The organism is Williamsia muralis (assembly GCF_002735905.1).
GTDB lineage: Bacteria > Actinomycetota > Actinomycetes > Mycobacteriales > Mycobacteriaceae > Williamsia > Williamsia muralis_A.
The window spans coordinates 1036783-1498155 of record NZ_PEBD01000010.1; the positions used below are offsets into that span (position 1 = coordinate 1036783).

Consider the following 461373-nt stretch of genomic DNA (forward strand, 5'->3'; position numbering starts at 1 on the left):
CTACACTGGAGACCATGTCGTCTGGTTCACAAACCGAACCGCCGGTGTCGGATGTCGCCACCTCGGTTCCCTTCGATCACCCTGGAATCACCGAACTCTTCGGGGTTCTGGCGTGCGGTGAACTGGCCGCGTTCTATCGCCTCACCTCCGAGGCCGTGATGGCTCCGGGAATCCGGGGACGCGTGGCGATGGCCAGCATGGCCGCCGCGGAGATGGCCCACTTCGAGATCCTGCAGGACGAACTGCGCGCGCGCCGGGTGGACGTGTACGACGCGATCGAGAAGTACGAGGCGGTACTCGAGCGCTACCACGCGTCAACCGTGCCGAGCAGTTGGCAGGAGTCGCTAGTCAAGGCCTACGTCGGCGATGGTCTGGCCGCGGATTTCTATCTCGAGATCGCCGGCACCCTGCCGCCGGAGGCCGAGGCCGTGGTCCGCAAGGTGATGTCGGAGACTGGGCACTCGGACTTCGCCGCCACCGCCGTCCGTGACGCGGTCGCCGCAGACCCCGACCTGAAATCGCCGCTCACCCTCTGGGGACGCCGGCTGCTCGGGGAGGCGATCACCCAGACGCAGTACGTGCTCGCCGGCCAGGAGGAACTGACCGAGCTGCTGTTCTCGGTCCAGTCCGATCTGAACCGGATCGTGACGTTCTTCGATTCCATCCAGGAGCGGCACGCTCGCCGGATGGCCGACATGGGCCTGGGCTGACCCGCCGCCTCCGGGCTGGCGTCGTCGACACTCGTGAGTGCGACTAGCCTTGGAACGAGAGTCGGGACCTGTTCACCGAGCTCGACCTGTGAGATCCAATCGTGAAGACCTGTGGAGGATTCTGTGGCCGTTGATGTGAAGATCGGGATCACCGACAGTGCACGCGAGATCGTGGTGCACACCGATCAGAGCAGTGATGACGCCCATGCCGCGGTGGAGTCCGCGCTGGCCGGCGGCGATCAGCTGCTTCGCCTGCAGGATGACAAGGGCGCACGTTTCCTGATCCCGGTCACCAAGATCGCCTACGTCGAGGTCGGCATCTCCGATGCACGCAAGGTCGGTTTCGGCGCCATCTGACGCTCGGTAGAGGGGCCGGGCTAGTTCTCGAGAATTCCGGAGGACTGCTGAAGCGGCACTCGGGACAGCCCGCCCCAGAGCATGGTCACCGTGATGTCCACGGCCTCTTCCTTGGTCACCGGACGCTTGGCGTCCAGCCAGTGCCGGGCGTTGACCTGGCTGGTCCCCACCAGTCCGGCCGCCAGCATCCTGGAGCGGTGCGGATCGAGCCCCGAGTCGTGCATCACCAGTCCGTAGACGGCGTCGACGCAGGCTTCGGTTGCGCCTTCGACACGCCTGATCGCGGCCGGATCGAGGGCGTCCGAGCGGAAGATGAGCCGGTATCCCTGGCTGTCCTCGTCGATGAAATCGAAGAACGCCTGCACCGCGGCACGCACCCGATGGCGGTTGTCGGTGGAACTGAGCAGGGCCCCGGTGACCCGGTTCACCATCGACTCGGCGTGGGAATCGAGTACGGCGAGGTACAGGTCGAGCTTGCTCGGAAAGTGTTGGTAGAGAACAGGTTTGCTGACCCCGGCGTGTACGGCGATCTCGTCCATCCCCGCCGAGTGGTAGCCGCGTTCGACGAAGATCTCGCTGGCGGCGTCCAGTAGTTGTAGTCGCCGCGCGCTGCGCGGCATCCGGACGCTTCGACGTCCGCCACCGGCGGTGGTCGAGTTCGTTCCGGTGCCTGCGGCAGCCGATTCAGTCATGGTCGCCAGGGTATATCCGCCCGCGATGTGCGCCACCGGTGGTTGCCTACAGATGAATCGTGGATGCCTGTGAGAAGGTTTAACGGTGACTGGTGCTGGCGGCTCGGGACCGACGGAAACGCGGCGTACGCCGCGCGACACCGCCGATCCCGAACGAATCCGTCGGACCGCCGGCTCCGACCGGAAGCGGCGAAGTGTCGACCCCGATCAGACCAGCAGGACCGTCGATCGGGCGCGCCGCGCCGCCAGGCGTGCGGCAGAGGCCGACGCTCACCTCGCGAACCAGGAAACCGACGTACACCGTCCCGTCTCCGGTCGGCCCGCCCCTGACCAGCCGTTACGTGCCCGCTGGGATCCCATCGACGAACCGGGCAGGCCGCGTGCGGACCGCGGGAAGGACCGCAAGAAGCAGTCGGCGGTTGGTCGATTCGTCACCACCTACGGCTGGCGGGCGTACGCCATCCCGGTACTTGTCGTGCTGACCATCGTGATGATCGTGCTCACCGTCCAATCCCACCAGGACGGCGGGTCCGACCGAGTCGTCGACTCTGATCCCGATGCCGTCCGCAACACCAACGTGCGGGATGAGACCACCGCCATCGGTGCACCCCCGAAGTCGGTGCCGCTGGAGCAACTGCCCGCGGGTGTCCTGCCCGCCGGCGGCCCGTTCACCGAGAAGGGTGCGGCCGGGTATCACGTGGTGCCCGGGACCACGACTCGCGTGGGCACCGGGGGTCAGGAGTACACCTACACCGTCGAGGTCGAGAACGGTTTGGCGTCCGGTGACTTCGGGGGCGACCCCACGTTCGCCAAGTTGATCGACACGACACTCGCCAACCCGAAGAGCTGGATCGGGGACGGCACAGTGTCTTTCCGCCGGATCGACAACGGCGAGCCCGATTTCCGGGTGACGCTCACCTCGCCCGACACCACGCGGCAGCTCTGCGGATACGAGATCAAGCTCGAGACCTCGTGCTACTACCCGCCGGAATCCCGGGTCACGCTCAACGAGGCGCGATGGGTCCGCGGCGCGACGTCATATCAGGGTGACGATCTCGGCTATCGGCAATATCTGATCAATCACGAGATCGGGCATGCGATCGGGTTCGAGGCACATGAGCCGTGCAAGATGAACGGGTCTCTGGCGCCGATCATGATGCAGCAGACGTTCGGTACCGCGAACAGCGAGATCATGGCGCTCGATCCGGACATGAAAGCCAACCGCGACTTCGTCTGCAACCCCAACCCCTGGCCTTTCCCCGAACGCTGAGCTCGGCCACCGCACAGGCCGGGGCCGCCGGAATCTTCCCGGACAAAAGCTCGTTGCACCTACGTGGGGTGGCCGGACCGACGACCATCACCGTCACGCGCACTTCGTGAGGAGCCCGAGATGTCAACGTTGCCGCCACTGGTCGAACCCGCTGCCGAGCTGACCCGCGACGAGGTCGCCAGATACAGCAGGCACCTGATCATCCCCGACCTCGGTGTCGACGGGCAGAAACGTCTGAAAAACGCTAAGGTGCTGGTGATCGGCGCGGGCGGACTCGGTTCCCCGGCGTTGCTCTACCTCGCGGCCGCGGGGGTCGGAACGATCGGCATCGTCGAGTTCGACGAGGTGGACGAATCGAATCTGCAGCGCCAGGTGATCCACGGGCAGTCCGATGTCGGCCGGCCGAAAGCCGATTCCGCGCGCGACTCCATCCTCGAGATCAATCCACTCGTCACGGTGAACACCCACAAGGTACGACTGGACAACGACAACGCGATCGAACTGTTCAGTGCCTACGACCTGATCGTGGACGGTACCGACAACTTCGCGACGCGCTACCTGGTCAACGATGCGGCTGTCCTCGCCGGTAAACCCTATGTGTGGGGTTCGATCTACCGGTTCGAGGGCCAGGCCTCGGTGTTCTGGGAAGATGCGCCGGGCGGCCTCGGTCTCAACTACCGCGATCTCTACCCCGAGGCCCCGCCGCCTGGGATGGTTCCGTCGTGCGCCGAGGGTGGCGTGCTCGGAATCCTGTGCGCATCGATCGGGTCGATCATGGGAACCGAGGCCATCAAGCTCATCACCGGTATCGGCGAGACGCTGCTCGGCCGGCTGATGGTGTACGACGCGCTGGACATGCGGTACCGCACCATCAAGCTCCGGAAGGATCCGGAGGCGCCGAAGATCACCGAACTGATCGACTACGACGCGTTCTGCGGTGTCGTCTCGGATGAGGGTGTCTCGGCTGCGGCCGACTCGACGCTGACCGCCGTCGAACTCAAGCAACGGCTGGACTCCGGTGAGAAGATCGCCCTGATCGACGTGCGTGAGCCGGTGGAGTGGGACATCGTCCGGATCGACGGCGCCACCCTGATCCCCAAGGGTGACATCGAGTCGGGCGAGGGGCTGGCGCAGCTCCCACAGGACCGGCCGGCGGTGCTCTATTGCAAGACCGGGATCCGGTCTGCGGAGGCGCTGGCCGCGGTCAAGAAGGCCGGTTTCTCGGACGCCACCCATCTGCAGGGCGGGATCACCGCGTGGGCCAAGCAGGTCGATCCGGCGTTGCCGGTCTACTGACGTATCTGCCACCTGCGGCAGGTAGGGGCGCTGGTGCGACGACACCTGCGCTGCCTGCTCTGAATCTCGCGGTCACGCCGGTAACGTTTGTCGGGTGACCTCTGACTTGACCTCCGTCGAGCCTCCGGAGCATGTGCTGCAGACCTTCGGGCTGACGCAACATCCCGTGGTGGCTCTCGGTGACGGCTGGGAAGGTGGTTGGCGGATCGGCGAGACAGTGTTGTCGCTGGTTCCCGACCACGCTCGGGCTGCTTGGTCGGCCAAGGTCAGAGAAACCCTGTACGTGGAAGGCGTCCGCATCGCGCGCCCTGTGCGATCGTCCGACGGCCGGTATGTGGTGTCGGGCTGGCGAGCGGACACGTACATCGCCGGAACTCCGGAACCCCGTTACGACGAGGTCGTCTCGCTGGCCGACCGGCTGCACGAGGTGACCGTCGAGCTCGAGCGCCCGAGATTCCTGATGCAGCCTCCCGCGCCGCCGTACAACGACGTCGACGTGTTCACCGCCGCCGACCGCGCGGCCTGGGACGATGTGCCGTTGCGTTCGGCAAAGGCCGCGGGCATGGGTGACCCCACGTCACCCGACGGGGTCACCAGTCTGGAGATCCTGCACACCCTCGCAAAGCTGCGCACCAAGGTGTCGTCGCCGTCCCAGCTGGTCCACGGTGACCTGTTCGGCACGGTTCTGTTCGCCGGCGCCGCGGCCCCCGGGATCACGGACATCACGCCGTATTGGCGACCCGCAGCGTGGGCGGCCGCCGTCGTGGTGGTCGATGCGCTCGCCTGGGGCGGCGCAGACGATGGTCTCGTGGACCGCTGGGAAGACCTTCCCGAGTGGCCGCAGATGATGTTGCGGGCCGTGATGTTCCGTCTTGCGGTGCACGCGTTACATCCGCGATCCACCGCTGGAGCCCTTCCCGGCCTGCAGCGCGTAGCCGACATGGTGCGCTTTCTCGTCTGACCGCACCCTCTGAGCTGCGGATATTCAGTTCGTCCCGGCAGTTGGCGGGTTTTTGCGTTCCCGCCTTCTCACGTTCGGTGGCGAACCGGAGTGAGAACACTGTGATAGTTCGGTCACTGAATGCAAAATTGCGGCAACACCCGTTTCCTACGGTTCTCCTCAGGCACCCGCCAATTCGCGCCGGACCCCTGAGGAGGGCCTAGTGACCGTTACTGGCACCAAACGAAAGCACTACATCACCGACTGGGATCCAGAAGATGTAGAGGCTTGGGACAATGGCAACGCTGCCATCGCCAAGCGCAATCTGATCTGGTCAGTGATCTGCGAACACGTCGGATTCTCGATCTGGTCCATGTTCTCGGCTCTCGCGCTGCTCCTCGGACCGGAATACGGCATCAGCCTCGACCAGAAGTTCGTCATCGGCGCCACCGCGACATTCGTCGGTTCGTGTCTGCGGATTCCCTACACTCAGGCAACCGCCATCTTCGGCGGCCGCAACTGGGCGATCTTCTCCGCGGTTGTCCTGATGATCCCCACGGGCCTGACGTTGATGCTGGTGATGAACCCCGGTGACTTCGGGTTCGGATGGTTCCTCTTCGTCGCCGCACTCACCGGCTTCGGTGGCGGCAACTTCGCCTCCTCGATGACCAACATCAACGCCTTCTACCCGCAGCGACTCAAGGGCTGGGCCCTCGGCCTCAACGCTGGTGGCGGCAACATCGGCGTCCCCGCGATCCAGTTGGTCGGCCTGTTCGTGATCTGGGTTGCTTCGGACAAGCCCGAGATCCTCTGCGCCATCTACCTGGTGCTGCTCGCGGTCGCCGGTGTGGGCGCAGCGCTCTACATGGACAACCTCGACCACCAGACCTCCAGCGGTAAGGCGATGCTCGAGACGCTGAAGTACAAGGACACCTGGATCATCTCGCTGCTCTACGTCGGAACATTCGGTTCGTTCATCGGATTCGGGTTCGCCTTCAGCCAGGTCCTCAACATCTCGTTCACCGCCAACGGCGCCACCAAGCCGGCCCTCGCCGCAGCCCAGATCGCTTGGATCGGACCACTTCTCGGGTCAATCAGCCGGCCTTACGGTGGCAAGCTCGCCGACAAGATCGGTGGCGGCAAGATCACGATGTACTGCTTCATCTCGATGGTGGCCGCGTCGTCCATCCTCGTGGCTGCCAGTGCTCTGTCCGATGCCAACGACAAGAAGATCACCGGTGGCACCCTCACCGCCTTTGTCATCGGCTTCGTGTTGCTCTTCGTCATCTCGGGTATCGCCAACGGTTCGGTGTACAAGATCATCCCGGCGATCTGGGAACACAAGGCAAAGGTCAACCCTGCGCTCAATCCGCTCGGCAAGGCCAACTGGTCGCGGTCGATGTCCGGAGCCCTGATCGGTATCGCCGGAGCGTTCGGTGGACTCGGCGGCGTGGCCATCAACCTGGTCCTGCGAGACAGCTACAAGTCGAATCAGTCTGCTACGCAAGCATTCTGGATCTTCCTGGCCTTCTATGTGGTGGCTGCCGGCATCACCTACTGGTTCTACGTCCGCCGGTCGATCGAGATCACGGACAAGGCCCGCGAGCTCGACGAGTCGACCGCCACGTCCCCGGTCACCGCCTGATCATGACTGCGCAAACCGTGTCCATCGATCTGCCCCTCGGCGAGCCGGGCAACCGCTCCGCCGGCGAGTTCGCCGGGGGGTCGGTCGGGACCGCCACACACTGCCCGTATTGCGGTCTGCAGTGTGCGATGAACATCAGCGGCAACGGTGCCGCCGATGCCGAGGTCACGCCGCGGCAGTTCCCCACCAACCGGGGCGGTCTGTGCCAGAAGGGTTGGACCGCAGCCGATGTGCTGCGCAACCCCAACCGCCTGACCGCCCCGTTGGTGCGGCGCGACGGAGTGCTGACGCCCACGACATGGGACGATGCCCTCGACGTGGTGGCCTCGGGGTTCGCGCGGGCACGACGTGAGTACGGAGCCGACTCGGTCGCGATCTTCGGCGGCGGCGGGCTGACCAACGAAAAGGCCTACCAGCTGGGCAAGTTCGCCCGAGTGGCACTGGGCACGTCGAACATCGACTACAACGGCCGCTTCTGCATGAGCTCGGCCGCCGCGGCAGGAATCAAGTCGTTCGGGATCGACCGGGGACTGCCGTTTCCGCTCGCCGACCTCGGCTCGGCCGAGTGCATCGTCATCCTCGGCGGCAATGTCGCGGAGACGATGCCGCCGATGGTCGGGCATCTGATGACCGCGGCCCGGGCCGGAGGTCTGGTGGTCGCCGACCCGCGGCGTACCTCGACGGTGGAGCGGGCGGTGTCCGACGGCGGGGTGCACCTGCAACTGTCGCCGGGTACCGACCTGCCCCTGGCTCTGGGGCTGGCGCACATCGCGGTCACCGAGGGGTACGCCGATCTCGACTACATCGCCGACCGTACCAACGGGTTCGACGACTTCTGGCGTGCCGCCGCGCAGTGGTGGCCCGAACGCACCGAACGCGTAACCGGCGTTCCGGTGAGCGCGATGCGTCGTACGGTGGCGATGCTCGCGGACGCCCGGGCGGCCGGTAAGGGTGCATATGTGCTCACAGCTCGTGGGGCCGAACAGCATTCGAGTGGCACCGACACGGTGAGCGCTGTGATCGGTTTGTCCTTGATCTTGGGCCTGTGTGGACGTGAGGGCAGCGGTTACGGCTGCATCACCGGTCAGGGCAATGGTCAGGGCGGACGCGAACACGGTCAGAAGGCTGATCAGTTGCCGGGTTATCGCAAGATCACCGACCCCGCTGCGCGCGCGCACGTCGCCCGGGTGTGGGGCATCGATCCCGAGGATCTACCGGGCGCAGGCAAGAGCGCGTACGAGTTGCTGGAGTCGCTGGGGCAACCCGGTGGGCCCAAGATGCTCATGGTGCACGCTTCCAACCTGGCCGTGTCCGCGCCGCGGGCGGGACATGTGGTCGAGCGCCTGGAGTCGCTGGAAATGCTGGTGGTCAACGACTTCCTGCTGTCAGAGACAGCGAAGTTGGCCGACGTGGTGCTGCCGGTCCTGCAGTGGGCAGAAGAAGAGGGCACCATGACCTCCCTGGAGGGGAGGGTCCTACGTCGGCGCCAAGCCATTCCGGTCCCCGAGGGAACCCGCAGTGAACTGGAGGTCCTGTCGGAGCTTGCCACCCGTCTCGGCCAACCGGCACACCGCTTTCAGACAGATCCCCGCGACGTCTTCGACGAGTTGCGCGCGGCATCTGCGGGTGGCGCAGCCGATTACGCTGGAATCACCTACGAACGACTCGACAATGATGAAGCGCTCCACTGGCCGTGCCCCACCATCGGCCATCCCGGTACGCCCCGCATCTTTCTCGACCGGTTCGCCACCGATGACGGGCGCGCACAGTTCATCCCGGTCGACTACAGCGGTCCGACCGAACCTGTCGACGCGGAGTATCCGCTGGTGTGCACCACTGGCCGCGTGCTCACCCACTACCAGTCCGGTGCACAGACCCGCTACGTCAAAGACCTCGCCGACGCAGCCGGTCCGATGTTTGTGGAGGTGAACACCGACACCGCAGAACGCCTCGGGGTCGATGACGGTCAGCAGGTGCGTGTCATCTCGCGGCGGGGGACGATGACCGCTGCGGCACGCTGCGTCGAGTCACTGCGACCGGACACGGTGTTCCTGCCCTTTCACTACGCGGGTGACCAGCGGGCCAACCTGCTCACCAATCCCGAGTTGGACCCCACCAGTCGCATGCCCGAGTTCAAAGCCTGCGCGGTGCGACTGGAACCGCTGGAATCCCTGGAGACGCAGCGTAGCGGAGCTCGACCAATCGCTGGGAAGACGCAGCGTAGCGGAGCTCGACCAGTAGTCGGGGAGACGCAGCGTAGCGGAGCTCGACCAATCGCCGGGGAGACGCAGCGTAGCGGAGCTCGACCAGTAGTCGGGGAGGTCTCATGACCAAGCGTGTGGTGATCATCGGAAACGGAATGGCCGGCGCCCGATTGCAGGAGGAACTGCACCGGCGGGATCCCGCGGGTGAGCACGTCACCAGCGTGGTCATCGGCGACGAACCCGGATCGGCGTACAACCGCATCCTGATGTCGAATGTGGTGGCCGGCCGGATCACGCCGGCCGACACCAGGCTTCGCGCCGACAACTGGTACTCCGAACGGAACCTGCAGACGCACACCGGTGTTCGGGTCGAGCGTGTGGACCGCGACACCAAGACCGTGCACTGCGACGACGGCACGGTGCACGGCTACGACAGTCTGGTCTTCGCCACCGGCAGCCGTGCTTTCATCCCGCCGATCGACGGCGCGCTCGCGAAATCGGGCCGCCCGATAGAAGGGGTGATCGCGTTCCGCAATCTTGCCGACTGCGAATCGATCGTGTCCTCGCTCCGCGAGGGAACACGAGTGGTTGTTGTCGGTGGCGGCCTTCTCGGACTCGAGGCCGCGCGCGGCGCGCTGCTGCGCGGGGCACAGGTGACGGTTGTCCATCCACGGAGCTTCCCGATGGAGAAGCAGATGGACGGCGCGGGCGGCGCAGTGCTGACCCGTGTATTGCGTGAGATCGGGATGGACGTGGTGCTCGGCAGCCGGGTCACCGCCGTCCGGGACGACCCGGGAACAGGCCGGGAAGTGGTGCTCACCGACGGCTCCACTCTGGGCGCCGACCTCGTGATCGTCACCGCCGGCATCGCCCCCAACGTCGAGCTCGCCACCGCTGCAGACCTCGCTGTCGAACGCGGTATCAAGGTCGACGATCATCTGCGTACAAACGACCCGTCGATCTACGCGATCGGCGAATGCGCCCAGCATCGCGACATCGTCTACGGCTTGGTGCAGCCGGGCTGGGAGATGGCCGAGACGGTGGCGCAGAACCTGCTCGGTGACCAGCAGGCCGCTTATGAGGGGACGCAGCAGATCCTGCGTCTGAAGGCACACGACGTGGATCTCGCGTCGATGGGGGAAGTGGACACCGACCCCAATGACCTCGACGCCGAGGTGCTGACCCTGTCCGATCCTCATCGCGGGCGTTACGCGAAAGTGGTTGTGCGCAAAGACCGTCTGGTCGGCGCGGTACTGCTCGGCAATCCCGAGGTGGTGGGCACCATCACGCAGTTGTTCGACTCCGGCGCGCCGGTGCCCAGCGATCGGATGCGTCTGCTGCTCGGTCACCTCATCGGTGGCGCAACCGAATCGGCGAGTCCGGCCCAGATGCCGGGCGACGCGATCATCTGCCGGTGCAACTCGGTGTCCAAGAAGAACCTGACCGATGCGTGGCGCAAAGGTGCGCGCAGCCCCATGGCGATGGCCGATGCCACCAGGGCCACAACAGGTTGCGGCAGTTGTGAATCCGTCGTCGAGGGACTTTGTGAATGGCTGGCGACAGCCGATGCCTGAGAGACCAACAGAAGTACGAGGAGGGGTACCAGTGCCCAGCAAAACAGTTGTGGTGGTAGGCCATGGAATGGTCGGCCATCGGTTCGTGCAGGAACTCCGCGAACGTGACGTCACCGACCAGTGGCGTGTGGTCGTCGTCTGTGACGAACCCAGCCCTGCCTACGACCGTGTCGGACTCTCGTCTTATGTGAACAGTTGGGATCCCGACGCGCTGGCGCTCGAGGGCAACACCTACCCGGGCGACCCGTTGGTGACCATGCTGGTGGGCCGGTCGGTCACCGCCATCAATCGGGTGGCGCGTACGGCGGTCCTCGACGACGACTCGAGCATCGTGTTCGACGCGTTGGTGATGGCGACCGGTTCGTATCCGTTTGTGCCGCCGGTGCAGGGCGCCGATTCGCCGAACTGTTTCGTCTACCGCACACTCGACGACCTCGACAAGATCCGTGCCACCGCGGAGGCGGCGCCGGCAGGGGCCAACGCGGTGGTTGTGGGGGGCGGCCTGCTCGGGCTCGAGGCGGCCAACGCACTCAAGCTGCTCGGACTCAAACCACATGTGGTGGAGTTCGCGCCGCGGCTCATGCCGCTGCAGGTGGACGAGGGTGGCGGCGCGTTGCTTGCGGGCCTCGTCACCGAACTCGGGGTGAGTGTGCACACCGGTGTCGGGACCACGGCCATCGAACCTGCCGGCGACAACACGTTGCACGTCACTCTCTCCGACGGCAGCAGCATCGACAACGCTGCCCTGCTGGTGTTCTCGGCCGGCATCCGGCCCCGCGACCAGCTGGCACGCGACGCGGGCCTCGAAGTGGGTGAGCGCGGCGGGGTCCTGGTAGACGACGGATGCCGCACGGCCGATCCCGACATCTACGCCATCGGCGAGGTCGCCGCGGTCAACGGTGTCTGCTACGGACTGGTCGCCCCGGGGTACAGCACCGCCGAGGTCGTGGCCGACCGGCTCCTGGGTGGCAAATCCGAGTTCCCGGGCGCGGACCTGTCCACCAAACTCAAGGCGCTCGGCGTGGATGTTGCGAGTTTTGGTGACGCGATGGGCGCGTCCGAAGGTGCGCTCGAGGTGGTCTTCAATGATCCCGTCGCCGGTACCTACGCCAAAGTTGTTGTCTCCGATGATGCCAAGACCCTTCTCGGTGGGGTGCTCGTCGGCGACGCCGGCCAGTACGCGCTCCTCAAACCGATGGTCGGTGGCCCGTTGCCCGGCGATCCCGCAGCGCTGATCGCGCCGGCTGCCGGCGAAGGTGTGGGTCTGTCGGCCCTCCCGGATTCCGCCGAGATCTGCTCGTGCAACGGGGTCAGCAAAGGCGACATCTGCGGCGCGATCGCTCATGGCGCCCAGGACGTCACCGCGGTGAAAACATGCACCAAGGCGGGCACCACCTGCGGTGGCTGTATCCCGTCGATCAACCGCTTGCTGGCCGATTCCGGTGTCGCGGTGTCGAAGTCGTTGTGCGATCACTTCCACCAGTCGCGCAGTGAACTCTTCGAGATCGTCCAGGCGACCGGTATCCGGACCTTCACCGACCTCGTGGCACGGTACGGCAAGGGCGGGGGATGCGAGATCTGCAAGCCGACCGTGGCCTCGATCCTCGCCTCCACCTCGAGCGACCACATCCTGTCGGGAGAGCAGGCCGCTCTGCAGGACACCAACGACCACTTCTTGGCCAACATGCAGAAGAACGGCACGTATTCGGTCGTGCCACGGATGCCCGGCGGCGAGGTCACCGCGGAGCAGCTGATCGTGATCGGCGAGGTGGCCAAGGAGTTCGGGCTCTACATCAAGGTGACCGGCGGTCAGCGGATCGACATGTTCGGGGCCAGGGTGGAGCAGTTGCCGCTGATCTGGCGCAAGCTCGTCGACGCGGGCATGGAGTCCGGTCAGGCCTACGGCAAGAGCCTGCGCACGGTGAAGAGTTGTGTCGGTACGAGCTGGTGCCGCTACGGCGTGCAGGATTCGGTGGGCATGGCCGTCGATCTCGAAAAGCGTTACCGCGGTCTGCGTTCGCCCCACAAGATCAAGTTCGGGGTGTCCGGTTGTGCCCGAGAGTGTGCCGAGGCCCGCGGTAAAGACGTGGGCGTCATCGCCACCGAACACGGGTGGAACCTGTATGTGGGCGGCAACGGTGGTCAAAGCCCCGCGCACGCACAGCTTTTGGCTTCCGGCATCGACGACAGGACGCTTGTCGCCTACATCGACCGATTCCTGATGTTCTACATCCGCACCGCGGACCGGCTGCAGCGCACGGCGCCGTGGATCGATTCGCTCGAGGGCGGTCTCGAACACCTCAAGGCCGTCGTGTGTGATGACAGCCTGGGAATCGCAGCCGAACTCGAAACGGCGATGGAGTCGCACGTCGCCGGGTACAAGGACGAATGGTCCGGAGTCCTCGAAGACGAGGAGAAGCTGTCCCGGTTCGTCTCGTTCGTCAACGCACCTGCCCAGCCGGACCCCACCATCGAGTTCTCGGAAGGTAGCGGACGCAAGGTACCGGTACTCTTGGGAACACCGCAGCCCGGCGTACGCCCGCCGGCGAACGGAGGAAGCTGACCATGAGTCTCGTTGATGACACTCGGGTTGATGAAGTCGCAGTCACATGGACCGCGGCGTGCCCGTTCGACCAGCTCGTACCAGGAAGGGGAGTGGCCGTGCTCCTGCCCGGGGACGAACAGGTGGCCTTGTTCCGTCTCACCGACGACACCCTTTTTGCCGTGGGGAACATCGACCCCTTCGGACGTGCAGCGGTGATGTCTCGCGGCCTGGTCGGGGACCGCGCCGGTGAGCCCACTGTGGCCTCCCCGTTGCTCAAGCAAGTTTTCTCCCTGGTCGACGGACGTTGCCTCAGCGACGAATCCGTTGTCCTGCCGGTGTACGACGTACGGATCAAGGCCGGTCTCGTTCAGGTCAAGCCACATCGAGTGCAAACGCCGATCGCGTGAGACATGGAGGTCTAGTGAAAGCGGGTGATCGAATCGCCGACTGCGAATCCGGTCCATTGACCGGATTCACGATCGGCATCACGGCAGCCAGGCGTGCCAACGAGTTCGCCGCGTTGCTGGAACGACGCGGCGCGCAGGTGGAGCACGCCCCGGCGATCGAGATCATCCCGCTGGCCGACGACGCAGAGTTGCGGTCGGTCACCGACCAGATCATCGCCAACGCGCCGGAGATCGTCGTTGCCACAACCGGTATCGGGTTCCGTGGGTGGATGGAGGCGGCCGAGGACTGGGGTGTGGCGGAGCGCTTGATCGCCGCACTCGAACCCACCCGGCTGCTGGCGCGCGGGCCGAAAGCGAAGGGCGCAATCCGCGCCGCCGGGTTGCGGGAGGAATGGTCGCCGCCCAACGAATCGTCGAGTGAAGTTCTCGAGCACCTGCTCGACGAGGGTGTCGAGGGTACCCGGGTGGGCGTGCAGCTGCACGGCGCCACCACCGAGTGGGAGCCACTGCCCGACTTCTGCGAGGTGTTGCGCGAGGCGGGTGCAGAGGTACTGCCGATCCCGGTCTACCGGTGGCTGCCGCCGCAGGACACCACTGCGATGGACCAGATGATCTCGGCCATCGTGGGTGGTGAGCTGGACGCGGTGTCGTTCACCAGCGCTCCGGCCGTCGCATCGATGCTCGGTCGAGCCCAGGACACGGGGCGGCTCGATGCGCTTCTGGACGCTCTGCGAACCGACGTCCACGTCATGTGTGTGGGGTCGGTCACCGCCGGCCCGCTCGCGGCGTTGCGTGTGCCCACCTCGCGGCCGAATCGCTTTCGCCTCGGTGCTCTCGCCCGGCACATCGCCGAAGAGTTGCCCCGCCGGGTGCCGACTCTGCGTGTCGCCGGTCACGACATGTCGATCCGCAGTCGCTCGGTGATGGTCGACGGCGAGCTCCGGCCGCTGTCGCCGGCAGGTCTGACCTTGCTCAAAGCCCTGGCGCGTCGCCCCGGCAGGGTGGTGTCACGGCATGCGCTGCTCACCGAACTTCCAGGAGGCGGCGGCGACACCCACGCGGTGGAGACCGCCATGGCACGCCTGCGAGCGGGCCTCGGCGACCCCCGGATGATCCAGACCGTTGTCAAACGTGGCTACCGCCTCTCCGTCGACGTCGAGTACGAGGAAGGGGAAAACGCATGAGAATCAAGGGGATCGACGCGCAACCCATCCTGGTCGCACATGGGACCCGCTCCGAACAAGGCGTATCGATGATCGCGGACCTTGCGGACAAGGTCTCGACCCAGATCGGTAGTACGCGGGTTGCGTTCGTCGACGTACTCGGCCCTTCGCCGTCAGAGGTGTTGCGCGGGATCGACGGGCCAGCGGTGGTCGTCCCGGCGTTCCTGGCCTCCGGCTATCACGTCCGCAAAGATCTACCCGAGCACATCGAGGCCAGCGGCCATCAGGGCGTCTCCGTCTCGCGGTCGTTGGGTCCCGATCCCGAACTGGCGCGGGTCTTGGCGTTGCGTTTGTCCGAAAGTGGCTGGCGCCGAGGCGATTCCGTTGTGCTCGCCGCGGCGGGGTCATCCGATCTGTTCGCGCTCGGCCAGGTCCGGCGTGCCGCCAACCTGCTGGGCACGATGATCGGCGAGCCGGTTCCGGTCGGGTATGTGGCCACTGCCCAGCCGCGCATCGCGGACGTCGTCGCCGACACCAGGGCTCGCACCGGGCGCCGCGTGTTCATCGCCTCATACTTGTTGGCGCATGGGCTGTTTCACGATCGGCTCCACGACGCAGGCGCTGATGGCGTGGCTCAGCCCCTGGGTACCGACCCCCGTGTCGTCGACCTGGTCGTGCGCCGGATGAGGTCGGTGCGCCCCGTGGTCGCCGCCGGTCTCTGAGCCCCCCGACCCGCCCCCTACACAAAATTCGCGCCACCTACCGTCATCCGCGCCGGCTACAACCGGTGCGAACCTCGGCAGGTGGCGCGAATTTTGTGTAGGGGCGGGTCAGGCGAGGTCGGCTCGGGCGATTTTCATGTCGACTCGGCCGTCGAACACTGGAACACCCTCGGCGCGAAGGTTGTCGAGCTGGCGGTCACGCAGGTGCGGAGCCGGTGTCCCGGCGGCGCTGATCACCCGGTGCCACGGTAGATCAGCAGAGTCGGTTCGCATGATCCATCCGACGATGCGGGGGCTCGACAGGCCCGCGGCCGCTGCCACGTCGCCGTAGGTGGTCACCTTCCCGGCAGGTACCGAGGCGACGATCGCGCGTACCCGTTCGACCTGATCGTCGGTGATCTTCGCCATCAGCTCTCGGATCGTGGACGCGCCAGGGCCTCCGCGACCAGGCGCGCGGTCAGTTCGGGGCGGGCGAAGGGAACCATGTGGTCGCAGTCCTCCTCGTACAGCGAGAAGAGCTCCCCTTGTTGTGCCGCAAGCGCTTCGAGTAGATCGGCGGTGACGTACGGCGGTTGCACGCGCAAGGCCTGAACCAGATCGACCGGCATGTGCGGTGGGGGTAGCACAAAGGGTCGGGCCAATTCGCTCCATGTGGTGACCACGGTCCCCGGGTGGACGCGCCAGCTCATCCGGCCGCCTGCGGCGGTCAGGTGGTCGGCGACCTCTCGATCCAGCAGTTCCGGAGGTAGTTCGGCCCATGATTCGCCCAGCTTCTCCGCACGTGCGGCTGCCTCATCTGGGTAGTCGTGATGGGTGATGTAGCTGGTGGCGATGTCCATGAGCCGGGCGGGTTCGAGGCCGATGGCCGGGTCGAGCAGCACCAGCGCCCGGATGCGCTCGGGGACCAGGCGTGACAGATGCAGGGCAAGTGCTCCACCGAAGGAATGACCCACCAGGACCACAGGGAAGGACGCGTGGGCCTCGACCACGTCCGCCAGGGCAGCCACGTGTGCGTCGATGGACCACGGCGGTTCCCAGGTCGAGAAGCCGTGTCCGAGCAGGTCCGGGGCGATGATCCTGGCGTCGGGCAGCGCTGCGGCGAGGTCCGCCCACCGCTTGCCGTGGCCGGTGACGCCATGCAATGCGAGTACGGGGTCGCCGTCTGCGGGGCCGTACAGTTCCACGTTCAAACCAGCCATGGACCAATCGTGCCCGACCGTGGTCGCGCACGCAGTACCGACCCGGGCGCGGGTGGGCGATGGTGGCGCGGTCGACATGTCGGTCACCCGTGACACCATCGTGGAGGAACCAGAGGAAGGAGACCGTGTGCCAGCCATGACGACGCGACTGGTGTCGGCGCCCATCCCTCCTGCGCAACCGCGTACCTGGCCAGAGCGGGTGCAATCGTTGATCGACCGTCCCGGCGGCGCCGCGTCACCGGGTTTTCATCCACTGCGGGTGCACGGAGGCCCGGGCACGGGAAAGACGTCACTGATCGTCGACATCGCGGTGGCCCGTCTTGCCGACCCGGGGATCGATCCGGAGTCGCTGCTGGTCCTGGCCGCCGGGCGGCGGGCAGCCACCGAGTTGCGCGAGCAGATCACCGCGCGACTGCTGGCTCAGCGCGCCGGGGGAGCGGGCCGCGCTCCGCGAGCCACCCGCGAGCCGATCGTCCGCACCGTCCACTCCTATGCGTTTGCGGTGCTTCGCCTGCAGGCGGCCGCACACGACAATCCGCCGCCGCGCCTGATCACCGGCGCCGAGCAGGATGCGGTGTTGCGGGAACTCTTGGCCGGCGACATCGAGGATGGTGCCGGCTACTGGCCGCCACGACTGCGCCCGGCTCTGGGTACCAGCGGGTTTGCACAGGCATTGCGGGACATGATGATGCGGGCCGCCGAACGCGGTGTGGGGCCCGAGGACCTGATGGCGCTGGGACGCAAGCACAAGCGCCCGGAGTGGGAGGCGGTCGGCAAGGCCTACCGTCAGTACGAGCAGAGCGGTCTGCTGCGGGGGGCGGTCGGGCTGGAGGCACCACAGGCGACCGCGCCCGCAGTCGACGCCGCAGAGCTGGTGGGCTCTGCTCTCACAGCATTCGCGACCGACCCCGATCTGCTGCGGCGCGAGCGAGCGCGGGTGCGGTACCTGCTGGTGGACGACGCCCAGCACCTCGATCCGCAGGCGGCCACCCTCGTCGAGCTGATCGGGGCGGGAACACACCAGACGGTGGTCGCCGGAGACGGTGATCAGGCGATCTACGGCTTTCGTGGGGCCAGTTCGCGGTTTCTCGACGAACTCGACGACCCGGAGCGAGACATCCTGCTCGACAACAACTTCCGTTCGAGCAAACCCATCAGCGACCTGGGCGCGGCGATCGCCGCCCGGCTCCCGGGTCCCCGTCGGCGCCGAGCCGAGGCCGCCGACCGGGGTGGGCCGGTGCCCGTGGTCAAGATCTACGGATCGGCCGCCAAAGAGGCCACGGCCATCGCCGACATGATGCGCCGGGCGCACCTCTACGACGATGTCCCGTGGTCGGAGATGGCTGTCATCGTCCGATCGGTACCCCGCGCGATGGCGCCTCTGCGGCGCGCGCTGCGCTCGGCCGGTGTGCCGGTGATGACACCGGCCAGCGAGATCCCACTCGCACGTCAACGCTCGGTGGCGGCCATGCTGCTGGCCCTGCGCGCGGTGTCGGAACCGCTGGAACCGGAGGAAGCGCTCGAACTGCTCGCGGGACCCATCGGAGGCGCCGACCCGGCTGCGCTGCGGCGGCTACGGCGTGGACTGCGTCGTATCGAGACCGAATCCGGCGGAGACCGCGACTCCGCGTCGGTCATCGCCGAACTGGTCACCGGCCGCCGGGTGCGAGTCGAGCATGACCCCATCGATGTCGACCACTACCTCGACGGGCTGACCGACGCCGAGAAGCAGCCGCTGGCAAGGGTTCTCACGGTCATCGGCGCAGCTCGCGTAGCGTACGAGAACCGCCGCGGTATCGAGGAGATCCTCTGGGAGGCATGGCAGGCCACCGGACTCGGCCCGCGATGGTCGAACCAGGTGATGCGCCGCGACCACGGACCCGGTGGTGCGCAGGCCGATCGGGACCTCGATGCGATGGTGGCGCTGTTCGACGCGGCGGCGAGCTTCACCGACAGCCTGCCCGCCGCGACACTCGGTGGGTTCCTGGATTACCTCGGGGCGTTGCAGATCCCCACCGAATCCCGCATGGCGCAGGCGTCATCGGACGCCGTCACGGTGTTGTCCGCCCACGCGGCCACCGGTCGCGAATGGGACGTCGTGGCGGTGGCGGGTGTTCAGGATGGTTTGTGGCCCAGCCTGCGCAGCCGGGGGAGCATTCTCGGCACCGGACAGTTGGTTGATCTTCTCGATGGCGTGGACGCCGATGCGCTGGACACCATCTCGCGCACCGCGATGGCTCTCGCCGAGGAGCGTCGACTGCTGTTGGTGGCATGCACGCGGGCTCGCGATCGACTGATGGTCAGTGCTGTCGATGACGGGAGCGGAGATGCCGCGCCCTCACGGTTCGTCGGCGAACTGGCCGCGATCGTCGAGAAGGGCGCCGTGGACGACGATGAGATCGAACTGGAGCTCCCGGTGGAGCCAGGTCTGCGGCGGGTGCTGTCGCTGTCGTCGTTGGTTGCCGAGTTGCGTGCCGAGGTGTGCGCAGCCACCGATACGCCTACGGAACGGGCGAGAGCCGCCGCGGACATGCTCGCCGAGCTTGCCGACGCCGGTGTTCCGGGTGCGCACCCGGACCAGTGGTACGGCCTCGCTGCTCCCAGTTCGGAGATCCCTCTGTGGTCGGAGTCGTCTGGGCCGCTGACCCTTTCGCCGTCCAGTGTCGAGGCGCTGGGAACCTGCTCGCTGCGCTGGATGCTGGAGCGGTACGGCGGCCGCGACGGCGATTCGCGGCCGGCCGTCGCCGGAACGCTTGTCCACACACTCGTGCAGGCCGTCGCCGGAGAGATCCCACCCGACGATGTCACCGCTGCACTGCGGCGCGTCTGGGACCAGGTGGATGTCGGGGCACCATGGTTCTCGCGTCGTGAACTCGAACGCACCGAGGAGATGCTCACCAACTTCCAGCGCTGGCTGAAGGTGTCCCGCGAGACGCTCACCGAGGTGGGTGTCGAGGTGGACGTGGATGCGCGTATCGAACCCGCCACGGTCCAGGACGCCGACGGCGAGACCGTCGACATGCCCGAGGTGCGGTTACGCGGGCGCATCGACCGGCTCGAACAGGACAGCGCCGGACGCCCGGTGGTGGTGGATGTGAAGACCGGCAAGACCACGCTGTCGGTGCAGGCCGCCCAGGAGCACGCGCAGCTGGCCACCTATCAGCTCGCCTTGCGGCTCGGTGGCGTGCAGGCTGTCGGACCGGTCGAGCCAGGTGGTGGATCGCTCGTCTACGTCAACAACTCGAACAACAAAACCGGTGCGGCGCAACGTGATCAGCCGCCCCTGTCGGAAGAGCAGGTAGAGCAGTGGCTCGCCGTGGTGCGGGCGGCCGCCCACCGCAGTATCGGGCCGCAGTTCGTGGCCACCGTGAACGACGGATGCGGGCACTGTCCACTCACCGCGAGCTGTCCGGCCCAACTCGACGGCAGGACCGTGACCGATGGCTGACACCGGAACGATGACAAGGACTTCCGCCCGGGTCCTGTCGGCGGCACTCGGTCTGCCCTCGCCCACCGATGAGCAGGTCGAGGTGATCGAGGCGCCGATGGAGCCCGTGCTGGTGGTCGCGGGGGCGGGTGCAGGCAAAACCGAGACCATGGCTTCCCGGGTGGTGTGGCTGGTGGCCAACCGTCTGGTCGAGCCGGACGCAGTGCTGGGCCTGACCTTCACCCGGAAGGCCGCCCAAGAACTCGCCGCGCGTATCCGCCGACGGTTGTCGATGCTCGCGGGGTCGCCGGCGATGCAGAACTGGGACCCCGACGGCACGTTGCGTGGCCGACTTCGGTCGGCAGACCCGCAGGTGAGTACCTACCACGCCTACGCCGGCAGGCTGATCGCCGACTACGGATTGCTACTGCCCGTCGAACCCTCGGCCACCCTGCTCGGCGAAACCGAACTGTGGCAGCTGGCGTTCTCGGTGGTGGCGGGGTGGACCGATGACCTCGAGACCACCAAAACCCCTGGCGGCGTGACCGAATCAGTACTGAAGCTCTACAGCGAGCTTGCGGAGCACCTGGTGGACCTCGACCAGCTCGCCACTGCGGGCGACTCGCTCTACGAGCTCATCGACACGCTGCCCCCGACCGGCAGGCAACGCCCCGAGCCGCCTCAGAAGCTCCGGTCCATCCAATCCGTCATCGATGAGCGGCGGGCGTTGATGCCGCTGGTGGCCGCGTTGGGCGCCGCGATGCGCGAGGCGAACGTGCTCGACTTCGGTAGTCAGATGTCGCTGGCTGCCCAACTCGTCGCACGTCACCCGGAGGTGGGCGAGTCCGAACGCGCCGCCATCGGCGCGGTGTTGCTCGACGAATACCAGGACACCGGGCATTCGCAGCGAGTGCTGCTGTCGGAGCTGTTCGGAACGCCGCCCGGGGTGACGCGGGGCGCCGGAATCGCGGTGACCGCGGTCGGTGACCCGATCCAGTCGATCTATGGCTGGCGTGGCGCGTCGGCTGCCAACCTGCCCCGCTTCACCACCGATTTCCGTTGCAGTGACGGAACTCCCGCGCAACGCCTGGAACTCCTGACCAGCTGGCGCAACGCCCGCCACGCCCTCGACATGGCCAACGCCGCGTCCGAGGAGCTGCGACGGCGGGGTGTGCCGGTGAGCATCTTGCGGCCGCGAGACGATGCTCCGACCGGGACCATCACCATGGCTCTGACCGAGACCGTGGTGCAGGAGCGTGAGTGGATCGTCGACCAGATCGAAGCCGAGTACAACCGTGCCGAGGGTCCACCGCCGACGGTGGCGATCCTGGTGCGCCGCAACGAGGATTCGGCGCCGCTCGCGGCCGAACTCACCGATCGTGGCATCGCGGCGGAAGTGGTCGGCATCGGCGGTCTGCTGGGTGTACCGGAGGTCCGGGACGTGGTGGCGATGCTCCGTCTGATGGCTGATCCCATGGCGGGGACGGCTGCCGTGCGACTCCTCACCGGACCGCGGTGGCGGCTCGGGGCGCGTGACATCGCTGCCCTGTGGGCGCGTGCGCGGGACCTCGCCGCCGGTACCAACATCGTCACCGGCACGATGACGAGTCTGGAAGAACTCGACAGCGCACTTGATTCCGCGGTGCCCACCGAGGTGGTGGACCAAGCCGGTCTCGGTGATGCACTGGCCGACCCTGGTCCGGCGCAACGGTATTCACCCGACGGGTACCGCAGGATCAAATCATTCGGTCACCAGCTGACCATCCTGCGGGCTCGGATGGGGCAACCGTTACCCGAGTTGGTCGCCGAGGTGGAGAGGGTCATCGGCGTCGATGTCGAGGCGCAGATCCGGGCACGGGGTCTGCGAGGCAACATCACCGGCCGCGAACACCTCGACGCCTTCGCCGAGTACGTGGCCGACTACACCGAACGGTCGGCCGCCACGCTGCCTGGACTGCTCGCCTTTCTCGAGTCTGCCGCCGACATCGAGAAGGGTCTGGAACCGGGCAAGGTCGAGATCGCCGAAGACCGCGTTCAGATCCTCACCGTGCATGCGGCCAAGGGCCTCGAATGGGACGTGGTGGTGATCGCGCATCTGTGCGCGAACATCTTCCCTGGTGGAAAGGCCGACGGGACCTGGCTCGGTAGTGCGCGGGAACTGCCTGCGGAGTTGCGGGGCGACCTCGCCGAGACGCTGGGCGCCGAAGGCTTCCCGCCGCTGGAGCTGTCCGAACTCGACAACCGCAAAGAACTCGAGGACGCAATCGAGGCCCACAAGGACGCTTTGCGCAACCGCAAGCTCGAAGAGGATCGGCGACTGCTGTACGTGGCCTTGACGCGGACCAAGAGGGCATTGATCATCTCGGGGCATCACTGGTCCGACGGCGGCGACAAACCTCGTGGACCCTCGATCTTCTTGACCGAGTTGCACGACATCGCTTCTCGGCTGATCGAGACCTCGAGCGACGGCGCACCGGGATTGACCATCGCGGGCTGGGCAGCGCCTCCCGAAGAGAACGCGGACAATCCCTTGGCGGCGTTGACCGCCGGCGTGCCGTGGCCCGCTGATCCGCTCGGTTCCCGCCGTCCTGGCATCGAGCGTGGCGCCGACCTCGTGCGCGCCGCGTTGCGAGCCCGGGGCGAGCCGGCCCTCTTCGACATGGGCGCCGAACCCGAACCCGACCTGTCGGCCGACGACCCGCAGGTCCGCGATTGGGCCAACGACCTCGCGGTGCTGCTCACCGAACGGGAAAGTGGCCTCGGTACCGACATCGAGGTGATGATGCCGCAACATCTGTCGGTCAGCCAGCTCGTCGAACTGGACAAGGACGAGGAGACCTTTGCCCGGCGCCTGCGTAGGCCGCTGCCGTTCAAACCCAATCCGCTGGCCCGCCGCGGCACCGCCTTCCATGCCTGGGTGGAACGGAGGTTCGGCGCCACCCGACTGCTCGACATCGACGAGTTGCCGGGAGCGGCCGATGCCGAAGGGGGCTCGGACGCCGACCTGGAGGTGCTGCGGGAGCAGTTCCTCCGATCCCGGTGGGCCGCAAGGAACCCCATCGAGGTCGAGGTGCCGTTCGAGACGGTCATCGCCGACACCATCGTCCGGGGTCGGATCGATGCGGTGTTCGCCGAACCGGATGGCGGCTTCACCGTGGTGGATTGGAAGACCGGTGCCCGACCGACTGCGGCACAGGAGAAGTCGGTGTTCGTCCAGCTCGCTGCCTACCGGGTGGCCTGGGCGGAACTGACCGGTGTCGACCTGGAGAAGGTGCGGGCGGCGTTCCACTACGTACGGTCGAACACCACGCTCGAACCCGCTGACCTGCCCGACCGCACCGGGCTGGCCGACCTCATCAGACGTGAGAAGCGAGAACGACCCTGAACCGGTCAGACCTTGGGTGCGGTCTTCCAGACCCGCCATCCCGCCCACACCATGGGGAACTGGAAGGGCAGGCGAGCCCACGCGACCAGCCGGTAGGGCAGCGGTTTGTTGCGGTAGATGCGCACCATGTTGATGTTCCCGGGGTACACGCCGATGAACAGAAGAACCGAGAACAGTCCGGCGAAGCGACGGGTCCGGGGAGCGAGAAGGGCGCCGCCGACCGCGAGTTCCACAACACCGGAGCCATACGTATAGGCACGCGGATTACCTGGCAGTTCCTCGGGGATCAGGTCATCGAACGGTTTGGGTGCGAGGAAGTGCAAGGCGCCGATTCCCAACAGGCCGATGCCCATCCGCTTCGCCAACGTCGCATCATCGGGAAACGTCAACTGCCGCAACTTGTGCTTGCCACTGTTCATGCGTCCACCATGCCTGATGGTGACGAGATCGGTGTTGATTACCACCGGTGCGGAAAAGGACTACAGTCCCCACTTGTGCGTACGCAATTATCCCGGCGCCGTGTCGGCGCCCTCGTCGGGAGGCATTGATGCCCGCAGGCAGGCTCCGCCGGCGGTTCAAGAGCGAAGAGCTGACCGACATGCCCGACCACGCGCTGGTCGGTGTCGTCCGTATCCCCGAGATGCAGTCCAGCCCGGGTCGGGCGATCTCCCGGCGGGTCATCTTCGCCCTGGTCGCCCTCTTCGCCGCCGTCTTCATCGTCTACCTCGACCGCGATGGTTATCGAGACGTCCAGGACAGCGAACTCTCGTTCCTCGACTGTCTGTACTACGCCACTGTGTCGCTCTCGACCACTGGCTACGGCGACATCACCCCGTTCACCCCGGAGGCACGACTGATCAACGTGCTGGTGATCACGCCGCTACGCGTCATGTTCCTGATCGTGTTGGTCGGCACCACGTTGGAAGTGCTGACCGAGCGATCCCGTCAAGCTCTCAAAATTCAGCGTTGGAGGAACAAGGTGCGTAATCACACCGTGGTGATCGGGTACGGGACCAAGGGCAAGACAGCAGTCAAGGCGATGATCGCCGACGGTCAGAAGCCCTCGGAAATCGTTGTGGTGGACGGTGACCAGACAGTGCTCGACAACGCTGCCGCCAAGGGGCTCGTGACCGTGCGCGGTGACGCGACCCGATCCGACGTGCTGCGACTAGCGGGCGCGCAACATGCGTCCTCCATCATCGTGGCCGCGAACCGCGACGACACGGCAGTCCTGGCGACGTTGACCGCTCGCGAACTCGCTCCGAACGCGAAGATCGTCGCATCCATCCGCGAAGCGGAGAACACCCACTTGATCCGTCAATCGGGCGCCGACTCGGTGGTGGTGAGTTCGGAGACCGCCGGCCGCCTCCTGGGGTTGGCCACCAGCACTCCCACCGTCGTGCAGGTGATCGAGGACCTCCTGACTCCTGACGAGGGTTTTGCGATCGCCGAGCGGGACGTGGAACCGGACGAGGTAGGTGGGTCGCCCCGGCACCTGTCCGAGATCGTCCTCGGCGTGGTGCGGGAAGGCACGCTGCACCGTATCGACGACAGCAAGGTCGACGCGATCGAACGCGGTGATCGACTGCTCTATGTGCGGCAGGGCCAGGGATGATCGAACTACCCGGCCGAGACGAGATCGATCCGAGGCGAGAGGTGAATCCGCTTGCGGCGATTTGAGTTCGACAAGCCACCGATGTTGTCGCGCGCGGTGTACAACCGTGCGGACGAGATCAGGCACGACAAGCAACGACTGACAGAAGGATGGCCGCACGCCCTGCTCCTACAGATCGACCCGTCGGGCCGGTATCCGGTGGGCGAGGACGGTCTTGGCTGGATCATGGCAGTGGACGTCGGTGACGAACCCCCGCCGGAGGCGGTGTTCCTCGGCCTGCATCCCGAAGAGGGCACCGATATGTGGGCCATGCGGTTCGACGTCATCGACGGGCCGAAGGACGACCCACGGCGTGGCGCGCAGCTCCTCGGCGCCGACGAGGCCGGAGTCCTGTCCACCGCGCTGGGAGTGCTCAATTGGCATGACTCAGCCCGTTTTTCGCCGGTCGACGGGAATCCGACCGAACCTGCGAAGGGCGGCTGGGTCCGCCGCAACACCATCAGTGGCCGCGAGGAATTCCCCCGAACGGACCCGGCGATCATCACGGTGGTCCACGATGGCGCCGACCGGATACTGCTCGGCAGACAGTCGCAGTGGCCTGAGCGCTGGTTCTCGACGCTGGCCGGATTCGTCGAGCCCGGTGAGTCGCTGGAGCAATGTGTGGTGCGTGAGGTGCACGAAGAGGTGGGACTGGACTGTTGGGATCCGCAATACGTGGGGTCGCAGCCGTGGCCCTTTCCCCGGTCCCTGATGGTGGGATTCGAGGTGACCGCAGACCCGGATCAGGCTCTCGATTTCATCGACGGCGAGATCGCGGACGCCGAGTGGTTCAGCCGCGCCGAGGTCCTCGAAGCGCTCGAAGCCCAGCAGGACTGGATGGGAGCCGACGGCAAACCGATCATCGACGACGCACGGCTGAGATTGCCGGGATCGATCTCGATCGCGAGCGCGCTCATTCGCGCCTGGGCCCATACCCCCGCAGACAAGGACCGCCCGGCGTCCCGTGGTGGGGGAGCCGGGCAGTCGGAGCCGGGGCGGTTGACGCAACCGCCCGACACGTCGGGCGGTGCCTAGACCCCGAGCTTCTTACGGACGTCGGCAACCGTCGGGTTCGTCGCGGTGCTGCCATCGGCGAACTTCACGGTGGGAACCACGTGGTTGCCGCCGTTCACACTGCCGACGAAGTCGGCGGCACCGGGGTCCTGCTCGATGTCGATTTCCACCCACTCGATGCCCTGACTGCGCAGGCCCATCTTCAGGCGCTTGCAGTACCCGCACCAGGTGGTGGTGTACATGGTCAAAGTCGCGTTCTCGGTAGTCACGCCTACATAACACCACGACCGCCACAGCTGTTCCCGTCCGCTGCGGCGGGCGGACGCAGTGGTGTCGGCCCTCGTTGGAATACTGGGCACATGGACTCACTGGACCCCGAACAGCAGGCGGCGGTGCTCGCCCCTCGCGGCCCGGTGTGTGTGCTCGCAGGTGCCGGCACCGGCAAGACGCGCACGATCACCCGGCGGATCGCGCACCTGGTCGGCGACGGTCATGTGCGGGGCAGTCAGGTGCTGGCGGTCACGTTCACGGCGCGCGCCGCCGGAGAGATGCGGACCCGGCTCCGTTCACTGGGAATCGCCGGGTCGGGTAACGCAGTGCAGGCGTTGACATTCCACGCCGCGGCCATGCGGCAACTCAGGTACTTCTGGCCGCAGGCGATTGGCGACAACCGGTGGGAATTGCTCGACAACAAGTTCCCCGTGGTGTCCCGCGCGGCCCGGTCGGCGGGTGCGCCCACCACCACCGACTCTCTGCGTGACCTGATCTCGGAGATCGAGTGGGCAAAAGGCTCGTTGATCGGGCCGGACCAGTACGCCGTGGAGGTGTCCAAGTCGCGGCGAGAGGCGCCGATGCCTGCGGAACAGGTCGCACTGGTCTACGAGCGATATGAACAACTCAAGGTGTCACCCTCAGGAGATCAGCTCCTCGACTTCGACGACCTGCTGCTCATGACGCGCGCCATCCTCGACGACCATCCGGTGGTCGCCGAGGAGTTCCGCGACCGGTATCGCTGTTTTGTGGTCGACGAGTATCAGGATGTGACACCCGCGCAGCAGGCGCTGCTCAACGCCTGGCTCGGTGAGCGCGACGATCTGACGGTGGTGGGTGACGCCAATCAGACGATCTACTCGTTCACCGGCGCGACCCCGAGCTATCTTCTCGACTTCTCCCGGCGCTTCCCGGAGGCGATGGTGGTCCGGCTCGAGCGCGACTACCGATCCACTCCGCAGGTGGTCGGTCTGGCCAACCGCGTGATCGGGGCCGCCCGAGGTCGCATCGCGGGTACCCGCCTGCAGCTCATCGGGCAACGACCGCCCGGACCCGCGCCGGATTTCGCCGAGTACGACGACGAGCCGGCTGAAGCGGCTGCCGTCGCGAAGGCGATCAAACGGTTGATGGCCCAAGGTGTTCCCGGATCCGAGATCGCGATCCTGTATCGCATCAACGCCCAGTCCGAAGCCCACGAGCAGGCGCTGACGGCGGCAGGCATCCCGTACCAGGTACGTGGAGGCGAGGCGTTCTTCGCCCGATCGGAGATCCGGCAGGCGATGCGGGCCGTGCAGCAGACCGCAGGCCGCGACGACCTGCCTGCTGAGGCCGATGTGGTCACCTTGCTGCGGGCCATCCTCGTGCCGCTCGGTCTGAGCGACGAACCGCCGGCCGGTGCCCAGGCGCGGGAGCGCTGGGAGTCGCTGCGGGCCTTGCTGAATTTGACCGAGGAGATGGTGCACGAGAACGAGCACCTGACCCTGACCGAGTTGTCCCGCGAGTTGGCAGCCCGTGCTGAAGCGCGGCATCCGCCGACGGTGCAGGGTGTCACGCTGTCGTCGCTGCACGCCGCCAAGGGCCTCGAATGGGACGCCGTGTTCTTGGTGGGCATGGTGGATGGCTCCGTGCCGATCAGCCAGGCGATCAACGCAGGCGATGCGGCTATCGAGGAAGAACGGCGGCTGCTGTACGTCGGCATCACCCGGGCCCGCGAACACCTGCAGCTGTCGTGGGCGCTCGCGCGCAACGAGGGTGGGAGGCGTTCGCGGCGCCGGTCGAGGTTTCTGGCCGATCTCGTTCCAGACGACTCGCCCGCCTCCCGGATCGCCGAACCGAAACGGAAACGAACGGGGCCACGCTGCCGAGTCTGCGGTAAAGCGCTTCTCGGCAAGACCGCCTCGCTTTTGGGCCGATGCGAGAGTTGTCCGTCCGACCTCGACGAGGGTTTGCTGGTCGCTCTCAAGGAGTGGCGCAGCGGCAGGGCCAAGGAACAGAAGGTCCCGGCCTACGTGGTGTTTTCCGACAACACACTGATCGCCATCGCCGAGCAGCAACCCGGGGATGTGCCTGCGCTCGTTGCCATACCGGGGATCGGCGCGAAGAAATTGGACCAATACGGCGAGGACTTGCTCGCCTTGGTCCGCGACAACGGCGCGGGCTGACCGGTCGGCAATCCTTCGGCTGAGATCTCGGAAAAACTGCAGGTCAAAAATAGGTTGTGCAATCTCGGCGTCGACGTTTAGGCTGATTCACATCACCAAGGCGAGGGGCTACTCGATGTGTTCGAGTGATCACCGAGCCACCACATCGCACCGAATGTGCATCTCGAACGAGCAGGAAAGGACAGGAACCGTGAACGATTTCATCAGCGCCGCCGGCGTGTGCGAGTCGTGGCATCTGCCTGTCCAAGGCCTGCGTCCGCGACCCGGGCATACCCCCGCAACCGCCGCCATGAAGCCGGAACTCCTGGCTCCGAAAGCAGCGATTCCGGCGGTAAACCGCTCAGCGCTTCCCGTGCGACCCCGAAGAACGTCGATCTGACACAGATCAATTCATTCGAGGCCACGGCGAGTCGCAACAGCGAACCCGTGGCCTCACTTGTGTGAAGTGGAACATCTGTAGTTCCCCCACTGTGAGCCCGGGTTTTCAAGACAAATCCGAGAGCACATTCGACAGTGGAGGAACTGATGACCGAGTTACTCGAGTCATATATAGGCGGCGGGCTCGCACTGGACATATCCAAGACCGAGTTGCCATGCCAGTACGCCGACGCGGACCTGTGGTTTTCCGAGAACCCGGGTCAGCTCGAGCAGGCGAAGGCGTTGTGCGCCGATTGCCCATTACGGCGGGAATGCCTGGCCGAAGCGCTCGAACGCGGTGAGCCGTGGGGCGTGTGGGGTGGAGAGATCTTCGATCAGGGTGTGGTGATCGCCCGTAAGCGTCCCCGCGGACGGCCACGTAAGAACCAGACGGCGGCATGAGCTCGTCGGCGCGACGACAGAGCGGGCGGTCTGTGAGAAATACACAGACCGCCCGCTCGTGTGTGTGAATCAGCCGGTGCCTTCTACTCGGCCAGCCCGTCGACCCACTTCTCCATGATCGCCCGATAGGGGGCTTCCGCGTCGAGTTGGGCCGCGATGCCCACACAGCCACCGAGAACCCGGAACACCATCACGTACTCCTTGGGACAGTTGAGGTTTCGTGATGTGCGGTAGACGTCGCCACGTGGATCCGAGGCGGCGCCGGCCGCCCGCTGCAGCCATTTGCGGGTGAAGTGGAACGACTCGCTGTAGAGCGGGTCGACGTACGGACGCAGATACGCCTCAAGGTCACTCGGGGTGACCTTGTCCTGATGCGAGCGCTGAATGAAGTTGGCTCGCACCATTTCTTCTTTCAGCTCGTCGTACTTGTTGTCGCGGCACAGCCGAAGGATCGGTCCGGTCGCCGCAGGCAGACCGTTCGGGTAGATGCCCACGGCACCGAAGTCGAGAATCGCCATCCGGCCATCGTCGAGGAACTGGAAGTTCCCCGGATGGGGATCGCCGTGGACCAGTCCTACCCGCTTCGGTGAGCTGACCTCGAACTCGGTCATCTTCGCCGCAGCGTCGTTTCGCTCCTCCTGTGTGCCGTTCTTGATCACCTTTGACATCGGCGTTCCGGTGATCCATTCCGACACAACTACTTTGGGGGCCGAAGCGACCACCCGGGGCACCACGAAATTGGGGTCGTCGGCGAATCCCTTCGCGAAGGCCCGCTGGTTGTTGGCTTCCTTCGTGTAGTTCAGTTCGTCTTCGGTGCGCTCGATGAGCTCGTCCATCATCGACTTGACGTCGGTACCGGGGGACAGGCGCTTGAGCAGTCCGGTCATTCGCGACATGGTCTTGAGATCGGCCTTGAGGGCGTGGTCGGCGCCGGGGTACTGCACCTTCACCGCTACGTCGCGGCCGTCGTGCCACACCGCCTTGTGTACCTGGCCGATGGACGCCGAGGCCGCCGGTTCATCGGAGAACTCCTGGAAACGGTCACGCCACTTGGTGCCCAATTGGTTGTCGAGCACGCCGTGCACCTTGGCGGCGGGCAGTGGTGGCGCTTCTGCCTGGAGCTTGGTGAGAGCGTCACGGAAGGGTTCGCCGAACTCTTCGGGGATCGCCGCCTCCATGATCGACAGCGCCTGACCCACCTTCATGGCGCCGCCCTTCAGCTCGCCAAGGACGGCGAACAGCTGCTCGGCGGTCTTCTCGAGCATGTCTGCGGCGATCTCATCACGGTCCCCACCTGCCAACCGTCTGCCGAACCCCGTCGCCGCCCGTCCTGCCACCCCGAGCGGAAGCGAGGCGAGCTTGGCATTGCGCCGTGCTCCACCTCGTGTGATCTCAGCCATTGAGTTTTCCCCTTTCCCGATTCTTCGAGCTTAGATCACGCCGGCACGCCGCAACCGCATAGCGGGTGCGGCGTCCACTGTCTGATCTGCAGAGATGATGCATTCGGCCGCAATTCGATCGTCGCGTTCACGGTGGTCGGTGGATCGCGGTCCGGCCATGCCGATGCCGACACTGCAGCGCTGGTGAAAGCTGTGATGTGTTCGATCTGCGCCACGGTGAAGGCCACGGTGCCCGCGATGGTCGCCGGACTGGCCCACCCGCGTTGACCGAACAGCTGGGCGCTGATGATGGGCCACTCGGCGTCGCGGTCGCGTCGATGGTGGTCGGCGCACACGAGGCAACTCGTGAGCCCGGGCAACACCAGCGGCCCGATCACTCCCGATCCGTCGCGCAGACGGACGGTCAGGTGCGGGACCCGCGACTTCATCAGATCCGCTATCAGCCAGGGGTCGTGCGTGAGGAAGTCGGTCAGCACCACAAGATCGGCTGACCAGGTCGCAAAGGCCTGTTCCGTGTCTGGGTGGTCAGGAGCGAGTCGAGGTCGCCGAACCGATTGCCGAACGCGGTGGCCGCCGGCGCCGACCGCTTTGGCGACTGCGCTCGCCAGCGGTCCCGAGCCGTGCACGCGGACGGTCAGTGGGCGGTGGGCACCCGCCGGCGCGTGGTGCCCGATCCCGACCGCAACCAAACGGTCGAGAATGCCCCGGATCTCGTTGAGGTCGAGCCCGATGTCCGCCGCCGCGGCCGTCACCTCGGTGACCGACCGGGGCCCGGTCATCCACCGCAGCAGTCCGACCAGACGGGCTGGGGAAACGTGGACCGGTGGTTCGAGCACAACTGCGGTCTCCGGGTCGCATCCGATCTGTACCCGGCCGCCGGGACGCAACACGATCACCGTCTCCGGTCGCAACCGGGGCAAAGACATCAGAACAGCCATGCCGCCACTCAACCACCGCGACGTGGGGACCGACGCCTGCCGACGTCAGTTATCCACAGGGCGAAATGCAGCTCGAGCAGGACGTATGCGTCCCGCTGGAACTCAGGCGTCTGGCGACTTCTGATCGCCCTCGTCGTCGGTGGGCGGGCGCTTCTCGGCACGTTTGGCCTCGTCCGCGATGGTCTTCTCGAGTTGGGCGATCGGGTCGTCGAAGGCGTCGACTCCGCCACCGATCACCCGGTCGATGAACGCCGCCGGATGGTCGAGGTCGTCGGCGTCGGGAACCAGGTCGGGGTGCGCCCACACACCATCGCGCGTGGTCACGTCCGACGACTCCAGCAATTTGCGCCAGAGGTCGGCGGCTTCGCGCAACTTGCGCGGGCGTAGTTCGAGTCCGATGAGGGTGGCGAAGGTCTCTTCGGCCGGTCCACCGGTGGCCCGTCGCCTGCGCATCGTCTCGGTGAGTGCGCCCACCGACGGAATCCGGTCGTGGAGAGCTTGGGAGACAACGGTTTCGACCCAGCCCTCGATGAGCGCCAACAGCGTCTCCAGGCGGGCAAGGGCGTGTTCCTGAGCGGGGCTGGTCTTCGGTTCGAACGCCGCGCCGCCGCCGAGGAGGTCCTGGAGCTTGCTCGGATCGGACAGCAGCTGTGCCGGATCGATGCCCGCCGCGGCGTCCTGGATGCCGGAGAAGTCGATGGAGATCCCGCGGGCGTACTCCTCGACGGTCGCCAGCAGGCGTTGGCGGAGCCACGGGACGTGCGAGAACAACCGCACGTGGGCGGCCTCGCGCGCCGCCAAGAACACGATGATCTCCTGGCTGGGCTGTTCCAGTCCCTCGCTGAAGGCGGCGATCGCCTCGGGGAGCAGCACAGCCGTTCCTGTGGGAGCCAGCGGCAGGCCCACATCGCTGGACGTCAGTACTTCTTTCGCCAGCTGGCCCAGGCCCTGCCCGAGCTGGGTTCCGAAGGCCATCCCACCCATCTGGGTGACCATGCCGAGCATGGGGCCGGCAAAATCTCGTGCTTCTTCAGGCAGGTTCTTGGACCAGGTGGTCGCCATCTGCTCGGCGACCGGATTGCACAACGTCTTCCACACCGGCAGCGTCTTCTCGAGCCAGTCCACGGGCGTCCATGCCTCGGTGGTGGTGACTCCCGCGGGCAGCGTGGTCACGGCGTCGAGCCACACCTCGGCCAACCGGACAGAATCGGTGACCGCTGACTTCTCCCGGTCGCTGACCGGGGTGTGTTTGCCGATCTGCTGGCGGGCCAGCGAGGTCGCCACCTGGTAGTTGACCGGCTCACCACCGCCGCCCGTGCCCATACCTGCTCCCATACCGGACAACATCTGACCGAGCTGCGAGAGCATCTGCCCGAGCTGATTCGGATCGAAATCGCCGGGTTTCTTGCCGCGCTCGTCACCGTCCCCGTCGTCGCCGGACGAAGGAGAGAAACCGAAAGGCAAGTCATTCATACCTCTACGTTACCGGCGCATCAGCCCGGATCCTCCTGCGAATCCATCCGCTCTCGGCGAACGGTGACCCTCTACGCTGGGCCTGGTGAAAATGCAGTCCCTCAGAATTGCCCCGGAATACCGGCGGGTCACCACGTTGCTGGTGGCGTTGGCGTTCCTGGTTGCGTTCGTCTTGCTGGGAACGCTGGTGAAGGTGCCCTACGTGGCACTGGGACCGGGTCCGACGGTCAACACGCTGGGCCAGCTGAAAGACGGATCGAACGGCGAGATGATCGATGTCGTCGCGATCGGTGGGACGCAGACCGACCCGACGACGGGCAACCTCAACCTGACCACCGTCTCGGTGACCGACAACCTGACGCTGTTCCAGGCGATGGGATTCTGGTTATCCGGTGACGATGAGCTGCAGCCACGGGACCGGGTGTACCCGCCGGGCAAGTCCAACGACGAGGTGGACGCAGAGAACAAGCAGCAGATGACCGGCTCGGAGAACTCCGCGACGCTTGCCGCACTGAACTATCTGGGTCGGCCGGTGGAACAGGTGGTCGGCGGTGTCGATGACAACGGACCGTCTGCGGGCAAGCTCGAACCGGGCGACGACATCGTCGCGGTCGACGGCGTGGCCGTCGAAGACCCGAATGCCCTGCGGGCCGAGCTCGGCCGGTTCGCCCCAGGCACCGAGGTCACGCTCGACGTCCTTCGCGACAAAAACCCGGTCACGGTGCGGGTGACCCTGGGTGCCAATCCCGACGACGAGTCGAAGGGGATCCTCGGCATCACGCTTGCTGAGGAGAACGGCGACCCGGGGCTCGACGTGGATTTCAACGTCGGTGACATCGGCGGACCGTCGGCCGGATTGATGCTGACCTTGGCCGTGATCGACAAGTTGAGCCCCGGAGAGCTCACCGGCGGCGACTTCATCGCCGGCACCGGGACGATCACCCCGGATGGGGACGTGGGCGAGATCGGCGGCATCACCCACAAGATGCGGGCCGCGAAAGATGCTGGCGCTGAAGCGTTTCTGGTCCCGTCCGGCAATTGTGCCGAGGCGAAATCGGACACACCTGACGGGCTGACACTGGTCAAGGTCGACACATTGCAGAACGCCGTCGACGGCTTGAAGGAACTCGAAGCGGGTCGCACGCCACCGGGTTGCTGACCTCCGACGCGGGCCGCCCCGAGACTGTTCGTCCGACTATTCCTCCGGCGGGGTGTTCTCCAGCGTTCCGGCGAGAGCGGCCAGGAGGTTGGGCGCCAACTCGGGATGTTGTAGCAATTCGATCGGGGCGTCGGGATCATCTTCTGTGCCCGGAGCAAGCTGCAGGAGGCTCAATGCCCGTCCGTCACGCAGTACCGCTGCGGCCAGACGCGCCCCGCGACTCTCCGGATGCGCTTCGGCGGCGCTACGCGCCGCGTGGTCGGCAGCGTCGGGGTCGGTGAGCAGTGGGCCCAGTGCCTCGTCCAGATCGCTCTCGGCCTCCGGTGGCAGCACGATGATCTCCTGGACCAGGGCGCATCCTTCGACTTCGGGTGGCCAGCTGGTGGTGGCCAGAACATGCTCGAGTTCGGCCATGCCACTGTCGGGCGACACGGGCAGCGGGGCCTGTTCGATGAGCGTGAGCTCAGATGTGTCGTGGTCGTCGACCCAGTCCGGTTGGGTGTCCGCCAGCAATGCGGTGGGCACGAGCGCGAACAGCTGCGGTGGCTGACCCCAGCCGGCGGCATCGACGAACTCCACGACTTCTCGGATCGCGCTTCCCAGGGCGTCGGGGGAGAGGACGGGCGGTTGCGGATCGGTCACCGGACAATAGTGACATCCACGGCGCCGTATGCGGCGAATGATCGGGTTGAACACACCTGCACACGGGGCCCGACCCACGTTCTCACCCGCCGGTGAGCAACGCCATACACGCACAAGACGACTCACAGCTGCGATCGGTACTGTTCTAAGTGATGCGGAGTAGAGGGGCCGATACCGGCCGCTCTCTCGGCTTTCAACGCTCTGCGAGGCAGCGGGGCGCCGCAAAGTAAAGTGTTGGTCAAGACCGGGTGCGGTGCCCCGGCATAAAAGTTGGAGTAGAACACGTGGGAATCCGGGGTCCGGCAGCAATGCCGACGTTGTCGCGGCGAAGCAAGGCGCTCATCGCCACTGCCGTCATCGTTCTGGTGGTGTTGCTGGTGGGGCCAAGGCTCATCACCATCTACACCGACTGGTTGTGGTTCAAGGACATCGGCTACAGCTCGGTCTTCAGCAAAATCATCTGGACGCGCGTTGCGCTGTTCGGCATCTGCGGTGCCATCGCCGGGCTGATCATCTTCGGTGCGTTGTGGCTCGCCTACCGCAGTCGGCCGGTGTTCGTGCCGACGAGTGGGCCAGGCGATCCGATCGCGCGCTACCGCACCGTGGTGATGAGCCGCATCCGGTGGTTCGCGATCATCCCGACGTTGCTGGTCGGCCTTCTCGCGGGCCTGGTCGCGCAAGGCTCGTGGTCCACCGTGCAGATGTTCCTCAACGGTGAGAGCTTCGGTACCAAGGATCCGGAGTTCGGTCTGGACGTCGGCTTCTATGCTTTCGACCTACCGTTCTACCGCTTCGTGCTCAACTACCTCTTCGTCGTCGTGGTGATCGCGTTTGTCGTGAGCTTGGTGACGCACTACATCTTCGGTGGGATCCGGCTCGCGGGCCGCGGCGGAACGTTGACGAACGCCGCGCGCATCCAACTGGCAGTCATCGCCGGTACGTTCCTGTTGCTGAAAGCGATTGCGTACTGGCTTGACCGTTACACCTTGCTCAGCAGTACCCGCAAGGAAGGCATCTTCAACGGTGCCAGCTACACCGACATCAACGCGGTGCTCCCTTCGAAGCTGATATTGATGGCGATCGCGATCATCTGCGCGCTCGCGGTCTTTGCCGGTGTGGTCCTTCGCGACCTGAGGATACCGGCACTCGCCACGGCCATGATGTTGTTGTCCGCGTTGGTCATCGGCGTGGGTTGGCCCGCAGCCATGGAGCAGTTCTCGGTGAAGCCCAACGCGGCTGAGAAGGAAGCCGAGTTCATCAATCGGAACATCACGGCCACCAAGCAGGCGTATGACATCGGTGACGAAACCGTCACGACTCAGGCGAATTGGACTGGCCAGCCCGCCAACCCAGAGCAGGTCGATGCGGACGAGCCGACCTTGTCGAACATCCGGCTTCTCGATCCGAACATCGTGTCGCCCGCCTTCACCCAGCTCAAGCGGCAGCAGAACTTCTACGGGTTTCCGACCCAGCTGGCGCTCGACCGTTACACGGTCGATGGTGAGATGCGGGACTTCGTCGTTGCCGCAAGGGAACTCGACCCCACCAAGTTCGAGGCGAACCAGCAGAACTGGCTCAACAAGCACACCGTGTACACGCACGGCAACGGTTTCATAGCCGCGCCGGCAAACACCGTGAACGAGGCAGTCGCCAGCGAGAACGATGTCAGCGGCGGCGGCGAACCCGTGTTCAACGTCAGCGATCTCAGCAACTTCGAGACCGACGAGTACAAGGCCAATGCACCGATCCAGGTCACCCAGCCGCGGATCTACTTCGGCGAGCTGATCTCGAAGGTGAATCCGGACTACGCAATCGTCGGCAACAACGGTGATCCGCGCGAGTACGACACCCAGGAGACCAAGTACACCTATGAGGGTGACGCAGGAGTGCCACTGTCGAACTGGTTCAATCGGTTTGCCTACGCGGTCAAGTACACCGAGCGCAACCTGCTCTTGTCGGGCGCCATCAATCCTGAATCGAAGATCATCTACAACCGTGATCCCCGAGATCGGGTGAAGAAGGCTGCGCCCTGGCTCACGGTCGACTCGAAGACCTACCCGGCTGTCATGGCCGACGGTTCGATCAAGTGGATCGTGGACGGTTACACCACCCTCGACGCATTCCCGTACGCACAGAAGACGTCCCTCGAAGACGCGACGACCGACGCGCAGCAGCTCAACCAGGGACAGACCGGTCGCACTCAGGTCAACCGACAGGTCTCGTATGTGCGTAACTCGGTGAAAGCCACAGTCGATGCCTACTCGGGCGAGGTCACGCTCTACCAGTTCGACGACAAGGACCCCGTTTTGAAGACCTGGATGAAGGTCTTCCCCGATTCGGTGAAGTCGCGAGCGGAGTTCGACAGCCCGGACAACGCAGACCTGCGCGACCACGTCCGCTACCCGGAGGACCTGTTCAAGATCCAGCGGCAGTTGCTCACGAAGTACCACGTCACGAACCCCCAGACGTTCTTCCAAGGTGATGCGTTCTGGTCGGTGCCGGCTGATCCAACAGACAGCGCGGCGGTCACCCGAGGACTCGATCAACCGCCGTACTACTTTGTCGCATCGGACCCTGAGACGAAGGAGCCGTCATTCCAGCTGACGTCGGTGTTCAACGTCCTCAAACAGGAATTCTTGGCGGCTTACATAACGGTGTCCTCTGACCCGGACAACTACGGGCAGATCACCATCAAGAACTTGCCGCCGAACACGCAGCGAGAGGGTCCGAAACAGGTCTTCAGCGCCATGGAGACGGACACTCGAGTGGCCGAAAGTCGCAAGAATCTTGAGAACACGGCAGACGTCACGTTCGGCAATCTCCTCACGTTGCCGGTGGGCGACAACGGCATCCTGAACGTTGTGCCGATGTACGCACAGGCCAAGTCGACTGCGGGAACGTTCCCGCGTCTCGTCAGGGTGATCGTGCGGTACGACGACAGCACAGGGAACCCCCGCCGGGTCGGCTACGCACCCACGGTCGCAGCTGCCCTTGCCGGCGTGGGGATCGACCCCTCGACGGTCACGCAGATCCCCGGTGACAACCCGGGTCAGCCCCAGCCGAACGGGGAGCCCGCTCCGCAGCAGACGAACCAGCCGAATCAGCAAAATCAAGTGCCGGCAAACACCACGGCGGTCCCTGCGTCTCCTCAGCGCGACGCGATCGTCAAGCGGATGGACGATGCCCTGACCGCCATGCAGCAGGCCCTCTCGGCGGGTAATTTCACCGCCTACGGTCAGGCCCAGACGGACCTGCAGGCAGCGGTCAACGATTATGAGAACCTGCCGACCAGTTAGCGTTTGGCCAGTTCAGAAGTAGTGACCGGCGTTACAGGCGGGCGATTTGCACTTCGGATGTGCCCGCCTGTAACGTTGTGTTCACCGCCGCGGGGTGGAGCAGCTCGGTAGCTCGCTGGGCTCATAACCCAGAGGTCGCAGGTTCAAATCCTGTCCCCGCTACGAAGACAAGAACCCGCGTTCTGCATCACGCAGAACGCGGGTTCTTGCTATGTCAGGGGTGGTGTTCCAGTCGGTGGCGCAGAGGCCCCGATCAGGATGGGTCTTCGTGGGTGACCGCCTTGTAGCCGCGGGCACCAGCCCGATCCACCGCAGCTTTCACGAGGCCGAAGATCAAGCCCTGCAGTGCAGCGGCGACCAGGACTTCGGTGTTGCTCCTCTGGAGGTCTTTGGGATCAGGCGCCTTGGCGTCGTTGCCCAGACGCTTCCAGACCTGAGCGAATGCGGCTGACGCCACGACACCACCGAGGACGCTTGTGGCTATCGACAGCGGCTTGTAGGCGGCTTTGGACACGGCGCTCATACGATCTCCCTTTTCTTCGAACGGCGACGACGGGCAACAACGAGCAGGACGAGCAGCACTGCGCCGATCGCGCCGGAGGTCGCCAGGACCTGCTGGTTGTCTTTGGCTTTGATCTGCGCGGTGTGCGCGGTGTCTGCGGCAGCCGTCTTGACGCGGGTGGGTACATCGAACTTCTGCGCCAACGCGTCCACCGTCTGGGCCAGCTCGGCGCGCTGTTCCTCGACCGGGGGCACATCGGTGGGCGCGGTGGCTCCGGGTTCGGGTGTTGCGCCCGATGACGTCGGTTCGCTCATCAGAGATGCTCCCTCACGGTGTTGATGTCCCTCTGGATGCTGTGCACGGTTGCCTGCGGTGCCGGCGGCACGGCCTTCTTGGCCCGAGACGCGCCGATCGCGGCAGCGATCGCTCCGATGACGACCAGCACGGCCGCGACGATGAGTGCGGCGAGCCATGGATCCACCGCGGTGGCCAACCCCAGGACGGCCGCTGCGATGAGTGTTCCGAATCCGAAGAGCAGCAACAGGGCACCTGCTCCGGAGATACCGACACCGATGCCGAGCTTTATTCCTTTTGTCTTCACCTCATCGAGTGCGTCCCGCACTTCTGTCTTGACGAGGGTGGAGGTCTGCTCGGAGAGGCGTTCGATCAACTGAACGGTCGAGAGATCTGTCGGTGGGGGCTGATTCATCGTTCCTCCTTTGACTGCGGGCTGCGACGCAGTGATCAGCTCAGCCGACCTACCGAGCCGCGAGTCACGGACAGACGGTGGTTACCCCGGGCAACATGTGAGCAAACGGACAACAAAAGACGATGTGATCCTTCAGAGTGCCGCGGCGGCGGGCCTTTTCATTTTGCGCACCGTTTTCCCGTCGGCGTATTCGCCCAGCGCGGTCATCACCCAGCCCGATGGTTCACGAACCATCTTGCACATCAGTACCCCGGTGGCGGGGCCTGAGTCGGAGAGTTCGAATCGGACCATCTCCTGGCCGCTCCCATGATCGACGAGCCTGCAGAAGGCCCGTCCGACGTCGGTGAATCGCTGGCCCGAGAAGGAGTTCACGGTGAACACCAGGCCGGTGACCGAATGGGGCAACCGTCCCAGGTCTACGGAGATCACCTCGTCGTCGCCCTCACCTGCGCCGGTCAGGTTGTCACCCGAATGTGCCACCGCACCATCGAGTATCGACAACTTCAAGAACCAGCAGGTCGCCACGACCTTTCGGTTGGCATCGAATGCGATGCACGACGCGTCGAGATCGATTCGGCCCTTGCCGGCAACCGGGTCCCACCCGAGTCCCATCCGGACCTTGCTCAGCAGCGGCTTGCCGAACTTCGTCAGCACCACCGACTGGCGTTTTTCGAGGACCACGTGACCTTTGTCGAGGTTCGGCCGATGGTTCGCCGAGTGGGTGGGGGTCGCCACCGGGACGGCGGGAACCGCCACTGGTTCCACCGTCGCCGCAGTCTCGGCAGGGTCGTCCACGCTGATGCCGAAATCGATTGCGATCCCGGCCAATCCGTCTGCGTAGCCCTGTCCGACCGCACGCAGCTTCCATCCGCCGCCGCGCCGATAGACTTCGAAGACGATGAGGGCGGTCTCGCCGGAGAGGTTCGCCGGGTCGAACGTGGCGAGCAGTTCACCGTTCGCCGCATCGATGACGCGCGCATGTGGATTCGTCCCGGCGAACGTGGTCGCCGGGGGATCGAGACTGGCCGTGATCACCACCTTGTCGATGGCCGACGGGATGGCAGCAAGGGTGATACAGACGGCATCGGGACCGTGCGCAGTGCCGGGCATATGGCGCAGCCCCGGCCCGACGGGCGCGTTGAAGAAGATCAGGTCGGCGTCGCTGCGCACCTTGCCCGACGGGGCCACCAACAGCGCCGACACGTCGAGTTGCCGTCCGCTCACCCCGACCTCGATGCGAACTTCGGCGGCCTGCAACGCAGTGTTCGCGCCCGCAGTCATCGGCATGCTCATTGTCGCGGTCCGCCCTTGTTCGACGCGTGGCTGTGGGCCCGGGAAAGGACTGTCGCCCCGAAGCTACCGAAGTCCGGCGATCGGTGTGGGCGTGTTGTCGATTCGATACATCCGGGCAGATCCGCCACGGCTCGTCGGGACGGATCGGGAGCCGGTTATTGTCCTTCGAGCACAACCACTCACCTCTTCACAGAACACGGAGGGCTCCTGTGCCCGAGCTCGATGGCGCTGCCACTGCGCTGGTACTTGTCTCGACCGCGATGGTCCTTCTGATGACCCCGGCGCTGGCGCTGTTCTACGGCGGCATGGTGCGCAGCTTCAGCGTGCTGAACATGATGATGATGAGCTTCATCGCGATCCCGTTGGTCGCAGTCGCGTGGCTGGTCGCCGGCTACAGCCTTGCGTTCTCCGACGACGCGGGGTTCGGCCTGATCGGTGGCGTGGAGTCGTTCGGGCTGGCGGGGATCGGTCCGGAGTCGTTGCACGGGTCCATCCCGACCTTGTTGTTCGTGACTTTTCAGCTGACGTTCGCCGTGATCACCGCGGCCCTGATCAGTGGGGCCATCGCCGACCGTGCCCGCTTCGTCGCCTGGATCGTGTTCGTGCCGATCTGGACACTACTGGTCTATGCGCCTGTGGCGCACTGGGTCTGGGGTCCCGGCGGCTGGATCGCAGAGCTCGGGGCGCTCGACTTCGCGGGCGGTCTGGTGGTCGAGGTGGCCTCGGGCGCCTCGGCGCTGGCACTTGCCCTCGTCTTGGGGCCGCGCCTGGGATTTCGCCACGACACCATGCGCCCGCACAATCTGCCTTTCGTGCTGCTCGGCGCGGGGCTGTTGTGGTTCGGATGGTTCGGCTTCAATGCGGGCTCCGCGCTCGCGGCCGACGGCATTGCGGCAGCCGTCCTGCTCAACACCTTGATCGCGGGCGGCCTGGGAATGGCCGGCTGGCTTGTGGTCGAGACCAATCGTGATGGGCACCCGACCAGTTTTGGCGCGGCGTCGGGCATTGTGGCCGGGCTGGTGGCGATCACGCCGTCGTGTGGATCGGTGGGGCCGCTCGGCGCGGCCGTTGTCGGCCTCGCAGCCGGAATCGTGTGTGCCTACGTGGTGCTGTGGAAGTTCAAGTTCGGCTACGACGATTCACTGGACGTCGTTGGCGTCCACTTCACCGGCGGTGTGGTCGGTACCTTCCTCATCGGGCTCTTCGCGACCTCGATGATGACGTCCGATGCCGAAGGACTTTTCTACGGCGGCGGACTGGCTCTGCTGGGTAAACAAGTGGTCGCCATATTTGCGGTAGCTCTTTATACATTCTTGATGTCATTTGGAATCGGGAAGGTCATCGATTGGACCATCGGGTTCAGGGTGTCGGCGAAAGATGAACGAGAAGGGGTCGACTTCTCCGAGCACGCCGAGACGGCCTACGCCGATCTCGAGCGCTGATCGCCACCTCTGGGGATGGGATCAACACAAAAGGCTCTTTGGTCAATGTTAATCAGCCGAATCGGGTATTCCGCAAATCGGTCGATATGATCGTCACGTTCAGAAATTGCCGCTCGACGTTGCTGCGATGAACCTTCGGGCGAACGGTCGCCGCCTTTATGTCCGGGCGAGTGCGCGCTGGTGGTCGAAGTCGCCCATTGTTTGTCTGAGTTGTGCGTCTGACTCCACTCGCGCTCCACGAAGTGCACGTCAGCCGCAGTTGCGTTGAGCAAATTGACGCCATGCCTATTAATGGAATCAGGCACTTTTTAATTGATGTGGTCGGGTAATGCCGTGGAAAGAATGCGCTGACTGATTTCGAAAATCGTAGATAAAAATCGCATTCCGCGAAACTTTTTGGTTCCTTACTTTCATACTCGGGGCAAGCGGGTCGGACTGGCTGGCCCTTTTGTGTAGGCGAGGTTCAATTATGAGTTTGACGGTCACAAAACGTAATCGCCGCAAGATCCGAGCGGTTCTTGCGGCGGGTTTGGTGCTGGGTGTGGGAGCAGCGGTGACACTTGCGGCCTGGAGTGATTCCGTCTGGGGCCAGAGCGAGTTCGCCACCGACAAATGGAACGTTCAGGGCAGTTTCAACGGTGGCACCAGCTGGGGTGAGTTCGCAACGGGGCCGACGGCCGGCACGTTTACATTCCCGCTGGCCGATGCCACGAGCCTAACGCCCGGTGAATCGGTCAAAGCCCCGGTGTCGCTGCGGGTCGGGCCGGCGGTATCGGCATTGAATGCGTCGGTGACCCTCGCTCCTTCGGGCAACACATCTGCGTTGGCCGGCGAACTCGAACTCACCGTCACCGAGGCCGCCAACTGCAGCGTCGCGGGCACCACGCCGTCAGGCTGGCCGGTAGGTGGAAGCGTGGCAACGGCCGGCGGAAGCACCCCGATCATCCTCAACGGCGACATGACCCCGCGGCACTTCTGTTTCACTGTGACGCTGCCGGCCGACGCGGCGCTGCTCAATACGTCGACAACAGGTCAGGTTCTCTGGGAGTTCAAGGCAACCAGCGTCGAACCATAGGCATCTGGCGGCCGCCGGGCCAGTGGTTCATTGCAGAGCCCCGGCGGCCCGGTTGCCCTGATGTCGTGCGCGTCCGCGTCGTGAAGTCCGTAAATCTATAGGAGTCATTGATGTTTCATGCTGATCCGGTCGACCACGCGGAATCTTCGTCAGCGCCGAGACGGCGATCCGCGCTGTCGGTCGTCAGCAGTGTGATCATGAACCTGCTCGCGGTGGGCGGGCTCGCGTGCATCGTGATGGTTGTCCTGGCCGTGGTGTTCAACGTCTCGCTCATTATGTTCAAGACCGGGTCGATGGCGCCGTCCATCCCGGCGGGATCGCTGGCCGTCGTGCAGACGGTGCCGGCGGCGTCTGTGGACGTGGGCGACGTGGTCACCGTCAAACGGCCCGGTCAGTTGCCGATCACGCACCGGGTGATCAAGACCTCACCAGGTGCCGACGGCACAACGATGCTCGAAATGCGTGGTGATGCCAATTCATTCGACGACCCGGGTGGCTATCAGGTGAAGGAGGTACGCAAGGTCCTGTGGTCGGTACCGGGTCTTGCCAAGGGTGTCATCTGGCTGTCGAATCCGTTTGTCCTATTGGCGATCACAATTGGCGCCGCGTTGCTGGTGCTCTGGGCCTTCTGGCCCCGACAGAGCGAGGACGACGCCGATCCCGATGACGGCGTTCCCGACGGCCGAATAGCAATGCCCGAACGTGGTGCAGGCGCCCATTCTCGGATCGAGGCCTGAATAGTGGGTGGCCATCACAGCAAGGCGCTCGGCAACAGAGACGTTGGGCAGCGGCACCGCCGGCGTCTCATCGGGGTGGCGGCACTGGCAATCCTGGTGGTCGTTGGCGCATCCGCGTTGACCGGGGCGTTCGCCGATCGGACACTGGCCGCCTGGGGAGACAAGGTCTGGGGGACAAGCACATTCGGTGTCGACCCGGCATACGTCCCCACGGGGTGGGCAAGGGCATCAGCGGGAGCCGGCACCATCGAGCGCCCCGACCGTGGATGGCTGGGCACGGTGACCACGTTTGCCGGTGGCGAACAATCCATGGCGGCTCCCACGAGGTCGAGCTATACGTCCCCACAAACCCCTACCTACGGGGGTTGGCCGGGCAGTGTGGACTTCAGTCTGAGCTCCTCGCAATGTGTGCGTCACGCTGCCGGGACACAGTGCGCGCCTGCGCCTGCCGACGCCACGTCGAGCGCAGCCACAACAACATCGAATCTGTACCTCACCTACTTCGGCGCTGCTCTCGGTGATCTTCTAGGGGTGGTCAACCCGGTGAAGGTGTCGGTGTCGTGTCGTCCAGGACAGCTGCTTGCGCCCAGCCCCACAGGGACAGTGAGGTTTCGGCACTCGGCGGTGGTCTGGGAATCCGTAGCCGTTCCCACTCAGCCCGGGCACACCAGCTCGGGCGAGGGACCGGCGCGTCAGCTCTCGATCGTGTGGAATGTGGCCCAGACTGCGACCTCCATCCGGTCTGAGCTGATCATGACGTGGACCCAGCCGTATGTCTTTCCGGCGACGCCTGAGGTGAATCTGCGGAACGTTGTCCTCGCCCGCGCCGAATGCGGCACCGCAGGTCAGCCCCCGCCGCTGAGCGCCCCGTCGGCGCTGAGTTCGCGCCAAGCCGCGCAGACGACGTGTCCGGCCGTTGCGCAAGACAGGGACGAGGAAGTGGCCGTTCCCACCACGACGACCAGGATGACGAAGACGAGCACCCCGCCCATCACGTCTGCCCCGCCTGCTGTGGACGCTGACAACGACGCGCCAGTAGAGGACGGGACAGCCGACTGCGGTGGTACTGACCCCGCAACTTCTACTGCTGATCCGAGCCCGGCCGGTACGTCGACCAGCACGCCCTCACCTGACGAATCAGGCTCGACCACAACCACATCCGACGCTGCTGAGGCCATGCCGGTGAGACCGCCGCCGGAAAGTGCGGCCGACACCGCAGAACCGGCACCACCGCTGATGGTCCCGGACGGACCCACCACACCCTCGCCCGGCGAAGAGTTCGCCCTTGTCGGCACGGATGGTGCTGACTTGGGCGCAGCGCGGATCGACGAGGTCCTGATCGATCACAGCTGCAACACTTCTCCCGCGGTGACCGTGGCGGTGCGGATGACGGTTACCCCGTCCACGCACACCGGTGAGTACGCGCTGAATGGTGTGGAGTCATCACAATTCAGGCAGGGCAGCGGCACTGGTTCGCCGGTTTCGAGCTGGGGTCAACCGTGTGGATCTCTCGGGCAAACGCTTTCCACCTTGACTCCGGGCCGCACCGCCGCAGGCTGGGTGATCTTCGAGGTCCCCGATCCTGTCACGCCCGTGCTGTGGCAACCGAACGGCACGACGGGATGGCTGATTTCGCTTCCTATCCTGTCGGCGTCGCCGTCCGAGACCCCGCCCCCGTCACCCACCTCACCGTCGTCTACCTCACCGTCGGCGTCGCTACCGTCGGTGCCTCCGGATCCTGAGCAGAGCGAGGGGAGTGACAAGGGGGCACCGGGATCGACCGAGCCGGATGAGTGACTCGGGACCCGAATTGTCTGCGACGCACGGGAGCCCGAAGGGCGAGAGTCACGGCAATTCGGCAAGCATTCGTTCGACCGCTCGTGGTGTGCCGTCGCCGGAGGCAAGGCGGTCACCGATCGCCTGCGCCGACGCGGAGTAGCCGGGTTCGTTGAGGATGCGCGACAACGCCGAGGCGATACGAGCGGCCGACGCTTTCTTGCGCAACACGATGCCTGCACCCGCTCTGGCCACGGATCGACCCACCATCGGCTGGTCCAACAGTGGGTGCATCGGCATCACGATGAGTGGAAGTCCGTGGGCGAGGGCCTGGAAAGTTGTCGAGTGCCCGCCGTGACCGATGACCGCGACGCACTCCGGCAGGACGTCGGCATGCGGGACGTACTCATGGAGCTCGGCATTGGCGGGCACCCGCAACCGGGATGCGTCGATGGCGGGTCCGGTGGTGGCGATCAGCCGGATGGGCAGGGTGGCAGCAGCGTCGAGGATGTTCTGCATGGTCTGTTGCTGGGCCGGAAAGTATGTGGTGCTCAAGCTGGCCAACACCGTTGGGGGCGTCCGCGGGGTGAGGGGTCTGGCGACCGGTTCGGCGGGCCCGGTCCAGAAGATGTTGCCTGCTGCGCGGTGGCGGCGTCCGGCAGGGTCCAGTGCCTGGTCGGAGATGACCACCTGCAGGTCCGCGGAACCCCAAATCCGACGTGAACTCAAGCCGCGCAGCCGGGCGACCACTCCGATGGGTCCGCGACGCCACGGCCCGTCGAGGTAGGCGTAGTAGGCGTGGAACAGGGCGATGGTCGGCTGTGGCAGAGCGTTCAGCGCGGACATCACCGGCAACAGCATACAATCGACAACCACCAGGCCGGCCTCACGTGAGGCGGCAACGGCGTCATCGACCAGAGTCCGGGTGGTGAAGAGCGCGAGGTAGCCCCACAACGTGGACGCGGTGCTCTTGTGCCTGCTGGACGACCACGACGGCGCGTTCGAGTAGGAGATGAACTCGAACCCCGCGGCCTCGACCTTGCTCCTCTGCTGTGCGTGGCCGAGAACGGTCACGCGATGTCCTCGCCGGGCGAACTCCCGTCCGAGCGTGATGACTGGCGGGAAGTTCCCTCCCGCGTCGAAGGTCACAAACAGGATGCGGGCGGGCTGCGTCGGCGTCGGCACGGCCCTGAGCTTATGCAGCCGCGAGTATCGCCGACACCATTCGAGATACCCGGCGCTGCGCTGTGCTCCTCGACAACGTGCGGTCGCGGCACAGCAGCTTCCAGGTGTACACATCGGTCGCCACCACCAGCATGTCGATGAGCTCGGTCCGTGCCGCGGCCGACCGGTCGGCCAGCTGCGGTGCGAAGACGGTACTCACCCACGCACGGTGGGCCTGACGTTCGGACTCGGTGAGCTGGGCGGCGCGGCGGTCCCAACCCTCCTGACCCAGGAGCATGATCACCGCGTCTCCGTGGTCGTCGAAGTGGTCGAACAGCACCTCCAGAGCGGCCCGGACGTCGCCCGGGGGGCTGGATCGATGTGATCGGAGTTGTTCGGCGACGAAGTCGGTGGCGGCATCCAGCAGACCATCACGGCTACCGAATTGGCGCAGGACAGTCTGCACACTCACGCCGGCGCGAGCAGCGACCTCAGGGAGCACAATCGTTGCGAACGGCTTCTCACCGGCGAGTGCGACGGTGGCCTCCAGTGCCCGCCGCCGGGTCAGACCGGCGGACTCGGCACGCGAACGCATGACGTAGTTACGCGTCGTTTTCATCGGATCCGACGCTAACCGCAGAGTCATTTCGTGTCAACGTGCGCTATCTCGAAATGAGGGTCTCCACATGCATCTCGCCCGGACCGCGAGTGCGGTCCGGGCGAGATCGGTTCTGACGGGGGTCAGCTGTAGAGGTACTGCCCGCAGACGGGCCAAGCGCCGACGCCCTGCGAGGCGAGCACGTTCTCGGCCACTCGGATCTGTTCCTCACGGCTTGCGTTCGACGCAACGCCGACGCCGCCGTTGGCCTCCCAGGTCGACTGGCTGAACTGCAGTCCGCCGTAGTAGCCGTTACCGGTGTTGATGGCCCAGTTCCCGCCACTCTCGCACTGTGCGACGGCGTCCCAATTGTGGGCACCCTCGGCCGAGGCGGTTGCTGCGAACGCACCCATCGGTGCGAGCGTCAGGGCTCCGGCGATCGCCGTGCGGGCGGCAAGCTTGCGCATGTTGGTCATGGTTCCTCCTCTGCCGCTTGCCCAGAACTTCAGGCGAGCGGGATCGTTGTATCCAGGACTTCCGTGTTGCCGTCTTCTACGACACGCTCAGCGACGTTACGTACCCGAAGCGTTGACGTCACGTCGGGGTGTTGGGTACGAACGTGCGCTTCGGGCACTTGATGATTCGTCGTCAATGCTGGTCAGCTCGGTGTTCTCGAGGCGTCACAGGCCGGGGATGCATCCGAGAAATGTGATCGTCGACACGGCTCAAATGTGATGTGGCACATGCTCCGGGCGGGTGCATGATGCCTCAAACCTTGCGCGAGGCAACAAAAAACCCCGTCCGTACCCCTCGATGCGGACGGGGTCCTTCGTCCATCAGATCACTTGAGTTCTGCGCTCGTCTTCCCGAGAACTCGACGTGCGATGATCAGGTTCTGGATCTGCTGGGTCCCCTCGAAGATATCGAGGATCTTTGAATCGCGGGCCCATTTCTCCAAAAGGGAGCGTTCCGAATAGCCAAGGCTGCCCGCCAGTTCCACGGCCTTGGTGGTCACGTCGGTGACCGTACGCCCAGCCTTCGCCTTCGACATCGAAGCCTCTTTGGAGTTCGGCTCCTTGTTGTCGGCCATCCATGCTGCTCGCAGTGAATGCAGGTATGCGGCTTCGAAATCCGATTCCATCCGGATGAACTCTGCTGCAGCGGCGTGCTGATTGTTGGCCGGCTTGTCGTAATCGATGTCGACGCCTGCTTCTTCGAGCAGAGTTCGGAGCTCCTCGAGCGCCGCCCGCGTCACACCGACCGCCATCCCCGCGACCATCGGGCGGGTGTTGTCGAAGGTCTGCATGACCCCGCCGAAACCCTTCTTGGTGTCCACTTCTGGTGACCCCAAGAGGTTTTCGGCCGGAACGCGGCAATTCTCGAAACGGATCGCGGCAGTGTCGGAAGCCTTGATGCCGAGCTTGTGTTCGAGGCGCTCGATCGTCACACCTTCGTGTTCACGGGGGACGACGAAGCTCTTGATCGCCGCACGGCCGGCGCTCTTGTCCACTGTGGCCCAGACGACGATGTGGTCGGCACGGGATCCGGCTGTCACATAGATCTTTTCGCCGTTGATGATGTAGTCGTCGCCGTCCCGGGTCGCGGTGGTCGAGACCGCGGCAGAGTCGGAGCCGAAGCTGGGTTCGGTGATGGCCATCGACGCCCAGACCTTGCCGAACTTCTTCAGCTGCTCTTCGGAGGCGACGGCCGCGATGGCGGCGTTGCCCAACCCCTGATAGGGGATCGACAGCATCAGACCGAGGTCGCCCCACGAGGTTTCCATCGTATTGAGCACCGACTGCATGTTGCCGCCGTTGACGACAGCACCTGCGGGCAGTTCTTTCTTGTTCTTCTGCTGGCTACGTCCACCGTCGGCGCCGGCTCCGGCGGCTCCGGCTTCACTGAGTCCGTCGTACAGACTCGCCAGGGTGTCGAGCTCGACCGGGTAGTCGTGTTCGCGGAGGTCGTACTTACGAGAGATGGGCCGGAAGATCTGCGCTGCCGCCTGGTGAGCCTGATCGACGGTGTGATGCAGCTTTCGGGGGAGTTCGAGATTGATTGCCATGGCTGGATGTCTTTCTGTGCAAGAGTGTCGGGTCGGATGGGGGAGCGGTCGTCAGATGACGACGATGCCCTCGCCGATGGCCGCACCGCGCAGATCGCGGAACCAGCGCTCGACCGGATGTTCTTTGGTGAAGCCGTGTCCGCCGAGCAATTGCACTCCGTCCGAACCGATTTGCATACCCTTGTCGGCTGTGAGCTTGCGGGCCAGCGCCGCTTCTCTGGCGAAAGACAGTCCTTGCTCGGCGCGTGCAGCTCCACGCAGGGTGACGAGCCGGATCGAGTCGAGCTCGGTCGCCATGTTTGCGACCATGAATGCGACGGCCTGACGGTTGGAGATCGGCTCCCCGAATGCCTCGCGCTCGTTCACATAGGGGATGACGTAGTCGAGGACGGCATGGGCCGTACCGACCGCCAGCGAGGACCAACCGAGCCGAGCGAGCCGGACCACGTCGCGGTAGTCGGTGAAAGCGCTGTCGCCTTCTTCTTCACCAAGCAATGCGGTGGCGGGCACGGTCACGTCGGTGAGCAGCAGCCGACCGATACCGGCGGCGCGCACACCCATGCCGGGATCTGCCTCCACGACAAGACCTTTGGAACTCGACTCGACGATGAACAGGGCGGGACGGCCATCGAGCTGTGCGCCGATGATGAACAGTTCCGAAGATGCCGCAGCAGGCACAAACGACTTGACACCGTTGAGGCGGTAGCCGCTGGGTACGCGGGTTGCCTTGGTCTGCAGGGACATTGCGTCGAAGAGCGGGCGTGGCTCGGCGATGACGACGGCGGCCTGGGGCACGTTCTCGCCCGCGAAGTCCGGCAGGTAGGTCTTCTGCTGCGCGTCGCTGCCGAACTGGGTGAGCGTGGTGGCGACACCGCTGGGTGCCAGCAGGGGCAGTGCCAAGCCCATGTCGCCATAGGCCATCGCTTCGGCGACGAGCGAGTTGGTGACCACGCCACGCTCGGTGGCGGCGCCCTCGAACTCTTCGGGCACATTGATCATCGTGATACCGAGTTCGGCACTGCGAGCGAGGATCTCGGGCGGGGCTGCGGCCACGGCATCGGCGTCGTGGGCTGCCGGGCGCAAGATCTCGCCCGCGAACTCCTTGACGGTGTCCGCGATCATCTTCTGTTCGTCGTTGGGGAACAGGTTGAAGTAGTCCTTGGGGGTGGTGGACAGACGCTTTGCCTTGTCGCCACCCTGGGCGCGGGAGAAGGCGCGGGTAGCGGCGCCGATCGTCTTGAACCCGGTCTTGGTTCCCTCGTACGCGATGCGGTTCAGCGGCTCGCGGATCTTGTACTTGTCGGCGAAATCGGAGCCGGTCACCGTGGTCAGGACTCGCATCGCTGCTCCGATGGCGCTACGGCGGTGGGGGTTCTTGCCCACAGCGGAGGTGTCGCGGGGCTCGGTATGAGTGCTCATTCTCACCAGCTTGTCTTCTACGTGTTGGGCGTGAGGTGTCGGTCGGACGACCTTGTCTCACCGATCTTACCGGTCGGTAAGAAAGCGGTCAGCACGGACCTTACTACTCAGTAAGGTCGGTTGTCACGCGGCCGTTCGGGCCGCCGGTCACAGATGGGTGCGACTACCAACCGATTAGCAATGCGAACCATTGTTTGCGCAGCTCACGGGGGATTTCATCGGCCGTCATTCATTTGTTCACAAAATGGTCCAGGACCAGCCGAAGCCCGGTTCCGTGCCATATCCTGCTCCTCATGACACAACCTCCTCCCGGGTATCCGGCACCGCCACCCCAGCCGCAGGGTGGCCCCTACAACGACACCTTCTACGCTTCGATCTTCGGTCAGGAGCAGGGCCCGATGGGGTACCAGGACCTCGCCGGGCTTGTCCGCTCCGGACAGATCAAGCCGGAGACGCAGGTGCGCACGCAGTCGAGCAGCTGGTTCCCGGTTTCTCAGGTGCCCGGCCTGTTCTCGGACAAGGAATGGCTCACCGCGCTGCTGATCTCCGTATTCGTCGGCGGTCTCGGCATCGACCGCTTCTACCTCGGGTACACCGGCCTCGGTATCGCCAAGCTGCTCACCTGTGGTGGCCTCGGCATCTGGACACTCATCGACATAGTCTTGATCGCGATGCGCAAGCTCCCCGACTCCAACGGTGTCCCACTGAAGTGATGGCTTGACGTGGCGGCCCCGCCCACCGCAGACCGGCGGCAGTCTGAACGGAATGTTCGGATTGCCGCCGGTCTCGGTCTGGGTGCGGTCGCCGCAGCGTTCCTGATCAGCCCTGCTCTCAGCACATCGGGGCCCACGCTGTGCCCGGTACGGCTGGTCACCGGGCTGCCGTGCCCCGGTTGCGGGCTCACCCGCAGCTGGACGGCTGCCGCCCACGGCCATTTCTCTGATGCGTTCGCCTACAACTTCTTCGGCCCGATCAGCTTTGCCGCGACCATGGTGTTCGTTGCGCTCGCCGGCGTGCTGCTGGCGCGGCGACGATCGTTGGCCGGTCTCGCGCGAGCCGCCAGGCATCCCGTTCTCTGGGCGGTGATCGCCCTGTGGATCGGGTACGGAATCGCGCGCGTCGTCGACCAGATCGTCGGTGGTGGTCTGTTCCCCGACGTCTCGTGATCGGCTGAAGCCGTCACGTCAGGTCGAGCGCGTCCTCCCCGGGCAGGACGATGAAGTCGGTTGCGGGATCACTCATCTCGGACAACCGGCTGTAGTGCATCTTGAGGCCCGCATCGCCGAGTAGGCCTTGGTGGATGGGGAAGGCCACCCTCGGCGAGACTGCGCGCAGATAGTCGATCGCCTCGCTGATCTTCATCCACGGCGCCATGGTCGGCATGGCCAGCACGTCCACCTCCACCTCCGGCACGAACAGCGAGTCCCCGGGGTGCATCAGTTGTGCCCGACCGGCATCGTCGCCCAACAGGTAGGCCACGTTGTCGATGGTGGGGATGTCGGGGTGGATCACCGCGTGGGTACCGCCGGTGATGCGAGCCGTGAGGCCGCCGACGGCGAACTCGTCGCCCGGGTGGGCTGCGGTCCACGAGCCTGCGACGTCGTCGTCGTTGAGCTGACGGGTTGTCTGCGGATCCGCGTACAACACCGCGTCGGGATTGCCGGCGACCAGATCGGGCAACGCCGCGACATCCACGTGATCGGGGTGCTGGTGCGTGATCAGGATGGCCTCGAGCCCGGTGAGTCCAGTGAAGCCGTGCGAGAAGTTGCCGGGATCGAAAAGGATTGTGGTGCCGTCGTGTTCGACCAGGATGCAGGAGTGCCCGAAGTGTGTGATCTGCATGGTGTCAGTATGCGCCGTCGCCCTGCCGTAGCGACGAGAGAACGGCCGTATGCAAGGCGCCGTTCGTGGCGATCGCACTCCCGCCGTGGGGGCCGGCCGTTCCGTCGAGCGAGGTGAACGTCCCGCCCGCCTCACGCACCAGGATGTCCAGCGGCGCGAGGTCCCACAAAGACACCTCAGGCTCCGCGGTGATGTCGACCGCGCCCTCGGCCACGAGGCAGTAGTTGTAGAAGTCGCCATAACCGCGGACCCGCCAGACAGCGTCGGTCAACGCGATGAACTGATCCCGGATCCCGCGGTCGCGCCACCCCGACAGGCTCGAGAACGCGAGGCTCGCCGCGTCGAGTTCGGTCACCCGCGACACCGTGATCGGTCGCGCCGAACCGTCCGGACGCTGCGCGAACGCGCCCTCGCCCGCCGAAGCCCACCACCGGCGCGCGAGCGCGGGCGCGCTGATCACACCCACCTGCGGCACCCCGTCGACGAGGAGCGCGACCAGGGTGGCCCACACCGGCACCCCGCGCACGAAGTTCTTTGTGCCGTCGATCGGATCGATCACCCACTGGCGACCGCTGATCTGCGCCTCGCCTCCGAACTCTTCGCCGAGGACCGCGTCGTCGGGACGCAGGTCCGCGAGCCTCTCGCGCAGCGTCGTCTCGACGGCGAGGTCGGCGTCGGACACCGGGGTCAGATCGGGTTTGGAGTCGACGCGCAGATCCACCGCACCGAAGCGGTCGATGGTGATGGCGTCGGCGGCGTCGGCCAGTGTCAGCGCCACGTCGAGGTCGGACTGCGTCGGCGAGGTCATGGACGCTAAAACTACAGACACCTGCTTGCCGGGCGTTGTCGCCAGGTGGTCCGGCTAACCTGATGACAACCGACAGGCGTGCCGCGAACGACCGGACCGGCGACCGCTTCCGACCCCAGGAGTGCGATATTCATGTGGTTCTCGATCATCATCACGCTGATGCTCGCCGGGTTGCTCGCGGTGCTGTTGATCCAGTGGCAACGCGGACGGTCCGGTGGCGCCGCTGCCTCTCGCGAGGGCAACGCCGCATTCACCGATCGGGTGCCCGGCACCCTCACGCTGACCGGGGTGGCGGACAAACCCATCGAAGGTGACAAGAACCACCAGGCCTTCTGCACTGTCTCGGGCACGATCACCGGACCGGACACAGCCCCGACCGATGTCTACGGCCGGTTCGTGATGCCGATGTCGTCGGCGTGGCCGCAGATCGGCGACCAGGTCCCGGTCACCTACAAACCGGGTAAGGCCGAGTCGACCTGGCAGATCGCCGGGTCGATCGGCGGTGGTCCGGGCACGTCGGGTCCGGACCTGCGTAAGCACTGATCCTCGAGAGTCACGCTGCGGCGGTCGCCGCCATGGTCCCTAAGGACCGGTAGCCTGGGTGACCGTGCATCCAGACGTTTCAGCAGACCTCGACGCCCTCGACTCGACCCTCACCACAGTGGAGAAGGTGCTCGACCTCGAGGAGCTCCGGCGACGGATCGACGAACTCGAACACCAGGCCGCCGATCCGGAGCTGTGGAACAACCAGGAACACGCCCAGCAGGTCACCAGCGAGCTGTCCCACGCCCAGGGTGAGCTGCGGCGCGTCTCTGAGCTGAGGCAGCGGCTGGAAGATGTGCCACTGCTCTACGAATTGGCCGAATCCGAGGAGGGCGCCTCCCAGACCGAGGCGATGGCCGACGCCGACGCTGAGCGCGTCGCACTGCGGGCCGACATCGAGGCGATGGAGGTCAAGACGATGCTGGCGGGTGAGTACGACCACCGTGACGCGCTGGTCAACATCCGATCCGGCGCCGGTGGAGTGGACGCCGCGGACTGGGCCGAGATGCTGATGCGCATGTACATCCGCTGGGCGGAGAAGCACAACTACAAGGTCGAGGTGTACGACACCTCCTATGCAGAAGAAGCCGGACTCAAGTCGGCCACCTTCGCGGTCAAGGGGCCGTACATGTACGGCACGTTGTCCATCGAGATGGGCACCCACCGTTTGGTGCGGATCAGTCCGTTCGACAACCAGGGTCGTAGGCAGACGTCGTTCGCAGAGGTCGAGGTGCTCCCTGTGGTGGAAACCACAGACCACATCGAGATCCCGGAAACCGAACTGCGCGTTGATGTTTACCGTTCATCCGGCCCTGGTGGACAGTCGGTGAACACCACGGACTCCGCTGTGCGCCTGACCCACATTCCCACCGGTATCGTGGTGACCTGTCAGAACGAGAAGAGTCAGTTGCAGAACAAGGTAGCCGCCATGCGCGTGCTGCAGGCCAAGCTGCTCGAGCGCAAACGCAAGGAAGAACGCGCCGAGATGGACGCCCTCAAGGGAGACGGCGGATCCAGCTGGGGCAACCAGATGCGGTCATATGTGCTGCATCCCTATCAGATGGTCAAAGACCTACGGACCGAGTTCGAGGTGAACAACCCCACCGCGGTCCTCGACGGCGACATCGACGGGTTCATCGAATCCGGCATTCGCTGGCGGATGGCCCAAAACGCCTGATGCCGCACAACGCCTGACCGCGCCACCCGCCTGAACCGGTGTCCACCGGCCGCGTGCTCCGAGTAGGCGCCCGGACGGTATTGGCTCGATCCCGAACACGACCCGGAGGAGCAACCCGATTTGATGCAAGACCTCGTCGCGCTTGTGACCGCAGCGCCGGAAACCCCGGCCGGAACCAGTCGCTTCGTCCGATGGCTGTCCCTACAGGGACTCACCATCGTTCTCTGGGTGCTCGGCGCCCTGCTCGCGACCCGATTCATCCAGTGGGTGGTCGGACGGATCACCGCGCGCATCGACTCGCAGTTCACCGAATCCGATGCTCTCGTGCGCTCGGAGGCGATCAAGCATCGCCACTCGGTGGCGCAGATCCTCGCCTGGGCGGCGATCGCGATCGTCTACATCATCGCCGGCTTCAACGTCGTGCGGCAGTTCAACGTCCCCATCACCGGGTTCGTCGCGCCCGCGACAGTGCTGGGTGCGGCACTCGGTTTCGGTGCGCAGCGCATCGTGCAGGACCTGCTTTCCGGATTCTTCATCATCACCGAGAAGCAGTACGGGTTCGGAGACGTGGTCAGCCTGGCCATCGTCGGCGCGACCGAACCCGCCGAGGGGACGGTGGAGGACGTCACACTGCGCATCACCAAACTGCGCTCCGCCGATGGCGAGATGATCACCATCCCCAACGGCCAGATCGTCAAGGCCATCAATCTGTCGAAGGACTGGGCGCGCTCGGTGGTGGACATCCCGTTGCCGATCGGTGCCGACATGAGCAAGGTGAACGACCTCATCGCCCAGATCGGACACCAGGCGTTCACCGACTCCCGGACCCGCAACCTGTTGCTCGATGAGCCGACCGCGATGGGTGTGATCGACATCGAGGTGGACACCATGACGGTCCGCATCGTCGCCCGCACCCTGCCGGGCAAACAGTTCGAGGTGAGCCGCGACCTCCGCTCGCGCATCGTCCGGGCATTCGGTCGCGCCGGTATCGCACTGGCCCCGGGCAGCGTCATCGAAACCGATTCCGTGTCACCCGTCGCAGCCGAGGAGGGAAGCCGATGACCGACAACCAACAGAACCCGGACAACGAGCCGTTGAACTCGGCGAACATCCCCGCCGGCGGTACGCCCACGCCGGCCGGCACAGAGGCCGAGGACCGCCCAGCGTGGTGGCACCGGATCCCGCGCACACTCTTCGGAGGCAGGGTTCGTACCACCACAGCAGCGTTGGTGTTGCTGTTCATCGGCGCGATGCTCCTGTATGGCCAGCGGTCGGAGTACTACAGCAATCTCGACGACGAGAAGGCGCAGGCGACGACCAGCCGGCAGCAACAGGTCCCCACCACCACACCGCCGCCTCCGGAGACCACAGAGGAGACGACAACCGCTACGACGACCACGCCCGAGACCACCGAGTCGTCCGTGGAGGTCGGGCCGTCCTCGAGCTCGTCGACCATCGATACCACGGTCCCCACGCAGACCGAGCAGCCCCGGGGCGGGCTGATCCCGGGATTGGAGATCCCCACCCCCAGCATCGCGAGGTGATCCCGGTCCCCGGGCCCGGGCAAGTCTGAGCCGGATGGCCAAGATCCGTGGTTACACTGGCAGACCGTGATCAGCGTCAAGAATGTGACGATGCAATACAAGGCATCGACCAGGCCCGCCTTGCGAGATCTTTCTCTCGAGGTGGACAAGGGCGATTTCGCGTTTCTCATCGGCCCCTCCGGATCAGGTAAATCCACCTTCTTCCGGCTCCTGTTGAAGGAAGACAAACCCACCTCGGGTGATGTGTATGTGGGCGATTTCCACGTGAACAAACTGCCGGGCAGACGCGTGCCGAAGCTTCGCCAGTCCATCGGATGTGTATTCCAGGACTTCCGGTTGCTGCAGCAGAAGTCGGTGGCCGAGAACGTCGCGTTCGCCCTCGAGGTGATCGGTAAACCGAAGAGCACCGTGTCGAAGGTGGTTCCGGAAGTTCTCGAGTACGTCGGTCTGTCCGGCAAAGCAGATCGCATGCCTTATGAGCTCTCCGGCGGTGAGATGCAGCGGGTTGCCATCGCCCGCGCCATCGCGAACCGGCCGCTGCTGCTGCTCGCGGACGAGCCCACCGGCAACCTGGATCCCGACACCAGCCGGGAGATCGTCGAGGTGCTCGATCGGGTGAACCGACGCGGGACCACGGTGGTGATGGCAACACACGACCGCCAGATCGTCGATGCGATGCGGCGCCGTGTGCTCGAGTTCAGCAACGGCCGTCTCACCCGTGACGACGCCCATGGCGTCTACGGGCTCGGCGGCTGAGCCGACTCCGACCCTTCGACTTCACCTACTTCTGTAGTCCCGACCGGGAGGACACCCGAACTCACATGCGCGCGAGTTTCATATTGAGCGAGGTCCTGAACGGACTGCGCCGCAACGTCACGATGACCATGGCGATGACCATCACCACCGCGATCACGCTGGGCATGTTCGGCGCCGGGTTGCTGGTGGTGCAGATGGCCGACAAGACCCAGGACATCTTCCTCGACCGGGTGGAGATGCAGATCTTCATCTCCGATCCGGTGACCGACGCCGACCCCGACTGCAAGGCCGCGCCATGTGCGCCGCTGCGGGAGCAGATCGAAGCTGCCCGTGGCGTGGAGTCGGTGCAGTACATCGACCGCGCCGAGGCGTTCAAAGACGCCAAGACCAAGACGTTCGCGAACAACCCGGACATCGCCGCACTGGTGCGGGAGAACACTCTTCCCGCGTCGTTCAAGGTCAGGATGGCAGACCCGAACCAGTTCGGTGCGGTCCTCGATCAGTTCAAGGACGCCGACGGAGTGGACGGCGTCCTCGATCAACGCGAGCTGGTCAAACGGATCTTCAGCGTCCTCGACGGGGCACGTAACGCTGCCTTCGCCATCGCGCTGGTGCAAGCGATCGCCGCGATCTTGTTGATCGCCAACACTGTTCAGGTGGCTGCCTACACCCGACGGACGGAAGTGGGCATCATGCGCCTGGTGGGTGCGACACGCTGGTACACCCAGCTGCCGTTCCTCCTCGAAGCGGTGGTCGCGACCGTGGTGGGTTCACTGCTGGCCATCGCGGGACTATTCGGAGCCAAGGCGTTGTTCTTTGACCGGGCACTGCAAGACCTCTATGGGGTGAACATCCTGGCCAAGATCCAGACGGCCGATGTGTTGTTCGTGGCTCCGTGGCTGATCATCATCGGCGTGGTGCTCTCGAGCGTGACGGCATACGGCACGCTGCGGTACTACGTCCGCGAGTGACCCGGCCGTTCTCAGCCGGTAGACAAATCACGCGACGTCCAGACGCAGCGTGTGTAGTGTTGCGTGGCTCGGTGAAATGAACAGCTCGGCGCACCACAAGCGCCAGAAGACGGGACGAAGGTAGGTGAATCGATGAAGGAAAAGGGTCGCAAGGCGATTGCGACGAACCGTAAGGCGCGGCACAACTACGCCATTCTCGACACCTACGAGGCGGGCGTCGCGTTGCTGGGCACCGAGGTGAAGAGCCTGCGCGATGGTAAGGCGTCACTGGTCGATGCCTTCGCCACCGTCGACAACGGCGAGGTGTGGTTGCGGGGCCTTCACATCCCGGAGTACGGCAACGGTTCGTGGACAAACCACGCTCCCCGCCGCAATCGCAAACTGCTTTTGCACCGCCGCGAGATCGATGGCCTGATCGGGAAAATCCGTGATGGCAACCTGACCCTGGTACCGCTGTCGATGTATTTCAGCGATGGCAAGGTCAAGGTGGAATTGGCGCTGGCGCGCGGTAAACAGGCTCACGATAAACGGCACGATCTGGCCCGTCGCGACGCCGAACGCGAGGTCACTCGCGAATTGGGTCGGCGCGTCAAGGGAATGCGTTAAAAACAGCCACCGCATATTCGGCGTCGCCGCCTGAATTGATCTTGGGCAATTCATCGATTTGTCCACCGTGCTTTTTTCTGCGATTTGTTCGTGGGTTCCGCGCGCACAGCCATGGCTCTTCGCCCGGCGGGTGATCGGGCGCCGGCCGAGAGTCGCTCGGCCGCAAGCGGACACGAACTACCTCATCGCACGGTCCGCCGTGTCCCGGACCGCTTCGGGCGATGAAGATCACATTCATGGGTCTCGGTGGCCCAAACCTCAAGTGCTGAGCCGACGCGAACGATTGCGTTCACCTGTCGCGCCCAGCAATTTGTGTGCGCGTGCCTTTCTCGCCGCGCGCCGTTCAATCGGATGACAGATGATCGCCATGTGTGATTTCTCCGAAAGCCCTCGTTGATGCGGGTGGCCAATCGGCCGTTTTCGGGCACATCGTAAAGAACATGACGCCCTTTGTGGTGCGTGTCAAAACAGGAGCAACCGAGCATGAATCGAACGCGAGGCCACACCGGTGGTCTCACCTCTTTGCCGGCCAGACGCCGTTTACGGGGTTCTGTGCTGGGCGTTGCCGCGGTAGCGGCGGCGGCGATCTCGCTGACCGCCACACCGCAGGTCGCATCGGCCCGGCCGATCAGTGACTGTCCAGACCTGCACGTGGTGGTGGTACCGGGCACGCTCGACTCGAGCGTCAACCGGGACCCGCACCAACAGGCCGGAGTTCTGGCCCCCACGATCGAAGAAGCCGGGCGTGGGGTGCCACCAGGGGAAATGCAAACCACCTATGTCCCGTATCCGGCAGACTTCGGCTACACCGCCGACGGGACCACATACGCCAATTCCTCTGCGCGAGGAGTCGAGGCCACCAACGCCCAGATCCGCCAGATCGGAGCGCAATGCGGACCGGGGACCGACATCGCAATCGTCGGTTACAGCCAGGGCGCCGATATCGCACACAAGGTCGCCGCGGACATCGGTGAGAACCGTGGGCCCGTGGCGCCCGGCCGGGTACGCGGCGTGTACCTGATCTCCGATCCCAACCGTGCCGCCGGTACGGGTCTCGTACCCGGGGCGCCGGGCCTTCGGGCGCCGCTTAACGGGGCTCGCACGTTGTCCGATACCACTGAGGTCGCGGTCGGCGGCGGCATCGGGTCGGCTGGATCGACCGGATTCGGCGCGCTCACCGGTCGGGTCGTATCTCTCTGTGAGACAGGCGACTTCGCGTGCTCGATCCCCGAGGATGCACAGGTGGTCCGGACGGGCGCGAACATCGCCGAACAGATGCACATCGACACCACCGACCCGTCAGGCATTGCGTCTGATCTCGGGAACGCACTTGCCCTTACGGCACTGCGGACCGGTGCGTACGTACTCGCCACGCCGGACTGGCTGTCGGGTTCGGAGTCGCTCGGCCAGGCGGTGGAGAAGAACAGTTCGCCATCACTGGCCGTGCCCACCCCGGACGATTTGTCTGTCTCCGGAGTGCTCGGCTTCGTGGTGGATCTGCCCGTCTCCTGGGAGGCAAGACTCCAGTACGAGAGGGAGGCCGGCCTCCGAGACAATCTCGGCCTCGTGACGATGGCAACCGAACCCAGCTACTGGTACCCGGGGCCGAGTCACGTCAGCTATTTCGACCAGCCTGCCGATTCGTCGGGGCGTACGGGTTCGGAATACGTGAGTACGTGGTTGCGGGAGTCGGCGGTGAACGATTCGCCGGCAGGCGACACTCCGATGGCGTCCATCGATTCGACGGTCGATCAGACGTCGGATCCGTTGGTCGATCAGGCAGCGGACGCAGTCGAGATCGCAACGGCCGTCGTCGAGAGCGTGGGCGTGGTGGCACCGCAACTTCCCGAGGTGGTCGACGTGGTGCTCGACTCGGCAGAGAAGGTGATCACCTCGCGTGACCCGCTCGCCGAGGCACTGGCAGTGATCGGTACAGCCGTGCAGCCGGCCTGATCACAGCGCCCGAGAGGGTGACGACACTGCGGCCCGAATCGGAATGGGAATGATTCGGGCCGCAGTGCTTGTTACGATGTATGTCTGCCGTACTTCGGTGCGGTGGAACCTATCGAGGGGCTGAACGGTTTCGACTGCGTGCGTCAAGGTAGGGGAAGCGTGTCGGTGCAGGCTAGAGACCACCGTAAGCGTCATAGCAACCAATTAAGCGCCGATAAGAATCAGCGCGACTACGCCCTCGCTGCCTAAGCGACGGCTGGTCTGTCGGCCCGGGTGAGCTCTCGCCCCGGGTACCGGCATCATTCAGAGAGCTAACCGTTGCGGGCGGTCGCGGACCGCAATGGGACATCAAACAGCGACTGGGATCGTCATCTCGGCTTGTTCGCGTGACCGAGAGATCCGAGTAGAGGCTTAGCGAACTGCACACGGAGAAGCCCTGCTGAAACGGCGAAGGACCCGGGTTCGATTCCCGGCAGCTCCACCGTCAGATCACGGATTCGGGGGGAGAACCAAACAATGGTTCTCTCCCCGTTTCTGTGTCCAGGGCACAACCAATGAGGAGAGTACGACGATGACTCAGGTTCCGAACATCACTCTCAACGACGGGAACACCATTCCGCAGCTGGGATTTGGCGTGTTCCAGATCAAACCCGAAGACACCGCCGATGCGGTCAAGACGGCACTCGACATCGGCTACCGGCACATCGACACCGCAGAGATGTACGGCAACGAAAAAGAGGTGGGCGAAGGCATTCGCGCCTCGGGCATCCCGCGCGACGAGATATTCGTGACGAGCAAACTGAACAACTCGTTCCACGAGCCCGATGCTGCGCGTAAAGCGTTCGACACCACCCTGTCCGATCTCGGGTTCGACTACATCGACCTGTTCCTCATCCACTGGCCGCTGCCCACCCAGTACGGCGGCGACTACGTCTCCACCTGGAACACGATGATCGAGTTCGCGAAGTCGGGCCGATCGAAGTCCGTGGGTGTGTCGAACTTCCAGGTGGAGCACCTCGAGCGGCTCGCCAAGGAGACCGAACTGGTGCCGGCGGTCAATCAAATCGAGGTTCACCCGTATCTGGCCAACGACACCGTGCGCAAGTACGGCAAGGACCACGGCATCGCGACCGAGGCCTGGTCACCGATCGCGCAGGGCAAGGTGCTCGACGATCCGGTGATCACCGACCTGGCCGCCGAGGTCAGCAAGACTCCGGCACAGGTTGTGTTGCGCTGGCACATTCAGCGCGGCGACATCATCTTCCCGAAGTCGGTGACCCCGAAGCGGGTGCAAGAGAACTTCGCGCTGTTCGACTTCGAACTCGACAGCGACGCAGTTGCCACGATCGACGCGCTCGACAAGGGCGAGGACGGTCGGGTCGGCCCGAACCCCGACACGTTCGACTACGTCGGCTGACCGCTGCCGCTGACCCCTTAGGCCGAAATTCGCGCCGATTACTTCGAAACGCTCCGGTTGCAACCGGGGCGTTTCGTCGTAGGTGGCGCGAACTTCGACTACAGGAAGCTGCGGACGAAAGTGAGAGCGGTCGATTGCCACGTCCAGACGTGGTCGAGCATGGCGTGACCGCCGCCCTCGATCGGCACGAACTCGGCGTCGACCCCACGTTCGCGGAGTTGGGTGATGCCCTTTTCCGTTCGGGCCGAATACGTTCGCTGGTCGGCAGTCCCGTGCAGCGCCAAGACCCGTGCCTCGCCGTGGATGTACTCCCAATCCGCGTGCTGCCACCATGGCGCCAAGGCGAGGACGCCGGCCACCCGCTTGTCGGCGGCGAGGTGTGCGGCGACCCTGCCGCCCATCGAATGGCCGACCAGGATCACCGGGCAATCCGGGTGCCCGTCGATGAGGTGGTCCAAGGCGGCTTGGGCCGGAGCAAGGGGACTGTTGTGCTCGCCGTTCCACCCGTGGACGTCGTAGACGGCCTGGTGCACCACCACTCGCGGAAGCGCACGCAGCGACAACGTGAACGGGTACATCCGCATCGGCGCGGGTTGGCGTCGGCTGAACGGTGTTGTCGAGGTGTCGGTGCCACCGGGCAACACCAAGACCGACGCCGCCACCGGCAAACCGGGTATCAGCATGTGCTGGGTGCCGGCGCCCCTGCCAGGCGGTCGTTGAGATAGCTCAATGCGATCGGGACACCGGACGCGATGGTGGAGCCGTGGTCACCGGGGACGATCACCGTCTGTACCCGCGTTCCCTGTCGGCACCAGTGTGCAGCGGTGGCCAGCACCCGGGACGTGGGAGTGAGCTGGTCATCGGCGCCTTGGTAGAGCAGCACCGGCATTCGCGGCGCGCCTGGGAACATCTGGACGCTGTTGCGGTTGAGGGCATCGACCCCGGCCTGGGTGTTGGCGAGGGTCCCCGTGTTGACCACGTCGGCGATCTTCATGTCGGCGCCGGCATCGATGATCTGGTCGGTGCACGCGTTGCGGATCTGATTGGCCAGCGCCGCCCCCCGATCGTTCAGTTGATCAGACAGCGACACCTCGTTCGGGTACTCGCGTTCGAGCCCGAGGGAGGCTGCGAAGCCCAGGCCGAACAGCGGGTTCGGAGCCACCCCCAGCGTGCGGGCGATCGCTTCGAGGTTCACCGGTGTGCCACCTGCGGACAGACCGACGAGATCGAGCTCCGGGGCGTACGTGGGCGCCAACACGCCTGCGTAGGCAGTGGCCATGGCTCCACCCGAATACCCGGCCAGGACCGTGCGAGAATCGCCGACCCGGAATCCGGGACTCGACTGGACGGCCCTGATGGAGTCCAGCGTGATGGTGCCGCCGAGTCGGGCCGCCCCGTATGCGCTGGTCGGTCCGAGGTGGTCGGGAATGTTCACCGCGACTCCACGCGCCAGCGCCAGACCGATGAGTTGCTGCTCCTGCAAACCGCCACGGAAGATCTGATGCGACGGCGCGCACTGCGGCCCGAGCGAGTTGGTGAACGGCTGATACGACAGCAGGTCGTGGCGGGCCCCGCCGTCGGGGACAATGACCGTCGTGACAGCGGCAATCGGCTCACCCTGCGAATTGGTACTGCGGAACAACACCTTCTGGGCGCTGGAGCCGGGGAACGGACTCGGCAGCGGTTGCACGCGGAGCACGTCACCGTTGGCTGCACCCTCGATGCCCGCCGGCTCTGCATAGAACGGATCCGAATCGGTGGCAGGCATGAACGGGGCAGCGCTTGCGGGCGCAGCGGTGAACCCGATGGCGGCGGCGGTTGCGAAGACGGCGGCCGCGACCTTCACTCCCAGCCCACGCCGAAACTGCGTGTGAACGCGCATTGATGTGCCTCCGTCACCCCGACCGAGGTCGTCCGCCCAGACGTTTGGAGCGGTGTTCGGGAGGAGTGTAACCCGCGCCAACCCCATGGCGACCGCGATCGGTGGCAGAATTCAGAGGTCCAGTCAAAGACGCCGAGGATTGTGACCGCCGCCCGCCGGCCGGTCGCAGACAACCGGAAGGATTTTCAATGGCTCACCCGCGTGCGGGGACCCTGGCACTACCGGAAGATCTGATTGATGTGTCGGCGGTGATCGACGCCTACTACTCGGAAAAGCCTGACCCGGAAAACCCTTCCCAGCAAGTCGTTTTCGGCACGTCGGGCCACCGCGGTTCCAGTCTCGACGGTGCGTTCAACGAGGACCACATCATCGCGACCACCCAGGCGATCGTCGAGTACCGCACCGTCGCCGGCATCACCGGACCGCTCTTCATCGCCCGCGACACCCACGCGTTGTCGCTGCCCGCATGGCAGACGGCCATCGAAGTCCTGGTGGCCAACGATGTCCGTGTCCTGGTGGACAACAAAGACCGATTCACTCCGACACCGGCGTTGAGTCATGCGATTCTCACGCACAACCGCGGCGGGGGACCGAGTGCCGATGGGATCGTCGTCACGCCGTCCCACAACCCTCCACGCGACGGCGGCTTCAAGTACAACCCGCCCAACGGTGGACCTGCCGACACCGACATCACCTCGCAGGTCGCCGCTCGCGCCAACGAGTTGTTGCAGAGCGGTCTGGGCAGCGTCAGACGAATCCCGTTCGAGCGGGCCAAGGAGTCCGAGTTCTACGGGACCTATGACTTCGGCGCCAATTATGTGGACGACCTCAATTCTGTGGTCGACATGGACATCATCAGGAACTCCGGTGTGCGTATCGGTGCCGATCCGATGGGCGGCGCGTCAGTCGGGTATTGGGCTGAGCTGGGTGCGCGCTACACGCTGGAACGACTGACTGTCGTCAATCCCATTGTGGATCCCACGTTTTCGTTCATGACACTCGACACCGACGGCAAGATCCGGATGGATTGCAGTTCCGCGAACGCGATGGCATCGCTGATCGACGCGCGGGACTCCTTTCAGATCGCCACCGGCAACGACGCCGACTCCGACCGGCACGGCATCGTCACTCCCGACGGTGGCCTGATGAATCCGAACCACTTCCTCGCGGTTGCCATCGACTACCTGTTCACCCACCGGCCCGACTGGCCGAAGGATGCGGCAGTGGGGAAGACCCTCGTGTCCTCGTCGATGATCGATCGGGTGGTCGCGGGGATCGGCAGGCAGCTCGTAGAGGTGCCGGTGGGTTTCAAGTGGTTTGTGCCCGGACTGCTCGACGGTTCGGTCGGTTTCGGTGGTGAGGAAAGCGCGGGCGCGTCATTCCTTCGCAAGAACGGGCAGGTGTGGACCACCGACAAGGACGGCATCATCATGGCGTTGTTGGCCTCGGAAATCCTTGCCGTCACCGGCATTTCACCGTCCGAACGGTATGCGCAGCTGGCCGAGCAATACGGCGGGTCGCCCGCGTATGCGCGGCGCGACGCCCCAGCCACCCGCGAGCAGAAAGCGGTGCTCGGCAAGCTGTCGGCCGAGCAGGTCAAGGCGACCGAGTTGGCCGGCGAGGAGATCACCGCAGTGCTCACCGAGGCGCCGGGTAACGGCGCGAAGATCGGTGGTCTGAAGGTGACCACCAAGAACGCGTGGTTTGCGGCCCGGCCTTCGGGTACCGAAGACGTGTACAAGATCTACGCCGAATCCTTCAACGGCTCAGACCATCTGGCTCAGGTTCAGAACGAGGCCCAGGAACTGGTGGACGGTGTGCTCGGATCGAGCTGAGAGACCAGACGCCGCACGGTCTTGTGCGCCCCGCTCCGGTTCGAACCGAAGCGCGACACGCAAGGCCGTGCGTGGACTGGGTCAGCCGCCCGCGGGCACCCCGATCGCGAACCCGACGAGATAGGTGGCGCCGGCCGCGATGACACCGAAAAGGAGTTGTCGCAGCGCGCCTTTCCAGATCGGCCGGCCGGTGATCCGGGCAGCCAGCCCACCGACCAAGATCAAACCGAAGGCACCCACGAGCAATCCCGCTGTGAGCGATTCGAACCCGAGTAGATAGGGGATCAGCGGGAGCACCGCGCCGATCGAGAACATCACAAACGACGAGACCGCGGCCACCTTCGGCGACGGCTTCTCGTCGGGATCGACGCCGAGTTCCTGCGTCAGGTGCAGGCTCACGGCCTTGTCGGTGTCCTGGTGGATCTCGGCGGCCGCCGCCGTCGCAGTCTGCTCCGACATCCCCATCTCGATGAACGCTTCGACCAATTCGCGCAGTTCTTCCTGCGGATGTTTGCGCATTTCACGACGCTCGACAGCTACCTCGGCGTCCACCTGCTCGTTCTGGGTGGAGACCGAGGCGAACTCGCCGAGGGCCATGGAGAACGCTCCGGCCACCAGCCCGGCGACTCCGCTGAGCACGATGGTGTGGCCACTGGCGCCTGACGCGCCGACACCGGCGACGAGGCTGATGTTGGTGACCAGGCCGTCCATCGCGCCGAATGTCGCGGCGCGGAGTCGACCGCCTGCCACGTTGGCGTGGGTGTGCCCGACCTCTTCCACACCAACGTCAGCAGGATGCGGTGTCTGGTCCGGGGTACCTGGAATGGTCACCACGAGATGGTATCGGCCGGTACCTGTAGATCTCCGCTTCGCACGTGTCTGAAGCTGCCCGCTTTTGCTAAGCGACCTCTCAGGCGGTGGTCGTTAGGCTGGTGCGCGTGTGGAGATACGTCGTGAGCGTGCCGGTTCGTATCGGCTTGGCGGCGGTTTGGCTGATCGCCGGCGGCATCAAGGCGGTTGATCCCGACCAGTCCGAGATCGCGGTGAAGGCGTATCACCTCTTTCCGGATTCGACCGCGTACGCGGTGTCGCTGGTGCTACCCATGGCTGAGATCGCGTTGGGACTGCTGCTGTTGATCGGGTTGGCCGTACGTCCGGCGGCCATCGCCTCGGCGGTGTTGCTGGTGCTGCTGATCGCGGCCATCGTGTCGGTGTGGGCACGGGGCTACACGATCGACTGCGGTTGTTTCGGAGGCGGTGGGGAAGCCGATGTGTCGTGGCGGAACTATCTCACCGAGATTCTTCGAGATGTCGGGTTCTTGGCACTGGCAGCGTGGTTGATCGTTTTCCCGCGAAGCCACCTGGCGCTCGGCCCGGGCTCGCGACCACGGGTGGCCCGCGACGACCACGACGATGACTCCAACGACCCCGCGACGGCCGCGGGTGTAGATGATGAAATGGCAACCGAGGAAAAGCATTGAGTAGCAACAACAAGCGACCCGCTCCCAAGACTGCGAAGTCGAAGTACCAGCCCCAGGCGCAATCGAGCACCACCACGTATGTGCTCGCCGGCCTCGCGGTGTTGGTGATCGCGGCGGTGGTCATCGGCGGCATCATCTGGAACAGCCAGCGCAACAAGGGCGGTGCCGACAGCGCCGTGTTGTCCAATTCTGCGACCTTCGTGGTGGGTAGCCCGACGGCTCCGCACACCATCGACATGTTCGAGGACTTCCAATGCCCGGCGTGCGCCAGCGTTGAGAAGCAATCCGGCCAGACGATCACCGACGCCGTCAACAGCGGCCAGCTGCAGGTGCGGTTCCACATGCTGACCTTCCTCAACGAGCAGTCGGGGTCGGGTGACTACAGCTCTCGGGCAGCGGGCGCGATGAAGTGCGTCGCCGACGCCGAGAACCAGGACGTGAAACTTGCGTTCCATTCCAAGCTCTTCGCGGTGCAGCCGAAGGAGGGCGGCGACGACCACGACAACCAGACGCTGGCCGGGTTCGCCAAGGAAGTCGGCGCATCGGAGGCCACCCAGCAGTGCATCGCGGACGGCACTCAGGTGCAGGCTGCCGAGTCCATCGCCGACGAGTCGCAGACCCAGCTTGCCAAGGCTCTCGACGGTCAGGTCGGAACTCCCAGCGTGTTGCAGGACGGCAAGAAGGTCACCATCACCAACGGAACCGGCTGGGTCGATCAGATCCTCGGCGGCGCAAACAACTGACAACATCGCACCCCAGTGAACGCGGGGGAGAACCCGGCCGAAGTCGCCGCTACAGCGGATTTGGCCGGGTTCGCGCCGATGGTGTAATTTCGATCGAGCACGCAGCACCAGGGCAAACAACCTGGCGTGGGTGCAAAAACCGAATACGGGGCTATGGCGCAGCTGGTAGCGCACCACACTGGCAGTGTGGGGGTCAGGGGTTCGAGTCCCCTTAGCTCCACCGTTGAAACAAGATGATCCACCTGTCACGACACTCGTCGTCGGCAGGTGGATTGTTTGTTTGTGGGCCGCGCGAAGCCCGCCGGTAACAACTTTGCGATCATGAACGAGGAATCAAGGAAGACGTTCGTTCGTGAAAGGACCCCGCCGCCGTGAACCTGTCGAAGAGATCTGGGCAACCGGGTCGGGTGTTCCTCATCGCGGCGGCGATACTGCTCGTCGTGGCTGCAGCGTTCGCGTTCTGGCCGGTGGACAACTCGCAGGGCACGGGCTGCGGGAGTTGGGCGCTGAAAGACGACTCGTCGGCGGCGGCAAAGGACTCCGAGTTCAACCTGGGCGACACCACCAAGGACCTGACCCGGGCACTGGCCGATCGGTATCTCGGCGACAACTCCGCCAACAGTCTCGGGCTCGGCGACAACACCAGCCAAGTGCAGGCATGCGAGTCCGCGCGCGGAGACCAGACCAGCGAGGTCGTGATCTTCGGATTGGCCGGAGCGGCTGCACTTGTGGTCGGCTTGATCCGGCGGTATCAACCGACGCGGGCCACGTGACAGGCCACCCACCACCTGACCGGTCACCTTCCATTTGTCGGCCGTAAAGGGTTTGACCCCGGCGATAGTGTCCGACATATGGACAGCAATGCGGGAAAGCCCCGACGTATCGACTCGTTCAAACTCCTGTCGTTCGCTTCGCACATCGACGACAACACGATCGAACAGGCGAAAGAGACCGCGTCGATGCCGTTTGTCCACCCACATGTCGCCCTCATGCCAGATGCCCACTCAGGCAAGGGTTCTGCCGTGGGAACTGTCATCCCCACCATCGACGCGGTGATTCCCGCAGCAGTCGGCGTCGACATCGGCTGCGGAATGATCGCACTGCGAACCCGATACAGCGAGGACGACCTCGCCGGCCATGATCTGTCGGTGCTGCGGGCATCGATCGAATCGGCAATCCCGCTGTCGCCGGGTAACTACAACCTTTCGCTCGACCGGTTCCCGTTCACCGCGGAACGAGTGGCGTCGCTGGCCGCGGACGCCGTGAGCGATCGGGTGGATCTGTCCCACTCACCCAAGTGGCGTGAGCAACTCGGCTCGCTCGGAGGCGGCAATCACTTCATCGAGTTGTGCATCGACAACGTCGGTGGCGTCTGGCTGTTTCTCCACTCGGGTTCGCGAGGCGTCGGCAACAAGATCGCCCAGAAGCACATCAAGATCGCTCAGAAGTTGTGCAAGCAGTGGCATATCGGGCTACCCAACGCCGATCTCGCCTACCTGCCGGCGCAGACACCGCAGTTCGACGCGTACCTGACCGACCTGTCGTGGGCCCAGCGATTCGCGTTCGAGAACCGCGCGGAGATGATGGATCGCTTCCGACAGGTGTTCGCGCAGTGGATCGGCCACGACGGCGATCCTGCCGACATTGCGACGGACTCGGTGAACTGCCACCACAACTACACCGTTCAGGAACGCCATGCGGGTAAGGACGTGTGGCTGACCCGTAAGGGAGCCATCGATGCACACGAGGGTGTGCGTGGTGTGATCCCGGGTTCCATGGGCACCCGCTCATATGTCGTGCGCGGCAAGGGGAATGCTTCGGGCTTGTGCTCGGCTCCGCACGGGGCCGGTCGCCGGTTCTCCCGTACCGAAGCCAAGCGCCGGTTCACCGAGGCAGATCTCGACAAGGCGATGGTCGGCATCGAATACCGGCACGGACCCGACTGGATCGACGAGATCCCGGCGGCCTACAAGGACATCGACGTTGTCATGCGTGACGCGCGAGAGCTCGTGGACATCGAGTTCGAACTGCGTCAAGTACTCAACGTCAAGGGAACCTGAGTTCGCGGGGTGGCTCACTGCTTCGGATCTCGGTCCGCGGCGGCAGCGTCATCGCGTTCGCCTTCGAGCAGGCGCATCACCCTCGCGGCGCTCACGCCGTGCACCACCACCGAAAGCACGATCGTGAAAGACAGTGTGGCCCAAAGCATGTTCGCCTGCGGCAGGTCGGTCTCGGCGACCGCGTAGGCGAGGTAGTAGATCGAGCCGATGCCCCGGACCCCGAAGAACGCGGTGGCCCTGCGTTCTTTGGGGCCGAGGTCGGCGCAACCCTGCAGCGACAGCCACCCGACCACGGGTCGTATGACAAACACCAGGGCCACACCCACCAAGACGCCGCCCCAGGTCAGTTCGGCCAGCAGCCCAGAGGTGAGGGCGGCGCCCACGAGAAGCAGCACAACCAAAGTCAGAACGTGCTCGAGTTGTTCGATGAGACTGTGCATCTCCTCGTGGTAACCGCTGGACCGTTCGACGTTGCGGATGGCCAGTGCGCAGGCGAACACCGCCAGGAAGCCGTAGCCGCCGACGAGTTCGGTGAGGCCGTACACCGCGAAAGTAGCGGCCAGTGCGACGATCGGCTCACCGCGATCGGCCAACCGCGCGTGTTTGATCGGGAAACGAAAGAATCCGCGGCCGAGCAGGTCCCCGGCGAACCAGCCGACCAGACCACCGATCACGATCTTGCCGACCAGCTCCCACGCCAGCCACGGCACGATCCAGTTCTCGATCGGCCCTTTGGTCGCCAGGAATATCGCCAGATACACGAACGGGAATGCGAGTGCGTCGTTCAGGCCGGCCTCGGATGTCAGCGCGAATCGGACCTCATCGTCCTCCTGATGGGAGCCCTCGCCCGAGGTCGGCCCCTCCACCTGGACGTCTGACGCCAGCACTGGGTCGGTGGGCGCCAGGGCCGCTCCGAGCAGGACCGCAGCGGCGGGGGTGAGGGCGGCGGCCCACCAACCGAGTACCGCGACCCCCGCGATGCACAGCGGCATCGCGATGAGCAACAGGCGCCAGGTGGAACTCCAGGTGCGCCAGTTGAGTGGGCGGTCGATGGCCAGTCCCACACCCATCAACGCCACGATGACGCAGGCTTCGGTGAGATACTCGGCCACGGCCGGATGGGATAACGGCGAGACCGGATCGGTTCCGGTGTCCCCGACGATGAGTCCGGTGATCGCTCCGATCGCGAGGACGATCATCGGGGCCGACAAGGCGCGGTCTCGGAAGAGTCGGGGAACGGTCGCAGCGAGTAGCAGCGCGACGCCGGCCGACACGTAGACGATTTCGACGTTCAGCGCGCGCGCTCCGGGGTGTGTGGTCTGACCATGACCACTCCGTACCCCGAAGGGCCGGTGCCGAACCTCGGTACCGGTTTTCGGCGACGGATCAGATGGGCGAGATCACGCCTCGGCGTGGATTTGCGACCTCAGCCGCAAGATCCCGTCGCGAAGACGGGTCTTGAGAGTCGGCACCAAGATGCCCAGACGCTTCGCGGTCTCTCCGTGCGTCAGGTTGGCGAAGTACACCATGTCGATGCTCTGACGCTGACGGCTCGACAGTTTGCTGAGGTGCCGCCGGATCTGAAGGTGCTCCTCGCGCAGCAAGAGGGGCTCATCGGCCCCGCCCTGCGGGATGTCGACCGAGAACATCGCAAGAACCGCGGTCTTCTTGCGTAGCCGTTCTTCTGCCCTCACCCGGTCGATCGCCCGCCGGTGGCAGATCATCATGAGCCAGGACAGCGGCCTACCCATCTCCGGCTGGTACTGACCGGCCTTCTGCCATACCTCGATGTAAACCTCTTGCAGGGTTTCCTCGGCGTACCCGAGATCCCGAACGGTCTTGTAGATCAACCCGAACAGACGTGCTCGGGTGGCGTCGTGCAATCGCCGAAACGCCGCTTCGTCTCCTGCGGAGACACGCTGGAGAAGTTGACCGAGGTCGACCTCTGAGTCCGTCTCGGGTGCGTCGGTCATATTTCCGTATAGGAACATGTTCTCAGTCCGTTACAGTCGCAGCTGTCCATCGCCCGGCCCCGAGACGGGTTTGAATTATGTATGGAGAAGTCGAGCAAGGGCTTTCGCGGACCGCTGGCAATCGCGCATCCGGTGTAGCCGGTACTACTCGTCAGTAGAAGTGGATTCGACCGACGGGAACGTCGCTCTCAATGGTGTTTGGCGACGCAATTCGGATTGATGCAGTGCGGCTCTGTCTTGGTCTTGTGAGTGTCGCCCCCGAACGTCCGGAACTCTTTCACCTCAACCTCCATCTGCTGGCCGCAGGCTGGACAATGGTGAATCACTGGTTTGCTATACGTCTTGGATGCCATACCCCACGGTAAGACTGTGATGTAGCTCACGTCTAGGCCCAATCAGCAGACAGTTTCTCGGTAGGCGCTTGTTTGTCGGCATGGTGGGCCGGGTATCCGGCTCGGCGAGTGCAGAACGCGCCAAAAGCACACGTGCACAACGCTTTGACCTGGAGGTTGCAATGGCAAACGAACTGAGTGGTCAGAAGATCGCATTCTTGGTGGCGCCGGAGGGTGTCGAACAGGTCGAACTCACCGAACCCTGGGAGGCGGTCAAGACAGCCGGCGGAACACCGTCTCTTGTCTCCCTTGAATCAGGGCAGATCCAGGCTTTCAACCATCTCGACAAAGCTGACCAATTCCCCGTCGACAAGGTGGTCGCCGAGGTTCCCTCTGCGGACTTCGATGCCTTGGTCCTGCCGGGCGGTGTCGCAAATCCCGACAATTTGCGGATGAACGACGAAGCCGTCAAGTTCATCTCCGGCTTCTTCACCGAGGGCAAACCGGTAGCCGCGATCTGTCATGCCCCGTGGACGCTCATCGAGGCCGGTGTGGTGTCCGACCGCAAGCTGACATCGTGGCCCAGCCTGCGCACCGACATCACCAACGCCGGTGGGCAGTGGACCGATGAGGAAGTGGTTGTCGACAATGCGGGTTCGAACACACTGATCACCAGCCGCAAGCCAGACGACCTACCTGCATTCTGTGATGCATTGATCCGCGAGTTCGCTGCCGACAACAGGTGACATCGGGCATCATCACCCTGAAATAGGGGGGAACCGGTGCGGACACCCACGAGAACTGCGGATTTGCTGACCCTCATGGGCAGCGCGAACAACACGGCGAACGTCATCATGCAATTGGCGATCGCGCCTGTGGGCCGCGGCGTTCGGGAAAGCCGGGTCGACTCTGGGAATGTCTTCATTCATCCGGTGAAACGGGCCCGCACGACTTTTTCTTTTCTCGCCGTCGCGGTGATGGGCGACGAAGGGGACAGAAACTTCGTGCGAGAGCAACTTCGCTCCGTTCATAAGCAAGTGGTGTCCACCGCAGACAGTCCCGTGAAGTACAGCGCCAACGACCCGCGTCTCCAACTGTGGGTTGCCGCGTGCCTGTACCGCTGGTTCGTCGACCAATACGAGTTTCTGTACGGACCGATACCTCCTGAGCAGGCTGATGCCATCTATCAAGACGCGGCCACATTGGGGACAACTCTCAATGTGCGACCGCACATGTGGCCGGCCGACCGAGAACAATTCGAGCGCTACTGGGAAGAGCAACTCGGATCGATCCGCATCGACCCTGCGGTGCGCGAGCATCTACTGGCCATCGCGGACCTCAGTTTCCTGAGAGGTCACGTGGGTCCGGTGGGCACCTTGCTCCACTTGACGCTCGGAAAGCCCTACCTGTTCATGACCACGGGCAGCCTGCCCCAGCCATTCCGTGACGAGATGGGTCTTCGCTGGTCGCCCGCTCAGCAGCGTGCCTTCGACGACATCCGGCGGGTGATGGCAGTGGTTGATCGTCTTGCGCCCGTGCTGAAGCTGATGATGCGGGCTCAGGTATTGGACGTGCGGCTGCGGCGACGCGCTGGGATCCGGGTGTTCTGAGGTGCCCGCAGCCAGGCATGCTGGGTGACATGAGCGCACACCCGATGTTTCCGCTGGGGATGACGCTGCTGCCCGGCGAACCGTTGAGCTTGCAGGTGTTCGAACCTCGCTACCGGACGATGGTCGTCGACTGCACGTCCGCGGACGGCGACAACACCTTTGGCGTCGTCCTGATCGCCCGAGGCCACGAGGTGGGCGGCGGCGAAGAACGCGTCGACGTCGGCACTCTTGCCTCCATAGAGGAGTGCAGTCCACGTCCCGATGGCCGCTATCACCTGTCGTGCGTGGGTACCGAACGCTTCCGGGTGAGGTCATGGCTGCCCGACGACCCGTATCCGAAGGCCGACATCGAGCTGTGGCCGACGCCGCAGACCGACGAGCTGAACCTCGACCTCCAGCCGGTGGTCCACCGACTCGACTCGTTGGCCGAAGCGCTGATGCGGATCCGGGGAATCGCGGTCGGCGATCGCCTCATCGAACCGCTCGACAACGACGAGACCGTGGAGACGAAGGTCTACGGCACTGCTGTGCGGCTGGGTCTCGGCCCGGCCGATCGACTGCGCATTCTGTCTGCTCCGACGACTGCAGAGCGTATCGATGCACTCTGCCAAGCTCTCGACGACTTGATCGCGGTCATCGAGTTCTCGGGATTGCCGAGTAATTGACCGCCTGAGTGGCGGTGGTCAGCTCGATCCGGAGCTTGCCGCGACCAGGATGACAAAGCCGATGATCCCTATCACCGAGATCGCGATTCCGATCCAGCCGAGGATCTGTCCGGCCTGCGCCATGCCCTTGCCGCTCTGCGTTCCCTGAGATTGGTCGATCTCTTTGATCGCCTTGTTGCCGAAGATCACCGCGGGAATGCTGACCAGGCCGCACACGAGCACAAATGCGCCGATGCCCAGCACCAGCGAGATCACCGCACTGGTGTTGGTCTGGGCGACGGGGGTGTAGGGATACCCCGCCGGGTTGTACCCAGGCACCTGACCGTAGCTCGGCTGGCCGTAGCCCTGCTGCCCATAATTCGGCTGGCCGTAGCCCTGCTGACCGTAGTCGGGCTGGCCGAATCCGGGCTGCTGGTAGCCGAATCCGGGGTCCGCGGGCGGCGGATTGTCGCCGGCGCCCGGATCCTGTTTGCGCAGCGGATCGTTGGAGGGTGGCTCGTACGGCGGGGGATAGGTCATGGCCGTCACCTTTCAGGCTCGACTGGAGCACTCGGGCTCAGCTGGAGTTGGTCAGGCAGCGGCCCGATTCGTGTGCCGAGTGTATCCGGCTAGCGCCCGGGTGTGGCGGTGGATTCCTCACCGCCGTCGGTCAGCGCGGCGGGGGCCGGATCGGCGCCGGACAAGGCTCGGTACTCACCGCCGCGCAGGGCAAACCCGTTGAGTGATCGGGTGTTCAGGCAGTACAGGCCGGAATCGTCGTTCAGACATTGGAAGGTGCCGACGGAGATGGTGGAGCCGGTGGGCAGCACCGAGCCCCGAACCCACACCCACGGTGTGTCGGCACAGGTCCCCTGGGTGGGGGTGTCGGTGAGGACAACGTAGTCGGCCTCCCAGTTGCAGTAGTCGCGGGTGGTCGTGGAGCCGCCGGTGGGGTTGGTGGGCTCGCACGCAAGAGTGGGCCGGTCACGCTGCACGGTGGAGCAGTTGACCGCGCCGTCTGCGGTCGCGAAATGAAACTGCGAGGTGTCCTCTATCGGACCGTCCTGTGTCTGCGCGGCCTGGTGATACATGCTGTTGTCTACGCGGGGCGCGGTGCTGATCGCAGTGGCAACGGTGAAGCCCTGTGATCGCCCGGCCGTGGTGCTCCGTGTGGTCGTGGTGGTGGAGGTCACCGATTGCTCGGTGGACAATTCGTCGGTGGGCGGCAGTTCCGTGCGGGTGGGGCCGTCCTCCGGAAAGCAGCCGCCGAGCACCACCGCGGTCGCGACGGCTGCGATGGCCACGGCGATCGATCTGTTCCACATGTCCGTACCCTTACCCGTGTGTCGACACCCAAGATCGTGCTGTTCTACGTCTTCACGCCGCTGGCCGATCCAGAGGCAATCCGCCTTTGGCAGCAAACTTTATGCGAGTCGGCGGGCGTGACGGGCCGGATCATCATCTCCGAGCACGGCATCAACAGCACCGTCGGCGGCGACATCACCGCGGTAAAGCGCTACGTCCGCGGCACCCGGGCGTATCCGGCGTTCAAAAATGCAGACATCAAGTGGTCCGACGGCGCCGGCGACGATTTTCCTCGCCTCAGTGTCAAGGTCCGTCCGGAGATCGTCACATTCGGGGCGCCGGACGAAGTGCGGGTCGATGACAGCGGCGTCGTCGGCGGGGGTGCGCACCTCACGCCCGAGGCTCTCCATCAACTGGTCGCGGACCGCGGAGACGACGTCGTGTTCTTCGATGGCCGAAACGCGATCGAGGCGCAAATCGGTCGTTTCCGCGACGCGGTGGTGCCACCGACGCAGACCACCCGCGACTTTTTGGAGGTCATCGAGCGCGGTGACTACGACCACCTCAAGGACAAGCCCGTTGTCACCTACTGCACCGGCGGTGTGCGGTGCGAGGTGCTGTCGGTTCTGATGCGCAACCGCGGGTTCGGTGAGGTGTATCAGCTGGACGGCGGAATCGTCCGGTACGGCGAACAATTCGGCGACGACGGCTTGTGGGAGGGCTCGCTCTACGTCTTCGACAAGCGAATGAGCGTCGACTTCTCTGACCACGCAAAGGTCATCGGCCATTGCACGCGGTGTGGCGCAGCCACCAAGAACGTCGCCAACTATCCCGACGCCGACGGCAGAGACCTCGTTGTCGTCTGCCGCGACTGCCTCGCCGGACCGGAGCGATGAAGACCGTTCCCGTTCTGATAGTCGCGGGGTTCTTGGGCGCCGGCAAGACAACACTGCTCAACCACCTCCTCCGCAACCGGGCCGGTCTGCGAATCGGGGTGGTGGTCAACGACTTCGGAGCGGTGAACATCGACGCGATGCTGGTGGCGGGTCAGGTCGACGGCACGGTGGCGCTCGGCAATGGCTGCATGTGCTGCACAGTCGACGACGAGGGACTGGAGGCCACCTTTGCTGCGCTGACCACTCCGCGCGCCGCTCTGGACCTGATCGTGGTGGAGGCGAGCGGCCTGGCCGAGCCGCGCAATCTGGTGCGGATGGTCGCGGCGAGCACTCATCCGCGAATCGAGTACGGCGGTCTCGTCTACTTGGTCGATGCGGCGAATTATGAGGCCACACGGGAGCGTCATCCGCAGATCGATCAGCATGTGGCGCTCGCCGACATTATCGTGATGAACAAGGTGGACCTGGCCCAGGAATCGTCGGTCGACGCCGTGCGCGACCGGCTACGCGAGCGAAACGCCACGGCGCCGATCGTCGCGACCAGCGACTCCGCGATCGACGTCGAGCTGCTGTTGGATGCCGACGAGAAGCCCGTGGATGACAAGGCGCCGCGACAGCTGGGTCTCGACGAGCTGCTGCTGGCCGAGGATCTGGCCGGCGAAGACGGCAGCGAGGAGCATTGCGGACACCTGCACCACGACTACCAGTCGGTGTCCGTGACCGAGAGCGCCCCGATGAACCCGCGGGCGCTGGCGACCTTTCTCGAACAACCGCCTGCGGGTGTGTTCCGAATCAAGGGATTCGTCTTTTTCGACGTGGTGGGGCATCGACAGAAGTACGTCCTGCACACCGTGGGGAACTACGTGACGGTTCACGCCCAACGTTGGGAGAAGGACGAGCCACGGCGTGCCGAACTCGTGGTGATCGGGGTGGGCATCGACGAGGAACAGGTGCGCCGGGTCCTGCTGGACGCTCGCGCCGACGGCGACGTCGACAAGCAGGCCATGCTCAGCCTCACCCGCTACCTGCGGTAGCGCAGGGTACCTGCGGATCTGCCTGTCACGACCTGTGCCGCCGCACAGTTACGCATCGACCAGATCACAAGCCAACAACGGTTTCTGAGCTGCAGGTCGGCAATTTCCCAAAAGTCTCAACTACTGCTTGACTGTTACTGAAGTGAATATTGTGACTGATGTTGCGCCCATCGGGTGGAACTCGGACTCAAATTTCAGGCGTACTCGAAAGGAACACCGTGACCAAGAAGAACCTCCGCGTCGCCGGGCTCACCTCCCTGGCTGTTGCGGCCTCCCTGATCGCGATGCCCACAGCGGCCAATGCCGAACCTGCACCGCCACAAGGGAACACGCTGGCAGGCAAGACTGTTTTCCTCGACCCCGGACATCAGGGATCGGCTGCGGGCAACGACCTGAACAAGCCGGTTCCCGACGGGCGTGGAGGCACCAAGCCGTGCCAGACCACCGGTGCCACCAGCCCTGATGGGGTGCCCGAGCACAAGGTCAACTGGGACATCACCCAGCTGGTCAAGGCTGGGCTCGAGAGCCAGGGCGCCAAGGTTGTCCTGAGTCGCCAGGATGACGCCGGGTGGGGAGGGTGCATCGATGAGCGGGCCAACGCGGCCAACGCCTCGAATGCAGACCTGGCCGTGAACATCCACGCGGACTCGACCTCGCCTGGCACAGATGCGGGTAAGAGCGGCTTCCACATCATCGTGCCCGAACTGCCCATTCCTGACGCCGCCGTGAACGAGGTGCAGTCGGGCAAGGGGCGCAAGGCCGCCGAGCAGATGCGTGACGCATTCAAGAGTGCAGGGTTTGCGCCCGCGAACTACGCCGGCGCGCAGGACGGACTGCAGACCCGCGCGGACATTGCGGCCGTCAACCTGACGAAGGTGCCGGACGTCTTCGCCGAGCTGGGCAACCTGTCGAACCCGGCTGATGCAGCTGCGTTGTCGGGTGCTGAGGGCCAGCTCAAGTACGCCATCGCCATCGTCGACGGCGCCATCAGGTACTTGCTGACCGGTGCCACCGCACCGGCCCCGGCGACCGCCCCCACCACGGGCACCACGCCTACCACTGCTACGGCGTCGACGACCGGAACCTCGCCGACGACGGCCGCGCCCTCCGCCGCGGGTACGCAGCCGACCACACCGGCGGCATCGCCGGTCGCCCCGGCCGCACCTTCGACGACCACGCCGCCGACCACCGCGCCCTCCACCACGGCGCCGTCGGTGACCACCCCGTCAACACCTGCGCGGTCGACGACGACCCCCTCGACGGGCACCCCGAAGGCAACCACGCCCTCGACAACACCGAAGACGACCACCACGACTCCCTCACCGGGTATCGGGTTCCCGCAGTTGCCTCTGGCCGGTCAGCAGTCCACAACACCCACCACCGAGCAGAGTGAGGGAATCGATCTGAGTGGTCTGCAGGCGATTCTGCCGCTGCTCGGTCAGCTGACGCAGACCGACGATCCCGAGGCCATCGAGGGTCTGCTGTCCAGCGAGGGAAGTGACGCCGCATCCCAGGTACTGCAGGCGATGTTGTCAGTCGTCTACGAGATGTTTGGCGGCAAACTCCCTATCTGAGTACGGACGTGACCCGTAGGGTTGGGTCATGAGTGTTCGAGATCTGTTGGTGATGAAGGCTCCAGTGCCCACCTTGCAGGGCAGGCGTGTCCTGATTACCGGTGCGGGGAGCGGGATCGGCAAAGCCACGGCCGTCGCGGCCGCGTGTGAGGGTGCAGCGCTCGTGCTCACCGACATCGCCGCCGACAATCTCGACGAGACCGTCGCAGAGATCAAGCGCGCCGACGGCAAGATCCTGTTCCATCGTCCCGGTGACGTCTCGGACTACGAGTGGGTGCGCCGGTTCGCCCAGCAGGTGGACGCCGAGGTCGGTGTGATGGACGTGGTGATGAACATCGCCGGTGTATCCGCTTGGGGCACAGTGGAAAACCTGGAGCACCGTCACTGGAAGAAAATGGTCGACGTCAACTTGATGGGCCCGATCCACATCATCGAGTGTTTCGTTCCGCAGATCGTGCGCCGTGGCCGTGGGGGCCATCTGGTCAATGTGTCGTCGGCGGCGGGGCTGCTCGCACTGCCCTGGCACGCGGCATACAGCGCCAGCAAGTTCGGGGTGCGCGGCGTGTCCGAGGTGTTACGAATGGACCTGCGCCGCCACAAGATCGGGGTCTCGCTGGTGTGCCCCGGCGGTGTCGACACGCCACTGGTCAACACCGTCGACATCGCCGGTATCGACCGGGACAACCCAAAGGTTCAGCGGGAGATCGGGCATTTCCACAAGGTGGCCGTCTCTCCCGAGCGCGCCGCGCAGGCCATTTTGCGCGGGGTGCGCAAAAACCAGTTCATGGTGTACACCTCGCTGGACATCCGGTTCGGCTACTGGGTGGCCCGCAAGTTCGCCCTGCCGTACGAGGTGGTCATGCGTATTGCCAACAACCGGTTCGACCAGCTGGCGAGAGTGAGTGGTCGCAACTTCGAAGCTCTTGCCGTGCAGTCGGATTCGAATACTAGCTCGTCCACCAGTCGTCAAAAGGGCTGACCGGTACCGTTCGCTTGTGGCGGGTGCGCAGAAACAGTGATTCGATCCGCTCGGCCACCTGACCGTCCACCTCGTGGCCCTCGAGGTAGTCGTCGATCTGGCTGTAGGTGACACCCAGCACCTCTTCGTCCGGCAACGCCGGCCGATCATCTTCGAGGTCGGCGGTGGGAACCTTCGAGGTCACCGAGTCTGGTGCACCGAGATGCCGGAGGATCTGTGCCCCTTGTCGTTTGGTCAATCCGGTGAGGGGAGTGATGTCCACGCCCCCGTCGCCGTACTTGGTGAAGAATCCGGTGACGGCCTCCGCCGCGTGATCGGTACCGACCACCAGGAGGTTGTCGTGAGCGGCGATGGCGTACTGCAGCACCATGCGTTCGCGGGCCTTGATGTTGCCGCGGACCAGGTCTTCGAGCGGTTCGCCGATCGTCTGGACGACTTCCTCGGCAGTGGCGTCTGATCCCGGTTTGACGTTGCACACCACCGATCGGTCTGGCGCGATGAACGACAATGCGATCTGGGCGTCGTCTTCGTCGGCTTGTTCGCCGTAGGGAAGCCTTACGGCGACGAAGGTGGCTTCGGTTCCTTCTGATCGCAGGCCCTCGACCGCCAGCTGGCACAGTTTGCCGGTGAGGCAGGAGTCCTGACCGCCGCTGATTCCGAGGATGAATCCTGCCGAGCCCGCAGCCTTCAGGTACTGCTTGAGGAAGGCTACTCGCCGTTCCACTTCTGCTCCGGGGTCGATGGTGTCCGACACCTCGAGCTCGGTGATGATGCGCTTCTGCAGGCTGGTCATGAGGCGATGGTAGTGCGCCCTACGGTGATCCGGCACGCTGGACGGGTGAGCGCAGACGAGTACCGCAAGCATCAGCCCGGAGTGCACCCCGATTTCTTCATGGCCGAGGCGGCCGGTCTCCGGTGGCTCGCCGCCGCCGGAGCTCCTGTCGTGCGGGTGTTGGATGTGGGAGCCGATCACATCACCTTGGCCAGAGTGCCGACATCGGCGCCCGGCAAGGCCGCCGCCCGCGACTTCGGGTCCGCCCTGGCGAGAATGCATGATGCGGGGGCTGATCAATTCGGAAGCGGGCCACCTGATTTCGACGGCCAGATGTTCATCGGCCGGCGACCCATGCCGTCAGACCCGACCGCCACGTGGGGCGCCTTCTACGCCCGCCAGCGAGTGCTCCCATTTCTCGACGATGCGGTGTCCGCGGGAAACCTTGGTGCGGCCGACGAATCGGACACCAGAGCGGCGTGCGAGGTGATCGCCAGTGGGGCGTTCGACGACGGCGAGCGCGCGGCACGAATCCATGGTGATCTGTGGAACGGAAACGTGATGTGGACATCGAAAGGGGTGGTGATGATCGATCCTGCGGCGCACGGCGGACACCGTGAGACAGATCTGGCGATGTTGGCGTTGTTCGGCTGCCCGGAGTTGGGGTCGGTCATCGAGGGGTATCAGGACACCCACCCGCTGGAACCCGGTTGGTACGAGCGGATTGCGTTGCATCAGTTGCATCCGCTGGCCGTGCACGCGGCCGGCCATGGTCCGCACTACGGGGTCGAACTGGGCCGGGCGGCCCGCCGCACGCTGGAGCTGGCGCGTTGAGCAACATCCTGGTGGTGTCGGCCACCCGATCAGAGGCAGCCCATGTGCCTGCCGAACTGCCGTTGCTCATCTGTGGGATCGGCAAGGTCGCTGCTTCGATCGCGGTGACCCGGTCGTTGGCGGCCCATCCCGACCCCGCGTCGGTGACCGTGATCAACGTGGGCACCGCCGGAGCTCTCCGGCCTTCGACGGCCGGCCTGTACGTGCCATCGGTGGTGCATCAACACGACATCAGCAGTGCCGCTCTCACCGCGATGGGATACCCGGTGGTGGACCGGATCGAACTGCCTGACGGGGACGGCAGCGAACTGGCCACCGGAGACACCTTTGTGGCCGACCCAGCTCACCGCGATGCGCTGGCGCATCGGGCGGCGCTGGTCGACATGGAGGGTTTCGCGATCGCCCGGGCTGCCGGAGAGTTCGGGGCGCTCTGCCGCCTGGTCAAGGTGGTCAGCGACGAGGCAGATGCGCAGGCCATGGACTGGCCCGCCAGGGTGGATGCGGTGGCAGGACTCCTCGGCGACTGGCTCAGAACCCACGTCGCGGACGCGTGCTGACCCAGGGGACTCAGCTGGGTTCGCGGTACCGGAGCCTGGGGGCGTTGGTCAGATCATCGGGTGCCCGGTAGGCCCGTGCACCCGGCGGCGGTGGGTCGTCGTATGACGATGCACGCCGACGACGCGGCTCGGGGGCTTCCGGAACAGCCCGGCGGCGGCGAGGGGCTGCAGCCGGATCCGATGCCCGGTTGGCAGCGCGTTCGGGCGGCTCGGTGGATCGGGCGGTGCCGGCGCGAGGCGCTTGGCCACTTCGCGACCGCGAGGTGGTTGCTGCGGGTGGCGTCGACTCGCCGGACCGGCTTGCACGGGTTCGTGGCGGAGTGTCCGTGGATGCGGCAGGGCGTCGACCCGTGGCCGGGCGTCGATCGCTCTTGGTGAGGACCACAGTCTTCTTGGGATGAGTCAGCCATACCCGGGCCGCCGCGATCGCGAGCACCGCGACAAAGGTCCAGCCCATCAGAGGAAAGAGCTTGGCAACCGGAAGAGCCACGTTGAAGATCAGCCGCTTCACGCCGGAGTCACTGTCCGACACCAGGAAGTAGAGGGTCACAACCGCGACGACGAACAGGATGAGCGGGGGTTGTGTGACGGCGGTGAAGAGCGCACGTCGGCGTACCGCGAGTACCGCCGCGATGCATCCGATCACATAAAGGGCCCGGAATCCGAACCCGAGACTGGTTTCGTCACCGGCGAGCGCGAGGATCGCGCCCAACACCGTCAGGCCACCGGCGAGCAACACCGCGCCCCACCACGGAACCCCGGGTGCGGTGGGAAGTGCGGATTGCTCATCGAGGGGAACCCCCGAGCGAGAGCGCGGGCCAGAAATCACATGTCGACCGTACCGGTAAACCCTGAGAAACCCGGTAACGAACCCGACGGATCGGCTGTGGCGAGTATCGCTAACGGGGGCCGTCGAGCGAGGCCCGGCCCGGCAGACCCGACCCGGGAACGCTCCCCACTCGGGTTCCCGTGAACGTCGCGGCGATGGCGTGCGGGCACGTGAAGTCCGCGGCTCGCGCCAGAGTCCGCGGTCCGCGCCGGCTCGACGACTGCACGGCTCGTTCCCGAGTGAGCAGGCTGCGCACGTGGTCGGTCGAGCCGACTCTGCTGCAGGCCGGCTGTTGCCCGGTGGTCCGAGTCGCGTTCACGACGGCCGCGGTGACCTTTGCGTGTGTGAGGACACTGCCGACCGAGCCGGTGTTCGCGGGTTCGACGTGGGCGGCGACGGTCGCCGCAGGTGTGATCACCTGGCCGGTCAGCTCCTGGTCGGCGTTGTCTCCGACCGCGAATGCGAGGGCTCCCACGGCGGCGGTGGTCAGGAGCCAGCCACTGACCACACCGGCGCTGCGAAGAGTTCCGGATGGCGGTGTCTGACGAACGCGGCTGACATACATGTGAAGGACTCCAGGTTTTGAAGGGAACTGGAATCACTGTGTCGTCTGCCGCTTGGACTGGGCTTGAAGATGACTAGGAAGCGGTGCGACGGGGTCTTCCAAGTCGTGTTGTCCATTCCAAGACGACCGGTCGGTGCAGGTCAGACCAGGCCTGCACCGGTGCGTCTGGGCTGGGCGTCTATCGGAACCGGCGGGGCGAGGTCATCGAGATCTGCGAATGCGTCGAGTTCGGAGAGCTTGCGCGCGGTGACGGTGATCCGTGAATCGATGGTGCCGATCGCACCGTTGTAGGAGTCCACGGCCTTCGACAGCGAACCCCCGAGCTTGTCGAGGTGGCGGGTCACCATTCCGATGCGCTGATACAACTCTTTGCCGAGATGGTGGATCTGCTGGGCGTCTCGGGTCAGAGCTTCCTGGCGCCAGCCCAGCGCGATCGTCCGAAGCAGGGCCACCAGATTGGTGGGGGTGGCGATCACGACGTTCTGGTCGAATCCGAAGTCGAGGAGGTCTGGGTCGGCGCGGCACGCCATCTCCAGGATGGCCTCGCCCGGGACGAACAGGACCACGAACTCGGGTGAGCTGTCGACTGATTCCCAGTAGGACTTCGACGACAGGTGCTGAACGTGGGCGCGCAAAGCGCGGGCGTGGGCGCGGTAGCCCTGGGCGCGTGCGGTCGGGTCGGTGCTCTCAGAGGCGTCCAGATATGCCGACAACGGGACCTTGGCATCGATGACGATGTCTTTGCCTCCGGGAAGATGCACCACGAGGTCGGGCCGGACGCGGCTCGAGTCGTTGGTGGTTCCGGCAGCCTGCGTCGTGAAGTCGCAGTGCCGCTGCAGACCCGCCGCCTCGATCACGCGCTCGAGGTGCAGCTCGCCCCACCGTCCGCGGGCTTGTGGGGAACGCAGCGCACCGGCCAATTGTTCGGCCTGCGACCCCAGATGTGCTGTGGTCTGGCGCATTCCGGTGACCTGCTCGGAAAGGCCCGCGTAGGCCGCGATGCGGTTGCGTTCGGTGCGGCGCAGTTCGCCCGCGAGCGAGTCGAGCGTGTCACGCAGCGGGCCGACGATGTGCGAGACCTGCTGCCCGATCGCCCCGGACTGGCGACGGGCGGCATCCTCGCTGGCTGCCGACAACGATCGGACCAGCAATTCGTGATTGGCGTGCGCGGCTTCGGCCTCCGCCCGCGCGACAGCCACTTCGGTGTTGGATCGGCCGGCGTGCACAAACCACCCGAGCGCGAAGCCGATCACCAGCCCGAGGACGAGCAGCAGAACTGCGGTGGTACCCATGGTGTCGATGGTGCATCACGGGTCGGACATCGTCGGGGAGGCGCGGTGGTCTCAGGCCCGTTCTTCGTGGGCGATCAGCCATCGTTTGACGTCGAGGCCGTACCGGAAACCCCCGAGGGTCTTGTCGGTACGCAGCACTCGATGACAAGGGACGAACAGGGCCGCGGCGTTGCGGGCACATGCGCTCGCAGCAGCGCGGATCGCGGCGGGCCTGCCGCTGCGGGCGGCGTACTCCGCGTAGCTGACCGGAGCCCCGGCGGGCACTTCTCGCAGCACGTCCCAGGCATGTTCGAGGAACTCACCCGATCGTTGCCGGACGGGGATGTTGTCGATGGCCGTCACGTCGCCTTGGTGGTAGGTCTTCGCGGCAGTGGTGACATCACCCAGATCGGGCTTGTCCACCAACGTCAGCGGACGGATCGACTTGTGGACAAGGGCTTTGAGGTATTCGGGGTCGTCGGACCACCCGGAGGCGAGCACCTGACCGTCGCTGTCGACGATCATGGTGAACGGTCCGGTGGGTGTCGAGATGGTGGACCAGGCGGCTGTACTCATCAGATTTTCTCTCTCGTGGGTGCAGGTATGGAGGTGGGTGCGGGCGCCAGCATCGGGACCGTTCGCGCGAGTGCATGGGCCCACAGGTGCATCGATGCGTACGAGCGCCACGGCGACCAGTGTCCGGTGGCGCCGAGATCGATCCCCAGGTCCTGAGCCGAGCGTTTGAGCACCAGGTCGGTGCTGAGCAACACATCGGGGTTGTTGAGCAGGCGCATCGTCACGTAGTCCGCCGTCCACGAACCGATTCCGCGTTGGGCGAGTAGGTGGGTACGTACCTCTGCTGCCGGCATCCCGGGATGGATGGTGAGGTGACCGTCGGCTACGGCTCGGCTCACGTCGACGATGGCCGAGGTGCGGGCGGCCGGTCCGGTGAGCACCTGCATCCCTCGCTCGGCCACCGCGTCGGCCTTGGGGAAGAGGTGGGTGATGTCGCCGTCCGGTTCGGTCAGCGGTTCCCCCAAGGCCGCAACCAGTTTGGCGGCGTGGGTCCGTGCGGCAGGTAAGGAGATCTGCTGGCCGATCATCGTACGTAAGAGAACTTCGAAGGCGTCGGTACATCCGGGGGCCCGGATGCCCGGGCGTTCGGCGACCAGGGGTGCCAGAGCAGGATCCGCCGTGAGGACCTCGTTGGCCGCGGCCACGTCGGCGTCAAGATCCAGCAACTGCCGGATGCGATGCACCGCGACCCCCAGGTCGCGCATGTCGTGCAACCGGAGGTCGGCGCGGACATGATCGGACAAGATCTCCAGGCCCACGATCACCGGCCCGTGCGGAAGCGACATCGAACGCCGGTAGATACGGCCATCCCAGCTCTCCACACCCGCAACGGCGTGACCGGACAGGAACCACTGCAACCAGGGCGGTGTGAATGGTTGGCGGACAGCGAGTTTGAGTGTGACAGCACTGCCGGTGGCACCGGGTGCGTTGGTGGCACCTTTGGCACGCAGAGCGGTGGGCGTCTGGGCGAACACCTCACGCACCGTGTCGTTGAACTGCCGGATGCTGGCGAAGCCGGCGGCGAATGCGATGTCCGACATCGGCATCGTGGTGCACTGGATGAGCATCCGCGCGGTGGTGGCCCGGTAGGCCCTGGCCAGGGCGAGTGGTCCGGCGCCGATCTGTTCGCCGAGAACCCGCCCGAGTTGACGTGGGGAGTATCCGAGGTGCTCCGCCAGGCCGTTCACGCCGCCCCGGTCCACGATGCCGTCCTCGATCAGCCGCATGGCGCGTGAGGCGAGGTCGGAGTTGATGTTCCAGCGCGGCGAACCCGGGACGGCATCGGGGAGGCAACGACGGCAGGCGCGATAACCGTTCTGCTGGGCGGCCGCGGCGGTCAGGACAAACGAGACATTGCCAGGCTTGGGCGTGATGGCCGGACACGATGGCCGGCAATAGATGCCGGTGGTGCGCACCGCCACGAAGAACTGACCGTCGAACCGGGAGTCGCGTGCCTGTAGCGCGCGGAAGCAACGGTCAAAGTCGAGTTGGCTCGCACTGATCGCGGTGGTGGGCATGGCACCACTCTGGCAGTATTCCGACGCTCTTACTAGCGGGAATCGGACGCGGCCGTCACGGGGGTTCCAGGCCGCTCACGCAAGCCTGCCGGTCACCGTGAGACGCTGTGTCCCAGATCACCTACCAGCTCCGAAGGCAGGTCCGTAGCGGCCGACCTTCAGGCTCTTTGCGCAGGAAAAGGCGGACAAAACGTCCAACCCGTGCCAGAGTGGAAATATGTACGTAACACGATGGGGACGCAAAGAGGCGCCGTTGTCGCAGTTTCCCGGCTGGGGTGTCGAGATCATGATGGGTCTCTACGGCGAACAGTCGGTGCGGTCGGCGATCGAGGCCGAGAAGAACGCTTCTGCCGGGTCGGTCCGGCCCGCCACGGGTACGGATCTGCCGCAGCCGAAGGACGTGGATCCGGTGCAGCAAGACCTCGACGCGGTCGGCGGGATGTTCCGCTGGCTACAGCGCCGACGCGCCTGAGCATCACTCCACAGTGTCGATGCCGGCGAGTTCGACGCCTCGGAACCGGGCCAATCTCTCGGCCTCGGCAGCGATGGCTTTCTGCATTTTGGTGGTGTGACGGACCCACGGCTCAACCTTGATCCGAAGCTTCTTGCCCGCCTTGGCCGGACGCCATGTGCCCACCGGTTCGGCTGCGGCAAAAATCACTCCCGGTCTGCCCAGAACCGGCCACACGGCTTTACGGCGATCGATGTCGGGAACCAGCATCTCTCGATCCCGTCCTTGCAGCAAAGCGTCATAGGGTCCGGCGAGACGGACAGCCGTCGGCTGTGGGGGATCGGTCAGTAGGTCGATCGCGTCGACCAACGCGGATTTGCCCTGACCTTCCACGTCGACATCGAGAATGTCGTCGGGCCAGTACGCTTTGACTTCTTTCACCGGTGCGTCCAAGAACGCCGCCACCTCTTGGGCCGTGGAAGGACCGTAGAACCGCAGGTAGTTGCGGATGAGGTCGAACCGTGGGGACGCATCGGTGCCCGGCCTACGGAATTCGTTGGGCCGCAGCCCCTTCACCCTGTGCAACACCGGTGGACTGGTGTTCGGGACCAGTTCGAGACCGGCCTGCAGAGCCGCGAGCCGAAACGTCTGCTCATGTGGGTGCACCGCGCCGCACGGTTTGCAGTCTCGTAGGTGGTGCTCCGGTAGCTCCGTGGTCAACCGGCTCGACATCTCGCCCTTCACCATCGTGTCGGTGACGATGGCGCGCATCGTATGGGCGAGCTCTCGCAGCGCCACCAGGGTGTCGACGCCCGCGTCCTTGAACTTCTTGTTGGCGTCGAAAATCCGTTTGGCGGCATCCAGTGGCGAGTAGGGGCTGACCGCCACCGCGACATCACCGAGGTCGGCCCGCCGGTAATAGTGTGGCGCTCCACGCACCGTCCAGGCGACGGTGAGACCATCGATCGCGGCCGCTGACATTCCCCGGATCGTCAAAGCCCAAGGGGCGCCGTCGGGTCCGGTGTCCTGGACACCGAAGTCGAGCAGAGCGCAGTCGTCACCGGTTCCGGCAGGGCGTTCGAGTTGCTGAGCGAACCACCGGGCAGCGAGAATCTGTTCGCGACGGATCGACTGCATGATGACCTCCTCGTGACAACCGTACGGAGCATCGGCGACATCCTGTGAGCCGTTCGATGTCGAGTTCGGTCCCGGTCGACCTCATATGTGACGATCACACCATGGCAACAACACCGTCGGACGACGCGTCGGAGCAAGTTCGGCCCAAGGTCACCAAGTCCGTGACCGGTCCACGCCGCCGGTCTCACCCCACCCGTGGCAGGGTGATCGGCAACGGTATGGCGTGGACGGCCAAGCACAGTCTCCGGATCATCCTGATCACGATCGCCGCGTGGATCGCAGCGTGGGCCATCGGTAAGTTGTGGACGATTCTGTTGCCCATCGCCATCGCGATCATCGTCTGCACGGTGCTGTGGCCGCCCGTGCGTTGGTTGCGGTCCAAGGGTGTCGCGCCTGCCGCAGCCTCCGGTTTGGTCCTGGTCCTGGCGTTGGCGGTGGTGTCCGGGGTGATGGGAGCGATCGCACCATCGGTCGTCGACCAGTCCACCGACCTGGCGAACCAGGCCACAGAGGGTGTCGAGAAGGTGCAGGAGTGGCTGCACGGTCCGCCGTTCAGGTTCAGCGAGGATCAGCTCAACGACGGCGTGGACGCCATCACCAGCCGCATCCAGGATTCGAGCGCGACCATCGCCTCGGGTGTCTTCTCCGGCGTCACCGCGGCGACGTCTGTTCTGATCACGCTGTTCACAGTGATCTTCCTGGTGTTCTTCTTCCTCAAGGACGGACCGCGATTCGTGCCGTGGCTCCGCCGGACGAGCGGCCAGCCGGTCGCAGAGCACCTCGCAGAGGTGATGACGAGGGTGTGGTCGACGCTGGGTGCCTTCATCCGGACCCAGGCGCTGGTCAGCTTGATCGACGCTGTACTGATCGGGCTCGGCCTGGTGATTCTCGGTGTGCCACTTGCGTATGCGCTCGCCATCATCACATTCATGGGCGGGTTCATCCCGATTGTCGGTGCGTTTGTGGCCGGCGCGCTGGCGGTGTTGGTGGCCTTGGTGGGCAACGGTGTGTGGACCGCCCTGATCGTGCTGGGCATCATCGTGGCCGTACAGCAGTTGGAAGGAAACGTGCTGCAGCCGTGGCTGCAATCGCGGTCGATGAACATGCATGCCGTCATCGTCTTGCTGTCGGTGTCGCTCGGTGGATCGCTGTTCGGCATCGTCGGTGCCTTCCTGGCGGTCCCGGTCGCGGCGGTGGGAACGGTGATCCTGAGGTACCTCGACGAGCAGATCGCCATCCGCGCCGGCGAAACGGTGGAAGCGGAAGAAGAGGACGACGATCTGGTGGTTCCCAAGGACGAATTGCCCGCCGATCCCGAACCCACGTAGGCACTTGCGCGGCGCCGGGGATCGTACGGCGCGCCGACGTGCTCCGGGCGGCAACTAGACTGGTCGGTTGTGAGTCTTACCCTCGGTATCGTCGGACTGCCCAACGTCGGCAAATCCACCCTTTTCAACGCGCTGACCCGCAACGATGTGCTCGCCGCGAACTACCCGTTCGCCACGATCGAGCCCAACATCGGTGTGGTGGAGTTGCCCGACTCGCGGCTGGCCCGGCTCGCGGAGATCTTCTCCAGCGAGCGGATCCTGCCGGCCACGGTGTCGTTTGTCGACATCGCGGGCATCGTCAAGGGTGCCTCCGAGGGCGAGGGTATGGGTAACCAATTTCTCGCCAACATCCGCGAAGCCGAAGCCATCTGCCAGGTGGTGCGTGTCTTCGCCGATGACGATGTGGTGCACGTGGACGGCCGGGTCGATCCGGTGTCCGACATCGAGGTGATCGAGACCGAACTCATCCTCGCCGACATGCAGACGCTCGAGAAGGCGCTGCCGCGGCTGGAGAAGGATTCGCGGAAGAACAAGGACCTCGTCGAGGTCGTGGCGGCTGCCCAGGCCGCGCAGAAGGTGCTCGACGAAGGCAAGACCCTGTTTTCACAAAAGGACTCCCTGGACTTCGCGAAACTCCGTGAGCTGCATCTGATGACCACCAAGCCGTTCCTTTACGTGTTCAACGCCGATGAGTCCGTGCTCACCGACGCCGACCGCATCGCTGAACTCAAAGCTGTTGTGGCCCCGGCCGACGCTGTGTTCCTGGACGCAAAGGTGGAGAGCGAGTTGCTCGAGCTCGACGCCGAGGATGCCCAGGAACTTCTCGACTCCATCGGCCAGGACGAGCCCGGCCTGCATTCACTGGCCCGCGCGGGATTCCACACCCTTGGGCTGCAGACCTACCTCACCGCGGGACCAAAAGAGTCGCGCGCGTGGACAATTCACAAGGGCGACACCGCTCCCAAGGCTGCAGGTGTCATCCACACCGACTTCGAAAAGGGCTTCATCAAAGCCGAGATCGTGTCATTCGACGACCTCGACGCCGCCGGCTCGATGGCTGCGGCAAAAGCTGCAGGCAAGGTCCGGATGGAAGGCAAGGATTACGTGATGGCCGACGGGGATGTGGTCGAGTTCCGCTTCAACGTGTGATTGAGTATCGGCTCAACGTCTCGCAGCATCGACGCTCGTCAGTCTCGGCTTCCGGCGCCTTCGAATTCCGGGGAGGTCCGTTCGATCTCGCGGTAGTCACGACGTTGTTGATGTGTGTCGCGGGTTCGCCGATGCTGAAACCGTGAGCGATCCGCGCCATCCTCGGTACGTACCAGCCGACAAAGAGATCTTGTAAACCATAGAACCGCACTCGTCGCAGTGGATCACCAGCCTCTGTCATTGCTGCTCCTGTGTTCGCGGGCAACCCGTTGGTAAGGCTCTGCACGTGCCGTAGACAGCCGCGTTGGTCGGCAGCGCAGACGTCGTTATGGGCACACACTCGGTGAAGTCTCGCTTGAACTCGAAACGGACGTTCGACGCAAAGACTTGTCAGACCTCGAATGTATATTCGAATCATGAGTTGGGCGGGGGCCACCACGATGGACGCTGAGGCGTCAAAGTTGTTGTCGCGGGTGCAGTCTGGGGTTCGTGAGGTCAATCGAGCGTGGGCGCGGCGGCTCGATGACGGCCTCGAGTATTACCGGTATGTCTCCAGCAATGACGACGAGAACGGCACTCGGGCAGCGGCCTGTGAGATCGCGGTGGCGTGGCGGTGCTCCACGGGTCAGGCTGACCATCTGTTGCGGTGCCGGCGGTTGCTGGATCACCTGCCGGCGTTGGCAGAGGCGTTTAATGCCGGTGAGGTGAGCATCGGCAAGCTCAAGGCGCTGCATCACCGGGCGTCGCGGGGGTACCGGGACGCGCTGATGGACCTGGACGGTGTGCTCGCGGACGACGCGATGCTGTTGGGTGACAACTCATTTGCCGAAGAACTGGATCGTCATCTGATGTTGTTCGAGCCGGAGGCCGCGGACGATGACGAGGTAGCCGATCCGGCTCGGCGGGTGGTGGTGCGTCGGCGTGCGGGTGGGATGGCGAGTTTGATCACCGCATGCACTGCGGAAGAAGCGGTCCGGGTCAAAGCGCAGCTCAATGAAATGGCGCCGGACGATCGGGCTGGACAAGTGGACGCGGTGCTCGATGCGATCGCAATCAGCCATGGCCAGACTGAAGCCGTTGCCGCCGAGACGTCGGATCCCGCAGAATCAGCCGTCAGCTCAAAACCAGACACGCGCGACCTGCCCGATGCAGAGCAGAAGACGGCGCGGTCGGCTCCTCGCGCATGGACGGAGCTGGTGGTTGATCTGCCGACCGTGCTGGGGTTGTCATCGAATCCGGGATATCTGCTCGGGTACGGGCCGCTCGATTGTGAGCAGTCGCGGTCGTTGGCGACTCGGTCCAGGTGGCGGGGTTTGGTGACGATCGGGGAAAAGGCAGTCTCGGGACTTCTCGACTTATTCACCACTGCCGCAGGCGCGGCGATCACCCGTGACGACATCACGGCGGTGTTGATGAGCTCGGTCGACGGCGGAAGTCGAATCGTGTTGGGGGAGAAGAACCTGGGCCTGCCGCCGCCCCTGAAGGCGCCACCCGATCAGGATGGCCACGGTGGTTGGAGTGTGCCGCCGCCGGGCGCGTTGCGGTATCGACCCGGGGCAAGACTGGCTCGAATAGTGCGTGCGCTCGATGGGCATTGCCGGTATCCGGGCTGTTTCGTGCCCGCGGACAAATGCGAGCTCGACCACATCGTGCCGTTCAACCATGCCAACCCCATGGCCGGCGGGTGGTCAATCGAAGCGAACTTCGAGTGCCTGTGCAAAGAGCACCACGACCTCAAAACCCGGGGCATCATCCGAGTGGTCCTGAATGGCGACCGGAAGATCTGGATCAACACGCGGGCCGGACAACAGGTCGCTACGCAACCTGCGATACGCCAAGCCACAGAGTAGCTCTAGTCCAAGTCGACCTACTTGCTTCGGTACCCTACGGGGGTATAGTCGATTGGGACCGACACGAGGAGGGTGAGATGACGCGTACGCAGCGCACTGAACCCGCCGTTGTCGGCTCAACGGCCACTGTGGCGGCGTCAGCGTTTGCAGCGCTACTGGCAGTTCTCCTCATGCACTCGGTGCCCATGGTGCACGCACCGGCGCATGGGGTCGCAGGCGCGCATGCCGCAGTCACCACCCACCACGAGCATGCGGGCCACACAACCATGGCCCCACCGGCGATGGCAGCCGACAGCACCCACTGGACGACGCATACAGCCTTGGCCCTCTGCATGGCGTTGATAACCGTTGCGTCGGTGTTGCTGATCGTGCGTCGGCTTCTGGGACACCAAGGCGCCGACGCCGCACCGCGAATCCATGTTCCTGGCAACGGCAGGTACGCCTCTCGCGCCCCACCCTGGGCCGCGCCCTCCCTCGATAAGTTGTCGATCTTGAGGATCTGATGGACCCCCGCCCGTTTCCCGCGGGTGAGTCCTCGTCACGGCGTGTGTGTTTCGCACGCCGATCCCTATCAACATTCGAAGGAATAACCATGTACGAAATACGTTCTCGCCGAACCGGTTTCGCGCTCGTCGGCATTGCGGCGTCGGCCACCCTGCTTTTTGCGGGGTGCAGTTCTGACAACGGTGACCACGACATGGGCTCGATGTCCCACCAGTCGTCTGCCACATCTGCCACTCCGTCGGCACCGACTTCGGAACAGGCCGCCGCGTTCAACGACGCCGATGTGATGTTTGCGCAGATGATGTACCCCCACCATGCACAAGCCGTGGAGATGGCCCGACTGGTCGAGGGTCGCACCACCACTCCCGAGGTCGTCCAACTCGCTGATGCCATCGAGTCGGCTCAGGGTCCGGAGATGGAACAGCTCGCCCAGTGGTTGAAGCAGTGGGGCCAGCCTGATCCCAGCTCAGAGGGTGGAGATCAAGGCGACATGCATCACGGCGACGACTCCATGAGCGGAATGATGTCGGCGCAAGAGATGAATGACCTGGCGGCCAAGAATGGCACGGAGTTCGACCAGGCCTGGCTGGCGATGATGATCGAACATCACGCCGGCGCCATCGAGATGGCAGACGCCGAGATTTCTGACGGTGAGAACCAGGCCGCCAAGCAACTCGCAACGTCGATTGCGGCGACTCAGCAGCAGGAGATCGACACCATGAAGTCGCTCCAGCGGTCCTGACCGCACACACGAAATCGAAAGATCCAGCACAGGCGCTCCCGCTTCGGCGGGAGCGCCTTTGTTGTTGAGACAACTCCTCGACACATACCCCTGGGGGGTATATATTCGGGACATGGACACGATGCACAATCACTCGGCTCACGCCGAACATCACGCAGCGCATGAGGGAATGGACCATCAGGGTGGTCATGAGGGACACGCGGGGCACTCCGGCCACGGCGATCACGTCGGACAGTTCCGCCGACTGTTCTGGATCATGCTCGCGCTCGCAGTCCCGGTCGTCGGATTTTCGAGCATGTTCGCAATGCTCATCGGCTACGAATTACCCGCCCACGGGTTTGTCGCGTGGATCTCGCCGGTGCTCGGCACAGTCATGTTCGTGTGGGGCGGCCGCCCGTTCCTCAGCGGCGCGGTCGGCGAGATCCGCTCGCGGGCCCCCGGAATGATGCTGCTCATCGCTCTTGCCATCACGGTCGCGTTCGTTGCCTCATGGGGCGCGAGCCTCGATGTGCTGCACCATGATCTGGATTTCTGGTGGGAGCTGGCGCTGCTGATCGTCATCATGCTGCTCGGGCACTGGATCGAGATGCGTTCGCTGGCACAGACCACGTCAGCACTCGACTCGCTGGCCGCACTGTTGCCCGACGAGGCCGAGAAGGTCGACGGTGGCTCCACGGTGCTCGTACCTCCCGCGGAACTCCGTCTCGGCGACGTTGTTCTCGTGCGTCCGGGAGCGAGTGTGCCGGCTGATGGAACGATCATCGACGGGACCGCCGAGGTCGACGAGTCGATGGTGACGGGCGAGTCGCGCACCATCCGCCGGACGGTCGGGGACGCTGTGGTGGCCGGAACCGTCGCCACCGATTCAGCTCTGCGCGTTCGTGTCACGGCCATCGGTGACGACACCGCGCTGGCGGGTATCCAGCGACTGGTGTCCGAGGCGCAGAACTCGTCGTCGCGGGCGCAGCGCCTCGCCGACCGCGCGGCCGCGTGGCTCTTCTGGTACGCGCTCGGTGCCGCAGCCCTCACCGCAATTGTCTGGTCGGTTCTCGGATCCACCGACGACGCGGTGGTGCGCACCATCACCGTGCTGGTGATCGCGTGCCCTCACGCTCTGGGGCTGGCAATACCTCTCGTGGTGGCGATCGCCACCGAGCGCGCGGCGCGTGCAGGCGTATTGGTCAAAGACCGCCTCGCTCTTGAACGCATGCGGTCGGTCGACGCGGTGTTGTTCGACAAGACCGGCACATTGACGCAGGGGGAGCCGACGGTTGTCGCGGTCCACGCACTCGGTACGTCGACCGAGGACCAAGTGCTTGCCCTGGCTGCGGCGGTGGAGTCGGACAGCGAGCATCCGTTGGGCAAAGCGATCGTCGAGGCCGCCAAGGCGCGACAGCTGCAGGTTCCTCCTGCCGAACAGTTCCGGGCGTCGCCGGCCGAAGGGGTGTCGGCGTCAGTGGAAGGGCAGCATGTCCGGGTCGGGGGCCCGCGCATGTTGGAGCGATACCAGCACTCCGAGGTCGAGGCCGCCGAGAAATGGCGTGCCGACGGAGCCACCATCCTGCACGTACTCGTCGACGACGAGGTGGTCGGAGCACTGAAGTTGGCCGACGACATCAGGTCGGAATCGCGGGAAGCCGTTGCGGCACTCCATCGACTCGACATCGAGGTTGTCATGATCACCGGTGACGCCGAAGCGGTGGCCCGGTCGGTGGCGACCGAGCTGGGTATCGACCGCGTGTTCGCCGACGTTCGGCCGGAGGACAAGGCGTCGAAGGTCGAAGAATTGCAGGGCGCCGGACGCACGACCGCCATGGTGGGTGACGGGGTGAACGATGCGCCCGCGCTGGCCCAGGCCGATGTCGGCATCGCCATCGGCGCCGGGACCGACGTCGCGATCGCATCGGCAGGGGTCATCCTGGCCGGGGACGATCCGCGTTCGGTCGTGTCGGTGATCGAGTTGTCCAAGGCGGGCTACCGGAAAATGAAGCAAAACCTCTGGTGGGCAGCGGGATACAACTTGATCTCCGTGCCGCTGGCTGCTGGACTGCTGGCCCCGATCGGGTTCGTGCTGCCGATGTCTGTGGGTGCCATCCTCATGTCGGTGTCGACGGTGGTGGTCGCACTCAACGCGCAGCTCCTGCGTCGGCTGGATCTGCGGCCGGACGCCCGCGATGCCGGGACCAAGGCCGCGAACGCTGGGCAAGGTGGAGCAGACATGGCAACATCGCGCTTGTGACCAGCGACTCCGCCGCAGCGCAGAACCTTCGAGACCTTGCTCTGCTGCGACGCGTTCGCGATCGGATCGACCGCGAGTATGCGGACCCACTGAACGTCGAGGCTCTCGCCCGAGGTGTGAACATGTCGGCTGGTCATCTCAGTCGCCAGTTCAAGCTCGCCTACGGCGAGTCGCCGTACTCCTATCTGATGACCCGGCGGATCGAGCGTGCGAAGGCGCTACTCCAGCGGGGCGATCTGAACGTCACCGAAGTGTGTTTCGCCGTGGGTTGTTCGTCGCTGGGAACGTTCAGCACCCGCTTCACCGAGTTGGTCGGAAAGTCGCCGAGCACCTACCGGAGTGAGGCTGCGGGTGAGACCGCAGGGATGCCGTCCTGCGTCACGAAGAAGGTGGCCAGACCGATCAGGAATCGAGAAGCCAAAGGCGTCACGTCGCAACTAGCGTGATCGCCATGGACATCAACATTCATTCGAGTTTCCTTCCACACACCGACCCGGAGGCTTCCAAGGCCTTCTACCGGGACACCCTCGGCTTCGAGGTCCGCAATGAGGTCGGCTACAACGACATGTACTGGATCACGGTCGGACCGAAGGGGCAGCCCGACGTCAACATCGTGCTGGCACCGCCGGGTGCCGACCCGGGCATCACCGACGATGAGCGGCGCACGATCACCGAGATGATGGCCAAGGGCACGTACGCGAGCCTGCTGCTCGCCACCAAGGACCTGGACGACACGTTCGAGCGTGTGCAGGCAAACGGCACCGAGGTGGTGCAGGAGCCGACGCAACAGCCGTACGGCATCCGGGACTGCGCGATCCGTGACCCGGCAGGCAACATGATCCGCATTCAGGAAGTTTCCTGATCTGACGGCCGGCTCACCCCGCGCTGATCCTCAACCGGCACACCGGGCGGGGGAAACCCAGTACACTGTACGAAACTAGACCGAGTCGGCGCTCTGCCGCGACGTCGCGCCAACAGATGGAGACCGGAGCAGCATGGCCACCACCAAGAACCCGCAACCGCAGGAACCGCACATCGCCGACACCCACGACCTGATCCGCGTGCAGGGTGCCCGGGTGAACAATCTCAAAGACATCAGCGTGGAGATCCCGAAGCGCAGGCTCACGGTGTTCACCGGAGTCTCCGGTTCGGGCAAGAGTTCGCTGGTGTTCAGCACCATCGCTGCCGAGTCGCAGCGCATGATCAACGAGACGTACAGCGCTTTCCTGCAGGGTTTCATGCCCACCTTGGCGCGTCCGGAAGTCGATGTCATGGACGGTCTCACCACCGCCATCATCGTCGACCAGCAGCGGATGGGATCGGACCCGCGGTCGACCGTCGGTACGGCGACCGACGCCAACGCGATGCTTCGAATCCTGTTCAGCCGGCTCGGCAAACCGCACATCGGATCCCCACAAGCCTTCTCGTTCAACGTCGCGTCGATCTCCGGTGCGGGTGCGGTGACGATCGAGCGTGGGGGACGGGAGACCAAGGAGCGGCGGACTTTCAGCATCACCGGTGGCATGTGTCCGCGGTGTGAGGGGCGGGGGGCGGTGTCCGACATCGACCTCACCGCGCTGTACGACGCCGACAAGTCGCTCAACGAAGGCGCCATCACCATTCCCGGGTACAGCATGGAGGGGTGGTACGGCCGAATCTTTCGGGGCTGCGGCTACTTCGACCCCGACAAGCCGATCAGCAAGTTCACCAAGAAGCAGTTGAACGACCTGCTTTACCGGGAACCGACCAAGATCAAGGTCGATGGCATCAACCTGACCTACCAGGGGTTGATTCCGCAGATGCAGAAGTCGTTCCTGTCCAAGGACATCGACGCGCTCCAGCCGCACATCCGAGCATTTGTCGAACGGGCGGTCGCCTTCGCGACGTGTCCGGAATGCGATGGCACGCGGCTGAGTGAAGCGGCCCGCTCGTCGAAGATCAACAAGATCAGCATCGCCGATGCCTGTGCGATGCAGATCAGCGATCTCGCCGAGTGGGTACGTGGACTGGACGAGCCGTCGGTGGCCGGTTTGTTGTCCAACCTGCAGCAGACTCTCGACTCGTTCGTCGAGATCGGGCTGGGCTACCTCTCACTGGACCGTCCCTCAGGCACCTTGTCCGGGGGAGAAGCGCAGCGCACCAAGATGATCCGGCATCTCGGGTCATCGCTGACCGATGTCACGTACGTCTTCGACGAACCGACGATCGGGCTGCACCCGCACGACATCGAGCGCATGAACGGTCTGCTGCTGCGGCTGCGCGACAAGGGCAACACCGTGTTGGTGGTGGAGCACAAGCCGGAGACCATCGCGATCGGCGACCACGTGGTGGATCTCGGTCCGCGCGCCGGCACCGAAGGCGGTCAGGTGATGTTCGAGGGCACTGTGGAGGGATTGCGGGCCAGCGACACCCTGACCGGGCATCACCTCGACGACCGGGCGCAGCTGAAGCCCTCGGTGCGTGAACCGTCGGGCGCTCTGGAGGTACGCGGGGCCGATACTCACAACCTGCAGAAGGTCGACGTCGACATCCCCCTCGGCGTGCTCGTTGTCCTCACCGGGGTCGCCGGATCGGGCAAGAGTTCGCTCATCCAGGGTTCGGTGACCGGTCTCGACGAGGTGATCTCGGTGGACCAGGCCCCGATCAAGGGGTCGCGGCGAAGTAACCCGGCCACGTACACCGGATTGCTCGACCCCATCCGCAAGGCGTTCGCAAAGGAGAACGGGGTCAAGCCGGCGCTCTTCAGCGCCAACTCCGAGGGCGCCTGCCCCACCTGTAACGGCGCGGGCGTCATCTACTCCGACTTGGCGATGATGGCCGGGGTGGCCAGTACCTGCGAGGAGTGCGACGGCAAGCGGTTCCAGGCCGCGGTGCTCGAATACACCTTCGGCGGACGCGACATCAGCGAAGTGCTGGGCATGTCGGTGGCCGAGGCGGAAGCGTTCTTCAGCGATGGTGATGCGAAATTGCCTGCGGCGCACAAGATCCTCGACAGGTTGGCCGACGTGGGGCTGGGCTACATCAAGCTCGGACAACCGCTGACCACGTTGTCCGGCGGTGAACGGCAGCGGATCAAGTTGGCTACCCAGATGGCCGGCAAGGGCGGGATCTATGTGCTCGACGAACCAACTACCGGCCTGCACCTCGCCGACGTCGAGAATCTCCTCGGCCTGCTCGACCGGTTGGTCGAATCGGGGAAATCGGTCATCGTCATCGAGCATCACCAGGCCGTGATGGCACACGCGGACTGGATCATCGATCTCGGGCCGGGGGCCGGTCACGATGGTGGCCGGGTTGTCTTCGAGGGCACACCCGCCGACCTCGTCGCGGCACGGTCCACCCTCACCGGCGAACACCTCGCGGCGTACGTCGGCGCCTGAAACGTGCCGCGAACCCGGACACTCGACTGGGCGTCGGGGGCCGGTTCGCGCGCCGTAACAACGTGTTAGGTGTGTGCGATGATCTGATCAGTCGCACACGGTGTGCTCGCGCTCGATCCCGGCCCGTGGAATCGTTGCCCGCAGGGCCACATGCGCGTCGGAAAGGAATGGGCGGCGCATGGCCGGATTCGTGGACGACCCGCAGATCCTGCGTGCGATCCTCGAGTTGTCTCCCGACCTGATCGTGGTGTCCGAGTTCTCAGGACGGGTGGTCTACGTCAACCCGGCCGGTCGGCGACTGGTCGGATTGGCCGAATCACCGGAACGCGAACTGTTCACGGCAGACTTCTTCACACCGGCGGGCTTGTCGATCTCCGATGAGGTCGAGGACAACCTGAGGTCACGGGGATACTGGCGTGGTCGCAGTGAGTTGCAGCACTTCCACACCCGTGCCCCCATCGCGGTAACAGTCACGACCTTTGTGGTGGAGCGGTCTGACGGCCAGCCGTCGGTGATCGCAACCATCGTCCGTGACCGCCGCCGGGGAGATGAACGTGATCGTCGGCTGCGCGAGGTCGCCGACGCTGCAGCTCAGTTCGGCGCCGAACAGAAGGCCGTCGCCGAGCTGAGCCGGCTCGCGCTGGAGGCCGAACTCCCTCATCTGCTGACCGCTGCGACCGCGGCTGCGGTGACGCTGGTCGGGGTGGAAACCGCCATGGTCACCCGGGTGCGTGAGTCGGACAACACACGTCTGAGCCTCGAGGCGGTCACCGGTCCGCGGGGAGACGGCTTCGACGTGCCCGCGGGCAATCACTCGCTCATGGGCTACACCTTGAGCACCGCCGATGTGGTGGTGTGCTCGGACCGCCTGGCAGAGACCCGCTTTCCCACAGAGGTGATGAAGAGCTACGGCCTGCGTAGTGGTGTCGGCATACCCATTGCCGGCGCCACCGCACCGTGGGGAGCGCTCTCTGTCCACAGTGCCGACGCGCGCAATTATGCCGATCGCGACATCACGTTCCTCCAGACCGTGGCAGATGTGCTCTCCGCGGCCATCCGGCGCATCGAGCTCGACCGTCAGGTGCGCCAGCGCAGCATGCATGACCCTCTCACCGACCTCCCCAATCGCGCTCTGGCCTATGCGTGCATCGACGAAGCCCTTGAACGGGCAGACGCCGCCGATACCCACGTCGCCGTACTGCTCCTGGATGTCGATGACTTCAAACTCATCAACGACAGCCTGGGGCACGAGGCGGGCGATCTCGCCCTCGTCAGGTTCGCCCAGCGACTCAGAACCGCTGTGCGAGAACAGGATGTGGTGGCCCGACTCGGAGGCGACGAGTTCCTGATCCTCTGCGAAGAGGTGCGCGACATCGCCGAGGCGCAGCAGATCGCGCATTCCATCACCGAGCTGCTGGGCGCTCCCTACGCGCACGGCAGTGCGCCGACGCCGTTGAGTGCCAGCATCGGTGTCGCCGTCAGCGAACCGGGCTCCTCCCGGCGGGAATTGATCCACCGGGCCGATCTCGCGATGTACCGGGCAAAGGACATGGGCGCCGGTGGCCATGCGGTCTACGATGATGACGACGTGTACGACGCCGAGCGGATCCGGTCGTTGTCGATCGACCTGCGGTCGGCGCTCGAACGCGGCGACCTCACCTTGCACTATCAGCCACTGGTGGAGATCGAGTCGGGACGGATCGTCGCGGTCGAGGCACTCGCGAGATGGAACCATCCCGTACACGGCCCGGTCAGTCCGGTGGAGTTCGTGGCTGTTGCCGAAAGAACAGGATTGGCAACAGATCTCGGGACGTGGGCGCTGGCCGAGGCGTGTGCGCAGGCAGCCAGGTGGCGAGAGTTCACCACGGTGTCGATCCGGGTCAACGTGAGCGCGCTGCAATTGCGCGACCCGGCCTTTCCGCGGGTGGTCTCACGGGTGCTGGCCGCGACCGGCCTCGAAGCATCCGCACTCGGGCTCGAGATCACCGAGACGGTGTGGGTGTCCGACACCGCAAGGGTGGCAGGCACACTCACCGAGCTACACGACATGGGGGTGTCCCTGTTGCTCGACGACCTCGGCAGGGGCCACAGCTCGATCTACTACCTGGATCGCTATCCGGTGTTCGAGTGCTTCAAGATCGACAAGTCGTTCATCGCAGACCTTCCGGGTGCTCGACCGGAGGCGATCGTGTCCGCGATCGTGGGCCTGGCACGAGCTTTCGACGTCACCGTCGTGGGCGAAGGTGTGGAGACTGCCGAGCAGCTCGAGGCTCTGCGGGCGTGCGGTGCGGATTATGCGCAGGGTTACCACCTCGGCCGGCCCTCGGCCGCGGAGGACGTGACGGCAACGTTGCGGTCAGCGGTCGTGTGACAAGCCGTAGGACTCGACGCCAACAGGAGATGAACTCAGCTCTGCTCGCCCTGCCCAGGAACCGCCCGTGCGTTAGGTTTTCGCGGTACCAGATAACAAGGCGATGGGATCGGTGTGCGAAACAATCTCTTGGCGACAACGATGGCCGCGATGGTCGCGACACTGGGACTGGTCGCGTGTGGCAACGACTCGGCCGATTCGACCGAGAGTGCAACGACCGTGCAATCGGCATCCGGAGCGGAGTCGCCGAGATCCTTTGACTTGCAGGCACATCGCGGCGGACGCGGCGAGTACACCGAGGAATCGCTGCATGCGTTCGACCAGGCCCTGTCCCTCGGGGTCAGCACCCTCGAGTTGGACATCGTGCTGACCAAGGACAACCAGCCGCTCATCTGGCACGATCCGAAAATAGACGAGACCAAATGCGCGGACACCGCGGCGGCGACACCGGGCGATCCGCAGTTCCCGTACGTCGGCGACCTCGTCCACGACCTGACCCTCGCGCAGATACGAACTCTCAACTGCGACAAGGTGCTCGCCGGCTACCCGGAAGCGCAGCCGGTGGCCGGAAACAAGATCGCGGTTCTGCCGGAACTGTTCACCCTCGTCGAGACACGGGGCGCCGATGCGGTGCGGTTCAACATCGAGACCAAGATCGAGGCGGAGAAACGCACAGACTCGGCGACACCGGAGGAGTTCGTCGGTGTCACCTTGGCGGCGGTGAAAGAGGCAGGCATGGTTGGCCGGGTCAGCATTCAGAGCTTCGACTGGCGCACACTGCCGCTGGTGCACGACGCCGAGCCGAGCATTCCGTTGGTGGCGCTCTGGGATGAGACCACATGGAAGAAGGATTCTCAGTGGCTCGGCCCGGTTGACTTCGACGCGGTGGGCGGCGATGTGATCAAAGGGGCTTCATCGATCGACGGTGTGACGGTGTTGTCGCCCGGTTATGTGAACCCGTACCCCGACGGACAGGTACCGCCCGCGGGTTACACGCTGGTGGCCGACGAGGACTTCGTGTCCCGAGCGCATGAGTCCGGGCTGGCCGTGATCCCTTGGACCATCAACGATCCCGCCGTGATGGAGGCGCAGATCGAAGCGGGTGCAGACGGCATCATCACCGATTACCCCACTCGCCTGCGAGAGGTCATGGCCACCCGGGGGATGACTTTGCCTTCGCCCGCGTAGTTCTCTGGCGGTTGTCCTATGCGTTGTCGAGTGACGTCGACAGCCCGGCAAGTCCACTGCCGACCGAGTTCCCCGCCTTGGTGGCCGTGACCGTCCCGAACTCGACCGGCGCATCGACGGTCGCGCCCGCGTAGGCGAAGATGCCATAGATCCCGGCGGCGGCCTCCGCTGGAACCGTGTACGTGACCGTCTGCTCCATCGTTTGTCCGGGTTTGAGGTCCACCGGAATCGGAGCGAGAACGTTTGTGCCGGTTGCGCTGCCGGGTTGCACCACATCCACCCACACCTGCCCGACATAGGGTGCGTCGGCGGGTGCGGAAACCATCAGCTTCGCGTTCAGGGGACCACCGCCCTCGGGCAGTTCGGTCGGTGTCTCCGGGGAGAGTCGGACCTGCACCGGCAGCTTGGTCTGCGGAGAGGCCGGCCCCGTGGATGCGGGCGAGCCGTCGCCGACTTCCGGCCAGCCGTTGGCCCACACGATGCGGTCGATCATCCCTTCACGTCGCTGGGCGCCACTGGGCAACTCGAGATCATCGCGTGGAACGGCGTGATACACAATCCAATCCGCTCCTGCGTCGTCGGTGACAACGGTGTTGTGGCCGGGGCCGGCCCATGCCTGACTGCCCGCCAGGATGAGCGCGCCACCGCCGGCGTTCAGGTCGTCGCCCTTGCGGTCGAGGTACGGTCCGGTGAGTGACTGCGAACGGCCGGCAAGAACTCGGTATGCGGTGTCGGCGCCGTTGCAGCAGTTGCCCGCCGAGACGAACAGGTAGTAGTAGCCGTCGCGGAAGATGACCTCGGGGCCTTCGAACCGGTCGTCGGCCACCCGTACCGGGGCACCGGCCGGAGCATTTCCCTCCGGGTTGAGTGGTATCGCGTACACGCCGTGGAAGTTGCCGACGAACATGGTCTTCGTCTTTCCGTCGTCCCAGAGGAACGGATCGATGGTGCCCCCGACGCCGACGTCCTGCGCGCAGAACACCGGATGGCCCAGATCGGTCCACGGTCCTGTCGGACCCGGTGCGGTTGCCAGGCCGATGCAGGGGTTCTTCTCGTCGTAGAGCGCGTAGTACAGCGAAAAAGTGCCGTTCGACTCCGAGATGTCGGGGGCCCAGGCGAGTCTGCCGGGTGGATGCCAGCCGGGCGCCTCGTCGAACACATCGCCGACGTACTTCCAGTCCACCAGGTCGAACGAGGTGAACACGGTCATGTTGTGCTCGCCCTGGCCATCGCCCCAGTCGTCGGCGGTGGCGTACATGTAATACCGGCCGTCTTGCGCGCGGATCACGGTCGGGTCGGCCGCCACCGGCTGCACGATCGACTGCGCCGTCGCGGACGGTACCGGCGCGAGCATCACGACGATCAGAGCCAGGAGAGCGGGAACCGCGATACGGCAGGCGTTGGCCCAACGGCGTCCGACTGCCTGCCTCGTGCTCGAATCGATCGGTTCAGCGGCCGGAGCCCCCCACGCGTGCATGTCGCTCCTCGCCACAACTCACCATTCAGGTCGCGGCAAACATATCCAGCTCAAGTTGAGGTTGAGACTTCAGCCACGCTGCGACATCGTGCTGTGACGAAACCGTGTTCGGCCGGTTATGCGCACAGCGCGGCGAAGTCAGACGAACTGCAGGGTCTCGATGATCAACCGGGTGGCAGCGCGGCCCTCAGGGGTCGGTGTCAGCGGGTAGATGTGCAATCCGGAGGGGCAGGTGTTGAGCTCCACATCCGAACCCGCCGCGCTCGCTTGCTCGTGGAACCGCAGGGCATCCGGGTACAACATGTCGTGCGTGCCGATGTGCACCGTCGTCGGGGCGAGCCCGCCGAGGTCCCCGTACATCGGACTGACCTCCGGGTGCGTCAGTGGTTTGTCGGGAGCCCACACCCGTGCTGCCATGTCCAACGTCGACCGGTTGAGCCATGGGTCATGACGCTCGACGCGAGCGATGTCGGGGTTGCTGAGGGAGAGGTCGAGCCAGGGCGAGATGAGAATCAGGCGCCCGGGCGGGCGCAGGTTCAGGTCGCGCGCGGTCTGTGCCATCAGAAGCGCCAGGCCGCCGCCGGCGGAATCCCCGACCAGTGCGATGGGCGACCCGGGGTGTTCGGTCACCAGTCGCTGATACACCGCGGTGATGAACGGAAGGGCGTCCCGATGGTCGTAGCGGGGAGCAAGCCCGTACATCGGCACCTCGACCCGCATGCCGGCGTCGGCCAGCTGCGCGATGAAAGCCCAATGCTGGGCACTGATCTCGCTGACATACGCGCCGCCGTAGAAGTACAGCACCGTGGTCTGGGGGCGGATGCGACGCGGGGTGACGCTGTAACTCCGGAAGCCGCCGATCGAGCGGCGTTTGACGATGTGCGAGGTGTACATCGATTCCGGGGGCGACACGACCTTCTTGGGCCGGTAGATCTGTCGGCGTGCGCGCTCCGCGGTGCTGGTGAGGGACAACCCGTTCAGCCTCAGCATCGTCGACAGTGCTTTCATCTGAATACTCATCTGTGTCGAGATTAGACCGTGGACCTGTGTTCAACCTGCAGCAACGTGTGAGATTTTGCTGATGATCCGGCGAGACCTATCTCACGGTCGGGTGGGTCGTGGAATCGGCACCTGGCCTCGGCGGTTGATGTGTGGCGTGACCACACCAGCACTCTTCACGCCTATGACCCTGCGCGATCTGACCATCGCGAACCGCGCCTGGCTAGCACCGATGTGCCAGTACAGCTGCTTTGCCGAAGACGGCGTGCCCACGGACTGGCACCTGGTTCATCTCGGCGCCCGGGCCACCGGCGGGTTCGGCCTGATTCTCACCGAAGCTGCCGCAGTCACCCCCGACGGGCGGATCAGCCCCCAGGACGCCGGTATCTGGAACGACGAACAGGCGGCAGGATGGCGTCGGATCGTGGACTTCGTGCACGAGCAGGGTTCGGCGATCGGCGTCCAACTGGCGCACGCAGGCCGCAAGGCTTCGACGTACGCCCCGATGGCCGACGCCGAGGGCAGCATCGCCGACGCAGACGGAGGCTGGGTGACCAGCGCCCCGTCTGCTGTTGTATTCGAGGGCTACGCCACGCCGTCGGCGCTGACCCGCGATGGCATCGCGCGCGTAGTCGATGCGTTTGCCGCCGCGGCGTCCCGGGCACATGAGGCCGGCTTCGACGTCGTCGAGATCCATGCTGCTCACGGGTACCTGCTCCACGAGTTCTTCTCGCCGTTGTCGAACATCCGCGAGGACGAGTACGGCGGCGATTTCGAAGGCCGCACCCGGATCTTGCTCGAGGTCGTCGAAGCCGTCCGTCGCGTGTGGCCTGACCGGAAGCCCCTGTTCGTGCGGCTCTCGGCGACCGACTGGACAGAGGGTGGGTGGACGGTGGACGACAGCGCTCGGCTGGCCGCAGTCGTCAAATCGCTGGGAGTCGACCTGATCGACGTCTCCAGTGGCGGGAATGTCCTGGCAGACATTCCGGTGGGCCCCGGCTACCAGGTCGACTTCGCCAAGGCCATTCTCGAGCAGTCGGGTGTTCCCACTGCGGCGGTCGGCCTGATCACCGAGCCGGGGCAGGCGGAGAAGATCCTCGCGGCAGAGTCTGCACACGCTGTACTGCTGGCACGAGCTGGTCTCCGTGAGCCGGCGTGGCCGCTGCGCGCGGCGCACGAATTGGGTCTGACCTGGCGAGAGGCCCCATACCCGCCGCAGTACACGCGGGGCGCCTGGCGCTGATCGATCCCGGGTTGCGCCCGCACGCGATATCCCGACAATCGAGTAGGTGTCCCCGGATCTTTTGAGCCGCCCCGTCGATCGGTTCGAACGACGGCTACGACGAGTGTCGGCGTTCTGCGTGGTGGTTGCCTGCATGCTGTCCGTGCTCACGGGAGTTCTGGTGTGGGACATGGCCGAACGGTCGCCGGTCGCCGAGCCGGTGGCGGCTGTGCGAGCGGTGACCGACGAGGCGGCCATGCCCGCCACCGCCCAGACGATCGGTACCCCGGCGGTGGCGGTCCGGGCGCACTGGGAGTGGGAGTCGCAACGACGCGACGGTGTGATCGCGGTGCCGGCAGGTACGCCCGCGGGCCGCAGCCGCGACATCCCCGTCGACGAGAACGGCGACTGGGCACCGGCCGGTGCTGCCTTCGGGGGACCGATCCCACGAGTGGGACCGGCGGTGCTACTGGCGATGCTGGTGGGCGTAGGCGGAATCGTTGTGATTCGGCAGGCGACCCGCAGAGCGGTCGAACAGCGACACGACCGATATTGGACCGAACAACTCGCCCGCTTCTTCGCCACCCGACCGGACTGACGGATCAGCAGCAGCGGCCCTGCGGATTCCGGTCCTGATCGCGGTACCGGGTACGCCAGTAATCGCGCTCGGTCATCGGGACATCGGCCGGGTGGTGGGCCCGGTGATGGGCGAGGTAGCGCTGGTAATCGCTGTCACCCATCATCGCTCCCACGTACCAGCGCACCGCGTCTGAGCCGCGGCGGAGTACGTCCATCACGGAGCCGGCCTCGCTCCCTTGCTCGTACCGTGCCCGTTCGGATCACCCGTCGCAGACGCCGTTGAGACCCTGTCGGTTTTCTCGAACTCGGCCCATTCCTGCTCGATCTGCTTCTCGGTGGGTGTGGCGATCAGGCCGCGGGGGGCAAACCTCTTCGACTCCACAGGGGTGTCCTCCGTGGTGGGCAGTCCTCCTGCCCGAATCGCCTTGACGCACACAAACGCTGCCGCGATGACGACGATCAGCACCAGTACCGCGAACACGATGGACAATGTGCCCTGGATGAAGGTGTTCCGGATGACGGCGTCGATCTCGCCGACGTTCTTGGCGGTCTTGAAAGCGGTCTCCCCGCGATCCTTCGCGTTCTGGAAATCGCTGTGCTGCTGCCAGTACCCGATGGCGGGATTGCTCGAGAAGATCTTCTGCCATGAGGCGCTCATCGTGACGATCAGGTCCCACGCCAGTGGGATGCCGGGAATCCACGCCCACTTGAACAGCCCGCGCTTGAGGACGATCACCAGCACGATCGTCAGTGCGATGGCCGCGAGCAACTGATTGGCGATACCGAACAGCGGGAACAGGGTGTTGATGCCGCCGAGCGGGTCGGTGACACCCATCAACAAGATCGAGCCCCACGCCGCGACGACGATGAAGGTGCAGAGCCACGCGCCCGGTCGCCACGACGGATCCTTGAATCGCTTGCCGCCCTTCACATTGCTCAGCCCGTCCGAGAGCATGAACCGGGCCACGCGCGTTCCGGCGTCGACGGTGGTGAGGATGAACAGGGCCTCGAACATGATCGCGAAGTGGTACCAGAAGGAACGCAACGACTCCCCGCCGAATGCGCGCTGCATGGTGTCGGCCATACCCATCGCCAACGTGGGTGCCCCGCCTGTTCTGGAGATCACCGAACTCTCGCCCACAGCCTTCGCGTCCTGCTCGAATTGTGCGGCCGTGGCAGGATCCCCGGGAAGATTGAGGCCGTTCACGTAGTCAGCTGCACCCTGCGGAGTCCCGTCGGTCAGTGCCTTCGGCGCGTTCATCGCGAAGTACAGATGCTGGTTCAGGATGCAGGCGGTGATCAGGGCCATGATGGCAACGAAGGATTCGGTCAGCATGCCGCCGTATCCGATGATGCGTGCCTGGCTCTCCTTCTCCAGCAACTTCGGCGTGGTACCCGAGGCGATCAACGAGTGGAAGCCCGACAGTGCGCCGCAGGCAATGGTGATGAACAGGAAGGGGAACAGCGAACCGGCGAAGGCCGGACCCTGGCCGTTGTGTGCGAACTCGCTGACCGCCGGGGCCTGCATCACCGGTCGTGCGATCACGATGCCCACCGCGAGCAGCACGATGGTGCCGATTTTCATGAAGGTGGACAAGTAGTCGCGCGGCGCGAGCAACAGCCACACCGGTAGCACCGCTGCGGCGAACCCGTAGATGACGATGGCCCAGCTCAGGAACACGGGCGAGAGGCTGAACAAGTCTGCGCCCCAGCTCGACTCGCCGACCCATCGGCCGGAGATGATCGCGAGCATCAGCAGCACGAAACCGATCAGCGACACTTCTGACACCCGGCCGGGACGCAGGAACCGCAGGTACAAACCCATGAACAAGGCGATGGGGATGGTCATCGCGATCGAGAACACACCCCACGGGCTCTCGGCGAGCGCGTTGACCACAACGAGTGCCAGGACCGCGATCAGGATGATCATGATGACGAATACGGCGATCATCGCCGCGAATCCGCCGATGTCACCGAGTTCGTCGCGGGCCATCTGGCCGAGGCTGCGGCCGCGGCGCCGCGTGGAGATCGACAGCACCAGGTAGTCCTGGACGCAGCCGGCGAACACTGCGCCGATGATGATCCAGATCGTTCCGGGCAGGTAGCCCATCTGCGCCGCGAGGACGGGGCCGACCAGTGGCCCAGCGCCGGCGATGGCTGCGAAGTGATGCCCGAACAACACCCGCCGGTCGGTGGGCATGTAGTCCTGGGCGTTGTCGAGGACCTCGGCCGGGGTGGCGTGATCGTCGCGGGGCCGAACGACTTTCATCTCGATGAGGCGCGCGTAGAAGCGGTAGCCGATCACGTATGTGCACAGTGCCGCGATGACAAACCAGATCGCATTGACCGTCTCTCCGCGGACGAAGGCGATGATCGCCCAGGCGCACGCCCCGATGATCGCAATGATCGCGAACATGATGCGTTTGCCGACGGTCATCGGACTTCGGTCGACGATGGCGACGGGCGGAAGATCGGGGTCGGTGCGGATGAGATCGATGTGGGGATCTCGGTCGCGTTCTGCAGTGGCGGTCACCGTGGCTCCTGTGCGTTGTGGGCGGTAGGAGGATTCACGCCTGCTGTCTGCCGCAAGCGCTGGATCCGGCGCCACCCTGACCCATGGGTTCAAGGACCAGTGTGGCGCCGGTCACTCTACGCCCGGCAAGGAACAGTGATTTTCAGACCCCTTTTCCGTTCCGAACGACCTTACTCACCGGTTGATGGTGCTCTTTCCCAGCGCGAGCCCACCGAACGCGATGACCAGCCAGACCCCGCTCACCACACCCGGGAATCCGGGCAGCCCGAATGCGCCGACGGTGACGATGACGGGGAGTATCGCCAGCGCGCTGACCACCCCGATCCAGCGAGAGACCAGACGCTCGCCGAATGCCATCCAGGCGACGGCGCCCGCAGCGACCGTGACGCCGAGGTATCCGATGAACGAGCCGAAGTCGTTGAGAACGTAGAGCACGTACAGTCCCGCCTTGTCGAAGGCGTCGTCCTCGGAGCCGCCGTTGTACAGACCCATCGCGCCTTTCCAGCCGTAACCCAGGGAGAGGGCACCCGCCGATGCGGTGAAGCCGAGAGGGACAACGCGCGCTGCGGTGCTCGACGGGGTCCGGGGTTCGACGTGTCGCTTCCACGCGGCGGCCAGCACCAGGAGCAGGGCAACAGTGAGGTAGCCGGTGATGATCGATGCGTGGGCTTTACCGCTACTGACATCGTCGACAATGTCCGCGTTGTAGGGCGTGTTCTCGTCCCACTCGGGATGAAGATCGAAGGCCAGAGTGGCTGCCAATGCGCCGATTCCGGCAGCCACGCCCAACCACGGCCAGCGTCCCCTCGTCGCTGTCTCCGTGGTGTCGGCCAATGCCTGTGTCGTGGGTGTGGTCATCGTTTTTCTCCTTCTTCTCGGGGTGCGGGCCGATTCCGTCCGCGTTGTCGGTGGAACTGTCGGGAATGGGCATGACAGAACTGTCTGGGGGGACGTGTCCCGGCCGACAGGGACGCCGGTCCCTGGTTGCCGGGAAGTTCGCGTCTGCAGCGGTTTTCTGCGAATCGGCGTGCCACGATGACCTGGTGAGAGCTACTGCCCACGGTCTCGTCGACAAGATCGGTGATTCCGCGCTTCGCCGGATCGCGCTGGTGCTGGGGGTCGGCGCGGTGACGTGCATCGTGGGCGCGCTTGTGCTCCACCATGAACTCACCGAACGTGTGACTGCCGAGCCGATGTTCGCGAGTGATCTCGTGCTCGGTTCGGTATGGCCTGTGGCGGGTGTTGTGCTGCTGTGGCACCAGCCGCGAAATCGCTGCGGCTGGCTGTTGGTGTCGACAGGGTTGATCAGTGTCTACCTGATCCTCGGGCAGTACAGCGTCTGGAATGCGAAAGTCTCGCCGCTGCCGGGTTCGGCGGTGGCCGACTGGATTTCGATGTTCGGCTTCGGCGTCTACTTCGTTGTGCTCCCGCTGCTCACACTGATGTTCCCCGACGGCGGATTCGGGTCGCGGCCCGAGAAGATCTTGGCGATGTCCGCGCTCTCGGCCGCGATGGCGGCCGTCGGCGCGCGAATGGTGGTTCCAGGTCGTGCTGATGTCGACGCGGCTGTGCAGAACCCCATCGGTATCGAGGTGCTGGAGCCGCTGAACTACGTGACGTTGGTGAGTTCCTTTTATTGCCTGGCGGCGGCGACGCCGCTCGCGGTGGTCGCGCTGGTGTTGCGGACACGACGCGCGGTCGGGGTGCAGCGGGCGCAGTTGCAGTGGTTCATGGTCGGCGGCATCGTCATGGCGTGCGCGCTCATCTTGGCGCTCCTTCTCGGCGAGACCGGGCCAGGCAACGCGGCGTTTGTCATCGCGCTGCTGGCGCCCCCGGTGGCGGTCGTGTCGGCAACCCTGCGTTTTCGTCTGGTCGACGCCGAGTTCGCTCTGAGTCGTTCGATCGTGCTGGTCCTCGTGGTCGCTCTGGTGGCCGCGGGCGGCGGCCTGATGCTGTGGCGGCTGGATCCAGAATTGGCGGGATCGCGGGCCGGAATCGCCCTTGTGGTGGTGCTTGTGCTGGGAGCGTTTGCCGTCCGCGCCGTGCTGCAACGGGTCATCGACAACTGGTGGTTCCCGCAACTGCGCGGCAGCCGCACCCTTGCGCCGCGGATCTCCGAGGCGGTGACGCTGTCGTCGGAGCCGCGAGCAGCGCTGACCGACTTGATCTCGGCATTGCGCACGGAGTTGCGTATGCCGTACGTGGCCTTCGACGGTGTGGTGCGGGCCGAACATGGGATTCGGCCTGCCCACGTGGTCACCATCGACGCAATTGCGCTGGGACGCAGAGTCGGTCAGCTCGAGGTCGCACCGCGGCGCGTCGGTGAGGGGTTCAGCGCTGAAGAACGCCGACTCCTCGAACAGGTCGCGGCACACGCGGCGATGATGGCTTATGCCACGTCGCTGGTGGCCGAGACCGAGCACTCGCGTGCCCGTATCGTCGCGGCCCGGGAAGAGGAACGACGACGGCTGCGCAATGATCTGCACGACGGGGTGGGCCCGGGTCTTGCAGGGATTGCCCTGCAGATGGATGCACTGGCTGCCGAACTCCGCCGAAAGGGTGATGATGCCCATGCGGACAAGGCCGATGGGATCCGGGATCGGGTCCGCGAAGCCGTGGTCCAGGTACGTGCGGTGTCTCGTGGTCTGCGGCCGCCGGTCCTCGATCAGCTGGGACTGGCACAGGCGCTGCGTCAACTCGTGGACGGTCTCGGTGCCATCGAAGGTGTTGTGCAGCTTGATGATATGGGTGAACTGCCTGCAGCAGCGGAGGTCGCCACCTACACCATCGCCGCCGAGGCGGTCACCAACGTGGTGCACCACAGTGCGGCGTCACGGGTGAGGATCGACGTGGAATGCGACGATGAGAACCTCGAACTCCGGGTGAGCGACAACGGCCGAGGAATGCCCGGCCGGCCGACACCTGGCGTGGGCTTGATGAGCATGCGGCAGCGTGCCGCCGAAGTGGGTGGCCGCGTGGAACACCTTGCCGCCCAAGGGGGAGGGACAGTGGTGCGGTTGGTGGTGCCCGTCGTGTCCGCGGCTGTCCCGAGAGAGGCTGTGCGTCAATGACATCGGTGCTCGTGGTAGACGACCATGCGCTTTTTCGCGCAGGCATGCTCGCGGTGCTGTCGGCGATGGACGACGTCGAGGTCGTCGGGGAAGCCGCCGACGGCGAGTCGGCGCTCCGGGCTGTCGAAGAACTACGGCCGCAGGTGGTGCTCATGGACTTGCGGATGCCGGGTATCGGTGGACTCGCGGCCACGGCGCGGGTGGTGGACAGATATCCGGACGTCGCAGTGGTGGTCCTGACGATGAGCGAGGACCCGGATTCGGTCTTCGCGGCTCTGCGGGCCGGCGCCCGAGGCTATTTGCTCAAGGAAGCCGAAGCCGGTGATGTGCACCGCACGATTGCGGCGGTCGCCAGGGGGGAGGCCGTCTTCGGACCCCGCGTCGCCGAACAGGTGGTCGGGTTCTTCTCGGCGATGGCCCCGAACAGTGCTGGACCCCAAGCTTTTCCGGAGCTGACGAGCCGCGAGCGCGAAGTCCTGGAACTGATGGCACGGGGTTTGGACAACGCTGCCATCGCCCGCCGGTTGTTCTTGTCCGAGAAAACCGTTCGCAACCGGGTCAGTGAGATCCTGGCCAAGATGCGTGCTCGGACGAGGGCGGAGGCGGTGGCCAGGGCGAGGGACGCAGGTGTGGGAGGGCAGCCCGCCTGACGCGACTCACTCTGCATATATGAGGGCATCAAGTAATTAGCGCATCATGACAGCGAGGCGCTGTTAGGCGGCTTAGGTGGTGTCGTTGTCGAGCAGTATGCGAAGGCTCGGGCGGGTGTTGGGTAGTCGAGGGTGGGTTGTGTCGTTGGTTCACCATGCCGGCCACGCGTTGAAGGTCTCTGACGTTGTAGGCTTTTAGGCCTGATTGCTTGGCGAGCCAGTGGTCTAGCAGCCGGCTGGTGTCCTCTCTGGCACTCTGCCGAGGGTATCGAAGGAGCGAACGCGCGCAACGGGTTTCACCTGCGCGTCGTCGCGGTATCTGACAGGCTCGTACACCGATCCCAGGTAGTCGCTCAACAGTCGCTTTTCGCCTGATCGCCGCTTCGGCGCGACGGAGCCTCGGATTGTGTGCTTGTCGACGTGTGTGGCGACGGTCGGCGATGGTGAAGCGTCCAGGTAGCGTCTGTTGATCCTTGCCTCTGCAACAGATTGACACTGGGGTAGGCGATTCCGAGAACTTCAGTGAAGGCTTGGTGGCCTCCTTTGGTCGAGGCCACTTCGATAGTTCCGGCTCTGGCTGGGCGGCCCGTAGCTTTGATGCATAGCGACGCATGGGCCTTTGCTGATGCCCGCCAATGCGCGATCGATGTCCGATGGGTGTTTTCAGGGTTGCTGTTGCGGGCGATCCGCGGATTGGTGTCGGAGGCTGGTGATAACCTCCGCCTGACGGGTGTGAGCGCTCGCGCGATTGGCGAAATATGTTGTTAGACAGGGAAATCTACAATTCCGATCTTGCGAACATGTGTTCGAATGCGGTAGTATGAAGGCATCAATTGGGCAGCTGGCGCAGAGTTCGATCGGCGTAGCTGCTATGGGGGTCCCTGGGGAGGGGTGTGAGGATGCGAATTCTCGATGTGGTCGACGATGTGATGGGGATGGTCGTTCCGGATGACCCATCGGGTGTTGTGGGTCTGATCAAAGATTTGATCACCCTGCGCAATGCGACCGAGTGCAAGTTGTCTTCGGTGGCGGCGCATATCGACCGGCTGGGGATAGCGAAGAAGTCAGGGTTTACCACCTCGAAGTTGTTGCAAGCCAATGGGGTGGCTCCAGCGGTTGCATCACGGTGGTTGCGGATCGGGACCGGACTGACCGGTTTGGATCGCACCGCCGGTTACTTTCGCGATGGATTCCTGTCGACCGAACATGTTGATGCGGTGGTCAGGGGGCGCGCGCACGTCGCGGCCCGGGCCGGCTCCGAGATGGCTGCTGAGGAGCGAGCGGACATCGAGCGGAAATTGTTGAGCCACGCCATCTCCGGCGCCTCGCCGGGCGAGGTGGGCAAGGCCGCGCGCAAGCTCGGAAATCAGGTTTCTGGGAACACGGGTGGGCTCCCGGCGTCCGAGGATTCGGCGATGAACACCGTGGACTTTGCAGTTGTCGACGGTCGGTTCGTGGGAAAGTTCGATCTCGATGCGGTGATGGGGGAGAAGATGCGATCTGCCCTGAACGTCTGGAGCAAGCCGCGCCCTGAGCCCGACGGAAGTGAAGATCGCCGGTCCTCGGCGCGGCGCAGAGCCGATGCCCTGCACCAGCTATTGGACTGCGGTGGTGGACGAACATCGGCGCCGGCCCCGAGAACCGAAGTGATCGTGACTGTTCCGGCCGATGAACCCGATCGCGCGTCGTTGCGGTGGATGGGCCCCATCACCGAAGCCACTGCCGCCGCGCTCGCCTGCGACTCGTCCATCACATCGGTGACCTTGGACGGCCAAGAGGTGCCGATCGATTTGAGCCCACCACGCCGCCTGTTCACCGGGCTGCTGCGCAAGGCGATCATCATCCGGGACGCGTGCTGTGTGAAATGCGGGGCACCCGCGGAATGGTCCGACTGCCATCACATCGTCCACTGGCAAGAAGGTGGCCCGACCACCCTGGAGAACGGGTGTCTGTTGTGCCGCACTTGCCACCGCGCAGTTCACAACACGGACTGGGACGTTGTCATGGGGCCAGACAAACACCCATGGCTGCTACCGCCCGCTGACGTGGATCCGCTGCGAAAACCCCTGCCGGCCTACAACCGTAGGACGCTCACCCTCGCTGCGTGACTGCGGCCGAACCGCACAAAGCGGCAAGACCACACCGAACTGCTGGGCCGATAGATCGATAGTCCCACTCGCAACCGGCCCACGGCCGGAACCGCGATAGAACATTGACAACTCCACAGTGTGAACCGCCCGCGCGATCAGCGGACGGTACGAGCCAGTGTCAGGCCCCGGGCGAGTCTGCGGATGTTGTCGGCGATGTCCCGAACCCGCCCCACGAAAGTGTCGTGCGTGACGCCGGAAGAATGTGGCGTCATCAGCAGATTGGGGAGTTCGGCAAAGGGCAGATCGCCCGGCATACCGCGACCATCCGGGCCGGGGTACGAGTACCACACGTCGATGGCGGCCGCGCGAATTGTGTTCGCACTGAGGGCATCGTAGAGAGCCTGCTGCTGAACAAGTGGCCCCCGTCCGACGTTGATCAAGACTCCATCCGAACCGAGGGCCTCGAACTCTGCGGGACCGATCATTCCTCGGGTATGAGCGTTCAGCGGCGCCGAGACGACAACGACGTCGGACTCGGTCATCAGGCGGCCCAGGTCGGCCGCATCCCCCGCCCATGACAGGCCGTGTGCGTGGGCGTCGACAGTGCCGCGGCCGGTGACCGCCGACGCGGTGCACCCCAACGTACGCAGCAGGTTCCAGCTCTTCGACCCGATGTGGCCGAACCCCACGAAGCCGATGTGCGCCTCGCGCATGGTGAGGGGCTGGGGAAGGGAATCGTCGTACACCGATGTCGCCCACACTCCTTGACGGAGCGCCCGATCGTGGGCGAGGAAACCACGGCGCAGCATGACGGAAGTGGACAACACGTATTCGGCGATCGAGTCCTCGTGATGGAACGTGTTGGCGACTTTGGTGCGAGGTCCGAGCGCGTCGAATGCGACATTGTCTGTGCCCGCCCCTCCCACGTGCACCAGTTGCAGTCGCGGGGCGGCGGCTGCCATTGCTGTGGTGAACCTGCCGCCCACGTACACATCGGCTGCCGGGAGATCGCTGATGATGGCCTTCTCGTCGGAGCGTTGGTGCCACCGGACCTCACTCTCGGCAGGCAGCAAGCCCTCGAACAACTCACGATGCGGCAGCAGATTCCGGTCGCCGACGACGATCACCATCCGCCCCAATGGATCGCTCATGTCCGAACCAGTGCTGGACGCTTGCTGTCGAAACTCCAGCCCGGTACCAGGAACTGCATCCCGACCGAATCATCGCGGGACCCCAGACCCTCGCGAAGGTACAGCTCGTGTGCGGCGTCGACCTGGTCCATGTCGAGCTCGACACCGAGTCCAGGCCGGTCGGGAACAGTGAGGTGACCGTCGATGATCTCGAACGGTTCCTTGGTGATCCGCTGACCGTCTTGCCAGATCCAGTGGGTGTCGATGGCCGTGATGTCGCCGGGTGCGGCAGCGGCGACGTGGGTGAACATGGCCAGCGAGACGTCGAAGTGGTTGTTGGAGTGCGATCCCCACGTCAGGCCCCACACATCACAAAGCTGCGCCACCCGCACCGATCCGGCCATCGTCCAGAAGTGAGGATCGGCCAACGGGATGTCGACCGCTCCGGATCGGATGGTGTGCCCCAACTCCCGCCAGTCGGTGGCGATCATGTTGGTGGCGGTGGGCAGCCCGGTGGCCCTCTTGAACTCACTCATCACTTCACGCCCGGAGAAGCCGCCCTCGGGTCCGACCGGGTCCTCGGCGTAGGCGAGCACGTCGCGCAGTCCGCGGCAGGTCTCGATCGCCTCCGAGAGCAGCCAGCCGCCGTTCGGATCGAGCGTGATGCGCGCGGCCGGAAAGCGTTCGGCGAGCGCGGTCACCGCGGCCGCTTCCTCCTGAGGTGCCAGCACCCCGCCCTTGAGTTTGAAGTCGGAGAAGCCATAACGATCGTGCGCGGCCTCGGCGAGAGCGACGACGGCCTCAGGGGTCAGCGCCTCCTGGTGCCGTAGTCGAAGCCAGTCGTCGGACTCTCCGGAACCGTCGAGGTAGTCGAGTCCCGTCTTGGTGCGGTCGCCGACGAAGAACAGATATCCCAGTGCCTGCACGCGCTCGCGCTGCTGGCCGTCGCCGAGGAGGGCGGCAACCGGCACTCCGAGGTGTTGGCCCCACAGGTCGAGCAAAGCGGATTCGACAGCGGTGACGGCGTGTACGGCGGTGCGAAGATCGAACGTCTGATTGCCCCGCCCACCCGAGTCACGATCGGCGAAGGCGCGCCGCATGTCGCCGAGAATGGCGTTGTGGTCACCCACATGGCGTCCGACAACCAATTCGATTGCATCGCACAGAGTCTGACGAATCGGCTCGCCGCCCGGCACCTCGCCGACCCCGGTGTTTCCGTCCGCATCGGTGATCATCACCAGGTTCCGGGTGAAGAACGGAGCATGTGCCCCGGACAGGTTGAGCAGCATGCTGTCGCGGCCGGCGATCGGGATCACCCGCATCTCGGTGATTGCGGGAGCACCACGCGATATTCGCGATGTGGCTGATGACGTCATTGTGGAGCCTTTCGCTGTTGTGATTTCAAATGATCTGTTGCCCGATGAGCAGGACAGCCCCCACCGAGGAGATGGCGATGGAGAGCCGGCGTAGTCGCACCGGGTCGAGCAATGTGTTGACGAATCGAGAGGCCGCGTAGCCCAGCACAATCGCCGGGATGAGAATCAGGAACATCTCGGCGTTCTCCCGTTCGATGGCACCGGCGGCGGCGAGCACCGCGATGGACATCAATGACCCGACGAAGAAGAACGCGCTCATGTTCCCGCGCAGTCGGGGGCCGCTTGACCCCTGCAGCACCAAAGCCATCGGCGGACCACCGATCGAGGTCGCGGTGCCGAGCAGACCCGACGCAGCGCCCGCAGTCGCGAGGTTTCGTCGCCGCGGCGGTGGCGCCCAACCCATCGTCGCCATGACAACACCGGCCAGCACCACTGCGGCGAGCAGCAACGCGAGCCCGCGTTCGGGCAGGAACAGCAGCAGCAATGCCCCCGCGATGGTGCCGGGGACACGGCCCGCCAGCGCCCACCCGGTGCCCCGGAGGTCGAGGCTCTGCCGTTCGCGGATCACGACGAGCAGCGTCACCACCACCGCAGACATGATCAGCGTGCCCGGGATGAGCGATGGGTCGACGAGGGCGACGATCGGGGCGGCAAGCATCCCCATGCCGAAACCGATCGATGCCTGCATGCACGCGGCAGCAAACACGGCCACGATGATCACGACGAGAGCTGTGATGCTCACCCGACGGCTGCGGGCATACCGAGGGACACCGTGTTGCGCGGGTGGAAGCACTCGGCCATGTGTGGCGGACCGCTCAATGCTGCCCGGATCGACGTGGTCTGCGGAACGTCGGTGGCGACGGGCGGCGCCGATTCCGCGCATTCGGAAGTGGCGTGCATGCAACGAGTACGAAATCGGCAGCCCGACGGCGGATTGAGCGGCGAGGGCACTTCGCCCTCCAGGATGATGCGGGTCCGCCGGGTTTTGGGGTCGAGAGTGGGCGCCGCGGACATCAGCGCTTCGGTGTAGGGATGCATCGGGGTGTCGAAAACTGTTTCGGTGGGCCCTGTTTCGACGATTCGACCGAGATACATGACGGCGACGCGGTCGGCCACGTGCCGCACGACCGACAGGTCGTGTGAGATGAAGACGTAGGAGATGCCGAGTTGCTGCTGCAGGTCGTTGAGCAGGTTGAGCACCTGGGCCTGCACCGAGAGGTCCAGTGCCGACACCGGCTCGTCACAGATGACCACCGACGGGTTGAGAGCCAGCGCCCGGGCGATTCCCAACCGCTGGCGCTGCCCACCGGAGAACTCTTGTGGTGAGCGATGCTCGTCGCTGGGGCGTAGACCAACCAGATGCAGGAGTTCGCGCACCCGAGCGGCCCTGTCCCGCTTGGACTTGTAGAGGGTCTTGTGGGTCCGCCACGGCTCGGAGATGATCTCGGCGGCCGTCATCCGCGCGTTGAGCGACGCATACGGATCCTGGAACACCATCTGGACGCGGCGTCGCAGGGCGAGCATGTCCTTGCCCTTGAGGGTGTACGGATCGACGCCATCCCAGCTGACGGTCCCGGTGTCGGGGCGCTCCAGCATCATCAGAGTGCGGGCGAGAGTTGATTTGCCACAACCTGATTCACCGACCAGGCCCAGTGTCTCACCGGGGGCGAGATCGAGGTCGATTCCGTCGAGCGCCTTGAGCTCGGTCTTGCCGTCTTTGCCTGCCGGCACCCGGAACGTCTTGGTGAGGTCGCGAACCTCGAGGACCGACGATCCCGTCGATCTCGGTTTCGTGGACTCAGACATTGCCGACCTCCTCGGTGAAATGGCATGCCGCGGAACGGCCGGTGGCGATTGACTTCAGTGCAGGTCGGGAGGTGGCGCAGAGGTCTTGTGCCAGTGGGCATCGGGCCTGGTACACGCACCCGGTCGGGATCGAGTGCAGGTCCGGGGGAGTCCCACCGATGGACTTGAGATCCTCGCCCCGTTTGGCGTTCACGGGCACCGAGTCGAGTAGCCCCTTGGTGTAGGGGTGTCTCGGACGGGAGAACACCTCGGCGACCGGCCCGGTCTCGACGACGTTGCCGGCGTACATGATCGCCACCCGATCGGCTTGCTCGGCCACCAGTGCCAGGTCATGGGTGATCAAGATGACCGCCATGTCGAACTCGGCGCGCAGATTCTGCAACAGGGACATGATCTGTGCCTGCACGGTGACATCGAGCGCGGTGGTCGGTTCGTCGGCGAGAAGGACCTTGGGGCTCAGGGCCACCGCCATCGCGATCAACAGTCGTTGGCGCATACCACCCGAGAACTGATGGGGGTAGGAGTCGATACGGGACTCGGGCTCGGGGATGCCGACGTGCTCCATCAGCCGGATGGCCTCGCGTTTGGCGGCCCGCGCAGACATCCCGCGATGGATACGGAACGGCTCGGCGAGCTGGGTACCGACCGTGTACACCGGGTTGAGCGCGGTCAGCGCGTCCTGGAAGACGATCGCCAGCTCGGTTCCGGCGACCTGCCGGCGCTTGCGTTTGCTCGCCGTCGTCAGGTTGGTGTCCCCGAGCATCACCGTGCCGTCGGTGACATCGGCGATCGGGTCCAAGAGCCCGACCAGGGCTTGGGCGGTCATGGACTTGCCACATCCGGACTCGCCCAACAGGGCCAGCGTTTCGCCGCGGCGCGCGACAAACGAGACGTGGTCGACGGCCCGCACCACCCCGGTGGGCGTGCGCAGGTCGACGGTGAGGTCGGTGACGTCCAGGGCGATCCGCTCGTCGGCGGTGGCCGCGCCGGGGCCGGCGATGGCTGGTGCACTCATGCGACTGCCTTTCGTGAGGAGAACAGACGGCGGCGGGCACGCGGCACGGTGAGGCGCCAGCGCTGGCCGGGATCGGTGGCGATCCGGGCCCACGCCGCGAGGATCGTGGCGGACACCGTGGTCACCACGATGGCCAGACCTGGGAAGAACGACAGCCACCATGCGGTCTGCAGATAGGTGCGTCCCTGCGACACCATCAGGCCCCAGCTGATGTCCGGGGGCTGGATACCGATGCCCAGGAAGCTCAGCGAGGATTCGGCCAGCATGACAAAACAGAAGTCGAGGGTGGCGACGGTGAGCAAGGTGGGCAGCAGGATCGGCAGGACATGCGAGCGGATGATCGACCCACTGCTGGCGCCGAAGGTGCGGGCCGCATCGACGAATATCCTGCTCTGCAGTTCGGCCGACTCGGCCCGTGCGGTACGCAGGTAGATGGGGATTCGCGTGAACGCCAGTACCAAAACGATATTGGCCGCACTCGGCGAGAACACGTAGAGCACCACGACTGCCAGCAGCAGGGAGGGAAAACTCATGATCACGTCGGCGACCCGCATCGCCGTCGTCTCGCGCCAGCCGCGGTGGTAACCGGCCCACATGCCGATCACCGAACCGATGACGCAGGAGATCACCACGGCGGGCAGGGCCACCATCATCGTGGTCTGACAGGCGACGATCAGGCGGGCCAGCATGCTGCGACCGAGCGGGTCGGTGCCGAGCACGTTCATCCAGCCGGTGTCGAGGTTGAACGGGGCCAGATTCGACTGGTCCAGGTTCTGATCGGTGGCGGCGCTACCCACCAGCCACGGTCCGAAGCAGGCGACGAGGAGCACAAAGGCGAGGATGCCTGCGGCGACGGTGGCCATCGGATCCCGCAACAGCAGTCGCCAGAGGGGCATCCTGCTGGACGGAACCTTGCCTGCGGCAACGGAATCGCCGGTGATGTCTGTAGGCGCGACCAGTGAACCGGTGGGATCGGTGACTGTGGACTCGGACGGTCCGGTGACAATCGACATGACGTTCTCCTAGACCTTGACCTTTTCGCGGACCCGCGCGTCCAGTAGCGCGTAACCGGCGTCGATGACGACGTTGAGGATGAAAATGCTGACAGCGGTGAGCAATACGGCGGCCTGCAGCACTGCGAAGTCGCGTTGGAGGATCGAATCGATCATCAGTTTGCCGATGCCGGGCCAACCGAAGATGGCCTCCACCACCACTGCACCGTTGACCAGCGCGACGGCGAGGTCGCCGGCGACGGTCAACGCCGGTGCGGCCGCGTTTCGCAGCGCATGATGGGTGACGACGCGCATGTCGCCGGCCCCTTTGCTGCGGGCAAGTCGCACATACGGCGCAGAGAGCGCCTGCACCATCGCGCCCCGGACCACCTGCGTCAGGACTCCCAGCGGCCTGATCAGCAGCGTGGCGATCGGCAGGATCCAGGACAGGCTGCTGCCCGTTCCGGAGGTGGGCAGCCACCCGAGGACCACCGCGAAGATCCAGATGCCTGTGATGGCGAACCAGAAGTCGGGAACGCTCGCCGCGGTCATCGACAGCAGCGACGAGAAGCGGTCGGCAAGTGAGTTGGGCCGGAAAGCAGCCCAGCAACCCAGTATCACCGCGCCGACGATGGCCAGAAGCATGGTGAAGAACGCCAGCTGCAACGTCGCGGGGAACGCCCGTAGGGCCATCTCGGCTGCTGACTCGCCGGTGCGGAGGGACTCTCCGAAGTCCAGGTGGACCACTCCGCCCAGGTAGTCGAGCATCTGGTTCCAGACGGGCTTGTCGAGACCGTTCTCGGCCGCGAACTCGGCACGCTGATCCGGGGTCGCAGACACCGGTAGGTAGAGGTTGGTGGGATCACCGGTGAGTCGGGCGAGCAGGAAGACACCGAAGAGCACGACCAACAGGGGGATGAGGCTGGTGTACATGCGGCGTCGCAGGAAGGCGAACATCTCTCACCGCTTTCTCGAGGACATGGGGCTGGTCATGACAGGTTCCTTCAGATGGTGTGGAAAGCGGGGATCAGTCGTTGCCGGAGGAGGTGGCATGGGTCATCTCGGCCAGTCGCATCTCGTCACCGGTTGCCGAATTCGGTTGGTAGGCGACCGACGGCGCCTTGGCCAGTACCGCGTTCATGTGAGCGAGGTAGGCGTACTGACGGATCTTGCTCGGTTCGTCGGCGAGGACCGCGGCGAACGCCCCCTGGCGGGCATCGCCGGTCTGGTTCTGGGCTGTCTCTATCTCGGCGTCGAACTCGGGCGTGCCGTAGGTGCTCTGGTAGCCATCGCTCAGCAGGTATTGCTCGGCGGTGAACTGGGCATCACCGGCCTGGTTGCCGTGCTGGATCATCAGCAGGATCGGTCCCTCGTCGGGGAAGGGTCGGATCTGATAGAGCATCTGGCCCGACGTGTCCATCATCTCGATCTTGACGTTGAGACCGATCTGGTCGAGTGAGTTCTGGATGACCTCGATGGTCTCGTTGACCTTCGGGTACATCCCTGTGCGCCCGATGAGCTTGATCTGCTTGTCGACCGGCACCCCGTCTGCTTTGGCCTCGGCCACAAGCTCTTTCGCGCGGTCGAGGTCGTAGGGGGTGGCAGAGATCGTGTCGTTGAACCCGATGATGCTCGGGCCGACGAGCTGTGCGGCCGGATCCCCGAGGCCGCGGAAGAGGGCCTTGATGATCCCGTCGCGATTGATCGACAGGTCGATGGCCTCGCGAACCCGGTAGTCGTCGAGCGGTGGTTCATCCGCCTGCATCCGCAGCGCGGTGGTCTCGTTGTTCGGGTACGAGACACCCAGGTCCCCGGCGCCGTCTTCCGGGCCCAGGTAGGTGGCTATCTCCGCCTCGTCGTTGGTCACCATGGCTGCGCGCACGCTGCCCTCGGTACGCCACTGGTACACCGCACGGCTGTACTCCGGGGTGGGGCCGGCGTACTCGGGATTGAGCGCGAGAGCCAGCTTTTGGCCCGGATCCCAGTAGTCGACCCGGTAGGGACCGGTGCCGATCGGGATACGCACCTTGTCCGCGGTGTCGGTACTGGTCGGGACCATCTCGATGAACGAGAGACGCAGCGGCAGAATCGGATCCGGAGTGGGGGTGGTCACTGTCACCGTCGCCGGATCGGTGGCTTCGACGACCAGTTCGTCGTCACCGAACACGTAACCGTCCACCTCGCAGCCGATCGTGGAGTTGATCGTGCGGTTGATGGAGAAGGCGGCGGCTTCTGCATCGAAGGGCGTGCCGTCGCTGAATCTGACGCCCTGGTGGATGCGGAACGTCCAGGTGTTGGGAGAGGTCTGCTCCCATGAGTCGGCCAGCTTCGGCTCGAGGTCACCGGTATCGGGATTGCGTTCGATGAGCGGCTCGGTGATGTTGGACCGGACCACGGGACCCGTGGCCGTCAGCGAGGCGTCGCAAGGCTCGAGCGTCGGAGGCTCCTGCGGGAGCACGATGCGCAGGGTGTTCGGGTCGGCAGCGTCGGTCTGTGTCGAGTTGGCGACCGAACAACCGGTGGCCAGAGCGGCCACGGCGGCCATGGCGACGACCGCCCGTACGGAATGGCGTCGGGATGCCGGCTGCGGGGCTGCGGCGTGCATGGGTCCTCCGTTGATGATGGTGAATCGCGTCGATCGAGACGCTGGCCGTTTGTGACGGTAGCCACAACGTAGAAGTGCCCCGAGGAGGCGTCAACAGGCCAAAACGCCTGCAAACCGCCATTTCTGTCGGTGATGGGCGTCACTGGCTGTCTCATCTGGTGACACGACTCACCTGCAATATAGCCTCTGACCTGGCGCATTACGGATTGCTTGTCGCCGAGTCCGCTCGGTGACCAAGCCAGTGATGCCGTTTGGGTATCAGTCCATGTTATTTACGAGTTGGACAGGTATTCCTGAGGCGGCTTACCGTACGGGCAACTCGATGAAGACCGCGATGGTCTTTCCCTGTCGTCAGGAGGCACGATGGCCGATGTCGCACCAGTCGCGGCACGACCGGCGAAAAGCGCTACACCACAGCAGTATCGCGACTCGGAGGACCAAGCGGGACGGGTGCTGCAGGTCGGCCCGCTCAAGCCGTCACTCGCTGAGTCCCTGGCAGCCGGCTACGGAGCGTTGTTGCTTCCGGACGACAGTTCCAGAGAAGGCTTCCTCGCCACTCGGGGCGACGCCGTCGCCGCCGTCGTCACCTCTGGCCGCACGGGCGTCGACGCGGCACTGATGGCGCAGTTGCCGAACCTCGGCGCGATCATCCACTTCGGCGTCGGATACGACACCACCGACGTCGAGGTCGCTCGGCAGCGGGGCGTGGGGGTGAGCAACACTCCGGACGTCCTCACCGATTGCGTTGCGGACACTGCGGTGGGACTGCTCATCGACACGCTGCGCGGTTTCTCTGCTGCGGACCGGTACGTGCGTGCCGGCCGGTGGGAGGACGAGGGCAACTTCCGCCTGACGCGCAAGGTGACGGGCGCCCGCATCGGAATCATCGGACTCGGCCGCATCGGTTCGGCAATTGCTCAGCGCCTCAGCGGTTTTGGGTGCAGCATTGCCTACCACAACCGCCGCGAAATACTCGGCTCGCCGTATCGGTACTCAACGTCGCCGGCCGAACTGGCGGCGACGGTGGACGTACTCGTCGTGGCGGCCTCAGGTGGTGAACACACCCGGCAGCTCGTCGATCGTGATGTCCTCGAGGCGCTGGGGCCCAACGGATTTCTGGTGAACGTGGCGCGGGGCAGCGTGGTCGACGAAGAAGCGCTGGTCGACCTGCTCACGTCGGGTGGTCTGGCCGGCGCGGGTCTCGACGTGTTCGCCGACGAGCCGCATGTCCCGGCAGCGCTCGTCGGCCTCGACAACGTGGTGCTGCTGCCCCATGTCGCCAGTGGCACCACCGAGACCCGCGCCGCGATGGAAGCCCTGACGCTGGCCAACCTCGACGAGTATCTCGGCCGGGGCACGCTGAGGACGGCCGTCCTGCAACCTGAACCGAAAGGAAGGCCGCGCCCATGAGCGTTGTGCTGAGCTATGTTCCCTCTACAGAGGGGCGCGGTGCGTTGTCGTTCGGTTTCGCCGAGGCCCGCATGCGCGGAACAGATCTGATGGTCATCGCCGAGGACGACAGCGGATCGTCTCCGGAGTTCGAGTCGGATCTCGACGCTGCACGCCAGGCCGCCGGGGCCGCCGATGTAACTGTTGCGATCGAGCCGAACGACCCGGCTCTCTCGCACGCCGACAATCTCATCGACGCGTCGTATCGCGACGATGTCGAGCTCATCGTGATCGGTATCCGTCGTCGTTCGCCGGTTGGCAAATTGCTGACCGGCAGCGCCATGCAACGGGTTCTGCTCGACGCGCAGTGCCCCGTCGCCGCAGTCAAACCCCCGGTACGCTCTGCCGTGTGACGACTGCTTCACGGTTCGAGATCAAATCCATTCGCGTTGCGGTAGAACGACTTCCATGATCCGCGCCAATGCCGGATTCGGATTGTCCGGGCGCCAAGCAGCATTCATCTGAACCGGGCGGTCTCGAACAGCTGTCACCTCTTTGAAGACGACGCCCTCAGGGTGCATGGTGGCGGCAGATTCGGGCACCAGCGCCATTCCGAGACCGGATCTGACCAGCACCAGCATGGTGTGCACCTGGGTGACGTACTGGACGTAACGTGGTGTCGCGCCGACGATGGTGAACGTGCTGATCAGCAACTCGTGGAAATAGCGGGCGTCGACGGGGGAGTACATCACCACGGGACGGTTGTCGAAGTCCTCGATGGTGAGGTGCTCGGCATCGATGAGATCGTGATCCGCAGGTAAGGCGGCGATCAGCCGCTCGTGATGGATCGGCCGGCTGCTGATACCCGGACGGGTCATGATAGGGCGCACGAGCCCCAGGTCGAGCTCTCCACCGGATAGCGACTCGATCTGGGCAGAAGAGACCATCTCGCGCAGAACGAGTTTGACGTCGGGCAGTACCTCACGGGCGGTGGCCAGCAGCCGAGGCAGTACTGCGTGAGCAGATGCGCCCGTGAAGCCGATGATGACGGTGCCGAGATCGCCGGCAGGCACCCGGCGCACGGTCAGTACGGCGCTCTCGGACAGCCGCACGATGCGTCGGGCGTCGGGCAGGAAGGCCGAGCCGGCGGCGGTCAGCGTGACCGAACGACTGGTCCGGTCGACGAGTTGCACCCCGAGTTCGTTCTCCAGTTGCTGAATCTGCCTGCTCAGTGGCGGCTGCGTCATGTGAAGACGTTCGGCGGCTCGGCCGAAATGGAGTTCTTCGGCGACAGCGATGAAGCAGGTGAGGCGAGCCAGCGAGAACATTGATCCACTCCCGGTATCGGAATCGGGCGCGTAAGCGGCCCAGTGAATCAATGTACGCGCCGGCTCAGCGCCAGACGAGCGGGTTCACCAGCGCGGGCAGGTGTTCTCGAACGACGGGTCGATGGTTTTCATGTATCCGGTGTCGTCCCGATCGCGGATGCCGCAGTCGAGATATTGCTGGTGCAGGGCCGCGAGGGCATCTTCGTCGATCTCGACCCCCAGTCCCGGCCCCGCCGGAACCGGCACTGCGCCGTCGACGATGGACAACGCTCCCGCTTGTACGACGTCCTCGGTCTTCCACGGCCAATGAGTGTCACAGGCGTAGGACAGATTGGGCGTCGCGGCGGCCAGGTGGACCATGGCGGCGAGGCTGATTCCCAGATGCGAGTTGGAATGCATGGAAAGGCCCAGACCGAAGGTCTCACAGATCCCGGCGAGCAACCGCGACCGTTGCAGACCACCCCAATAGTGGTGGTCGGAGAGAACCACGGACACCGAGTTCTGCCGGACCGACGGTTCGAGCTGGTCGAAGGCGACTACGCACATGTTGGTGGCCAGAGGCATTTTCGCTTCCGCCGCCACGTCGGCCATGCCCCGGAGGCCCGGTGTCGGGTCTTCGAGGTATTCGACGACGCCGGCGAGTTCGGATGCCACCTCGATCGAGGTCTCGACCGTCCACGCCGCGTTGGGGTCCAGCCTCAGCGGCAGGTCGGGAAATGCCGACCGCAGGGCCTTCATGGCCGCGATCTCCTGCTCGGGAGGAAACACGCCGCCCTTGAGCTTGATCGCCTTGAATCCGTACGTGCCGATCATCCGCTGCGCCTGCCGGACGAGACCCTCCGGGTCGAGCGCCGCGCCCCACTCGTCTGGGTCGGTTCCGGGATGGCCGGCCCACTTGTAGAACAGGTACGCACTGAACGGCACCTCGGTGCGCACGGCGCCGCCGAGGAGATCCGATACCGGCCGGCCCAGGGCCTTGCCCTGGATGTCGAGGCACGCGACCTCGAAGGGTGACAGCACCCGGTCGGTGGTGCTGGCGGTGGTGATCATGCCGGCCACACCGTCACCGCCGCTGACCGACAGCGTGCCGAGGGTGGCATCGATGGTCGTTCGCAGCGCGTTGAGCGCGAACACATCGTGTCCGGTGATCGCCTTCGCGGACGCCTCGAGCCGAGCCAGATGTGCGGTGTCGGCGTAGGTTTCACCCAGTCCGACGAATCCGGCGTCGGTGTCGAGCTGGATGATCGCCCGCAGTGCGTAGGGCTGGTGGACGCCGACGGTGTTGAGCAGCGGCGGATCGGCGAAAGCGACCGGGGTGATGCGGGCGCCGGTGATCCGGATCGGTCCGGTGGGCATCAGACCGCGACGGCCGGTGACAGGGCGCCTTCGAGGACGGCCCGGCCGGCAGCGGTGATCTCGATGAGCTCCTGTTGGTGCGCTTGCGTCAGCGGCACGAGCGGTGCGCGGACCGGTCCGGCATCGAGACCCTCCATCGTGACGCCGAACTTCACCATCGACACCGCGTAACCGGGGACCTGGTTACGCAGGCGGACCAACGGGTGGAAGAACTTGCGCAACAGAGCTTCCGCGAGTTGGTCGTTCCCGGACTCCAGGGCGTTGTAGAACGCCAGCGCGATCTCAGGGGCGAACGCGAAGGTCGCCGAGGAGTACAGGGTGACGCCGATGGCGCGGTAGGCCTGCTGGGTGATCTCGGCTGTGGGCAGACCGTTGAAGAACAGGAAGTTCTTGCCCGAAGGTGCCAGGGCGTCCTTGACGGCCATCACGATGCGCGCGACGTTGTCCAGGTCGCCGGTACCGTCTTTGAACCCGATGACGGTGGGCAGCTGCGCCACCTCGACCGCGGCAGCCTCGTTGTAGACGGCCGAACCGCGGTTGTAGACGATGAGCGGTAGATCGGTGGCGGCAGCGACGGTGCGGGTGTACTCCACGAGCCCGGCGGGCGGCATCGTCACGAGGTACGGCGGTAGCAGCAGGATGCCATCGGCGCCCGCGGCCTCGGCGCTACGCGCGAATTCCTGTGCCTGGACCAGCGATCCGCCGGCTCCGGCGAAGACTGGCACCCGTCCGGCCACGACCTCGACCGCCGTTGCGACGATCTTGCTGAACTCGTCGAGCCCCAGAGCGTGGAATTCGCCTGTACCGCAGGCAACGAAGACGCCACCGGGTCCCGCGGCGACACCCTTGTCGAGGTGCTCGGCGAGCAGGGTGTAGTCCACATCCCCGGACGGGGTGAACGGGGTGACGGGAAAGAACAGAACTCCGTCGAGCATCAGATTTCTCCTTGAATGGGTGGGGTTGGTCAGTCTTGGACGAGGCGGCCGTCGATGCGGCGCCACAGCTGATCGGGGTTACCGTCGGCGATCGCCGACGGTAGCAGTGCGGGTGGGACGTCCTGGTAGGCGACCGGCCGCAGGAACCGCTCGATGGCAAGCGATCCCACGGACGTGGTGCGCGAATCGGACGTCGCTGGATACGGGCCGCCGTGGACCATGGCGTGGCCGACCTCGACCCCGGTGGGCCAGCCGTTGAACAAGATGCGGCCCGCCTTGAGTTCGAGAACGCTCATCAGCTCGCCCGCCGCCACGAGGTCGTCGTCGTCGCAGTGCACCGTCGCGGTGAGCTGGCCTTCCAGGCGTGCCGCGACGGCGCGTACCTGGTTCGTGTCAACGCATCTGACCACCAGACTGGCCGATCCGAATACTTCCCCCTGCATCACCTCTGATGCCAGGAACGTATCGGCGTCGGTGCTGAAGACAGCGGCGCCGCACGTATTCGGCCGGTCGATCGTCGGGGCCTTCGCCTCGGCGGTCGCTGCGGTCGACAACGCCTCGACACCGTCGGCGTAGGACCTCGCGATGCCGGGGGTGAGCATCGGTGCTGGGGCCGACGCGGCGATCGCGTCGCTCGCAGACCGCACGAAGTCATCCAACGCGGGGCCGTCCACGGCGATGACCAGGCCGGGGTTGGTGCAGAACTGCCCGGCACCCATGGTCAACGACCCCACGAATGCCTGCCCGAGGTCGGTGCCCCGGTTTTGCAGGGCGGACTCCATGAGGAACACCGGGTTGACCGAACTCATCTCGGCGTAGACGGGGATGGGCTCGGGCCGGGCTGCGGCGGCAGCGACCAGAGCTGTTCCGCCAGAACGCGATCCGGTGAATCCCACGGCCTTGATCCTCGGGTCTGTCACCAGACGGGTACCGAGGACCGGTCCCGAGCCGTAGAGAAGCGAGAACGTTCCGGCGGGCATCCCCGTGCGGTCGATTGCCTCGGTGATGGCGCGACCGACCAGTTCTGACGTACCGGGATGAGCGTCGTGTGCCTTCACGACCACCGGGCAGCCGGCCGCGAGAGCCGAGGCCGTGTCGCCGCCTGCCACGGAGAACGCGAGCGGGAAGTTGCTGGCGCCGAACACTGCCACCGGTCCGAGGGGGATCTTGCGTTGCCGGATGTCGGCGCGCGGCAACGGTGCGCGATCGGGCTGTGCGGGATCGATGCGTGCACCGTTCCAGCCGCCGTCTCGCAGTACGCCTGCGAACAGGCGCAATTGCCCTGCGGTCCTGCCCACCTCGCCGGCGATCCTGGGGCGGGGTAGACCCGATTCGGAGCAGGCTCGGTCGACGAGGGTGTCGCCGAGAGATTCGATGTTCTCTGCGATCGCCTCGAGGAATTCGGCTCGGACGGTGGACGTGGTCGACCGATACCGGTCGAAGGCAGCGGCGGCAGCGGCACAAGCGGCGTCGACGTCATTGTCGGACCCGTAGGAGTAACCCGGTTCGAGGACGTCGCCGGTCGCCGGGTCGAGTCCGTGCAGGGTGTCGCCCTGTCCGGTGACCAAGGTGCCAGCGATGATCATCTGCCCGGTCAGAGTGTTCATCTGCGCCTGCGCTGTCGCGCGATCTTCTGTCGTCGTCATGTGCCGACTCCTACCTGTTGTGCGTACTTGTTCGGCCATCGCGATCGCGGCCGACCTGCGTCGTCGACCCAGACCACGCCGCCCAGCGGCAGGCGTGACCTGGGTCATACATCGACCGTAGGCCGCTTATTCATTCATGTCCAAGTCAAATGTGGACGTGTTCAATAGCTAAGTTGTATCGACCGACGTGGGCGGACGGTTGCGGCCAACAGATGGGCGCCCGATGTGCCCGCGGCGGTGAAGTACGTTCGTCGGATGGAGCGAATGACACCTGTCGATGCCCAGATGTACTGGATGTCGAGTCGAGTTCCGAACGACCAATTCCTGCTGTTCGCGTTCGACGGTGAGGTGGGCAACCTCGAGTCGGCCATCGACGACGTGCTCGGGCGCGCGGCGTCGAACGTCGATCTGACCTTGCGGGTCGCCGACCCAGGCTGTGCTTTCGACTACCCTTACTGGGTTCGCCACGGGGTCCGGCCAGATCACGTCGCAGTGCACCAGTTGCCGCAGCCCAGCTGGTCGGGTTGCCTTGCAGCCGTTCAGGATCTGTTCGCAGATCAGCTCGACCTCCGCTCCAGCGTGTGGCGTCTGCACGTGTTCGAGGGTGTCGGGGACGTTCCCCGCTGCCAGGGACAAGCGACGGTGGTGGTCCTGCAGATCGGACACGCCCTCGTCGACGGTCGCCGTGCGACGGGCGTGGCCAGGAGTCTGTTCGTCGATGGCGGAGAACCGCGCCACAGCGCTGCCGCGAAACCCGAGAGCGGCTACTCGACGGCCCGAGCGGCAACGGTCGCAGCGATCCGGACACCCAAGCAGCTCGGCTCATTGGGCTTGCGCGGGCTGAATGCTGCTGTGACGCACCGAAGGCTGGTCGCGGACGTGGCCGACGGATCCGTGCCCCCGCAGGCCGATGTGCGGCCGGCGCTGCCCACCAACAACAGGCCGGGGGGTCGCAGCGAGATTCGGACGCTGGTCCGTGACCGCAACGACTTTCCGGGGCCAACCGTCACCGTAGGAGCGCTCACAGCCATCTCGCTGGGGTTGTCGGAGCACCTCGCCGGCCAGGGTGTCGACACCGCCACGCTCGGTGCGGAGCTGACTGTCGCAAAACCAGGAAAACCCCTCGCTCGCAACCACTTCCGGAATGCCGGTATCGATCTGTTCAGCACCACGCCATCATGGGAACGAAGAACCGAGCAGATCGCCGAGGCGTTGACGCATCGTCGATCACGTGGTGCTCATCCCGCGTTGCGAGCGGCCGACGAAGCCTTCGCTGCGGTTCCCGCTCCTTTGTTGTACTGGGGAACAACACTATTCGACCCGGCTGCGGTTACACCCATGGTCATCGGGAACACGGTGGTGTCGAGCATCAACCGCGGTCCGGCCGACCTGACATTCGGCGGGGCGCCGGTTGCGTTCACCGCCGGCTACCCGGCCCTGTCGCCTGCGATGGGCGTCACCCACGGGGTTCACGGAATCGGTGACACGGTGGCGATCAGTGTCAATGCGGCAGAGTCAGCGATCGGCGACATCGACGACTATGTCGAGACACTGAGCGCGTCGATCGCCTGGAATCGAATCGTTGCCGGGACGTAGCTGGTCGCCGGATGCTACTAGCTGTCGTCGTGGCCGTTCTTGGTGCGCACCAACCGTTTCGGTAGACGGCCGACCAGTTCTCCCAGTGGCTGCACCGCCTGACCCAGTACCTCCGCCGCGTCGTTGAGCTGGTCCACCGTCAGTTGCAGCTTGCGGATGTTGGGTGCCAGTTCGCCGATCACCTCGACGAGCTCGGTCAACCGATCCAGCGGCCCACCGGGAGCGATGGTTCGTTCGATGGCCCCGTTCTCGCCGAGGAGCTGTTCGAGCAACCCCTCTTCGGCAACGAGTCGGTCCATGAAGCCCTCATCCTCGGCGAGGCGGTCGAGCAGACCTCCCGGTGTGGTCAGCTTGGCCAAGATCCCGTCCTCGGCGAGGAGACGGTCGACCGGTCCACCCCGCGAGAGCAGTCGATCGAGAGGCCCGCCGTCCTCGGTCATCTGATACAGCACGCCGTCGTCGGACAGCATTCGGTTCACCAGTCCGTCATCGGACACCAGCCGCTCCAGGGGGCCGTCCTTGGCCAGGATGCGGCCCAGTGAACGGTCGTCTTCGAGGAGCTCGGCCACCTGACCGATCAATTGCAGGGGACTGCGGCCGGGAGGTCCCTGAGACACCCCCATCGCCACCGTGATCTCGTGCTGCACGTTCTCGATCGCAATTCGGCTGACCGCCACGCTGGCCTCGACGGCCGACAGGGCCGCCCCCGCGATCGCGAATCCCAACCGGGTCGGAAGTTCGATCACCAATCTGGCATCCATGCCGTTCACCCTAAGACGTCCCCTCCACGCCGGTGGCGGATCACCCTGCTTTGGCCTTTGCCTTCTGTTCCTTCTTGAATGCTCGCACCTTCTGCAGGGATTCCTCGTCCACCACGTCCGCCACCGAGCGGTACCCGGCCTTGCTGTAGTCGCCGACCGCCTTCTGCCAGCCATCAGGAGCGACGCCACATTGCTTTGCGAGCAGTGCGGTGAAGATCTTGGCTTTCTGGGCGCCGAAACCCGGCAGTTCATTGATGCGTTTGACCAGATCCGGTCCGTCGGCCGCCTCGTTCCAGATCCGGGCGGTGTCGCCGCCGTACTGCTCCACCACGATGGTGGCCAGGGCCTGCAGACGCGCGGCCATCGACCTGCCGTAGCGGTGGACGGCCGGCGGAGTGGCACACAGGTCGGCGAACGAGTCGGGCTCGGCGGCGGCGATCGCGGCGGGATCGAGACTGCCGAACCGTTCCCTGACCTTGGCAGGCCCGGCAAATGCTCGCTCCATCGGGAACTGCTGGTCCAGCAACATCCCGGCCAGCAGCGCGAAGGAATCGGTACTGAGCAACTCGTCGGCGGACGGGTCACCCGTGATGTGCAGACTGGTCATGGACACGAAGTCTAGTGCCGGGCACTCAACCCACATCGCCGCGCGCGAGGACCCGTCGCACCGAACCCCGATCACCGGTGACTCGGTGGTGATTGAATGCTCGGCAGGGCGGTCCGGGTCGGGGAGAGCGGAGTCGGTCGACACCGTGCGCTGCGACAGCGCCGACCCGTGGTCGCCGGGCCGGCTCAGGATCGACATCGACGTGTACAACGATGTCGTCTTCCCGCCCGACGGGGCGCGTGGGCCTGTCCTCTACCTCAGTGCGAACAACTCGCGTCCTGGCTTCCTGCTCGAATACAACGTCGAGGCAACCGTCCGCTGGGTCAACACCACCACCGGAGCGCGCGGGACGACGATCATCCCGGCGCGGGGCCGTTCGGCCAGCTGGGAAGGTTCCCTGCCGACCGGCCGTGGCCACGTGGCCTACGCCGTCACCCAGAAGATCGGCGCACTCGCCTTCGTGCCCATGGTGAACCCGCAATCGTCGACCTGTCGCGGCGCTGCAACGGTGTGACCACCTGTCGGGTGGGGCTCTGGAGTTCCCCACCTCGCGGCGGCGCAAACGCTTGCGGCCCAGCTCGCCGGTGACCGACTTGTGACCGACTGTCTTTCGGGGACTTGCGAACTCGCCTGACATGACAGGAGTAACGTCAGCTCTTGGCGTATGTCGTCGGCGGTGATTGCCGACCGCCGTCCGGAAGGTGGGTACCCCCGATGTCCACAGGTGCAGCCAGTAGATCCAGCCGGCCGGTCGGGGGTGAGGCCCACGTAGCCAAGGTCATCGGTGTGACCGTCGCCGCAGCCGTCGGCGGATTCCTCTTCGGTTTCGACAGCTCGGTGGTCAACGGCGCTGTCGAATCCATCGGCACACATTTTGAGCTCAACTCGTTCATGAAGGGCTTCGCGGTCGCCATCGCACTCCTCGGGTGCGCGCTCGGCGCCTGGTTCGCCGGTCGGCTCGCGGACATCTGGGGCCGCAAGAAGGTGATGCTGCTCGGCTCCGCGCTGTTCATCGCCTCGTCCATCGGAACAGGGTTGGCGTGGTCGGTCCCAGACCTGTTGATCTGGCGTGTGATCGGCGGCCTCGGTATCGGCATCGCGTCGGTGATCGCTCCGGCGTACATCGCCGAGATCGCCCCCGCCCGATACCGCGGTGCACTCGGATCCCTTCAGCAGCTGGCCATCACCATGGGCATCTTCGTCGCACTGCTGTCGGATGCGCTGCTCGCCGACAGCGCCGGTAGCGCATCGAGCGATCTATGGTTCGGTATCGAGGCGTGGCGCTGGATGTTCATGGTCGGTGTCATCCCCGCCATCGTCTACGGTGTTCTGGCCCTGCTCATCCCGGAATCACCCCGCTATCTGGTGGGTAGCAATCTGGACGAGGAGGCAGCCCGCATTCTCACCGAGGTCACGGGCGAGGCCAACCCACTCGAACGTGTCAAAGAGATCCGGTTGACCCTCAAACGCGAATCCAATGTGTCGATCAAGGACATCCGCGGACCTTCGTTTGGCCTGCATCCCCTTGTCTGGGTGGGTATCTGGATCGCGGTGCTGCAGCAGTTCGTCGGCATCAACGCAATCTTCTACTACTCCACAACGCTGTGGCAGTCCGTCGGATTCAGTGAGAGCGAGTCGTTCAAGACGTCGGTGATCACAGCTGTCGTCAACGTGGTGATGACCTTCGGCGCGATCCTGTTCGTCGACCGTATCGGCCGCCGCAAGCTCCTGCTGATCGGCTCGGTCGGCATGGCCATCGGTCTCATACTGGCGTGTGCGGCCTTCACTCAGCAGCAGGGCTCGGGCGACGACATCACCCTCCCGGACAACTGGGGAGTGGTCGCCCTGATCGGCGCCAACCTGTTCGTGGTCGCGTTCGCTGCCACATGGGGCCCGGTCATGTGGGTGATGCTGGGGGAGATGTTCCCCAACCGGATCCGCGGTGTGGCGCTCGGTGTGTGCACCGGTGTGAACTGGCTCGCGAACTTCACCATCTCGCTGCTCTTCCCAGAACTGAACTCGCGCCTCGGCCTGGCATGGATCTACGGGTTCTTCGCGTTCTGCGCGATCGTGTCGTACTTCTACGTGCACTTCAAGGTTCCCGAGACCAAGGGTATGGAACTCGAGGACATGGACACTCTCGGCGACGTCGAGGCCGCACTCAAGGTCGAAAAGGCCGCGGCCAAAGAGAAATAGCGCTAGAGCGAATCGGTGAACAGCGGCGGCCGTCCCTCTTTTCGGGCGGCCGTCGCTTCTTGGAAGTTGGCGGTCAGCAACCGGACGTAGAGCTGGCCGAGACCTTCGGCCTGCATGTGCGCGTCGAGGCTCGAGGCCTCCATGCCCGACCACAGCGTCCTCTTGGTCAGTTCGATTCCCGGGCGCGACAATTCGGCGATCCGGTCAGCGACGCGGCAGCACTCGTCGAGCAGGTCGGCGTCGGGAACAGTTCGTGATACCAGCCCGATCCGGGCGGCTTCGTCGGCGTGGACATCCCATCCGGTCAGCATCATCTCCGCGGCATGTGAGCTGCCGACGGCTCGCGGCAACAGGTAACTCAAACCCAACTCGCTTGCGGTGAGCCCGTTGTTGATACCCGCTGCACGAAAATAGGCCGCAGCGCCCGCGATGCGGATGTCGCATGCCAGCGCCAGACAAAGCCCGCCACCGATCGCGGCGCCGTTGACGGCGGCGATCACCGGCTGATGCATGCGGCGGATCGCCTTGATCGTCTCGTCGAGCAGCTCCAAGGAACGAAGCGCGATCGTGGGGGCGGTCAGCCCGTCGATGCCGGGTATCTTGCCCGCCGACTTCTGGTCGGCGCCAGAACTGAATCCGCGTCCGGCGCCGGTGATGATGACCGCTCGGACCGCGTTGTCCGCACTGATCTCCTCGAGTATTTCCTTGAAGGGCAGCATGACGTCAAAAGCCATGGCATTCATGCGTTCTGGGCGATCCAAGGTCACCAGGGCAATGTGTTCGCGGGGATGATCCACCCGGACATACGACATTTCGCCATCGTGACACGAGCGGCGTTCCCTGAGGTGCGAATCAGGGAAGTCGGCCACAAAGATCAGGGTCGATCCCCGATGGCAGGGGCGCTCGACGTCCATACATTGGGACAGGTGAGAGCGGCTCGGTGTCGCTGGGGGACTGAACAGAAAGGAATGACATGGACGAATTGGTTCGGGTTTCCGAGGGCAGGATGCTGGGAGGCGTCTGCACCGGCATCGCACGACGGTACGGCTGGGACGTGAATGCGGTGCGCGTGGCATTCGTGGTCTCGTGCCTGTTGCCGGGGCCGCAGCTGGTCGTTTACCTGGCGCTCTGGTTGGTGATGCCGATGCAGGGCAAGACCGCCCCCGCCGGCGGGGTCACGCCGGTCTGACGATGCCCGCGGCGTGGCGCCGCCGGGCCAGTGAGTCGACGCCGTCGAGCAGGAACATCTGCGCGACGAAGTAGGTCGACAGCACGGTTGCCTCGCTCATCGCGCGTGGGAGGTTGCCGCGCAACAGATACCGGCGATTCATCAAGATCGCGTCGGACAGCATGAACAAGATCCCACCCGTTGCCAGTCGGCGGGTGGGATCGCCTCGTGTGCCCGAGGACAGGTACGGGTCGGCGGCCGTGGCCGCCATCACCGACAAGGCGGCTCCGTAGGTACCGAGCACGGGCAGCAGCCTGGGCTGGTTCAGGATCAGCAGTGCGGCAACCTCGTTCATCACCGCGAACCGGGGGAGCAGTCGTCGACGTGTCGGCCGGGCACCGTGCCGGGTGAACAGACCCAGGTAGGCCAGGTGTGCCGCGCCGAACATGGTCGCGCCGGTCTGTATGTGCCGGTCTTTGCCTGGACCTTCGGCGAACTCTTCGCGATACATGAAGTAGTCACCGGCTGCCGAGGCGATGATCGTGGTGGCCAGCAATGCGTTGTCCGTCGGTGCCCGTCGCCTCGTGCCGCGAGCAACGGTGATCGCCAACATTCCCAGCGCTGCCGGCTTGACGACAGCGACCACCGGCCGGTGGCGAACAGCTCCCGCTGCCGCCACCAACACGGTGGTCACCGCAAACGCTTTGCGCTCCGGACACTTCCAGCCGGACACCCGCATGTCTGGTCAGCCCGCGAAGAGTCTCTCGACGAACCCTGAGGCATCAGGCAATGCGGCCGCAGCCGTGCCCTGACCGTCGGACGGATACGTCCGGACCGTCACGTTCTGTCCCGACGCCTGCACCCTGTTGATGAAGTCGAGTGTGTACGGCAGCACAACCGTGGTGTCGAGCAGACCCTGTCCGATGAACACCGGTTTGTCGTAGCCGCGGTCGGGGACACCGAGGTAGGCGTCGACGACAGGCCTGATGTTCGGGATCGACGCGACCGGCTTGGTGAACAACTCGTTGATTCCGGTCGAGGCGACCGAGCGCTGCAGTTCGGCGGAACACACCTTGAGGGCCTTGTCCACGAGTGCCTTGCCCTCGGTGGTGAGGTAGGAGTTCAGATTGAGCTCCGGGTACGAGCCGCGAATACCGGCGATCGCGTAGAGCACCTCGGCGGTGAGATCGGTGGGCAGCGGCACGGGGATGAAACCCGGTCCGGCACTGAGCACCAATTCGCCCAGATTGGCCGGCACGCTGGTGGTCACCGCGCCCCGGAAGTCGAGCTCTGGGCCCTGCCACGCTATGGCGTTGCGCGCAGTCGCCAGCGCCGAGGTCGCCCCACTGCCGTTCCCGTTGACGATCCACTCGTCGGACAGGTCCGGGGTGATGTCGTGGGCGGCCTTGACCGCGTCGACGATGTTGCGTGCCTTGATGTCGCCCTGCAGGTCCGGCGTGGCCCCTTCGACACCGAGACCGGCGTAGTCCGAGGCGACCACGGCGTAGCCCTTGCGGAGCCAGGGGGTGATGTCGTTCCAGTGGGCGGCGGATTCGGTCTTGCCCGACCAGGACGGCGCACACTTGTCGGCCAGGCCGACGGTGTCGTGCGCCCATGCGATCACCGGCCAGCCGCCTTCGGGCGCAGTGCCTCTCGGCAGGTACACCGCGGCACTGCTGATCTCGCTCCGATTCTCGGCCGCGGTGGTCCAGTATGTGAAGCGGTCGGCGCTGCCGGCGCCGGTGACCCAGCGATCGTCTGGCAGACCGATGTTGGCGTGGACGGTGCCCGACGTGGCGGTCGGCGCGGCGGCTGCGACGCCGGTCCCGATCGCGGCGGCCACGGTCGCGGCCAGGGCGGCAACGGTCAGACCGCTGACACTCATTCGTCGCAGTGCTTGTGTGTGAACACTTTTCATGACTTCTCCTACAAGAAAACGCTGATACCGAGCTACGCCTGGGTGATCCCGATCATCGGGAAGAAGAAGCAGCTGCGGTTTCCGTTCTGGACGGTGCCGAAGACTGCGGACAACACTGTGCCGTTGCCCGTCTCAACCGGTGCCAGGCGGGCACCCTTGACGCTGACGTTGTTCACCACAGCCGAGATGCGCTCGGCGATCGCGGTGCGGATTGCGGCCGGGAAGGAGGCGGGGACGTTCTTCATCAGCAGGTCGACGATCGTCGTGCCCACCGGCGCCATGTCTGCGAAACCGCCCTTGAGGGTGTTCACGTTGAACCAGGCAACCTGCATTCCGGTGGCTGCGCCGTCGGCAGTGATGCCGGCCGGGAAGAAGCCGAAGAGCGTCTCACCGTCTTTGATGAGGTTGGCGTCGAGTCCTTCGGGAAGCTTCAGCCCGGGCAGGAAGTAGGGGCCCGGAATCGCCCCACCTACTGCGGGGACCAATCCGAGCGGATTGGATTCGGTCGGGGCTGTGCAGTTGAAGGCCGCCGACGGGTTGATGAAGCTCTGGATGCCGAGCTTGCGCAGGCTCTCGTTGGCCTCGGCGAGAAGGCCGAACATGTCCGAGGAGTCAGCTGCCGGCGTGGCCGCGGTGCCGGCGACCTCGGTCGGCACCTGACCTGTTCCGCCCAGGAGTGCCTTCGCCGCGGCCAGGGCGGTCGGATCTCCCGAGGTCTTCTTCAACGTTCCGATCGCCGATGTGAGTTCGGCGTCGCTGGGGGTGTGCTTCGGAGCGGTGAGGGTCGTGTCGATCGGTGCCGCGGGCTCGGCCGTCGCCAGGGCAGGCATCAGCAGCGCCCCGGACGCTGCGATCGCAAGTGCGGCGACGCCTCGGCGAAGCATTGGTGAGCTGGGCATGGTTCCCCCTTGAAGAGAAGATTATGGGCCACCTGTTACTCGTGTGACAGATGTGGCCAATGGTGCGCTTGTTACACACAACCATGTGATTCAAGGAGAAGGCAAGCTGCGACGCTGACCTGTGATGCAACTGCTACCGTTCCGGTTTTCCTGCGGGTCAACGGATCTCGGCAAGACTGTTCGCAATGGTAAAAGAAACAGGCGCCGACCAGATGGTCGACGCCTGTTGCTGTGCGGGGGAGGGCTAGATGTTCATCAAGCCGACGGTCGGGATGATGGTGCAGCTGACCACCTTGCCCTCGGTCTTTGTGGTGACATTGCCGTAGATGGCCGAGATGACCCGGCCCTTACCGGTTTTCGCGATCGTGGTGAAAGTTCCGGGGCCCTCGGCGACGTTGATCTTCTCGTTGCGCTGCAGGCTCTGCTGGCCGGTCTTGCCGGTGTCGATGTTGACCCAGGCCACGGTCAGGGGGGCTTCTTTGTTGTTCAATGCGGGCCCGGTGCCGAGGCTGGTGTAGACGAAGCCGGCTTCGCCGCGAGCGGGACCGGGAGCGGGTGCCTGCTGCGGTCCTGCGGTCGCGAGCGCGGTGCCCACGGAGTTGCCTCCGGGAATGCACCCGTTGCCCAGGGTCGGGTAGAGGAATTGCTGGATCACGGGTGCGCCGGGGCCGGTGGGAATGGCGGGACCGCCACCGCCGGTGCCCTCGAGGAAGCTGATGACACGATCCCAGATCTTCGCGAGGTCTGGCGGCAGTCCGGAGTCGGCTGCCAGGGTCTTGGCGTTCGCCATCAGATCGGCATTGACCTTGCCGTCGGGGCCCGGGGTCGCGGCCGAACCGATGATCGCCGGGACGAACGCGCCCAGCGACTGCAGTGTGGCCTCGCTGACCTTGGGTGTCGGCGCCGGGGCCGGTGCGGCAGAGGCCGTGGCCGGCAGTGCGAGCGCAGCGCTGGCGGCAATCGCGACGGCCGTGACGACCCGGCGGGCGGAAAGGTTGGGCAACGGCTTGCGTGAACGCTTGCTGCTGCGACCTGTCGGCTCACTGAATAGCACTGTGTGGTGTCCCATCTTGCGTTGATTGCCCGCGATCTGACGGCTGGTGTGTAAATCGCCGTGCTGACGGTAACCGTTCCGTGACCATCCCGCCAACAGGGGGGACGCGCCGCGAGAATCGATTTCTGTCGCCAGGGGACCATAGCGTGTTACTGGAGTGACTCATGGGGCTGGAGACACAATTGTTATGTGTCGTTCGGGCCACGGCCACGCGCACTGGGCGAGAGCGGTGCGTCGAGTGCCTGGTTAGATCATTGATGACCAGGCACCACCGCACCTCTGGAGGCTCGATGCGTCGACGACATCAATTCGTAGCAGCGCTGATCGCTGCCGCGGTCGCCACGACCGCCTTGAGCGCCTGTGGCGACTCGGACACAAGCGATGAGGTGGTGTTGCTCACCCACGACTCGTTTGTGCTGCCGGACGAACTGCTGGCCACCTTCGAGGACCAGACCGGATTGACCCTGAAGGTGGTCAAAGAAGCCGATGCGGGTCAGCTGTCCTCATCGGTCGCCCTCACGGCCGGCTCGCCTCGCGGCGACGCCGTGTACGGCATCGACAACACCTTCGCCTCCCGGGTCGTCGACGCCGGCGCCCTGGTGGAGTACACCAGCCCCGACAACGCCCTCGGACCCGCCGACGACGCGTTGCCTCCCCCCAACCTGCTCACCGCCGTCGACCGGGGAGACGTCTGCGTGAACGTGGACAACACCTGGTTCGCCGACCGCAACCTGCCCACACCCCGGAACCTGGCCGACCTCACCGACCCGCGGTACCGCGGGCTGACCGTCGCGATGGATCCCGCCACGTCATCACCGGGAATGGCGTTCCTGCTCGCGACCATCGCCGCCAACCCGGATGGGGTGAACGGCGGATGGCAGGGTTACTGGCAGCGACTGCGCGACAACGAGGTGGCCATCGCGCCCGGATGGACCGAGGCCTACAACCAGGAGTTCACCGCGGGTGAGGGCAAGGGCTCCAAGCCGATCGTCGTCTCCTACGCATCGTCGCCCGCGTTTCTCCCCACCACCACCGCATTGCTCGACACCTGCTTCGAGCAGATCGAGTACGCCGGCGTGCTGCGCGGCGCGTCGAACGAAGACGGCGCCAAGAAGGTCATCGACTACTTGATCAGTGAGCCTGTTCAGGCGGCGCTTCCCGAGTCGATGTACGTCTACCCGGTCCGTGAAGGAACACCCCTGCCGGCCGACTGGGCTGAGCACGCTCCCGAGCCCGAGTCCGCCGCAACCATGCCCGCCGATGAAATCGCGACGAACCGCGAAGCGTGGCAACAGGAGTGGCGCACCGTGATGGGCCGCTGATCGAGGTGCCGACGGCTCGGCCGGCACATCCGGCCATTGCCGGCCGAGTGGCGGTGACGGCGCTGGGCGCCGCCCCGCTGGTGTTCGTGGCGGTGATGTTCGGCTGGCCACTCGTGGCGTTGGCGGAGCGGGCGTTCGCCGACGGCTCCGCGTCGAACCTGTGGCAGCTTCTCGATGGCGCCAACGCCGCACATCTGCTCTGGTTCACCGTCGCGCAGGCGGCCGCGTCCACAGTCCTCACCCTGCTGATCGGCCTTCCGCTCGCGTGGGTGCTGTCCACCTATGAACTCCGAGGTGCGCTGCTGCTGAGGATGCTCGTCACCATTCCATTTGTCCTGCCCACTGTTGTTGTCGGCGTGGCTTTCTCGGCTCTGCTGAGTAATCGCGGCCCGCTCGCCGGCCTTGATCTCGCCGGGTCGGTCTGGGCAATCCTGTTGGCGCACATGTTCTTCAATGTCGCAGTGGTGGTGCGCACGGTCGGGTCGGTGTGGTCCGGAATCGATCCTCGCTCTGAGCAGGCCGCCCGGACTCTCGGAGCCGGACCCGTCCGCGTGTTCCGCACGATCACCTTGCCCGCGCTGGCCCCGGCCATCGCCTCTGCGGCATCAGTGGTGTTCCTCTTCTGTGCGACCAGCTTCGGGGTCATCCTGATACTCGGTGGCGGCAGATTCAACACGCTGGAGACCGAGATCTACCGGCAGGCAATCGGTTTCTTCCAGCTACCTGCTGCGGTTGCGCTCTCGATGGTCCAGATCGTCGTGGTCGCGGTGGTGGTCGCGCTCAGCGCGATCCTCGGTCGCCGGGTCCGCGCGACAGCTGCTCCGCGGTATCGCAGGCGGCCACGCGGCCGTGAGTGGCCGGTGATCGGCTCGATCCTCGGGGTGTCGGGGGTGATCCTGCTGGCCCCGCCGGCAATCCTGGTGCTGCGCTCGGTGCGACCCACCGTCGGTGGGAGCTGGAATCTGGACGGTTACCGGGCGCTGTCGGAGTCGGTGAACGGTCAGACACCACTGGACACCATGCGGTACTCGCTGCTCAGCGCGACGTGGGCGACGGTCATCGCGATGGTCCTCGGTCTTGCCGGCGCCGTTGCCATCTCCCGGGCGAGGGGATGGTCGGGCAGTGCTGCCACGGTGATCACCATGCTCCCGCTGGGGGTCAGCGCGGTGACCGTCGGCCTCGGGTACCTCGTTGTCCTCACGGCGATGCCGCGGGAGGTGAGCACCTCGCCGGCCATCGTGCCCGCGGTGCAGGCCCTGATCGCATGCCCACTGGTCATCCGGATCCTCGTGCCGGCCATGGGACTGATCGACGGGCGGCTGCGTCAGGCGACGGCCACCCTGGGAGCCGGCCCGTGGCGGGTGTGGTGGACCGTCGACTTCCCGGTCATCAGGCGAGCACTGTGCGCTGCAGCGGGTTTCGCTTTTGTCATCGCGCTCGGGGAGTTCGGGGCGACCAGTTTTGTCGCTCGTCCCGACACCACAACGGTGCCGGTACTGATCGGTTCGTCCCTTGCCCGGCCCGGGTCGGGCAACTTCGCGACCGCGATGGCCTGCTCGGTGATGATGCTGGTGGTGACCGCCGTGGTGGTCACCCTGATCGAGGTCGTCCGTCGCGAAGAACGGGGAGGCGAGTTCTGAGATGCTCCAATTATCGTCCGTGACAGTCGGTTACCGGTCTGAAACCGTCCTCGACGACCTCAGCTTGTCGATCGGCACCGAGGGATCGGCCATCACGGCATTGCTGGGTCCGTCGGGATGCGGCAAATCCACCCTCATCCGCGCCATCGCCGGCCTGGAACCACTGACCGCCGGCACGGTCACGTTCGACGGAGCGGATCTGGCGCCGATCGCAACCCATCGGCGCGACTTCGGGGTGGTGTTCCAGGACGGACAGTTGCTGCCCGGACGCAGCGTCGCAGACAACATCGGATACGGATTGCGTGCCCGGCGCTGGCGTAAAGATGCCACCGGCACCCGAGTGGCCGAGATGCTGGACCTGGTCGACCTCTCCGGCTACGGGAACCGGCAGGTCGCCGAGTTGTCGGGTGGGCAGCAGCAGCGGGTGGCCCTGGCGCGCGCTCTTGCCCCTCGTCCTCGCCTGTTGCTGCTCGACGAACCCCTCTCGGCCCTCGATCGGCAACTTCGTGAACGACTCGCCGTCGAGATCGCCGAGATCATCGACGCCACAGGCACTCCCACCATCGTGGTGACCCACGACCACACCGAGGCGGCGTTGATGGCCGACCACATCGCCGTCATGGACCGGGGCCGGATCATCCAGCACGACGACCCGGCGTCGTTGTGGCGCGCACCGCGAAACGACCGGGTCGCCCGGTTCATCGGGTGCACAACCATCTTCCAAGGGACCGTTCGCGCGGGTGTGTTGGACAGCGACCTCGGCGCGGTTGCGCTGGATGTTCCCGATGGGCGAGTGCGAATAGGGCTACGGCCGGACGCTGTCACGGCCGTACCGCTCGCCGATGCCGGGCAGTCGGCGCCCGTCGGAACGGTGCGGCATGTGGCATCGCTGCCGGAGGGGACACGAGTGCGGCTGTCGGTGGCGGGAATCGACGTCGATGCTGTGAGCAGTGCTGCGGTGTCGTTGGGAGATCGGATGGCGATAGCGCTCGACGCACACCGGCTTGCGGTCATCACCGAACACAGCACGGAGGACGCCGATGCGTGAAGTCGTCGCCGGGGCAGTGATCGGGGATGGTCGTCTGCTGCTCGCCCAGCGGACCTATCCCACGGAGGTCGCCGGGTTGTGGGAACTGCCGGGCGGAAAGGTCGAGGAGGGGGAGACCCGTGAACAAGCCCTCCGCCGCGAACTCGGCGAGGAACTCGGCATCGAGGTACGGGTCGGTCGGCAACTCGGGGACCCCGTACCGCTGCGCGCCGACCTCGTCCTGGTGGCGCTGGCCGCTGATCTGATCAAGGGGTCGCCCCGGCCGGCGGAACACTCAGCCGTGCGGTGGGTCGAGACGCCGGAACTCGAGTCGATGGCGGCGCGGGGTGAACTCGTGCCTGCGGACGCTGCCTGGCTCGATGAACTGGTTGAACTGTTGGTCAGGCAGCGCGGGAACGAACCTTCTTGAGGGCTTTGGTGAGTTCTTTGTTGGACATGCCCTGATCAGCGAACTTCTGCATCTTGTGGATCACCACGGGGCAGCGCAGGCACCGGGTGGACGATCGGCAGCACTTCTTTTTCGCCTTCATGCTGCAGACGTCTGCGGCTTTCTTCTTGCCCACTGCTGACCTCTTCGCGTCGGTACGTACCCGGAAAAGTTAGGTTAGCACCACCTTAATTCAGGAGTCGATGTGTCCTGTGACGGCGCTCTCACCGGGGTACCGGATACCCTGTATTGGTCTGAGCACCTCGCTCGACCTTTTTGACATGCCCACTTCACGTCCGGAGAACTTCAGTGACTGCTGCCCCCAATTTCCGCAACGTCGCGATCGTTGCGCACGTCGACCACGGGAAAACCACCCTGGTTGATGCGATGCTGCGGCAATCGGGCGTTTTCGAGGAACGCGCCGAACTCGTCGATCGTGTGATGGATTCCGGCGACCTCGAACGGGAAAAGGGCATCACGATCCTCGCCAAGAACACCGCGGTGCACCGTCGTCAGCCCGACGGCACCGAAGTGGTCATCAACGTCATCGACACCCCCGGCCACGCCGACTTCGGTGGTGAGGTGGAGCGCGGCCTGTCCATGGTCGACGGTGTTGTGCTCCTGGTCGACGCGTCCGAGGGTCCGCTGCCGCAGACCCGGTTCGTGCTGCGTAAGGCTCTCGCCGCGTCGTTGCCCGTGATCCTCGTCGTCAACAAGACCGACCGTCCGGATGCGCGTATCGCCGAGGTCGTCGAGGAGAGCCACGACCTCCTGCTCGACCTCGCGTCCGACGTCGACGACGAAGCCGCCGAGGCCGCCGAACTCGCCCTCGATCTGCCGGTCCTGTACGCCTCGGGTCGTGCGGGTATCGCCAGCACCACCGCTCCGGAGAACGGCCAGGTGCCCGACGGGGAGAACCTCGACGCACTGTTCGACGTGCTGCTCTCCTACGTGCCCGCCCCCAAGGGTGATCTGGATGCGCCGCTGCAGGCCCACGTCACCAACCTCGACGCCTCGGCGTTCCTCGGCAGACTCGCGCTGGTCCGCCTCTACGCGGGCACCTTGAAGAAGGGCCAGACCGTCGCCTGGCTGCGTGAGGTCAACGGCGAGCCCGTCACCGAGCGCGCCAAGATCACCGAACTGCTCGTCACCGTCGGCGTCGCGCGTACCCCGGCAGAAACCGCCGTCGCCGGCGACATCGTGGCCGTGGCCGGCATGCCGGAGATCATGATCGGCGACACCCTCGCCGACGTCGATCATCCGATCGCACTGCCCAGGATCACGGTCGATGAGCCGGCCATCTCGGTGACCATCGGCACCAACACCTCGCCGCTGGTCGGTCGGGTGAAGGGCCACAAGCTCACGTCCCGCATGGTCAAGGACCGCCTCGACAGCGAGCTCGTCGGCAATGTGTCGTTGCGTGTCCTCGACATCGGTCGTCCGGACGCCTGGGAGGTCCAGGGTCGTGGTGAGCTCGCCCTGGCAATCCTTGTCGAGCAGATGCGACGCGAAGGCTTCGAGCTGACCGTCGGCAAGCCGCAGGTGGTCACCAAGCAGGTCGACGGCAAGCTGCACGAGCCGTTCGAGCACCTGACGATCGACGTACCCGAGGAGTACCTGGGTGCGGTCACGCAGCTGCTCGCCGCCCGCAAGGGTCGGATGGGCGACATGGCCAACCACGGCAGTGGCTGGGTCCGGATGGAGTTCGTCGTTCCCTCGCGCGGTCTGATCGGATTCCGCACCGATTTCCTGACCGAGACCCGTGGCACCGGCATCGCGAACGCGGTGTTCGACGGCTATGCGCCGTGGGCCGGCGAGATCCGCGCCCGCCACACCGGTTCGCTGGTCTCGGACCGCGCCGGAACGGTCACGCCGTTCGCCATGATCCAGCTGGCCGACCGGGGAACGTTCTTCGTCGAGCCGGGCGCCGACACCTACGAGGGCATGGTCGTGGGTATCAACCCGCGCATGGAGGACCTCGACATCAACGTCACCAAGGAGAAGAAGCTGACCAACATGCGTCAGTCCTCCGCCGATGTGATGGAGACCCTCGCCAAGCCCATCAAGCTCGAACTCGAGGCTGCCATGGAGTTCTGTACCGACGACGAGTGTGTCGAGGTCACCCCGGAGGTCGTCCGGGTGCGCAAGGTCAACCTCGACTCGAACACCCGCGCACGTGAGCGGTCGAAGACCAAGGCCCGCAACCAGAGCGTCAGCTGACTCGCTGTGTGAGCTGACATCGGGCGAAGGATCGACGACGGGGAGTTGATGACGGGCGACGCTGCCGGACAACCGCGGTTGGATACCAAGGCGCTCACTGCGCTGAGGTGCTTGGGGCTCGTCGCGGCGTGTCTCATGCTCGTCACGGCGTGCGTCGCCGACCCGCCGCCCCCTGTGCAGCAGACCAATTCGGTTCCGCCCGAGCCCACCGAGCCGTCGGGTCAGGTGCTGTACGTCGCCACCGACTCGATCGGTATCGGCTTCAACCCGCACCTGGCCGCGGACCAGTCGGCGGTGACCACGGCGGTCGCGGCGATGACGCTGCCCAGTTCGTTCCGGCCGGTCGCCGACGGCCCACGGGTGGGATGGGTGATGGACCCGGCTCTGCTCACCAGCGCGGAGGTGACCGGCACAGCGCCGTTCACGATCACCTACCGCATTCACGAGGACGCCCAGTGGTCCGACGGGCTGCCGATCACCGCAGAGGACTTCATCTACCTCTGGCAGCAGATGTCACGTCAACCCAACGTCACCGCGCCCGCCGGATATCGGCTGATCACCGATGTCCGCAGCGGCGGCGGTGGCAAAGAGGTCACCGCTACCTTCGCGGCGCCGTACCCGGCATGGCGGGAGCTGTTCAACGACCTCCTGCCGTCGCATGTGCTCAAGGGCGCTCCCGGCGGCTTCCAGTCGGGCATGGACAGCGGCTTCCCGGCGTCCGGAGGACCCTTCACGATCAGCGGCATCGACCACAGTCGCGACGAGGTGCGGATGATCCGCAACGATCGGTTCTGGCTCAAGCCGGCGATCGTCGATCGGCTGACCCTCCGGCGCGCCGGCACCATCAGCCAGGTGGCGGATTCGATGCGCTCAGGCGACACGCGCGTCGCCGCGATCAGCGGCGGGCCGGCCCTGGGCGCCAACCTCGGCAGTATCGGTGGTGTCCAGACCGGGAAGGTGGCCCAATCCCGCACGCTCGGGATCACGGTGAACACCCGGACCGCCTCGATGGCCGATCTGGACCTGCGGCGGGCGGTGCTCGGTTCCATCGACACCCAGCTCGTCACCTACGCCGGCGCGGACGACACCGAGGTGCTGCCGGCCATGAACTCGGTGTACGCACCATCGGACCCGGGTTATTACCCCGTTCCGCGCGCGGTGGCCACCCCTCAGCAGATCGATGAGTGGATATCGGCCGCCGGATATCGCCGGGGACTGGCCGAGCCGCCGCCGACTCCGTCGGACGAATCGATCCCGTCTGATGCGCCGGGCTCGACGACAACGGAGACCACGACCACTGCACCCGGTTCGTCCGACGTGTCGGGCACATCGACCCCGCAGACCCCAGCCGGGGATCTGCCCCGCCTGCCAGTGGGCGTCCAGCAGGTGGAGCGGGACGGTGAACCCCTCATCGTGCGGGTTGCCTCGGTCAGCGGCGATCCACGGACCGGCGCCGCGGCCGCGAACATCGTCGACCAGCTGGGCCGCAGTGGTATCCGCGCCGAGACCGTCAGCCTGTCCACCGCCGACCTCTACAGCTCGGCTCTGACCGGCCGTCAGGTCGACATCGTCGTGGGCTGGAGCCGCGCGGGCGAGTCGCCCGCCACCGCACTGGCATCGAACACCGAATGCCTCAGTACCGAGGCGACCACGGAGACATCGACCTCGGGTGAACCCGCACCCAGCCCGTCGGCGACACCCTCTCCCGGCCCCGCCGAATCGGCGTCGAGTTCGTCGCAGGCACCCGAGGAGCGCACCGAACCGCGGTACACCAGCAACGTGTCCGGTCTGTGCGACCCGGCACTGCAGGCTCTGTCGGCGCGGGCCATCTCGGCTGACGACCCCACCGAGGATCTCCGCGGCGCCCAGCGACTCCTCGACGACCAATCGGTGTATCTGCCCGTCTATCAGGACGTCCTCACCACGGCGGTTTCGCCGCTTGTGACCGGCGCACCTGTCACCGGGCCGGTTCAGACGGGTATCTTCGGTGGGTCCGCGGGCTGGCAGCAGCAGACCGGAAATTGAAAAGAGAACTCTCACCTTGAACCGTTTGCTGTTCGTGCACGCCCATCCCGACGACGAGACCATCACCACCGGCGGCACAATCGCGAAGTACCTGGCCGACGGAGCCGAGGTCACCGTTGTCACCTGCACGTTGGGTGAGGAGGGCGAGGTGATCGGGGAACAGTGGAGTGGTCTGGCCGCAGACGGCGGTGCCGATCAGCTCGGCGGCTACCGGATCAGCGAACTGACCCGGGCCCTGGCGGAGCTGAGCGCTCCGGCGGCCGAATCCCTCGCACCGGTGTTCTTGGGCGGCGCCGGCCGGTGGCGTGACTCGGGTATGGCCGGGGCGCCGTCGAACGACCACACGCGGGCATTCATCGGCGCCGGTACCGTACCGGCCGAGGTCTTGGCCGAGCTGATCTGTCAGACGCGTCCGCAGGTCCTCGTCGGGTACGACCCGGTGGGCAGCTACGGGCATCCTGACCACATCCAGGTACATGCGATCTGCGCCCGGGCCATCGAGCTCGCGGCAGCGTCAGAGACCCGGCCGTGGACGGTGAGCAAGCATTACTGGACGGTGACCGAGGAATCGGCGCTTGCCGACGGGCTGGCCTCTGCGCAGACGCGGGTGCCTTCGGGCTGGCGGATGCCGCTGGCGGGAGAGCTGCCCAGCCATCCCGATGCCGAGGTCACGACGGCCATCGACGTGCGAGAGGTGTACGACCACAAGGTCCGGGCACTTGCCGCTCATGCGACACAGGTCACGGTGTCGGCGTCGGGTACCGAGTACGCGTTGTCCAACAACATCATTCAGCCCATCTTCGCCGAGGAACACTACATCTTGGTGTCCGGGGTCCAGGGGCCTGCGGGGCCGGGAGGCCGTGAGCCGGACCTGTTCGGGGGGCTGTGATGCGCAGGGCGCTGCTGGTTCTCCTCTGGCTGGACGGATTCCTGGTCGGGATCGCCTCGGTGGCGTTCCTCCAGCTGACCATCGGCACCGTACAGATGCCGATCAGCGCCGTGGTGGCGGCCGCTGCGAACTGTGTGCTGCTGTGGTGTTGCGCGACGCTCACCGAGACCACGGCCCGATTCGGTGCTCTCATCGCGTTCGGTCTCGCCTTCTTCGTGGCCACCGCGAGTGGCCCCGGGGGTGATGCGCTGATGCCTCAGGACTGGCGAGCATTCGCGCTGCTGGGGCTGGGTGTGGGAGTTCCCGCATTCGTGTCGTACGCCGGACTGTTGCCCGCCGCCGACACCGGCAAGACCACTCCGGTCGCGGGGGCCAGGGAATGACCGGGCAGCCGGGGAGCATTATCTGATGGTGACCCCAGACCAGCTGACCTCAGAGGCGCAGACGGACGGGCAGGTGTCCGCAGCGGTGCACAACGCGTTGCAGCAAGCTCGCGAAGGCGCTCTCAGCCCGGAACAGGCCACCACGTTGCTTGCAGTGCGCGGCCATGAGCTGCAGCAGTTGTGTCGCATAGCCGCTGACCTACGTGACGTCGGGCTCGCAGAAGAAGGCCGCGACCGCCAGATCACCTACTCGCGCAAGGTTTTCATCCCGCTGACACGCTTGTGCCGCGATCGCTGCCACTACTGCACCTTCGTCACGGTGCCGGGCAAACTGAGCCGTGCGGGCCACGGCATGTTCCTCGAACTCGACCAGGTTGTCGAGATCGCCCGGCAGGGCGCTGAATTGGGTTGCAAAGAGGCATTGTTCACCTTGGGGGACCGGCCCGAGGACCGGTGGCCCGAAGCGCAGCAGTGGCTCGACGAACGCGGTTACAGCTCCACTCTCGACTATGTCCGTTCCGCTGCCATCCGGGTTCTGGAAGAGACCGGCCTACTGCCCCACCTCAATCCCGGGGTGATGAGTGCCGAAGAGATGTCGCGGCTCAAGCCGGTCGCCCCATCGATGGGCATGATGCTCGAGACCACGGCGCGCCGTCTCTTCACGGACCGGGGGAACTGTCACTACGGCAGCCCGGACAAGGACCCGGAGATCCGCAAGCGGGTACTCGTCGACGCCGGCCGGATGTCGATACCGTTCACCACGGGGATCCTCGTCGGAATCGGGGAGAGTTTCGCCGAGCGCGCCGACTCCTTGATCGAGATCGGCAAGATACACAACATCTTCGGCAACATCCAAGAAGTCATCGTCCAGAACTTCCGGGCCAAGCCCGACACCGCGATGCGCGGGGTCGCCGACGCCGAGTTCGAGGAGTTCCTGGCGGCAGTCGCGGTGGCGCGCATCGTGCTCGGGCCGCGGATGCGAATCCAGGCCCCGCCGAATCTGGTCTCACCTGCCGAGTGCGCGGCTCTGGTCTCGGCGGGCGTCGACGACTGGGGTGGTGTGTCGCCGTTGACGCCCGACCACGTCAATCCCGAACGGCCCTGGCCCAATCTGGAATCCCTGGCCGAGATCACCGCCGCCACGGGCTACACCCTCACCGAGCGCGTCACCGCGCAGCCGCGTTACGTCCTGCAAGGCGCGCCGTGGATCGATCCGGCTGTCGCGGGCCACTTGCAGGCGGTGGCGGATCCGACGACCGGCCTGGCCGCCGACATCCGTCCGAGCGGTCGGCCGTGGGGTGTGGTTCGTGAGGCGGGCCGAGTCCCGGCTCGGGGTGTGCCGGACTTCGGCGCGGCTTTGGACCGTGCGCATGCCGACCCGGCCGGCTGCAGTCCCGACGACTACCTGACCTTGGCGCACGCTGATGGCGAGGAGCTCGATGCTCTTGTCGCTCTGGCTGATTCGCTGCGTCGGCAGACTGCCGGCGATGATGTCACCTACGTTCCCAGCCGCATCATCAACACCTTGTCCGTGTGCGAACCAGGCTGCCGATACTGCGCGACCTCCACCCACTCGGCTCTGTCGGCCGAGCAGGTCGCCGACCGGGCCGGGGAAGCATCGATCGCCGGGGTGGACGAGGTCTGCATTCGAGCCGACCCCGACGCCACCGTCGCAGATTGCTGTGAGTACATCCGCGCGATCAAGGCCCGGGTGCCGTTCATGCACGTGAGCCTCCTGGTCCCCGCGATGATTGGCGTCGCGGTCCGGGCAGGCGGGCCGGTGGCCCACACGCTGCTGGCCGAACTGCGTGACGCGGGCCTCGACCACATCGGTGGCGCAGCGGGACTCAGCATGGGGGCGAACGCGCTCTCGGTGGCCCACGAGTTGGGGCTGCGTTCCACCGCGACCCTGGTCTACGGCCACGGGGGCGGTCCGTCCGATTGGGTGCGTGAGTTGGGGCTGGTGCGCGAGATGTTCGACCGCACCGGAGGATTCGTCGACTTCGTGCCGCTTCCGTTCTGGTATGCCGGAGCCCCTGTCCCGTCTGTGGACGCCACGAAACCGACGATCCGCGACAGTCGGGCAGTGCACGCTCTGTCGCGTGTGATGTTGCACGGTCGGATTGCGACGATCGGAACCAGTCTGCTCGGTCTCGGGGTGGCGGATGCGCAGTTGATGTTGCAGAGTGGCGCAAGCGATCTGGGACGGACGGCAATCGAGGAAACCATCGCGCGATCGACCGGGTCGCATCATGGCCTCGCGTGGACACCCGCAGAGATGCGGTCCATTGCGGGAGCAATCGGCCGACCCGCTCATGAGCGAAGCGTCGCCGGCGTCCGAAAAGAGAGTGCCGCATGAAGTTACCCCTGCCACCGGCGAAGCACCTGAGTGATCACGAGGTCGCCCGGCTGTTGTACACGGCCACCGGGTTGATCGATCCTGCCCTCGGGGCGGTGGAGCACCTCGATCCTCTGGGGATCAAGCACAGAACGTTTCGGGGACCCGAACAGCAGGCCATGTCCGCGTCTGAGGTGCCCGCCGAGGGAATCGCGAAATTGATTGCGGCTTTGGATGACTCACTCGTCAAGGTCACCGACGCTTCCGGCTTCCCGGGGACGGCGAAATGGGAGAGCTGGACCGCTGATCAGCGCCGCGACTGGTGGGTCGGCCGGATGGGAACGGTGACCACGGCCCTGGTGGCCTATCCCGGGGTGTTCGGCGTGATCGCCAATCGGCTGCCGATCCAGGTGATCGCCGGATTCGTGCAGCAAGCGGTCGTGCTGTGCGCTGTCGCACGGGCATACGGCATCGACGACCGTCATGCGCAGACCGACCTGCTCGCCCACGTGCTCTGCCGCCGGAAACTGGATTCGCGTGCGTTGCTGCGCAATGGGTCGGCAGACGAAGGTCACGCCTCGGTGTGGGACAGGCTGGCCACATCGCGTGCCATCGTCGGTGAGTTGGGTCGTCGTCCGTCGCCGCGGCAACCCTGGCGGCTGCTGGGTGCCCTACCGGTCATCGGCGCCGTGGCCGATTTCATCGGCGAGCACTCCGCCCTTCGTCGCGCCACGGACTCCGCGGTGGAGGAGATCCAGCACAACAGCTGACCGCGGGTCAGCGGGCGGGCTCGGCCAGCCCGGCTTCGACGAGTGCCTCGAATCCTCCGACCACGTCGGTGGCCCGGTGGAGGCCGAGTTCCTGCAGCGACGCGGCGGCCAGGCTCGACGTGTATCCCTGCGAGCACAGCACGATCCATCGGACTTCGTGGTCGATCGCTTGGGTGATGCGGGCGTCGGAAGTGGGATCGAGTCGCCATTCGAGAACGTTGCGTTCGATGATGAGGGCACCGTCCACTTCGCCCTCGGCGGCGCGTTGGGCTGCGGGCCGGATGTCGACGAGCACTCCACCCTGTTCGACGGCGATCGGCACGTCAGCCGCTTCCAGGCGCACCAGGCCCTCCCGCGCACGGGCCAGCATTTCATCGATCGTCAGTTGTGTTGTCACCGAACTCATGCTGCCCCGCCGTCGGTGAGGACGGTCTTGGTCCGGCGAAGCGACTGCGAGTCGGTGACTTCGTAGTAGGACATCGCGGTCAACGGTGGTGAGTACGCGTGCACGCTGAGCGTCGGCTCGCTGGTCACCTCGCGGGTGGGACTGCGGACCACGTCGTGGACCCAGCCCAGCGGGAACGAGGCCTGGTCGCCTTCGTCGAGCGTGCGTGCCCGCAGGGTGGATCCAGTCCACCGGTATTCGGTCAGTGCGCCCGACAGCACAGTGAGCGCGCCCAGCGAACCGGCGTGGTCGTGCAGGTCGGTTGATTCGTCGGGAGTCCAGCTGATCAGCCAGATGTCGACATCGTCGTCATAGTGCAGACGCGTTGCCCACCTGTTTTCCCGGTCCCAGTACTTGGGGAGCAGGTCGTCGTGGCGGCCGTCGAGTACGTCACTCGCGCTCTGGTCGGTCAGCCGCAGCAGATCGGCCGGCCTCAACCGTGTCGGGAGGTGGTGGGTGGGTAGTGCCGGAGTGGTGAGCGGACGGTTCAGTGTGGAGGTCATGACAGGTGCTCCTGGGAGGGTCGAATGGTGCGTGGTCGCTGGGTCAGCGACAACACATTCGGTTCCACAAGGGCATCTGGTGCGCGTTCACGTCACCCAGGATGGATCGCGCGGGCCGGCGTGCACAGGGTTAGGACCGTCGTGATTTCAATCGAGGCCCGACTGATGGGGAGAAAGGCCACCTTGCCTCACCCGGTTTTGACTTGATATGTGCAACGCGGATACTAGGAGGCGACAAGCGGGCAGTCTGCCGTCCTTTTGTGGTGGAGGGCGTGCCCGCTTTTGAGCGCGCGCAGCCCACGCGCGAGTAGCGAAGACGAGGAGGGTGGTCGGTGACCTATATCATCGCTGAGCCTTGCGTTGATGTGTTGGACAAGGCATGCGTCGAGGAATGCCCTGTCGACTGCATCTATGAGGGCGAACGGATGCTCTACATCCAGCCCGACGAATGTGTCGACTGTGGTGCCTGCGAGCCGGTGTGCCCGGTGGAGGCCATCTTCTACGAAGACGATGTGCCGGACGAGTGGGAACCGTATGTCAACGCCAACGTCGACTTCTTCGATGATCTCGGTTCGCCTGGCGGTGCCAGCAAGGTGGGGAAGGTCGCGTACGACTCGCCGTTCGTCAAGGCGCTGCCCCCGATGAACACCGAGGACTGACTGCCCGATGACAGTGGTGCGTGGCCGCGAACCGGTTTCCAGGCGGCTTCCGGATTTCCCCTGGGACACCCTCGCGGCCGCGAAGGCCCGGGCGACGGAGCATCGCGACGGCATCGTAGATCTCTCTGTGGGAACGCCGGTGGACCCGGTTGATCCGCTGATCCGGTCGGCACTGGCCGAGGCGTCGGGTTTCCCCGGCTACCCGGTGACCATCGGGACGCTCGAGGTCCGCAGCGCCGCGGTGGCCGCTCTTGCGCGCCGGCACGCGGTTCCCGGTCTCGACGAGACCATGATCTTGCCGGTGATCGGGACCAAAGAGGTCATCGCCGGTCTGCCGTCGACCCTGGGTATCGGACCGGGCGATCAAGTGGTGATTCCCGAGATCGCTTATCCCACCTATGAAGTCGGTGCCCTGCTTGCCGGTGCGGAGCCCGTTCGCGCTGATTCGCTCACGCAGCTCGGACCGAGTTCGCCTGCCCTCTTGTACCTGAACTCGCCGTCGAACCCCACCGGGAAGGTCCTCGGGCTCGAGCACCTCCGCAAGGTGGTCCAGTGGGCGCGCGAGCGCGGGACGATCGTGGTGTCGGATGAGTGCTACCTCGGCTTGGCGTGGGACGACGAACCGCTGTCGATCCTCGACCCCCGGGTCACCGACGGTGATCTGACCGGTCTGCTGGCGGTCCATTCGTTGTCCAAGACGTCGAATCTGGCGAGCTACCGCGCTGGTTTCCTCGCCGGCGACCCGGCGCTGATCGGGGAGCTGCTGGCCGTGCGCAAACACGCGGGCCTTATGGTCCCGTACGCGATGCAGGCGGCGATGGCCGCTGCGCTCGGCGACGACCATCACGTGGACGCCCAGCGGGAGCGTTACCGCGCCCGCCGCGAGACTCTCGCGGCGGCCGTTCGCAGCGCCGGGCTGCGGATCGATGAATCGGCCGCAGGTCTGTATCTGTGGGCGACCCGGGACGAGCCGTGCCGAGACACCGTCGACTGGCTTGCCGAGCGCGGCATCCTCGTCGCCCCAGGCGATTTTTACGGCCCGCGTGGCGTGCGCCATGTACGGTTCGCGCTGACCGCCACCGACGAACGGATTACGGCTGCGGCCACCCGCCTGGCATTCTGACCTGCAGATATATCACCTGTAGCCAATCTGAGACCGTTCCGTTACCCCATTTCGGCGACTTTGGGCGAAGCTGTGATCAACCAGCTGGATCGATTGTCGAAACAGCTACCGCTACAAGGGATTCGAATGGCCGGCGCCGTCCACTCGTGAACCGGGTGAGGAGGCGTGATGAGCACACAGCTGACCGGATCATCAATCGCGTGGCGTGCCCCGATCTCCGATCTGCTGGGCGATCTCGCGGCTGCGGGGTCCCTGCGGTTCACCGAAGTGGTCGCCGAGAACATGACGCCCGGCGCGTTGCCGGACGGAGTGATCGATCTGCGCGCCCGAGGAGTGACGATCGTGGCGCACGGCGTCAGCCTGGGCCTCGCCGGAGCCGATGTACCCGACCCGGGGCGTTTGCGCCGACTGGCCGAACTCGCACGTGAACTCGAGTCGCCGGTGGTCAGCGAGCACATCGCGTTCGTCAGGGCCGCCGACTCGCCCGATCCTCTACATGGCGACGTTCTGGAGGCCGGTCACCTGTTGCCGCCTCCCCGAACACGCGCGGCGTTGACAGTCCTGTGCGACAACGTCTCCCGTGCCCAAGATGCAGTCGGTGTGCCGCTGGCACTGGAGAACATCGCGGCGCTGATCGCCTGGCCGGAGGATGAGTTCGACGAACCCGACTATCTCGCCGAGATCGTCCGGCGCACAGGGGCGCAGTTGGTCCTGGACGTGGCCAACCTCTTCTCGAGCGCAGTCGCGCAGGGGACTGATCCGCTACACCAGTTGCTGCGATTCCCGTTGTCGCACATCGCCTACGTGCACACCGCAGGCGGGCGTTATCGCCAAGGTCGATATGTGGACACCCATGGCGATCCGATGGTCGACGATGTGACGACGTTGCTCACGCAGTTCGTGGCGGGATGCCACCGGGCGCGGATTCGGGTTCCCGGGATCATGCTCGAACGCGACACGGGCATCAGCCCCGAGACGGTCTTGCCGGGCTTGCGCGCGATCGACGCCGCGATCGAGGAAGGCCGGGTCCGTGAAGTCGACCATTGCGCTTGACCGAGAACGCGCGGAGCTCGCCGCCCGCCAACGCGAGGTGGTGGGTGAGCTGTTGGCAGGCCGGGTCCCCGCCGGATTCGACCGCGTCGGATCGATGCTGACGAGCGACATCCTGGTCGGGAAGCGAGCTTCGGCGGCGCTGCGTGCCGGCCCTCAACTCGAAGCGCTCCCGCGCTGGCGTTCGCGGTTCGGTCAGTTCGGTAGAGAGATTTCCCTTCGTGGGTGCGCGCATGATGACGTGGCCGCTTTCACGTTGTGGCTCGAGCGTCGCGAAGATCTGGACCCCGAGGCAGCGGATTGGCTCGCGGTCGAAAAGGTGTACGCAGGTGTCCGGCGGATCGCTTGGGTGCGCTACCGCGGACGTCGAGAACTGGTGATCGGAATGGGTTCGGCGACATGGCATCTGTCAGGGTCGCGTCCAAGAGTTGTCGACGAGGAGGGGTTGTCATGAACGCACTGTTCATAGTCCTGGCGGTGGGGATACCGGCTCTGCTGTTCGTCTTGCTGACCCGATCGGCGCAGCCGGGGCGCCGACGCAGGCGTCGCGGAGGCTGGTCGGGCGACGGCGGCGGGTGGATCGGCGGTTCCGACGGGGGAGGTCACGGCGATGGTGGCTCCGGCGGTGGGTCGTGTGGAAGCAGTTGCGGCGGCGGCGGCTCGTCGAGTGGTGGCGGTGGCTGCGGGAGCAGCGGGTAGAAGGGCAAGGCCATGACAATTCTGATCGTGATCGGCGCGTGTTTGGCCGGCGGGGCGCTGATCGCCCTCATCGCCGTGGTCGGTTCTCGCTCTTCCAGATCAGCTGATCGGTATCGGGCTCCGGGTCGGGGACCCTGGTACGGCTCGCCGTACAACAATCTCAGTGGCGGGGACGCGTCGACGAACCACGGCGACACCAGCTGGAACGATTCGTCGGGACCCTGGCACAGCAACAGCTGCGGATCGGGCCATCATCACAATTGCAGCTCGAGCAGCTCGAGCAGCTCGTGCAGCAGTTCAGGATCGTGCAGTTCGGGGAGTTCCTGCAGTTCCGGAAGCTCCTGTGGCTCAGGGTGCGGTGGTGGCGGAGGCGACTGACCATCGACTCCGCCCCACCGACACGTCGCGCGTCAGTTCGCGTGCAGCGCCGCGTTGAGTTCGATGCCATCGCCCTTCCACGGAACGACCTCGACCGCACCGGTTGTGCTGTTGCGGCGGAACAAGATGTTGCTCTTGCCCGACAGCTCCCGTGCCTTGACCACGGTGCCGTCAGGCCCGGTGACCTTGGTGCCCGCAGTCACATAGAGCCCTGCTTCGACGACGCAGTCGTCGCCGAGCGCAATACCGCACCCTGAGTTGGCGCCCAGCAAGCAGCGCTTGCCGAGCGAGATGATCTCTTTGCCGCCGCCGGACAGGGTGCCCATCGTCGATGCGCCACCGCCGACGTCGGATCCGTCGCCGACGATGACCCCGGCGGAGATCCGGCCCTCGATCATCGACTGTCCGAGTGTGCCGGCGTTGTAGTTCACGAATCCCTCGTGCATCACCGTGGTGCCCTCGGCAAGGTGCGCGCCAAGCCGGACGCGGCCGGCGTCTGCGATCCGGACTCCGCTCGGCACAACGTAATCGACCATTCGAGGGAACTTGTCGATGCCGTACACGGTGACCTGACCGCGGCTTCTGAGCTTGGCCCGCGTCAGCTCGAAACCTTCGACGGCACACGGGCCGAAGTTGGTCCACACCACATTCGACAGCTTCCCGAAGATACCGTCCATGTTCGCCCCGTGGGGAACGACGAGGCGATGTGAGAGCAGGTGCAGTCGCAGGTATGCGTCGTGGGCGTCGGAAGGTGCGTCGGCCAGCGCGATCGAGGTGCGGACCGCCACGGTGCGCACCCCGCGGTCGGTGTCGCTGCCCACGAGTGAGGCGAGGTCGGCGGGTACGTCATCGCCTTCGAGGAGAGCTGTACCGGATTCGGTCACCTCGGTGAGTTCGGGCGAGGGATACCAGGTGTCGAGGACCGCCCCGTCATCGGTGATGGTGGCGATGCCGATGGCTGAGGCTCCAGATGCGTTGGTCACGGGTCCTGAGTTTACGCGGAGCAACTTCACGCAGGACAATCCAGAGCGTGTCCGAATACGTCACCTACCGCGAACGTCGCTCGTCGCTGGTGCCCGCGACGATCTGGTGGCGCAGCGGCCCGGCAGGTCTCACCGAAATATTGCCGGATGGATGCATGGACCTGATATGGACGGGCACAGATCTGATGATCGCCGGACCGGACACCGGACCCGTCGTCGTGGAGGGATCGCGCACGGCAGAGATGACCGCCTTGCGATTCGAGCCGGGCGTGGCCCCGGTTGTCTTCGATTGTGCCGCAGACGAACTGATCAACAGCAGGATCGCGCTCGCCGATGTGTTGCCGGCCCGTGCGGCACGCCTGCTCACCGAACAGGTGGCATCCGCCGCGGATCCTGCAGGAGTACTACAGAGATGCGCCGCCGACAGCCTCGCCCGGAGGCCGCCCCCGCGATGGCTCCGTCCGGCGACCGCACTGTTGGCGGAGGGTCAGCCGGTGAGCCGGGTCGCCGACGAGGTGAGCGTGAGCCCGCGTCAGCTCCAGCGATGGTCACGGCACCACTACGGGTACGGCGCCAAGGCGCTCGCGCGGATCCTTCGGGTGGATTCGGCGCTGGATGGTCTACGGGCCGGGGTCCCGCTCACACAGGTGGCCCACTCGGCCGGGTACGCCGACTACGCGCACATGTTCCGCGAGGTCCGGGCGGTCACCGGGAAGGCCCCGGCCCACTTTGCTCGCAGTCGGATGGACAACTCGTGGGAGCGAGCGGTGGGCGACTACGGTGAACCACGTGAGTATTCCGGCCCTTGACCTGCGCGCCGACCCGATCGACCTGACGGCAGCGCTCGTCGACATCCCCAGTGTCAGTCATGACGAAGCCGCGATCGCGGATGCCGTGGAGATCGCGATACGCGAGCAGACCTCTGGTTTCGAGGTGCTGCGCCACGGCAACCGGGTGCTCGCTCGCACCGATCGCGGGAAGTCCCGTCGAGTGGTGCTGGCCGGTCACCTCGACACCGTCCCCATCGCCGACAACGTCCCGAGTCGCCGTGAGACGGTCGGCGGTGAGGGTGACGTGCTCCACGGATGCGGCACCGTCGACATGAAGTCCGGCGACGCGGTTTTCCTGCACCTCGCCGCCACACTCGACGACCCGAACTGCGATCTGACCCTGATCTTCTACGACTGCGAAGAGATCGCCGCGACATACAACGGCCTCGGGGTCATCGAGCGTGAGTTGCCACAGTGGCTCGTCGGTGATGTCGCCATCCTGGGTGAGCCCACCGCGGGTCAGATCGAGGCGGGTTGTCAGGGCACCCTGAGGGTGAGGTTGAGCACCGCGGGTGTGCGCGCCCACTCGGCTCGCTCATGGCTGGGTGACAACGCGATCCACAGGCTGGGTTCGGTGCTCCAGACCCTGGCCGCCTACGAGGCGCGCCGAGTGGACATCGACGGGTGCGAATACCGGGAAGGTCTCTCGGCCGTGCGCATCGAGGGCGGTGTCGCGGGAAACGTCGTACCCGACGTGGCGAGCGTCGACGTGAACTTTCGGTTCGCCCCGGACCGGTCGGTGGAGCAGGCGACCGACCACGTCCGTCAGCTGTTCTCGGACGAGATCGCCTCGGGCGCAGTGACCTTCGAAGTGACGGACTCGGCGGCGGGAGCGCTGCCCGGACTCGGGCATCCGGCGGCTGCGGCCCTGGTCGGGGCAGCAGGCGGGCAGTTCCGGGCCAAGTACGGGTGGACCGATGTGTCCCGGTTCTCGGCGCTCGGGATCCCGGCGGTCAATTTCGGGCCGGGTGACCCGAATCTCGCGCACAAACGCGACGAACGGGTGCCCACCGCGCAGATCACCGAGGTGACCGACGTTCTTCGGCGATATCTCACCGCCTGACCGCCTGCTCGGGGGCCGACATCTGCCGACCGTTGCTAGCGTCGTGGCATGTCAACACCCGACCGAGACACCCGGCTCAGCTATCGCGGGGCGGCCCGGATCCGCGAGGATCACGACAAGCCTGTTCAGACCACCGACCAGCGCCTGCTGCGATCACCCGATTCGGCACGTGACCCCTGGAGGGTGCTGCGCATCCAGTCCGAATTCGTCGAGGGTTTCGACACGCTATCGACGGTCTCGTCCGCGGTGACCGTGTTCGGTTCGGCTCGCGTGCAACCAGGTTCCCCGTTCTACGAACTGGGCCGCGAGCTGGGGGCGGCGCTGGCCGACGCGGGGTATCCGGTGATCACCGGTGGCGGACCCGGCCTGATGGAAGCGGTCAATCGCGGGGCCTGCGAGAACGGTGGTTACTCCATCGGGCTCGGCATCGAGCTGCCGTTCGAGCAGAACCTGAACGAATGGGTCGACCTCGGCATCAATTTCCGGTACTTCTTCGTCCGTAAGACCATGTTCGTGAAGTATGCGCAGGCCTTCATCTGCTTGCCCGGCGGCTTCGGAACGCTCGACGAACTCTTCGAGGCTCTCACGCTGGTGCAGACCCGCAAAGTGGTCCAATTTCCGATCGTCCTGTTGGGCAAGGACTTCTGGGAACCGCTCCTGGCCTGGGTCCGTACGACGATGGCCGGTGAGGGCCTGGTGTCCGAAGCGGACATCGAGCTCCTGCAGGTGACCGATTCGGTGACCGAAGCAGTCGCGATCGTAGACGAATCGCGCCAGCGGCAGGCCAAATCATGAGTGCGATCTGCGTGTACTGCGCATCCGGACCGGTGCCTGCCTCGTACCTGCAGCTGGCGGCCGAGCTCGGCACCGCCATCGGAAGCACCGGGAACACGCTGGTGTCCGGGGGTGGCAACGTCTCCATGATGGGTGCGGTGGCACAGGCGACCCGCGACGCCGGTGGCCACACCGTAGGGATCATCCCCAAAGCGCTGGTGCACCGCGAAGTCGCGGACACCGACGCCGACGAACTCGTCGTCACCGACACCATGCGCGAGCGCAAGCAGCAGATGGACGACCGGGCCGATGCGTTCATCACCCTGCCCGGAGGTATCGGGACACTCGAAGAACTGTTCGAGACATGGACGGCCGGCTACCTCGGCATGCACGCCAAGCCTGTGGTCCTGCTCGATCCCGGAGGACATTACGACCCGCTTGTTCGGTGGTTGCGCGACCTGACGGCAACCGGGTTCGTCTCCACGCATGCACTCGATCGGCTTGTCGTCACCAAGTCGGTCCGCGACGCTTTGGCAGCGTGCAATATTTATCTGTGAATATCGGTAACCTCATCGCGAACGTGCCGTGCGGAGCTCTACGGAGCTCGTTTGGGGGCACAACGGACAAGCATCGGAGCTCAGGTGGCAAGTGAATCCCGGACAAGTGTTGGACTTCTCGACGTTGCGAAGGGCGCGCTTGCAATGGTGCCGGACGTACCCGGCATCGTCAGGCACGCACCGGGGCTGATCCTTCGCAGGCCGTCGGCGGAGTCGACGATCGGGTCGGTGTTCAACTCGCTGGTGGCAAAACACCCCGAGCGGCCTTTCATCCGGTTCGAGGGCAATTCCATCACCTACGGTGAAGCCAATCGCCGGATCAACCGCTATGCCGATTTCTTCAGCAAGAACGGTGTGGGACAGGGCGACGTCGTAGGCGTACTCGCGAAGAACCATCCACAGACGCTCCTGGTGATGATCGCCGCGGTGAAGCTCGGCGCAGTGGCAGGGATGCTGAACTACAACCAGCGTGGGAAGGTGCTCACCCACAGCCTCGGGATCCTCGAGGCCACCGTTCTCGTGGTCGACCCGGAGGTTCGCGAAGCCCTCGAATCGATCGACGACGACCACGTGCTGCCCTCGGTCACAGTTGATTTCGATGAGCTCGACGAGGCCACCGAAGGTCTGAGCGACGAGAACCCTGCGGTCACCGCCGGGCTTCCCGCAAAGACCAAGGCGTTCTACATCTTCACCTCCGGCACCACGGGGATGCCGAAGGCCAGCATCATGTCTCACTACCGCTGGATGACCAGCATGGACGGCATCGGTGGGATGGGTGTGCGGCTTCGCCACAGCGACACCATGTATTCGGCGCTGCCGCTCTACCACAACAATGCACTGACAGTTGCGCTGTCGTCGGTGCTGGCGTCCGGCGCATGCCTCGCGATCGGGAAGTCGTTCTCGGCATCCCGCTTCTGGGACGACGTGATCCAGAACCGGGCCACTGCGTTCTGCTACATCGGCGAACTCTGCCGGTACCTGATGGCCCAGCCCGAGAAGCCGACTGACCGCAGCCATGGTGTGAAGGTGATCGTCGGCAACGGCATGCGGGCCGAGATCTGGGAGAAATTCACCCAACGCTTCGGCATCGAGCGGGTTGTCGAGTTCTACGGCGCCTCCGAGCTCAACCTGGCATTCATCAACGTGTTCAACCTGACCCGCACCGCCGGGTTCTGCCCGCTGCCGTACAAGGTCGTCGAGTACGACCACGAGACAGGCGACCCGAAACGCAACGGCGACGGCCGTCTGACAAAGGTCTCGAAAGGTGAAGCAGGACTGCTCATCTCGGAGATCTCCGATCGGGTGCCCTTCGATGGTTACACCGATGAAGAGGCGTCCAACAAGAAGATCATCTCCGACGCGTTCAAGGAGGGTGACCGGTGGTTCAACTCCGGTGACCTCGTGCGCGATCTCGGTATGTCGCACATCGCCTTTGTCGACCGGCTCGGTGACACCTTCCGCTGGAAGGGCGAGAACGTCGCGACCACCGAGGTCGAAGGTGCTCTGGCAGGTGTCGACACTCTCGATCAGGCCGTGGTCTACGGCGTGGAGGTGCCGGGCAGTGACGGCAAGGCGGGTATGGCGTCGGTGACCGTCCGTGAGGGCGCCGACCTGGATCCGAGGGCGCTCGCGAAACACCTATACGACGAGCTGCCCCCGTACGCGGTCCCGCTGTTCCTCCGGGTCGTGGATCAGCTCGAGCAGACGTCGACATTCAAGAACCGCAAGGTCGAGCTGCGCGATCAGGGTTACACGGAGGTCGGCGACGATGCGCTCTATGTTTTGACCGGTAGCGAAGACGGGTACGTCGAGTTCTACGATGAGTACCCCGATGACGTTGCCGGAGCCAAAGTCCCCCGCGGATAAGCCGATCCCGAGCGCGCAGCCGGTGGGGGCTGACGCGTGGTCGGCGCACGCGCCGGTGTCGCCGACCCTCTGTGGCCGTGCGGTCGCGACGGATCGTGCGTTGGTCATGGCAATCGTCAATCGGACACCTGATTCGTTCTACGACCGTGGGTCCAGCTTCACCGACGATGGCGCGAAGTCCCGAGTCGAGCAGGTGGTCGCCGAGGGCGCGGACATCGTCGACATCGGCGGGGTGAAGGCGGGTCCCGGTGTCGAGGTTGACGCCGCCGAGGAGATCGACCGGGTGTTGCCGATGGTCGAGTGGATCCGTCACCGGCATCCGGATCTCATCATCAGCGTCGACACGTGGCGCGCCGATGTGGCCCGCAAAGCAGTGGACGCCGGGGCGGATCTGATCAACGACACGTGGGCGGGGGCCGATCCAGACCTGGTCTCGGTGGCCGCCGAGATGTCGGCGGGCATCGTCTGTTCGCACACCGGGGGAGCGGTACCGCGTACCCGCCCCCACAGGGTTCGGTACCCGGACGTGGTGGCCGACGTGCTCGCGGAGGTCACGAAAGCTGCCGACCGCGCGGCTGCCGCAGGCGTGCGCCGTGATTCGATTGTCATCGATCCGACGCATGACTTCGGGAAGAACACCCATCACGGGTTGGCTTTGTTACGCCAGGTGAACGTTCTGGTTAATACCGGCTGGCCAGTGCTGATGGCACTGAGCAACAAGGATTTTGTAGGGGAGACTCTAGGGGTAGGCCTGGAAGATCGGCTGGAGGGGACACTGGCCGCGACAGCACTTGCCGCTTCGGCGGGAGCACGAGTGTTTCGCGTTCACGAGGTTGCCGCCACACGAAGGGTGGTCGAGATGGTTGCCGCGATAGCCGGAACCAGACCACCTGCCCGAACAGTAAGGGGTTTGGCATGACCGCTGGAAAACACGTCACTGGAAGGTCCGACCGCGTCTGGACGCCCATCGCGTCCGCGCCCGAAGATTCGCCGCAGGCCGAGTGGGCCGCCGATCACAGCTGGGACCGACCAGACTGGTCTGTCGAGGAGTTGGTGGCCGCAAAACGCGGCCGCACGGTGTCGGTGGTCCTGCCGGCGCTGAACGAGGAAGACACCGTCGCGGATGTGATCGCCTCGATCCGTCCACTCGTCGGCACCCTGGTCGATGAACTCGTCGTGCTCGACTCGGGCTCGACCGACGCCACCGCCGAGCGGGCTCGCGCGGCCGGTGCCCAGGTGATCACCCGTGAAGAGGCGGTTCCCGAGGTGGAGCCGGTTCGCGGCAAAGGGGAAGTCCTGTGGCGTTCGCTGGCCGCCACCACCGGCGATCTCATCGCTTTTGTCGACTCGGACCTCATCGATCCCGATCCGATGTTCGTGCCAAAACTGCTCGGACCGCTGCTGATCAACGAGGACATCCAATTGGTGAAGGGCTTCTATCGACGCCCGCTCCGTACGGGTCAGGGTGAGGACGCCAACGGAGGCGGCCGCGTCACCGAACTGGTTGCCAGGCCGCTGCTCGCGTCCTTCAAGCCTGATCTCACCGCGGTGCTGCAACCTCTCGGAGGCGAATACGCCGGCACCCGGGAACTGCTGTGCGCCGTTCCTTTCGCCCCCGGTTACGGAGTGGAGATCGGGTTGCTCGTCGACACCTACGACCGCTACGGGATGGCCGGCATCGGCCAGGTCAACCTGGGTGTCCGCACCCACCGCAACCGCCCTCTTGTGGAGCTCGGGGTGATGAGCCGCCAGATCGTCGGCACTCTGATGGGTCGCTGCGGCATCGAGGACTCGGGTGTGGGGCTCACCCAGTTCAAGATTCAGCCCGACGGCACCTTCACACCCAAGACCACCGATGTCTACCTCGCTGATCGACCCGCGATGAACACCTTGCGGCCGATGGCCGCCACGCGAGCGCGCCGCGCCTCGTAACGGTCGACCCACCGGCACCACAGCACCAAAGACGATCCATCTGCAGAGCAGGTGGATCGTCTTTGCATGTGCAGCGCCCCGGTCGGCTACCGTAACTAGAACATGTTCTAGCAAGGTGTCCGTTCACACTTCGGGGAGTTGGTCGATGTCAGGTTCGATGACGGGTAAGTCCGTTCTGGTCACCGGTGGCGGCAGTGGAATCGGCGCGGGAATCGCCGGTGCACTCGCCGAGCAGGGGGCCAAGGTGACGATTGTCGGTCGCAACGCCGAGCGCCTCGGCGAGACGGCCGACAAACTCAACGCAGCACTGGTGGACGGCTCGGTGCACGCTCACGCCGGCGACATCACCGACGAGGATCAGGTCGCGGAGGCGGTGGCCGCGGCCGCGGCTCTCACCGGGCGCCTGGACGGAATCGTCGCGTGCGCCGGCGGTAGTGAGACCATCGGCCCGATCACCCAGATGGACACCGCTGCGTGGAAACGCACCATCGACCTCAACCTGAACGGCACGATGTTCACCATCAAGCACGGCGGGCGCGAGCTCGTGCGGGCCGGCGGTGGGTCGATCGTGGCCATCTCGTCGATCGCTGCGAGCAACACACACCGATGGTTCGGGGCGTACGGCGTCACCAAGTCGGGTGTCGATCATCTCGTTGCGCTGGCCGCAGACGAGTTGGGCGCCAGCAACGTTCGCGTCAACGGAATCCGGCCGGGCCTGACACGCACCGAATTGGTGGGCATGATCGTGGACGACCCGACGCTGAGCGAGGACTACCGGGTGAGCACCCCGCTGCCCCGTGTCGGTGAGGTGGAGGACATCGCCGCGCTGGCGCGATTCCTGCTCGGTGACGAATCATCCTGGATCACCGGGCAGGTCATCAATGTGGACGGGGGCCAGATGCTGCGGCGTGGTCCCGACTTCAGTTCCATGCTCGAGCCGTTGTTCGGAGCCGAGGGCTTGCGCGGAGTCGTCCACACGGAGAGTGACGGAGTCGAGAACACAGAGGAGGCAAGGTCATGACCACCGCACATCAGGTGTTGGGCGCCGAGGTGCAGATGCCGGTACGGGTCCGTGATGCGAGCTGCTTTGTTGCCGGGTTCACCGCATCGGCGTCAGCGGCGCAGGCCGCGATCGACGAGACAGGGCTGCAGGTGATGCAGGTGCGCCCGGGCCGGGCGATGTGCATGCTCGTATTCGTCGATTACGTGGACGGAGATCTCGGTCCCTACAACGAATTCGGGGTGTGTCTGCTCGTCGGTGATCGGGAACGCCGTGGCGCGTCGATCGTTTCGAATCTGAGGGATCTGGCTGCCGGGCGGGCACGTGCCCTCGTACACCGACTTCCCGTCGACGGCGAGTTCACTCTTGCTGCGGGCCGGGGTATCTGGGGATTCCCCAAGACACTGGCCGACTTCGACGTCGACCATCGCAGCGCGACGAAGCGGGGCGTGGTCAGCGAGGGCGGACAGATGATCGCTGCATTGACGGTGCGGCCGGGCATCAAGGTTCCCGATTCCAGCGCCACGACAGTCTTGCGTGCCTACTCACATCTCGACGGGGTCACCAGGGAGACCCCATGGGTGTTGAACAACACCAAGAACACCCGCACCCGCCTCGGCGGCGCCGATCTGCAGCTGGGTTCGCATCCGATCGCCGATGAGCTGCGAAGCCTGAAGCTGGGACGTCGGGCGTTGATGACATCGTCGGTCGGCCACCTGGAGATGACGTTCGAGGACGCCGAGCGGGTGTCATAGTGGATGGGTGCTGACGTTACTGCTCTACCTGCTGATCATGATCGCCGTGATCGGTGTCGTGTTCGCCGTTGTCTGGGTGGTGTTCGGGCGGTCGGAAGACCTTCCGCCCCTTGAACCGGGCACCACGCTGACGCGGCTGCCGCGCGCCGGGATCACCGGCGACGACGTCCGGTCCCTGCGGTTCGCGCAAGTGACCCGCGGCTACAAAGCGGGCGAAGTGGACTGGGCCCTGGAGAAGCTCGCCAGGGAAATCGATGAACTCAGGTCGGCGCTTTACCGGCTCCAGGCGCGTGATGAGGTCGAAAGCCCAGCGCAAGAGGCAGAATAACCCGTCAGTAGTCCGTACTATAGAAGCCGACCAGCGTATAACCGCGCGGTGTCAACGGATATTGGCACCGACCGAATAAGATCAGACTTCGACGCCGACTGCGGCAGCGAATCTGAAGGGAGCAGAGATGGCGGCGATGAAGCCACGGACCGGGGACGGTCCCCTTGAAGCAACCAAGGAAGGGCGAGGAATCGTTGTACGCATCCCCATCGAGGGTGGCGGCCGACTGGTTGTCGAGCTGACCTCGGACGAGGCAGCGGCATTGGGTGAAGAACTGCGTGGGGTGACCGCCTGATCCGGTGACACGCAGCAACAACAAGGAGACGATCGACCATGCTTTCTGCAGTGGTCGATCTCTTGTGTTGTCCGGTGTGCCGGGCACCGTTCGAGTGCGCCGACCGTACTCTCTGGTGCACCGGCGGCCATAGCTTTGACATTTCGAAGCAGGGATACGTCAGCCTGCTCGGGGGCGGGGGGAGCAGTTTTCGTTCGGACACCGCCGAGATGCTCGGTGCCCGAACAAGATTCTTGAACGCGGGTTTCTACGACCCTATTCTCTCCGCGGTACGCGATCAGTGCGCGCCTGGCGCAACGATTCTCGATGTGGGTGCGGGTACCGGGCATTACCTGTCGGCGGCGGTCGATGCGTCGGGTGGGCGCGGCGTCGGCATCGACCTCTCGAAGATCGCGGCGCGGCAACTCGGTCGGCTGCCCGGGGAGATCGGTGCCGTCGTCGCTGATGGCTGGCAACCCTTTCCGGTCGCCGATCAGGTGATCGACCTTGCGTTGTCGGTGTTCTCGCCGCGCAACATACCCGAGTTCGCAAGAGTGCTCAGGGCCGACGGCAAGCTGGTGGTGGTGACCCCGACACCTCGCCACCTACGCGAACTGGTGGACGCCGTCGGCATGATCGGTGTGGACAAGGACAAGTCCGAGCGGATCGGCAACAGCATGGCGGGCACCTTCGTCCGCATCGAACGCACACTGGTCGAGTACTCGGTTGCCCTGTCGCACTCGGAGACAGCCGATGTGGTCCTCATGGGTCCGTCCGCATTCCATCTGACAACGGGCGACGTCGCCACGAAGCTCTCCGGTCTGCCCGACCCGCTGTCGGTGACGGTGTCGACGACCGTCCAGGTGTATCAGCTTGTGGCGCAGACGGTTTCGTAGATCGACAGCGTCTGCTCGGCGATCGAGTCCCACGAGAATTCGGCAATCGCGCGTTCGCGGCCGGCTGCACCCATGGCGGCGGCCTGAACCGGGTCTGCGACCACCCGATTCACTGCCGCGGCAAGATCGTGTTCGAAGTCGCGGGCGTTGTCCTCGCTGTAATGCACCAGGAGGCCGGTGACCTCGTCGCGGACCACCTCGGGAATGCCACCGACGTCAGAGGCCACCACTGCGGTGCCGCATGCCATCGCTTCCAAGTTGACGATCCCGAGCGGCTCGTAGATCGACGGGCAGATGAATACGGTTGCAGCCGAGAGGATTTCCCGGACCTTCTCGGTGGGCAACATCTCGCGCACCCAGAACACCCCCGAACGTGCGGCGGAAAGGTGCTCCACGGCTTCGGCGATCTCGGCACCGATCTCAGGAGTGTCGGGTGCGCCGGCACACAGCACCAGCTGCAGATCGGGGTCCATGTGGTGGGCCGCGGCGATCAGGTGGCGAACACCCTTCTGCCGGGTGATGCGACCGACGAACACCGCGATGGGGCGTGTCGGATCGACGCCGATGTCGGTCAGGACCGATGTCGAGTCGGCGGCGTCCACCGGATGCCACGTGTGGGTGTCGATGCCATTGCGGACCACATGCACCTTGTCCGGGTCGAGGCGCGGATACGCATCGCACACGTCGATCCGCATGCCGGAACTGACCGCGATCACGGCATCTGCGTATTCGACGGCGTTCTTTTCCACCCAGCTCGACACGCGGTACCCACCGCCGAGTTGCTCGGCTTTCCAGGGTCTGCGGGGTTCGAGTGAATGTGCGGTCAGCACATGGGGTATCCCGTGCAGCTGCGCGGCGAGGTGGCCGGCGAGACCGGTGTACCAGGTGTGTGAATGGGCGACCGACGCACCTTCGGCGGCCACCGCCATCCGTAGATCCGACGACAGTGTGGTGATCGCGGCGTTGGCGCCTTCGAGACCGGGGTCGACTCCGTGGACCTGGGCGGTCTCACGTGGAGCGCCCATGCAGTGCACGTCGACCGTGGCGAGGTGGCGCAGATGTCGCACCAATTCGGTGACGTGGACTCCGGCGCCGCCGTACACTTCTGGTGGATATTCCCTGGTCATCATCGCCACGCGCATGGGTCTGACGCTAGTCGGACGAAGGCCGTAACGCCATCGGTGCACTTCAATGCCGCCGTGTGATCAGAAGTTGTGTCGCGATAGCGCAAGCGATTTCGAAACTCTCGCCTGTTGTCTCTGGCCGCGACGTCAGTTGACGGATAGGTTTAAGGGGTGATTTCACAGCGCCACGTCCTCGGGATCGTCCTCGCCGGCGGCGAGGGGAAACGACTCTTTCCGTTGACGATGGACCGCGCCAAGCCCGCCGTGCCGTTCGGTGGCGGATACCGGCTCATCGACTTCGTCCTCAGCAACCTCGTCAACGCCGGGTATTCGCGGCTGTGCGTGCTCACGCAGTACAAGTCGCACTCGCTCGACCGCCACATCTCGCAGACCTGGCGGCCATCGGGGTTCAACGGCGAATACATCACGCCTGTCCCGGCGCAGCAACGGCTCGGACCCCGCTGGTACACAGGCAGCGCCGATGCGATCTTCCAGTCGTTGAACCTGGTCTACGACGAGGAGCCCGAGTACATCGTCGTGTTCGGCGCCGACCACGTCTACCGGATGGATCCCGAGCAGATGGTCGAGGCCCACATCGCTTCTGGTGCCGAGTGCACGGTCGCGGGCATCCGGGTTCCGCGCGCGGAGGCCGTGGCGTTCGGCTGTATCGATTCCGACGACAGCGGCAAGATCACCCAGTTCCTCGAGAAGCCCGCCGATCCGCCCGGCACGCCGGACGATCCGGACGCGACGTTCGCATCGATGGGCAACTACGTCTTCACGGCCGACGCCTTGGTGCGGGCGATCAAGGCCGACGCCGACAATCCCGACTCCGACCACGACATGGGCGGCGACATCATCCCGGCCTTCGTCGACCGCGGTGAGGCGTTCGTCTACGACTTCAAGGACAACCAGGTGCCCGGGGCCACCGACCGCGACCGCGGATACTGGCGCGACGTCGGCACCCTCGACGCCTTCTACGACGCCCACATGGACCTGGTGTCGGTGCACCCGATCTTCAACCTCTACAACCGGCGCTGGCCCATCCACGGCTCCGCGGACTATCTGGTGGCGCCTGCGAAGTTCGTCCAGGGAGGCCTTGCGCAGGAGTCGATGGTGGGGGCGGGGAGCATCATCTCCGCAGCCACCGTTCGCAACTCTGTCCTGAGTTCCAACGTGATCGTCGAAGACGGCGCCACCGTCGAAGGCAGCGTGCTGATGCCGGGTGTGCGGATCGGTAAAGGTGCGGTCGTGCGAAAGGCCATCCTGGACAAGAACGTCGTGGTGTCAGACGGCGAGATCGTCGGCGTCGACGAACAACGTGACCGCGAGCGTTTCGCTTTCAGCAACGGCGGCGTCGTGGCCATCGGCAAGGGCGTACGGGTCTAGCGACCGGATGCAGCTCTGAGCGCTGCGTCGATCAGCGCCGGGATGGCGGGGTGTTCGGTGTTCTCGGGCAGCGCGTCGATGGGCCACCAATCCAGATCCACCGACTCGTCGCTGCGGACGATGGCAGGCAGGGAGCCGTCGGCATTGTCGTTGGCGAACGCCGCGAACCGTAGGTCGAGGTGTCGGGTGGGTACACCCAGCGAGCAGGTGATCGGGTGCGTGTGGATCTGGACCAGCTCCGGTCTGACGTCGAGGCCGGCGATCCCGGACTCCTCCCGTGCCTCGCGAGTGGCGACGTCTGCGATGGTCTCGTCCGTGTCCTCGCAGTGCCCACCGAGCTGGATCCATTTGCCGACCCGGGGATGCAAGGTGAGCAGCACGTGGGTGCGGGCCGCGTTGATCACGATGGTCGACGCGGTGATGTGCCCCGCCGCACTCTCGCGAAGGCACCCGCGCGGTGCGGCCGCCAGGAACGCGAGCACGGTGTGACGTAACGAATCCTGGTGCGGGTCAGGTGCGTGCCATTCGGTGAGCAGTTCAGTGGTCGACCGGTGCAGGCTCTGGGCGCTCACAGTTCCACCACCAGGTCGTCGACGTCTGCGGGTGACCGCGGTTCCAGTTGGCCGGCGGGGAATCCGATCGCAACTGTGCCCAGCGGTTCCCAGTCGGCAGGGAGCCCGAGCTCGGCTCTCACCACGTCCGGCGCGAAGATCGTCGAACCCACCCAGCAACTCCCGACATCACGGACGGCCAGCGCAACGAGCAGGCCCTGCACGGCGGCGCCGGCGGCCACGGTGAACATCGTGTGCTCCGCCGCCGTCCTCCGGGCCTCCGGATAATCGTGCCGCCCATCGCCTGTCAGTACGGGAATGACGACTTCCGGCGCCCGATACAGCAATTGACCGCGCGCCACCCTCTTGCTGATCGATGATTCGGTCTTGCCGTCCTCGGTCAGGTCGTGATGCCACTGCCGTGCCATGGCGTCCAGCAACGCAACGCGACGGGTGCGGTCGCGCAGCCACACGAAGCGCACCGGACGGCTGTGGTGCGGTGCAGGTGCGGTCAGGGCGTCGGCGAACGCTGCCCTCATCACGTCGGCCGGTACCGGTTCGTCGGTGAAGTCACGGACCGACCTGCGCATGAGGAGCGCTTGCCGTCGACCCACATCGATGGCTTCGGCAGTACCCAACCAGAACAGGTCTTCCTCGCCGGGGCGAAGGAGATCTCTTGCGGTGGTGCCGTTTTCGCGCGGAGTCAGACCACGCACCACCGCCACCGGGATCTCACCCAGTTTGCCCTTGACGAGATCGGCGGCAGCGGCGAGTTCGTCGGCGACGGCGATGTCGGTGACGATCAGCGGATTGCCGTACTCGTCGACCGAACCCTCGTAAGGGTGGGTGACAGCGATGCCTGCGGCTCCGATTGCCACGTCGGTCTGTCCGACCCGCCAGGCCCGTCCCATCGTGTCTGTGATCAACACGGCCACGTCGATGCCCAGTCGGTCGCGCAGGGACGCGCGCAGGGCCATAGCGCTGGCGTCAGGATCCGTGGGCAGCAGCGCCAGTTCGTCACCGTCGACGTTGGAGCCGTCGACGCCCGATGCCGCCTGGACGATGCCGAGCTTGTTCTCGGTGATCAGTGTGCGGCCCTTGCGGGCCACCACCCGCACCGCTTCGGAGTCCACGAGGGCGCGACGGGCGATGTCGCGGGCTTCCGGCTCGGTGGGGGCCGGCACCATCCGGCCCTCGACCTTCGAGATGATCTTGCTGGTCACCACCAAGATGTCGCCGGTACGCAACCAATCGGCCGCCGTTGCCAAGGCACCGGCGAGGTCGTCACCCGCCCGGAACCGCGGCAGGCCGGTGATCGGCAGGATCTGGATCGTCCCGCCGGCGGCGTGGTCCTCATCCATGCGCCACACCCACGAGGTCACATGCGTCGCGGACCATCTGGGCCGTCGTCTCCGGATTGCTCATCAGCAGGGGAACAGACGCGACCGTCACTCCGGGGATGTCGGCGGTGTCTCCCTGTGCGATGAGCCACCCGTCGAGGATGCCGTTGCCGCTACGCGCTCCATAATGTCGACCGACACCTTCCGGGCTGGTCTCGACGCCGATGACCGAGAGACACTCGTCGGCCATGCCGCGCAGGGGACTGGTCCCGATGATGGGGGAGATGCCGACGACCGGTGCGGCGGTTGTCCGCAACGCTCCCCGGATGCCGGGGACCGAGAGGATCGCACCGACACTGACCACGGGGTTCGACGGTGCCAGCAAGACGATGTCGGCGTCGGCGATGGCGTCGAGAACCCCGGGCGCGGCTTTGGCATCGTCCGAACCGACTTGGGCGAACCCGTGGGTCGGGATCTGCGCTCGGTGACGCACCCACCATTCCTGGAAGTGGATGGCGACCTTGTCGTCCTCTTCCTTGCTGACGACGACGTGGGTCTCGTGGCGGTCGTCGGTGGCGGGCAACAGGCGAACGCCCGGATCCCACCGTCGGCACAACGCTGCGGTCACGTCGCTGAGCCGGTAACCCGCGTCGAGCATCTGCGTGCGGATCAGATGGGTCGCCAGGTCACGGTCACCCAGCCCGAACCAATCGGGGTCGGCGCCATAGGCAGCCAGTTCCTCCTTGGCGTGCCACGTCTCCCCGCGTCGGCCCCAGCCGCGCTCGGTGTCGATGCCGTCACCGAGTGTGTACATGCAGGTGTCGAGGTCCGGACAGATCCGGACCCCGTGCATCCACGCGTCGTCTCCCACGTTGACGATTGCCGTCACCTCATGGTCGGCCGGGGCGCGACCGGACGCGAGAACCTCCGGGAACGGGGTATGTCCCAGGAGTTCACGAACACCTTGCAGAAACCGGGCGCCACCGACGCCTCCGACGAGAACCGTCACCTTCACAGGGAACCAGGGTAGGCGCTTGCCGAGAGTGCCAGCGAAGTGAGCCGAGTGCACGTAACGTTGCTCACGGCGACGTCGCGCAATTTGGGGGTTTTTGCGGCGATTCGATATCCTCGCCTGACTTTTCCTCGCTCTGCGCCGTGTCGAGACATCGAAATCGGGCAGAGGGGTGATAAAGCAATTTCCCCGCTGCGCTTGACCTGGACACCCAAACCCGTGTCTAATCACATCAGTGTCATTCCCTGTTTTGACAGCGAGAATTGTTGCGGGGCACGGGGATCGATCACTTGTTCGAATCCGATTGACCAACTGCACAATTCGAAGTGAGATGAGGAGGCGGGACGATGGCTCTGGAACACATGGCTACCAACAGCCTTGAACCGCAAGTCGATTCGCAATCGAATGCATCCGAAACCAACCAAACTGAACGTCCTCGCCTGAGCCTGGTCACGTCGGCATTCGATGATATGTTCGAAGCAGTCGAAGATCAGTGGCAGGACCGTGCGCTGTGCGCACAGACCGATCCAGAAGCTTTTTTCCCTGAAAAGGGTGGTTCGACCCGGGAAGCCAAGCGCATTTGCCAGGGTTGTGAAGTGCGTCCGGAATGCCTGGAATACGCGCTGCACAAAGATGAACGCTTCGGAATCTGGGGCGGCCTGTCAGAGCGCGAACGTCGCCGTATCAAGCGCGGGATCGTCTAGGTCTCCCTTTTCTCTGCACCCCCCGCTCTGTGAGCTCGGGGCGTCTGCTCCAAAGCTGTCGACGGACTCGGCAAGAGTGGTTCTGCTCAACGCCTCTCAGGTGGGTGGCGGGTCGATCGTGTCCTCGTCGACACCGAGGTGTGCTGCGACCTGCTGCACCAGGACCTCGTGCACGAGGTCCAGCAGATCTGCACCTTTTTTCGCCCTGCTCTCCAGCGGGCGGCGGAACAACAATATGCGCGCTTTGGTGGCTCGCCCCTGCGAGTCCATGCCGGACGGGATGAGCCGCGCAAGAGGGATCGGGCCATCGGCCGTCACCTCCACCGGCCATTGAACGGTCTCGGGGTCGCGCGGAAGCATCCTCGGCACGTCGTCCACCGCGATGTCCAGATCAGTCAACCGGGCGTGCCATCGCGCGTCGATCTCGGCGAATGCCTCGAGCACCACCGCATCGAACGACTGTGACCGGCTGGTCCAGGCGGGGACGTGGGTGGGCAGCAACGTCGAACGCAGTCCGCGGCCCCGTCGATCGCGGACCCGGGGCACACCACGTGAGGTTCGCCGGCGCCGCGGTCGTGCCAGCGGAGGACGAATGGGAGCCATAGAGCGCAAGTCTAGGCAGTCGCGGACGGTGTGTCCTGCTACGACCCGCCAGTCGGTCGGGATAATCTTCCTCCGTGAGGCTCCCACGTCAGTGTTCCAGGCCCGGTTGCGCCAATCCGGCGGTGGCAACTCTGACTTTTGTGTATTCGGACTCGACCGCGGTGGTCGGTCCGCTGGCGACGTCGGCCGAACCTCATTCATGGGACCTGTGTGACACGCACGCCACGCGGATCACCGTGCCGCGGGGGTGGGAGATGTTGCGCAGTGAGGGTGGGTTCGCCCAGCCTCTGCGGGACGAGGACGATCTGACCGCTCTTGCCGAGGCTGTCCGTGAGGCAGCCGGCGGTGGGGGACTGGTGCCCCGCTCGTCGCCCGTACGTGCCGGCGAATCGATCGGATCCCATGAGCGCCCCGCGCCTCGCGGCAACGGTTCGCTCAGCGGACCCGACCCGCTTCCTCGTCCTCGACCAGGTCGCCGCGGGCACCTTCGAGTACTGCCTGATCCTGTCGACTGAACTCGGCCTGCGAATCCGCCTGTAGCCGTCGGTCTTTGCGGTTCGTCCACGCCCGCTCGCCGTAGTGGCAACCAACCATGACGAGCGCTGCCAGGCCCCAGCCGAGGAAGATGTCGATCACGTAGTGCTCGGCCGAATACACCAGCGTGAATGCCATCACCAGTGCGTATCCGGTGTACATCGTGCGTCCGAACGCACGGGTGCGGCCCCACATGAACATGGCCAGCAGTGCGGTGACACCGGCGTGCAGCGACGGGATCGCGGCCACCTGGTTCGACTTCTTCTGCCCGACCTCGAGCACCTCGCGGACGGGTCCGATGTGCAGCACATCCCAACCGCGACTGGAGATGCGCTCGACGTACGGTTGCGCGCCATCGTGCCTCGGCTGCACGGGGCCGAGCAGTCCGCCGTCGGGGGCGTCTTCGACGGGCTGGGTGATGCAGAGCGGGAACGCCGATCCGTCGGCGACCTCGGCCGGGGTGCATTTGGCCGCCGCCCATGGCGGTGCGGCAGGCACCAGGATGTAGCCGATCAACCCGATGAAGAAGATGGTGATGAGCCGCAAGACGAATCGACGCCACTGCAGACGATCTTTGAGCCACAGGAAACCGGCGACCGCGTAAGGAACGATGAAGTAGGACATGTACACGAAGCTCGTGAACACCTCCCACCACTGCGCCTCGGCCATCTTGAGGTGTTCTTGCAGCCACACGGTCGGCACGACGTGGAACATCCAACGGTCTGCGTCCACCGCGAGGTGCCATTGGGTCGGCATCCCGAGGAAGGCTGCGATACCGCGAGTGGAGTCGTAGACCGCCAGCAGTACACCGAACGGCAGCCAGTCGCGCACCACCGACAGGATGTTCCGTCGTCCGATGGATGCCGCGGCAAGCCCGAGCCCGAGGGCCACGAGAACGTACGATCTGCCGAACGACATTGTCCTGGTGGCCAGCAGCACGATGATCGTGGCGGCCCAGATGGTCACCGTCACGCGACGGACGAGGACCAGGTTCACTCTCTCGGAAACCAGACGCGCCGCCGCGAACTCGGCGAATCGGGTTCGGGCGTACCAAGATGTAACAGGGGCGTCAGTTTTCTGGGGGCTCTGCAGTTCGGTCATGATTGCGCGGCGACCCCGGTGTCGACCGAGCAGTTTTTCGCCAGTTCCAATGGATGCACATGCACCCGATGAGAAGGAGCCATTCCGTGGATCGTCCCGCACAGCTGTTCAGCCCCGAGTTGGTCAGCGCCGTCATCAAGGCCTACGACGTACGTGGTCTCGTCGGCGAGCAGATCGACTCGGAGTTCGTCAGGGGCGTGGGAGCTTCGTTCGGCCGCCTCATGCGCACCGAGGGCCAGTTGGGATTGGTGGTGGGCCACGACATGCGGGAGTCGTCGCCCGAACTGGCCGCTGCCTTCGCAGACGGCGCGCTGGCCGAGGGGCTGGACGTCACGATGATCGGCCTTGCGTCCACCGACCAGCTGTACTTCGCGTCGGGATTCCTGGATCGGCCCGGCGCCATGTTCACCGCGAGTCACAACCCGGCTCGGTACAACGGCATCAAACTGTGCCGCGCCGGTGCAAAACCTGTCGGTCAGGACACCGGGCTGGCCACCATCTCGCGCGAGCTGGTGCACGGGGTGGACGGCACGGCGGCCCCCGAGAGCACCAGGGGAACCCTGACCGAGCGCGATGTGTTGGCGGACTATGCGGCGTATCTGCACAAGCTCGTCGATCTTTCCGGTCTGCGGCATCTGACGGTCGCCGTGGATGCGGGCAATGGCATGGGTGGTCACACAGTTCCGGTGGTCCTCGGCGGATCTGAGGCGTTCACCGTGCGTTCACTCTACTTCGAGCTGGACGGAACATTTCCCAACCACGAGGCCAACCCCCTCGATCCGAAGAACCTGGTGGACCTGCAGGCGTATGTCCGCGAGACCGGGGCCGACATCGGGCTGGCCTTCGACGGGGACGCCGACCGCTGCTTCGTGGTCGATGAGCTGGGTGAACCCGTGTCGCCGTCAGCGGTGACCGCGCTGGTGGCCGAACGCGAGCTCGCAAAGAATCCGGGCGCCATCGTGATTCACAATCTGATCACTTCACGCGCGGTTCCCGAGCTGGTCACAGAGTTGGGCGGGACGCCGGTGGTGACCCGTGTTGGGCATTCGTTCATCAAGCAGGAGATGGCCGACACCGGTGCGGTGTTCGGCGGTGAACACTCTGCGCACTACTACTTCAAGGACTTCTGGAACGCCGACTCCGGGCTGCTCGCGGCGTTGCACGTGCTCGCCGCGCTTGGTGCCTCAGATCAGCCGCTGTCGGCGATGATGGCGCGTTACGAGCGTTACAAGAGCTCAGGAGAAATCAACTCAACGGTCGACGACCAGGTCGCACGTACTGCGGCCGTCCTCGCGGATTTCGGTGACGAGATCACCGAGACCACCCGGATGGACGGCGTCACCGTGGATCTCGCAGATGGGTCCTGGTTCAATCTGCGTGCCTCCAACACCGAGCCCCTGCTGCGGCTCAACGTCGAGGCGCCGACCGCGGAGCGGGTCAACGAGCTGGTGGACCGCATCCTCGGGGTGGTGCGGGGCTGAGCAGACCGCGGTGAGCGGCGGCTCGGACGGCAATTCTTCCGCTCCCGAACGGGTGCGGACCATTAGTCTGGTCTCATGTTGACCGGAGCTCCAGACCTCGACGACGTCGCCGCACTGCTCGACGCAGACGTCGACGGTCTGCTGCCCGCTTCGGCCCTGGCCGGTGCGCAGTGTCGCGCAGTGTCGGCAGCCCACAGCGAAGGCGTTCTGGAGCCTCTGAGCCACCTACGGCCACGGGCCGTGGTGATCGTCTGTGGCGCCGGGCCGGCCGGGCGAGCTGCGGCCCTGGTTCTGGCACTGGCCGCGCCCCACATCGACGTCCCACTGATCAAGTCCGAAACGGTGCCGTCGTGGGTGGGTCCTCTCGACGTGGTCGTGATCGCCGGTGACGATGCCGGCGATCCCAGGCTCGCCGACGCGGCGGCCCGTGCCGGACGCCGGCAGGCAGAGGTAGTTGTCGCCGGACCTGTGGAGGGGCCGTTGCGCGACGCGCTGGCCGGGCGGGTGCTGGACATGTCGCCGCGGGTTCCGGTGCCTGCGCGTTTCCGCTTCACCCACTATGTGTGTGCCTACCTGGCCGTTCTCGCCGGCCTGCGATCGGTCCGGGTGACCGGCCGCCACCCCGACCTCGAAGCGCTCGCCGATCAGCTCGACACCGAAGCCGCTGGGAACCACCCCGCCAACGAGCTGTTCCACAATGCCGCAAAAGAATTGGCGTCGCGGCTGGTCGGGCATCCCACAGTATGGGCGGCAGACACCCCGGCCGCGCTGGCGCTCGCCGTCCACGCGTCGAGGAGTGTCTTCGCGAGTGCCGGGATCGTCAGTACGGCAACGGATCTCGGCGACGTGCTGGCGGCGGCACCGGTGCTGGCGAAAGGGGGTGGAGCTTTGTCGCCGGACTACGATCCCATCTTTCACGACGCGCAGATCGACGGACCGGTCGCCGGACAACAGGTCCGGGTACAAGTGTTGACCACCCCCGATCGCGAGTGGCAGATCCGTCGTCGCCTCGGAGTGCTGCCGGATGCCGATGTGGTGACCAGTGGTCCCGCGTCTCCACCGGTCGGCGGACAGCCGGCACCCGGCACACTTGCCGACGGCCCGGCGCCAAGCGGACTGGAAGATGTTGTGCCACTGATGATCTTGGGATTGAGGGTCGACATGGCGGGTGCGTACCTGCGGTTGGTCGGAGATCGTTGATGCGCCTGCTCGATGGTGTCGTCCGTCCCTATGCCTGGGGATCGCGTACTGCGATAGCAGCCCTGCGCGGGATGCCCACACCCAGCGCGCACCCGGAGGCCGAGTTGTGGTTCGGAGCCCACCCGGCAGCGCCCGCGATCGTTCGTGATGACGCTCGGGAGAACACTCTCCTGGAAGTCATCGACGCCGATCCGCGTGCCGAACTCGGCACTCTCTGCGCCGAACGGTACGTCGGGCGTCTGCCGTTCCTGATGAAGATCCTTGCGGCCGAAGAACCGTTGTCACTGCAGGCCCACCCCAGTCTGCAGCAGGCCAAAGAAGGGTTCGCGCGAGAGAACGAGCGTGGCATCGATGTGGGTGCATCGGACCGCAATTACCGCGACGAGAACCACAAGCCCGAACTCGTGGTGGCACTGAGCGAGTTTCACGCCCTGGCCGGCTTCCGCGACGTGCGCGAGACGGTCGATCTGCTGCGCGTGCTGCAGGTTCCCGAGCTGGACAGTCACCTCGGAATGATTGCCGGCCAACCGGACTCGCAGGGCCTGCGGGCCCTGTTCACCACCTGGATCACCCTGCCCGAGTCGGCGTTGTCCACTCTCATCCCGGCCGTTCTGGCCGGGGCCATCCGGTATCTGGAATCCGGGCAGGACCGCTTCGCGGCCGAGGCCCGCACGGTGCTGGAGATCGGCGAGAACTACCCGCTCGACCCCGGCGTTCTCGCTGTGCTCCTGCTCAATCGGGTGACGCTCGCCCCGGGGGAAGGCCTGTATCTGCCGGCAGGCAATCTCCATGCCTACCTCTGGGGCACCGCTGTGGAAGTGATGGCCAATTCCGACAACGTCCTTCGCGGTGGTCTCACCCCCAAACACGTCGATGTCCCCGAGTTGTTGCGCGTCCTCGACTTCACCCCGGTCGCTCCGGGTGACATCGCGCCCTCGATCCACACCTTGAATTCCGAACTGATCTACCAGACACCGGCGGCGGAGTTCAGACTGTCGAAGGTGGAACTCGACGGGACCGGTCTACGCAGGCCGTCGTCGATCCTCTTCGATGTTCCGGGTCCGCAGATTCTGCTGTGTACAACGGGTTCGATCGAACTGCGGGGTCCATCAGGTCATCTGGTTGTCCCGCAAGGACGCGCGGCGTGGCTGGGTGACAACGATCCCGACGTCATCGTGCATGCGGCATCGGCCCACACCACATTCTTCCGAGGGCTGGTACCCGGACACTAGCCGTCCGGTTCGACATGGTCAGACTCTTGAAGGAACCGGCAGCGTACTGCCGATGAATGCCATCTCATCCGGCGTCGCGACCATCGTCACCATTGCGCTGCCGGTGGGTGTGGCAACCCAGATGTCTTGAGGGGCGGCTTCATTCTGTTCCAGCCGGACGTCGGCCGGTTCACCCGGTGAGCCGGGTGAGCCGGGTGGAACCACGGTGATCACGGTCGGAGCATCGACGGGTGCCGGTGCCACGCCATGAAAGACCGCCACGGTGTACTGACCGTGGGGGTTTCGGCCGCCTGCGAGTGCGAGGAGACCCGGATCCCCGACGGCTGTGACAAACTGTTGCCAGACGGCGCCATGGTCGGTGTAGACGAGGACTCGAGCGCCGACTGCGATGGCGCGCAACAACACCTGCTGAGCCAGGTGTAGGCCCCCGGCGATCGACACCCGATGCGCATGACCACCCAGCAGGTCGACCGCAACGGCCCGGCCTGCGTGGTCCGCCCCGATGAGCTGACCGCAGCCCGTTGCCGACAGGGCCACTTCGGACAGGGATTCCAGCGGCACCGTCTGCCTGCCGATCGGCGGTAGCTCGGCGGCAGCCCCCACCGGCAGACTCGCCGCGAGCGCTGTGCGCTGACGGCCGGGCAATTCGATCAACCCGGTGATCGCCGAGTGAGCAAGGGACGCAGAGTTGAACCGGACGAGCGTCCGCATCGCGACCTCGCCCGGCCCTGCCGGCGACAACCGCATCGTCACCGTCGTGGAGACCGACGGAACGGCCCACACCGTGTCGAGGACTTCGGCGAGGTGGACGGGATCGACCGCGTACGTACGCATGCGCAATCGATCGGAGGTCACCGCATCCCAGTCTTCGCGCACCTCACCGGTGTCGGCGCCGTGAGCGAGGTGGCCGGTCGCGGAGGTGATCTGCGCCGCCGTGAGAATGCTGGCCGACAAACCCTGTCCCGCAAGCCGGTTGGCTACCCGGCGGGTCGCGATCATCGCGGTACGCAGAGCGCCTTCGGAACCGCCACCCCGACGTGCGACGGCGTCCGGACAGTGCGACGGGTCCAGTCGCAGCACAACAAGCACCGACCGATATGCGTTGGCAGGCAACGGGCCCAGCGTGCGCCGGTAGACCTGGGCCACCGGCCCGGTGCCGTGAGTGCGTATCCCGTGACTGATCACATCCACCGACTCCAGGCGGATGTCGAACTGGCGAACGCATTCGGCGAGGGCAGCCAGGGGGATCGGCGGAAGGCCGCGACAACCGCTGGGGTCGAGGAAACTCAAGGTGGGTGGGGGAGTGTCGATGCGCACCACCGTGACCAGAGCCGTTCCGTCCCAACGTGCACCGACCGCATTCGATCCGGATACGGGAATGTCGAACGGTGCCTGATCCGGTTTCGAACCGTCCGACTCCGCTGCACCGATGAGCCTTCTGCGCCACAGGCCCAGACGCAAACCGGTCCGCTCCGCCAGCGACATACGGCCCGGCAGCGGGACAAGCGTCGCGGACAACGCAATTGCCGCCACGATCCCTGCCCACCAGAGACCGCCCACGTCGTGAGACAGCACCAACGCCCCAGCGATCAGAACTTCGATCGCGACCACTACCTTCATGATCCCCCCAAGAATCATCAACACCGCACGTCATGGTCGAGCCCCGCTCGCATCCCCCCGGTTGCGCTGCGTCTACTGCAATATGGTCGAGCTCCGCTGCGCTGCGTCTCCGTCACTCTGGTCGAGCTCCGCTGCGCTGCGTCTCCGTCACTCTGGTCGAGCTCCGCTGCGCTGCGTCTCCGTCACTCTGGTCGAGCTCCGCTGCGCTGCGTCTCCACCGGACCAATGGTGCTATACGCTACACGCCGGGGAGATGGGGGGACGGCATGCCGGCTCAATTGACGACGAAGGCTCAGGTCAACGGATACCGCTTTTTACTGCGCAGACTCGAGCATGCGCTGATCCGTCGGGACGTGAGGATGTTGCACGACCCGATGCGGTCGCAGCTGCGATCGCTCATGGTGGGATTGATACTCGCGATACTGGTGCTCGCCGGCTTCGGGGTATACGGGTTGATCAAACCGCAAGGCTCCGTTGGTAAGTCGCAAATCATCATCAGCAAAAAGGCCGGCGCGATGTATGTGGTGCTGGACGGACGTCTGCACCCTGTCCTCAATCTCGCGTCGGCACGTTTGATCACCGGCAGCGACGAGTCCCCGAAGTCGGTCGGTGAGAAGAAGTTGACGGGATACGCTCGCGGCCCGCTTCTCGGAATCCCCGGAGCGCCCGCGGCGCTGCCCGGCCCCGCTGACACGAAACGTTCGAACTGGGTTGTCTGCGACACGACGTCGGCCGGTCAGGTCAGCACCACCGTGCAAGGCGTGGCCCCCGTACTCGGCGAACAGATGCGTTCGGCCGGCGGAACCGACGGGCCCGGGGACGAGGCCGTTCTCGTCTCGTCCGCGGGGCAGGTCCACCTGATCGGTGCCGGGCGCCGATCCCGCGTCGACACCGAGAGCGTGCCGGTACGCCGTGCTCTCGATCTCGACCACGCCGAGGTGCGCGAGGTCAGCTCGGGGGTCCTCAATGCCTTCCCGGAAACCGATCCCATTGCGGTACCCGACATTTCGAATCGGGGTGCCCCTTCGGCTCTCGGTCGGGACACCCCCGTCGGATCGGTGTTCAAGGTGACTGCGCTGTCGGGAGAGGCGACGTTTTATGTGGCGTTGGCGCAAGGAGTGCAACGGATCGGTGAGGTCGCTGCTGAGATCATCCGGCAGGCCGATCGATCGGGTGCCGACAGTGTGCCGACACTCAATCCCGGCGCTCTGACAGGGGTGGAGACGGTCAGTATTCTCCCCACGGACGACTTTCCGACGGCACCGCCACGATTCGCGGACGATACGGCCGACCCCGTCGTATGTGCGGCCTGGTCACGGTCGGTGGACGACCACGAGGCGTCGCTACGAACACTGCTCGGTTCCGTCCTGCCGCTGAGGCCACGCGACAAGCCGGTTCCGCTCAGCGGAGCCGACGGTCCCGGCCCGGGTCTCGACGCGGCGTTCGTCACACCCGGACGCGGACACTACATCCAGGCGACGGGATCAGAACCCGACAGCACGCGAGCCGAATCCCTTTTCTACGTCAACGATTCGGGGGTTCGTTTCGGCGTCCCCGACGCTGCGACCGCCGATGTCATCGGACTCGGACGAGATCCGCTGCCGGCCCCTTGGTCGGTCATCTCACTGCTCGCTGTGGGGCCCACACTGAACCAATACGACGCACTCGTGTCCCACGACGGCATCGCACCGAATCTGGCCGGTGCGCAGTTCGAACCACCCGGCAACTAGTCGGATCGATTCGGGATGTCCCCGATGCTGCCCAGCGAAGTCAGCGTCGCGGCGGCGTCAGCGCCCGCACGAGTTCTTCCCACCGATCACCGATATGACCGAGGGCCATGTGGTCGTTGTGGAGCATGTGGTGGATGGCAGGCGCTTCCAGTGGTGCCAGCACCGCCATGCACAGCAATTCGAGATTGCCGCGAAAACCCATCTGTGTGAGCAGCATTCGGGTGTGGGTGACCACAACGGTCCTGGTGGGATGACTGAACCGCTGCGGTCCGGTGTCCTCGGCTTCGAGCAGTAGATCCAAGTGCGCCGCTGCCATCGCCAGACGGGCGCGGCCGAACGCGATCAACCGGTCCAACGGGTCGACCTTTTCGCCCGGGTCCCCGGGGCCCAGTGGTGCCGGGCCGGTGAGGAAGGCTTGTTGCAGCTGGATCTCGGAGTGGTTGAGGAGCGCGAGCATCAGGCCGGACCGGTTACCGAATCGGCGAAAGACGGTGCCTTTGCCGACGCCCGCCTCACGTGCGACCGCGTCCATGGTGACCGCCGACGCGCCGCACGATTCGATGAGGCGGGTCGCGGCCTCCATCAGCAACTGACGGTTGCGAGCGGCATCGGCCCTTTCGGGCTCCTGGTCGTCGACCAGTGGGATTGCGGCGGGGTGGCGTTCGGTCAGAGTGAGGGGAAGGGGCGGTCGAGGCGCGTTGGGGGCATCGATCAACGGCAGTTCGGCGCCGGTTGCGCTGGACTGCTCGGAGTTCGCCCCGGGTGCCGGGTGCCGTGCGGGCTTTGACACACCTTGACTGTAACGCGTGTCGCGACGACGGAATTATTCGGACCGTGGTCCGGTTGAACCGATTGTAGGTCGAATCAATCTTGGAGGAGAGCAGTGACAAACGAGAACAAAACGGAATCGACGAAGATCGTGGTGCTGGTCGGAAGCCTGCGACGCGAGTCGGTGAACCGTGCGCTGGCGCGTGTGGCCGCGGAGAACGCGCCGGTCGACGTCGCAGTGGACGTGTACTCGGGCCTGGAACTGTTGCCGTTCTACAACGAGGACCTCGACACCGAACCGGTTGATGCCGAGGTTGCCAGGGTGCGCCGGACCGTGGGAGATGCGGACGCTGTACTCATCGTCACCCCGGAGTACAACGGCACCATTCCGGCGGTTCTCAAGAACGCCATCGACTGGCTCTCACGCCCGTACGGCGCCGGCGCCCTCACCGGTAAGCCGGTCGGAGTGCTGGGCGCAGCGCTCGCGCAGTTCGGCGGGAAGTGGTCACACGACGACACCAGCCGGTCGGTGGGTATCGCCGGAGGCCGGGTGGTCGAGGACGTCGAACTGCACCTCACCATCGGCACGCTGGACGGCAAGCCGGTCGCCGAAGTGCCAGAGGTGGTCGATGAGCTGCGGCACGCCGTCACGGTGCTGGTCGATGCCGTCGACGCCACCGTCGCCGCCTGAGGGCGGGGTTCGCACAGCCGACAACACCTCTGACGGACCGCCGTGGCGAGATCGATCGACTCGCCGCGGCGGTCCGTTCGTGTTCGACGCGACATGTGACGAACGACACGCCGAGACACGCCAGATGCAGATTTTTTCGAAGCTTCCGACCTGGGACTTTCATGAATGTGATTCGCAACGTGTTGTGTCGCTCCCGAATGTCAGACACTAGGTGTAGTGTTTGGAACACTGAACGGCACGACGGGGTTGACTCTTATGAACAGCACTGACAGGCCGGCCAGATCGAGATACGAAAGACACGATTTGCTGCTCGAGACACGTTTTCGGCAGCGATAACCGGTCCGCACACAGGGAGTTCTGGGATATGACTACTTCGGCCACCGCAACGATCACCGTCTACACCAAGCCTGCTTGCGTGCAGTGCAACGCCACCTACAAGGCGCTCGACAAGAACGGTCTCGACTACGAGGTCGTCGACATCACCGAGGATTCCGAGGCCCGCGACTACGTGATGGCCCTCGGTTACCTGCAGGCGCCCGTGGTGGTCGCCGGCGACAGCCATTGGTCAGGATTCCGCCCGGATCGCATCAAGGCGCTCGTCGCAGCCGCAGCCTGATCCACGTCGTCTCATCATTTTCTAGCTCTACCGTCAGCACCATCGCGGAGGTCGGGACATTGGGGAAGATTCCCGTACATTCCGCGGAGGCCGGATCCGGCGGCCCCCCGTTGATCGTGTACTTCTCGAGCGTCTCGGAGAACACACACCGATTCGTCGAGAAGCTCGGTCTTCGGGCGGTCCGGATCCCCCTGTTCGACCCCGAGGGCACGTTCGTCGTCGATGAGCCCTACGTCTTGATCTGCCCTACCTATGGGGGTGGGAAGGCGTCAGGAGAGCCCGGCGGATTCGTTCCCAAGCAGGTCATCAAGTTTCTGAACAACAAACACAACCGTTCGCTGATCACCGCGGTCATCGCGGCAGGGAATACCAATTTCGGTGAAGAGTTCTGCCTCGCAGGCACCATCATCTCGAACAAATGCCAGGTGCCGTACCTGTACCGGTTCGAGCTGATGGGCGACGCCGAAGACGTAGAGCGAGTCCGCACCGGCCTCCATCAATTCACACTCGATCAACTCGCACAGGAGCCAGCACAGTGTCGCCAACCGCAACCGCAGTAGAGACCTCGGCAAGCAAGTCAGGCGCACATGCCGACCCGTCGGGGCACAACCCGGGTGAGATGGATTACCACTCGCTCAACGCGATGTTGAACCTGTACGACGCAGACGGCAAGATCCAGTTCGAGAAGGACCGCGAAGCGGCCAATCAGTACTTCCTCCAGCACGTCAACCAGAACACCGTTTTCTTCCACAACCTGGAAGAGAAGCTCAAGTACCTCGTCGAGGAAAACTATTACGAGCCAGAGGTTTTGGCGAAGTACGACCGCGAGTTCGTCAAGGGGCTCTTCGATCACGCCTACAGCAAGAAGTTCCGGTTCCCGACCTTCTTGGGCGCGTTCAAGTACTACACCTCCTACACGCTGAAGACCTTCGACGGTAAGCGGTACCTCGAGCGGTTCGAAGATCGTGTCGCCATGGTGGCCCTCACCCTCGCCGACGGGGACACCGCGCTGGCCCGCAACCTCGTCGACGAGATCATCGAAGGCCGATTCCAGCCGGCCACACCCACGTTCCTCAACTCGGGCAAGAAGCAACGCGGCGAGCCGGTGTCGTGCTTCCTGCTCCGCATCGAAGACAACATGGAATCGATCGGGCGCTCGATCAACTCCGCACTGCAGCTGTCCAAGCGCGGCGGGGGAGTGGCCTTGCTGCTGAGCAACATTCGTGAGCACGGTGCCCCGATCAAGAAGATCGAGAACCAGAGCTCCGGTGTCATCCCCATCATGAAGCTGCTCGAGGACTCGTTCAGTTACGCCAACCAGCTCGGTGCCCGGCAGGGTGCGGGTGCGGTGTACCTGCACGCACACCATCCCGACATCTACCGCTTCCTCGACACCAAGCGCGAGAACGCGGACGAGAAGATCCGCATCAAGACGCTGTCGCTGGGTGTGGTGATCCCTGACATCACCTTCGAGCTGGCCAAGCGCAACGACGACATGTACCTGTTCAGCCCGTACGACGTCGAACGGATCTACGGTGTGCCGTTCGCGGACATCAACGTCAGCGAGAAGTACCACGAAATGGTGGAGGACAAGCGGATTCGCAAGTCCAAGATCAAGGCACGCGAGTTCTTCCAGACGCTGGCAGAGCTGCAGTTCGAATCGGGCTACCCGTACATCATGTTCGAGGACACGGTGAACCGCGCCAACCCGATCGACGGCAAGATCACCCACTCCAACCTGTGCTCGGAGATCCTGCAGGTCTCCACGGCCTCGGAGTTCAACGACGACCTGTCCTACGCCAACATCGGCAAAGACATCTCGTGCAACCTGGGTTCGCTGAACATCGCCAAGACGATGGATTCGCCAGACATCGCGCACACCATCGAGACCGCGATCCGCGGGCTCACGGCCGTGTCGGATCAGACCGCGATCACGTCGGTGCCTTCGATCCAGAAGGGCAACAACGAATCACACGCCATCGGCCTCGGGCAGATGAACCTGCACGGCTACCTGGCGCGGGAGCGGGTCTACTACGGATCGCCCGAAGGTATCGACTTCACGAACATCTACTTCTACACCGTGCTCTTCTACGCGCTGCGCGCATCGAACCGCATCGCCAAGGAGCGTGGTAAGGCGTTCGGCGGATTCGAGCGGTCGAAGTACGCGACCGGCGAGTTCTTCGACAAGTACACCGACCGCACCTGGGCGCCGGAGACCGACAAGGTCCGAGAGATGTTCGGGCAGGCCGGGATCGCGATCCCCACGCAGGACGACTGGCGTGAGCTGAAGGCTTCCGTGCAGGAGCACGGCATCTACAACCAGAACCTGCAGGCCGTTCCGCCGACGGGTTCGATCAGCTACATCAACCATTCGACCAGCTCGATCCACCCGGTCGCCGCCAAGGTGGAGATCCGCAAAGAGGGCAAGATCGGGCGCGTCTACTACCCGGCCCCCTATATGGACAACGACAACCTGGACTACTACCAGGACGCGTATGAGATCGGCTACGAGAAGATCATCGACACGTACGCCGCCGCCACCCAGCACGTGGACCAGGGGCTGAGTCTCACCTTGTTCTTCAAGGACACCGCGACCACTCGCGACGTGAACAAGGCGCAGATCTACGCATGGCGCAAGGGAATCAAGACGTTGTATTACATCCGGCTGCGTCAGATGGCTCTCGAGGGCACCGAGGTGGAGGGTTGCGTCTCCTGCATGCTGTAGTAGCTGTCTCGATGTGTTTGGCCGACAACAACTTTCATGATGAAGAACTCGTAAGCGAGGAACGATGACGTCCACTCAGAGCCATTCGCCGGCCGACGGAGCACCGATCAAACTGGTCAGCCGGGTCTCGGCGATCAACTGGAACCGGGTTCCCGACGAGAAGGATGCCGAGGTGTGGGACCGCCTCACCGGCAACTTCTGGCTACCGGAAAAGGTGCCGGTGTCCAACGACATCCCCTCGTGGGGCACCCTCACCGAGGTCGAGAAGCAGCTCACCATGCGGGTTTTCACCGGTCTGACGCTGCTCGACACCATCCAGGGCACCGTCGGTGCCGTCAGCCTGATCCCGGACGCCACCACCCCTCACGAAGAGGCGGTGCTCACCAACATCGCGTTCATGGAGTCGGTGCACGCCAAGAGTTACAGCTCCATCTTCTCCACCCTGTGCTCCACCAAAGACATCGACGAGGCGTTCCGGTGGTCCGAAGAAAACGAGTACGTGCAGACCAAGGCGCGCATCGTCATGGATTACTACCGAGGCGATGATCCGCTCAAGCGCAAGGTGGCATCCACGCTGCTCGAGTCGTTCCTGTTCTACAGCGGCTTCTACCTGCCGATGTACTGGTCGTCGCGAGCCAAGCTGACCAACACCGCTGACCTGATCCGGCTGATCATCCGTGACGAAGCGGTGCATGGTTACTACATCGGTTACAAGTACCAGCGGGCGCTGGAAACCCAGACGCCAGAGCGTCGGCAGGAGCTGAAGGACTACACCTTCGAATTGCTCTTCGAGTTGTACGACAACGAAACCGATTACACCGAACAGCTTTACGACGATGTGGGCCTCACCGAAGACGTCAAGAAGTTCCTGCGGTACAACGCCAACAAGGCGCTCATGAACTTGGGCTATGAGGCGATGTTCCCCCGGGATGAGACAGACGTGAACCCGGCGATCCTGTCGGCCCTGTCACCGAACGCGGACGAGAACCACGACTTCTTCTCCGGCTCGGGCAGCTCGTACGTCATCGGCAAGGCCGTCAACACCGAAGACGAAGACTGGGAGTTCTGACCCACGCCACAATTCGCTCCACCTACGACGAAACGCTCCGGTTGCAACCGGAGCGTTTCGTCGTAAGTGGAGCGAATTTCTCAGCTGACCTCGTTGAGTTTCCCGGTGGCGACATCGAACACAAACCCGCGCAACGACGTCGTCTTGGTGATGAACGGGGACTTCTCGATCCGCGCCACCGACTGCCGCACGTCTTCGTCCAGGTCGCCGAACGCCTCGGCAGACCACGCCGGCTTCACGCCGACCTCGTCCTGGATGGCTCGTTTGAAGTCGTCGTCGGTGAACGTCAGCATGCCGCAGTCGGTGTGGTGGATCAGGATGATCTCGGTGGTACCGAGTAGCCGCTGACTGATGGCGAGTGACCGGATCTCATCGTCCGTGATCACACCGCCGGCATTGCGGATGACATGTGCCTCACCGGGATTGAGGCCGAGAATGCCATAGACATCGAGCCGGGCGTCCATGCATGCGACGACGGCGACGTGCTTGCTGGGTGGAAGGGGCAGTGGACCGGAGAAGTCGGCCGCGTACGCGCGATTGTTGTCCAGGTATTCATCGGTGACGGTCATGCACTCATGCTCATGGGTGCATGAGCATGCGGACAGAGTTGCAGCCACGATGATTCCAACGCAGTCCGCCGCGATGAGCAGGCCGAATGCCATCGACGACTGTGGTGGAGCGTCGAGCGTCAGACCAATGAGTTGCCGACGTTGAAGAGCACCAAGTTCGCTGCCGACAGTCCTCCCGAGCCGAACCAGACCTCGTCCTCCACGATGCGCACGCGTCCCCAGCTCGGTGCACCCATGTCGTGCCATCGATCGCTCTCGAGGACCGAGGTGCCGTGCTCCAGCCCGGCAGGCCCGTCGAATCCGACGTAGATGACATCTCCGTCGGCAATCTCGAAGTTCTTGTCGTCGATCGGTGTCGGCGCCGGCTCACGCTGACCGGGCGGACGTTGCACACCCATGTCGGTCAGGACGCTCGCGGCGAACCCGCCGGTGCCCTCCACCGTCTCGGAGTCCTTGCCGAACCGCACGAGAGAGGCCTGGTTGTATCGCGCGCCGAGTCGGTCACCGGTCGTCTTGGCGGCGTCTTCATAGGCTCGCAGTCGTTGCTCGCCCGCGTCACCGCGGCCCACAGCCTCGGCAACCGTCGAGAACCGCTCGCGCCAGTCCTGCGCCGGATCGATCTGTACGGTCCGGACCGAGCCCACAGCACCGTCGAGTGGGGATTCGCCGACCGTCAGCAAGAGGTCGGGATTGGTCGCGGCCGCCCGTGCGACGTCTGGCCGGCTCTTTTCACCGACGGTCGGAAGGTCCTGCACCGCTGTGCCCATGAACGAGGGGAGTGAGCCGCCGACGGTGGTGGAAGCGACGACTTTGCCCTGTATCCCCAGCGCGCACAGAGCGTCGAGGAGGCTTGGGTCCGCGACCAGGATGCGACTGGGGTCGGGGGCCCCGGTGTCGACCGGAGCAGGTGTCTGACATGTCTGGTTCTTGTCGCGATCGGGGTCCGCGAGATCCACCGAGGCGATGCGTGTCGTCGTCTTCACGATCGACCCTTCGCCCTCGGGGACGGACGAGTCGAGGCATCCACTTACACCTGCGCTGACCAGGGCGGCAAGCGCAAGAGTCGCCAGAGCGCGACGGCGACGGATCACTTCGCTCACAGGTTCTCTTCCACTCTTCGGTTGCGGCCCGATGACGGCTGAATCCCGAACAAACTAGCACTGCTCCGCCGGGTGGAGACCGATGTCGAAAGCCGCGTTTGCCCACCCCCGGATCGACTACGACAGTTCGTAGGACCCGAGCGGCTGCGGGCCGTATGAGGGTCTAGGATCAACATCAGCGCACATTCATGGCCGTCGCTCCAACGTCCTCCGCGGAACACACTTCCGCACCTGACGCAGGCGACAGGCCACGCAGGCAGGAGGATCAGTGACCGCGGTAGACCAGCCCACCACTCAGGTGGCTCCGGTTCGGCCTTATCCCGAGCGCACGGGTGCCAAGGGTTCGTTCATCTACAAGATGTTGACGACGACCGATCACAAGATGCTGGGCATCATGTATTTGGTTGCGTGTTTTGCGTTTTTCCTCATCGGTGGCTTGATGGCGTTGTTGATGCGTACCGAGTTGACGGCGCCTGGTCTGCAGTTCTTGTCGACTGAGCAGTACAACCAGTTGTTCACCATGCATGGCACGGTGATGTTGTTGATGTATGCGACGCCGATTGTGATCGGGTTTGCCAACGTGGTGTTGCCGTTGCAGATCGGTGCGCCTGATGTGGCGTTCCCGCGGTTGAATGCGTTCAGTTTTTGGTTGTTCGTGTTCGGTTCGACGGTGGCGATTGCCGGGTTCATCACTCCGGGTGGTGCGGCTGACTTCGGTTGGACTGCGTATACGCCGTTGACCGATGCGGTGCATTCGCCGGGTCCGGGTGCGGACATGTGGATTTTGGGTCTGGGTGTGTCGGGTCTGGGCACGATCTTGGGTGCGGTGAACATGATCACGACGGTGGTGTGTTTGCGTGCGCCGGGTATGACGATGTTCCGGATGCCGATTTTCACTTGGAACATTTTGGTGACGAGTGTGCTGATCCTGCTGGCGTTCCCGTTGTTGACGGCGGCGTTGATGGGGTTGGAGGTTGATCGGCAGTTCGGGGCGCATCTGTATGACCCGTCCAATGGTGGTGCGATTTTGTGGCAGCACTTGTTCTGGTTCTTCGGTCATCCCGAGGTGTACATCATTGCGTTGCCGTTCTTCGGGATCGTGTCGGAGATCTTCCCGGTCTTCTCCCGCAAACCCATCTTCGGCTACTCCACACTCGTCTATGCCACCTTGGCGATCGCAGCTTTGTCGGTGGCGGTGTGGGCACATCACATGTACGCCACCGGGGCTGTGTTGTTGCCGTTCTTCTCGTTCATGACCTTCATCATCGCGGTGCCGACGGGTGTGAAGTTCTTCAACTGGATCGGGACGATGTGGAAGGGTCACATCACGTTCGAGACGCCGATGCTGTTTTCGGTGGGCTTTTTGGTGACGTTCTTGTTCGGTGGTCTGACCGGTGTGTTGCTGGCGAGCCCGCCGTTGGATTTCCACCTGTCTGACAGTTACTTCGTGGTGGCGCACTTCCATTACGTGTTGTTCGGCACGATCGTGTTCGCGACGTATGCCGGTATCTATTTCTGGTTCCCGAAGATGACTGGCCGGATGCTTGATGAGCGTTTGGGCAAGATCCACTTCTGGTTGACGATGATCGGTTTCCACACGACGTTCTTGGTGCAGCACTGGGTGGGTAACGAGGGTATGCCGCGTCGGTATGCCGATTACCTGTCCACTGATGGGTTCACCTCGTTGAACATCGTGTCGACGGTGGGTGCGTTCATTCTGGGTGCTTCGACGTTGCCGTTCTTGTGGAATGTGTTCCGTAGCTACCGGTATGGCGAGGTGGTGACGGTGGATGATCCGTGGGGCTTTGGTAACTCGTTGGAGTGGGCGACCAGTTGCCCGCCGCCGCGGCACAACTTCACCGAGCTGCCCCGGATCCGTTCGGAGCGTCCGGCGTTCGAGTTGCATTACCCGCACATGGTCGACCGGATGCGCGAAGAAGCACACGTCGGCCACGCCAGCGAGAAAGCCGAACAGGCCAAGCGTGATCCTTTGACGGTGGGTGGCACCGAGTCATCCACCGAACCCAACTCGTTCTGACGGTGGGATACAACATCAGCCCAAGCTCGGAAGAAGCAAGACCTCTCGGCACCTCCGTCCTGATCACGGTCACCGGTCACGACAAGCCAGGCGTCACGTCGGTGCTGTTCGGAGCCCTGTCCACCCGCAACGTCAGCGTGCTGGACGTCGAACAGGTGGTGATCCGCGGTCGCCTCACCCTTGGTGTGCTGGTGAGCTGCATCGGCGACAGCGAAGAGTTGCAAGAGGTCATCGAGCAGGCGATGGATTCCCTCGGAATCGATGTCACGGTCGAGGTGGGAGCAGCCAACGGCGACCGCAGGCTGTCCACCCACGCTGTGGTCATCCTCGGCAGCCCGGTCAGTGCCAAGGGGTTCAGCGCACTTGCCGGCGAGCTCGCCCGTCAGGGCGGCAACATCGACTCCATTCGCGGAATCGCGGACTATCCGGTCACCGGGCTCGAACTACTGATCAGCGTCGACAAGGACAGCGTGGCCGCCGATGCCGCATTGCGTCAGGGACTTGCCGCCGTGGCCAGCAAGTACGGCATCGATGTGGCCGTCGAGCGAGGCGGTCTGGCCCGGCGGGCCAAGCGCCTCATCGTGTTCGACGTCGACTCCACCCTGATCCAGGGTGAGGTCATCGAAATGCTCGCGGCCCGGGCAGGCCGCGAACAAGAGGTCGCCGCAGTCACAGAGGCTGCCATGCGAGGCGAGCTGGACTTCGCGGAGTCTCTTCACCAGCGTGTGGCCGCCCTTGCCGGCCTCGACGTATCGGTGCTCGACGAAGTGGCCATGGAACTGCAGCTCACGCCCGGTGCCCGGACGACCATCCGCACTCTCCACCGAATGGGGTACCACTGCGGCGTGGTGTCGGGTGGCTTCCGGCAGGTCATCGAACCGCTGGCCCATGAACTCGAGCTCGACTTCGTGAAGGCGAACACCCTGGAGATCTCCGAGGGCAAGCTCACCGGCCGCGTGAAAGGCGAAATCGTCGACCGGGCCGGGAAGGCGAAGGCCTTGCGTGCATTTGCCGACAGCGTCGGTGTGCCGATGGAGCAGACCATCGCGGTCGGTGACGGGGCCAACGACATCGACATGCTGACAGTTGCCGGCCTCGGAATCGCCTTCAATGCCAAACCGGCGTTGCAGGAGGTTGCCGACGCCGCGCTGTCGCACCCGTTCCTGGACGCCGTCCTCTTCATCCTCGGTGTCACACGCGATGAGATCGAGGCCGCGGACGCCGTCGACGGTGTGTTGCGCCGCGTGCCGCTGACCTGATGGTCGCGCCCGACGCCGACAACACCTTTGGGCAGCGGTACCGGCGCCTGACCGAATACGTCGGTGGCGGTTCGGATCCGGTAGATCCTGGCCAGGTGCTGGCGATGCCGATGGTGCTCCACATCCCCAAGGCCGATCCTCCGCCCAGGACCGCGCTACTCAACGCTGCGGCTTCCGCAGTCGCGGCATTGTGCCTCGATCCGCGCTCGGGCGGCGACGGCCCGTGGTCGGAACCGATGGACGCGTGGTGCGATGCGCGGATCCGTAAGATCGCGCGCCGCGCACGTGGATCGCATTGGAGTGCGGCACAAGAAGTCCCGGGGGTGACCGCACGATGCGGTTCGGCCGAGGCCCGGGCCATCGTGCCCGGACCGGTCGGCGACATCGATCGGCGGATCGGACGCCTCCAGATCGGGGGCACCGACGTGCCCGGCGACGATGCCGACGTGGGCACCGGGCCGGTGCTGTGGGTCAATCCGACTCTCGAGATGACAGTCGGGAAGCTCGCCGCACAAGTCGGGCACGCTGCGATGCTGGTCGTCCGGTTGATGTCCGTGGAGGCCGCCGAGCGATGGTGGTCCGATGGATGCCCGGTACGGGTGCGCACCGCGTCGCCGACCGACTGGACCCGGCTGATCGACGCCGACCTCACCGGCCATGCGGTTGCTGTGCGCGACGCCGGTTTCACCGAGATCGCGCCGGGCTCGGTGACCGTGATCGCCGAAGTAGGGCAGGCCGGCCCGGGCTCTGCCGATTAGTCTGGCGCCATGACAGAGCTCCCCGACTGGGCCGCCCACCTGCAACTGGAACCGCACCCTGAAGGCGGGTTCTACCGGCAGACCTGGGTGAGCGATCTGACCATCCCGAAAGATGTTCTGCCGCAGGGGTATCCGGCTGAGCGAGCGGCCGGGACGGCAATCTTGTTCCTGCTGTTGCCGGGGCAGCAATCCGCGTGGCACACCGTGCGCAGTGCTGAGATCTGGCTGTATCACCGGGGGGCGCCAGTGGCCCTCGGTCTCGGTGGTGACGGACCTGAGCCCGCCGGTGAACGAACCGTGCTAGTCGGCGCCGACATCACCGCCGGTCATCGCCCGCAGTACGTCGTCGCGCCTGGCGAATGGCAGCGCGCGCAACCGCATGGAGACGAACCTTCGCTGGTCAGTTGTATTGTCGTGCCCGGCTTCGACTTTGCCGACTTCACGATGCACTGACCTCGGGGACCACAAACCTGTTCGGCCCGCCTGCACCGCCTTCGTGTCTCGGTGCGGCACGATAGGGGGGTGCGTGAAACGGATCCGGACCTGCTGATCGACTTCGAGGATGTCGCCCTGCGACGCTCCGGCAACACCTTGGTGGGGCCGATCACCTGGAAGGTGGAACTGGACGAACGGTGGGTGATCCTCGGTCCCAACGGGGCCGGGAAGACCTCGCTGATGCGCATGGCCGCCGCACAGACTCATCCGAGCAGCGGAAGCGCGTTCCTGCTGGGCGAGCAGGTCGGTCGCACCGAGATGAGAGAACTCACCACTCGTATCGGCGTCACGTCAGCGTTGCTCGGCGAACGCATCCCCGATGACGAGAGGGTGAGTGACCTCGTCATCTCAGCCGGCTACTCGGTGCTTGGGCGATGGAAAGAGGAGTACGACCAGGTCGACCGCGAACAGGCCCTGGAAACCCTCGAATCGATGGGTGCCGAACACCTCGCCGACCGCACCTTCGGCACATTGTCCGAGGGCGAGCGCAAACGGGTTCTGGTCGCGCGTGCCCTGATGATCAATCCCGAGCTGCTCCTTCTCGATGAACCGGCCGCAGGGCTCGACCTGGGTGGGCGCGAAGAACTGGTCGCGAGACTCGAGGTCCTCGCCGCCGACCCCGACGCCCCGGCGATCGTACTGGTGACACATCACGTGGAAGAGATCCCGAACGGGTTCACACATGCGATGCTCCTGAAGGAAGGTGCGGTGGTCTCCCAAGGCCTGATCGAGGATGTGGTCACGTCGGAGAACCTGTCGAGCGCCTTCAGTCAGTCGATCGTGCTGACCAACACCGGCGGTCGTTTCTTCGCTCGACGGGCACGTCGCGCGGGCGGCCATCGGCGGCGTGCCGAATGACGTTCGGACAGGTCTCCGATCCCGATTCCGTCCCTCTTCGCGATGCGGCAACGGTGGTTCTCGTCCGCGGCGGAGTGGATGGGCGGCCCATCGAAGTCTTCCTGATGCGGCGGGTCAAGCAGATGGCGTTTGCCGGGGGGATGACAGTGTTCCCGGGTGGCGGCGTGGACCGCCGTGACGCCGAGGCTGATCTCGCGTGGATCGGGCCCGACGAGCACTGGTGGGCGGAGCGCTTCAACACCGATGCCGCGACAGCACAGGCTTTGGTGTGCGCGGCCGTTCGTGAGCTGTTCGAGGAATGCGGTGTGCTGCTCGCCGCACGCGCGGATGGCACGTTCCCCGACACCTCTGCCCTCACCGCCGAGAGGGCGGCTCTCGTCGACAAGTCGTTGTCGTTCGCGCAGTTCCTCCGTGAGCACGACCTGTCGTTGCGCGCGGACCTGTTGCGCCCGCTCGCACACTGGATCACGCCGATCGGGGAGAGCCGTCGCTACGACACCAGGTTCTTCCTTGCTGCTCTGCCCGAAGGCCAGCAGGCGGACGGTGAGACCACCGAGGCCGCGGAGACGGCGTGGGCGACGCCTAGGGCGGCGCTCGAGGCCTGGGACGACGGGAAACACTTTCTGTTGCCGCCCACCTGGACTCAACTCAAGGAGATCAGCTCCTACGGAAGTCTTGCCGATCTGCTCGCGGCCGAACGCGAGATCGAGACGATCCTCCCTGAGGTCGTGTCGACCGGCGAGCGGATGCGTGTCCGGTTCGACGGGGAATCCGACTACCGCCGCTACCGGACGGACCTGGCCTGATGGGTCACTCGGGCTCGGGCGGCGGTGAGGCTCCCTCCCGCTCGTCGCGGTCGGCCCATTCGAGGAGTGTGTCCAGCCGGTAGGCGTGGTCGTCGATCGCCGAATGCAGGTCACCGAGTTCGGCAAACCGGGCTGGAACCGTCGCGATCGTGAACTCTTTCGGTTCCACATCGTCGATCTCGTCCCAGCGGATCGGGGTCGACACCGTTCCCTCCGGGTTGCCCCGAACCGAGTAGGCGCTCGCGATCGTGTGGTCGCGGGTGTTCTGGTTGTAGTCGACGAACACCGCGGCCGGGTCGCGGTCCTTGCGCCACCAGGTGGTGGTCACGTCGTCGGGGGCGCGGCGTTCCACCTCCCGGGCAAAGGCGTGCGCTGCGCGGCGGACGTCGGCGAAGCCCCACTCGGGCTCGATCCGAACGTAGATGTGCAGGCCTGAGCCGCCGGATGTCTTCGGATAGCCCGTCATGCCCAACTCATCGAGTACCTCGTGGGCGACGTGTGCACTGCGGCGGACCCGGTCGAACGGGCAGTCGGGCATCGGGTCGAGGTCGATGCGCCATTCGTCGGGCTTCTCGGTGTCGAAACGACGCGAGTTCCACGGATGGAACTCGACGGTCGACATCTGGACCGCCCAGATGACACTGCCCAATTCGGTGACGCAGACCTCGTCGGCAGTCCGGCCGAATCGGGGGAAGTAGATGTTCACGGTCTCGAGCCAGGGAGGTGCTCCGGACGGGATGCGCTTCTGATGCACCTTCTGCCCGGCAACACCCTTGGGATACCGGTGCAACATGCACGGCCTGTCGAGCAGGGCGCGAACGATTCCGTCACCGACTGCGAGGTAGTAGTTGACCAGATCCAGCTTGGTCTCGCCCCGGGCAGGGAAATACACCCGTTCAGGACTCGATACGCGCACGACGCGGTCGCCCACGGAGATCTCGATCGGCTCGCCGTGCGAGCTAGCTGCCATCCCCCGACAGTAGGGGATGGACCGGACACCCGGTAGCCTCCGATACATGCCTGAGTTCGTCACATTGCAGACGTCCGACGAGTTCCCCGGGGTCGGCACGATTCTTCTCAACCGCCCCCCGATGAATGCTCTGAGCCGGCAGGTGCAGAGTGAATTGGCCGACGCCGCTCGCGAAGCCACCCGCCGTGACGACATCAAATCGGTTGTTGTCTATGGCGGACCGAAAGTGCTTGCCGCAGGGGCCGACATTAAAGAGATGAACGACATGACCTACGCCGAGATGCGTAAGGTCGCCGGTCAATTGCAGGACGGTCTGAGTTCCATCGCCGCCATTCCCAAACCGACCGTTGCGGCCATCACGGGGTACGCCCTCGGCGGCGGGCTGGAAGTTGCGCTCGGTGCCGATCGCCGGATCGCCGGCGACAATGCGAAGCTCGGCGTTCCTGAGATCCTTCTCGGCGTCATCCCGGGCGGTGGGGGCACCCAGCGATTGGCGCGGCTGATAGGGCCCGCCAAGGCCAAGGACATGGTGTTCACGGGCCGATTCGTCGGCGCCGCCGAGGCCCTGCAGATCGGGCTCGTCGACGAGGTCGTCGCTCCGGACGAGGTCTACAACGCGGCGCTTCGGTGGGCGTCGAAGTTCTCGGGTGCGGCCAGCGTGGCGCTTGCCGCGGCCAAGGCGGCCATCGACCAGGGTCTCGACGTCGACCTGCGCACCGGCCTGAAGATCGAGGAGCATCTGTTCGCCGCGTTGTTCTCCACCGACGACCGGGCGATCGGCATGGCGTCGTTTGTCGAGAACGGCCCGGGCAAAGCAGAGTTCACGGGCAAATGAGTATCGATCCGAAAGCAGTTGTGGAACCAATGACTTCGCCGACCAGTGATCCCGCTCCCAACCCGCATGCCACTGCGGACGAGGTCGAGGCCGCACTCGCAGACACCAAGCTCGCGCAGGTTCTCTACCACGACTGGGAAGCCGAGACCTACGACGATAAGTGGTCGATCAGCTACGACGAGCGCTGCATCGACTACGCCAGAGGTCGCTTCGACGCCGTTGCGGCCGACCAGCCGTTGCCGTACGGGCATGCGCTCGAATTGGGTTGTGGCACAGGATTTTTCCTGCTCAATCTCATGCAGGGTGGGATCGCGACTAAAGGTTCGGTGACCGATCTGTCGCCGGGCATGGTGAAGGTGGCCTTGCGCAACGCGGCGAACCTGGGCCTCGACGTCGATGGCCGGGTGGCCGATGCGGAGACGATTCCCTACGACGACAACACCTTCGATCTCGTGGTGGGTCATGCTGTGCTCCATCACATCCCCGACGTCGAGAAGTCGCTGCGCGAGGTGCTGCGAGTACTCAAACCCGGGGGTCGGTTCATCTTCGCCGGCGAACCGTCGACCATCGGTGACTTCTACGCACGGTGGCTCTCGCGTGCCACGTGGGCAGCGACGACGAAGGTCACCAAACTGGGTCCATTGCAAGGCTGGCGCCGACCGCAGGCCGAACTCGACGAGTCGTCGCGCGCTGCGGCGCTCGAGGCCGTCGTCGACATCCACACCTTCGATCCCAGTGACCTCGAGCGGATGTCGACATCTGCCGGAGCTGTGAACGTGAAGACCGCAACCGAAGAGTTTGCCGCCGCCATGCTGGGCTGGCCGGTTCGGACCTTCGAGGCCGCCGTTCCGCCGGAAAAGCTGGGCTGGGGCTGGGCGCGGTTCGCGTTCGGCGGCTGGAAGCGGCTCACCTGGGTGGACGAGAACATCTTGCGAAAAGTGGTGCCGCCCAAGTTTTTCTACAACGTGATCATCACGGGCACCAAGCCGGAGTAGTCTCCCACACCTGCGAGTAACCTCCGACCGGAAGTGTCGGAAATAATTGACATGTCGGTAATCTCCGACATATCGTGGTTGTCGTGACCACGACAGACGACGTCTTCGCGGCGTTGGCGAGTCCGGTGCGCCGCAGACTTCTGGAGATACTCGCCGAGCAGCCACAGTCCGCAGGTGCGCTCAGCGATCAGTTCGCGCTGAGCCGGCCTGCGGTGGCCGAGCACCTAAGGGTGTTGCGAGAGGCCGGACTTGTGGCCGACAAGGCTTCCGGCCGACGGCGCATCTACGAGTTGACGCCAGAACCCCTGGCCGACCTCGGTGAGTGGTTGCATCCCTTCGAGAAGTACTGGCGGGGGCGTCTGTCGTCCCTTGCCGACATTGCAAAGGATGTGGAATGACGGAAACGACTGTTGCCTCGATCAAGCTCGATCAATTCGTGCAGGCCGAACCTCGGAAGGTGTGGCGGACGCTCACCGAACCGGAGCTCCTGGAGAAGTGGTGGGTGCCCGGCGACATCTCGGCCGAGGTGGGTCACGAGTTCACCCTGGAGATGCCCGGATTCGGCCGTCAGCCGTGCAAAATCCTTCGGTCAGAGCCGTTTTCGCTGCTGAGCTACAGCTTCACCCCGCAGTGGACCCTGACATGGACGCTGGTGCCGGAGGGCAGGGGGACACGCCTACTGCTCGAGCATTCCGGTTTTGATCTGGACGACGCCAGGATGGCCGCCGCGTTCGATCGGATGGGGCCTGGATGGCAGGGCAGCATCCTGCCGCTACTCGCCGAGACGGCCCAATCTCTCTAGCGGGTCAGCAGGTGGCCACGATCTGGGCCATGGCTTGCTTCTCGGCTTCCGTGACCCACAGGCTGTAGCGCGCCTTGACGTCGATCTGCCGGGACACATAGGTGCAACGGTAGGACTTGTTGGGTGGAAGCCAGGTGGCCGCATCGCCTGCGCCCTTGCTCTGGTTGGTCGGCCCGTCGGTGGCCTGCAGATTGGCCGGGTCGTTCGCGAAGTCTGTCCGTTTGGCGCGGTCCCATTGCGCTGCTCCCTTCTGCCAGGCGTCGGACAGCGCCACCACGTGGTCGATTTGCACTGCGGGAGAAGTCTTCTCGCCTCGGACGAAGTCGATGCGACGGCCGGTGTAGGGGTCGTCCAGTACGCCGGTGAGAATGACACATTCGCGTGTACCGGGCTTCACCGTGACAACCGTCAGGTCGCGACGCAGGATGTCGTTGCGGGTGTCACATCCGTTGTGGCCCTGCGCGACATTCACGTCGTCGGTCCAGGCCTGCCCGAATTGCTCGCGGCTGTAGCCGGTTTTGGGCGCTCGGCCCTTGATCGTCAGCGAGTCGAGCTGAGCAAGCGCGGGGCTCTGGGCCGTCGGCGCGTCGGGTTGAGCAGGACGGGCTGCCGTCTGACTGCCGGGCGGGACGGGCGCGTCCTCGATCTGACAGGAGGCTAACGCCAGCGCACTGAGCAAGGTGAGCGCCAGGTGGCGGCCCTGTTCGGGTCGGTTCACGTTCTCCTCGGTTTCGGCACGGATACTGTTATACCCGTGGGCTACGACTTCTCGACCGACGATGTGGCGTTCCTTCGTTCCAAAACCGGACGCGAGGCACTGCGGTTGGCGGATTCGCTTGCTCTGGAGCCCAATTCATTGATGACCGACATCGGGCGTCTGACCGCGGCCTATCCCGGACGGCAGGCGGCGCTGGTGGAGACGGTCTCGTGCCGCCGTCGGGCAGTCGGGAAACTGCGCGACCCGCATCGCTGGCTACTGACCTCTGACGCTCTGCAACAGGCCACCGCCTATCCGGTCGCCGATCACCGGGCAGCTGAACTCGCCGGCCGATATCCCGGTGCCACCGTCCACGACGTGACCTGCTCGGTAGGCGCCGATCTCGCGTCGCTGACGCACGCCGACGGGTTGGGCGGCGTGATCGGCAGCGACATCGACCAGATCAGGTTGGCGATGGCGGCGCACAACGTGCCCCAGGCCGCGCTGGCCCGCGCCGATGCACTCACGCCGACGAGTGCTGCCGACGTCTATGTGGCCGACCCCGCACGCCGCAGCGGGGGTCGCCGGAGCTTCCGGATCGAAGACACCGCGCCGCCGCTGCTGGAGCTGCTGACCGTCTACGCGGGCCGTTCGCTGGTGGTCAAGTGCGCGCCCGGGCTCGACTACCGACTCTTGCGCGATCGTTACGGATTCGCCGGCGAAGTACAGATCATCTCGCTGAACGGCGCGGTGCGCGAAGCGTGCCTGTGGAACGACCCCCGCCCTGGCGTCAAGCGGCGGGCAACCGTGATCCGCACGGACGGCTCAGGTTTCGAGATCACCGACGCTGCCGATGACGATGCAGGCGTCGATGACGCAGGGGAGTGGATCTTGGACCCGGACGGCGCCGTCGTCCGGGCCGGTCTGGTCCGCCACTTCGCAAAAGCCCACCGGCTGTGGCAACTCGACCCCCAGATCGCCTATCTCAGCGGCGATCACCTGCCGACGGGTGAACGCGGATGGCGGGTCATGGAACAGTTCAACTTCTCGGAGAAACACCTCAAGCGACGCCTGGGCGAGTTGGGCTGTGGCACCCTCGAAATCCTGGTTCGCGGCGTCGACATCGACCCCGACAGGTTGCGGAAGAGACTGAAGCTCAAGGGTTCTGCGGCCCACGCTGTGGTGATCACCAGGATCGGGCGGCGCGGGGTGATGTTCATCTGCGAAGAGGGGGTGCGGCAACGCTGATGACCACCGCGATGTGTGCGGTCTATTTGTCCTTCGGTGCGTCGTAGAAGTAGACCTCACCGAGGTTGGTCGCAGTCGCGACCTGCCCGGTGTTCGACACGGCCACACCCGTGGTGAAACCGACCGACCCGGGGATCGCAAACTTCCGCACGGTGGCACCGTCGGCGGAATCCACCTCCATCAATGTCAGTTCGTCCGCGTTGTTCTCGCGCACGACCGTCCATGCGGTCCCGGAGGTGGTGAGTGCCGACAGCCCCACCGATTGCACATCAGTGCGTTGCCACACTCGTTCGGCCTTGTCGCCCAGATCTCGGTAGGCGCGCACCGGTGCGTTGAGCAGTCCGGTCGGGATGATCAGGCCGTCGGGTGAGACGGTCATCGTCCCGAAACCGTAGTTGTCCACGAAGTAGTCCCATTTGGGCGTGCCGGTGAGGGCGTCGAGAGCGTAAATACTGCCGAGGCGGTTGAACACGTACAGCGTGCGACCGTCGGCCGACAAGGTGGGCGTCCCGATGACGCCGCCCGGGATCTCCGCTTTCCACGACTCGCGAATCGATCGGGTGCCGTTCTCCTCGGAGTAGTCGTAGCCGCGGACCCCGGATGCGATGACGCCCTCGGGCCAGTAGTTCAGATAGAAGCGCTCGCGATCGGAATCGACTGCGGGAGGCGCCTGGACAGGGCAACGGGGACCACCCGAGACACAGTCGCCGAGGCCGTACAGTGGCTGTGCCGGGTCGGCATCAGGACGCAACGCAATACCCGGTGCGGCAAGTTTGCCGGTCTGCGAGTCGAACAGCAGGATCTGGCCGAGGTGGCTCACCATCAGCACCAGCCCGGGCGCCGCGAACTTTGCCGAGAGCGGCACGCCGACGACGCCGAAACGCCACCGGAAATCACCTGCTCCGTTGAGCCCGTAGAACATGCCGGCGTCACCGATGTAGATGTTCTCGTACTGATCGAACAGCATCGAATTGAGTTCGATGCCCGGTCCGTAGTACTTGCAGAAGTTCTTCCGTCCGGCCCGCTGATCGAAGAGGAATGTGTTGCAGCCCCCGGGGGTGGCGGCCGTGACGCCTACGTTGGATCGACCGGAGATCGTCAGGGGCGAGGAGATCGGCCCACCGACCGGCCGCGACCATGAGAGCTCGAGTTCGCCGGTCTTGGGATACACGAAGTTCGAGTTGTGGGCGTTACCCCCATAGCTGGACCAGCCTGCGCTGGCCACCGAACGCACGTCGTCGACACCGTCAGAGCACGAACTGAGCAGAACGGCCAGCAACATCACCAGGGCCGCGGCGGCTCGTGCGGTGGTCCGGCGCCCCATCGTGCTCCTCTTCGTTGCTTCGGCAGATCGGGCCTGAGCCTATCGTGAGTGACCCGCAGGATCGCGTATCGGCGTCCATTAGTGTTCGTATCCATGACGAGCATGTGGAACGCACCGCTGCATCGCCGGTGGCGTGCTGGAATGCGGCGGGAACCGGAGCAGGCCCGTTTCCTCACCCGGGAATCGCTGCGGTGGGTGCTGGAACATCGGGCGTACTCGCCCTGGTACCTGGTGCGGTACGTCCGGCTTCTCAGGTTCAAACTCGCCAACCCACACGTGATCCTGCGTGGGATGGTGTTCCTCGGCAAGAACGTGGAGATCCACGCGACCCCTGAACTGTCCCGGCTCGAGATCGGCCGGTGGGTACACATCGGAGACGGGAACTCGATCAGGTGCCACGAGGGTTCGCTGCGCATCGGCGACAAGGTCGTCTTCGGTGAGAACAACGTCGTCAACACCTACCTGGACATCGAGATCGGCGCATCGACCCTGGTCGCGGACTGGTGTTACATCTGCGACTTCGACCACCGGATGGACGACATCACCGTTGCCATCAAAGACCAGGGGATCGTCAAGGGGCCTGTACGGATCGGCCCGGACACCTGGATCGCCGCCAAGGTGTCGGTGCTCCGCAACACCCTGGTCGGCAGGGGTTGTGTGCTCGGATCTCACGCGGTGGTGAAGGGGACGATCCCGGACTACTCCATTGCGGTCGGTGCGCCGGCGCGAGTGGTGAAGAACCGCATGGACGACTGGGCGAGCAATGCTGCCGAGCGAGCCGAACTGGAGCGTGCTCTCGCCGACATCGAACGCAAGAAGGCTGCTGCCCAAGGGGATTGAGCCCAGGGGGATCGAACCGGCACGCCGGATGGCTTACACATCGATGGATCAGATCGGCCCCGCCGGGTCCCGCTCCGGCAGCGGCCTGTCGGCGATGGTCGGCCGCCCCAGAGGGCGCCGAGGACGCCGTGTGGCTTTCTCGTAGACAGCCGCCGTGCGCGCCGCCACCTGATCCCAGGCGAATCCCTGTGACACCCGGACGCGCGCGGCGATGGCGCGCTGTTGAGCGGACACGGGGTCGGCGAGAGCGGCGCGGATCGCAGCCGTGAGCCCACCGACGTCGGCCGGGGCGAAACTGAGCCCGGTGACCCGGTCGGTGACGGCCTCGCCGAGACCGCCGGCGGTCGAGGTGACCAGCGGGGCGCCGGTGGCCGCCGCCTCCAGGGCGACGATCCCGAACGGTTCGTATCTGCTGGGAAGTACCATCACGTCGCAGTCCTTCATCAGTTCGGCCAGTCCCGCCTTGTCGACGGCACCGACGAAACGGACCGCCCGCGACACCTTGTGGTCGCGGGCGACCTCCCGCAGCCACGACAACTGCGTGCCGTCACCGGCGACCGTCAGCACCGCTCCCCGGTGGGTGCGCCGAATGCGTGCAAGGGCCGCGATGGCGTCCTGGACACCCTTCTCGTATTCCAGTCGCCCCGCGAACAACAGGCGCGGGGGGCCGTCGTGCGCGACGCGGCGCGCGAATGGCCACGCATCGATGTCGATGCCGTTGTGGATGGTGTGGATCTCGGCCAGTTCGGGGCCGAACAACCGATACACCTCGTCCCGCATCGACGCCGAACAGGTGATCACGGCGTCGGACTCGGCTGCCAGCCACCACTCCACCGAATGGACCTGCTTGTTCACCCGTCCGCTGACCCATCCGCTGTGTCGGCCCGCTTCGGTGGCGTGGAAGGTGCTCACCAACGGCACGTCGAAGTGTTCGGCCAGAGCTATCGCCGGATGAGCGACGAGCCAGTCGTGGGCGTGTACGACGTCGGGCTCCCATGTGCCCTCGCCGTCATCGTCTTTCGGATACCCGAGCCCGAGACCGGCGCGGATGAGCGTGTGGCCGAGAGCCAGGACCCACGCCATCATGTCCTCACCGAACACAAAATGCGGGGGATCTTCGGCCGCGGCGATCACGCGAACCCCGTCGCACACCGTGTCGGTACCCGGATGTGTGAGTCCGTCGCTGCCCGTGGGTTGTCGCGACAACACCACCACGTCGTGCCCCGCTCGGACGAGCTCGGTTGCCAGGTGGTGGACGTGCCTTCCGAGGCCGCCGACCACCACCGGGGGGTACTCCCAGGAGACGACCAGGATCCTCATGTGATCGCGTCGGCCGGCAATCGGCGGGCGTCGAGTCCGGGGAAAACGTTGTCGGCGAGATTCCAACGCGCCGATAGGGTTTCGGCCCACTGTTCGCGACCCCGGTCGGCGGCGTCGCAGATCTCCCTGGCAGCGTGTGCGTGGGTGTACAGGCGCCGGCGCGCATAGTCGGCTGCGGTGTTCTTCGACACCATGAAGGGCCAATCGGACGACAGCATCATCAGGGTCTCGCGCAGGATCTGATCACTGACCCGGTCACGTCCTGGGACTTGACCGTCCACGCGCTTGTCGACGGTCGCCAGGGCTGCGGTGACGACCTCGGCGTTGATCCGGACCAGATCGTCGACCTGCGGCCCGTTCCACACCCGCCAGTCCTTGCCTGAGCCCCAAGAAGTCTCGGGAAGGTCGACCGGATCGCCGACGAAGCCCCCGGCCTTGGCGCTCTGCAGGCTGCCCACACGGACGCCGGCGCGCGGGAGTGCACGCAACACTGCATCGAGCCACTGGGGGCCTTCATGCCACCAGTGGCCGAACAGCTCGGTGTCGAAGGCGGCGACAACCAGTGCGGGCCTTCCGATCCGTTCGGTCTCGGCGATCAACCGGGCTCGGACGTTGGTGACGAAGTCGTCGACGTGACGCTGCACAACTGCGTGGGTGCGATCTGGTTCGTACGGCTTCTTGTCGCCGGCGGCGACGGAGCGGCCGGTCACCCGCGAGGCCTTGAGCCCAAATCGGTGGTCGTAACTGTGGAAGTCGCGGTAGGCGCTGTGCCCGGGATACCCCGAGCGCGGTGACCACACTCGGTACGACACCGGGAGATCCCGGCCGAACGCGATCACGTCGCTACCACTGACCGGGCGTCCGAGTGCCGTATCCCCTTGCAGCGCAGGGCCGTCGACCATGAAGTGCTCGACGCCGGCTTCGTCGTAATCCTCTTCCATGCCGGGTGCGTAGGCGCACTCGGGTGCCCAGATCCCGCGCGGACGCACGCCGAAGCGATGACCCGCATCCGCCAGTCCCTCCCCGAGGGAGAACGCCCGGAGGCGCGGATCGAGCAGGGGGCCGAAGTGATGTGCCAGCGGGCCGCCGAGCAACTCGACTGTTCCCGCGTCCACCAGTGACCGGATGAGCGGGGAACCGCCGTGGCGCCAATGGCTTTCGAAGTCATCGAGAGCTTCTGCCGCACTGCGGTATTCGCGGGCACCGAGGTTGTTGATGTCCGAGAGCCCGCCGTCTGGGCTCTCGGCGACTGCGGCCTCACCCGCCCGCAGCTGCCAGTCGGCGAGCCACTGATACATCGAATCCAGGCAATGCGGATCATCGAGCTGCGCCGCCAGCACCGGCGTCATCCCGAGACTCAGTTGGTCTGTGTAACCATCTGCTGCGAGTCCCCGCAGGACTGCGAACACACGTTGATAGGAGCCGGCCCACGATTGGTACAGCCACTCCTCGCCGACTGGCCATCGCCCGTGATTGGCGAGCCAGGGGAGATGCGAGTGCAGGACCAGGGCGAACATGCCGGGGACGGCGTCCGCGACCCCGTCGTCGCGAAGACCTGCTTCGGTCACGGCTTCACCGCGACGAACAGGAGGTCGAGGCTGTTGTCGAGATCGGTGCCGGAGATGTCGAAGTCGGCGGTGCTCACCCCCGCCACGTCTGCGGTCAGGTCGCTGGGCCAGGCCTGGCCGGACAGTGCCCGGTCGATCTGGGCGTCGATGAACGAGCCACCCCATCGGGTGTCGAGTTCGCGCAGTCCCCGGCCATGACGGACGCCCAATTGCTCGATGACGGAGAAGCCCGCTGCGGAGAGCAGCTGGTGGAGTTCGGCGGGATCGAGTTCCCGGGTGTGGAACGGGTTGAGTGGGGTGTCGCGGCCGGGGGAGAAGGTGATCCGGTTCGGCGTGGACATGAGCAACTCACCACCGGGTCGGAGCACCCTGAGGCACTCGGCCACGAACGCGGGCTGATCCCACAGGTGTTCGATCACCTGGAAGTTGACGACGCTGTCGATCGAGGCATCGGCAAGGGGTAGGTCGATCAGGTTCGCCTGGTGGATGGTGAGGTGCGGGTAGCGCGCCCGCGTGTGCTCGACGGCGGACTGGTCGTAGTCGACGCACGTCACCGATCGGGCGACGGCGGAGAGCAGGTCGGCGCCATAACCCTCGCCTGATCCGGCTTCCAGGACATCGCGTCCGTGACAACGGTCGGCGATGTACTCATAGGCGACCTCGTGGCGGCGGAACCAGTAGTTCTCCTCGGGAATTCCGGGAACTGTCCGCTCGCCGGTGAGCGATAAACCCTGCTCGGGGGCTGTTACGCCGTCCTCGGCGCCGATCGGGGCAGGCGATCCGACGGCGTTGTTGGATCCATGCGTGGGGCTGACCATCCAGCAGAGCCTAGTGGGCCGTGTGTGGAGCCGGAGGCGGACCTCGCGGTGACCCTCGCGATGCGGGGTTCGGCAAGGCAGTGTGACCGACTTCATTCCCCTGCAATCGGGTGTTCGACCTGCCGGAAGTGCGCGCTAAGGTGGTAAAGAAACAGGAGTACTTACCGACGGGTAAGTTGTCCAGAACCCTACGCAGGAGGTCGACGAAGACCCATGACAAACATTGTCGTTCTGATCAAGCAGGTCCCTGACACCTACTCCGAGCGCAAGCTCAGCGACGGTGATTACACCCTCGATCGCGAAGCCGCCGACGCCGTACTCGACGAGATCAACGAGAAGGCCGTCGAAGAGGCTCTGAAGATCAAAGAAGCGGACGGCGGTGAAGTCACCGTGCTGACGGTCGGACCGGATCGCGCGACCGACGCCATCCGTAAGGCACTGTCGATGGGGGCCGACAAGGCCATCCACGTCAAGGACGACCAGATGCACGGCAGCGACGCCATCCAGACCGCATGGGTCATCGCCCGTGCGCTGGGCACCGTCGAGGGCGTCGAACTCGTCATCGCAGGCAACGAGGCCACCGACGGTCGCGTCGGCGCGGTGCCGGCCATCATCGCCGAGTACCTCGAGCTCCCGCACCTCACCCACATGCGCAAGCTCACCATCGAGGGCGACAAGATCACCGGCGAGCGTGAGACGGACGAGGGCATCTTCCATCTCGAGTCCAACCTGCCTGCCATCGTCAGCGTCGGAGAGAAGATCAACGAGCCTCGCTTCCCGTCCTTCAAGGGCATCATGGCGGCGAAAAAGAAAGAGGTTCAGGTTCTTTCGCTTGCCGACATCGGCGTCGAAGCCGAAGAGGTCGGACTGGCGAATGCCGGATCGACGGTCACCAGCGCGACCCCCAAGCCGCCGAAGAGCGCGGGCGAAAAGGTCGTCGATGAGGGTGACGGCGGCACGAAGGTCGCCGAGTTCCTGGTCGGCCAGAAGATCATCTGATCCCCGCCGATCACATCCCCCGACATCGACCACACCGCAAGGAGTTAACAAATGGCTGAAGTACTCGTCCTCGCCGAGTTGGACGCGGAAGGTGCCCTGAAGAAGGTCACTTCCGAACTCATCACCGCTGCCCGCGCACTGGGCACCCCGTCTGTTGTCGTCGCGGCCAAACCCGGGACAACCGACGCCATCGCCGACGAGCTCAAGGAGTTCGGCGCCGAGAAGATCTACGTCGCCGAGTCCGATGACGTGGACGGCTACCTGATCACGCCGAAGGTCGACATCCTCGGCACCCTGGTGGAGCAGGTCTCCCCGGCCGGTGTCCTCGTCACCGCAAACTTCGACGGCAAAGAGATCGCCGGCCGCCTTGCCGCACGGCTCGGTTCAGGCGTTCACGCCGACGTGGTCGAGGTCAAAGAAGGCGGAGTGGGCGTCTACTCCATCTTCGGTGGCGCCTTCTCCGCCGAGGCACAGGCCGGCGGCGACGTCCCGGTGTACTCGGTGCGTCCCGGTGCGGTCGAGGCAGCCCCGCAGGCCGGCGCAGGTGAGCGCGTCGACGTCGAGGTTCCCGAGGTTCCCGAGAACGCGGTCAAGATCACCAAGGTCGAGCCGAACGTCGGCGGTGACCGTCCGGAACTGACTGAGGCCACCATCGTCGTATCCGGTGGACGCGGCGTCGGCAGTGCCGAGAAGTTCTCTGTCGTCGAGGAACTCGCTGATTCGCTCGGTGCCGCCGTCGGTGCCTCGCGTGCGGCTGTCGACTCCGGTTACTACCCCGGCCAGTTCCAGGTCGGCCAGACCGGTAAGACCGTGTCGCCGCAACTGTATGTCGCCCTGGGTATCTCAGGCGCCATCCAGCACCGTGCGGGTATGCAGACCTCCAAGACCATCGTGGCGGTCAACAAGGACGAAGAGGCTCCCATCTTCGAGATCGCCGACTACGGCATCGTCGGTGACCTCTTCAACGTGGCACCGCAGCTCACCGAAGCGGTCAAGAAGCGCAAGTAACGCCGCTCGCAGCTGAACCACAGATGACCCCCTGGCACCCTGCCGGGGGGTCATCTGCTGTTCATGCACGTTGCACCGACACGACACACCGCCGATCCCGACCGGTCCGACGCACTCGATACACCTGTGCCATGAGGACACCCGCAGTCATCAGCACGACCGCACTCGTCTCCGGGCGCGACTACAGCCTGTATCTGAGTACCGACCCTTCCGACATCGACGTCATTGCGCGTCTGCGTTACCAGGTCTTCGCGAACGAGCCGGGTTTCGGCGGCGCGATGGCCGGCGTCACCGACGGGCGGGATTGCGACCCCTTCGACGAGTTCTGTGACCACCTCATGGTGCGCCACAACATGACCGGCGCCGTGGTCGGCTGTTATCGCCTCCTGCCGCCGCCGGGTGCCATCGCCGCCAGAGGCCCTTACACGGCTACGGAATTCGACGTCCACGAATTGGATTCGATTGCGCCGCAAACGGTCGAGATGGGCCGGGCGTGTGTTGCCCTCGAACACCGGTCCGGATCGGTCCTGGCTCTCATGTGGGCGGGCATCTTGAGGTATCTGGATCTCAGTGGCTACCGGTACCTGATGGGTGCGACCTCGGTGCCGATCTGCAAGGACAGCGACCGCGACCGGCCCGGGGCACAGGTCCGCGGTATCAGGGACTTCGTGCGCGACCGGCACCGAGGTCCTTGGGAGGTGTACCCGCACAGGCCGGTGGTGCTCGACGGCCTGCGGCTCGACGACATCGCACCGCCCGAACGCCTGGCATTCCCGCCCCTGCTCAGTGGATATCTGAGGATGGGGGCCTGGGTGTGCGGAGAACCGGCCTATGACCCCGATTTCGGGGTGGCCGACTTCTTCACGGTGATCGATCGCGAGCGCGCGAACACCAGGTACCTGGACCGGCTCCGCCAGGCTGCCGAGCGGGTACCCGGATGACAGACGACCCGATGGTGACGAACGCGCCCGCTCGGCACAGCTGGTTTCCGGCGAGTGCCTGTGACAGCAGTTGCCTGTCCACTTCGAGCTGCGCAGCGGGGCGGGTACGCAGGAGCTGGCGCGTCATCGCACTGATGACCACCGTGGCGGTCGCGGTCACCCTCGGGGTCCTGGTGCCTCTGCTGCCACGGTCGGCGCGTGCCGGGTACGTGCGGTGGATGGCTGTTCTGTTGCTGGCTTCGATCGGCATCCGGGTACGCGTCCGGCACAGCGAATTGTCTGCGGGAGATCCGCGGCCCGCAGGCGCAGGCCTGATCGTCGCCAACCACATCTCGTTCCTGGACATCCTCGCGATCGCCACCGTCAGTCCTGCCCGCTTCGTGGCCAAGGCAGAACTGACCCGATGGCCGGTGGTCGGAACGCTCACCCGTCGCCTGGGTGTGATCCCGATCCGCCGCGAGTCGTTGCGCGACCTCCCATCCGTCATCTCGGATGCCGTCGACGGACTACGAGCGGGGGACAACGTCGGGTTGTTCCCCGAGGGGACGACACGATGCGGTCGCGGCGGTGGTCGTTTCCGCCCAGCGATCTTCCAGGCCGCGGTCGAAACGGGGGTTACGGTCCAGCCTCTGGTGGTGAGTTTTCACACACCGGACGGCGCGATCAGCCCGGTCGCGGCCTTCATCGGAACCGACAACATCGCCGACACGATGGGCCGGGTCCTGCGGGCCAAAGGTCTGACCGTCCACGTCCGCCTCTGCGAGCCCCAATGGCCGGGATCGGACCGGCGTGAGCTCGCCGACCGCTGCGAGCGGATCGTGTTCGGAGAACCCCCGTTGATCGGTCTCTCGTCGGGCATCCCCGCCGCGATGGTGAGCTGACCACCGGACGGTCCCGGTGTCGGGGCACCGTCCAGACGCCGGTGGAATAGAACCTGCTCTGCGAGCGGTTATCCTGGATTGGTTATGTACTCCTCCGACCGGGCCCCGATCTACCTCGATCACGCAGCGGCAACCTCGATGGTGCCTGCAGCAGTCGTGGCGATGAGTCAGATCCTGGGCACTGCGGGCAACGCATCGTCGCTGCACGCGTCGGGGCGGCGCGCCCGCCGGCACCTGGAGGAATCCAGGGAGTCCATCGCGGCTTCGCTGGGCGCGCGACCGTCTGAGGTGGTCTTCACCGGGGGCGGAACCGAAAGCGACAATCTCGCGGTCAAAGGCATCTTCTGGGCGCGGAACAGGCCGGGTTCGCCGGCCGCCGGCCGCCGCCGCATCATTGCGTCATCCATCGAACACCACGCCGTTCTCGACCCGGTGCTCTGGCTTGCCGACACCGAGGGAGCCGAAGTCACCTGGCTACCCGTCGATCATCTGGGTCTTGTCGACCCCGCAGATCTGCGGGCGGCGCTCACCGCGCATGCAGAGGACACTGCACTGGTCAGCGTGATGTGGGCGAACAACGAGGTCGGCACCATCGAGCCGATCGCGGAGCTTGCCGCGATCTGCCGAGAGTACGGCGTTCCCATGCATTCCGATGCTGTGCAGGCGGCCGGACACCTTCCGCTCGACTTCGCCGCCAGCGGCCTCTCGGCGATGAGCATCGCCGGACACAAGTTCGGTGGGCCCCACGGGATCGGCGCGCTGCTGCTGGGCCGCGATGTGGACTGCGTGCCGCTTCTCCACGGTGGTGGGCACGAACGGGACGTCCGCTCGGGTACCCCCGACGTCGCGGCTGCGGTGGGAATGGCTGTAGCACTTGAACATTCGGTGCGAGAGCTGTCGGTCACCGTGCCGGCAGTGGCGAACCTGCGTGACCATCTGTTCGCGGTGCTGACCGAGAACACCGACGACTGTGTGGTCAACGGACCCACCGGCTCGGCACGGCTGCCGGGCAACGTGCACGTGTCGTTTCCAGGCTGCGAAGGCGATTCGCTGTTGATGTTGCTCGACGCCAACGGCATCGAGTGCTCCACCGGCTCGGCGTGTACCGCAGGCGTGGCCCAGGCGTCTCATGTGCTGACCGCGATGGGCGTATCCACTGGGCGGGCCCGCAGTTCGCTGCGGTTCTCACTGGCGCCCTCGACAACCAGCGATGACATCGACGCCGTAGGCGCTGTCATCGGTGAAGTGGTCTCCCGCGCCCGCGCCGCCGGGATGGCCACGGCAATGGCAGGAGAGCGCTGATGCGAGTACTCGCAGCAATGAGTGGTGGTGTCGACTCGGCGGTGGCTGCCGCACGGGCGGTGGCCGCCGGACACGACGTGGTCGGGGTACACCTGGCCCTGTCCACTGCGCCCGGCGCACTGCGGACCGGATCCCGAGGATGCTGCTCGCGGGAGGACGCGTCTGATGCCCGGCGGGCCGCGGATGTTCTCGGAATCCCCTTCTACGTCTGGGATTTCGCCGACCGCTTCAAAGATGACGTCATCGACGAGTTCGTTGCGGCGTACGCGGCCGGGCAGACCCCCAATCCCTGCCTGACCTGCAACGAGAAGATCAAGTTCTCGGCACTGGCCGAACGCGCCATCGCCCTGGGCTTCGACGCGGTTGCCACCGGCCACTACGCACGGCTCGAAGGCGGCCGGTTGCGTCGGGCGGTCGACCACGACAAAGACCAGTCGTACGTGCTCGCCGTGCTGACGCCGGAGCAGCTGTCGCGGGCGATGTTCCCGGTGGGCGACACACCCAAGGGCCAGATCCGGGAAGAGGCCGCTGCGCGCGGCTTGTCCGTTGCCAACAAGCCCGATTCTCATGACATCTGCTTCATCCCCACCGGTGACACCCGGGCGTTCCTGGGTGCCACGATCGGTGTCCGGCCCGGAAAGGTCGTCGACGCCGACTCCGGTGCCGAACTGGCCCAGCACGAAGGCGTCCATGGGTTCACCATTGGACAGCGCAAGGGGCTCGGTATCGATGCACCGGCTGTCGACGGCAAACCGCGATACGTGACCGAGATCGATCCCGACTCCGGAACCGTGACGGTTGGTTCCTCCGAGCGTCTCCAGGTGTGGACGATCACCGCCCGCAAGGCCATCTGGACGTCCGGACACACTCCCACCGAACCGTTCGAGTGCATGGTCCAGGTCCGGGCACACGGCGGATTGGCGCCGGCCGTGGCCGAGGCCATCGAGCTTGAGCCTTCACACGGTGTCGACGGACAGGGCCCGGGTATCCGCATCACCCTGCGCAGCCCCCTCACCGGGGTGGCTCGCGGGCAGGCGGCCGTGCTGTACCAGCCGGATTCGGTGTCGGGTGACCTGGTCATCGGCAGCGGACGAATCGCGGTCACCGGTTCGGTCCCGTCGGATCTCGTCAGCAGCGCCACCACGTGACCGTCCTGCCGGCCGGCACCGGAACCGGTGTGGGGTCGATGCCGGGTACCGATCCGATCGAATCTGCGGGCATCAGCCTGGGCGAGTGCGAGCTGGCGTTTCTTCCCGAACTGCCGCAGCGCGGGCTCGGGGCCGACATGATCGGGCGGTCGGCTGCCCTGCTGGTGGACATGCCGATGGACACCGTGGCCTCCGGCTATCGCCTGTCGGCACGCAAATCCGGATTGACCCGCCGCGCGCGCGACTTTCTGAACGCCGACCTCGACGCCTTCGAAGAGGCCTGGGAGCGTGCCGGGATGGCCGCGACCGACCGCTTCGTCAAGCTGCAGGCGTGCGGCCCGTTCACATTGGCCGCGTCGGTGGAACTGCGCAACGGGCACAAGATCCTGCACGATGTCGGGGCCTGGTCGGATCTCGTGGATTCGATGGCCGAGGGCCTGCGAGTACACGCAGACGAGGTCCATCGCCGCACCGGAGCTCAGGTGATCGTTCAGATCGACGAGCCGATGATCGGGCGGGTGATCGAGGGCTCGGTGGAGCCGCTCACCCGTTTCGACATCATCAGGCCCGTACCCGTCGCGGTGCTCGCCGAGAAGTACGACGGTTTCATCGACGTCGTCGGCAGGCCGGTGGTGATGCACGACTGCTCGGCGAATATTTCTTGGGAGCTGTTGGAGCGCACCAGATTTGCTGCGGTCAGTGTCGATCTCGCCCAGATCCGCACGGTGGACCTCGACGGTATCGGGCAGCTGCTCGACGAGGGTCGGGACGTCATCCTTGGCGCCGTGCCGACGGCTGCTCCCGCAACCGAACTCGCCGCAGAACAGGTGGCCGCGTCGTGCGCCGCTCTGACCGACCGAATCGGGCTGTCCCGGAAGGTCCTGGCGGAGCAGATGGTGATCAGTCCCGCGTGCGGTCTGGCCGGTGCCGATGCCGCCTGGGCGAAGACGGCGCTCGCGCTGTGCACCACAGCGGCGGCCGGCTTGCTCGCCGACCCGACCGCGGTATAGCGACCCGGCCCGGTCGATCGGGAACATTCATCGTCTGCGCAGCCTCTGATGAGGTATGGACAACTTCGCCTGCCGCGCACGGATATGCGCGAGACCGACGCGGGTTCGAACCGCGATGCAGAGCGGCGCTTTCATTTGGCCGCTCCCGTGCCATGGCCGTGACGATGCGGGGCCCCAGCCCGCAGAGCACGGTGATGAGTTCGGCCCCGGCGCAGCAACCGAGCGATGACGTCAGGTCAGTTCGTCGGGGCGCTCGCCGGCATCGAGCCGGGCGATCAGCTTCTTGGTCGCGACAGAGCGGTAGCTGGCATCGAGTAGTTCGGCCACCTCCGTCCAGTCCGGCCGTGCCGACAGGTCGATCCCCATCCATCCGTACGGTCCCACGTACGCCGGATAGAAGAATCGCGAGTCTTGTTCCAGTGCAACGCGTTCGGTCTGCTCGACCTTGAACAGCAGCGATTGCTCGAACTGAGGTCCACCTTTGACCCCGCCGCCGTACATGCCGAACATCTTCCCGCCGCGGAATGTCGGGCGACCGTGTGCGATCTTCTCCGTCGCATCCGGGAACGCGAGTGCAATGGTGCGCAGTCGAATCAGGACCGGGTCGTCCTCGGAGTACATGATCGGGTGGGGCATGGCGACAGTCTAGAACCGGTGTCTGTTCGCGTGCCGGTGAAATGTTAGGTTGACCGGGCGTTGGTTTCCGTCGGTCAGTGACCGGCGGATCGTAAGAGGGAATCCGGTGAAGATCCGGAACTGCCCCGCAGCGGTGAGTGGAAACGAACGCGGTCACCAGCACTGGGTGTATGCCTGGGAAGCGACCGCCGGTAGGAGACACCGAATATTCGGTGCCATGTCCGCGAGTCCGAAGACCTGCCAACGCGACCGCGCCGCCGGCGTGGTCGCCCGTCGACTCCGAGGGACACGGTTGACGCGGTGATGGTGTGCTCGCGCGCGCCTTCATTCGCTGACGCATGCGTACGGGTCGGCCGGCATCGGGTACAGCGGAAAGTGCGGCGATGCGCCCTCATTCGGTGACTGCGTTGGTGGTCGAGTTGTGTTTCGCGCTGGTCGCCGTGTCAGTGGTGGCGCTCATGTTCGGTACCGTTCACGTCCCCTGGCGCGACACCACCTCGTTCCTCTGGGCCGAGTTGGTCGGAGGCGCAATATCCGCGGACGACGTGCCCAATTACCGAATAGTGGTCGATTCCAGAATGCCGCGACTGATCGTGGCACTGTTCGTCGGCGCCGGACTCAGTGCTGTGGGTCTGCTCGTACAGGCGATGGTGCGCAACGCATTGGCAGACCCGTATGTCCTCGGGATCTCCTCGGGAGCATCCGTGGGCGCGACCGCGGTTGTCCTGTTCGGCACATTCGGTGCGCTGGGTATCTACGCGCTGAGTACCGCAGCGTTCCTGGGCGCCCTCGGTGCCACCGCCCTCGTCTACCTGATGGCGAGATCGGCAGCCGGATTGGTGCCTCTGCGGCTCGTGTTGACGGGAACCGCTCTCGGATACGGTTTCTCGGCGGTCACCACCGTGCTGATCTTCATGGCACCGCAAGGTGACGGTGCGCGCAGCGTGATGTTCTGGCTCCTGGGGAGCCTGTCGGGTGTCAGCTGGCACATGGTTCCACTGGTGGTGGTCGTCGCCGTGGTGGGAATGGTGTCCATCGCCCTGTGTGCGCGACGCCTGAACGCGTTGTCGATGGGCGACGAGGTCAGTGCCGCACTGGGACTGAACGCGTCGCGGTTCAGGATCCTCCTGTTCGTCATCGCGGCCGCGATGACGGGTTGTTTCGTGTCCGTGTGTGGCGCGGTCGGATTCGTCGGTCTGGTCGTCCCACACGTGGCGCGACTGCTCGTCGGTGCCGATCACCGGCGACTCATCGTCGTGACGCCCTTGCTCGGCGCCGTCTTCCTCGTTTCCGCCGACCTGTTGTCGCGCACGGTGGTTCCGCCACAGGAACTACCACTGGGGGCGATCACCGCGGCAGTCGGGGTACCGGTGTTCGTGTTCTTGATGAGACGCCGTGATGCATCGATAGTGCAGACCTGATGCGGGTGCAGTTCGATCACGTGGACGTCGAGATCGGCGGCCGTGTGGTGGTGGGCGACATGAACCTGACCGTCGAGGCGGGTCAGTTCGTCGGGATCGTCGGGCCCAACGGCAGCGGCAAATCGACGACGCTGCGCTGTCTGTATCGAGCGTTGAAGCCGTCCGACGGTCTTATCACGGTGGGTGAGCGGGACATTCGTGCCATCAGCATGCGCGAGAATGCCCGTCAAGTGGCCGCGTTGACCCAGGACAACACATTGCATTTCGACTTCACAGCGCGCGAGGTGGTCGCCACCGGGCGATTGCCACACAGCGGGATCGTCGCCCGCGACCGTGCCGCCGAAGACGAAGCCATCGGGGAGGCGATGGACAAAGCCGATGCCGGGGGTCTGCGCTCCCGATTGTTCTCCTCTCTGTCCGGCGGCGAGAAGCAGCGCGTCCTGATCGCCCGTGCTCTGGCCCAGGAACCACAGGTGCTCGTGCTCGACGAACCGACCAATCATCTCGACGTGCAACATCAACACGGCGTGCTCGGCGCGGCAAAAGGGTTGGGCATCACGGTGATGGCGGCGTTGCACGATCTCAATCTGGCCGCGCAGTACTGCGACCGCGTCCTCGTGCTCGTCGACGGCGCGGTGGTGTGTGCCGGAACCCCTCTCGAGGTCTTCACCGAAGCCGTGATCAACCGGTGGTTCTCGATCGGCTGCCACATCGTCGCCCATCCCCGCCTCGGGGTTCCCCAGATCATCTTCGACGGGCTGCAGCCTGTGTCGAACCATGCCCTTCACCACGAGGAGCGCTGAATGTACCGAAATCGCCGTGCCCTTGCGATGATCGTGATGGCGGTGGCAGTCAGTGCGTGCGGCGCCGACGTGGAGCAGAAGGCCCCGTCCGGCGGGCCCACGGTGACGGTGACGAATTGCGGTGCGCCACTGACGGTATCGGGGACGCCGACTCGTGTGGTGACCAATGACACCGGCATCACCGAGATGATGTTCTCGCTCGGACTGGCCGACCGGCTCGTCGGGTACACCACCTATCCCGGCAAAGAACGTGACGTGCAGACCTCGCCCTGGAAGGCGGATTTCGAATCGACCCCCGAACTGGGCAAGGCATTCACCCGGGAGATCGTGCAGGCGGCCGACCCCGATTTCGTCTTCGCCGGGTGGAATTACGGCTTCCGGGAGTCGACCGGCATGACACCGGACTGGATCGAGCAGATCGGCGCCGTCCCGTACCAACTCACCGAGGCATGTCGACAGCCCGGAACAACGCGCCGGGGGATCATGTCGCCGTTCGATGCGCTCTATGCCGATCTGGAGAACCTCGGTGACATCTTCGGAGTCCGCGAACGTGCGGACGACCTGGTGGAGGAGTACCGGAACCTGGTGCGCGGGGTGAACGCGGCGGTGCCGCGAGACCGTGACCCGGCCAGGGTCTTCCTCTTCGACAGTGCCGCCCCCGAGCCCTTCACCTCGGGCAGAACCGCTGCACCCCAACAGATCATCACCGAGGCCGGTGGCCGCAACATCTTCGATGACCTGAACGACTCGTGGACCACCACCTCGTGGGAGGCCGCCGCCCAGCGTGATCCCGAGGTCGTCATCATCGTCGACTACGGGGCGGGGCCGGCCGACTCCGTCGCCGCGAAGATCCGTCAGCTCGAATCGCACCCGTTGATGTCGGGTTCGACCGCGGTTCGCGAGGGACACATCATGGCGCTGCCCTACGCCGCTCTGGTGGAGGGCCCCAGGAATCCGCAGGCTGTGGTCACGGTCGGGGGCTACCTACGATCCATCGGCCGCTAGAGCACTGCGGGGTCTCCACCGCACGGTCCCTGCCGATGGATCGAACCCCCCGAGTCCGGTTTCGGTGTCAGCCCTCTGGACTATCTTCGAGGGGTGGCCAACAGTGCAGACATCAGTGAGCAGACGCCCGCGGAGCCGACTCCTTCTGCGGCCAGAGAGCAGTGGTCGCAGCTGGCCGAGGAGGTGCGTGACCACCAATTCCGCTACTACGTGAAAGACGCTCCCGTCATCACCGACGGCGAGTTCGACACGTTGTTGCGCCGCCTGCAGGCCCTCGAAGACCAGTACCCGGAGTTGGCTGTCGCCGATTCGCCCACCAAGTTGGTCGGCGGTGGTTTCGCCACCGAGTTCAAGGCCGTCGACCATCTCGAGCGAATGATGTCGCTGGACAACGTGTTCGATGCCGACGAGATGCGCAGCTGGGTGTCTCGTGTCGAGGCTGACGCGGGCGCGGATCTGGAATACCTGTGTGAGCTGAAGATCGACGGCGTGGCCCTGGCCCTGGTGTACGAGAAGGGTGTCCTCGTGCGGGGCACCACCCGCGGCGACGGACGCACCGGCGAGGACGTCACGCTCAACGCCAAGACCATCGACGACGTACCGCACCGACTCACGCCGTCCGACGACTACCCGATACCCGACCTGCTCGAGGTACGCGGCGAGGTGTTTTTCCGAGTCGAGGATTTCGAGGCGCTCAACGCGTCGCTCGTGGAGGCGGGCAAGGCGCCGTTCGCCAATCCACGCAACTCTGCCGCCGGGTCTCTCCGTCAGAAGAACCCGCAGATCACCGCCAGACGACGGCTCGGGATGATCTGTCACGGGCTCGGCCGGATCGACGGAACGCCGCCCAAGACCCTCCATGACGCCTATCTGGCGCTGGGTGCCTGGGGGCTGCCGGTCTCCGAGCACACCACCAAACTCACGGGCGCCGACGCCATCCTGGAGAAGATCGCCTACTGGGGTGAACACCGCCACGACGTCGAACACGAGATCGACGGGATCGTCGTCAAGGTGGACGACATCTCGCTTCAACGCCGGCTGGGGTCCACCTCGCGCGCGCCGCGCTGGGCCATCGCGTACAAATACGCCCCCGAAGAGGCGACCACCAAACTGCTCGACATCTTGGTCAATGTCGGACGCACAGGTCGGGTCACTCCTTTCGCATCGATGAAGCCTGTTCTGGTGGCGGGCTCGACGGTCGGCATGGCAACGCTCCACAACGCATCCGAGGTCAAGCGCAAGGGCGTTCTGATCGGCGATACCGTCACCATCCGAAAGGCCGGCGACGTCATCCCCGAAGTACTCGGCCCTGTGGTCGACCTGCGAGACGGCACCGAACGCGAGTTCGTGATGCCTACGCACTGTCCCGAATGCGGCACCGAATTGGCGCCGCAGAAGGAGGGTGACGCCGACATCCGCTGTCCCAACAGCAGATCGTGCCCGGCCCAGCTGCGAGAGCGACTGTTCCACATCGCCGGTCGCGGATCATTCGACATCGAGGCTCTCGGATACGAGGCTGCCACCGCGCTTCTGAGCTCCGGGGTGCTCGACAATGAGGGTGATCTGTTCAGCCTGACCGAGGACGATCTCCGCAAGACCACTTTGTTCACCACCAAGTCGGGGGATCTCTCCGCGAACGGTAAGCGGTTGCTCGCGAATCTTTCTGCGGCCAAGAAGGTACCGCTGTGGCGGGTATTGGTCGGGTTGTCGATCCGGCACGTCGGCCCGAGTGCCGCACGCGCTTTGGCCACTGAGTTCGGCAGCCTGGAGGCCATCGAATCGGCAACAGCCGAGCAGCTCGCCAGCGTGGAGGGTATGGGTAATACGTTGGCGCAGAGCGTCGCTGAGTGGTTCACGGTCGACTGGCATCGTGAGATCGTCCGGAAGTGGCGTGAGGCGGGTGTGCAGCTGGAGGACGAGCGCGACGCTTCCATCCCGCGCACGCTGCAAGGCCTGAGCATCGTGGTCACCGGTTCGCTGCAGGATTTCTCCCGCGACGGCGCCAAGGAGGCCATCCTGGTGCGCGGGGGCAAGGCGTCAGGGTCGGTGTCGAAGAAGACGGCCTATGTCGTCGTCGGGGATTCGCCCGGTACTAAGGCGGACAAGGCCGAACAGCTCGGCGTACCCATTCTCGATGAAGACGGGTTCAAAAAGCTTCTGGCAGAGGGTCCTCCGCCGCCGGAGACCGAGGAATCACCTGCCGACGTGAACGAAGATGAAGCGCCGTAGGACTGATGACGCGGCCGACCGGGTCAGGGTTGTTTGAGCACCGTCGTGACGATCTTCGCGAGGTAGCCGATCCGGGCAATTTCGGACGGACGGAAGTCCGGGCCACCCGGTCGACCGAGGAGTAACGCCTTGCCCGGTGAACCGATGGGCGCGGCGGCCAGCCGAGTGTCCATGTCGCGCCAGGACTGCGGCACCCACGGCGATTCCGGATCCAGCTCGGCCTCGTGGTCGATCGGCAGCCAACTCGCATCGGTGAGTTGGGTTTCCGGGGCACCCGAGCTCCCGAAGAGCTGGATCGCCCCGTTGGCGCCTGAGGTGATGATGGTCGCCCATGCAACCCGCAGAACCCGGGGCGCCGCCTCGACCAGGACCTGCAGCCGATCGCGGCCGGCGGCCGCGATCTCGTTGACCAACTCGAGTTCCCGGTGGGTCTCGAGGATGCCGGTGTATGGGCGGATCGAATCCACCCGCACACCATCAACCTTTTCTGCGGCAGTGATCAGGGTGTCGGGCAGCGAGCTGCGCGGAACCTCGACGACGATGTCATCGACTGCGTACCCTTCGCCGCGTTCGACAACGTCGAGCGACAGGATGTCGGCACCGATCGAACCCAGGGAAACGGCCAGGAGGCCCAAGGATCCGGGTCGGTCCTGGAGGTAGACGCGCAGCAGATAGGACACGGTCGACATTCTCCCACCGGTACGTCGGCCCTGCCGTGTGGCGCGCCCTCAGTGGCCGGCGCGCGGTGGCCTGGCGATCAGGCCGGAGGAGTGGTCCCGGGGAGCGCTTGGACGCCTACTGCCGTGCCGTACGCGCACACCTCGATACCGGTTCCGCCGAACTCGGTGGTCTCGAACCGGAACGCCACCACGGCGTTCGCGCCGCGTTGCTGCGCCTCTGTCGCCAAGCGCTGCAGCGCTTCCTGGCGGCAATCGTGGAGTAGCTGTGTGACTCCCTTGAGTTCACCACCCGCCATCGCCTTGAAGCCGGCGCCGAGGTTCGATCCGATGTTGCGTGACCGGACGGTCAGCCCGAAGCACTCGCCGAAGGTGTAAGTGATCCGGTAGCCGGGGATGTCGTTCGTTGTGACGATGATCATGAACGAGACGATACGTCGGCGACCCATCATCCGCCCGTCGGATATTCGCCTGATCACGACGCGTGCCCAGGGTTCGAGGCGGTTGCCGGTCGGGCTCGATAATGAGCAGATGGCAATCGACGATGCGCGCGATCATTCCGACGTGACCACATCCGTGGCACGCCGGATCGAGCCTGATCGAGAACACGACTTCATCGCCTGGACCGACGCCGGAATCGCATTGGCGCGGACATTTCCGGGCTTCCTCGGCGGAGGGTGGTTGCGCTCGTCGAAGGTGCCCGGCGAGTACTACGTCATGTACCGGTTCGAGAATCAGGCACAGGTCGACGATTGGGTGTCGTCGCCGGTGCGCAAGGCCTGGCTCTCGCGTGGGGAGGGGATCGCGGTCGAGTACGCCACCCATCGCCTGTCCGGCATCGAAGGATGGTTCGAGCCACAGTCCACGTTGACGCAGGCGGTCCGCGTGATGGGCGCGCCGCCACCACGCTGGAAGCAGGCGATCACCATCTGGCTCGGCTTCTTTCCTCTCAGTCTGGCGATCAACATCGGCATCATCGCCCACCTGGGGGACACGCCGCTGGTGGTGAAGACGTTGATCGCCACATTGGTGAGCACACCGCTGATGGTGTACCTGCTGCTGCCGTGGATCACCGCGCGACTCAAACGCTGGTTGTAGGGCTCGCGGCACCTGAGGCGATCGGGGGACCGGCGCCGACTAGTCTGGATCGGGGTTCGGGCCGACATCATCGTGGGCCGCCCTCGAACAGAAAGGGTGCATCTCTCGTGTCTGCCATCTCGCGTGATGAGGTTGCGCATCTCGCCCGGCTGTCGCGGCTGGCGCTGACCGACGACGAACTCGACCACTACGCCGGTCAGCTCGATTCGATTCTGTCCCACGTCGCCAACATCTCGGAAGTCGCCGCGGCCGACATCCCCGGCACCGCACACCCGGCAGACATCGCCAACGTCTTACGGCCCGACACCATCGTGCCCAGCCTCACCACCGAGGAAGCCCTCTCGGGTGCACCTGCGGTCGAGCAGGGACGGTTCGCAGTGCCGCAGATCCTCGGAGAAGAACAGTGACCGCACCCACCCGCCAGTCCGGCGAGATCACCGGCTTGTCCGCCGCCCAACTGGCGGAGAAAATCCATGCCGGTGACCTGTCTGCCGTGGAGGTCACCAGCGCGCACCTCGACCGGATCGCCGAGGTGGACGGTGAGCTGAACGCCTTCCTGCACGTCAATTCCGACGAAGCACTGCAGGCGGCCGCGGCCGTCGACAAGTCCATTGCTGCGGGCGAGTCCCCGGCATCGCCGCTTGCCGGTGTCCCGCTGGCCCTCAAGGACGTGTTCACGACCACCGACGCGCCCACCACCTGTGGTTCGAAGATCCTCGAAGGCTGGGTACCGCCCTACGACGCCACCGTCACCTCACGGCTGCGTGCTGCGGGCATCCCGATCCTCGGCAAGACCAACATGGACGAGTTCGCGATGGGATCGTCCACCGAGAACTCGGCATATGGGGTCACCCGGAATCCCTGGGACACAACAAAGATCCCCGGCGGGTCGGGTGGCGGCAGCGCGGCGGCCCTGGCCTCGTTCCAGGCTCCGCTCGCCATCGGCACCGACACCGGCGGTTCGGTCCGTCAACCGGCCTCGGTCACCGGGACCGTGGGCGTGAAGCCGACGTACGGCACCGTCTCGCGGTACGGGCTGGTGGCATGTGCCTCGTCGCTCGATCAGGGCGGACCGTGCGCGCGCACCGTCCTGGACACCGCGCTCCTGCACCAGGTGATCGCCGGGCACGACCCGCGGGATTCGACGTCGATCGACCAGCCGGTCGGTGACATGGTCGCCGCCGCGAAAGCCGGCGCTTCGCAGGACCTTTCAGGTGTCAAGGTCGGCATCGTCGCCGAATTGCAGGGTGACGGTTACCAGGCCGGCGTGCTGTCCTCGTTCAACGCGGCCGTGGAGTCATTGCGTGAGCGTGGCGCCGAAGTGGTCGAGGTGTCGTGCCCGCACTTCACCTACGCACTCGGTGCCTACTACCTGATCCTGCCGTCCGAGGTGTCCAGCAACCTCGCACGCTTTGATGCAATGCGGTATGGACTGCGGGTCGGCGACGACGGCAGCCACAGCGCCGAACAGGTGATGGCAATGACCCGTGCGGCCGGCTTCGGTCCAGAGGTCAAGCGCCGCATCATGATCGGAACCTACGCATTGTCGTCTGGCTACTACGACGCGTACTACGGTCAGGCGCAAAAGGTTCGCACGCTCATCGCCCGCGACTTCGCCAAGGCGTACGAGACCGTGGACGTTCTGGTGTCGCCCACCACTCCGACAACGGCGTTCGCGATCGGTGAGAAGGTCGACGACCCGCTGGCCATGTATCTCTTCGACCTCTGCACCCTTCCGGTGAACCTGGCCGGCAACTGCGCCATGTCGGTGCCGTCGGGTTTGTCCGAGGACGATGGACTGCCCGTGGGACTGCAGATCATGGCTCCGTCGATGGCGGACGAGAGGCTGTATCGCGTCGGCGCCGCCTACGAGGCGGCCCGAGGCCCGATCGTCTGACCCCCACTCCCCGATGATGTGCCCTTCTGGCGACGAAAACCCCAGGTGGGGTGCGCCATAAGGCCACATCATCGGAGGCAGAGGGGGATGACATGACCTTGTTCGGTTCCGTACTGATGACCGTGGCCGGCAGGAAACGACAGTGCCCCGATCAGGTCCGCGCTGGCCTGGACGAACCCGGCCACCGGTAGCCACGGCGGTGTCGGCAAGTCGTGGGTGATGCCGGACGCCAGCGCCGGCGGCTGCCAGATCAACCGCGGGCTCCAGCGCACCACAGGATCCGATCCGTTCGCCAACACGGTGGTCGATGGCGCCGACAATGACGCCGTGCCCGCCGGGGCACCCGCGAGCACCGTGTGGCACAGCGCGCCGGAACGGTTGTCCTGCGCCCATTGCCGTGCCGCGTCGGCGCCGACCGCACCCAGACTCTGGCCGTAGAGGTAGATGTGCGGGCGGTTGGGCGAGGCCGACCGGTTGACGGCATCGATGAGCGCGGCCGTGACCGCGACAGCGCTGTCGCGGGCCGGTGCGGAACTCGACAGAAAAGCCTGCCAAGACGGAATGTCGCTGTACTGCAGGGCAACAACTCCCACATCTCCGGCCATCCGCGACTCGATCCCGACCAGAGCGTCCGGGTCCACCCACCCAGATCCGGTGGGTACTGCGACCACCACGGCACTGCGGTGCATCCCACCCGCGGCCTGCCAGCGTTTCACCAGATTCTGCGCGCGGTCGGTGACGTCGCGGGTGTCGAGTTCTCCGTAGACCCGGAGCGATGTGGATTGGGCGCCGGCAGCGGTGAACTTGTGCGCCACAGACTCGCCTGACCCCGCAGCACCGGCAGGTGACGGGGCGACCGAGAGCGCGATGGCCGCAGCGAGCACCGCCCCGATCATGCGGATACGGGAAGGCAGGGCAACACCCACGGCCACCAACCCGGAGGGCGCGGCGGCCACGGCCACCCATCCGAGGTCGAGGGTCTCTGTGCCCAGAGCCCATCGCAACTCCAGTTGCCACCAGATCATTTGTACGAACATCGCAACGATGACCAGGCCCCCGGCGGCGGCGGTGACCTTCCTCGCGCGCGCGGCCGGCCACGGGACGAAGCGGGACGCCAGCATGCCGATGAGGGCGCCGATGCCGGCGAAGGCCGCGAGCAGGACGCCCTGGATCAGTGCTTCGCGGGGCAGCGAGCCTGGGGCCAAAGCGATTGCCGCGCCTGCTGTGGTGCCGGCCGTCACCAACGGGTGTGGCCACGTGCGTGCCGTCATGCCAGACCCACCAGAGATGCGAGCGACTCGCCACTGCGGACGAAGGTGGATGCAACGATCGCCGGAAGAGACTCCCTCGCGACCGGGGCGCCCGAGTGCTGACGCCAGGTGTTTAAGCTCAACCCCACCCGGGCGAGATCGGCGGCCCAGTTGCATGCGGGATCGTCGCAGACCTGATGCATACGCTCGGCGAGCATGGTGTCGAGTGCCACCCGAGCCCAACCGGCGAGCGGAACGCCCTTCTTGTCGGCGAGACGCAACAGGTCGTATCCGAAATCGTGTGTCTTGCAGAGAGGTTCGAACCGGTCTGGCAACGGGATGGGTGATGAGCAGGCGCCCGCGGGGTCGATCGGTATGCCATCGACCACCTCAGGCCGATAGCCCATCTCTGCCTCGAAGTCCACGGGCAGTACAGCGATCGCATCGGTGGGCCTCGGCCCTGTCAATGCCACAATCGCTGCGCCTGCCGGGGTACGGATGTCGGCGGCCTCGGCGGGCGACATCCCCGGGGCGGAGGTGGCTGCGGCGGCGGTTGCCGGCCACAGACCCAACGCCACCACGAAGCAGATCACCAAACTGGACAGGAACATTCGGTTGTGTACGGGTCGCATGGATTGAACGTAGGAATCGGGAGCACCCGGGCGCATCGGTCGTCGGACGCGTTGCCCGGTGGCTACAACGGGGTGCACCGTGGGTGCGCGTGCTACCTGCGGGTCAGCGCAGATCTCACTCTCAGGTATGGGGTCGGACGAGGATTGGGTGGCTACTGTCGAACCAATGAAACTGTGGACTGCTGCCGCCGACTATGTGGTCGACGAGGCCAAGAAACTACCGATCACCGCCGACCCGGCGGTCATCGGATTCTTGAGTCGCAAGGTCAACATCTTCTTCACGCTCGTCGCACTCATCATGTACGCCATCGCGTGGCCGACCCTGGCCGTGACACACGACGTGCAGCCTGCGCTGATGCCCGTCGTCGCGGCGTTCGCGGCCCTCCCGATCATGCTGGGCTGGGCGAATCCCACACTGGGCTGGGCGATCTCGGTGGTGTCCTCACAGGTCATCGGGCTGACCATCGATCGGCTCGACACCTGGAACTACTCCATCCAGGTGGTGCACTTCATCGAACTGGTGGTGCTCACGGTTCTCGCCTATCTCAAGGCGCCGCTACGTCTTCTGCCGGTGATCTGGCTGGTGTCGGCACTGGTGATGTTCTCGGTTGCACCCAGCGAGGCCGAGGTCGGTTGGGTGATCGGACTGGCTGTCGCCGGCATCATGTGCGTGCTGATCCGCATCATCGTGCGATCCCGTGCCCAACTCGCCCAGCAGACCAAACTGAAGGACACCGAGAAGTCGAAGAATGCGGTGCTCTCGGAACGGACCCGCATCGCCCGCGACCTCCACGACGTTGTGGCTCACCGGATGTCGGTGGTGGTGGTGCAATCACAGACCGCGAAATACCGGGTCGAGGGTGTCGGCGACGCGGCTGCGGCCGAGTTCGATGCCATCGCCAACGTCGCACGCGAGGCCCTCGACGAGGTGCGCACCATGCTCGGTGTGCTTCGTCTCGAAGATGATTCGGCCGCCGATGCACTTGCACGCAACCCGAATCCGGGGTTGGCGCAGATCGACGGACTGATCTCCGCGACGAGGGGCGCGGGGATCGACGTCACGTATTACCCGGCCGTCGGCGCGGACGAGGTGGGTGACGCGTGTGCGTTGGTGGCGTACCGGATCGTGCAGGAATCGTTGGCGAACGCCACCCGTTACGCGGCGGGGTCGCAGGTGCGCGTCGATGTGACGGTCAAGGGAACCGAACTCGCGGTGACCATTGCCAACACCGCTCCGACGGAACAACCCATCGGGCTCGATTCCGAAGGGGGACTGGGTATCCCGGGGATGATCGAGCGGGCCAAGGCCGTCGGTGGTGTGCTGTCCGCAGCACCGCAACCAGACGGTGGGTTTGTTGTGCAGGCACGCCTGCCGATCCGGGCGCCGGGTGTGGTCGATGATTCAGGACAGTCGGGTCTGCAGGTCGGGATGGTGGAAAAGTAGGCTGTCGACGTGTTGATCACAGTCTTCATTGCGGACGATCAAGCAATGGTTCGACAGGGCTTCGGTGCCCTGCTCGCCGCACAGTCCGACATTTCGGTGGTCGGGGACGCGCCGGACGGCAAGGCCGCGGTGGCGGCGGTCCGTCAGCTCCACCCGGATGTGGTGCTGATGGATGTGCGCATGCCCGTCCTCGACGGCCTCGCAGCAGCTGAACAACTGCTTTCCGGACCGGCAAAGGTGTCCAGCAAGATCCTGATGCTCACCACCTTCGACATCGACGACTACGTCTATCAGGCTCTGCGGATCGGTGCCTCAGGCTTCATGCTCAAAGATGCGCCGGCCGAGGAGCTGGTGCGTGCGGTCCGCGTGGTGGCAGCCGGTGACGCACTGCTGGCACCGTCGGTGACCCGCCGGCTGATCGCCGAGGTGACCAGTAGACAACGCCCTCGCCGCGCCACGTCGAGCCGACTCTCCGGGTTGACCCCTCGTGAACGCGAGGTGCTCGAGCAGGTGGCCGAGGGCAAATCGAATGCCGAGATCGCCACCCATCTCTTTGTGGCCGAGCAGACAGTCAAGACCCATGTCAGCAACCTGCTCTCGAAGTTGCAGCTGCGCGACCGCGCACAAGCGGTTGTCTATGCCTACGAAAACGGCGTGCGCTGAGCCGGAGCTTGCATTCGGTTGCACAATTGAAGCCAGTGGCGCCCGCAGAGCGCGTGCTGTCCGAGCAGAGATGACAGTCTGAGCACAGATGAAAAGGGAGCGGGAACACCAGATGCGCATTGGAGTGCTAACCGGTGGCGGTGACTGCCCAGGATTGAACGCTGTGATCCGGGCCGTGGTCCGGACCAGCGAGGTCCGGTACGGGTCGGCGGTGGTCGGATTCCTCGACGGCTGGCGGGGATTGCTCGAGGACCGGCGGATCCATCTCGCCGCCGACGACCGGAACGATCGGCTGCTCGCGAAGGGCGGCACCATGCTGGGTACTGCGCGCACACATCCGGACAAGCTGCGTGCCGGCCTCGACCAGATCCGGCAGACATTGGACGACAACGGCATCGACGTACTGATCCCGATCGGCGGCGAGGGCACGTTGACCGCCGCGTCCTGGCTGTCCGATGAAGGCGTCCCGGTGGTCGGGGTGCCCAAGACCATCGACAACGACATCAATTGCACCGACGTGACGTTCGGGTTCGACACCGCGCTGACCGTCGCGACCGACGCCATCGATCGTCTGCACAGCACCGCCGAGTCGCATCAGCGTGTGATGCTGGTGGAGGTGATGGGCCGCCACGCCGGCTGGATCGCCCTGCATTCGGGCATCGCATCCGGCGCACACATGATCCTCATCCCCGAACAGCCGTTTGACGTCGAAGAGGTGTGCCGTCTGGTCAAACGCCGCTTCCAGCGCGGTGACTCCCATTTCATCTGCGTGGTCGCCGAGGGGGCGAAACCGGCCGAGGGCAGTAATTTCTCGGTGCTCAAAGGTGGACTCGACGAGTTCGGACACGAGCGGTTCACCGGAGTCGCTCAACAGCTCGCCGTCGAGATCGAGCGCCGGATCAACAAGGAAGTACGGACGACCGTGCTCGGCCACGTGCAGCGCGGTGGCAAACCGACACCTTACGACCGGGTGTTGGCCACCCGATTCGGCGTGAACGCTGCCGACGCCGCGCACAACGGGGACTACGGGATGATGGTCAGCCTCCAAGGGCCGAACATCGGATTGGTGCCCATCGGCGAGGCCACCAAGGAGCTCAAACTCGTTCCCCAGAACCGCTACGAAGACGCCGCGGCCTTCTTCGGCTGACTCCCCACCCCGATGATGTGCCCTTATGGCGGGTAAAAGCCCAGGTGAGCGCCGCCAAAAGGGCACATCATCGGGGGTGTGGGGGCCAGTTAAACTCGGTGCATGACCGAACTGCTCGACTACGACGATGTCATTTCCGAATTCGACCCCGTGATGGGCATGGAGGTGCATGTCGAGCTGGGCACCAACACCAAGATGTTCTGCGGCTGCCCCACCACCTTCGGTGCCGAACCGAACACCCAGGTGTGCCCTGTCTGCATCGGCTTGCCGGGCTCGCTGCCGGTGGCGAACGAGAAGGCCATCGAGTCGGCGATCCGCATCGGCCTGGCCCTCAATTGCTCGATCCGTCCGTCGAGCACCTTCGCTCGGAAGAACTACTTCTACCCGGATCAGCCGAAGAACTACCAGATCTCGCAGTACGACGACCCCATCGCGTACGACGGTTACCTGGACGTCGCGCTCGACGACGGCACCACCTGGCGCGTCGAGATCGAGCGGGCACACATGGAGGAGGACACCGGCAAATCTCTGCATGTCGGATCCACCGGTCGCATCCACGGCGCGAGCCACTCGCTGCTCGATTACAACCGCGCGGGCGTGCCACTGATCGAGATCGTCTCCAAGCCGATCGAAGGTGCGGGGGAGCGGGCACCGGAGGTCGCCCGCGCGTATGTCACCGCACTGCGTGATCTGCTGAAGTCGCTCGGTGTCTCCGACGTCCGTATGGACCAGGGCTCGATGCGCTGCGACGCCAACCTGTCGTTGATGCCCAAGGGCGCCACCGAGTTCGGTACCCGCACCGAGACCAAGAACGTCAACTCACTCAAGAGTGTCGAGGTCGCGGTCCGATACGAGATGCGGCGCCAGGGTGCGCTGCTCAAGTCCGGGGTCGACATCATTCAGGAGACCCGGCACTTCCAGGAGTCCGACGGATCCACCTCTGCCGGGCGCCGCAAGGAAACCGCGGAGGACTACCGCTATTTCCCGGAACCGGATCTGCCTCCGGTGCAACCCGATTCGGCTTGGATCGAGGAACTCCGCGAGACCATCCCCGAACTGCCTTGGCTGCGGCGCGCACGGATCCAGCAGGAGTGGGGTCTGTCCGACGAGGTGATGCGTGACCTGGTGAACCTCGGTGCCGTGGATCTGATCATCGCGACGGTGGAGGCCGGTGCGTCGGTGGACGCCGCGCGCGGTTGGTGGGTGTCATTCCTGGCCCAGCAGGCGAATTCCCGGGGCAATGAGCTGGCGGATCTGCCGATCACCCCGAAGCAGGTTGCGGCAGTTGTCGCTCTCGTCGACGAGGGCAAACTCACCAACAAGCTCGCGCAGCAGGTCGTAACGGCAGTGCTCGACGGTGAGGGCGAACCCGAACAGATCATCGCCGACCGGGGCCTGGAGGTCGTGCGCGACGATTCCGCTCTGCAGAAGGCGGTCGACGAGGCGTTGACCAACAACCCCGACATCGCGGAGAAGATCCGCAGCGGCAAGGTGGCCGCCGCAGGCAAGATCGTCGGCGATGTCATGAAGGCCACACGGGGACAGGCAGATCCGGCCCGGGTCAAGGAACTGGTTCTGGCCGCCTGCCAGTAGCGGTTCAGATGTTGGTGTCGGCGGGGCCCTGCGGCATCGGGATGATGATCACCCGATCGTCTGTGGGGCCGGCCGTACCGGTCTGCTTGTTCACCGTCGCAACCTGAAAGAGGCCTCCGGGTACAGCCGTGAGGCGTCCGAGCGACCCGTATCGCTTCTCCAGCACGGTGACCGGTTCAGCCGTGGTGGGCTTCTCCTCGGTCGGCGCCGCCAGGGCCTGAAGTCGTTGAGTCCTGGTCTGCGACACCATGATCATGCCGTTGACCGCAGCACATCCCGCGGTTTCGGGTTTGTCGGGCCAGGTCCACAACGTGCGCGCCACCCCGGTGGCACTGATCAGCTGGAGGCGGTCCTCGGCGGGGGCGCGGTCGGTCAGGTACAGCGCACCGGTGGCGACGTCGGGGCACAAGGCTGGATTCGATCCCAGTCCCGAAGTCAGGACCCGGGGTGGGGTGGTGCTGCCCGATGCCAGGTCCGTGACCGACAGAATCTTGCCCGCGAGAGATGACGGGTCAGACGCCGACTGTGGATCGCCTGCGTCGCCGGTGGCCACCAGCAATTCGGTCGGACTCTTGAAGTAGAGGGTTCCCATGTTCCCGACCGGGCCCTTGGGGATGCCAACGAGAATCGGCTTGGGCACGTCATTCGGGGCCAGCCGGACAACCCGGTTGTCGGTCGGGGTGGTGATGTAGGCGTAGAGCAACTGATCCTGCGCGAAATCGGGTGAGAACGCGAAGTCCAGCAGGCCGCCGTCGCCGGAGGCATCGACCTCGAACTGGGCCACGTCCTGAGTTGGCCCGCCGCGCTTGGTGCGCACGATCTTTCCCGTGGTGCGTTGCGCGACCACGGTCGCCGTCGCGTCGGCATTTCCGGGGAGCACGCCGCTGGTGGTGTCGAGACACGTGGCGATGACGGTCGGGTCGGGGTCCGGGCAGGGACCCGTCGGAGCGCCCGGATCGGTCGGTGGCGGGCTGCTCGGTGTCTGTTCCTGCTGCTGCAACGGCGGGTTGGGGTTGGTGGAGAACTGGCCGGCGTCGCGGTTGCGGTCCTGCTCTGCGAAGCCGTCGGCGCATCCGGTCACCACGGTGGCTGCCGCCACCAGCATGATCACGATCCGTGCGATCGCAGACCCGTGGTGCATTGTCATGGCGTCCACCCTACTGATCGGGCGCGCCCGGCCCGGCGAACACTTGGGTTGCCCGGTGAGCCTCTAAGGTCGAACTGTGACCGAACGAGATCCTGACGGCCAGGGGTCGAGCCCCTACGACGAGCCCACCGAACAGATCGGAGTGCCGCAGAGTGCGGCGCGCGACCCGCAGGCGACCCGGCCGGAAGGCGATACCGGCGCCTATGGCTACGCGCCCTACCGCTCTCCTCGCTCTGGTGAAAGTGGTCAGTTCGCCCAGGACGAGGCGGAACTGGAAGAGACCGAACAGATCCCGACCATGCGTAAGCAGCCTGCCGGCGCGACGCCGGCCGGTGGTCAGGCGGTCGACGACGATCTGTCCCGTCAGGACACCGATGTGGTGGCCAGGCCCGCTGCAGCGGCGCCCTCCACCGCGACAACCCGGATTCCGACCGCGGCGGGTGTGGACCGGGACGACTTCCATCGTCAGCACGGCCCGCAGCCGCGGTACGACGACGATGACGACTTCGCCACCCGCGGTCCGGCTGAGCCCGAACCCGTCGGTCCGGTGGTCACCGAAGCGCCCGTGCGGCGTGGGACCACCGATCTGGGATTGCTGATCCTGCGGGTGGGTATCGGCCTGATCGCGATGGCCCATGGGAGCCAGAAGCTATTCGGATGGTGGAACGGCCCCCGGCTCAGCGGCTTCGAGGACTACCTCGTCAATTCGGCGAACACCAACATCGGGTTCAACCCGGATGCCGCCAAGTGGCTTGCCGTGCTGGGCGCGCTCTCGGAGACCATCGGCGGGTTGATGCTGGTGCTCGGACTGCTGACTCCGATCGCGGGCGCGGCGGTCCTGGGCGTCATGGTTGTGGCCGCTCTGTTCAAGTCGACCCTCGCGGGTGGCGTGTGGTTCTTCGCCGTCGACCCCGACTTCACCAACAAGGGCATCGAGTACGAACTGTTCCTCGGTCTTGCGGCCGCGGTGATCATCTTGACCGGGCCAGGCCGTATCTCTCTCGACTTCAACCGGGGCTGGGCCACCCGGCCGTTCATCGGATCGGTCGCCTGGCTTGTTGTCGGCATCGCCGCACCGGTGGCGATCTGGTTCCTGTTCAACGGAACCAACCCGTTCGAATCTCCGGGCAACCCGGCCCAGTAGTCAGGCCCTTCGCAACGTCGCCAACTTCGTCGCCGTGGCGGGCCGCCGGGGGCATATGTCCCTCGGCGGCCTTGCAGCGGGCGGATCTCGGGGCCGATCGAGACTGGTCAATCGACCTGGCGCACCGCGCCCTTGTCGGCTGACGTGGCGAGCTTGGCGTACGCGCGCAGCGCAGTGGTCACCTTACGATCGCGGGCTTGCATCGGCTGCCACGGGCGTTCGGATGCGTCCATCTTCGCTCGGCGATCGGCGAGGACCTCGTCGTCGACGAGAACTTCCAGCTTGCGGGTCTTCACGTCGATCAGCACCTGGTCGCCGTCCTCGATGAGTCCGATGACACCACCCGCGGCCGCTTCCGGCGAGATGTGACCGACCGACAGGCCCGAGGAACCACCCGAAAAACGCCCGTCGGTGATGAGCGCGCACTTCTTGCCCATGCCCGTGCCCTTCATGAAGGCGGTGGGATGCAGCATCTCCTGCATACCGGGCCCACCAGCAGGACCCTCGTAGCGCACCACCAGCACCTCGCCGGCCTGGATGGTCTTGCTCAGGATGACCTGAACGGCTTCGTCCTGGGACTCGACCACGCGAGCCGGGCCCTGGAAGTGCCACAGTTCCTCGTCGATGCCGGCCGTCTTCAGTACCGCGCCGTCCTCGGCGAGGTTGCCGCGCAGCACGCACAACCCGCCTTCGACCGTGTAGGCGTGCTCGATGTCGCGGATGCATCCGCCGGCAGCATCGGTGTCGAGAGAACTCCATCGATTCGCAGTCGAGAACGGTGTGGTGGTGCGAACGCCACCGGGGGCGGCGTGGAACAGCTCGAAGGCCTCGTCGGTTGCTTTGCCGCCGCGGATGTCCCAGTCGTCGAGGAAGGCAGCCATCGTCGGCGAATGAACCGTGCTGGTGGTGTCGTCGAGCAGTCCTGCCCGACGGAGTTCGCCCAGGATGGCGGCGATACCGCCGGCCCTGTGCACGTCTTCCATGTGGTAGTCCGAGTTTGGCGACACCTTCGACAAGCAGGGCACCCGACGGCTGATCTCATCGATGACCGTGAGATCAAAGTCGCGGACCTCGCCTTCCTGGGCGGCAGCCAATACGTGCAGAACGGTGTTCGTCGAGCCGCCCATGGCCACGTCGAGCGCCATGGCGTTGCGGAATGCACTGGGAGTCGCGATGTTCCGGGGGAGCACCGACTCGTCATCGTCTCGGTAGTACCGCAGCGCTGCCTCTACGATCACCTGTCCGGCCCTGCTGAACAGACTGCGGCGCGCTTCGTGGGTCGCGAGGGTGGAACCGTTGCCCGGCAGGGCCAGTCCCAGCGCCTCGGTGAGGCAGTTCATGGAATTGGCCGTGAACATGCCCGAGCACGAACCGCAGGTCGGGCACGCGGCTAATTCGACCTCCCGGAGCGCGGCATCGTCGACGGCGTCGTTGGCAGAGGCCGAGATCGACGTGATCAGGTCTGACGAGGGATGCACCGTGTCTCCGACGACGACGGCTTTGCCGGCCTCCATCGGTCCGCCCGAGACGAAGACGGTGGGGATGTCGAGCCGCATGGCGGCATTCAGCATTCCCGGGGTGATCTTGTCGCAGTTGGAGATACACACCAGCGCGTCGGCAGTGTGGGCGTTGACCATGTACTCCACCGAATCGGCGATGATCTCCCGGCTGGGCAGCGAGTAGAGCATGCCGTCGTGGCCCATCGCGATGCCATCGTCGACAGCGATGGTGTGAAACTCCCTCGGCACGCCTCCCGCGGCACGAACAGCGTCCGCGACGATTTCGCCCACGTCCTTGAGGTGCACATGGCCGGGTACGAACTGGGTGTACGAATTGGCAATGGCCACAATCGGTTTGCCGAAATCGTCGTCGGTCATCCCGGTGGCGCGCCAGAGCGAGCGGGCGCCTGACGCATTACGTCCGACGGTGGTGGTGCGTGACCTCAAATTCGGCATGGCTGCTGATTCCTCGATTGCTCGACCAGATCCGGCCGGGCTGCGGCACGGAATAGTTGCGCGGTCAACCGTACGCCGGTGCGCGCGGCCGCATTTGCGCGGCCGTACGTATTCAGTAGTGCTCAGTGCGGGTTTCGGCGCATGCGGAGTCGACGCTGATCATCTCGACGCTGATCATCTCGACGCGGACGGGTCCGGCGGAGAGACCCTCAGGATTCAGGTGGTCGTGCCCTCGTCGGGTTTGGTGCCAGACTCTCCATCGTTGTCGGAGATGGCGTCATCGGTCGACGAGGTCGGCCCGGGTGTGGGCTCCACGACCTCGGCTATCCGTTCCTGCTCGGGGCTGTCGATCGCGTAGGGGTCGGGTATGCGGCCGCGGCTGGCCGCCGACAGGCGAGGTAGGTCACGGAAGGTGATGGCGGGCAGCACGAGTTTGGACTTGTCGGTCCGGACCGCACGCACGGCGCCCCACTTGGGAAATTGCAGTCCGGCGATCTGGTCCCACGTTGCCGACCGGCGACCCCGCAGACTCACAGCAGTGACCCCGTCCTCGGTGACGATGGTGCGCAGCCGATGGATCCACAAGGCCAGCAGGATCGGCACCACCAGGGTCCAGCCGAGATAGCGCAACGACGCCCCCGCCAGGGCCAGCGACGTCACCGCCATCATGAACGCAGCAAAGTAGGCGACCGGAGTGATGCGGAACACCGCGGGCAGCTCGATCGATTCGGTCTCGGACACCGAGACATTGTGGCATCCCCAAAGACGCAGACGGAATCGGCGATGAACACAGCCCTGCGGCCCGGGCGTTGAAGCGATCCCACGATGTGGGATCAGATCTCAAGGAGTTTGACTCACTGCATCCGCAGTTCTAGCCTGGCTAACTGTGATGCAAAAACAGATTCTCGTACTCGGCCGGCGCGTCATCGCCTGACCGGGTATCTCCCACGAGTACTCACAAAGCATCGACGCGCCACCCTCGCACAGCAACGGCTGTCGGGGGTTTTTTGTTGTCCACCGACGCATACGGCCCAGGGCCGTGGTGTCCGAACAGAGGGAAGGTGCAGTGAGCGCACCAGCAGCACGCACCCAGCCGGGGTCCCACCCCGGTGGTCAGACAACGCAGCAGGCCAAGGGGCCCGTCGCCCCGCGGCGTACGCCAGGGAATGGTTCGCCGGTAGCCCCGTCCGCAACCGGTCCCCGTCGAACGGTGGCACCCGAGCGGGTCAGTGGTGCCAAGGCAGTAGTGCGCGCCCTCGAGGAACTCGGCGTCGATGCGGTCTTCGGCATTCCCGGCGGAGCGGTCCTCCCGGTCTACGACCCACTGTTCGACTCCAAGCAGGTCCGCCACGTCCTGGTCCGCCATGAGCAGGGGGCCGGCCATGCCGCCACCGGTTACGCGCAGGCCACCGGACGCGTCGGGGTGTGCATGGCGACCTCCGGTCCCGGTGCCACCAACCTGGTCACGCCCCTGGCCGACGCGCAGATGGACTCGGTGCCCATCGTCGCGATCACCGGGCAGGTCGGGCGCGCGTTGATCGGTACCGACGCCTTCCAGGAAGCCGACATCTCCGGTATCACCATGCCGATCACGAAGCACAACTTCTTGGTCAACAGTGGTGCGGAGATCGCGAAGGTGATGGCCGAAGCGTTCCACATCGCCGAAAGTGGCCGTCCCGGAGCGGTTCTCGTCGACATCCCCAAAGATGTGTTGCAGGCCCAGACCACGTTCTCGTGGCCGCCGCAGCTCGATCTGCCCGGCTACCGTCCTGTCACCAAGCCTCACGGCAAACAGGTCCGGGAAGCCGCCAGGCTCATCGCGTCGTCGCGTTCACCTGTGCTCTATGTCGGTGGCGGGGTCATCAAGTCCGACTCCTCCGATGAGCTGCTCGAGCTGGCCGAACTGACCGGTATTCCCGTGGTCACCACCCTCATGGCCCGCGGCGCGTTCCCCGACAGCCACAAGCTGCACCTCGGAATGCCCGGAATGCACGGAACGGTTGCCGCGGTCGCGGCCCTTCAGCGCAGCGACCTGCTGATCACCCTCGGCGCACGCTTCGACGACCGTGTCACCGGCGCGCTCGATTCGTTCGCTCCCGATGCCAAGGTCATCCACGCCGACATCGACCCTGCCGAGATCGGCAAGAACCGGCACGCGGACGTGCCGATCGTCGGGGATTGCCGTGCGGTGATCACCGAGCTGACCGAGGCCATCCGTGACGAGCGGGCGACCACCGCGGCTGCGCCGGACCTGAGCACCTGGTGGAGCTACCTCGACGGAATCCGCCGTACCTACCCGTTGAGCTACGACCGCCCGGCCGACGGCTCGATGTCGCCGGAGTTCGTGATCTCGGCGATCGGCAAGACCGCCGGCCCGGACGCGATCTACTGCGCGGGTGTCGGACAGCACCAGATGTGGGCCGCCCAGTTCATCTCGTACGAGAAGCCGCGTACGTGGCTGAACTCGGGCGGACTGGGCACCATGGGCTACGCCGTCCCGGCTGCCATGGGCGCCAAGCTCGGTATGCCCGACACCGAGGTGTGGGCCATCGACGGCGACGGCTGTTTTCAGATGACCAATCAGGAACTGGCCACCTGCGCCATCGAGGGCATCCCCATCAAGGTCGCCGTCATCAACAACGGCAATCTGGGCATGGTCCGACAGTGGCAGACCCTCTTCTACGAAGAGCGGTACTCCAACACCAATCTCTCGACTCACCATTCCGATTCGTCGGTGCGGATCCCGGACTTCCTGAAGCTCGCCGAAGCACTCGGCTGTGTCGGATTGCGTTGTGAGCGCGAGGAAGACGTCGATGCCGTGCTCGCCGAGGCGCGTGCGATCAACGATCGTCCGGTGGTCATCGACTTCGTCGTCGGTGCCGACGCCCAGGTGTGGCCCATGGTCGCCGCGGGCACAGGCAACGACGAGATCATGGCGGCCCGTGGAATCCGGCCGTTGTTCGACGACGACGAGGCCGCATCCACCGAACCCGCCGAGATCCATCGGACGATGGCCGGCGGAGACATCGCCGGCGTCGAATCGGTGCAGACCACCCGGATCAGTGACGAGAAAGACGAGACGAAATGACGACGCATCACACCCTCAGCGTGCTCGTCGAGGACCGTCCAGGTGTCCTGGCCCGTGTCTCGGCTCTGTTCTCGCGCCGCGGGTTCAACATCGAGTCCCTCGCCGTTGGGGCCACCGAACTCAAAGGTGTCTCGCGGATGACCATCATGGTCGCGGTCGAGGATTTCCCTCTCGAGCAGGTCACGAAGCAGCTCAACAAGCTGATCAACGTGATCAAGATCGTCGAGCAGGACCCGGACACCTCCGTGGCCCGCGAGCTCATGATGATCAAGGTGCGCTCGGATGCGTCGGCGCGCGGAGAGGTGATCGAAGTGGTCAACCTGTTCCGGGCGAAGGTCATCGACGTGTCGCCGGAATCGATCACCGTCGAGGCGACCGGTACTCCCGACAAGCTCGAGGCACTGCTGAAAATGCTTGATCCGTACGGCATCCGCGAGATCGCCCAGTCGGGCATCGTCGCGCTCGGTCGAGGTCCGAAGAGCATGTCGGCGGCACGCTGAGGCGTTCGCGGGCAGGCGCTCGGCTCGTGTCGTGCCGAGTTCGTCACCACACCAGAAGTTCGAGTCGAATAAAGAACTAGTCCCTGGCCAATGAGGGCCGGGGGATCACCGAAGAAGGGAAAACCAAGTGGCAGTCGAGATGTTCTACGACGACGATGCCGACCTGTCGATCATCCAGGGCCGTAAAGTTGCGGTCATCGGATACGGCAGCCAGGGACACGCTCACTCGCTGAGCCTGCGTGATTCCGGCGTCGACGTCGCAATCGGTCTGCGCGAGGGCAGCGCGTCCCGCGCCAAGGCCGAAGAACAGGGCCTCAAAGTGCTCACCGCCGCAGAGGCTGCCGCATGGGCCGACGTCATCATGGTGCTGGCGCCCGACACCTCGCAGGCCCAGATCTTCAAAGACGACATCGAGCCGAACCTGGGCGACGGCGATGCACTGTTCTTCGGTCACGGTCTGAACATCCACTTCGACCTGATCGAGCCGGCCGACAACATCACCGTCGGCATGGTCGCCCCCAAGGGCCCCGGCCACCTGGTACGCCGGCAGTACGTCGACGGCAAGGGTGTGCCTTGCCTCATCGCCATCGACCAGGACCCCAAGGGTGAGGGCGAAGCTCTCGCGCTGAGCTACGCCAAGGCGATCGGCGGCGCGCGCGCAGGCGTCATCAAGACCACGTTCAAGGAAGAGACCGAGACCGACCTCTTCGGCGAGCAGGCCGTGCTCTGCGGCGGCACCGAGGAACTGGTCAAGATCGGTTTCGAGGTCATGGTCGAAGCCGGCTACGCGCCCGAGATGGCGTACTTCGAGGTCTTGCACGAGCTCAAGCTCATCGTCGACCTCATGTACGAAGGCGGCATCGCCCGCATGAACTACTCGGTCTCCGACACCGCCGAGTTCGGTGGGTACCTGTCCGGACCGCGTGTCATCGACGACGGCACCAAGGAGCGCATGCGCGGCATCCTGAAGGACATCCAGGACGGCACCTTCGTCAAGCGTCTCGTCGCCAATGTCGAAGGCGGCAACAAGGAGCTCGAAAACCTGCGCAAGCAGAACGCCGAGCACCCGATCGAGGTCACCGGTAAGAAGTTGCGTGACCTGATGAGCTGGGTTGATCGTCCGATCACCGAAACTGCCTGATACGCAGTAGCTTTCGCAACAAGCCCCGGTCCTTTGGACCGGGGCTTGTTTTGTCGTGGTGGCGTTTGTTGTTGTGGTCGAGTTTGTTCTTTATCTCACCAGCTGTGTTCTTGGCTCGCTGGCGCTCGCGTGCAGGCGGCCCTTTCTCGCCTGCGTGGTGGACGGCAAGGGTGCGAAACGGATCAAAAGACTTTGAAGCCCTCGACGCCCCGCTTGGGCATGTCATCGAGGAGCGCCTTGATGTTGGTGCCGGTCTCCGGCCCGATGCACCCGACGAAGTAGTAGGCATTGACCATGCCGATGAGCCTGTCGCCGACCACGACGGGGCTTCCGGAATCGCCTTCGACAACGCAGATCTGGCTGATGTGTTCGGTGCCGTTGGAGAACCAGGTGATGCCACATGTATTGCCGGTGGTGCGGCCTTCTTTGCAGGCGATGCTGCCGACTGCCGGGGGAGTGGTCTGGACGCCGCGGATGGTGACACCGCCGACCGTGCGGGTGGGGGTCACCTTGGTGTTGTCGAACTTGATGATGGCGTAATCGAGTTTGTGGTTGGAGAACGCGATGCGACCGAGTAGCCCCCGGTTCTGGAACTGTTCGGAGATGACCCGCTGGCCGCCTTCGCCGCAGTGTGCCGCCGTCAGCCCGTAGAGGTCGCCGCGGTTGTCGGTACCGATGGTGGTGAGGGTGCACGCGGCGGCGGTGTTGCCCCCGGTGAGGATGAGGATTCCCGACCCGCCTCCGAGGGTGACCTTGGCGGGGTCCGCGCTCGCCGTGCCGGCCCCCACCAGCACGAGTGTGGCCATCGCGATCGCAGCGCAGACGGCCAGCAGTTTCCTGAACATTTCGATTCCCCAATCGTGTGTGCGGGCCACCTGAGCGCCCCCCGCCCGGATGCAATATAACCGTAACGCAAGTCACAGGGAGCTAGATTGCCTGCACGCGAATGAAGATTCTTTAATCACGCAGGTCGGATGCTTGCCGCTCTACCCACCCGCGGGAAATCCGCAGGAGAGGGCCTCTAAGCTGATCGCTGGAGTTGCCAACTGAGTTTGCTCCCGGTAGAGCACCGGGCGCGGCCCGACACCAGGAGAAAATCACCGTGAGTCCCACCGGCCGCCCAGTCGTCCTGATCGCCGACAAATTGGCCCAGTCCACCGTTACTGCACTGGGTGAGGATGTCGAGGTGCGCTGGGTCGACGGCCCGGATCGTCCCAAATTGCTCGAAGCCGTCAAGGACGCCGATGCGATCCTGGTCCGGTCGGCCACTCAGGTTGATGCCGAGGTCCTGGCCGCCGGTCCCAATCTGAAGATCGTCGCCCGCGCCGGAGTAGGCCTGGACAACGTGGACGTGCCGGCCGCCACCGAACGCGGTGTCATGGTCGTCAATGCGCCGACCTCGAACATCCACACCGCCGCAGAGCACGCCGTCAGCCTGCTGCTGTCCGCGGCCCGCCAGATCCCCGCAGCTGATGCGACGCTGCGTCAGCACGAATGGAAGCGGTCGAGCTTCAACGGCGTGGAGATCTTCGGCAAGACCGTCGGTGTCGTCGGGCTCGGTCGGATCGGACAGCTGTTCGCGCAGCGCCTCGCGGCCTTCGAGACCAACATCATCGCGTACGACCCCTACGTGTCCCCGGCTCGCGCCGCGCAGCTCGGCATCGAACTCGTCAGCCTCGATGAACTCCTCGAGCGTGCCGACATGTTCTCGGTGCACCTGCCCAAGACGCCGGAAACCCTCGGGTTGATCGGCGCCGAGCAGCTGGCCCGTACCAAGAAGGGCGTCATCGTGGTCAACGCCGCCCGTGGCGGTCTGATCGACGAGCAGGCTCTCGCCGACGCCATCGCGTCCGGTCAGGTCTTCGCTGCCGGGCTCGACGTGTACGCCACCGAGCCGTGCACCGATTCGCCGCTGTTCGAGCTGCCGCAGGTCGTCGTCACCCCGCACCTCGGTGCGTCCACCTCGGAGGCCCAGGACCGCGCGGGCACCGACGTCGCCAAGAGTGTTCGGTTGGCCCTGGCCGGCCACTTCGTTCCCGACGCAGTCAACATCACGGGCGGGTCTGTCGACGACGAGGTCGCGCCGTGGCTCGAGCTCGTCCGCAAGCTGGGTGTCCTGGTGGGTGCGCTGTCCGGCCAGGTGCCGGCGAATCTCACCGTAGATGTCCGTGGTGAGATCGCGTCCAGGAGCGTCGACGTGCTCGGACTGTCCGCTCTGCGCGGCCTGTTCTCGGCAGTCATCGAAGAACCTGTCACGTTCGTCAATGCGCCGTCCCTCGCCGCCGAGCGCGGCGTCACCTCGGAGGTCACCACCGCGTCCGAGAGCCCGAACCACCGAAACCTGGTCGACCTGCGCGCTGTGTTCGGCGACGGCACCGTGCTGAATGTGGCCGGCACCCTCTCGGGTCCGGCCGAGGTCGAGAAGGTCGTGAACATCAACGGCCGCAACTTCGACCTGCGTGCCGAAGGCCGCAACCTCGTTGTCGCCTATGGCGACAAGCCCGGATCGCTCGGCAAGATCGGCACGCTGCTGGGCAACGCCGGTATCGACATCCAGGCTGCCGGCCTCTCCCAGGACGCCGAGGGTGAAGGCGCAACCATCCTGCTCCGTGTCAGCCAGGAAGTTCCGGCAGCTGTCGTCGAGGCCATCGGCGAGGCCGTCGACGCCACCCTCATCGAGCAGGTGGACCTGTCGTGAAACTGGCTGTCATCGCGGGAGACGGCATCGGACCCGAGGTCGTCGCGCAGGCGCTGGACGTCCTCGATCAGGTGCTCCCGGGAGTCGAGAAGACCGAGTTCGACCTCGGCGCCCAGCGCTACCACCGCACGGGCGAACTGCTCACGGACAGCGACCTCGCGGCCATCCGCGAACACGACGCGATCCTTCTCGGCGCGATCGGGGACCCGTCGGTGACGCCGGGCATCCTGGAGCGCGGGCTGCTGCTGAAGATGCGATTTGCTCTCGATCACCACGTGAACCTGCGCCCCAGCAAGCTGTTCCCGGGCGTGCGGTCGCCGCTGGCCGGAAATCCTGACATCGACTTCGTGGTGGTACGGGAGGGCACCGAGGGTCCGTACACCGGAAACGGTGGCGCGATCCGCGTGGGCACCCCCGACGAGGTCGCCACAGAGGTCAGTGTCAACACTCGCTTCGGCGTCGAACGTGTTGTCCGAGATGCTTTCTCGCGTGCGCAGGCACGCCGCAAGCACCTCACCCTGATCCACAAGACGAACGTGCTGACCTTCGCCGGGTCGCTGTGGAAGCGCACCGTCGACGAGGTCGCGGCCGAGTTCCCGGACGTGACGGTCGATTACAACCACATCGACGCGGCAACCATCTACATGGTCACCAACCCGTCGCGCTACGACGTCATCGTCACCGACAACTTGTTCGGCGACATCATCACCGACATCGCCGCGGCGGTCAGTGGCGGTATCGGTTTGGCGGCGTCCGGCAACATCGATGCCACCGGAACCAACCCGTCGATGTTCGAGCCGGTTCACGGCAGCGCACCCGACATCGCCGGGCAGGGCAAGGCCGATCCGACGGCTGCCATCTTGTCGGTGGGACTGCTGCTGCGCCATCTCGGTCATGACGCCGAAGCCGACCGCATCGACCAAGCGGTCGCTGCCGATCTCGCGGGCCGCGGCGATCAGCCGGTGACCACCGACGAGGTGGGGACCCGGATCAAGGCTGCACTCGGCTGAATCGGATACCTCCGAAAATCCGCTCCACCTACTTCTGTTCGCTCCCGTCGCAAGCGGTGCGAACGAAAGTAGGTGGAGCGGATTCGTTTGGTGGCTTTTCGTCGGCCGGGACCAAGCCGATCGCGATGGCCGGTGCGGCCGCGGAGATCAAGAAGGCCGCCGGATAGCCGAAGGTGCCGATCGCCATTCCGAACAGGGGAGTGGATCCAGCCATCCAGAGATACTGGCCGGTGTTCTGGATCGCGAGTCCACGGCCGCTCCACCCGGGGCCCGCGAATTCGGCGATGGCGGTGAAGGCCAACCCGTTGTCCGCGACGGTGATCACGCTCGCGACAACCATGACGATGGCTGCGGTCGGGCTGTCGAGCCAGTCCGTGAACGCGAGCAAGCCGACCGAGGCGGCCGCGCCAACGGCGATCAGCCGAATGGGTTTGGTACGCGACCCCCACGAGTCCGACCACCGCCCGGCGGCGATACGCCCGAATGCGCCGAGTACCTGGCTGATCGTCACCAGTATCCCGGCGCTGAGGGCTGACCATTCGTGTTGCACGATGAGCCACGCCGGGACGAAGGTCCACAACATCCCCTGCGGGATCGACAGCAGGATGCTGACGCCGTGTACTCGCGGCAGAAAACTGCTTCCACGATAGGGATTCGGGGACCCGACCGCCGACCCGTCTGCCGTGGTCTCGCGGGGTGGGTCCGCGACGACCACTGCCACGAATGCGGCCGCCAATGCTGTGACGACCAGTGGAACAGCCAAACCTGCTGTGACGCCGAAGGTTTCAGCCAGCACCGGAATCGTCAACGCGCAGACCCCGATGCCCAACGGCTGCGCCATCTGCCGGACGCCCATCGCGGTGCCCCGGCGATCGGGAGGGAACCATCCGACGACGATGCGCCCGCCGGCGCCGTTGGTCGCCGCCGACGTGATTCCCGCGACCAGTAGGCACGCGCCGAGGATCACGGTCGGCGCTTCCAAAGCGTCGGCCAGGCAGGCGGATCCGGTGGCCGCGATGGTCAACGTCAGCGACAGCAGCAAAATGCGACGCTCACCGAAGCGGTCCAGCGCAACCCCCCAGGCGATGGTCGCGAGCAGCAGGCCGACCATGGGGACCGCGGCAAGGGTCGAAACGGCCGTCAGCGACATCCCCTCGGACCGGTGCAGCTCCGGGATCAGGAAAGCCATTCCACTGACCACGCACGTGGTTGCCATTGCTGCCGTCAGGGAGGCGGCGAGCATCGCCCGACGTCTGATTTCGGTGGGCACCGCACACCTCCACGTATCTCAACATATGAAACTGATGGTCCACATTCTAAAACATTCAGGGAATGCAACCAACCCGGCTCCCGCCCTGTGAGACGGCGCCGGTGCGATAGTGTGGCGACCATGCGTCTAGGTCGAATTGCGAGCCCCGACGGGGTTGCCTTTGTCAGTATCGAGGGTGAGGGCGGTGATGCCACCGCCCGCGAGATCGCCGAGCATCCCTTCGGCACACCCACGTTCACCGGCCGCAGCTGGCAACTGGCCGACACAAGGCTGTTGGCGCCCATCCTCGCCAGCAAGGTGATCTGCATCGGTAAGAACTACGCCGCCCACGCGGCGGAGATGGAGACGGACGTGCCGGCGAACCCGGTCATCTTCATCAAGCCGAACACGTCGATCATCGGTCCCCAGGTGCCCATTCTGCGACCCAAGTCGTCGGAGCGGGTCGACTACGAGGGGGAGCTGGCCGTTGTCATCGGGCGACCGTGCCGTGATGTGAAGGCCTCTGCCGCCAAAGACGTCATCCTCGGTTACACGGTCGGCAACGATGTGACAGCTCGCGATCAGCAGAAGGCCGATGGTCAGTGGACCCGCGGTAAGGGGCACGACACGTTCTGTCCTCTCGGCCCATGGATCGAAACCGAGCTCGACCCAAGCGATCTCGAGATCCGCACAGAACTCGACGGCGAGGTGAGGCAGCGCAGTCGGACCAGTCTGATGCTCCACGACGTGGGTGAGATCGTGGAGTGGATCAGCGCGGTGATGACCCTGCTCCCGGGCGACGTCATCCTGACGGGCACCCCAGAAGGTATCGGCCCCATGAACGCCGGCCAGACGGTGAGCGTGACAGTCGAGGGAATCGGTACCCTCACCAACCCGATCGCGGATCGGGGCAAGTGACATGCGCCCACAACCCAAGACCGCTCAGGTCAACGGAATTCAGCTGAGCTATGAAGACGCGGGGACCGGTCCGCTGGTCGTGATGGTGATGGGGACGGGTAGCCCCGGCCGGGTGTGGAAAGCGCACCAGCAGCCGGCGTTGGTCAAGGCCGGCTACCGGGTCATCACATTCGACAATCGTGGGATCTCGCCGTCGAGCGAGTGTCCCGGCGGGTTCACCCTCGCCGACATGGTGGCCGACACCGCTGCGCTGATCGAGTTCATCGGTGCGGGTCCGGCCGCGGTGGTCGGCACCTCGCTGGGAGCGAAGATCACCCAGGAGTTGGCGCTGGCTCGTCCCGAACTCGTCAAGTGCGCCGCGATGATCGCCACGTACGGACGCAGTGGGCCTCTCCAAGAGGCGATCTCAGAGGGCGAGCGTGCCCTGTATGACCAGGGCATCACGCTCCCGCCGCGCTATCACGCCGCGATCACCGCACACCTGAACCTGTCGCGACACACACTCGACGACGACGTCGCGGTCCGGGATTGGCTGGACGTCATCGAGTTCTCGGGTCAATCCAACACCGCGGGAGTGCGTGCGCAACTGGCGTTGCACGACGGCGAGAGCAACCGGCTGTCGGCTTATGCGGCCATCAACACGCCTTCTCTCGTGGTCGGCTTCGCCGACGATCGGACGTTGCCACCTCACCTCGCGCGCGAGGTCGCCGACGCGATCGGCAGTGCCGAGTATCGCGTTGTCGAGAAGGCCGGACACTACGGTTATCTCGAGCAGCCCGACGAGGTGAACTCGCTGCTGATCGGGTTCCTCGACCAGCACGCCCGCTGAGCCGCGACCGGGCGAGGGCGGGCCGGCGGTCAGCGATAGCCTGGGCACATGAGTGATTCGCAGGTCCGCGTCCGTTTCTGTCCATCACCGACCGGCACCCCCCACGTCGGTTTGGTGCGCACCGCGCTGTTCAACTTTGTCCACGCGCGGCACACCGGCGGCACCTTCGTGTTCCGGATCGAGGACACCGACGCTGCACGAGACAGCGAGGAGTCGTATCAGTCCTTGCTCGACGCCCTTCGCTGGCTCGGGCTCGAGTGGGACGAGGGCCCCGAGGTCGGTGGCCCTTACGGGCCGTACCGTCAGTCGCTGCGCAAGGCACAGCATCTCGACGTGGTCGCCAAGCTGCTCGAGGCCGGCGAAGCGTATGAGGCCTTCTCGACGGCCGACGAGGTCGAGGCCCGTCACAAGGCGGCCGGCCGCGACCCCAAACTGGGTTACGACAACTTTGACCGCACGCTGACCGATGAGCAGAAGCAGGCCTACCGCGACGAAGGCCGAACCTCGGTGGTGCGTCTGCCGATGCCCGACCGGGACATCGAGTGGGACGATTTGGTGCGCGGCCGCACGGTGATCCGGGCGGGCACGGTCCCCGACTTCGCCTTGACGCGCGGCAACGGTGATCCGTTGTACACGTTGGTCAATCCGGTCGACGACGCCTTGATGAACATCACTCACGTACTGCGGGGCGAGGATCTGCTGTCGTCCACGCCGCGCCAGATCGCGCTGTACGAGGCGCTAGCCCGGATCGGAATCGCAAAGCGCACACCAGAATTCGGTCACCTTCCATTCGTGATGGGCGAAGGTAACAAGAAGCTGTCGAAGCGCGACCCGGAATCGAGTCTGTTCCACCACCGCGACCGGGGATTCATCCCCGAGGGGCTGCTGAATTATCTGGCGCTACTCGGCTGGGGCATCGCCGACGATCACGACATCTTCACCCTCGACGAGATGATCGCGGCGTTCGACATCCGTCAGGTCAACTCCAATCCGGCCCGGTTCGACCAGAAGAAGGCCGACGCAATCAACGCCGAGCACATTCGACGCTTGGCTCCGGACGACTTCGCCGACCGGCTGCGCACGTACCTGGTCTCCGCTGGGCTGCTGACCCAGCCTGTGGACGACAAACAGTTCACCGTGGTCGCCGATCTGGTGCAGACCCGCATCCAGGTTCTCGGTGACGCATGGGGTCTGATGGCGTTCCTCTATGTTCCCGACAGCGACTTCGCCATCGACGAGACGGCTGCGCGCAAGAACCTGGGCGCCGATGCCGGACCGGTGCTCGACGCCACCATCGCCGCTCTGAGCGCTTTGGACGAGTGGACCACCCCCGCGATCGAGGCGGGCCTCAAAGATGCGTTGGTGGACAAGCTGGAGCTCAAGCCGCGCAAGGCGTTCGGTCCGGTGCGGGTGGCGGTGACGGGGTCCCACATCAGCCCGCCACTGTTCGAGTCGCTCGAGCTGCTCGGCGAGGCGCGCAGTCTCGAGCGTTTGCGGCAAGCTCGGGCAAACTTCTGCTGAAAACCCGTTCTGAGCTGGCGATTGTAGGTTCTGGCGGGGGGTTTGATACCCTTCTTTTCGGCGCTTTTCCGGCGGTCACAAGCGGCTTGGAAAGCACCCATTGGGGTATGGTGTAATTGGCAACACAGCGGTTTCTGGTACCGCCATTCTAGGTTCGAGTCCTGGTACCCCAGCGGTTCACAGCGCAGCTGTGACAGTTCTGGCCCCGTCGTCTAGCGGCCTAGGACGCCGCCCTCTCAAGGCGGTAGCGCGGGTTCGAATCCCGTCGGGGCTACAACAGAAGGACCCTCTCACCTGCAACGCAGGGGAGAGGGTCTTTTCTTTTGGGTCGTGGCAGCAAAGTTGTCGGGCCGGCAGAGTCTGGCTCCCCGATTCATTCGGTGGGCGGTGTGGAAATACGAACGGCCCCGATGGGATGCCAGGCCAAGGAGCCGTTTTCGAAGTCCTGTGCTCGGCCGCCGTTGTACTCGTACTCGTTGGACACCGGCCAACCCAGCTCACCGGTTTCGGCCCCTCGGCGGTAGTAGGCGTCGCCGATCACGCCGTGAACATGGTGTCCGGGGTCGTCTCCCAATTTGCGGAACACGACGCCGCGTTCGAACGCCTGGATGTCGCCCACCCCCGCCACGTAGGTGTGACCCTGCACGGGGTATCCCAGAGGACCGTTCTCCCAGTTCAATCCGGCCCAGTACTCGAAGATGCGCATGTTCACCGCATGTGCGCCGAACCGCGGGTGCCAGTAGATATAGCCGGCGCGGAACTTCGCGTACCTGCCTGCGCCGTCTGATCCGCAGATCATCTCCCCGGGCGTCTCACGTTCTCCCAGCCAAAAACCCGCGACCTTCTGGACCTCATCGATCTGGTTGACCGCCGGCGGTGTCGGGCCTCGGTTGATCTGTTGCTGGACGTCTTGCCGAAAAGCGTCCATGTCGATGCCGCCCGGGTCCCACTTCCCCTGCGAGCGGCCGGCCCATTCCTTGTGACCGATGACGCGGTCTGCGCCCAGTCCGAGCTGACGGCAGGTCGCTGCACACACCTTCACGTAAGCCCAGTACTGCGCCGCGGACCATCCTTCGGTGCCGCTGTTCTCCGCCTCGATCCCGATGGAGACCCGGTTGGCGTCATCGGTGGGAATGCCGGGCCAGTCGCCAGGACCGGCATGCCATGCGATGCCCGCGCCCACAACCGTCGCGACGCCGTTGCGGGCAAGGTGTATCTGGGAACTCAGGCCCAACTCAGGATGCTCGGCGATGGATCGGGGACTGGCGTTACCGCCGGTGTGGTGTGCCATGACATGGGTGATCTGGCCGAAATCGCCGTGGCCGCGGTCACGCCAGCCCGGATACTCCACGGTCTCCACACCCTCTGCGCGCAGAACGTCGGCGAGCCAGACGGGATCTGCCACGGCAGCGTCTCCTTGGTGTCTTGTCGGGTGCGGTCGCGTCAGAGAGGTTGGGCGACGTGGAACACCATCCAGGCCGCCCAACGCCCCGGTTGCACCGCGAGCGTGGTGATCTCCACCTGGCCGTCCATCACGATAGGAACGTTGACGAACGCTTGCGCTCGAACGCCTTCGGCGAGCCAGGTCTGGATCGAGTCGGGGTCGGCATCGTGATGAAGCCGGTAGTTCAACTCGCGACCAGAGTCCGAGACGAGGCGCAGATAGTGCACCATCGGTACCTCCTCGAGTACGGGGTCAACTCGATGAGCGTACAAAAGCCGTCGGACAGCTGAGTGGCTCCACCACGTGTGCGTCTCCGATGCCGTCGATTGGGCGACGAGTTGAAGAAAGCGACGTTGCTGACGCAGGATTGGCCAATGACCAAGAAGATGACGAAGAACGAGCTGCTCACCGAACTCGACCTGAGAATCGGATCATCATCACCGGACATGCCGGGGACGTCATCGACAACCAGCGCCACAGAGAGTGCGGACGACATCCATGCCAGGGACGCGAAATTGTCGTCGTGGCGCGATCAGGTCCAGAATGCCACCGACGGTGACCCGGTCCTGGACGAGATCGCCGCGCACCTGGCCGAGTGATCACACACCCGGCGGTCGGTGCACGCGATCACTGCTGGTTCAGGAACTCAGCTGTGCTGCCGGCCAACGGGATCTCGGGCATACCCAGCTTGCGATGATCCCAACTGCGGACGCGGTCGGATGAGACCCGGACCGCCACGCGCTTGTTCATCATCTGGTCCACGAACGGTCGCATCTCTTCGGTGTACGGGCCGTTGTACCGTTCCCACACACTGATCCCGACCTTCAGGATGGTGTCGGGATCGTCGTGGATCGATGCCGTGCCTTCGATCGCGACGCCGCGGAGTTTGTCGTAGGTGAGGCCGTCTTCGATCATCACGGTGCAGATCGGGTTGCGGCGCACGTTCACCGCCTTCTGTGATTTGGCCTTGGTCTCGAACCAGATCTCGCCGTCGATCACCGCGTACCACATCGCGACGAGGTGAGGCCTGCCCTGAGCGGACACCGTTGCCAGTGTCGCGGTTCGGCTCTGGACGATGAACGTCGAGATCTCGTCCTCGCTCATGACAATCTTGCCGCGCTCGTTCGTACCCACTCGGTGCCCTCTCGCCGCGGGAGAGTGATGGGTCGACGACCCTCAATCTCCATCTCAGATGAACGTGTTCTCACACACTAATGCCCGCGCTACAGCCGCTTGTTGATCGCATCGGCGGCAGCCAGCAGGTCAGCGGCCCATCGCGATCCCGGACGCCGGCCCATACGGTCGATGGGGCCGGATACCGAGATCGCCGCGATCACCTCACCGCCGGGGCTGCGAACCGGGGCGGACACACTCGCCACGCCGGGCTCGCGTTCTCCGACGCTCTGTGCCCAGCCGCGTCGTCGCACCTCGAGCAGTGTTCGCTCGCTGAATCCGTTCTCTCCCAACAACAGTCGCGCGGTCGCCGGATCAGCCCAGGCAAGAAGGACCTTCGCTCCAGAACCGGCGTTCATCGGCAGACGTGCGCCGACCGGGACCGTGTCCCGAAGCCCCGACGGCGGTTCGATCGCCGCGACACAGATGCGGTCGGCACCCTCGCGGCGGTAGAGCTGCACACTTTCGCCGGTGATCTCGCGAAGCCTCGGCAGCACCAGGGCTGCGGCCTCGCGGACCGTGTCGGTGGCACCGGCCGCCAATTCGCCCAAGACCGGACCGGGGCACCACAAGCCGGATGTGTTGCGTGCCAGCAGTCGATGGGTCTCGAGGCCGACCGCCAGTCGGTGCGCGGTGGCGCGGGGTAGGCCGGTGCGTGAACAGAGCTCTCCCAGATTGCACGGGCCCTCGGCGACGGCGTGCAGAACTGCAACGGATTTGTCCAGAACACCGATGCCACTGGAGGTGGCCGATGCGGTATCATTTCTCACAAGCCGATACTATGCTCTCGCATACTGAGATGCCAGCCCCAACTCGGTAAGACAGAAAAGTGGTGATTGTGGTGACCGACCGTCCGATGACCCTGGCCGAAAAGGTCTGGGAAGAGCATGTTGTGGTTCGCGGTGAGGGAGAGGGATCCTCGCGCAACCCCGACTTGATCTACATCGATCTACATCTCGTGCACGAGGTGACCAGTCCGCAGGCATTCGACGGGCTCCGCCTGGCGAACCGTCCGGTGCGCAGGCCCGACCTCACGATCGCGACCGAGGACCACAACGTCCCGACGGTCGACATCGACAAGGTCATCGCCGACCCCATCTCGCGCTTGCAGGTGGACACCCTCCGTCGCAACTGCGAAGAGTTCGGTATCCGACTGCATTCGATGGGCGACGCCGAACAGGGCATCGTCCACATCATCGGTCCACAGCTCGGACTCACCCTGCCGGGTATGACAGTGGTCTGCGGCGACAGCCACACCTCGACCCACGGCGCCTTCGGTGCGATCGCGATGGGCATCGGCACCTCCGAGGTCGAACACGTCATGGCAACTCAGACTTTGTCGTTGCGCCCCTTCAAGACAATGGCGATCACCGTCGACGGCGAGCTGCCGCCCGGCGTGACGAGCAAGGACCTGATCTTGGCGATCATTGCCAAGATCGGCACCGGCGGAGGACAGGGCTACGTCCTCGAGTACCGCGGATCGGCGATCGAGAAGCTGTCGATGGAAGCACGGATGACCGTGTGCAACATGTCGATTGAGGCCGGCGCCCGCGCGGGTCTTATCGCTCCCGACGACACCACGTTCGAGTTCATCAAGGGCCGTCCGCACGCCCCGCAGGGTGCCGATTGGGACGCAGCGGTGGAGAATTGGCGACAACTGCGTACCGACCCGGACGCTGTCTTCGATGCCGAGGTGCACATCGATGCGGCGTCGCTGACACCGTTCGTCACCTGGGGGACCAACCCCGGACAGGGTGCGCCCCTCGGTGCGACGGTGCCCGACCCAGCTGAGATGACCGACGAGGGGCAGGCTGCCTCGGCGCAGAAGGCGCTCGAATACATGGATTTGAAGCCGGGAACCCCACTGCGCGAGGTGGAGGTGGACACCGTCTTCGTCGGATCGTGCACCAACGGGCGCATCGAGGACCTGCGTGCGGTGGCCGAGATCCTCGACGGTCGCAAGATCGCCGACGGGATGCGCATGCTGATCGTCCCCGGGTCCACCCGTGTGCGGCTGCAGGCCGAGCAGGAGGGCCTCGGTGAGATATTCGATGCCGCAGGCGCACAGTGGCGACAGGCGGGGTGCTCGATGTGTCTGGGGATGAACCCGGACCAGCTGGCGCCAGGGGAACGGTGTGCGTCCACATCGAACCGGAATTTCGAAGGGCGACAGGGCAAGGGCGGCCGAACCCACCTGGTCTCACCGGCGGTGGCGGCGGCCACCGCGATCCGAGGTCGGCTTTCTGCGCCCACGGATCTGCCCGATCCCGCCCGATAAATCCCACAGGCCGAAAAGAAAGAACAGACGATGGAACCGATCACCACGCACACCGGCATCGGTGTCCCGATGCGCAGGGGCAACGTCGACACCGATCAGATCATCCCGGCGGTCTACCTGAAGCGGGTGACTCGCACGGGCTTTGAGGACGGTTTGTTCGCCGCGTGGCGCAACGACCCCGATTTTGTCCTCAACACCGAGCCCTACAACCGCGGCTCTGTGCTCGTGGCCGGGCCCGATTTCGGCACCGGTTCGTCGCGCGAGCACGCCGTCTGGGCGTTATCCGACTTCGGATTTCGGGTTGTCATCTCGTCGAGATTCGCCGATATCTTCCGCGGGAACGCCGGAAAAGCGGGTTTGGTGGCTGCCCAGGTGGAGCAGTCGGACGTCGAACTGCTCTGGAAACGGCTCGAAGAGCAGCCGGGACTGGAATTGACGGTGAGCCTTGAAGATCAGACCGTCACCGCAGGGGACCTAGTGGTGCGCTTTGCAATTGATGAGTACACAAGGTGGCGTCTGATGGAGGGTCTGGACGACATCGGACTGACATTACGGCAGGTCGAAGCCATTTCTGCGTATGAAAAGGTAAGGCCCGTATGGAAACCGAAAACCCTGCCGGTCCCTCCCTCGGGAGCCTGAAGCCGGCCTCTGACGTAACCTGTTAGAGGACAAACCTTTCGCCACGCCGGGTGAATTTGGCGTGGATCGTGGACGTTTTGCCATTTGACGTTTACCGTGTCCTGTAGCTGGCCCAAAGTGGGCCAACAGTTTGCGGAGGTTGAATCCATGAACAAGGCAGAGCTCATCGAGGAACTGACAAAGAAGTTGGGGACCGATCGCCGGACGGCTACAGATGCCGTTGAGCACATCGTCGATACGATCGTTCGCGCTGTGAACAAAGGCGAGAGCGTCACGATCACCGGCTTTGGTGTTTTCGAAAAGCGTCGCCGCGCTGCACGGGTTGCCCGCAACCCCCGCACCGGTGAAACAGTCAAGGTCCGTCCGACTTGGGTTCCGGCATTCCGTCCGGGCGCCCAGTTCAAGTTGGTGGTCTCCGGCAAGCAGAAGCTGAGCGCGTCGGGACCAGCAGTCAAGCGGGGCAGTGCAACTGCTTCGAGCAGTGCGCCGGCCAAGAAGACCGCCGCGAAGAAGGCGGCTCCGGCCAAGAAGGCGGCCACTCCGGCCAAGAAGGCGGCCACTCCGGCCAAGAAGACCGCCGCGAAGAAGACCACGGCAGCACCGGCCAAGAAGACTGCTGCCAAGAAGACCACGGCAGCACCGGCCAAGAAGACTGCTGCCAAGAAGACCACGGCAGCACCGGCCAAGAAGACTGCTGCCAAGAAGACCACGGCAGCACCGGCCAAGAAGACTGCTGCCAAGAAGACCACGGCAGCACCGGCCAAAAAGACCGCTGCCAAGAAGGCTCCGGCCAAGAAGACCGCTGCAAAGCGCACAAGCAAGTAGCCAGACCAGCACCAGACAAAACAAACCCCGGCGGACCTTCCCTCCGCCGGGGTTTGTTTTGTGTTGTGTGGCCCCGTTGCGGCAGGGCGACGCGGGAAGTCCGAGATCAGGTGCCGGGGTTGCCGGGCAGTGGGCTGTCGATGTGGTTGGCAGCAACCAATTTGCCGTCCAACAAAGAAAGCACCCACACGCTCGCCTTACGATTTCGTGCGGGCGGAAGCTTCACACCGTCGTGCGCCGACCACCACTTCATCAGCGGCGGGATGACCTTGCCCTGACTGCACACGACATGGATCCCGCTCTCGCAACCGATCTCTCGGATCCGCCGCCGCCCCGGCTTGGGATCTTCGTTGAACGCTTCCTCGGCCAGGCTGGGTTCACTGATGATCGACACACCCAGCTCATCAGCAAGCGGTGCCACTGTCTGCTCGCACCGGACGCGGTCAGCGGAGTGCACGTGCGTGGGCCCGAACGCGAGCAGCTGTCCGAGCAATGCCTCGGACTGGGTTCGGCCGACCTTCTCCAACGGCCGAAGACGGTCATCGCCGTGGTACCGAGATTTGCGGCCCGCCTTGGCGTGACGCACCAGCAGAACCGTATCGAGTCGTGCGGGAAGCTGTTCGAAAGTTGCCAGGACTTTCTGGTCCAGCCGGAAGGAAAGTTGCTCTGCGGCCGCTTCGATTGGCAGCCAACGTATTTCGTCAACCTCGTGGTTGGGTGTAAAGCTGCCACCGACCGCTTCGGCGGACCAGTAGTGCACGTGCTTGCGACCGGGTCCACGTAAGTCGTAGCTGACCATGCGTAGGTGCCGTACCAGCCGGACGTCGTAACCGGTCTCTTCTCTGATCTCCCGTACCGCAGTGCTGATCAACGTCTCGCCCGGCTCGACCTTGCCCTTCGGCAGGGTCCAGTCGTCGTACCGCGGGCGGTGGACGATCACGACTTCGACGTCACCGGCGGAGTTCTCGCGCCACACGACTCCGCCGGCCGCGTAGACAACAGTGTTCTTGCCGTCTGCCGCTTTGCTCACTGGATCAGGTCGGCCCGGCTACGGTTGCGACGCATCATCTGGCGCTGATGATCACGTACCTCTTCACCCGCGGCAGGCGACGCCGTCCAGCCGCCGTCCTCGCCGAGCACCCAACTGCGGGTGGTCGGGTCCATCGCCGAATTGAAGACGTCGTCGAGTTCGCGGGTCAGTCGTGGATCGCGCACCTGCGCCATCACTTCCACGCGGCGGTCGAGATTGCGGTGCATCATGTCGGCGCTGCCGATCCAGAACTCGTCGAGGGACTGGAAATGCAGAACACGGGAATGCTCCAGGAACTGTCCGAGTATCGAGCGGACGGTGATGTTCTCGCTCATACCCGGAACGCCCGGCCGGAGCGCGCAGATCCCACGCACCACGACCTCGACAGGGACACCGGCCTGCGACGCCCGGTACAGGGCGTCGATGACCTGTTCATCAACCAGAGCATTCATCTTCAATCGGATCCGAGCATCGGTATGCCCGGCCTGACGCCGTTCACTCTCTGCGAGGATCCGGTCGATGATGCCCGCCCGCACTCCGTGCGGGGCGACCAACAGGTTGCGGTAGGCCACCTTCCGTGAGTAGCCGGTGAGGGTGTTGAACAGATCGGTCAGGTCGGCGCCGATGTCCGGGGCCGCGGTGAACAGGCCCACGTCTTCGTAGAGCCGCGCGGTTTTCGGATTGTAGTTACCCGTTCCGATATGGCAGTACCGGCGGATGGTGGACCCTTCACGGCGCACGACGAGACATGTCTTGCAGTGCGTCTTGAGCCCGACCAGTCCGTAGACGACGTGCACGCCGGCCTGCTCGAGTTGTCGGGCCCATTTGATGTTGGCCTGCTCGTCGAAGCGGGCCTTGATCTCCACAAGCGCGACAACCTGTTTGCCGGCCTCGGCGGCGTCGATCAATGCGTTCACGATCGGGGAGTCGCCCGAGGTGCGGTACAGCGTCTGCTTGATCGCCAGCACCTGAGGATCTGCCGCGGCCTGCTCGAGGAACCGCTGCACACTCGTGGAGAAGGAGTCGTATGGGTGATGGACCAGGACGTCGCCGTCACGCAGGGTCGAGAAAATGCTCTTGGGTGTTTCGCGCTCACCGAAAGCCGGGTGGGTGGCCGGGACGAACGGCGGGTCCTTGAGAGCTGGACGGTCCACGGCGGCTACCTGGAACAGACTCGACAGGTCGAGCAGCCCGGGAACTTCGATGACGTCTGCGGGGTCGACGTCGAGCTCACGCAGCAACAGTTCGAGCATGTGCTCGGTCATGTCGTCGGCGACCTCGAGGCGGACCGGCGAACCGAAACGTCGCCGCGCCAGTTCTCGTTCGAGTGCCTGCAGGAGATCCTCGTCGCGATCTTCCTCCACCTCGAAATCCGCGTTGCGAGTGATACGGAAAGCGTGGTGCTCGACGATCTCCATCCCGGGGAACAGCTGATCGAGGTGAGCTGCGATCAGATATTCCAGCGGCAGCAGAACCGTTTTCGCCGGGGTGTCGGCGGTTTTCGCGTAGTTCTGCCGGAACTCCGGCGGCATGAACCGATCGACCTGAACGAACCGGTCGACGTTGTCGGGCACCTTGACGCGCGCGAAATGTTCGCCACCTTCGGTGACGTCTTTGACGGTCACCGCCAGATTGAGGCTGAGGCCGGAGATGTACGGGAACGGGTGCGCCGGGTCGACCGCGAGTGGGGTCAGAACCGGGAAGACCTCTTCATGGAAGTACTCGGCCATCCGGCGGCGCTCGTCGTCGGTCAACTGGTCCCAGGTGATGACGTGGATGTTGTTGTCCGCCAGGGCCTTGCGGACCGAGTCGAGGAAGACCCGGGCGTGGCGTTCTGCCAGCACCTGTGTGCGCTGTGCGATGAGTGCAAGCTGCTCGCGCGGTGACAGCCCGTCGGCCGACCGTACCGACAGGCCGGTTTCGTGTCTGCGCTTGAGCCCTGCGACACGCACCATGAAGAATTCGTCGAGGTTCGAGGCGAAGATGGCCAAGAACTTTGCCCTTTCGAGCAAGGGCAGCGAGGTGTCTTCTGCCAGCGCCAGAACCCGGGCGTTGAAGTCGAGCCAACTGAGTTCCCGGTTCAGGTAACGGTCTTCGGGAAGGTCCGCTGTGGCAGTGGGGGCGGCGGTGGCTGCCGGCGGGGCGGCCGGCATCGACGATCGCGGCCGGGGAGCGGGGGTCGTTGATTCGGCTGTGCTCACCAGACCATCATGGCCTATCTGTCGGGGCCCCGACACCGGGAGATCAGGTTTGTTCATCCAATTGCAAGCGTTCGAGAACGGCACTGGTAGAAGTTCCCAGGCCAAGGCGCCGTGCGGTCAGCAAATCCTCGACGGTGTCGACGTCGATCCTCAGGTCAGGCCAGCGGCCGGAGTCCTCGGTGAGTTCGACAGCACCCCGGCGTCGATGTTCTCGGGCCGAATGAGCCCCGAAGCGGAGGGTATCGGCCGCACTGAGATCGGCGGCGTTCAGGAACAGCGCGGTGGTACCGGTGCCCGAATGGTCGGCGATGAAGGCCCGCTCCAGATCCGAGGACCGGTCGATGGCGGCCGTGAGCGACTCGGGTCTCACCGCGGGGAGATCGGCCTGCAGCACCATGATTCGGCTGCCCGGCCACAACGACAGAGCGTGGTCGATGCCGATCGCGAACGCCGCGTTGAGAACATCGCCGTTGAGCACGTCGCCGCGGTCCACCACAGTGCGAGCGCCGCTCGCCTGCGCGGCCTCGGCCACCGATGCGTCGGGACTGACCACCACCACCTGATCGAGTCCTGCGGCTCGCACCGCTGCGAGGGTGTCGGTCAGCATGGCCAGCACCAGTTGGCGTCGGGCATTGCCGTCGACGCCCGGCGACAGCCGTGTCTTGGCTGCGCTCAGCTCCTTGACCGCGATGACGACTGCGATCGATCGCGTATCCATGACCTCCATCATGGTCGCCGGTGGTCGCGGGGGGAAAAGGCACCCCACCACCTCCGTGGCCTCTAGTCTTGGATCGTTCGAGAGAATCGGGTCGGTCCGGGGAGCGGATGTCGACACAGTCGGACGGAAGAGAACGATGGAGAAGGTGGTGGCGTGATGCAGGCGGTCGTGATGGGCTCGGGTTCGTGGGGCACTGCGATGGCCAAGGTGTTGGTCGACGCGGGCACCCCGACGGTCTTGTGGTCGAGGAGGCCCGAACTGGCGGACGCCATCAATCGAACCCACACCAACCCCGACTACCTGCCACAGGTACAGCTGCCCGAGGGCCTGCGCGCCAGCGCCGACCTCGCCGAGGTTCTCGCGGGCGCCGACCTGGTGGTCTGTGCCGTGCCCTCCCAGTCGCTGCGCGCGAGCATGCAGACCTGGCTGCCGCACCTCGCTGACACCGCAACCCTGATGTCGTTGTCCAAAGGCGTGGAAACCGGGACGCTGCTGCGGATGAGCGAAGTGATCGCCGAGGTGACCGGTGCCGCCTCCGATCGCGTCGCGGTGCTGTCGGGGCCCAATCTCGCCGGTGAGATCGCAGTCGGCCAACCCGCCGCGACCGTGGTCGCGTGTGAGGACGAATCCCGGGCGCGCGACATCCAGAAGGCGTGCAGTACGAGGTATTTCCGGCCGTATACCAACACGGATGTGGTCGGCTGCGAGATCGGAGGCGCGGTCAAGAACGTCATCGCGCTCGCGTGTGGGATGGCGTCCGGTGTCGGCCTCGGGGAGAACACCCTGGCATCCATCATCACTCGCGGTCTGGCCGAGACGATCCGCTTGGGGGTTGCGCTGGGGGCGAGACCCGAGACGCTGGCCGGGCTGGCCGGGGTCGGTGATCTCGTCGCCACATGCTCCTCGCCGCTGTCGCGCAACCGCACATTCGGCAGCAGGCTGGGGGAGGGCAAGACACTGGCAGAGGCTCAAGAAGCCACCAACGGTCAGGTCGCCGAGGGTGTGAAGTCGTGCACGTCGGTACGGGCGCTGGCCGAGAAACACGGTGTGGACATGCCTTTGACCGAAGCGGTTCACCAGGTCTGCCACGAAGGACTCACGGTCACCGAGGCCATCTATTCACTGCTCGGCCGACGGACCAAGCCCGAGTGACGTGACGTCCTCAGCCGCCCAGATCGATGGGTGCGCTCGTGAGGTTCTGGTCGATCAGTTGCGAAACCTGTTGAATGGGGCCATTTCCGACGTTCTCGGGTAGCCAGATGGCCACATAGGGCCGATGATCGACGGCGTACCAGAGGAAGCCCTTGGCCTCGGTTGTCGCCGACACCGAGAACCACTGCACCGGATCGACGACCTGCAACCCAGAGGTCGGCGAGAGCGATTCGGGCCGATCGACTCCGCAACGCACCTGGACGGGTCCGGCCACCTGGTCGCCTGGCGCCCAGGTCACCAGGCCGTCCGCAGCGGTCTCTCGCTTGCCGAACCCATCAAAACTCTCGGGAAGGGCGGCAATGAGTTTCGCGCACTCTGGAGAGCCCCGTTCGGGCGCTGCCATCGTCTTCAGCGGGGTGTCGTCGGAGGTTGCACCGTCTGTGCCGACCACTGCATAGGTGATGAACCCCACGATCACCATGACCGGGATCGCCACGATGCTGGCGATCACGGCCGGGCTGAGCCGGCGCGTCGACGAGTCGCTCACCCCTGCCTCGGCGTACCGGTCACCACCGGGCAGGTCAACGTCCGGGTGATTCCTTCGACCTGCTGGATCTTCGGTACCACCGCTTCGGTGAGGTGCGTCCCGTCGGTCGCATCCACGCGCACGATGACGTCGTAAGGGCCGCTGACCTCCTCCGACGAGGCGACGCCGTCGATTTCCGAGATGGTGGCCGCTGCCACGGCGGCCTTTCCGACCTCGGTCTGGATCAGTATGTATGCCTGAACCACGGCGTTCCTTTCGCTGGCGACTGCGATCAACCGGTGGCTGACCCAAATACACTGGCACATATTCTCACCGACAACGGTGCTCAGAGGCCAATCAACAGACTCGAGATGAACGAAGGGGCGGTGAGGGAACCTGTCCAGCGATCCCGTCCGCACGGTCGGCGACGTCGGTGAGCAAGAGCTGATCGCGCTGTTCACCGCACAAAACGACTCCGCTCCTGCAGATGGGGTGATCGTGGGCCCGGGTGATGACGCCGCGGTTCTCGTCGGCAGCGGACCGGTGGTGGTGAGTACCGATGCACTCGTCGACGGACAACACTTCCGACTCGACTGGAGCACGCCACGTCAGGTGGGCGCCAAAGCGGTGGTGGCAAATGCCGCCGACGTGATGTCGATGGGCGCCAGGGTCACCGGTTTTGTGGTGTCGCTGACGTGCCCGGATCGAACACCGACCACAACACTGGTCGGTGTCCGTGACGGAATGCGTGAGGCCGCAGCGCGGTACGGGGCGCAGGTCGTCGGTGGCGATCTCACCGCGGGCGATCAACTGGTGATCGCGGTGACGGCGATCGGCGCGATGGACGACCGCGCACCGGTTCGACTCTCCACACCGGTAGCCGGTGACGTCCTCGCCGTATCGGGCCCGCTCGGTGGATCCGCCGCGGGCCTGGCTCTCCTGCTGGCAGGCGTCGATGAGTTTGCCGATCTTGTTGCCACGCACTGCGTTCCGAAACCGCATCTACAGCTGGCCCTGGCCGCGGCGGAGTCGGGCGTGCACGCGATGACCGACATCTCGGACGGCCTGGCGAGTGAACTGCGAACGATGGCAAGGATGTCGGGTCTGTCGCTTCGGGTGGACCCCGCTGCCATTCCGGTGCCCCCCGACCTGGCCGCGGCAGCAGCCGAGCTGGGTGTCGACCCGGTCCGCTGGGCTGTGGCCGGTGGAGAAGACCATGAACTGTTGGCTGCCTTCGCGCCCGGTGAGCTGCCGGCGGGGTGGACCGCGATCGGGTCGGTGCATGCGGCTGACAGCGGCCCGTCGGTGGTGGTCTCGGGCTTGGATGTGTCCGACCTCAACAGCGGCTGGCGGACATTCTGACCGCTGCGGTCGACCGCCCGGGCGCCCGCGATACTGTGACTGTCATGGCGATCTACGCACTCGATGACCGAGAGCCGCAATTGGGCGAAGGGGTCTACATCCATCCTGACGCGGTGGTGATCGGAGCCGTCACGCTCGAGGCGGGGGTCTCGGTCTGGCCCGGCGCCGTGCTTCGGGGCGACTACGGAACCATCTCTGTCGGCGAGCGGACAAACATCCAGGACGGCACGGTCATCCACTGCACACTCGTGGACGCAACGGTGATCGGGGCGCGGTGCACCATCGGGCACAATGCGCACATCGAAGGCGCCGTGATCGGCGACAACTGTCTGATCGCCTCAGGGTCGGTGGTACTCAACGGGTCTCGGATCGGGGCCGGTTCCATTGTCGGTGCCGGTGCGGTGGTGCCGTTCAAGTTCGAGGTACCCGACCGTTCGATGGCGCTCGGTGTTCCGGCGAAAATACGTCAGGGCTACCAGGTTCCGGAAGGTCACATCGACCTGAACGTCGATCTGTACGCCAACAATGCCGCCTACTATCGAACTGCCCTGAGGCGGCTCGACTAGGTGATCGGCACTTTTTCCGCGGTGAGGAGCGATATGTCCGACGGGCGACCACTGTCCGAACTCGTGGATGCGGGGTGGGCAACAGCCCTCGAACCGGTGGCCGACGACGTCGCGCGGATGGGCGAGTTTCTGCGTGCCGAGCTGGCCGCAGGGCGAAAGTATCTGCCGTCGGGGCCCAACGTCTTGCGCGCGTTCACCCGTCCCTTCGACGAGGTGAGAGTTCTCGTGGTGGGCCAAGATCCCTACCCGACGCCCGGACATGCTGTGGGACTGAGCTTTTCGGTGGCGCCGGAGGTGCGACCGGTTCCTCGCAGCCTGGGGAACATCTTCACCGAGTACGGTTCCGATCTCGGATTTCCGCGGCCGTCGAACGGGGACCTGACGCCCTGGGCGGATCAAGGGGTACTGCTGCTCAATCGGGTTCTCACGGTCGCGCCCGGAACCCCGGCGAGCCACCGCGGCAAGGGGTGGGAGGCAGTCACCGAGTGTGCCATTAAGGCCTTGGCGGCCCGAGATCAGCCGTTGGTGGCGATTCTGTGGGGGAAAGATGCCGCATCACTGACGCCCTGGTTGCCCGGGGTCGCGACGATCACGTCTCCCCATCCGTCGCCGCTGTCGGCAAGTCGCGGATTTTTCGGGTCGAAGCCGTTCTCGCGTGCCAATGCAGCGCTCGCCGAACAGGGTGCCGATGGGGTGGACTGGCGCCTGCCGTGAACGGCGACGTAACAGCAAGTCTGGTACCGGCGACTACTTGCCGTTGATGGAGGAGAAGTCCGGCTTGCGTTTGCCGACGAACGCGTCGACGCCTTCGACTCCGTCGGGCTGGCCGGACAGTGCCGAGATCGATGCGGCCTCGGCATCGAGCTGATCGCTCAGCGTGGATGTCGGGGAGTTCGTGAGAAGTGCCCGAGTGGCGGACAGGGCCCGCCACGGACCGGCCGCGATCGCGGATGCAGCGGCCTCTGCGGTCGCCAGAACTTGGTCGTCTTCCACGATGCGTGAGAGCAAACCCAGTTCGAGTGCACCGGCCGCGTCCACGATCCGGTTGGTCAAGATGATGTCGCGGGCACGGGCGGTTCCGACAACCCGGGGGAGCGACCACGTGAGGCCGCCGTCCGGACTGAGACCGATCCCGATGTAGGCCGGACGCATCTTGGTGGATGTACCACCGATGGCGACATCGCTGTGCGTCACCAAACTCATCCCCGCGCCGGCGGCCCAACCGTGCACCGCTGCGACGATCGGGAGATCGGCTCCGACGAGCGCTCGGATGAAGTGGTGGAAGTCACCGGCGAGACCGCCGAGGAAGTCAGGTCGATCGTCGGCAGCCGCGAAATCGCGAACATTGCCGCCCGCGCAGAAGTTGGCGCCGGTACCGATCAGAAGAATGGCACCGGCTTTGATCTCGCCACGCGCCACCTGGAGCAAGACCTCGGTGCCCCGGTTGAAATAACCGCGGTCCAGGGAGTTGCCCGCTTTGTCAGAGGCGACGGCGATCCGTAGAACGCCGTCGTCGCTGAGCTGGACGGAATCAGACCCGACGGTCGATCCCGGCCGTGTGTCGGTCACGGGGTCAGCCCCGGACGACCTTGCCGGCCTTCAGGCATGAGGTGCAGACATTCAGGCGCTTACGGTTTCCGGGAGCGATCTGGGCCCGAACGGTCTGGATGTTCGGGTTCCAGCGCCGGTTGGTACGCCGGTGTGAGTGAGAGACCGACTTACCGAAGCCGGGGCCCTTGGCGCATACGTCGCAGACGGCAGCCATCGTCGAACTCCTTAGTGAGAAACTGGTGGTCATGGCCCCTCGGTGTTCGGCGTGACGCCGGCGTCCGATAGGCAACCCTGCAAGGATAGCGGCTCGGTGGGCCGCGATCCAAATAGCCTCACGTCCCCGTCCCGCTGATACGGCCGGGTCCGGTTGGTCGTCCCCTCAGATTAGTCTGTGGAACAGACCACATGAGGGGAGGTGCGGACATTGACGGAGCAGGTTGGTGTACCCGCCATGGACCCCGGGTTGTTGCGCGACTGGATCGAGGGTGCGGTGGCAGGGCTCGGCGCCGTCCGCGCCGAGATCAACGACCTCAACGTCTTCCCCATTCCGGATTCGGACACCGGTAGCAACATGCTGCACACGATGATGGCGGCAGCCGACGCAGTGGGTGAGGTCCAGGCCGAGGCCGATACGGCGACGGTCGCCAGGGCGATGGCTGATGGTGCCGTGGGCAAGGCGCGGGGCAACTCGGGCATCATTCTCTCGCAGGTCCTCGTCGGACTGGCCGACGCTGCCGAGGTCAACTCCGTCGGTGGCCGTGTCTCCTTCAACCAGTTGTGGGTCGCGGGCCTGCGTCTCGGATCGCTCGCGGCCACGCGCGCGGTGAGCCAGCCGCGTGAAGGCACCGTCCTGACGTTGCTGCGGCGCGCGGCGCACAATGCTGCCGAACACATCGAGGCGACGCCTGCCGACCTCGCCAGGGCGATCGCCGACGGCTGTGCCGAGGATCTCGACCTCACCACCGGCCAACTCGACGTGCTGGCTCAGGCCGGGGTGGTCGACGCCGGTGGACGCGGTCTGCTCGTGATCTTCGACGAACTGGTCAAGGTACTCACCGGTGTATCTGCACGCCGCCGTCGTTATCAGGGCGCGCTGGCCGGTGGCGGTGACCGCATCGGACACCAGATCGGCGAGACGTGCGAGAGCGACGATGAGATGGACTTCGAGGTGATGTATCTCCTCGAAGGCGCTGCCGCAGAGCAGATCTCGACGTTGCGGCGCGATCTGGACGATCTCGGTGATGCGGTGGTGATCGTCGGCGACAGCGCCGATGACGAAGCAGGTGAACGATTCTCGATTCACGTGCACACCTGTGAACCGGGTGCGGCGATCGAGGCGGGGCTGGCCCTGGGAAGGGTCTCCGACATCCGGATCAGCTGCTTTCTGCTCGATGCCCATCGAGGCCAGGACGACGACGCCGGGCACCTTCCCAAACGTAAACGTGCCGTCGTCGCCGTCGTCACCGGCGACGAGGCTGCCGAGTTGTTCGAACAGGAGGGGGCCGTGGTGGTCCGCGCCGACACCGACGGTGCCGGTGAACTGGATGCGGACGCGTTGGCCAAGGCGATCATCGAGGTCGACAGTGCACATGTGGTGTTGATGGGCAATGGGGCTTTGCCGGCCCAGGAACTCGTCGCCGTCGCCGCCGCTGCCCGCTCGCGGGAGCGCTCGGTGGTCATCCTCCCGGGCGGGTCGATGGTGCAGAGTCTGTCGGCGATGGCCGTCCACGACCCGACCGAACTGGCCGACGACGACGCCTACGCGATGGCAGAAGCAGCCGCCGCAACGAGATTCGGTGCGGTGGTGGTGGCCACCGAGACGGCCCTGACCTTTGCCGGAACCTGCCGGCCGGGTGACCACCTCGGACTCATCGGCGACGGAGTCCTGGTGATCGACAGGGAGATCCTCGGCGCTGCGACAGGTCTGATCGATCTGCTGCTCAGCACGGGTGGCGAGATGGTCAGCGTGCTGGCGGGCCGCAACCTCGAACCAGGGGTTCTGGAGCAGCTCGAGCACCACGTGAACACCAACCACCCCGGGGTCGAGTTCGTCAGCTACCCCGGCGGCCAGGTCGGCGAGCTCCTGCAGGTCGGAGTCGAATAGGCATGGCACGCTAGTGGTTTCGCTGTCCGACTCGCTCGAGACGGTGCTCGGCGCCAAAGCCGCCGACATGCTCGAGGAACAGATCAAGGTGCAGACCGTCGGTGAGCTCTTACGCTACGTTCCCGACCGCTACGTCAAACAAGGTGATCTCTCGGGCGAGCGCAGACCCGAACCCGGTGAGCGCCTCACCGTGGTGGCCCGGGTCGAGGAGAACAAGACGATCCCGATCCGCAATTCCCGCCGGAAAATGGTCAAACTCGTGGTCTTCGACGGGAACGTCCGGATCGCTGTCACCTTCTTCAACTCGCCGTGGATCGCCGCGAAACTCCCCAAGGGGACACGGGTGATGATGGCCGGCGAGGTCAAGTATTTCCGCGACGAACTACAGCTCACCCACCCGAACTGGCTGCTGCTGCCAGAGGACGGCACCTCGATCGAGGCCGACGACGCGGTGGGGTCGGCGGTGATGGCGGGGATCGCCAAAGCGCTTGCGGTGGACGCAGGAGACGGCGGCGGAGAAAAAGATGGGTCGATCGATTTCTCCGAATTCCTGCGCGATGTGATCCCCGTGTACCGGGGCACGGCCAAGTTGCAGGCGTGGACCATCTGGCAATGTGTGCGCGCCGTTCTCGGCCAACTCGATCCGATCGACGACCCGTTGCCCGACACCGAGCGGCTCGCCCGCGGGTTGATCGGTGCGGACGAGGCGCTTCGCAAGATTCACGTACCCGAGGGGCAGAACGACATCGACCAAGCGCGTGCCCGGCTCAAGTTCGACGAGGCGCTCGCGTTGCAACTGGCATTGGCGCAGCGACGCCACGTCGACCGCGGTGCGGCCGGCCCTGTCTGTCGGCACGTACCCGGTGGCCTCGAGGACAAGATGATCGCGCGGCTGCCCTTCACTCTCACCGAAGGCCAGGCGGCTGTGATCGACGAGATCAGCGCCGACCTCGCAGCCCCGATCACCGCGGCCGATCAGTCCAGCGTCGCGCCGATGAGCAGGCTGCTGCAGGGAGAGGTCGGGTCGGGCAAGACCTTGGTGGCGCTGCTGGTGATGCTGAGGGTGATCGACAACGGCTACCAGTGCGCGCTGCTGGCTCCGACGGAAGTCCTTGCCGCTCAGCATCTCCGGACGCTCGAGGCGATGCTCGGAGGACTCGCGCGCGAAGGTGAGCTCGACGGGGAGGAGGGAGCCACGCGGATCGCGCTGATCACCGGATCCATGAAGACGGCGGCCAAACGCACCGCGCTTCTGGAAACCGTCACCGGCCAGGTGGGCATCTTGATCGGCACCCACGCGCTCCTCCAGGAACACGTCGACTTCTTCAACCTCGGTTTTGTCGTGGTCGACGAGCAGCACAGATTCGGTGTGGAACAGCGCGATACGTTGCGGTCCCGTGGACGCGACGGAATCGTCCCGCATCTGCTGGTGATGACCGCGACGCCCATCCCGCGCACTGTGGCCATGACCGTGTTCGGAGATCTCGAGACCTCCACGCTCCGAGAGCTGCCGCGTGGTCGTCAACCGATCACCACGAGTGTGGTCCCACGTGGGAATCCGAAGTGGGTCCAGCGTGTCTGGGAGCGGGTGAACGAGGAGGTCGAGGCCGGTCGACAGGTGTACGTGGTGTGCGCCCGGATCGGCGACGACGGGACTGCGGCCGGGCAGAAGTCGGAACGCAAAGGCGCCGAAGCCGCAGCCGAGCCGGCCACGTCCGCGGTGGACATGTTCACGACGCTGAGCGAGGGGCCGCTGGGTGTTCATCGCCTCGGCCTTCTGCACGGTCGACTGCCCGCGGACGAGAAGGCCCTGCTGATGGCCGACTTCACCGCTGGGGATATCGACATCTTGGTGTCCACAACGGTGATCGAGGTCGGAGTGGACGTGCCCAATGCCACGACCATGGTGATCGTGGACGCCGAGCGTTTCGGGGTCAGTCAACTGCACCAATTGCGGGGCCGCGTCGGCCGTGGTGGTCTGCCCGGATTGTGTCTTCTGGTGACCGGTGCGTCGGAGATGTCGCCGGCGATGGAACGGTTACGGGCTGTCGCGGAGTCCAATGACGGGTTCGCGTTGTCGATCGTCGACCTGGCGCAGCGGAGGGAAGGTGATCTGCTTGGCTCCCTCCAATCGGGGCAGACGTCGTCGCTCAAGTTCCTCTCTCTCCTCACCGACGGCGACCTCATCGAGGACACCCGCGCGCTGGCCGACGAAGTGGTGGGCCGCGACCTCACGCTCGTCGACCACAAGCCGATGGCGGGTCTCGTCGACTCGATCCTCGGGCCCGTCCGATTGGCCTATCTGGACAAGTCGTGACGGCGGTACCGTTGCCCTGAAGTGGTGGGTGGCGCTGTTCGCCTTCGCGATGGCGGCGGTGTTCGCGGCGACCGACGGGCTCTCCGGTGTGGATTCGCACATCGCATCCACCGATGCCCGAGCGGTTCTGGCCGACTTGGCGTTGATCCCGGCACTCGCGGAGCGCCCGGAATCGACCGACTACGAACGCAGCTCCTTCGGCGAGGCGTGGACCGACGGTACCGATGCGCGCGGTGCGGGCAACGGATGCGACACCCGCAACGACATCCTTGATCGAGACCTGCGCGACAAGGTGTTCACGGCTATCGACAGTTGCCCGCGAGCAGTGGCCTCCGGTGAACTACAGAGCCCGTACAGCGGGCGCTGGATTGTCTTCCGGCGGGGCAAAGGGTCCGGCGCCAAGGTGCAGATCGACCACATCGTGCCGTTGGCCTACGCATGGTCGATGGGTGCGCGTCGCTGGGAGGCCGTTGTGAGACAACGGTTTGCGAACGATCCCGCGAATCTGGTGGCGGTCGACGGGGAAGCGAACCAGGACAAGAGCGACAAGCAGCCCTCGCGATGGATGCCCGCCAACGCGGCGTTCCACTGCCAGTATGCGACCCAGTTCGTCAGGGTGGTGCGAGCGTACGGGCTGTATCTCGACCGCGCGTCGTATCCCGTGCTCCGAAAGGCCCTGGCCACCTGTTGAATGCCGTCCGCAGATCGGGCCGAGATACTGGTCGAGCGTGCCTGATCTTCCGCCTTGGGTCAGGACGGCGACAACGGCGCGGTCGTCGGGGGACAATTGCAGACATGCGTAGTCCCGAGACAGCAACAGCAACAGCATCGGACGTAGGCTCGTCACTGGTCGCAGTGGTCGGCACGTTGAACCTGGACCTCGTGGTCCGCACCGACCGCCGGCCACGGGTCGGCGAGACGGTGATGGGCACGAGCTACGTCGAACGGCCCGGCGGTAAAGGGGCGAATCAGGCACTCGCGGCAGCAGACATCGGCCCCACCGCCCTGATCGGTGCAGTGGGCGACGACGACGCGGGTACAACGATGCGCCGGCACCAGGACGCCGCCGGCGTGGACACCCGCCACGTCGTCGAGATGGCCGGCGCCAGTGGCCGCGCCGTCATCGAGGTCGATTCCGATGGCGACAACAGCATCATCGTCATCTCCGGTGCCAATGATCGGGTCTCGGCGGACCACGTCACCGCTGCGCTCGACGCTCTTGCCCCGAAAGTTGTTCTGACGCAACTCGAATCACCACGATCGGTCACGGCGGCCGTGGTGAAATGGACCGAAGCCGGCGACTGTCGTTTCATTCTCAACCCCAGCCCGGTCGCCCCGCTGGACGACAACATCTTGAGCGCGGCCGACCCGTTGGTGGTCAACGCGATGGAGGCCGAGTACTACTGCGACGACCGACGGCTCACTGATCCCGGTGACATGGCCCGGCGACTCCTGGAGGTGGCGCGCTCGGTGGTCATCACTCTCGGCGCACGCGGCGTGGTGGTTGCCACGGGCGGCTCGGTCGAGACATTCGACGTCGAGAAGGTGCACGCACATGACACCACGGGAGCCGGTGACCACTTCGTCGGTTCTCTCGCCGCATACCTGGCCGCGGGATCGGATCTGCAGTCGGCGGCACGCCGGTCCGCAGCCAGAGCGACGGAATACGTCGCTTCCCCCAGGTAAGTCTGGCTGCGCGAAGTGGTATCGCCGCTGCGGTTTCGGCGATACGTTCGGACCCACCCGGCCAAGGAGACACATGACGAACACAGTGGTGGTGCGCCGCGAAGGATCGGTCACCATGATCGGCATCAACCGGCCCGACGTGCGCAACGCCGTCGACGGCGAGACCGCCGCAGCGCTGGCGGACGCCTTTCGCGCATTCGACGCCGACTCCGACGCCGCGGTCGCGGTACTGCACGGAGAAGGCGGAACCTTCTGCGCTGGTGCAGATCTCAAAGCGGTCGCGACAGGAGACAAGGTCAACCGGGTGGAGCCCGATGGCGACGGCCCGATGGGACCGACGCGAATGCAACTGACCAAACCGGTGATCGCGGCCATCAGCGGACACGCGGTCGCCGGCGGGCTCGAACTGGCTTTGTGGGCCGACATGCGGATAGCCGAGGACGACGCTGTTCTCGGTGTGTTCTGTCGCCGCTGGGGTGTGCCGCTGATCGACGGCGGCACCGTACGGTTGCCGCGCCTGATCGGCACCTCGCATGCGATGGACCTCATCCTGACCGGACGAGCGGTCTCGGCGGCGGAAGCTCATCACATCGGCTTGGTGAACAGGGTGGTGCCGCACGGCGAAGCGGTGCGCGCCGCGAAGCTGCTCGCGCGCGAGATCGCTGCCTTCCCGCAGACGTGTCTACGTCAGGACCGGCTGTCGGTGATCGAGCAGGAAGGTATGACAGAGAGAGACGCACTGAGCAATGAGTTCGCGCATGGACTGACGTCGTTGGCAAGCGACACCGTGGCCGGCGCTTCGCGGTTCGCAGGGGGAGCGGGCCGCCATGGCTCGTTCGACAGCGCACAAGACGGCCGCCAGGATGACGTCGATCAGGGATGAACTCCCCGAACCCTTATCCTGGACCGATGAGTGCTTCCATCACCACTGCGGCTGATGTCGAACAGATCGTTCGTGCCCAGGCGACCGCGGCGAAAGCCGCGTCCAGGGTGCTGGCCCGACTGACGACCATCCAGAAGAACCAGGTGCTGCATGACGCAGCGGAGGCCCTTCTCGTCCAGACCGATGCCATTCTGGCGGCGAACGCCGGGGATGTCGCCCGGGCCGAGGCTGCGGGTGTGGAGGCCAGTCTCATCGACCGCCTGCGTCTGACCGCCGACCGCGTCGAGGGCATCGCCCAGGGCCTGCGGCAAGTCGCCGTCCTACCCGATCCGATCGGCGACGTCATCCAGGGCAAGACGCTGCCCAACGGGATGCAGTTGCGTCAGGTCCGGGTGCCCCTCGGTGTCGTCGGGATGGTGTACGAGGCGCGGCCCAACGTCACCGTCGACGCATTCGGCATCGCGCTGAAATCGGGTAACGCAGCGCTGCTTCGTGGGTCGTCGTCCGCGGCGGGTTCGAACGCAGAGCTGGTACGCATCCTGCGCGAGACGCTGACCGCCGCTGGTGTACCCGCTGATGCCGTCCAACTGCTCCCGTCCGACGACCGGTCGAGTGTGACCCATCTGATCCGGGCTCGTGGACTGGTCGATGTGGTGATCCCACGTGGTGGTGCAGGGTTGATCAAGGCAGTGGTGGAGAACGCGACCGTGCCGACCATCGAGACCGGTACGGGCAACTGCCACATCTACATTCACGCCGCCGCCGACCTCGATATGGCCGAGGATCTGGTGATCAACTCCAAGACCCGCCGGCCGAGCGTGTGCAACACCGCGGAGACCGTCTTGGTCGACCGGGCCATCGCGGAGACCGCACTGCCGCGCCTGACCCAGGTCTTGCAGACCTCGGGGGTGACCATCCACGGGGACGAACCGGGCATGGTTCCGGCGACCGAGCAGGATTGGGCCGACGAATATCTCACCCTCGACATCGCTGTGAAGATCGTGGGTGGGATCGACGAGGCGATCGACCACATCGACCGGTACGGCACCAGCCACACCGAGGCCATCGTCACCACGGATCTCGCTGCCGCCGAAGAGTTCACCAATCGCGTCGATGCTGCCGCTGTGATGGTGAACGCGTCGACCGCATTCACCGACGGTGAACAATTCGGCTTCGGCGCCGAGATCGGTATCTCCACACAGAAATTGCATGCCCGTGGACCGATGGGGCTCCCGGAACTCACGTCCACGAAGTGGATCGCGTGGGGGAACGGCCAGACGCGGCCTCGCTGACCCGGTGGACGAGCCGGCCGACACCTGATTTTCGATCCTGAGGAGTGACCTGTGGGCGTACAGCCTAGTTTCACCGATGTGCCCGGCGTCCGCGAAACGCTCGCCGGGGTCGGTTATCTCGCCGACGACGCGACCTCCACGTCGGTGTTCCTTGCCGACCGGCTGGGCAAACCGCTCCTGGTCGAGGGACCGGCCGGTGTGGGTAAAACCGAACTCGCCCGCGCCATCTCGCAGTCGACGAACGCCGATCTGGTGCGACTGCAGTGCTATGAGGGCATCGACGAGGCTCGCGCACTGTATGAGTGGAATCACGCCAAGCAGATCCTCGCCATCCAGGCGACAGGGCAGCGCGGATGGGACGAGACGAAAGCCGACATCTTCTCGGACGAGTTCCTCCTGCCCCGGCCACTGCTGAAAGCGATTTCGCAGCCCGGCCCGACGGTGCTGCTGATCGATGAGGTCGACAAGGCCGACGTCGACATCGAGGGCCTGCTGCTCGAGGTGCTCAGCGACTTCGCGATCACCATTCCGGAGATGGGCACCGTGACCGCCGACCGGCGGCCCATCGTCCTGCTCACCTCCAACGCGACGCGCGAACTGTCCGAAGCCCTCAAGCGACGCTGCCTGTACCTCTACATCGACTTCCCCGATGCGGTCCGCGAGCGCGAGATCCTCGCCAGTCGCGTCCCGCAGCTCGCCGAATCCGTCGCGAAGGAACTGGTGCGCATCATCGGAGTTCTCCGCACCCTCGACATTCGTAAGAAGCCATCGGTTGCCGAGACGATCGACTGGGCCAACACCTTGCTGGCCTTGGGAGTGGGGGAGAAGCCCGGGTCACGGATCGACGACGGGGTCATCGCGAAGACCCTCGGCGTGGTCCTCAAACATCGTCCCGACCTGGCCACCGCGCTCAAAGAGCTGAAGTTGAGCTGAGCGCGCCCGTGGATGCCCCGTTCATCAGCCAGCTCACCGGATTCGTGGATGATCTGCGGGCCCGCGGCATCGTCGTCGGACCGGCCAACCTGATCGATGCGGGCCAGGCGACGGAAGTGCTGGATCTGCTCGACCGGGACAGCTTCCGTGAGGGCATGGCGTGCACACTCCTGCACGACAACGGACATCGCAGAGTGTTCGATTCGGTCTTCGACCTCTGGTTCCCGTTGGGCATGGGCGAACGCAGCGGCGTCGACGACGACGCCTTCGCCCCTGACGCCGAGGGGAACATCGACGTGGACGCGGTGCGTGAACGGCTCGCCGAGTTGCTAGCGGACGACTCACCGCAGGCGCAGGCCGAACTCGCCGCCTTCGCGGCGATGGCTGTGGCGCAGCTCGGCAGTTACCGATCCAATCGCGGTCCGGCGTTCTCGACATATCAGGCGATGTCGACGATCAATCCCCAGACCCTGATCGCGCAGATCGCCGCCGCCATGGCGGCCGGCGCGGGCGACGAGACCGCCGGCACCGAACCGCTGTACCGGCGGGCAGCGGCCGACCGGGTACAGAAGTTCAGGTCGTTGATCGAAGCGGAGACCAGGCGCCGGATGGCCCAGCGGAACGGCCGCGAGCAGGTCTCGCAGTACGCGGTCCCCAATCTTCCCGAACGGGTCAATTTCCTCTCTGCCGGCGCAGCTGATCTCGCGGAGGTCCGTCGCACCATCGCTCCGCTGGCACGGCTACTGGCAGCGCGCCTCGAGATCCGCAGGCGACGCGCCCACCGTGGCTCGATCGACGTACGCAAAACGTTGCGGGCGTCGATGTCCACCGGCGGTGTGCCCATCGACCTGGTGCGCCGCAAACCTCGGCCCGGCAGGCCCGAATTGGTTGTCCTGTGTGATGTCTCGGGCTCGGTGGCCGGGTTCTCGCAGTTCACCCTGCAGCTCGTCTACGCCCTACGCCAACAGTTCTCGAAGGTCAGGGTGTTCGCGTTCGTCGACACCGTGGATGAGGTCACCGAGCATTTCGACGGGCCCGATCTCGACTTCGCGACAGCTGTTCGCGAGATGCTCGCCGGCGCCCGATTAATCACCCGCGACGGTCACTCGGACTACGGTCACGCGTTCGGCGGGTTTGCGGACGACCACCTGGATGCCCTCACGCGCCGGGGCGCACTGCTGATCCTGGGCGACGGGCGCAACAACTACCACGACCCCCAACTCGACGCGCTCACGCGCATGGTCGAGAGCACCCGGCATGCCTATTGGCTCAATCCGGAAGCCGCGGTGAACTGGGACACGGGGGACTCGGTGGCCGGCACCTACTCGGCGGTCATCGAGATGCACGAATGTCGCAATGCCGGCCAACTCGCCAAGGTCATCGCCAACCTGCTGCCGGTCTGATCTGCTGTGGACCTCACGTGCTCAGTACACTCAGCCCCTATGCCCGAGATCGCGCCAGACCGACAGCAGCCGCGCGGTCGACGGATCGGGGTGATGGGCGGCACTTTCGACCCGATCCACAACGGTCACCTGGTGGCGGCGAGTGAGGTCGCCGACCGGTTCGAACTGGACGAGGTCATCTTTGTCCCCACCGGACGACCGTGGCAGAAGAACCGGTCGGACCGGAACGTGAGCCCACCGGAAGACCGCTACCTGATGACGGTGATCGCCACCGCGGCCAACCCCCGGTTCTCGGTGAGTCGGGTCGACATCGATCGCCACGGGGACACGTACACCGTCGACACCCTTCGCGACCTGCACACCCTCAACCCGGACGCGGAGTTGTTCTTCATCACCGGCGCCGACGCGTTGGCATCGATCCTGTCGTGGCAGAACTGGGAGGGTCTGTTCGAGTTCGCCAGCTTCGTCGGCGTGAGTCGGCCAGGGTATGAACTCGGCGCCGCGCATCTCGACCAGCACCTCGACAAGCTGCCGCCCGATACCCTTCATCTGATGGAGATACCGGCGCTGGCCATTTCTTCGACCGACTGCCGGATGCGAGCCGGCACCGGCCGACCGGTGTGGTACCTCGTTCCCGACGGGGTGGTTCAGTACATCAGCAAGCGAAAGTTATACCAATCGAAAGGCATTCAGTGACAGCGTCATCCGAGGCGGTTTCCATGGCAACCGTGGCCGCCCACGCGGCCGCCGACAAGTTGGCCGCCAACGTCATCGTGATCGACGTGTCCGAACAGCTCGTGATCACCGACTGTTTCGTGATCGCATCGGCCGACAACGAACGTCAGGTCGCGTCGATCGCCGACGAGATCGAAGAAAAGCTCCGCGAGGCCGGCAACAAGCCTGTCCGTCGGGAGGGGACCAGAGAAGGCCGCTGGACCCTTCTCGACTACATCGATGTGGTGATCCACGTGCTGCACAACGAGGAGCGTGAGTTCTACGCTCTCGAACGACTGTGGAAAGACTGCCCGATCATCGAGATCCCCGGAATCGAGTCCAGTGTGGAAGCCGGTGACAGCGATCGGGGTGACCTTGGTGAATGAGTCGATTCGGCCGGACGGTCACGACTCGAGCATCGAACGGATGACCCCGGTTGTACGACGACTGCTTCTCCTGCGTCACGGTCAGACCGACTACAACGCAGGCAGTCGCATGCAGGGACAACTCGACACCGACCTGTCCGAACTCGGAGTCCGGCAGGCCGCCGCGGCGGCGAAGGTGCTGGCTGCGCGCGGCCCTCGGTTGATCATCTCGTCTGATCTGAGGCGGGCCCGCGACACTGCGGCCGCCCTGGCGGATCAGGTGGGTGTGGAGGTTGCCACGGATCGGCGTCTGCGCGAAACCCATCTCGGTGAGTGGCAGGGTCTGACCCACCATGAAGTGGATGCGCAGATGCCCGGGGCCCGCAAGGTGTGGCGCGACGATGCCTCATGGCGACCGCCCGGTGGCGAGAGTCGCACCGATGTGGCGCAGCGCAGCATGCCGGTGGTCGACGAACTCGTGGCCGAGTTGGGGGACTGGGGTCGCGGAGACGACGCGGACGCCCCCGTGGTCCTGGTTGCTCACGGCGGGGTCATCGCTGCGATGACTGCGGGCCTGCTGCGGTTGCCGGTGAGCCACTGGCCCGTGCTCGGGGGTCTCGCCAACACGAGTTGGGTCCAGCTGAGCGGTCACGGCGCCGACGACGAGACCACGTGGCGGCTCGATGTGTGGAACGCATCGGCCGAGGTCGCCGACGACGCGGTGCAGTGACCGGTTGATGAGTTCAAGCGACGGCAACTCGCCGAGTCGACCGCCGGACCGCGACAGCCTGCTGGTCCTGTCCGACTCGCTGGCCTACTACGGACCCACCGGTGGTCTACCTGCCGATGACACCCGGATCTGGCCGGTTCTGGCGGCCGATCGCCTGGATCTGCGTCTGGAGTTGTTCGGGCGCATCGGGTGGACCAGCCGTGACGTGTGGTGGGCCCTCACCCAGGACCCGCGGATCTGGTCGGCAGTTCCGAGGGCCAAGGCCGTGGTGTTCGCCTTCGGCGGGATGGATTCGTTGCCGTCCCCACTTCCGACGGCGCTACGTGAGCAGATTCGGTACATCCGTCCTCCGGCACTGCGGCAGCAGGTGCGCAACGCATACGGGTGGCTGCAGCCGCGACTCTCGCCGCTCGGATGGCCGTTGGCGTTGCCGCCCGCGTTGACCACCGACTACCTGACGAAGATCCACGAGGCCTTGGTCGCGGTTCGACCCGACCTTCCGGTGGTCGCCTGCCTGCCGTCCACCCATCGGAGTCCGTACTACGGGAATGTGCATGCCGGGCGACCCAAAACCGTTGGCGCGATCACTGATTGGGCGACGCAGGCGCAGGTGCCCCTGGTCGACCTGCTGGAGCCGACGGCACGCCACTTCGATGACGGTGAAGGCAACCCGGACGGGATCCACTGGGGGTTCGGCTGTCATCTGGAGGTGGCCGACCTGGTGGGCGATGCCGTCGCCGCCGCCACCGCGACTAGCGTGGCACTGTGACCGTCACCATCGTCACCGACTCGTCGGCCCGCCTACCCGCGCCGATCCGCGAGCGGTACCGCATCGAGCAAGTACCCATGCATGTGCTGACCGCCGATCAGGATCTGCTCGAGGATGTCGACGACATCGGCCCGGACATCTTCAACGATCCTCAGACCACCACATCCGGCGTCTCCCCGGCAGACCTCGAGGCTGCCTATGAGAAAGCGGTCGACCTCAGCGACGGAGACGGCGTGATCGCCGTGCATCTGTCGCGGCGGTTCAGTGGGACGTGGGGCTCGGCGAGACTGGCGGCCGAGAAGTTCCAGGGCCGCATCCGAGTGGTCGATTCTCGCACCGTGGGGCTGGGGGTCGGGTTTGCGGCGATCGCCGCCGCGCAGACCGCGGAAACCGGCGCCGACATGGACCGGGCGTATGAGGCAGCGATCCGGGTGGGGTCCACCACGGAGTGCCTACTGTGCGTACAACAACTCGAGAACCTGCGGTCGAGTGGCCGCATCGGTGCCACCACCCGCCTGTTCGCCTCGGCCCTCGCGATCAAACCGATACTTCGGGTGGTCGATGGCACGCTTGCGCTGAAGGAAAAACAGCGAACCATGTCCAAGGCGATCGCCAAGATGATCGACACGGCCGTGGACGTCGCCGAACGCCGCCCCATCACGCTGGGTGTACAGCATTGCGACGCACCCGAATTGGCCGAGCAGATCATCGACTCCCTGCAGTCCAAGCTCACCATCACCTCACTGGTGCAATCCGACCTCGGGCCCGTGTTGTCGCGACATGTGGGGAGCGGTGCGGTGGGGATCGCTGTGACAACGTCGCTCGACCACATCGACGTCGACTGACTTTGTCAACACTCGACGGGTTGTGCACAGCCCCGCGTCGCCGGGCCGCGTTCTGATCTGAACGCAGAGATCTGCCTCCTACCGTTCGGGTATGAGAAGCAACCTGGACCGGTTGACGGCCTCGCCGACCGCGTCGGACACGCCTGAACCATCTGTCCCGGTGGCAGAACCGATGGCCCCTGCCTGGCTCGGTTCGGCGCAGTGGATGCACGACAACCCGGATTCGCCCGGCGGCGGTGGCGATGCCCCGCCGGCTGGTGCGGCCGGCGGCGCACGTGGTCACTGGACCGATGACCCCGACGACGTCGACGCCGGACCGCTGCGACGGCGATGGCGTTCGACCCCGGCAGCGGCGATCGGCTTGGTGTCGGTCGGAGTCGTGGCAACTCTGATCGCGTTGTACACCGCGTTCGCCGGGCCCGACGCGGGATCAGAGGTCCCCGTCAGCTTCCCGGAATCGGCGGGTGTCCCGGCCCCGGCGGGCACTGCGCCACCAGCGCCGAGCACTGCGCCCCTGGCGGAACTGGTGGTGAGCGTGGTCGGTTTGGTGCACCGTCCCGGACTGGTCCGGTTACCCCCGCAAGCTCGTGTCGCCGACGCCATCGACAAGGCCGGAGGAGCGAAGCAGAACGCAGATCTGTTGACCCTCAACCTGGCTCAGCCACTTCGCGACGGCGATCAGGTACTCGTCGGTTTCACCGACCCGGCGGGAGGCTTTCAGATGCGCAGTGCCGTCGTGGCGGTGGACGGTGCCGGGAGTCCGCCGGCCGCTGCCGGCACCGCACCACCCGGGCCTGCTCCGGCAGGAACGGCCGATGGGGCGGGCAAGGTGAACCTGAACACGGCGACCGAAGCCGAGCTGGACACGCTCCCCGGGGTGGGCCCGGTCACCGCGGCCGCGATCATCGCGTGGCGGCAGGCCCACGGGAGCTTCACCTCAGTCGATCAGCTGGCTGAAGTCGACGGGATCGGTCCCGCTCGCCTGGAGAAGCTGAAGGACAAGGTCACGGTGTGACCGGCATCGACGTCCGGGCGCCCACGTCGGTGGGCCTCGACGTGCGGCTGGTGCCCGCGGCGGTCGGAGCGTGGACGATGACGGCTGTGGGGATCGTTGGCCCCCTTGGCATCACGGTTGCGGCGAGCATATCGGCCAGTGTGGTCGCGCTCGCGGCGATCGTCTGGACAGCACACGGATCTCGGCTGCTGGTTCTGCCCGTGGTGCTCGGGGTGGCCGGAACCATGGCCGGATTCGGGTGGGCACTGGTGGTGCGTCAGCACCAACTGGCCGAGCACCCGCTGGCGGCCGAGTCGATGCGCGGAAGCAAGACAACCATGACCCTTCGGGTGTCAGACGACCCGCGCATCGTCGCCGGCACCGATCGGGTGGTGCTTGCGGTTGATGTGGTGTCGGTGCGGGGCCGGGATGTCGCCGACGCGGCGGCGACCGTGCTGGGGCCGATGGACGGATGGTCCGGTCTTGTTCCGGGACAGACCCTCTCGACTGTCGCCAAGGTGTCGGCGCCGCGCCGCGCCGACCTTACCGTGGCCACGCTGACCGTCTCCACACCGCCGAGCCGGGTACGTGCGCCGCCCTGGTATCAGCGCGCCGGAGCTCAGGTGCGTACCCGGTTCCAGGAGACGGCCTCACGGGCACTGGGTACCCCGGAATCGGGTTTGGTGCCCGGAATGGTGCTGGGGGACATCTCGACTCTGGACGAGGACGTCAAGACCGCATTCCGAACGTGCGGCCTGTCGCACCTCACGGCTGTGTCGGGCGCCAATTTTGCAATAATCATCGGTGCTCTGCTCCTCGCCGTGCGAGCGGCGGGCGCCGGGCCCCGTCTCTCGGTGGTTGTGATCGCCTGCGCCATCGTGGTTTTCGTGCTGCTGGTCCGACCGAGTCCGAGTGTGGTGCGGGCAGCTGTGATGGGTGCGGTGGGACTGCTCGCATTGCTGGTCAGGCGACGGGCCCAGGCGATGCCTGCGTTGTGTACGGCCATCGTTGTGCTGTTGCTGATCTGGCCCGCCTTTGCCGTCCATCCGGGATTCATGTTGTCGGTCGCGGCAACCGCTGGGCTGATCGTGATGGCACCGCCGATCGTGGATCGGCTTCGACGTCACCGCGTTCCGGGTGGTCTCGCCGAGGTGCTGGCCGTCGCCGTCGCGGCGCAGGTGGTCACCCTCCCGATCGTCGTGATGATCAGCGGTCAGATCAGCCTGGTGGCGATCGTCGCGAACATCGCGGTGACACTTGCGGTCCCGCCCATCACCGTGCTGGGTACGGCCGCTGCAGCCCTGGTGGTGCTCTGCCCGCCGCTGGCAACGTTGCTGGTCCGGTTCGTCGGTCCGGCCCTGTGGTGGATGGTGGTGGTGGCCGAGCAGTTGAGTTCACTTCCGATGGCCACCATCACTCTGTGGTGACCTGTCGTCGGTCTCTGGCACGATGGCCGGGTGAGCAGTGTGCATCTGGTGTTGGGCGACGACGAGTTCCTCTGTGAGCGGGCAACCGCGGGCATCGTTGCCGGCGTCAGGGGGTCGGTCGACAATCCCGGCGATATCCCGGTGACGCGGCTGCGCGCCGGAGATTCGACCGAACACGAACTCGCAGAACTGCTCAGTCCGTCGTTGTTCGCCGAAGACCGCATCGTGATCCTGGAGGCCGCCGGTGAAGCAGGGAAGGAACCGGCCAAGCTGGTCACCGAAGTGGCAGCGAGTCCACCAGAAGGCGTCACGCTGGTGGTGGTCCACTCAGGGTCGGGGCGTGCGAAATCCATGGTCGCTGCCCTGCGGAAGTCAGGTGTCGAAGAACACGACTGCGCTGCACTCAAACCATCGGCGCGAGCGGACTTCGTCCGCAACGAGTTACGCAGTCACGGGGTGAAGGCGGGCCCCGATGTCATCGAGAAGATCCTGGATTCGGTACGGGCAGACCTGCGCGAGCTGGCTGCGGCCTGCAGTCAGCTGGCCGCCGACACCGGGGGCAAGGTGGACGTGGCCGCGGTCGCCCGCTACTACTCGGGCCGCCCAGAGATCACCGGCTTCGAAGTCGCCGACAAGGCGGTCACCGGCGACCGGCCTGGAGCCCTGGAATCATTGCAATGGGCTCATCATCACGGTGTCCCGCACGTTCTGCTCGCCGATGCGTTGGCCGAAGCGGTGCATGCGATCGCCCGGGTGCGCGGTATCGGCAGGATGGATCAGTATTCGGCTGCGTCGGAACTGGGGATGCCGCCGTGGCGGGTGAAGAAGGTTCAGGGTCAGGCGTCGGCATGGGACTCGGTGTCCATCGCCAAGGCGATGACCGTGGTGGCGACCTTGAACGGCGAGGTGAAAGGCCAAGCCGCCGACGCGGATTACAGTCTGCAACGCGCGGTGGCCGCGGTCGCTGATCTGCGTCCCTCTCGTCGCCGCTGACCCCGCCGACCGTGCCGAAACAGCCGCTGACCGTGCCGAAACAGCCGCCGACCGTGCCGAAAAGTGGGCACGAGCATCTCAATAAGCTGTAGCGATCGGCAACACTGAGGTACTCAGGCCCGCTCGATTCGACTTACGGCACGGTGAACGAGCGTTTCGGCACAGTCGATGCGAACTAGGGCCCGGTGAACGAGCGTTTCGGCACGGTCGATGCGAATTAGGGCCCGGTGAACGGGAGTTTCGGCACGGTCAACGGCTCCGGTCCGAGAACGCGGTGAAGACAAACGACGCTCACCCCGACGACCGCGTGGGGGATCGTCGGGGTGAGCGAGGTGTGGAAAGTTCAGTTGTGCCCGGTCATCGGGCGGGCTCGATCAGAGCTTGTTGAGCGAGACAGCCATCGCCGATTTCTTGTTGGCTGCCTGGTTGGCGTGGATGACGCCCTTGCTCGCGGCCTTGTCGAGCTTCTTGCTGGTGCTGACCAGCAGCTCGGAAGCCTTGTCCTTCTCGCCCGCTGCGACGGCCTCGCGGAAAGAGCGAATCGCGGTCCGCAGCGACGACTTCACCGACTGATTGCGCAGCCGTGCGCTGTCGTTGGTCTTGTTCCGCTTGATCTGCGACTTGATGTTTGCCACGCGTGTGTTTTCCTTAGCTCAGCGATACGGGTTTTGGTGTCAGCACCAGCGCACTACGTTACCAGCCGGCCCGGTATGCACCCAAATCGCCGCGGCGCAGCTGGCGGATACCGCGGGCAAGACTGCCAACACCAGCCACTTACGGCACGATGTTCACATGAGTGCGGCAACTGCAGCAGGGTCAAAGCGCGCCGTGGCCACTCGCGCCACCGGTACCAAGGTGTCAGCCGAGACCACGACGGGCAAGAAGAAGCCGGCAAAGGTGGCCGGGCCGAAAGGCAACGGTTCCAAATCGCCGGCCAAGAAGACCGCGGCGAAAGGCGTTGCGAAGCCGAGTGGCATCTTCAACGGCTACGCCGCGGGCCCTTATGACGGCGCGTTCGACGAGATGTTCGACGACAACGGCGAGGTTCGCGGACCGTACCGGGGGATCCACAAGTCCCTGGGCAGTTACGACGGTGCCGACCTCGACACCCGCGTCGACGCTCTCGGTCGGGCCTTCATCGATCAAGGCATCACGTTCTCGCTGTCGGGGCAGGAGCGCCCCTTCCCTCTCGACGTGGTCCCCCGAGTCATCTCGGCAGGCGAATGGGCGAAGCTCGAGCGCGGAATCACCCAGCGGGTCAAAGCCCTGGAGATGTTCCTCGACGACATCTACGGCGAGCAGGAGATCCTGCGCGACGGGGTCGTTCCCAAACGGCTGATCACCTCGTGCGAACACTTCCATCGCCAAGCGGTGGGCATCAGGCCTCCCAACGGAGTTCGCATCCACGTCGCCGGCATCGACCTGATCCGCGACGAGCACGGTGACTTCCGGGTGCTCGAGGACAACCTGCGTTCGCCATCGGGTGTGTCGTACGTGATGGAGAACCGTCGCACCATGGCCAGGGTGTTCCCGGATCTGTTTGCCTCACACCGGGTTCGGGCTGTCGGCGACTATTCGACCCATCTGCTCCGGGCCTTGCGGGCGTCGGCGGCATTCAACGAGGCCGACCCGAACGTCGTTGTCCTCACCCCCGGAGTGGCGAACTCTGCGTACTTCGAGCACTCGCTGCTGGCCAGGCAGATGGGCGTGGAATTGGTGGAGGGTCGCGACCTCTTCTGCCGCGACAACGTGGTGTACATGCGAACCACGGAGGGGGAGCAGCGAGTAGACGTGATCTACCGCCGCATCGACGACGACTTCCTCGACCCGATGCAGTTCCGCCCCGACTCCATGCTGGGCGTCGCCGGACTGCTCAACGCGGCACGTGCCGGGAACGTGGTGATCTCCAGTGCCGTCGGCAACGGGGTCGGTGACGACAAGCTCACGTACACCTACGTTCCCGAGATCATCGAGTACTACCTCGGTGAAAAGCCCAGCCTCGGCAACGTCGACACCCTGCGCTGCTGGCTCGACGACGAGCGCGAGGAGGTGCTCGACCGGATCGACGAACTCGTGGTGAAACCCGTTGAAGGATCAGGGGGTTACGGCATCGTCTTCGGTCCCGATGCGACCTCGGAGGAATTGGACGTCCTGGCGCGCAAGGTCAGACTCGACCCTCGCGGCTGGATCGCGCAACCGGTGGTGCAACTCTCGACGGTGCCCACGAAGATCGGTGGCAAACTGGCGCCGCGTCACGTGGATCTGCGACCGTTCGCCGTCAACGATGGCGAGTCGGTGTGGGTGCTGCCCGGCGGGCTGACCCGGGTGGCGCTTCCCGAGGGCAGTCTGGTGGTCAACTCGAGCCAGGGTGGCGGCTCCAAGGACACCTGGGTTCTCGCGACCCGTACCTCGGGTGAGGAGCGAGAACTCTCGGGCGACGAACTCGTCCGGAGCCAAGACCTCAGGGCTCCGAGCACTCCCACCGAGCAGGGGCCGGACACCGCCGCCATGCAGGATCAGCAACAACAGCAACAACAGCAGGCGGGTGTGACCGGTCGACACAGTCAGACCCAGGGTCCGACCGGTCAGACGCAGAGTCAGTCGATGTCGCAGCAGGGTGGTGCCCGCCGATGATGCTCGCACGCAACGCCGAATCCCTGTACTGGATCGGACGCTACGTAGAACGCGCCGACGACACAGCCCGGATCCTCGATGTGGCGGTACACCAACTGCTCGAGGACGCCACGGTCGATCCCGACGGCCGGTGTCGACTGGTCTTGAAGGTGCTGGGGATGGAGCTGCCCCCAGCTGATGTGGAGCTGGACGCCTGGTCGTTGACCGACCGGGTCGCCTACTCGAAGAAGGAACCAGGCTCCATCGTCGACAGCGTGGGTCAGGCCCGGGAAAATGCAAGGGGCGCACGCGAAGTCACGTCCAGCGAGATGTGGGAATGTCTTAACACCACCTACAACGGTCTGGGTGACGCCGAGCGGGCGTCACGCAAGCTCGGGCCGTACGAGTTCTTGTCCTTCGTCAAGAACAGGGCGGCGATGTTCGCCGGATTGGCCGACGCCACCCTCAGCCACGACGACGGTTATCGCTACCTCCTGCTCGGCCGGTCGGTCGAGCGTGTGGACATGACCATCCGGATGTTGTTGTCGCGCGCGGGTGACCGGTCGGGGTCGCCGGCGTGGGTGACGGTGCTGCGGTCCGCGGGTGCACACGACACCTACCTACGGACCTACCGGGGCGCACTCGATGCCACCCGGGTGGTCGAATTCCTGCTCCTCGACAGGCTGTTCCCGCGATCGGTGTTCCACGCGATCAGCTTGGCCGAACAGCAATTGATCGAGCTCGACAACCGGCCGAGCCGGGTGGGCGCGCAGGCCGAGGCGCAACGTCTCCTGGGTCGGGCACGAAGCGGGCTCGAGTTCATGCAGCCGGGAATGTTGTTGGACGACTTGCAAACCCGGTTGCTCGATCTGCAGGAGACGTGCCGCGAGGTCAACGAGGCCGTCACGGCCCAGTACTTTCACGTATCGCCATATGTCGCCTGGGCGGATACGTCCGCAAGCGATTCGGTCGACCGATTCATCGAGGAGAGTGAACTGTGAGCTGGCGATTGCGGGTCGTGCATTCGACGGGATTTGCCTACAACGCCCCGGTCACCTCTTCGTACAACGAGGCCCGGCTGACGCCGCGAAGCGATACCCGGCAGAACGTGATCATCAACCGCGTGGAAACGATCCCCGCGACGAGGTCGTATCGGTACACCGACTACTGGGGGACCGCGGTCACCGCCTTCGACCTGCATGCTCCTCACGAGGAACTCGAGGTGTCGGGTCTGTCGGTGGTCGAAACCGAGCCCGACGCAATGCCTTCGGACGACGAATTGCTCGATTGGGAATCGCTGCACCATGAGTCGGTGATCGACCGATACGACGAGGTGCTGAGCAACACCGGTTACGTACCGGTGAGCAGGCAGCTCGGTCAGGTGGCCAAACGCCTCACCAAGGGGCTCACCCCCCAAGAGGCTGTGCTCGCCGTGTGCCAATGGGTGCACACCGAGATGGAGTACGTTCCCGGCACCACCGGCGTCCACACCTCCGCGGTCGAGGCCTGGAAAGAGAAGAAAGGCGTCTGCCAGGATTACGCGCACCTGTCCTTGGTGATGTTGCGCAGCCTCGGCATTCCGTCGCGCTATGTGTCCGGCTACCTGCACCCGAGCAGGTCGGCGGTCATCGACCGTACGGTCGAGGGACAGAGTCATGCCTGGATCGAGGCCTGGACCGGTGGCTGGTGGGGATACGACCCCACGAACGACCTCGCGATCTCCGAGCAGCATGTGTCGGTCGGTGTGGGCCGCGACTACTCCGACGTGCCTCCGCTCAAGGGGATCTACACAGGCGCGGGCGCCAAGGACCTCGAGGTGAAGGTAGAGATCACCCGTTTGGCGTGATCGCCACGTATTCGCTCGCCGTGCGCCAAACCCTCGGTGGGCGGCCGCTCCGGTGTCACAGTCGTGCAATGACCACTGCAGCAAAGCGATCCGTTGTCCCGTTTGTTGTCAGCGCAACCGGTAGCGGGGTCGCCCAACGTCTTGTCTCCGGCGGCTCGGCTCACGAGTTCCACACCGATGCGTACCCAGCGTTCGGCGGTGAGGACAAGGCCCCGAGTCCGTTGTTCTACGCTCTGGGCGCACTGACGTCATGCAATCAGGTCACCGCGTCGCTGGTTGCCAAAGACCTCGGGATCGCGTTGGGGGAGTTCACGTTCGAGGTGCAAGGTGATCTCGACACCGCCGTCCTCGTGCAAGGCGCCGAAGGTAACGCCAACTTCGACAAGGTCACCGTGTCGGCCGTGGTCGAGTCAGACGCGAGCGAGCAACAATTCGCCGAGTTCGTCGCCGAAACCGAACGACGGTGCCCGGTCTCGCAGCTCTTCGTGCGCAGCGGTCTCGAGTTCGTCAACAACTGGACGCAGGCGCCGCTGTCCTGAGTCAGACATGGGTGGCCGGATTCAACGCCACCCGTACCGGTCCCGCAGAACCGTTGCGATCCGATCGAATTGGCCTCGATCGACGATCGCACCCTCGCGGCGGATGGCGTGTTCGGGCACCGTGAGCACCCGGTCGAGCCGGGCGAAGCTCTCACGGTGGGCACCGTCCCACTCGCCGGTCCCGATGCTCATCCAGTTCGCGTCGTCGCGCCGGTGCTCCTGACTGGAGAGCATGAGTCCGAGGAGAGCTGGTCCCTCCCGTCCGACCACCACGACCGGACGGTCCTTACCTCGACTTGGATCATCTTCGAACTCGACCCAGGTCCACACCACCTCGCCGGGATCGGCTGCGCCGTCGAGGCTGGGAGAGTAGGCGATCTGCCGCGCGTGTGTGGCCGTCGGCGACGTGCGCGTCACCTGGTTCCCACCCGGTGAGGGCGCAGATTGCCGGCCGGGCCGTGTCGCCGCAGAGCGGGTGAGTTCGCGCACCACGCGCGGCCCGTGTCGACGGATCAACGACATCGCCATCTGTCCCAAGGTGCCTGCCACGCCGTCAGCCTATCGAGAAGAAGTCGAGGACTTCGGTGGCGATCAGCCGCGGGGCGCCTGACCGATCGGGTTTGAGGTCGTGTCCGACCCTGGGGAGATCGAGGAATCGGGTCGGTGACGGGATCATCGCGACGGCGGCTGTCAGCTCATCCGTGGTGCCGAACGGGTCGGTGGCGCCGTGAACCACCAGGACCGGCTTGGCGATGGAGGGCAGGTGATCGGTGCGCATCTTCTCCGGTCGTCCGGGTGGGTGCAGCGGGTACGAGGTCAGCAACAGTCCATCGGCGATGTCGGGGTTCTCGGCCACCGCCATCGAGGCCTGGCGTCCTCCGTAAGAATGCCCGCCGACGATCAGGGGGCCGGTCGATTGACTGCTGAAGGCGTCACACGCCGCGGCTATCCCTGCGCGGTCGGCTGCCGCGCCGGACGGATGCGGCGGTCCCTTCGGTCGTTTCTGACGGTAGGGCAGGTCGATGCGGGCGACCGCGATCCGGCGGTCGCACAATTCTTCGGCGATGCGGCGCAGGATGACCGCATTGTGGTCACCGCCCGCACCGTGCGCGAGCACGACCACGGCGAGCGGGTCGCCATCGGGCCGATGCAATGCGCCGGCCACACCTTCTGACTGCCACTCCTCGACGCTCACGTCCTGAACATTAGCGTCGAGACCGCCGATGGATGGTCGATGCGCCTGCGCATGAGAAACTGGACGGGTATCTCGGCCACTGCAAGGAGTGAGTTCAATTCCCAGGCTTTCCGACACCACGTTCACCGATCCCGCGAAGATCCGGAATTTCTGCATCATCGCTCACATCGACCACGGCAAGTCGACGTTGGCGGACCGGATGTTGCAGGTCACCGGTGTGGTCGAGGGGCGCGACATGCGGGCGCAGTATCTGGACCGGATGGACATCGAACGTGAGCGCGGCATCACGATCAAGGCCCAGAACGTCCGGCTGCCCTGGAACGTGGACGGCACCGACTACGTGATGCACCTGATCGACACCCCCGGCCACGTGGACTTCACCTATGAGGTGTCACGTGCACTGGAAGCGTGTGAAGGCGCAGTGCTGCTCGTCGACGCGGCCCAGGGCATCGAGGCTCAGACGTTGGCCAACCTGTACCTGGCGCTGGACAAGGACCTGACGATCATCCCGGTCCTGAACAAGATCGACCTGCCGGCCGCCGACCCGGACCGTTACGCAGCCGAGATCGCTCACATCATCGGCTGTGAACCCGACGACGTCCTGAGGGTCTCGGGCAAGACCGGCGTCGGAGTCACGGAGCTGCTCGACGAGGTGGTGCGGCTGATCCCGGCTCCGGTCGGCGATTCCGACGCCCCGCCCCGCGCGATGATCTTCGACTCGGTCTACGACACCTATCGCGGCGTCGTCACGTACGTCCGTGTGGTGGACGGCAAGATCGTGCCCCGCGAGAAGATCAAGATGATGTCCACCGGCACCACCCACGAACTCCTCGAGGTCGGCATCGTCTCTCCGGACCCGAAGCCGTCCAAGGGGCTGGGCGTCGGTGAGGTGGGCTATCTGATCACCGGTGTGAAAGACGTCCGTCAGTCCAAGGTCGGTGACACCATCACCTCTGCGCGTCATGGCGCGGAGACCCCGCTGACGGGCTACCGCGAGCCACGGCCGATGGTCTACTCCGGTCTCTACCCGGTGGACGGATCCGATTACCCGGTCTTGCGTGAAGCCCTCGACAAGCTGCAGCTCAACGACGCCGCACTGGCGTACGAGCCGGAGACGTCGGTGGCGTTGGGGTTCGGTTTCCGTTGCGGCTTCCTCGGGTTGCTGCACATGGAGATCAGCCGCGAACGACTCGAACGGGAATTCGGCCTCAACCTGATCTCCACCGCACCGAACGTGGTGTACCGCGTGGAGATGGAGGACGGCACCGAGCACATCGTCACGAACCCGTCCGATTGGCCGGACGGCAAGGCGCGCAACATCTTCGAGCCGATCGTGAAGACGACGGTGATCGCACCGAGCGAATTCGTCGGTTCGATCATGGAACTGTGCCAGTCCCGGCGTGGCGAACTCGGTGGGATGGACTACCTGTCCGAGACCCGCGTGGAACTGCGTTACACCCTGCCGATGGCCGAGATCATCTTCGACTTCTTCGATTCGCTCAAGTCGCGTACCCGGGGCTACGCCAGCCTCGACTACGAGGAGGCAGGCGAGCAGGTGTCGAGCCTGGTGAAGGTGGACATCCTCCTGCAGGGTGAAGCCGTCGACGCCTTCAGTGCGATCGTCCACAAGGACGGCGCCGCCGCGTATGCCACCAAGATGACAACCAAGCTCAAGGAGCTGATTCCCCGCCAGCAGTTCGAGGTTCCCATCCAGGCTGCGATCGGAGCAAAAATCATTGCGCGCGAGAACATTCGGGCGATCCGCAAAGACGTCTTGGCCAAGTGCTACGGCGGCGACATCAGCCGTAAGCGCAAGCTCCTCGAGAAGCAGAAAGAGGGCAAGAAGCGGATGAAGACGATCGGCCGGGTGGAGGTCCCGCAAGAGGCGTTCGTGGCTGCACTGTCGTCGGATGCGTCGAGCGACAAACCCAAGGGCAAATAAGGCCGGAGGGAATCAGGACCGAAAGTCAAGCACCGCAGTACCATCGGGCCATGCCCTCTAACCCGGTCCTGGCCCGTAGTCCCCATCTGCACGGTCTGCCCGACTTCCCGTCGTTCACCGACGACGACTTCGTGCCCGCCTTCGAAGAGGCGATGGCCGAGCACCTGCGTGAGGTGGAGAAGATCGCCGGCGCTCGCGCCGAACCGACCTTCGCCAACACCATCGAGGCACTCGAACGCAGCGGGCAGGCGTTGGCGCGGGCGGCAGGCATCTTCTTCAACCTCACCGGTGCCGACACCAACCCCAAGCGCAATGCGATCGCCACCGAGCTCGCGCCGAAGCTCACCGCGCACGGCAACGCCATCGCACTGCACGCTGGTTTGTTCGCCAGGATCGACACGTTGTTCCAAGACCGCGACGGCCTCGGTCTGGACGAGCCATCGCTGCGTTTGCTCGAGCGGCGCCATCGCGACGCGATCCGCGCCGGGGCCGGTCTCGACGCCGACGGCCAGGCTCGGATGCGGCAGATCTCCGAGCGCCTTGCCACCCTCACGACCGAGTTCGGTCAGCGAATACTGAACGACAGCAACGACTCTGCGGTGCTTGTCGACGACGTGGGCAAGCTCACCGGTTTGTCCGACGGCCAGATCGCGGCTGCGCGCCGCGCCGCGCAGGATGCAGGACACGACACCGGGTATCTCCTCACCCTCGAATTGCCGTCGAGCCAATCCGCTCTCGCCGTGCTGGAGGATCGCGACACCCGGGTCCGGCTGTACGAGGCGTCGGTGAACCGCTGTTCGCGTGACAACAACAACGACACCCGCGCACTCATTCTCGACATCGTCCGTCTTCGTGCCGAACGGGCACGTCTACTGGGTTACCGCGACCACGCCGAGTACGTGATCGCGGAAGAAACCGCTCCCAGTCCCGAAGCCGTCGAGGAACTGCTGAAAGACCTGATCGCGTCGGCCATGCGGGCAGGAGGGCGCGAGCTCACCACCATCACCGAGACCGTCGGCACCGACATAGGTCCGGCAGATCTCACGTATTGGCTTGCGCGGCAGCAAGAACAGCATGCTGCGGTCTCGTTGAGCGGGCTGTCGGACTACCTCGAACTCGACAGCGCGCTTGCCAATGGAGTGTTCTACGCTGCGGGCCGACTCTATGGTCTGCGGTTCGTCGAGTTGGACAACGCGCCCACGTATCACCCTGATGTCCGTGTCTGGCAGGTGTTCGACCGCACCAACACTTCGATCGGATTGTTCCTCGGCGACTTCTTCGCCCGTCCGAGCAAGCGAGGTGGCGCCTGGATGAACAACTTCATCGATCAGAGCCTGCTCCTCGAGTCCCGTCCGGTGATCGTGAACGTACTGAATCTGACAAAACCCGATGAAGGTGAGAAGTGTCTGCTCACCATGGACCAGCTGACCACATTCTTCCACGAGTTCGGACACGCCCTGCACGGCCTGCTGTCGGCGGTGCGGTACCCGTCGCAATCGGGGACATCGGTCCCTCGGGACTTCGTCGAGTTTCCTTCACAGGTGAACGAGATGTGGGCGCTGCACCCAGAGGTGTTGCGACAGTACGCCAAACACCACGAGACGGGACAACCCATCCCTGATGACCTCGCCGAGGCCGCGAGGGCAAGCGCGGACGTCGAGTCGGCCCACGGCACCATCGAGTACCTGGCGGCCGCGATCCTCGACATGGCCTGGCATCGGGTGACCGTCGAGGATGACATCGACGACGTCGAGGCCTTCGAGAAGGAGGCACTGGCCAAGGCCGGTGCCGCGGCCGACCTCATCCCGCCGCGATACCGCAGCGCCTACTTCAATCACATCTTCGGTGGCGGATATTCGGCCGGCTACTACTCGTACATCTGGTCCGAGGTCCTCGACGCCGAGACCGAACAGTGGTTCCTCTCCGGCGGTGGCCTGTCTTCGGATCTGGGGGCCCGGTTCGTCGAGACGACCCTTTCTCGAGGCGACAGCGTGGACCCCATTGCCGCACACCAGGAACTCCTGGGCCGTCCGGCCGAGATCGAACCCCTGCTGCGTCGGCGCGGCCTGCTACCGGCCTGAGACCAGCACGCCCGCCGCGATCGCGGCCAATGCCGACTCGGCGGCGCGTTCGGCATCGACCTTCTTCAGCGGTCTTGTCGAGGTGAGGAACTGATAGTAGAGAGGTGCTGACACCTGCCGGATCGCAGCTGTGGCATCGGTGCCGGCGGGCGCTTCCCCGCGGGTGATCCCGTCGAGTACACACGGTGCCCATTCGGCGACGCGGGTGTCGTAGAAATGCGCCAGTGCGTCAGCGGTACGCGCGTCGCAGGTCGCCGCAGCGATGATCGCCTTGAACAACGGACCTTGACGCTTGTCCGACAGGGTCTTTCGCACCAGTGCGGCATTGGCGTGCAGGTCGGCGGACAGGGTGCCGGTGTCTGCCCGCGGCACGGATTCGGCGGCCATCTCCGACAACAGATCTGCCACCAGGCCGGGCGCCGAACCCCACCGGCGATACACGGTGGTCTTGCCCACACCGGCACGACTGGCCACGTCAATGAGGTCGAGGCCGGGCAGGCCTGATTCGGCGAGTACGTCTCCGGTCGCACGGAGAACCGAAGCGCGGACCGCAGCCGTTCGACCACCGGGCCTGACCATTCCTGGCTCAGTCATGTCATGAGTGTAACGGGAACGCGGTTTCATTAACCGAGCTGCCGTGCTACCTTCGCTAAAGGAACAGGAGTTCCATTAAGGAGGAAGATCGTGGAGTATCGGCGTGTAGGCAATTCAGGACTGGTGGTGTCCGAACTGAGTTTCGGTGCAGGCACATTCGGTGGCGCGGGCGAACTCTTCGGAGCCTGGGGCGACCTCGATGTCACCCAGGCCCGGAGGATCGTCGACGTGTGTCTGGAGGCGGGTATCACCCTCTTCGACACAGCAGACGTCTACTCCGCCGGGGCCTCGGAGGAGGTTCTGGGCGCAGCGGTCGAAGGGCGTCGCGACGATGTGCTCATCTCGACGAAAGCGAGTTTGCCGATGGGAGACGGGCCGTCCGACCACGGGTCTTCGCGGTCGCGGTTGATCGGTGCCGTCGAGCGCGCGCTCACGCGGCTGCGGACCGACCGGATCGATCTGTTCCAGCTGCACGCCTACGACTCGAGTACGCCGATCGACGAGGTGCTCAGCACCCTCGACCTCCTTCAGCAGCAGGGCAAGATCCGGTACACAGGTGTGTCGAACTTCTCGGGGTGGCAACTGATGAAGTCTCTCGGAATTGCTGATCGCCAAAGGTATTCGCGGTACGTTGCGCACCAGGTCTACTACTCGCTCGTCGGGCGGGACTACGAATGGGAACTGATGCCGCTTGCGGCTGAAGAAGGCGTCGGCGCCATCGTGTGGAGCCCCCTCGGCTGGGGCAGACTGACCGGCCGTATCCGACGGGGCGAACCCCTCCCAGAAGGAAGCCGGTTGCACGCCACCGCTGATGCGGGCCCGCCGGTCGACGACGACCTGCTGTTCGACGTCGTCGACGTGCTCACTGACATCGCGTCCGAGACCGGGCACACCGTCGCGCAGGTTGCTCTCAACTGGTTGCTGCGCCGACCCACAGTCTCCTCGGTGATCGTCGGCGCTCGCAACGAGCAGCAGCTTCGCGACAACCTGGGTGCTGTGGGTTGGCGCCTCGACGCCGAACAGATCGCCCGTCTCGACGCGGTCAGTGGTCGCGAGGCGCCCTACCCCTACTTTCCGTACCACCGGCAGGAGGGGTTCGCTCGACTCAACCCGCCGATGGTCTGATCGCCGCAACTTCTCCGATGATGTGGGGTTCTGGCGGTGCCCACCTGGCGCTTTCGTCGCCAGAACCGCACATCATCGGGTTCAGTTGGCGGGGATGAACATCCCGTGGCCCTGAGCTTCTTCCGCGCGGATCACATGCATCACGGCGTTGATCAGAGCCAGATGGGTGAAAGCCTGTGGGAAGTTGCCGAGCTGGCGGCCGGTGGTGGGCTCTATCTCTTCGGCGTAGAGCTTGAGCGGACTCGCGAACGACAACAGCCTCTCGCACAACGCTTTTGCACGGGGGAGTTCGCCGATCTCCACCAGGGCGGACACCAGCCAGAAGGAACAGATGGTGAACGATCCCTCCTCGCCGGACAAGCCGTCGTCGGTTTCCTCCACCCGGTAGCGGAGCACCAGCCCGTTCTCGCTCAGTTCGTCGGCGATCGCCAGTACGGTGTTGCGAACACGCGGGTCCTCGGCAGGCAGGAATCGCAGTAGCGGCACCAATAGGAGAGAAGCGTCGAGGGCGTCGCTGCCGTACCGCTGGGTGAAGATGCCGCGATCGTTGACCCCGAACTCCAGGATGTCGGCCTTGATCTCCTCGGCCTTCTCCGCCCATGTCTTGGCGTACGACGTCTCGCCGTGGATGGCGGCGAGTTTGGCGCCGCGGTCCAGGGCGATCCAGCACATCACCTTCGACGAAGTGAAGTGCTGCGGCTCACCGCGGACCTCCCAGATGCCCCGGTCCGGATGGCGCCAGTGCTTGATCGCCTCCTCGACCTGGGCCTTGAGTACCGGCCACAACGTCTCGGACACGGTTTCGGTGGTCTTGGTATTCAGGTACACCGAGTCGAGCATCGTGCCCCAGATGTCGTGCTGTGACTGGTTGTAGGCACCGTTGCCGATCCGCACCGGGCGTGCCCCGTCGTAACCGGACAAGTGATTGAGCTCGGATTCCTCGAGAGTTCGCTCGCCGCCCACCCCGTACATCACCTGCAGCGGATGGTGTTCACCATTCGTCGCTCCGGAGACATCGGCGATGAACGAGAAGAAGTCACCGGCCTCACGATCGAGGCCGAGGGTGTACAGACCCCAGAGTGCGAATGTGGAGTCGCGAACCCACGCATAGCGGTAGTCCCAATTGCGTTCTCCCTTGGGGGTTTCCGGGAGCGAGGTGGTCGCCGCCGCCAGTAGCGCGCCGGTGGGGGAGTAGGTGAGCCCCTTGAGCGTCAATGCGCTGCGTTGCAGGTGATTTCGCCACGGGTGGTCGGGGAAGCTGCCGACGTTGATCCACTGACGCCACGACTCTGACGTCTCCCACATCCTCTGTGCGGCGTCCTCCCACGTCTGCGGCGCGGGCGGACTGCCCCAGCTCAACGCGACGAAGATCTCGCTTCCCTCTGTCATACGAGTTCGGGCCCGGGCCTCACGACCTTCGAGGCCGATCTTGAGATTGGTGGTGAGTTTGAGTGCCGGGAAGTCGCCGGTCACACCGGTCGCGGTGGCGATCGCCTCTCCGTACGCAGGTCCGGAGTACTCCCACTTCGTGCCACCCTTGTGGTAGTCGAATGCCGGCTCGCAGCTCATCGCCAACTCGACGGTGCCGTTCACGCACCGCACGGTCCGCAGCAAGATGTGTTCCGCGTCCCAGTCGGTAGGTGTCCGCTTGTGGGTGCGGGAGCGGGCATCGTTGTCGTGCCACGGTCCCATCACCAGTGCGTCGCGCACGATCAACCAACCTGTGTCCGTCTGCCAGGTGGTCTCCACCATCAGGCTTCCCGGAAGGTAACGTCGGTCGACGGGGACGTTCACCCCGTAGGGGGCCAGTTTGAAATGTCCGGCGCTACGGTCGAGCACCGCCCCGAACACACTGGGAGAGTCCGGCCGCGGAACGCACATCCACTCCACTGATCCGTTCCGGGCGATCAGGCAATTGGTTTCGCAATCGGACAAGAAGGCGTAGTCACCGATGGGTGGGAACGCAGATTGCACCACTGGAGCCGAGTGATGGGGGGCCGCGCCGCTGAGGGCGGAATGGCTCACATGCGGACGCGGGACCGCCGTGTTGCCGGTGAGGTCAGAGATGCTGCTGCCCTCGGTTGGGGTTGTCATCGCTCTATCATGCGGTTGCGCGATGCCCCATGCCACCGATGCAGCGATACTCGTAGAGGCGAGCCGCACAGCGTCCGACTCCACCGAACACGGTCCTGGCCGATTTTGAATCACGGTGAACAAAAGTCATCGGGCTAGGCTGTTGTGGTGGATGCGATGACAACGTGGTGGGACGGCGTCGAGGAGTGGCTGACGTCGTTGTCGTTCGTCCCCCAGATTCTTGTCTGCGCCGCGGTGGTCGTACCGCTGGCCATCGGCCTGTCCTATCTGATGAATTTGCTGGTAGACACCTCATTTCGGGTTGCCGACCGGCGCGAATCCACCGAATCCGATTCCGGAGAACACTGATGCCTCGCTCGAAGGTCACGATGGCCCTGATCGGTTTGATCGTGTTGGTAGTGGTGGCCTGGTTGTTGCTCGGCTGAGCAGGGGTTCATCCGACCCACTTTTGATGAGTTTGCCGACCAATTCATCCTGCTAGTCTTCGGCCTATGTCTGCAGCCGTCGGTTACCGCGTACGCCACACCCTGGCGTTGTTCGCGGTCGATTACCGCTGCGTTTTCGACGCGCTCTGTCGCTGAACAAGTTTTCCAGGGCATTGCCCTGCGCTGATTCGACTCGAACACATCCGACCTGAAACAAGGGGACACAACCGTGCTTTTCCGTCTCTCCCGCCGAACGAGTACGCGAAGGCGCGCTCGGAGATCGTCGGCCGGGATCCTCACGATGCTTACCGTGTCCGCGCTGGTGCTCTCGGCCTGCGGTGGCGGTTCCACCGACGAGCCCGGCGGCCAGGACATCTCCAGCGGTTCACGGCACCTCAACCTCTTCGCGTACGCAGTGCCCAAGATCGGCTACGACGCGATCATCCCGGCGTTCCGCGATACCGAGGAGGGCAAGGGCATCGGCTTCTCGCAGTCGTACGGCGCGTCCGGCGACCAGTCACGTAAGGTCGCCCGCCGAGTCCCGGCCGACGTCGTCAACTTCTCCGTCGCACCCGACATCACCCGCCTGGTGAAAGAAGGGGTGGTGGACAAGGACTGGGCCGAGCAGTACCCCAACGGCAGTACCCCGTTCGGGTCCGTGGTCGCGCTCGTCGTCCGCGAGGGAAATCCGAAGAACATCCGTACCTGGGACGACCTCTTGAAGCCAGGTGTCCAGGTGGTCACCCCGAACCCCGGTAGTTCGGGTTCGGCCAAATGGAATCTGCTGGCACCGTTCGCCGCGAAGAGCAACGGTGGGCTGAACGAGCAAGCCGGGCTGGACTACGTGGCCGAACTCGTCCGCGACCACACCCGGGTACAGCCCAAGTCCGGACGTGAGGCGACCACCGCATTCGAGCAGGGCCAAGGCGATGTGCTGATCAGTTACGAGAACGAGGCGATCTTCCTCAAGAACCAGAACCCCACCGCCAAGCCGGGGCAGCGCGTCGACTACGTCATCCCACCCGAGACGTTCAAGATCGAGAACCCGGTCGCCGTGGTGAACTTCAGCAAGGAGAAGGAGGCGGCCAACGCCTTCGTCAGCTATCTGTTCACTCCACCGGCGCAACGGCTCTGGGCGCAGCAGGGTTTCCGTCCCGTCGACCCGACGGTCATCGAGGAGACCAAGGATCTGTTCCCCGGTGTGATCACAAAACTGTGGACGATCAGCGAATTGGGCAAGGTCCTCGGCGAGGGCACTGCCGCGAAGAACAAAGGTAAAGACCTCAAAGGCTGGCCGGCAGTGGACAAAGCGCTGTTCGGCACCTCCGGGGCAATCACCGAGATCTACGACGCCGGAGGCAAGGTATGACCGCCACAGTGACGCCGTTGAAGCCACCCGCTTCATCAGGTCCACCCAAGCGAGGTTGGGGCAGCGTCGGACCGCTCAGCATCGGAATTGCCGGTTTGTGGTTGAGCATCATCGTGCTCCTGCCGCTCGCCGCGATCACCAGTGAGGCATTCGACGACGGTTGGAGTGGATTCTGGGCCGCCGTCAGCGACGACGGCGCGGTCGACGCCCTGAAGGTGACGGTCCTCGTCTCACTGGTCGTGGCACTGATCAACGTGGTGATGGGCACCATCGTGGCCTGGGTCCTGGTCCGTGATGAGTTCCCGGGCAAGCGAATCGTCAACTCGCTCATCGACCTACCGTTCGCGCTCCCCACGATCGTCGCCAGCCTCGTACTGCTCTCCCTGTATGGACCGAGCAGTCCGATCGACATCGAACTCAACGCGACCCGCCCCGCACTGGTGATCGCGCTGACCTTCGTCACGTTGCCGTTCGTCGTTCGTCAGGTGCAGCCCGTGCTGATCGAGATCGACAAAGAGGTCGAAGAAGCAGCCGCGTCTCTGGGCGCAGGCAACTGGACCATCTGGTGGCGGATCATCTTCCCGTCACTGGCTCCGGCGGTGCTCTCGGGTGCCGGTCTGGCGTTCACCCGCGCCATCGGTGAGTTCGGTTCGGTTGTGCTGATCGGTGGCAACATCCCCGGCGACACCCAGGTGGCGTCGCAATACATCCAGCAGCAACTCGAGATCGACTCACCGGTCGATGCCGCCGCGGTATCGGTGGCCCTGCTGCTGATCGCCTTTGTCGTGCTGCTCGTCCTGCGAGTGCTCGGGCGCTGGACCTCGCGCCGTGAGGAGGCGAACTGATGAAGGTCTCCAGATTCCCGCAACTCACCCTGCGTGTGATCGCACTGCTGTATCTCTTTGTGCTGCTGGTGGTTCCGGTGGCACTCATCTTCTACCGGTCGTTCGAGCACGGCATCGGCCAGTTCTGGGACTGGATCACCACACCCGCCGCGATCTCCGCTCTGCAGCTGAGTCTGCTGATCGTTCTCATCGTGGTCCCGTTGAACGTGGTCTTCGGTGTGTTCACCGCAATGGCTCTGGTACGTGGACGTTTCCGCGGTCGAGGTGTCGTCGAGGCAATCGTCGACCTGCCGTTCGCCGTCTCGCCCATCGTGGTCGGCGTCGCCCTGATCCTGTTGTGGGGGTACGGAGGCTGGTTCGGCGGTGTCGAGAGCCTCGGCTTCCGGGTGATCTTCGGGCTGCCCGGCATGGTGCTCGCAACCATCTTCGTCACACTGCCCTTCGTGGTCCGTGAGGTGGAACCGGTCCTGCGCGAGATCGGAACCGAGCAGGAGGAGGCTGCTGCAACGCTGGGGGCCAACGGCTGGCAGACCTTCTGGCGGATCACGTTGCCCGCCATCCGATGGGGACTCTCCTACGGCGTGGTCTTGACGATCGCGCGCTCGCTCGGCGAATACGGCGCGGTGATCATCGTGTCGTCCAATCTGCCCGGCATCTCCCAGACCCTCACGCTGCTGGTGTCGTCGCGGTACACCGACGACTACAACGAGTACGGCGCCTACGCGGCGGCGACGCTGCTGATGATCATCGCCATCATCGTGCTGCTGCTGATGACACTCGTGCAGCGGCGTACCGGAACCAATCAAATCGAGCGCCGACAGGCGAGCAACGAGTCCGACGCTGCGGCAGACCCGGCCGAGACAGCCCCTAAAACGCAGGAGAGTGAACTGGTATGACGATCTCGGTTATCGACGCGAACAAGCGTTATGGCGACTTCGCCGCCCTGGACAATGTGTCCATCGACATTCCCGTCGGCTCGCTGACGGCACTGCTCGGACCGTCCGGGTCGGGCAAGTCGACGCTTCTGCGCGCCATTGCAGGGCTCGATCAGCTCGACTCGGGGACCGTGCTCATCAACGGTGACGATGTCACGCGTATCTCCCCACAGCGACGCGACATCGGGTTCGTGTTCCAGCACTACGCGGCCTTCAAGCACATGACGGTGCGGGACAACGTGGCGTTCGGGCTCAAGATCCGCAAGCGACCCAAGAACGAGATCAAGGCGAAGGTCGACGAGCTGCTCGAGGTGGTGGGCCTGGCAGGTTTCCAGACCCGTTATCCCGCGCAGCTGTCCGGTGGACAGCGACAGCGCATGGCGCTGGCGCGGGCTCTGGCCGTGGACCCCAAGGTGTTGTTGCTCGACGAGCCGTTCGGCGCACTCGACGCGAAGGTCCGAGAGGACCTGCGGGCGTGGCTGCGCAGGCTCCACGACGAGGTCCAGGTGACCACCGTGCTGGTCACCCACGATCAGCAGGAGGCGCTTGACGTCGCCGACCGCATCGCAGTGCTGAACAAGGGACGCATCGAGCAGATCGGCTCGCCGGCAGACCTCTACGACCGGCCGGACAACAAGTTCGTGATGTCGTTCCTCGGCTCGGTGGCGAAGCTGAACGGGGTGCTCGTCCGGCCACACGACATCCGCGTCGGCCGAACCCCTGACCTCGCACTGGCGTCCGCAGACAAGAACGCGGCGGAGACCGGAGTGCTCAAGGCGCGGGTCAAGCGCGTGGTGTACCTGGGATTCGAGGTGCGGGTCGAACTCGAGAACGCCGCCACGAACGAGGATTTCCACGCGCAGATCACCCGTGGTGATGCCGCGGCGCTGGGCCTGCGGGATGGCGACGACGTGTACGTCAGGGCTACTCGGGTGCCCGACGCCGCGCTCGCCTAGCTGGGCGAACGCTCTGACGTGAAAACGACCCGGCCGGCCGGTCGGGTCGTTTTCACGTGTGTGCGGCCCTGGGCGAGAGTCAGGTGCTCACCAGGAACTCACCGATGAGTTCGGCGGTACGCTGCGGTTGATCGAGCATGATCAGGACGTAGGCGTCGTCGACCTCGGCAAGGGTGCCCTTGGGGAACAGGTCGGCGAGCTGATGCCCGTGCTCGCGCCGCATCACGTTGGTCTCAGGTGCCCAGATGATCAACACCGGCCCTGCGAAGTCGCGCAGCTTCTCGGTTGCAGCGATCAGAGCTGCCTTGTCGAATCTCGTTCGGCAATAGGCGAGTACGTCTCGGCGGACGTCGGCTGATGCCACGCCGGGATCGGTCCATCGCGAGATGATGTCGTCCGGGATGCGTTTTTTGGCCATCAGCCCGAGGACCATCGGAGTCCGGCGGAGGAAGCGGTTGCGAAACTGGTGCAGCGCGAACAGGATTCCACCCGGAACCGAGATCGCGACCTTCACCACCTTGCCGGGGAACCCCGGCGGGAAGTTGTCGTACGCTTCGGCCGGGCAGACCACCAGGCGGGTGATCCGTTCACCGGACGTGAGCTCGGGCAGGAACAACGGGCCGCCCCAGTCGCTCAGGATCAGCGTCACCTGCTGCAGGTGCAGTGCCGCCAAGAAATCGGACAGGATGCCGACCATTCCGGGCATCGTCAGATCGGCAGCCGGGTCCATCGGGATGCAATGGCCGCCCAACGGCAGCACTGGCAACAGGTAGCGGAAACCGTCGGGCAGGAGTGGCAGCACCAGATCCCACTGGTGGTCGTTCATCAGCAATCCGTGGGTGAGCACCACGGGAGGGCCTTCTGGATCTCCCAACTCGCGATACTCGATGGTTCCTGCGCTCAGCTGCACTCTCTGCATGGTGTCCTCCCCGATACTAGAGCAATCGTTCTAGAACGATTGCTCTAGTATGGGACGCGGAGGTGTCGATGGCAAGAGGAACGCGCGAAACGATCCTGACCACGGCGGTCGAACTGATGCGGGTACACGGGTATGCGGCACTGAGCATGAAGCAGATCGTCGCCGGCTCCGGCGCGCCGATCGGGTCCATCTACCATCACTTTCCCGAGGGCAAGGCGCAGATCGCCCGTGAGGCACTGGTGAACGCGGGCGTCGCCTACGCGGCGATCATCCCGGCGGCCTTCGCCGATCAGACCGACCTCGGCGACGGCATCAGAGCTGCCTTCGCCCTGGCCGCCGAGGACATCGAGCAGACCGGTTTTGCGAACATGTGTCCTGTGTCCACCGTTGCCGGTGAGGTCGCAAATGCCGACGAATCGCTCCGATTGGCAGCGGCATCGGTGTTCGGGGACTGGATCACGCTGGGAACGGCGTACTTCGAGAGTCGAGGCGTCCATCCGGACACGGCAAGGGAGGTCATCATCGCGATCATCTGCGCGTTGGAGGGTGCCTTTGTGATGACCCGGACCCTGCGCGACACTGCGCCACTACTCGCCGCTGGGGCGGCCTTGGCGGGTACTTACCACGGGGTGCCGCTGACCGAGAAGGCGGCGACCAAGCGTTCTATCTGAACGCTGAGAGCGGAGCCGGGGTGGCCGTGGTCGCGTCGCGAAAGCGGTCGCACACGACGTCGATCAGGTCGGGATGAGCCCCGATCGGGCCGGCTATCAACGACCCCGGGGCGAGATGATCTACGGCCGCGTCGACGCGTTCGGTCAGCAATCCTGCGGACAGAAAATATGGGCTCACAACAACACGCCGTGCACCGCCGCGACGCAGACTCCGTAGAGCCTGATGCAGATTGCTGTGATCCTGGCCCAGTCGGGTCGCGAAGACCGTCTGCACCAACGGTGTTCGGAGCCGTACGGCGAGTTCTGCGGCGCGGGCCCGAACGGCCTCGTCGGCGGTGGGATCGCTGGACCCGACCGCGGTCAACACGACGCCATCGGTGGCGCGGATGCCTGCCTGGTCCAGCCGGCCGATCAGGACGCTGACGATCCGGGAATCATCTCCGAGTGGCCGCAACTGCCGGATCTCGATGTCAGGGTTGGCGGCGCAGGCGTCGGAGACGATCGCCGGAAGATCGACCTTGCTGTGAAAAGCGTTGGACAGCAGCAGGGGAGCGACCATCACCCGGCCGGTGCAGGCCGCGAGGACGTCGGCGACGCTCGGGGAATTGAGGTCGAGGTAGCCGAGGCGTACATCGACCCCGGGGAGCCGGGTGCGGACACCATGGGTGATCCGTTCCATGGTGGCCGCGAACCGGGGGTCGCGGCTGCCATGGGCGGCCAGCACAAGTGTTGTCACACAAGTTCTTTCAGGTGCAGCTGCGACAGTGCGTCGCCGACCAGTCCGGCGCCGAGGGTGTTGCCGCCCTGCGGGTCGATCAACAGGAAACTGCCGGTCTCGCGGTTGGTGTTGTAGTCATCGGCGCTGATCGGCTGTGCGGTCTGCACGGAGATCCGGCCGATCTGGTTCAGCTCCAGCGATTCGGGCTGATCGCGCAGTACCAGTTCCTGCTCGTCGAACAGCACCTCGAGTTCGCCGACGATGGCCTGAGTGGTGCGGGCGCCGTGTTTGAGCAGCAGTCGAGCACCGGGGCGCAGAGCCTTGTCGCCGAGCCAGCAGACCGTGGCGCTGAACTGCGAAATGGGTTCTGGCGCATCGGCGACTGCGGCGATCACATCACCGCGAGAGACGTCGACATCGTCTGCGAGGACCACGGTCACGCTGCGACCGGTGTGGGCGGACTGCAGCGAACCGTCGGCGGTGTCGATGCGTTCCACGGTGGTGCGGGTGCCCGAAGGCAGGACGACCACCTCGTCGCCGACGGTGACCCGTCCGGCGGCAACCTGACCGGCGTACCCCCGGTAGTCCGGGTACTCAGGTGTGCGGGGCCGGATCACGTACTGAACGGGGAAGCGGAACCCGACCGGCTTACGGTCGTCTTCGACGGGAACGGACTCGAGGTGTTCGATCAGTGTCGGTCCGTCGTAAAAGGGCGTGTTCTCCGAACGCACGGCAACGTTGTCGCCGTGCAACGCCGACACCGGGATCGAGACGACCCGATCGGCACTCCAACCGAGTGAGGTTGTCATGTCGGTGAACTGGGTCCGGATTTCGCCGAACACCTTCTCCGGGTCGTCGACCAGGTCGATCTTGTTGACTGCCAACACAAGCCGGGGCACACCCAGCAAGGCCATCACCGCGGCATGCCGGCGGGTCTGCGAGATGACACCCTTGCGGGCATCGACGAGCAGGATGACCAGGCCCGCAGTGGATGCGCCGGACACCGTGTTGCGGGTGTACTGCACATGCCCTGGCGTGTCGGCCAGCACAAACGAACGCGTCGGAGTGGCGAAGTAGCGGTAGGCGACATCGATCGTGATGCCCTGCTCGCGTTCGGCGCGCAGACCGTCGACGAGCAGCGACAGATCCGGTTGATCGAGGCCCTTGTCGACCGAGGCGCGGGTGACCGCGTCGATCTGGTCGGCCAGTACGGACTTGGTGTCGTACAGCAGCCGGCCGACGAGGGTCGACTTGCCGTCGTCCACACTGCCGGCAGTGGCCAGACGCAGCAGATCAGGTGAAGCACTCATCAGAAATATCCCTCGCGCTTGCGGTCTTCCATCGCGGCCTCGGAGACCCGGTCGTCGCCGCGGGTGGCACCGCGTTCGGTCAGGCGCGATGCCGCGACCTCGGCCAGGACGGCCTCGTTGTCGGACGCGTCGGACAACACGGCCCCGGTGGTCGATCCGTCGCCCACGGTCCGGTACCGGACCGAGAGCTTCTGGATCTGTTCACCGTCGGCGGGCCCGCCCCAGGGGCCGGGCGTCATCCACATGCCGTCGCGTGAGTAGACCTCGCGCTCGTGCGCGTAATAGATCGAGGGGAGGAGCACCTGCTCGCGGGCGATGTACCGCCACACGTCCAGTTCGGTCCAGTTCGACAACGGGAACACGCGAACGTGCTCTCCCGGTGCGTGTTTGCCGTTGTAGAGGTTCCACAGTTCGGGTCGCTGGCGCTTGGGGTCCCACTGCCCGAAGGCATTGCGGAGCGAGAAGATCCGCTCCTTGGCGCGCGAACGCTCCTCGTCCCGGCGGGCACCACCGAACACGGCATCGAACCGGTTCTCGGTGATCGCGTCGAGAAGGGGCACGGTCTGCAGCGGGTTCCGGATGCCATCGGGGCGTTCGGTCAGCCTGCCATCGGCCAGGTAGTCCTCGACCTTGGCCACGTGCAGGCGCAAGCTGTGCCGCTCCACCACGTCGTCACGGAACTGCAGCACCTCGGGGAGGTTGTGCCCGGTGTCGACGTGCAGCAGCGAAAACGGCAGTGGCGCAGGCCAGAACGCTTTGAGTGCGACGTGCAGCAGCACCGTCGAATCCTTGCCTCCGGAGAACAGGATCACCGGACGTTCGAACTCGCCGGCAACCTCTCGGAAGATGTGGATCGCCTCGGACTCGAGGGCGTCGAGTGTGCTGAACTCGTCCGCGGTCTCGACGGGCAATACGTCGGTGTTCTGGTCGATTGTCATGACGCGTGCAACCCGCATTCTGTCTTGGCCAGTCCGGCCCATCGGCCACTTCGGGGATCGGCGCCGTTGATCGGCTTGGTGGTGCAGGGAGCGCATCCGATCGACGGATATCCCTCGTCCACAAGGGGATTGACCAGCACGCCCTTGCGGTCGATGTAGTCCTGGAACTCGTCGTCGGTCCAGGCGGCGATCGGATTGATCTTCACCAACCCGAACGCCTCGTCGAAGGAGATCAGAGGCGCGTTGGCGCGGGTGGGGGACTCCACTCGGCGAATGCCGGTGACCCAGGCCCGGTATCCCGACAGCTCACGTTTGAGCGGCACCACCTTGCGAAGCCGGCAGCACTCGCCGGGATTCGAGGCGAACAGATTGCGTCCCACGGTCGCATCCTGCTGGGCGACGCTCTGCTCGGCTTTGGCGTTCACGATCTCGACGCCGTAGACCTGTTCGACGGCGTCCCGGGTGCCGAGGGTCTCGGCGAAGTGATAGCCGGTGTCGAGGAACAGCACCTTGAGTTTGCCGCCGTTCAACTGCTCGGGGGTGACGGCAGAGGCCGCAACGTCCACGAGCACTGCGTCCTGCATGTTGGATGCGACGATGAAGTCGGTACCGAAAGTGTCTGCGGTCCAGCGCATCAGGTCGTGTGCCGAGGCGTCCGGGCCCAGCAGTGCAGCACCTTCCGCCGCCAGATCGCGCAACTCCGTCTCACTGCGAACTGCGGTACTCATCGCAAATCCTCCTCGTCGGCGCGAACCGCCCACTGGGCGAAACGCTCACCGTCACTGCGTTGCTTCACGAAATTGCGGACCACGCGGTCCATGTAGTCACCGATCTCGCCGGAGAGCACCTTGTGCTGACGGAGTTTGCGGCCGAATGCCGAATCCTGACCGAGGCTGCCGCCGAGGTGAACCTGGAAGCCTTCCACGGTGTTGCCATCGGCGTCCTCGACGAGCATGCCCTTGAACCCGATGTCGGCGATCTGCGCGCGGGCGCACGAGTTGGGGCAGCCATTGATGTTCACCGTGATCGGGACGTCGAGCTGGTCGTTGATGTCGGCGAGCCGCGACTCCAACTCGGGCACCAGCACCTGCGACCGTTTGCGCGTCTCGGTGAACGACAATTTGCAGAACTCGATGCCCGAGCACGCCATCAGGTTGCGCCGCCAGGGCGACGGCCTGGCGATCAGCCCGAGAGGTGCGAGTTCGGAGATGAGCTGCTCGACCTTGTCGTCGGCGACGTCGAGGACAACCAGCTTCTGGTACGGGGTGAAGCGGATACGGTCAGAGCCGACCCGGGCTGCGGCATCGGCGACGGCGGTGAGCTTGGAGCCCGACACCCGTCCGGCGATCGCCGCGAACCCGACGGAATTGAGGCCGTTCTTCAGCTTCTGCACGCCCACGTGGTCGCGCGGTGCGCTGAGCGGGGCAGGCGCCGGTCCGTCGATCAGCTTGCGCCCCAGGTATTCGTCCTCGAGCACCTGGCGGAACTTCTCGATGCCCCAGTCCTTGAGCAGGTACTTCAGCCGGGCCTTGGTACGCAGACGCCGGTATCCGTAGTCGCGGAACAGCGAGACCACGCCCTCCCAGACGTCTGGGACGTCGTCGAGTGCGACCCACGCACCGACCCGCTGCGCCAGCATCGGGTTGGTGGAGAGCCCCCCGCCGACCCACAGGTCGAGGCCGGGACCGTGCTCGGGATGGTTGACGCCGATGAAGGCGACATCGTTGATCTCGTGGGCGACATCCTGCAGGCCGGAGATCGCCGTCTTGAACTTGCGGGGGAGGTTCGAGTACTTCGGGTCGCCGATGTACCGGCGGACGATCTCGTCGATCGCGGGTGTGGGGTCGAGAATCTCGTCCACGGCCTCACCGGCGAGCGGGGAACCGAGGACCACGCGGGGGCAATCCCCGCACGCCTCGGTGGTCTTGAGGCCGACGGCCTCGAGTCGTTGCCAGATCTCGGGGACGTTCTCGATCTCGATCCAGTGGTACTGGACGTTCTCACGATCGGAGAGATCCGCTGTGTCGCGGGCGAATTCGGTGGAGATCTGACCGATCGTGCGCAGTTGTTCGGCAGTCAGCGCACCGGCGTCGCAGCGGACCCGCATCATGAAGTGGCGGGCCTCGAGGATGTCGATGTTGTCGTCACCGGTCCAGGTGCCGTCGTAACCCTCGGCGCGCTGGGTGTAGAGACCCCACCAACGCAACCGGCCGCGCAGATCTTGTTTGTCGATCGAATCGAAGCCCTGTTTGGAATAGATGTTCTCTACACGGGCGCGGACGTTGAGCGGATTGTCGTCCTTCTTGGCCTGCTCGTTGGGGTTGAGCGGCTCCCGGTATCCGAGTTTCCATTGGCCCTCGGCGCGGCGCTTCGTCGGACGTGCCCGCCGCGCCGGTTTGCCGGGGGCGTCTGCGGTCGACGTCATTGATTCTCCTGTCTGGCGGACTCCGGGCAGCGTGCAGATCTGGGCTCGAGGCACCGGGGAGTCCTGCAAAGGCTTGATACAAGGGAAGAGCGTGGCGCGGGCATGTCACCGTCTGCGGTCCGGGCTGTGGACCGTGGGCCTTGCCGCTTGTCAGTTAAGACAGAAAGCGCTGCATACGCGCTTGAGATCGATGTGCCGTCGCATCGCGAGCCACACCCCTTGAGAAGTCACGTCGCCCATAGTGCCACGGCCTTCCTTGATGCGTCTACTTGGGCTTACTTTGGCTCACACTGAGCCGAAGTCAATCGGCGCGGTCGACGCCGACGTATTCAGGTGTCAACACCGGACGAGCCGTGGTCATTCCTTCCCGCCAGATTCTTTCTTCTGTGCCCTGCTCCACTGGACGGCAGCGACGATGACCTTGATGCCCACGCCGACGACGATCAGGTTGAGCACCATCTGCGCCGCCACGATCGCGCGGGACAGATCGACAGCGGCGGTGATGTCCCCGAAGCCCACGGTCGCGAACACCGACAGCGTGAAATAGAGCGAGCTCATGCGGGACAGCGGCTCGCTGAATTGCGCTGGGTCACTCGCCGACAGCATGAAATATCCGAGAGAGAAGCCGAGCAGGTAGAGCGGGGCGATGATCGCGAGAGCCTCGATCGCCTGGACCGCGGGCGCCGGGGCCCGCAGGATCCGCCCGATTTGCCAGACGGCCGTGAGGGCCGCGACCACCAGGAACGCCGCCACGACAACCACCTCGCCCCAGCCGTCGAGCACCGTCCACGGCACCACGAAGTACGCGGCCAGATAGGCGACCACGATGCCGACCGACCGCGCCATCGCCCAGACGAGAACGCTCTTCGGCAGTTGGATGAAGTCGCCCGACCCACCGGGTCCTGTCATGGGTTCGCCCCTCGCCAGTCGCACTGATTCTGATGTTGCCCGCCGGTACTGGGATGATCGAACCACGATGCCCAACACCTTCATCCCGAAGTCGCGATCCGAGACCCCTCTGGGGCTGTACATCCACGTCCCGTTCTGTGCGACGCGGTGCGGCTACTGCGACTTCAACACCTACACACCAGGTGAGCTCGGCAGCAGCTCATCACCGGAGCAGTGGCTCTCCGCGCTCGACGGTGAACTGTCGATGGCTGCGGCCCACCTCGATCCGCCCAGGCCCGTGTCGACGATCTTCGTCGGCGGTGGCACCCCGTCCCTGTTGGGAGCAGAGGGATTGGGGCGCGTCATGGCATCGGTGCGCACCCACTTCGACATCGCACCGGGGGCCGAGATCACCACCGAATCGAATCCCGAATCGACGTCGCCCGAGTTCTTCGAGGGCATCCTCGCGGCCGGGTTCACCCGCGTGTCACTGGGGATGCAATCGGCGGCGGGTCACGTTCTCGCAGTGCTGGACCGCACGCACACCCCCGGCCGGGCCGTCACCGCCGCGCGGGAGGCCAGGGCCGCCGGGCTCGGACATGTGAACCTCGATCTGATCTACGGCACCCCCGGAGAGCGCGACGAGGATCTCGCCTCGTCCCTCGATGCGGTGCTCGATGCCGGGGTCGACCACGTGTCGGCATACGCGCTGATCGTCGAAGACGGCACCGCGCTGGCCCGCCGGGTACGCCGGGGAGAGCTGCCGGCTCCCGATGACGACGTGCTCGCGAGCCGGTACGAGATGATCGACGAGCGCCTCTCGGCTGCGGGACTTCGGTGGTACGAGGTGTCCAACTGGGCGCGAACCTCGGTGCCCGACGCGTTCTGTCGACACAATCTCGGCTACTGGGACAGCGCCGACTGGTGGGGTGCCGGGCCTGGCGCGCACTCGCACGTGGCGGGGGTCCGCTGGTGGAACCACAAACACCCGGCCAGGTATGCCGCCGCGGTGGCGGCCGCAGAACTACCGGCTGCCGGTCACGAACAGCTGAGTCCGGACGATCAGCACACCGAACGGGTGATGCTGGCGATCCGCCGTTCGGTCGGGCTCGCGTGGTCCGAACTCCGTCCCGACGAGCAACAGCGGGCTGCGCGAACGATCTCCGACGGCCTCACCGAACGGGTCGGATCGTCCCTGGTTCTGACCAACCGTGGACGTCTGCTGGCTGATGGCGTGGTCCGTGACCTGTTGGCGGGCTGACACTCTCGACCCCGGTACTCGGTTCGCGGGTCAGTTCGGAGACGTTGTCGAGGTCGAGCAGTCGTGCATGGATGACGTGCCGGTTGCGCAATGCCGACCGGACTGCGCGGTGTAGGCCGTCCTCGAGATAGATGTCGCCCTGCCAGCGCACGGCGTGTGCGAACAGGTCGCCGTAGAAGGTCGAGTCTTCCGAGAGCAATTTGTCCAGGGCGAGCACCGTGGTGACAGTGATGAGCTGATCGAGCCGCAACTGGCGCGGCGGGATCTTGGCCCAATCGCGAATGGACAACTGATGGTCCGGGTACGGCTTCCCGTCGCGGACGCCCTTGAAAATCACCGGTTCACCGTATCGGTTCTCCGTCGCCGTAGACTTGATGAATGCTGTGAAGTGCCCATTGTCCAAAGCCGAGGGCTGGAGGTGAACTGCTCATGTCGAGCACCGATGAACGTCGTTTCGAAGTACTTCGCGCCATCGTCACCGACTATGTCGCGACGCAGGAGCCGATCGGCTCCAAGGCACTGGTCGATCGCCACCACCTCGGTGTGTCCAGCGCCACCGTCCGCAACGACATGGCCGTACTGGAGGCCGAGGGGTACATCACCCAGCCGCACACCAGCTCCGGCCGCGTTCCCACGGACAAGGGGTATCGCCTGTTCGTCGACCGCATCAGCGAGGTGAAGCCGCTGTCACCGGTGGAGCGGCGCACCATCCTGAACTTCCTCGATTCCGGGGTCGACCTCGACGACGTACTCCGACGATCGGTTCAGTTGCTGGCGCAACTCACCCGGCAGGTCGCGGTGATCCAGTACCCGGTGCTCGCGTCGTCCTCTGTCCGTCACCTCGAGGTGGTTGCCCTGACGCCGGCCCGGTTGCTGCTGGTGGTGATCACCGACACCGGCCGTGTCGAACAGCGCATCGTCGACCTCGGCTCCGACCTGAACGACGAGGACATCAGCCGACTCCGCGACATGTTCGGTGCCGCGTTGAACGGTCAGCGGCTCGAGGTCGCCTCACATGCAGTCGCAGAGCTGGCCAACAAGGCTCCTGAAGACCTGCGTCAGCCGTTCATCCGGGTCGCGACCGTGTTGGTGGAAACATTGGTCGAGCGATCTGCGGATCGGCTGCTGATGGGCGGCACCTCCAATCTGACCCGGGCCGCGGCGGATTTTGCGCCGATGGCCGGTGCCATGGGATCGGTACTCGAAGCGCTCGAAGAGCAGGTGGTGGTCCTCAAACTGCTGGCCGCCACACAGAACACCGGCACCGTGACGGTGCAGATCGGCGAGGAGACCCGAGAAGAGAACCTGCGTGGCACCGCGGTGGTTTCCACCGGGTACGGTGCCTCGGGCACTGTGTTCGGTGGTCTCGGCGTGCTCGGACCGACCCGGATGGACTATCCGGGAACGATCGCGTCCGTCGCCGCCGTTGCCAGATACGTCGGCGAGGTACTCGCCGATCGATGACGTGCGGGCGCCGCACACTGACCTGAACAACCCATCCGGACGCGACTGCTCGGTGCTTCCGGAGATGAATCAAAGAACGGAAAATGCATCGCCGTGGCACGTGACTACTACGGGATCCTTGGTGTGGACAGAGGCGCCAGCGACCAGGAAATCAAACGCGCGTACCGCAAGTTGGCGCGTGAATTGCACCCCGACGTCAACCCAGATGAGTCGGCACAGACCCGCTTCCAGGACGTGACGGCCGCCTACGAGGTGCTCACCGACCCGGAGAAGCGGCGCATCGTCGATGCCGGCGGTGACCCGCTCGAATCGGCGGGCGCCGGCGGCTTCGGAGGCTTTGGCAACGGTGGGTTCACCGGTGGCCTCGGCGACGTCTTCGAGGCGTTCTTCGGTGGCGCGGGCGGCGGCGGACGGGGTCCGCGTGGTCGCGTCCAAGCAGGTTCCGATGCGCTGCTGCGGATGCGACTGGACCTCGACGAGTGCGCGGCGGGTGTCAGCAAAGAGGTGACGGTCGACACGGCAATTCTCTGCGACGTGTGCACCGGGTCGGGCACAAACGGCAACAGCAAGCCCGTCGTGTGTGAAACCTGCCGCGGCGCAGGCGAAGTGCAATCGGTGCAACGCTCGTTCCTCGGCCAGGTGATGACGTCGCGGCCGTGCCCCACCTGTGGGGGCGCCGGTGAGACGATTCCCGATCCGTGCCACAAATGCGGTGGTGACGGACGAGTGCGCTCGCGCCGCACCCTCACCGTCAAGATCCCTGCTGGTGTCGCCGATGGCATGCGGGTTCGTCTCGTCGGCCAGGGCGAGGTGGGACCAGGTGGCGGTCCTGCCGGCGACCTCTACGTGGAGGTCCAGGAAAAGCAACACAGTGTGTTCGTCCGCGACGGCGACGATCTGCACTGCACCGTGCGCGTCCCGATGGTCGACGCCGCCCTCGGTGGCGAGATCGACATCGACACGATCCTGGGCGGCTCCACCCGCGTGGTGATCGAACCCGGAACGCAGCCAGGGCAGATCGCCAAGATCCGTGGTCAGGGAATGCCGCACCTGCACACCGGGGTACGCGGCACCCTGCATGTGCACCTCGACGTGGTGGTGCCGACGCGCCTCGATTCGCAACAGACCAAGCGTCTCAAGGAGTTCCGGAAACTGACACTCGAGGACCAGATCGAACTGGTGCACGCCGGGTCGTCGAACACCGGGGGACTGTTCTCCCGGCTGCGTAACGCGTTCGCCGGGCGCTGACGCAGGGCTGTGCCGAGGACGCCGTCATGAGTCCGCCGCTGTTCTGGGTCGGCAGCGTGCCACCTGCCGGGGAGATCGCCACCGTGGACGGTGACGAGGGTCGCCACGCCGTCACCGTCACCCGGGTTTCGCCGGGGGAACGCATCATCGTGGCCGACGGTCTGGGGACCTCCGGGCTGGCCGAGGTGATCACGACCGAAGGCAAGGCGTCGCTTCAGGCGCGGGTACTCGATCACGTCGGCAGGTCCGCACCCCGACCGCGGGTGACCGTGGTGCAGGCCCTGCCCAAATCTGAACGGTCCGAGCTCGCTGTCGATCTCGCCACCGAGGCTGGTGCCGACGCGATCGTGCCGTGGCAGAGTGCGCGCTGCGTGGCGAAATGGGTTGGGGCCAAGTCAGACAAGGGTGTGGCGAAGTGGCGGGCGGCCGCTCGCTCGGCGGCCAAGCAGAGCCGGCGGGCCTACATCCCGGAGGTAGAAGACCTGGCGGCGACGCGGGACGTCGTGGCGCGCGCACAACAGGTCGTCGCGGCCGGCGGCATCGTCGCTGTCCTGCACGAGAGTGCCCGGACGAGCCTTGCCGCGCTGGATCTGTCGAGCGCTGCGGAGATCATGTTGATCGTGGGACCCGAAGGTGGACTCGATGATTCGGAAATCGACGCCCTGGTGTCGGTCGGTGCGGTCGCGGTCTTGCTCGGACCCGAGGTGCTGCGCACCTCCAGTGCGGCAGCAGTCGCGCTCGGTGCCATCGGCGCGCTGACCCCGCGTTGGGCGGTGGGCACGCCATGGAGGTGAGGGTGAAAAGGGTGAAACTGGCCTACGGCGAACGCAATTCGCAGTTCGGTCACGTCTACCTGCCGGCATCGCCCGCCGAGAACGGCGTGCCGGTCATCGTCCTCGTGCACGGCGGCTACTGGAGCACCGAGTTCGGGCTCACCATCGAGACCGCCATCGCCCGCGATCTCGCCGCTCGCGGAGCCGTGGTCTGGAACATCGAGTACCGTCGCGTCGGGGAAGAAGGCGGCGGATGGCCACGCACGGGCAACGACGTCGTCGCCGCCATCTCCGCACTCGACGGCCCGGTCCGATACGCCTTGCCTGAGCACATCGCGTCTGCGGCCGACTGGTCGCGGGTCACCGTCATCGGGCACTCGGCGGGCGGCCAGCTCGGGGTGTGGGCCGTGGCCCAGCTGGGCGCCGTGACCAAGAGAGCAGCGATCTCCACGGTGATCGCTCAAGCGGCACCGCTCGATCTGCAGTCGGGTGGACGCGCCGGACGCCCGTCACTGCGTGCGCTGATGGGGGCCTCGATCAAACAGGCGCCGCAGCTGTACCGCGATGCCTCACCGGTGGAGCAGGCACCTTTTCCCGCCCACGTCGTCGCGATCCACGGAGACCTCGATGAGTCGGTGCCGGTCGAGGTGAGTCGCGACTACGTGCACCGCGTGGTGCACGCCGGTCAGTCTGCGGAACTGATCGTGGTCCCCGGCGAGGGCCATGACGTGTTCGTCAATCCGCGCAGCAGGGGTCATCGGGAGACGGTCCGGGTACTGGGTATCTGACGGCGCGAGGTCCGCTTCGGCGAACAGGCGAAATATTGACGTGAAACCGGGCGTTTCATCGACGTAGAATCAATCGAACCCAGCGGCAGAGCAGGAGATAAGAACTTCGTGAGAGATGACAACAGCGCGACCCGAACCAGCGACGACTCGGACGGGACATCGGCGCGTACAACGGTGACCACAACCCTCGAAGTGTCACCGGATGTCATCTTCGGACTGCTGGGCGCTGGTGACAAGAATCTGAAGCAGCTCGAGTCCGATCTGACCGCCGACATCCATGTACGTGGCAACGCCGTGAAATTGACCGGAGAACCCGCCGACGTGGCGATCGCCGAGCGCGTTCTCGCCGAATTGTCCTCGGTGGTGCGGCGCGGAACCCCGTTGACGCCGGACCTCGTCCGCCACAGCGTCGGCATGCTGACCGACGGGTCGGGGGCTTCACCTGCAGAGGTGCTGAGTCTGGACATCATCTCCAGGCGCGGAAAGACCATCCGGCCCAAGACGCTCAATCAGAAGCACTATGTCGACGCCATCGACAAGAACACCATCGTCTTCGGGATGGGTCCGGCCGGTACCGGCAAGACCTACCTCGCGATGGCCAAGGCAGTGCAGTCGTTGCAGGCCAAAGAGGTGAGCCGGATCATCCTGACCCGTCCGGCGGTCGAGGCCGGCGAGCGTCTCGGGTTCCTGCCGGGCACCTTGCACGAGAAGATCGACCCCTATCTGCGGCCACTGCACGACGCCCTCCACGACATGATGGATCCCGAGGCGATCCCAAAGCTGATGGAAGCCGGGGTCATCGAGGTGGCCCCGCTGGCCTACATGCGTGGGCGCACCCTGAACGACGCGTTCATCATTCTCGACGAGGCGCAGAACACCACCGCCGAACAGATGAAGATGTTCCTCACCCGGCTCGGCTTCGGCTCGAAGATCGTGGTGACGGGCGACGTGACCCAGGTGGACCTGCCGGGCAACTCCGAGAGTGGCCTGCGCGCCGCAAGCCGCATCCTCGAGAACATCGACGACATCTTCTTCTCGCATCTCACCAGCGCCGACGTAGTACGCCATCGCCTGGTTTCCGACATCGTCGACGCCTATGGCCGAGATGAGGCAGCGGCAGAATTACACGGCAATCGCGCACAGCGCCGTGCCGCGGCCGGCGGGCGTCACCGATGAACGCGGACGCGCCCCGAACGACGGGCGGAGACCTGTGAGTATCGAGGTCTCCAACGAATCCGGCGTCGATGTGCCGGAAGAGATGCTCATCGACGTCGCCACCTTCGCGCTCGGCCGCATGGATGTACATCCGGCGGCCGAGTTGTCGATGGTGCTGGTCGACAGCGAGACGATGGCAGAGCTGCACATGCGCTGGATGGACCTGCCCGGTCCCACCGACGTGATGAGTTTCCCGATGGACGAACTGAGTCCGGGCGGGCGCCCCGACACCGCAGGGCCGGGACCTTCGATGCTCGGTGACATCGTGCTGTGTCCGGAGTTCGCGGCGGAGCAGGCCGCGACTGCCCGGCACTCCGCCGACCACGAATTGTCCATCCTCACCGTGCACGGTGTGCTGCACCTCCTCGGCTTCGACCACGCCGAGCCCGAGGAAGAGAAGGCGATGTTCGGTCTACAGGGCCAGATCATCGAAGACTGGTATGACGACCGGCGCGCTCGCGCCCGTGCCGCCCGGATGGCCCAACGAGACACGAAGCTGTTGCACAGCACCGGTTTCGACGACGACTCACCGACCTCCGAGGGAAGCTGATCACCAGTGCCCGCTGATATAGCCCCGCTGATCGCCGCAGTTGCGCTGGTATCGATCGGCGGCGTCTTCGCGGCCATCGACAACGCACTCGTGACGGTGTCGCCCGCGCGGGTCGAGGATCTGGTCAAAGACGGCCGTCCTGGCGCTCGCCGACTCCGCGACGTGCTCACCGATCGGGCCAAATACGTTGCGCTGACCGTATTGCTGCGTATCGTCTGCGAAACTGCCGCAACGGTTTTCGCCGCCGGATACGCCGTCGAGGTGCTCGGTACCCCCTGGGGTGTCGTGGTGGCCATCGGCGTGATGGCAGTAGTCAGCTACGTGGTGATCGGAGTGGGCCCACGCACCCTCGGCAGCCAGAACGCCTACTCGTTCGCGGTGAACTCCGCGGCTGTCCTACAGATCATCGGGGTGCTGCTCACCCCGCTGACCCGGTTGTTGATCGCTCTAGGCAACGCGATCACCCCCGGAAAGGGCTTTCGCAACGGACCGTTCGCCACCGAGGTCGAGTTGCGTGAGGTGGTCGACATGGCCGAGCTCACCGGTGTCGTGGCCGCGGGCGAACGACGCATGATCCAGTCGGTGTTCGACCTCGGCGACACCAGCGCACGCGAGGTGATGGTTCCGCGCGGTGAGATGGTGTGGATCGAGGCGACGAAGACGGCGGCGCAGGCCACATCGCTGGCGGTACGTTCGGGGCATTCCCGTCTGCCGGTGATCGGCGAGAATCCCGACGATGTGCTTGGGGTGGTGTACCTCAAAGACCTGGTGCAGCGCGGACTTCCACCGGCTCAGCCGACCGCGGTGGAAGTGCGCGAACTGATGCGCGAAGCCGAGTTCATCCCCGATTCCAAGCCCCTGGACAAGGTGCTCGCCGACATGCAGCGCAGTCGTAACCACATGGCGCTGTTGGTCGACGAGTACGGCGGTATCGCCGGTCTGGTGACCATCGAAGATGTGCTCGAAGAGATCGTGGGCGAGATCAACGACGAGTACGACACCGACGAGACCCCGCCCATCGAGGCTCTCGACGACGGCACGGACGGATACCGGGTGTCGTCGCGACTGCCGGTCCAGGACCTCGCGGAACTGTTCGACGTGGAGTTCGACGAAGACGACGTGGAGACGGTCGGCGGATTGTTCGGTCTTGTCCTCGGCCGGGTGCCGCTGCCCGGAGCCGTCGTGGAACTGCATGGGCTCGAATTGATCGCCGAGGGCGGGCCGAATCGGCAGGGGCGCGTACGGATCACGTCGGTTGTGGTGCACCGGGTTCCCGAGAAAGAACTCGAGAAGAAGAAGAAACGGAAGAAGAAGCGGGACGTGTCAGAAGCCGAGACCGCCGACACGGCGGACCATCAGCCGGATACCGCCGAACGCACCACCCAGCTACATGAGGAGGCGTCGTGAGTCGGCCAGCGGCATCCGGACTCGACGACGAGGACAGCAAACTGCTGACGTTGGCGCGGGGTGCGATGGCTCGATCGGGCGGCGACACCGGCGCGGCGGTACGGGACACCGATGGCAGGACGTATGCCGCCGGTCCCGTCGCTCTCACCTCACTCCGGCTGTCGGCGCTGCAGGTGGCGGTGGCGATGGCCGTGGCCAGCGGTGCCGAGGGGTTCGAAGCGGCGGTCATCGCGTCCGGTGCCGATGTGGGCGATGATCCGGGTCTGGCACCGTTGACCGAAGTCAGCGCCGACGCGTACGCGCTGGCTGTGGACCCCGCGGGCGATGTCCGACATCTGGCGGTTCCCGCGTGAGCGTTCCAGAGAGCGACTCCGATTTCCGGTCCGGTTTCGTCTGTTTTGTCGGCCGGCCGAACACCGGTAAATCGACGTTGACCAACGCGCTGGTGGGGGAGAAGATCGCCATCACCTCCAGCCGGCCGCAGACCACCCGGCACACCATCCGGGGCATCGTGAACCGCGAGGACACCCAGCTCATCCTGGTGGACACCCCAGGTCTGCACCGGCCCCGCACTCTCCTCGGTAAACGACTGAACGACCTTGTGCGCGACACGTATTCGGAAGTCGACGCGATCGGATTCTGTGTCCCTGCGGACGAGAAGATCGGGCCCGGGGACCGCTGGATCGCTCAGCAGCTCAAAGAGATGGCCCCGAAGACGCCCGTGGTCGGCCTGGTCACGAAGATCGACAAGGTCAAACCCGAACGCATCGCCCAGCAGCTGATGGCGTTGTCCGAACTACTCGGACCCGACAGCGAGGTGGTGCCCATCTCCGCTGCCAAGGGCAAACAGTTGGACGTGCTCGTGGGCGTCCTGCGCGGATTGATGGAGGCGGGCCCGGCGTACTACCCCGACGGCGAGCTGACCGACGAACCCGAGACCACCTTGATGGCCGAGTTCATCCGCGAGGCCGCGCTCGAGGGCATCCACGACGAGCTGCCCCATTCCCTCGCCGTGGTGATCGAGGAGATCATCGAACGGGAGGTTCCGGAAGGGCACGTCCCGATGGTCGACGTGCACGCGAACTTGTTCGTGGAGCGGGATAGTCAGAAGGGCATCATCATCGGGAAGAAGGGTGCTCGCCTCAAAGAGGTCGGCACGGTGGCCCGCGTTCAGATCGAGAAAGTGATGGGTGCCAAGGTGTACTTGGACCTTCATGTGAAGGTGGCCAAGGACTGGCAGCGCGACCCCAAACAGTTGGGACGACTCGGCTTCTGACGGGCGCGCGGCAACGACGATCGAGGGAGCAGCCCGATGGATCCGGACGTAGCACGCAAAATCCGTTCACCGTGGCTCTGGCTCGTTCCCGTCGGCGCGGTGGTGGTGCTGATGTCGCTGCTGGCCGCGACGTACGTGGGTTCGGTGGCGGACCCGCAGAAACACCTCGAGAAGTTCCCGGTGCTCCTGGTGAACGAAGACGGTGGGGGTCGATTGCCCGGGCCGGACGGCGGCGAGGGGCCGGAGCAGAACTTCGGCGCGCAGATCGTGTCAGGGCTCGAGAAGGGCTCGGACACACAGAAATTCGACCTCGAGGTGGTCGACTCGGACACCGCGTTCCACCGTCTGGACAATGCCGAGGCCTATGGGGCGATCGTCATCCCGCGGAACTTCACCTCGACCTCGATCGAATTCGCCGGATCGGCTGTGGGTTTCACCCAGGTCGATCGCCCGGTGATCCAGGTCTGGACCAATCCGGGGGCCGGCGCACTCGCGTCCTCGATAGTCACCGCATACGCGGACACCGCTCTCACCGAGGCCAACACCACGTTCGGCAAGCAGTTGGCGGCCGGGGTCATCGATCAGGCCAAACAGGCCGGATTGACCGTGAGCGGAGCGTCCCTGCTCGGGTTGGCCGCTCCCATCGACATCCGGATCGACCCTGCTGATCCACTCCCGGGCAACGCCGGTAACGGACTGACAGCGTTCTACTTCGCGTTGCTCCTGGTGCTCGCCGGATTCACGGGGTCGGTGATCGTGCAGACCCTCGTCGACGGCATGCTCGGCTTCGGTCCGATGGAGGTCGGACCCCTGTATCGACTGATGGCTCCGCTGAAGATCTCGCGGTGGGGGACCCTGGTGATCAAGTGGTGGATCATGTTCGTGATCGCTCTGGTTCTGGCGTCGGTGTATCTGCTGGTGTGCCGAGTGGTCGGAATGGACCTCTCCAATGCCTTCGCTCTCTGGATGTTCGGCGTTCTGGTGATCACGGCGGTGGGGGTGACGTGCATGTCGGTGGCCGCGGCCCTCGGATCCTTCGGTCTGCTCGTGAACATGGTGGTGTTCGTGGTGCTGGGACTGCCGTCCTCGGGAGGCACCGTCCCGCTGGAGGCCACCCCCTCGGTGTTCCATTGGCTCGCGTGGTTCGAGCCGATGCATCAGGTGTATCTGGGCGCCCGGGCGATCCTGTACTTCGACGTCAACTTCTCTGCCGGGCTCGGTCGGGCGCTGGTGATGACCGGCGTGGGCCTGGTCATCGGGTTGATACTGGGCGCCGTGGTGACCCAGTTGTATGACCGCAAGGGGTGGTTGCGTGCACCCGGGGGATTCAGCCCTCGCCACCTGGCGGAATCGTCGAAATCAGCCATCTGAATACGCGCGGTATCAAATACTGACGATTAAATGACGTTTGCTCGAGCGCTCAGTGGGGAATAACACGTTCAATCCGTGACGGCGACGAGTGAGTCGGGGCATGCGTCGCAGCGGTAGGACATCGGCTGATGCCGGTGACGCGGTGTCCAATCAGCGGCACGGCAATTCCACGTGTTCGAACGCGAAAGGCCATGCCGCGATGACGAATGACCTGACCCCTTTCTACGACGATGTCCAAGCTCACTACGACTTGTCCGACGAGTTCTTCGAACTGTTTCTCGATCCGACGCGAACATACAGTTGCGCCTATTTCGAACGCGATGACATGACTCTCGAAGAAGCGCAGCGCGCAAAGGTGGACCTAGCCTTGGGTAAATGCGATCTCGAGCCCGGTATGACACTGCTCGATGTCGGTTGTGGCTGGGGTTCGACGATGCTGCGAGCACTGGACAAGTACGACGTCAATGTCATCGGACTGACGCTGAGCCAGAATCAGCACGACCGCGTGGCATCGCTGCTCGAGCAGCGGGACAACACCGGCCGTAGTGCCGAAGTGCGACTGCAGGGTTGGGAAGACTTCGACCAGCCGGTCGACCGGATCGTCAGCATCGGCGCGTTCGAACATTTCCGGCGTGAGCGCTATGACGCATTCTTCGACAAATGTCGCAACATTCTTCCCGCGGACGGTCGAATGTTGTTGCACACCATCACGCAATACAATCGTCACGACATCCGTGAACGTGGTCTCCCGATCAACAGGGAAGTGCTGGAGTTCGCTCAATTCATCCAGAACGAGATCTTCCCGGGAGGCCAGTTGCCCGAACCCACGTGGGTGGTCGACGGCGCCGAGGCCGCAGGCTTCGCGGTCGAGCGCATCCATCCCTTGCAGCAGCACTACGCGCGGACATTGGAGATCTGGTCGGCAACGCTGCAAGAGAAGAAAGACCAGGCGATCGCGATCGCGTCACCCGAGGTGTACAACACCTACGTCAAATACCTCAGTGGTTGTGTGGACTATTTCAGGAAAGGCTATATCGACGTCATGCAGTTCAGTTTGTCCAAGCAGCAGCCTCCTTCAGTGCAGCAATGAGCGTGCAGCAAGAAGCGGTTCCAGCCGCAGACGTGGCAACCTCCCTCCTGGGTCGGCCCTACCGCCTGTCCGACACCTATGAGGTCGGGCGGGAGAAGATCCGCGAGTTCGCGAGGGCAGTACAGGACCACCACCTGGCCCACTACGACGTGGGCGTTGCCCGCGCTCTTGGGCACGAGGGTTTGGTGGCGCCGATCACCTTCACCGCGATCCTGGGCGGCATATCGCAGCGTTGTGTCTTCGAGCAGTTCCTGCCCGGTTACGACCTGAGCCAGGTATTGCAGACCGAACAGCGCATCCGTCAGCATCGGCCCTTGCGGGCGGGCGACGACATCACCTGCCGGATCACTCTCGATGCGTTCCGGGCCGGGCACGGACAGGACTCGTTTGTCCTGAGAACCGATATGTCGGATCAGACCGGAGCTCTGGTGCAGACCGGCTGGACAACTGCAGTCGCGCGCTCGGGCGGAGTTGTCGACGAGAACATCGCCCAGGCCGTCGAGGGCATCTTGATGCGCGCCGCCACCGAGGCCGGTGGCGAGATCGGATCATCGATCGTGCATCTCGTGGAGGACGACACCGGCACGCTCGCGATTGCCGACTCCGTTGCGCCGCAACCCAAGCGGCGGTTCGCCGACGTCTCCGTCGGTGACGAGATCTCGGCGCGCACCGTGCAGGTCGCCCGCGGCGACCTGGTGAACTATGCGGGAGTGTCGGGTGATGAGAATCCGATCCACTGGAGCGAGCAGGTGGTCGATCTCGCCGGCCTGGACAATGTCGTCGCCCACGGGATGCTCACCATGGCCTTCGGCGGTGGCTATCTGTCCGAATGGGTGGGCGATCCCGGGGCAGTGATCGAGTACGGCGTGCGTTTCACCCGGCCGGTGTTCGTCGAGGCGAAGACGCCGGCAGAAGTGACCTACACCGGGAAGATCAAAGAGCTCGACGAGACGAACCGGACCGCCACGATCGTGCTCACCGCGACCGCTCGCGGAAGCCGCATCTTCGGTAAGGCGACGGCCATCGTGCAACTGGCGTGATCGCCGGATCCGATCGGGTGCCTGGTGAGGCATGTCGGATCGGACGGCGGTCGGTGCCCGGTGGAACAATGTTCGGGTGAGGTTGTATCGAGATGAGGCGGTGGTCGTCCGCCAGCACAAGCTGGGCGAGGCGGACCGCATCATCACGCTGCTCACCAAGGAGCACGGGCTGGTCCGTGCCGTCGCCAAAGGGGTGCGACGTACCCGTTCGAAGTTCGGTGCCCGGCTCGAACCGTTTGCGCACGTCGACGTGTTGCTCCACCCGGGTCGCAACCTCGACATCGTCACCCAGGTCTACAGTCTCGACACGTTCGCCTCGGCCATCGTCTCCGACTACGGCCGGTACACCACGGCCTGTGCGATCTTGGAGACCGCGGAGCGTCTGGCCGGTGAGGAACGCGCCCCGGCGGCCCGCCTCCAGAGGTTGACGGTGGGTGCGTTGCGAGCGGTCGCGGCGGCGGATCGGCCCAAAGAGCTGGTACTCGACGCATTTCTGTTGCGAGCGATGGATTTCGCCGGCTGGATGCCGGCGCTGGAGAACTGTGCGCGCTGCGGTGATCCCGGGCCTCACCGTGCCTTTCACGTGGCGGCCGGCGGTGCGGTCTGTGTGCACTGTCGCCCACCCGGCTCGGCGACGCCTTCACCCGGGGTACTCGACCTGATGGATGCGCTCTACCGTGGCCAGTGGGAACACACCACCGAGGTCACCGAATCGGCTCGGCGGCAGGCCAGCGGTTTGACCGCAGCGCATCTGCAATGGCATCTCGAACGCCAGCTGCGCACACTGCCGCTGATCGAACGCGAGGCGCCACACCGGGGGCTCATCCCCGCCGGCGTGCCCATCGCCCCTGCCAGAAAGGACATCAGTGATCCAGCGACGACGCAGCGCGGCGCGGCAAGCTGAGGCACAGGCCGCAGCGGATGCGACATCACGGGTGATCCGTCCGCCCGACCCGCATCCGTCGGGGGCTCGGCCTCCGGAGATACCGGCCCAGTTCGTCCCCAAGCACGTCGCCCTCGTCATGGACGGGAACGGCCGCTGGGCCACCGACCGTGGCCTCCCGCGCACCGAAGGCCACAAGCGCGGCGAGGCGGTGCTCATGGACACGGTCTGCGGGTGCATCGAGATGGGTGTCGGGTGGTTGTCCGCGTACGCGTTCTCCACCGAGAACTGGAGCCGCAGCCCGGACGAGGTGCGTTTCCTCATGGGTTTCAACCGCGACGTCATCAGGCGCCGGCGTGACGAGATGCACGAGATGGGTGTGCGTGTGCGTTGGGCCGGGCGACGACCACGGCTGTGGCGCAGTGTCATTCGTGAGCTCGAGGTCGCCGAGGAGCTGACCGAGCACAACACCACCATGACCTTGACGATGTGCGTCAACTACGGCGGCCGGGCAGAGATCGCAGATGCCGCTCGCGAGATCGCCCGTCGCGCCGCCGCCGGAACGCTGGACCCCGAACGCATCACCGAGGCCTCCTTCGCGCGTTATCTCGATGAACCCGACATGCCGGACGTGGATCTGTTCCTGCGCCCCTCGGGGGAGCAGCGCATCTCGAATTTCCTCCTCTGGCAATCGGCCTACGCAGAGATGGTGTATCAGCACAAACTGTTCCCGGATTTCGATCGCCGGGATCTGTGGGACGCCTGCGTCGAATACGCAAGCCGCGACCGACGTTTCGGTGGCGTGCCGGGGTCGTCCGGTGCCTGAGGCGCAGGGCGAGGCCGGACTCATCGCGCGAACCGCCGAGGTGCTGGCGTCGGAGGTCTCGGTGCAGCCGGGCGAGGACGATTCGCTCACCGTGTATTTCCAGGGCACCGTGGTCTCGATGCGTGCGTTGTCTCTCGCGCCGGGACTCGACGTGCTGTCCCTGACCCAGGTGCTCGCGTGGGACCTACCGGTGACCGATCAACTGCGAGCCGACGTGGAGCAGGCGTCGGGATCGTCCAATTTCGGCACCGTCAAACTCGCGGTGCACGAAGTGACCGCAGATGTGTTGTTGCACTACACGTTTCCGGCCGGCACCCTGTCCGACGAAGCGTTGCGCACCATGCTGATGATGGTGCTCGGTGTAGGCGCCGAGGTGGGCGCGCGCATCCGGGGATGATCGTTGCCGCGGCAGCCTCCACGGGCCGGTTCAGGAGCAGGCACCACAGCGGCCGAACACCTCGACCGTGTGACTGATGTCGACGAACCCGTGTTGGGCCGCGACCTCGGTGGCCCACTGTTCGACGACGTCGGCCTGCACCTCCACGGTGGTGCCGCATTCGCGACAGACCAGGTGGTGATGGTGGTCGTTCGACGAGCAATGCCGGTATACCGATTCGCCCGAATCGGTCCGCAGCACATCGACCTGACCGGCGTCGGCCAAGGCCTGCAGGTTGCGGTACACCGTTGTCAGCCCGATGGATTGGCCGGAGGCCTTGAGTTGATCGTGGAGGTCCTGGGCGGACCGGAATTCCTCGCTGCCCGAGAGCAATTCGGCGATGGCGCTGCGCTGCCTGGTGGATCGGACGCCGGTGACCGGACGCTGTTCGGTTCCTGAGCTCATGGCCGGGCCTCACCGTTCGTGGACTCCTCGGTCGCGTGTGCGATCGCATCGGTGACGATGTGCGCGAGGTGGTCGTCGACGAGCGTGTACAGCACCTCTCGGCCCGAACGGCGGCCCTCGACGACGCCCGCCGATTTGAGTACCCGGAGATGCTGGCTGATCAGCGGCTGCGGTACCGACAACGCACCTACGAGTTCGTGCACGCATCGTCCGCCGGAGAGCAATTCGAGGACGATTGCGATCCGGACAGGAGCCGACAGCGCGCGGAGCAATTCGCCGGCAGCGTCGAGGACCTGCTTGTCGACACGGTTCTCGGCGGATGGCCTGACTGTTCCCGCGGCAGCCATCTCTGATTGGCCGGTACCGGCGGAACGGCCGCTGAGGGGTTGGGTTGTCACGACTACTCCCGGGGTTCGTACGAACGAAAGCTCTTGACAACCATTTTCATATGCGTTGGACGCTATGTCAAACGTGGCGCGCTCGGCCAGGACGTCCGCGGCCGTGTCCCGGCCGCGCGCTGCCGGGGGACGAAGGCCCCGCACGCGACCGTTAGGCTAGTCGCGTGGCAGGCAAAACCAATCTCGTGGAAACCGTCGTCAACCTCTGTAAACGACGGGGGCTGGTGTATCCGTGTGGAGAAATCTACGGCGGCACCAAGTCGGCCTGGGACTACGGCCCTCTCGGCGTGGAGCTCAAGGACAACATCAAGAAGCAGTGGTGGCGGAACATGGTCACCTCGCGCGATGACGTCGTCGGTCTCGACTCGTCGGTGATCCTGCCGCGCCAGGTGTGGGAAGCATCCGGCCACGTGGAGACCTTCAGTGACCCCCTGGTCGAGTCGCTGCACACACACAAGCGCTACCGCGCCGACCATCTCATCGAGGCCTACGAGAACAAGCACGGCCACCTTCCGCCCAACGGACTGGCCGACATCAACGACCCGGAAACCGGTCAGCCCGGATCGTGGACCGAACCCCGAGCGTTCTCCGGTCTGATGAAGACCTTCCTCGGCCCGGTCGACGACGAGGCCGGCCTCCACTACCTGAGGCCGGAAACCGCGCAGGGCATCTTCATCAACTTCAAGAACGTGATGACGACAACCCGCAAGAAGCCGCCGTTCGGCATCGGGCAGATCGGCAAGAGCTTCCGCAACGAGATCACGCCGGGAAACTTCATCTTCCGTACCCGTGAGTTCGAGCAGATGGAGATGGAGTTCTTCGTCAAGCCGGGCGAGGACGAGACCTGGCATCAGTACTGGATCGACTATCGGCTCAAGTGGTACACCGACCTCGGTATCGATCGGGACAACTTGCGTCTGTACGACCACCCCAAAGAGAAGCTGTCGCATTACTCCAAGGGAACGGTGGACGTGGAGTACCGCTTCGGATTCGCCGGAGGCGAGTGGGGCGAGCTCGAGGGTGTGGCCAACCGTACGGACTTCGACCTCGGGACCCACATCAAGCATTCGGGCGAGGACCTGTCGTTCTTCGATCAGGCGTCTGGCGAGCGCTACGTGCCGTACGTGATCGAGCCGGCTGCCGGCCTGACCCGCTCGCTGATGGCCTTCCTCTGTGACGCGTACACCGAAGAGCAGGTCCCGAATGCCAAGGGCGGCACCGATACCCGCACGGTTCTCAAGCTCGATCGGCGACTGGCCCCGGTGAAGGTGGCCGTGCTCCCGCTGTCGCGCAACGAGCAGTTGTCACCCAAGGCGAAAGACCTCGCCGCCGAACTGCGCCAGAACTGGAATGTCGACTTCGACGACGCCCAGGGCATCGGCAAGCGGTACCGCCGCCAGGACGAGATCGGCACACCGTTCTGCGTCACCATCGACTTCGACACCCTCGAGGACAACGCGGTGACCGTGCGCGAGCGCGACACCATGACCCAGGAGCGGGTCGCCCTGGACAAGGTCGTCGAGTATCTGGCCGTCCGCCTGATCGGCTGCTGACCGCAGGCGCCGCTGCCTATGATCGCCGTAGGCAGCGTCGCCGATCAGTCAGGAGCGGGTCATGAAGAAGGTCTTGAAGTCTCTGTCCGAGGACGAGTACCGCTTGGTTCGCGAAACCAAGCGAAAGCAACTGACCGACCTGGACGAGGACTCTCTGATCGCATTGCACGTGCGCACCCGCCGGGCCCGGAACAAACACGTGAAGAACTATCGGCAGGCCGCGGCGCAATCCGTACGTGCGAAGGGCGGACGCGGTGCCGCCCGACCGGCCACCAAGCACAATGCGGCGAAGGCGGAGGCCTTCGAGGCCGCTCTGGCTCGGGTGAGTAGACAGCTGGGTGTTGTCGCGAAACGCAGCGCTGCCGAGCTCAAGAAGGAACGCCTGTCGAATGCCAAGGGCGAGGGCACTTCGTTCAGCGGTCCTGCCGACGGCAAGGGCACAGTGATCTCCGAGGGCACCACCCGCGCTGACAAGACGCGGAAGTCTCCCGGCCGCAAGAAGATTGCGGCGTCGTCGAAGGCGGCGGGCAAACGTCGGCAGGCAAAGAAAGACAATCGCTGACGACCAGTGTGGTCGTGCCGTGGACGGATTCGGCACTGAACTGTCTGAAATCCGTCTGATCTGGGATACTCGGATTCTGTAGCAAGCCGTCTGGGTGCGCATGGGGCGCGGCCGAGAGTGACGGCAGGAGAGTGGGTAGTTGTGTCTGTAAGCGGGAAAATCGTTCATTTTGATCCCAACAAGGGATTTGGGTTCTTGGCACCCGACGCCGGTGGCTCGGATGTATTCCTCCACATCAACGACATCGACATCGACGAGCATTCGCTCAAACCCGGTGCGGCCGTCGAGTTCGACATCGAAGAGACCGACCGGGGATCCAAGGCGATCAATCTGGTGGTGACCGGTGCGGCACCCGCCGGATCCGCTCCGGAGCGTCCGCGGCGTTCAGAGGGCGGGCGCGACAGCGGACGCCCGGACCGCAAGCACGACAGCCGCGACGACCGCCGCAAGCCGCGTCACAACGATGCGGCCACCCTGGATGCGGGCACCTTCTCGGAGGAGATCACCGAGCTCCTGCTCGACGCTTCAGGAACTCTGACCGCCGCTCAGATCCTGGCGATCCGGCAGCGGGTCACCGACTTCGCCATCGCCCGGGGCTGGGTGTTTGACTGACTCGTCCGCGGGAACGCCCCCGCCGGTCCTACGAGCCGAGTACAACGAGGCCGATGTTGAGCGGCTGGTCCCCGAAGGCTCAAAAGTGGCCGGACTCGCCGGCACCCGCAACGACTATCGCAGTGCCTTCGCCCGGGATCGGGCGCGGGTTCTGCACTGTGCCGCGCTGCGCCGGTTGGCTGACAAGACCCAGGTCGTCGGTCCGCACGAGGGTGACACCCCCCGTACCCGGCTCACCCATTCCCTCGAGGTCGGCCAGATCGGCCGCGGGATCGCTATCGGGGTGGGATGCGATCCCGACCTGGTGGACCTTGCGGGCCTGGCGCACGACATCGGACACCCGCCGTACGGCCACAACGGTGAGCGCGCGTTGGACGAGGTCAGCAGCGAGTACGGCGGCTTCGAGGGCAACGCCCAGAATCTTCGCATCCTGACGCGGCTCGAACCGAAGATCCTTGACGCGGAAGGACGCAGCGCAGGGCTCAACCTCACCAGGGCGTCGCTGGATGCCACGTTGAAGTATCCCTGGACGCGGCCGTCTCCCGGTGCGAAGTTCGGCGCCTATGGCGATGATTCGGCGATGCTCGACTGGATCCGCAACGGCCGCACCGATACCCGGCAGTCGCTCGAATGTCAGGTGATGGACTGGTCGGATGACGTGGCCTACTCGGTGCACGATGTCGAGGACGGCGTGATGGCCGGGCGCATCGACCTGCGGAGCCTCGGCAACCCCACCGATCAGCGCGACCTGGCCGCGGTCGGGCTGCGCGAGTTCCCCGGCCCCGAAGAGAACGTGCTGATCGAGGCGGCAGCCCGCCTGTGGGGCATGGACATCGTGAACGAGGTGGGGGAGTACGACGGGACACTTGCGCGCTCAGTCGCTCTCAAGCGGCTCACCAGCGAACTGGTCGGCCGTTTCGCGTCCGCCGCGATCAGCATGACCCGTCGAGAGGCTCAGGAACGCGGTGTCAGCCGCTACCAAGCGGATCTGGTCATCCCGCCTGCCGTGGCAGCCGAGGTGGCGGTGCTCAAGACCCTGGCGTTGCGGTTCATCTTCTCCGATCCACGCCATCGCGCCCATCAGGCCCGCCAGCGTGACCGGATCCATCGGGTCGCCAACTGGCTGGTGCACGCCGCCCCCGGTGGTCTCGACCCGTTGCTGGTTCCCGCGTGGCACCAGGCAGCCGACGACGCAGGACGCATGCGCGTGATCATCGACCAGATCGCGTCGATGACCGAGGGCCGTCTCGAGCGCATGGACAAGCAGAACCTCGGAGCGTCAGCCCACCTCGGCTAGCCCGGTCCTGGTGGGTTCTGGTGAGCGTTTGCGCAGGTCGGCGTCGCCGGAACCCACCATTTTCGGGGGGCGGGTACCGACCGCCCGCAGCGGCCTAGACTTGCTGTCGTGGCAGGCCGAATTCCCGATCGCGACATCACCGCTATCCGCGAAAAGGCACACATCGAGGAAGTTGTCGGTGAGTATGTCGCTCTGCGCAAGGCCGGCGCCGATTCACTCAAGGGACTGTGCCCGTTCCACGACGAGAAGTCGCCGTCGTTCCATGTTCGGCCCAACCACGGTCACTTCCACTGCTTCGGATGCGGTGAAGGCGGCGACGTCTACACGTTCCTGCAGAAGGTGGAGCACGTCAGCTTCGTCGAAGCTGTCGAGCAGCTTGCCGACCGGGTCGGGTACCAGATCAGTTTCGAAGGGGGCGGCACCAGCGTCGCCCGTGATCGGGGGACCAGGGCACGACTGGTGGCGGCCAATGCCGCCGCCCAGAAGTACTACGCGGAGCAACTCAAGACTCCTGAAGCACAGACTGCCCGCGATTACCTCACCGAGCGGTCGTTCGACGGCGCAGTGGCGCTGAAGTTCGGCTTGGGCTATGCGCCGGCCGGCTGGGACAAGATGACCAAAGCCCTGCTGTCTCAGGGTTTCGAGTTCGCCGAACTCGAGGCCGCGGGGCTCTCGAAGCAGGGTCAGCGCGGCCCCATCGACCGGTTCCATCGCCGTCTGCTCTGGCCCATCCGCAACCTCGGCGGCGACGTCATCGGTTTCGGTGCCCGCAAGTTGTTCGACGACGACAACATGGGCAAGTACATGAACACGCCAGAGACCATGTTGTACAAGAAGTCCCAGGTGCTGTTCGGGCTTGATCACGCCAAGAAATCGATTGCCAAGGGCCATCAGGCCGTTGTGGTGGAGGGTTACACCGACGTGATGGCGATGCACCAGGCCGGCGTCACCACGGCGATCGCCTCGTGTGGCACCGCGTTCGGCGAAGACCACCTCGCGCTGCTGCGTCGATTGATGATGGACGACAGCTACTTCCGAGGCGAGGTGATCTACACCTTCGACGGTGACGAGGCCGGGAAGGCTGCCGCGCTCAAGGCATTCGAGGGTGAACAGAGCATCGCCGGTCAGACTTTCGTCGCGGTGGCGCCCGACGGGATGGATCCCTGCGAGCTGCGCCAGCAACACGGCGACGCCGCCGTTCGGGATCTCATCGCCCGGCGCATCCCGATGTTCGAGTTCGCGGTGAAGGCTCTGCTGGGCAACTACGACCTGGATACGGCCGAGGGGCGGGTACACGCTCTGCGGGAGGCGGTGCCCGTTGTCGCACGAATCCGGGACGTGGCGCTACGGGACGAGTACGCGCGCCAGCTGGCCGGGTGGGTCGGCTGGGACGACACCTCGCAGGTGTTGCGGCGGGTGCGCGAAGAAGCGGGCAAGCAGGCCAAGGCGGCCCGATCCGGCGCCGCGGACACGTCGAAGAACCGAGACCGTCGGGTTGATGCAGTGCAGGACGCAGATCGCCCGAAGGCCGACTCGAAGACGCCGACCGTGGTTCGCCCACGTCCGTCCGATCCACGGTTGTGGGCGCAACGTGAGGCGCTCAAGGCAGCGCTGCAGTATCCCGCCATCGCCGGGACGGTGTTCGATTCCCTGCCGCCCGAGTGCTTCACCGAGCCCGCGTACCAGGTCATCCGCGAAGCCATCGCATCCGCTGGGGGCACGGGGACGTCGCATGGGGGAGCGCAGTGGGTGGACAGTGTCAGTCAGTGCCTCGAAGGCGCTGTGCTGGAGTCGCTGGTGACCGAACTCGCCGTCGAGTCGATGCCGGTGTCGGAGTACATGATTCCCAAGTACGTCGGCAGTGTGCTGGCCCGGCTGCAAGAAGTGTGGGTCGGCGCGCAGATCGCCGATCTCAAGTCGAAGCTACGTCGTATGTCACCTGGCGACGACCCCGACGCCTACAACGCGCTGTTCGGCGATCTGGTGGCCTTGGAGGCCTACCGGCGCAGCCTGCTCGAGCAGGCCGTGGCGCCCACTCAGGACGTCGGCTGACAGGTTGGGATCAGTTGTTGCGGACCTCGTCGGGGCCCAACACGGTGGTGGTGTCGTCGATCTCGCGCAACTCGGTGAGTTTGGGCTGGGTGCTGAGCTTCTCCGACAACTTCTGCCTGCCCACGTCCACAGCCTTCTTGGTGGCGGGCGACGCGGCGACGGTGCGGTAGGCGCGATTGATCTGCTCGTAGCGCTTGCGACCGGCTTTCGCCCCGAGGACGTAACCGACGCTGACAGCGGCGAGGAATCGAACCATAGGAAGTCTTGCCTCCAGTGCAGGTGACGGGCGAACACGGCGCCGTGTTCGCGATTGCTCGCCCCATCCTGCCTGATGTGGTCGTCGCACGCGGAACTCGCCTGGTCGAACGCCCCGCGAGCAGGCGATTTGGCATGTTCCCGCACCTGTAGGCTAAAGTCATTGTTCGGCGCTCGCGCCAGATATTCCCCCATAGCTCAATTGGCAGAGCTTCCGACTGTTAATCGGACGGTTACTGGTTCGAGTCCAGTTGGGGGAGCAGATAAGCCCAGGTAGACCGGTTTTCGCCGGAGCGCCTGGGCTCTTTTGTGTCCAAGGGTCGCGCCAGCGGGACTCGCGGCGGGTCGAGTACGACGTGGTGCGCGTGGCTCGGTAGCATCAGCACGTTCGCAGCGTCGTTGACGCAGCCTCGGGGCGGTAGCTCAGTTGGTTAGAGCCGTGGACTCATAATCCATTGGTCGCGGGTTCGAGCCCCGCCCGCCCCACCGCGGACACAGAAATGCCCCTTGGCGCGAGCCAAGGGGCATTTGTGCCGGAAGGGTCGGGGGATCTCCCAGCACCAGTGGTTCGACTCATCTATGGATCTGGATGGGTCGGCCGCGAATCAATTTCGCAACCCACCGGGAAATCCGACTTCCCTCCCAATCAAGCCCGCCGCGGAACCTCGAGTCCACGCTGCTCGGCGATTTTGTTTGCATTGTCAAGTTGCGCGATTCTCTCGTCGTACGATGTGCGATCACCGTTTGCTTGAAGTGAATCGAATTCCATTTGCACAAGCTTGGTCTGGTCGTGGATGAATGAGATGAGCTCGTCGTCGTTGAGGTCATCCGGTGCGCGGTTCGAGGTGTCGTCCATCGCACCATCATGGACCAAGCTGCAGCTCTACAACGGTGGAACCGGCTGCGAGACAGCCCGGGAACTCAGCCTTCTCGATGAATCCGAACCAGCTGCAGCGCGCCCGAGATCGCGACGATCGGCCAGCAGACGATCCCGACCCACAAGCTGACGTTACGTTCGCCGTCGATGAGGTCGTAGACCGCAAGAGCCGTCAGTAGTACGCCGGCAAGGACGCAGAACCACGCGAGGGTGGAGCGTGCCGACGAGCCCAAGGGCGATTTGTTCGCAGAAGTCACCGAACGAAAGTACATCTGCGCACGCGGTAATGCAGGGTGTATCGAACTGTCAGCCGCATGCGCGGGTAAGTTCGCGAATTACCGCAACAGCAGTTCGCGAATCGCCCCGGAGATTTCGTCCGGTGATTCTTCCGCCATGAAATGCCCGCTGTCGATGATGCGGTGCTCTACATCGATTGCCCACTTCTGCCACAGTGCCTCGGCATCGAATCCCAGAGCTGAGCCCCAGTCCTGAGCAATGACCGTCACCGGCATCGACAACCGTCTGGATGCGTTCAGATCTTCGAGATCGTGCTGGACATCGATGCCGGCCGAGGCGCGATAGTCGGCAACGATCGAGGGCACGGCGTTCGTGCTTGCGGCGAGGTACTCACTACGCACGTCGTCGGGGATGGCTTGTGGATCCCGCGTCCAGATGTCGAGGAAGTAGCCGAAGAAGGCGTCGGCGCTCGCCGCGATCATCGTCTCTGCCAGGCCGGGCGGCTGTGCCATCAGGTAGAGGTGGAAGCCCACTGCCGCCGAAGTGCCGTGCATGACGTCCCACATGTCGAGCGTGGGAAGCACATCGAGCGACGCCAGATGGGACACGACGCCCGGATGATCGAGGGCGGCCCGGAACGCGACCAGCGCGCCGCGGTCATGCCCGACCAGGGCGAACCGCGCATGACCGAGCGCGGCCGCGACTGCGACGATATCTGCGGCCATGACCCGCTTGGAGTACGTCGAGGAGTCGGCGTCGGCCGGTTTGTCGCTGTCGCCGTATCCCCTCAGATCGGGACAGATCACGGTGTGGTCGGCGGCCAGATCCGCCGCGACGTGACGCCACATCAGGTGGGTCTGCGGGAATCCGTGCAGCAGCACGATCGGGCTGCCCGTACCTGCGGTCGCGACATTCAGTGCGACGCCGTCGGCGACGGGGATCTTCTGGTACCCGAAGTCGGGAATGGACGGTTTCATGGGAGGCCTCTCTGGCGAACGTTGATGTACCTCGTCACCGTGCCGCGTCCCGATGAGCATCCAGTCAGCACGAATCCCATTCGCGACGCCCCTCGCCCCGGCAGAGCCGAGTCGGCGGGGACAATGGTCATGTGTCGATCGAGTTCAGCGTCTTGGGGTCGGTCACAGCCTACGACGGCGAAGGCAACACGATCGCCCTCAAAGGCCCCCGCCATCGAGCCGTACTCGCCCGATTGCTCATCGCCCGGGGCAGGAGCGTGCCTCTGGCAACGCTCATCGACGACCTGTGGGAGGACCCTCCGCCGGACGCCGTCGGCGCGATGAGGACATTCGTCAGCGCCTTGCGACGAGCCATCGAACCCGAACGGGCACCACGGTCGCCGGCTCGGTTGCTCGTGACCGAGGGAACCGGCTATGCGTTGCGTGCAGGCGCATCCGATGTGGACGCATGGCGATTCGGCCAGGCCGTCGAGTCGGTACGAGACCTCCGCCCACAGGACGCGCTGACCACACTGCTCGACGCGCTGGCACTCTGGCGTGGCCCGGCCTACGCGGACTTTCTCGACGAACACTGGAGCCGCTCTGAACGATCCCGCCTCACCGAAGTACGCCTGCACGCGGTGGAACTCCTGGCGGAGGCTCGCCTCGACCTGGGTCTCGACGCCGAGGCGATACCCGATCTCGATTCCCATGTCGCAGAACATCCTTGGCGCGAGGAAGGCTGGCGGTTGCTGGCCCTCGCGTTGTATCGGACGGGCCGGCAGGGGGATGCGCTCACCGTTCTCCGGCGGGCTCGTGGGCTGTTGGTCGATCAGCTGGGCGTCGAGCCGGGCCCCGCCCTCGTCGACTTGTACACCGACATCTTGCGGCAGTCGCCGAATCTGGGTTCCACTTCGCCGATCCGGCAGAGCGCGCAAGGAGTGTGGGCGCAGACCACCGCAGCTTACGACCGGGCTGTGGCGGCCGGCTCGCGAGCTCGGCTGCGTTCCACCGTCGACCTGCTGCGCAGTCTCGCCACCACCGGAGGCGAAGGGCTGCGGGTGGCGCAGCAACAGCGCCTCGCCACGATTACTGCTGCCGAGGAACTGGGTGACGTCGGTCTGACGGCCAAGGTGATCGGGGCATACGACGTCCCGGCGATCTGGTCACGGTCAGACGATCCGGAGAACGCGGCAACAGTTGTCGCTGCCGCCGAGAGGGCGCTGGCGACCTTGGCTTCCGGGCCCGTAGCTTCGATCCGCGCCAGATTGCTGGCGACGATCGCTCTGGAGAGCAGGGGATCATCGGATCCGCGGGCAGCGGCCGCCGCCCGCGAAGCCGAACAGATCGCGCGTAGCGTCGACGATCCGGGCCTGTTGGCCTTCGCGCTCAACGGAGTGTTCATGCAGTCCTTCTCGCGCGCCGGTCTGGCCGGTAGGCGCGCCGCCATCGCCAGTGAACTGATCACCCTCTCCACCCGGCACGACCTCGTCACGTACGAGGTGTTGGGTCATCTGATCGCGATGCAGAGTTGCTGTGCCACCGGTGATCTGACGGGCGCCGATGATCATGCCGCTGCGGCGGATCGGCTCGCCGAAGGCTACGAATCACCGCTGGTGGCAGTCTTCACGCAGTGGTTCCGAGCGATGCGGCTCGCGTTGACCGGCGCTCCGTTCGACGACGTCGCTGTGGCGTACCGTGCGGCAGCTTCCGGGTCGGGGAACGCTGGTATGCCCGGACTGCATCAAGGCCTGCTTGCTCTCGCTCTCCTGTCGTTGCGCCTTCAGCGGGCGCATCCACCGCAGGCCTCAGACGGAGGCGACACGGACTGGGGGCCCTACGAACCCTGGGTGCGCCCCCTCCTCTTGGCCGCTCAGCACCGCGGCGACGACGCGACAGAAGCCCTTCGACAGCTCGCCGATCCGCCGCCTGACCATCTGCAGGAGGCGCTGTGGTGCCTCACAGCGCGGGCCGCCATCGCTGTGAACGACCGCGGAATGATGACTCGTGCCCATCGGGCGCTCCTACCGGCCGAGGACGAGATCGCCGGAGCAGGAAGCGGACTGCTGACTCTTGGACCCGTATCGAACTACCTGCACGAACTCGCAGGTGCGCTGGCGCGCTGATCACAGACGCGTCCGACGTCCGATCAGGTGGGCATCATGCCGGCGCCTCGATCCATCCGGAACCGAGGTGCCGGCTGTGCCTGGCCGGTCACCAGATCGGCGATCATGCTTCCGATCAACGGCGCGAACTTGGCCCCGTGTCCCGAACAGGGTGAGGCGACCACCAAGGGGCCACTGCGGTCGAGGATGAAGTCTTCATCACTGGTCATCGTGAACAGGCAACTCGACTCGGCGATCGGTTCGGGATGCACGGCAGGCAGCCATTCACTGACGTAGTCGACGACGTCCTGTCTTTGCTCATCGGTGATGCGGCCGTCCCGACTGCCGGCAGTGGTGGTGACGCCGTCGTCGAATCGCGCCACCTTCATCGCAGGCACCGGAACGTCCTCGCCCGAGGCCAGTCCGTACATCTGACGGCCGTCCATGTGGACAAAGGTCGGAAGGGTGGGGTGACCGGGCCGCATCGGGAAGTGGAACACCTGTTGTTGACGGATGGTCAAGGGCGGCAACACTTTGTCATCAGGGCGCCCGAACTCGAGGAGTGCGCCGGCGAAGTCGGGTAGCCAGGCGCCCGCGGTGAGCACCGTCACGTCGGCGATGATCTGATCACCGCCGGCCGTGCGCAGGGTGACCTCGCCCGTCGGTGTCGGATTCGCATCGACGACCCGGGTCCGGGGAAGGATCTGCGCGCCCGCCTCAGCTGCGAGCGACGCGGCCGCGAACACGGTGCTCTCCGCGTCGATCACACCCGAACACGGGTGGAACATCACGTCGGTATCGAACCGCATGCCCGGCCAGCGCCGGGTCGCCTCGGTGGGGGAGAGCAACTCGTGCTCGACGCCGTGCAGAGCCATCTGCTCGGCCAGGGTCGCCGGCATGCGCTGGAGTCCGTGGTCGAGGCCACCGGTACCGGTGATCAGAGTCGTGCGGGATTCCTGTTGCAGGGCCTGCCACTTCTCCAGTGCCAAGCCGGTCATCGCGACGTACAGAGGATCGGGATACGCGCGGCGGAAGATCCGAGAACGCCCATGCGAACTGCCATGGGAATGGCCGAGATCAAATGCTTCGATCAACGCGACCGACAGACCGCGCCCGGTGAGCTGCCACGCGGCGCATGCCCCCATCAGCCCTGCACCGACGATGGCGACGTCCACCCGGTGCGCCGTCATGGCTTGCCGGTCGAACCCGGCGGGCGTCGACCGGTGACCGGAACGGGTTGCCGAGGGTCGTGCTGGATGCTGAACCTCCTGGTGGAGACCATGGTTGACCAGTATGGAACCGGCCGCGGGGGCTGTCCACTCGAGCCGGAGAATGGCCAGGAAGGCCGCGTCACCTGACGTCGGGTACGCCGACCCACCGGTACACGAGGTCGCGGACGCCGGCCAGGCCCAGGGTGCGTCCGACAGCGGATTCCACCGCGAACACATCCGGGTCTATCTCGTCGCGCATAGTGGCCCCGAATGCCGCGAGCTCCACCACATCCATCCGCTCGGGTGAGAACCCGGTGAGTTCGGTCAGGTCATCCACGGCTCCGATCAGCTGCGCAGCCGCAGCCGGCTCAGAGCGGCGGAACAGGACGTAGGCGAGTGTGAAGAGGCCCACCATCGCCGAGGTGAGGTCATCGGCCCGCTCGCAGTACGCAAGCATGTGTCCGAGCTTTCGTTCGGCGGGGCCGTTCCAGTTCTCTTGTGCGATATCGCTTTTGGCATGGATCCAGAGGATCGAGGCAGCGCACCAGTCATAACCGCAACCGCGGGCGGTCTCCAGCGCGGTGGTGAAGTGCGCTGCAGCGGAGGCGTGATCGCCGGCACGGAAATCTGCGGTGCCCAGCGACATCAACGATTCGGCTGCGGTCCACGGGTAGCTGTATCGCCGCGCGATCTCGAGCGCGACTGCTGCATGCTCCCGGCCGGCATCCACCAGGCCCGAGCCGGATTCGAAAAAGGCGAGGGTGACCGCTGCGTCGCCGCGGGCAACCTGTTCGTCTGTGTCCGCAGAGTTCACATCGAACGTCGCGAACACCTCCCCGAGAGTGCCCAGGGCAGCGAACAGCGCCGGGAGATCGGCGGCCAGGTAGCTCATGATGGTCCGACCGGCGATGGCCCGGACCCTCGTCGCGATCGGGATGTCGGTGGGAGCGGTCAGTGCCGGTGCGAGCATCCGCATACCTTCATCGGTGTGCCCGCGGCGGTACCAGAACCAGTACACGTTCCCGACCACTTCGAGGTATGTCTCCAGTGAGGTGCTCTCCCGAGAGAGCGCGGCGCGGATGTTGTCCATGTCGGCCCCGAGCGTGCGCGTCCACGCCAGGCATTGCGGGCCGCGCAGTCCGAGGTAGGCGTCGGTGGCCACCGCAACCACCCACGCTGTGTGCGCCAGTTCGAGCTCCCTCGCTCGTGCCGGATCTTGTTGCGCGAGGGCGTAACTGCGCAGCGTCTCGAGCATGAGATACCGCCGTGGATCTCCGCCGACGGCCTTGAGCATCGACTTGTCGATCAGGGCGTTGAGGTCGGTGAGAAGATGTCGGTGCCGCGTGACCTGTCTCGCCGCGTCCAGATCGAATCCGCCACTGAACACCGCCAGATCGCAGAACAGTTGCTGCTGACTGTCGGTGAGGGAGAAGTACGAGCCGTCGATGGCTGCCTGCATGGTGGCGTGCCGCTTGTTGGTACGGGGTCCGCCGCGCAACACATCGAAGCGGTCGTCGAGCATGTCGATGATCTGACGAACGGAGAGGGTCGAGGACTGGCCGGCGGCGAGCTCGATGGCCAGAGGCATGTGATCAAGTGCGGCGCAGAGGTGTTCGATATCAGCATGCTCGGCATCGGCGGCGGCCGAGCCCGCCCGCTCGAGAAACAGGTCCGCAGAATCGTCCAGCGGCGGCATCTCGTAGACGGTCTCCCCGGCGACGCCGATTGCTTCTCGACTCGTGGCCAGGATCTGGATCTTCGGACACGTCTGCAGCACGGTGGTGACGAGTGCGGCGACCTCGTCGAGCAGATGCTCGCAATTGTCAAGAACGAGAAGGAAATCGCGGTCGTGCAGAAGTGAGGTGAGTACGCCGATTCCGCCGGAGACGGTCAGGCCGAGCGTCGCGATGACGGTGTCCAGCGTGTCACCGGGACGGGTGACCCCGGCGAGCTCGATCAACCAGGGCCCATCGGCATCTTTGCGTTCACGGGCCACCTCGAGGGCAGCGCGGGTCTTGCCCATCCCGCCCGGGCCGGTGAGCGTGACCATCCGATGTGAATCCAGCAGCTCACCGATCTGCTCGATTTGTTCTTCGCGACCGACCAGAGAGGTCAGCGCCAAGGGAATGTTGCCGGTCGGACGCTCCGGATTACCGACTGGCCCGGGCGCGGTGACGGTTGCCGCATCTCTCTCGCGTGGCATGAGGACCGGGTCCTGCCGCAGGATGGCGTCCTGCAGTTCGAGCAGGCTCTGCCGGGGATCGGCACCCAGCTCGTCGGCAATACGGCTGCGTGCCTCGCGCAACGTCTGGAGGGCGTCGCCCTGGTTGCCGGCTCGATAGTGGGCCAGAGCGAGTAACTCCCAGGCACGTTCGCGCAGGGGATCGGTCGCGATGATCGATTCGAGCTGCGCTGTGACGGCGGTGAACTCGCCGCAATCAGATCGCGCGGCAAGCAGGTCTTCGGTGGCATCTGCCCGCAGACGTTCTAGCCGCACCGTCTCGATGGCGGCGAAGTCCCAGTTCGCCGCATCCGCATACGCCGGGCCCCACCACAGTTCGAGTGCCTCGGAGAGGGTGCGCCGGGCGGATTCGCTGTCGCCGGAAACCAACTGGTCACGGCCTGCGGTGGCGAGCGTCTCGAATCGGGCGGCGTCGACCTGGCCGGGGTCGACCACCAGGGCGTACCCGGTGCCCCGTCGGACCAGGATCTCCGGTGCCGCGCGTCCGCGCTCGGGTTCGAGGGCTTTGCGCAGAGCTGCCACGTATGTCTGCAGCGTCAGCTGGGCCGAACGAGGCGGGTTGTCGCGCCAGAGATCCTGAATCAAGGTGGAGTCGGGGACCATGTGGCCGTTCGACATGATCAATCTCGCCAACAAGGCGCGGGGGAGAGGACCACCCAGGGTGACCGGTTCACCGTCGCGAATGATGGTGAGTGCGCCGAGAACTCGCACCGAGATGTCAGACATAGACACCGACGATAGAGACATCTGTGCACCTTCGACACCCGAGCGGGTAGATCACCCCGCGAACTCCGAGCTCGTGGCGGCGAGCAGATCAGCCCGGGGCAGCCGCGTTATCCGCGTCGTCGGACCACAACCCGATGCTCTCGAGGTGGCGCATCAGCCGCTCGGCACCGTCGGTGAACTGCCGGCGAGTCTGTTCGACGACCTCGTCGCGGTCGCCACGCCGGTACGCGTCGATGAGCTTGAGGTGACTGTCGTAGGCGACCTGCCCCCACTGTGGGTCGTTCGCGTAGAGCTCCTGCGGGGTGTACCGGGTTGCGTTGAGCAAGAACCACGCCAATTTGTCGCCGTTGGCGATTCGGTTGTGCACCCGATGGAATTCGAACTCGGCCGACACGATCTCGGACACTCGGCCGGCGGCCAGCGCGTCCTGCAGGGCCTCGTTCAATTCGGCGAGGCGGTCGACCTCAGCAGAGGTGATGGTCGAAGCAGTCCGCACCGCCAGTTCCACGGCCAGCACACTTTGTAGCCAGAAAATGTCTTCCACGTCCTGGCGGGTGAGATCGGCGACCACGTACCCCCGGTGCGGAACCAGGTTGACCATGCCCTCGCCCCGCAATGTCAGCAGTGCTTCTCGCACGGGGGTGACGCTCACCTCCAGTTCCACCGCGGTCTCGTCCATCCTGATGAACTCGCCGGGCCGAATCGTCCCGGACATGATCAGGTGACGCAGATGACCGGCGACCTCCTCGGAGAGGCCAGGTCGCCGGCGCATCGTCGTTCGCGATGGGGTCGTCAAGACGTCAGAGACCGTACGTCTTGCCGATGATGTCGCGCTGGATCTCGTTGGTTCCGCCATACACGGTCGATATGATCGCACCCCGCATCAGACGCTCTGCATCGAACTCCGTCGCGTAACCGTAGCCACCCATCATCTGCATGCCGTCGATGGTCATCGCCTTCGACACCTCGGTGGCCTTGAGCTTGGCCATCGACGCCTCACGCGGCAGCATCTTCTGGGGGTTGGCGTCGGATTTCTGGGCCACGCTGTAGACGAGCAGTTTGGTGCATTCGATCTCGGTCGCGTGGTCGGCCAGCCGATGACGCAGCGACTGGAATGTGCCGACCGGGCGGCCGAACTGCTTGCGCTCGGTGACGAACTCGAGGGTGTTGGCGAAGGACCGTTCTGCAACACCGAGCTGCATGGCAGCCAGGATCAGACGTTCGGTGTTGAGGCCACTCATGAGCTGCATCCAGCCGCCGCCGACCTCGCCGACCACTGCGCTGTCGGGAACCCGGACGTTGGTGAAGTAGAGGTCGTTGACCTCTCGGCCGCCAAGCGTGTCGATGCCCTTGATCTCCAGTCCCTCGGTGCCGGCGGGGATGTGGAAGAAGGTCAGTCCCTCGTGCTTCTTGCCGGTGCGGTCGGTTCGCGCCACGAGAAGAATGCTCTTGGCGAAGTGCGCGTTGGAGCACCAGGTCTTTTGGCCGTTGATGACCCAGCCGCCGTCGACCTTCTCGGCACGGCAGGTCAGCGCGGCGACATCGGATCCGGCTTCCGGCTCCGACATCGAGATGGAAAGTGATTCACCCGCAACGACATCGGCGAGAACTTCCTTCTTGAGCTGCTCGTCGGCGAACTTCTGGTAAGCGCCGGCGGCGATCAAGGTGGGGCCGATGCCGCCGATGGGGGCGTTGCCGCGCATGGCCTCTTCGAGGAGGATGCACATCTCGACATTGCCGGCGCCGGCTCCGCCGAACTCCTCGGGAACGAGAATGCCTGCCCAGCCCAGGTCGGCCATCTTCTTGTACAGCTCCACCGAGTGCAGTTCGGCACCTGCGGCGGTGAGGGCGTCGCGCTGCTCGCGGGTCCCCGCTTCGCGTTGACAGAAGTCGGCGACCGACTTGGCGAAGTCGGTCTGCTCGGGGGTGAGAATCGACATGAAAATGGCTCCTAGATCAGTTCGTGGCCTGCTGTCGCGAAGGTATCACATCAAATATATTTGATGGTCGGTTGCTGTGTCAGGGGCCACAGGGCCTACATTGTCGGCATGAGCCCGAAAGCCAAGCTGGGGGGAACCGGCGATCGTGGTGCCGATTCGACGCGGCCCGACGCTTCAGACGTCCCCGAGACCGACACGACTCCGTCGAACCCCGGTCAAGACCCCACGGCCGGGAGCGATCCCTCTCCGTTCGATTCTGCGGAGTTCCTCGAGGCCAACCGCCGAAACCGCGACAAGATGCGGGCCGCTGCCCAAGCGCGCCGTGCCAAGGAGGAGGCTCGCGCGCGTAGACGGTCGGGCCGGTGGTGGCGGCGGTCGGCCGCCGCCGCACCGGACACGGCCGTCGAATCAGAGTCCGCCGATGCCGAACCCGAGCGATTCGGTGATGGCCGCCTGACGGTTCGGGTGCTGTCGGTACTGCTTGTTGTCGCACTGGCCGCCGCAGGTGTCTTCGTCTACCTCTACCGAGATGCGGACAGCCGCGCCGACTCGGCAGACCGCGTCAACCAATTGCGCCCCGGCGCAGTCCAGCTCGCCGGCGAGTACGCAACCACGCTCCTGACCTATGACTCGGCTGACTTCGCCGCGCTCGACGAGCGCATCACCGAGATCTCCACACCGGCATTCGCCCGAGACTTCATCGAGGGGTCGCGTCAGGCCCGCGAAGGGACGGCCAACGCGCAGGCGGTCGCCAAGGCCGAGGTGGTCTCTGCCGGTGTGATCTCGGCGTCGTCCACCGAGGCAGTTGTCCTTCTCGCCATCGACCAGACCGTGACGGCGCCTGGGACCGCAGAGCAGTTCCCGGACGGCGTGCCCTACCAGTCGCGCGTCGAGGTGACACTCCAATGGATGCCTGACGGCTGGAAGTTGGCCGACTTCAAGGTGATCTGAAGCAGGTCAGGTGATGTTCTCCCCGTTGCCGAGAAGGATTGCCGACATGACTGCCTCGATGCGTCTGCGGGTGGAGGGACGTGCGTCGTAGCGTTCCCAGTTCCCAAGGTCCAGAACGGTGTTGGTGGCGGCGTGCACGAGATACCGTGCCTCGACGGGGTTGAGATCCGGCCTGATCTGGACGACCAGTTGCGCCCATTCTTCGACATTGCGGCGTTGCTGGTCGCGTAGCTCGGCGCGTAGCGGGTCGGGCACGCTACCGATTTCCGAGAGGTACAGGTTCAGCAGGTCACTGTTGACAAAAGACATCTCGACATACCGCGACACGAGGTTGTCGAGGGCCTCTCGCGGGGTGGCCGATTCCGCGAGGGCGTCGCTGATCCCGGCCGTGAGGCGCTCACTGGCACGTTGGAAAGCGGCGGTCAGCATCGCGACCTTGGTGTCGAAGTGGCGATACACGCCGGACTGATTCATGCCGACGGCCGCGCCGATCTCTTCCATCGTGACGTCGTGGAAACCGCGCCCGCGCATCAGCCGAATGGCCTCGGTCAGAAGGGCTTCGCGTTTGGACGCCATCGCCATTCCGACGGGGCCGGCAGCCGCGTCCCCGACAGGCGCCTCCACGGGCGGGAGCTCGGTGCGAGCCACCGTCATCGCCGCGGACATGATGATCGCTTCGATGCGCTTGCGCGGCAGCGACGCCCGGTGCGTGGTGATCGAACCGATGACACTCAGCAACGATCCGCTCAGGTATCTGGCATCGGTGTTGAGCCGACCGGCGACGGTCGGATTGCTCTCGGTCAGTTCTGGCCGCATCTTGCCGAGCGGCGTGGCGAAGCGGGTGTGCATGCGACCGACCATCTCGCCCAACGCCTGCCGATCGGGCTGAGTCAGGTATCGCGCCTCCCACCGGTACAGCGCCCCCCGCGACCGGTTGTCGATCGTGGTCCGGGTCAATTCGGTGATCAACAGGCGCAGTTCCTGTTCGGGGTCTCCCGGTAGCTCGGGGACAACTTCGACGGCGCGTTCCAGGTCGGCGCCGAGCGTCCGCACCGTCTCTGAGAAGAGCGCGTACTTGTTGGGGAAGTGGCGATACAGGGCGGGTCCACTGATCCCGACCTCGCCGGCGATCTGGTCCACGCCAGTCGCGAAATATCCTCGTTGACTGAACGACTCGGCAGCGACGCGAATGATCTGATCGCGTCGGTCCTTCGGTCGTTGCCGAGGTTTCGGCGTGTCGCCGGTGGTTGTCTGGGCCGTCTTCAACCGGCCGTTGGCAGATGCCATCCGATCATGCTAGCTGCCGGTACCGGGTGAGCGCAGCGGTGGTCCGCCTGTGTTGTGCGTCGCCACAGGCGACGTGCGACGTCACTTGACGCCCCCGACCGCGATCTGAGAAGTTAATGTGGATTCACGTGATCTGTGTCGCAGCTGCCAGATCTGAGCCGAGGGTGGCATCTATGCAAGGGCAAGACGGCCTGACAACGTCGATCGACGAACGTGGAGTGGCTCGGCTGGTGATCAACAGGCCTGAGCGAAAGAACTCCATGGCCTCCGAGACCAGTGTGGCGTTCATCGAGGTGATGACCGCGTGGGCGAGGGACGACTCCGTGCGTGTGGTTGTACTGGGCGCACCGGGTCGCGACTTCTGCACCGGGGCAGACATCGTGGCGATGGCGACAGCCGAGCCACCGCAGTCGCCGGAAGAAGCCAGAGCCCGCGCCGAGCAGACCATCGACACCGGTTCAGACGTGGTCCGAGCCATTCGCGCGATCAAGGTTCCAGTGGTCGCCGTGGTCGGTGGGGCGGCCGTCGGTATCGGGGCCTCGATCGCGTTTGCCTCGGACCTCGTCTACGCCGCGTCCGACGCCTACTTCCTGCTCGCCTTTGTGAACATCGGGCTGATGCCGGACGGCGCCGCCACCGCCACCGTCGCTGCCGCGGTCGGCAGGGCCCGGGCGAACGCGATGGCGCTCCTCGGAGAGAAGCTGCCGGCTTCGCAGGCCTGGGCAGACGGTCTGGTGACGGCGGTGGTGGAACCGGATGCGCTGCAGGCCAAGGTCGACAAGGTCATCGACAAACTGCTGGCCGCATCGCCACGGGCGTTGGAGCTGACCAAACAGGCAGTCGACGCTCAGACTCTCGCGGGATTCGACCTCGCACTCGACCTCGAACGTGAGGGGCAGATCGAATTGCTGCAGTCGCCCGAGTTCGCGGCGCTCATCGAAGCATTCGCCTCCCGCGGCAAGGCACGCACGCCCGTACCGGCGTCCAACCAGTAATTGACAACAATGGCCCGTTCGACGCGGACGGGCGGTCCCACGACAGGAAGCAGAACATGACGAGTACCACGTTGGCCCAATCAGACCACCTGGTAGAAGAGCCTTTCCGGTCGCGCCGGAACAACTGGAACACCCACGTGCGGCGGCACGCGACGATGAAGCCGAACGACGTGGCATTGCGTTTCCAGGGTCAGGACACCACGTGGAAAGAACTCAACGACCGCTCGGTCGCGTTCGCTGCAGCCCTGTACCGACGGGGTGTGCGTTTCGGCGACCGTGTGCTGATCCTGATGCTGAACCGCAGTGAGTACGTCGAGGCGATCTTCGGCGCCAACCTCATCGGAGCAATCGCGGTGCCGGTCAACATTCGGATGACGCCTCCCGAGGTCGGATTTCTCGTGGCCGACAGCGGCGCGAAGGTTGTCATCACCGAGTCGCTGCTGGCGCCGCTGGCCGATGCGGTCCGCAAGGGCAGCGATGGCATCGAGAACCTGATCGTCGTCGGCCCGTCCGACGTCGCCGACGCGCTCGACTACGAGCAGCTCCTTGCAGAGGACCCCTCCGATCTGCCGGCGATCGACGTGCCGGAGAACTCGATCGCGATGATCATGTACACCTCGGGAACCACCGGAAACCCCAAGGGCGCCATGCTTTCTCACGCGAACATGCAGGCGCAGGCGGTCACCTGTATCTCGGCACTGCACATCCGCAACGATGACGTGGGCTCCTGTGTGGCACCGATGTTCCACATCGCCGCGATGGGTGCGATGGCCCCGCTGTTCTACATGGGCATCCGCACGGTGATCCACCCCCTCGGGGCCTTCGACCCGGAATCGCTGCTCGACGTGCTGGAGAAGGAAGGGATCACCTCGATCTTCCTGGTCCCGGCTCAGTGGCAGGTGGTGTGCGCGGTGCAGCAGGCCAAGCCCCGCGACCTCAAGTTGCGCGTGATCTCGTGGGGTGCGGCTCCCGCATCGGACACGGTCTTGCAGGCCATGGCCGACACCTTCCCCGAAGCGATCAACGTCGCGGTGTTCGGTCAGACCGAGATGTCGCCGATCACCTGCGTACTCGAGGGCAAGGACGCGCTCCGGAAGCTGGGCTCGGTGGGCCAGGTGATCCCGGCGGTTCAGGCTCGTGTGGTGGACGCCGAGATGAACGATGTGGCTCCGGGCGAAGTGGGCGAGATCGTCTACCGCGGCCCCACGATGATGGAGGGCTACTGGCAGAACCCGCAGGGCACCGCCGACGCATTCGCCGGCGGCTGGTTCCATTCCGGCGACCTGGTCCGCATGGACGACGAGGGTTTCATCTACGTCGTGGACCGCAAGAAGGACATGATCATCTCCGGCGGCGAGAACATCTACTGCGCCGAAGTGGAGAATGCGCTGTTCGCCCACCCGAAGATTCTCGAGGCAGCGGTGGTCGGCAGGGCCGATGACCGGTGGGGTGAGGTACCGGTTGCGATCGTGGTGCTCAAGCCCGGCGAAGAGCTGACCTTCGACGACCTGATCGAGTTCTTGAACGAACATCTCGCGCGCTTCAAGCAGCCCAAGGAGATGATCGTGATCGACGAATTGCCACGCAACGCGTCGGGCAAGGTCGTCAAGCCGTCGCTGCGCAAGGAGTACGGCGGCAAGGACGCCGGTCTCGAGCACTGATACCCAGGAACACTGGGACCCCCGATCGACTCTTCGACGAGACGGTCGGGGGTCCTCGTGATTCACCGCGGTTTGCCGGGTTTTCGGAAAGTCTTCTGACACAGGTCAAGACCCGTTCTGGCCCTGAAAACTGAAACACGTTACACTTCTCGAAGACCAGTGACCGTCGTCACTGCAGTGGTCGAACCGTGGTGACGTGGTCACCTTCAATGCAGAAGAGCGGTGCCGCGTCGGGCGCCGCGAGTGGAGGGTTTGAATGAAGACCAAAGGCGCTTTGCTCCGGAACTTCAACGAGAAGTGGGCGATCGAAGAGATCGAGATCGGTGACCCCCGCAAGGGCGAGGTCAAGATCCGGATGGAAGCCGCCGGGATGTGCCACTCCGATCACCACTTGGTGACCGGTGGCATCCCGATGGCTGGGTTCCCGGTGCTCGGCGGCCATGAGGGCGCCGGAGTCGTGGACGAGATCGGCGAAGGTGTCACCGACTTCCAGGTCGGCGACCATGTGGTCCTCTCGTTCATTCCCTCCTGCGGCAAATGTCCGTCGTGCCGTTCCGGACTGAGCAACCTCTGCGACATGGGGGCCATGCTCCTGCAGGGAGAAGCGGTGTCCGACCACACCTTCCGCGTGCAGACCGCAGACGGCGAGAACGTCTACCCGATGACCCTGCTCGGTACGTTCGCGCCATACATGGTGGTCCACGAGACCTCGGTGGTGAAGATCGATCCAGAGATCCCGTTCGAGGTCGCCTGCCTGGTGGGTTGCGGTGTTCCCACCGGTTACGGCTCGGCCACCCACAGTGCGAACGTGCAGGCGGGTGAAGATGTCGCGATCGTCGGGATCGGTGGCGTCGGTATCTCCGCACTCCAGGGAGCTGTGCTCTCGGGTGCACGCTACGTCTTCGCCATCGACCCGGTGGAGTGGAAGCGCGAGCAGGCCATGAAGTTCGGGGCCACGCACGCATTCGCCAGTGTCGAAGAGGCAGCCATGACCATCGCCGAGGTGACCGCGGGGCAGATGGCCAAGAAAGTGATCGTCACCGTCGGCGAGGTACACGGCAAGGACGTTGATCTCTGGATGGGCATCACGGCCAAGGCCGGCACCTGCGTGCTCACCGGCATGGGCAACATGATGGAGTCCGACGTCACCCTCAACCTCGCGATGCTGACCCTGCTCCAGAAGAACCTGCAGGGAACGATCTTCGGTGGCGCCAGCCCCAAGCTCGACATCCCGCAGCTGCTGTCGCTGTACAAGATGGGCAAGCTGAACCTCGACGACATGGTCACCCGTCAATACCGCCTCGACCAGATCAACGAGGGCTACCAGGACATGCTGGACGGCAAGAACATTCGTGGAGTCATCCGCTTCACCGACGAAGACCACGCGGTCTGATCAACCCGAAACCCTCTCACCGGGGCCGGCGAGCGCACACTCGCCGGCCCCATTTTTTGTCTTCGGGATCGGTGGGGTGCCTGCACAGGAGTAATCCAACCGCTGCGCGGCAACGATTTCCGGGTGGGCGATGGCAGCGTGTTGCTCGTGTCGCCTCGGTCGTGATGGCATGAACCCATGCTCAGACAACTCGAGGAATGGCCGGTCGATACGGTGGCGGCCGCGGTGGTCGCCGGCGGAGAGGTCGTCGATAGCCATGGCGACAAGCAGCGGGTGTTCCAGCTCGCGTCGGTCACCAAGCTGCTCACCGCACATGCGGCTCTGGTTGCGGTCGAAGAAGGGGCGATCGAGCTCGATCAGCCGGCCGGGCCGGAGGGCTCCACGGTTCGTCATCTGTTGGCGCACGCATCGGGCCTGCCGTTCGAAGGCCGTGCCCCGACGGCGGGTGTGGGGGAGCAGCGGATCTACTCCAGTGCAGGATTCGAGGTGCTCGCCGATCTGATCGGGGCGGAGACGGGCATCGAGTTCGCGGACTATCTGCACCAGGGCGTGTGCGAGCCGCTCGGCATGGGGTCCACAACGTTGCGGGGATCAGCAGGGCACATGGCCCACTCGTCGGTCGAGGACCTTGCGGCGTTTGCGGTGGAGCTGCTCAACCCGAAACTGGTGTCGCCCTCGTTGTTAGCCGACGCGACGTCGGTTCAATTTGCAGGCCTCGACGGATTCGTGCCGGGGTACGGAAAGCACCGTCCGTGCGATTGGGGTCTTGGGTTCGAGCTGCGCTCGACCAAGGATCCGCACTGGACCGGCGCGACCAACAGCCCGGGAACCTTTGGGCACTTCGGTCAGTCGGGCACGTTCTTGTGGGTCGACCCGGCGTTGTCGGCAGCGTGCGTTGTGTTGACCGACCGCGCTTTCGGACCGTGGGCCAAGCCGTTGTGGAGCGAGTTCAACGATTCAATTGTCCAGTCGCTGACACATTGAAATCACCATGCACTAGCGCAACACGGGTCACTTAAGGCACAATAAACACCAAAGGTGTGATATCTGCTCCTGGGTACGACAGACGTTGGGGAAGACGTTCTCGTCGAAACCGGAGGTGGAAAGTGCGCAATCTGAATCAGTTTGCGGACGTGACATCGGGTGTTGTGTACATACACTCCTCACCCGTCGCGTTGTGCCCACATGTGGAGTGGGCTCTTTCGTCGACCCTTGACGCCCGCGCCAACCTGAAGTGGTCGGCGCAGGACGCAGGGCCGGGGTTGCAGCGTGCCACGGTGGACTGGGTGGGGCCCGTGGGTACGGGTGCCCGACTGGCCAATGCGCTCCGTGAGTGGACGGTCCTGCGGTTCGAGGTCACCGAGAACGCCAGTGAAGGTGTGGACGGTGAACGCTTCAGCCATGTACCCGGTCTGGGACTGTGGCGCGGTTCAATGAGCGCCAACGGCGACGTGATCGTCGGCGAGATGCAATTGCGTGCACTCATCGAATCGCACACCGACGGAATGGAATTGGCCGGCGCGCTCGATGCCGCGCTCGGCACCGCGTGGGACGAGGCGCTCGAGTCGTTCCGCATGGGTGGCGATGGCGCAGAGGTCACCTGGCTGCATCAGCGCGTGGGCTGAGGCGTAGACAAGACAACAAAACCGGCCCGGGCAAAGAGCCCGGGCCGGTTTCGTTTGTAATGGCTGCGCGGCCCGTGAGCGAAGGTGTGGGCCGCGTGCGATGCAGTGAGGAACGCGGTCGCGAAGCGGCCACGTGACGAGCGAAGAGCCCGCAACAAGGCCCACACCAAAGCGAACAGTTATAGAGGTATGTTCTTGTGGCGTCCGCGACGTGCCGGCGCCGATGCGAGTGCTTCGGCGATGATGCTGCGGGTTTTGGCGGGATCGATGATCTCGTCGACCACGCCGATCGACTGTGCGCGACCCACGCCGCCGGCGATGGCTTCGTGCTCGACGGCGAGGCGTTCATGCAGTGCTTCGCGCTCGTCGTCGGGCGCTGCGGCCAGGGCCTTCTTGTGCAGGATGCCGACCGCGGCCTTGGCGCCCATGACGGCGACCTCGGATCCCGGCCATGCGAATACGGCGGTGGCACCGAGGGCACGCGAGTTCATCGCGATGTAGGCGCCGCCGTAGATCTTGCGGGTGACCAGGGTGACGCGGGGAACCGAGCATTCGGCGAACGCGTGGAGCAGTTTGGCTCCACGTCGGACGACGCCGTCCCATTCCTGGCCGACTCCGGGTAGGTAGCCCGGGACGTCGGTCATCACGATCAGAGGGATACCGAAGGCGTCGCAGAGACGCACGAAACGTGCGGCCTTCTCAGCGCTTTCGGAGTTGAGGCAGCCGCCCATGCGCAGCGGGTTGTTGGCGATGACGCCGACACTTCGGCCGGACAGTCGGCCGAACCCGATGGTGATGTTCGGAGCCCACTTTGCTTGCAGCTCTTCGAAACTCGAGATCTCGGTTTCGCCGTCGGCCGCGATGTCGGTGTCGAGCAGGGCCCGCACGATCGGGTGGACGTCGTATGCGCGACGGTTCGACTCGGGCAGCAGGGCCCGCAGGTCGGTGTCGCCGGCTTCGGCCTTCTGGCGGCTGAAGTGTCCTTGCTGGCTGAAGGTGGCGATGAGCCGGCGTGCTCGCCAGTAGGCGTCGGGCTCGGAATCTGCGGTGATGTGCGAGACGCCCGACTTCTTGCCGTGAGTGAGTGGGCCGCCGAGCGACTCCATGTCCACGACCTCGCCGGTGACACTCTTGACCACGTCGGGGCCGGTGACGAACACGCGTCCGGCCGGGGCCATGATCACGATGTCGGTGAGTGCCGGGCCGTATGCGGCGCCGCCGGCTGCGAAGCCGACGACCACGGAGATCTGCGGGACGTAACCCGACGCACGGACCATCGCCTCGAACACCTCGCCGACAGCGTGCAGTGCTTCGACGCCTTCGGCCAACCGCGCTCCGCCGGAATGCCAGATACCGATGACCGGTGCCTGCTCGGCGATGGCGGTGTCGATGGCGTTGACGATGTGCTTACATCCCACCACCCCCATGGCCCCACCCATGACGGTGCCGTCGGTGCAGTAGGCGACGGTGCGAACACCGTTGACTCGCCCGACTGCAGCCTGCACTCCCGACTTGTCGCGGGGGTGCAGCAACGACATCGACGCTTCGTCGAAGAAATTGGTCAAGCGCAGCAATGGATCTCGCGGATCGACCGACTCTTCGTGCTTGGTGATCGGGGCCATGGTGGTCATGGAATCTCCTTACAGGTAGATCTTCAAGCGCCCTGTCGTGATGGAACAGGGGGCAACGGGTCAGTAGCGCCCAAAGGCGAGCGCGACATTGTGCCCACCGAATCCGAACGAGTTGTTGATGGCGTATTCGATCTGGCCGTAACGGGGTTCACCGTGAACCACGTCGAGGTTGATCTCCGGATCCTGATTGTCGAGGTTCAAGGTCGGAGGGATGACTCCCTCTTCGATGGACTTGATGGTCAGAACCGATTCGAGTGCCCCCACCGCACCGATGGAGTGCCCGAGGGCAGACTTCGGTGCGTAAACCGCGGCATGATCGCCGACGGCCGCGTTGATCGCGAACGCTTCAGCCGTATCGCCCACCGAGGTGGACGTGGCGTGGGCGTTGACGTGGGTGATGTCCGATGCACTCAGCCCAGCTGTCGACATCGCGCGTTTCATTGCCCGCGCGGCGCCGGTTCCCTCCGGGTCGGGTGCGACCAGGTGGTAGCCGTCGGACGTGATGCCCGCACCGAGCACGCGCGCGTGGATGTGCGCGCCACGAGCCCGAGCGTGGTCCTCACGCTCGATGACCATGAGTGCAGCAGCTTCGCCGAAGACGAAGCCGTCGCGGTCCTTGTCGAACGGGCGCGAGGCTGCGGCCGGGTCCTCATTTCGGGTGCTCATCGCACGCATCATCGCGAAGCTCGCGATGGGCACCGAGTCGATGTGACCCTCGACGCCACCGGTGACGACGATGTCGGCGTCACCCATGACGATCTGACGCCACGCGTGAGCGATGGCCTCAGATCCCGAGGAGCAGGCGGAGATCGGCGTGATGACGCCGGCCTTGGCCCCGATCTCGAGGCCGACGACCGCGGCGGGACCGTTGGGCATCGACATGGGTACTGCCAGCGGGGACACCTTGCGGTAGTTGCCCGTGGTCTTCATGACCCTGTCGGCCTCGATGAGAGCGTCGCCGCCACCGAGTCCGGTGCCGATGACAACACCGAGACGATCTTTCTCGACGTCGGGCTCGCCGGCATGCACCCAGAGGCGCTTGCCCATCACGTAGGCGATCCGCTCGACGTAGGCCATGCGCCGGGCCTGGACCCGCGAGACCTCGTCGGTCGGATCTTTGACAAGCCGCCCACCGAACCGGACCGGGAGGTCGTACTCCTCGACCCAGTCGTCGGTGAGCGTTTTGATGCCACTCTCTCCGGCGAGAAGACCCTTCCACGTGGAATCGAGGTCTTCGCCGACGGAAGTGGTGGCAACCATCGATGTCACGACGACGTTCGGGAAATTCCCGCCGAGGGTGGAGTAATCGCGAAGAGAGTTAGTCACTGAAAATCACTCACCGGTGGTCTTGTCGGCCTCGATCTTGGCGCGGATCGCGTCAGCGGCGTCGGAGTTCTCGGCCTCGAGCTTCTGGATGTACGACACGGCGTCACCGACGGTGCGCAGTCCGGCCAGATCCTCATCCGGGATCTTCACGCCGTACTTGTCTTCGGTCTGCACTGCGATCTCGACCATCGACAGCGAGTCGATGTCGAGGTCGTCGACGAACGACTTCTCCACAGTCACCTCAGAGGGCTCAATGCCGGTGACCTCCTCGATGATCTCAGCGAGTCCGGCAATGATTTCTTCCTGTGCGGCGGCCACTATGTGGCTCCCTTCTACTTCGTATTGCGGGTGTCTTCCGGACGGCGTGCGAACGCCGCGTTGGACTGTGACGACCTGCGTGCTTTGGTCTGTCACTTTCCGGGGATGGAGACGCGAGGTGCGCCGCCACCGCTATCCAAGATCGGTGAGTCCCTCGAGGTCGTCGGGGGTCTTGAGGGCCCGGGTGGGCGTTCCCTTGAGTTCGCGCTTGGCGATTCCGGTGAGTGTGCCGGCGGGCGGCAACTCGACGAGCGCGCTGGTGGCTTTTTCGCGCATCGTGGCCGAGCACAGGTCCCACCGCACCGGACTGGTGACTTGGGCGACCAGTTTGTCGAGCGCATCGCGCCCCGAGGTGACGGGCTGGCCGTCGGAGTTGGAGAGCAGCGTCCTGTTCGGGTCTTGCGGGACGATGTCCGCGGCAGCTTGGGCCACGGCTTCCTGCGCAGACTCCATGTATTTGGTGTGGAAGGCACCGGCGACCGCGAGCTTACGGATGCGCGCCTTCTCCGGCGGGTTCGCGATCAACTCGTCGATGGCCGCGACAGCGCCCGCAGCGACAATCTGTCCCGCCGCGTTGCGGTTGGCCGGCACCAGGTCGAGTTCTTCGAGACGGGCCAGGACGGCAGCTTCGTCGCCACCGAGCACCGCAGCCATGGTGGTGGGTTCGAGTGCACAGGCCTTTGCCATCGCGGCGCCGCGAACAGCAGCCAGGGCCACGGCCTCATCGGCAGTCAGCACGCCGGCGATGGCAGCGGCGGCCAGCTCGCCCACAGAGTGGCCGGCGATGAGAGCGTCTGCCGGCAGGGGAGAGCGTTTCGAGAGTTCGTCGAATGCGAGCAGTGCGGACACCACGACCAGCGGCTGGGTGATGGCGGTATCGGTGATCTCGTCAGCCGTCGCGGTGGTGCCGAGTCGTGCGATGTCGAGTTTCGTCATCTTCGACCAGGTCGAAACCTGGTCGCGGGCGCCGGGCAGCTCGAGCCAAGGGGTGAGCATACCGACGGTCTGGGAACCCTGTCCGGGCGCAAGCAAGGAGAGCACGTGACAAGAGAACACCCTATTGGCGTGTGGTGAGGGTGTTGGACGCGATGAACCTTGAGCGAGGCCTTTGTGGGGTTCCCACAAATGACCACATCAGCGTGCCTGCATCGTCACCACATCGATATGCGTTAGCCAAATGTGAAGTGATGCACAATCGTCACCTTGGTCCTCAGTGTCCTGTTGCCCGTGTGACTGAAGAGAAAACTGTGCGCATGTCGTGTCGAACTCGTGCCAATCTGCCGACAGTTGTGGCAACCCTAAGTACGTACGCATCTCGTGGGTTCATCGGATCGCGGCCAGTTATGTCCGAAATCCGCTTTAGTCGATATCTGACAGTATTTGGATGGACGAAGAGTTCGCGGGCGCAGGACTCCACCGACCCTCCGGAGTCGAGATAGGCGTCTAGCGTGACGGTCAAAGTGTCGCCGCCTTTGGTCAGCGGGGTGATCAGGGAGTCGTTGAGAGTGGTCATCGCGGTCTGATCGCCGAGCAATGCCCGTTCCGGCAGGAGCTCCCAGGAATGCACCGGCCGCGGAGCGCTGGGCCAACCCGCCACCGCCTCGATACCGGCGAGTGCGTCGATGGCGCTGGCGTGCGCGGCCCCGAGGTTGGGTGTTGTCGGGCCGATCACCACCGGGCCCTCGGCGAAGAGCTTCAGCAGATCGGTGACAAACGGCTCGCTCACGGCCACCGGCCCGCTGACGATGGCGACCAGCAGGCTGCCCTGGACGACGGACAACGCTGCGCGGTCGTGCTGGCGGGCGGTGTTGTGCACCGCCAGGGGCACCGAGACGTTGCGCTCGGGTGGCGGCATGCCGACCAGGACCGTTGCGGTGGCCTCGGTGTCCCAGTTCAGAGCGGCTGCTCGCGACAACAAGGTGGGTCCGGAGTCGCCGCGCACCACTGCGTCGACGACCAGCGCTTCGAGCCGCGAATCCCACGCACCGCGTGATTCGGCTGCGGAGGCGTAGATCGATGCCGCCGCGAACCCGATCTCGCGCCCGTAACGCAGCACCGATTCGGTGAGTGCCCGCAGCTGGGCGTCGTTCCGGGCAAGCAGAGGGAGCCACTTCTCGAAGAACTCCATGGCCACCCGGACCATCTCGACGGTTTGCAGCAAGCTGATACGCCGGGCCAGATCCTGGGGCACCACCTGGAACGCCTGCACCGTGAACTTCACGTTGCCTTCAGGATCCTGAAGCCACTCGACGAAGTTGACCACCGCGGTCTGCACGACCAGCTGCACATCGGCTCGCTGCCCTGCCTCGAGGTCGGCGAAATACGGTAGTTGGTCTTGCATCGAGTGCACCGCCTCGGTGGCCAACCGCCCGCTGTATTGCTTCACCCGGCGTAGCAGCGTGTCCGGCAGTGCGTCGTGCACGTTGGCCGGGGCGGGCACATGGGCACCCCTCGGCCCGAAGAGATCGCCGGCGGGCTGCTCGACCGCACGTGACTCATCCATCTGACCAATCTATGTCAGCGAGACGGTTTCAGGTCGGACGCTGCCTGCAGGCGATCCCCTCGACGGGCGGAGTGGGACTCTGCCTAGGCGCCGGGACCCGGGTCGCTCGTCTGCTTCGGCGCTGCGAGTACATCGTCGATCTTGTACTTCGCGGCGGCCTCGGCAGCGACCTTGGCCTCGATGTGGCCATCGCGGGCCAGTGCCGACAGCACACCCACAGCGATCGATTCACCGTCGACGTTGAAGTAACGGCGTGCGGCCGGGCGGGTGTCGGAGAAACCGAATCCATCGGTCCCTAGGGTGAGATACGTGCCGGGAACCCAGGCGCGGATCAGTTCGGGAACCCCACGCATGAAATCGCTGGCCGCGACGAACGGACCGGCGGCCTCGGTGAGCGCTTCGGTGACGTACGGCTGCTGGTGCTCACCGTCGGGATCGCGGAGCGATGCCTTCTCGTACTCCACACCATCACGGGACAGCTCGTTCCACGACGTCACCGAGTAGACGTTTGCGCCCACGTTCCATTCTTCGGCCAACAACTCCTGTGCTTTGAGGGCACTGGGCATGGTGATGCCGGAGACCAGGATGTTCGCCGGGTACTCCTTGCCTTCGGGAGCGTCGGCGTAGCGGTAGATGCCCTTCAGCAGTCCGGCGACGTCGAGGTTGTCGGGCTGCGCCGGCTGACTGATCGGCTCGTTGTAGATGGTGATGTAGTAGTAGATGTTCTCGGGATCTTCCCCGTACATCCGGCGCAGGCCGTCGGCGATGATGTGCCCGAGTTCGTATCCGAACGCCGGGTCGTAGGCCACGACTGCCGGGTTCGACGCCGCGAGCAGAAGCGAATGCCCGTCCGCGTGCTGCAGACCTTCACCTGTGAGTGTGGTGCGACCGGCGGTAGCTCCCAACACGAATCCTCGTGCCATCTGGTCGGCCGCCGCCCACAGTCCATCGCCGGTGCGCTGGAAACCGAACATCGAATAGAAGATGTACAGCGGGATCATCGGTTCGTCGTGCGTTGCATACGACGTACCGACAGCGGTGAACGATGCCGTGGAACCGGCTTCGTTGATGCCCTCGTGCAAGATCTGCCCGACCGAACTCTCCTTGTACGCGAGCATCAGCTCGGCGTCGACGGAGGTGTAGAGCTGACCGTTGCGGTTGTAGATCTTGAGCGACGGGAACCAGGAGTCCATGCCGAAGGTGCGGGCTTCGTCGGGAATGATCGGCACGAGGCGCTTACCGACTTCCTTGTCACGCATCAGTTCCTTGAAGATGCGGACGACGGCCATGGTCGTGGCGACCTGCTGCTTGCCCGAACCCTTCGCGGCCAGTTTCAGCGCCGGCGCGGTATCCGGCTTGAGGACCTTGCTCTTGGTACGGCGAGCGGGCAGGAAACCGCCGAGCGCCTTACGGCGATCGAGCATGTACTGGATCTCGGGTGCGTCGTTGCCGGGGTGGTAGTACGGCGGCAGGTAGGGATCCTTCTCGAGCTCGGCATCGCTGATCGGGATGCGCGTGCTGTCGCGGAAGTCCTTGAGATCGTCGAGGGTCAGCTTCTTCATCTGGTGCGTGGCATTACGGCCCTCGAAGTGCTTGCCGAGTGTGTAGCCCTTGATGGTGTGGGCCAGGATCACCGTCGGCTGCCCCTTGTGTGCCAGCGCCGAGGCATAGGCCGCGTGCACCTTCTTGTAGTCATGGCCGCCGCGCTTGAGGTTCCAGATATCGGCGTCGCTGAGGTCTTTGACGAGTTCCTTGGTCCGCGGGTCGCGGCCGAAGAAGTGGTCGCGGACGTAGGCACCGTCGTTGGCCTTGTAGGTCTGGAAGTCACCGTCGGGAGTGCTGTTCATGAGGTTCACCAGCGCGCCGTCGCGGTCCTTGTGCAGCAGTGAGTCCCACTCGCGACCCCAGACGACCTTGATGACGTTCCAACCGGCTCCGCGGAAGAACGACTCGAGTTCCTGGATGATCTTGCCGTTGCCGCGCACCGGACCGTCGAGGCGCTGCAGGTTGCAGTTGACGACAAACGTCAGGTTGTCGAGGCCTTCGGTTGCGGCGACGTGCGCCAGGCCGCGTGACTCCGGCTCGTCCATCTCGCCGTCGCCGAGGAACGCCCAAACGTGCTGATCGCTGGTGTCCTTGATGCCGCGGTCGTTCAGGTAGTGGTTGAACCGCGCCTGGTAGATCGCGTTCATCGGGCCCAGGCCCATGGACACGGTCGGGAACTGCCAGAAGTCGGGCATCAGCCGGGGGTGGGGGTACGACGGCAGGCCACCACCCTCGCCGGCGTGGGAGTGCTCCTGACGGAACCCGTCCATCCGCTTCTCGTCGATGCGGCCCTCGAGGTATGCACGCGCGTAGATGCCGGGGGAGGCGTGGCCCTGGATGAAGATCTGGTCGCCGCCACCGGCATGGTCCTGGCCGCGGAAGAAGTGGTTGAACCCGACTTCGTACAGCGCGGCCGACGACGCGTAGGTGGAGATGTGGCCGCCGACTCCGACGCCGGGACGCTGTGCGCGGTGCACCATGATCGCGGCATTCCATCGGATGAACGCGCGGAAGCGGCGTTCGACTTCTTCGTCACCGGGGAACCAGGGTTCGCTCTCGGTGGGAATGGTGTTGACGTAGTCGGTGGAGGTGAGGGCTGGGATCGAGACCCGCTTCTCCCCGGCACGCTCGAGCAGGCGAAGCATCAGGTACCGGGCCCGGCCGGGGCCGGCGTTCTCGAGTAGACCGTCGAAGGACTCCAGCCATTCAGTGGTCTCATCCGGGTCGATGTCCGGAAGGTAAGACGCGACTCCTTCTCGGATGACGCGAACCCGCTGCTGGTTCTTCGGTGCTTTCGTGCTGTCAGTCACTACGCTGGTCTTCTCCTCGAGTCGTCCGGCAGGGTGACTGCCAGAAACCAAATGTGGCGCTGGACCCTGGTGAGGTCCTCGGCGTTCTCTCAATCGTGCCGCATGTGATGTTCGTTGGCATCGGAGGACGGCAAACTAGCCGAACCTACATGTGTTGTTGTGGATGTTCGAGCGGTACATGGGGCAGTATCTGCTCTGTGAAGTCCAGGTGGGTGGCCGGCGTTGTGGTGGCCGGGGCACTTTTCACCGGATGTGCCACCACTGTCGACGGTTCCAGCGGCGTAGACCCCAGCGACGTGCGCGCCTACCAGAGCGACGTGTCGGTCGCGGCGGAGCAATCTCGGATCGCGGAATCGTCGAGGGCCGCCGAGGCTGCGCGAACACTGACGGTCGGCCTCTGCGCGCAGTTCACCACCACCGTGGTGACCATGCTGAACGGCTACAACGAGTTCGTCACCAAACTCAATGACGTGCAGTCCTATTCGGACATGGGCGACAGCAGCCGGGTGGTGATCGACCAGCTCACCGCCGGTGAGCAGGCAATTACCGCGAAACTGGTGGGCGGCGTCGAACAGCCCGTGCAGACCCTTGTGCGGAATTTTCTCGACCGCAACCGGGAGTTGGTGACCGCGGTGAGGAACGAATATCGGGCCGGCCTCAACGACCCGGCAGACAAGTGGATCGACGCCAGGAACAAGGCTGTGGACGCGTGCGGGAAAGTTGCCGGTTGAAAAAGGTGCCATTCGGCTTGCAACTTGGGGGTTTACCCTGTTCGCTTGAGTCATCGAAGCGGACACGGACAGTGTTCGCCTATTTTTCTACTGACAGGAGGTCGTCGCGTTGGTTGCCGCTTCAGATGGTGATCGCGTCCAAAAGCTGGGAGTGACAGCGGGCATGATCGTGCAGGAGCTGGGGTGGGACGAGGACACCGACGACGACCTGCGTGCCGACATCGAGGATGCCATCGACGCCGAGATGGTGGACGACGACTCCGACGAGGTCGTCGACATGGTGGTGCTGTGGTGGCGGGACGGTGACGGCGATCTGGTCGACGCCCTGATGGATGCCATCACGCCGCTCGCCGACGACGGGTTCGTGTGGGTGTTGTCGCCGAAGACCGGAAGCGACGGTTACGTCGACCCCAGTGAGGTCGCCGAAGCCGCGCCGACCGCGGGCCTCACCCAAACCAGTGCCGTGAGTTTCGGTGACTGGCTGGGTTCTCGTCTGGTTCAACCGAAGACGCGAGCCGGCAAGAAGGCATGACCGACTCCGCTCAACAGGAGCTCGCGGTGGGCACCGCGGCTCCTGACTTCACGTTGCGTGATCAGAACAATCAGGACATCACCCTCTCCAACTATTTCGGCAAGAAGAACGTGCTCCTGGTGTTCTTCCCGATGGCGTTCACCGGCACCTGCGAAGGTGAGCTGAGCATGGTGCGCGACCGGCTGCCGGACTTCGAGAACGACAACTCGGCGTTCATCGCGGTCTCGGTGGGCACATCGCCCACCCACAAGGTGTGGTCGGCGGCGCAGGGGTATCTCTTCCCGATCCTCGCGGACTTCTGGCCCCACGGGCGCGTCGCTCAGCTGTACGGCGTATTCAACGAGGACAAGGGCTACGCCAACCGCGGCACCTTCGTCATCGACAAGACCGGACACATCGCATTCTCAGAGCAGATGGCCGCCGGGCAAGTCCGTGACCAGTCGCTTTGGGAGAAAGCCCTGGCCGCGCTAGATTCTTGAAGGTGTCTGACGCCTTCGGGTGTCGGACGGGCGGCGAGTCCATGTTTTCTCTCGCCGTCGCGGCCGGTCGAACTCGCCTTCGGTTCGGTCGCCCCGCGCGTATAGCTCAGCGGTAGAGCTCTGGTCTTACACACCAGCGGTCGGGGGTTCAAATCCCTCTGCGCGCACCGCATTTAAAGGGTTGGACCCGTTTTGTTCGTTGTGTCACAAGCGTCTGACGCCTCTCAGCAGCCAGGCTCAGCGAGTCGTTCTAGTAGTGCCCATACTTCTTCTCCGTGAAGCCAGCGTCCACACGACCGAGCCACGGCGATAACGATGACTTGCGCGCGTGGCCATCTGGCCTCTGCGAGCCGTCGAGGATTGCTACACCAGCGGAGCAGCGCGGCGTCGATAGTCCACCACACAGCGTCTCCGAGCACGTTCACCGCCACCGCCAGCACCGGGCCGCCCACGCCCCCCGGCTCGCTCCGTGCGAACAAATAGAAAATCAGCGATCGGTGAGCTGTTCGGATGGTTGCAGTCCGTTATCTCCAGAAAATCGACCGAGTGATAGATGATTCTGTGGACACCGGCCTCCAGTCCGATTCCGCGAATCGGTTGCGGCGCCTGCAGCCATCGGGTCGCCGCCCGACCACAGAGAAAGTCTCAACATGAAGCGCACGCTGGTGGCTGTCGCCGCACTCTCACTCCTTATGGCGGGATGTTCCAACGGAGGCAAAGACGCACCATCGTCATCGTCGGCCGAAGCGCGTGCTGCGATCGCAACGACGACCACCGCACCTGAAGTAGAGACTTTCAAGATTGGAGAAAGTGCTACTAACGGCGGCGTGAAGCTGACGGTGACCAGCGCAACCAACCCACCGACCATCCCGATGATGACCAACAGCATGCGGAAGAACAGTGGCTACGACGTTTACGGCGACGTTGCGCCTCGGGCGGGCGGAAAGTTCGTCCGTGTAGATGCCACCATTGAGAATGTCGGTCAGGCTTCGATGGATCTGACATGCAGTTGGCCCATCGCAGTGTTCGCCGCTGACGCGACCAATCGGATGTTCGACCCGGTCGACGAACTGTACAAACTGCAAGGCACTCCCGAGTGCAATGAGAACCTTCAGCCTGGGTTCTCCTCGCCGATGACCTACGTGTTCGAGGTACCTGAATCGGCGGATGTCAGGATTTTCGGCTTTGCCGATACCAAGAGGGATTCCGAGGACCCCACTTTCGTTGTCATCACGCCCCAGACACCCGGTCCGATCGCACCCCCGGTCGAGACCGACGTGACACCAGAACTAACGGCTGAGCCAACATATGAGGCACCGATCGAGGCTCCAGTCGTCAGCGAGGAGCCGCCGGTTGGGTACACCGCAGCACCCACGGGTGAACCAACGCCGCTTCCAGGCAAGGAGATTGACTACTGCATGAACGGGCCCACATACCAGACCGGCACTACGATGTTCACCGACGGCACCACAGGATGGACCCAGGAATGCGCGGGTTAGCGACCGCGCCACACACCTGAAGCGCGCACCCGGAGAACGGCTGAGGGTTTCCCTGTTGGCCCCGAGCAATACGCCCGGCGGCTTCGTCAGGTCGCCGGATATTCTGGCATCGCCGATAGTCGCACATCCATGCAGTCAAGTGACCTTTTTGTCTGTTCGGCCTAAGGTTCGAATCCCTTTGCGCGCACATCATCTACACCGACCCCTCACGCATTCAAGCGCACACTCGCCCCGACACCCTGTTGCGTCGCCAGATCGACCAACGTCCGGGCGGTCACCAAATCTTGTAGACCGATCCCCACGGAGTTGAACAGGGTGATGTCGTCGTCGCTTCGGCGGCCGAGGGCGGGATTCACAATCACATCGCCGAGTTCGACATCGACGCCCTGCGTCCGAAGGTGGCCTTCGGCGATCGCCAACAAGACATCTCCCGATTTGGTGAGTGCGGTCGGAATGCTGTCGACGATCAGCCGGCTGCTGCCGATACCGGGACCGTCGATCTCACGGTGGTCTGCGCGGGGAGGAGCGCCGACGGCGTTGAGGTGCAGGCCCGGCCGGAACCAGGCGCCCTCGACGATCGGTTCGCGCGACGGCGTCAGTGTGCAGACGATGTCGGCGGAGGCGAGGATCGACCGAGGGGATTCGGCGTACTCGATCTGGATGTCGAGATCGGCTGTCCGACGACGGAAACTGTCGACGGTTGACGCCGACCGCGACCACACCAGAACCTTCTCGATGTTCCGGATGCGGCAGATGGCGCGGGCGTGCTCCACTGCGAGGGTTCCGGCACCGATGAGCCCCAGGATCGAGCTCCGCTGCGTGGCAAGGTGAGCAGTCGCCACCGCGCTCGCCGCAGCAGTACGGATGGCCGTGATGAGGCGGCCGTCGAGTACCGCTTCGCACTCGCCGCTCTGTGCCGACATCAGCAGGATGGTCGATCGCTGACTCGGGAGCCCGCGGCCGACATTGGCCGGCATGTCCGACAACATCTTGACGACGCTGGCGGCCAACGGTTCTGACGACGCCACCATCGGGAGCGCGGTGCCGCCGTCGGCGATCGGCAACTGAGGGGGAGCGGGGTTACTCGCAGCACCTGACGTCAGATCCGCGTGAGCTTGCTCCACGGCGCGAAAGACCGAAGCCCGGTCGATGAGCGCGTCAATGTCGGAATGGGTGAGGATGAGGGTCATGTCGCCTTCCGGGGCAAGAGGTTCAGGAACGGCCGGCGTACGGCACGGTGAGGCACGACGGGGCTCGGCGGCCACCGACCACGCCGCTGATCGCGACGATGGCGATGACGTACGGCAGCATCAGCAGAATCGCGTAAGGGATGTCGACACCGACGGCAGGCAAGGCAAACTGAAGCGATCGGGCAATCCCGAAGAACAGGCACGCCCACACGATTCCGATCACTTTCCAGCGCCCCGCGATCACTGCGACCACGGCGAGGTACCCGAGGCCGGCAGTCATGTTCTCGCTGAACGACTGCACTTCCGACAGCGCCAGTTGAGATCCCGCGAGACCGCCTGTTGCGGCAGCGAGCAAGACGCACGCGGCTCGGATCTTGTTGACGGACAATCCCGCCCAGCCGGCCGATGTGGCGTCCTCGCCGACGGCGTCCACGCGGATTCCCGCCATGGTCTTGCCGGAGAACAGCAGCGCCAGCGCGATCACCACGAGCACGCAGAGGTATCCGAGGACTGATTGGCCGAACAGGGCGGGACCGACGATCGGGATGTCGGTCAGCAGGGGGATGTCGACACCGTCGAAACCGGGCACACCTTGGCCTTTGCCGTTCTCGAGGAAGATGCGAGCACCGTAGGTGGTCAATCCCAGAGCCAATGCGTTGCCGGCAATTCCGACAACGATCTGGTCGGCTCGGAACCGTACGGTGAGCAGCGCCTGGATGATGCCGAAGATGAGCGCGGCGAGCACACCGCTGATGACGCCGAGCATCGCCGAATCAAGTGTGGCCGAGGCCAACACGCTCGCAAACGCCCCAGTGAGCATGATGCCTTCCATGCTGAGGTTGAGCACACCTGCACGTTCGCTGATCGATTCCCCTGCTGCGGCCACGATGAGCAGGATCGCGAAGGCCACCCCGCTGGTGAGGACCTGGGTGAGCATGTCGATGTTCATGACGTCGCCTTTGCAGGGGCTGTGATGGCGGGTGCCGACGTGGTCTCAGGGGGCGCCGGTGATCTCGACCGGGTGGTCCACAAGGCAGCGCCGGCGATCAAGATGATCAGCACGCTCTGCACCACGATCACGGTGGATGACGGCACTCCCGCGGCCAGCTGCAGATTGATGCCGCCCGCAACCAGGAATCCCAGGAACAGCGACACCCCGGCGACAGCTGTCATCGACCCGCGCGCCAGCAAACCGACCACAAGTCCGGTGAAACCGAAACCCGACGAGAACCCTTCGGCCAAGACGAACGGGGCGGACGTGACAAGGATCCCGCCGGCAAGCCCGGAAAACCCACCTGCGGTGGAGAGCCCCAGGAAACGGACGCGATCAACCGGGACGCCTAGTCGAGCCGACGCGGTCGGTGACAGTCCCACCGAGCGGAGCCGTAGTCCGATTGCGCTGTGCCGCAGAACCACTCCGACGGCCGTGATGGCAAGGAGGGCAACGACGATGGCCACGGTGGCCGGCGACTTCGTCAATCCCAGCAGCGGGAGGTGGCTCGCTTCGCTCAGCGACTCCGACTGGGGGAGCGTCTCCGACGAGGTCATCGGCTGCCGGAGCAAGCTCGGCTCCTGGACCATCAACACAACCAACGCCAGTCCGACAAAGTTGAGCAGCAGGGTGGTGATGATCTCGCTGGTACCGCGCCGAACATAGAGCCACGCCGCGATGGCCGCCCAACAAGCGCCGGCCAATACGGCAGCCACCAGCGCCAGAGTGACTCCGACGAAGAGAGGCATGGAGTCGGGGATGGTCACGCCCACCGCGGTGGCAGCAATGCCGCCGAGACAGATCTGGCCTTCGCCCCCGACGTTCACCAGACCGGCCCGATAAGCGACGGTGAAGCCCGCCGCGATGAACATGATGATGGCAGCGTTGTTCAACGAGGTGCCGACGGCGAAGGGCGAGCCGAATGTTCCCTGGATGAGAGCGTCGACGACGTCGGCGGGTCCGGCCCCAGCGCCTGCGGCGAGCAGCAGTCCGACGCCAGCGGCGATCACCAGGGCAACGACAGCGACCACAAGCGGACTGTGGGCCCAATTGCCTTGCCGCAGTTTGGTGCGGAGCGGCCCAGCCGTCGGGATCATCCTGCCACCCCCATCATGAGCTCACCGATGTCGTTTGTGGCAGAGGAAGACTCGGAGTCGATAGACCCGCGAATGGTGCCGCGGTAGGCGACGACGATGCGCGAGCAGAGGGTGACGAGCTCGTCGATTTCGCTGGAGATCACCAACACTGCGGCGCCAGACGCCGCGGCGGCCCGAAGGCGGTCGAGCACAAAGGCGACGGCACCGACGTCGAGCCCGCGGGTGGGTTGAGCCGCGACGACAACACGCAGCCCCGGGGTCGACAATTCCCGGGCCAGCACAACCTTCTGCTGGTTGCCGCCGGACAATGATCCGATGGGGATGTCGGGACCACTGGCGCGGATCGAGTACTCCGTGATGGCCTGCGCGGCATCAGCTCTCATACGCCGGCGATCCAGGAGTCCCCAGCGTCGGTAGTCACTCAATCGACCGAGTGCGTAGTTCTCGGCGAGTGATAGTTCGGCGATCATGCCCTCGGCATGCCGGTCTTCGGGAATGACACCCATGCCGGCACGGGTGCGCTGCGCCGGAGTGTGTTCGGTGATGTCGAGTCCGTCGACACTGACTGTTCCGTGATCAGCGGCGACGGACCCGGACAACACTGCCGCCAGCTCCGACTGGCCATTGCCTTCGACACCTGCGATGCCGACGATCTCTCCCGAGTGGACAGTCACATCGACGTCTGCCAGGGCAGTGCTGCCGTCTGGGCGGGACAGCGTGACTCCCTTGACTTCCAAGCAGGGTGCTGCGTTGTGCGGTGGCGATGCCGGGCGTCGTTCGGACACAACACGTTGCGCGCCACCGAGGATCAGGTCGAGCAATGAGTCCAGCGGTGTCTGCGACAGCCGGCCTCCGCCGACGACCGTCCCGCCTCGAAGCACAGTCGCCGCGTCGGCCACGCGGGCGACCTCCCCGAGTTTGTGGGTGATCAGGACAACCGACTTGCCGTCGGCGGCAAGGGCATTGCAGGTCTCGATCAGCGAGTCGATCTCGCCGGGGTCGAGTACCGCAGTCGGTTCGTCGAGCAGGATGAGGTCTGGCCCGCGAAGCAGGGCTTTGACGATCTCCACCCGCTGTCGTGCGCCGATCGGCAGGTCACTGACACGGGCAGTGCGGTCCACGGTCAATCCGTACGAATCGGCTATGCGCGCCAGGCCCTGCTCCACCTCATCGTGTGGCTGGCGAAACCCTCGCCGGCCCAACAACAGGTTGTCTTCCACCGTCATCGTGGGGATCAGCGAGAAGTGCTGATGCACCATGGCGACGCCGGACTCGAGTGCCGCTGCCGGTGTCAAAGGGCGATACGGGGCTCCGTCGATGGTCATACTGCCCTGGTCCGCTGACACCGTTCCGTACACGACGTTGCACAGAGTCGACTTGCCTGCGCCGTTCTCTCCGAGGATGCAATGCACCGTGCCGCGTTCGACGGCCATGGTGACATCGTCGAGGGCGCGAACACTGCCATACGACTTACCGATTCGGTCGAGCGTCAACAGCGGGCTGGTTGCTGGGGTCATCGCGTCGGCCGTTTCAGTATGCCGTGACAGAGCCGGAGGTCAGCGCCGCCTTTGCGTCGGTCAGCGCCTTGGTGGCGGCCGGGTCATCCGAGCAGAGGATGAAGTCGCTGCCACCCTTGTCTGTTGTCAGACCGAACGGAACCTGTGCAGCCGCCCACGAGCCGTCGAGCGTTGAGGAGACGGCGTATTCGATCTCGGTCCCGATGTCGGTGCGGACAAAACCTACGTATACCGGGTTTGCGCAATCTCCGGGAATCGGCCCGCCGACCATACGATTGCCCGAGTCGCGTGCAGCTTGTTCGATGCCTTGTTTGCCGAGGTTGACGATCTGACCGAGGATGTTGGCACCTCCCGCGTAGGCGGTGCCCGCAGCCTGTTTGGCTTTGGCGGGATCGTTGAAGTCGCCGACATACTGGGGGCTGAAAACCTTGACGTCGGGTCGGACAAACGTCGCCCCGTTCGAGAACGCCTTGGCCGCATTGACGATGGCCGGCAACTCGACGCCTCCGACGAATCCGACCGTTCCGGTGGCCGATGAAGCCGCTGCCACTGCACCGGAGAGGAATTCGGCTTCGGCCTGCTGCGGATCGTAGTAAGCGAGATTGTCCATCGGCTCGGCGTCGGAAGGTCCACCGATCTCGACGAACTTCACATCTGGGAACTGAGGGGCGATCTTTCGCACGTCGGCGTCGGTCTGGCCGCCGACCGAGATGACCAATTCGTTCTCAGAAGCGAAGCGCTGCAATGCCTGCTGGTAGTCAGCCGGTACAACCTGCTCGACATAGCTGAGGTCCACCTTGTCGCCGAGTGCCTGTTCGACCCTCTGGTATCCGAGGTAGCCCGACTCCATGAATCCGGTGTCGGTGACAGAGCCGGGGAAGAAGACTCCCACCGACAGGCTTCCGTCGTTGGCGTCGGCGCCTGACGTGCCACACCCTGACATCCCCACCGCAATGGCGCCGGCTGCGAGCAGCGCCACCGGAACGCGGACGGTTGTGGATCGAAGTCTCATGGTGTCTCCTGTCGTCGGCCGCTGTGTTTTAGCGGTATACCGTTACGAGAAGAGTGGGGGCTGAGTGTTTCCATCCGATTACGAGGCGGTTAGTTATTGGTATACCGCTAAGTGGGTCTGGCTAGACTCGGTTGAACGAGGCGAGATCCGCGAGAGGACTTGGTGTTCATGCCTGCGGTAGAAGAGCTGACGGGTTCGGCGAACGATCGAAAGTCATTGCGCCAGCACGCGTATGAGGAGATTCGCCGCCAAATCGTAGATCTGCGGCTGGCGCCGGGGTCAAGGCTGGTCGAGCGCGATCTTGCCGCGGAACTCGATGTCTCGCGTATTCCGCTGCGCGAGGCGTTGCAGTTGCTGCAGCAGGACGGACTGGTGGTTTTGGTGCCGCGACAAGGCGCAATCGTTTCGCCCTTCAGCGAGAACGATGTCCGAGATCTGTTCGACGTGCGCGAGAGTCTCGAAGTCCTTGCCGCCCGGCTTGCTGCAGAGCGAGCCGACGAGGAAGGTCTCGCCCGGTTGTCGGAGCAACTCGAAGCCGCTCGTGCGGCGACGCTGAAGCGGGACCGCCCAGCGATCGCAGCGGCCAATGCCAAGTTTCACCAAATGATCGTCGACCTGTCCGCGAACCCTCTGCTGGAGTCGCTGCTGCGCCCTCTGGAGGCGCGCACGCAGTGGCTCTTTCATCTGACAAAAGACCGGGATCCGGGCCGTCAGTGCCATGAGCACGAGGAAATCCTTGCCGCCATCGCAGCCCACGACGCCGACCGTGCGGCCGAATCAGCGTTCCTTCACGTTCATTCGGGCCGGGAGGCAAGTCTTGCCATGGCCGCCGAATGGTCGGGCGGGTCGATCGATCCGGTGGAGGCCACGAAGGGACGTCGGCGGGCGAGATCTGAACCGACTTGAGCGGTAGGTGCTACACGGTCGGACAGCGAGCCAGGGTTCCGGCTAAACGCTGAATCGCTGTGCGTGCAGGGCCCGCATCTCGTCGACCAGAGCATCAGCCGGCCCATCTACCGGCACTTGGGGCGCAACGGTATTGATCGGCAGGCCGGCAACCGGGGAGAGAGGAGCATTCCATTCCGCGAGCCACTCCGACAATTGAGACGACGACACGGCATAGGCAATTCGGCCCAGTCCGACCCACGCGTGCGCGGCGGCGCACATCGGGCAATGCTCTCCGGAGGTGTACACCGTGGCCGCGGCCCGCGCGGCCGGCTCCATGTTCTCCACTGCCCACAACGCGATCGTCAGCTCCGGATGCCTCGTGTTGTCGCCGTCTTTGACGCGGTTGCGCTCTTCGAAAAGTGTTCGGCCGTCTGCGCTCACGAGCACCGAACCGAAGGGTTCATCGCCGGCCGCCAGTGCTTCGCGTGCCAGATCCACGCATCGCCGTAGGTGCTGTACATCGTCGTTCGTTATGCCCACAGGTGCGAGCGTACGACACCCTGACTCGGTGACCAGGTGTGTCCACGGTGGGGTACTGGACGGACCCGCGATTTGCCACAGGCCTGTTTCGAATCGCCACAATGCTGAAACTGAATTGTTCAATCGGCTTTGTCGGCGAAACTCAATTTGATTGGGTGACCAATTCGTTCGCAGAACCAACTCAACCCGCTTAGCAAGGATTGGCAATGGAATCGCTCGACGTGGTCGGTCGGTTGATGCGCGATGGTGAGACGAATGAACCCGACGGCTACACCGGCGCTGCGGCTCCGTAAAGCTACGGCGAGGTGACCCTGCGGAGCGTCGTGCACCGAGCACCTGCCCGGTGCCACACGTAAAGACAGCCCGCTGGTCTGCAGCTCACCAGCCAGGGGCAACGTTGCGGACAAACTGGCGTGATGGGACGATCAGGCTGGGAACAGGCCGTGAATCTGATTCGACATTGTTCGAACTGGCTTTGAAATCCGACGGTTTTGATCGTCAGAATCATAAACTCTGATCGTGACGATCAATTCGAAATTACTTTTAAAAGAACAGTTTCCCAATTCGGGATAGTGGGCCATACTTTCGACGTGTTCTTATGGATAGGCGTCGCCGTAGCCGCTTGGGTATTGATCTCGATCTTTGTTGCCATGGTGATGGCGCGCGTGATCAGTCACGCAGATCTCGAAGCCGAGGCCGCGGATCTTCGCGCTCTGCAGTCTGCGGGTCGGCCAAAAGAGACCGCCGGAAGCGCGTGATATCGCTTCCCGTCTCCTGGACGCATGGCCCTTAGCTTGATTCTTCGAGGGACTCAGGCGTGGCGACAGGGTTCCCACCGAGTTCTTCTTCTGCCCGACGTTCGGTGAGAAGCGGGACGAAGTCGCGGATGGGTTGGCCATCGAACTTCCGGTATGCGTCCTCGACGACCTCGGCGACAGCTTCCGTCGGTACATCCGCGTGCTTGTCCGCGAGTTTGTCGGCGATCTGCTCGATCTGCTGCTGCTCTTGATCCTCGGGGTTCATACCTTTGACCGTACGGCGCGCACGTCGGACCCTCTAGTTTGTTCACGGGCTGTTGGCCCTACCGCCATCAGCTATTCGAGTGCATTGTGACGCGTACGGCGATCAGGCCCCGAGCTTGGCGATCCGGTCGTCGAGGAGCGCGGCGATGGATGTCAGCTCCTCGTCGTTGACGTGCGCGACGTCATGAGTCTCGCGCAATTCGCGCGCGGTGGCGACCACCAGCGCCGACTCATCCTTCTCCGCGCTTGCGCCGTCGACGACCGACAGCTGACCCATTTCCAAGATCAGATGCGCATCCTCGAACGAACTCTCGAGAAGTTCCCGGACGTGTGTTTCCGACACCATCGGTTGTCCCTTTCATAGCTACGACCATGATCTGACTCGATCCGGCAGGTACCCGTTGATTGCCGAGGGCAAACTCCGCGCATGACCGGCCACGGCAATATTCGAACGCTGGACAAGTGCAGGCGGGGAAGCAGCTACAACTCGAAAAGCCACAGACAGGCCGTGTCTGTAACGAACTGGTGGCTCACCGATATAGGTGGGTGAATGGCTCGGACCGGTGGGGAAGTCGCTGGTAGCAGCGCATTTCATTACCCTTCCGAAAGGTTTTTGTTCCATGACGCAACAGTTCTCCATGCCCGATAACTGGGATCGGCCGACCGGTGGGTCCCCATATGGGCAGCCACCGAAGAAGAAGCGGAAATGGCCGTGGATTGTTGGTGCTGTCTTCGCGCTACTGATGATCGTCGGCCTCGTCGCGCCTTCGGAGGAGAAGGCTGATGAGAAGCCGAAAACTGTTGCCGAAGCGTCGACACCTGCGGTGACATCACCGCCGAAGACAACATCAACAACCACCACCGCGACCACAACCACGACGACAGCGGCACCGCCAACCCGAATCGTGACCTCAGTGGTGACCTCGATCGTGGAAGTGCCGGTCACCCGCGGCATTCCGGACACGAACACTGCGACTCAGGCACCACTGCCTGTCATGCCGCGGACGTCGACACCGGCATACGTGCCCATCGCACCCGGTTCCAACGCCGGAGCGGTCTATTACGAGAACTGCACAGCGGTGAAAGCAGCAGGTGCTGCTCCGATCATGCAAGGAGAAGCCGGCTACCGGTCCGCCCTTGACCGCGATGGCGACGGGGTGGCGTGCGAGACATAGCCGCTCAGCGCCGCCACTGGTAACGGATCTTGGGCCGACCGGCATTGCCGTAGTCCGTGTGGCGAGAGAGGGTTCCCTCGTCGGCCAGGCGTTCGAGATAACGCCAGGCCGTCACCCGTGACACCCCGACCTGGTTGGCGGCCTCGGCGGCGGTGAGACCTTCGGGACTGTCGCGGATCCGGCGGGCTATCTCGTCGGTGGTGCCGGGTGCCGCGCCTTTCGGGGCCGCGGATTTGTCTGTGGTGCCGCGTAATTCGGCGATGGCACGGTCGACCTCGGTTTGGCTGGCCGCGTCGGTACCTGCGGGCAAGGCTTGTCGATAACGCTGGTATCGCTCGAGGCGGTCGCGGAAGGCGGCGAACGTGAACGGTTTGAGCAGGTACGCCAGCGCCCCGTGGGCGACGGCGGCGCGCACCATCTCCAGATCTCGTTCGGACGTGATGGCGATGATGTCGGGGGCCGGGCGTAGCCCTGACAGTGCTGATGCCAGGTCGATCCCGCTGGCGTCGGGCAGCCCCAGATCGAGGAGGACGAGGTCGATCGGGGCTGCCGTTGTCGCGGACTCTGCGGCCGATCGCATGGCATCCTGCGCCGTATGCACAACGGCGACAACGGAAAAACCGTCGATCCTGCCAAGATACGTGCGGTGGGCTTCGGCGATCAAGGGTTCGTCTTCGACGACGAGAACGTTGATCATGCCGGCGGCCCGAAGGTGACGGTGACAACCGACCCGTAGGTCACCTCGGCGGTGAGGGTGCCTTCATGGCGATCGACGACCTGGGACACGAGCGCCAAACCCAGTCCGCGCCTGCCAGATTCGCCACCGGACTTGGTGGAGTATCCGCGCTCCCTCGCTTTGCTGAACTCCTCAGCATCCATGCCCGGCCCGCTGTCGGCGACCTGGATCAGCAGATGTTCGCCATCTTGCCGTACGGTGACCTCCACCCAGGGGTCGGACCGGTCGCATGCATCCAAGGCGTTGTCGACGAGGTTGCCCACCACGGTGACGAGTTCTTGGCCCGACAACACGGCGTGCTCGCTGTCCGAGGGAATCACGGTGTCGTCGGTGATCGTCAACTCGATGCCCCGTTCGTCGGCTTGAGCGCTCTTGCCCAGCAGCAGGGCAGCCAGTGCGGGTTCACCGACCGATTCGGACAGCCGGTCCACCAGTTGCTGCGACAACTCCAACTCGGTGGTGGCGAAGCGGACGGCCTCGTCGCCGCGTCCCATCTCCACCAGCGTCACGATGGTGTGCAGGCGGTTCGCCGATTCGTGAGCCTGCGATCGCAGCGATTCGGTGAACACCTTCATCGAGTCGAGTTCGCCCAGGGCGCCCTGCAATTCGGTCCGATCACGAATGGTGACCACCTCGGTCTCCGGCGACCGATTGTCAGGGACACGAGACCTGTTGACCACCAGTACCCGGTCGCCCGTCACATGGACTTCATCGCGTGCGCCGGGGGAGTACGACCGAAGAAATGCCGGCAGGCTCTCTTTGTCCACCTCGCCCGCAGGCAGTGCCAGCAGGCGCCGGGCTTCGTCATTGGCCAGGGCCACGCCATGTCGATCCAGCACGATCAATCCTTCCGACACCGAGTGGAGGATGGCGTCGTGATGTTCATACATCACCTGCAGTTCGGTGGGAGCCAACCCGTGTGTCTGCCGCAGCAGGCGACGGCGGATCGCCCAGATCCCGACGAGCGACACGAGCAACGCTCCGGCGGCGATCAGCAGGATCTGCGGCAACTGCTGCTGCCAGCGTGAGAAGAGCGTCTGCTGGGTGATCCCCGCCGACACCAGTCCGACAATGTCGCCGGACGATGAGCGCACCGGCGCGACTGCGCGGATCGAGGGACCGAGAGTGCCGGTGTAGACCTCGGTGAAGGTGCGGCCCTGCAACGCCGGGTCGATGGTTCCGATGTACGGCCGGCCGATGAGCTCGGGGTTCGTGTGGGTGAAGCGTGTCCGGTCGGGCGCCATGATCGTGATGAACGCGATCTGGGTATCTGCCCGAACCCGTTCGGTCACGGGTTGCAGCACCGCTGTCGCTGTCCCGGATTCGATGGCCGCTGCGGTCGCCGGCGATTCGGCCAGCGCGCTGGCGATGCCGGTCACCTGCAACCGGGCCGCAGCGTCACCGTCGCGCCTTGCGTCGACTATCGCCAGTGCACTGCCGCCCAGGACCATCACCGCGATCACGACCAGCTGCAGCACAAACGTTTGGCCGGCAAGTGAACGGGGCACCAACCTGGCCATGAAACCTCTCCGTCGATTGAACGTAATGAACTAAATGGTGACCTGGCTCACCCCCGTGGAACACCATCCTTGCAGACCCATTCTTGCCACCAGTCAGAAGGAAGTTCGATCATGACAACCACACACGATCGTCAGGCCGACGGGGACGCTGCCGTTCCGAAACGACGCGATCGCACGCACTGGCTGTACATCGCGGTGATCGTGGCCGTGATCGCCGGTGTCCTGGTCGGCATCCTGGCTCCCGGGGTCGGCAAGGACGTCGGAGTCCTCGGCACGATGTTCGTCAGCCTGATCAAGATGATGATCAGCCCGGTCATCTTCTGCACCATCGTCCTCGGTATCGGGTCGGTGCGCGCAGCCGCCACAGTCGGAAAGGTGGGCGGCCTGGCTTTCGCCTACTTCCTGGGTATGTCGACGGTCGCGCTGGCGATCGGACTCGTGGTCGGCAACCTACTCAAGCCCGGTGATGGTCTGACCCTCGACCCCTCGGCGATGGGCAAGGGCACCGAACTGGCCGACAAGGCACACGAATCGGGCGGCACGCTGGACTTCATCCAGTCGATCATCCCGACGTCGATGCTCTCGGCGCTGACCGAGGGCAGTGTGTTGCAGACCCTGTTCATCGCACTGCTGGTCGGCTTCGCCATCCAGAGTCTGGGCAAGTCGGGCGAATCCGCGCTGCGAGCCATCGAGACGCTGCAGAAGATCGTGTTCAAGGTGCTCGCCATGGTGCTGTGGCTCGCCCCGATCGGCGCTTTCGGCGCGATCGCGAACGTCGTCGGCCAAACCGGTTGGAGTGCGGTCACCGAACTGCTGACGTTGATGCTCGGCTTTTATGTCACCTGCGTGATCTTCGTCTTCGGAATCCTCGGACTGCTACTCCGCTTTGTCGCCGGCGTCTCGATCTTCAAGTTGGTGCGCTACCTCGCCCGTGAGTATCTCCTGATCTTCGCCACCTCGTCGTCGGAGTCGGCGTTGCCGCGGTTGATCGCCAAGATGGAGCACCTCGGCGTCGAACGCACCACTGTCGGAGTTGTTGTCCCGACCGGCTATTCGTTCAACCTCGACGGCACGGCGATCTACCTGACCATGGCCTCGCTGTTCGTGGCCGACGCCATGGGTCAGCCACTCTCGCTCGGGGAGCAGATCTCGCTGCTGGTCTTCATGATCGTTGCCTCCAAGGGTGCGGCCGGCGTCAGCGGCGCGGGCCTGGCCACGCTCGCCGGCGGTCTGCAGAGCCACCGTCCCGAACTCCTCGACGGCGTCGGGATCATCGTCGGAATCGACCGGTTCATGTCGGAAGCGCGTGCGGTGACCAACTTCTCCGGCAACGCGGTGGCAACCATGCTGGTCGGTTCCTGGACCAAGACGATCAACAAGGATCAGGTCGACAACGTGCTGCGCGGTGACGATCCGTTCGACGAGCTGACGATGGTCGACGACGGCCACGACAGCTGGGACAAAGACGACGACGACTCCGGCACAAAGGTGGACACCACGAAGAAGCCGGTGACTGCCTGAGTCTCACCTCTGACAACGCTGCGCCGCGGACCGCTGGTCCGCGGCACAGCTGTTTTCATGCGGTGACCGTCGACAATTTGCTGAAATGGGCGAATCGAATATCCCGCGGGGTCACACCGATCGGGGGGGCGTTCGCGACGTGAGGGGACCAGGTGGCCACAGAGGTCGACGATGGCGCGCACAGCCCTGCGATCTCACAGCAGGACCGGTGGATCCATCTGACCGAGTGGCCGCTGGCCATCGCCGGGGTCGTGTTCGTTCTCTGCTACGCCGTCGAAGTACTCGCCCAACCGGGTGGAACGGCGGAGGACCTCCTCGAGGCGGTCATCTTCATCACCTGGGCCAGCTTTGTCATCGACTACCTGGTGCGGCTCGGTCTCGCGGGTGAGCGACTCCGCTGGTTCGTCCGGCACCTCCCGGAACTGCTGATCGTGGCTCTACCCGTCCTGCGTCCCTTACGTCTGCTGCGCCTGCTCGCGGTACTCGCCGTACTCCATCGCGTTGCCGGTCAGGCAATCCGCGGACGGGTACTGGCGTACACGGTGGTTGCCTGCCTGATGCTGATCTTCGTCGCGTCGCTGGCGATCCTCGACACCGAGCGGGGCAGCGACGACGCCACCATTCGTAACTTCGAGGACGCGTTGTGGTGGTCCATCACCACGGTCACCACCATCGGCTACGGCGACTACGCGCCGACCACGCTCACCGGGAGGATGATCGCGGTCGGTCTGATGATCGGTGGCATCAGCCTGATCGGCGTCGTCACGGCCAGCATCGCCACCTGGATCGTCGAACGCGTCAACGAGACCGACGAAGCCAATCTCGCGGCCACCAAGCGTCAGATCGACGCGCTGCACGACGAGGTCCGCGACCTGCGGGCCGACATCGCCCGGCTCACATCACAGCCGCACCCGGGATCGGCGACCGATGCCGCGGTCGTCGGCTCGGCCGACGCCGAACGCCGGCTGTGACGCCGCGGAGAAGCAGCTGGTCGTAGCGGGTATCGGCGGATCGGCGACCGCCGAAGCAATGAAAAGCGGTAGGCCAGTCGCTAGGCTACGAAGGGTCGACCTGTAGCCCTCGGGTCGACAGACCGATCGAACAGCAAGCCCTGGAGGCGCGCATGGCAGACGAACGGTTCAACACGACAACGGATTCCGGTGCGCCGGTCACCAGCGATGAGCACTCGCTGACAGTGGGCGCCGGTGGTCCCATCGTTTTGCACGATCACTACTTGATCGAGCAGATGGCCCAGTTCAACCGCGAGCGAGTGCCCGAAAGGCAGCCCCACGCGAAGGGCAGTGGCGCGTTCGGGTCGTTCGAGGTCACCGCTGATGTGTCCGAATACACCTGCGCAGCGGTCTTCCAGCCGGGCACCGTCACCGAGATGGCCGCGCGATTCTCCACCGTGGCGGGCGAGCGTGGAAGCCCCGACACCTGGCGGGACCCCCGCGGTTTCGCGCTCAAGTTCTACACCAGCGAGGGTGTCTACGACATGGTCGGCAACAACACGCCGGTCTTCTTCATCAAGGACCCGCTGAAGTTCCAGCACTTCATCCGGTCACAGAAACGGCGCGCGGACAACAACTTACGTGACCACGACATGCAATGGGACTTCTGGACCCTGTCCCCGGAGTCGGCACATCAGGTCACGTGGCTGATGGGTGACCGCGGAATTCCGCGGACCTGGCGGCACATGAACGGTTACAGCTCCCACACCTACCTGTGGGTGAACAGCTCCGGTGCAAAGCACTGGGTGAAGTACCACTTCAAGACCGACCAGGGCATCGAGACATTCACCCAGGACGAGGCCGACCAGATGGCCTCCGCCGACACCGATTACCACACTCGTGATCTGTACGAGGCCATCGACGGTGGCGACTTCCCGACGTGGACCATGAAGGTGCAGCTGATGCCGTTCGACGACGCAACGTCGTATCGGTTCAATCCCTTCGATCTGACCAAGGTCTGGCCGCACGACGACTATCCGCTGATCGAGGTCGGCCGGATGAAGCTCGACCGGAACCCCACCGACCATCACACCGAGATCGAGCAGGCCGCATTCGAGCCCAACAACCTCGTCCCCGGGATCGGGTTGAGTCCGGACCGCATGTTGCTGGCGCGCTCGTTCGCCTACGCGGATGCACACCGATACCGAATCGGCGTGAATTACAAGCAGATTCCGGTCAACGCCTCGAAGTATCCGGTGCACAGCTACTCCAAGGACGGCGCGATGCGGGTCACCAACGTGTCCGATCCTGTGTACGCACCCAACTCCAAAGGCGGTCCTGCCGCGCGTAACGACTTCCGGGGTGAGCCGGGCTGGGCGGCCGATGGTGCCATCGTGCGCACCGCATACGTCGACCACCCACAGGACGACGACTTCGGTCAGGCGGGCACGCTCATCCGAGAGGTGATGGATCAGGATGCGCGAGATCGACTGGTGGACAACGTTGTCGGTCATCTGCTGAACGGGGTGGAGGACCCGGTGCTCAGCCGGGCCTTCGAGTACTGGCAGCGCATCGACCCCGGTGTCGGCAAGGCGATCCAGGACGGTGTGGAGTCCAAGGCTGGGGAGTCCGATCCCAAGGCCGCGGACCAGGGCAATCCGGCTCGCGCCGGCATGCAAGAGAAGGCGTAGGGCATGGCGGAGATCGAAGGCGAGAAACTCGCTGTCCTGTTCGACATCGACGGCACCCTCGTGGACTCGGTGTACGCCCACGTCGCGGCCTGGCATGAGGCGCTGGCCGAGGTCGATCTCACCGTTCCCCACTGGGAGATCCACCGCCGCATCGGGATGGACGGGTCACTCCTGGTCGATGAACTCCTGGACATCGCGGGAGTGGGCGCGGACGCGTCGGGCAGGTCGGATCTGGCCGATGCGGCGTCGAGTAAACACACCGAGGCCTATCTCCGGCGTTCCGATTCGCTGACCATTCTGCCCGGTGGCCGTGACGTCATCAAACGCGCCAAGGAGCTCGGATACGTTGTGGTCCTTGCGACTTCGGCGCCGCAACAGGAACTGCAGATTCTGCGTGATCTGCTCGAGGTCGAGGACCACATCGATGCGGTGACCTCCGGGGAAGACGTGGAGACGGCCAAACCCGACGCGACCGTCGTGAAGATCGCTGTAGAGCGCGCCGGGGTGAGTGCCTCGAACGCGGTCATGGTCGGCGATGCCACCTGGGATGCCATCGCGGCAACGAAGGTGGGTGTTCGTTCGGTGGCCGTGCTGACCGGCGGCATCGGCGGTGATGCCCTCCGGGGTGCCGGCGCCAAGCGCGTGTTCCAGGACGCACGCCATCTCGCGGACGACCTCGCCAAGACCGTCGATGGGTTGTGCGCCTCGCCCGGCAGTCGGCGTTAGGCGTTGCGGTAACGCTCGGCAACCCGAAGGTGGTACTCGGCGAGTGCCACACATTCGTCGCGCAGCTCGGTGGGCGAGAGAATTGTGAAGTCGGCGTCGAACGCGTACAGCCACCGTGCGATTGCAGCTGCAGACTGGCCGTAGAGCTGCACCTCGCAGCTGTCGGTGTCGCCGGATTCCACCACACCCCACTCGGCGTCGACCATGTCGGCGACCTTGTCGACGGGGCTGTGGATCTGCACCCGCGCGTTGGCCTGGCGGTACACGGACCCCAGGCTGCGCGCGATGAATGCCGCAGCGCCGCCTTCGGGCAGCGGCCGAGGTGAAAAGCGCGGGCCCGTCGGTATTTTCGGGGTGAGCCGGTCGAGGCGAAACGAACGCCAGTCGTCGCGGCCGAGGTCCCACGCGAGCAGGTACCACCGCGCGCCACTGCGAACCAGGCGGTAGGGCTCCACCTCGCGCCTGCTCTCTGTTCCGTCACGGGCTTTGTAGTCGAACCGGAGTCGCTCGTGCCGGTGACAGACGGCCGCGACGTCCGCGAGAACGCCGGCATCCACCGCCACCCGGGTTCGGGTGGGGGTGGAGTCGACCTGCAGCGAATCGAGCCGGTGCCGAAGCCGCGACGGCATCACCTGACGCAACTTCGACATCGCGCGCATCGACGCCTCGTCGAGGCCGCTGACCGAGTTTGCCGCACCGGCGCCCAGACTCAGCGCCACCGCCAGAACCTCGTGATCGTCGAGAAGCAGCGGTGGCATCTCGGCTCCGGCCCCGAGCTGGTATCCGCCGCCGACACCCACACTGGCGTCCACCGGATACCCCAGCTCGCGTAGCCGGTCGATGTCGCGGCGCACGGTGCGGGTGGTGATGCCGAGCCGGTCCGCCAGATCTGCTCCCGACCAGTCCTTACGGGTCTGAAGCAGGCTCAGGAGCCGGAGTAGTCGCGCTGAGGTATCCAACATGGTTTTGACAATGCCAGATATTGCGGACCGATACTGTCCGCAATGGGTCATAGGTTCTCCTCATCGCAGTTCGCGACTCATTCCGGGAGGACAACAAAGATGACTCAGACACACGACACGCCGGCCATCGAGATGGTGGGCCTGACCAAGACCTTCAAGCAGGGCAAGAGCACCGTCGAAGCAGTCAAGGGCATCGATCTGGCCGTGAAAGAAGGGGAGCTGGTCGCGTTCCTCGGACCGAACGGGGCGGGTAAGTCCACCACGTTGCGGATGATCACCACGCTGTTGCGGCCCACGTCCGGTGCGGCGTGGCTGGCCGGGCACAACATCGCCGACGAGCCCGATGCGGTCCGGCGCAAGATCGGCTACGTGGGCCAGGGCAACGGTGGTGGCAACAACCAGCGCGTACGTGAAGAACTCATCACCCAGGGTCTGTGCTATGGATTCGGCAAAGCCGAGAGTTCGCTTCGCGCAGACGAATTGATCGCGGCCCTCGACCTGACGGGGATGGAGAACCGAAAGGTGAGCACTCTCTCGGGAGGTCAGCGCCGCCGACTCGACATCGCGCTCGGCATCGTGCACCGGCCTCCGGTGATCTTCCTCGATGAACCGACCACGGGCATGGATCCCCAGAGCCGGGCCAACCTGTGGACACACATTCAGCGGTTGCGCGCGGAGACCGGTGCCACCATCGTGCTGACCACGCACTACCTCGACGAGGCCGACGCGATGGCCGAACGAGTGGTCGTCATAGACAAGGGCACGGTCATCGCCGACGACTCCGCGGCGGCGCTCAAAGACACCCTTGCCGGCGACAGCATCAGCCTCACCGCCGACTCCTCCGACGGTGCCGCAGAACTGGCCCGGATCGCCACCTCGATCGATGCGGTACGCAGCGCCGAGGTGATCGGCGAGTCAGTCGAATTGCAGGTTGTCGGTGCCGACAAGGTGCTGCCCCAGGTGATCACCGCAGCCGCGGCCAGGGCAGTTGCGGTACGCAGTGCATCCTCGACGCGCCCGACCCTCGACGATGTCTTCCTCTCACTCACCGGGCGAAGCCTGCGCGAAACTGCAGCCGTCTGAACACCTTTCCCTCAAACCCTTAGCCAAAGTCTCCAGGAGAAACCGATGACAACATCAATCGTCCGCGACAGTTCCATTGTTCTGACCCGTGAATTGCGGCCGACGGTCCGGGATCCGTTCACCGTGATCTTCAGTCTCGTGCAGCCGCTGATTCTGCTTGCTCTGTTCGGCCCGCTTCTGAAAGACGTTCCGGGTGCCGGTGATTCGGGCAATGTGTGGAACTGGTTCATTCCGGGTGTGCTGGCGATGATCGCGATCTTCGGCACGTCGATGACCGGCTCCAACCTGATGGACGAGATCCACTCGGGCAGTCATGAGCGGATGCTCGTCACCCCATTGAGCCGCAGCTCGTTGCTGATCGGACGTGCGTTGAAGGAAATGGTGCCGCTCGCAGCGCAGGCCGTGATCATCTTGCTGGTGGGCCTACCCTTGGGCTTCGACATCAACCTCGGGGGAGCAGCCATCGGCATCCTCATCCTCGGTGTGTTCGGCGTCGGACTCGGAGCCCTGTCTTACACCCTGGCTCTTGCTGTGCGCGAACAGGACTGGGTGTTCTGGACGGTACAGCAGACGCTGATGTTCCCGATGCTGATCCTGTCGGGCACCATGCTCCCGCTCGATGACGCGCCGGGATGGATGAAGGTGCTGGTGAACATCAACCCGTTGCACTACGTGGTGGAAGCGGAGCGCGCGCTGTTCGTGGGCGACTTCGACACCAAGACGGTGCTTTCCGGTGTGGTCGCGGCCCTCATCGTGGCCGTCGGTGGAATTGCCGCAGGTGTGCGGGCGATCAGTGCGGCGTCGCGCAGCTGATCCCATCACCAGATGTGGCCTTGTCACGCGCACACTCCCAGGCGGGGTGCGTGACAAGGCCACAGTGTGATTTGGGATTCGCTTGGGGTTCGGCGTTCTTCAGGGGAGGATGCCTGCGCTCTTGGCCGCCCGCATCCACTCAGGGAACTCCGAGAGCAGACGCTGGTACAGATCGTCATCGCTCACCTGATCGATGTCGTCGAGTGCAAAGAAGCCCGCGTTGTCCACGACGCGGCCCGCCATGTCGTCGAGTCGTTCTAGGACTCCGTAGTTGGCCCTGCCGATCCCGACGAATTGCCAGAACACCGGAGCGCCCGACGCAGCACGCATCAGCTCGCTGATCGGTACCTTTTTCCGGAAACCGCCGTCGGTGAAGAAGAGGACAAGGACCGGCCGTCCAGGGACAACCGTGTTCAGGATCTCGTTCATGATCGGCAGTTCATCGTTCGACGCTCCGATCGCGTCGTAGTCGATGCCCCCGTGAACACCCGACAGGTGGAGGAACTCCTCGGTCCACGACTCGACGTTCGTCACACTGATGTCGGGGACACGCGCGAAACCACGGGCGTACATATACGGCTCCAACTGGCCGTCGTCGTCGATCTGGGTGGCCACCGCCAGCATCCGTTCGACCACGCGGTGCACCACCCGGCCGGAGTATTGCCGCGACATACTCCCGGTCTTGTCGATGACAAGGATGACCCGGGCTCGGACGCCGGTCGCGTTCTTGCTGAGCAGTACCTTGTGCACCTCACGCTTGCGCATGTCGAGGCGATGGCGCTTGTCGAGCGAGAGCTTCTCCTCGCCCGCAACAGATCTCACCGCCGCGACCCCCGGGGCGGGCGACGTGGCCGCGGGTTCGTCATCGACCTCCACACCGTGTTCCCGAACCAGATCCGCGAAGCCGCGATCCCATCCGGCGCTGACATTGCGGATCTTCCACTCACCGCCCCGCCGGTAGATCTCGCCCAGCACCGCGGCACGTTCGGTACTCAACCCGGCTGCGGGTAGCTCGATCTGGAACCCGGTGCCGCTGGCAGAGGCTGCCAGAGCGGGTAGCGCCGACAGGGGAGACGGATACCCGTCGTCGCAGGCGACCGCAACGGCAACGGTGTGGACGTCGGCAGGCACCCTCGCGAGGTCGACCGTCAGGGTGGTGCCACCCGACAGCACAACCGCACCATTGGTCGACTGCGGCTGGTTGAAGAAGATGAAGTCCGAGTCGGTTCGCGTCTTGTGGTTGTCGCCGAGAAGAAACGCCATCACGTCAACCGTGCCGGGCGCCGCTCCGGTGACCGCGACAGTGAGAAGGCCGGAAGAGATGGTTGTGTTAGCGCCTCGCTTCAGGGTGACCATGGCGCTCAGTATCGACGGTGGTGCGCCGAACACGCATCTGATGTCGGCCCATCAGCCGATCCGATCCGAGGTCATGCAGCAGGCAGACCGGCGAGAGGCTGCACGGTCTTGGCGATGCCGTAGCCCGCACTCCACGGGTAGAGCCCAGCCGAATCCGGCCAGACCAGTTGCCACGCCGACACACTGCCGTAGACGCGGTTCGCGACGCGCAGGTCCGACGTGGTGAGTGCTTCGATGGCCACCAGGTCCAGGTCGTTGTCGAAGAAACCCGACAGGCGTTCACCGGCGGTGAGGCTGCCTCCGGCCCTTGCGATCCGGTGTCCGACAGTGTTCAGGATGGATCCCGCGGTGCCCGGTTCGAGTCCGTAGATGATCAGCTCGGGGTGCGCCAGCGAGGTCAGCCCGGTGGTGTAGGCGAGCGACGGGAATCCGACCTGGACGGCCGCACGTACCGCGGTGACCGTCCAATAGCGCTTGGCGATCGCGCGGTGGGCGAAATCGACCGGATCGGATTGCTGACGCATGGCGTCCTCCTTGGCTGTCTGGCTGGTGCAGATCGTTGTGCCGGGAGGTTAACGTCGGCCTCTGACAAGTCGGTGCTCTGACAGAGGCTTGCGTTCGAGTGCGCTCGAAGACCTAGCGTCGCCTCCATGACAAAGAACTGGATCATCACCGGCGCATCCTCGGGCATCGGACGGGCTCTCACCGAAGCGGCGTTGGCCGCAGGGGACCGCGTGGTGGCCGCGATGCGACGACCCGAGCGGATCGCCGATCTGCTCACCACCTACCCCGACGCGCTGTTGGCGGTTCGCCACGATGTGCGCGACACCGCGTCTGCGGCCCACCTCGTCGTCGGCGCCGTGGAGCGCTTCGGTGCCATCGACGTTGTGGTCAACAACGGTGGAGTCGGGCAGATCGGGGCAGCCGAGGAAATCGACGACCAGCAATTGCGAGACATGCTCGATCAGCACCTGTTCGGTCCTGCAGCCCTGGTGCGGGCGATACTGCCCGGTATGCGAGAGCAAGGCAAAGGAACAATCGTGCAGATCAGCAGCCAAGGCGGACGCGTGTCATTCCCGGGTGCCGGGTCCTACTCCGCGGGTAAGTTCGCGCTCGAAGGGTGGTCTGAAGCTTTGGCCGGCGAGGTGGAACCGTTCGGCATCAGAGTTCTCATCGTCGAGCCGAGCCGCTTCCGAACGGGTTTCAACGCACCCGACGTACTCAAACTCGCAACGCCATCGAAGACCTATGGCCCTCTGTTGGCTGCAGTGCGCACCGACATGCTGGCCGTGGACGGAAAGCAGGAGGGCGATCCCGCTCGCGCGGCGGACATCATCCGGTCGTTGGTCGACGCCGACAGCGCGCCGCTGCGAATCCCACTCGGACGTGAAGCGGTACGTCGGCTCGCCAACGCTCACCGACGTGGACTCGAGGAACTCGACAAGATCGCCGCATTGTCCGAGAGCGCAGACTTTCCGGGCGTCCCAGAGTCGGTCCGGCCGGTCTAGCGTTGCATCATGGCGACCCGAGATCTGATGAGCCGAGCGCTCGATGCGCTGCAGGGCGGCGACGAGTCGATGACCGTGGAGGCGGTCCACGGCCTGGTCGGTTCTGTCGAGGTGGACGGCCCGCTGGGCATCGCCGACGTGGCCGAACTGCTCGGCGTGTCCGCGCACACACTTCGCTACTACGAGCGAGCCGGCCTGGTCACGGTGCCACGAGATCTCGCCGGCCGACGTGCCTACGATGGCGCCGCTGTCCGGCGGCTGGTCTTCGTCTCCCGAATGCGCTTGTCGGGCATGCCGATGCGGGATCTGCAGCACTATGTGGAATTGGCCGACCAAGGGGAGCGGACGGTTGCCGAGCGACTCGAGATCATGCTGGAGCAACGCGACACGATCACCCGGCGCATCCGCGAACTGGAGCTGTCGCTGGCGGCCACCGAGTACAAGATCGCGACGTACGGCGGCAACATCGGGCCGTGATCACACCCTTTGTACTGTCGGCGGAGTCACCCGGCCTGATCGTGCAGGACGCGGCCACCCGTGGCGAAGGAACGCACTTTCGGGTCGAGCCAGATGTGCGCCGGAACGCCGCCGCCGAGGAGTGCCCGGGCAACTGCTGGTGACTCGCCGAGCGGGGTGTCAGCGGCGGCGATCACGATGTTGCCGTAACGACGGCCCTTGAGCATCGCGGGGTCGGCGATGATCGCGAGGTGCTCGAACAAGGTCCCCAAGGTGGCGGCCTCTGATCGGGCGAGTGAAAGGTCGCGGGTGTCACCACAATTGACCATGTAGACACCGCCAGGGGCCAGCACCCGACGCACCTGGGCGGTGAACTCGGTGGTGATCAGTGCCGGTGGGGTGACGGCGGCGGAGAACACGTCACGAATGATCAGATCACGGCTGTTGTCGGTGAGTGATTCGGTGACCTCGCGAGCGTCACCCACCCGCAGTCGGAGCAGTGGAGCACGAGGCAGATCGAACCATTCCCGCACCAAACGAGCCAATGTGTCGTCGATGTCGACCGCGACCTGCCGGGCCTGCGAATAGTTCGCAGCGAGATGACGAGCCATGGAGCAGGCGCCGGCGCCGAGATGAAGAACGCGCAGTCGGCTCGAGGCCGGCCAGCGGTCACCGATGAGAGCGGCCATCCACTGCATGTACTCGAAGTCGAGCTGGCTGGGGTCGGAGAGGTTGATGTGAGAACTCTGCACGCCGTTGACGTTCAGTATCCAACCGTCGGTGAGGTGGTCACGAACCAGCTCGCAACTGCCCGTGTCGATCGGGTACACGCCGGGCTGCGGCCCGCCGGAATCGTTGCGGGCCTTGGGTTGTCGCGATGCGCGGCCCATCAGAGATCAGTACACATCTCGCAGGTACCGCTTCTCCCGCTTGAGGGTGTTCACGTAGTCCTCCGCGGTCTCCGCATCGAACCCGCCGTGCTCGGCGACCACGTCATGAAGAGCCGAATCCACATCTTTCGCCATCTGCGAGGCGTCGCCGCAGACGTAGAAGTGTGCACCGTCCTCCAGCCAGGTGAACAGGTCGGCGCCGTTCTCCCGCATCCGGTCCTGCACGTAGACCTTCTGCTCCTGGTCCCGCGAAAACGCCAGATCAAGCCGGTCGAGGACGCCGTCGCGGCGGAACTGCACGATCTCGTCTTCGTACATGAAGTCCGTTGCCCGGAACTGGTCCCCGAAGAAGAGCCAGTTGCGTCCCCGAGCGCCCCTGGCCTTGCGTTCGTAGAGGAAGGAGCGGAACGGGGCGACGCCTGTACCCGGGCCCACCATGACCACCGGTACCGAGTCGTCGTCGGGCAGGCGGAACGAGCGGTTCTTCGACAAGAAGACACCGGCCGTGTCGCCCGCCTTGAGCCGGTCCGCGAGGTAGGTCGAGCACTGCCCTCGGCGGTCGCGCTGCGCCGAGCGATACCGAACCGCGGACACGGTCAGATGAACCATGCCCTTGTGTGTCAGTGGGCTCGACGAGATCGAGTAGACCCGATGGGTGAGCGGTCTGAGGAGTTCGAGCAGCTCGGTCGCGGATATCTCGAGCGCGGGTTCGAGGTCGAGCAGGTCCAGGACATCCTTACCCCACAACCATCCTTCAAGAGCCTCACGTTCCTCGGTGGACAGAACGTGATCGAGTTCGGCATCGCGCGATCGTTCGGCCATGAAGTCGATCAGGTCGCGGGTGGGCAGAGAGATCTCGTACTCGTGTGTCAGGGCGTCCACCAGGGTGAACTCGCCGGCGCGGGTGGTGATCGGTTGGTGCGGATCTGCCCCGATCCTGGTGATCAACGCCGACACCAGGTGCGGGTCGTTGACCGGTCGGATGCCGAGGCCGTCGCCCGCTTCGTAGTCGATGTCGCTGTCGCCGAGATCGAAGACCACATGACGGACGTCCTTGGCCGAGTCCGAGCCGCGCAGTGGTCGATTGGCGACGAGCGTGGCGGCATAGGGGTTCTTGCGGGTCCACGGTGACCTTTTCGGCTTGGCCGGGCGGTCTGGGATCTTCTCGGCGCCGGGTATCTCCGGGGCCGACACCCCGCTGTCGAGCTCGGCGAGTGCCGCTCGGGCGGCGGCCAGAACTGCGTCGCGGTCGGTCGCGACGGCGCCTTCCGTTGTCGAGCCGGCGTCGAAACCGGCCAGGAAACCCGACAACCACATTCGCTGGTCGCCGGTATGGTCAAGGTCGTCTGGCAGGTTGGTAGTTCTCATTAGCTCACCATTGTTCGTGATGTCGGAACCAGTGCCCCGGGGTGGGCCGGGCGCCGCTGCGTCGTTGAAGCGGCACCAAGCAGGAATGAGGGTACCCTCACTTGCTGTGATCGCCGGGCGCGCCTCACCAAGTCCTAGGATGAGCACACCATGGTGACTGCTGGCTGGGACCGCGCCCTCGGGCTGACCGCGGGATATCTCCTCGACCGCATCTTCGGCGACCCGATGCGCTATCACCCGGTGGCCGGCATGGGTATCGCCGCGGGAAGGCTCGAGAGCATCCTGTATCGCGATTCACGTTGGGCCGGAACCGTGTTCACCGTCACTTGCGTGGGAGTGGTCACTGGTGCGGGCATGATGGGCCGCCGCACCGGGGTGCTGCCGACGGCGCTGATCACCTGGGCGACCTTGGGCGGAACCTCCCTGACGTCGGTGGGCGAGCGTCTGGCCGACTCGCTGGCGTCCGACGACCTCGAGGGCGCCCGGGCGTTGATACCCAGTCTGTGCGGGCGTGACCCGAACAGTCTCGACGCAGACGGGATGGCACGCGCCGCGCTCGAGTCCGTCGCCGAGAACACCTCGGATGCAACAGTGGGCCCGCTCGTCTGGGGAGCGATCGCCGGGATCCCGGGACTGCTGGCGTACCGGATGATCAACACGCTCGATGCGATGGTCGGATATCGCAACAGCAGGTACTCCAACTTCGGCTGGGCAAGCGCTCGACTCGACGACGCGGCGAACTTCCTGCCCGCCCGCCTGACCGCAGTCCTGGTGGTGGCGCTCGGTGACGACAGGGCCGGGGCGGCCACCGCTGTGCGTCGGGACGCATCGGCACATCCCAGTCCCAATGCGGGTGTGGTCGAGGCCTCGTTCGCGGGAGCACTCGGCGTGAAGCTCGGTGGTGTCACGGTCTACCGGCACCGGACCGAGATTCGCCCGACGCTGGGCGACGGTCGCGCTCCCACCGGCCGCGACCTGTACCGCGCCGCGGGGTTGTCGCGGCGGGTGCAGATCGGCGCCCTAGCGACCGTAGCGGTCGGACAGCTTGTCGTCCGGCGCGCTCGTCGGCCCTGAGCCGATCGGCCCACGCGCCTCCGAATGGACCACTGACCCGGTGGACGACGCGGCGAGTGCCTCCCGCGTCCGGCGGCCCCGCTCGCGTGGCTTCTTGGGTATCGGGGCGCCGGTCTTCGCAGCTCGCCGCTGCTTGACCTCCGACCACACGAAGTAGCCCAGCCCCAGCGGTGCCATCACACCGAAGGCAAGCCATTGCAACCCATAAGAGAGATAAGGGCCTGAATCGAGCTGGGGGAGATCGATGACTCCGAGTCCACCGGGTTGGTCGTCGGTCAGCTGGAGGTATCCGGCGGCCAAAGGCACGTCGACGGCACGGCCGAGGACCTCCGGGTCGATCGAATAGACCTGTGTGGCGCCGGCCTCGGTACGCGGCTCACGCCCCGGACTGGTTCCCTCCGCCGCACGGATGCGAGCGACCAGCGCGACCTGCTCGGACGGCGGCGGGGTTATCGGAGGCAAGGCCGTGCCCTGAACAGGCTTCACGTATCCGCGGTTGACCAGGTAGGTGTCACCGGACTCGGCCGCGAAAGGGGTGAGCACCTCATAGGCGGGCGACCCTTCGATGGAGCGCAGCCGGACCACTGCCTGCTTGTCCGGCAAGTACCTGCCGGTGACCGAGACACGGCTCCATTCGGCGTCCTCGACCGGCCGACCATCTTGATAGAGGTCGCCGATCGGAACGGGCTGAGACGACTCCGCTCGTTTGATGAGGTCGTTCTGATGCTCGGTGCGTGAGTTCTTACCCAGCTGCCACGGGGCCAGCACCCAGAAACACGCGACGGCGAACGCGATCACCACGATGGCAAGCGCGATCCATCCGGGACGCAGGAAGTTTCGCAGGACACGCACATCACCACGGTACCGAGTCCACCCACCAGGTCCGACACGGTGTCGTGTCCGATTCCCAGATCGGCCATGTCCGACGCGGCCGGACCAGCGACTACTCTCAACGCAGTGGGACGGTGCAAAAACTGCGGTCCGCCCGGCGACGGGCCGGCATCACGCCGTCATCATCACCACGAGGGGAGCGTCACCAATGCGCGATCTGGTCTGCCGTAAGTGTGGTCAGCGACTGTCGTTCGAGAACACGTTGTGCCTGAACTGCAAGAGCCCGCTCGGATTCCACATGCCGACGCGCACCATGTATGTACTCGACGACGAGGCGACCGCCGAACTCGACGGACAAAAGCTGGTGCGATGCGCCAACTTCGCGCTCATCTCCTGCAACTGGATCATCCCGGAAGTCGAACCCGGCACGAAAACACCTGCGGGCGAACCAAATCCGTCGACTCTGTGCGAGTCATGCCGGCTCACGCGAACGCGGCCCGCCGACACCGACACCACCGCGATGGAGGCATTCGGCGTTGCCGAGACCAACAAACGGCGGGTGATCCTCGAACTGGACGAGCTGGGGCTTCCCATCCGGGGCCGCGACGTGGACCCCGACACGGGCCTCGCATTCGATCTGCTGTCCAGCGCCGAGAACCCGGTCATCACCGGACACGCCAGCGGGGTGGTGACCCTCGACCTCGCAGAGGGCGACGATGTGCACCGCGAGCAGTTGCGGGTGTCGATGGACGAGCCCTATCGCACCCTGATCGGACACTTTCGTCACGAGATCGGGCACTACTACCAGATGGTCCTGGTCGGCTCAGGTGAACACCGGGAACGCTTCGAGGAATTGTTCGGAGACCCGGACGAGGACTACCAGGCGGCACTCGACCGCCACTACGGCGACGGACCCCCGACGGACTGGCGGCGAAACTACGTCTCCTCCTACGCCACGATGCACCCCGCCGAGGACTGGGCCGAGACGTTCGCGCACTACCTGCACATCCGCGACACCCTCGACACCGCTGCGGCATTCGCGATGGCGCCGGCAGGTGCCACCCTCGACAGCGTGTTGCTCGGTGATGTGGGATTCGACCAGATCATCGACCTGTGGCTACCACTGACGTGGGCGCTCAACCAGATCAACCGATCGATGGGGCATCAGGATCTGTACCCGTTCGTGCTCCCGCAACAGGTGTTGTCGAAGATGCGCTTCATCCACGGACTGATCGCACCGGCCGTGCTCTGACTGCGGGGGTACGGGGTCAGCGGCGTTCGCGCACCCACGCCAGGAGCCCCGGGACGGCGGCCTCGATCTGCTGACGAACGGTGGCGAAACCGTCGTCCGATCCGTAGTACGGGTCGGCGACATCCGGCCCATCGGCGTCGGGGTCGAAGCTGCGCAGCAGCCGGGCGCGTTCGCCGACGCCCTGTTCCTGCAGTGCACGCAGATGTCCGCTGTCCATCGCCAGCAACAAGTCGGCTCCGAGGTGCTCGGGTCCGATCTGGGCTGCGGTGTGGTCGTCGTCGTACCCGGCCGAGGTCAATTCGGTACGGGCTCTGAGATCGGCGGGATCGCCGACATGCCAGTGCCCCGTTCCGCAACTGGACACCCGGACCTGGTCCGCGAGCCCGGCCTCGTCGAGCGCATGCCGGAAGATGTTCTGCCCCATGGGTGAGCGGCAGATGTTCCCGGTGCAGACGAAGGTGACGTGCAGGCGTTCAGGCATGGAGCAACTCGCGGAGCTGGTCCACCGATTCCACAGCCCATGCCGCGTCGGTGTGTTCGTCGGACACCGCATACCCCCACCGCACGAACACCGCCGGAATGCCGTACTCGGCCGAACCGTGGACGTCATGCGAACGGTCGCCGATCATCACCACCGCGTGATCGGAGACGTCGGTGATCCCCAGGGAGGCCAGTGCGTGCCCGATCACGTCAGATTTGCTGCGCCGTGAGCCGTCGTCGGATGCCCCCGCGATGTACTCGAAGTGCTTGTCCAGGCCGAAGTGCTCGAGGATCCGCCGGGCGGTGGCCTGATTCTTGGAGGTCGCCACCGCGAGCCTGCGGCCGGATGCGGACAGGTCGTCGAGGAGTCCATCCATACCGTCGAACACCGAGTTCTCCAACCAGCCGACGCTGACGTACCGCTCGCGGTACGCCTTCATCGCGGCATCGACGGTGGGTTCGTCGAGGTCCAGCCGCCGAAGGCTGTCGATCATCGGCGGCCCCGCGATCCCCGCGACCACCGACTCATCGGGTTGCGGTGCACCCACGGTGTCGAGGGCATGGCGAAAACTCTTCTCGATGCCCGCGAACGAATCGGTGATGGTGCCGTCGAGGTCGAACAGGAGCACCGTCGACGCGGCGGCCGGGTCGGGCAGATCGGCGGGGTCGGGAAGGCTGGTATCGATGCGCGAACTCACCAGTCCATCCTGCCCGTAGGCTCGACAACTGTGAAATCGCCAAGCGCACCGACCGGGGGAGAACACCGAGTTGCTGCAGGACAACTGCTCACGGACCTTGCCCGTCACGGCGACCGTGACGTCGAGCCCGGACTCGTCGACTTCGCGGTCAACGTGCGTGGCACCACCCCCGACTTCCTACTTCGAGCGCTGACTGCCCGCATCGATGACCTCGCCCGCTATCCCGGGGTCGACGATGAGCGACGGGCCGGGGAGGCCATCGCCAGGCATCACCGCCGCGACCCGTCCGAGGTGATGTTGCTGGCCGGGGCCGCAGAGGGATTCGCGCTGCTGCCGCAGTTGCAGCCCCGGCTGGCGGCTCTTCTGCAACCCTCGTTCACCGAACCCGAGCGCGCCTTGCGCGCAGCGGACGTCGCGATCGAGCAGGTGGTGCTCCCGCCGCCGTGGAACCTCGACCCCGATCTCGTGCCCGAGGCCGCCGACCTGGTGGTGCTGGGCAACCCCACCAATCCCACGTCCGTGCTCCACCCCCGCGCGGCGATCGACGCCCTGCGACGTCCCGGTCGCGTCGTCGTGGTGGATGAGGCGTTCGCCGACATCGTGCCCGGGGAGCCAGAGAGCCTCGCCGGTGATCGTCTCGACGGTGTGCTGGTTCTGCGGAGCATCACGAAGACATTTGCACTCGCGGGGCTGCGCGCCGGCTACCTCCTGGGTGACCCTCTGTTGCTGCGCCGGTTGGCCCGGGCCCGACCGCACTGGCCGCTGGGGACGTTGCAGCTGGTCGCGCTCGAGGTGTGTGCGGGCCCCGCGGGTGCTGGGTACGCGGCGGCGCAGGCTGCCGAGGTACAGGCGCATCGCGCCTCGATGATCGCGGCACTGCGGAAAGCAGGTGTCGAGGTGATGGGACGGCCTTCGGCGTCGTTTGTCACGATCGCCGTCCCGAACGGCACTGCGTTCAAGGAACGGCTGCGCGATCATGGGTATGCGGTGCGCAGCTGCGCCAACTTCGTGGGGATGGGGCCGGACATGCTCCGGCTCGCGGTCCGCGACGAGAGCGCTGTCTCCGGGTTGATCGCTGCGATCGGAAAGGTGGGCTGATGACGGCTCTTGCAGACGTGATCGACGTACTCGAACGGGCATACCCCGTACGGCTCGCCGAGGACTGGGACTCGGTGGGTCTGGTGTGTGGTGACCCCGCCGACACGGTGGGTTCGGTGCTCTGCTGCGTGGACGTGACCGACGCGGTGGTCGACCTCGCCGTGGCCGGTGGGGTCGACCTCATCGTGGCCCACCACCCGCTGCTCCTCCGTGGCGTCGACACGGTGGGCGCTCATACCCCCAAGGGCCGGCTCATCCACCGGCTGATCCGGAACGGGTGCGCGCTGTACACCGCACACACCAATGCGGACTCGGCATCCCCGGGAGTGTCGGACGCGTTGGCCGGCGCGCTCGGACTGACCGACCTGCGGCCGCTCGACCCGAAACCTGCTGCGGCCATGGACAAGTGGTCGGTGTTCGTTCCTGCCGCCGAAGCCGCCTCCGTACGAGAAGCGATGTTCGCTGCCGGAGCCGGCCAGATCGGGGAGTACAGCCACTGCTGCTGGAGTACGTCCGGAACCGGACAATTCCTTCCCAGCGCAGATGCCGACCCGGCGGTCGGTGCGCGCGGTGAGCTGACCCAGGTTGCCGAAGACCGTGTCGAAATGGTTGCACGCAGATCGGTGCGCGCAACCGTTCTCGGCGCGCTGCGAGCAGCCCATCCTTACGAGGAACCGGCCTTCGATCTCATCGAGCCGGCCGCAGGGATCAGTGGTGAGGGACTCGGCAGGGTAGGTGAGCTCGCCGAACCGCTGAGGCTGGGCGCGTTCACCAAGCTCGTCGCCGACGCCCTGCCCGTGTCGACGTCAGGGGTACGCGCCGCCGGTGATCCCGAACAGCCGGTCCGGACCGTTGCGGTCTGCGGTGGAGCGGGCGATTCGCTGCTCAGGGCCGCGCGGGCCGCGAAAGCGGACGTCTACGTGACGGGGGATCTACGCCACCACCCGGTCGACGAACATCTCCGCGGGGGTGGTCCGGCGCTCATCGACGCAGGCCACTGGAGCACGGAGTTCCCTTGGTGCGAGCAGGTTGTCGATCTCCTGGGTGACGAGCTGCCCGGGCTCTCGGCCACCGTGTTCGCCAACCCTACTGATCCATGGACCGTCCATCGAGGGGGTCACGGCGGATGAGGGCGGCGGGAGCTGAACCGAGTGGGTTGTCGCAGACCGCGTACGGTTGCACATCCATGCATCAAACGAAAGGGCACTGGTGAAAGCAGACCCGGCCGGCCAACGACTCATGTTGGACATCGCCGACATCGATGCCGAATTGCACCGCATCGCGCATCGGCGGGCAGTCCTTCCAGAGAACGCCGAGTTGAGCAGGCTTGCCGAACAGCTACAGACCCAGCGCGACGAGGCAATCCGCGCCCAGATCGCCGCCGAAGACCTGCTGCGTGAATCGCGTCGGCTCGACAACGAGATCAACTCGATGTCGATGCGCGAGGCCAAGGACAACCAGCAGTTGGCGGCAGGCAATCTGCCTGCCAAGGCACTGACCGAACTCGAGCACGAGGTCGCCGGATTGATCCGTCGACGGTCCAATCTCGAGGACGAGATGCTCGAGGTGATGGAGCAGCAGGAAGCGGTCAGCGCGGACGAGCAGCGCGCATCGGCGATGACGGCCCACACCCAACGGCTGATCGACGACGCCACGGCTCGCCGCGAGGTCGCGTTGGCAGAGATCGCGGAGGCAGAGGCGGCGGCGCAGACCAAACGTGACGCGCTGCTCGAACACGCCGACGCCGCTCTCATGGCGATCTACGACCGGCAGACGAAAGCGGGACGGGTCGGAGCCGGATTGCTCCGGGCCGGACGTTGCGGCGGATGCCGCATGGAGTTCGACCGCGGTCTGCTAGGCCGCATCGCCGCCACCCCGGCCGATGAGGTCGTCCGATGCGACGAGTGTGGCGCAATCCTGGTACGTACCAACGAATCCGGTCTGACCCGGTAACGACCGCGGCGCCTGTGCGCTCGACGACATCGCACGGGACGACAGTGCACCGACGGCACGAAGGGTGAGGGACCGGTGAAGGTGATAGCGGAGGCAGACGGGGGCTCACGCGGCAACCCCGGTCCTGCCGGTTACGGTGCGGTCGTCTTCGACGCAGACCACTCTGCGGTTCTCGCGGAACGCAAAGAGGCGCTCGGGGTGACCACCAACAACGTGGCCGAATACCGGGGTCTCATCGCGGCGCTCACCGCTGCTGCCGAACTCGGGGCCGCTGAGGTCACGATGCGGATGGATTCGAAACTCGTTGTCGAGCAGATGTCGGGCCGGTGGAAGATCAAGCATCCGGACATGATCCCGCTGGCTCGCGAGGCCAAGAGCCTGACCGGACGGTTCGACAACGTCGAGTTCGTCTGGATACCGCGCAACCAGAACGGGCACGCAGATCGATTGGCGAACGAAGCGATGGACGCCGCAGCAGGTGTGACAGTGGCCGCGTCGCCCGAACCCGACACGGGCGCAACAGAAAAGACGCCCGCGCCGGCGACATCGCCGGGGTGGACGGGCGCACGCGGTGCTCCCACGCGTCTGTTGCTGTTACGGCACGGGCAAACAGCGCTGTCGGTCGAGCGTCGCTACTCGGGTAGGGGTAATCCCGAACTGACCGAATTGGGCCGTGAACAAGCTGCACTGGCCGCCAAGCGGCTGGCCTCACGGACCCCCTCGGACGTCAGTGCTGTGATCAGTTCTCCGTTGGGCCGGGCCAGGGAGACCGCCGAATCAGCCGCTACCGCATTGGGTTTGCCGGTCACGGTGCACGACGGTCTGATCGAGACCGACTTCGGGGCGTGGGAGGGCCTGACGTTCCGAGAGGCCGCAGAGCGCGACCCCGAGCTCTTCAAGGCCTGGCTCGGTGACACCAGCGTCGCCCCGCCCGGGGGCGAGAGTTTCGACACCGTCACCGAACGAGTGCTGCAGGCACGGTCAGAGATCGTCGCAGGCAATGAATCATCGACTGTTGTGGTGGTATCCCACGTGACACCCATCAAGGTGTTGCTGCGCTCAGCGCTCGATGTGGGTCCGTCGCTTCTCTATCGATTGCACCTGGATCTGGCGTCGCTGAGCCTCGCCGAGTTCTATCCCGACGGCGGTGCGTCGGTGCGACTGGTGAACGACACCAACCACCTCGGCGAGATCTGACTCAACTGGCCTTGCGGCGACGTTGCTTCTCCACCGGCATCCGGTCGGCCTGGTCGAATCCGGGACGGTTGCTGCCCACGAAGGCGAAGAGCCACGAGGCGATGGCCGCGAACCGGTTACGGAACCCCACCAGGTAGAACAGGTGCACTGCCAGCCACGTCAGCCAGGCGATGAAGCCGCCGAACCGGATTCGCTCGTTGATGGCCACCACCGCGCTGAAGCGGTTGATCACCGACATGCTGCCCTTGTCGAAGTACTGGAACGGGGTGCCCGGCTGCTTCTTCCGGCTGATGATGTCCGCAGCGTGGCGCGCCTCCTGCATGGCGACCGGGCTCTGACCGGGGTAGCCGTTCAACGACGTCATGTCGCCGATGGCGAACACGTTCGCGTAGCCACCGACCGTCAGGTCGGGGTTGATCAACAGCCTGCCGGCGCGGTCGGTCGCGCTTCCGGTGACCTCGGCGAGTACGCCCGCGAAGGCGCTTGCCTGCACTCCGGCCGACCACACGATGGTGTCGGCTGCGATGCGACGTGTTGCCGCCCCGTCGCCGATCTTGACGGTGACGCCTTCTGAATCCATCTCGGTGACAAAGGCGTTCAGTACCACCTCGACACCGCCACGTTCCAGGGCTTTCTGCGCGTAGGCGGACAGCGAACCCCCGTATACGGGGAGCGCAGCCCCCGCGCCCTCGACAAGGTAGACCGAGACGTCATCGAGTTTGTAATACCGGGTGGCCAATTCGCGAATCTGGCCGGCGACCTCCACGCCGGTGGGGCCGGCGCCCACCACGACGAAGCTGAGCAACCGGCGACGCAGATCCGGATCGTCCGTGCGCGCGGCCTCGTCGAAGCAGCGTCGGATCTGTGCTCGAAGACGGGTGGCGTCGTCGATCGTCTTGAGCGCAAAGGAATATCGTGCGAACTCGTCACGACCGAAGTACGACTGGGTGGCACCTGTGGCCGCGATCAGATAGCGGAACCGGACGGTCTGGGTTGCGCCCTCGCCGCGGAATGTGAGGAGCCCGGCATCGGGATCCACCGCGGTCACCGTTCCCAGCCGCACCTCGATGTTCTTGTGGCGACGGAGAATGCCGGCCACGTCCGGGGCGATCTCCTCGCTGTTCAGTACGCCGGTGGCAACCTGGTACAGCAATGGCTGGAACAGGTGCTCGGGCGTACTCGAGACGAGGACCACCCGCAGACCCGACTTGGCGAGCCGCTGCGCTGCGGTGAGCCCACCGAAACCCGATCCGACGATGGCGACGTCGGCGTCGAGTTGCTGATTCGTGCTGGTCGTTGCGAAAGCTGCGTCCATGATCCTTTTATCTCCTGAGTGCGACATCTGCCAAGTACAGCGTCGACTCATCAAGGAGTAATCCCTCTTCAGCCACTGATCAAACGAATTCTAAAGATAGGACTTATCGCGATTCGGCATATATGCTGCTCACATGGAGCTTCGCCAGTTGACGTATTTCGTGGCTGTGGCCGAGGAGCTGAGCTTCAGCCGGGCGGCGCAGCGCTGCTTCATCTCGCAGTCGGCGATCAGTCATCAGGTTGCCCGGCTCGAGCACGAGCTCGGGTCCAAATTGATCGAACGGTCCACCCGGGCCGTGCGGCTGACCGAGCTGGGCGCGCAGGTGCTCCCGCTCGCCAGGCAGATGCTGGGCATCGAAACGATGATCACGGCCGCGGCTCGGGCGCCTGGTGGCCGCGTACGGATGGCGGCGAACATGTCGTTCGCTCAGCAGTCGCTCGCCGCGATAGCGCAATTGCGTACCGAGCATCTCGACGTCGAGATCGAGTTCATCATCAAGAGTTTCGATCAGCGCATCGAGGCGGTGCTCGGTGGTGACGTCGACCTTGCGTTGATCCGAGGCGATATCGAACGCCCGGGCCTGGCGGTGCAGCGAATGTGGGTGGACGATCTGGTGGTGGCGATGTCGGATCGGCATCCGCTCGCGGGCACCGGCGACGTCCCGTTGGCCGAACTGGGTGCCTATCCGCTGTTGTTGCCGCCTGCGCGCGATCAGGTGCTGTTGCACAACGTGATCCGGGATGCCTTCGACCGGCATGGACTGGATCGCCCTCGTCAGGCGCCGCCGTTGCCGGTGGATCACACGGCCACCATGGAACTGCTGAACCACCCCGACGAATGGACGGTGCTGTACGAACGGATGCCGCTGGCGGGTATCGCCTTCACGCGCGACCGCGAACGCGCACTGAGGGTTCCGGTGTCTGCTGTTGTTCGTTCGCCCGGTGCGCATTCGGAGATCGTGGATGATCTGATCGCGACGTTGCAGGCCGTACACAGGCGGACCGGAGACGAAGCGTAGCGGAGCAGGGAGCTTCAGGTCACCAGCCAGAGGGCCACCACGGAGGCGACGAGGGCGGCGGGAACGGTGAGCAGGCCGACTGCGGTGAATTCCTTGACCGTCACGGATTGACCGCCGACCCGGACGAGCTTCAGCCACAACATGTTCGCCAACGATCCGAGATAGGTGAGTGTCGGGCCGATGTTGACGCCGAGCAACATGGCGAGCACCAGCGGAGTCGGGCATCCGGCACCGAGTGCGGCGAGCATCAGCAGGGTTGCGGGAATGTTGTTGATCACGTTGGCGATCACTGCTGACACGACTGCGACGAGCAGCAGGTCGAGCAGGCCGGTTCCGTCGAGGAGGAACTCTGCGAGCCGGGAGCCCAGTGCGCCGTCGGCGATCCCGACGACGAGCACTCCGAGGGCGAACACGAAGGCGAGAAATCCGGCGTTTGCCGACCGCGCGATCTCGACCACAGAGGTACTGCGCGCGCGAATTGCCAAGGCCGCCATCACCGTGGCTCCGAGGACGGCAAACCACACAGGTTCGATACCGATCACCGAACTCAGCCCGAACAACAGTAACGTGGCGGCGAGTACGGCGAGGGCGGCCGTGGGGGCGGGACCGGGTTCCTCGGTGTGTTCTGGATGCGGGAGGGTCTTCAGGTCGCCACGGAAGTACCAGCAGAACAGTATGTACTCGACTGTCACGATCACCAGCCACGGAAGCGCCATCAGCAAGGTGAACTCGACGAAACCCAGGCCTGTCGCGGCAAATGCCAGCAGGTTGGTCAGGTTCGACACGGGCATCAGCGTCGACGCCGAGTTCGCCAGTGTGAGCGAGGCGTAGCTGTACGGGCGTGCGGCCACCCGTAGCGTACGGGTCATCGACAGGAGGACGGGCGTCAGCAACAGCACGGTTGCGTCGAGGCTCAGGGCGGCAGTGGTGAGGGCGCCGGCCACGAAGACGAAGCCGAGGAGCCGGTACTTCGGCGCCGGCGTGCCTGCGGCCGGAACCGATCGGCGCGCGATTGTCCTGGCGAGCCATGTGAAGATTCCCAGTGCGGCACACGCGTGCGACAACACCAGCAGGGCCGCCAAGAACAGCACGGTCGGTGACAGGGTTCGGATCTCGGCCCAGGCCCGATCAGGGGCCACCGCGCCGATCGCGATCGCGAGTCCGGCTGCCGGAACTGCGGCCACGGCCTCGGGAAGCCCTCGCGGCCGCCAGACAGCAATCCCCAGCGTCGCGACCAACAGCACCAGAGCCGCAACGTCCACGCGCTGATTGTTCCCTGCGCCCGGTCGGGTGGACCAATCGGACAGGAGGGAACGTACAGTGATGGAGCGAACGAGTCGGCCGGGCGGCCGCGATCGCGGGAACAGTTGCCTCAGCGACCTGCCCGGGGTCGAGGAAAGTCCGGACTCCACAGAGCAGGGTGGTTGCCAACAGCAACCCGAGGTGACTCGCGGGACAGTGCCACAGAAAACAGACCGCCGGCGAGAGTCGGTGAGGGTGAAACGGTGCGGTAAGAGCGCACCAGCATCACGGGTGACCGTGATGGCTCGGTAAACCCCACCCGGAGCAAGGTCGAAGGTCGCATCAGGCAACTGGTGCGGCTGCGCAGGTGTTCGAGGGCGGCTCGCCCGAGCCTGCGGGTGGACCGCTCGAGGTACCCGGCGACGGTGTACCCAGATGGATGGCCGCCACCGGCGACCGCAAGGTCGCCGGTACAGGATCCGGCTTACAGGCCGGCTCGTTCGCCCACATCCGAATGTTTGTCCCGACAAGCCGTTGCCGGGGGAGCCCGCCGTTAGTCTTGGGCGGTGCAACGCAGACTCCGCGCAACGGACATAGACTTCGGCGCCATCCGGACCGACCTGGGCTTGTCCGAAGACTTCGGCGCCGCCGCACAGGAACAGGCGCAGAACGCAACCGACCGGCTCGCCGATTCCCGCACCGACCGCACCGACCTCCCACTGGTCACCATCGACCCGCCCGGTTCGGTTGATCTCGATCAGGCGGTCCACATCGTTTCCGACGGTGGCGGCTTCGTGGTGCACTACGCCATCGCAGACGTCGCCGCGCTCGTCCCTCCCGAGGGGCCGTTGGACCAGGAGACGCGCCGGCGAGGGCAGACCGTCTACTTCCCCGACGGGAACGTGCCGTTGCATCCTCGGCCGCTCTCGGAGAACATCGGGTCGTTGCTGCCCGATCAGACGCGGCCCGCGGTGCTGTGGCGGATCACCGTGGACTCCGCAGGGGAGCCGACGTCGGTGGACGTGCACCGGGCGTCAGTGCGTTCGGTGGCTCGTCTGGACTACGAGGCGGTGCAGCGCGACGCGGACACAGGTCGCCTGCACCCGTCGATCGCGGCGCTGCCCGCCTTCGGCGAACTTCGCAGCAGACTGTCGATCAGCCGCGGCGCCATCGAATTGGGGTTGCCCGAACAAGAGGTCGTCCGCGAGCCCGGGGGCGACTGGCAGCTGGTGGTGCAACCCCGCACCCGCGCCGACATGTGGAACTCGCAGGTGTCACTGCTCACCGGGATGTGCGCCGGCCAGATGATGCTCGAGGCCAAGACCGGGCTTTTGCGGACCCTGCCCGACGCCCGTCCGGAAGACGTGGACAAACTGCGTGCATCCGCCTCTGCCCTGGATGTGCCCTGGGCACAGGATGTCTCGGCGGGCGCCTTCTTGGCCGGGCTCGATCCGGCCGCCCCGAGCACCCTGGCGTTGATGTCGGATGCGACCACACTTCTGCGTGGCAGTGACTATCTGGCGATGGTGGGGGAGATCCCACCGGATACGGTCACCGGCCACGGCGGTATCGCCGGTGTGTACGCGCATGTGACGGCACCGCTGCGCCGGCTTGCCGATCGTTTCGCGACCGAGGTGTGCCTGGCGCTCGCGTCGGGGGAGTCGATTCCTCCATGGGTTCGCACGGCGCTGCCGACTCTTCCCGATGTGATGCGGAGTTCGAGTTCGGTTGCCGGCAAGGCCGACCGGGCCGGCCTCGATCTCGCCGAGGCGATGCTGTTGTCGAGCCGGGTGGGCGAGAGTTTCACTGCCACAGTCCTGCACGGGAAGCGGGGTAACCGTCACGCTCAGGTCTTCATCTCCGACCCAGCGGTGTTCGGCAGCTGTCTCGGCGACCCACCGGAAGGCACTCGGATCCAGGTGAGGCTGACCGAGGCCGACCCTCACGAACCGACGGTGGTCTTCACCGCCTTGCCGTGATGGTCGGCCACGCGATCAGCGAGCCGAGCGGATCTTGTCGTACTCGGCGAGCGCAGCCTTGGCCGCGAACTCCTCACGTGCGTCGAGGCGTCCGTAGACAAAGGCGTCAGCCGGGGTGATGCCGGATGCGGATGCCAGCGATGCGAGGTGCTCGCGACTGACTTCTGCATCGTGGAAATCGCCCAGCACGCTCTGTTCACCCTTGGCGACCTTTGCGATCTTGCGGTGTTTGTTGCTCTGCAGCTGCTCACCCGATTCGGCGCTGTACCGCAACTGCTTTGCGCGTTTGCGGATGGTGTGGAGTTGTTCCACCCATTCAGGTGTGCCGTCGGTGAGTTCCTCGAGTTTGCGCTGAGCCTTCTCGACACGCTTGGCGCTGCGTTTGATCGCGTGGTCGAGCGCGTCGGCGGCGGTGAGTTCTGCATCCTCGCCGGCTTCGGGCTCGGCGATGGTGCGGTCGAGCTCTTCGAGCAACTCGAAATACCGCTTCGAGCGCAGGAAGTCGATGGCCAGTTCGAGTGCGATGCGGTGCGTTTCGCGTTGGTCATCGATCAGTGCGGTGACTATCGACTCCGATGCCTTTTCGTTCTCGAGCAGGTGTTCGTTGCGTTCGAGTTGTACTTCGGCGTCCCGGGCTTCGCCGAGAACTGCTGCGAGGTGTTTCAGCTCTCCGCCCAGGTGTTCGGCCGTGTCAGCGGACAGGACGTGCGGGAACGACTGCAGGACGCTACGCGCTCGTCTGGTTGCCACCCGCATCTGATGCACAGAATCGGGCGCATTCTCGCGGACGAGGGGATCCTGAGCGATCAGGTGGTCGCGGTGCTCGGCCAGCTCTGAGATGACGAGCTCGAGGGCGCTGGGCTTCTTCCCGATGGAGTGGGCTTTGCCGGTGGGGGTCGGCCCGATGGTCCTGGCCAACTTAGAAGCACTGGACGCGGTACGAGCCCCGTTGGCGCGCAACAACTTGTCGGCCTTCTTGAGCAGCTTCTCGTTGCCGTTGACCAATTCGAGTTCCCACTCGTTCCAGCTCTGGGCGTGTCCGCCGGGCAGCAGCGACTGGGCGGTCACGTTGTCGTCGCACAGGACGGCCAGCACGTTGTCGTCCTCGTCGCGCAGTTCGGTGATGTGCCGGACGGTGGCGATCGTCGCGATGGGGATCAGGCGTCGACCGCGGACGTGAACACCGACCTGATCGGCCAGTGCGTGGGGCACCACGGCCGCGAAATGGTCCGTCTGCGTTTCGGTGCTGGCGTCGGTCACCGAGTCCAGCGGGGCGTGTAGCTCGCGGCGGCCATTGCTGTTCGCGGGGGCGGGACGCTTGAGATGCCAGCCCTCGTCGTGTCCTCCGGCCCGTCTGCGCAAGGTGATCTTGTTGCTGGCCAGATCGAGAGCTTCGGTGTCGTAGTAGGTTGCGTCCAAATGCTCGACCACCGGTCCGGACACCGAATGCACCATTTCGAGAGTGGTCAGATCGGGTACGGACGCTCCGGCATTCAGGTCGTACTTGAGTTCGACTTCCAGAACCTCGTCGGCGCTCACCGGCTTCTTCCCTTCTGTTGGTCGAGACCGGCAAAGCGGTCGGTTGCTTCGATCAATTGGTGGCGGATACCCGTTTCGAACGAGGCATGCCCGGCATCGTCCACCATATGCAACTCGGCCGCAGGCCACGCGCGGTGAAGGTCCCAGGCACTTCGTGCGGGGCACACCACGTCATAGCGACCCTGGACGATCACACCCGGGATGTGTGCGATCCGATGTGCATCGCGCAGCAGTTGCCCCTCGTCGAGGAAGCCGCGGTGCGTGAAGTAGTGGTTCTCGATGCCGGCGAAAGCGAGTGCATAGCGTTCGGAGTCGCCGTCCTCGTCTGCGTCGGCGCGCTGAGGAAGTAGGTAGCTGGTCGATTTCTCCCACGTCGTCCACGCCACTGCGGCCCGCACCGCTGCGGCGCGATCGTCGCCTGTCAACAGCCGGTGGTAGGCCTCGACGAGGTCGCCGTCGCGCTCCGACTCGGGTATCGGCTCGAGGTACGACTCCCACAGATCCGGGTAGATGTTGGCGGCACCGCCGTTGTAGTACCAGTCGATCTCGCTGCGGCGCAGCAAGAAGATCCCACGGAGCACCAGCTCGGTGACCCGTTCGGGATGCCGCTGTGCGTAGGCGAGTCCCAACGTCGACCCCCAGGAACCGCCGAACACCTGCCACCGGTCGATCGCCAGCTCCGTGCGCAACTTCTCCATGTCGGCGATCAGGTGGGCGGTGGTGTTGACGGACAAGTCGGCGCCGTCGGCGATGTGGGGCCGGGACTGCCCACATCCCCGTTGGTCGAACAAGACGATCCGATAGGCATCGGGGTGGAAGAACTGTCGCTGATTCGGCGACGTACCGCCGCCCGGACCGCCGTGGACGAACACCACGGGTTTGCCGCCCGGGTTGCCGCTCTGCTCCCAGTAGATCTGTTGCCCGTCACCGACATCGAGATGTCCGGAGGCGTACGGCTCGATGGCCGGATAGAAATCGCGCATCCGACCACTATGCCGGTCCGCCCGTGGACGGGCCCGCATTTGTGGCCGACCGAGCGCAAAGCCCTAGTAGCTGTGCTCGGGTCCGGGGAACTGTCCGCGACGCACCTCGTCCGCGTACTGCTCTGCGGCACGGCGCAATTCGCCGCCGACGTCGGCGTAGCGTTTGACGAACCGGGCGGTCTTGCCGTGCGTGAAGCCGGCCATGTCCTGCCAGACGAGTACCTGTGCGTCGGTTTCGTTACCGGCCCCGATGCCCACGGTGGGGATGGTGAGTTTGCGGCTGATCTGTCCCGCGAGGTCGGCAGGGACCATCTCCATCACAACAGCGAATGCGCCTGCCTCCTGGACGGCGATGGCGTCGGCGATCAGTTGGTCGCCGGCATCACCACGGCCCTGAACGCGGAAACCGCCGAGGCCGTTCACGCTCTGGGGAGTGAAGCCGATGTGTGCCATCACCGGGATGCCTGCCGCGGTCAGTGTCGCGATCTGGTCGGCGACGCGTTCACCGCCCTCGAGTTTGACGGCATGGGCGCCGCCCTCTTTGAAGAATCGGATCGAGGACTCCAGGGCCTGCTGCGGCCCGGCCTCGTAGCTGCCGAAGGGGAGATCGGCGACCACCAGCGCGTGCGGCGCACCCTTCACGACCCCGCGGACCAGGGGGAGCAGTTCGTCGATGCTGACGGGAATTGTAGTGTCGTAGCCGTAGACGACGTTTGCCGCGGAATCGCCGACGAGGAGAACCGGGATCTGGGCATCATCGAAGATCCGGGCACTGGAGTAGTCGTACGCGGTGAGCATCGACCACTTCTCGCCTTCAGACTTCATCTGGGCCAGGTGATGCACGCGGGTGATGCGGCGGCGGGGGGAGGAAGTGGCTGCGTCGCCAGGAATTGATGCGGAGGGAGCAGCGCCATAAACCGAAATTTCGGACATCGTTGTCTCTTTCGTGCCTCGAGTCCCGCATCCGCGGGTACCCGGGTGGGTGGATGACCCCACCAGTGTGGCACTCCGCGGCGCGAGGAGAAATGGTGTCGGCAGTGGAACTTGTCACACGGACGTGATCTCGGCGGAACCTCACCGACTTCGCAGCGGGCCTGTGCGGCGTCGATCGCGTGGCACGATGATGACGGTGAGCATGGATGAGGGGCCGACCCGGCTCGTGGATCATGGGCCGACCCCGCCGCGACGAGTCGTCACGGTGGTGACGATCCTGATGGCGCTGTTGCTGACGGCCGCATGCACCGAAGGTGTGTCGGGAACACCAACCAACGCAACGTTCACCACCGGTGTGGCCCCGACTCCGGACCTCGACCGGTTCTACGGACAAGAGGTCCGCTGGGGCCCGTGCGCCGACTTCGCCGACCAGGAGCTGAACGGTTATCCGGCCGACCGCAGCGACTGCGCGACGGTGTCGGTTCCGGTGGACTACGCCGCCCCCGAGGGGCAGGTTGCACAGATCGCGATGTTCCGGCTGCGGGCGTCCGGCGACAAGATCGGCTCACTGCTGGTGAACCCGGGCGGACCGGGAGCCTCCGCGGTCGAGTTCATCGCGGCGCAGGCCGACTTCCTCGGCGGTCTCGACGTCTCAGAACGGTTTGACCTGATCGGGTTCGACCCGCGGGGCGTCGGCAAGTCGACGCCGGAGATCCGTTGCCTGACCGACGAGGAGCGCGACGCGGAACGGGCCGAGACCCTCGTCGACATGACGCCCGACGGCATCGCCGCAATCGAGGACCGTGCGCGGTCGTTCGCGCAGAAGTGCGCCGAACGCCTGGGTACGGAGTACCTCGCGCATGTCGGTACCGACGACGTGGTCAAGGACATGGACGTCCTCCGTGCGGTACTCGGGGACGAGCAGTTGAACTATCTGGGCTATTCCTATGGCACCCGCATCGGCGCAACGTACGCCGAGCAGTTCCCGACCAAGGTCCGGGCCATGGTCAACGACGGAGCAGTGGATCCGTCGGCCGACCCGGTCGAGGATGCCGTGGCGCAGCGAGAAGGTTTCCAGTCGGCATTCGATGCGTTCTCTGCCGACTGCGCCCGGTACTCCGACTGTGCGCTCGGTCCGGACCCGTCGAAGGCCACGTCACGGTTCCAGCAGTTGACCCGGCCGCTGATCGACGTGCCGGTCCCGACGACGCAAGACCGTCGACTCACCTACGGCGACGCGATGACGGGGGTGAGTCAGGCCTTGTATTCGGACACGCTCTGGGAACCGCTGCGAGAGGGCTTGGCGCAGCTGACCGAGGGCACCGGGAGTACGTTGCTGCGGCTGGCGGACTTGTACGAGGGCCGCGACTCCTCAGGCGCGTACACCAACACCTTGGACACCTTCACGGTGGTGCGTTGTGTGGACGACCCGCCACTGACCGATCAGGCCCAGATCGATCGCCTCGATGTCGAATCCCGCAGGGTGGCGCCGTTTGCCGACGACGGTCGCGGAACCGGCCGGGGCGCCCGTGATGCCTGCGCGTTCTGGCCGGTGCCACCGACGAGCACGCCCCATGAACTCGATGTCCCCGACCTGCCCACCACGGTCGTCGTATCCACCACCAATGACCCGGCGACTCCTTACCAGGCGGGTGTGGAACTCGCGCGGCAGCTACGCGCCCGGCTGATCACGTTCGAAGGCGATCAGCACACGGCATCTTTGCAGGGCGATGACTGTGTGGACGATGCGATCACCGCATACTTCGTCGATCTCACACTGCCGGAAGAAAACCTCAAATGTTGAGATTCCAGGGTGAAATCCGCTGGATATTCTGGTTGATGCGCGCTTGTAACATCGATTTAACACCGCGCTCCTAGGCTCCGATGTCATGGATCGCCAAAAAGAATTCGTGCTCCGGACCCTCGAAGAGCGCGACATTCGTTTTGTTCGCCTCTGGTTCACCGACGTTCTCGGCTATCTGAAGTCGGTCGCGATCGCGCCGGCCGAGCTCGAAGGGGCTTTTGCCGAGGGTATCGGGTTCGACGGGTCGGCCATCGAGGGCTTTTCGCGGGTGTCCGAGGCCGACACGATCGCGAAGCCCGATCCGTCCACGTTCCAGATCCTGCCCTGGACCACCAGCACCGGGCGGCACCACTCCGCGCGTATGTTCTGCGACATCGTGATGCCGGACGGTGAACCGTCGTGGGCAGATTCGCGCCACGTCCTCCGTCGGCAGCTGAACAAGGCAGCCGATCAGGGATTCAGCTGCTACGTGCACCCCGAGATCGAGTTCTTCCTGCTCAAGAACCCGCCCAGTGTCGACGGGTCGATCCCGATCCCCGCCGACAGCGGTGGTTATTTCGATCAGGCAGTACATGATTCGGCGCCCAACTTCAGGCGCCACGCCATCGAAGCCCTCGAGTCGATGGGCATCTCGGTGGAGTTCTCCCACCATGAGGGTGCACCCGGACAGCAGGAGATCGACCTGCGGTATGCCGACGCCCTGTCCATGGCCGACAACGTGATGACGTTCCGTTACGTCGTCAAAGAGGTCGCGATCGGTGAGAACGTCTGGGCGACGTTCATGCCCAAGCCGTTCAGTGAATACGCCGGCTCGGCGATGCACACCCACATGAGCCTGTTCGAGGGCGACACCAATGCCTTCCACAATCCCGACGACCCGATGCAGCTGTCGGACACCGGAAAACAGTTCATCGCCGGCATCCTGCACCACGCCGACGAGATCAGTGCCATCACGAACCAGTGGGTGAACAGCTACAAGCGCCTGATCCACGGTGGTGAGGCCCCGACGGCCGCCAGCTGGGGAGCGGCCAACCGGTCGGCGCTCATCCGTCTGCCGCTCTACACGCCCAACAAGGCATCGTCGCGCCGGATCGAAGTCCGCAGTCCTGACTCCGCATGCAACCCGTACCTCACCTTTGCCGTACTGCTGGCCGCGGGGCTCAAGGGAATCAAGGAAGGCTACGAGCTACCCGAACACGCCGAAGACGACGTGTTCGCGCTGACCCCGGCAGAGCGACGCGCCATGGGCTATCGCGAGTTGCCGGGCAGTCTGGCCGAGGCTCTCACGAAGATGGAGAAGTCCGAACTGGTCGCCGAGGCCGTCGGAGAACACGTCTTCGAGTACTTCCTGCGCAACAAGTGGGCGGAGTGGACCGAGTACCGCAGCCACGTCACGCCGTTCGAACTGAAGAATTACCTGGCCCTGTAACTCTCCGGCGGCGCCGGCCCGTGTGGGCTGATGGTGCCGCCGACAGCTCGACCAGTACGGTTGTGTGTTGTGAACCCACCTGCCTCGCGATCTCGAGTGCCCAGTGTCGGCCGACTCGGACTGCTGGAAGCAACAGCAGCTGCGGATCTGGCGACACTCGGCTGGGATGCAGAAGAGAGCGTCGATCTGTTGTGGGCGCTTTCGCGCGCGCCGAGTGCGGACATCGCGCTCAGAGCGCTTGTCCGGCTGCACGCGGCCGTCGGCCCGGAATGGACGGACATCGACGGGCTCTTACGCACCGATCGCGGTTTCCGGGGACGTCTGTTCGCCGTATTGGGTTCGTCGACGGCGTTGGGTGACCACCTCGTCGCCGAAAACCACGCGTGGCGATTGCTGACCCGCAAGGACCTGCCCGAACCGGCAGAGGTTCTGCAGTCGATGCTCGATTCTGTTGACGCACAACCCGAGTCGGGACACGAAGACAACGGGAACCTGCTGTTCCGGGCACGCGAGACAGGCCCGAAAGCGGTGGTTGCGCTACGGCTCGCCTATCGCGACCTGCTGCTGCAGGTGGCCGCCCGCGACCTCGCGCCCACCGTCGAGGACGAACCGGTCCTGTGGTTCAGCGATGTGAGCAACTTCTTGGCCGATCTCGCCGATGCGGCTCTCACGGCGGCTTTGGCGGTCGCCATTGCCGAGATCTGCGGTGACGACCCGCTGACCTGTCGCATCGGTGTGATCGCCATGGGCAAATGCGGTGCGCGCGAATTGAATTACGTCAGCGACGTCGATGTCATCTTCGTCAGTGAGCCCGCCGACGCGCAGACCAGCCGTATCGCCGGCGAGATGATGCGCGTGGGATCGCTTGCCTTCTTCGAGGTGGATGCCGCGCTTCGGCCGGAAGGCAAGGCGGGCGCTCTCACCCGAACCCTCGATGCGCATGTCACCTACTACAAGCGCTGGGCCAAGACGTGGGAGTTCCAGGCCCTGCTCAAGGCGCGGCCGATGACCGGCGACATGGAACTGTGCCGTCAGTACGTGGATGCGGTGAGCCCGATGGTGTGGGAGGCCTCTGAGCGCGAAGACTTCGTCATCGACGTGCAGGCGATGCGCCGCCGGGTGGAGTCGATGCTGCCCGAGGACATGCGCGAGCGCGAGATCAAACTCGGTCGCGGTGGACTGCGCGATGTCGAGTTCGCCGTCCAGCTCTTGCAGATGGTGCACGGCCGGGTCGACGAAACGCTTCGCGTCAAGGGAACTGTCGAGGCCCTCACGGTGTTGCGGGACGGCGGGTACATCGGCCGCGACGACGGCGCCAATCTCATTGCCTCCTACGAGTTCTTGCGTTTGCTGGAACACTGCCTGCAGCTTCAACGGCTCAAGCGCACGCATACGCTTCCCGAGTTCACCGATGTGGAGGCCATGCGGTGGCTGGCCCGCGCCGCCCACATCAGACCCACCGGCGACCTCGACGCGGGAGGCGTACTGCGCGAAGAGATCCGACGACAGTCGCATCGGGTCCGCCGCCTGCACGAGAAAATTTTCTACCGTCCCTTGCTCGAAGCGGTCACGCGTTTCGACAAGGACGAGCTGAGACTGTCGGACGAATCGGCGATCCGGCGTCTGGGCGCACTCGGCTACAGCAAACCGCAGAACGCGCTGGGGCATCTGAAAGCGCTGGTCTCCGAGACCGGACGCCGCGGGCAGATCCAGGAACTGCTTCTGCCGACATTGCTCGAATGGCTCAGTCGCACACCGGATCCTGATGCGGGCCTTCTCAACTACCGGAGGCTCTGCGACGCAGCGGCCGATCGCGACTGGTTCCTGCGCCTGATCCGCGACGAGGGGGTGGTCGCCGAACGGTTGATGACTGTGCTGGGCACCTCGGCCTACGCAGCCGAGCTGCTGATGCGGTCCCCGGATGTGATCCGGTTGTATGCCGACGGCGCGTTGGGTCCCAAGCTCGTCGAGGTCGATCCGAAAGACGTGGTCGGCGGCATGGTCGCCTCGGCCGTCCGGCAGCGTGACCTCAAATCGGCCATCGCAGTGGCGCGCTCACACCGGCGAGCCGAACTGGCCAGGGTTGCTTCGGCCGACATCCTGGGCATGCTCGACGTCCCGCAGGTGTGCCGAGCGCTGTCGCTGGTATGGGCCGGTGTGCTGAATGCTGCGCTGACGGTGGTCACCAAAGCCTCGGTCGCCGAACGGAAATCACCCGCTCCCGCCCGGGTGGCCGTGATCGGCATGGGCCGGCTCGGTGGCGGTGAACTGGGTTACGGGTCGGACGCCGACGTGCTCTTCGTCTGCGACCCGGTGGAGGGCGTCGACGAGTCCGAGGCAGTCCGGTGGGCCAACTCGATTGCCGACCGGGTGCGCCAACTCCTCGGGACGCCGAGTGCTGACCCTCCGCTCGAGGTCGACACCGGGTTGCGCCCGGAAGGCCGTAACGGCCCGGTGGTTCGCACCCTCGCCGCCTACGCGACGTACTACCAACAGTGGGCGCAGGCGTGGGAGATCCAGGCATTGCTCCGCGCGCACCAGGTCGCCGGCGATGAGGACCTCGGAGTCGCCTTCCTGCACATGGCCGACCAGATCCGATACCCGGAGGGCGGCGTGTCCTCGGATGCGGTCCGTGAGATCCGGCGGATCAAAGCCCGGGTGGATGCCGAACGTCTCCCTCGGGGAGCGGACCCGGCAACTCACACGAAACTGGGACGGGGTGGTCTCGCCGACGTCGAGTGGACGGTCCAGCTGTTGCAGTTGCGGCACGGGCACCGGATCCCGGCCCTGCACAACACATCCACCTTGCAATGTCTCGACGCCATCGGCTCGGCGGAACTGCTCGGGGAAAATGACGTCCACCTCCTCAAGGAGGCGTGGCTGACGGCGACAAAGGCACGCAATGCGCTGGTGCTGGTACGCGGCAAGGCAGTAGACCAGTTGCCCGCGCCGGGAAAGACGTTGCGCGCGGTTGCTTTTGCGGCCGGATGGCACGATGACGACTCGGGGGAATTCTTGGACAACTATCTGCGCGTTACCCGGCGGGCAAAAGCCGTGGTACTGAAGGTATTCGGCGGGTGAGGCGGGGCTCGCAGCGTCTGGCCGACCGGGGAGCCGCGTTCAAGGTCCTCTACTTCTTTGCCGTGGTGATCGGCTGGTCGCTGTTCGCGGTTGCCCTGGCGGCGGTGTGGCTGCATTTCTTCCCAGGCCGTGGGCAGGTGGCGATCGCTGCTGCCAGTGCCGTACCGCTGATGTTGCTCGCCATCGTTCCTGCCATCCTCATCCTCGCCGTGACACGACGGTGGATCTCCACCGTGCTGGCCGTTGTCCTCTTGGGGGTGGGCATCTGGACCCAGGCGCCGCTGTTCAAAGCGGCCGATGCACCCACTCGCGGGGCTGTGACGGTGGTGCAGGCAAACCTCAAGCTCGGCGAGGCCGATGCCGGAGAAGTGGTCTCGCGGGTCCGGGCGACCGGGGCGGCGTTGCTCACCGTCGAGGAGCTCACGCCCGGGTCTCTTGCTGCACTCGAGGGCACAGATCTACGCGGCATGATGCCGTACGAGTTCGTGGTACCCGGCGAAGGCGGCACCGGCACAGGCATATTCAGCCGTTACCCGCTGCGCAACACTGCTGAACTGAACGGGTTCGCGCTGGGAAATCTGCGCGCGGACGTGGACCTTCCCGGCGCGCCCGGCACCACCGTCTTTGCCGTGCATCCGATCCCGCCTTACCCCTACGACCCCGAGCGATGGGTGGACGAGATGAAACGCCTGCGCGAAACGCTGCACGGGGTTGCCGGAGATCGGGTGATCGTCAGCGGAGACTTCAACGCGACATGGGACCACGCGCAGTACCGGTCGCTACTGGAGCGCGGATTCCGGGATGCGACCGAGCAGGCGGGCGAGGGCGTGCAGTTGACCTATCCGGACGATCGCAGCTACCCGCCGCTGATCGGCATCGACCACGTGGTGACGCGCGGATTCACCGCGACATCGTTGTCCACCTTCTCGGTGACGGGGTCCGACCATCGCGCACTGGTGGTCGCACTGGTGCCGAGCTGACGTCTCTTTGGTAGCCAGCCGGCTGCGGCACTCACTTCTGACCTTTGATCAGCTGTCAGCGGAGATGATCTTGATGGCGAAAACCAGCGTGTCGCCGACCTCGATACCGGCCTGGGGATTACCGGTCGCGTACCCGTCGGCAGAGGTCATCGCGACGCCCACAGTGGATCCGACCTTCTGGCCGGCGATGGCCTTCTGGAATCCCGGGATGACCCCGTCGAGCGGGAAGTCGACGGGCACGCCGCGCTCGTAGCTGCTGTCGAACACGGTGCCGTCGCGGCCGTTCACCCCCATGTAGCAGACCGTCACCTCGGCGGTGTCGGGCACGAGTGCGCCGTCACCCTCGGTCAGCGTGTGAACGGTCGTCTGGTTGACGGAGAAGGGTGTGGTGACCTCGATGGCGGGCGCGGTGGTGTCGGTGGAGCCGGTGACCGCGACCTCACCGGTGTTGCCCGGCAACGTCCACTCTGGTTCCACGTTTGGCTGCGGGGCCACGGTCGGGCATCCCTTGGGTGCTGCGGTGGTGGTGATCGCCGCTGCGGTTGATTCAGAGCCGGCGGAGTCGGCGTCGGAGCCGCACGCGGCCAACATCAGCGTTGAGGACACGATGAGGGCTGGGAGCAAACGCTTGAAGGTCATCAAGGCAACGTAGCAGTTGCCGATCGTTGACCGATTACTGCCGTCGGCGAATGTGCTGGGACGCAAACACATCCGCCCGCGCCACATCACTCGGCGCGGGCGGACGTCACCGGTGGGGTCAGGCGCGCCATTCGGCGGTGCGGTCCGGCGTCGCCTGCGCGAGCGCTTCGATGGTGCCGTCGATTCCGTAGTCCTTGCCGTACACCGGGGTGCCCGGTTGCTGACGCCACGACTCCTCGAGGCTTCCGGCGTCGACCGGATCGAAACCGAGTTCGTCGACGAGCTGGGAGACGACTTTCTTGCCCTCGTCATCCGGGCCCGCGATCGGGAGTGCGATGCGGCCCTGTGTTCCGGCCGGGACACCCTTGTCGAGCAGGTGCTTCCAGAAGATGCCGTTGAACACCTTGTAGACCGGCTCGCCGAGGAGCTGTGAGACCCACGCACTCTCGGGTGTGCCGTCTTCGATGGCGTCGATCTTGCCGTCGCGCTGCTGCGGGTAGTAGTTGTTCGTCTCGATGATGGGCGCACCGGGTTTGCGCTTCGACACGATGCCCGGCGCCAGGTCAGGAGTGTTCTTTTGCGGGATGCTGACGATCACGAGATCGGCGTCCTCGGCTGCTTCCGACGCCCACACCGCGGTGGCCCCGGTCTCCGATGCGAGGTCGGTGAGCGTCTGCGGGTCGCGCGAGTTGGCGACCCGGACCTCATGTCCCAACTGTGCCAGCCGACGCGTCAGCGTCCCGCCGATGTGGCCTGCTCCGATGATGCCGATCTTCACGTGTGACTCCCTGGATAGTTGAACGACTACGTCCTCTTCACGCCAACCGGCGCAGTCGTGCGTTCATTCCGTCCTGCATGTGTGTGTCTGCATACGCGAAACCGGCCCGGTGAACTGGGAGACAGTTCACCGGGCCGGTTTCGGGTCACGCGATCAGATTCGCCGGAGGCGGATCAGACGTCCTTCGCCGGAGGCGGATCAGACGTCCTTCGCCGGAGGCGGATCAGACGTCGTAGTAGAGAGAGAATTCGTAGGGGTGCGGACGGATCTGCACCGGCTCGATTTCGTTCTCACGCTTGAACGAGATCCAGGTCTCGATCAGGTCCTCGGTGAACACGCCACCCTCGGTGAGGTATTCGTGATCCTCTTCGAGGCGATCGATGACCGCGCCGAGCGACGTCGGGGCCTGGGGGATGCCCTTTGCCTCCTCCGGCGGGAGCTCGTAGAGGTCCTTGTCGACGGGCTCGTGCGGCTCGATCTTGTTCTTGATGCCGTCCAGGCCGGCCATCATCATCGCGGCGAACGCCAGGTACGGGTTACCCGAGCTGTCCGGGCAACGGAACTCGAGGCGCTTGGCCTTCGGGTTGTTGCCGGTGATGGGGATACGCACGCAGGCGCTGCGGTTGCGCTGGCTGTAGACCAGGTTGATGGGGGCCTCGTAGCCCGGCACGAGCCGCTTGTAGGAGTTCACCGTGGGGTTGGTGAACGCCAGCAGCGACGGCGCGTGGTGCAGGATGCCGCCGATGTAGTGGCGGGCCAGATCCGACAGTCCCGCGTAGCCGGCCTCATCGTGGAAGAGAGGCTTGCCGTCTTTCCACAGCGACTGGTGGGCGTGCATGCCCGATCCGTTGTCGCCGAAGAGGGGCTTGGGCATGAAGGTGACGGTCTTGCCGTTCTGCCATGCGGTGTTCTTCACGATGTACTTGAACAGCTGAACGTCGTCGGCTGCGTGCAGCAGGGTGTTGAACTTGTAGTTGATCTCGGCCTGTCCGGCGGTGCCCACCTCGTGGTGGCCGCGCTCGAGGATGAAGCCTGCCTTCTGGAGGTTGGTCGAGATCTCATCGCGCAGATCGACGTAGTGGTCGTACGGGGCGACCGGGAAGTACCCGCCCTTCTGGCGGACCTTGTACCCAAGGTTGGGTGAACCGTCGGGATCGGTCTGCGAAACCGTGTTCCACCAGCCTGATTCGGACTCCACCTGGTAGTGGGTGCCGTTGATCTCGGAGCTGAAGGACACCGAGTCGAAGATGTAGAACTCGGCCTCGGCGCCGAAGAAGCAGGTATCGGCGATGCCGGTGCTGGCCAGGTAGTCCTCGGCCTTGCGGGCGATGTTTCGCGGGTCGCGGCTGTAGGCCTCGCGCGTGAATGGGTCGTGCACGAAGAAGGTGACGTTCATCGTCTTCGCCTTGCGGAACGGGTCGATCCGCGCAGTCGCCGGGTCGGGGAGGAGCATCATGTCCGACTCGTCGATCGACTGGAAGCCGCGCACCGACGATCCGTCGAATGCCAGGCCGTCCTCGAAGACGCTCTCATCGAAAGCCGATGCCGGGATGGAGAAGTGCTGCATCACCCCGGGGAGATCGCAGAACCGGATGTCGACATATTCGACGCCCTCGGACTTGATGCCCTCGAGCAGTTCTTCTTTTGTGTTGTACACCTGTGGGTGACTCCTTCACTCGTACCCGTTGTAGTCAGACCAATTCTTGGGTTCTACCTGGGTCTGACGACTGTCCTTGCCACTCTAGAGCGGCGGATCATCACCGCTGACCGTATTGACACCAGGTTGCTTGGCAGATACCTCGGTGTTTCGCCTGTGTTACGTAGGGAAGTCCGCGACGCAACGACGGTACCGATCACGGCGTGTCGGGGCGAGTCGCGTCCGGTCCGACGGTTTCGGCAGCACATCTATGATTGGGCAATGGGACGAATCACCGGATCGTGGCTCTCGGGCCCTCAGTCGGCTCTGCACGATGGTGTGGACGACGGCACCTACCGCGGTGAACAGCTCGGACTGCCCGAATCGGGACCCGGGGCGCTGGCGTCGTCGTGGCACCGCTGCGTAGGTCTGCTCGTGGATTGGCTGATGTGCGGCGGTATCTCGCTGTTGTTTGTCCAGGACCTGCAGTCGTCGTCGCTGTCGACGATCGTCCTGCTCGTCTGGTTTGTGGTCGGGGCCCTGACCTTGACCGCATTCGGTTTCACCCCGGGCCAGTTCATCACCGGCTTGCGGGTGGCCAGGGTGGACGGGGGCGAGCGGGTGGGACTTCTTCGGTCGCTGGGCCGGCAGATCCTCATCGTCTTCCTGGTCCCGCCCCTGATCAATGATGCCGATGGCCGGGGACTGCACGATCGGGCAACCGGTACCGCGTTGGTCCGTACGCGTTAGTCTCCCGCCACACACCGAAAACCCCGCCACACACCGAAAACCCCGCCACACACCGAAAACACACCGCCACCCGTCTCGGCCCATCCAACTTTGCGGGGTGGATGTGACCAGAACGGGTGGCGCTGTGCTGTGCGGAGAAATCCGATGTGGGGGAATTGCGGCGTTGCGAAGGAACTATCGACGCCGGGCGGCGCGCTGGACGTTGCGCATCTTCGCGCCCTGCGGCATCGGCCCCTTGGGCATTCCCGGTCCGGGCTGCTTCCCGCCCAACGCCGCGAGTCGTGATTCCAGGGCGTCGATCCGGGCCTTGTTGATGTTGTTCGGCAGTTTGTTCAGATGGCGTTCGAGGCTCTTCAGGGGTACCTGACCCTCGTCGTTGCCGACGGTCACGTCGTAGATCGGTGTATCGCCGACCAGTCGGGCGATCCGCTTCTTCTCCTGTGCCAGCAACGATTTGGTGCGATGGGGCGCGCCTTCGGCGACGAGGATGACCCCGGGCTTGCCGATGACCCGATGGATCGCGTCGAGATGAGCGGTGCCCGTGACCGCCTGCTTGACCCGCCACTGCCCACGCATGTTGTCCAGCGCCCACGCTGCGGCGCCGGCCTGGCCCTCCGCTTTGGTGAACACCGTCTTCTGAACACGACGACCGAAGATGATGAAAGCGATCAGCACACCCAGAACGATGCCCAGCGGCAGAACGAACACCAGCGATCCGGTGAGCACACCGATGAGTACGGCCAGGCCGACCAGGAGGACAACCGCGCCGATCATGTAGGGCAGCAGCAGCTTGTCTTCCTTGCGCTGCATCTGGAACGCCTGCCAGAGCTGCTTGCGGCGGGCCCGCGACGCTTCCTTACGGGCAGCCTTCGCTGCTGCCTTCGCCTCTTTTGTCGCTTTTGGTGCCTTAGCCATGTGGTCCAGGATACTGAACCATCCAAATCAGTTGACCAGGCCGTCCCAACCCGACGGTCAACGCCCGGTGGCGGCGGAGTGACGGGTCAGCGGGCGAGGCGGGCCAGCAGCGACGTGGCTTCCTGGGTGGCGCTGCCACCGTCGGTCAGGTGGGCCATCTCGGCGGGCAACTCCCGGCCGTGGTGAGCCATCGCCTGGGCGTACAGACGGCCGGCCCGGTACGACGAACGCACCAGTGGCCCCGCCATCACGCCGGCGAACCCCAGGTTGTCGGCGAACGTCGAGTGCTCGACGAACTCTTCGGGCTTGACCCACCGATCGACCGGATGATGCCGCGGTGACGGACGCAGGTACTGCGTGATTGTCAGGATGTGGCAGCCGGCATTGTGCAGATCGGCCATGGCCTCGCGGACCTCGTCTGGTGTCTCGCCCATCCCGAGGATGAGGTTGGACTTGGTGACCAGACCGGCGTCGCGCGCGGCGGTGATCACATCGAGGCTGCGCTGGTAGCGGAACGCGGGACGGATGCGCTTGAAGATGCGCGGCACCGTCTCGACATTGTGGGCCAGCACCTCGGGCCGTGAGGCGAACACCTCGGCGAGCTGGTCGGGGTCGGCGTTGAAGTCGGGGATTAACAACTCGACGCCGGTGTTCGGGTTGAGTTGCTTGATGTAACGCACGGTCTCGGCGTACAGCCAGGCACCGCCGTCAGGAAGGTCGTCGCGCGCCACACCGGTCACGGTGGAGTAGCGCAACCCCATCGTCGCAACCGACTCTGCCACCCGGCGGGGTTCGTCCCGGTCGAGGTCGCTCGGCTTACCGGTGTCGATCTGGCAGAAGTCGCACCGACGGGTGCACTGTTCGCCGCCGATCAGGAAGGTGGCCTCACGGTCTTCCCAGCATTCATAGATGTTGGGACATCCCGCTTCTTCACAGACCGTGTGCAGGCCCTCGCTCTTCACCAGGGCTTTGAGTTCGGTGAACTCCGGGCCCATGGTGGCGCGGGTCTTGATCCACGACGGCTTGCGCTCGATCGGTGTCTCGGCGTTGCGCGCCTCGAGCCGGAGCAACTTGCGGCCATTGGGACCAACGGACCCGGGGGCGCTGGATTGAGATGGTTTGTCCTGCGAAACGGTCACTGGATCGATGCTACGCCGGTGCGGGCAGGTGCGAAGACCTGCGGGGAGGGCTCGGTCGGTGCCGGGTGGTCGCTCACCGGGAGGGTGCCGTCGAGCGCTTCTACCACGGACTTCTCCAGCAGGGGGAGTACCTCGTCGACTGTGACCGTGCGACCCAATTCGCCTGTCAGAGAACCTGCCCCGGCGTCGGGGATGCCGCACGGAATGATAGAACCGAACGCGTCGAGATCCGGATTGCAGTTGATGGCGATCCCGTGCAGGGCCACAGCGCGAGCGACCCTGATACCGATGGCACCAATCTTCCGATCCGCATTTCCGCTTTCGTCTCCGAGCACCCAGACGCCCGATCGACCCTCCACCCGGTACGTCGGCAGACCGAGATGGCCGCACACGGCGATCATCGCCTCTTCCAGTCGGCGCACGTAGTCCACGACATCAACCGGTTGGGCAAGCGCGACGATCGGATAGGCGACGAGCTGGCCAGGGCCGTGCCAGGTGATCTTCCCGCCGCGGTCCACGTCGATGACGGGTGAACCGTCCGTCGGCCGGTCGGCGTCCTCGGTTCGCCTCCCGGCGGTGTAGACGGGCGGGTGTTCCAGCAACAGCAGTACGTCGTGGTCCAGCACACCGTCGGCACGGTCAGAAGCGAGCCGGTGCTGCAGGTCGAATGTCTCCTGGTAGTCCACCCGGCCCAGTCGGCGAACCTCGATCGGGTCTCGGGACAGTCGTGAACTGGTCATCGCTTCTTCATCCTGCCGCTCCTCGGCCGTCGCGGCCGGTGGCATACGCCAACGCCGCGGCGATGGTCGGATGCCGATACTCGAAATCGTTGCCGGTCAGCACAGCGGGTACAACGTTCTGGCCCCCCAACAACATTTCCTCGGCCATCTCACCGGCACCCCGCTTGAGTGCAAAACCCGGGACCGTCCACGGAGCCGGGCGCCCCAGAGCGCGACCGAAAGTCTTGGTGAACTCGTTGTTGGTCACCGACGCCGGGCCACAGACGTTGACCGGCCCGGCAAGCGACCGGTCCAGCACGAACTCGATCGCGCGGACAGCGTCCACGAGGCTGATCCAGGGGAGATACTGACGGCCGTCACCGAGTTTCGCGCCGAGCCCCAACCGGAACAGAGGTCGGAGCCTGCCGAGGATTCCGCCCGTCGGCGACATCACGGGCGAGATCCTGAGAAGCGTGACCTGGTGCTCACCGGGCACCGATGCGGACATCGCGGCGGCTTCCCAGTCGGTGGTGAGGTCGGCAAGAAACCCCGTCCCGGACGGGCTCTCCTCGGTGACCGCGGTCGACCCGGTGTCGCCGTAGTAGCCGGTGGCGCTGGCATTCAACAGAACCGGAATCCCTGCGGCCCGTACCGCGTCGGCGAGCACCTGAGTCGGAATGATCCGGCTGTCTCGCAGTTGCTGCTTCACATGGCCCGACCAGCGCCGGTCACCGATACCCTGGCCACACAGATTGACCACGGCATCGGCGCCGCGCAGCGAGCTCGAATCGATACCGAAAGACTCAGGCTGCCAATGGATCTCGTCCTGTGCCGTCGTCGGTCTGCGAACGAGCCGGACCACCTGGTGGCCGGCCCCGGTGAGACTGTCCACCAGGGCCGTGCCGATCAATCCAGATGATCCCGCAACGGCGATGCGCATCGGCTAGAGGCCGAGATCTGCCTCAAACGCCGCTTCTTCCAGACGATGCTTGACCGTGGTGAGGAAGCGTCCGGCGTCGGCACCGTCGATCAACCGGTGGTCATAGGTCAGCGGCAGGTAGGACATCGACCGCACCGCGATCGATTCGGAACCGTCAGCTCCGGTGAGCACCACCGGGCGTTTGACGATCGCGCCGGTGCCCAGCATCGCGGCCTGTGGCGGAACCAGGATCGGGGTGTCGAACAAAGCGCCCTGGCTACCGATGTTCGTGATGGTGAACGTGCCACCGGTCAGGTCGTCGAGCTTGAGCTTGTTGCTCCGCGCCCTGCTCGCGATGTCGGCGATCGCCCGCGCCAGTCCGGCGATCGAGAGGTCGTCGGCGTTGTGGATCACCGGCGAGAGCAGACCCTGCTCGGTGTCCACAGCGATACCGAGATGCACCTTCGAGTAGTAGGTGATCTCCTTGGCGTCCTCATCGATCGAGGCGTTGACGTTGGGATGGGCCTTGAGGGCCTCGACCACAGCCTTCGCGATGAACGGCAGGAACGTGAGGTTCACGCCCTCGCTCGACTTGAAGCCTTCCTTCGCAGCCTTGCGTAGCGTCACGATCTTGGTCATGTCGACCTCGAAGACCTGCGTGAGCTGAGCGCTCTCCTGCAGGGACTCGCGAGTCTTCTTGGCCGTGATCTGGCGAATCCTGTTGATCTTCTGCGTGGTGCCGACCAGCTGGGCCAGCTCTGGCCTCGGCGCGACCGCAGACGAAGACGTTTGCGCCGCAGGCGCGGGCTCGGCGGACTTCTCGGCTGTCGGCGGGGTCTTTGCGGCCTCGGCGGCGGCGAGCACATCCTGCTTGCGGATGCGGCCACCGACACCGGTGCCCTTGATCGAGTCCAGGTCGACGTTGTTCTCGCCCGCGAGTTTGCGGACCAGCGGCGTCACGTATGGACTCGAGCCGCTGTCGCCACCGCTGGACGCGGGGGCCGACTTCTCGGCGGGCTCGGACTTCTCGGCGGGCTCGGACTTCTCGGCGGGCTCGGACTTCGGGGCCGGAGCGGGCTCGGGTTTCTTCGCCTCGGCTTCTGGCTCGGGCTCAGGTTCCGGTTCGGGCTCGGGTTCTGGTTCCGGCTCGGCCTTCGCCTCGGGTTCCGGCTCAGGCTCAGGCGCGGACGGTTTGGCGTCGGCCGAACCGATGACCGCCAGACGCCCGCCGACCTCGACCACGTCGTCTTCCTGGGCGACGATCTCGAGCAGGGTGCCGGCCGCCGGCGATGGGATCTCCGTGTCGACCTTGTCGGTGGACACCTCGACGAGGGCCTCGTCGGCCTCGACCGAGTCGCCGACCTCTTTCAGCCAGCGCGTCACGGTGCCCTCTGTCACCGACTCACCCAGTTCGGGCATGGTGACGTCGGTGCCTTCACTCGACCCCGACCCGGATGCGGCGGGCTTGGCCGGCTCGGGTTCGGATTCAGGCTCGGGTTCGGGTTCGGGTTCCGCCTCTTGCTCGGCTGGCGCCTCGTCGGAACCGGCATCGCCGGAGTCGGCGTCGTCAGAGCTTCCGTCCGACTCGCCTTCTTCGCCGATCTGGGCCAGCTCGCCGCCGACCTCGACCACGTCGTCCTCTTGGGCGACGATCTTTGTCAGGACACCTGAGGCAGGGGCCGGGATCTCGGTGTCGACCTTGTCGGTCGACACCTCGAGCAACGGTTCATCGGCCTCGACCGTGTCACCCTCCTGCTTGAGCCACCTGGTGACTGTGCCCTCGGTGACGCTTTCACCCAGGGCGGGCATTTGGACGGAGAAGGCCATCGTTGTCGACTCCTCGATTTCGAGATCCGGTGTACGGTCTGCGGTCTGAGTCCGGGCCACCGGTGTTGGTGACGCGGCGTTGTGGCGGTACTTCCTAGTGGGCCGAACCGCCGGTCTAAACCCTACCTTTTGCTCTACCCTTCGGCAGCGATCTCCTCGAGCACGGCGAAGATGGTGCGTACGGGGACACCTGTACCGCCCTTACCGGTATAGCCCCACGGGCCTCCGGTGTTGAACGCAGGTCCGGCGATGTCGATGTGGGCCCACTCGACCCCGTCGGCGACGAACTCGCGCAGGAACACGCCGGCCGAGAGCATTCCGCCCCAACGGTGATTGGTGATGTTGGCCAGGTCGGCGACCCTGGAGTCGAGATCTGATCGCAATTCCTCGGGAAACGGCATCGCCCAACCTGATTCGCCCACCGAGCGGGAGATCGTCGCGACACGGTCACGGAACTCCTCGGTGCCCATCACACCGGGTGTGCGTGTCCCCAGGGCCACCATCTGCGCGCCGGTGAGTGTTGCGGTGTCGATGAGGTAGTCGGGGTTGTCCTCGCACGCGCGCACGATCGCGTCGGCGAGGATGAGCCGGCCCTCGGCATCGGTGTTGAGCACCTCGACGGTCTTGCCGCCGTACTGGGTGAGGACGTCGCCGGGACGCTGGGCGGTGCCGGACGGCATGTTCTCGGCCATCGGGACGGTGGCGATGACGTTGACACCGACGTCGAGTTTGGCCGCGAGGATGGTGGTGGCCACGATCGCCGCAGCTCCGCCCATGTCCGAGGTCATGTGGTCCATGCCGGCTGCCGGCTTGATCGAGATGCCACCGGTGTCGAAGGTGATGCCCTTACCCACGAGCGCAACGGTTTTCGCCTTGCGGCCCGCGGTGTGGGTGAGTCGTACCAGGCGCGGTGGCCGGGAACTGCCCTGGCCGACCCCGACGATGCCGCCGTAGCCGTCCTTGGCCAGGGCTGCCTCGTCGAGGATCTCCACCTTGAGGCCGGCGGCAGAGCCGAGGGCCTTGGCGCGTTGCGCGAACTCCTCGGGGTACAGATGGCTCGGCGGGGTGTTGACGAAGTCGCGGGCGGTCGCGACGGCGATGGCGATGGCCTCGGCGCGCTCGAGATCTTTCTTGGTCTGCTTGTCGGTGCCGGGCACCAGGAGCTTGACCGCGGTGACCCCGGACTTCTCCGGCTCCTTCGAACGAAACTCGTCGAAGCGGTAGGAGCCGAGGAAGAAGCCCTGGGCGGCGGCGGTCAGATCGATCGTGGACAGCGTGGTGACAGCACTGGCCACCCCGTCGAGGCTGCGGGCGGCAACACCTGCCTGCCGTCGAACGTGTTCGCTGTCATCGAGTTTGGCCGGGGCACCCAGGCCCACCGCGAGGACAGAGGAGACGCCGAGCCCGGGGGGTGCCGGGATCCGGTTGAGCTGGCCGGCCGCGCCGGTGGCCCCGACCGCAGACAGCGCGGCGTCCACTGCGCCTGCTTGCGCATCGTCGAGCAGTCCATCGCCGATCACCAATGTGGGAGTGCCGTCGTCCTCAGTGGTCGTCAATCCGATGACCAGAACGTCGTCGCCCTTGCCGATCTGGGTCACCAGAGACAGTTCCGGACCCAGCCGACGGTTCGCGCTTGACTTGCTCACGTTTCACTCCCACTCGTAGCCGACATGCTTCCCGATTGTCGATCCTAGTTCGCCTCGCTCCCGGGCCCGCCGTGGGCGCGATAGCGTAACGCCATGAGCGAAGGTGAATTGCTGGCCGGACCGATCGAGGAATCGCACCGCACACTGGGTGCGAGTTTCGCGGCATTCGGCGGATGGAACATGCCGGTGTCCTATGCGGGCACTGTCGCCGAGCACACCGCCGTGCGTGAGGCGGTCGGGATATTCGATGTCAGTCACCTCGGCAAGGCGTCCGTCACCGGACCGGGAGCTGCGGACTTCGTCAACCGCACCCTCACCAACGATCTGAACAAGATCGCGCCGGGCAAGGCCCAATACACGTTGTGCACCAACGAAACCGGCGGGGTCATCGACGATCTGATCGTCTACTGGGTGTCCGACGACGAGGTGTTCATGGTTCCGAACGCCGCGAACACGGCTGCAGTGGTCGCGGCGCTCGCGGCCGTTGCCCCTGACGGGATCGAGGTCCGGAACCGGCATCGCGACTTCGGTGTCATCGCGGTTCAGGGTCCCCGCTCGGCGCAGGTGCTCGCGGATCTGGGCGTGCCGACGGAGATGGACTACATGTCGTTCGCCGATGCCGAGTTGGCGGTGGGTGACACGAGGTACCCGGTGCGGGTGTGCCGGACCGGATACACCGGTGAACGAGGCTACGAGTTGCTGCCGTCGTGGGACGACAGCGCACCGGTCTTCGATGCGCTCCTGTCCGCTGTTGTCGCGGCCGGCGGACAGCCGGCCGGATTGGGAGCTCGCGACACCCTCCGCACCGAGATGGGTTACCCCCTGCACGGACACGAACTGTCGGTCGACATCAGTCCACTGCAGGCCCGTTGCAGTTGGGCTGTCGGATGGAAAAAACCGGAGTTCTTCGGTCGCGACGCCCTGCTGGCCGAGAAGGAGGCGGGCCCGGTGCGGCGGCTGTGGGGTCTGCGGGCGACCGGGCGCGGCGTGCCGCGTGCCGATCTGCCCGTGTTGTCGGTCGCAGGCGGTGACCGGATCGGCGTGTGCACATCGGGCACCTTCTCTCCGACGCTCAAGACCGGAATTGCCTTGGCGCTCATCGACAGTGCCGCCGGTGTCGCCAAAGGCGACACCGTGGTGATCGATGTCCGGGGACGGGCTCTCGAGTGCGAGGTGGTGCTGCCGCCGTTCGTGACCGCGAACGCCGGCTGACCCCACCCGTTTCGCCGGCGGACCGGGGGTGTCGCGCCACGCGGAATCGGTGGTCGGAATCGGCTCACGGGTGAGCGTTACCATTGCCTGATGACCTTGGAGTTCGTCCGGACCGAGCATCCCCAGCCGGTGTCCCAGTCGCGCCGCGCCGACATCCTGGAAGCCCCGGGATTCGGCAGGCATTTCACCGACCACATGGTGATCATCGATTACAGCGCGGACAAGGGCTGGCACGACGCGAGCATCGTCCCGTACGGCCCGATCGCCCTGGATCCTTCGGCGATGGTGCTGCACTACGCCCAGGAGATCTTCGAAGGTCTCAAGGCCTACCGGCAGTCCGACGGGACGATCGCATCGTTCCGGCCCGACGCCAACGCAGCGCGGATGCAGCGTTCGGCGCGTCGGCTGGCCATGCCCGAACTGAGCACCGAGGACTTCATGGCCTCGCTTCAAGCCCTGCTGGCCGCGGATCACGAGTGGGTGCCCGCAGCCGGCGGCGAGTCGTCGCTCTATCTGCGCCCGTTCATGATCGCCACCGAGCCCGGCCTCGGGGTGCGGCCCGCAACCGAGTACCGGTACATGCTGATCGCGTCGCCTGCCGGTGCGTACTTCCCCCGCGGCGTTCATCCGGTGAGTGTCTGGCTGTCCACCGAGTACGTGCGGGCGGCGCCCGGTGGTACCGGCGCGGCCAAGTTCGGTGGCAACTACGCCGCGTCACTGCTCGCCCAGGCCCAGGCCGCCGAGCACGGATGCGATCAGGTGGTCTGGCTCGACGCCATCGAGCGTCGCCACATCGAAGAGATGGGTGGGATGAACCTGTTCTTCGTGTTCGGATCCGGTGCCGACGCCAAACTCGTGACCCCGGAGCTGTCGGGATCTCTGTTGCCTGGGATCACCCGGGAATCGTTGCTGCAGTTGGCGACCGACGCCGGTTTCGACGTCAGTGAACGCAAGATCAGCGTCGAGGAGCTACGCAAAGGCGTGGCATCGGGCGAGATCACGGAGGTCTTCGCCTGTGGCACCGCCGCGGTGATCACCCCGGTCGGGCACGTCAAGGGCGACGTCGATGACTACACGATCGCCGACGGCCAGCCGGGCAAGGTGACGATGGCCCTGCGCGACACCCTCACCGGCATACAGCGCGGGACGTTCGCCGACACGCACGGCTGGATGACCAAGCTCTACGGCTGAGGTCGGCGCCCGGCCTGTCAGCCGATCAACATCCCGCACAAGGCGATCAGCGCGCTCAGTTCGACGAGAGCGCCTAAAACGTCGCCGTTCACACCGTCGAACCGTCGGGAACAGTGTGCGGTGAATGCCCAGGCGAAGGCTGCGACCACCACAGCGGTGAACGCACCGGGAATCGGCGGTACCGGCTCGATCGCGAACCCGGCGACCACAGCCCCCATCACCCAGAACGGGATGGTCAGCCGCTGCGTGCCCGCGGTCAATGCACCGAACTTGGATTTCTCGGTGGCGTGCAACGTGATCCGGCATCCGATCACAGGGGCCACGCGACTGAGGAAGACCACGAAGACGATGGCGGCCCAGTTTCCCTGTTCGATGAGGGCGCCGTATCCGGTTGCCTGCGCACCCATCACCAGCACCAGCGTCGCCGCGCCGAACGGACCGGTGCTGCCACTGTGCATCACCTCGTGAACCCGCTCGGGCGGACCGAAACAGCCGAGTCCGTCGGCGGTGTCGGCGAGCCCATCGAGGTGCATGCCCCGGGTCAGGACCGCCAACAATCCGACGATCAACAGGCCGAGCATCAACACCGGTAAGTCGGTGAACGACAGCCCGAAAGCGGCTGTGGCGGCGATGCCGCCGAGGACCGCACCGACCAGGGGAGTGGACCCGATCACCGCGCCGCCCAAGGCGCGGTCGAATGGGCCCGGTGGTTCCGCCACAGGCAGGATGGTCAACCAGGACAGCGCGGTCTGGGGACCGCGCAGCGCGCGGCGAAGGCTCATCGACCGGCGCGCGTGGGTTCCGGTGCGCCGGTGACCTGGGCTTCGGCGAAGGTGGCCATGGAGGCGAGTGTGGCCACCGCAGACTGCACCACCGGGAGAGCGGTCAGAGCGCCACTGCCTTCGCCGAGGCGCATCGAGAGGTCCAGGAGCGGCTCGAGATCGAGTTGCTTGAGCGCGATGCTGTGAGCCGGCTCGGCGGATCGATGCCCGGCCAACCACCACTCGCGAGCACCGGGCGCTATGTCGTTGGCAACCAGCGCAGCGGCTGTGACCACCAGACCGTCGAGGATGACCGGTGTGCGCCGTAACGCGGCCTGGGCCAGGAAGCCCGCCATCGCGGTGATCTCCGCGCCCGCCACAGTGCGCAGTAACTCGAGGGGAACCCTGCCGTGGGGGCGCGCACGACGCATCCCGTCGCGCACCGCCGCAGTCTTGCGGATCCAGCCGTTGTCGTCGATGCCGGTTCCGCGGCCGACCACCACCACGGGCTCGTTGTCCGTCAGAAGACCGACGAGAATCGTTGCGGGAGTGGTGTTGCCGATACCCATCTCACCGGCGATCAGGAGATCGGCGCCACTGTCGATCTCTTGGTCGGCGATGGCCCGCCCGGCGGCGAGGGCAGCGCGGGTCTGCTCAGTGGTCAGAGCGTCTTCGACGGTCAGGTCTCCCGAGCTGCGCCGAACCTTGAATCGGCTGATGGCTTCGGGCGTCTCGGCGTCGACCGCGAGATCCTCGACCCTGACCTTCGCACCGTGCAGTCTGGCCAGCACGTTCACCGCGGCTCCACCGGCGGTGAAGTTGGCGACCATCTGTGCCGTCACCTCAGGTGGGTACGCCGACACCCCGGCGCGGGCGACCCCGTGGTCGCCGGCGAACACAACCACCGTCGGCTGACCGAAAGGCGATGGGGGACACACTCCTTGGCATGAAGCGACCCACACTGCGATCTCTTCGAGCCGACCCAGCGAGCCGGTGGGCTTGGTCAGTTCACCCTGTCGTGCCCTGGCCGCAATGGCTGCATCACGGTCGGGAGCGGCGATGAAGTCGAATTGCTCGGGGAGTTCGAACTCCGTCGCGGCGCCGAGGCCGGCGTGCTGCCCGGAGTCGTCGGACCCCTCGGTCGGTGGGGTTGCCGACGTGACCTCGATGTCGTCGGCTGTCGATGCCTCGACCGGCACGGGCGCCGCGCTGACAGCGTTGGTGGCAGCCGGCTGCGGGCCACTGATCTCGAGCACTTTGCCCGCGACGACCAGGACCGTCCGGTCACACGTCGCCGCCACGGCATTGTTGAGAAGCCCCAGCTGATCCTGAAACAACCGTCCCGCAGGCGTGGGCGCCACCAAAGACAGGCCCACCTCGGGACTGATGATGACGAGGTCTCCCGTGAAATCTGCTATTGCAGAAACGAATTCGGCGACCTTGTCAGAGAGGTCGAAATTGTCGTCGTCCCAGCCGCCGACATCGTCGATCTGTCTGCTGACCCACCCGCCGAGATCGTCGACAAGGGTCGCCACGTCCGGGTCGGAGCGAAGTCGACCGGCGACGTCGGCGGACTCCACCGTCTGCCAACCGGCCGGCCGTCGTGACCGGTGTGCGGCGATGCGCTGTGACCACTGTGGGTCACCCGTTGCCGGATCGGCCGCCGTGGCGATGTATCGGACGCCGGTTGCCGGGAGCAGTCCTTCGCCGAAAGCTGATTTACCTGAACGAATTCCACCAAGGATCAGAGTGCGCATCGTCGCTCAGACCGCGTCACCCGGCTTGACCCTCGGTTTTGGTGCCCGCATGAACCGCAGCTGCATCGCGCGGCTGAATCCGTACCAGCCGAGCTTGAATCCGCCGTCCTCAGTGCTCGGGAACCGCTCGCGGACGCGATTGTTCAGGATGCGCCCCAGCAACACTCCGTCGATCACCAGGAAGATCACGAACACCAGCATGAGCAGGGTGGCGTACACCGCGATGGCCGGCACGAACATGACGATGATCAGCAGGATGGCGAAGGGCATGAACATCCCGGCGAAGTTCCGGCGGGAGTCGACGATGTCGCGGGCGTAACGACGCACCTCGCCCTTGTCGCGCGGCATCAGGTACCGCTCGTCGCCTTCCATCATCTTCTGACGCTGGTCGGCGCGCTGCTGACGGCGGGCGTCGGCCTGGTCCTTTTTCTCGGCTTTGGTCAGGGTGACGTTCGACCCCTTGAGTTCCTTCTTCCGTGCCCGCGCCTCGGCGCGGGTCAGCGGGGCCGGGCTGACCGGTCCGCGTCGCTTGCCCTGGGCGTCACGCCGCTTGGGAGTCGGGCGACCTTTGCCCTCGGTGTACCTGCGACTGCCCGCAGTTTCTTCCACCGTTGTCTCACCGGCGGTCGTGTCGACGGTGTCGCCTTCGACGTCGTCCTTCTTCCAGGGCAATTTCACCCCGTCAGATTATCTCCCCGGCGGCAGTTCTGATCCCCGGGTGGTGCCGGACTCCCGGCCGGCCGGGACAGCCGGCGTCTTCGCTGCGCTGCCGGAGCTGCCTTGTCGTTCCTATACTCCCTCCATGAAGGCTTTGATCGCCCCGGACTCCTTCGGTGACACCCTCACAGCGGTCGCGGCCGCCAAGGCCATCGCGGCCGGGTGGAAGCTCGGACGTCCCGGCGACGAGTTGATATCGGTGCCTCAGTCCGACGGTGGACCAGGATTCGTCGATGTCCTGGCCAGCCGTTTCGGCGATCGCCGCAGCGAGACGGTGACAGGTCCACTGGGTGCGTCGGTTCGGGCCGACTGGCTGCTGGATCGTCGCGGAGACCGTGTGACCGCCTACATCGAATGTGCGCAGGCCTGCGGGCTGCACCAGTTGGGAGGCGGCCCCACTCCGCGGACCGCGCTGTCCGCGGACACGTTCGGGGTCGGCCGGCTGGTGGCCGCCGCGGTTGCCGCCGGCGCCACAGAGATCGTTGTGGGGCTGGGCGGCAGCGCGAGTACCGATGGCGGTCGTGGTCTGATCGACGCGCTGGGTGGTCTCGACGGCGCCGCCCATTCGCTGCGGTCGGTCACATTGGTGGCTGCCTCGGATGTCGAGAACCCGCTGCTGGGCCCGGGTGGTGCGGCACATGTGTTCGGGCCACAGAAGGGCGCCGACCCCCAGACCGTCTCTTTGTTGGAGGAAGGCATGGCCGAATGGGCCACGCAACTCAACGGTCTCGCCGGCCGCGACATCACCGAGGATGCAGGCGCAGGTGCGGCCGGGGGACTGGGTGCCGCGCTGATCGCGCTCGGGGCAACGAGGGTGTCCGGGGCGACCGTGATCGCAGAGGCGACCGGACAACAGCAATTGATCGACGACGTGGACCTCGTGATCACCGGCGAGGGGCGGTGTGACGAACAAACCCTCAAGGGCAAGGTCGTCGCGGCGCTGACCACCGCCGCGCGTCGGCGAGGTATCCCGACCGTTGTGCTTGCGGGCCAGGTGACGCTCACGCCCGCGCAGATCGTCGAGGCGGGCATCGCCAGGGCTGACTCGATCGTCGACATCGCAGGATCGGTCCAGCTCGCGATGGATGACGCCGACAACCAGCTGCGCCGACTCGCGCGGCACGTCGCCGAGGAGTGGTGACCGGCGCTTTCGCCCGCCCGCGTGACGCGGGAATAGGTGGGACAGGAGTACGGTTATAGGCGTTGGAAGTTCGCATCCGATACCTGGCAGCTGTGCCGATCGCACGCCTACGCCCCGCACACTGAGGAGAATCCATGACCGCATCGAATGAGACCGCTGTGCAGACCGAGACCGAAGCGCCTGCCCACGGTGTGATTCTGACCGATGCCGCTGCCGCGAAGGCCAAGGCCCTGCGCGAGCAGGAAGGTCGCGAAGAGCTCATGCTGCGCATCGCGGTTCAGCCCGGTGGCTGCGCAGGCCTGCGCTACCAGCTCTACTTCGACGACCGCAACCTCGACGGCGACTTGGTTGTCGAGTTCGACGGCGTCGGACTGGCCGTCGACCGGATGAGCGCGCCGTACGTCATGGGCGCGAGCATCGACTTCGTCGACACCATCGAGAAGCAGGGCTTCACCATCGACAATCCGAACGCGACCGGCAGCTGCGCCTGCGGCGACTCGTTCAACTGACGCCCAAGCCCCGACTGGGCTCTGGCTCTCGGCAACGGCCGCATCCGATCACTCGGGTGCGGCCGTTGTCCTGTCTGAGGAGTTGCATACCGGCCCGGCCGGAGGCGCCCGCCCATACTTTCGACGGATTCGGGGTATGCCCTGCTTCGTTCGTGGGCGTATGTAGCGTTAGCCCCATCACCGGGTGAACAGAAAGGCTCGTTTTCGTGGCCATTGCCATTTGTGGATCGATCGCAACAGATCATTTGATGCGTTTTCAGGGGAAGTTCTCCGAGCAGCTGCTTTCGGAACATCTCGACCACATCTCTCTCAGCTTCCTGGTCGAGGAACTCATCATCCGGCGCGGCGGTGTCGCCGGGAACATCTCGTATGCGATGGGTGTCCTGGGTGGTTCGCCGTTGCTCGTGGGGTCGGTGGGCAGCGACTTCGACGACTACCGCAAGTTCTTGGAGGACAACGGTGTGGACACGCGCGGTGTCCGCGTCTCGGAGACAGCCCACACCGCACGCTTCATGTGCACCACCGACGACGAGATGGCCCAGCTGGCCAGTTTCTACGCCGGAGCGATGAGTGAATCCCGCCAGATCTCACTTGCCAGGCTCGCCGAGGAGTTCGGCAAGCCCGAGCTCGTCCTGATCGGCGCCGATGATCCTGAGGGGATGATCGTGCACAGTCGGGAGTGTCGTGAGCTGGGCATACCGTTCGCCGCCGACCCATCGCAGCAACTCGCGCGACTCGACGGCGAACAGGTTCGCGAACTCATCGACGGGGCCACCTATTTGTTCACCAACGAGTACGAGTGGGGCCTGCTACGTCAGAAGGCCGGGCTCAGTGATGCCCAGGTCGCCGAGATGGTCGGACTGCGTGTCACCACGCTGGGCAGCGGTGGTGCCGAGATCGTCGAGGCCGACGGAACGCGCACCCATGTGCCGGTGGTGCCCGAGACGGAGAAAGTCGATCCGACCGGTGTCGGCGACGGCTTCCGCGCCGGATTCCTCGTCGGCAACGCAGCGGGTCTGAGTCATGAGCGCAGCGCCCAGCTCGGCTCGATGGTCGCCGTCCTGGTGCTGGAAACCATTGCGCCGCAAGACTGGACGTGGAACCGCGAATCAGCGTTGGCGCGCATTGCGGGCGCGTACGGAGACGAGGCTGCTGCCGAGATCGGAGCGGTCATCCCGGCGTGAGATGACCGCCCGGCCTACGCCGAGGCTAGAGCTTGACGGGGTAGCGGTGGTCTTCGATCTGGGGCGTGATGGTGCCCTCGACGAAGATCCCGTGCCACACCATGAAGATCAGCACCGTCCAGAGTCGTCGACTGTTGTCGACCACTCCGTCGCGATGCTCCGTCAGCATCTGCCGCACCGCGTCCTTGTTGAAGATGTGCTCGGTCTGAGACTTCTCGACGGTCTGCTGAGCCCAGTCGTAGAGTTCGGTCCCGGCCAGCCAGTGACGCAGCGGAACGGGGAAGCCCAGCTTTTTGCGGTGCAGGACGTGGGCGGGGACTATCTGCTCGAGGGCCTTCCGTAACGCGTATTTTGTGGTGCCGTGCGAGATCTTCTCGTCGAAGGGCAGGGCCTCGGCGACTCGCATCACCTCGGGGTCGAGGAAGGGGACCCGCAACTCGAGCGAGTTCGCCATGGTGATCTTGTCGGCCTTCACCAGGATGTCGCCGCGAAGCCAGGTGAACAGGTCGAGATGCTGCATCCGCGCCACCGGGTCCCACCCCTGCGAGGTCGCGTAGATCGGAGCCGTCACATCGGTGTGGGTCCAATCCGGTCGGAAGTCTTTCAGGACAGCGCGTAGCCGCGCGTCGTCGAAGCTGCGTGCGTTCCCGTAGTACCGCTCTTCGAGCGACATCGAGCCGCGGTGCAGCAGGCTCTTACCGCGTGTGCCCTCGGGTATGCGGTCCGACAACCGGCCCGCGGCCACTCGCAGTCCCCTGGGTAGCCGCTCGAAAGGCTTGAGCGACAACGGTTCTTTGTAGATCGTGTACCCGCCGAAGAGTTCGTCGGCACCTTCGCCGGACAAGACCACCTTGACGTGCTTCCGTGCTTCTTTCGCCACGAAATACAGCGGCACCAGAGCCGGGTCGGCGACGGGGTCGTCGAGGTACCACACGATCTCCGGGATCGCGGCGGCGAACTCGGCAGGTCCGACGACCTTGACGACGTGCCGAGCGCCGATGGCCGCGGCCGATTCGGCTGCCACGTCCACCTCGGAGTAGCCCTCGCGCTCGAACCCGGTCGTGAACGTGATCAGATCCGGGTTGTGCCTGATCGCCAGCGCCGCGATGGCCGTTGAATCGATGCCTCCGGAGAGGAACGAGCCCACCGTGACGTCGGCACGCATGTGTTTGGCGACCGAATCCTCGAGCGCTGCGGCGATCTCGTCGTATCGCTTCTGTTGGGTGTCCGGGGTGAACGGGCGAACCTTGAACTGGGGTGTGAAGTACCGGCGCACCTGCGGTCGTTGTCCGGGCTTGATGGTGGCGTAGCTGCCGGACTCGAGGCGACGGATGCCCGCGTGCAGGGTTTCTGGTTCCGGTACGTACTGCAGCACCGTGTAGTGCTGGACTGCGCGGGGGTCGAGACCGTCCGCGACGCCGATTCGGTCGAGGAGTTCGAGGAGGCTCTTCTTCTCGCTGCCGAAGACCGTTCCGCCCGAGCCCGTCGCGATGAAGAGCGGTTTGATGCCGAACGGGTCGCGGGCGATGAACATCGATCGCTCCTCGGTATCCCAGATCGCGAAGGCGAACATGCCGCGCAGCCGGGCGACCGCGTCAGGACCCCAGTGATGGAAGGCAGCGACGATGGCCTCGCCATCACCCTGGGTGCGAAACTCTGCGCCCTCGTCCCGGCTCAGCTGCTCACGAAGCTCGAGGTAGTTGTAGATCTCGCCGTTGAAGACCAACGCGTACCGCTCCGGATTGTCCGCGGGACCCCAGCGCAGCGGCTGATGCGAGTGCTCGATGTCGATGAACGCGAGACGGTTGAACCCGAAGGCGACATCCGCGTCGTGCCACGTTCCACCCGGTTCGTCAGGCCCACGGTGGCGCATGCAGTGCGACGCCGCGGCCACCAATTCGGCAGACTCTCCCGCAGACGCGTCGCTGGACAACAGACCTAGCAGACCACACACGAAAAAGCCTCAATTCGTCCTCCGGACAGCACTTCGAACATGCCCGAGTATGCCGCAACAACGGTCACCCCCGCCTGCCCGCCCCAAGCGCGTCCTCGGCATTCCGGGCGTCGATGACACGAACCCAAACCCCGATACGAATGTTGCGGGCGGTTGGTCTACGCTGCGTAGTACACGAGCTACCAATCGTGGGTGGCGGTGTGGCTGTTTGCAGTCTGGGCAGGGTAGGAAGGCGTGAAATTGGCACACGGTGGGCGACCTCCGGCATCGACTAAGCGTCAGCACCGCGGACGTCGAATCAAGCAGATCAGCGCGACCCTGTTCTTGGGTGTCGGCGCGATGATGCTGTCGAGCTGCAGCGCTGAAGAAGTGATGCGGTTCGGCTGGCCCGAGGGCATCACGCCCGAGGCCGAAAGCATGCGTCACCTATGGACCTGGTCGGTGATCGCTGCCCTCGTCATGGGAATCATCGTGTGGGCGCTGACCTTCTGGACCGTCACCTTCCACCGCAAGAAGCCCGGTGGGGACGAGTTCCCGCGCCAGACGGCCTACAACGTGCCGCTCGAGTTGACCTATACGGCCATCCCGTTCGTGATCATCGCGGTGCTCTTCTACTTCACGATCATCGTGCAGAACGATGTCGAGGCGAAGAAGTCCGATCCAGATGTGGTCGTGAACGTGACTGCCTTCCAGTGGAACTGGAAGTTCGGCTACCGCACGGTGCAGCTGGAAGACGGCTCCCGTTACGACGGCACCCGCGAGAACCCGTACGAGAACCAGCGGGCCGAGCTGGAAGAGCATGCCGGCGAGAAGGCCGAGCAGGCCGGCCACAACGAACAGAACGCAATCGACGCGGAGCGCAACAACATCCGCGAGTACCTCATGTACGACAAGATCGAGACCACCGGTAACTCCGAAGAGATCCCGGTCCTGGTCCTGCCGACCGGCAAGCGCATCGAGTTCGAGATCGCTTCGAACGACGTTGTCCATTCGTTCTGGGTCCCGGAGTTCCTCTTCAAGCGCGACGTGTTCCCCTTCCCGGAGGAGAACCACACCGACAACCGCTTCCAGGTCAGCTCGATCGACCGCGAAGGCGCCTTCGTCGGGCGTTGTGCCGAGATGTGCGGTACCTACCACTCGATGATGAACTTCGAGGTGCGTGCCGTCAGTCCCGAGGAGTTCGATCGCTACATCAAGTTCCGCGAATCGAACCCGAACGCCACCAACGCCCAGGCACTCGAATCGATCGGTGAGCCCGCCACTGCGCTGACCACCAAGCCTTTCGACACCCGCCGCGGCACCCAGACGGCCTCGAACTAGTACCCAGGAGCCACGAGATGAGAATTGAAGCGCGCCTCTTCGAGGTACTCACCGGGTTCTTCTTCCTGGTCGCCATCGCCTACGGGCTGGCCAGTGGACTGTCCAGCAAGAACGTCGAATGGGTCGGTGTCACCGGTCTGGTCATGACCGGCGGTCTGACCCTGATCATCGGGACGTACTTCCGATTCGTCGCCCGCCGCGTCGACATCCGCCCTGAGGACTACGAGGACGCCGAGGTGTCCGACGGTTCCGGCGAATTGGGCTTCTTCAGCCCCGGCAGCTGGTGGCCTGTGGTGATTGCCCTCGGCGCCGCGACCCTCGCTGTGGCGATGGCAACCAGCAACTTCTGGTTCGTCGGATTCGCTGCTGCAGCCATCATCGGTGCGGTCGCCGGTCTGGTCTTCGAGTACCACACCGGGCAAGAAAAGCACTGACCAGCAGAACAACATCGATTCTTCTTTGCACTCAGCTCCTGGGATGTCCGTAGAGATACGGCACACCTGGGAGCTGAGCGCTGTGCAGCGCCGTCACCTGCGAGAGCTCTTCGACCGCGCTTTCGACGGTGAGTTCGGAGACACCGACTACGACCACGCCCTCGGCGGGCTTCACGTCATGGTCGCGTCCGACGGCCGTGACGTAGTGGCCCATGCGGCGGTGGTGGCCAGATCCATGGTCGTCGACGAAGTACCGCTCCGCGTCGGGTATGTGGAAGCGGTTGCAGTCGACCCCACACGGCAACGACAGGGTCTCGGGCATCAGGTGATGGAAGCGTGCGAGCGAATAGTGCTCGACGCCTACGACTTCGGGGCGCTCAGCGCCAGTGCGGCCGGCGAAGCCCTCTATCGTGCACGAGGCTGGCGTCCGTGGGAGGGCGAACTCGGGGCGCTGACGCCCAGCGGCCCGATCGCGACGCCCGACGACCGTGGAGGGGTACACGTCTTCGGTGAGATCGGACGGCCCGATGGTCGCCTGCTGTGCGACTGGCGCTCCGGCGACCTCTGGTGATCCTGGTGGCCCTGTAGCGCCGCCGTTGTGCTCGCCTGTTCGTCTGTTCTCGAATGGTGAGTCTCGGTTCCAGGTGCGCGCTCGTGGTTTTCAAGCTTCCCCTTCGTTGTCGAGGCCCTCAGGACCCGTCCTTCTGTCCACACCGATCGCGTGCACTGCAGTGGGGTAGGGGAGAGGCGCAACGTCTGGGGAACCTGCCCACACACCGAGAGCCCGGGTCTCAAACAATCCTGGGCACAAAAAATCCGGGCCCCGATATGGGACCCGGATTTCTTGTGTTGTCGCAGATCAGTCGGTGAACGGGCTTCCGCCACGAGCCTGAAGAGCGCGCAGCGCGTCCTTCTCGACATGGTGGGCTTCGCTGTCGAGCTCGATCTGACGCTGTTGCTCTTCCGGTGGGTCAGCCACCAGGAGCGAACCGCTGCCCGGGCTACCGGCGGACCCCAGCTTGTTCATCCGCTTGGGCAACGCTGCACCCTCGTACGGCATCGGAAGCGGGTGACCGTGATCATCGAGAGGTCCGAGCGGCTGGTGCAGCTCGATGTACTCACCATGGGGGAGACGCTTGATGATTCCGGTCTCGATGCCGTGCTCGAGCACGAAGCGGTCACTGCGCTGCAGGGCCAGGGCCCAGCGGTAAGCGATGTAGTACGCGAGCGGCGGCACGATGATCAGGCCGATGCGTCCCATCCACGTGGTCGCATTGAGCGATATGTGGAACTTGTACGCGATGATGTCGTTCATGCACGACACGGTGAGCACGATGTAGAAGGCGAGTGCCATCGCGCCGACACCTGTGCGCACCGGGGTGTCGCGAGGCCGTTGCAGCAGGTTGTGGTGAGCATCGTCGCCGGTGAGCCGCTTCTCTATCCAGGGATAGGCGAACATCACGGTGATGATGACCCCGATGAGAACGACCACCCAGAAGATCGCTGGGATCGTGTACGCGTTTCCGAAGTAGACCTCCCACGCCGGCATCAGGCGGGCAAGTCCGTCGGTCCACATCATGTAGATGTCGGGCTGCGAACCGGCCGACACGTGCGCCGGGTTGTATGGCCCGAGCACCCACACCGGGTTGATCTGGAAGATGCCGGAGATGATCGCGAGGAAGCCGAAGGTGACCGCGAACAGCGCACCGGCCTTCGCCGCAAAGATCGGGAGGATGCGGACACCGACAACGTTCTGTTCGGTGCGGCCGGGGCCGGGGAACTGAGTGTGCTTCTGGTACCAGACCAGTGCGAGGTGTGCACCGATCAGGGCCAGGATGATCCCTGGGAAAAGCAGCACGTGCAGGATGTAGAGCCGCGGAATGATGATGTCGCCTGGGAACTGACCGCCGAACAAGGCCCAGTGGATCCAGGTACCGACAAGCGGTATTCCGAGGACGATGCCCGACATGGCAGCGCGGACGCCGGTGCCCGAGAGCAGGTCGTCGGGGAGTGAGTATCCGAAGAAGCCCTCGAACATCGCCAGGAGCAGCAGCATGCAGCCGATGACCCAGTTGGCCTCACGCGGCCTGCGGAACGCACCGGTGAAGAAGATGCGCGCCATGTGGATGATGATCGACGCCGCGAACAGCAGCGCTGCCCAGTGGTGGAGCTGTCGGACGAACAGACCGCCGCGGACCTCGAACGAGATGTCGAGTGTGGTGGCATACGCCTTGGTCATCATCACGCCGTTGAGCGGTTCGTAGGCGCCGTTGTAGACGACCTCGCTCATCGACGGATCGAAGAAGAACGTCAGGTACACGCCCGAGATCAACAGGATCACAAAGCTGTAGAGCGCGATCTCGCCGAGCAGGAAGGACCAGTGGGTGGGGAAGACCTTGTTGATCTGCCGCCGGAGACCGGGAGCCAGGTGATACCGGCTGTCGACCTCTTCTGCGCGTTGCGCGAGTTTGCTCATGGTCTGTCCTTCCCCTGGCCGCGTTCCCAGAACGCCGGCCCGACGGGTTCGATGAAGTCGCCGGCCGCCACCAGATAACCCTGATCATTCACAGTAATGGGCAACTGCGCGAGCGCGCGAGCAGCTGGACCGAAGATCGGCTTGGCGAACTCGAGGGCATCGAACTGAGACTGGTGACACGGGCAGAGGATTCGGTTGGTCTGCTGCTCGAAGAGCGATGCCGGGCAACCGAGGTGCGAGCAGACCTTCGTGTAAGCGAAGTAGTCGCCGTAGTTGAAACTTTCCTGGTTCTTGCGCTTGATGGCCCGGGCCGCATCGTTGGGACGCAGGCGGATCAACATCACGGGGTTGTCCACCGCACGCAGTCCTTCGAGGAGCTTGTGCCGAGACTCTTCCGTCTCTCCGACGCCATCGGAGACCCGCCACGGGAAGACCGTCTCCATGCCGCCGGCATCGAGATCTTCCGGCCGGACGAGGACCACCTGGTGTGGGTTGCCGGTGTCGCGACGCAGGAAGACCGTCTCGTTGGGGGCTTCGGGCGAGTTGTGGATCGGCGACCACCCGGTGTTCCAGAGCGGGGCGTCCTTGCCCTCGGCCCACGGGTTCTTGATGATTCCGCCGACCAGGGCGACGAGGCCGGTGACAGCGAAGGTTCCGAGTCCGAAGAGTCCGGCACCGATGATCATCTTGCGACGACCGATCGTGGACGACGTCACGGTGTTGCCGAGCATGGCGGCAGCGGTCTTCTTGTCGACCTCGGTGGAGCCGCCGTCGTGGCGGTCCTGGACCGAGATCTCTTCGGGAATGAACTTCTTGGTGAACTGGATGGCGCCCACTCCGATGGAGAGGATCGACAATCCGAAGGTCACGCCCAGAAGGGGAGTGTTGAAGATGTACTGCCAGTAGTGGTCTCCACCGGGCATGACGAATTCCCAGTGGTTGAAGATGAAGATGACGAAGCAGGCCGCCGCTGACAGACCGGCCAGCAGGAACCAGAACGCAACCGATCGCTCGGCACGCTTCTCCGCCTTGCTGCCGGGCTCGGGGAACCGTTCCCGACGGTGGATGATCTCCACACCGTCGAGATTGGTGCCGAGCTTGACCAGCTGGTCGTTGCTCATCCCGTCGAGCTCGTCCTGGGTGGGGACAGATTTGTGTTGATCGCTCATGTGCGTGATCCCATCCACATCGCGGCGGCGACGATAGCCACTACGCCGACAGCCCACATCGCCATTCCCTCGGAGACCGGTCCGAAGCCGCCCAGGGCGTACCCGCCCGGTGCTTCGGGGCGCGTCGCGTACTTGACGTAGCCGATGATGTCCCGCTTTTCCTCATCGGTGAGCTGACGATCCGAGAACTTGGGCATGTTCTGCGGTCCGGTCAGCATCGCCGTGTAGATCTGTTGCTCATTGGCCGGGTCGAGGACCGGCGCGAACTTGCCCGACGACAGTGCGCCACCGCGACCGGTGAAGTTGTGGCACGACGCGCAGTTGAGGCGGAACAGTTCACTACCGCGGCCGATGTTCTCGCCGCGCAACTGCTCTTGCTCGACAACCGGGTAACCGTCCTCGAAGATGACGTTTCCGTCGGCGTCCTTGGCGTACACGACCTGAGGGCCGCCGCCGACCGACTGGATGTAGGCGCCGAGCTGGTCGATCTGGGCCTGGGTGAACTTGGCCGGCTTGCGCTGGATCTGAGCCTCACCACGGACCGCGGGCATGCGCCCGGACGAGACCTGGAAGTACACCGAGGCATCGCCGACGCCGACCAGCGACGGTCCGCGGTCGAGCACGCCTTCGAGGTTGGCGCCGTGGCACGTGATGCAGGACGTCTCGTAGAGCTTGCGGCCATCCTGGATCAGCGCAGCACTCGACTCGCTGTCCGCCTTGGCGACCTGCGGGTCCGGGGTGATCGCGGTGGCCAGGCCGCCGGCGACCACCAGACCTGCGAGCAACAGCAGGATGCCGGACGCGCGACGTCGCAACTTGCGGCGTGCCTTGGCCTTTTTCGCGTCGATCCTGCCTGCGCCCTCGCTCAGGGCGCCCTCAACCGAATCCCCGGGTGAGGTGGGTGGGGGAGATGAACTCATCTGTGTCTCTCTGCTAAGCGGACTGACTCTGCCTGGGCGAAAGTGTGGTGCGCGTTACCGGATGAAGTAAATGGTCGCGAACAAGGCAATCCAGACGATGTCGACGAAGTGCCAGTAGTAGGACACGACGATCGCGGCGGTTGCCTGAGCCGGGGTGAACTTGCTCAACCGCGTGCGGATCAGCAAGAAGACAAAGGCGACGAGACCGCCGATGACGTGCAGGCCGTGGAACCCGGTGGTGATGTAGAACACCGAGCCGTAGGCGCTCGACGACAGCGTCGTGCCCTCGTGAACCAGGTGGTAGTACTCGTACGCCTGACCGGCGACAAAGATCGCGCCCATGATCAGCGTGATCGTGTACCACCGGCGAAGGCCGAAGACGTCGCCACGCTCGGCGGCGAAGACACCGAGCTGGCATGTCACCGACGACAGGATCAACACGGTGGTCACCGGGATCGCCAACGTCAGGTTGAGCTCGGTGGGCTCCATCGGCCAGTTGCCGTAGTTTCCGGCTCGCGCGACGAAGTACATCGCGAACAATCCGGCAAAGAACATCAGCTCGCTCGAAAGCCACACAATCGTGCCGACGCTGACCATGTTGGGTCGGTTCAGCGAGTGCACGCGCTGGGTGATAGCTGATCCTGTGGGTGCTGCAGCGCTAGTCACCCCAGAAGTATGACGGTTCGTAGTAAGCGCTGACTACTTGGGTCCAGAATTTTTTTCGGCGGGTCACGCCGACCCAGGTAGATGGAGGCATATGCCCTGTTCCCGGCGTGTCAGAGAGCTGGAAATCACACACCTGGGAGGCTGGTGGGGTGCCTCGCGACGTGAACGGGAACCCGGTCGAAGTATCCCGGTGGAAACGATGGTCCGGTCGGCTCGCCGGCGGTCGAAAGCCCAACGGGGAGTTGTCTGCCGACGATCCATCTCTCGTCGTGACAGCCGAGAGTTTCGACGACGCGGAGGCGGCGTCGTCGGTGCTCGCAGATTCCGGTTGGCGCGAGGACGAACAGTCGGTTCTGCGGCACCTGCTGATACTGCCTTCCGGGGCCGTCCCAAGGGCTCTGGAGCTTGCGGCACAGGACCACTACGGACCCGTTCCGGTTCCGCCGGGATGCGGTGTGGAGGCCCCCGGCGGCAATGATGTGGTGGCACTGGCTCGCGTACAGCTGATCGATGCCCTGCACGTGTCCCAGGAACGCTCTCGGATGGCCGGTCTGGCCCAGCGGCACGGCGGCTCTGCAGTGGGCTGGCAGGTGCTGCAACCGCCGACGAATCGGGTTGCGGGGGGTGGCTAGGCTGCCACTGTGACCCACTCGAATGTTCCGGCCCGCACGTGGCCGCAGATTCTCGGTGTTCTGGCCGATGGCCACGACCTGGATCCCGACGGTGCCGAGTGGGCGATGAACGAGATCATGACCGACAACGCGACCCCAGCGCAGATCGCGGCCTTCGGGGTGGCGATGAAACTCAAGGGGCCGACCCCCGGGGAGTTGCTCGGCCTGGCAACGGGGATGCTCTCCCACTCCAGTGTGGTGCCAACAACGGGCGATTGCGTCGACATCGTGGGAACCGGTGGTGACCGGTCGAACACGGTAAACATCTCCACGATGGCATCGGTGGTGGTGGCCGCAGCCGGTGTGCCGGTGGTCAAGCACGGCAACCGCGCAGCGTCGTCGAAGAGCGGTGGCGCCGACGTCCTGGAGGCGCTGGGCGTCAAGATCGCGCTGACCGCCGATGGCGTCGCCACCTGTGTCGGCCAGGCCGGCATCGCGTTCTGTTTCGCCCCTGTGTTTCATCCCGCATTAAGGTTCGCGGCGGCCCCACGCAAGGAAATCGGCATACCGACGGTCTTCAATGTGCTTGGCCCCCTGACCAATCCGGCACAGCCAACCAGTGGACTGGTGGGGTGTGCCTTCGTCGATCTCGCTCCTGTCCTCGCCCAGACGTTCGCTGATCGGGGTCATTCGGTACTCGTCGTCCGCGGCGATGACGGCCTCGACGAACTGACCACGACGACGACGTCAACCGTGTGGCAGGTCGTCGACGGCGCCGTGCACACACAGACGGTGGACCCCACGACCATCGGTCTGGCCCGCGTCGAACTGGAAGCACTTCGGGGCGGCGACGCGGATCACAACGCGCAGGTCGCGCGGGACCTGTTCGCCGGAGCGACGGGGCCGGTACGCGATGCCGTGGTGCTCAATGCCGCCGGCGCACTGGCTGCCTACCGTCCCGACCGCGACGCCGACCTGCACGAACAGCTGCGCACGCAGATCGACGTGGCCGCCGACGCAATCGACTCCGGCGCGGCCGCGACCCTGCTCGACAACTGGGTGCGCGTGAGCAACGCCCTCTGACGCACCCCTCCACGGGCTGTCCGGCGGGCTCCCCGGTAGGCCATCGACCAGGGAAGTCAACCGGGTGCCCTTTTTTACTCGCCGATGGAGAAGCCGGCGTCCACGTCGGCGCTGGAGTAGCTCTTGAAGGCGATGTGGGTGGCGGTGTGTTTCACACCCGGCAGCCGACTGATCGCGGCGGTGACGACGTCGGCGATCTCCGCGTGGTCCCTGACTCGGATCTTCGCGATCAGGTCGACGTCACCGGCGCACGAGTACACCTCGGTGACGCCTGAGATGTCGGCCACTGCCTGGGCGGTCTCCGGGATCTGATGGACATCGGTCTGGATCAAGACGATGGCGGTAATCATTGACTCAGCCTAGGTCGCCCTCGAGCGTGATGGTGCGACGCGCCGTACCCACCTTGTCGCGCCAGTGGACGTGCCGGCCGCCACCGTGCCGCGGCAAGCTGAACCCGCTGGTGGCACAGACGATTCGAACACCTGGCCCGGTGAGCCACCGGTACACCAACGCGACTTCCTCGTGGGGCGCGCCGTACAGCGGCCCCGGTTCGGGGATCACCGTCTCCGCACCGGCCGCCAGCGCCGCGACCACGGGCATCGGCGGAACGCCCCGTGCGGCGACCCCGGCGCTCGCGAGGCGGCCGTGCCGGATCACCGCCAGGTCCCATCCGCCGCGTCCGTCGGGTGCGGCGGCGACCATTTCCGAGATGCGGGCCAGGGCAGCCAGTCGCTGACACCGTTCCAGGTGGGCGATGAGGTGGTCGAGGCGATCGCGTAACCGCGCGGCGTTCTCGAAGAGCTCGGCACGGGCGAGCGACTCGAGTTTGTCCAGAGCCAGCTGAACGGGGAGGTCGCTTCGGCCGCTGAACAGCTCGGCGACAGTTCGGGCTCGGGGGAGATACGCCTCGGCGGCAAGTGGTTCGGTGGTGGCCGCGTGGCAGCCGCCGACCACTCGTCGCCCGCCCGGGCCCACCTCACATACATGAAGTGCAGTGGCCCGCAGTGCGGTACGGCACGTGCGTAGGCCGCATGTGTCGGCGATGAGGTCTGCGACGTCATAGGCAGTGGCGCGGGAACGAAAGGGGCCGACCGAGGTCGCCGTCGGGGCCCGGCTGATCTTCAAGCGTGGGAATGCCTCCTCGGTGAGGCAGATCCACCAGCCGAGATGCGGGAACTTCGAACGGCGGTTGTAGGGCGGCGCGTAGGCGCCGAGGAGGCGCAGTTCGCGCACCCCGGCCTCGATCCGATGGGCACACTGGACGTGGTCGACGCGCGTCGCCAGTTCGACCATCTCGCGTATCCGGGTGCGGTTCTCCGAACCGGTGAAATAGCTGCGGACCCGCCTGCGCAGGTCGGTTGCGGTGCCGACGTACAAGACCTCGTCAGAGGGTCCGCGAAACATGTAGACGCCGGGTTCTGACGGCAGGTGATCTGCCAGACCCCTCTTGTTCCGCGTGGCGCGGGAGACCCCGGGCAGGAAGTTGCGGAGGTCGCCGAAGGTGTGGATGCCGAGATTGCCGACCCGTTCGAAGAGGCGGTGCATCACCTCGACTGTTGCGCGGGCGTCGTCGAGCGCCCGGTGGGTCGGGCGGGTCTGAACGGCGAAGAGGTCAGCGAGAGCCGAGAGTTTGACAGTCGGTGCCTCGTCTCTGGTCAGGACTCGACGGGCCAACTTCACGGTGCACAGCACCCTGCGGAACGGCCACGGGTGGCCGAGCTCGGTGGCAGCGGCGCGCAGGAAGCCGGTGTCGAACCGGGCGTTGTGCGCCACGATCACCGAGTCGCGGGCGAATTCGAGGAAGGCCGGGAGTACCTGGTCGATCGTCGGGGCCTGGTAGACCATCGCTTCGGTGATGCCGGTGAGGCGAACGATGTGTGGGGGGATACCGCGCTGTGGATCCACGAGAGTCGCGAAGTCGCCCAGCACCTCGCCGCCCCGGACCTTCACGGCGCCGATCTCGGTGATCCGGTCGCCCATCGGGCTGCCCCCGGTGGTCTCGAGGTCCACCACCACGAATGTGGTCTCCCGCAGGGGGACGTCGTCGGGGTGGTCGAGTACGGGATCGTCGAAACACAGCTGAGTCCCAGCAGCCTCACCAACAACACTCACACCGCGAACATTAGTTCGATCCACCGACACCGCCGCGGTGGTGCAATGCGAGATGGCTTGTCAGACCGTGGAGTTAGCGTTCGGCCATCGGGGTCGAACCAGAGGGCTCCGGACGTCGGGGAGAACCCTGAGAACCCTGAGAAAGGGCCCCCTAAACCGAATGAGACGGAGATCACAATGCTCATAGACTGCAACACGTGCCCGGGCCGTCGAGTCGCCTGCGACGACTGCATGATGACCGTTTTCCTGGGTCCCGTAGGTGTCCCTAACAGCGCAAACGACGAAGTTCGCTGTGATGAATTCGTTATTGACCACCAGTCGCGCATCGACGACGCCATTGCGGTGTTCCATGCTGCGGGCATGATCGGCAAGTCTGACCGTCACAGTCAGGACGTGGCAGTCAACGCAGGTAACAGGGTTTTTGTTCCCCGATCTGGCGGTCATTTGCGAGCTGGATGACCCGACACGCCGGTCGGTCTCCTGTCGGTCCCCTAGTGGACACGGACCATCACGGTTTCGTAACCTTTCTGAGACCTTGCGAAAGCGTCCACTCCAACCGGAGCGGATCGTAGGGTCGCCGCTCAATCACCGTCCTGGTGAACCGGGGAACCACTGATGCGAATGCGAGTTCACATCCGGGGTGAATCCCACTGAACCCTGAGGTCTTCAGACTTCTGGGTTCACCGGGTAGGGCCATCTTCCGGCCCGAATCCGACAGCTAACCCGGTAGGCGGATAGGGAAGAAACAGGAGACATCGCTTCGTGGCGAAACACCGTTTGCAACAGCCGAACCGGGGCATCAAGAGCGCCCGGGGCGCACTGATCGCCGGATCGATCACTCTCGGCACCATGGGAATGGCCGCAGCGCCGGCCATGGCTGCTCCGATCACCGTTCCCGGTGTCGGAACCTTCGAGATCCCGGGCCTGGCCGAAAACCAGATCCCCAATGAGTTCAAATCCCCCAGCATCCTGCCGCAGGCAGCGCAGCCGGTCCGGCCCGCAGGCCAGATCGCCGCTGATGCCGCAGTGAGCAAGATCGGTTCGCCGTATGTCTACGGCGCAGCCGGCCCCAGCGCATTCGACTGCTCGGGTCTCGTCTACTGGTCGCATCAGCAGGCCGGTCAGACCATTCCCCGGGACAGCTACGGCCAGCTCGGCGGTGGCACCCACGTCGACGCCGCGAACATCCAGCCCGGCGACGTCGTGATCTACAACGGTGGAGGCCACGCCGGCATCTACGTCGGTGGCGGCCAGGTCGTCCACTCCTCGACCGAGGGCGTGCCCGTCGGTCGGATGGGCCTCAACGACCAGTCGATCGTCGACATCCGTCGCTACTGATCTACACAACTGAACACGACCATTGGGCGGGGCCGCACTCGAGCGGCACCCGCCCAATGGCTTCCGATCACCCGGTCCCAGACAGTCTGGTCGTCCGGGCTCGGGGGAGCCGAAGGCCTGTGTAGCCTGGCCGGGTTGGCCAGTGCAACGGGATCGGTCGTACAAGACGTACCGAGTGGGCAGCTGATCTGCTCGGTACATACAGAGGCAAAAGGGCTCGGGTTGGCCCGCATGAAGTGTTGAGGAGTTTCATCGTCGTGGTGCGGAAGCGTTATGCCACCGTCATGCACACCGTGATCGCGGCTGTGGTGCTGGCGTTGGCGGTTGCACTGGGCGCGGGTGCGCCGGCCGGTGCCGAACCGGGACCGAAGAGCCCGGATGACATGCTCACCGAATACACGCAGCTGGGCCGCGAGGCCGAGCAGGCCACCGAGGCCATCCACAACACCACGATCGAACTGAACAACCAGCGCGGCGCCGTCGCGGCGGCAAACGAGGCCGCCCAGGCTGCCGAGCGCACCCTCGCCGAGCAGGAGACGCAGGCCGAGAGCCTGCAAGGCGCAGTCGATGCGCTGGTCAACGCCAGTTACCGGGGCGCGCGGGTCAATCGTCTCTACGCCGTCCTCGTCAGTGACTCGCCGCAATCACTGCTCGACCAGATGTCCGGACTCGAGATGATCTCGCGTCAGACCGTTGCCGACGTGCAGACGTTCAAGGTCGCCAACGACAAAGCGCTGGAAGCGCAAAAGGTGGCGCAGGACGCGAAGACGAAGGCCGAGCAGGCCGTGGCGGCCGCCGAGAAGACCAGCGCAGACCTTCAGGCCAAGCAAAGTGAACGAATCTTCAAGGCCACCGAGATCAGGGCGATGTACGAGTCGTTGACCGGCAAGCAGCTCGCCGCACTGGCCGGGCCCAAGATCGAGTTCGACGCCTCCATGTTGCCCGCCGGGACGGCCCCCGAGGTCATCGCTGTTCGAGCGGCGCTCACCCGGATCGGCGATCCCTACGTGTGGGGCGCCACCGGGCCGGACCAATTCGATTGCTCCGGACTGATGGTGTGGGCGTACAAACAAGCAGGGAAGACGCTGCCGCGGTCCAGTCAGGCGCAACTGGCGGGCGGCACCCCGGTGGAGCGAGATGCTCTGCGGCCCGGCGATCTGATCATCTACTACCCGGACGCCACCCACGTGGGCATGTACATCGGTAACGGTTACGTGGTGCACGCCTCGACATTCGGTGTGCCGGTCAAGGTCGCTCCGATCGACGGAGCCGGCCCGTACAACTCGGCCCGTCGATACTGACGCCACCGGATCGCCAGTGACTTCCGAGCGCGAGTCCCCAGAGCGCGAGGACCTCGACGCCGCACCGGCAGCGGACGCCACGTCCGAGCGCCGGAATCCGCCGCGCCGGAAGTGGCTGTGGGTCCTGATCGCCGTGGTGCTCGTGGCCGTTGTCGGCATCGTCGCGACAGTGCTTGTGACGTCGTCGGACTCGGACACCGATTCACCGGCTGCAACTTCGTCCGCGCGTCCGCAGAATCCGTACGAACAGTCACGGTCGCTGGGGGTCACCCTGACCTTGCAGGCCTACACCGATGCCCTGCGCGAGGGGAATGCCGAGTCGGCTCTGGCCCAACTGGATGCCTCGGCGACCACTGCCTTGCGTGAGCGGACGGGTGCATCGGCAGCGGGTCTGCCGGCCCTGCCGCTCAGTGCTTTCGAGTTCCGATTGTCGGCGAGCCGCGAGTTCGAGCGTCTTGTCCCCGCCGAACTCCAGGAGCGTCTCGACGCGCAGGGGAGCAGCGACTCCTGGGTGGCCCCTGTGCAGTTGCGATACGGGTACGAGGGGATCGACTCGATCCCGGTTGTGCTCGACCTCCCCATGGTGATGGCCCAGTATCCGGACGGCTGGAAGATGGTCGCCGATGCGGGACCGCTGTTCGGGCAGCCCGCGCCTGCGGGTCAGGTGTGGGAGTTCCCCTCACCGTCGGCGACGTCCGTCGCCACCACGCCGGGCGAGTCCTTGGTGTTGACCAACGGGTCCGACACCGGCTTCACCGCCCGCCTGAAGGAACTACTGCCGGCCGCCGCGGGAGCCGTCACGCAGTTCTGGGGCACCAAGTGGCCGCAGGGCGCGGGGATCATCGCTGCCCCCACCGACGACGAGTTCCGATCGCTCACCGGTGCTGCGACCGCCGACGCCCAGGCTGCCGCGGCCGTCTCGATCTTCACCGGAGTCGATCCCGCTGGACCGACCGCCCTGGGGCAACGCGTGGTCTTCAGTCCTCAAGCGGCGCAACTGGATCCGAACGCACTCGCGGTGGTGCTCCGGCATGAGCTTTTCCACGTCGCCGCTCGCACCGTCACCGCTCAGGCGGCCCCGGTCTGGGTGACCGAAGGCGTGGCCGAATATGTCGGCCGCCGAGGGACGTACACCCGCCTCGCCGACGCCGCCCCGACCCTGGCCGGGCAGGTCGCAGCCGGTGAGGTGCCTGCGGACCTTCCCAGCGATGCGAACTTCTCTCCGGGCAGTCCCGACGCGGCGGTGTCCTACCAGTCCGCGTGGTCTGTCGCGGCCTTCATCGCGGACAAGTTCGGTGACGACAAACTCAAACGTTTCTATGTGGCGTTGGCCGGCGCTGATCAGCCGACCGACCCCCAGCTGGTGGTCAAGTCCCAGGACACCGCCTCGAACATCGTTCTGGGGATCTCGCGCGAGGAACTCGTCGATCAGTGGCGTGGCTGGCTCACTGCGTCACCCTGATCGCCGCTACGGTGAGCCAATGCACCGTACGCTGTTGGTCACCAACGACTTTCCGCCCCGGCAGGGGGGAATCCAGTCGTACTTGCAGAACCTGGTCGAGCGGTTGCCCGCCGGCGACGTGGTCGTCTATGCGCCGCGATGGCGCGAGGACAGCCACATCCGGTTCGACGCGGAGCAGGACTACGAGGTCGTCCGCCATCCCACGACGTTGATGTTGCCCACGCCTGCGGTTGCGCGGCGGGCGGCCGATCTGGTTCGGGCGCATCAGGTGGACACCGTCTGGTTCGGGGCGGCAGCCCCTCTGGCCGTGCTCGGTCCGGCCGTGCGACGCGCAGGCGCGCAGCGTGTGATCGCCAGTACGCACGGCCACGAGGTCGGCTGGTCGATGCTTCCGGTGGCGCGGCAGGGTCTCGGCGTGATCGGCCGCGGCACGGACGTGATCACGTACGTGAGCAAGTACACGCGTGATCGATTCAGTGCGGCATTCGGCCCCCGCGCGGCGCTCGAACACCTACCGCCGGGTGTGGACACCGAACGGTTCAAGCCGGATGACGTTGCCCGACAACGTCTTCGACAATTGCACGGACTCGGTGATGCGCCGACCATCCTGTGTCTGTCCCGACTGGTCCCGCGCAAAGGGCAGGACATGTTGATCCGGGCGTTACCCGAGGTCCGTGCGGAGATCCGCGACGCCACGTTGGTGATCGTCGGGGGCGGTCCCGATGCCGAGCGGCTTCGGGACCTGGCACGCAAAGTCGGTGTCGCCGAGCACGTTCTGTTCACCGGCTCGGTACCCGCCGACGAGCTTGCCGCGTACCACAACATCGCGGATGTCTTCGCGATGCCGGCGCGTACCAGAGGTCGGGGACTTGATGTCGAAGGTCTCGGCATCGTCTATCTGGAAGCCTCGGCGTCGGGGATCCCGGTGATCGCCGGTGAGTCGGGAGGCGCCCCGGAAACGGTGAAGCAGGGCGAAACAGGTCTGGTCGTGGATGGCCGGTCGATCAGAGAGATCACCGATGCCCTGACAGCTCTGTTGGGAGACCCGGACCTGTGCGCATCGATGGGCGCTGCGGGGCGGGATTGGGTCCGGTCGCGGTGGCGATGGGAGCACATGGCCGGCCGGCTGCGGCAGCTGCTGTGACCGCGTGCCGCGCTGCGCACCGTCAAGGCAGGGTTGTGGTCGGACCGGCACGCCGATATGTGAAGCTAATGCGGTGACCAGTATCCAGGTTGCCGACCAAACTTTCATCGCGGCGCCGCCCGAGTCGGCGACCGAGGTGATCTCCGACCGCGCCAATTGGCGCCGATGGTGGCCTGATCTGCGGTTGACCGTGGTTCAGGACCGAAAAGAGCAAGGTGTGCGCTGGAAGGTGTCGGGCCCCGTCGAGGGGACGACCGAGCTGTGGCTCGAGCGGGTGCTCGATGGCTTCGTGCTGCACTATTTCCTGCACGCAGAGCCGACCGGGACGCTTCCGTCCGAGCCGAGGGCGCGCGGGACCGAGCTGGCCCGGATGAACCACCGGCGCCGGGTGGCCGGTCGCGTCATGTCGTTCGAGGTGAAGGACCGCCTCGAGCAATCCCGTCACGTCGGCGGACCGGCAGCCGGCGCATCGGCCGCGGGAGGTTCGCGATGACCGACCGCACCGAACAATCCATCGTGATCAACGCAGATGCAGCCGACATCATGGCGGTCATCGCCGATTTCGAGCAGTACCCGCGGTGGGTGTCGGCGGCCCGCAAGGTGGAGGTGACCGTACCGGGCCCCGGAGGCCGCGCGAAGCAAGTTCGGTTCGTGCTCGATGCCGGTGTCCTCAAGGACACCTACGAATTGAGTTACGAATGGGCCGCCGATGGGCACTCTGTGAGCTGGGACCTGGTCAGCAGCGATCTGCAGACCGCGCAGCACGGTAGTTACCGGTTGGTGCAGCAGGCACCCGGGTCGACGAAGGTCACCTACGAACTGACCGTGGACCTGTCGATTCCGATGATCGGACAGCTCAAGCGGCGGGCTGAGAAGGCCATCACCGACGCAGCCCTGAAAGAACTGAAGAAGAGAGTCGAAGACTGATCGATCTAGCGCCCATCCACCTCGTTCTCGGGCCGGGTGGTGCCGGAACGTCGACGGTTGCCGCCGCCGGTGCCGTCGGACTGCCGCAACACCACAGCGGGTCAGGGCGACGCGGGAAGACGCTTCTGGTGTCACTCGGCCGCTTCCGTGATGTCTCGGCGATCTTCGGTGTGTTCGCCTCGCCTGGCGAGCCCGTTCCGGCGTCGCAGCAGGTGGACATACTCGAACTGGACACACTGGCGATGGTCTCGCAGATGTGGGGTTCGGTGCGTTCCGCGCTGACCGCCGGGGAACTCACCGGTACGGGTGTGCCCGGGGCCGGCGCGGTGGTGTCGGGCCTCGACCCCGAGGAGATCCTCGGGATGCCAGGAGTCGAATCGTTGCTGGCGCTGCGCCGGATTCGCGATGAGGCAGCGTCGGGCGAGTGGGCGCAGGTGGTGATCGACATGTCCGGTGGTGTCGATCCTTTCGAACTCATGCGGGTTCCTCAGATGGTGGCCGACATGATCGAGAGGTTGTGGCCGCGTCACCGGCGCCTTGCGGCCGCAGCGGACAACGTACGCATTGCCCGCGTCGTGGGGATGGTCGATGCTCTGGTGCGCGATTGCGCGGACGTCGACGAGCTGCTGTTCGACGCGTCCGGCGTTCAGGTCCACGTGGTGGTCGGGGTCGACCGCGACGGTGCGGCCTCGCTGGACCGTGCCCGAGCCATCTTGCAACTGATGGGGCTGCCGGTGTCGACCATCCTGGCCAACCGGGTGCTGCCCGAGGTGTTGTCGGTCGACGCGCACACAGCGGAAGGGCCTGGCAGTTCATCGTGGCTCGACCACCAGATCGCCGCCCAGTCAACGTTGGTCGATCATCTACGGGCGACCAAGGACGAGGCCGAGGTGGTGTGCGTGCCGTGGGTCTCCGGGCCTATCGATTCGGTCTTGTCGTTGCGCAAGCTCGGCGTCGATCTGTCTGGCGGGCAGATGGCAGCGGTGGGCCCACGGGCCGCACGGGTCGGACGCGAGTCCGGGTCCGGGCTCGATTCGGTCTATCGGATGACGTGGACGCAGTCACTTCCCGACCCGTCGGGACTACAGCTCGGCCGCAGCGGTGACGACTTGATGGTCACGGTGAGCGGGGTGCGGCAGCGGATTCGGCTGCCGTCGGTCTTGCGGCGTTGCGTCGTCATGGGCGCGTTCTGGGACGCCGGCGAGCTCACCGTACGCTTTCGGCCGGACCCCGATGTATGGCCGCAGAATTGACAGATGAGTAAGAATGGCGGGCACCGCGAGAGTGTCCGATCGCGCAAGCAGTCGAACGAGGGAAGGCCGGCGTGAGCGACGAGCAGGGCAGGGCCGCAGGTGGGCCTGGCGGCGCCCGGCCAGGAGGCGATGCCGAGGCCTGGCGCACCCTCGTGCTCGGTGTCCTCGAGCGAGTCGACCACTTTGCGACCGTGCTGCTCGACGAAAACGGGGCGGCGGCCAGGCGGGCGGGCGGCGGCGCGACAGCGGATGGCGCCTCGTTTGTGGCCACCGACTTCGCCGGTCAGGCCCGCTTGGCGTTCGACACGATCATCGACGAGGCCGGAGATCTGTTGTGGCAGCTCCTCAGTCAGCTGATCGCCATCCTCGAGGCCGTTCAGCAGGCGCTGGAGCAGGTCATCGGCGCGCGTCCGGAACCCGGGCCCCGGCGTCCGGCGGGTGGCACAAGTGCCCGTGACGCCGTCTATCAGCCCATCACCGTGTTGTTCGAGCCGGTGGGGGACGTCCCGCGGGGTGACCCGTGAGTGCCCACGAGTCCACCCCGAACCGTCAGGGCCAGCGCGGGGACATGGCGATCGGTATCGATATCGGGGGCACCAGCATCCGTGCCGCGATCGTCGACGAGCAGGGGCAGGTACATGACACGGTGCGAGCTCAGACGCCCACGACGGTGTCCGCGCTCGAGACCTGCCTCGACCGCACCGTCGCCGAGCTGACCGCACGCTGGGACGTCATCGGGGTGGGCGTCGCCGTCGCCGGGTTCCTCACCAGTGATCGTCAGGTCATCCGTTTCTCACCGCATCTGCCCTGGCGTGAGGCCCGCGTGGCCGAGGAGATGTCGCGCAGGATCGGACTGCCGGTGGTCTGCGAACACGACGCAAACGCCGCCGCTGTCGCCGAGTATCACTTCGGCGCGGCCGCGCGAGGTCACAACACGCTGGTCATTGCGATCGGCACGGGTATCGGAGCGGGTTTGCTGCTCGATGGCGAGATCTACCGCGGCAGCTTCGGTGTCGCGCCCGAACTCGGCCATCTGCGGGTCATGCCCGACGGCCGGCCATGCTCCTGTGGCAAGTTCGGGTGCTGGGAAAGGTATTGCAGCGGAACGGCTCTGGTCGACACGGTGGTCGAGCTGATCGCCGACGGTGGGATGTGGAACAGCAAACTCGCCCGCGACATCTCCGACGACCCCGGCTCGCTGACCGGACGGCGGATAGCGGCGGCGGCGCATGAAGGCGATGCGCTGGCGCTGGCGGCGTTCGCCGAGTTCGCCCGATGGCTGGGTCTGGGGCTGGCGATGTGCTGTGACGTGTTCGACCCTGATCTCGTGGTACTCGCGGGCGGTGTCGGTTCGTCCTCGGGTCTGTTCCTGGACGAGGCGCGCGAACACTACTCGGCGTTGCTCACCGGTGCCGGACACCGGAGGATGGCGCGAATCCGCGGGACCCAGCTGGGCGAGGCGGCCGGGATGATCGGTGCAGCCCAGATCGCGAGGACCGAGGCCAGGCGCTGACGCCACCGCAGCGGGGTGGGTAAGGTTTTGTGCGTATGTGGTGTCGGTGACAGTGGCGGTCGGAAGTGATTCGTCGGAGAGTGGGAAGACATGTGGTACTGGGTCTTCAAATACGTCCTGATGGGGCCGGCGCTGCGAGTGCTGGGGCGCCCCAAAGTCGAAGGGCTGGAGAACCTTCCGGCGAAGGGCCCGGCGATCCTGGCGAGTAATCATCTTGCGGTGGTCGACAGTTTCTATCTGCCGCTGATGGTGCCGCGCCGGATGTACTTCCTCGCCAAGAGCGAGTACTTCACCGGAACGGGCGCCAAGGGCGCCTTCCAGCGGTGGTTCTTCAACGCCTCGAGTCAGATCCCCATCGACCGCACCGGTGCCGACGCCGCGGCCGGAGCCCTGATGGCCGCCAAACGCAAACTCGACACCGGCGACCTGATGGCGATGTATCCGGAGGGAACCCGGTCGCCGGACGGACGACTGTACAAGGGCAAGACCGGCCTCGCGCGGATCGCGATGCAATGCGGTGTCCCGGTGATCCCCGTGGCCATGATCGGCACAAGCGAACTCAACCCGCCCGGGACGACGATCCCGCGGTTCGGACGCATCACCGTCAAGATCGGCAAGCCCCTCGACTTCAGTCGTTACGAGGGGATGGAGGGCAACCGTTTCATCGAGCGCGCCGTCACCGACGAGATCATGTACGAGTTGATGCACCTGAGCGGCCAGCAATACGTGGACGTGTACGCCGCCTCGCTCAAGGAGCAGGCTCAGCCGCCCGCCACCAACACATCGCCGGCCGCCTGAGCCGCCGGTGCGTTATTTCTACGACTGCGAGTTCATCGAGGACGGACGAACGATCGAATTGGTGTCGATCGGGGTCGTCGCCGAGGACGGACGTGAGTTCTACGCGGTGTCCACCGAGTTCGATCCCGACCGGGCCGGCCAGTGGGTGCGCGCACAGGTTCTGCCCAAGCTGCCGTCGCCGGCGTCCAAGGCATGGCGTAGCCGCGCGCGCATCCGCGACGACCTGCTGGAGTTCCTGACCGCCGGGGAAGGCCGTATCGAGCTGTGGGCCTGGGTGGGCGCCTACGACCACGTGGTGCTCTGCCAATTGTGGGGACCGATGACCGCTCTGCCCCGGTCGATGCCGAGGTACACCCGTGAACTGCGTCAGCACTGGGAATTGAGCGGCCGTCCCGAATTGCCTCCGGCTCCCGACGACGCCCACGACGCGCTCGCCGACGCCCGGCACAACCTGAACAAGTGGCTGGCCATCGAAGCGTTCCGAGGTGAGGGGCAGCTCGATCACGCGGGGCATTAGGCTGGGCACGTGGTGAACTGGACCGTAGATGTTCCGATTGAAGAACTGCCCGAACTACCGCCGCTGCCGGGAGACCTGGCAGAGCGATTTGCGCAGGTGCTGGACAAGCCTGCGCTGCAGCAACCGAGCTGGCCTGAGGACAAGGCCCGTGCGATGCGCACGGTGCTCGAGAGTGTCCCCCCGATCTGCCTGCCGAACGAGGTCGAGCGCCTCAAGGCGCAGCTCGCCGAGGTCGCGCTGGGACGGGCGTTCCTGCTGCAGGGCGGCGACTGCGCCGAGACCTTCGCCGACAACACCGAACCGCACATCAAGGGCAACATCCGCACCCTGCTGCAGATGGCAGTGGTGCTGACCTACGGCGCCAGCATGCCTGTGGTCAAGGTGGCCCGCATCGCGGGCCAGTACGCCAAGCCGCGCTCTTCCGACACCGACGCACTGGGGCTGCCGTCCTACCGCGGCGACATGGTGAACGGTTTCGTCGCCGAACAGTCCGTCCGAGAGCACGATCCGTCTCGACTGGTCCGGGCGTACGCCAACGCAAGTGCCGCCATGAACATGGTGCGCGCGCTCACCGGTGCAGGTCACGCCGATCTCCACCGCGTACACGACTGGAACCGGGAGTTCGTGCGCACATCGCCGGCCGGTGCGCGTTACGAGGCGCTCGCCTCGGAGATCGATCGCGGGCTGCGTTTCATGGACGCGTGCGGGGTTCGCGACTCGAACCTGGAATCGGCAGACATCTACGCCTCACACGAGGCGCTCGTGCTCGACTACGAGCGTGCGATGCTGCGGCTGGCGGACGACCCGGAAGACCCCGACAGCGGCAAGAAGGTGCTGTACGACCTGTCCGCGCACTTCCTGTGGATCGGCGACCGGACCCGGCAGCTCGACGGAGCGCACATCGCCTTCGCCGAGCTGATCTCCAACCCGATCGGTCTCAAGATCGGCCCGAGCACCACGCCCGAGCTCGCCGCCGAGTACGTCGAGCGACTCGATCCGCACAACGTGCCCGGCCGTCTCACCCTGGTCGCCCGGATGGGCAACGGCAAGGTTCGTGACCTGCTGCCGCCGATCGTCGCGGCGGTCGAGGCCACCGGGCACAAGGTGATCTGGCAGTGCGATCCGATGCACGGCAACACCCACGAGGCGAGCACCGGCTTCAAGACCCGCCACTTCGACCGCGTGGTCGACGAGGTGCAAGGTTTCTTCGAGGTGCACCACGCACTGGGAACCCATCCCGGTGGCGTGCACATCGAACTCACCGGGGAAGACGTCACCGAGTGTCTCGGCGGCGCACAGGACATCTCGGACATGGATCTGGCCGGCCGATACGAGACCGCGTGTGATCCGCGGCTGAACACCCAGCAGTCACTGGAGCTGGCGTTCCTCGTCGCGGAGATGCTCCGGGGGTAACCGCTCGACGGCGAAGTCGGTGCTTCAGTCCTTGACGAGGCCGCCGTCGACCACCAGGTTCTGACCGGTCACCGCCCGTGCCCACGGTGAGGCGAAGAACAGAACAGCGTCGGCGAACTCGGCGGGAGTGGTGACCCGTCGCAGAGGCGTGCTCTGGGCGATGAGATCGAACACCGCCTCGGGGGTGGCGGCGCTGGCGTCGGTGGTTCGCAGCAGGCCACCGGACACCATGTTGACGGTGATCGACTCGGGTCCGAGATCGGCAGACAGGGTCCGAGTCAACGCGAGCAGTGCAGCCTTGGCCGCGGTGTAGTCGAGGTAGGGCACAACCGGGTTCTGGACGAGGTTGGTCCCGATGGTGACGATGCGGCCGAATCCCGCCTCGCGCATCCCTGGCAGAGCTGCCTGTGTGGTGTGCAGGGCGCCGGCAACACTGCCCCGTAGTTGGGCGTCGAACGCCTGCCATTCGATGGCGTCGACTGACGGCCGTGCATCGCCGTTGAACGAGAAATCGATCAGCGCGTTGTTGATCACGGTGGTGACGGGAGCCCCGAAATGCGCACGGGCGGTTGCGAGCATGTCCAGCACGGCGTTCCGATCGGTGACATCTGCCTGCACGGCCAGGCATCGGCCGGCCCCCAGTTCGTCGGCGAGCGCGTCGGCGGCCGCTTGGCTGCGGTGGAAGTTGATGACCACCCGCGCCCCCTGGGCGGCGAACGCCCGGGTGATCGCGGCGCCGAGTCCACGGGCCCCGCCGGTCACCAGGACGATCTGCTCGGACAGTGGCCGGTGATCGGAATCATTCTCGGGCGCAACTGAGTTCACGATGGACATCCCTCCGCCAGCATTACCTGGTCAGGTACAGCGGGTCTGATCTCAGCCGACGTGTTCGGCACCCCGTGTCACCGGCAATCAGATCACACCGGGCCACACGACGGAGACCGCGCATGCGCAGCGGCCGGGCAACGTCAGGGGAACGAGGTGATCTGCACCGTGCTGCCCTGCTTCACCCGGGTACCGCCACCCGGATTCTGCCCGACCACGAGCGACACACTCGAGCGCGTCAGGCCCCGACTGTCCACGGAGAGGCCGGCTGCCTCGAGCTTGCTCTTCGCGGTCCCGACCGTGTCGCCGGTCACGTTCGGGACATCGACGCCGTCGGATACGAAGATGCGCACGACCGGGTCGCGAGGGTCCACCCTCGCCCCGAAGGCGGGGCTGGCGGTGGTGATGGTGCCCGCTTTCGCGTCACCGTCGGTGGACGTGCCGCCGTCTTGCGCGATCAGCCCCGCGTCTTGCAGGACCCGCCGCGCCTCGTCGGGGGTCTTGCCGGACAGGTCCGGCACCTTGATCGCGTCGGACACCACGAGTGTGACGGTGCTGCCCGGCTCCGCGAGGGTGCCCGAGCCGGGGTCGGTGCCGATCACCTTGCCGCCGTCGACATCCGGACTGAACTCCTTGCGGACGGTGCCGGCCTTGAGTTTCGCGGTCTTGAGCAGCGCGGTGGCGTCGTCCTGATCGCGTCCGGCCACATCGGGCACCGAGATCGGCTCGGGGCCTCGGCTGGTGATGATCTGCACTTCGCTGCCGACCGCAACCGTGGTGCCCGAACTGGGACTGAGTGAGACCACCGACCCCTTCGGCGCGGTGGCGCTGTACTGCTGGCGTGCAACCACGGGCGTGAGAGTGCGGTCGCGCAGACGTTTCTCGACCACGG

Annotated in this window: 437 protein-coding genes, 7 tRNA genes, 2 other RNA genes, 3 pseudogenes and 3 riboswitches (1 of these 452 only partly in view); of the genes and pseudogenes, 276 read left to right on the top strand and 173 right to left on the bottom strand. The window is 65.1% G+C overall.

The window, feature by feature from the left end; all coding sequences use genetic code 11:
- The first annotated feature begins 14 nt into the window (after positions 1–14).
- Entirely contained in the window at positions 15–710 is a 696-nt protein-coding gene (locus tag CSW57_RS18335) for a ferritin-like fold-containing protein (protein WP_099384018.1), read from the top strand.
- Positions 711–833: 123 nt separating this feature from the next.
- The gene (locus CSW57_RS18340) at positions 834–1067 is read left to right on the top strand and encodes a DUF3107 domain-containing protein (RefSeq protein ID WP_030164509.1); all 234 of its coding nucleotides are present in this window, start codon (positions 834–836) and stop codon (positions 1065–1067) included.
- A gap of 20 nt (positions 1068–1087) precedes the next feature.
- On the opposite strand, the gene CSW57_RS18345 is transcribed toward CSW57_RS18340, so the two are convergent.
- A complete protein-coding gene (locus CSW57_RS18345; protein WP_030164506.1) occupies positions 1088–1759 on the bottom strand; it encodes a TetR/AcrR family transcriptional regulator in 672 nt (223 codons plus the stop codon).
- An 85-nt stretch (positions 1760–1844) separates the two neighbouring features.
- On the opposite strand from CSW57_RS18345, the gene CSW57_RS18350 reads away from it, so the two are divergent.
- The 10 genes from CSW57_RS18350 to CSW57_RS18395 all read left to right on the top strand — a co-directional run bounded on the left by CSW57_RS18350 (position 1845) and on the right by CSW57_RS18395 (position 15525).
- A complete protein-coding gene (locus CSW57_RS18350; RefSeq protein WP_223249336.1) occupies positions 1845–3029 on the top strand; it encodes a DUF3152 domain-containing protein in 1185 nt (394 codons plus the stop codon).
- Positions 3030–3149: 120 nt separating this feature from the next.
- The gene (gene moeZ / locus CSW57_RS18355; RefSeq protein WP_099384019.1) at positions 3150–4325 is read left to right on the top strand and encodes an adenylyltransferase/sulfurtransferase MoeZ; all 1176 of its coding nucleotides are present in this window, start codon (positions 3150–3152) and stop codon (positions 4323–4325) included.
- A 106-nt stretch (positions 4326–4431) separates the two neighbouring features.
- On the top strand, positions 4432–5286 hold the full coding sequence (locus tag CSW57_RS18360) for a TIGR02569 family protein (RefSeq protein ID WP_099384593.1): 855 nt from the start codon (positions 4432–4434) through the stop codon (positions 5284–5286).
- A gap of 202 nt (positions 5287–5488) precedes the next feature.
- The gene (locus CSW57_RS18365) at positions 5489–6910 is read left to right on the top strand and encodes a nitrate/nitrite transporter (RefSeq protein ID WP_099384020.1); all 1422 of its coding nucleotides are present in this window, start codon (positions 5489–5491) and stop codon (positions 6908–6910) included.
- Between the two features lie 2 nt (positions 6911–6912).
- The gene (locus CSW57_RS18370; protein ID WP_099384021.1) at positions 6913–9240 is read left to right on the top strand and encodes a molybdopterin oxidoreductase family protein; all 2328 of its coding nucleotides are present in this window, start codon (positions 6913–6915) and stop codon (positions 9238–9240) included.
- Positions 9237–10688, top strand: coding sequence for an FAD-dependent oxidoreductase (locus CSW57_RS18375; protein WP_099384022.1), 1452 nt, complete (start codon positions 9237–9239; stop codon positions 10686–10688). The genes CSW57_RS18370 and CSW57_RS18375 overlap by 4 nt, the downstream gene beginning before the upstream one ends.
- Positions 10689–10755: 67 nt before the next feature.
- Positions 10756–13251 (top strand): nitrite reductase large subunit NirB, encoded by a 2496-nt coding sequence (gene nirB, locus CSW57_RS18380; RefSeq protein WP_370624009.1) that lies wholly within the window; start codon positions 10756–10758, stop codon positions 13249–13251.
- 2 nt (positions 13252–13253) lie between these two features.
- Positions 13254–13640: a nitrite reductase small subunit NirD gene (gene nirD, locus CSW57_RS18385; RefSeq protein WP_099384024.1), complete on the top strand. Its 387-nt coding sequence runs from the start codon at positions 13254–13256 to the stop codon at positions 13638–13640.
- A gap of 14 nt (positions 13641–13654) precedes the next feature.
- Positions 13655–14824, top strand: coding sequence for a uroporphyrinogen-III synthase (locus CSW57_RS18390; protein WP_223249337.1), 1170 nt, complete (start codon positions 13655–13657; stop codon positions 14822–14824).
- Positions 14821–15525, top strand: a complete 705-nt coding sequence (locus tag CSW57_RS18395; protein ID WP_099384025.1) for a sirohydrochlorin chelatase — start codon at positions 14821–14823, stop codon at positions 15523–15525. The genes CSW57_RS18390 and CSW57_RS18395 overlap by 4 nt, the downstream gene beginning before the upstream one ends.
- 108 nt (positions 15526–15633) lie before the next feature.
- Here the strand turns inward: CSW57_RS18395 and CSW57_RS18400 are convergent, their stop codons facing one another.
- On the bottom strand, positions 15634–15933 hold the full coding sequence (locus CSW57_RS18400) for an MGMT family protein (protein ID WP_099384026.1): 300 nt from the start codon (positions 15931–15933) through the stop codon (positions 15634–15636).
- On the bottom strand, positions 15933–16724 hold the full coding sequence (locus CSW57_RS18405) for an alpha/beta fold hydrolase (RefSeq protein ID WP_099384027.1): 792 nt from the start codon (positions 16722–16724) through the stop codon (positions 15933–15935). Before CSW57_RS18405 ends, CSW57_RS18400 begins: the two co-directional genes overlap by 1 nt.
- A 76-nt stretch (positions 16725–16800) precedes the next feature.
- Between CSW57_RS18405 and CSW57_RS18410 the strand changes: the two genes are divergently transcribed.
- Together CSW57_RS18410 and CSW57_RS18415 are read left to right on the top strand one after the other, a co-directional pair.
- Positions 16801–20172: an ATP-dependent helicase gene (locus CSW57_RS18410; RefSeq protein ID WP_099384595.1), complete on the top strand. Its 3372-nt coding sequence runs from the start codon at positions 16801–16803 to the stop codon at positions 20170–20172.
- Positions 20165–23536, top strand: a complete 3372-nt coding sequence (locus CSW57_RS18415) for an ATP-dependent helicase (RefSeq protein WP_223249338.1) — start codon at positions 20165–20167, stop codon at positions 23534–23536. Before CSW57_RS18410 ends, CSW57_RS18415 begins: the two co-directional genes overlap by 8 nt.
- 5 nt (positions 23537–23541) lie before the next feature.
- Here the strand turns inward: CSW57_RS18415 and CSW57_RS18420 are convergent, their stop codons facing one another.
- Positions 23542–23955: a DoxX family protein gene (locus CSW57_RS18420; protein WP_030164462.1), complete on the bottom strand. Its 414-nt coding sequence runs from the start codon at positions 23953–23955 to the stop codon at positions 23542–23544.
- A 128-nt stretch (positions 23956–24083) separates the two neighbouring features.
- Here CSW57_RS18420 and CSW57_RS18425 point away from each other — a divergent pair, with 128 nt between their 5' ends.
- Positions 24084–25151, top strand: a complete 1068-nt coding sequence (locus tag CSW57_RS18425; RefSeq protein ID WP_099384028.1) for a potassium channel family protein — start codon at positions 24084–24086, stop codon at positions 25149–25151.
- A gap of 51 nt (positions 25152–25202) precedes the next feature.
- A complete protein-coding gene (nudC, locus tag CSW57_RS18430) occupies positions 25203–26225 on the top strand; it encodes an NAD(+) diphosphatase (protein WP_099384029.1) in 1023 nt (340 codons plus the stop codon).
- On the opposite strand, the gene CSW57_RS18435 is transcribed toward nudC, so the two are convergent.
- Positions 26222–26446, bottom strand: a complete 225-nt coding sequence (locus CSW57_RS18435) for a mycoredoxin (protein WP_099384030.1) — start codon at positions 26444–26446, stop codon at positions 26222–26224. The genes nudC and CSW57_RS18435 overlap by 4 nt on opposite strands.
- Positions 26447–26563: 117 nt before the next feature.
- On the opposite strand from CSW57_RS18435, the gene CSW57_RS18440 reads away from it, so the two are divergent.
- Both CSW57_RS18440 and CSW57_RS18445 read left to right on the top strand, forming a co-directional pair.
- On the top strand, positions 26564–28636 hold the full coding sequence (locus CSW57_RS18440; protein WP_099384031.1) for an ATP-dependent DNA helicase UvrD2: 2073 nt from the start codon (positions 26564–26566) through the stop codon (positions 28634–28636).
- Between the two features lie 525 nt (positions 28637–29161).
- The gene (locus CSW57_RS18445) at positions 29162–29455 is read left to right on the top strand and encodes a WhiB family transcriptional regulator (protein WP_099384597.1); all 294 of its coding nucleotides are present in this window, start codon (positions 29162–29164) and stop codon (positions 29453–29455) included.
- Positions 29456–29538: 83 nt separating this feature from the next.
- Here CSW57_RS18445 and CSW57_RS18450 read toward each other — a convergent pair whose 3' ends face one another.
- From CSW57_RS18450 to CSW57_RS18460, 3 genes are all read right to left on the bottom strand, one after another.
- Positions 29539–30855: an ABC1 kinase family protein gene (locus CSW57_RS18450; protein WP_099384032.1), complete on the bottom strand. Its 1317-nt coding sequence runs from the start codon at positions 30853–30855 to the stop codon at positions 29539–29541.
- 35 nt (positions 30856–30890) lie between these two features.
- Complete coding sequence (locus CSW57_RS18455; RefSeq protein WP_099384033.1) at positions 30891–31793, bottom strand: hypothetical protein; 903 nt, start codon at positions 31791–31793, stop codon at positions 30891–30893.
- A gap of 102 nt (positions 31794–31895) precedes the next feature.
- Positions 31896–33266 carry a zinc-dependent metalloprotease gene (locus tag CSW57_RS18460; RefSeq protein WP_099384034.1) on the bottom strand — a complete coding sequence of 457 codons (1371 nt, stop codon included), beginning with the start codon at positions 33264–33266 and terminating at the stop codon, positions 31896–31898.
- 91 nt (positions 33267–33357) lie between these two features.
- Between CSW57_RS18460 and CSW57_RS18465 the strand changes: the two genes are divergently transcribed.
- Positions 33358–34425: a YlbL family protein gene (locus CSW57_RS18465; RefSeq protein WP_099384035.1), complete on the top strand. Its 1068-nt coding sequence runs from the start codon at positions 33358–33360 to the stop codon at positions 34423–34425.
- A gap of 36 nt (positions 34426–34461) precedes the next feature.
- Here CSW57_RS18465 and CSW57_RS18470 read toward each other — a convergent pair whose 3' ends face one another.
- Entirely contained in the window at positions 34462–35067 is a 606-nt protein-coding gene (locus CSW57_RS18470) for a PPA1309 family protein (RefSeq protein ID WP_099384036.1), read from the bottom strand.
- Positions 35068–35375: 308 nt separating this feature from the next.
- Here CSW57_RS18470 and CSW57_RS18475 point away from each other — a divergent pair, with 308 nt between their 5' ends.
- Together CSW57_RS18475 and CSW57_RS18480 are read left to right on the top strand one after the other, a co-directional pair.
- Positions 35376–38363 (top strand): UPF0182 family protein, encoded by a 2988-nt coding sequence (locus CSW57_RS18475; protein ID WP_370624010.1) that lies wholly within the window; start codon positions 35376–35378, stop codon positions 38361–38363.
- An 88-nt stretch (positions 38364–38451) separates the two neighbouring features.
- Positions 38452–38525, top strand: a tRNA-Met gene (locus CSW57_RS18480).
- Between the two features lie 91 nt (positions 38526–38616).
- Here CSW57_RS18480 and CSW57_RS18485 read toward each other — a convergent pair.
- The 4 genes from CSW57_RS18485 to CSW57_RS18500 all read right to left on the bottom strand — a co-directional run bounded on the left by CSW57_RS18485 (position 38617) and on the right by CSW57_RS18500 (position 40855).
- Positions 38617–38886 (bottom strand): DUF4235 domain-containing protein, encoded by a 270-nt coding sequence (locus CSW57_RS18485; protein ID WP_023955720.1) that lies wholly within the window; start codon positions 38884–38886, stop codon positions 38617–38619.
- Positions 38883–39179: a DUF3618 domain-containing protein gene (locus tag CSW57_RS18490; RefSeq protein ID WP_099384038.1), complete on the bottom strand. Its 297-nt coding sequence runs from the start codon at positions 39177–39179 to the stop codon at positions 38883–38885. The genes CSW57_RS18485 and CSW57_RS18490 overlap by 4 nt, the downstream gene beginning before the upstream one ends.
- Complete coding sequence (locus CSW57_RS18495; RefSeq protein WP_099384039.1) at positions 39179–39574, bottom strand: phage holin family protein; 396 nt, start codon at positions 39572–39574, stop codon at positions 39179–39181. Before CSW57_RS18495 ends, CSW57_RS18490 begins: the two co-directional genes overlap by 1 nt.
- A 132-nt stretch (positions 39575–39706) precedes the next feature.
- Entirely contained in the window at positions 39707–40855 is a 1149-nt protein-coding gene (locus CSW57_RS18500; RefSeq protein WP_099384598.1) for a TerD family protein, read from the bottom strand.
- Positions 40856–41076: 221 nt separating this feature from the next.
- Here CSW57_RS18500 and CSW57_RS18505 point away from each other — a divergent pair, with 221 nt between their 5' ends.
- From CSW57_RS18505 to CSW57_RS18520, 4 genes are all read left to right on the top strand, one after another.
- Positions 41077–42309, top strand: a complete 1233-nt coding sequence (locus CSW57_RS18505; protein WP_099384040.1) for an ammonium transporter — start codon at positions 41077–41079, stop codon at positions 42307–42309.
- 469 nt (positions 42310–42778) lie between these two features.
- A complete protein-coding gene (locus CSW57_RS18510) occupies positions 42779–43384 on the top strand; it encodes a SipW-dependent-type signal peptide-containing protein (protein WP_099384041.1) in 606 nt (201 codons plus the stop codon).
- A 110-nt stretch (positions 43385–43494) separates the two neighbouring features.
- The gene (locus tag CSW57_RS18515) at positions 43495–44121 is read left to right on the top strand and encodes a signal peptidase I (protein ID WP_099384042.1); all 627 of its coding nucleotides are present in this window, start codon (positions 43495–43497) and stop codon (positions 44119–44121) included.
- A 3-nt stretch (positions 44122–44124) separates the two neighbouring features.
- Entirely contained in the window at positions 44125–45918 is a 1794-nt protein-coding gene (locus CSW57_RS18520; RefSeq protein ID WP_099384043.1) for a hypothetical protein, read from the top strand.
- 48 nt (positions 45919–45966) lie between these two features.
- Here the strand turns inward: CSW57_RS18520 and CSW57_RS18525 are convergent, their stop codons facing one another.
- The 5 genes from CSW57_RS18525 to CSW57_RS18545 form a co-directional block, all read right to left on the bottom strand.
- Entirely contained in the window at positions 45967–47082 is a 1116-nt protein-coding gene (locus tag CSW57_RS18525; protein ID WP_189339312.1) for a glycosyltransferase, read from the bottom strand.
- A gap of 10 nt (positions 47083–47092) precedes the next feature.
- Entirely contained in the window at positions 47093–47680 is a 588-nt protein-coding gene (locus CSW57_RS18530; RefSeq protein WP_189339313.1) for a TetR/AcrR family transcriptional regulator, read from the bottom strand.
- A 122-nt stretch (positions 47681–47802) separates the two neighbouring features.
- Entirely contained in the window at positions 47803–48135 is a 333-nt protein-coding gene (locus CSW57_RS18535; protein ID WP_099384046.1) for a transglycosylase family protein, read from the bottom strand.
- Between the two features lie 365 nt (positions 48136–48500).
- Complete coding sequence (locus tag CSW57_RS18540; protein ID WP_099384047.1) at positions 48501–49724, bottom strand: acyl-CoA dehydrogenase family protein; 1224 nt, start codon at positions 49722–49724, stop codon at positions 48501–48503.
- A 51-nt stretch (positions 49725–49775) separates the two neighbouring features.
- The gene (locus CSW57_RS18545) at positions 49776–51143 is read right to left on the bottom strand and encodes an acyl-CoA dehydrogenase family protein (protein WP_099384599.1); all 1368 of its coding nucleotides are present in this window, start codon (positions 51141–51143) and stop codon (positions 49776–49778) included.
- Positions 51144–51436: 293 nt separating this feature from the next.
- Here CSW57_RS18545 and CSW57_RS18550 point away from each other — a divergent pair, with 293 nt between their 5' ends.
- Both CSW57_RS18550 and CSW57_RS18555 read left to right on the top strand, forming a co-directional pair.
- Positions 51437–51856 carry an NINE protein gene (locus CSW57_RS18550; RefSeq protein WP_189339314.1) on the top strand — a complete coding sequence of 140 codons (420 nt, stop codon included), beginning with the start codon at positions 51437–51439 and terminating at the stop codon, positions 51854–51856.
- Positions 51857–51865: 9 nt separating this feature from the next.
- Complete coding sequence (locus tag CSW57_RS18555) at positions 51866–52309, top strand: DUF2752 domain-containing protein (RefSeq protein ID WP_099384048.1); 444 nt, start codon at positions 51866–51868, stop codon at positions 52307–52309.
- A 13-nt stretch (positions 52310–52322) separates the two neighbouring features.
- On the opposite strand, the gene CSW57_RS18560 is transcribed toward CSW57_RS18555, so the two are convergent.
- Together CSW57_RS18560 and hisN are read right to left on the bottom strand one after the other, a co-directional pair.
- Positions 52323–52985, bottom strand: coding sequence for an MBL fold metallo-hydrolase (locus CSW57_RS18560; protein WP_099384049.1), 663 nt, complete (start codon positions 52983–52985; stop codon positions 52323–52325).
- A gap of 4 nt (positions 52986–52989) precedes the next feature.
- Positions 52990–53793 (bottom strand): histidinol-phosphatase, encoded by an 804-nt coding sequence (gene hisN / locus CSW57_RS18565; protein WP_099384050.1) that lies wholly within the window; start codon positions 53791–53793, stop codon positions 52990–52992.
- A 132-nt stretch (positions 53794–53925) separates the two neighbouring features.
- On the opposite strand from hisN, the gene CSW57_RS18570 reads away from it, so the two are divergent.
- From CSW57_RS18570 to CSW57_RS18615, 10 genes are all read left to right on the top strand, one after another.
- Positions 53926–54336 carry a hypothetical protein gene (locus tag CSW57_RS18570; RefSeq protein ID WP_099384051.1) on the top strand — a complete coding sequence of 137 codons (411 nt, stop codon included), beginning with the start codon at positions 53926–53928 and terminating at the stop codon, positions 54334–54336.
- A 64-nt stretch (positions 54337–54400) separates the two neighbouring features.
- Positions 54401–55513 carry a peptide chain release factor 2 gene (prfB, locus tag CSW57_RS18575; RefSeq protein WP_030164377.1) on the top strand — a complete coding sequence of 371 codons (1113 nt, stop codon included), beginning with the start codon at positions 54401–54403 and terminating at the stop codon, positions 55511–55513.
- Positions 55514–55636: 123 nt separating this feature from the next.
- The gene (locus tag CSW57_RS18580; RefSeq protein ID WP_099384052.1) at positions 55637–56575 is read left to right on the top strand and encodes a mechanosensitive ion channel family protein; all 939 of its coding nucleotides are present in this window, start codon (positions 55637–55639) and stop codon (positions 56573–56575) included.
- The gene (locus CSW57_RS18585) at positions 56572–57057 is read left to right on the top strand and encodes a hypothetical protein (RefSeq protein WP_099384053.1); all 486 of its coding nucleotides are present in this window, start codon (positions 56572–56574) and stop codon (positions 57055–57057) included. The genes CSW57_RS18580 and CSW57_RS18585 overlap by 4 nt, the downstream gene beginning before the upstream one ends.
- Positions 57058–57123: 66 nt before the next feature.
- Complete coding sequence (gene ftsE, locus CSW57_RS18590) at positions 57124–57813, top strand: cell division ATP-binding protein FtsE (protein WP_023963123.1); 690 nt, start codon at positions 57124–57126, stop codon at positions 57811–57813.
- Between the two features lie 65 nt (positions 57814–57878).
- Positions 57879–58784 (top strand): permease-like cell division protein FtsX, encoded by a 906-nt coding sequence (ftsX, locus tag CSW57_RS18595; protein ID WP_023963125.1) that lies wholly within the window; start codon positions 57879–57881, stop codon positions 58782–58784.
- Positions 58785–58916: 132 nt separating this feature from the next.
- Positions 58917–59390, top strand: a complete 474-nt coding sequence (smpB, locus tag CSW57_RS18600; protein ID WP_023963127.1) for an SsrA-binding protein SmpB — start codon at positions 58917–58919, stop codon at positions 59388–59390.
- A gap of 483 nt (positions 59391–59873) precedes the next feature.
- Positions 59874–61343, top strand: coding sequence for a cutinase family protein (locus tag CSW57_RS18605; protein ID WP_099384054.1), 1470 nt, complete (start codon positions 59874–59876; stop codon positions 61341–61343).
- 116 nt (positions 61344–61459) lie between these two features.
- Positions 61460–61827: a transfer-messenger RNA gene (ssrA, locus tag CSW57_RS18610) on the top strand.
- 87 nt (positions 61828–61914) lie between these two features.
- A complete protein-coding gene (locus CSW57_RS18615; protein ID WP_099384055.1) occupies positions 61915–62760 on the top strand; it encodes an aldo/keto reductase in 846 nt (281 codons plus the stop codon).
- Between the two features lie 98 nt (positions 62761–62858).
- On the opposite strand, the gene CSW57_RS18620 is transcribed toward CSW57_RS18615, so the two are convergent.
- The gene (locus tag CSW57_RS18620; RefSeq protein WP_099384056.1) at positions 62859–63443 is read right to left on the bottom strand and encodes an alpha/beta hydrolase; all 585 of its coding nucleotides are present in this window, start codon (positions 63441–63443) and stop codon (positions 62859–62861) included.
- Entirely contained in the window at positions 63437–64642 is a 1206-nt protein-coding gene (locus CSW57_RS18625; protein ID WP_099384601.1) for a lipase family protein, read from the bottom strand. Before CSW57_RS18625 ends, CSW57_RS18620 begins: the two co-directional genes overlap by 7 nt.
- Positions 64643–64830: 188 nt before the next feature.
- On the opposite strand from CSW57_RS18625, the gene pgm reads away from it, so the two are divergent.
- Positions 64831–66477 (top strand): phosphoglucomutase (alpha-D-glucose-1,6-bisphosphate-dependent), encoded by a 1647-nt coding sequence (gene pgm / locus CSW57_RS18630; protein WP_099384057.1) that lies wholly within the window; start codon positions 64831–64833, stop codon positions 66475–66477.
- Positions 66478–66558: 81 nt separating this feature from the next.
- On the opposite strand, the gene CSW57_RS18635 is transcribed toward pgm, so the two are convergent.
- Positions 66559–67308 (bottom strand): VIT1/CCC1 transporter family protein, encoded by a 750-nt coding sequence (locus CSW57_RS18635; RefSeq protein ID WP_370623982.1) that lies wholly within the window; start codon positions 67306–67308, stop codon positions 66559–66561.
- Between the two features lie 107 nt (positions 67309–67415).
- On the opposite strand from CSW57_RS18635, the gene CSW57_RS18640 reads away from it, so the two are divergent.
- The 5 genes from CSW57_RS18640 to CSW57_RS18660 all read left to right on the top strand — a co-directional run bounded on the left by CSW57_RS18640 (position 67416) and on the right by CSW57_RS18660 (position 70761).
- A complete protein-coding gene (locus tag CSW57_RS18640; RefSeq protein ID WP_099384058.1) occupies positions 67416–67958 on the top strand; it encodes a MauE/DoxX family redox-associated membrane protein in 543 nt (180 codons plus the stop codon).
- Entirely contained in the window at positions 67955–68701 is a 747-nt protein-coding gene (locus CSW57_RS18645) for a DsbA family protein (RefSeq protein ID WP_099384059.1), read from the top strand. Before CSW57_RS18640 ends, CSW57_RS18645 begins: the two co-directional genes overlap by 4 nt.
- Before the next feature lie 147 nt (positions 68702–68848).
- Positions 68849–68921 (top strand) — tRNA-Ala (locus CSW57_RS18650).
- Positions 68922–69072: 151 nt separating this feature from the next.
- A complete protein-coding gene (locus CSW57_RS18655; protein WP_143696577.1) occupies positions 69073–69474 on the top strand; it encodes a hypothetical protein in 402 nt (133 codons plus the stop codon).
- A gap of 78 nt (positions 69475–69552) precedes the next feature.
- Complete coding sequence (locus CSW57_RS18660) at positions 69553–70761, top strand: RtcB family protein (protein ID WP_099384061.1); 1209 nt, start codon at positions 69553–69555, stop codon at positions 70759–70761.
- A 14-nt stretch (positions 70762–70775) separates the two neighbouring features.
- On the opposite strand, the gene CSW57_RS18665 is transcribed toward CSW57_RS18660, so the two are convergent.
- Together CSW57_RS18665 and CSW57_RS18670 are read right to left on the bottom strand one after the other, a co-directional pair.
- Positions 70776–72044 (bottom strand): cation:proton antiporter, encoded by a 1269-nt coding sequence (locus CSW57_RS18665; protein ID WP_262982257.1) that lies wholly within the window; start codon positions 72042–72044, stop codon positions 70776–70778.
- Positions 72045–72161: 117 nt separating this feature from the next.
- On the bottom strand, positions 72162–72734 hold the full coding sequence (locus tag CSW57_RS18670; RefSeq protein ID WP_189339315.1) for a sigma-70 family RNA polymerase sigma factor: 573 nt from the start codon (positions 72732–72734) through the stop codon (positions 72162–72164).
- A 514-nt stretch (positions 72735–73248) separates the two neighbouring features.
- Between CSW57_RS18670 and CSW57_RS18675 the strand changes: the two genes are divergently transcribed.
- From CSW57_RS18675 to CSW57_RS18685, 3 genes are read left to right on the top strand one after another with little or no spacing between them, the layout of a single operon-like run.
- On the top strand, positions 73249–73812 hold the full coding sequence (locus tag CSW57_RS18675) for a type 1 glutamine amidotransferase domain-containing protein (protein ID WP_099384064.1): 564 nt from the start codon (positions 73249–73251) through the stop codon (positions 73810–73812).
- 36 nt (positions 73813–73848) lie between these two features.
- Positions 73849–74676 carry an oxygenase MpaB family protein gene (locus CSW57_RS18680; protein WP_223249341.1) on the top strand — a complete coding sequence of 276 codons (828 nt, stop codon included), beginning with the start codon at positions 73849–73851 and terminating at the stop codon, positions 74674–74676.
- Between the two features lie 29 nt (positions 74677–74705).
- Positions 74706–75341 carry an LON peptidase substrate-binding domain-containing protein gene (locus CSW57_RS18685; protein ID WP_099384603.1) on the top strand — a complete coding sequence of 212 codons (636 nt, stop codon included), beginning with the start codon at positions 74706–74708 and terminating at the stop codon, positions 75339–75341.
- An 18-nt stretch (positions 75342–75359) separates the two neighbouring features.
- Here the strand turns inward: CSW57_RS18685 and CSW57_RS18690 are convergent, their stop codons facing one another.
- Positions 75360–75860, bottom strand: coding sequence for a DUF4190 domain-containing protein (locus CSW57_RS18690; RefSeq protein WP_099384066.1), 501 nt, complete (start codon positions 75858–75860; stop codon positions 75360–75362).
- A gap of 89 nt (positions 75861–75949) precedes the next feature.
- Positions 75950–76645 (bottom strand): hypothetical protein, encoded by a 696-nt coding sequence (locus tag CSW57_RS18695; protein WP_099384067.1) that lies wholly within the window; start codon positions 76643–76645, stop codon positions 75950–75952.
- Positions 76646–76663: 18 nt separating this feature from the next.
- On the opposite strand from CSW57_RS18695, the gene trhO reads away from it, so the two are divergent.
- From trhO to CSW57_RS18715, 4 genes and pseudogenes are all read left to right on the top strand, one after another.
- Positions 76664–77521 carry an oxygen-dependent tRNA uridine(34) hydroxylase TrhO gene (gene trhO, locus CSW57_RS18700; RefSeq protein WP_099384068.1) on the top strand — a complete coding sequence of 286 codons (858 nt, stop codon included), beginning with the start codon at positions 76664–76666 and terminating at the stop codon, positions 77519–77521.
- Positions 77518–78555: a CobW family GTP-binding protein gene (locus CSW57_RS18705; RefSeq protein ID WP_099384069.1), complete on the top strand. Its 1038-nt coding sequence runs from the start codon at positions 77518–77520 to the stop codon at positions 78553–78555. Before trhO ends, CSW57_RS18705 begins: the two co-directional genes overlap by 4 nt.
- Before the next feature lie 158 nt (positions 78556–78713).
- A pseudogene (locus CSW57_RS24880) lies at positions 78714–79628 on the top strand (N-acetylmuramoyl-L-alanine amidase); the annotation flags it as partial.
- Positions 79629–80157: 529 nt separating this feature from the next.
- A complete protein-coding gene (locus CSW57_RS18715) occupies positions 80158–81108 on the top strand; it encodes an SDR family oxidoreductase (protein ID WP_099384070.1) in 951 nt (316 codons plus the stop codon).
- Here the strand turns inward: CSW57_RS18715 and nadE are convergent.
- On the bottom strand, positions 81077–81901 hold the full coding sequence (gene nadE, locus CSW57_RS18720) for an ammonia-dependent NAD(+) synthetase (protein ID WP_099384071.1): 825 nt from the start codon (positions 81899–81901) through the stop codon (positions 81077–81079). The two genes, CSW57_RS18715 and nadE, sit on opposite strands and share 32 nt — an antisense overlap.
- 6 nt (positions 81902–81907) lie before the next feature.
- Between nadE and CSW57_RS18725 the strand changes: the two genes are divergently transcribed.
- Positions 81908–82714 carry a fructosamine kinase family protein gene (locus tag CSW57_RS18725; RefSeq protein WP_099384072.1) on the top strand — a complete coding sequence of 269 codons (807 nt, stop codon included), beginning with the start codon at positions 81908–81910 and terminating at the stop codon, positions 82712–82714.
- Positions 82711–83271 carry a nucleosidase gene (locus CSW57_RS18730; protein WP_099384073.1) on the top strand — a complete coding sequence of 187 codons (561 nt, stop codon included), beginning with the start codon at positions 82711–82713 and terminating at the stop codon, positions 83269–83271. Before CSW57_RS18725 ends, CSW57_RS18730 begins: the two co-directional genes overlap by 4 nt.
- Before the next feature lie 10 nt (positions 83272–83281).
- Here the strand turns inward: CSW57_RS18730 and CSW57_RS18735 are convergent, their stop codons facing one another.
- The 5 genes from CSW57_RS18735 to CSW57_RS18755 all read right to left on the bottom strand — a co-directional run bounded on the left by CSW57_RS18735 (position 83282) and on the right by CSW57_RS18755 (position 88029).
- Positions 83282–84100 carry a DUF6542 domain-containing protein gene (locus CSW57_RS18735; protein ID WP_143696578.1) on the bottom strand — a complete coding sequence of 273 codons (819 nt, stop codon included), beginning with the start codon at positions 84098–84100 and terminating at the stop codon, positions 83282–83284.
- Between the two features lie 70 nt (positions 84101–84170).
- Positions 84171–84665 carry a hypothetical protein gene (locus tag CSW57_RS18740; protein WP_143696579.1) on the bottom strand — a complete coding sequence of 165 codons (495 nt, stop codon included), beginning with the start codon at positions 84663–84665 and terminating at the stop codon, positions 84171–84173.
- A 140-nt stretch (positions 84666–84805) separates the two neighbouring features.
- Positions 84806–85957: a DNA recombination protein RmuC gene (locus tag CSW57_RS18745; RefSeq protein WP_099384076.1), complete on the bottom strand. Its 1152-nt coding sequence runs from the start codon at positions 85955–85957 to the stop codon at positions 84806–84808.
- 51 nt (positions 85958–86008) lie between these two features.
- Positions 86009–86512 (bottom strand): methylated-DNA--[protein]-cysteine S-methyltransferase, encoded by a 504-nt coding sequence (locus tag CSW57_RS18750; protein WP_099384077.1) that lies wholly within the window; start codon positions 86510–86512, stop codon positions 86009–86011.
- Positions 86512–88029 (bottom strand): AlkA N-terminal domain-containing protein, encoded by a 1518-nt coding sequence (locus CSW57_RS18755; RefSeq protein ID WP_099384078.1) that lies wholly within the window; start codon positions 88027–88029, stop codon positions 86512–86514. Before CSW57_RS18755 ends, CSW57_RS18750 begins: the two co-directional genes overlap by 1 nt.
- A 217-nt stretch (positions 88030–88246) precedes the next feature.
- Here CSW57_RS18755 and CSW57_RS18760 point away from each other — a divergent pair, with 217 nt between their 5' ends.
- Positions 88247–88501, top strand: a complete 255-nt coding sequence (locus CSW57_RS18760) for a hypothetical protein (protein WP_143696580.1) — start codon at positions 88247–88249, stop codon at positions 88499–88501.
- A gap of 3 nt (positions 88502–88504) precedes the next feature.
- On the opposite strand, the gene CSW57_RS18765 is transcribed toward CSW57_RS18760, so the two are convergent.
- On the bottom strand, positions 88505–89617 hold the full coding sequence (locus CSW57_RS18765) for a DNA glycosylase AlkZ-like family protein (RefSeq protein WP_189339317.1): 1113 nt from the start codon (positions 89615–89617) through the stop codon (positions 88505–88507).
- A 101-nt stretch (positions 89618–89718) separates the two neighbouring features.
- On the opposite strand from CSW57_RS18765, the gene CSW57_RS18770 reads away from it, so the two are divergent.
- From CSW57_RS18770 to CSW57_RS18820, 11 genes are all read left to right on the top strand, one after another.
- Entirely contained in the window at positions 89719–90945 is a 1227-nt protein-coding gene (locus CSW57_RS18770; protein WP_099384605.1) for an AI-2E family transporter, read from the top strand.
- 69 nt (positions 90946–91014) lie between these two features.
- Positions 91015–92094: a redox-regulated ATPase YchF gene (gene ychF / locus CSW57_RS18775; RefSeq protein WP_023963187.1), complete on the top strand. Its 1080-nt coding sequence runs from the start codon at positions 91015–91017 to the stop codon at positions 92092–92094.
- A gap of 416 nt (positions 92095–92510) precedes the next feature.
- Positions 92511–93944, top strand: a complete 1434-nt coding sequence (locus CSW57_RS18780; protein ID WP_189339318.1) for an HNH endonuclease signature motif containing protein — start codon at positions 92511–92513, stop codon at positions 93942–93944.
- Between the two features lie 77 nt (positions 93945–94021).
- Complete coding sequence (locus CSW57_RS18785) at positions 94022–94447, top strand: DUF6153 family protein (protein ID WP_099384082.1); 426 nt, start codon at positions 94022–94024, stop codon at positions 94445–94447.
- An 89-nt stretch (positions 94448–94536) separates the two neighbouring features.
- The gene (locus CSW57_RS18790; protein ID WP_099384083.1) at positions 94537–95190 is read left to right on the top strand and encodes a DUF305 domain-containing protein; all 654 of its coding nucleotides are present in this window, start codon (positions 94537–94539) and stop codon (positions 95188–95190) included.
- A gap of 112 nt (positions 95191–95302) precedes the next feature.
- The gene (locus tag CSW57_RS18795; protein ID WP_370623984.1) at positions 95303–97429 is read left to right on the top strand and encodes a heavy metal translocating P-type ATPase; all 2127 of its coding nucleotides are present in this window, start codon (positions 95303–95305) and stop codon (positions 97427–97429) included.
- A complete protein-coding gene (locus tag CSW57_RS18800) occupies positions 97426–97875 on the top strand; it encodes a helix-turn-helix transcriptional regulator (protein WP_099384084.1) in 450 nt (149 codons plus the stop codon). The genes CSW57_RS18795 and CSW57_RS18800 overlap by 4 nt, the downstream gene beginning before the upstream one ends.
- 5 nt (positions 97876–97880) lie before the next feature.
- Positions 97881–98291, top strand: coding sequence for a VOC family protein (locus CSW57_RS18805; protein ID WP_189339319.1), 411 nt, complete (start codon positions 97881–97883; stop codon positions 98289–98291).
- Between the two features lie 133 nt (positions 98292–98424).
- Positions 98425–100809: an ATP-binding cassette domain-containing protein gene (locus CSW57_RS18810; protein WP_099384086.1), complete on the top strand. Its 2385-nt coding sequence runs from the start codon at positions 98425–98427 to the stop codon at positions 100807–100809.
- A 178-nt stretch (positions 100810–100987) separates the two neighbouring features.
- Positions 100988–103180, top strand: a complete 2193-nt coding sequence (locus tag CSW57_RS18815; RefSeq protein ID WP_099384087.1) for a sensor domain-containing protein — start codon at positions 100988–100990, stop codon at positions 103178–103180.
- A gap of 129 nt (positions 103181–103309) precedes the next feature.
- The gene (locus CSW57_RS18820) at positions 103310–104368 is read left to right on the top strand and encodes a glycerophosphodiester phosphodiesterase family protein (RefSeq protein WP_370624011.1); all 1059 of its coding nucleotides are present in this window, start codon (positions 103310–103312) and stop codon (positions 104366–104368) included.
- 16 nt (positions 104369–104384) lie between these two features.
- Here the strand turns inward: CSW57_RS18820 and CSW57_RS18825 are convergent, their stop codons facing one another.
- The gene (locus CSW57_RS18825; RefSeq protein ID WP_099384088.1) at positions 104385–105845 is read right to left on the bottom strand and encodes a family 43 glycosylhydrolase; all 1461 of its coding nucleotides are present in this window, start codon (positions 105843–105845) and stop codon (positions 104385–104387) included.
- Positions 105846–105983: 138 nt separating this feature from the next.
- Positions 105984–106865 carry an alpha/beta hydrolase fold domain-containing protein gene (locus tag CSW57_RS18830; RefSeq protein WP_099384089.1) on the bottom strand — a complete coding sequence of 294 codons (882 nt, stop codon included), beginning with the start codon at positions 106863–106865 and terminating at the stop codon, positions 105984–105986.
- A gap of 136 nt (positions 106866–107001) precedes the next feature.
- Here CSW57_RS18830 and CSW57_RS18835 point away from each other — a divergent pair, with 136 nt between their 5' ends.
- Positions 107002–108087, top strand: a complete 1086-nt coding sequence (locus CSW57_RS18835) for an NADH:flavin oxidoreductase/NADH oxidase (protein WP_099384090.1) — start codon at positions 107002–107004, stop codon at positions 108085–108087.
- Positions 108088–108133: 46 nt separating this feature from the next.
- Positions 108134–108664, top strand: a complete 531-nt coding sequence (locus CSW57_RS18840; protein WP_143696581.1) for a hypothetical protein — start codon at positions 108134–108136, stop codon at positions 108662–108664.
- 4 nt (positions 108665–108668) lie between these two features.
- Here CSW57_RS18840 and CSW57_RS18845 read toward each other — a convergent pair whose 3' ends face one another.
- From CSW57_RS18845 to CSW57_RS18855, 3 genes are all read right to left on the bottom strand, one after another.
- Complete coding sequence (locus CSW57_RS18845) at positions 108669–108860, bottom strand: YbdD/YjiX family protein (protein WP_062800843.1); 192 nt, start codon at positions 108858–108860, stop codon at positions 108669–108671.
- Positions 108860–111178 carry a carbon starvation CstA family protein gene (locus CSW57_RS18850; RefSeq protein ID WP_099384092.1) on the bottom strand — a complete coding sequence of 773 codons (2319 nt, stop codon included), beginning with the start codon at positions 111176–111178 and terminating at the stop codon, positions 108860–108862. Before CSW57_RS18850 ends, CSW57_RS18845 begins: the two co-directional genes overlap by 1 nt.
- A gap of 174 nt (positions 111179–111352) precedes the next feature.
- On the bottom strand, positions 111353–112036 hold the full coding sequence (locus tag CSW57_RS18855; protein ID WP_223249343.1) for a hypothetical protein: 684 nt from the start codon (positions 112034–112036) through the stop codon (positions 111353–111355).
- 185 nt (positions 112037–112221) lie between these two features.
- On the opposite strand from CSW57_RS18855, the gene CSW57_RS18860 reads away from it, so the two are divergent.
- The 3 genes from CSW57_RS18860 (at position 112222) to CSW57_RS18870 (ending at position 117007) form a co-directional block, all read left to right on the top strand.
- On the top strand, positions 112222–114249 hold the full coding sequence (locus CSW57_RS18860) for a sensor histidine kinase (protein WP_189339320.1): 2028 nt from the start codon (positions 112222–112224) through the stop codon (positions 114247–114249).
- Positions 114246–114899 carry a response regulator gene (locus CSW57_RS18865; RefSeq protein ID WP_030164214.1) on the top strand — a complete coding sequence of 218 codons (654 nt, stop codon included), beginning with the start codon at positions 114246–114248 and terminating at the stop codon, positions 114897–114899. The genes CSW57_RS18860 and CSW57_RS18865 overlap by 4 nt, the downstream gene beginning before the upstream one ends.
- 899 nt (positions 114900–115798) lie before the next feature.
- Positions 115799–117007 (top strand): HNH endonuclease, encoded by a 1209-nt coding sequence (locus CSW57_RS18870; protein ID WP_099384608.1) that lies wholly within the window; start codon positions 115799–115801, stop codon positions 117005–117007.
- 137 nt (positions 117008–117144) lie between these two features.
- Here CSW57_RS18870 and CSW57_RS18875 read toward each other — a convergent pair whose 3' ends face one another.
- The 8 genes from CSW57_RS18875 to CSW57_RS18910 all read right to left on the bottom strand — a co-directional run bounded on the left by CSW57_RS18875 (position 117145) and on the right by CSW57_RS18910 (position 125853).
- Positions 117145–118119, bottom strand: coding sequence for a 2-hydroxyacid dehydrogenase (locus CSW57_RS18875; RefSeq protein ID WP_099384609.1), 975 nt, complete (start codon positions 118117–118119; stop codon positions 117145–117147).
- 17 nt (positions 118120–118136) lie between these two features.
- The gene (gene gudD / locus CSW57_RS18880; RefSeq protein ID WP_099384095.1) at positions 118137–119495 is read right to left on the bottom strand and encodes a glucarate dehydratase; all 1359 of its coding nucleotides are present in this window, start codon (positions 119493–119495) and stop codon (positions 118137–118139) included.
- Positions 119496–119520: 25 nt separating this feature from the next.
- Complete coding sequence (locus tag CSW57_RS18885) at positions 119521–120237, bottom strand: sulfite exporter TauE/SafE family protein (protein ID WP_099384096.1); 717 nt, start codon at positions 120235–120237, stop codon at positions 119521–119523.
- The gene (locus tag CSW57_RS18890; RefSeq protein WP_099384097.1) at positions 120234–121301 is read right to left on the bottom strand and encodes an ABC transporter ATP-binding protein; all 1068 of its coding nucleotides are present in this window, start codon (positions 121299–121301) and stop codon (positions 120234–120236) included. Before CSW57_RS18890 ends, CSW57_RS18885 begins: the two co-directional genes overlap by 4 nt.
- Positions 121294–122316 carry an ABC transporter ATP-binding protein gene (locus CSW57_RS18895; protein ID WP_099384098.1) on the bottom strand — a complete coding sequence of 341 codons (1023 nt, stop codon included), beginning with the start codon at positions 122314–122316 and terminating at the stop codon, positions 121294–121296. The genes CSW57_RS18890 and CSW57_RS18895 overlap by 8 nt, the downstream gene beginning before the upstream one ends.
- Positions 122313–123329 (bottom strand): ABC transporter permease, encoded by a 1017-nt coding sequence (locus CSW57_RS18900; protein WP_099384099.1) that lies wholly within the window; start codon positions 123327–123329, stop codon positions 122313–122315. The genes CSW57_RS18895 and CSW57_RS18900 overlap by 4 nt, the downstream gene beginning before the upstream one ends.
- 9 nt (positions 123330–123338) lie before the next feature.
- Positions 123339–124265 carry an ABC transporter permease gene (locus CSW57_RS18905; RefSeq protein WP_099384100.1) on the bottom strand — a complete coding sequence of 309 codons (927 nt, stop codon included), beginning with the start codon at positions 124263–124265 and terminating at the stop codon, positions 123339–123341.
- 70 nt (positions 124266–124335) lie between these two features.
- Positions 124336–125853 (bottom strand): ABC transporter substrate-binding protein, encoded by a 1518-nt coding sequence (locus tag CSW57_RS18910; RefSeq protein WP_223249415.1) that lies wholly within the window; start codon positions 125851–125853, stop codon positions 124336–124338.
- A 423-nt stretch (positions 125854–126276) separates the two neighbouring features.
- Here CSW57_RS18910 and CSW57_RS18915 point away from each other — a divergent pair, with 423 nt between their 5' ends.
- Both CSW57_RS18915 and CSW57_RS18920 read left to right on the top strand, forming a co-directional pair.
- Complete coding sequence (locus CSW57_RS18915) at positions 126277–127323, top strand: 2-hydroxyacid dehydrogenase (protein ID WP_099384102.1); 1047 nt, start codon at positions 126277–126279, stop codon at positions 127321–127323.
- Positions 127320–127715, top strand: coding sequence for a universal stress protein (locus CSW57_RS18920; RefSeq protein ID WP_099384103.1), 396 nt, complete (start codon positions 127320–127322; stop codon positions 127713–127715). The genes CSW57_RS18915 and CSW57_RS18920 overlap by 4 nt, the downstream gene beginning before the upstream one ends.
- A 21-nt stretch (positions 127716–127736) precedes the next feature.
- Here the strand turns inward: CSW57_RS18920 and CSW57_RS18925 are convergent, their stop codons facing one another.
- The 4 genes from CSW57_RS18925 to CSW57_RS18940 form a co-directional block, all read right to left on the bottom strand.
- A complete protein-coding gene (locus CSW57_RS18925; protein WP_099384104.1) occupies positions 127737–128630 on the bottom strand; it encodes a LysR substrate-binding domain-containing protein in 894 nt (297 codons plus the stop codon).
- 84 nt (positions 128631–128714) lie between these two features.
- On the bottom strand, positions 128715–129986 hold the full coding sequence (locus CSW57_RS18930) for a glucarate dehydratase family protein (protein ID WP_099384105.1): 1272 nt from the start codon (positions 129984–129986) through the stop codon (positions 128715–128717).
- Positions 129986–130921 (bottom strand): 5-dehydro-4-deoxyglucarate dehydratase, encoded by a 936-nt coding sequence (locus tag CSW57_RS18935; RefSeq protein WP_099384106.1) that lies wholly within the window; start codon positions 130919–130921, stop codon positions 129986–129988. Before CSW57_RS18935 ends, CSW57_RS18930 begins: the two co-directional genes overlap by 1 nt.
- Positions 130922–130950: 29 nt before the next feature.
- On the bottom strand, positions 130951–132567 hold the full coding sequence (locus CSW57_RS18940; RefSeq protein ID WP_223249344.1) for an aldehyde dehydrogenase (NADP(+)): 1617 nt from the start codon (positions 132565–132567) through the stop codon (positions 130951–130953).
- Between the two features lie 255 nt (positions 132568–132822).
- Here CSW57_RS18940 and CSW57_RS18945 point away from each other — a divergent pair, with 255 nt between their 5' ends.
- On the top strand, positions 132823–134163 hold the full coding sequence (locus tag CSW57_RS18945; RefSeq protein ID WP_099384107.1) for a wax ester/triacylglycerol synthase domain-containing protein: 1341 nt from the start codon (positions 132823–132825) through the stop codon (positions 134161–134163).
- Between the two features lie 17 nt (positions 134164–134180).
- On the opposite strand, the gene CSW57_RS18950 is transcribed toward CSW57_RS18945, so the two are convergent.
- Complete coding sequence (locus tag CSW57_RS18950) at positions 134181–134924, bottom strand: hypothetical protein (protein WP_099384108.1); 744 nt, start codon at positions 134922–134924, stop codon at positions 134181–134183.
- Between the two features lie 40 nt (positions 134925–134964).
- On the bottom strand, positions 134965–135531 hold the full coding sequence (locus CSW57_RS18955) for an HhH-GPD-type base excision DNA repair protein (RefSeq protein WP_099384109.1): 567 nt from the start codon (positions 135529–135531) through the stop codon (positions 134965–134967).
- Here CSW57_RS18955 and CSW57_RS18960 point away from each other — a divergent pair.
- Positions 135530–136045 (top strand): hypothetical protein, encoded by a 516-nt coding sequence (locus CSW57_RS18960; protein WP_223249345.1) that lies wholly within the window; start codon positions 135530–135532, stop codon positions 136043–136045. The two genes, CSW57_RS18955 and CSW57_RS18960, sit on opposite strands and share 2 nt — an antisense overlap.
- A gap of 200 nt (positions 136046–136245) precedes the next feature.
- Positions 136246–137727: a sugar porter family MFS transporter gene (locus tag CSW57_RS18965; RefSeq protein WP_099384110.1), complete on the top strand. Its 1482-nt coding sequence runs from the start codon at positions 136246–136248 to the stop codon at positions 137725–137727.
- 2 nt (positions 137728–137729) lie between these two features.
- Here CSW57_RS18965 and CSW57_RS18970 read toward each other — a convergent pair whose 3' ends face one another.
- Entirely contained in the window at positions 137730–138539 is an 810-nt protein-coding gene (locus CSW57_RS18970) for an enoyl-CoA hydratase (RefSeq protein WP_099384612.1), read from the bottom strand.
- 161 nt (positions 138540–138700) lie between these two features.
- Between CSW57_RS18970 and CSW57_RS18975 the strand changes: the two genes are divergently transcribed.
- Complete coding sequence (locus tag CSW57_RS18975; protein ID WP_099384111.1) at positions 138701–138916, top strand: PspC domain-containing protein; 216 nt, start codon at positions 138701–138703, stop codon at positions 138914–138916.
- On the opposite strand, the gene CSW57_RS18980 is transcribed toward CSW57_RS18975, so the two are convergent.
- The 4 genes from CSW57_RS18980 to CSW57_RS18995 all read right to left on the bottom strand — a co-directional run bounded on the left by CSW57_RS18980 (position 138903) and on the right by CSW57_RS18995 (position 142766).
- Complete coding sequence (locus CSW57_RS18980) at positions 138903–139589, bottom strand: lysoplasmalogenase (protein ID WP_189339321.1); 687 nt, start codon at positions 139587–139589, stop codon at positions 138903–138905. The two genes, CSW57_RS18975 and CSW57_RS18980, sit on opposite strands and share 14 nt — an antisense overlap.
- Positions 139590–139640: 51 nt before the next feature.
- The gene (locus tag CSW57_RS18985) at positions 139641–140813 is read right to left on the bottom strand and encodes a lipase family protein (protein WP_143696582.1); all 1173 of its coding nucleotides are present in this window, start codon (positions 140811–140813) and stop codon (positions 139641–139643) included.
- Positions 140814–140845: 32 nt separating this feature from the next.
- Positions 140846–141712, bottom strand: coding sequence for a hypothetical protein (locus CSW57_RS18990; RefSeq protein WP_099384114.1), 867 nt, complete (start codon positions 141710–141712; stop codon positions 140846–140848).
- 244 nt (positions 141713–141956) lie between these two features.
- A complete protein-coding gene (locus CSW57_RS18995; protein WP_370623986.1) occupies positions 141957–142766 on the bottom strand; it encodes an Rv1157c family protein in 810 nt (269 codons plus the stop codon).
- A 290-nt stretch (positions 142767–143056) separates the two neighbouring features.
- Here CSW57_RS18995 and CSW57_RS19000 point away from each other — a divergent pair, with 290 nt between their 5' ends.
- The 4 genes from CSW57_RS19000 to CSW57_RS19015 all read left to right on the top strand — a co-directional run bounded on the left by CSW57_RS19000 (position 143057) and on the right by CSW57_RS19015 (position 147185).
- Positions 143057–144088: a thiamine ABC transporter substrate-binding protein gene (locus CSW57_RS19000; RefSeq protein WP_099384115.1), complete on the top strand. Its 1032-nt coding sequence runs from the start codon at positions 143057–143059 to the stop codon at positions 144086–144088.
- 95 nt (positions 144089–144183) lie between these two features.
- The gene (locus tag CSW57_RS19005) at positions 144184–145728 is read left to right on the top strand and encodes an ABC transporter permease (RefSeq protein ID WP_099384614.1); all 1545 of its coding nucleotides are present in this window, start codon (positions 144184–144186) and stop codon (positions 145726–145728) included.
- Between the two features lies 1 nt (position 145729).
- The gene (locus tag CSW57_RS19010) at positions 145730–146776 is read left to right on the top strand and encodes an ABC transporter ATP-binding protein (RefSeq protein WP_099384116.1); all 1047 of its coding nucleotides are present in this window, start codon (positions 145730–145732) and stop codon (positions 146774–146776) included.
- Positions 146769–147185 carry a (deoxy)nucleoside triphosphate pyrophosphohydrolase gene (locus CSW57_RS19015; protein WP_099384117.1) on the top strand — a complete coding sequence of 139 codons (417 nt, stop codon included), beginning with the start codon at positions 146769–146771 and terminating at the stop codon, positions 147183–147185. Before CSW57_RS19010 ends, CSW57_RS19015 begins: the two co-directional genes overlap by 8 nt.
- Here the strand turns inward: CSW57_RS19015 and CSW57_RS19020 are convergent.
- Positions 147157–147339: a hypothetical protein gene (locus tag CSW57_RS19020; RefSeq protein ID WP_033335720.1), complete on the bottom strand. Its 183-nt coding sequence runs from the start codon at positions 147337–147339 to the stop codon at positions 147157–147159. The two genes, CSW57_RS19015 and CSW57_RS19020, sit on opposite strands and share 29 nt — an antisense overlap.
- A gap of 173 nt (positions 147340–147512) precedes the next feature.
- On the opposite strand from CSW57_RS19020, the gene typA reads away from it, so the two are divergent.
- Genes typA through CSW57_RS19050 form a run of 6 tightly spaced genes read left to right on the top strand, consistent with a single transcriptional unit; the run spans position 147513 to position 155828 of the window.
- Positions 147513–149423, top strand: a complete 1911-nt coding sequence (gene typA, locus CSW57_RS19025; protein ID WP_099384118.1) for a translational GTPase TypA — start codon at positions 147513–147515, stop codon at positions 149421–149423.
- A 48-nt stretch (positions 149424–149471) separates the two neighbouring features.
- On the top strand, positions 149472–151448 hold the full coding sequence (locus CSW57_RS19030) for an ABC transporter family substrate-binding protein (protein WP_099384119.1): 1977 nt from the start codon (positions 149472–149474) through the stop codon (positions 151446–151448).
- 16 nt (positions 151449–151464) lie between these two features.
- Complete coding sequence (mshB, locus tag CSW57_RS19035) at positions 151465–152337, top strand: N-acetyl-1-D-myo-inositol-2-amino-2-deoxy-alpha-D-glucopyranoside deacetylase (RefSeq protein WP_099384120.1); 873 nt, start codon at positions 151465–151467, stop codon at positions 152335–152337.
- Positions 152337–152720 (top strand): facilitated glucose transporter, encoded by a 384-nt coding sequence (locus CSW57_RS19040; protein ID WP_099384121.1) that lies wholly within the window; start codon positions 152337–152339, stop codon positions 152718–152720. The genes mshB and CSW57_RS19040 overlap by 1 nt, the downstream gene beginning before the upstream one ends.
- A 25-nt stretch (positions 152721–152745) precedes the next feature.
- Entirely contained in the window at positions 152746–155079 is a 2334-nt protein-coding gene (gene cofG, locus CSW57_RS19045; RefSeq protein WP_099384122.1) for a 7,8-didemethyl-8-hydroxy-5-deazariboflavin synthase CofG, read from the top strand.
- The gene (locus CSW57_RS19050; protein WP_099384123.1) at positions 155076–155828 is read left to right on the top strand and encodes a hypothetical protein; all 753 of its coding nucleotides are present in this window, start codon (positions 155076–155078) and stop codon (positions 155826–155828) included. The genes cofG and CSW57_RS19050 overlap by 4 nt, the downstream gene beginning before the upstream one ends.
- 7 nt (positions 155829–155835) lie before the next feature.
- Here CSW57_RS19050 and CSW57_RS19055 read toward each other — a convergent pair whose 3' ends face one another.
- A complete protein-coding gene (locus tag CSW57_RS19055) occupies positions 155836–156234 on the bottom strand; it encodes a rhodanese-like domain-containing protein (RefSeq protein WP_099384124.1) in 399 nt (132 codons plus the stop codon).
- Positions 156231–156776 carry a cysteine dioxygenase gene (locus CSW57_RS19060; RefSeq protein ID WP_099384125.1) on the bottom strand — a complete coding sequence of 182 codons (546 nt, stop codon included), beginning with the start codon at positions 156774–156776 and terminating at the stop codon, positions 156231–156233. The genes CSW57_RS19055 and CSW57_RS19060 overlap by 4 nt, the downstream gene beginning before the upstream one ends.
- Before the next feature lie 332 nt (positions 156777–157108).
- On the opposite strand from CSW57_RS19060, the gene fdxA reads away from it, so the two are divergent.
- The 5 genes from fdxA (at position 157109) to CSW57_RS19085 (ending at position 160307) form a co-directional block, all read left to right on the top strand.
- On the top strand, positions 157109–157435 hold the full coding sequence (fdxA, locus tag CSW57_RS19065; RefSeq protein ID WP_023963285.1) for a ferredoxin: 327 nt from the start codon (positions 157109–157111) through the stop codon (positions 157433–157435).
- Between the two features lie 7 nt (positions 157436–157442).
- Positions 157443–158558 carry a succinyldiaminopimelate transaminase gene (gene dapC, locus CSW57_RS19070; protein ID WP_099384126.1) on the top strand — a complete coding sequence of 372 codons (1116 nt, stop codon included), beginning with the start codon at positions 157443–157445 and terminating at the stop codon, positions 158556–158558.
- A 168-nt stretch (positions 158559–158726) separates the two neighbouring features.
- Entirely contained in the window at positions 158727–159611 is an 885-nt protein-coding gene (locus CSW57_RS19075; RefSeq protein ID WP_099384127.1) for a DUF692 domain-containing protein, read from the top strand.
- The gene (locus CSW57_RS19080) at positions 159589–160062 is read left to right on the top strand and encodes a hypothetical protein (protein ID WP_099384128.1); all 474 of its coding nucleotides are present in this window, start codon (positions 159589–159591) and stop codon (positions 160060–160062) included. The genes CSW57_RS19075 and CSW57_RS19080 overlap by 23 nt, the downstream gene beginning before the upstream one ends.
- Complete coding sequence (locus tag CSW57_RS19085; protein WP_189339322.1) at positions 160059–160307, top strand: hypothetical protein; 249 nt, start codon at positions 160059–160061, stop codon at positions 160305–160307. The genes CSW57_RS19080 and CSW57_RS19085 overlap by 4 nt, the downstream gene beginning before the upstream one ends.
- A 410-nt stretch (positions 160308–160717) precedes the next feature.
- On the opposite strand, the gene dapD is transcribed toward CSW57_RS19085, so the two are convergent.
- On the bottom strand, positions 160718–161668 hold the full coding sequence (gene dapD, locus CSW57_RS19095) for a 2,3,4,5-tetrahydropyridine-2,6-dicarboxylate N-succinyltransferase (RefSeq protein ID WP_099384130.1): 951 nt from the start codon (positions 161666–161668) through the stop codon (positions 160718–160720).
- 47 nt (positions 161669–161715) lie between these two features.
- On the opposite strand from dapD, the gene CSW57_RS19100 reads away from it, so the two are divergent.
- The 13 genes and pseudogenes from CSW57_RS19100 to CSW57_RS19155 all read left to right on the top strand — a co-directional run bounded on the left by CSW57_RS19100 (position 161716) and on the right by CSW57_RS19155 (position 171943).
- Complete coding sequence (locus CSW57_RS19100; protein ID WP_189339323.1) at positions 161716–162477, top strand: helix-turn-helix domain-containing protein; 762 nt, start codon at positions 161716–161718, stop codon at positions 162475–162477.
- On the top strand, positions 162458–163561 hold the full coding sequence (gene dapE / locus CSW57_RS19105) for a succinyl-diaminopimelate desuccinylase (RefSeq protein WP_223249346.1): 1104 nt from the start codon (positions 162458–162460) through the stop codon (positions 163559–163561). The genes CSW57_RS19100 and dapE overlap by 20 nt, the downstream gene beginning before the upstream one ends.
- 48 nt (positions 163562–163609) lie before the next feature.
- A complete protein-coding gene (locus tag CSW57_RS19110; RefSeq protein ID WP_099384132.1) occupies positions 163610–164356 on the top strand; it encodes a TIGR00730 family Rossman fold protein in 747 nt (248 codons plus the stop codon).
- Positions 164353–164892 carry a TIGR00730 family Rossman fold protein gene (locus CSW57_RS19115; protein WP_099384133.1) on the top strand — a complete coding sequence of 180 codons (540 nt, stop codon included), beginning with the start codon at positions 164353–164355 and terminating at the stop codon, positions 164890–164892. Before CSW57_RS19110 ends, CSW57_RS19115 begins: the two co-directional genes overlap by 4 nt.
- 84 nt (positions 164893–164976) lie before the next feature.
- Positions 164977–166758 carry a long-chain-acyl-CoA synthetase gene (locus CSW57_RS19120; protein WP_099384134.1) on the top strand — a complete coding sequence of 594 codons (1782 nt, stop codon included), beginning with the start codon at positions 164977–164979 and terminating at the stop codon, positions 166756–166758.
- Positions 166759–166864: 106 nt separating this feature from the next.
- A complete protein-coding gene (gene folP, locus CSW57_RS19125) occupies positions 166865–167677 on the top strand; it encodes a dihydropteroate synthase (protein ID WP_099384616.1) in 813 nt (270 codons plus the stop codon).
- Positions 167674–168690 (top strand): glucosyl-3-phosphoglycerate synthase, encoded by a 1017-nt coding sequence (locus tag CSW57_RS19130; protein ID WP_099384135.1) that lies wholly within the window; start codon positions 167674–167676, stop codon positions 168688–168690. The genes folP and CSW57_RS19130 overlap by 4 nt, the downstream gene beginning before the upstream one ends.
- Positions 168691–168835: 145 nt before the next feature.
- Entirely contained in the window at positions 168836–169711 is an 876-nt protein-coding gene (locus CSW57_RS19135; RefSeq protein WP_099384136.1) for an SDR family oxidoreductase, read from the top strand.
- On the top strand, positions 169708–170445 hold the full coding sequence (locus CSW57_RS19140; RefSeq protein WP_099384137.1) for an acetoacetate decarboxylase family protein: 738 nt from the start codon (positions 169708–169710) through the stop codon (positions 170443–170445). The genes CSW57_RS19135 and CSW57_RS19140 overlap by 4 nt, the downstream gene beginning before the upstream one ends.
- 7 nt (positions 170446–170452) lie before the next feature.
- Positions 170453–170773 carry a DivIVA domain-containing protein gene (locus CSW57_RS19145; RefSeq protein WP_099384138.1) on the top strand — a complete coding sequence of 107 codons (321 nt, stop codon included), beginning with the start codon at positions 170453–170455 and terminating at the stop codon, positions 170771–170773.
- A gap of 127 nt (positions 170774–170900) precedes the next feature.
- Positions 170901–171068 carry a DUF3117 domain-containing protein gene (locus tag CSW57_RS19150; protein ID WP_023963302.1) on the top strand — a complete coding sequence of 56 codons (168 nt, stop codon included), beginning with the start codon at positions 170901–170903 and terminating at the stop codon, positions 171066–171068.
- A gap of 38 nt (positions 171069–171106) precedes the next feature.
- Positions 171107–171226, top strand: a pseudogene (locus CSW57_RS24885) (putative RNA methyltransferase); the annotation flags it as partial.
- Between the two features lie 150 nt (positions 171227–171376).
- Positions 171377–171943 (top strand): class I SAM-dependent methyltransferase, encoded by a 567-nt coding sequence (locus tag CSW57_RS19155; protein WP_262982253.1) that lies wholly within the window; start codon positions 171377–171379, stop codon positions 171941–171943.
- On the opposite strand, the gene glgA is transcribed toward CSW57_RS19155, so the two are convergent.
- A complete protein-coding gene (gene glgA, locus CSW57_RS19160; protein ID WP_223249348.1) occupies positions 171916–173085 on the bottom strand; it encodes a glycogen synthase in 1170 nt (389 codons plus the stop codon). The genes CSW57_RS19155 and glgA overlap by 28 nt on opposite strands.
- Positions 173086–173238: 153 nt before the next feature.
- Between glgA and glgC the strand changes: the two genes are divergently transcribed.
- Positions 173239–174456 carry a glucose-1-phosphate adenylyltransferase gene (glgC, locus tag CSW57_RS19165; RefSeq protein ID WP_023963305.1) on the top strand — a complete coding sequence of 406 codons (1218 nt, stop codon included), beginning with the start codon at positions 173239–173241 and terminating at the stop codon, positions 174454–174456.
- Here glgC and CSW57_RS19170 read toward each other — a convergent pair.
- The 3 genes from CSW57_RS19170 to cofD are packed head-to-tail and all read right to left on the bottom strand — an operon-like array spanning position 174453 to position 177362.
- Positions 174453–175028, bottom strand: a complete 576-nt coding sequence (locus tag CSW57_RS19170; protein ID WP_099384140.1) for an NUDIX hydrolase — start codon at positions 175026–175028, stop codon at positions 174453–174455. The two genes, glgC and CSW57_RS19170, sit on opposite strands and share 4 nt — an antisense overlap.
- Positions 175025–176368, bottom strand: coding sequence for a coenzyme F420-0:L-glutamate ligase (locus CSW57_RS19175; RefSeq protein ID WP_099384618.1), 1344 nt, complete (start codon positions 176366–176368; stop codon positions 175025–175027). The genes CSW57_RS19170 and CSW57_RS19175 overlap by 4 nt, the downstream gene beginning before the upstream one ends.
- Entirely contained in the window at positions 176361–177362 is a 1002-nt protein-coding gene (gene cofD / locus CSW57_RS19180) for a 2-phospho-L-lactate transferase (protein WP_099384141.1), read from the bottom strand. Before cofD ends, CSW57_RS19175 begins: the two co-directional genes overlap by 8 nt.
- A 467-nt stretch (positions 177363–177829) precedes the next feature.
- On the opposite strand from cofD, the gene CSW57_RS19185 reads away from it, so the two are divergent.
- Positions 177830–178063 (top strand): WhiB family transcriptional regulator, encoded by a 234-nt coding sequence (locus tag CSW57_RS19185; protein WP_031333673.1) that lies wholly within the window; start codon positions 177830–177832, stop codon positions 178061–178063.
- 96 nt (positions 178064–178159) lie between these two features.
- Here the strand turns inward: CSW57_RS19185 and CSW57_RS19190 are convergent, their stop codons facing one another.
- Positions 178160–178666 (bottom strand): metallopeptidase family protein, encoded by a 507-nt coding sequence (locus CSW57_RS19190; protein ID WP_051406720.1) that lies wholly within the window; start codon positions 178664–178666, stop codon positions 178160–178162.
- 74 nt (positions 178667–178740) lie between these two features.
- On the opposite strand from CSW57_RS19190, the gene CSW57_RS19195 reads away from it, so the two are divergent.
- A complete protein-coding gene (locus CSW57_RS19195; protein WP_189339324.1) occupies positions 178741–179181 on the top strand; it encodes a DUF3499 domain-containing protein in 441 nt (146 codons plus the stop codon).
- On the opposite strand, the gene CSW57_RS19200 is transcribed toward CSW57_RS19195, so the two are convergent.
- Entirely contained in the window at positions 179102–180301 is a 1200-nt protein-coding gene (locus CSW57_RS19200) for a phosphatase PAP2 family protein (RefSeq protein WP_099384142.1), read from the bottom strand. The two genes, CSW57_RS19195 and CSW57_RS19200, sit on opposite strands and share 80 nt — an antisense overlap.
- A 68-nt stretch (positions 180302–180369) precedes the next feature.
- On the opposite strand from CSW57_RS19200, the gene CSW57_RS19205 reads away from it, so the two are divergent.
- The 3 genes from CSW57_RS19205 to manA all read left to right on the top strand — a co-directional run bounded on the left by CSW57_RS19205 (position 180370) and on the right by manA (position 184214).
- Positions 180370–181782, top strand: a complete 1413-nt coding sequence (locus tag CSW57_RS19205; RefSeq protein WP_099384619.1) for a phosphomannomutase/phosphoglucomutase — start codon at positions 180370–180372, stop codon at positions 181780–181782.
- A gap of 75 nt (positions 181783–181857) precedes the next feature.
- Positions 181858–182982: a hypothetical protein gene (locus CSW57_RS19210; protein ID WP_099384143.1), complete on the top strand. Its 1125-nt coding sequence runs from the start codon at positions 181858–181860 to the stop codon at positions 182980–182982.
- Positions 182982–184214 (top strand): mannose-6-phosphate isomerase, class I, encoded by a 1233-nt coding sequence (manA, locus tag CSW57_RS19215; protein ID WP_099384144.1) that lies wholly within the window; start codon positions 182982–182984, stop codon positions 184212–184214. Before CSW57_RS19210 ends, manA begins: the two co-directional genes overlap by 1 nt.
- A gap of 18 nt (positions 184215–184232) precedes the next feature.
- On the opposite strand, the gene eccE is transcribed toward manA, so the two are convergent.
- Entirely contained in the window at positions 184233–185834 is a 1602-nt protein-coding gene (gene eccE, locus CSW57_RS19220; RefSeq protein ID WP_189339325.1) for a type VII secretion protein EccE, read from the bottom strand.
- Positions 185835–186100: 266 nt separating this feature from the next.
- Here eccE and eccB point away from each other — a divergent pair, with 266 nt between their 5' ends.
- Positions 186101–187564, top strand: a complete 1464-nt coding sequence (gene eccB / locus CSW57_RS19225) for a type VII secretion protein EccB (protein ID WP_099384146.1) — start codon at positions 186101–186103, stop codon at positions 187562–187564.
- Between the two features lie 40 nt (positions 187565–187604).
- On the opposite strand, the gene CSW57_RS19230 is transcribed toward eccB, so the two are convergent.
- Entirely contained in the window at positions 187605–188354 is a 750-nt protein-coding gene (locus CSW57_RS19230) for a TetR/AcrR family transcriptional regulator (protein WP_370623988.1), read from the bottom strand.
- A gap of 93 nt (positions 188355–188447) precedes the next feature.
- On the opposite strand from CSW57_RS19230, the gene CSW57_RS19235 reads away from it, so the two are divergent.
- The 5 genes from CSW57_RS19235 (at position 188448) to nrdF (ending at position 193433) form a co-directional block, all read left to right on the top strand.
- A complete protein-coding gene (locus CSW57_RS19235; RefSeq protein ID WP_099384147.1) occupies positions 188448–189023 on the top strand; it encodes an NADPH-dependent FMN reductase in 576 nt (191 codons plus the stop codon).
- A gap of 364 nt (positions 189024–189387) precedes the next feature.
- Positions 189388–189639, top strand: a complete 252-nt coding sequence (locus CSW57_RS19245; protein WP_030163979.1) for a redoxin NrdH — start codon at positions 189388–189390, stop codon at positions 189637–189639.
- A 59-nt stretch (positions 189640–189698) separates the two neighbouring features.
- On the top strand, positions 189699–190199 hold the full coding sequence (gene nrdI / locus CSW57_RS19250) for a class Ib ribonucleoside-diphosphate reductase assembly flavoprotein NrdI (protein WP_223249349.1): 501 nt from the start codon (positions 189699–189701) through the stop codon (positions 190197–190199).
- Positions 190175–192364 carry a class 1b ribonucleoside-diphosphate reductase subunit alpha gene (nrdE, locus tag CSW57_RS19255; RefSeq protein ID WP_099384149.1) on the top strand — a complete coding sequence of 730 codons (2190 nt, stop codon included), beginning with the start codon at positions 190175–190177 and terminating at the stop codon, positions 192362–192364. Before nrdI ends, nrdE begins: the two co-directional genes overlap by 25 nt.
- Positions 192365–192428: 64 nt before the next feature.
- Positions 192429–193433: a class 1b ribonucleoside-diphosphate reductase subunit beta gene (gene nrdF, locus CSW57_RS19260; RefSeq protein ID WP_023963321.1), complete on the top strand. Its 1005-nt coding sequence runs from the start codon at positions 192429–192431 to the stop codon at positions 193431–193433.
- An 80-nt stretch (positions 193434–193513) separates the two neighbouring features.
- On the opposite strand, the gene CSW57_RS19265 is transcribed toward nrdF, so the two are convergent.
- Both CSW57_RS19265 and CSW57_RS19270 read right to left on the bottom strand, forming a co-directional pair.
- Positions 193514–194002 (bottom strand): beta-class carbonic anhydrase, encoded by a 489-nt coding sequence (locus CSW57_RS19265; protein WP_099384622.1) that lies wholly within the window; start codon positions 194000–194002, stop codon positions 193514–193516.
- Between the two features lie 119 nt (positions 194003–194121).
- The gene (locus CSW57_RS19270) at positions 194122–195102 is read right to left on the bottom strand and encodes an ABC transporter substrate-binding protein (RefSeq protein ID WP_099384150.1); all 981 of its coding nucleotides are present in this window, start codon (positions 195100–195102) and stop codon (positions 194122–194124) included.
- Between the two features lie 268 nt (positions 195103–195370).
- On the opposite strand from CSW57_RS19270, the gene ctaD reads away from it, so the two are divergent.
- From ctaD to CSW57_RS19300, 6 genes are all read left to right on the top strand, one after another.
- Positions 195371–197140, top strand: a complete 1770-nt coding sequence (ctaD, locus tag CSW57_RS19275; protein WP_099384151.1) for an aa3-type cytochrome oxidase subunit I — start codon at positions 195371–195373, stop codon at positions 197138–197140.
- Between the two features lie 2 nt (positions 197141–197142).
- Positions 197143–198399 (top strand): phosphoserine phosphatase SerB, encoded by a 1257-nt coding sequence (serB, locus tag CSW57_RS19280; RefSeq protein WP_189339326.1) that lies wholly within the window; start codon positions 197143–197145, stop codon positions 198397–198399.
- On the top strand, positions 198399–199157 hold the full coding sequence (locus CSW57_RS19285) for an aminoacyl-tRNA hydrolase (RefSeq protein WP_099384152.1): 759 nt from the start codon (positions 198399–198401) through the stop codon (positions 199155–199157). Before serB ends, CSW57_RS19285 begins: the two co-directional genes overlap by 1 nt.
- A gap of 9 nt (positions 199158–199166) precedes the next feature.
- Entirely contained in the window at positions 199167–199610 is a 444-nt protein-coding gene (locus CSW57_RS19290; RefSeq protein WP_099384153.1) for a cupin domain-containing protein, read from the top strand.
- 69 nt (positions 199611–199679) lie between these two features.
- Positions 199680–200510 carry an ABC transporter ATP-binding protein gene (locus tag CSW57_RS19295; RefSeq protein ID WP_062801142.1) on the top strand — a complete coding sequence of 277 codons (831 nt, stop codon included), beginning with the start codon at positions 199680–199682 and terminating at the stop codon, positions 200508–200510.
- Positions 200507–201316 (top strand): NUDIX hydrolase, encoded by an 810-nt coding sequence (locus CSW57_RS19300; RefSeq protein ID WP_099384154.1) that lies wholly within the window; start codon positions 200507–200509, stop codon positions 201314–201316. Before CSW57_RS19295 ends, CSW57_RS19300 begins: the two co-directional genes overlap by 4 nt.
- A 4-nt stretch (positions 201317–201320) precedes the next feature.
- Here the strand turns inward: CSW57_RS19300 and ligD are convergent, their stop codons facing one another.
- Positions 201321–202286, bottom strand: coding sequence for a non-homologous end-joining DNA ligase (ligD, locus tag CSW57_RS19305; protein ID WP_099384155.1), 966 nt, complete (start codon positions 202284–202286; stop codon positions 201321–201323).
- Positions 202287–202332: 46 nt separating this feature from the next.
- Between ligD and CSW57_RS19310 the strand changes: the two genes are divergently transcribed.
- The 4 genes from CSW57_RS19310 (at position 202333) to CSW57_RS19325 (ending at position 204918) form a co-directional block, all read left to right on the top strand.
- Complete coding sequence (locus tag CSW57_RS19310; protein WP_099384156.1) at positions 202333–203121, top strand: enoyl-CoA hydratase/isomerase family protein; 789 nt, start codon at positions 202333–202335, stop codon at positions 203119–203121.
- A 29-nt stretch (positions 203122–203150) separates the two neighbouring features.
- The gene (locus CSW57_RS19315; protein ID WP_099384157.1) at positions 203151–204116 is read left to right on the top strand and encodes a class I SAM-dependent methyltransferase; all 966 of its coding nucleotides are present in this window, start codon (positions 203151–203153) and stop codon (positions 204114–204116) included.
- A gap of 74 nt (positions 204117–204190) precedes the next feature.
- Entirely contained in the window at positions 204191–204514 is a 324-nt protein-coding gene (locus tag CSW57_RS19320) for an ArsR/SmtB family transcription factor (RefSeq protein WP_189339327.1), read from the top strand.
- The gene (locus CSW57_RS19325; RefSeq protein WP_099384159.1) at positions 204511–204918 is read left to right on the top strand and encodes an SRPBCC family protein; all 408 of its coding nucleotides are present in this window, start codon (positions 204511–204513) and stop codon (positions 204916–204918) included. Before CSW57_RS19320 ends, CSW57_RS19325 begins: the two co-directional genes overlap by 4 nt.
- A gap of 4 nt (positions 204919–204922) precedes the next feature.
- Here the strand turns inward: CSW57_RS19325 and CSW57_RS19330 are convergent, their stop codons facing one another.
- Complete coding sequence (locus CSW57_RS19330; protein ID WP_370623989.1) at positions 204923–205636, bottom strand: HNH endonuclease family protein; 714 nt, start codon at positions 205634–205636, stop codon at positions 204923–204925.
- A gap of 36 nt (positions 205637–205672) precedes the next feature.
- On the opposite strand from CSW57_RS19330, the gene CSW57_RS19335 reads away from it, so the two are divergent.
- A complete protein-coding gene (locus CSW57_RS19335) occupies positions 205673–206863 on the top strand; it encodes a THUMP-like domain-containing protein (RefSeq protein ID WP_099384624.1) in 1191 nt (396 codons plus the stop codon).
- Between the two features lie 22 nt (positions 206864–206885).
- Here CSW57_RS19335 and CSW57_RS19340 read toward each other — a convergent pair whose 3' ends face one another.
- On the bottom strand, positions 206886–208187 hold the full coding sequence (locus tag CSW57_RS19340; RefSeq protein WP_099384161.1) for an outer membrane protein assembly factor BamB family protein: 1302 nt from the start codon (positions 208185–208187) through the stop codon (positions 206886–206888).
- Positions 208188–208280: 93 nt separating this feature from the next.
- On the opposite strand from CSW57_RS19340, the gene CSW57_RS19345 reads away from it, so the two are divergent.
- On the top strand, positions 208281–209027 hold the full coding sequence (locus CSW57_RS19345; RefSeq protein ID WP_099384162.1) for an acyltransferase: 747 nt from the start codon (positions 208281–208283) through the stop codon (positions 209025–209027).
- 48 nt (positions 209028–209075) lie between these two features.
- Here the strand turns inward: CSW57_RS19345 and CSW57_RS19350 are convergent, their stop codons facing one another.
- Genes CSW57_RS19350 through CSW57_RS19360 form a run of 3 tightly spaced genes read right to left on the bottom strand, consistent with a single transcriptional unit; the run spans position 209076 to position 212733 of the window.
- Positions 209076–210347: a glycosyltransferase family 4 protein gene (locus CSW57_RS19350; protein ID WP_099384163.1), complete on the bottom strand. Its 1272-nt coding sequence runs from the start codon at positions 210345–210347 to the stop codon at positions 209076–209078.
- On the bottom strand, positions 210344–211864 hold the full coding sequence (locus CSW57_RS19355; RefSeq protein ID WP_099384625.1) for a 1,4-alpha-glucan branching protein domain-containing protein: 1521 nt from the start codon (positions 211862–211864) through the stop codon (positions 210344–210346). Before CSW57_RS19355 ends, CSW57_RS19350 begins: the two co-directional genes overlap by 4 nt.
- Before the next feature lie 47 nt (positions 211865–211911).
- A complete protein-coding gene (locus CSW57_RS19360; protein WP_099384164.1) occupies positions 211912–212733 on the bottom strand; it encodes a class I SAM-dependent methyltransferase in 822 nt (273 codons plus the stop codon).
- A gap of 213 nt (positions 212734–212946) precedes the next feature.
- On the opposite strand from CSW57_RS19360, the gene CSW57_RS19365 reads away from it, so the two are divergent.
- The 7 genes from CSW57_RS19365 to CSW57_RS19395 all read left to right on the top strand — a co-directional run bounded on the left by CSW57_RS19365 (position 212947) and on the right by CSW57_RS19395 (position 220022).
- Positions 212947–213732, top strand: a complete 786-nt coding sequence (locus CSW57_RS19365) for an electron transfer flavoprotein subunit beta/FixA family protein (RefSeq protein WP_099384165.1) — start codon at positions 212947–212949, stop codon at positions 213730–213732.
- A 51-nt stretch (positions 213733–213783) separates the two neighbouring features.
- Positions 213784–214740, top strand: a complete 957-nt coding sequence (locus tag CSW57_RS19370; protein WP_062801131.1) for an electron transfer flavoprotein subunit alpha/FixB family protein — start codon at positions 213784–213786, stop codon at positions 214738–214740.
- A 131-nt stretch (positions 214741–214871) separates the two neighbouring features.
- The gene (locus tag CSW57_RS19375) at positions 214872–215681 is read left to right on the top strand and encodes a GNAT family N-acetyltransferase (RefSeq protein ID WP_062801160.1); all 810 of its coding nucleotides are present in this window, start codon (positions 214872–214874) and stop codon (positions 215679–215681) included.
- A complete protein-coding gene (locus CSW57_RS19380; protein ID WP_223249350.1) occupies positions 215678–216562 on the top strand; it encodes a lysophospholipid acyltransferase family protein in 885 nt (294 codons plus the stop codon). Before CSW57_RS19375 ends, CSW57_RS19380 begins: the two co-directional genes overlap by 4 nt.
- Positions 216563–216646: 84 nt before the next feature.
- Positions 216647–217864 carry a cysteine desulfurase family protein gene (locus CSW57_RS19385; RefSeq protein WP_099384166.1) on the top strand — a complete coding sequence of 406 codons (1218 nt, stop codon included), beginning with the start codon at positions 216647–216649 and terminating at the stop codon, positions 217862–217864.
- Positions 217864–219012, top strand: coding sequence for a tRNA 2-thiouridine(34) synthase MnmA (gene mnmA, locus CSW57_RS19390; protein ID WP_099384167.1), 1149 nt, complete (start codon positions 217864–217866; stop codon positions 219010–219012). The genes CSW57_RS19385 and mnmA overlap by 1 nt, the downstream gene beginning before the upstream one ends.
- On the top strand, positions 219009–220022 hold the full coding sequence (locus CSW57_RS19395; protein WP_099384168.1) for a vitamin-B12 independent methionine synthase: 1014 nt from the start codon (positions 219009–219011) through the stop codon (positions 220020–220022). The genes mnmA and CSW57_RS19395 overlap by 4 nt, the downstream gene beginning before the upstream one ends.
- Before the next feature lie 231 nt (positions 220023–220253).
- Here CSW57_RS19395 and CSW57_RS19400 read toward each other — a convergent pair whose 3' ends face one another.
- Positions 220254–220658 (bottom strand): MmcQ/YjbR family DNA-binding protein, encoded by a 405-nt coding sequence (locus tag CSW57_RS19400; protein WP_030172100.1) that lies wholly within the window; start codon positions 220656–220658, stop codon positions 220254–220256.
- Positions 220659–220702: 44 nt separating this feature from the next.
- Positions 220703–220917, top strand: a riboswitch (cobalamin riboswitch).
- 124 nt (positions 220918–221041) lie between these two features.
- Between CSW57_RS19400 and CSW57_RS19405 the strand changes: the two genes are divergently transcribed.
- From CSW57_RS19405 to ligA, 4 genes are all read left to right on the top strand, one after another.
- Complete coding sequence (locus tag CSW57_RS19405) at positions 221042–222079, top strand: FecCD family ABC transporter permease (protein WP_099384169.1); 1038 nt, start codon at positions 221042–221044, stop codon at positions 222077–222079.
- The gene (locus CSW57_RS19410) at positions 222079–222882 is read left to right on the top strand and encodes an ABC transporter ATP-binding protein (protein WP_099384170.1); all 804 of its coding nucleotides are present in this window, start codon (positions 222079–222081) and stop codon (positions 222880–222882) included. Before CSW57_RS19405 ends, CSW57_RS19410 begins: the two co-directional genes overlap by 1 nt.
- Positions 222883–223887, top strand: coding sequence for an ABC transporter substrate-binding protein (locus CSW57_RS19415; RefSeq protein WP_099384171.1), 1005 nt, complete (start codon positions 222883–222885; stop codon positions 223885–223887).
- Positions 223888–223980: 93 nt separating this feature from the next.
- Positions 223981–226116 (top strand): NAD-dependent DNA ligase LigA, encoded by a 2136-nt coding sequence (ligA, locus tag CSW57_RS19420; RefSeq protein ID WP_099384172.1) that lies wholly within the window; start codon positions 223981–223983, stop codon positions 226114–226116.
- 23 nt (positions 226117–226139) lie between these two features.
- On the opposite strand, the gene CSW57_RS19425 is transcribed toward ligA, so the two are convergent.
- On the bottom strand, positions 226140–226805 hold the full coding sequence (locus tag CSW57_RS19425; protein ID WP_062801115.1) for a hypothetical protein: 666 nt from the start codon (positions 226803–226805) through the stop codon (positions 226140–226142).
- A gap of 68 nt (positions 226806–226873) precedes the next feature.
- Positions 226874–227215: a YbjQ family protein gene (locus tag CSW57_RS19430; RefSeq protein ID WP_099384173.1), complete on the bottom strand. Its 342-nt coding sequence runs from the start codon at positions 227213–227215 to the stop codon at positions 226874–226876.
- Between the two features lie 109 nt (positions 227216–227324).
- Between CSW57_RS19430 and CSW57_RS19435 the strand changes: the two genes are divergently transcribed.
- The 3 genes from CSW57_RS19435 (at position 227325) to gatA (ending at position 229788) form a co-directional block, all read left to right on the top strand.
- Positions 227325–227891: an antibiotic biosynthesis monooxygenase gene (locus CSW57_RS19435; RefSeq protein WP_099384627.1), complete on the top strand. Its 567-nt coding sequence runs from the start codon at positions 227325–227327 to the stop codon at positions 227889–227891.
- Positions 227892–227998: 107 nt separating this feature from the next.
- Positions 227999–228298, top strand: coding sequence for an Asp-tRNA(Asn)/Glu-tRNA(Gln) amidotransferase subunit GatC (gene gatC / locus CSW57_RS19440; protein ID WP_030172075.1), 300 nt, complete (start codon positions 227999–228001; stop codon positions 228296–228298).
- On the top strand, positions 228295–229788 hold the full coding sequence (gene gatA, locus CSW57_RS19445) for an Asp-tRNA(Asn)/Glu-tRNA(Gln) amidotransferase subunit GatA (protein ID WP_062801111.1): 1494 nt from the start codon (positions 228295–228297) through the stop codon (positions 229786–229788). Before gatC ends, gatA begins: the two co-directional genes overlap by 4 nt.
- Before the next feature lie 68 nt (positions 229789–229856).
- On the opposite strand, the gene CSW57_RS19450 is transcribed toward gatA, so the two are convergent.
- Entirely contained in the window at positions 229857–231059 is a 1203-nt protein-coding gene (locus CSW57_RS19450; RefSeq protein ID WP_099384174.1) for an alpha/beta-hydrolase family protein, read from the bottom strand.
- On the bottom strand, positions 231056–231670 hold the full coding sequence (locus CSW57_RS19455) for a hypothetical protein (protein WP_223249351.1): 615 nt from the start codon (positions 231668–231670) through the stop codon (positions 231056–231058). Before CSW57_RS19455 ends, CSW57_RS19450 begins: the two co-directional genes overlap by 4 nt.
- Before the next feature lie 166 nt (positions 231671–231836).
- Between CSW57_RS19455 and CSW57_RS19460 the strand changes: the two genes are divergently transcribed.
- The 4 genes from CSW57_RS19460 (at position 231837) to gatB (ending at position 236517) form a co-directional block, all read left to right on the top strand.
- Positions 231837–233114: a sensor histidine kinase gene (locus tag CSW57_RS19460; protein WP_189339328.1), complete on the top strand. Its 1278-nt coding sequence runs from the start codon at positions 231837–231839 to the stop codon at positions 233112–233114.
- A 9-nt stretch (positions 233115–233123) separates the two neighbouring features.
- A complete protein-coding gene (locus CSW57_RS19465) occupies positions 233124–233777 on the top strand; it encodes a response regulator (RefSeq protein WP_099384176.1) in 654 nt (217 codons plus the stop codon).
- Between the two features lie 112 nt (positions 233778–233889).
- Positions 233890–234924: an ATP-dependent 6-phosphofructokinase gene (locus CSW57_RS19470; protein ID WP_023963826.1), complete on the top strand. Its 1035-nt coding sequence runs from the start codon at positions 233890–233892 to the stop codon at positions 234922–234924.
- A gap of 102 nt (positions 234925–235026) precedes the next feature.
- Positions 235027–236517: an Asp-tRNA(Asn)/Glu-tRNA(Gln) amidotransferase subunit GatB gene (gene gatB / locus CSW57_RS19475; protein ID WP_099384177.1), complete on the top strand. Its 1491-nt coding sequence runs from the start codon at positions 235027–235029 to the stop codon at positions 236515–236517.
- A 4-nt stretch (positions 236518–236521) separates the two neighbouring features.
- Here gatB and CSW57_RS19480 read toward each other — a convergent pair whose 3' ends face one another.
- A complete protein-coding gene (locus tag CSW57_RS19480; RefSeq protein WP_099384178.1) occupies positions 236522–237658 on the bottom strand; it encodes a PQQ-dependent sugar dehydrogenase in 1137 nt (378 codons plus the stop codon).
- Positions 237659–237740: 82 nt separating this feature from the next.
- Here CSW57_RS19480 and CSW57_RS19485 point away from each other — a divergent pair, with 82 nt between their 5' ends.
- Complete coding sequence (locus CSW57_RS19485; RefSeq protein WP_223249352.1) at positions 237741–238808, top strand: DoxX family protein; 1068 nt, start codon at positions 237741–237743, stop codon at positions 238806–238808.
- Between the two features lie 107 nt (positions 238809–238915).
- Here the strand turns inward: CSW57_RS19485 and ilvD are convergent, their stop codons facing one another.
- Positions 238916–240763: a dihydroxy-acid dehydratase gene (ilvD, locus tag CSW57_RS19490; RefSeq protein WP_099384179.1), complete on the bottom strand. Its 1848-nt coding sequence runs from the start codon at positions 240761–240763 to the stop codon at positions 238916–238918.
- 216 nt (positions 240764–240979) lie between these two features.
- Positions 240980–241504, bottom strand: a complete 525-nt coding sequence (locus CSW57_RS19495) for a PH domain-containing protein (RefSeq protein ID WP_223249353.1) — start codon at positions 241502–241504, stop codon at positions 240980–240982.
- A 325-nt stretch (positions 241505–241829) separates the two neighbouring features.
- On the opposite strand from CSW57_RS19495, the gene CSW57_RS19500 reads away from it, so the two are divergent.
- From CSW57_RS19500 to ilvC, 3 genes are all read left to right on the top strand, one after another.
- Positions 241830–243851, top strand: coding sequence for an acetolactate synthase large subunit (locus CSW57_RS19500; RefSeq protein ID WP_189339329.1), 2022 nt, complete (start codon positions 241830–241832; stop codon positions 243849–243851).
- Positions 243848–244351, top strand: coding sequence for an acetolactate synthase small subunit (ilvN, locus tag CSW57_RS19505; protein WP_023963810.1), 504 nt, complete (start codon positions 243848–243850; stop codon positions 244349–244351). The genes CSW57_RS19500 and ilvN overlap by 4 nt, the downstream gene beginning before the upstream one ends.
- Before the next feature lie 139 nt (positions 244352–244490).
- Positions 244491–245492: a ketol-acid reductoisomerase gene (gene ilvC / locus CSW57_RS19510; RefSeq protein ID WP_189339378.1), complete on the top strand. Its 1002-nt coding sequence runs from the start codon at positions 244491–244493 to the stop codon at positions 245490–245492.
- 182 nt (positions 245493–245674) lie between these two features.
- On the opposite strand, the gene CSW57_RS19515 is transcribed toward ilvC, so the two are convergent.
- On the bottom strand, positions 245675–246337 hold the full coding sequence (locus CSW57_RS19515; RefSeq protein ID WP_189339330.1) for a S1 family peptidase: 663 nt from the start codon (positions 246335–246337) through the stop codon (positions 245675–245677).
- A 257-nt stretch (positions 246338–246594) separates the two neighbouring features.
- Here CSW57_RS19515 and serA point away from each other — a divergent pair, with 257 nt between their 5' ends.
- Entirely contained in the window at positions 246595–248190 is a 1596-nt protein-coding gene (gene serA / locus CSW57_RS19520) for a phosphoglycerate dehydrogenase (protein WP_099384181.1), read from the top strand.
- The gene (locus CSW57_RS19525) at positions 248187–249200 is read left to right on the top strand and encodes a 3-isopropylmalate dehydrogenase (RefSeq protein WP_099384182.1); all 1014 of its coding nucleotides are present in this window, start codon (positions 248187–248189) and stop codon (positions 249198–249200) included. Before serA ends, CSW57_RS19525 begins: the two co-directional genes overlap by 4 nt.
- 28 nt (positions 249201–249228) lie before the next feature.
- On the opposite strand, the gene CSW57_RS19530 is transcribed toward CSW57_RS19525, so the two are convergent.
- On the bottom strand, positions 249229–250470 hold the full coding sequence (locus tag CSW57_RS19530; RefSeq protein ID WP_223249354.1) for an MFS transporter: 1242 nt from the start codon (positions 250468–250470) through the stop codon (positions 249229–249231).
- A gap of 120 nt (positions 250471–250590) precedes the next feature.
- On the opposite strand from CSW57_RS19530, the gene CSW57_RS19535 reads away from it, so the two are divergent.
- The 5 genes from CSW57_RS19535 to CSW57_RS19555 all read left to right on the top strand — a co-directional run bounded on the left by CSW57_RS19535 (position 250591) and on the right by CSW57_RS19555 (position 253991).
- Positions 250591–251367: a fumarylacetoacetate hydrolase family protein gene (locus CSW57_RS19535; protein WP_023963800.1), complete on the top strand. Its 777-nt coding sequence runs from the start codon at positions 250591–250593 to the stop codon at positions 251365–251367.
- Between the two features lies 1 nt (position 251368).
- A complete protein-coding gene (locus CSW57_RS19540; RefSeq protein ID WP_099384184.1) occupies positions 251369–252196 on the top strand; it encodes an alpha/beta fold hydrolase in 828 nt (275 codons plus the stop codon).
- A gap of 48 nt (positions 252197–252244) precedes the next feature.
- Entirely contained in the window at positions 252245–253717 is a 1473-nt protein-coding gene (gltX, locus tag CSW57_RS19545; protein WP_099384185.1) for a glutamate--tRNA ligase, read from the top strand.
- 101 nt (positions 253718–253818) lie between these two features.
- Positions 253819–253890: transfer RNA gene (locus CSW57_RS19550), tRNA-Gln, on the top strand.
- 28 nt (positions 253891–253918) lie between these two features.
- Positions 253919–253991: transfer RNA gene (locus tag CSW57_RS19555), tRNA-Glu, on the top strand.
- A 99-nt stretch (positions 253992–254090) separates the two neighbouring features.
- Here the strand turns inward: CSW57_RS19555 and CSW57_RS19560 are convergent.
- Both CSW57_RS19560 and CSW57_RS24730 read right to left on the bottom strand, forming a co-directional pair.
- Positions 254091–255122, bottom strand: coding sequence for a peptidoglycan recognition protein family protein (locus CSW57_RS19560; RefSeq protein ID WP_099384186.1), 1032 nt, complete (start codon positions 255120–255122; stop codon positions 254091–254093).
- Between the two features lie 38 nt (positions 255123–255160).
- Positions 255161–255391 (bottom strand): hypothetical protein, encoded by a 231-nt coding sequence (locus CSW57_RS24730; RefSeq protein WP_030172015.1) that lies wholly within the window; start codon positions 255389–255391, stop codon positions 255161–255163.
- A gap of 144 nt (positions 255392–255535) precedes the next feature.
- Between CSW57_RS24730 and CSW57_RS19570 the strand changes: the two genes are divergently transcribed.
- Entirely contained in the window at positions 255536–255760 is a 225-nt protein-coding gene (locus CSW57_RS19570) for a hypothetical protein (RefSeq protein ID WP_099384187.1), read from the top strand.
- Positions 255761–255788: 28 nt separating this feature from the next.
- Here CSW57_RS19570 and CSW57_RS19575 read toward each other — a convergent pair whose 3' ends face one another.
- Together CSW57_RS19575 and CSW57_RS19580 are read right to left on the bottom strand one after the other, a co-directional pair.
- Entirely contained in the window at positions 255789–256295 is a 507-nt protein-coding gene (locus CSW57_RS19575) for a pyridoxamine 5'-phosphate oxidase family protein (protein ID WP_099384188.1), read from the bottom strand.
- 89 nt (positions 256296–256384) lie between these two features.
- A complete protein-coding gene (locus tag CSW57_RS19580; RefSeq protein WP_099384189.1) occupies positions 256385–257104 on the bottom strand; it encodes an IclR family transcriptional regulator in 720 nt (239 codons plus the stop codon).
- An 86-nt stretch (positions 257105–257190) separates the two neighbouring features.
- Here CSW57_RS19580 and leuC point away from each other — a divergent pair, with 86 nt between their 5' ends.
- The 3 genes from leuC (at position 257191) to CSW57_RS19595 (ending at position 260076) form a co-directional block, all read left to right on the top strand.
- Complete coding sequence (gene leuC / locus CSW57_RS19585; protein ID WP_099384632.1) at positions 257191–258612, top strand: 3-isopropylmalate dehydratase large subunit; 1422 nt, start codon at positions 257191–257193, stop codon at positions 258610–258612.
- Positions 258613–258642: 30 nt separating this feature from the next.
- Entirely contained in the window at positions 258643–259251 is a 609-nt protein-coding gene (leuD, locus tag CSW57_RS19590) for a 3-isopropylmalate dehydratase small subunit (protein WP_023963784.1), read from the top strand.
- Positions 259252–259398: 147 nt separating this feature from the next.
- Positions 259399–260076: an HU family DNA-binding protein gene (locus CSW57_RS19595; RefSeq protein ID WP_099384633.1), complete on the top strand. Its 678-nt coding sequence runs from the start codon at positions 259399–259401 to the stop codon at positions 260074–260076.
- A 106-nt stretch (positions 260077–260182) separates the two neighbouring features.
- Here CSW57_RS19595 and CSW57_RS19600 read toward each other — a convergent pair whose 3' ends face one another.
- The 3 genes from CSW57_RS19600 to cofC all read right to left on the bottom strand — a co-directional run bounded on the left by CSW57_RS19600 (position 260183) and on the right by cofC (position 264025).
- Positions 260183–261106, bottom strand: coding sequence for an NUDIX hydrolase (locus CSW57_RS19600; RefSeq protein ID WP_099384190.1), 924 nt, complete (start codon positions 261104–261106; stop codon positions 260183–260185).
- Positions 261103–263259 carry an RNA degradosome polyphosphate kinase gene (locus CSW57_RS19605; protein ID WP_099384191.1) on the bottom strand — a complete coding sequence of 719 codons (2157 nt, stop codon included), beginning with the start codon at positions 263257–263259 and terminating at the stop codon, positions 261103–261105. Before CSW57_RS19605 ends, CSW57_RS19600 begins: the two co-directional genes overlap by 4 nt.
- Positions 263260–263350: 91 nt before the next feature.
- On the bottom strand, positions 263351–264025 hold the full coding sequence (cofC, locus tag CSW57_RS19610) for a 2-phospho-L-lactate guanylyltransferase (RefSeq protein ID WP_223249355.1): 675 nt from the start codon (positions 264023–264025) through the stop codon (positions 263351–263353).
- Positions 264026–264181: 156 nt separating this feature from the next.
- Between cofC and CSW57_RS19615 the strand changes: the two genes are divergently transcribed.
- Positions 264182–265177, top strand: a complete 996-nt coding sequence (locus CSW57_RS19615) for an NAD(P)H-dependent glycerol-3-phosphate dehydrogenase (protein ID WP_099384193.1) — start codon at positions 264182–264184, stop codon at positions 265175–265177.
- Between the two features lie 10 nt (positions 265178–265187).
- Here the strand turns inward: CSW57_RS19615 and CSW57_RS19620 are convergent, their stop codons facing one another.
- Positions 265188–265724 carry a DUF3515 domain-containing protein gene (locus CSW57_RS19620; protein ID WP_223249356.1) on the bottom strand — a complete coding sequence of 179 codons (537 nt, stop codon included), beginning with the start codon at positions 265722–265724 and terminating at the stop codon, positions 265188–265190.
- Positions 265721–266029 (bottom strand): Lrp/AsnC ligand binding domain-containing protein, encoded by a 309-nt coding sequence (locus CSW57_RS19625; RefSeq protein WP_051406303.1) that lies wholly within the window; start codon positions 266027–266029, stop codon positions 265721–265723. Before CSW57_RS19625 ends, CSW57_RS19620 begins: the two co-directional genes overlap by 4 nt.
- Before the next feature lie 70 nt (positions 266030–266099).
- On the opposite strand from CSW57_RS19625, the gene CSW57_RS19630 reads away from it, so the two are divergent.
- Genes CSW57_RS19630 through CSW57_RS19640 form a run of 3 tightly spaced genes read left to right on the top strand, consistent with a single transcriptional unit; the run spans position 266100 to position 268345 of the window.
- The gene (locus CSW57_RS19630; protein WP_099384194.1) at positions 266100–267065 is read left to right on the top strand and encodes a thiamine-phosphate kinase; all 966 of its coding nucleotides are present in this window, start codon (positions 266100–266102) and stop codon (positions 267063–267065) included.
- Positions 267066–267109: 44 nt separating this feature from the next.
- Complete coding sequence (locus CSW57_RS19635) at positions 267110–267631, top strand: gamma carbonic anhydrase family protein (RefSeq protein WP_099384195.1); 522 nt, start codon at positions 267110–267112, stop codon at positions 267629–267631.
- 33 nt (positions 267632–267664) lie between these two features.
- Complete coding sequence (locus CSW57_RS19640; RefSeq protein WP_099384635.1) at positions 267665–268345, top strand: uracil-DNA glycosylase; 681 nt, start codon at positions 267665–267667, stop codon at positions 268343–268345.
- Between the two features lie 33 nt (positions 268346–268378).
- Here the strand turns inward: CSW57_RS19640 and CSW57_RS19645 are convergent, their stop codons facing one another.
- Positions 268379–269200 carry an enoyl-CoA hydratase/isomerase family protein gene (locus tag CSW57_RS19645; RefSeq protein WP_099384196.1) on the bottom strand — a complete coding sequence of 274 codons (822 nt, stop codon included), beginning with the start codon at positions 269198–269200 and terminating at the stop codon, positions 268379–268381.
- Between the two features lie 4 nt (positions 269201–269204).
- Positions 269205–269396, bottom strand: a complete 192-nt coding sequence (gene rpmB, locus CSW57_RS19650; protein WP_023954059.1) for a 50S ribosomal protein L28 — start codon at positions 269394–269396, stop codon at positions 269205–269207.
- 237 nt (positions 269397–269633) lie between these two features.
- Here rpmB and CSW57_RS19655 point away from each other — a divergent pair, with 237 nt between their 5' ends.
- The 16 genes from CSW57_RS19655 to holA all read left to right on the top strand — a co-directional run bounded on the left by CSW57_RS19655 (position 269634) and on the right by holA (position 286637).
- Positions 269634–271286: a DAK2 domain-containing protein gene (locus tag CSW57_RS19655; protein ID WP_099384197.1), complete on the top strand. Its 1653-nt coding sequence runs from the start codon at positions 269634–269636 to the stop codon at positions 271284–271286.
- Positions 271287–271299: 13 nt separating this feature from the next.
- Positions 271300–273603, top strand: a complete 2304-nt coding sequence (gene recG / locus CSW57_RS19660) for an ATP-dependent DNA helicase RecG (protein ID WP_099384198.1) — start codon at positions 271300–271302, stop codon at positions 273601–273603.
- Positions 273604–273652: 49 nt separating this feature from the next.
- Positions 273653–274294, top strand: coding sequence for an HNH endonuclease family protein (locus CSW57_RS19665; protein WP_099384636.1), 642 nt, complete (start codon positions 273653–273655; stop codon positions 274292–274294).
- 104 nt (positions 274295–274398) lie between these two features.
- The gene (locus tag CSW57_RS19670; protein ID WP_099384199.1) at positions 274399–275289 is read left to right on the top strand and encodes a ribokinase; all 891 of its coding nucleotides are present in this window, start codon (positions 274399–274401) and stop codon (positions 275287–275289) included.
- Positions 275290–275362: 73 nt separating this feature from the next.
- Positions 275363–276172, top strand: a complete 810-nt coding sequence (locus CSW57_RS19675) for a crotonase/enoyl-CoA hydratase family protein (RefSeq protein ID WP_099384200.1) — start codon at positions 275363–275365, stop codon at positions 276170–276172.
- The gene (locus CSW57_RS19680; protein WP_099384201.1) at positions 276169–277464 is read left to right on the top strand and encodes a glutamate-5-semialdehyde dehydrogenase; all 1296 of its coding nucleotides are present in this window, start codon (positions 276169–276171) and stop codon (positions 277462–277464) included. Before CSW57_RS19675 ends, CSW57_RS19680 begins: the two co-directional genes overlap by 4 nt.
- Before the next feature lie 51 nt (positions 277465–277515).
- Entirely contained in the window at positions 277516–278397 is an 882-nt protein-coding gene (locus CSW57_RS19685) for an AAA family ATPase (RefSeq protein WP_099384202.1), read from the top strand.
- An 8-nt stretch (positions 278398–278405) separates the two neighbouring features.
- On the top strand, positions 278406–279800 hold the full coding sequence (locus CSW57_RS19690) for a vWA domain-containing protein (protein WP_099384203.1): 1395 nt from the start codon (positions 278406–278408) through the stop codon (positions 279798–279800).
- Between the two features lie 39 nt (positions 279801–279839).
- Positions 279840–280496: a nicotinate-nucleotide adenylyltransferase gene (gene nadD, locus CSW57_RS19695; protein ID WP_370623990.1), complete on the top strand. Its 657-nt coding sequence runs from the start codon at positions 279840–279842 to the stop codon at positions 280494–280496.
- Entirely contained in the window at positions 280493–280900 is a 408-nt protein-coding gene (rsfS, locus tag CSW57_RS19700) for a ribosome silencing factor (RefSeq protein ID WP_099384204.1), read from the top strand. The genes nadD and rsfS overlap by 4 nt, the downstream gene beginning before the upstream one ends.
- Positions 280901–280940: 40 nt before the next feature.
- Positions 280941–281609, top strand: coding sequence for a histidine phosphatase family protein (locus CSW57_RS19705; RefSeq protein ID WP_099384638.1), 669 nt, complete (start codon positions 280941–280943; stop codon positions 281607–281609).
- A gap of 7 nt (positions 281610–281616) precedes the next feature.
- On the top strand, positions 281617–282378 hold the full coding sequence (gene octT / locus CSW57_RS19710) for a diglucosylglycerate octanoyltransferase (RefSeq protein ID WP_099384205.1): 762 nt from the start codon (positions 281617–281619) through the stop codon (positions 282376–282378).
- The gene (locus CSW57_RS19715) at positions 282375–283223 is read left to right on the top strand and encodes a DegV family protein (RefSeq protein WP_023954026.1); all 849 of its coding nucleotides are present in this window, start codon (positions 282375–282377) and stop codon (positions 283221–283223) included. Before octT ends, CSW57_RS19715 begins: the two co-directional genes overlap by 4 nt.
- Before the next feature lie 91 nt (positions 283224–283314).
- Positions 283315–284238, top strand: a complete 924-nt coding sequence (locus tag CSW57_RS19720) for a ComEA family DNA-binding protein (protein ID WP_099384206.1) — start codon at positions 283315–283317, stop codon at positions 284236–284238.
- Complete coding sequence (locus CSW57_RS19725) at positions 284235–285644, top strand: ComEC/Rec2 family competence protein (protein ID WP_223249358.1); 1410 nt, start codon at positions 284235–284237, stop codon at positions 285642–285644. The genes CSW57_RS19720 and CSW57_RS19725 overlap by 4 nt, the downstream gene beginning before the upstream one ends.
- A gap of 30 nt (positions 285645–285674) precedes the next feature.
- The gene (holA, locus tag CSW57_RS19730; RefSeq protein ID WP_099384207.1) at positions 285675–286637 is read left to right on the top strand and encodes a DNA polymerase III subunit delta; all 963 of its coding nucleotides are present in this window, start codon (positions 285675–285677) and stop codon (positions 286635–286637) included.
- A gap of 374 nt (positions 286638–287011) precedes the next feature.
- On the opposite strand, the gene rpsT is transcribed toward holA, so the two are convergent.
- Positions 287012–287272, bottom strand: a complete 261-nt coding sequence (gene rpsT, locus CSW57_RS19735; RefSeq protein WP_030171942.1) for a 30S ribosomal protein S20 — start codon at positions 287270–287272, stop codon at positions 287012–287014.
- Between the two features lie 157 nt (positions 287273–287429).
- Here rpsT and CSW57_RS19740 point away from each other — a divergent pair, with 157 nt between their 5' ends.
- The 4 genes from CSW57_RS19740 (at position 287430) to CSW57_RS19755 (ending at position 291635) form a co-directional block, all read left to right on the top strand.
- A complete protein-coding gene (locus CSW57_RS19740; RefSeq protein ID WP_099384208.1) occupies positions 287430–289271 on the top strand; it encodes a circularly permuted type 2 ATP-grasp protein in 1842 nt (613 codons plus the stop codon).
- Positions 289271–290251 carry an alpha-E domain-containing protein gene (locus tag CSW57_RS19745; RefSeq protein ID WP_189339380.1) on the top strand — a complete coding sequence of 327 codons (981 nt, stop codon included), beginning with the start codon at positions 289271–289273 and terminating at the stop codon, positions 290249–290251. Before CSW57_RS19740 ends, CSW57_RS19745 begins: the two co-directional genes overlap by 1 nt.
- Complete coding sequence (locus tag CSW57_RS19750; protein ID WP_099384210.1) at positions 290248–291096, top strand: transglutaminase family protein; 849 nt, start codon at positions 290248–290250, stop codon at positions 291094–291096. Before CSW57_RS19745 ends, CSW57_RS19750 begins: the two co-directional genes overlap by 4 nt.
- A 68-nt stretch (positions 291097–291164) precedes the next feature.
- The gene (locus CSW57_RS19755) at positions 291165–291635 is read left to right on the top strand and encodes an OsmC family protein (RefSeq protein WP_099384211.1); all 471 of its coding nucleotides are present in this window, start codon (positions 291165–291167) and stop codon (positions 291633–291635) included.
- 21 nt (positions 291636–291656) lie between these two features.
- Here CSW57_RS19755 and CSW57_RS19760 read toward each other — a convergent pair whose 3' ends face one another.
- Positions 291657–292184: a type II toxin-antitoxin system PemK/MazF family toxin gene (locus CSW57_RS19760; RefSeq protein ID WP_370623992.1), complete on the bottom strand. Its 528-nt coding sequence runs from the start codon at positions 292182–292184 to the stop codon at positions 291657–291659.
- 4 nt (positions 292185–292188) lie between these two features.
- On the bottom strand, positions 292189–292830 hold the full coding sequence (locus tag CSW57_RS19765; RefSeq protein ID WP_223249359.1) for an alpha/beta hydrolase family protein: 642 nt from the start codon (positions 292828–292830) through the stop codon (positions 292189–292191).
- 79 nt (positions 292831–292909) lie between these two features.
- Between CSW57_RS19765 and lepA the strand changes: the two genes are divergently transcribed.
- Together lepA and CSW57_RS19775 are read left to right on the top strand one after the other, a co-directional pair.
- Positions 292910–294772, top strand: coding sequence for a translation elongation factor 4 (gene lepA, locus CSW57_RS19770; protein WP_033335880.1), 1863 nt, complete (start codon positions 292910–292912; stop codon positions 294770–294772).
- A gap of 50 nt (positions 294773–294822) precedes the next feature.
- Positions 294823–296853: a M3 family metallopeptidase gene (locus CSW57_RS19775; RefSeq protein ID WP_099384212.1), complete on the top strand. Its 2031-nt coding sequence runs from the start codon at positions 294823–294825 to the stop codon at positions 296851–296853.
- On the opposite strand, the gene CSW57_RS19780 is transcribed toward CSW57_RS19775, so the two are convergent.
- Positions 296842–297447, bottom strand: coding sequence for a TetR-like C-terminal domain-containing protein (locus CSW57_RS19780; RefSeq protein WP_099384213.1), 606 nt, complete (start codon positions 297445–297447; stop codon positions 296842–296844). The genes CSW57_RS19775 and CSW57_RS19780 overlap by 12 nt on opposite strands.
- A gap of 90 nt (positions 297448–297537) precedes the next feature.
- Here CSW57_RS19780 and CSW57_RS19785 point away from each other — a divergent pair, with 90 nt between their 5' ends.
- The gene (locus CSW57_RS19785) at positions 297538–298572 is read left to right on the top strand and encodes an aldo/keto reductase (RefSeq protein WP_099384214.1); all 1035 of its coding nucleotides are present in this window, start codon (positions 297538–297540) and stop codon (positions 298570–298572) included.
- A gap of 81 nt (positions 298573–298653) precedes the next feature.
- Here the strand turns inward: CSW57_RS19785 and CSW57_RS19790 are convergent, their stop codons facing one another.
- The gene (locus CSW57_RS19790) at positions 298654–300666 is read right to left on the bottom strand and encodes a glycoside hydrolase family 15 protein (RefSeq protein ID WP_099384215.1); all 2013 of its coding nucleotides are present in this window, start codon (positions 300664–300666) and stop codon (positions 298654–298656) included.
- A 147-nt stretch (positions 300667–300813) separates the two neighbouring features.
- Between CSW57_RS19790 and CSW57_RS19795 the strand changes: the two genes are divergently transcribed.
- From CSW57_RS19795 to CSW57_RS19815, 6 genes are all read left to right on the top strand, one after another.
- Positions 300814–301014 (top strand): hypothetical protein, encoded by a 201-nt coding sequence (locus CSW57_RS19795; protein ID WP_370623993.1) that lies wholly within the window; start codon positions 300814–300816, stop codon positions 301012–301014.
- 143 nt (positions 301015–301157) lie between these two features.
- Complete coding sequence (locus CSW57_RS24815; protein WP_317615613.1) at positions 301158–301247, top strand: Ms4533A family Cys-rich leader peptide; 90 nt, start codon at positions 301158–301160, stop codon at positions 301245–301247.
- Between the two features lie 145 nt (positions 301248–301392).
- Positions 301393–302460, top strand: a complete 1068-nt coding sequence (locus CSW57_RS19800; RefSeq protein WP_030171908.1) for a sulfate ABC transporter substrate-binding protein — start codon at positions 301393–301395, stop codon at positions 302458–302460.
- Entirely contained in the window at positions 302457–303305 is an 849-nt protein-coding gene (cysT, locus tag CSW57_RS19805) for a sulfate ABC transporter permease subunit CysT (RefSeq protein ID WP_023953996.1), read from the top strand. The genes CSW57_RS19800 and cysT overlap by 4 nt, the downstream gene beginning before the upstream one ends.
- Positions 303305–304201 carry a sulfate ABC transporter permease subunit CysW gene (cysW, locus tag CSW57_RS19810; protein WP_099384216.1) on the top strand — a complete coding sequence of 299 codons (897 nt, stop codon included), beginning with the start codon at positions 303305–303307 and terminating at the stop codon, positions 304199–304201. Before cysT ends, cysW begins: the two co-directional genes overlap by 1 nt.
- Positions 304198–305196 (top strand): sulfate/molybdate ABC transporter ATP-binding protein, encoded by a 999-nt coding sequence (locus CSW57_RS19815; protein ID WP_062799742.1) that lies wholly within the window; start codon positions 304198–304200, stop codon positions 305194–305196. Before cysW ends, CSW57_RS19815 begins: the two co-directional genes overlap by 4 nt.
- A gap of 79 nt (positions 305197–305275) precedes the next feature.
- On the opposite strand, the gene CSW57_RS19820 is transcribed toward CSW57_RS19815, so the two are convergent.
- Positions 305276–306115, bottom strand: coding sequence for an alpha/beta fold hydrolase (locus CSW57_RS19820; protein WP_099384217.1), 840 nt, complete (start codon positions 306113–306115; stop codon positions 305276–305278).
- A gap of 68 nt (positions 306116–306183) precedes the next feature.
- On the opposite strand from CSW57_RS19820, the gene CSW57_RS19825 reads away from it, so the two are divergent.
- Positions 306184–306786 carry a TetR/AcrR family transcriptional regulator gene (locus CSW57_RS19825; RefSeq protein WP_099384643.1) on the top strand — a complete coding sequence of 201 codons (603 nt, stop codon included), beginning with the start codon at positions 306184–306186 and terminating at the stop codon, positions 306784–306786.
- Here CSW57_RS19825 and CSW57_RS19830 read toward each other — a convergent pair.
- From CSW57_RS19830 to CSW57_RS19855, 6 genes are all read right to left on the bottom strand, one after another.
- Positions 306779–307522, bottom strand: coding sequence for a sirohydrochlorin chelatase (locus CSW57_RS19830; protein WP_099384218.1), 744 nt, complete (start codon positions 307520–307522; stop codon positions 306779–306781). The two genes, CSW57_RS19825 and CSW57_RS19830, sit on opposite strands and share 8 nt — an antisense overlap.
- Positions 307519–308814, bottom strand: a complete 1296-nt coding sequence (locus CSW57_RS19835) for a sulfate adenylyltransferase subunit 1 (protein WP_099384219.1) — start codon at positions 308812–308814, stop codon at positions 307519–307521. Before CSW57_RS19835 ends, CSW57_RS19830 begins: the two co-directional genes overlap by 4 nt.
- A complete protein-coding gene (cysD, locus tag CSW57_RS19840; protein ID WP_033335932.1) occupies positions 308814–309752 on the bottom strand; it encodes a sulfate adenylyltransferase subunit CysD in 939 nt (312 codons plus the stop codon). The genes CSW57_RS19835 and cysD overlap by 1 nt, the downstream gene beginning before the upstream one ends.
- Positions 309749–310480: a phosphoadenylyl-sulfate reductase gene (locus CSW57_RS19845; RefSeq protein WP_099384220.1), complete on the bottom strand. Its 732-nt coding sequence runs from the start codon at positions 310478–310480 to the stop codon at positions 309749–309751. The genes cysD and CSW57_RS19845 overlap by 4 nt, the downstream gene beginning before the upstream one ends.
- Positions 310477–312177: a nitrite/sulfite reductase gene (locus CSW57_RS19850; RefSeq protein ID WP_099384221.1), complete on the bottom strand. Its 1701-nt coding sequence runs from the start codon at positions 312175–312177 to the stop codon at positions 310477–310479. Before CSW57_RS19850 ends, CSW57_RS19845 begins: the two co-directional genes overlap by 4 nt.
- Positions 312178–312534: 357 nt before the next feature.
- Entirely contained in the window at positions 312535–313086 is a 552-nt protein-coding gene (locus tag CSW57_RS19855; RefSeq protein WP_099384644.1) for an ion channel, read from the bottom strand.
- A 67-nt stretch (positions 313087–313153) separates the two neighbouring features.
- Here CSW57_RS19855 and hemW point away from each other — a divergent pair, with 67 nt between their 5' ends.
- Entirely contained in the window at positions 313154–314326 is a 1173-nt protein-coding gene (gene hemW / locus CSW57_RS19860; RefSeq protein ID WP_099384222.1) for a radical SAM family heme chaperone HemW, read from the top strand.
- Here the strand turns inward: hemW and CSW57_RS19865 are convergent.
- Positions 314238–314663 (bottom strand): type II toxin-antitoxin system VapB family antitoxin, encoded by a 426-nt coding sequence (locus CSW57_RS19865; RefSeq protein WP_030171878.1) that lies wholly within the window; start codon positions 314661–314663, stop codon positions 314238–314240. The genes hemW and CSW57_RS19865 overlap by 89 nt on opposite strands.
- A 92-nt stretch (positions 314664–314755) precedes the next feature.
- Here CSW57_RS19865 and hrcA point away from each other — a divergent pair, with 92 nt between their 5' ends.
- From hrcA to CSW57_RS19940, 15 genes are all read left to right on the top strand, one after another.
- Positions 314756–315790, top strand: coding sequence for a heat-inducible transcriptional repressor HrcA (hrcA, locus tag CSW57_RS19870; RefSeq protein ID WP_099384223.1), 1035 nt, complete (start codon positions 314756–314758; stop codon positions 315788–315790).
- 93 nt (positions 315791–315883) lie between these two features.
- Positions 315884–317038: a molecular chaperone DnaJ gene (dnaJ, locus tag CSW57_RS19875; RefSeq protein WP_099384224.1), complete on the top strand. Its 1155-nt coding sequence runs from the start codon at positions 315884–315886 to the stop codon at positions 317036–317038.
- Positions 317039–317064: 26 nt separating this feature from the next.
- Positions 317065–317832, top strand: coding sequence for a 16S rRNA (uracil(1498)-N(3))-methyltransferase (locus CSW57_RS19880; protein ID WP_099384225.1), 768 nt, complete (start codon positions 317065–317067; stop codon positions 317830–317832).
- 2 nt (positions 317833–317834) lie between these two features.
- Positions 317835–318599, top strand: coding sequence for an alpha/beta hydrolase family protein (locus CSW57_RS19885; RefSeq protein WP_099384645.1), 765 nt, complete (start codon positions 317835–317837; stop codon positions 318597–318599).
- 174 nt (positions 318600–318773) lie between these two features.
- Positions 318774–319775, top strand: coding sequence for a PhoH family protein (locus CSW57_RS19890; protein WP_099384646.1), 1002 nt, complete (start codon positions 318774–318776; stop codon positions 319773–319775).
- A gap of 34 nt (positions 319776–319809) precedes the next feature.
- Positions 319810–320364, top strand: a complete 555-nt coding sequence (ybeY, locus tag CSW57_RS19895) for an rRNA maturation RNase YbeY (RefSeq protein WP_099384226.1) — start codon at positions 319810–319812, stop codon at positions 320362–320364.
- Between the two features lie 6 nt (positions 320365–320370).
- Entirely contained in the window at positions 320371–321771 is a 1401-nt protein-coding gene (locus CSW57_RS19900; protein WP_099384227.1) for a hemolysin family protein, read from the top strand.
- A gap of 65 nt (positions 321772–321836) precedes the next feature.
- A complete protein-coding gene (locus CSW57_RS19905) occupies positions 321837–322124 on the top strand; it encodes a cytidine deaminase (protein ID WP_223249416.1) in 288 nt (95 codons plus the stop codon).
- Positions 322121–323047, top strand: coding sequence for a GTPase Era (gene era / locus CSW57_RS19910; RefSeq protein ID WP_099384229.1), 927 nt, complete (start codon positions 322121–322123; stop codon positions 323045–323047). Before CSW57_RS19905 ends, era begins: the two co-directional genes overlap by 4 nt.
- Positions 323048–323083: 36 nt before the next feature.
- A complete protein-coding gene (locus CSW57_RS19915) occupies positions 323084–324418 on the top strand; it encodes a YhgE/Pip domain-containing protein (protein WP_099384230.1) in 1335 nt (444 codons plus the stop codon).
- A gap of 199 nt (positions 324419–324617) precedes the next feature.
- Positions 324618–325508, top strand: a complete 891-nt coding sequence (locus CSW57_RS19920; RefSeq protein ID WP_099384231.1) for a cyclopropane mycolic acid synthase family methyltransferase — start codon at positions 324618–324620, stop codon at positions 325506–325508.
- Complete coding sequence (locus tag CSW57_RS19925; RefSeq protein ID WP_099384232.1) at positions 325505–326548, top strand: fused (3R)-hydroxyacyl-ACP dehydratase subunits HadA/HadB; 1044 nt, start codon at positions 325505–325507, stop codon at positions 326546–326548. Before CSW57_RS19920 ends, CSW57_RS19925 begins: the two co-directional genes overlap by 4 nt.
- A 76-nt stretch (positions 326549–326624) precedes the next feature.
- Positions 326625–327452 (top strand): DNA repair protein RecO, encoded by an 828-nt coding sequence (gene recO / locus CSW57_RS19930; RefSeq protein WP_099384647.1) that lies wholly within the window; start codon positions 326625–326627, stop codon positions 327450–327452.
- A 31-nt stretch (positions 327453–327483) separates the two neighbouring features.
- Positions 327484–328257, top strand: a complete 774-nt coding sequence (locus CSW57_RS19935) for an isoprenyl transferase (protein WP_099384648.1) — start codon at positions 327484–327486, stop codon at positions 328255–328257.
- Positions 328250–328654: a hypothetical protein gene (locus tag CSW57_RS19940; RefSeq protein ID WP_062799715.1), complete on the top strand. Its 405-nt coding sequence runs from the start codon at positions 328250–328252 to the stop codon at positions 328652–328654. The genes CSW57_RS19935 and CSW57_RS19940 overlap by 8 nt, the downstream gene beginning before the upstream one ends.
- A 30-nt stretch (positions 328655–328684) precedes the next feature.
- Here the strand turns inward: CSW57_RS19940 and CSW57_RS19945 are convergent, their stop codons facing one another.
- Positions 328685–329098 carry a Fur family transcriptional regulator gene (locus tag CSW57_RS19945; protein ID WP_099384233.1) on the bottom strand — a complete coding sequence of 138 codons (414 nt, stop codon included), beginning with the start codon at positions 329096–329098 and terminating at the stop codon, positions 328685–328687.
- Positions 329095–329445: an ArsR/SmtB family transcription factor gene (locus CSW57_RS19950; RefSeq protein ID WP_099384649.1), complete on the bottom strand. Its 351-nt coding sequence runs from the start codon at positions 329443–329445 to the stop codon at positions 329095–329097. Before CSW57_RS19950 ends, CSW57_RS19945 begins: the two co-directional genes overlap by 4 nt.
- A 215-nt stretch (positions 329446–329660) precedes the next feature.
- Here CSW57_RS19950 and CSW57_RS19955 point away from each other — a divergent pair, with 215 nt between their 5' ends.
- The 5 genes from CSW57_RS19955 to dnaG all read left to right on the top strand — a co-directional run bounded on the left by CSW57_RS19955 (position 329661) and on the right by dnaG (position 335572).
- Positions 329661–331049, top strand: a complete 1389-nt coding sequence (locus tag CSW57_RS19955; protein ID WP_023953943.1) for a glycine--tRNA ligase — start codon at positions 329661–329663, stop codon at positions 331047–331049.
- Between the two features lie 61 nt (positions 331050–331110).
- Positions 331111–331611 carry a hypothetical protein gene (locus tag CSW57_RS19960; protein WP_099384234.1) on the top strand — a complete coding sequence of 167 codons (501 nt, stop codon included), beginning with the start codon at positions 331111–331113 and terminating at the stop codon, positions 331609–331611.
- A 141-nt stretch (positions 331612–331752) separates the two neighbouring features.
- Positions 331753–332223 carry a cold-shock protein gene (locus CSW57_RS19965; protein WP_023953939.1) on the top strand — a complete coding sequence of 157 codons (471 nt, stop codon included), beginning with the start codon at positions 331753–331755 and terminating at the stop codon, positions 332221–332223.
- Positions 332216–333520 carry a deoxyguanosinetriphosphate triphosphohydrolase gene (locus CSW57_RS19970; protein ID WP_099384235.1) on the top strand — a complete coding sequence of 435 codons (1305 nt, stop codon included), beginning with the start codon at positions 332216–332218 and terminating at the stop codon, positions 333518–333520. Before CSW57_RS19965 ends, CSW57_RS19970 begins: the two co-directional genes overlap by 8 nt.
- Before the next feature lie 108 nt (positions 333521–333628).
- Complete coding sequence (gene dnaG / locus CSW57_RS19975; protein ID WP_099384236.1) at positions 333629–335572, top strand: DNA primase; 1944 nt, start codon at positions 333629–333631, stop codon at positions 335570–335572.
- 10 nt (positions 335573–335582) lie between these two features.
- Here the strand turns inward: dnaG and CSW57_RS19980 are convergent, their stop codons facing one another.
- Positions 335583–335828 (bottom strand): hypothetical protein, encoded by a 246-nt coding sequence (locus tag CSW57_RS19980; RefSeq protein ID WP_023953933.1) that lies wholly within the window; start codon positions 335826–335828, stop codon positions 335583–335585.
- A 186-nt stretch (positions 335829–336014) separates the two neighbouring features.
- Here CSW57_RS19980 and CSW57_RS19985 point away from each other — a divergent pair.
- Both CSW57_RS19985 and CSW57_RS19990 read left to right on the top strand, forming a co-directional pair.
- Positions 336015–336087: transfer RNA gene (locus CSW57_RS19985), tRNA-Asn, on the top strand.
- A gap of 152 nt (positions 336088–336239) precedes the next feature.
- Positions 336240–336313: transfer RNA gene (locus tag CSW57_RS19990), tRNA-Ile, on the top strand.
- A gap of 160 nt (positions 336314–336473) precedes the next feature.
- Here CSW57_RS19990 and CSW57_RS19995 read toward each other — a convergent pair.
- The 3 genes from CSW57_RS19995 to CSW57_RS20005 form a co-directional block, all read right to left on the bottom strand.
- Positions 336474–336683, bottom strand: a complete 210-nt coding sequence (locus CSW57_RS19995) for a hypothetical protein (protein WP_099384237.1) — start codon at positions 336681–336683, stop codon at positions 336474–336476.
- A gap of 65 nt (positions 336684–336748) precedes the next feature.
- Positions 336749–336961: a hypothetical protein gene (locus CSW57_RS20000; RefSeq protein WP_223249360.1), complete on the bottom strand. Its 213-nt coding sequence runs from the start codon at positions 336959–336961 to the stop codon at positions 336749–336751.
- Between the two features lie 78 nt (positions 336962–337039).
- Positions 337040–337918, bottom strand: coding sequence for an alpha/beta fold hydrolase (locus tag CSW57_RS20005; RefSeq protein WP_099384238.1), 879 nt, complete (start codon positions 337916–337918; stop codon positions 337040–337042).
- A 131-nt stretch (positions 337919–338049) separates the two neighbouring features.
- Between CSW57_RS20005 and CSW57_RS20010 the strand changes: the two genes are divergently transcribed.
- Positions 338050–340023, top strand: coding sequence for an AfsR/SARP family transcriptional regulator (locus CSW57_RS20010; protein ID WP_099384239.1), 1974 nt, complete (start codon positions 338050–338052; stop codon positions 340021–340023).
- Between the two features lie 23 nt (positions 340024–340046).
- Here the strand turns inward: CSW57_RS20010 and CSW57_RS20015 are convergent, their stop codons facing one another.
- The 4 genes from CSW57_RS20015 to CSW57_RS20030 form a co-directional block, all read right to left on the bottom strand.
- On the bottom strand, positions 340047–341192 hold the full coding sequence (locus CSW57_RS20015) for an FAD-dependent oxidoreductase (protein ID WP_099384651.1): 1146 nt from the start codon (positions 341190–341192) through the stop codon (positions 340047–340049).
- 160 nt (positions 341193–341352) lie between these two features.
- Positions 341353–344181: a BTAD domain-containing putative transcriptional regulator gene (locus CSW57_RS20020; protein WP_099384240.1), complete on the bottom strand. Its 2829-nt coding sequence runs from the start codon at positions 344179–344181 to the stop codon at positions 341353–341355.
- 88 nt (positions 344182–344269) lie between these two features.
- Positions 344270–344977: a GntR family transcriptional regulator gene (locus CSW57_RS20025; RefSeq protein ID WP_223249361.1), complete on the bottom strand. Its 708-nt coding sequence runs from the start codon at positions 344975–344977 to the stop codon at positions 344270–344272.
- 4 nt (positions 344978–344981) lie between these two features.
- A complete protein-coding gene (locus CSW57_RS20030; RefSeq protein ID WP_099384242.1) occupies positions 344982–346121 on the bottom strand; it encodes an acyl-CoA dehydrogenase family protein in 1140 nt (379 codons plus the stop codon).
- Between the two features lie 108 nt (positions 346122–346229).
- Here CSW57_RS20030 and CSW57_RS20035 point away from each other — a divergent pair, with 108 nt between their 5' ends.
- Positions 346230–347072, top strand: coding sequence for a hypothetical protein (locus CSW57_RS20035; RefSeq protein WP_099384243.1), 843 nt, complete (start codon positions 346230–346232; stop codon positions 347070–347072).
- Positions 347073–347078: 6 nt separating this feature from the next.
- On the opposite strand, the gene CSW57_RS20040 is transcribed toward CSW57_RS20035, so the two are convergent.
- Complete coding sequence (locus CSW57_RS20040; protein WP_099384244.1) at positions 347079–348359, bottom strand: TetR/AcrR family transcriptional regulator; 1281 nt, start codon at positions 348357–348359, stop codon at positions 347079–347081.
- Between the two features lie 173 nt (positions 348360–348532).
- Between CSW57_RS20040 and CSW57_RS20045 the strand changes: the two genes are divergently transcribed.
- The 5 genes from CSW57_RS20045 (at position 348533) to CSW57_RS20065 (ending at position 354033) form a co-directional block, all read left to right on the top strand.
- Positions 348533–349354, top strand: coding sequence for an enoyl-CoA hydratase-related protein (locus tag CSW57_RS20045; protein ID WP_099384245.1), 822 nt, complete (start codon positions 348533–348535; stop codon positions 349352–349354).
- Positions 349355–349410: 56 nt separating this feature from the next.
- Complete coding sequence (gene fadD5 / locus CSW57_RS20050; protein ID WP_099384246.1) at positions 349411–351015, top strand: fatty-acid--CoA ligase FadD5; 1605 nt, start codon at positions 349411–349413, stop codon at positions 351013–351015.
- 256 nt (positions 351016–351271) lie between these two features.
- The gene (locus CSW57_RS20055) at positions 351272–352408 is read left to right on the top strand and encodes an NDMA-dependent alcohol dehydrogenase (protein WP_030171724.1); all 1137 of its coding nucleotides are present in this window, start codon (positions 351272–351274) and stop codon (positions 352406–352408) included.
- Between the two features lie 177 nt (positions 352409–352585).
- Positions 352586–353392: a serine hydrolase domain-containing protein gene (locus tag CSW57_RS20060; RefSeq protein WP_099384247.1), complete on the top strand. Its 807-nt coding sequence runs from the start codon at positions 352586–352588 to the stop codon at positions 353390–353392.
- 122 nt (positions 353393–353514) lie between these two features.
- The gene (locus CSW57_RS20065; protein WP_062799658.1) at positions 353515–354033 is read left to right on the top strand and encodes a DUF3145 domain-containing protein; all 519 of its coding nucleotides are present in this window, start codon (positions 353515–353517) and stop codon (positions 354031–354033) included.
- Between the two features lie 179 nt (positions 354034–354212).
- On the opposite strand, the gene CSW57_RS20070 is transcribed toward CSW57_RS20065, so the two are convergent.
- The 6 genes from CSW57_RS20070 to aceE form a co-directional block, all read right to left on the bottom strand.
- Complete coding sequence (locus tag CSW57_RS20070) at positions 354213–355664, bottom strand: acyl-CoA carboxylase subunit beta (RefSeq protein ID WP_023953901.1); 1452 nt, start codon at positions 355662–355664, stop codon at positions 354213–354215.
- Between the two features lie 60 nt (positions 355665–355724).
- Positions 355725–356990, bottom strand: coding sequence for a KasA/KasB family beta-ketoacyl-ACP synthase (locus tag CSW57_RS20075; protein ID WP_099384248.1), 1266 nt, complete (start codon positions 356988–356990; stop codon positions 355725–355727).
- 6 nt (positions 356991–356996) lie between these two features.
- Positions 356997–357308: a meromycolate extension acyl carrier protein AcpM gene (gene acpM / locus CSW57_RS20080; protein ID WP_023953897.1), complete on the bottom strand. Its 312-nt coding sequence runs from the start codon at positions 357306–357308 to the stop codon at positions 356997–356999.
- A gap of 132 nt (positions 357309–357440) precedes the next feature.
- Positions 357441–358349, bottom strand: coding sequence for an ACP S-malonyltransferase (locus CSW57_RS20085; RefSeq protein WP_099384249.1), 909 nt, complete (start codon positions 358347–358349; stop codon positions 357441–357443).
- Positions 358350–358518: 169 nt separating this feature from the next.
- Positions 358519–359811, bottom strand: a complete 1293-nt coding sequence (locus CSW57_RS20090; RefSeq protein ID WP_023953892.1) for a PucR family transcriptional regulator — start codon at positions 359809–359811, stop codon at positions 358519–358521.
- 83 nt (positions 359812–359894) lie between these two features.
- The gene (gene aceE / locus CSW57_RS20095) at positions 359895–362666 is read right to left on the bottom strand and encodes a pyruvate dehydrogenase (acetyl-transferring), homodimeric type (protein ID WP_099384250.1); all 2772 of its coding nucleotides are present in this window, start codon (positions 362664–362666) and stop codon (positions 359895–359897) included.
- A 197-nt stretch (positions 362667–362863) separates the two neighbouring features.
- Here aceE and CSW57_RS20100 point away from each other — a divergent pair, with 197 nt between their 5' ends.
- The 5 genes from CSW57_RS20100 to CSW57_RS20120 all read left to right on the top strand — a co-directional run bounded on the left by CSW57_RS20100 (position 362864) and on the right by CSW57_RS20120 (position 365907).
- On the top strand, positions 362864–363397 hold the full coding sequence (locus tag CSW57_RS20100) for a hypothetical protein (protein ID WP_099384251.1): 534 nt from the start codon (positions 362864–362866) through the stop codon (positions 363395–363397).
- A 109-nt stretch (positions 363398–363506) separates the two neighbouring features.
- On the top strand, positions 363507–363929 hold the full coding sequence (locus tag CSW57_RS20105) for a DUF3052 domain-containing protein (protein WP_099384252.1): 423 nt from the start codon (positions 363507–363509) through the stop codon (positions 363927–363929).
- Positions 363926–364408, top strand: coding sequence for a peroxiredoxin (locus CSW57_RS20110; protein WP_099384253.1), 483 nt, complete (start codon positions 363926–363928; stop codon positions 364406–364408). The genes CSW57_RS20105 and CSW57_RS20110 overlap by 4 nt, the downstream gene beginning before the upstream one ends.
- A gap of 95 nt (positions 364409–364503) precedes the next feature.
- Positions 364504–364575, top strand: a tRNA-Val gene (locus CSW57_RS20115).
- A 483-nt stretch (positions 364576–365058) separates the two neighbouring features.
- Positions 365059–365907: a DUF4352 domain-containing protein gene (locus CSW57_RS20120; protein WP_143696585.1), complete on the top strand. Its 849-nt coding sequence runs from the start codon at positions 365059–365061 to the stop codon at positions 365905–365907.
- Positions 365908–366113: 206 nt separating this feature from the next.
- Here the strand turns inward: CSW57_RS20120 and CSW57_RS20125 are convergent, their stop codons facing one another.
- Genes CSW57_RS20125 through CSW57_RS20145 form a run of 5 tightly spaced genes read right to left on the bottom strand, consistent with a single transcriptional unit; the run spans position 366114 to position 371714 of the window.
- Complete coding sequence (locus CSW57_RS20125) at positions 366114–367097, bottom strand: ornithine cyclodeaminase family protein (RefSeq protein ID WP_099384255.1); 984 nt, start codon at positions 367095–367097, stop codon at positions 366114–366116.
- 22 nt (positions 367098–367119) lie between these two features.
- Complete coding sequence (locus CSW57_RS20130) at positions 367120–368046, bottom strand: ABC transporter permease (RefSeq protein WP_099384256.1); 927 nt, start codon at positions 368044–368046, stop codon at positions 367120–367122.
- Positions 368043–369185, bottom strand: coding sequence for an ABC transporter permease (locus CSW57_RS20135; protein WP_099384257.1), 1143 nt, complete (start codon positions 369183–369185; stop codon positions 368043–368045). The genes CSW57_RS20130 and CSW57_RS20135 overlap by 4 nt, the downstream gene beginning before the upstream one ends.
- Positions 369182–370702, bottom strand: a complete 1521-nt coding sequence (locus CSW57_RS20140; RefSeq protein ID WP_099384258.1) for an ABC transporter ATP-binding protein — start codon at positions 370700–370702, stop codon at positions 369182–369184. The genes CSW57_RS20135 and CSW57_RS20140 overlap by 4 nt, the downstream gene beginning before the upstream one ends.
- Positions 370703–370715: 13 nt before the next feature.
- Positions 370716–371714: a BMP family ABC transporter substrate-binding protein gene (locus CSW57_RS20145; RefSeq protein WP_099384259.1), complete on the bottom strand. Its 999-nt coding sequence runs from the start codon at positions 371712–371714 to the stop codon at positions 370716–370718.
- A 168-nt stretch (positions 371715–371882) separates the two neighbouring features.
- On the opposite strand from CSW57_RS20145, the gene CSW57_RS20150 reads away from it, so the two are divergent.
- Positions 371883–372620 (top strand): GntR family transcriptional regulator, encoded by a 738-nt coding sequence (locus CSW57_RS20150; RefSeq protein WP_189339333.1) that lies wholly within the window; start codon positions 371883–371885, stop codon positions 372618–372620.
- A 42-nt stretch (positions 372621–372662) separates the two neighbouring features.
- On the opposite strand, the gene CSW57_RS20155 is transcribed toward CSW57_RS20150, so the two are convergent.
- Entirely contained in the window at positions 372663–373142 is a 480-nt protein-coding gene (locus CSW57_RS20155) for a nucleoside deaminase (protein WP_099384260.1), read from the bottom strand.
- A 590-nt stretch (positions 373143–373732) separates the two neighbouring features.
- Here CSW57_RS20155 and CSW57_RS24530 point away from each other — a divergent pair.
- On the top strand, positions 373733–373900 hold the full coding sequence (locus CSW57_RS24530; protein ID WP_189339334.1) for a hypothetical protein: 168 nt from the start codon (positions 373733–373735) through the stop codon (positions 373898–373900).
- 31 nt (positions 373901–373931) lie between these two features.
- Here the strand turns inward: CSW57_RS24530 and CSW57_RS20165 are convergent, their stop codons facing one another.
- Together CSW57_RS20165 and CSW57_RS20170 are read right to left on the bottom strand one after the other, a co-directional pair.
- The gene (locus tag CSW57_RS20165; protein WP_023953870.1) at positions 373932–374165 is read right to left on the bottom strand and encodes a three-helix bundle dimerization domain-containing protein; all 234 of its coding nucleotides are present in this window, start codon (positions 374163–374165) and stop codon (positions 373932–373934) included.
- A gap of 102 nt (positions 374166–374267) precedes the next feature.
- The gene (locus tag CSW57_RS20170) at positions 374268–374510 is read right to left on the bottom strand and encodes a hypothetical protein (protein ID WP_099384262.1); all 243 of its coding nucleotides are present in this window, start codon (positions 374508–374510) and stop codon (positions 374268–374270) included.
- A gap of 274 nt (positions 374511–374784) precedes the next feature.
- Between CSW57_RS20170 and CSW57_RS20175 the strand changes: the two genes are divergently transcribed.
- Entirely contained in the window at positions 374785–375339 is a 555-nt protein-coding gene (locus CSW57_RS20175) for an excalibur calcium-binding domain-containing protein (protein ID WP_223249362.1), read from the top strand.
- 4 nt (positions 375340–375343) lie between these two features.
- Here CSW57_RS20175 and CSW57_RS20180 read toward each other — a convergent pair whose 3' ends face one another.
- Together CSW57_RS20180 and CSW57_RS20185 are read right to left on the bottom strand one after the other, a co-directional pair.
- On the bottom strand, positions 375344–376036 hold the full coding sequence (locus CSW57_RS20180; protein ID WP_099384263.1) for a response regulator: 693 nt from the start codon (positions 376034–376036) through the stop codon (positions 375344–375346).
- Entirely contained in the window at positions 376033–377595 is a 1563-nt protein-coding gene (locus CSW57_RS20185; RefSeq protein WP_099384264.1) for a sensor histidine kinase, read from the bottom strand. The genes CSW57_RS20180 and CSW57_RS20185 overlap by 4 nt, the downstream gene beginning before the upstream one ends.
- A gap of 111 nt (positions 377596–377706) precedes the next feature.
- On the opposite strand from CSW57_RS20185, the gene CSW57_RS20190 reads away from it, so the two are divergent.
- The 4 genes from CSW57_RS20190 to CSW57_RS20205 all read left to right on the top strand — a co-directional run bounded on the left by CSW57_RS20190 (position 377707) and on the right by CSW57_RS20205 (position 382483).
- Positions 377707–379116: a cation:dicarboxylate symporter family transporter gene (locus CSW57_RS20190; RefSeq protein WP_099384265.1), complete on the top strand. Its 1410-nt coding sequence runs from the start codon at positions 377707–377709 to the stop codon at positions 379114–379116.
- A 152-nt stretch (positions 379117–379268) separates the two neighbouring features.
- Positions 379269–380087, top strand: coding sequence for a potassium channel family protein (locus tag CSW57_RS20195; RefSeq protein WP_370623996.1), 819 nt, complete (start codon positions 379269–379271; stop codon positions 380085–380087).
- 152 nt (positions 380088–380239) lie between these two features.
- Positions 380240–381757, top strand: coding sequence for a catalase (locus tag CSW57_RS20200; RefSeq protein WP_099384266.1), 1518 nt, complete (start codon positions 380240–380242; stop codon positions 381755–381757).
- Between the two features lie 3 nt (positions 381758–381760).
- Positions 381761–382483, top strand: a complete 723-nt coding sequence (locus tag CSW57_RS20205; protein WP_099384267.1) for an HAD family hydrolase — start codon at positions 381761–381763, stop codon at positions 382481–382483.
- Here CSW57_RS20205 and CSW57_RS20210 read toward each other — a convergent pair.
- The gene (locus tag CSW57_RS20210; protein WP_099384268.1) at positions 382480–383445 is read right to left on the bottom strand and encodes a helix-turn-helix transcriptional regulator; all 966 of its coding nucleotides are present in this window, start codon (positions 383443–383445) and stop codon (positions 382480–382482) included. The two genes, CSW57_RS20205 and CSW57_RS20210, sit on opposite strands and share 4 nt — an antisense overlap.
- Positions 383446–383544: 99 nt before the next feature.
- Between CSW57_RS20210 and CSW57_RS20215 the strand changes: the two genes are divergently transcribed.
- Positions 383545–384528 (top strand): ABC transporter ATP-binding protein, encoded by a 984-nt coding sequence (locus tag CSW57_RS20215; protein WP_099384269.1) that lies wholly within the window; start codon positions 383545–383547, stop codon positions 384526–384528.
- Between the two features lie 45 nt (positions 384529–384573).
- The gene (locus CSW57_RS20220) at positions 384574–385341 is read left to right on the top strand and encodes an ABC transporter permease (protein WP_099384270.1); all 768 of its coding nucleotides are present in this window, start codon (positions 384574–384576) and stop codon (positions 385339–385341) included.
- 99 nt (positions 385342–385440) lie between these two features.
- On the opposite strand, the gene CSW57_RS20225 is transcribed toward CSW57_RS20220, so the two are convergent.
- Together CSW57_RS20225 and CSW57_RS20230 are read right to left on the bottom strand one after the other, a co-directional pair.
- Complete coding sequence (locus CSW57_RS20225) at positions 385441–386697, bottom strand: vWA domain-containing protein (protein ID WP_099384655.1); 1257 nt, start codon at positions 386695–386697, stop codon at positions 385441–385443.
- Positions 386698–386768: 71 nt separating this feature from the next.
- Positions 386769–387221, bottom strand: a complete 453-nt coding sequence (locus CSW57_RS20230; protein ID WP_023953847.1) for a DUF4262 domain-containing protein — start codon at positions 387219–387221, stop codon at positions 386769–386771.
- 126 nt (positions 387222–387347) lie between these two features.
- Here CSW57_RS20230 and CSW57_RS20235 point away from each other — a divergent pair, with 126 nt between their 5' ends.
- Together CSW57_RS20235 and CSW57_RS20240 are read left to right on the top strand one after the other, a co-directional pair.
- Entirely contained in the window at positions 387348–388205 is an 858-nt protein-coding gene (locus tag CSW57_RS20235; protein ID WP_099384271.1) for an SDR family NAD(P)-dependent oxidoreductase, read from the top strand.
- 9 nt (positions 388206–388214) lie between these two features.
- A complete protein-coding gene (locus tag CSW57_RS20240) occupies positions 388215–388682 on the top strand; it encodes a MerR family transcriptional regulator (protein WP_099384272.1) in 468 nt (155 codons plus the stop codon).
- 26 nt (positions 388683–388708) lie between these two features.
- On the opposite strand, the gene CSW57_RS20245 is transcribed toward CSW57_RS20240, so the two are convergent.
- Both CSW57_RS20245 and CSW57_RS20250 read right to left on the bottom strand, forming a co-directional pair.
- Positions 388709–389551, bottom strand: a complete 843-nt coding sequence (locus CSW57_RS20245) for a spermidine synthase (protein WP_099384273.1) — start codon at positions 389549–389551, stop codon at positions 388709–388711.
- Positions 389552–389557: 6 nt separating this feature from the next.
- The gene (locus CSW57_RS20250) at positions 389558–390919 is read right to left on the bottom strand and encodes a sulfite reductase subunit alpha (RefSeq protein ID WP_099384274.1); all 1362 of its coding nucleotides are present in this window, start codon (positions 390917–390919) and stop codon (positions 389558–389560) included.
- A 150-nt stretch (positions 390920–391069) separates the two neighbouring features.
- On the opposite strand from CSW57_RS20250, the gene CSW57_RS20255 reads away from it, so the two are divergent.
- Complete coding sequence (locus CSW57_RS20255) at positions 391070–391993, top strand: cobalamin biosynthesis protein (protein ID WP_099384275.1); 924 nt, start codon at positions 391070–391072, stop codon at positions 391991–391993.
- Here CSW57_RS20255 and CSW57_RS20260 read toward each other — a convergent pair.
- The gene (locus tag CSW57_RS20260) at positions 391940–392845 is read right to left on the bottom strand and encodes an SURF1 family cytochrome oxidase biogenesis protein (RefSeq protein ID WP_099384276.1); all 906 of its coding nucleotides are present in this window, start codon (positions 392843–392845) and stop codon (positions 391940–391942) included. The two genes, CSW57_RS20255 and CSW57_RS20260, sit on opposite strands and share 54 nt — an antisense overlap.
- A 187-nt stretch (positions 392846–393032) precedes the next feature.
- Here CSW57_RS20260 and CSW57_RS20265 point away from each other — a divergent pair, with 187 nt between their 5' ends.
- Complete coding sequence (locus CSW57_RS20265; RefSeq protein WP_099384277.1) at positions 393033–394076, top strand: zinc-binding metallopeptidase family protein; 1044 nt, start codon at positions 393033–393035, stop codon at positions 394074–394076.
- 16 nt (positions 394077–394092) lie between these two features.
- Here the strand turns inward: CSW57_RS20265 and CSW57_RS20270 are convergent, their stop codons facing one another.
- Positions 394093–394557, bottom strand: coding sequence for a low molecular weight protein-tyrosine-phosphatase (locus CSW57_RS20270; protein ID WP_099384278.1), 465 nt, complete (start codon positions 394555–394557; stop codon positions 394093–394095).
- Positions 394550–395254, bottom strand: coding sequence for an HAD-IA family hydrolase (locus CSW57_RS20275; RefSeq protein WP_370623998.1), 705 nt, complete (start codon positions 395252–395254; stop codon positions 394550–394552). The genes CSW57_RS20270 and CSW57_RS20275 overlap by 8 nt, the downstream gene beginning before the upstream one ends.
- A 30-nt stretch (positions 395255–395284) precedes the next feature.
- Between CSW57_RS20275 and cobC the strand changes: the two genes are divergently transcribed.
- From cobC to CSW57_RS20295, 4 genes are all read left to right on the top strand, one after another.
- Positions 395285–396352 carry an Rv2231c family pyridoxal phosphate-dependent protein CobC gene (gene cobC, locus CSW57_RS20280; RefSeq protein ID WP_223249363.1) on the top strand — a complete coding sequence of 356 codons (1068 nt, stop codon included), beginning with the start codon at positions 395285–395287 and terminating at the stop codon, positions 396350–396352.
- Positions 396352–397482 (top strand): Nif3-like dinuclear metal center hexameric protein, encoded by a 1131-nt coding sequence (locus CSW57_RS20285; protein ID WP_099384281.1) that lies wholly within the window; start codon positions 396352–396354, stop codon positions 397480–397482. Before cobC ends, CSW57_RS20285 begins: the two co-directional genes overlap by 1 nt.
- A 79-nt stretch (positions 397483–397561) precedes the next feature.
- The gene (locus CSW57_RS20290) at positions 397562–398305 is read left to right on the top strand and encodes a zinc ribbon domain-containing protein (RefSeq protein ID WP_223249364.1); all 744 of its coding nucleotides are present in this window, start codon (positions 397562–397564) and stop codon (positions 398303–398305) included.
- A 75-nt stretch (positions 398306–398380) separates the two neighbouring features.
- Positions 398381–399502 carry a bifunctional RNase H/acid phosphatase gene (locus tag CSW57_RS20295; RefSeq protein ID WP_099384282.1) on the top strand — a complete coding sequence of 374 codons (1122 nt, stop codon included), beginning with the start codon at positions 398381–398383 and terminating at the stop codon, positions 399500–399502.
- 1 nt (position 399503) lies between these two features.
- Here the strand turns inward: CSW57_RS20295 and CSW57_RS20300 are convergent, their stop codons facing one another.
- Entirely contained in the window at positions 399504–400817 is a 1314-nt protein-coding gene (locus tag CSW57_RS20300; protein ID WP_099384283.1) for an NAD(P)/FAD-dependent oxidoreductase, read from the bottom strand.
- A 133-nt stretch (positions 400818–400950) separates the two neighbouring features.
- Between CSW57_RS20300 and CSW57_RS20305 the strand changes: the two genes are divergently transcribed.
- Positions 400951–401835, top strand: coding sequence for a LysR family transcriptional regulator (locus tag CSW57_RS20305; RefSeq protein ID WP_099384284.1), 885 nt, complete (start codon positions 400951–400953; stop codon positions 401833–401835).
- 14 nt (positions 401836–401849) lie between these two features.
- Here CSW57_RS20305 and CSW57_RS20310 read toward each other — a convergent pair whose 3' ends face one another.
- The gene (locus CSW57_RS20310; protein ID WP_189339335.1) at positions 401850–403097 is read right to left on the bottom strand and encodes an SLC13 family permease; all 1248 of its coding nucleotides are present in this window, start codon (positions 403095–403097) and stop codon (positions 401850–401852) included.
- Positions 403098–403168: 71 nt separating this feature from the next.
- Between CSW57_RS20310 and rnpB the strand changes: the two genes are divergently transcribed.
- Positions 403169–403580, top strand: an RNA gene (gene rnpB, locus CSW57_RS20315) — RNase P RNA component class A.
- A gap of 63 nt (positions 403581–403643) precedes the next feature.
- Entirely contained in the window at positions 403644–405056 is a 1413-nt protein-coding gene (locus tag CSW57_RS20320; RefSeq protein ID WP_099384285.1) for an RNB domain-containing ribonuclease, read from the top strand.
- Between the two features lie 15 nt (positions 405057–405071).
- Here CSW57_RS20320 and CSW57_RS20325 read toward each other — a convergent pair whose 3' ends face one another.
- The 3 genes from CSW57_RS20325 to panB all read right to left on the bottom strand — a co-directional run bounded on the left by CSW57_RS20325 (position 405072) and on the right by panB (position 408511).
- Positions 405072–406595, bottom strand: a complete 1524-nt coding sequence (locus tag CSW57_RS20325) for a CYTH and CHAD domain-containing protein (protein WP_099384286.1) — start codon at positions 406593–406595, stop codon at positions 405072–405074.
- Positions 406592–407578: a prolyl aminopeptidase gene (gene pip, locus CSW57_RS20330; protein ID WP_099384287.1), complete on the bottom strand. Its 987-nt coding sequence runs from the start codon at positions 407576–407578 to the stop codon at positions 406592–406594. Before pip ends, CSW57_RS20325 begins: the two co-directional genes overlap by 4 nt.
- Before the next feature lie 63 nt (positions 407579–407641).
- The gene (panB, locus tag CSW57_RS20335; protein ID WP_099384288.1) at positions 407642–408511 is read right to left on the bottom strand and encodes a 3-methyl-2-oxobutanoate hydroxymethyltransferase; all 870 of its coding nucleotides are present in this window, start codon (positions 408509–408511) and stop codon (positions 407642–407644) included.
- Between the two features lie 280 nt (positions 408512–408791).
- Here panB and CSW57_RS20340 point away from each other — a divergent pair, with 280 nt between their 5' ends.
- The 4 genes from CSW57_RS20340 to CSW57_RS20355 all read left to right on the top strand — a co-directional run bounded on the left by CSW57_RS20340 (position 408792) and on the right by CSW57_RS20355 (position 415805).
- Positions 408792–410315: an alpha/beta hydrolase gene (locus CSW57_RS20340; RefSeq protein ID WP_099384658.1), complete on the top strand. Its 1524-nt coding sequence runs from the start codon at positions 408792–408794 to the stop codon at positions 410313–410315.
- Between the two features lie 85 nt (positions 410316–410400).
- Positions 410401–411744, top strand: a complete 1344-nt coding sequence (gene glnA / locus CSW57_RS20345) for a type I glutamate--ammonia ligase (RefSeq protein ID WP_023953813.1) — start codon at positions 410401–410403, stop codon at positions 411742–411744.
- 30 nt (positions 411745–411774) lie between these two features.
- Positions 411775–414825: a bifunctional [glutamine synthetase] adenylyltransferase/[glutamine synthetase]-adenylyl-L-tyrosine phosphorylase gene (locus CSW57_RS20350; protein ID WP_099384289.1), complete on the top strand. Its 3051-nt coding sequence runs from the start codon at positions 411775–411777 to the stop codon at positions 414823–414825.
- Positions 414822–415805: an endonuclease/exonuclease/phosphatase family protein gene (locus tag CSW57_RS20355; RefSeq protein ID WP_099384290.1), complete on the top strand. Its 984-nt coding sequence runs from the start codon at positions 414822–414824 to the stop codon at positions 415803–415805. Before CSW57_RS20350 ends, CSW57_RS20355 begins: the two co-directional genes overlap by 4 nt.
- A gap of 48 nt (positions 415806–415853) precedes the next feature.
- Here the strand turns inward: CSW57_RS20355 and CSW57_RS20360 are convergent, their stop codons facing one another.
- The 3 genes and pseudogenes from CSW57_RS20360 to glnA (CSW57_RS20370) all read right to left on the bottom strand — a co-directional run bounded on the left by CSW57_RS20360 (position 415854) and on the right by glnA (CSW57_RS20370) (position 418879).
- Positions 415854–416444 carry an FKBP-type peptidyl-prolyl cis-trans isomerase gene (locus CSW57_RS20360; RefSeq protein ID WP_099384659.1) on the bottom strand — a complete coding sequence of 197 codons (591 nt, stop codon included), beginning with the start codon at positions 416442–416444 and terminating at the stop codon, positions 415854–415856.
- Between the two features lie 118 nt (positions 416445–416562).
- A pseudogene (locus CSW57_RS20365) lies at positions 416563–417225 on the bottom strand (NADPH-dependent F420 reductase); the annotation flags it as partial.
- Between the two features lie 220 nt (positions 417226–417445).
- Positions 417446–418879, bottom strand: a complete 1434-nt coding sequence (glnA, locus tag CSW57_RS20370) for a type I glutamate--ammonia ligase (RefSeq protein WP_023953803.1) — start codon at positions 418877–418879, stop codon at positions 417446–417448.
- Positions 418880–419140: 261 nt separating this feature from the next.
- Here glnA (CSW57_RS20370) and CSW57_RS20375 point away from each other — a divergent pair, with 261 nt between their 5' ends.
- The gene (locus CSW57_RS20375) at positions 419141–419608 is read left to right on the top strand and encodes an RDD family protein (RefSeq protein ID WP_099384292.1); all 468 of its coding nucleotides are present in this window, start codon (positions 419141–419143) and stop codon (positions 419606–419608) included.
- A 174-nt stretch (positions 419609–419782) separates the two neighbouring features.
- Here the strand turns inward: CSW57_RS20375 and CSW57_RS20380 are convergent, their stop codons facing one another.
- The 6 genes from CSW57_RS20380 to CSW57_RS20405 form a co-directional block, all read right to left on the bottom strand.
- Positions 419783–420523 (bottom strand): DUF4191 domain-containing protein, encoded by a 741-nt coding sequence (locus CSW57_RS20380; protein WP_099384293.1) that lies wholly within the window; start codon positions 420521–420523, stop codon positions 419783–419785.
- An 86-nt stretch (positions 420524–420609) separates the two neighbouring features.
- Entirely contained in the window at positions 420610–421662 is a 1053-nt protein-coding gene (gene lipA / locus CSW57_RS20385; protein WP_099384294.1) for a lipoyl synthase, read from the bottom strand.
- Positions 421659–422402, bottom strand: a complete 744-nt coding sequence (gene lipB, locus CSW57_RS20390) for a lipoyl(octanoyl) transferase LipB (RefSeq protein WP_099384660.1) — start codon at positions 422400–422402, stop codon at positions 421659–421661. Before lipB ends, lipA begins: the two co-directional genes overlap by 4 nt.
- Positions 422403–422409: 7 nt before the next feature.
- A complete protein-coding gene (locus CSW57_RS20395; protein ID WP_099384295.1) occupies positions 422410–423321 on the bottom strand; it encodes a TIGR01777 family oxidoreductase in 912 nt (303 codons plus the stop codon).
- A gap of 3 nt (positions 423322–423324) precedes the next feature.
- Positions 423325–425127, bottom strand: coding sequence for a 2-oxoglutarate dehydrogenase, E2 component, dihydrolipoamide succinyltransferase (gene sucB / locus CSW57_RS20400; protein ID WP_099384296.1), 1803 nt, complete (start codon positions 425125–425127; stop codon positions 423325–423327).
- 134 nt (positions 425128–425261) lie between these two features.
- A complete protein-coding gene (locus CSW57_RS20405) occupies positions 425262–426773 on the bottom strand; it encodes a leucyl aminopeptidase (protein ID WP_099384297.1) in 1512 nt (503 codons plus the stop codon).
- 93 nt (positions 426774–426866) lie between these two features.
- Between CSW57_RS20405 and gcvT the strand changes: the two genes are divergently transcribed.
- Together gcvT and CSW57_RS20415 are read left to right on the top strand one after the other, a co-directional pair.
- Positions 426867–427985, top strand: a complete 1119-nt coding sequence (gene gcvT, locus CSW57_RS20410; RefSeq protein ID WP_099384298.1) for a glycine cleavage system aminomethyltransferase GcvT — start codon at positions 426867–426869, stop codon at positions 427983–427985.
- Between the two features lie 90 nt (positions 427986–428075).
- Positions 428076–429176: a branched-chain amino acid aminotransferase gene (locus CSW57_RS20415; protein WP_099384299.1), complete on the top strand. Its 1101-nt coding sequence runs from the start codon at positions 428076–428078 to the stop codon at positions 429174–429176.
- A gap of 17 nt (positions 429177–429193) precedes the next feature.
- On the opposite strand, the gene CSW57_RS20420 is transcribed toward CSW57_RS20415, so the two are convergent.
- Genes CSW57_RS20420 through CSW57_RS20430 form a run of 3 tightly spaced genes read right to left on the bottom strand, consistent with a single transcriptional unit; the run spans position 429194 to position 432372 of the window.
- Positions 429194–429958 carry an adenosylcobinamide-GDP ribazoletransferase gene (locus CSW57_RS20420; protein ID WP_023953783.1) on the bottom strand — a complete coding sequence of 255 codons (765 nt, stop codon included), beginning with the start codon at positions 429956–429958 and terminating at the stop codon, positions 429194–429196.
- Positions 429955–431694, bottom strand: a complete 1740-nt coding sequence (gene cobT / locus CSW57_RS20425; RefSeq protein WP_099384300.1) for a nicotinate-nucleotide--dimethylbenzimidazole phosphoribosyltransferase — start codon at positions 431692–431694, stop codon at positions 429955–429957. Before cobT ends, CSW57_RS20420 begins: the two co-directional genes overlap by 4 nt.
- A 6-nt stretch (positions 431695–431700) precedes the next feature.
- On the bottom strand, positions 431701–432372 hold the full coding sequence (locus tag CSW57_RS20430; RefSeq protein ID WP_030171520.1) for a DUF3043 domain-containing protein: 672 nt from the start codon (positions 432370–432372) through the stop codon (positions 431701–431703).
- 124 nt (positions 432373–432496) lie between these two features.
- Here CSW57_RS20430 and CSW57_RS20435 point away from each other — a divergent pair, with 124 nt between their 5' ends.
- The 3 genes from CSW57_RS20435 to CSW57_RS20445 all read left to right on the top strand — a co-directional run bounded on the left by CSW57_RS20435 (position 432497) and on the right by CSW57_RS20445 (position 435245).
- Entirely contained in the window at positions 432497–433552 is a 1056-nt protein-coding gene (locus tag CSW57_RS20435; RefSeq protein ID WP_099384301.1) for a glycerate kinase family protein, read from the top strand.
- Between the two features lie 134 nt (positions 433553–433686).
- On the top strand, positions 433687–434061 hold the full coding sequence (locus CSW57_RS20440) for a HesB/IscA family protein (protein ID WP_023953775.1): 375 nt from the start codon (positions 433687–433689) through the stop codon (positions 434059–434061).
- A gap of 206 nt (positions 434062–434267) precedes the next feature.
- Positions 434268–435245, top strand: a complete 978-nt coding sequence (locus CSW57_RS20445) for a carbohydrate kinase family protein (RefSeq protein WP_099384302.1) — start codon at positions 434268–434270, stop codon at positions 435243–435245.
- A 25-nt stretch (positions 435246–435270) separates the two neighbouring features.
- Here the strand turns inward: CSW57_RS20445 and asnB are convergent, their stop codons facing one another.
- Complete coding sequence (asnB, locus tag CSW57_RS20450) at positions 435271–437199, bottom strand: asparagine synthase (glutamine-hydrolyzing) (protein WP_099384303.1); 1929 nt, start codon at positions 437197–437199, stop codon at positions 435271–435273.
- A gap of 240 nt (positions 437200–437439) precedes the next feature.
- On the opposite strand from asnB, the gene ctaC reads away from it, so the two are divergent.
- The 3 genes from ctaC to CSW57_RS20465 are packed head-to-tail and all read left to right on the top strand — an operon-like array spanning position 437440 to position 439524.
- Positions 437440–438519, top strand: a complete 1080-nt coding sequence (gene ctaC / locus CSW57_RS20455) for an aa3-type cytochrome oxidase subunit II (RefSeq protein WP_442316350.1) — start codon at positions 437440–437442, stop codon at positions 438517–438519.
- Between the two features lie 17 nt (positions 438520–438536).
- Entirely contained in the window at positions 438537–438953 is a 417-nt protein-coding gene (locus CSW57_RS20460; protein WP_099384304.1) for a cytochrome c oxidase subunit 4, read from the top strand.
- A gap of 43 nt (positions 438954–438996) precedes the next feature.
- Positions 438997–439524: a GNAT family N-acetyltransferase gene (locus CSW57_RS20465; protein WP_099384305.1), complete on the top strand. Its 528-nt coding sequence runs from the start codon at positions 438997–438999 to the stop codon at positions 439522–439524.
- A 288-nt stretch (positions 439525–439812) separates the two neighbouring features.
- On the opposite strand, the gene qcrB is transcribed toward CSW57_RS20465, so the two are convergent.
- The 4 genes from qcrB to ctaE are packed head-to-tail and all read right to left on the bottom strand — an operon-like array spanning position 439813 to position 444184.
- On the bottom strand, positions 439813–441429 hold the full coding sequence (gene qcrB, locus CSW57_RS20470; protein WP_099384306.1) for a cytochrome bc1 complex cytochrome b subunit: 1617 nt from the start codon (positions 441427–441429) through the stop codon (positions 439813–439815).
- Entirely contained in the window at positions 441426–442598 is a 1173-nt protein-coding gene (qcrA, locus tag CSW57_RS20475; protein ID WP_099384307.1) for a cytochrome bc1 complex Rieske iron-sulfur subunit, read from the bottom strand. The genes qcrB and qcrA overlap by 4 nt, the downstream gene beginning before the upstream one ends.
- On the bottom strand, positions 442595–443518 hold the full coding sequence (gene qcrC, locus CSW57_RS20480) for a cytochrome bc1 complex diheme cytochrome c subunit (RefSeq protein ID WP_099384308.1): 924 nt from the start codon (positions 443516–443518) through the stop codon (positions 442595–442597). The genes qcrA and qcrC overlap by 4 nt, the downstream gene beginning before the upstream one ends.
- A 54-nt stretch (positions 443519–443572) precedes the next feature.
- On the bottom strand, positions 443573–444184 hold the full coding sequence (gene ctaE, locus CSW57_RS20485; RefSeq protein WP_081729571.1) for an aa3-type cytochrome oxidase subunit III: 612 nt from the start codon (positions 444182–444184) through the stop codon (positions 443573–443575).
- Positions 444185–444333: 149 nt separating this feature from the next.
- On the opposite strand from ctaE, the gene CSW57_RS20490 reads away from it, so the two are divergent.
- The gene (locus tag CSW57_RS20490; protein ID WP_223249365.1) at positions 444334–444816 is read left to right on the top strand and encodes a hypothetical protein; all 483 of its coding nucleotides are present in this window, start codon (positions 444334–444336) and stop codon (positions 444814–444816) included.
- A 9-nt stretch (positions 444817–444825) separates the two neighbouring features.
- Positions 444826–445878: an anthranilate phosphoribosyltransferase gene (gene trpD, locus CSW57_RS20495; protein WP_099384310.1), complete on the top strand. Its 1053-nt coding sequence runs from the start codon at positions 444826–444828 to the stop codon at positions 445876–445878.
- Between the two features lie 74 nt (positions 445879–445952).
- Here trpD and CSW57_RS20500 read toward each other — a convergent pair whose 3' ends face one another.
- Both CSW57_RS20500 and CSW57_RS20505 read right to left on the bottom strand, forming a co-directional pair.
- Complete coding sequence (locus tag CSW57_RS20500) at positions 445953–446228, bottom strand: Lrp/AsnC family transcriptional regulator (RefSeq protein ID WP_023953755.1); 276 nt, start codon at positions 446226–446228, stop codon at positions 445953–445955.
- A gap of 4 nt (positions 446229–446232) precedes the next feature.
- Entirely contained in the window at positions 446233–447990 is a 1758-nt protein-coding gene (locus tag CSW57_RS20505; RefSeq protein ID WP_099384311.1) for a DEDD exonuclease domain-containing protein, read from the bottom strand.
- Positions 447991–448558: 568 nt separating this feature from the next.
- Positions 448559–448738, top strand: a riboswitch (cyclic di-AMP (ydaO/yuaA leader).
- 14 nt (positions 448739–448752) lie between these two features.
- Here CSW57_RS20505 and CSW57_RS20510 point away from each other — a divergent pair.
- The 12 genes from CSW57_RS20510 (at position 448753) to CSW57_RS20565 (ending at position 459656) form a co-directional block, all read left to right on the top strand.
- Positions 448753–449328, top strand: coding sequence for a C40 family peptidase (locus CSW57_RS20510; protein WP_099384312.1), 576 nt, complete (start codon positions 448753–448755; stop codon positions 449326–449328).
- A 284-nt stretch (positions 449329–449612) separates the two neighbouring features.
- Positions 449613–450629 (top strand): C40 family peptidase, encoded by a 1017-nt coding sequence (locus tag CSW57_RS20515; protein ID WP_099384661.1) that lies wholly within the window; start codon positions 449613–449615, stop codon positions 450627–450629.
- A gap of 16 nt (positions 450630–450645) precedes the next feature.
- Positions 450646–452091: a hypothetical protein gene (locus CSW57_RS20520; protein ID WP_099384313.1), complete on the top strand. Its 1446-nt coding sequence runs from the start codon at positions 450646–450648 to the stop codon at positions 452089–452091.
- A gap of 19 nt (positions 452092–452110) precedes the next feature.
- Positions 452111–453235, top strand: coding sequence for a glycosyltransferase family 4 protein (locus CSW57_RS20525; RefSeq protein ID WP_099384314.1), 1125 nt, complete (start codon positions 452111–452113; stop codon positions 453233–453235).
- Positions 453236–453308: 73 nt separating this feature from the next.
- Positions 453309–453728, top strand: a complete 420-nt coding sequence (locus CSW57_RS20530; RefSeq protein ID WP_099384315.1) for an SRPBCC family protein — start codon at positions 453309–453311, stop codon at positions 453726–453728.
- Positions 453725–454162, top strand: a complete 438-nt coding sequence (locus CSW57_RS20535; RefSeq protein WP_023953741.1) for an SRPBCC family protein — start codon at positions 453725–453727, stop codon at positions 454160–454162. The genes CSW57_RS20530 and CSW57_RS20535 overlap by 4 nt, the downstream gene beginning before the upstream one ends.
- A 14-nt stretch (positions 454163–454176) precedes the next feature.
- Positions 454177–455415 (top strand): ArsA family ATPase, encoded by a 1239-nt coding sequence (locus tag CSW57_RS20540; protein WP_223249419.1) that lies wholly within the window; start codon positions 454177–454179, stop codon positions 455413–455415.
- A gap of 71 nt (positions 455416–455486) precedes the next feature.
- Positions 455487–455939, top strand: coding sequence for a hypothetical protein (locus tag CSW57_RS20545; protein WP_099384317.1), 453 nt, complete (start codon positions 455487–455489; stop codon positions 455937–455939).
- Between the two features lie 44 nt (positions 455940–455983).
- Entirely contained in the window at positions 455984–456928 is a 945-nt protein-coding gene (locus CSW57_RS20550) for an ROK family protein (protein WP_099384662.1), read from the top strand.
- A 90-nt stretch (positions 456929–457018) separates the two neighbouring features.
- Positions 457019–457726, top strand: a complete 708-nt coding sequence (locus tag CSW57_RS20555; protein ID WP_099384318.1) for a lysophospholipid acyltransferase family protein — start codon at positions 457019–457021, stop codon at positions 457724–457726.
- A gap of 7 nt (positions 457727–457733) precedes the next feature.
- Positions 457734–458243: a polyadenylate-specific 3'-exoribonuclease AS gene (locus CSW57_RS20560; protein ID WP_099384319.1), complete on the top strand. Its 510-nt coding sequence runs from the start codon at positions 457734–457736 to the stop codon at positions 458241–458243.
- A gap of 9 nt (positions 458244–458252) precedes the next feature.
- Positions 458253–459656 (top strand): class II 3-deoxy-7-phosphoheptulonate synthase, encoded by a 1404-nt coding sequence (locus CSW57_RS20565; RefSeq protein ID WP_023953728.1) that lies wholly within the window; start codon positions 458253–458255, stop codon positions 459654–459656.
- 24 nt (positions 459657–459680) lie between these two features.
- Here CSW57_RS20565 and CSW57_RS20570 read toward each other — a convergent pair whose 3' ends face one another.
- Together CSW57_RS20570 and pknB are read right to left on the bottom strand one after the other, a co-directional pair.
- Entirely contained in the window at positions 459681–460481 is an 801-nt protein-coding gene (locus CSW57_RS20570) for a 3-oxoacyl-ACP reductase (RefSeq protein WP_099384663.1), read from the bottom strand.
- A riboswitch (TPP riboswitch) is annotated at positions 460473–460566 on the bottom strand. Its footprint overlaps the gene before it by 9 nt.
- Before the next feature lie 58 nt (positions 460567–460624).
- Positions 460625–461373, bottom strand: partial view of a Stk1 family PASTA domain-containing Ser/Thr kinase gene (pknB, locus tag CSW57_RS20575; protein ID WP_099384320.1) — the 3' portion only. It continues 1486 nt past the right edge of the window; only the last 749 of its 2235 coding nucleotides appear in the window; its start codon lies off the right edge, out of view; the stop codon is at positions 460625–460627.

Excerpts from the sequence above, each read along its gene's own strand:
- CSW57_RS18335 (WP_099384018.1), top strand. The coding sequence starts at position 15 with ATGTCGTCTGGTTCACAAACCGAACCGCCGGTGTCGGATGTCGCCACC.
- CSW57_RS18345 (WP_030164506.1), bottom strand. The coding sequence starts at position 1,759 with ATGACTGAATCGGCTGCCGCAGGCACCGGAACGAACTCGACCACCGCC.
- moeZ (WP_099384019.1), top strand. The coding sequence starts at position 3,150 with ATGTCAACGTTGCCGCCACTGGTCGAACCCGCTGCCGAGCTGACCCGC.
- CSW57_RS18370 (WP_099384021.1), top strand. The coding sequence starts at position 6,913 with ATGACTGCGCAAACCGTGTCCATCGATCTGCCCCTCGGCGAGCCGGGC.
- CSW57_RS18375 (WP_099384022.1), top strand. The coding sequence starts at position 9,237 with ATGACCAAGCGTGTGGTGATCATCGGAAACGGAATGGCCGGCGCCCGA.
- nirB (WP_370624009.1), top strand. The coding sequence starts at position 10,756 with ATGGTCGGCCATCGGTTCGTGCAGGAACTCCGCGAACGTGACGTCACC.
- nirD (WP_099384024.1), top strand. The coding sequence starts at position 13,254 with ATGAGTCTCGTTGATGACACTCGGGTTGATGAAGTCGCAGTCACATGG.
- CSW57_RS18395 (WP_099384025.1), top strand. The coding sequence starts at position 14,821 with ATGAGAATCAAGGGGATCGACGCGCAACCCATCCTGGTCGCACATGGG.
- CSW57_RS18400 (WP_099384026.1), bottom strand. The coding sequence starts at position 15,933 with ATGGCGAAGATCACCGACGATCAGGTCGAACGGGTACGCGCGATCGTC.
- CSW57_RS18405 (WP_099384027.1), bottom strand. The coding sequence starts at position 16,724 with ATGGCTGGTTTGAACGTGGAACTGTACGGCCCCGCAGACGGCGACCCC.
- CSW57_RS18410 (WP_099384595.1), top strand. The coding sequence starts at position 16,801 with ATGTCGGTCACCCGTGACACCATCGTGGAGGAACCAGAGGAAGGAGAC.
- CSW57_RS18415 (WP_223249338.1), top strand. The coding sequence starts at position 20,165 with ATGGCTGACACCGGAACGATGACAAGGACTTCCGCCCGGGTCCTGTCG.
- CSW57_RS18420 (WP_030164462.1), bottom strand. The coding sequence starts at position 23,955 with ATGAACAGTGGCAAGCACAAGTTGCGGCAGTTGACGTTTCCCGATGAT.
- CSW57_RS18425 (WP_099384028.1), top strand. The coding sequence starts at position 24,084 with ATGCCCGCAGGCAGGCTCCGCCGGCGGTTCAAGAGCGAAGAGCTGACC.
- CSW57_RS18435 (WP_099384030.1), bottom strand. The coding sequence starts at position 26,446 with ATGTACACCACCACCTGGTGCGGGTACTGCAAGCGCCTGAAGATGGGC.
- CSW57_RS18440 (WP_099384031.1), top strand. The coding sequence starts at position 26,564 with ATGGACTCACTGGACCCCGAACAGCAGGCGGCGGTGCTCGCCCCTCGC.
- CSW57_RS18445 (WP_099384597.1), top strand. The coding sequence starts at position 29,162 with ATGACCGAGTTACTCGAGTCATATATAGGCGGCGGGCTCGCACTGGAC.
- CSW57_RS18450 (WP_099384032.1), bottom strand. The coding sequence starts at position 30,855 with ATGGCTGAGATCACACGAGGTGGAGCACGGCGCAATGCCAAGCTCGCC.
- CSW57_RS18455 (WP_099384033.1), bottom strand. The coding sequence starts at position 31,793 with ATGGCTGTTCTGATGTCTTTGCCCCGGTTGCGACCGGAGACGGTGATC.
- CSW57_RS18460 (WP_099384034.1), bottom strand. The coding sequence starts at position 33,266 with ATGAATGACTTGCCTTTCGGTTTCTCTCCTTCGTCCGGCGACGACGGG.
- CSW57_RS18465 (WP_099384035.1), top strand. The coding sequence starts at position 33,358 with ATGCAGTCCCTCAGAATTGCCCCGGAATACCGGCGGGTCACCACGTTG.
- CSW57_RS18475 (WP_370624010.1), top strand. The coding sequence starts at position 35,376 with ATGCCGACGTTGTCGCGGCGAAGCAAGGCGCTCATCGCCACTGCCGTC.
- CSW57_RS18485 (WP_023955720.1), bottom strand. The coding sequence starts at position 38,886 with ATGAGCGCCGTGTCCAAAGCCGCCTACAAGCCGCTGTCGATAGCCACA.
- CSW57_RS18490 (WP_099384038.1), bottom strand. The coding sequence starts at position 39,179 with ATGAGCGAACCGACGTCATCGGGCGCAACACCCGAACCCGGAGCCACC.
- CSW57_RS18495 (WP_099384039.1), bottom strand. The coding sequence starts at position 39,574 with ATGAATCAGCCCCCACCGACAGATCTCTCGACCGTTCAGTTGATCGAA.
- CSW57_RS18500 (WP_099384598.1), bottom strand. The coding sequence starts at position 40,855 with ATGACTGCGGGCGCGAACACTGCGTTGCAGGCCGCCGAAGTTCGCATC.
- CSW57_RS18510 (WP_099384041.1), top strand. The coding sequence starts at position 42,779 with ATGAGTTTGACGGTCACAAAACGTAATCGCCGCAAGATCCGAGCGGTT.
- CSW57_RS18515 (WP_099384042.1), top strand. The coding sequence starts at position 43,495 with ATGTTTCATGCTGATCCGGTCGACCACGCGGAATCTTCGTCAGCGCCG.
- CSW57_RS18530 (WP_189339313.1), bottom strand. The coding sequence starts at position 47,680 with ATGAAAACGACGCGTAACTACGTCATGCGTTCGCGTGCCGAGTCCGCC.
- CSW57_RS18535 (WP_099384046.1), bottom strand. The coding sequence starts at position 48,135 with ATGACCAACATGCGCAAGCTTGCCGCCCGCACGGCGATCGCCGGAGCC.
- CSW57_RS18540 (WP_099384047.1), bottom strand. The coding sequence starts at position 49,724 with ATGGCAATCAATCTCGAACTCCCCCGAAAGCTGCATCACACCGTCGAT.
- CSW57_RS18545 (WP_099384599.1), bottom strand. The coding sequence starts at position 51,143 with ATGAGCACTCATACCGAGCCCCGCGACACCTCCGCTGTGGGCAAGAAC.
- CSW57_RS18550 (WP_189339314.1), top strand. The coding sequence starts at position 51,437 with ATGACACAACCTCCTCCCGGGTATCCGGCACCGCCACCCCAGCCGCAG.
- CSW57_RS18560 (WP_099384049.1), bottom strand. The coding sequence starts at position 52,985 with ATGCAGATCACACACTTCGGGCACTCCTGCATCCTGGTCGAACACGAC.
- hisN (WP_099384050.1), bottom strand. The coding sequence starts at position 53,793 with ATGACCTCGCCGACGCAGTCCGACCTCGACGTGGCGCTGACACTGGCC.
- CSW57_RS18570 (WP_099384051.1), top strand. The coding sequence starts at position 53,926 with ATGTGGTTCTCGATCATCATCACGCTGATGCTCGCCGGGTTGCTCGCG.
- CSW57_RS18580 (WP_099384052.1), top strand. The coding sequence starts at position 55,637 with ATGCAAGACCTCGTCGCGCTTGTGACCGCAGCGCCGGAAACCCCGGCC.
- CSW57_RS18585 (WP_099384053.1), top strand. The coding sequence starts at position 56,572 with ATGACCGACAACCAACAGAACCCGGACAACGAGCCGTTGAACTCGGCG.
- ftsX (WP_023963125.1), top strand. The coding sequence starts at position 57,879 with ATGCGCGCGAGTTTCATATTGAGCGAGGTCCTGAACGGACTGCGCCGC.
- smpB (WP_023963127.1), top strand. The coding sequence starts at position 58,917 with ATGAAGGAAAAGGGTCGCAAGGCGATTGCGACGAACCGTAAGGCGCGG.
- CSW57_RS18605 (WP_099384054.1), top strand. The coding sequence starts at position 59,874 with ATGAATCGAACGCGAGGCCACACCGGTGGTCTCACCTCTTTGCCGGCC.
- CSW57_RS18615 (WP_099384055.1), top strand. The coding sequence starts at position 61,915 with ATGACTCAGGTTCCGAACATCACTCTCAACGACGGGAACACCATTCCG.
- CSW57_RS18620 (WP_099384056.1), bottom strand. The coding sequence starts at position 63,443 with ATGCTGATACCCGGTTTGCCGGTGGCGGCGTCGGTCTTGGTGTTGCCC.
- CSW57_RS18625 (WP_099384601.1), bottom strand. The coding sequence starts at position 64,642 with ATGCGCGTTCACACGCAGTTTCGGCGTGGGCTGGGAGTGAAGGTCGCG.
- pgm (WP_099384057.1), top strand. The coding sequence starts at position 64,831 with ATGGCTCACCCGCGTGCGGGGACCCTGGCACTACCGGAAGATCTGATT.
- CSW57_RS18660 (WP_099384061.1), top strand. The coding sequence starts at position 69,553 with ATGGACAGCAATGCGGGAAAGCCCCGACGTATCGACTCGTTCAAACTC.
- CSW57_RS18670 (WP_189339315.1), bottom strand. The coding sequence starts at position 72,734 with ATGACCGACGCACCCGAGACGGACTCAGAGGTCGACCTCGGTCAACTT.
- CSW57_RS18675 (WP_099384064.1), top strand. The coding sequence starts at position 73,249 with ATGGCAAACGAACTGAGTGGTCAGAAGATCGCATTCTTGGTGGCGCCG.
- CSW57_RS18685 (WP_099384603.1), top strand. The coding sequence starts at position 74,706 with ATGAGCGCACACCCGATGTTTCCGCTGGGGATGACGCTGCTGCCCGGC.
- CSW57_RS18690 (WP_099384066.1), bottom strand. The coding sequence starts at position 75,860 with ATGACCTATCCCCCGCCGTACGAGCCACCCTCCAACGATCCGCTGCGC.
- CSW57_RS18695 (WP_099384067.1), bottom strand. The coding sequence starts at position 76,645 with ATGTGGAACAGATCGATCGCCGTGGCCATCGCAGCCGTCGCGACCGCG.
- CSW57_RS18705 (WP_099384069.1), top strand. The coding sequence starts at position 77,518 with ATGAAGACCGTTCCCGTTCTGATAGTCGCGGGGTTCTTGGGCGCCGGC.
- CSW57_RS18715 (WP_099384070.1), top strand. The coding sequence starts at position 80,158 with ATGAGTGTTCGAGATCTGTTGGTGATGAAGGCTCCAGTGCCCACCTTG.
- nadE (WP_099384071.1), bottom strand. The coding sequence starts at position 81,901 with ATGACCAGCCTGCAGAAGCGCATCATCACCGAGCTCGAGGTGTCGGAC.
- CSW57_RS18725 (WP_099384072.1), top strand. The coding sequence starts at position 81,908 with ATGGTAGTGCGCCCTACGGTGATCCGGCACGCTGGACGGGTGAGCGCA.
- CSW57_RS18740 (WP_143696579.1), bottom strand. The coding sequence starts at position 84,665 with ATGTATGTCAGCCGCGTTCGTCAGACACCGCCATCCGGAACTCTTCGC.
- CSW57_RS18745 (WP_099384076.1), bottom strand. The coding sequence starts at position 85,957 with ATGGGTACCACCGCAGTTCTGCTGCTCGTCCTCGGGCTGGTGATCGGC.
- CSW57_RS18750 (WP_099384077.1), bottom strand. The coding sequence starts at position 86,512 with ATGAGTACAGCCGCCTGGTCCACCATCTCGACACCCACCGGACCGTTC.
- CSW57_RS18755 (WP_099384078.1), bottom strand. The coding sequence starts at position 88,029 with ATGCCCACCACCGCGATCAGTGCGAGCCAACTCGACTTTGACCGTTGC.
- CSW57_RS18760 (WP_143696580.1), top strand. The coding sequence starts at position 88,247 with ATGTACGTAACACGATGGGGACGCAAAGAGGCGCCGTTGTCGCAGTTT.
- CSW57_RS18765 (WP_189339317.1), bottom strand. The coding sequence starts at position 89,617 with ATGCAGTCGATCCGTCGCGAACAGATTCTCGCTGCCCGGTGGTTCGCT.
- CSW57_RS18770 (WP_099384605.1), top strand. The coding sequence starts at position 89,719 with ATGGCAACAACACCGTCGGACGACGCGTCGGAGCAAGTTCGGCCCAAG.
- CSW57_RS18780 (WP_189339318.1), top strand. The coding sequence starts at position 92,511 with ATGAGTTGGGCGGGGGCCACCACGATGGACGCTGAGGCGTCAAAGTTG.
- CSW57_RS18785 (WP_099384082.1), top strand. The coding sequence starts at position 94,022 with ATGACGCGTACGCAGCGCACTGAACCCGCCGTTGTCGGCTCAACGGCC.
- CSW57_RS18790 (WP_099384083.1), top strand. The coding sequence starts at position 94,537 with ATGTACGAAATACGTTCTCGCCGAACCGGTTTCGCGCTCGTCGGCATT.
- CSW57_RS18795 (WP_370623984.1), top strand. The coding sequence starts at position 95,303 with ATGGACACGATGCACAATCACTCGGCTCACGCCGAACATCACGCAGCG.
- CSW57_RS18805 (WP_189339319.1), top strand. The coding sequence starts at position 97,881 with ATGGACATCAACATTCATTCGAGTTTCCTTCCACACACCGACCCGGAG.
- CSW57_RS18810 (WP_099384086.1), top strand. The coding sequence starts at position 98,425 with ATGGCCACCACCAAGAACCCGCAACCGCAGGAACCGCACATCGCCGAC.
- CSW57_RS18815 (WP_099384087.1), top strand. The coding sequence starts at position 100,988 with ATGGCCGGATTCGTGGACGACCCGCAGATCCTGCGTGCGATCCTCGAG.
- CSW57_RS18825 (WP_099384088.1), bottom strand. The coding sequence starts at position 105,845 with ATGCACGCGTGGGGGGCTCCGGCCGCTGAACCGATCGATTCGAGCACG.
- CSW57_RS18830 (WP_099384089.1), bottom strand. The coding sequence starts at position 106,865 with ATGAGTATTCAGATGAAAGCACTGTCGACGATGCTGAGGCTGAACGGG.
- CSW57_RS18845 (WP_062800843.1), bottom strand. The coding sequence starts at position 108,860 with ATGGACGTACTCCGCCGCGGCTCAGACGCGGTGCGCTGGTACGTGGGA.
- CSW57_RS18855 (WP_223249343.1), bottom strand. The coding sequence starts at position 112,036 with ATGACCACACCCACGACACAGGCATTGGCCGACACCACGGAGACAGCG.
- CSW57_RS18865 (WP_030164214.1), top strand. The coding sequence starts at position 114,246 with ATGACATCGGTGCTCGTGGTAGACGACCATGCGCTTTTTCGCGCAGGC.
- CSW57_RS18870 (WP_099384608.1), top strand. The coding sequence starts at position 115,799 with ATGCGAATTCTCGATGTGGTCGACGATGTGATGGGGATGGTCGTTCCG.
- CSW57_RS18875 (WP_099384609.1), bottom strand. The coding sequence starts at position 118,119 with ATGGTGATCGTCGTCGGCGACCGGAATCTGCTGCCGCATCGTGAGTTG.
- gudD (WP_099384095.1), bottom strand. The coding sequence starts at position 119,495 with ATGACGTCATCAGCCACATCGCGAATATCGCGTGGTGCTCCCGCAATC.
- CSW57_RS18890 (WP_099384097.1), bottom strand. The coding sequence starts at position 121,301 with ATGTCTGAGTCCACGAAACCGAGATCGACGGGATCGTCGGTCCTCGAG.
- CSW57_RS18895 (WP_099384098.1), bottom strand. The coding sequence starts at position 122,316 with ATGAGTGCACCAGCCATCGCCGGCCCCGGCGCGGCCACCGCCGACGAG.
- CSW57_RS18900 (WP_099384099.1), bottom strand. The coding sequence starts at position 123,329 with ATGTCGATTGTCACCGGACCGTCCGAGTCCACAGTCACCGATCCCACC.
- CSW57_RS18905 (WP_099384100.1), bottom strand. The coding sequence starts at position 124,265 with ATGTTCGCCTTCCTGCGACGCCGCATGTACACCAGCCTCATCCCCCTG.
- CSW57_RS18910 (WP_223249415.1), bottom strand. The coding sequence starts at position 125,853 with ATGGCCGCCGTGGCCGCTCTGGCCACCGGTTGTTCGGTCGCCAACTCG.
- CSW57_RS18915 (WP_099384102.1), top strand. The coding sequence starts at position 126,277 with ATGGCCGATGTCGCACCAGTCGCGGCACGACCGGCGAAAAGCGCTACA.
- CSW57_RS18920 (WP_099384103.1), top strand. The coding sequence starts at position 127,320 with ATGAGCGTTGTGCTGAGCTATGTTCCCTCTACAGAGGGGCGCGGTGCG.
- CSW57_RS18925 (WP_099384104.1), bottom strand. The coding sequence starts at position 128,630 with ATGTTCTCGCTGGCTCGCCTCACCTGCTTCATCGCTGTCGCCGAAGAA.
- CSW57_RS18930 (WP_099384105.1), bottom strand. The coding sequence starts at position 129,986 with ATGCCCACCGGACCGATCCGGATCACCGGCGCCCGCATCACCCCGGTC.
- CSW57_RS18935 (WP_099384106.1), bottom strand. The coding sequence starts at position 130,921 with ATGCTCGACGGAGTTCTGTTCTTTCCCGTCACCCCGTTCACCCCGTCC.
- CSW57_RS18940 (WP_223249344.1), bottom strand. The coding sequence starts at position 132,567 with ATGACGACGACAGAAGATCGCGCGACAGCGCAGGCGCAGATGAACACT.
- CSW57_RS18945 (WP_099384107.1), top strand. The coding sequence starts at position 132,823 with ATGGAGCGAATGACACCTGTCGATGCCCAGATGTACTGGATGTCGAGT.
- CSW57_RS18950 (WP_099384108.1), bottom strand. The coding sequence starts at position 134,924 with ATGGATGCCAGATTGGTGATCGAACTTCCGACCCGGTTGGGATTCGCG.
- CSW57_RS18960 (WP_223249345.1), top strand. The coding sequence starts at position 135,530 with ATGGACACGAAGTCTAGTGCCGGGCACTCAACCCACATCGCCGCGCGC.
- CSW57_RS18955 (WP_099384109.1), bottom strand. The coding sequence starts at position 135,531 with ATGACCAGTCTGCACATCACGGGTGACCCGTCCGCCGACGAGTTGCTC.
- CSW57_RS18965 (WP_099384110.1), top strand. The coding sequence starts at position 136,246 with ATGTCCACAGGTGCAGCCAGTAGATCCAGCCGGCCGGTCGGGGGTGAG.
- CSW57_RS18970 (WP_099384612.1), bottom strand. The coding sequence starts at position 138,539 with ATGTCGTATGTCCGGGTGGATCATCCCCGCGAACACATTGCCCTGGTG.
- CSW57_RS18975 (WP_099384111.1), top strand. The coding sequence starts at position 138,701 with ATGGACGAATTGGTTCGGGTTTCCGAGGGCAGGATGCTGGGAGGCGTC.
- CSW57_RS18985 (WP_143696582.1), bottom strand. The coding sequence starts at position 140,813 with ATGAAAAGTGTTCACACACAAGCACTGCGACGAATGAGTGTCAGCGGT.
- CSW57_RS18990 (WP_099384114.1), bottom strand. The coding sequence starts at position 141,712 with ATGCCCAGCTCACCAATGCTTCGCCGAGGCGTCGCCGCACTTGCGATC.
- CSW57_RS19000 (WP_099384115.1), top strand. The coding sequence starts at position 143,057 with ATGCGTCGACGACATCAATTCGTAGCAGCGCTGATCGCTGCCGCGGTC.
- CSW57_RS19005 (WP_099384614.1), top strand. The coding sequence starts at position 144,184 with ATGTTCGGCTGGCCACTCGTGGCGTTGGCGGAGCGGGCGTTCGCCGAC.
- CSW57_RS19010 (WP_099384116.1), top strand. The coding sequence starts at position 145,730 with ATGCTCCAATTATCGTCCGTGACAGTCGGTTACCGGTCTGAAACCGTC.
- CSW57_RS19015 (WP_099384117.1), top strand. The coding sequence starts at position 146,769 with ATGCGTGAAGTCGTCGCCGGGGCAGTGATCGGGGATGGTCGTCTGCTG.
- CSW57_RS19030 (WP_099384119.1), top strand. The coding sequence starts at position 149,472 with ATGACGGGCGACGCTGCCGGACAACCGCGGTTGGATACCAAGGCGCTC.
- CSW57_RS19040 (WP_099384121.1), top strand. The coding sequence starts at position 152,337 with ATGCGCAGGGCGCTGCTGGTTCTCCTCTGGCTGGACGGATTCCTGGTC.
- cofG (WP_099384122.1), top strand. The coding sequence starts at position 152,746 with ATGGTGACCCCAGACCAGCTGACCTCAGAGGCGCAGACGGACGGGCAG.
- CSW57_RS19050 (WP_099384123.1), top strand. The coding sequence starts at position 155,076 with ATGAAGTTACCCCTGCCACCGGCGAAGCACCTGAGTGATCACGAGGTC.
- CSW57_RS19055 (WP_099384124.1), bottom strand. The coding sequence starts at position 156,234 with ATGAGTTCGGTGACAACACAACTGACGATCGATGAAATGCTGGCCCGT.
- CSW57_RS19060 (WP_099384125.1), bottom strand. The coding sequence starts at position 156,776 with ATGACCTCCACACTGAACCGTCCGCTCACCACTCCGGCACTACCCACC.
- dapC (WP_099384126.1), top strand. The coding sequence starts at position 157,443 with ATGACAGTGGTGCGTGGCCGCGAACCGGTTTCCAGGCGGCTTCCGGAT.
- CSW57_RS19075 (WP_099384127.1), top strand. The coding sequence starts at position 158,727 with ATGAGCACACAGCTGACCGGATCATCAATCGCGTGGCGTGCCCCGATC.
- CSW57_RS19085 (WP_189339322.1), top strand. The coding sequence starts at position 160,059 with ATGAACGCACTGTTCATAGTCCTGGCGGTGGGGATACCGGCTCTGCTG.
- CSW57_RS19110 (WP_099384132.1), top strand. The coding sequence starts at position 163,610 with ATGTCAACACCCGACCGAGACACCCGGCTCAGCTATCGCGGGGCGGCC.
- CSW57_RS19115 (WP_099384133.1), top strand. The coding sequence starts at position 164,353 with ATGAGTGCGATCTGCGTGTACTGCGCATCCGGACCGGTGCCTGCCTCG.
- folP (WP_099384616.1), top strand. The coding sequence starts at position 166,865 with ATGGCAATCGTCAATCGGACACCTGATTCGTTCTACGACCGTGGGTCC.
- CSW57_RS19130 (WP_099384135.1), top strand. The coding sequence starts at position 167,674 with ATGACCGCTGGAAAACACGTCACTGGAAGGTCCGACCGCGTCTGGACG.
- CSW57_RS19135 (WP_099384136.1), top strand. The coding sequence starts at position 168,836 with ATGTCAGGTTCGATGACGGGTAAGTCCGTTCTGGTCACCGGTGGCGGC.
- CSW57_RS19140 (WP_099384137.1), top strand. The coding sequence starts at position 169,708 with ATGACCACCGCACATCAGGTGTTGGGCGCCGAGGTGCAGATGCCGGTA.
- CSW57_RS19150 (WP_023963302.1), top strand. The coding sequence starts at position 170,901 with ATGGCGGCGATGAAGCCACGGACCGGGGACGGTCCCCTTGAAGCAACC.
- glgA (WP_223249348.1), bottom strand. The coding sequence starts at position 173,085 with ATGCGCGTGGCGATGATGACCAGGGAATATCCACCAGAAGTGTACGGC.
- CSW57_RS19175 (WP_099384618.1), bottom strand. The coding sequence starts at position 176,368 with ATGGATGAGGACCACGCCGCCGGCGGGACGATCCAGATCCTGCCGATC.
- CSW57_RS19185 (WP_031333673.1), top strand. The coding sequence starts at position 177,830 with ATGTTCGAAGCAGTCGAAGATCAGTGGCAGGACCGTGCGCTGTGCGCA.
- CSW57_RS19190 (WP_051406720.1), bottom strand. The coding sequence starts at position 178,666 with ATGGCTCCCATTCGTCCTCCGCTGGCACGACCGCGGCGCCGGCGAACC.
- CSW57_RS19200 (WP_099384142.1), bottom strand. The coding sequence starts at position 180,301 with ATGACCGAACTGCAGAGCCCCCAGAAAACTGACGCCCCTGTTACATCT.
- CSW57_RS19205 (WP_099384619.1), top strand. The coding sequence starts at position 180,370 with ATGAGAAGGAGCCATTCCGTGGATCGTCCCGCACAGCTGTTCAGCCCC.
- CSW57_RS19210 (WP_099384143.1), top strand. The coding sequence starts at position 181,858 with ATGTTGACCGGAGCTCCAGACCTCGACGACGTCGCCGCACTGCTCGAC.
- manA (WP_099384144.1), top strand. The coding sequence starts at position 182,982 with ATGCGCCTGCTCGATGGTGTCGTCCGTCCCTATGCCTGGGGATCGCGT.
- eccE (WP_189339325.1), bottom strand. The coding sequence starts at position 185,834 with ATGAAGGTAGTGGTCGCGATCGAAGTTCTGATCGCTGGGGCGTTGGTG.
- eccB (WP_099384146.1), top strand. The coding sequence starts at position 186,101 with ATGCCGGCTCAATTGACGACGAAGGCTCAGGTCAACGGATACCGCTTT.
- CSW57_RS19245 (WP_030163979.1), top strand. The coding sequence starts at position 189,388 with ATGACTACTTCGGCCACCGCAACGATCACCGTCTACACCAAGCCTGCT.
- nrdF (WP_023963321.1), top strand. The coding sequence starts at position 192,429 with ATGACGTCCACTCAGAGCCATTCGCCGGCCGACGGAGCACCGATCAAA.
- CSW57_RS19265 (WP_099384622.1), bottom strand. The coding sequence starts at position 194,002 with ATGACCGTCACCGATGAATACCTGGACAACAATCGCGCGTACGCGGCC.
- CSW57_RS19285 (WP_099384152.1), top strand. The coding sequence starts at position 198,399 with ATGGTCGCGCCCGACGCCGACAACACCTTTGGGCAGCGGTACCGGCGC.
- CSW57_RS19290 (WP_099384153.1), top strand. The coding sequence starts at position 199,167 with ATGACAGAGCTCCCCGACTGGGCCGCCCACCTGCAACTGGAACCGCAC.
- CSW57_RS19300 (WP_099384154.1), top strand. The coding sequence starts at position 200,507 with ATGACGTTCGGACAGGTCTCCGATCCCGATTCCGTCCCTCTTCGCGAT.
- ligD (WP_099384155.1), bottom strand. The coding sequence starts at position 202,286 with ATGGCAGCTAGCTCGCACGGCGAGCCGATCGAGATCTCCGTGGGCGAC.
- CSW57_RS19310 (WP_099384156.1), top strand. The coding sequence starts at position 202,333 with ATGCCTGAGTTCGTCACATTGCAGACGTCCGACGAGTTCCCCGGGGTC.
- CSW57_RS19315 (WP_099384157.1), top strand. The coding sequence starts at position 203,151 with ATGACTTCGCCGACCAGTGATCCCGCTCCCAACCCGCATGCCACTGCG.
- CSW57_RS19325 (WP_099384159.1), top strand. The coding sequence starts at position 204,511 with ATGACGGAAACGACTGTTGCCTCGATCAAGCTCGATCAATTCGTGCAG.
- CSW57_RS19340 (WP_099384161.1), bottom strand. The coding sequence starts at position 208,187 with ATGGGGCGCCGGACCACCGCACGAGCCGCCGCGGCCCTGGTGATGTTG.
- CSW57_RS19345 (WP_099384162.1), top strand. The coding sequence starts at position 208,281 with ATGACGAGCATGTGGAACGCACCGCTGCATCGCCGGTGGCGTGCTGGA.
- CSW57_RS19350 (WP_099384163.1), bottom strand. The coding sequence starts at position 210,347 with ATGAGGATCCTGGTCGTCTCCTGGGAGTACCCCCCGGTGGTGGTCGGC.
- CSW57_RS19355 (WP_099384625.1), bottom strand. The coding sequence starts at position 211,864 with ATGTTCGCCCTGGTCCTGCACTCGCATCTCCCCTGGCTCGCCAATCAC.
- CSW57_RS19360 (WP_099384164.1), bottom strand. The coding sequence starts at position 212,733 with ATGGTCAGCCCCACGCATGGATCCAACAACGCCGTCGGATCGCCTGCC.
- CSW57_RS19365 (WP_099384165.1), top strand. The coding sequence starts at position 212,947 with ATGACAAACATTGTCGTTCTGATCAAGCAGGTCCCTGACACCTACTCC.
- CSW57_RS19370 (WP_062801131.1), top strand. The coding sequence starts at position 213,784 with ATGGCTGAAGTACTCGTCCTCGCCGAGTTGGACGCGGAAGGTGCCCTG.
- CSW57_RS19375 (WP_062801160.1), top strand. The coding sequence starts at position 214,872 with ATGAGGACACCCGCAGTCATCAGCACGACCGCACTCGTCTCCGGGCGC.
- CSW57_RS19380 (WP_223249350.1), top strand. The coding sequence starts at position 215,678 with ATGACAGACGACCCGATGGTGACGAACGCGCCCGCTCGGCACAGCTGG.
- CSW57_RS19385 (WP_099384166.1), top strand. The coding sequence starts at position 216,647 with ATGTACTCCTCCGACCGGGCCCCGATCTACCTCGATCACGCAGCGGCA.
- mnmA (WP_099384167.1), top strand. The coding sequence starts at position 217,864 with ATGCGAGTACTCGCAGCAATGAGTGGTGGTGTCGACTCGGCGGTGGCT.
- CSW57_RS19400 (WP_030172100.1), bottom strand. The coding sequence starts at position 220,658 with ATGCCCCACCCGATCATGTACTCCGAGGACGACCCGGTCCTGATTCGA.
- CSW57_RS19405 (WP_099384169.1), top strand. The coding sequence starts at position 221,042 with ATGCGCCCTCATTCGGTGACTGCGTTGGTGGTCGAGTTGTGTTTCGCG.
- CSW57_RS19410 (WP_099384170.1), top strand. The coding sequence starts at position 222,079 with ATGCGGGTGCAGTTCGATCACGTGGACGTCGAGATCGGCGGCCGTGTG.
- CSW57_RS19415 (WP_099384171.1), top strand. The coding sequence starts at position 222,883 with ATGTACCGAAATCGCCGTGCCCTTGCGATGATCGTGATGGCGGTGGCA.
- CSW57_RS19425 (WP_062801115.1), bottom strand. The coding sequence starts at position 226,805 with ATGTCGACCGTGTCCTATCTGCTGCGCGTCTACCTCCAGGACCGACCC.
- CSW57_RS19430 (WP_099384173.1), bottom strand. The coding sequence starts at position 227,215 with ATGATCATCGTCACAACGAACGACATCCCCGGCTACCGGATCACTTAC.
- CSW57_RS19435 (WP_099384627.1), top strand. The coding sequence starts at position 227,325 with ATGGCAATCGACGATGCGCGCGATCATTCCGACGTGACCACATCCGTG.
- CSW57_RS19450 (WP_099384174.1), bottom strand. The coding sequence starts at position 231,059 with ATGACGGCACGCACGTGGCCACACCCGTTGGTGACGGCCGGCACCACA.
- CSW57_RS19455 (WP_223249351.1), bottom strand. The coding sequence starts at position 231,670 with ATGCGACCCGTACACAACCGAATGTTCCTGTCCAGTTTGGTGATCTGC.
- CSW57_RS19460 (WP_189339328.1), top strand. The coding sequence starts at position 231,837 with ATGAAACTGTGGACTGCTGCCGCCGACTATGTGGTCGACGAGGCCAAG.
- CSW57_RS19470 (WP_023963826.1), top strand. The coding sequence starts at position 233,890 with ATGCGCATTGGAGTGCTAACCGGTGGCGGTGACTGCCCAGGATTGAAC.
- gatB (WP_099384177.1), top strand. The coding sequence starts at position 235,027 with ATGACCGAACTGCTCGACTACGACGATGTCATTTCCGAATTCGACCCC.
- CSW57_RS19480 (WP_099384178.1), bottom strand. The coding sequence starts at position 237,658 with ATGCACCACGGGTCTGCGATCGCACGGATCGTGATCATGCTGGTGGCG.
- ilvD (WP_099384179.1), bottom strand. The coding sequence starts at position 240,763 with ATGCCGAATTTGAGGTCACGCACCACCACCGTCGGACGTAATGCGTCA.
- ilvN (WP_023963810.1), top strand. The coding sequence starts at position 243,848 with ATGACGACGCATCACACCCTCAGCGTGCTCGTCGAGGACCGTCCAGGT.
- ilvC (WP_189339378.1), top strand. The coding sequence starts at position 244,491 with ATGTTCTACGACGACGATGCCGACCTGTCGATCATCCAGGGCCGTAAA.
- CSW57_RS19515 (WP_189339330.1), bottom strand. The coding sequence starts at position 246,337 with ATGTTCAGGAAACTGCTGGCCGTCTGCGCTGCGATCGCGATGGCCACA.
- CSW57_RS19535 (WP_023963800.1), top strand. The coding sequence starts at position 250,591 with ATGCGTCTAGGTCGAATTGCGAGCCCCGACGGGGTTGCCTTTGTCAGT.
- CSW57_RS19540 (WP_099384184.1), top strand. The coding sequence starts at position 251,369 with ATGCGCCCACAACCCAAGACCGCTCAGGTCAACGGAATTCAGCTGAGC.
- gltX (WP_099384185.1), top strand. The coding sequence starts at position 252,245 with ATGAGTGATTCGCAGGTCCGCGTCCGTTTCTGTCCATCACCGACCGGC.
- CSW57_RS24730 (WP_030172015.1), bottom strand. The coding sequence starts at position 255,391 with ATGGTGCACTATCTGCGCCTCGTCTCGGACTCTGGTCGCGAGTTGAAC.
- CSW57_RS19570 (WP_099384187.1), top strand. The coding sequence starts at position 255,536 with ATGACCAAGAAGATGACGAAGAACGAGCTGCTCACCGAACTCGACCTG.
- leuC (WP_099384632.1), top strand. The coding sequence starts at position 257,191 with ATGACCCTGGCCGAAAAGGTCTGGGAAGAGCATGTTGTGGTTCGCGGT.
- leuD (WP_023963784.1), top strand. The coding sequence starts at position 258,643 with ATGGAACCGATCACCACGCACACCGGCATCGGTGTCCCGATGCGCAGG.
- CSW57_RS19595 (WP_099384633.1), top strand. The coding sequence starts at position 259,399 with ATGAACAAGGCAGAGCTCATCGAGGAACTGACAAAGAAGTTGGGGACC.
- CSW57_RS19605 (WP_099384191.1), bottom strand. The coding sequence starts at position 263,259 with ATGCCGGCCGCCCCGCCGGCAGCCACCGCCGCCCCCACTGCCACAGCG.
- cofC (WP_223249355.1), bottom strand. The coding sequence starts at position 264,025 with ATGGATACGCGATCGATCGCAGTCGTCATCGCGGTCAAGGAGCTGAGC.
- CSW57_RS19615 (WP_099384193.1), top strand. The coding sequence starts at position 264,182 with ATGCAGGCGGTCGTGATGGGCTCGGGTTCGTGGGGCACTGCGATGGCC.
- CSW57_RS19625 (WP_051406303.1), bottom strand. The coding sequence starts at position 266,029 with ATGTGCCAGTGTATTTGGGTCAGCCACCGGTTGATCGCAGTCGCCAGC.
- CSW57_RS19635 (WP_099384195.1), top strand. The coding sequence starts at position 267,110 with ATGGCGATCTACGCACTCGATGACCGAGAGCCGCAATTGGGCGAAGGG.
- CSW57_RS19640 (WP_099384635.1), top strand. The coding sequence starts at position 267,665 with ATGTCCGACGGGCGACCACTGTCCGAACTCGTGGATGCGGGGTGGGCA.
- rpmB (WP_023954059.1), bottom strand. The coding sequence starts at position 269,396 with ATGGCTGCCGTCTGCGACGTATGCGCCAAGGGCCCCGGCTTCGGTAAG.
- CSW57_RS19655 (WP_099384197.1), top strand. The coding sequence starts at position 269,634 with ATGGACCCCGGGTTGTTGCGCGACTGGATCGAGGGTGCGGTGGCAGGG.
- CSW57_RS19665 (WP_099384636.1), top strand. The coding sequence starts at position 273,653 with ATGGCGGCGGTGTTCGCGGCGACCGACGGGCTCTCCGGTGTGGATTCG.
- CSW57_RS19670 (WP_099384199.1), top strand. The coding sequence starts at position 274,399 with ATGCGTAGTCCCGAGACAGCAACAGCAACAGCATCGGACGTAGGCTCG.
- CSW57_RS19675 (WP_099384200.1), top strand. The coding sequence starts at position 275,363 with ATGACGAACACAGTGGTGGTGCGCCGCGAAGGATCGGTCACCATGATC.
- CSW57_RS19680 (WP_099384201.1), top strand. The coding sequence starts at position 276,169 with ATGAACTCCCCGAACCCTTATCCTGGACCGATGAGTGCTTCCATCACC.
- nadD (WP_370623990.1), top strand. The coding sequence starts at position 279,840 with ATGCCCGAGATCGCGCCAGACCGACAGCAGCCGCGCGGTCGACGGATC.
- CSW57_RS19705 (WP_099384638.1), top strand. The coding sequence starts at position 280,941 with ATGACCCCGGTTGTACGACGACTGCTTCTCCTGCGTCACGGTCAGACC.
- octT (WP_099384205.1), top strand. The coding sequence starts at position 281,617 with ATGAGTTCAAGCGACGGCAACTCGCCGAGTCGACCGCCGGACCGCGAC.
- CSW57_RS19720 (WP_099384206.1), top strand. The coding sequence starts at position 283,315 with ATGAGAAGCAACCTGGACCGGTTGACGGCCTCGCCGACCGCGTCGGAC.
- CSW57_RS19740 (WP_099384208.1), top strand. The coding sequence starts at position 287,430 with ATGAGTGCGGCAACTGCAGCAGGGTCAAAGCGCGCCGTGGCCACTCGC.
- CSW57_RS19745 (WP_189339380.1), top strand. The coding sequence starts at position 289,271 with ATGCTCGCACGCAACGCCGAATCCCTGTACTGGATCGGACGCTACGTA.
- CSW57_RS19755 (WP_099384211.1), top strand. The coding sequence starts at position 291,165 with ATGACCACTGCAGCAAAGCGATCCGTTGTCCCGTTTGTTGTCAGCGCA.
- CSW57_RS19775 (WP_099384212.1), top strand. The coding sequence starts at position 294,823 with ATGCCCTCTAACCCGGTCCTGGCCCGTAGTCCCCATCTGCACGGTCTG.
- CSW57_RS19780 (WP_099384213.1), bottom strand. The coding sequence starts at position 297,447 with ATGACTGAGCCAGGAATGGTCAGGCCCGGTGGTCGAACGGCTGCGGTC.
- CSW57_RS19790 (WP_099384215.1), bottom strand. The coding sequence starts at position 300,666 with ATGACAACCCCAACCGAGGGCAGCAGCATCTCTGACCTCACCGGCAAC.
- CSW57_RS24815 (WP_317615613.1), top strand. The coding sequence starts at position 301,158 with ATGTCTGCAGCCGTCGGTTACCGCGTACGCCACACCCTGGCGTTGTTC.
- CSW57_RS19800 (WP_030171908.1), top strand. The coding sequence starts at position 301,393 with ATGCTTACCGTGTCCGCGCTGGTGCTCTCGGCCTGCGGTGGCGGTTCC.
- cysT (WP_023953996.1), top strand. The coding sequence starts at position 302,457 with ATGACCGCCACAGTGACGCCGTTGAAGCCACCCGCTTCATCAGGTCCA.
- cysW (WP_099384216.1), top strand. The coding sequence starts at position 303,305 with ATGAAGGTCTCCAGATTCCCGCAACTCACCCTGCGTGTGATCGCACTG.
- CSW57_RS19815 (WP_062799742.1), top strand. The coding sequence starts at position 304,198 with ATGACGATCTCGGTTATCGACGCGAACAAGCGTTATGGCGACTTCGCC.
- CSW57_RS19820 (WP_099384217.1), bottom strand. The coding sequence starts at position 306,115 with ATGCAGAGAGTGCAGCTGAGCGCAGGAACCATCGAGTATCGCGAGTTG.
- CSW57_RS19825 (WP_099384643.1), top strand. The coding sequence starts at position 306,184 with ATGGCAAGAGGAACGCGCGAAACGATCCTGACCACGGCGGTCGAACTG.
- CSW57_RS19835 (WP_099384219.1), bottom strand. The coding sequence starts at position 308,814 with ATGAGTGCTTCACCTGATCTGCTGCGTCTGGCCACTGCCGGCAGTGTG.
- cysD (WP_033335932.1), bottom strand. The coding sequence starts at position 309,752 with ATGACAATCGACCAGAACACCGACGTATTGCCCGTCGAGACCGCGGAC.
- CSW57_RS19845 (WP_099384220.1), bottom strand. The coding sequence starts at position 310,480 with ATGAGTACCGCAGTTCGCAGTGAGACGGAGTTGCGCGATCTGGCGGCG.
- CSW57_RS19850 (WP_099384221.1), bottom strand. The coding sequence starts at position 312,177 with ATGACGTCGACCGCAGACGCCCCCGGCAAACCGGCGCGGCGGGCACGT.
- CSW57_RS19855 (WP_099384644.1), bottom strand. The coding sequence starts at position 313,086 with ATGACAGGACCCGGTGGGTCGGGCGACTTCATCCAACTGCCGAAGAGC.
- hemW (WP_099384222.1), top strand. The coding sequence starts at position 313,154 with ATGCCCAACACCTTCATCCCGAAGTCGCGATCCGAGACCCCTCTGGGG.
- hrcA (WP_099384223.1), top strand. The coding sequence starts at position 314,756 with ATGTCGAGCACCGATGAACGTCGTTTCGAAGTACTTCGCGCCATCGTC.
- CSW57_RS19880 (WP_099384225.1), top strand. The coding sequence starts at position 317,065 with ATGAGTCCGCCGCTGTTCTGGGTCGGCAGCGTGCCACCTGCCGGGGAG.
- CSW57_RS19905 (WP_223249416.1), top strand. The coding sequence starts at position 321,837 with ATGGCTCGATCGGGCGGCGACACCGGCGCGGCGGTACGGGACACCGAT.
- CSW57_RS19915 (WP_099384230.1), top strand. The coding sequence starts at position 323,084 with ATGGATCCGGACGTAGCACGCAAAATCCGTTCACCGTGGCTCTGGCTC.
- CSW57_RS19920 (WP_099384231.1), top strand. The coding sequence starts at position 324,618 with ATGACGAATGACCTGACCCCTTTCTACGACGATGTCCAAGCTCACTAC.
- CSW57_RS19925 (WP_099384232.1), top strand. The coding sequence starts at position 325,505 with ATGAGCGTGCAGCAAGAAGCGGTTCCAGCCGCAGACGTGGCAACCTCC.
- CSW57_RS19945 (WP_099384233.1), bottom strand. The coding sequence starts at position 329,098 with ATGAGCTCAGGAACCGAACAGCGTCCGGTCACCGGCGTCCGATCCACC.
- CSW57_RS19950 (WP_099384649.1), bottom strand. The coding sequence starts at position 329,445 with ATGGCTGCCGCGGGAACAGTCAGGCCATCCGCCGAGAACCGTGTCGAC.
- CSW57_RS19960 (WP_099384234.1), top strand. The coding sequence starts at position 331,111 with ATGAAGAAGGTCTTGAAGTCTCTGTCCGAGGACGAGTACCGCTTGGTT.
- CSW57_RS19980 (WP_023953933.1), bottom strand. The coding sequence starts at position 335,828 with ATGGTTCGATTCCTCGCCGCTGTCAGCGTCGGTTACGTCCTCGGGGCG.
- CSW57_RS19995 (WP_099384237.1), bottom strand. The coding sequence starts at position 336,683 with ATGGACGACACCTCGAACCGCGCACCGGATGACCTCAACGACGACGAG.
- CSW57_RS20005 (WP_099384238.1), bottom strand. The coding sequence starts at position 337,918 with ATGAAACCGTCCATTCCCGACTTCGGGTACCAGAAGATCCCCGTCGCC.
- CSW57_RS20015 (WP_099384651.1), bottom strand. The coding sequence starts at position 341,192 with ATGACGGCGCACCGGGTGGACGTCGCCATCGTCGGTGCAGGGCTGATG.
- CSW57_RS20020 (WP_099384240.1), bottom strand. The coding sequence starts at position 344,181 with ATGTCTGACATCTCGGTGCGAGTTCTCGGCGCACTCACCATCATTCGC.
- CSW57_RS20030 (WP_099384242.1), bottom strand. The coding sequence starts at position 346,121 with ATGTCGATTCTCACCCCCGAGCAGACCGACTTCGCCAAGTCGGTCGCC.
- CSW57_RS20035 (WP_099384243.1), top strand. The coding sequence starts at position 346,230 with ATGAGCCCGAAAGCCAAGCTGGGGGGAACCGGCGATCGTGGTGCCGAT.
- CSW57_RS20040 (WP_099384244.1), bottom strand. The coding sequence starts at position 348,359 with ATGGCATCTGCCAACGGCCGGTTGAAGACGGCCCAGACAACCACCGGC.
- CSW57_RS20045 (WP_099384245.1), top strand. The coding sequence starts at position 348,533 with ATGCAAGGGCAAGACGGCCTGACAACGTCGATCGACGAACGTGGAGTG.
- fadD5 (WP_099384246.1), top strand. The coding sequence starts at position 349,411 with ATGACGAGTACCACGTTGGCCCAATCAGACCACCTGGTAGAAGAGCCT.
- CSW57_RS20055 (WP_030171724.1), top strand. The coding sequence starts at position 351,272 with ATGAAGACCAAAGGCGCTTTGCTCCGGAACTTCAACGAGAAGTGGGCG.
- CSW57_RS20060 (WP_099384247.1), top strand. The coding sequence starts at position 352,586 with ATGCTCAGACAACTCGAGGAATGGCCGGTCGATACGGTGGCGGCCGCG.
- CSW57_RS20070 (WP_023953901.1), bottom strand. The coding sequence starts at position 355,664 with ATGACCACCATGGCCCCGATCACCAAGCACGAAGAGTCGGTCGATCCG.
- CSW57_RS20090 (WP_023953892.1), bottom strand. The coding sequence starts at position 359,811 with ATGGATGAGTCACGTGCGGTCGAGCAGCCCGCCGGCGATCTCTTCGGG.
- CSW57_RS20110 (WP_099384253.1), top strand. The coding sequence starts at position 363,926 with ATGACCGACTCCGCTCAACAGGAGCTCGCGGTGGGCACCGCGGCTCCT.
- CSW57_RS20120 (WP_143696585.1), top strand. The coding sequence starts at position 365,059 with ATGAAGCGCACGCTGGTGGCTGTCGCCGCACTCTCACTCCTTATGGCG.
- CSW57_RS20125 (WP_099384255.1), bottom strand. The coding sequence starts at position 367,097 with ATGACCCTCATCCTCACCCATTCCGACATTGACGCGCTCATCGACCGG.
- CSW57_RS20130 (WP_099384256.1), bottom strand. The coding sequence starts at position 368,046 with ATGAACATCGACATGCTCACCCAGGTCCTCACCAGCGGGGTGGCCTTC.
- CSW57_RS20135 (WP_099384257.1), bottom strand. The coding sequence starts at position 369,185 with ATGATCCCGACGGCTGGGCCGCTCCGCACCAAACTGCGGCAAGGCAAT.
- CSW57_RS20140 (WP_099384258.1), bottom strand. The coding sequence starts at position 370,702 with ATGACCCCAGCAACCAGCCCGCTGTTGACGCTCGACCGAATCGGTAAG.
- CSW57_RS20145 (WP_099384259.1), bottom strand. The coding sequence starts at position 371,714 with ATGAGACTTCGATCCACAACCGTCCGCGTTCCGGTGGCGCTGCTCGCA.
- CSW57_RS20150 (WP_189339333.1), top strand. The coding sequence starts at position 371,883 with ATGCCTGCGGTAGAAGAGCTGACGGGTTCGGCGAACGATCGAAAGTCA.
- CSW57_RS20165 (WP_023953870.1), bottom strand. The coding sequence starts at position 374,165 with ATGAACCCCGAGGATCAAGAGCAGCAGCAGATCGAGCAGATCGCCGAC.
- CSW57_RS20170 (WP_099384262.1), bottom strand. The coding sequence starts at position 374,510 with ATGGTGTCGGAAACACACGTCCGGGAACTTCTCGAGAGTTCGTTCGAG.
- CSW57_RS20175 (WP_223249362.1), top strand. The coding sequence starts at position 374,785 with ATGACGCAACAGTTCTCCATGCCCGATAACTGGGATCGGCCGACCGGT.
- CSW57_RS20180 (WP_099384263.1), bottom strand. The coding sequence starts at position 376,036 with ATGATCAACGTTCTCGTCGTCGAAGACGAACCCTTGATCGCCGAAGCC.
- CSW57_RS20185 (WP_099384264.1), bottom strand. The coding sequence starts at position 377,595 with ATGGCCAGGTTGGTGCCCCGTTCACTTGCCGGCCAAACGTTTGTGCTG.
- CSW57_RS20190 (WP_099384265.1), top strand. The coding sequence starts at position 377,707 with ATGACAACCACACACGATCGTCAGGCCGACGGGGACGCTGCCGTTCCG.
- CSW57_RS20200 (WP_099384266.1), top strand. The coding sequence starts at position 380,240 with ATGGCAGACGAACGGTTCAACACGACAACGGATTCCGGTGCGCCGGTC.
- CSW57_RS20205 (WP_099384267.1), top strand. The coding sequence starts at position 381,761 with ATGGCGGAGATCGAAGGCGAGAAACTCGCTGTCCTGTTCGACATCGAC.
- CSW57_RS20210 (WP_099384268.1), bottom strand. The coding sequence starts at position 383,445 with ATGTTGGATACCTCAGCGCGACTACTCCGGCTCCTGAGCCTGCTTCAG.
- CSW57_RS20215 (WP_099384269.1), top strand. The coding sequence starts at position 383,545 with ATGACTCAGACACACGACACGCCGGCCATCGAGATGGTGGGCCTGACC.
- CSW57_RS20220 (WP_099384270.1), top strand. The coding sequence starts at position 384,574 with ATGACAACATCAATCGTCCGCGACAGTTCCATTGTTCTGACCCGTGAA.
- CSW57_RS20225 (WP_099384655.1), bottom strand. The coding sequence starts at position 386,697 with ATGGTCACCCTGAAGCGAGGCGCTAACACAACCATCTCTTCCGGCCTT.
- CSW57_RS20230 (WP_023953847.1), bottom strand. The coding sequence starts at position 387,221 with ATGCGTCAGCAATCCGATCCGGTCGATTTCGCCCACCGCGCGATCGCC.
- CSW57_RS20235 (WP_099384271.1), top strand. The coding sequence starts at position 387,348 with ATGACAAAGAACTGGATCATCACCGGCGCATCCTCGGGCATCGGACGG.
- CSW57_RS20240 (WP_099384272.1), top strand. The coding sequence starts at position 388,215 with ATGGCGACCCGAGATCTGATGAGCCGAGCGCTCGATGCGCTGCAGGGC.
- CSW57_RS20245 (WP_099384273.1), bottom strand. The coding sequence starts at position 389,551 with ATGGGCCGCGCATCGCGACAACCCAAGGCCCGCAACGATTCCGGCGGG.
- CSW57_RS20250 (WP_099384274.1), bottom strand. The coding sequence starts at position 390,919 with ATGAGAACTACCAACCTGCCAGACGACCTTGACCATACCGGCGACCAG.
- CSW57_RS20255 (WP_099384275.1), top strand. The coding sequence starts at position 391,070 with ATGGTGACTGCTGGCTGGGACCGCGCCCTCGGGCTGACCGCGGGATAT.
- CSW57_RS20265 (WP_099384277.1), top strand. The coding sequence starts at position 393,033 with ATGCGCGATCTGGTCTGCCGTAAGTGTGGTCAGCGACTGTCGTTCGAG.
- CSW57_RS20270 (WP_099384278.1), bottom strand. The coding sequence starts at position 394,557 with ATGCCTGAACGCCTGCACGTCACCTTCGTCTGCACCGGGAACATCTGC.
- CSW57_RS20285 (WP_099384281.1), top strand. The coding sequence starts at position 396,352 with ATGACGGCTCTTGCAGACGTGATCGACGTACTCGAACGGGCATACCCC.
- CSW57_RS20300 (WP_099384283.1), bottom strand. The coding sequence starts at position 400,817 with ATGGACGCAGCTTTCGCAACGACCAGCACGAATCAGCAACTCGACGCC.
- CSW57_RS20305 (WP_099384284.1), top strand. The coding sequence starts at position 400,951 with ATGGAGCTTCGCCAGTTGACGTATTTCGTGGCTGTGGCCGAGGAGCTG.
- pip (WP_099384287.1), bottom strand. The coding sequence starts at position 407,578 with ATGCGCGATTTCTATCCGGCCATCGAGCCGTACGCCTCCGGACATCTC.
- panB (WP_099384288.1), bottom strand. The coding sequence starts at position 408,511 with ATGTCCGAAATTTCGGTTTATGGCGCTGCTCCCTCCGCATCAATTCCT.
- CSW57_RS20340 (WP_099384658.1), top strand. The coding sequence starts at position 408,792 with ATGGCGCTGTTGCTGACGGCCGCATGCACCGAAGGTGTGTCGGGAACA.
- glnA (WP_023953813.1), top strand. The coding sequence starts at position 410,401 with ATGGATCGCCAAAAAGAATTCGTGCTCCGGACCCTCGAAGAGCGCGAC.
- CSW57_RS20350 (WP_099384289.1), top strand. The coding sequence starts at position 411,775 with ATGGTGCCGCCGACAGCTCGACCAGTACGGTTGTGTGTTGTGAACCCA.
- CSW57_RS20360 (WP_099384659.1), bottom strand. The coding sequence starts at position 416,444 with ATGACCTTCAAGCGTTTGCTCCCAGCCCTCATCGTGTCCTCAACGCTG.
- CSW57_RS20375 (WP_099384292.1), top strand. The coding sequence starts at position 419,141 with ATGGGACGAATCACCGGATCGTGGCTCTCGGGCCCTCAGTCGGCTCTG.
- CSW57_RS20380 (WP_099384293.1), bottom strand. The coding sequence starts at position 420,523 with ATGGCTAAGGCACCAAAAGCGACAAAAGAGGCGAAGGCAGCAGCGAAG.
- lipB (WP_099384660.1), bottom strand. The coding sequence starts at position 422,402 with ATGACCAGTTCACGACTGTCCCGAGACCCGATCGAGGTTCGCCGACTG.
- CSW57_RS20395 (WP_099384295.1), bottom strand. The coding sequence starts at position 423,321 with ATGCGCATCGCCGTTGCGGGATCATCTGGATTGATCGGCACGGCCCTG.
- sucB (WP_099384296.1), bottom strand. The coding sequence starts at position 425,127 with ATGGCCTTCTCCGTCCAAATGCCCGCCCTGGGTGAAAGCGTCACCGAG.
- gcvT (WP_099384298.1), top strand. The coding sequence starts at position 426,867 with ATGAGCGAAGGTGAATTGCTGGCCGGACCGATCGAGGAATCGCACCGC.
- CSW57_RS20415 (WP_099384299.1), top strand. The coding sequence starts at position 428,076 with ATGACCTTGGAGTTCGTCCGGACCGAGCATCCCCAGCCGGTGTCCCAG.
- CSW57_RS20420 (WP_023953783.1), bottom strand. The coding sequence starts at position 429,958 with ATGAGCCTTCGCCGCGCGCTGCGCGGTCCCCAGACCGCGCTGTCCTGG.
- cobT (WP_099384300.1), bottom strand. The coding sequence starts at position 431,694 with ATGCGCACTCTGATCCTTGGTGGAATTCGTTCAGGTAAATCAGCTTTC.
- CSW57_RS20435 (WP_099384301.1), top strand. The coding sequence starts at position 432,497 with ATGAAGGCTTTGATCGCCCCGGACTCCTTCGGTGACACCCTCACAGCG.
- CSW57_RS20440 (WP_023953775.1), top strand. The coding sequence starts at position 433,687 with ATGACCGCATCGAATGAGACCGCTGTGCAGACCGAGACCGAAGCGCCT.
- CSW57_RS20460 (WP_099384304.1), top strand. The coding sequence starts at position 438,537 with ATGAGAATTGAAGCGCGCCTCTTCGAGGTACTCACCGGGTTCTTCTTC.
- CSW57_RS20465 (WP_099384305.1), top strand. The coding sequence starts at position 438,997 with ATGTCCGTAGAGATACGGCACACCTGGGAGCTGAGCGCTGTGCAGCGC.
- qcrB (WP_099384306.1), bottom strand. The coding sequence starts at position 441,429 with ATGAGCAAACTCGCGCAACGCGCAGAAGAGGTCGACAGCCGGTATCAC.
- qcrA (WP_099384307.1), bottom strand. The coding sequence starts at position 442,598 with ATGAGCGATCAACACAAATCTGTCCCCACCCAGGACGAGCTCGACGGG.
- qcrC (WP_099384308.1), bottom strand. The coding sequence starts at position 443,518 with ATGAGTTCATCTCCCCCACCCACCTCACCCGGGGATTCGGTTGAGGGC.
- CSW57_RS20500 (WP_023953755.1), bottom strand. The coding sequence starts at position 446,228 with ATGATTACCGCCATCGTCTTGATCCAGACCGATGTCCATCAGATCCCG.
- CSW57_RS20515 (WP_099384661.1), top strand. The coding sequence starts at position 449,613 with ATGCACACCGTGATCGCGGCTGTGGTGCTGGCGTTGGCGGTTGCACTG.
- CSW57_RS20525 (WP_099384314.1), top strand. The coding sequence starts at position 452,111 with ATGCACCGTACGCTGTTGGTCACCAACGACTTTCCGCCCCGGCAGGGG.
- CSW57_RS20535 (WP_023953741.1), top strand. The coding sequence starts at position 453,725 with ATGACCGACCGCACCGAACAATCCATCGTGATCAACGCAGATGCAGCC.
- CSW57_RS20550 (WP_099384662.1), top strand. The coding sequence starts at position 455,984 with ATGGCGATCGGTATCGATATCGGGGGCACCAGCATCCGTGCCGCGATC.
- CSW57_RS20555 (WP_099384318.1), top strand. The coding sequence starts at position 457,019 with ATGTGGTACTGGGTCTTCAAATACGTCCTGATGGGGCCGGCGCTGCGA.